The following is a 404,382-nucleotide window of genomic DNA, read 5'->3' as shown; positions in this document are numbered from 1 at the left end:
ACCACCGAGTCCACCCCGGAACCGGCGGAGACCAAGCCGCGCCGCGCGCGCAAGACGGCTGCTAAGGCCGAGGCGAGCGTCGACGCCGCCGAGGGGACCACCGAGTCCACCCCGGAACCGGCGGAGACCAAGCCGCGCCGCGCGCGCAAGACGGCTGCTAAGGCCGAGGCGAGCGTCGACGCCGCCGAGGGGGCCGAGGCGAAGCCGCGTCGTACCCGCAAGACGGCCGCAGCGGCGCCGGGCGCGGAGGACGCCGTCGAGGCGACCGAGGCCAGGCCAAGGCGTACGCGCAAGGCGACGACTGCGGCCGAGGCCGCCGTCGACACGGCGGAGGCCGCCGAGGCCAAGCCGCGCCGCCGCACCCGCAAGACCGCAGAGACCGCGGCCGAGGCAACGGCAACGGCCCCGGCTTCCGAGGTCGCGGAGACCAAGCCGCGTCGCACGCGCAAGGCCGCTGCTCCGGCGGAGGAAGCAGTCGACACGGCCGAGGGTACGGAAGCCAAGCCGCGCCGCCGCACCCGCAAGGCCGCCGAGCCGACCCCGGCCGCCGCCGAGATCCCGGCCCAGACGGCCCAGGAGCCGGAGGCGGCCGAGGCCAAGCCGCGCCGCACGCGCAAGACGGCTGCCGTGGCCCCGGACGCGGAGGCCGTCGAGGCCAAACCGCGCCGGACCCGGAAGACGGCCGCAGCGGCCGAGGTCGCGGTCGACACGGCCGAGGGTACGGAGGCCAAGCCGCGCCGCCGCACCCGCAAGGCCGCCGAGCCGACCCAGATCCCCGCGCAGGCGGATCAGGAGCCGGAGGCCGCCCAGGCCAAGCCGCGCCGCACGCGCAAGACGGCAGCGGCCGCCACGGCTGCCCCTGTCGAGGACGCGACGGAGCCGAAGCCCAGGGCGCGCCGCACCCGCAAGGCCACGGCCGCCGCGGAGCCCACGGAGGGCTGAGACGCTCCTCCACGACGGCCCGGTCCCCTCACGGGGGCCGGGCCGTCGGCGTTCACCCGAACGGCGGGCCCCCACGACCACGCACCCCACAAGGCCCTGACCACCCACCAGGGCAGCCCGGCCCCCTGCACAGGAAGCCGGGCCGTCCGGCTCTCGCCCGGGGCGTGTGGTCGGCCGCACCCGCTACCCTCGGCCCGTGAGCAGCCACTCCGCCTTCTCCCCGCCCCCGGGCGCCCGTGCCTACTCCCTGCGCACCTCACGCGGCGAGTTCGCCGTCGTCGACTCGTCGCCGGAGCCGGGTGCGCAGGTCAGGGGGGTCGTCCTGATGCTGCCCGGGTTCACCGGGAGCAAGGAGGACTTCAGGCTGCTCCACGAGCCGCTCGCGGAGCGCGGGTACCGGGTCGTCGCCGTGGACGGGCGGGGGCAGCACGAGTCGGACGGACCCCTGGACGACGAGTCGGCCTACGCCCAGCGCGAACTGGCACGGGACGTGCTCGCGCAGGCCGAGGCGCTGGGCGAACCCGTGCACCTCGTGGGGCACTCGCTCGGCGGACAGATCGCCCGTGCGGCCGTGCTGCTCGACCACTCCCCCTTCGTCTCGTTCACCCTGGTCTCGTCCGGCCCCGCGGAGATCTCCGTCTCCCAGCAACAGCGCGTGAAGCTGCTGCGGGACGCACTCGCCGTGCTGTCGATGGCGCAGGTGTGGGAGGCCATCCAGGCCATGGGACCGCCGGAGGAGGTCGGCGGGCCTGCTCGCGGCCTCGGTGACCAGGACCAGCTGCGCCGCCGCTGGCTGGGCCACAGCCCTGCCCAACTGCTGGCGACGGGGCGTCAGTTGTGCACCGAGCCGGACCGCGTGGCCGAACTCGCCGCGGTTCCGCTGCCGTTCCACGTACTGTCGGGCGCGCACGACGACACCTGGCCGGTGGCGACCCTCGACGACATGGCCCTGCGGCTGGACGCGCACCGCACGGTCATCACGGGAGCCGAGCACTCCCCCAACGCCGACCGGCCCCTGCCGACGGCCCACGCCCTGGCGGACTTCTGGGACGACCTCGAAGAGGGCCGGTTCCCCGCGACGCCCGGGACTGCCTAGTACTGCGTCCGCAGGTGCTCCCAGAAGCCGTCCCGCAGCGCCCGCCGCAGGTCCGCCTGGCCGCGCAGCGAGTACTGCAGGAGGCCCTCCGCCTCCACGAGCAGGTCCTGGTCGACCGAGCCCGGCAGGTACGGGTGCCCGGGCAGCAGCTCGACCAGGGTGTCCCGGCCGCGTGCCGCCAGCCATTTCGCCGCGATCTGCGCACCCACGAACCGCACGCCCTCGCGGGTGGGCCGTTCCGCCGCCGTCTCGTGGGCGGGCGTCGTGCGGCGGGAGACGTACGGTTTGAAGAAGTCGAGGTCGAGGGTGCGCTGGCTGTCGACCTCCCACAGCAGGGGCTCCGCCTGGTTGCGCCCCTCGGGCGCCTCGATGCCCCAGAGGTGGACCCGGGCGCCGTACCCCTGGGCCGCCTCCACCGCCGAGACGAGGTCCTCGTCGCCGCCGAGCAGGGCCGCGTCGCTGATGGCCCGGTGCCGGGCGAGGGACTCCAGGTCGGACCGGATGAGTGAGTCGACACCCTTCTGCTGGTTGTTGGCGTTGAGGTTGCCGAGCCGCACCTTGACGTCCGGCAGTTCCGCGATGGTCTGCTGTTCGGCCGTGTGGATGCGGCGCCGGGCGCCGTCGTACCAGTAGACCCGCAGCAGGCGGCTGTCCGCGAAGATCGTGCGGGCCTTGTCGATGAGCGCGTCGATCAGGCCCTCGGCGTCCACGTCGAAGGCGCGGCGGTCCTCCGTGCCGGCGACGAGACGGCCGGCGGCGGCGTACAGATACCCGGCATCGACGAAGATCGCGTGGGTCGAGGGTGTCTTCGCCACCTCGGCGAGCATGCGCTGAAGCAGCTCGTTGGTGCGGTCGATGCGGGCACTGAGGGCCGCGAGGTCGTCGTTCATCGTCTCCATTGTCCCGGCGGTCACGCAGCGAACACAACCGGTCCCGGTCGGTCCCGTAACGACACTCTTACGACTCAGTAATTAGCCGTTCGAAAAATTTCCTTAGCGTAGGGAATGTTTGAAGCATGCACCCCTGTTGACCCATATGGAACACCGAGCGCCGCAGCCTGGTGGGCCACTCACTCAAGTAGTTCTCCTCAGGAGGATGACCAGACGAAGGGAGAAGCCCTTGCGCTTCGAAATCATGCGACTCGACGACGTCGACGGCACGCCCGTGGACTCGACCGTTGTGGACGCCGCCTCCGTCAACCGCATCGTCCAGCAGGCCGCCGCCATCGGGCAGCGCCTCTGGATCCGCCCGGCCCAGACCACGGCCTCATAACGCGCGCACATCTCCCACGCTTCACAGCCCCCGCCCGGCATCGGCCGTGCGGGGGCTGTGCTGTTGCGGACCCCCCTGGTCGGAGGCGTACTGGCTGAGGGGGACGGCGCGAACCAGAACGGGACGGTGGGACATGTCGACGACGGGCCGGTCGCACAGGGAACTGCACCAGCAGGCCGCCGCCGAGGCCGCGCGGCGCTACGAGGACTCCACCGCGGAGCGCGAGCGGGTCGAGGGCCGGCTGGCGGCCGGGGTTCGTTTCCCGGACTCCCCCGACGCGCTGGCCGTCCGCGCCGACCGGATCCTCGACCGGGGCGGCCTGTCACCCTCGGCGGTGGTGGCCGACATCCACCGCGAGGCCATGGACCTGCCCGACGCCAACGAGCGGATCATCGACCTGTCCAACGAGCTCCAGGCCTGGAGCTTCCTGCCGCGCGGGGTCAGGGCCGGGGCCACGGTCGCCCGGATCACCCTGCGGCGCGACGGCCGCGAGCTGCCGCACGGCACCGGCTTCCTGGTCTCGCCGCGGCTGCTGATGACCAACCACCACGTCCTTCCCGACGAGAGCTTCGCCCGGACCTGCTTCGCGGAGTTCAACGCCCAGGTCACGGCGGACAACCTGCCCGACACCGTCGTCCGGATGGAACTCGCCCCGCAGACCTTCTTCGCCGCGGACCGGCGGCTCGACTTCGCCCTCGTGGCGCTGGCGCCCGCCGGGGACGGCCCCGCGCCGGGCGAGATCTTCGGCTGGAACCGGCTGAGCGTGCAGACCGGCAAGCTGGTGCTCGGCGAGAAGGTGAACATCATCGGCCATCCCTCGGGGCGGCTGAAGGAGATCGCGTTGCGCGACAACGCGGTGCTGGTCCGCCTCGACGACTTCGTGCACTACACGACCGACACCGAACCGGGGAACTCCGGCTCCCCCGTCTTCAACGACCAGTGGGAGGTCGTGGCGCTGCACCACAGCGGCGTGCCGAAGAAGGACGACCAGGGCCGGGTCCTGCGCAAGGACGGCCGGCCCTGGGAGCAGGGCGACGGCGACGACGCCATCGAGTGGGTCGCCAACGAGGGCGTCCGGATCAGCTCGATCCTCAAGCACCTCGCCGGGCTGGACCTCGGCCCGGCTCGCCGTGCCCTGCTGGCCGAGATGGGCCCGGACGCCGGCCTCGACCAGGCCATGACCTCGGCGCCGTCCCCCCTCGCAACGGCCCCCGGGGCAGCACCCGAGAGGACGAACGCGGTGCCGGGCGTCACGACCCCGCCGGTGCCCGGGGTTCCGGTGACGGTCCCCATGGCCGAGAGCGAGACCCGGACCCAGCGGCCCAAGGTCGGGCTCCGGGCCCGCGGTACCGCCTTCGGCGGCCACCGGCACCTGGTCTTCCTGCACGGCCGGGACCAGCAGGAGAAGTGCCCCGACGAACTCCGCCTGTCCTGGACGGCCGGCCTGAACCGCGGGCTCACCCTCGCGTCCATGCCCACGCTCGACCCGCAGGACGTGTGGTTCCCGTTCTACGGCACCAGGCTGTACGACCTCGTGAGCGGTAAGGAGAGCACGGCGGAGCCCATCGGTCTCGACCGGGTGAGCGCCGCCGCTGCCGCCGAGGTGTTCGCCGCGGAGTCCCCCACGGGCTCCTACGAGCGACTGCTCTACGAGGCGGCCGCCCGGGCAGGCATGCCCCAGAACGGTCCGGCGGCCACGGAGGGCTTCGGTGCGGGCCTGGTCGGGACGCTGCACCGGCCGCTGAGCTGGCTGGCCGCCCGGTCGGACCTGGACGAGTGGACCATCGCCACGTTCCTGCGGGACGTCGACCTGTACCTCGGCGACAGCGCCGTGCGGCAGGCGGTGCTGGACACCGTCATGGAGACGATGCCGACCAGCGGCGAGCTGGTGCTGGTCACGCACAGCCTGGGCACGGTCGTGGGCATGGACCTCCTGACCCGCATCCCCGACGGCCTCGACCCCGTCCTGCTGGTCACCGCGGGCAGCCCGCTCGGCCTGGACGGCGTCAACGAACGGCTGCTGACGCGCGGCCCCCACCAGCCGCCCCGGGTGCGGGACTGGGTGAACGTCTGGTGCCCCACCGACGCGGTGGCCATCGGCTGCCCCCTGGAGGACGAACGGTGGGGAAAGCTCAGCCAGCCGCCCGTCTCCAACGGCCGCGACCGCGCGCACAAGATCGAGGAGTACCTCGGCCACCCCGAGGCGGCCCAGGAGATCGGCGGCCTCCTGAGGCCCTGACCGGGATCCTCAGCTCTGCTGGATCACCTGCGTGACGCCGTTGATGATCTGCTGCACGGCGATCGCGGAGAGCATCATGCCGGCCAGGCGGGTCACCAGGACCACACCGCCGTCCTTGATGATCCGGATGATCACCAGCGAGTAGCGCATCACCAGCCACAGCACGACGTGGATGGCGAGGATGGCCGTCCACACGGACACCTGCGTCGCGACGCTGTGGGCCTTCTGTACGGCGAGGATGACCGACACGATCGCCCCCGGTCCGGCCAGCAGCGGCATGCCCAGGGGCACCAGGGCGACGTTCACGTCCTTGGTCTGCTTCGGCTCGTCGGTCTTGCCGGTGAGCAGGTCCAGCGCGATCAGGAGAAGCAGCAGGCCGCCCGCGATCATCAGCGCGGGCACGGACACGTGCAGATAGTTCAGGATCTGGTGCCCGAGGAGCCCGAACACGGTGATCACACCGCCGGCGACGCAGACGGCCTGGAAGGCCATCCGCTTCTGCACCTTGCCGGGCCGGCCCGCGGTGAGGGCGAGGAAGATCGGTGTGATCCCCGGGGGATCCATGATGACGAAGAGGGTCAGGAACAGGGAGCCGAAGACGGCGAGGTCGAACATGAGTGAGCCTTGCGCAGGGGGCTGCGGCCGGGCGGGCGTCACGCAGGGCGGGACGCGGGGCTCAGCGGGCAGCGCCGGGTGAGAAAAAGGAACGAACGGACCCGCACGAGAAGCGGGAATGCAGAACCGGCCTGTGGAACGGGCCTGCAGAACCGGCCTGGAGCACCGGCCTGGAGCAGAGACCCTCAGACGGTCCCGCCGGCCCCCGGCACGGGAAACGCCCCGAAGGCCCGCCGCGTGATCTCCCCGTACACCTCGGGATCCGTCGTGTACTCCCCGAGCACGCAGGTCTTACGGCTGCCGTGGTAGTCCGAGGAGCCGGTCACGAGCAGCCCGAGCTCCTTGGCCAGACCCCGCAGCCGCGCCCGGGTGTCCGCGTCGTGATCCATGTGGTCGACCTCGAGGCCGTCCAGCCCGGCCGCGGCCATCTCGGCGATGGCGGCCTCCGGCACCGTGAGCCCCCGCTTGCTCGCCCCGGGGTGCGCGAACACCGCGACCCCGCCGGCGCCCTTGATCAGCCGGATCGCCTCGAAGGGGTCGGTCTCGTGCTTCTCCACGTAGACCCGGCCGCCGTCGGCCAGCCAGTCCGGCGTGAAGGCGTCGTTCACGGTCGGCACGACACCCAGCTCGACGAGCGCGCTCGCCACGTGCGGGCGCCCCACGGACCCGTCGCCGGCGATCCGTGCCACCTGTTCCCAGGTCACCGGCACGCCGAGCTCCTGGAGCTTGGCGATCATGCCCTGGGCGCGCGGTACCCGGTCGTCCCGGACGAGCTCCCGCTCGGCGAACAGCGCCGGCTCCTCGGCGTCGAAGAGGTAGGCCAGCATGTGCATGCTGATGCCGTCGATACGGCAGGAGAGCTCGGCCCCGGTCACCAGCGTGACGCCCTCGGGCAGCGCGGCGATCGCCTCGGCATGCCCGCGGGTGGTGTCGTGATCGGTGAGCGCGACGACGTCGAGCCCGGTCGCAGCGGCTTTGCGCACGAGCTCGGCGGGCGAGTCCGTGCCGTCGGAAGCGGTGGAGTGGGTGTGCAGATCGATGCGCACGACACGAACTCCAGACACAGGCGACACGAACAGGGCTGCTCAAGGATAACCGCATTTTCAACGCCCGATGTCACACCTGAACCTGCCAAGCGCCCCCTACATCACCCCGGAGCGGCGCGTGGAACCGTGCGGCCCGAAGGGGCGCGGGACGGTGTCAAGATGCGGCTCCGCCGCGCGGGCGCGACCAGCCACAACGAGCCCGACAACCGCCGACGCACCCGGACCGGCACCTGGGCGCTACGGCTGAAGCAGACGCGGCGACAACGCCCCACACGGCACCAGCTCCACCTCGGCCCCCGCCTCCCGGAGATCCGCCAGCACCAGTTCGTCGTACATCAGCAGCCCCGACTGCTCGGGCCACACCACGGCCCACAGCCACATCCCGAGCGCCTCCCCCGCGAACACCGCCCGGTCGCCCGGTGCCCCGGCCACGTGCCACAGCGGTGTCGGGCGGCCGGCGGCCAGCACCTTGGCCTGCGGCGGCTTCTCGACGTTCATGTGCGGCCCCGGGTCGGGACCGTCCAGGCCCGCGTAGCGCGCCCCGAGCCCGACCCCGAGTTCCTCGGCCACCAGGATCAGCTCGCCCATCCCGCCGAGCGGCCCGGGCCCCGTGCAGGCCACGGCGGTCGCGCGACCGCCGGTGCGGTCGTCCCCCGCACAGGCCACTCCCGTGAACAGCCACCCCACCGGCAGCGGCCAGGGCATCCACAGCGGCACCCGGGTGCGGTGCACCACGACGTTGAGGGCGTCGACGCTCGGCGGTATCACGGGCTGCACCGGATGGACGGTGCCGTGCACATCGCACTGCCACGAGTCGGAGAAGAGGCCGGGAGCCCTGACCCGGCCACCACACTTCGGGCAACTGGGTTCGCCCCTCATAGGGCCCCACGGTCCTACCCCCGCCCCGCCGCGTCAAGGACGATCACCCATCCGGAGGGAACCCTTCACCGGCGAGATTAGATGCAGCTTGCATTAATTAGCATGGCTAACTTAGTATGTGCATATACCAACTATCTCGTCTCGGGAAAGGGAGCAAGCAATGGACCCCTTCGACGCTGGAGCGGGCGGCCTCCTGAAGCAGCCCAAGTCCGTGTGGGCGACCGCCGGTGCCTCGGTCGTCGCCTTCATGGGCATCGGGCTCGTCGACCCGATCCTGCCGTCCATCGCCCAGGGCCTCGACGCCACGGCCAGCCAGGTCTCCCTGCTCTTCACCTCGTACTTCCTCATCACCGCCGTAGCGATGCTGGTGACCGGATTCGTCTCCAGCCGGATCGGCGGGAAGAAGACGCTCCTGCTCGGTCTCGCGTTCGTCGTGGTGTTCGCCGGACTCGCGGGCACCTCCGGGTCCGTCGACGAACTGGTGGGCTTCCGGGCCGGATGGGGCCTCGGCAACGCACTGTTCGTCTCGACGGCCCTCGCGGTCATCGTCGGCGCGGCAGCCGGCGGCAGCGCGGCGGCGATCCTGCTCTACGAATCGGCCCTCGGCCTCGGCATGGCCTGCGGTCCGCTGCTGGGCGCCCTGCTCGGCGACGCCAGCTGGCGCTACCCCTTCTTCGGCACCGCGTTCCTGATGGCCGTCGGCTTCCTGTGCATCACGGTGTTCCTGAAGGAGCAGCCGAAGCCCGCCCGCAAGACCTCGCTGCTGGACCCGCTCAAGGCCCTCGGCCACGGCGGCCTCGCCTCGGCGGCCGTCTCGGCGTTCTTCTACAACTACACGTTCTTCACCGTGCTGGCCTTCACGCCGTTCGTGCTGAACATGAGCCCGTACCGGTCGGGTGCGGTGTTCTTCGCCTGGGGTGTGCTGCTCGCCGTCTTCTCGGTGATCGTCGCCCCGCGGCTCCAGAAGCGGTTCGGTTCGCTGAAGGTGCTCGGCGGTTCGCTGGTACTGCTCGCGGCCGACGTGCTGGTGCTCGGCTACGGCTCGCACACGGCCGCCGTCGTCTGCACGATCCTTTCCGGTGCCTTCATCGGCGTGAACAACACCGTCTACACCGAACTGGCCCTCGGCGTCTCGGACGCGCCCCGGCCGGTGGCGAGCGCGGGCTACAACTTCGTGCGCTGGTTCGCGGCGGCGGCAGCCCCCTACTTCGCGCCGAAGATCGAGGAGTGGACCGACATCCACATCCCGTTCGTGGTCGCGGCGGTCACCGCGATCGTGGGCGCGGCCGTGGTCGTCGTACGGCGCAGGGCCCTCACGCACGAGGCAGAAGAGCTGGAGCCGAAGCACGCGACCGAGGACGGCGTCGCCGTCTTCGCCAACTGAGGACGCGCAGCCGGAGTTTGGTGAGCTTCCTCACTCCAGCGGGACGGACTTCCGGGACGGATCCCGGAGGTCCGTCCCCTGGTTCAGCCACCGCTCCTGAAGCGCCTGCGCGCCGTGCACGCGTTTCCAGGCGGCCTCGTTCGGGGTCATCGGCAGCAGCGGCAGGAACCGCACGGGGTCGAGGGGCTCGTCGAGCTCCAGGTCCTCGACCAGACCGCCCGGTTCGGCTACCAGGACCGAGGTGAACGGGGCGCCGGGCCACAGCGGCTCACCGACGTCGAGGGAGGCGCCGGGGGCCACGACCAGTCCCTCCACCTGCGGGGACGCGGCGAGCACGGCGAGCGGCCGGAGCACCTTGCCGGTGTCGGCGAGGCCGGAGCGGACCGAGAGGACCAGCTCGGCGCGCGGGCCCTTGACCGGGTCGGCGACCACCGTCGTGGGGTCCGTCATGGGGTGCGCGGACATGCCGAGCGAGGCGTAGCGGACGATGCCGCCCTCCTGGAAGCGGAGCACCTCGATGCGGTCCGTACCGAGGAAGGTGACCGCCGCGCGCGCGTCCGGTTCGCCCAGCGCGCTGCGCAACCGGGCTTCGACCAGAGGGAGAACATCTGCCATGCGGCGAGCATAGAACTCGCCAGTAGCGGGCAAAGCAGCACCTTGACAGTTGTGTCGGCTGCTACTCTTGCCCGGTGGTTCGGGGCAGCACGCAGAAGCGTCGCGATCAAGCCCCGACGCCGAAGGAACTCCCTTACGAGGGACCGGCCGGAGGAGGTGGGGCTGCAATGGATCGAAGTCGACCGTGCAGTAGCACCACGCTCTCCCGCCGCTGATGTAGCTGCTCCGTCTCTGGCTGCCACCTCTCGCACTCGCTTCACCGCGGAAGAGCGCTTCGTTTCGTTTTTCCTGATCTGCCTCAGTAGCTGAATCAGTAACGAAGCTCGCCACCGCGACGGTGCGGTGCTCCCCGCTTTGTGGACGTGCCAAACCTCCGCAGTCACAACGTCCTCATTCCGGGTAGTTCCACCCGTCGTCGCCGGCGCCTTTCGTTGCCCGCCTGCGAAGGAGCCCGCCATGTCGATGATCCGCGACCTGCGCGCCGTGGTCCGCCCGTCCCGTGTCTCGCTGCGCAAGGACAGCGGCACCTACGACGCCACCCGCAGCCCGGCGACGGCCACCGCCGTCGTGGACTGCGCCGTCTACCGGGACGGCCGCCGCGTCGAGACCGACACCGCCCTGACCCCGCACGAGGCGGTGCGCCTGGCGCGCCGCGACGGGGGCTTCGTGTGGATCGGCCTGCATGAGCCGACCGAGGCCGAATTCTCCGGCATCGCCAGTGAGTTCGGGCTGCACCCGCTGGCCGTGGAGGACGCCGTCCAGGCCCACCAGCGGCCCAAGCTGGAGCGCTACGACGACTCCCTCTTCACGGTGTTCAAGACCATCCACTACGTCGAGCACGACCAGCTCGACGCCAACAGCGAGGTCGTCGAGTCCGGCGAGGTCATGTGCTTCACCGGACGGGACTTCTTCATCACCGTCCGGCACGGCGGACAGGGCTCCCTGCGCGCCCTCAGGCACCGCCTCCAGGACGACCCCGAGCTACTCGCCAAGGGCCCCTCGGCCGTGCTGCACGCCATCGCGGACCACGTCGTCGACGGGTACATCGCCGTGGCCGACGCGGTGCAGGACGACATCGACGAGGTGGAGACCGAGGTGTTCTCCCCGGGGCGCAAGGGTTCACCGCGCGGTTCGGACGCCGGCCGCATCTACCAACTCAAGCGCGAGGTACTGGAGTTCAAGCGGGCCGTGTCGCCGCTGCTGCGGCCCATGCAGCTGCTGAGCGAGCGGCCGATGCGGCTGGTCGACCCCGACATCCAGAAGTACTTCCGGGACGTGGCCGACCACCTGGCCCGCGTCCAGGAGCAGGTCCTCGGCTTCGACGAGCTGCTCAACTCCATCCTCCAGGCCAACCTGGCGCAGGCGTCCGTCGCGCAGAACGAGGACATGCGGAAGATCACCTCGTGGGCGGCGATCATCGCCGTGCCGACCATGGTGTGCGGCGTGTACGGCATGAACTTCGACCACATGCCGGAGCTGCACTGGCGCTACGGCTACCCGGTGATCCTCGGTTTCACGGTGGTCGTCTGCCTCGGCATCCACCGCACGCTGAAGCGGAACGGCTGGCTGTGAGCAGCCTGGTTAGGCTGGGCCCATGACAAGCGAGCTGCTCGACCAGGCCCTCGTCGAGGAGGCCACGAAGAAGTCCGGCCTCGTCTGGGTCCAGGGCCCCGACGGCCCGGCGCGTGCGCTGTGGCACGTGTGGCACGAGGGTGCCGCGTGCCTGGTGGGCGATGGGCCGGGCGAGCAGCCGCTGCCGGGTCTCGCCGACGGCGCCGAGGCGACGGTGACGGTCCGCAGCAAGGACAAGGGCGGCCGGCTGGTCACCTGGACGGCGCGGGTCGGCGAGCTCGCGCCGGGCTCCGAGGCGTGGGACGCGGCGGTCGCCGAGCTCAAGGGCAAACGGCTGAACGCGCCCGACGGCGAGGCCATGACCGACCGGTGGGCCCGCGAGTGCCGCGTGCTGCGCCTGGAACCGACGGGGGCGACGGCGCCGCTGCCCGACGGCTCGCTGTCCGAGCCTCCCCTGCCGTCCCCGGTGATCACCCGCCGGCCGGTCCCGGCGGGTCTGCACCGCCTGCTGCTGAAGAAGCGCAAACGGACCTGACGGCTCAGGACGAGGGCAGCTGCTTGCCGTAGTCCACCGTCTCGTTCCGCTCCGGCTTCCTGAGCGAGAAGTCCTCGCCCCAGCCGGAGAACGTGAGGGTGCCCGCCCCGCCGGCCCGCTCCAGGCGCAGCGGGTACGGCTTGCCCTCGAGGGAGACCTCCAGGGTGCCGCCGGAGCCCTTGTCACCGGTGACGCGGATGGTGCGGACGCCCGCCTCCTCGTCGTGGCCGTCCGTCGCGAGCGTCCCGTGCAGCGTCAGCAGACTGTCGAGGAGGAGACCCTTGTCCGTGAAACCGCTGAACTTCTTGTACGAGGGGTCGCCCTGCGGCACCTTCACGTACTTGCCGCCGAGCTTGGAGGCCGCCGCAGCGTCCCCCTCGCCGCTGTCGCCCTTGCCGTCGCCGTGAGTCCAGAACGCGGCGTCCGCCTTGACGTAGAGCTGCTCGCCGATGCGCAGCAGCTTGAAGGTCGCGCCCTCGGAGGTGACCGAACCGTCGCCGCCGTCGTCCTTCAGCCGCACGTCGAGCGCGTAGGTCCGCCCGCCGCTGACGACGTTGCCGTGCATCCGGACCGCGTCGGCGGATTCGGCGGCCGCCCGGGTCTTGCCCTGGATCTTGGCGGCGGGGAGCCTGCCGACCCCGTTGGTCCCCTCGTTCGGATCCTCCGCGCAGCCGGTGAGCACCGTTCCCGTCACGAGCAGGGCGCATGTCGCGCTCGCGAGTGCGGCACGGCGGCCGCGGCTCTGGCGAATCGGAGTCACGGGTGGGGCTGCCTCTCTGACGGGAGACCTGAACGGCGTACCGCAGGGTACCGGGGTCGTGCGGGCGGATCGGAGCCAGTCCGTCCGGACCGGCCGCCGACGCGTCACCGATCAGGACGGGCTAGCCTGAAGCCCACCCGAGCGGGCAATTCGGAAGACGCAGGCACAAAGACAGCCACACGGACAGCCACCACGAACCACCCCGCACGCAAAGGAGCCGCCGCCATGGCAGCGGGCGCCCCCCGGATCTTCGTATCGCACCTCCAAGGTGTCGCCGTCTTCGACCCAGCCGGCGACCAGGTGGGGCGAGTGCGTGACCTCGTCGTCATGCTGCGGGTGGGACAGCGACCGCCGAGGCTGCTCGGCCTCGTCGTGGAACTCGCCACCCGCCGCCGTATCTTCCTGCCGATGACCCGGGTCACCGCCATCCAGTCCGGCCAGATCATCACCACCGGCGTGCTCAACGTCCGGCGTTTCGAGCAGCGGCCCACCGAGCGGCTGGTCTTCGGGGAGCTGCTGGACCGGCGCGTGACGCTCACCGAGACCGGCGAGGAGGTCACCGTCCTGGACCTGTCGGTGCATCAGCTGCCGGCCCGCCGGGAGTGGGAGATCGACCGGGTCTTCGTCCGCAAGGGCAGGAAGGGCAGCGCCTTCCGGCGCGCCAAGGGCGAGGCGCTGACCGTCGAGTGGACCGCCGTCACCGGCTTCTCCCTGGAGGAGCAGGGGCAGGGCGCCGAGAGCCTGCTCGCCACCTTCGAGCAGCTGCGCCCGGCCGACCTGGCGAACGTCCTGCACCACCTCTCCGCCAAGCGCCGGGCCGAGGTCGCCGCCGCGCTCGACGACGACCGGCTCGCCGACGTGCTGGAGGAGCTGCCGGAGGACGACCAGATCGAGATCCTCGGCAAGCTGAAGCAGGAGCGCGCCGCCGACGTCCTGGAGGCCATGGACCCGGACGACGCGGCCGACCTGCTGGGCGAGCTGCCGACGGACGAGCAGGAGCGGCTGCTGAGCCTGATGCAGCCCGGCGACGCGGCCGACATGCGGCGCCTGATGTCGTACGAGGACCGCACGGCGGGCGGTCTGATGACCACCGAGCCGATCGTGCTGCGTCCGGACGCCACCGTCGCCGACGCCCTCGCCCGCGTCCGCAACGCCGATCTCTCCCCCGCCCTGGCCGCCCAGGTCTACGTCTGCCGACCTCCCGACGAGACGCCGACCGGCAAGTACCTGGGCACCGTGCACTTCCAGCGCCTGTTGCGGGAGCCGCCACCGTCCCTGGTCAGCTCGATCCTGGACAGCGACCTGCAGCCGCTCGACCCGGAGGCGGAGCTGCCCGCCATCGCGGGCTTCTTCGCCACGTACGACATGGTCGCGGCGCCCGTCGTCGACGAGGCCGGTTCGCTGCTGGGCGCGGTGACGGTGGACGACGTGCTCGACCACATGCTCCCGGAGGACTGGCGTGAGCAGGAGTTCCACCTGGACGAGGAGGTGGCGACCGATGGTTCCTGAGCGCGAGAGCCCCCGCGAACGCACGCCGGCGGGCGCCACGGCCGCGTCCCGGCCCCGCACCACCCGCCTCGACCAGCCGCTGCCGCCCCGGCGCCGGTTCCTGCCCGAGTACGACCCGGAGGCCTTCGGACGGCTGTCGGAGCGCATCGCGCGTTTCCTGGGCACCGGGCGGTTCATCGTCTGGATGACGGTCGTCATCATCCTGTGGGTGGTCTGGAACAGCCTCGCCCCCGGCCACCTGCGGTTCGACGAGTACCCGTTCATCTTCCTGACCCTGATGCTGTCCCTCCAGGCCTCCTACGCCGCCCCGCTGATCCTGCTCGCGCAGAACCGGCAGGACGACCGGGACCGGGTCAACCTGGAGCAGGACCGCAAGCAGAACGAGCGGTCGATCGCCGACACCGAGTACCTGACGCGCGAGATCGCCGCCCTGCGCATCGGCCTGGGCGAGGTCGCCACCCGCGACTGGATCCGCTCGGAGCTGCAGGACATGGTCAAGGAGATGGAGGAGCGGCAGAACGGCCACCGTCACGACCCCGTCGTATTCCCGGCGGAACGGTCACCCGGACGTGACGCAGACGACCGCTGAGACGCTTTCCTACGCACCGGTACGGCGCCGTACCATCGTCCTATGGCTACGGAAGACGCGGTGCGCGAGGCACTGGCGACGGTGAACGACCCCGAGATCCACAAGCCCATCACCGAACTCGGGATGGTCAAGTCGGTGGAGATCGGCGCGGACGGGGCGGTCGCGGTCACCGTGTACCTCACGGTCTCGGGCTGCCCGATGCGGGAGACGATCACGCAGCGCGTGACCGACGCGGTCTCCGCGGTCGAGGGCGTCACCCGCGTCGACGTCACGCTCGACGTGATGAGCGACGAGCAGCGCAAGGAGCTGGCCTCCGCCCTGCGCGGCGGCCAGACCGAGCGCGAGGTCCCCTTCGCCAAGCCGGGCAGCCTCACCCGCGTCTACGCGGTCGCCTCCGGCAAGGGCGGCGTCGGCAAGTCCTCGGTGACGGTCAACCTGGCCGCGGCGATGGCGGCCGACGGCCTCAAGGTCGGTGTCGTCGACGCCGACATCTACGGCCACTCCGTGCCGCGCATGCTGGGCGCCGACGGCCGTCCCACCCAGGTCGAGAACATGATCATGCCGCCGTCGGCGAACGGCGTGAAGGTCATCTCCATCGGCATGTTCACCCCGGGCAACGCCCCGGTCGTCTGGCGCGGCCCGATGCTCCACCGCGCCCTGCAGCAGTTCCTGGCGGACGTGTACTGGGGCGACCTGGACGTCCTGCTGCTGGACCTGCCGCCCGGCACCGGCGACATCGCGATCTCCGTGGCCCAGCTGGTCCCGAACGCCGAGATCCTGGTCGTGACGACCCCGCAGCAGGCGGCGGCCGAGGTCGCCGAGCGGGCGGGCTCCATCGCCGTGCAGACCCACCAGAAGATCGTCGGAGTGGTCGAGAACATGTCGGGCCTGCCCTGCCCGCACTGCGACGAGATGGTCGACGTCTTCGGCACGGGCGGCGGTCAGATGGTCGCCGACGGCCTGACCCGCACGACCGGCGCGAACGTCCCGGTCCTCGGCAGCATCCCGATCGACGTCCGCCTGCGCGAGGGCGGCGACGACGGCAAGCCGGTCGTCCTGACCGACCCGGACTCCCCTGCGGGCTCGGCCCTGCGCGCGATCGCGGGCAAGCTGGGAGGACGGCAGCGCGGCCTGTCGGGGCTGTCGCTCGGTATCACTCCGAGGAACAAGTTCTGAACTGACCTCAGGGGCGCGGGGAACTGCGCGAGCAACCACGCGCGACCCGCGGCCGCCCGCACACCAGAACCCCCGGCGACGGGGCGCCGGAACTCACGGCGCCCCGGGGACCTCACGCGTACGCGGCGATGTCCTTCACCACGGCGAACCCGAGCCCATACGCGCTCATACCCCGCCCGTACGCCCCGACGTGAACCCCCGCCGAGGTGGATCCGGCGAGCACCCACCCGAACTCGGACTCCCGGTAGTGGAACGCCGTCGGCACCCCGTCCACCGGCAGCGACAGCGTCGACCAGTCGGCCCCGTCCAGATCGTCCGCCAGCACCCACGCCGTCTCGGTCTGCTGTTCCAGCCAGTCGTCCCGCAGCGCGTGGTCCATCTGCCCGGGCCAGGTGAAGGACAGCAGTCCGACGCCCGCGAGCCACGCTGCGGAGGACACCGAGGTGGCCTCCAGGAGCCCCGTCCCGTCCGCCGTGCGCCGTGAGGGATTCGCCGCCACGGTCACGACGACCGCGAACTTCTCCTTGGCGTCCTGCTCACCCCCGGCCGCATGCTCGTTGCGGATGGTGGGTTCGTCCCCGTGCCCGATCGACCCGTGTTCCACGGCCCCGTCGGCCGTCGTACCCACCTGCATCAGCCGGCGCGGTCCCGTGAAGGCCTCGTCGAGGCCGTACCAGGGGAAGGGCGCACGCAGGTAGTCGTCGACCGTACGCCGGGCGAAGGGGGCCTGTGGTCCGCCCTCCGCGGCCGGCGTCTGCGCGACAGCCCGACTCGTCGTCTCCATGTGCCCGGACGCCTCCTCGCTCTAGTCGGACCGGTACGGCCCGCCCCCCTTCGGGCGTACTCGTACGGTCCGCACAACAACTCGGCAGCATAGCCACACCGCTGCGAGCAGCAGCGAAACCGCCCGGCGCATGGGCCGCACGGGCGCCCCGTTCAGGCCGTACACAGCCCGACCGGAGTATGAAACGCGTCACGCAGCCGGGGCGCACGCCCCTGGGCGTGTCCCTCAGGTGGCGTCCGCGTCGAAGGGCGGCCGGTCGTCCGGGCCGGGCGTCTCGGGCTTCTTCGTCATGTCGATGCGGCCACCGGACGAACCGGCGGAGCCGGCGGACGAGGTGTCGGTGTCACGGCTGTGGACGGCGTCGGTGACCTCGGCCATCTCCTTCTTCAGGTCGAAGCCGTTGCGGATCTCCTTGAGCCCCAGGTCCTCGTTGTCCAGCTGCTTGCGGATGAACGTCTTGGGGTTGAGGTCCTCGAACTCGAAGTCCTTGAACTCCGGGCCGAGTTCCTCCCGGATGTCGTTCTTGGCGCTCTCCGAGAACTCACGGATCTTCCGGATCGTGCGCGTCACGTCCTGGATGACCTTGGGGAGCTTGTCCGGACCGAAGACGAGCACGGCAAGGACGATGAGCGTCACCAGCTCGAGTGGTCCTATGTCATTGAACACCTGAAGCTCCTAGCGATGTCCTCGGTCCTCGGCCCTCGTGGTCGGTGCGGGTCTTGCCGTGGTCCGGGCCGGATCCACGGTACCCGGCGATCCTGTCCGACCGGTACCGTCCCGGGACCTCCGAGTGCGGGAGGTGTGAGCGCTTTCCCGATTGTTTGCCATGCCGGTCCGTCGTGAGGACGGATGAGACCCCCTCCCGGGGCCCGGACCTCATGTCTCAGCCATCCGACGACCCGAGGACGAGCGAGACCTCGCGCTCCTTGCCGCCGCGCTCGACGGTCAGCTCCAGCCGGTCGCCGGGGCGGTGCGCCCGGGTCTTGACGATCAGTTCCTCGCCGGAGTGCACCCGCGCGCCGTCGACCTCGGTGATGACGTCGCCCGACTTGATCCCCGCCTTGGCTCCCGGGCCGCCCGCGGTGACGGGCGATCCGCCCTCGCTGCCCTCGACGGCGACGCGGGCGCCGTCACCCGCGTAGTCCATGTCCAGGGTGATGCCGATGACCGGGTGGGTGGCCTTCCCCGTGTTGATCAGCTCTTCGGCGACACGTTTGCCCTGGTTGATGGGTATGGCGAAGCCGAGGCCTATCGAACCCGACCGGGCGCTGTCCTGCGTGGAGCCGCTGTCCGCCGAGCGGATGGCCGAGTTGATGCCGATGACCCGGGCCCGGGCGTCGAGCAGGGGCCCGCCGGAGTTGCCGGGGTTGATGGGCGCGTCGGTCTGGAGCGCGTCGACGTAGGACACGTCGCTGCCGTCGCCCTTCTCGCCACCGGCCGTGATGGGTCGCTGCGTGGCGCTGATGATGCCGGAGGTGACCGTGCCGGCCAGGTCGAAGGGGGCGCCGATGGCCACGACCGGGTCCCCGACCTGCACGTTGTCCGAGTTGCCCAGCGGCAGGGGGGTGAGTCCGCTGATGCCCTTCACCTTCACGACCGCGAGGTCGTAGCCGCTGTCCCGGCCGACGACCTCGGCCTTCGCGGTCTGCCCTCCGTTGAACGTCACGGTGATCTCGCCGCCGGATCCGGCGGGCTGCACGACGTGGTTGTTGGTGAGGATGTGCCCGCGGGTGTCGAGCACGAAGCCGGTGCCCGTGCCCTGCTCGCCGGCGCCGCTGACATGCAGGGTGACCACGCTGGGCAGGGCCCGTCCGGCGATCCCGGCCACACTGTCCGCGTCCCGCGCGGAGGTCTCCTTCCCGGCCTGCGGCAACTCGACGGTCCCGACGCCCCCGTTGCGCTCCAGATACGTCCCTACGACGCCTCCGATGCCCCCCGACACGAGCGCGAGCAGTACGGCACCGAGCACGAGGGACTTCCGGCCCCGCCTGCGCCGCTGCTCGGTACTGAGCACGGCGGCGCCGTTCTGCTGGAGGGGCCCCTGTCCCCCGGCGGCACCGGGGGCCGCCCAGGGGTCGTAACGCTGCCAGGGGTCGGGGGTGGGTGCGGGGGCCGGAGCACCGGCGTGAACGGGCGCGGCCGGCACATTCGCGGGGTCGCCCGGGTGCGGCGTCACGGCCGACGGGTGAGCGGAGGGCACGGAATCGCCGGGGGCGGGGGGTGTGCCGTGCGGGTCGGCCGGCGGCACGGCCGCGGTGCCCGGCACGGTCGGCTGCCCCGGTACCGCCACGCCCTGCGCGGGGATCGTCGCCGGGTGCTGGACGGGCGGCGCGGGCGCCCAGGGGCCGGGTTCGCCGTAGGGCGGGGTGCTGTACGGGTCGGGGTCGTGCAACGGCCGGGGAGCATCCTGCACCGGCCCGGCGGGTGACACCGGGGCGGCCGGGGGAACGTCCTGTTCGCCGGGTGCGGATGCGACAGCACCGTCACCGGTGTCCGCTGTCCTCAATGCCCATCCGTCACCGCCCTCACCGGCCTCCGCCGCTCCGGATTCCGGCCCGGCAACGCCAACGGCCGCCTCTCCGGGCACCGACGCCGTCGGCTGTCCGGCGCTCGCGGTCGCAATCGCCTCCGGGCGCCTCAGCTCGTAGTCGCCGTCCGTGTCGTGCCGGGGCGCGGGACGGGGCAGCTCGAAGTCACCGTCGGGGCCGGTCGACGCCGACGCCGACGCCGTCTCCGGCCCGTGCACACCGCTCCCGCCCTGGTCCTCAGCAGCGACCTGGTCGGTACCGTCCGGCTCCCCCGCAGGGTCCTGCGGCCGTGGACGGCTCCACCACTTCGCTTTCGTGGGCTTCCCCTCGTTCATGCTCTCCCCACAGCCGCGGCACGGCTCGTCGCGATGGCCGCAGTTCCTACTCGAACCGGCGCCCGGCCACACTCGGCCGCGGGCGACAACCCCCGGATTCAATCAGGTTCGCAGGCCGGTGCGCAGAGGCCGGTCAGTGAGCCGTGCGCGAGGAAGAGGGGGACGAGGGGGGCGAGGTCGGGTCCGCGAAGGGCACGGCGAGCAGCGGGGCCCTGATCTCGGGGACCGCGGACCATGAGGTCAGGGCGGCGGGAGTGGCCGCCTCGAGCGGACGTATCAACGGGGACATGACGGCGGCTCCGGCCACCACCGGGGCGGTCAGCGCGTGGAACGCGTGATACCGGGCGGTGGACGGCACTCCGGGCAGCAGCGGGGCCGAGACCTCCGTCGGGGCGACCGGGGCGCGGCCGAGCAGGCTCTCGCCGTGCACCTGCCCGAGCTGCGGCGCCGTCCGGCGGCGCTGGGACTCGGGCGTCGTCGCGGCACCGGTGCCCTGGGTGCGCATCGGTGTGACGTTGCTCCCCGTGCCCTGGCCACCGCGGGCCTCGGCATCGACCGGGGTGCCGGTGGTGACGCCGCCCAGCGCGATCGCCGCCAAGGACACGGCACCGGCCGCCACGAACGCGAATCGCAGCCGCGAGGACGACCGGTCGCCGTCGTGCCGGCCCACGTCGTGGATGCGGAAGCCCCGCTCCGAGGGCAGGCCCCGGTGGCCGGGCAGCGGGCCGCCGGTGTCTGAGGGAAGGCCGGGAGCCCCGCCGGGGGACGCCGGCACCACGGGCAGGTGCGACCGGGACGGGGCGTACCCGAACTCGAACCGCTCGCCGCGCTTCACGCCGAAGGCCCCGGACGAAGCGAACCGTCCGGACAGTCCTGTGGGCAGGCCCCCTCCGCCCGGCGGCGTGATCTCACCGTCCGGGCCGCCGCCCGCGGGTAGTCCCTGCAGGCGGGCCAGGAAACTCTCCGAGGGGGGCGGCGGGGCCGCCTCCGCGAAGACGTTCTTCAGCCGGCGCTGGGCGTCCACCTCCGCCTTGCACTTCGGGCAGGTGGCCACGTGCGCCAGTACGCGCTCGCGCGCGTCATGACCGAGCTCTCCGTCCACCAGGGCGGAGAGTCGGTCTCCCAGATGCTGCTCTGCGAGGTGACCCTCGGAGGCCTTCGGTCGAGATCCGCTCACGCGCTCGCGCCCCCTCCTCCCAAGGCGGGAACACGGGGCACGAAGGAGCGGCGCTCGGCGCGCGCCTCCGGGGAGCGGTGCGCGAGAGCCTTGCGCAGCTGGGAGCGTCCGCGGTGGATCCGGGAGCGGACCGTGCCGAGCTTGACGCCGAGGGTCGCCGCGATCTCCTCGTACGACAGTCCCTCGATGTCGCACAGGACGACCGCGGCACGGAACTCGGGGGCGAGGGTGTCGAGGGCCTGCTGGACGTCCGCGTCGAAGTGCGCGTCGTTGAAGATCTGCTGCGGCGTGGGCTCCTTGCTGGGCAGGCGCTCCGCCGCGTCCTCGCCGAGCGCGTCGAAGCGGATGCGCTGCTTGCGGCGGACCATGTCCAGGAAGAGGTTCGTGGTGATGCGGTGCAGCCAGCCCTCGAAGGTGCCCGGCGTGTAGGTCGACAGGGAGCGGAAGACGCGGACGAAGACCTCCTGCGTGAGGTCCTCCGCGTCGTGCTGGTTGCCGGTCAGACGGTAGGCGAGCCGGTAGACGCGGCCGCTGTGCGTGCTGACGATCTCCTCCCACGTGGGCGGAGTCCACGCCTGCCCGTCCGCGTCGGTGGCGAAGGTCGCGGTCTGGGCGAAGTCAGCGGCGTGACTGTGGTCAGCAGCGGTGTCGTTCACAGATGTCGGCCTGCCTGCCGGTCCGAGGAAGCGCCGGAGCACTCCTCCGCGATCCACAGGCGCAGCCGCACCTCCCCTGTCAGCTCTGGTGGTGTCCAGTGGAGCCCCTACCATAGCCACCTCGCCCGTTAGGACCGGATAAGTGGTTTTACGAGAATTTGATCTGGGCTGATACGCCTCGTACTGCTGCGTCGGCCCTGGCTCGGCGTCCTGATCCACTGCCCGTCCCCCCGTCCCGGCCCACGCCGCTCGCTCATCCCTTTAAACGACCGGTCCCATCTGCGGGTTCCCGTGGCCAACGGATACAGTCACGCCCAGGCATTCACGGGGACAGGAGAGGGTCATTACCGGCAACCGGCAGACGAGCTGGGCGTTCGCCGACGCCTATGTCGCCGAGGACGAAACGCTGCACTGGGCCCGGGACCGGGCCCGCGAGGCAGGGTTGCGCTCGGTGACGCCCGGCACGGGCGCCGCGCTGCGGTTGCTGGCCGCGTCGGTCGACGCGAAGGCCGTCGCGGAGATCGGGACCGGCTGCGGTGTCTCCGGGATCCACCTGCTGCACGGTATGCGGCCGGACGGTGTCCTGACGACCGTGGACCCCGAGCCGGAGCACCAGCAGTTCGCCCGTCAGGCCTTCCGCGCCTCGGGCTTCGCCAGCAACAGGGCTCGCTTCATCCCGGGCCGCGCCCTGGATGTGCTGCCCCGCCTCGCGGACGCGGGGTACGACCTGGTCTTCTGCGACGGTGATCGCCTGGAGGTCATGGACTACCTCGCCGAATCGCTGCGTCTGCTGCGCACCGGTGGGCTGGTCGTCTTCGAGGGCGCCTTCGCGAACGGCCGGACGGTGGATTCCGGTCCGCAGCCGACGGAGGTGCTGCGGCTGCGGGAGCTGCTGCGCGCGGTCCGCGAGAGCCAGGAGCTGGTGCCGTCACTGCTGCCGGTGGGCGACGGGCTGCTGTGCGCGGTGAAACGCTAGCCGGGTCGCACGTTATCCGGGCGGGAGACGGGGCAGGCGAGTGTCACCGGCGGAGAAACACGGGAAAACAGCTGCCCCGGCACCGAGGTGATGCCGGGGCAACTGAAAGGGTATGGTCGCTTCCGCGTCAGCCGACGACCTTCTTGAGGGCGTCGCCGAGCGCGTCGGCCTCGTCAGGGGTCAGCTCGACGACGAGCCGACCGCCGCCTTCGAGCGGAACGCGCATGACGATGCCCCGCCCCTCCTTGGTCACCTCGAGCGGGCCATCACCCGTTCGCGGCTTCATGGCCGCCATGCTCGTTCCCCTTCCTGAAACCCAGCTCATCGTCAAAGCCGACGGCCCCGAGAAGGGCACACGTGCGGTCCTTGTGGCAGGACACGCGACACCGGCATCGAACACATTGCTTCCAAGCCATTATCCCGCATCTCAGGACCCGATGACCAACATCAGTCGGCATCGCTTGGGCAACGCACGCGAGCAAAACCACTCAATTCGGCGATGAGGCTGCGATACTCCGCCACCGCACACACTTCAGCCGAACCAATCCGGACGAGAATTGTTTGACGCAGGTCACACGTCCGGTCCGGTTACCGGCCCGCGATCTCCGTCATGCTGTCCTGCAGACCCGGGGCGTACCGGCCGGTACGTCCCCGTTCCGCGACCCGGAGGGGATACGCCATGGCCGACACCGTGCTCTACGAGGTGAGCGACGGACTCGCGACGATCACGCTGAACCGCCCGGAGGCGATGAACGCGCTGAACGTGGAGGCCAAGGTCGCCCTGCGGGAGGCGGTCGAGTCGGCGGCGGGCGACGCTGCCGTGCGGGCGGTGCTGCTGACGGCCGCCGGGGACCGGGCGTTCTGCGTCGGGCAGGACCTCAAGGAGCACATCGGGCTGCTGCTGCAGGACCGGGAGACCGGCTCGGGTCAGACCATGAGCACGGTCCGGGAGCACTACAACCCGATCGTGCGGGCGCTGGCGGGGGCGGCGAAGCCGGTCGTCGCCGCCGTGAACGGGGTGGCGGCCGGGGCGGGCTTCGGCTTCGCCCTCGCCGCGGACTACCGGATCGTGGCGGACTCGGCGGCGTTCAACACCTCGTTCGCCGGGGTGGCGCTGACCGCCGACTCGGGGATCTCCTGGACGCTGCCGCGGGTGATCGGCCCGGGCCGCGCCGCCGATCTGCTGCTCTTCCCGCGGAGCATCGGCGCGCAGGAGGCGTACGAGCTGGGCATCGCCAACCGGCTGGTGCCGTCCGCGGAGCTGCGCACGGAGGCCGAGAAGGTGGCGCGGGCGCTGGCCGAGGGGCCGACGGTGGCGTACGCGGCGCTGAAGGAGTCGGTGGCGTACGGGCTGACGCACTCCTTGGAGGAGGCCCTGGAGAAGGAGGACGAGCTCCAGACCCGGGCCGGCTCCTCCGAGGATCACGCGATCGCGGTCCAGGCCTTCGTCAACAAGGAGAAGCCGAAGTATCTGGGCCGGTGAGCTCGGGGCTGCGAGCGGTCTGCGGCCGTCAGCGGTCTGCGGGTGCGTGGGGCTGGTCGCGCTCCGCGGCGGAGCCGCTGATCGACTCGGCCCCGCGCCCCTTACGGGGCGCTTCTGGCCACGCAGGTTTCCAGGTGATCGTCGACCAGGCCGCACGCCTGCATGAGCGCGTATGCGGTCGTCGGGCCCACGAAGCGCAGGCCGCGCTTCTTCAGGGCCTTGGACAGGGCCGTCGACTCCGGGGTGACCGGCGGGACGTCGGACAGGGTCTTGGGGACAGGGCGGCCGACCGGGTCGGGGGCGTGGGACCAGATCAGTTCGTCCAGTTCACCCGGGGACCATTCGGTCAGCGCACGCGCGTTGGCGAGGGTCGCGTCGATCTTGGCGCGGTTGCGGATGATGCCCGCGTCGGCCAGGAGGCGCTCGCGGTCCTCCTCGGTGAAGGCGGCCACCGAGGCGATCTTGAAGTCGGCGAAAGCGGCGCGGAAGCCGGGCCGGCGGCGCAGGATGGTGATCCACGACAGGCCGGACTGGAAGGCCTCCAGGCTGAGGCGCTCGAAGAGCGCGTCGTCGCCGTGGACGGGACGGCCCCACTCCTCGTCGTGGTACGCGACGTACTCCGGGGCGGACAGGGCCCAGGGACAGCGCAGTGCGCCGTCCGGGCCTGCCAGGGCGGTGCCGTCGCTCACGGCCGGTCCTCCCGCCTCGGCTTGTCCATGGAGACGTGGTTCTCCCCGGCAGCGGGCACCGGTCCGTGGGCGGCGGACGACCGGGCACCGGCCAGGGCGGACTCCAGGTCGGCGATGCGGGCGTCGCGCTCGGCGAGCTCGGCGCCCAGGCGGCTGAGGGCGTCGTCCACGTCCGCCATGCGGTAGCCGCGGGCGGCGAGCGGGAAGCGCAGGCCCTCCACGTCCGCGCGGTCCACCGGCCGGTCCGGGGGCAGCGGGTCCCGCAGCAGTTCGGGGGCGGCCTCGGGCAGGGGGCCGTTCTCGCCGCCGCCCACCACGGCGAGCGTCACCGCGGCGACCACGACGGCGAGCGCGACGACCAGGAACAGGAACATAACCATCGCGGGGCCCCCACGGTCGGATGCATCGGACGCTGTGGGCGTCCTCCGGGTCGGATGTTGTCAGGCTCCGATCGTGCCATGCGAGTCCGACAGTTAGGGTCGCAGGCGGCGGAAGACGGGACGTACCAGGAAAGGTCACAGGGGATGCTCAGGCTGGGCAAGCGGGAATTCGGACCACACGAGCCGGTGATCATGGCGATCGTGAACCGCACCCCGGACTCCTTCTACGACCAGGGCGCCACCTTCCGCGACGAGCCGGCCCTGGCTCGGGTGGAGCAGGCGGTGGCCGACGGGGCCGCGATCATCGACATCGGCGGGGTCAAGGCCGGACCGGGCGAGGAGGTCACGGCCGAGGAGGAGGTCCGGCGGACGGTCGGGTTCGTCGCGGAGGTGCGACGGCGGTTCCCGGACGTGATCATCAGCGTGGACACCTGGCGGGCCGAGGTCGGCGAGGCCGTGTGCGAGGCCGGGGCCGATCTGCTGAACGACGCGTGGGGCGGTGTCGATCCGGGGCTGGCGGAGGTCGCCGCGCGCCATCGGGTGGGGCTGGTGTGCACGCACGCCGGCGGAGCGGAGCCTCGGACACGGCCGCACCGGATCGAGTACGACGACGTCATGGCGGACATCCTGGACGTGACGGTCGGCCTGGCCGAGCGGGCGCTCGCGCTGGGGGTGCCACGGGAGTCGATCATGATCGATCCGGGGCACGACTTCGGGAAGAACACCCGGCACAGTCTGGAGGCGACGCGGCGGCTGGACGAGATGGTCGCCACGGGGTGGCCGGTGCTGGTGTCGTTGTCCAACAAGGACTTCGTCGGGGAGAGCCTGGACCGGCCCGTCAAGGAGCGGGTCGTGGGGACGCTGGCGACGACGGCGGTGTCGGCGTGGCTGGGGGCGCAGGTGTACCGGGTGCACGAGGTCGCGGAGACGCGGCAGGTGCTGGAGATGGTCTCGGCGATCGCGGGGCATCGGGGTCCTGCCGTTGCCCGGCGGGGGCTGGCCTAGCCCGGGTACCAGGGGGCTCCGCCCCCGGCCCCCCCGGAACCTGTGCCAACCCGCCGCCCGAAGCGGTCGGACGAGAAGCCCGGCTCGCCCTACCTGCCCGCCTCCTTCGACACCAGCGCCACCGCCTCGTCCACGTCGTCCGTCACGTGGAACAGCAGCAGGTCCTTCTCCCCCGCCTTGCCCTGGGCGATCACCGTTTCGCGCAGCCAGTTCACCAGGCCGCCCCAGTAGTCGGTGCCGAAGAGGACGATCGGGAACTGGGTGACCTTCTGGGTCTGGACCAGGGTGAGGGCCTCGAAGAGCTCGTCGAGGGTTCCGAGTCCGCCGGGCAGGACGACGAAGCCCTGGGCGTACTTGACGAACATCATCTTCCGGACGAAGAAGTAGCGGAAGTTCAGGCCGATGTCGACGTACGGGTTCAGACCCTGTTCGAACGGCAGCTCGATGCCGAGGCCGACGGAGATGCCCTTCGCCTCGAGGGCGCCCTTGTTGGCCGCCTCCATCGCGCCCGGGCCGCCGCCCGTGATGACCGCGAAGCCCGCCTCGACCAGGCCCCGGCCCAGTCTGACGCCGGCCTCGTACTCGGGAGAGTCCGCCGGGGTCCGGGCCGAGCCGAACACGCTGATCGCGGGAGGAAGTTCCGCGAGCGTGCCGAAGCCCTCGATGAACTCCGACTGGATGCGCAGCACGCGCCACGGGTCGGTGTGGACCCAGTCGGAGGGGCCGCCCGCGTCCAGCAGCCGCTGGTCGGTCGTGCTGGCCTGCACCTGATCCCGCCTGCGGAGGACCGGGCCCAGGCGCTTCTCCTCCGGCGGCTGCTTCTTCCCCTCGGGGTTGCCGGTCGCCATGTGCGCTCCCTCCGTCGTGCCTGTCTTTCCACCTCAGCGTAGATCTACGCGGGTTACGAACGAGGGACGTGAGCATGTCCGCGATGGAGCGCCGTAAACACGAGGGGCGTCCGGAAGGGTCAGGCGGTCAGCCAGTTCCGCAGCCGCTCCTCGCCCGCGAGGATCTTGGCGGTCTCCACGCGCTCGTCCCGCTTGTGCGCCAAGTGGGGGTTGCCCGGGCCGTAGTTGACCGCGGGAACGCCGAGCGCCGAGAAGCGGGAGACGTCCGTCCAGCCGTACTTCGGCATCGGGGTGCCGCCGACCGCCTCGATGAACGCCTTGGCCGCCGGGTGGGAGAGCCCGGGCATCGCCGCGCCGCTGTGGTCGACGACCTCGAACGAGGCGACTCCGCAGTCCGCGAAGACCTCCCGGACGTGCGCGACGGCCTCCTCGGGCGTGCGGTCGGGCGCGTAGCGGAAGTTGACGGTGACCACGCACTCGTCGGGAATCACATTGCCGGCCACTCCGCCGCTGATGCCGACGGCGTTCAGGCCCTCGCGGTACTCCAGGCCGTCGATGACCGGCCGGCGGGGCTCGTAGGAGGCCAGCCGGGCGAGGATCGGGGCGGCGGCGTGGATCGCGTTGGAGCCCATCCAGCCGCGCGCGGAGTGGGCCCGCTCGCCGGTGGTCTTGAGCAGGACCCGCAGCGTGCCCTGGCAGCCGCCCTCGACCTGGCCGTCCGACGGCTCCAGGAGCACCGCGAAGTCGCCCTCCAGCCACTCGGGGTGGGTCTCGGAGACGTGCTTGAGGCCGTTCAGCTCGGCGGCGACCTCTTCGTTGTCGTAGAAGACGAAGGTCAGGTCGCGGTTGGGGGACGGGACCGTGGCCGCGATGCGCAGCTGCACGGCGACGCCCGACTTCATGTCGCAGGTGCCGCAGCCCCACAGGACGCCGTCCTCGTCGAGCCGGGAGGGGACGTTGTCCGCGATCGGAACGGTGTCGATGTGCCCGGCCAGGATCACCCGCTCCGAGCGGCCGAGGTTCGTGCGGGCCACGACGTTGTTGCCGTACCGGTCGACCGTCAGGTGGGGCAGGGCGCGCAGCGCGGTCTCGACGGCGTCGGCGAGGGGCTTCTCGGTGCCGCTCTCGGAGCGGAAGTCGACGAGCCGGGCGGTGAGCTCCGCGGCGTCCAGCGTGAGGTCAAGCGAGGTGTCGGCCATGCCGACGACCCTAACGCGCCGGGCTTGGGCCTCACTCTCCCCACCCTGCTCATGCCACTGCGTACTCTCCAGTACCTTGTACGGCGTGTCAGAGCCGTCCTCTCCCAAGCGTCGTGGCCGCCTCTTCCGATGCGGAGCCGCCTTCGTGGCCCTGCTCGCGGTCGCCGGTTACCTCGTCGTGCAGTACGTCACCGGGGGCTCGGGCGGACCGGGCTGCAAGGTCGTCTCCGGCAAGGGCGACGGGGCGTCGTACGAGTTCACCCCCGAGCAGGCGGTGAACGCGGCGACGATCACCGCCGTGGGGACCGCGCGCGACCTGCCCGAGCGGGCCGTGACCATCGCGCTGGCGACGGCGCTGCAGGAGTCGGCCCTGCGCAACATCAAGCACGGCGACCGGGACTCCCTCGGCCTGTTCCAGCAGCGGCCCTCGCAGGGCTGGGGAACGCCGAAGGAGATCATGGACCCGACGTATGCGGCCGGTGAGTTCTACGACCATCTGGTCAAGGTGCCCGGCTACACGCGGCTGCCGCTCACCGTCGCCGCCCAGCGCGTGCAGCGCAGCGGATTCCCGCAGGCCTACGCCAAGCACGAGCCGGACGCCGCGCTGCTGGCCGCGGCCCTGACCGGGCAGTCCGCGGCCACGCTGACCTGTGACGGCCGCCCGGCGGCGACCCGGGCGTCGGGCCCGGACGGGGTGCGGGCCGCGCTCGTGCGGGACTTCGGGCGCGATGTGCTGGAGCCGGCCGGTGCCGAGGTGGGGGGTGCGTCGAGGGGCACGCCCACGCCGTCCCCGAGCGCCACGGACGGGACCGGCGGGCGGACGGTGACACTGCCGGTGACCGCGGGCACCACCGCGGCGACCGGGCGGGGCCCGGGCCTGCCCGGCTGGCAGCTGGCGCACTGGGCCGTGGCCAACGCCTCCGAGCTGCACATCGCGCGCGTCACCTACGCGGGGCGGGAGTGGGTGGCGGGGAACACCGCCAGCCAGTGGCGCACCGTCGCGGAGAAGGGCACCGCGGGTGCGGAACGCCCCGGGGACGCCGTCCGTATTGTCACGATGCGCTAGGTCGCGCAGGGGTACGGGAACTCACCCCTGGGCGTTATCCGCGCGACCCGCACCGCGGGTGTGCGCAGGTTTTCGCACTCTTACCCGGGAACTCCCGAAAACCCTTGGGCGCACAGGGCCGGAAGGGATGTGGCGGGCATTCCGGCGGAGGTCTTTTCGCCCGTTTGTCCCCAGCCGATTATGCGACGCATTACCAACTCTTTACGTTCCGGCGCCGCAACCTTCGCGGGTTTCAAGCGGTAGTCACTGCGTCCGAGCCGGGGGCGGTCGCAGCCAGTCGGTCCAGGCCCGGTGTCGGTCGGACACTTCACGAACCTCTGTTCTCTCCCGTTGAAGGAGCACCATGTCCCTCCCCCTGACCCGCCGTATCGCCCGTGCCGCGCTGATCGTCGCTGCGGGAGCGGCTGCCGGGGTCGGTGCGGCCGGCTCCGCCAGTGCGGCCCCCGAGCTGCCGGCCAACCCGAACCTCGGCGGGCTGACCGCCCTGGACGGGGCGAACGTCGGCAAGACCGTGGACAGCGCGGCGACGGACGCTTCCAAGTCCGCGGGTGACGCCGGCAGCAAGACCGTCAAGAAGGCGGTGCCGGCCGCGGGCAAGCTCGGCGGCAAGACGGTCAAGAAGGCCACGCCCGTCGCGCAGAAGGCGGCCGGTGCGGCGGCGGGATCCGCCGGGCAGCTCGTCGGTGGGGCAGCCGGGGGCGGTCTGCCGACGGACTCCCTGACCAAGGGTGGCGTGCCCACCACGGGCACCCTGCCGACGAAGGGCCTGCCGGTCGGCTGACGCCGAGCCCCGCGACCGAGGCCTGAGGGGCCCGGGGAAGCTTCCCCGGGCCCCTCAGGCATGTGCTCGCTCAGCGCCGCATCGGTTACAGACGCCGTACCGCCGCCGCCACCCTCTCGTCCGTCGCCGTCAGCGCCACGCGGACGAACTCCGCGCCGGCCGGGCCGTAGAAATCGCCGGGGGCCACGAGGATGCCCCGCTTGGCGAGGTGGTCGACCGTGTCCCAGCAGGACTCGCCCCGGGTGGCCCACAGATAGAGGCTGGCCTCGCTGTGCTCGATGCGGAAGCCGTGGGTGACCAGGGCCTCGCGCAGCAGCTCACGACGGGACGCGTAGCGCTCGCGCTGGACACGGACGTGGTCGTCGTCGCCGAGGGCCGCGATCACCGCCGCCTGGGTGGGGGCCGAGGTCATCATGCCGCCGTGCTTGCGGATCTCCAGCAGCGGGCCGAGGACCGCCGGGTCGCCGGCCAGGAAGGCCGCGCGGTAGCCCGCGAGGTTGGAGCGCTTGGAGAGCGAGTGGACGGCGACGATGCCGTCGTGGGAGCCGCCGTTGACGTCCGGGTGCAGGACCGAGACCGGGTCGGCCTCCCAGCCCAGCTCCAGGTAGCACTCGTCGGAGACGAGCAGGACGCCGTGTGAGCGGGCCCAGGCGACGATCCGGGTCAGCTCCTCCTTGGGCAGGACCCTGCCGGTGGGGTTCGACGGGGAGTTCAGCCAGAGCAGCTTCAGGCCCTCGGGGTCCAGCTCCGTCGGGTCGTCGTAGGCCTCGTACGCGGCGCGCGCCAGCCGTGCGCCGACCTCGTACGTCGGGTAGGCCAGGCGCGGGAAGGCCACCCGGTCGCCGGGGCCGAGGCCCAGCTGGGTCGGGAGCCAGGCGACGAGTTCCTTGGAGCCGACGATCGGCAGCACGTGGCGGTGGGTGACGTCCCGGGCACCGAGGCGGCGCTCCACCCAGCCGGTGATCGCGTCGCGCAGCTCGGGCGTGCCCCATACGGTCGGGTAGCCCGGCGAGTCGGCGGCGGCCACCAGCGCCTTCTGGATCAGCTCGGGCACCGGGTCGACGGGGGTGCCGACGGACAGGTCGACGATGCCGTCCGGGTGGGCGGCTGCCGTGGCCTTGTACGGGGTCAGCTTGTCCCAGGGGAAGGTGGGCAAGCGGTCTGAGACTGCGGACACGGGTTCTGGCTCACTTTCTGGTACGTACGAGCCGGTGACGGCAAACGCCTCGGCCCCGTACGGCGATCAGCGGGTGATCGGGCCGTACGGGACCGAGGCGGCACGGAGTGCGGGCCGCTCTTACTGGTTCTGCGGCGGCAGCGCGGCGACGAAGGGGTGGTCGCGCTCGATCAGCCCCAGCTTGCTGGCGCCGCCCGGCGAACCGAGCTCGTCGAAGAACTCGACGTTCGCCTTGTAGTAGTCCTTCCACTCCTCCGGAGTGTCGTCCTCGTAGAAGATCGCCTCGACCGGGCAGACCGGCTCACAGGCACCACAGTCGACGCATTCGTCCGGGTGGATGTACAAGGACCGCTGGCCCTCGTAGATGCAGTCGACCGGGCACTCCTCGATGCACGCCTTGTCCTTGACGTCGACACAAGGCTGCGCGATGACGTAGGTCACGCTGTCGTTCCTCCTCGATAGGGCGCTGGCGGGCCTCCTCAGGCTCCGCCGCCTGGCGCGCGGGAGCGCGGCGTCGTCGATGCCCGCCCCTAGTATCTCCGTTCTTGGGCATGATCCGAACAGGAGGGGTGAACTGACCTGTGGAAATCTCTGCCGCCGGGCGACTCGAGGTCCGCATCACCGCTGCTGACGTGGGCAAACGGGTCTCCGTACGGAGCTTGATCGAACATGACGCTCCGGGTGAGAAGTTCACCGACACGGTTGGTGTTCTCACATCATGGGACAACGGTGTGCTGCTCATCACACGGAAGAGCGGCGAAAGCGTCCGCATCGCGGAATCCACGCTGGTCGCGGGCAAGACGGTGCCCTCCGCTCCGGCGCGTCGCCGTGGCCCGGCCGCCTCCTACGAGGAGCTGGCCCGGGTCGCCGCGCGGGCCTGGCGGCCCGTGGAGAGCGAACGGCTCGGCGAGTGGGAGCTGCGGGCCGCGTCGGGCTTCACCCGGCGGGCCAACTCGGTGCTGCCGCTGGGCGCGCCGGGCGTGCCGCTCGACGAGGCGTTCGGCGCCGTGCGGCGGTGGTACGGCGAGCGGGGACTGCCCGCCTACGTCCAGACCGCGACCGGCGCCGAGGGCACACAGGAGCTGCTCTGCGCCGAGCTGGAGCGGCGGGGCTGGGTGCGGGAGGTGACCGCCGAGCTGTGGGTCGGGCCGCTGGCGCCGGTCGCCGACCGGGGTGATCCGGCGGTGGTCGTGCTGTCCCGGGAAGCTGATGAGGCCTGGCTGGCCCGGTACCAGCGCAAGGGCGTGAGCGAGGTGGCGTTGCGGGTGCTCCGGAGTGGGCCCTCCGTGTGGTTCGCGAGCGTGCCCGGGGCGGCCGGGGCCGGGTCTCCGGCCGCCATCGGGCGGTGTGTCGTCGACGGGCGGTGGGCCGGGTTCGCCGCCGTCGAGGTCGATCCGGCGCAGCGGCGGCAGGGGCTCGCCACGGCCGTGATGTCCGCGCTGGCCCGCCGGGCGCTCGACGAGGGCGCCTCGGCCGCGTGGCTCCAGGTGGAGGCCGAGAACGCGGGAGCGCGGGCGCTGTACGCGCCCATGGGCTTCGCCGCGCACCACGCGTACCACCACTACCGGGCGCCGGACGCCGGCGGCACCGGCCGGTAATCGATCGTCGCGAGAGGGCACGAGCCAGTCATGCGTCCCCCGTATCCCCCGTCCCCCGGGCGTTCCGCCGAGCTGCGGCGGCGGTTCGCCGAGGAGGCCCGTTCGGAACGGCCCGATCTGTCGACGCTGTGCCTGCTGGTGGGTGCGGAGGCGGACGGGGAGCTGGACGAAGCGGGTCTGGACGCCGCACAGGTCGAACTGGACCGGCTGGCCGGGCTGCTGCCGTACCGGCCCGCCGGGCCGCGGGCCTGGGCGGTCGCCCTGCGGGAGCTGCTGGGCGACCGGATGGGGTTCCACGGCACCCCCGGCGACTACCAGCGCCTGGAGTCCTCGCTGCTGCACGAGGTGCTGGTGCGGCGCAGGGGGCTGCCGATCCTGCTGTCCGTGGTGTGGATGGAGGTCGCCAGGCGCGCGGGGGCGCCGGTGTACGGGGTGGCCCTGCCGGGGCATTTCGTGGTCGGGTTCGGGCCCGAGGAGGGGCAGGTGCTCGCGGATCCGTTCGACGGCGGGCGGGTGCTGAGCGGGGCCGACGCCGAGGTGCTGGTGGCCGGGGCGACGGGGGCGGGGATCGATCCGTCGATGCTCCGGCCGGCCGATCCGCTGGATGTGGTGCTGCGGATCCTGAACAACGTGCGGGCGTGGGCCGCGGCCCGGCCCGAGCGGTCGGATGTGGCGTTGTGGGCGGTGGAGTTGTCGTTGCTGCTGCCGTCGCATCCGGCGCGGTTGCGGTACGAGCGGGCGCAGTTGCTCGTGCGGCGGGGGGAGTTTCTCGGTGGGGCCTTGGAGTTGGAGGCCTACGCGGAGGTGGTGGAGGCCGTGGACGAGGCCGCGGCGGAGCGCGTGCGGGGCGAGGCTTTGGCGGCCAGGGCGATGCTCAACTGACGCCTTCTCGCCGTAGGGGCTCGTGGGGTCTTGCGTGTGCGGGTGCGTGGGACTGCTTCGCGCGGTTCCCCGCGCCCCCTGAAGGGGCGATTCACAACCAGCCCTTTTCGCGGGCTACCCGGACCGCCTCCGCCCGGTTTCTCACCGCCAGCTTCTGAATGGCCGTGCTGAGGTAGTTGCGGACCGTGCCCTGGGAGAGGTGCAGGGTCGTGGCCAGTTCGGCGTTGGTGGAGCCGTCGGCGGCTGCCCGGAGGACCTCTCGCTCCCGGCCCGTCAGCGGGTTGGCGCCCTCCGCCAGGGCCGCTGCCGCGAGGGTGGGGTCGATGACGCGTTCGCCGGTGAGGACCTTGCGGATGGCCTCGGCGAGCTGGGCGGCCGGGGCGTCCTTCACCAGGAAGGCGTCGGCGCCGGACTCCATCGCGCTGCGCAGGTAGCCGGGGCGGCCGAAGGTGGTGAGGATGACCAGCTTCACGGCCGGAAGCTCGGCGTGCAGGCGGGCCGCGGCCTCTATGCCCGTCGCGCCGGGCATCTCGATGTCCAGCAGGGCCACGTCCACGGCGTGGTCGCGGGCCGCCCGGAGGACCTCGTCGCCGCGGGCCACCTGGGCCACGACCTCGATGTCCTCCTCCAGGCCGAGCAGGGCGGCCAGGGCCTCGCGGACCATCGACTGGTCCTCGGCGAGCAGGACCTTGATCGTGCGGCTCATGCCCGGGATCCTACGTCCGACGCTGCGGCCGTCGGCACGCGGGCGACGAGGCGGAAGCCGTGCTTGGACGGGCCCGCTTCCAGGGAGCCGCCCGCCTTGGTGAGGCGCTCGGTGAGACCCGCGAGGCCGTTTCCGTGGCCGGTGCCCTTGCCGCCCGAGCCGTCGTCCTCGACGGTGAGTTCCAGGACCGGCCCGTCGAGGGTCTGACGGCCCACCAGCTCAACCGTGCAGCGGCGGGCCCCGCTGTGCCGTACGACGTTGGTGACGGCCTCGCGCAGCGCCCAGGCGAGGGCCGACTCGCTCTCCTCGGGCACACCGGCGAGGTCGGGATCGGCGGGCAGCTCGGCGCTGACGCCGGCCGCGGTCAGGGCGACCCGGGCACCGGCGAGTTCGGCGTGCAGGCGGGGGCGGCGGTAGCCGGTGACGGCCTCGCGTACGTCGACGAGGGCCTGGCGGCTGACCTGCTCGATGTCCGCGACCTGCTGGGCCGCCTTGTCGGGCTGCCCGGGCAGCATCCGCCCGGCCAGCTCGCTCTTGAGCGTGATCAGGGAGAGCGAGTGGCCGAGCAGGTCGTGCAGGTCCCGGGCCAGCCGCAGGCGCTCCTCGTTGGCGGCGAGCTGGGCGACGGTCGCGCGGGCCTCGCGCAGGGCGATGGTCGTCCTGACGAGTTCGCGTACGCCGGTCATCGCGAAGCCGCCGAGCAGGGCCGGGATGAGCAGCCCGGCCAGGTAGGTGTGGCCGTCCGGCACGGCGAACGCCACGGCGGTCAGCAGCGCGCAGGCGCCCGGGATCGTCCAGCGGGCCATGCGCAGCGACAGGGCCGCGCCGGAGGCGATCGACACGTACACGAACAGCACCAGCCACTCGCGGCCCAGGGTGAGGGCGAGGAGTGTGGACTGGGCCGCGAGGACCCCGAGCGAGGCGAGCACCAGGCCGTTGCGTTCACCGCGGCCGGTGCGGAAGACCAGCACCATGTACCAGGTGACGAAGGCGGCCAGGCCCAGCCATCCGAGGACCCGCACACCGGTGCTGTGGCCGCCGTGCAGCAGGTCGGTGACGGGTGCGCTCAGGTAGACCAGCCAGATGCCGGTCCACATCGACTTCACCACGCGCTGCCTGCGGTTGACCGGGCGCTGCCCGATACCGACGCCGACGTCGTTCACGCCTTCAGGGTGTCCTTCCGGTACAGCCAGGCCGCGCCGCCCGCGAACAGGACGAACGACACCACGAGGACGGCGAGATCCTGGACGTGCGGGGCCCGGCTCTGCTCGATGGCCTGTCCCAGGGCAGCGTACGCGTGCGTGGGCAGCCACTTGGCGATGTCCTGGAGCCAGCCCGGGAAGGTCGTGGTGGGCATCCACAGGCCGCCGAGCATGGACAGGCCGAAGTAGGTGATCATCGTGATCGGGCGGACCGCGTCCCCGCTGGCCAGGTAGCCGAGGGCGACGCCTAGCGCGGCGAAGACGAGGCTGCCGGCCCAGATCGCGCCGGTGAGGGCGAGCCACTGCCAGGCGTCCAGACGTACGCCCTTCACCGCCGCGGCGACGGCGAAGACGATGACGATGGACGGCAGGCTGACGACGGCGGCGCTCGCGGTCTTGGCGAGGACGTAGCCGCGGCCCGGCAGGGCGGTCAGGCGCAGTTGCCGTACCCAGCCGCCCTCGCGCTCCTTGGCGATGCGCTCGCTGTTGCCCATGAGGACGGCCGTGAGGGCGCCGAAGGACGCCATGGAGACCATCATGTAGGTCGGGAGGGTCAGGCCACTGCCGGGGACCTTCGTGGTGCTGTCGGCGTTGCCCGCGATGATCAGGAACAGCACCGACGGGTAGATCACCGAGAAGAACAGGAACTTGCGGTTGCGCAGGGCGCGGGTGAGCTCCAGCTTGATCAGGCTGTTCACTTCGACTTCGCCTCCTCGGCGGTGGTGATGGCGACGAAGGCCTGTTCCAGGCCGAGCCCGGCGACCTCGAGGTTGCGGGGGTAGACGCCGAGGCCGTACAGGGCGTGGACGGTGGCGTCGGCGTCGGAGGACTGGATGCGCACGGTCCGGCCGGAGATGTCGATGCCGGTCAGGAAGGGCAGGGCGCGCAGGGCCGCCTCGTCGACGGTGTCCTGCACGTCGAAGGCGATCCGGCGGGCGCCCGCCTTGGCCTTGATCTCGGCGGCCGTGCCGTCGGCGAGGAGGCGGCCGCGGTGCAGGACGAGGACCCGGTCGGCGACGGCGTCGGCCTCTTCCAGGTAGTGGGTGGCGAAGAGGACGGTCCGGCCCTGGTCGGCCTGCTCGCGCATGGTGGCCCAGAAGGCCTGGCGGGTGGTGACGTCCATGCCGGTGGTCGGCTCGTCCAGGACGATGAGGTCGCTGTCGCCGGCGGTTGCGAGGGCGAAGCGGACACGCTGGGCCTGTCCGCCGGAGAGCTTGTTGACCTTGCGGTCGGCGATCTGCGCGATGCCCGCCCGGGACAGGACCTCGGAGGGCCGGTACGGCTCGGGGTGCAGGTCGCAGGCGAGCCGCACGAGTTCGGCGACCGTGACCTCGTCCATGAGGCCGCCGCTTTGCAGCATGGCGCCCACGCGCCCGGCGACGATGGCCTCCCGGGGACTGGTGCCGAAGAGCCGTACCGCGCCGCTGTCGGGGTTCTTGAGGCCGAGCAGCAGGTCGAGGGTGGTGGACTTGCCGGCGCCGTTGGGACCGAGCAGCGCCACGGTCTCCCCCGGCCTGAGGTCCAGGGTCAGCCCGTCCACGGCCCGGACGCTGCCGTAAGCCTTGCTCACCTGGTCGAACGCGACCACCGAAGCTGTCGTTGTCATAGGGACATCGTGGCTTCGAGGCTGCCGGCGCAGGCAGTGCCGGGTGTCCGGAGAGCCGCATGACAGGTGTCATGCCGATGAGGTGACGGCGAGAGCCCCCGCCGTCACCGGCAGGGGCTCTCGTACGGCGTACGGCGGGTGGCCGGAGGTCAGTTCGGCTTGGTGTCGATGACTCCGACGCGCTCCGCGGGCGTCTTGCCGCGCAGGGCCTTGCGCAGGGCCGTGACGACGTCCTGCGGCGTGACGTCGCGCTTGCCGCTCGCGCCCTCGATCTGCACGCCGTCGAAGGTCGTACCGTACGCCTCCTGGAGCGCCTTGAGGTTGTACGTGTCCACGAGCTTGCCGTCGACGGCCTTGAAGCTCAGGATCTTCGGCAACGACAGCGCGCCGAACGGGATGCTGTGCGCGGGGTCGGTCTGCACGATGGCCTTGGCCGACATCGCGGGCTGCGCGAAGTCCTTCAGGACCCGGTCGACCTCGGCGTTCGAGACGGTCGGCTGCCGGGTGGTGGTCGGGAGGTTCACCGTGCCGGGCGTGCCGGTCTCCACCTGGGTGCGGTACGCCTCCTCCACCACCGTCGTCGACTTGGCCAGGTCGATGCCCTTGCCGGTCTTGCCGTACACCGGGACCGCCTTGCCGCCCTTGAACTCGATCGTGCCGTCGGTCGAAGCGCCGGAGCCGCCCGCCGCCGCCTCCAGGGAGGCGTGCAGCTTCTCCTCGTCGACGGGCATGACCGGCGTGACGACACGGTGGTTTCCGAAGAGCGAGCCGATCACGGAGACCGGGTTGTAGTCGCTCTTCGCCGCCGCGTCGGCCGTGGCGTCCATGTCGAACTGCAGGCCCGCCTTGTCCGGGTCGAGGGCGACGGTCTTGCCGCCCACCGACAGCTTCAGCGGTGTGCCGACGCGGTCGTCGAAGGCCTCGTCGAGCTTCCTGACGGCGCCGTCGCGGGTGGTGCCGCCGATGTCGACGCCGAGCACGGTGGTGCCCTTGGGCACGTCCGTGCGGTTCATCAGCAGCCCGGCGCCGTAGACGCCGCCGGCGAGGACGACCACGCCGACAGCCAGCAGCACGAGCTTGCTGCGCCCCTTCTTCTTCGGCGCCTTCGAGGAGCTCGCCGGGGGTGGCGAGACCGGCTCGGGCAGCTTCGGAGCGGCGTGCGGCACCGGCCCGTCGCCGGGGGCGCCCGGGGCGAACGGCGAGGCTCCGCCGGACGGTACGACGGGAATGCCGCTGGTGACCGTGTGCCCGGAGACGTTGTCGTGCCGGGGGCCGTAGCCCGGGCCGTCCGACGGCTCGGGGGCCGGCTTCTGCGGGGTGAGGATGGCGGTGTCGTCGCTCATGCCACCGCCGGGGCCCGCGGTACCAGGAGCGGGGGTGCCGCCGGGGGCGCCGGCGAGCAGGCCGGTGCCCGCGGCGCCGCCGGGCGCTCCGGGTCCACGGCCCGTGGCGCCGGGGCCTCCGGGAGCCCCGGGGCCTCCCGGCCGGCCGGGCTTGCTGAAGGCGCCGGGAGCTCCAGGGCCGTTGGGTCCACCGGGGCGGCCGGGCTCGGTGAAGGCACCAGGGACTCCGGGCCCGCCGGGCTCGTCGAACGCCTCGGGGCCACCGGGCCGGCCCGGGTCACCGAAGCCGCCGGGGCCCGAGGCGCCGGGGCCGCCCTGGGTGATGGGTCCGCCAGGGGCGTTGAAGTCGTGGGGGCCGCCCCGGCCGCCCGGTCCGCCGGGCTCGTTGCCGAAGCCGCCGGGAGCGCCGGGAGCGCCCGGTGCGTCGAACCCGCCGGGGCCGCCCTGTCCGCCGGGTGCGTCGAGACCGCCCGGTCCGCCGGCCGGCGGCACCATCGGGCCGTCACCGGTGACCGGTCCGCCGGTCGGGCCGGCCGGGCCCCGCGCCCCGGGACCGCCGGCCGGACCGCCGAAGCCGCCCTGCCCGTGCTGCCCGCTGTGTCCGTGCTGCCCGTCGCGGCCGTTCTCGGCGAAGTACGGCAGGTCGTCGCGGCGCGGTTCGGCGCCGCCCTGGGCGGGACGCGAGCCGTTGCCCAGCGGGCCCGCCGCGAGGGCCTCGGTGACGTCGAAGGAGCCGGTGCCGCCGCCGTGCCCGGGCGCGACCGGACCGCCGGTCGCGCCGCCCGGAAGCCCGGCACCGTTCGTACCGCCGGACCGGGAGCCGCCCGGCGCGCCCATGGAGCCGACCACACCGCCGGGCCGCCCGGTGCCCGGCCGCGTCCCACCGGACGCACCGGAACCCGGCGCCGCGGCACCGGGGCCGCCCGGTGCCGGACGTGAACCGCCCGGCATCCCGGCGCCGTTGGTGGAGCCGCTGTCCGGACCGCCCTTGCCGCCGCCCGACTTGCGGGGCGCGAACCAGTCGCTGGCCGGCTTGTCGTCGCCCGGCCTGCCGGGCTCGGCGGAAGGCTCGGCCGGTGACGGGGACGGGGCGGTGCCCGGCGTCGACGGCGCCTCACCGCGGGTGTCGGTGTCGGCCGTGCCCTGCTTCTCCGCGACGGGCTTGCGCACCACCACGGGCGGAATGGGCCGCGACCCGGGAATGTTGATCCGGATCCGGGTCGTCAGCGTGGTCTCGGTCTTGGGTTCCTCCGGCCGCGTGGCGGAACGGCCCGCGTCCGCACCGGCGTCGGAGACCGCCGGAATGCCGTAAGGCGGCGTACCCGACGGGTAGGCGGCTCCGCCGCGCCCGTTGGGCCCGGAGGACGGAGTGTCAGTTTCACGACTCAAGGCAGGTTCTCCCGGTTGGCTCCGCCGCCCGACACAACCTCACGCGGGCAGCTCGGCGGCGCGCACCACCATACTGGCCACTTCTCGCCCGTATCCCATGACCGCCGTGGAAACCCGCACCGGACCCCCACGGCCACGCCTGGCGAAGTGGTACGTCACTTGGCAAGTCGGACGGGACCGCCGTCCGGTTGCCGCCCGGGGGCGAGGGTGGCGCAGATCACAGCCACGGCGATGCCTCCGAGCAGGAAGAGATAGGAGCCGCTCCCCGCGGCGAAGAGGAAGTCGCCCTCGGGACGGCTCGCGGTGAGCAGGACGACGGCGAGCATCCAGCCGGCGGCGGCCGCGACGCCCCCCGCCCGGCCGCGGACGACCCATGACGCGCCCAGGACGGCTCCGGCCTCTGCGACGAGGGCGAGCAGCAGCCCGCCCGGGAACCACCCGGGCTGCACCAGGGCCCCGGCGACGCCGACCACGGCGCCGAGCACGAAGAAGCCGAGGCAGGCGCCGACCCGTCCGGCGGTGGGCGGGCGCATCGGCTGGGCCAGCATCGACGTCCGGTCGCTCATGAGGCCTCCTCCAGACCGGCGAACAGGTCCGTCTCCCGCTCGCCGGAGCCCGCCCCGCCGCGCACCAGTTCGTAGTACTCGGTGGCGAGGATCGGCTGGGCGAGTTCGTTGGACAGCACGAAGTACGGCCCGTCCACGGTGATCTGGGTGGCGTGGGCGCGCATCGCGGCGGCCTTGGCGGCGGCGTGGGCGGTGCCGTCGATCACGGTGGTGATCCGCTCCTCGGGCACGACACCCGGGACGTCGTCGACGTCGGCGGTCTTGGTGAAGGCCGTGCCGGGCAGGTCCTGCCTCAGCCGTGCGAAGGACTCCTCCACAACCGGCCGGGGGACCCGGTTCCAGTAGACCTTGGGGATCGGCAGGCCGGCGTCGGCGGACAGCTCGACGGCGCGCATGGCGACGCGGTGGGCCTGGATGTGGTCCGGGTGGCCGTAGCCGCCGTTGTCGTCGTAGGTGACGAGCACCTGGGGGCGTACCTCGCGGATCACCTCGACGAGGTGCGCGGCGGCCTCGTCCACGTCGGCCCGCCAGAAGCAGCCGGGGTCGTCGTTGTCGGGCAGGCCCATCATCCCGGAGTCGCTGTAGCGCCCGGCTCCGCCGAGCAGGCGGAAGTCCTGGACGCCGAGCTCGGCCATGGCGGCGGTGAGCTCACTGCGGCGGTGCCGGCCCAGGGCGGCGCCCGAAAGGTGCGCGAGGCCGGGCGGGATGACCTCGCCGCGTTCACCGAGGGTGCAGGTGACCAGGGTGACGTGGGCGCCCTCGGCCGCGTACCTGGCCATGGTCGCGCCGTTGTTGATCGACTCGTCGTCCGGGTGCGCGTGCACCAGCAGCAGACGCCTGTCGGGCAGTTCCGTCATGGGACCAGCCTACGAGGCGCCGGGCCGGTGTCCGTCACGCCCCGGGGCCGTCACGCCCGGCTGTCCGGCACGCCCGGCTGTCCGGCACGCCCCTCACGACTCGGTCTCTTCCGCGCCGTCGTCCTGGTAGCGCGGCAGGCCGGCCGTGGGGATGGTCCACTCACCGATGGTGACGTCCTCGCCGTAGACGAAGTTCTTGCGTACGGAGTAGCGGGGGCCCTTGGGAGTGGCGTGGATGTCGGTGAAGACGGCCCCGCTGCCGGTACGGGGGTCGAAGATCGCGTAGATCGGAATGCCGAGCAACGGGTAGTCGCGCATCTTGCCCACCCAGTCGTTCTCCGGGTTGGACCGCGAGACGACCTCGATGGCGGCGACGACCGTACGAGGGTCGACGGAGCCCTCAACGTCGAGGTCGGCCCAGGCGATCACCATCACGTCCGGGTGCCGCATGATGCCCTCGGGCACGTCCTCCACGTCGGGTGTGCCGTTGTGGGCCAGCAGCTCGTCCGGCATGACCCTCTCCAGACGCCGGCTGACACGCGCGGCCGTCACCTCGTGCGGTCCCCCCGGCGACATCATGTCGTGCACGATCCCTTCTTTGGTGACTTCGAATTTCCCGGGAAGGGTGTCGTCCATCGACTGCACGACATCCCTCATGGACCGGTACAGATGGGAGCCGTCCCGCCGCGCGTTGCCGGGTGCGATGGTCATGCCGCTCGCTCCTCGTCGTCTGTGCCCAGGGGCAAGGATCGTCACGTTCATGCTAGGCGGACTCCCGGAGGTCGGTGCGGCAGTCCCGGCAGCGGGCCGCGGGGTCGGGTGAGCGGAAGCCGCGGTCGCAGCCGTCGCAGTTCCGCAGCGGGTACCTGGGTGACTGTGGGACGGCCGGTGCCCGGAACGGGGGTGGAGGCGGGAGCTGGACGGCCAGGCGGTGGGCCAGGAAGGCAGCCGGGCGGCGTACACCCTCAGGCGGCAGGTCGGCGCTCAGGGCGCGGCTCACGGCGGCCGGGGCGACGTCCCGCTCCAGCCAGGCGGCGACGCCCGGCGCCAGATGGGCCGTGTCGCAGGCGGAGAGGAGCAGCCGGGGATCGTGGCGGTGGAGATCCGCGAGGAGGTCGGTGGCGGCTTGCAGGAGGGCGGGGGCGGGGTGGGCGGGGCGCGGCACGTCCGGGAGTGGCTTGCGGGGTGCTCGTTCGCCGCGCGGCGCCCGCGTGGGGTGCGTCCTGTTTTCCTCACACGCCTCCCGCTGCTGCGGTGCCGCCGCGGTTCGGGCCTCCGGGTCGTCCTGGGTCGTCGGGCGGTGGCGGGCTGCCGCCGGCTGGTTGCAGGAGATCGTGCGGGTCACGATGCGGCCGGTGGGGGTCCGGGCGCGTTCGCGGCGCAGGTAGCCGTGGGCCTCCAGCTCGCGCAGGGCGGCGGCGATCCGCGTGGCTCCCTCGGGGAACCGGGCGGCGAGTGTCTTGATGTCGGCGGGGGCTCCCTTCGACAGCGACTGGAGGTGCGTGCCGAGCCCGATGGCGAGGAGTGAGAGCTCCGTGTGCTGGGCGAGGTGGTTGCCGATCACCGTGAAGCGGGTGGTGTGGCGGGTGTTGTCGTGCTGGAGCCCGCCGCCGCGGTGGGCCGTGCCGGGCCGCCGGTTCGGGTGCTTGTTGCCCGCAACGCGGGCCTGGGCGTGCGGGGGCACGCTAGGGTCCTGGGTACCCATCGGGAAGCCTCTATCTTCCTCGGTGGTCAGGCCCTCGCACGGGATTGCAGTCCCGGCGGGGGCCGTCGCATGTCTGCGGTTGTGGTGGTGTGTTGCGCTGAGCGTGGGGCCTCGTGGGCTGCGAAATCCAGCCGGTCCGGGGAGGTTCACCCGCGCGAGTGAGCGTGGCGCCGGGCGGGAGGGGTGGGGTTCGGCGGGGTTCTTTCCCCGGCAGTTCTTTGTCTTCAGCCGCCGGCGGCACCGGAGCGCGAGGGTGCGGGTTCCGGCGGCGTGAGGCCCAGTTCGGCCCAGACGGTCGGAACTCAGCTTGTCCTGGAGGAATGGACACTTCGGCGCCCTCTGGGCGGAAGGACACGGCTGCGCCAACAGCTGGAACACCTGTTGCAGCTCGGGCGGTTGCCGAGGCAGCTCCGTATCCTGGAACTCCGGTATGGCGTCATCCGGGCGCAGGCCCTCACCCCGCGTGAATCGGCCTCATTTGTCGAGCAACTGCTGGGGGAGACATGAGCCGCAAGATCTCGTCCGGGGGCGCCTCCGACCTGGCGTGGTTCAAGAGCAGCTACAGCAGCGGCAGTGAGGGCGACTCGTGCGTGGAGCTCGCCGCCGAGCCCTGCACCGTCCACGTCCGGGACTCGAAGCACGTCGAGGGTCCCCGCCTGGCCTTCACCCCCGCCGCGTGGGCCGACTTCGTGCCGTACGCGGTCGGGTCCTGAAGCGCACGGGGCACGCACCCCGGCCGGGTCCCGGGTCTCACCCGAAGCCCCGGCCTGGAAGCGCGACGCTCAGAACTTGATGCTGCCGATCATGCCCGCGATGTTCGTCGTCAGCTCGCTGATCGTGGGAGCGACGGTCGAGGAGGCGAGGTAGAAGCCGAGCAGCATGCAGACGATCGCATGCCCCGCCTTCAGTCCCGACTTCTTGATCAGCAGGAAGACGATGATCGCCAGCAGCACCACCGCCGAAATCGAGAGTGCCACGGCGGTTCACCTCCAAAGATCCACGAGGGCGCGGGGGTCGGACTATGGGGGCATCAAATCCGTACAGCAGCCAGCAGGTTCATACCCACTATGCATCATTGATCATAACTATCCCTCTGCGCGCATCGATCGGCGCACGGCCGCACAAGGGGGCGCATGGCCAATATGGTCAGGGCATGACGACCGAGCCTCACTCCTTCCCCCGACGGCACGCCCGTACCCAGCGCTTCACGCTCGGCGCGCCGCGTTCGTTCACCGTGGCGCCCGACGGTTCGCGTGTCGTGTTCCTGCGCTCCGGTTCCGGTACGGACCGGGCGAATTCGCTCTGGGTCCTCGATGTGGAGGAGGGTACGGAGCGCGTTGCCGCCGACCCCCGCGCCCTGCTGGGCGGCGCCTCCGAGGACCTCTCACCCGAGGAGCGGGCCCGGCGCGAACGCAGCCGCGAGGGCGGGGCCGGCATCGTCGGGTATGCCACCGACACGGCCGTCGAGTTGGCCTCTTTCGCCTTGTCGGGGCGGCTTTTCGCGGCCGAGCTGCGGGCCGGGACGGCACGTGAACTGTCCGTGCCGGGGCCCGTGATCGACCCGCGTCCCTCGCCCGACGGGCGGCACGTCGCGTATGTCGCGCAGGGTGCCCTGCGGGTGGTGGGCGCCGAGGGTGAGGACGACCGGGCGCTCGCCGAGCCGGAGTCGGAGAACGTCTCGTACGGACTGGCCGAATTCATCGCGGCCGAGGAGATGGGGCGTTCGCGGGGCTTCTGGTGGGCCCCGGAGTCGGACCGGCTGCTCATGGCGCGGGTGGACGACACGCCGGTGCGACGCTGGTGGATCGCCGACCCCGCCCATCCGGAACGGGAACCGCAGCGGGTGCCGTACCCGGCGGCCGGCACCGGGAACGCGGAGGTGCGGCTGTTCGTGATCGGCCTGGACGGGCTGCGGACCGAGGTCGTCTGGGACCGGGCGCGCTACCCGTACCTGGCCCATGTCCACTGGTCAGCGGCGGGCGCGCCACTGCTGCTCGTACAGGCGCGCGACCAGCACAGCCAGCTGATCCTGGCCGTGGATCCCGACTCGGGCGCGACCCGGATGGTGCACGCCGACGAAGATCGAACATGGCTTGATCTTTTCTCCGGGGTGCCGTGCTGGAGCCCGTCCGGTCAGCTGGTGCGGATCGCCGACGAGGGAGGTGCGCGCGTGCTGGCGGTCGGGGACCGGCCGCTCACCGGCGCGCAGCTGCACGTCCGGGCCCTGCTGGACGTCTCCGCGCACGACGTGCTGATCTCGGCGTCGGCGGGCGCGGAGGCGCCCGGGGAGCCGGAGACGGGCGAGGTGCACGTGTACCGGGTGAACGAGCTGGGCGTGGAACGCGTCTCGCGGGAGCCGGGTGTGCACGCGGCGGTGCGGGCCGGGGAGGTGACGGTCCTGGTCTCGGCCGCACTGAACCGGCCGGGTTCACTGGTGCGGGTCCTGCGCGACGGAAAACCGACCAGGACTGTCCCTTCGTACGCCGAAGATCCTGGTATGTCCCCCCGCGTGACGCTCACCGAGGGGGGCGCACGCCGTGTCCCGTGCGCCGTGCTTATGCCTCGGGACTACGACGGTGACACGCCGCTGCCGGTGCTCATGGACCCGTACGGAGGTCCGCACGGCCAGCGGGTGGTGGCCGCGCACAACGCCCACCTCACCTCGCAGTGGTTCGCAAACCAGGGCTTCGCGGTCGTGGTCGCGGACGGCCGCGGTACCCCGGGCCGCTCCCCCGCCTGGGAGAAGGCGATCCACCACGACTTCACGCTGTCGCTGGACGACCAGGTGGAGGCCCTGGAGGACCTCGCGAAGCGCTACCCCCTGGACCTGTCCCGGGTGGCCATCCGCGGCTGGTCCTACGGCGGTTGGCTGGCGGGCCTCGCCGTGCTGCGCCGCCCGGACGTCTTCCACGCCGGCATCGCGGGCGCGCCGGTGACGGACTGGAGCCTGTACGACACCCACTACACCGAGCGCTACCTGGGCACGCCGACGGAGCATCCGGAGGCGTACGCGAAGAGCTCCCTGATCACCGCCGAGGGGCTGTCCTCCCCGGCCGAGCCGCACCGCCCCCTGATGGTCGTGCACGGCCTCGCCGACGACAACGTGGTGGTCGCCCACGCCCTGCGCCTGTCCTCGGCACTGCTGGCCGCCGGCCGCCCCCACGAGGTGCTGCCGCTGTCCGGCGTCACCCACATCACCCCGCAGGAACAGGTCGCCGAAAACCTGCTCCTCCTCCAGGTCGACTTCCTGAAGCGCTCCCTGGGCATCACGGCCCCCTGAACACGGCGACGGGCCGGAACGCCTCCCGGCGCCCCGGCCCGTCTACGGCACCCGCACGGCCGTACGCTGACCAGCCTGACGTGTCCGTATATCGGAACCGGGTCGGCGAAGTTGCCTGCGTGTTAACGCAGTTGGCGGTGGGCTCCGCGGGCTCCGAACGCCGGTTCCCGGCACCCCCACGGGATACCGGGAACCTGGGCGAAGGGGTCAGGCCGCGTGGACCACGTCCTTCTCCTCTGCGAAGTGGCAGGCGGACTCGTGGGCCGCCGGGGTGTCCTCGCCCTGAAAGCGCTCCGGGATGGCCAGGAGCGGGATCTCCTGGGCGCACTTGTCCTGGGCCTTCCAGCAGCGGGTGCGGAAGCGGCAGCCCGAGGGCGGGTTGGCCGGGGACGGGACGTCGCCGGTGAGGATGATCCGCTCGCGGCCCTCGCGTGACTCCGGGTCGGGGACCGGGACGGCCGACAGCAGCGCCTGGGTGTAGGGGTGCGTCGGGTGGTCGTAGATCTCCGTGTCCGACCCGATCTCGGCCATCTTGCCGAGGTACATCACGCCCACGCGGTCCGAGATGTGCCGGACGATCGACAGGTCGTGCGCGATGAAGAGATACGAGAGGTTGAACTCGTTCTGCAGCTTCTCCATCAGGTTGATGACCTGGGCCTGGACGGACACGTCCAGCGCGGAGACCGGCTCGTCGCAGATGATGATCTCGGGGTTGAGCGCGAGGCCGCGGGCGATACCGATGCGCTGGCGCTGACCGCCCGAGAACTGGTGCGGGTAGCGGTTGATGTACTCGGGGTTGAGGCCGACGACGTCCAGGAGGTCCTGGACCTTGCGGCGGCGGTCGCCCTTCGGCGCCACCTCGGGGTGGATCTCGAAGGTCTCCCCGATGATGTCGCCCACCGTCATACGGGGGTTGAGCGAGGTGTACGGGTCCTGGAACACCATCTGGATGTTCCGGCGGACCGCCTTCAGCGCACGCCCGGACAGCTTGGTGATGTCCTGGCCCTTGTAGAAGATCTCGCCCGCGGTCGCCTTCTCCAGCATCATCAGCAGCTTGGCGACGGTGGACTTGCCACAGCCGGACTCGCCCACGATGCCGAGCGTCTCACCCTGGTAGAGGTCGAAGGAGACCCCGTCCACGGCCTTGACCGCACCGATCTGACGCTTGAACAGGATGCCCTGGGTCAGCGGGAAGTGCTTGACCAGGTTGCGCACCTGCAGGATCGGCTCACCGCGTTCGACCGGCGCCTCGATGGCGGCGACGGCCTCCTCGTCGGTGGCGGCCTCCACCGTCTCCACCTCGGTGACGTTGGGGGTGGCGTCCATGGACTCGTCCGTCTTGTCCAGCTCAGCCATGGATCGTCTCCTTCCAGAAGTGGCACGCGCTGCCGCGGCCGACCAGCTCGCCGCCGTCCCGCTCGGTGACCGGGAGCAGCGGCGGGACGTCCGTACGGCAGACGTCCTGCGCCATGGGGCAGCGCGGGTTGAAGGCACAGCCCGACGGGATGCGCGTCAGGTTGGGCGGCAGCCCCTTGATCGCGTACAGGTCCTGGCCCTTCTGGTCCAGGCGCGGGATCGACTCGAGCAGACCCTTGGTGTAGGGGTGCGCGGGCCGCTTGTACAGCTCGTGCACGGGCGCGGTCTCCACGATCCGGCCCGCGTACATCACGGCGATCTTGTCCGCGACGTCGGCGACGACGCCGAGGTCGTGGGTGATCAGGATCAGGCCCATGTTGTACTCGCGCTGCAGCTCCGCGAGCAGGTCCATCACCTGGGCCTGGACCGTCACGTCGAGGGCCGTGGTCGGCTCGTCGGCGATGATCAGGTCCGGCTCCAGGGCGAGCGCCATGGCGATCATGATGCGCTGGCGCATACCGCCGGAGAACTGGTGCGGGTAGTCGCCGACGCGCTCCTTCGCGGCCGGGATCTTCACGCGGTCCATCAGCTCGATGGCCTTGGCCTTGGCGTCCTTCTTGCTCAGGCCCTGGTGGACGCGGAACATCTCGCCGAGCTGGTAGCCGACGGACAGCACGGGGTTCAGCGCGGACAGCGCGTCCTGGAAGATCATGGCGATCTTCCGGCCCCGGATCTTGCGCCGGGCGTCGCCGGACATGGTGAGCATGTCCTCGCCCCGGTAGAGGATCTGACCCTGCGGGATCCGCCCGGGCGGCATGTCGAGAATGCCCATGATCGCCTGCGCGGTCACGGACTTGCCGGAGCCGGACTCACCGAGCACGGCGAGGGTCTCGCCCGAGTTCACGGTGTAGTTGACGCCGTTGACGGCCTTGGCCACACCGTCACGGGTGTGGAACTCGACGTGCAGGTCGCGCACTTCGAGCAGGGGAACGTCCCCCTCGGCCGCGCCGCGCGGCTCGGGGACGTTCCGGGTCTTGTCGATGGTGGTCACGTACGCCCTCCTCAGCGCAGCTTCGGGTCAAGGGCGTCGCGCACCGCGTCGCCGAGCATGATGAACGCGAAGACGGTGAGGCTGAGCATGCCCGCCGGGAACAGCAGCGTGTGCGGGTTGTCCCGGATCACCTTGCTGCCCTCGGAGATGTCGATGCCCCACGAGATCGTCGGGTCGCTGAGGCCGAGGCCGAGGAACGACAGCGTCGCCTCCGCCGAGATGTAACCGCCGAGGGCGATCGTGGCCACGACGATGGTCGGCGCGACGGCGTTCGGCATCACGTGGCGGAACAGGATCCGCGTGGTGCCGGCGCCCAGCGCCCGGGCCGCCGTCACGTAGTCCGCCTGCTTGGCCGTGATGACGGAGCTGCGCATGACCCGCGCGATCGAGGTCCAGCCCAGGAAGGCCAGGGCCAGGATGACCACGTACACCTTGCGCTCGGTGAAGGCGTTCAGGACGACCATCGTGCCGAGCAGGAACGGCAGGCCGAAGAAGATGTCGACGATCCGGGAGATCACCGAGTCGACCCAGCCGCCGAAGTAGCCGGCCAGCATGCCGAGCAGTCCGCCGAGCAGCGTGACGGCCGCGGTGACGCAGACGCCGACGAGGATCGAGGCCCGGGTGCCGTGGATGACGCGCGAGTAGATGGAGCGGCCCTGCTGGTCGTAGCCGAACCAGTCGGGCTGGAAGAGGTGCCCCAGCTCCGGCTTGCCCAGGTAGTGGTGGACCAGGTCGCCGTCACGCGGGTCGACGCTGGTGAACCAGCCGGGGAACGCCGCGATCACGAGCAGCAGGACCAGCAGCACCGAGGAGATCCAGAACATCGGCCGGTGGCGCAGGTCGTACCAGGCGTCGCCCCACAGGGAGCGCGGCTTCTCGCTCTTCTGCGTGCTCTCCTTGCCGGGGGCGTCGACGGCCGGCGGGGCGATGGCGTCCACGGCCGCGGCGTCGGTGGTCTGGGCCTTGGTCACGTCAGGCATACCGGATCCTCGGGTCCAGGACCGCGTACAGCAGGTCGATGAGCAGGTTGATCAGGAGGATGACGAGGACGAGGACCGTCACCACACCCGTGACCGTCGAGCCCTCGCTCGTCTGGATCGCCCTGTAGAGGAGGTTGCCGACACCCTGGATGTTGAAGATGCCCTCGGTGATGACCGCGCCTCCGATGAAGCCGCCGACGTCGGTGCCGACGAAGGTGACGACCGGGATCAGCGAGTTGCGCAGCAGGTGGACACCGATGATGCGGCGCCGGGGCAGGCCCTTGGCGAGCGCGGTGCGCATGTAGTCGGCCCGCAGGTTCTCGGCGAAGGTCGTCCGGGTCAGCCGGGCCACGTAGGCCATCGACAGCATGGCCAGGACGAAAGCCGGCAGGAACAACTGCGAGTAGCTCGTGGAGTCCTGGACGTTGGGCGGCAGCCAGCCGAGTTCGTCGGCGAAGATGAACCGGGCGATGAAGCCGAGGACGAACACCGGGATGGAGATCACCGTCAGGGTGAAGACCAGCACGCCGGTGTCGGCGGCCTTACCGGCCCGCAGACCGGCCCACGCGCCCAGGCCGACACCGATGATGATCTCGATGGTGATGGCCAGCAGGGTCAGCCGCAGGGTCACCGGGAAGGCGTCGGCCATGAGGTCGATGACCGGGCGTCCGGCGAGGTTGTTGCCGAAGTCTCCCTTGAGGAGGTTCAGCATGTAGTGGAAGTACTGCTCGAGGACGGGCTTGTCGAAGCCGTACTCGCGCTTGATCTGCGCGATCTGTGCGGGATCGGGAGCCTTGTCCCCGTAGATGGCCCGGACCGGGTCGCCCGGAAGGATGTGGACCATCAGGAAGATCAACAGAGTTGTCCCGATGAAGATCGGGATCATCTGGAGCAGTCGCCTGGCGGCGTAGCGCCCCATCTTGCGCCTCCATGCCGTGAGGGGTCGGCGAGGCCTGCGCACTCATCTACCGCAGGTGAGGGGGGTGAGGTGGAGGCCTGTGCCTACGGACCGGCGCCGCCGCTCCCCTGGTACGGGAGGGGCGGCACCGGTCTGCGGTCGTCTGGTTACTTCTGCTTGACCTGGATGGTGTCGAAGATCGGGTCACCGTCCTGGCCGTACTCGATCTTGCCCAGGATGTTCCTGGACTGACCGCTGTTGACCTTGTAGAACCAGAGCGGAATCGCCGGCATGTCCTTGGCGAGGAGCTGCTCCGCGTTCTGGTACAGCTTCACGGTCTCGTCGATCGAGCTGGCCTTGTCCGCCTCGGAGCTCAGCTTGTCGAACTCCTTGTTGGAGTAACCGCTGGTGTTGCCGGCCGCCGTGGAGCCGTACAGGTCACGCATGAAGTTCGAGTTGACCGGGTAGTCGAGCACCCAGCCACCGCGGTACATGGACTTCACGTCGTGCTTGTCACGGGCGTCGAGGTCGGCCTGGAAGGTCGGCTTCGGGTCGCCGGTGCACTCGACGCCGGTGGACTTGCGGATCGAGTTGCAGACCGCGTCGACCCAGGGCTTGTGGTCCTGGTCGGCGTTGTACTGGATCTGGATCTTGTTGCCCGGGACGCCGCCACCCTCCTGGATGAGCTTCTTGGCCTGGGCCGGGTCGAACTTGACGATGTCGCCGAGCGCGCCCTTCTTGTAGCCGAGGACGCCCGGGGCGACGTAGGAGTCGGCCGGGGTACGCGTGCCCTGGAGGACGGTCTTGGTGATCGTCTGGCGGTCGATCGCCATGGACAGACCCTGGATGACCTTGGGGTCGATGTCCTTGAACTGCTTGGTGTAGAACGCCGGGACGATCGACTGGACGGCCGAGTACGGCTCGTCGATGGCACGGTCGCCGAGGTCCGACTTGTAGTTCGTCAGCGCGGTGGTCGGGACCTGCTCGATCCAGTCCACGTTGTCCGAACGCAGGTCCGAGTACGCGGCGTCGGCGGTCGTGTAGTTCTTGAAGTCGATGCCGCCGTTCTTGGCGACGTTCGGGCCCTTGTAGCCCGCGAACTTGCGGACCTTGATGAGCTTGTTGTGCTCCCAGGACACGAACTTGTACGGGCCGTTGCCGACCGGCTTCTCGCCGAAGCCCTTCGGGTCCTTGAAGAAGGCCTCGGGCAGCGGGGCCCACACGTCGTAGCCCAGCTTGTACGCGAAGTACGAGACCGGCTGCGACAGCTTGATCGTGAAGGTGTTGTCGTCGACGACCTTCAGACCCGACATCTTGTCGCTCTTCGGGTCACCCTTCTCCGGGTGCACGTCCGCGAAGCCGACGATGTCCGAGAACCAGCTGGAGTTGGTCTGGTTGTTCTTGATGTTGGCGGACCAGTTCCAGGAGTCCACGTAGGACTTCGCGGTGACCGGGGTGCCGTCGTGGAACTTCCAGCCCGGCTTGAGCTTGACGGTCCACTCCGACGAGTCCTTGTTCGGCGTGACCGACTCGGCGTTGACGTACTCGAGCTTGCCGGTGCCGGGCTCGTAGTCGACCAGGCCGGCGAAGATCGTGCGCAGCACGCGGCTGCCCTGGCTCTCCTTGGCGTTGGCCGGCTGGAGCGGGTTCTGCGGTTCGCTCAGCTGCGCAGTGACGATGCCGTTCGGGTCGGCCTTCCCCTTGTTCATGTCGTCGCCGGCACTGTCGTCGCCGCCGCCGCAGGCGGTGGCGGCCAGGGCGACGACTATCGCCCCCGCGACCCACTTGGCGCTCTTGGCACCGCGCATGGGTTCCTCCTATGAAGTCATTGGTTCACCGCGAAGGGAGCACACGACACATCACGGCCCCCGCCCGTCGCCGGTGCCGGAATTCGTCGAGTGCCCCCGCGCTCGTGAGTCGCGCCGCTGCCGGCTACTGACCCGTACATCCGAGCTCTACGCGCCTAACTATCTGCCAAACGCCAGGACCGAACCACACTCTCGAGGTCTCGGTTCGATCACAGCTCCTGCCTACATCTTCCAAAATCCGGACAAAGGGTTTGGTGAAAGATCCCTGCGAAACGGACTTGTTACACATCTATCGGTATCGGCTGTCCGCATTCCGGACGTGAGAGTGAGATAAACCGCTTGCGGCGTACCGTGGAATCCGTACAGGGTTCCCTCGGTATCTGTCGCGCGCTCAAGTAGCTTGTGCGGCAAGGCCGTTGTGCGACCCCCGTGGCCGGAGGCGCGTGGCGCTTCCGGAGCAGGGTAGTGGGAGAAAACCGCCCCTGACGGCCGTCGCGGGCAAGTCGAGGGTTTTCCCTACCCTTGCCTGCGCGTTCCCCGCCCTTTGGACAGACAACGACACCGGGCACCCCGCCTCGCGGGGTGCCCGGTGTCGTCGTCGCGGCGGCGGACGTCAGCCGTGCTTGGCGCGGCTCGCGGCGCGGGCGCGCTCGCGGGCGTCCAGGTTCACCTTGCGGATGCGCACGGCCTCCGGGGTGACCTCGACGCACTCGTCGTCCCGGCAGAACTCCAGGGACTGCTCCAGCGACAGCTTGCGCGGCGGGACGATCGACTCGGTCACGTCGGCCGTCGACGACCGCATGTTGGTGAGCTTCTTCTCCTTGGTGATGTTGACGTCCATGTCGTCGGAGCGGGAGTTCTCGCCGACGATCATGCCCTCGTACACCTCGGTGCCCGGCTCGACGAACAGCACGCCGCGCTCCTGGAGGTTGGTCATCGCGAACGCGGTGACCGCTCCGGCGCGGTCGGCGACCAGGGAGCCGTTGTTACGGGTCTGGAGCGCGCCGAACCAGGGCTCGAAGCCCTCGTGGATGGAGTGGCCGATGCCCGTGCCGCGGGTCTGCGTCAGGAACTCGGTCCGGAAGCCGATGAGTCCGCGCGAGGGCACGACGAACTCCATGCGGACCCAGCCGGAGCCGTGGTTGGACATGTTGTCCATGCGGCCCTTGCGGACGCCCATGAGCTGTGTGACGGCGCCCATGTGCTCCTCGGGCACGTCGATCGTCATGCGCTCGACGGGCTCGTAGGTCTTGCCGTCGACCTCCTTGGTGACGACCTGCGGCTTGCCGATGGTCAGCTCGAAGCCTTCCCGGCGCATCGTCTCGACCAGGATGGCCAGCGCCAGCTCACCGCGGCCCTGCACCTCCCAGGCGTCCGGCCGGTCGGTGTCCAGCACCCGGAGGCTGACGTTACCGATCAGCTCGCGGTCGAGGCGGTCCTTGACCTGGCGGGCGGTGACCTTGCGGTCCTTGACGGCCGCCTTGTTGTCGGCGCCCTTGCCGGTGGCGCCACGGCCGACCAGCGGGGAGGTGTTGGTGCCGATGACCATGGAGATCGCGGGCTCGTCGACCGTGATCAGCGGCAGCGCGACCGGGTTCTCCGGGTCGGCCAGGGTCTCGCCGATCATGATGTCCGGGATACCGGCGACGGCACAGATGTCACCGGGGCCGGCCATCTCGGCCGGCTTGCGGGTGAGCGCCTCGGTCATCATCAGCTCGGAGATGCGGACGTTGCTGACGGACCCGTCACGCTTCATCCACGCGACCGTCTGGCCCTTGCGCAGCTCGCCCTGCTCGACGCGGAGCAGCGCGATACGGCCGAGGAAGTTGTCGGCGTCCAGGTTGGTGACGTGGGCCTGGAGCGGGGCGTCCTCGTCGTAGGTCGGAGCCGGGATGTGCTCCAGGATCGTGGAGAAGAACGGCTCCAGGCTGGTGGAGTCGGACGGGACCGTGCCGTTGTCCGGCTTGGTCAGCGAGGCGATGCCGTCGCGGCCGCAGGCGTAGACGATCGGGAACTCGATCTGCTCCTCGTCGGCGTCCAGGTCGAGGAAGAGGTCGTAGGTCTCGTTGACGACCTCGTCGATCCGGGAGTCCGGGCGGTCCGTCTTGTTGATGCACAGGATGACGGGCAGGCGCTGCTGGAGCGCCTTGCGCAGCACGAAGCGGGTCTGCGGGAGCGGGCCCTCGGAGGCGTCCACGAGCAGGACGACGCCGTCGACCATCGACAGACCGCGCTCGACCTCGCCGCCGAAGTCGGCGTGACCGGGGGTGTCGATGATGTTGATGGTGATGACGTCCCCCCCGTCCTTCGGGTGGTACTTCACCGCCGTGTTCTTGGCCAGGATCGTGATGCCCTTCTCACGCTCCAGGTCGTTCGAGTCCATCATGCGGTCGTCGACCGAGTCGAGCTGGTGCGCCGCGAAGGCACCGGCCTGCTTCAGCATGCCGTCGACGATGGTGGTCTTGCCGTGGTCGACGTGGGCGACGATGGCGACGTTGCGGATGTCGTGGCGCGTGGCCATAAAAGGCGTACTCCCGGAGTAGTAAATGCCCTGCGCGGACGTCTGCGGTGCGCGGGCCCTGCCGGGCTGAACGTGCCACGGCCTCACCCCATGGTACGGGGCTGCGGCCGCAGGGGGCAGCCGGGCTCTGTCGGTGCAGGTCAGGCCCTGTGCGAGGAGCTAATCGGAACAGACGTTGCGGGCGACGTCCCTGGCCAGGGGCGAATCGGGGCGCTCGTCACAGTCGGTCAGGCCGGAGATGTCGACCGTCCAACTGCGGGCGTGGCCGGAGACGGCGCTGCCGCCCGGGCAGGTGTAGCGGAAGTCCGCCGTCACTTCCCGCAGACCCGCGTACTGGACGAACCGTCCCGGCGCTCCGGGCTTGATGCGGTCGTCGTCGAACTCCGGGGCCGGTTGCCGGACGTCGGTGAACGACCAGCTGTCACCGCCCGCTTCCGCGAGGGTGGGCGCATCGGAGTCGATCTCGCCGATCTTCTTTCCGAGCGAGAGCAGATCCGTCCCACCGTGCCGCGCATCCGCCTGCCCCCGTCCCCCGCGTGCGGACGCCCGGCGTCCGTACCATGATCGCTGCTGGTCTCATGGTGCGGACGCCGGGCGCGGGGCGGCAAGGCGTTTGAGCGTTCCCAGAGCTACGGAGCCGCAGAGCTACGGGGCCTTCGAGCCCTTCACCGACGGCCCCGCCGCCGGCTTCGCCCCCTTCTTCAGGAAGCCCATGTCCTCGTAGACCGGCGTGCCGAGGCCGAAGGCGCCGGTGTTGACCAGGTTCTTGCGGGCCGCCAGGAGCTGGGGGCGCTGGAAGAGGGGGATCGAGCCGGCCGCCGCCCAGATCCGGGAGTCGGCCTTGCGGAGCAGGGAGCGGGACTCGCTCTCGTCGAGGGTGGCCACGGCCTCGTCGAACAACTGGTCGACCTGGTCGGTGCCGACGCGGGTGTAGTTCTGCTCGACGTTCAGCGAGCCGTCGGCGGCCGGGACGGGCTTGGCGTAGACGGGGCGGGCGTCGGTGGCGGGGTACGCCGTGGCGGGCCAGGAGTACAGGGCGAGGTCGTACTGGCCGGAGGCGATGTGGTCCTTGAAGTAGGACTCGTCGGAGACCTTGGAGATCTCGGTGGTGATGCCGACGCGCTCCAGCATGCGGGAGATGCGGTCCGCGACCGTGCGCAGCGTCTGGGAGCCCGGCCCGGAGGGCAGCACGAAGCGGAGCGTGAGGGGCTTGCCGTTCTTGGCCAGCGGCGCGGCCTCCTGGTTCGCCGGGGCGGCGGTGCCGCGGGGGGCGTACGCCCCCGGAGCGCCACCCTGGTGCGCGTACTGCTTGCCGTCCCGGGCGAGGTGCTCCGCGGGGTCCGGTCCGCGCCGCGCCTTGTCGTCCTCGCCGGTGTCGTCGGCCTTGTCGCCCTCGGGACCGGCCGCCTTCTCCTTCTTCTTCTCCTCCTTGACCGGTCCGCCGCGCACCCACCCGGCGTCCGCGAGCAGGGCCTGGGCCTCCTTGGTGTCCTGGTCGCCGAGGGCGCCGCTGTTGTCGGCGTAGGCGGCCTGGCCGGACAGGGCGAGGTGGCTGCCGACCGGGACGGCGGGCAGGCCGAGGGGCTTCAGGACGACCCGGGCGAGTTCCTTGCGGTCCAGGGCGCGGGCGACGGCCCTGCGGACGCGTTCGTCGGTGAGCGGGCCCTCGGCGCCGTTCAGGGCGAGCTGGGTGTAGGCCGGCTCCAGGGACTTGCGGACCTCGAAGCCGCTGAGGGCCTGCTGCTGCCGGGCGTACTTGGCGGCCGCCTTGCGCAGCTTCTTGCGGGCGGTGATCTCCTCGTCGGCCGCGTCCTCGTCGGAACCGTTGGCCACGGCCCAGGACTCCAGGGAGTCCGCGGCGGACCGGTCGGCGCCGGGGCCCATCAACGGGCTGGCGGAACTCTGCGGCCGGGCGGCGACGGTGATGCGGCGGGCCGCCGTGGGGTCGATCTCGGCCAGGTCGAGGTCGCCGGCGGCCAGCTCGGCGGCCCGCTTGTCGTGCGGGACGGTGCGCAGCACGATCTCGGAGAGCTTGGCCGGCTTGCCCCACCAGCGCGGGCTGCGGGCGAGGGTGATCTCCTCGTCCTTGCGGTCGACGTCCTTCACCGTGAAGGGTCCGGCGGTGACCTTGAGCTTCTTGCGGGCCCCGTCGTTGAAGGAGTCCGGGGTGCCCATGACGTCCTTGGGGTACAGCGGGGAGAACAGCGAGCGCCAGTCCGCGTAAGGGCGGCTGAAGGTGACCCGGACCTCCAGGGCGTTGTCGCCGCGCTCGATCTTCTGGATGCGGTCGTAGCCGGCGTTGCGGGCGGTCCAGTAGGCGGTGTTCTTGCCGGACAGGGCGCGCCACTGGGCGGCGAAGTCGGCGGCGCCGATCTCCCGGCCGTCGCTCCACACGGCCTGCTGGTTGAGCTTGTACAGGACGACCTGCTTGGGCTCGGTGTCGACGACCTCGGCGGACTCCAGGTAGTCGGGGTTGCGCTCGGGGCGGCCGGAGGCGTCCATGCGGAACATCGACGGCAGGACGGCCTGGGCGACGCGGGCGGTGGTGGCGTCGGCGTCCGACTGGAAGGTGTTCAGCGTGTCGGGTACGGAGTCGACGGCCCAGCGCAGGGTGCCGCCGTCGGTGATCCGGTCGCGGGGGGCGGGCTGGATGTCCTGCCCGGCGAGCGGCTTGCCGGACGGGTCGTCCGAGCTGCATCCGGCGAGCGCGGGCACCGCGAGCACTCCCGCGGTGAGGAAGGCGACCGAGCGCATGACCGCGCGCGGGCCGACGCCATGCTGGGACATCTGTGCTACCTCCGGGAAGCCGCGGGCGTTATGATCACGTTTGGCGGTATTTGCCGTTCATCTGATGTATGCGGCCACTGAAGAGGAAAGGGTTCGGCAACACAGGGCGACACGGCGGTCACGGACGGGAAGTCACCCGTGCGGCGCAACGCACCGCGCAGTGCACCCGTACGCCTCGGCCAATCGATGCACATCCCTTCACAGCACAAGGTGTGACGCGCAACACTCGCAGGCGCATGAGCGTTGCCGCCTTGGGCCATGAAGGACCCGCGGAAGTGAGGGCAAGTCATGTCCGTTCACGACGAACTGATGTCAGTCCAGCGCAGTCTCGACGAAGTCTTCCGATCGCTGGGGCGCCTGGAGAAGCAGCTCGGCACCGGCGGCCTGGAGATGCGCCGCGTCCGTGCCGACGCCAACCACCTGCGCGAGAGCGTCGCCCTGCTGCGCGACGCCGCCGCGTCACCGACCGCGCCGACCCGCCCCGAGCTGGTCACCATCTCGGACACGCCGTACGACTCCGCCCTGTGGAGCGACTCGGACGACGAGGGGCTCGGCGCCCGGGACCGGCGCGCTCCCTGATCCGGGGAGGAGTCGAGCCCGACCGGCACCTCCCCCGAACCCGACCGGAGTCGTCACGTGGCCACTGGTACGGAACCCCCTGCCACCGAACCCAGACCTGAGAGCGGCGGTGTCCGGGGCGCTGCGCGTGCCGCGATCGCCGCCCCGCACCTGCGCACGGACCGCTGGTGGCTGGCCCCGGCCGGCACCGCCGCGGGCCTGCTCGCCTTCATCGTCTACTCGACCTGGCGGGCCTTCGCGAACACCGACTACTACGCGGCGCCGTACGTCTCGCCCTTCTACTCCCCGTGTCTGGCGGAGAACTGCGAGCCGATGCGGTCCGGCCCGAACTGGGAGATCTTCGGGAGCTGGTGGGGCATCTCCCCCGCGATCATCATCCTGATCTTCCCGCTCGGCTTCCGCCTGACCTGCTACTACTACCGCAAGGCCTACTACCGGGGCTTCTGGGCGTCCCCGCCGGCCTGCGCGGTGGCCGAGCCGCACAAGAAGTACACCGGCGAGACCCGCTTCCCGCTGATCCTGCAGAACATCCACCGGTACTTCTTCTACGCCGCGCTCGTGGTCGCCGGGATCCTGACCTACGACACCGTGCTCGCCTTCCGCGACGAGACCTACGCCTGGGGCCACATGGGTCTCGGCACGCTCGTGTTCCTGGTCAACATCGTGCTGATCTGGGCGTACACGATCTCCTGCCACTCCTGCCGGCACATCGTCGGCGGCAAGCTCAAGCACTTCTCCCGGCATCCCGTGCGCTACCGGATGTGGCAGTGGGCGGGGAAGCTCAACGCCCGGCACATGCAGCTCGCCTGGGCGTCGCTGGTGAGCGTGGCGCTCGCCGACTTCTACGTCTACCTGGTCGCGTCGGGTGCCTTCGACGATCCGCGCTTCTTCTAGAGGGATGAGGCCTTCAGATGTCCGTGGTCGACCGGCAGGAGTGGGACGTCGTCGTGGTGGGCGCGGGCGGCGCGGGCCTGCGCGCCGCCATCGAGGCCCGGGAGCGGGGCGCCCGTACGGCCGTGATCTGCAAGTCGCTGTTCGGCAAGGCGCACACGGTGATGGCCGAGGGCGGCATCGCCGCGGCGATGGCCAACGTCAACAGCGGAGACAACTGGCAGGTGCACTTCCGCGACACCATGCGCGGCGGCAAGTTCCTCAACCAGTGGCGAATGGCCGAACTGCACGCCCAGGAGGCACCGCAGCGGGTGTGGGAGCTGGAGACCTGGGGCGCGCTCTTCGACCGTACGAAGGACGGCCGGATCTCCCAGCGCAACTTCGGAGGGCACGAGTACCCGCGCCTCGCGCACGTCGGTGACCGCACCGGCCTGGAGCTGATCCGCACCCTCCAGCAGAAGATCGTCTCCCTCCAGCAGGAGGACTTCCGCGAGACCGGTGACTACGAGTCCCGGCTGAAGGTCTTCCAGGAGTGCACGGTCACGCGGGTGCTCAAGGAGGGCGGCCGGGTCTGCGGGGTCTTCGCCTACGAGCGCGAGTCGGGCCGGTTCTTCGTACTGGAGGCACCGGCCGTGGTGATCGCCACCGGCGGCATCGGCAAGTCCTTCAAGGTGACGTCGAACTCCTGGGAGTACACCGGCGACGGGCACGCACTGGCCCTGCTCGCGGGCGCGCCCCTGCTGAACATGGAGTTCGTGCAGTTCCACCCGACCGGCATGGTCTGGCCGCCGTCGGTGAAGGGCATCCTCGTCACCGAGTCGGTGCGCGGCGACGGCGGGGTGCTGCGCAACTCCGACGGCAAGCGGTTCATGTTCGACTACATCCCCGACGTCTTCAAGGACAAGTACGCCGAGACGGAGGAGGAGGGCGACCGCTGGTACGACGACCCGGACCACAACCGGCGCCCGCCCGAGCTGCTCCCCCGGGACGAGGTGGCGCGCGCGATCAACGCCGAGGTGAAGGAGGGGCGCGGCTCCCCGCACGGGGGCGTGTTCCTCGACGTGTCGACGCGGATGCCCGCCGAGGTCATCCGGCGCCGGCTGCCGTCGATGTACCACCAGTTCAAGGAGCTGGCGGACGTCGACATCACGGCGGAGGCGATGGAGGTCGGGCCCACCTGCCACTACGTGATGGGCGGGGTCGCCGTCGAGTCGGACACGGCGGCGGCGCGCGGGGTGCCCGGGCTGTACGCGGCCGGTGAGGTGGCCGGCGGCATGCACGGCTCCAATCGGCTCGGCGGCAACTCCCTGTCCGACCTGCTGGTGTTCGGCCGCCGGGCGGGCTGGCACGCGGCCGAGTACGCGGCGGGGACGGCCGGGGCGCGGCCCGTCGTGGACGACGTCCAGATCGACTCGGCGGCCGCGGAGGCGCTGCGGCCCTTCTCGGCCGAGGCGGAGATCGAGGAACCGGCCGGAGGCCCACCGGAGAACCCGTACACCCTGCACCAGGAACTCCAGCAGACGATGAACGACCTGGTCGGCATCATCCGCCGCGAGCCCGAGATGGAGCAGGCCCTTCGGAAGCTGGCCGAGCTGCGGCTGCGGGCGCGCCGGGCCGGTGTCGAGGGGCACCGGCAGTTCAACCCCGGCTGGCACCTCGCCCTGGACCTCAGGAACATGCTGCTGGTCAGCGAGTGCGTGGCGCGGGCCGCGCTGGAGCGCACCGAGTCGCGCGGCGGGCACACCCGGGAGGACCATCCGGGCATGGACCGCACGTGGCGGCGGATCAACCTGCTGTGCGCGCTCACCGATCCGACGGGCGGACTGGCGGCGACGGACCCGGTCCGCGGCCAGATCGCCCTCACCCGGGAGACCACCGAACCCGTCCGTGCCGACCTGCTCGCCCTGTTCGACAAGGAGGAGCTGGTCAAGTACCTCGCCGAAGAGGAGCTGTACGAATGAGCGGCTACACGGCCCACTTCAAGGTGTGGCGCGGGGACACGGGAGGCGGCGGCCTGGAGGACTTCGAGGTCGAGGTCAACGACGGCGAGGTGGTGCTCGACATCATCCACCGCCTCCAGGCCACCCAGGCACCCGACCTCGCCGTGCGCTGGAACTGCAAGGCGGGCAAGTGCGGGTCGTGCTCGGCCGAGATCAACGGCCGTCCACGGCTGATGTGCATGACGCGCATGTCGGTGTTCGACCGGGCGGAGACGATCACGGTCACGCCCCTGCGCGCCTTCCCGGTGATCCGCGACCTGGTCACCGACGTGGGCTTCAACTACCAGAAGGCGAGGGAGGTGCCGGCCTTCGTCCCGCCGGCCGGTGTCGCCCCGGGCGAGTACCGGATGATGCAGGAGGACGTGGACCGCTCGCAGGAGTTCCGCAAGTGCATCGAGTGCTTCCTGTGCCAGGACACCTGTCACGTGGTCCGCGACCACGAGGAGAACAAGCAGGCGTTCGCCGGGCCGCGCTTCCTGATGCGGGTCGCTGAGCTCGACATGCACCCGCTGGACGCGGCGGCGGAGTCGGGCCTGGACCGCAAGACCACCGCCCAGGACGAACACGGCCTCGGCTACTGCAACATCACCAAGTGCTGCACGGAGGTCTGCCCCGAGGGCATCAAGATCACGGACAATGCGCTGATCCCCCTGAAGGAGCGGGCCGTCGACCGCAAGTACGACCCGCTGGTGTGGCTGGGTTCGAAAATCAGGAGGCGGTCCTCGGCAGGCTGATCACTGCCTCGCCCAGTCCTCCTCGTAGGCCCGCCAGTCCGCCTCGGTCGCGGCGAAGTCGATGTACAGCGCGACACCGAAGCCGACCCGGTCCGCGTCCGTGCGGGACAGGCCGAGGCGGACGCCGCGTACGGCGGCGGGGACGGTTTCGGCGTGGTTCCAGTGCCCGAAGCGGTTCTCGTGGAAGAAGGGCAGCCCCATCAGCAGGTCGGTGGACGGCGGGGTGACCTCCAGGGCGAGGGAGGTCTGCTGGGCGACGTAACCGCCGTAGGTGCTCTGCAGGGGCTGCATCGTGTCGTACGACATCACGGCGATCTGGTCGACGCGGCGGGCGACCTGGCCGAAGAACTCCTGAGACCACCACTTGGGGTGGCCGGTGATGCCGCCCCAGACGGTGTGGAAGGCCGGGAGCGGGTCGATCTGGTGGGCGGCGACGGAGAGTTGCGCGTCCCGGGAGCGGGTCTCGCGGCGCAGGGCGTCGAGGAGGGTGAGGTAGTCGCGGTCGCCGGAGTGCAGGGGCTCCAGGTCCATGTGGACGCCCTCGTAGCCGGTGTCCAGGACCTGGCGGGCGGAGCGGACGACTGCGGCACGGGTGTCCGCCTCGTCCAGGCGCATGCCGTCGGGGGTCTCGGTGGCCAGGACGTCACCGAGGAAGGCCTGGACGCGGACGCCGGGGATCTTGTCGTGGACGGCATCGATGAACCAACGGGCCTTCGGGTACACCGACTCCGGGAGTGTCCCGTCGTGCTCCAGCGGGCCCGAGTGGACGTACAGGTCCCGGATGCCGGTGTCCTTCAGCCGCCGGGCCAGGGCGTCGACGTCGGCGTCCTTCTTGCGTCCGTCGACCCAGGCGTGACCGAGCCACAGGGCGTCCCGGCCGCGGGTCCGGGTGCCGTCCGCCGGGTCGCCCGTGTCGTTGATGCGGAGGGCTGTCAGAGCGGAGAGGAGCGGAAGCAGCAGGAGCAGGGCGGCGGTGATGGCGGTGCGCCTGACCCAGCGCCTGCGCCGCTTGCCGGGCGCGGGCTCCTCCACGGCGGCGTCCTCACCGCAGGCCGCGGCGGCGTCGTCCGAGGCCGTACCCTCCGTGCGTGGCATGCCGTCTCCCCGGTGGTGCGGTAGGTGTTGCCCGAGATGACGATCAGCGGGCGTTCGGTTGCGATCAGCCGGGCGGGCGGCTCCGGGTCCCGCCTCCTGGCGTCAGTAACAGGGGCACCTGCCTCATAGGGTCGAGGGTATGACACCGGATCACGCCCCCGACTCGGAGCTGCCGATGCTCTCCGTCGCGCAGGCCTCCCGGCTGCGTGCCCTCGCGGCTCCGTACTACCGACAGGGGCACCAGTACTCCCTCGGTTCTCTGGCACACGCGTGCAGCACGGCCCCGCAGGAGCGGTGGCCCGGCCTCGTCGCCGCGCACTTCGACCGTTTGCGGCAGGCGAGCCAGGGCGACGAGAGTGTGGAGGAACTGCTCCGGGGTGTGCATGCCCGGCTGCTGCCCGCCGAGTCGATATCCCCCGAACTCGCCGGCTCCCTGCGGTACGCGCGCAGGGTGGCCGACGGGCTGGTCTTCGTCTACGCCCTCGACGGGCCGACCAGCGTGCGGATCCTCACCGACCGGGACGTGGAGCGGGCGGGGCTCCAGGCCCTCGGGGAGGCGGGGCGCGCCAATCTGATGCGCGTGCCCGTGCGGCACGAGGAGGTGGGTGCCGAGGGGCAAGCGAGGCTGCACTCCGTCTACGGGGACTCGCCCTTCGTCGCCGGCCAGGCGTTGTTCCTCGCGGAAGTGGCCGCGAAGGTCGTCGGCGAGCGGCTCCCGGTGGCCGGCGCCCTGGTCGTGGTGCCCACCCGGCACAATCTGGTGTACCACCCGATCACCGACGGTTCCGTGGTGGATGCCGTCAACAGCCTCGCCTCGTACGCCCTGGGTGCGCACGAGGACGGTCCGGGCGCGCTGTCACCGCGCGTGTACTGGTGGCACCGCGGCTCCCTGACATCGCTCACCGTCATCGATCACGACACCCTCACCTTCTCCCTGCAGCCGCCGGCCCGTCTGCTGAGCCTGATGAAGGGCCTGGTCCGTCTCGACCGCGCGGGCCGCCTCGCCCACCGGGCCGCCGAACCCGCCGGCCTCGGTGAACTCGTGCATGGCGCGGCGGAGGCGATGGACACCCTCGTGCGGGACCCGGCTACGCTCGGCGACGCCTTCCGTACCGCCGTGGAACTCGCCCTGGCCCGCTGCGCCTACGATCCGGACGTCGCCCACATCGACACATGGGACGCCTGGGCCACCGCGACCCGGCTCGGCTCGGCGCTGTTCACCGGCGCGCCGTCACAGGAGTGCCGTCTGGGCGAGGACCGCGCCTGGCGGTTGCCCGCGTTCCCCGCCGAACCGCCCGCCGACGCCCGCGCCTGGCTCGACGCGCTCTACCTCGCGATCGTGTGCCGTCAGAGCGACCGGATCGGCCGGCTGTGCCGAGTGCCGCTGGAGACCCTGCGTCAGGACGACGGCGTGGACGCGTACGTCCTGCACTGGATCGACACGCTGCAGGCCTACTTCTCGGACGGCACCGGCATGGACGACGTCGTGCAGAAGCTGATCGCCACCATCGAGACGTCCGGGCGGGACGACGTGACCCGCGCGCCGCTGGAGTTCGTGAACGGGATCGACTACCAGCCCGCCGCCCTCTTCCACCGTCTCATCGCCCGCGACCACGACACCTTCGCCAAGACGCTCGCCGAAGCCGTCGCTGAGCATCGCGAGTACTGGGGCACCTCGACGGCCCCGCGTTCCAGGGTGGCACTCGGGCCGCTCGCGATGGCGTGCCTCGCCTACGACTACGGCTTCCCCGTCGATCCCGCGCAGCGGTGTCTGCCCGCCCATCTCCTCACCCGCGAGCGGATCGAGGAGATCACCTGACGGCCGTCGGCCCCGCTCGCCGGCCGGCCGGCGCAGGTTCGTTCAGAACAGGCTCAGGAGGGCCTCCGCCGGGTCGGTGAGGCTCGTGTCGCCGCCGGGCAGGGGCAGTTCGAACCAGACCGTCTTGCCGCGGGGAGTGCGGCGGGAGCCCCACGCCGCGCTCAGGAGGCCGACCAACTGGAGGCCGCGGCCGCCCTCGTCGGTGTCGCGGGCCCGGCGGCGCCGGGGCTGGACCAGGCCGGAGTCCCACACCTCGCAGACCAGGGTGCGGTCGAGCAGGAGGCGCAGCCGGATCTCGCCCTCGCCGTAGCGCAGGGCGTTGGTGACCAGTTCGCTGACGAGGAGTTCCGTGGTGTCGACCAGGGGTTCCATGTCCCAGGCGAGCAGCTGGGCGCGGGCGTACTCGCGGGCCCGGCCCACGCTGCGCGGCTCGCGCGGCAGGGTCCAGTCACCGACGGAATCCGTGGGCAGCCCCTGTACACGTGCCATCAGCAGCGCGATGTCGTCCTCGCCGTGATGGGTGTCGAGGGTGTTGAGGACGTGGTCGCAGACGTCCTCCAGCGGCTGGGTCGGGTCGGAGAGGGCGCTGACGAAGGCCTGGAGCCCCTCGTCCAGGGGGTGGTCGCGGCTTTCGACCAGGCCGTCCGTGTAGAGGGCGAGCAGGGCGCCTTCGGGCAGTTCGACCTCGACCTCCTCGAAGGGCTCCCCGCCGACGCCGAGCGGCATGCCCGGCGGCACGTCGAGCATCAGCGCCGCCTCGCCCGGCTCGACCAGCACGGGCGGCAGATGGCCGGCGTTGGCGAAGGTGCAGCGCCGGGTGACGGAGTCGTAGACGGCGTAGACGCAGGTGGCGAGGTACACCTCCGACAGATCCGCCTCGCGGGGGCGGCGGGCCGCCCGGGTCGCCTGCTGCACACCGCCGGGAGCCCCGAGGTTGCGGGCGATCTCGTCCAGCTGGGAGAGCACCTCGGCCGGTTCGAGGTCGAGCTGGGCCAGCGTGCGGACCGCGGTGCGGAGTTCGCCCATGGCGACGGCGGCGCGCAGGCCGCGGCCCATGACGTCGCCGACGACCAGCGCGGTGCGGTGCCCGGGCAGTTCGATGACGTCGAACCAGTCGCCGCCGACCTCGCTGGGCCGGCCGGTGTTGACGTTGCCGGGCAGATAGCGGCAGGCGATGTCGAGGCCGGAGGCCTCCGGGTCGCCCGGCGGGAGCAGGGACCGTTGCAGTATCAACGCGCGTTCGTGCTCGCGGCGGTAGAGGCGGGCGTTGTCGATGCAGACCGCGGCACGGGCGGCGAGTTCGACGGCCAGGTCCCGGTCACGGTCGCCGAACGGCTCGCTGCCCTTGGTGCGGGCGAACTGCACGAGTCCCACGACGGTGTCGTGGGCGACCATCGGCACGGCGAGCGTGGACTGCACGAGCCCGCCGTCCTCGCCCGGGACGCTCTGGGGCCGGGCGGTGCGCAGGGCGTCCGCACAGGGCGAGTTGAACGGGTAGTGGTGGACGGCGCCGACCGCGACGGGCACGCCGGCGCCCGCGAAGGGCGCGTCGGAGACGGCACTGGCGAAGGCCACCCGGCGCAGCTCGGCGCTGCCGTCGGCGAGCCCGGGCGGCGTCTCGTCGCCGGCCAGCAGGCCCTGGTAGAGGTCGACGGTGGCCAGGTCGCAGAAGCCGGGGACGACGACGTCGAGGAGTTGCCGGGCCGTGGTCTCCAGGTCGAGGGAGTTGCCGATGCGGGCGCCGGCCTCGTTCAGCAGGGCGAGGTTGCGCCGGGCCGCGGCGGCCTCACGGGCGGCGGCGCGACGGGCGGTGATGTCGGTGCCGAGCCAGGCGACGCCGATGGGGCGGCCCGAACCGCTGTGCACGCGGTAGAGGTTGACGGACCAGTGACGGCGCTCGTCGGAGCCCGGGACGAAGCCCGTGACGTGCATGTCCGTGATGGAGTTGCCGGTCTCCAGCACCCGGCGCAGGGTCGCGGCCACCCGCTCGGCCTCGCCGCGCTGGAGGTAGTCGTGGACGCCCTTGCCGCGGTGGTCGTCGGGCGTGCCGCCGAAGATGGACGCGAACCGCTGGTTGGCGCGGCGGACCCGCAGGTCGGAGTCGATCAGCAGGAAACCGAACGGGGATTGACTGAAAATGGCCTGCGAGGCGGCCAGGTCGGTCTCGATGCTGCGCAGGGTGCGCACGTCGACGACGATGCAGACGGCGGCCTTCTCACCCTCCTCGGTGCGCGTCGGCATGACGTACACCTCGGCGAGGCCCTCGTGGCCGCATTCCCCCTCGGCGCCGCTCGGCATCCGGAAGGGCACCACGCCGGTCCACTCGCGGCCGTCGAGGATCTCGGCCATCTTGCGCATGCCGCGTTCACGGTGGCGCGGGTCGATGAACGCCTCGATGGGGTCCATGCCCACGGCGCGGTCGGCGCGGATGCCGAAGAGGTGCTCGGCACGCAGGCTCCACTGGTCGACCAGCCCGTCGGGGCCGATGGAGAAGGACGCGACCTTGATGTAGTCGTAGATGGATCCGGGGGGACTGCTCTGCCACATGGCGTCCCCGGACCGCACACCGTCGGCGGCGAGCGCGCCTCCCACCGCGGAGGCCAGGCCGTCGGCAGCCCCTGCCCTCGCACCCTCCGACGGGTCCTCGGACTCCGTGGCCTTCGCTGGTATCTCGCTCACGCCAACCGTCCCCTCCAGCTCACCGCGTCCGGCACCGGTCACCGGGGGCGGCTGCCCGCAGTATCCAGCACTACGGTGCCGCACAACACGGTGTTCACGATCACAGCACGGTCCCGATGGTTTTCGGTCCGGACCGTGACAACACTTCCAGTCTTCTAACCAGGGGGCACGCCTTCGAACCCCGTCCACCGGCAACCGCCACTGGCCTGAACCAGTCGCTCTACAGCGGCGAGCCGTACGTACACCGGATATTCACTCCGGCACCGCGAGTTCGAACCACACCGTCTTGCCCGTGGCGCCGGGCCGGGTGCCCCAGCGACGGGAGGAGGAGGCCACGAGGTGCAGCCCGCGGCCGCTCTCGTCCTCGAGTCGCGCGGCGCGCTCGCGGGGCGGGTCCGGCAGCGGGTCGGAGACCTCGACCAGGAGGGCGCCGTCCAGGCCCGAGCGGCGTACCAGGCGGACCCCGATGGGGCCCGTCGCGTGCCGCAGGGCGTTGGTGACCAACTCGCTGACCAGCAGTGCCGCGAGGTCCGCGAGGCTGTCCAGGCTCCAGTCGCGGAGTTGGCCGCGCACGGCCTGGCGGGCGGTGCGTACGGCGCCCGGTTCGGCGGGGAAGGTCCAGTCGGCGCAGTCGTCCTCGGTGTCGATCACGCCGATCACTTCCCAGGCAGGAGCCCCACCCATGTCCGGTTTCATGGGGTTAATGGGCACATACCCGATATCCGGGGTGGAGTATCGCGTGGGGCGGCGCACTGTGGCACGAAAGGCGTAGTGGGCGCTGGTACAGCAGTACGACGGGGATCGCACGCCCCCCGTGGGCTTCAGGCGCCGGGCTCTTCCGGCCCGGCGGAGTCGGGGGCGCCGGAGGTCGCAGTCCGTGCGACTCCGAGGTGCGCGAGGGCCTGCCGTACGGCCGGGACGTCCTGGTCGAGCCAGGGAACGTCCCAGATCTCGTCGGGGCCGAGCCAGCGCAGCTCGTCGTGGTCCTGGAGGGGCCGGGGAGCGGCCGAGCCGGGGCGCAGCCGGGCGCTCCACACGTGCAGGACGTAGGGCGCTCTGAGGGGCCACTCCCCCGGGACGCGCCCGCTCACCTCGGCGTCGACGCCGAGTTCCTCGCGCAGCTCCCGCGCGAGCGCCGCGTCGGCCGTCTCCCCGGGCTCGACCTTGCCGCCGGGCAGCTCCCAGCGCCCGGCCAGCTCCACGGGCGCGCTGCGCCGGGCGGCCAGCAGCCGCCCGTCCTCGATCAGCGCGGCCCCCACGACGATCCGCTCACTCATGCGGGGAGCCTACGGGAGCCCCACCGGTCTCCGGAGCACTCCCCCGGGGCGCCCCCGCGACGGTCGGTGGTGGGTCGGAGCCCTCCCCGGAGCGTCCTCGGAGCCCTCCCCGGAGCGCTTGCCGCGACGGTCAGTCGTGGGTCATGGCCGGCCCGTTCTGGCCGAGCCGCTCGACCCAGTACAGCTGTTTGTGGCCGCGACCGTCGAGGCTGTCCGCGATCTTCTGGGCCTCGGCCCGGGTCGCGTACCGGCCCACTCGGTAGCGGTTGCCGTTGTCGTCCTCTCGTATCACGAGCCAGGGGAGAGTGACCGTGCTGTCGTTCATCGCGCCCCTCCACTTCCCGCCCGCGGCCTGTGCCGTGCCCCGCCCGCCAAGGAAACCGCAATGCGCATATGCCCGAGCCTACGCCTAACCTTCACGGAGCGAATACGGGTTTTCACGAAGAGGTACGCAACCGGCCAGGACACAGGGGGCGCACGCCGGTGAACGCGCCGTTCGCGTGCCCCTGCGCAACCAGGCGCGGGCATACCGCATACACGGGTGCCCACCTGCGTGAACGACGGTCGGTCCGGGGCTGCGCGGCGCCCCGGCCCAGGCCGGTCCGTACGGGGATCGGGTGAGCGGGGCGCGCGAGGAGCGCGCCACGGGGCGGATGGGAGCGTGCGCTACTTGACCGGAAGGTGGTAGGCGACCCGGTACCGATCGGCCGGAATGACCACGTCGGCCGTCTCCACCGGACGTCCGGAGGCGTAGAAGGTGCGCTGGATGACCAGGACCACGTGCCCCGGGACGCCGCCCAGGACGAGCAGCTCCTCGGCGAGGCCGGGCCGGGCGCCGACCTCCTCCGTGACGTTGTCCACGACCACGTCGATGGCGCGCATGCGCTCGACGACGCCCATGCCGCCGACCGGTCCCTCCTCCGGCAGCATCACGGGCGTACGCCCCGTGACGGTGAGGGGCTCCCAGGACGTGGAGAGCATCATCGCCTCGCCGCCCTCGCGGTAGAGGTACCGCGTGCACATGACCCGCTCGCCCGGCTCGATGCCGAGCCGCTCGGCGACCGCGACACTCGCCTCGGACTGCTCGCTGCTGGATTCCCAGGTGCCGCGCCCCTCGCCGTCGGCCTGCTCCTGGCGGAACGGCGTGGCTCCGCCGGACGGGCGGTAACCGGAGCGGGAGATGCGCCGGGGCACGGGCCGCTCGCGCACATAGGTCCCCGAGCCGGAACGGCCCTCGACCAGACCCTCCGCCATGAGCACCTTGCGGGCCTCCAGCGCGACCGTGTCCGAGACTCCGTACTCCTGGCGGATTCTGGCCTGGGAGGGGAGGCGCGTGTGCGGTGGCAGCTGACCGTCGACGATCTTCTTGCGGAGATCACCCGCGACGCGCAGGTACGCCGGCTGCTCACCGAATGTCACTGGCCGCTCCCATCAGGTTGTACAGACAGCAACAGCGTGGCAACCGTAGGTTGTGCGGTGCAAGCAAAGGCCAGAGAATCACTCGATGTGATGACATGGGGCGGCGAAAGGCTTTACGCAGGCACTTTCTCCCCGCTATAGCCGCCGTCACACCTGTGCTTCGGTCTCTTTCTTCTCGTTCTTCTCACCTTCCCCGAGGGCCGGCGGGGTCGCCGCCAGGCGGAGGGCCTTGCGCGCCGTGACGGTCGCCGGCCCGTCCACGAAGCCGTACGCCTTGCCGTAGTGCGCGACGTAGGTGTCCGCGTCACCCGCGGTGCTCGCCCTCTTCCACTCCGTCCGGGCGTCCTCCAGGTCCGCGGCGAGATCGGCGACGGGTGTGCGGGCGCCGGCCGGCCAGTGGTGCCCGCGCAGGGCCTCGATCTGCTCACCGAGCACGTCGTGGACCCGGGCGGCCCAGGCCCGGTGGGCGGCGAGGTCCTCCTCCGGGGTCCTCCCGGGCTCCTCGTAGAGCGCCGTGTCGAGGGCGTTGGCCGTCGACAGGAAGGCGACCTGGTGGGTGTCGAGCGTGGTGGGGTCGCCGCGCAGGGAACCGGTGAGCCCCTCCTCGGCCTCGGTGTTGCCGAAGATGCAGGTGATCGCGCGGTCGCCGAAGCGCCAGCTCTCACGGGACGGCATCAGGTAGTACACGTCGACATCCGCCGGCATCGCCCAGGTGTCCATCGCGTACTGGTCCTGGAGGGCGTAGCACTTCTCGTCGGCGACGTCGGTGATCCGGGAGTCGCCCGGGAAGGCGCCGCCGGGCAGGGTGACGACCGCGAACACCTCGCCGTCGTGCCCGCCCCGGCACGGCACCCGGTCGACGTCGAAGGTGTCGCCCTCCAGCCCGCCGGGCGCGTCGAAGCAATCGCCCTTCTCCAGCGACAGGCTCTCGTTGCCCTGCGCGCCGTCCTTGAGCCCCTCCCAGGCCTTCGACGCGGCCCCCGTCGACAGCACCACAGCCCACAGTGCGATCCCGGCGCACGACAGCACCGTCCCCGCGACGGCCATGCCCCGCCCGCTCTGCCCGGAGCGCCGGATCTGCCGCAGCGCGATCAGCCCCAGGACGAGCCCCGCGGCGGGCAGGAAGCAGAGCACGCCGAGGACCAGTGCGGCCACGGCGAGCGCGTTGACGGAGACCGGAGTCCCGTAGGGGCGGCCGGCTGGGCCGAAGGGGCCGTGACCCGGGGCTCCCTGGGGCCGGTTCACCACGGGCGGGGCGAACGGGTCCTCGGGCTGCCGGTGCCCGGGGGGCGGGGATATCGACACGGGTACGGTGCTCCTGGCTGAGGCGGTGCGCAAGCGGCCGTCCGGAACCGACGTACGGCTGGGCGCATCGTAAGCGGCGGGATCACGGGGGCGGAATGCGGGCGACGAACGAGGCGATACGGGCGGCGAACACCCTGACGGCCCGCTGGGCGTCGCACGTCTTCGGGAGCACGGTGTTCTCGGCGGCGGGGGTGTGGCCCCTGCTGGCCCTCCTGGCGTCGGGGGCGAGGGGCGCGGCCCGCGAGGAGCTGGGCGACGCCCTGGGTGTGCCGGCGGACCGGGCGGGAGCGGCGGCGCGGGAGCTGCTCGCGGCCCTGACGGAGATCGACGGCCTGGAGTCCGCGCTGGGGGTGTGGACCGCGCGGACGGTGGAACTGCGCGAGGAGTGGGCGTCCGGGGTGCCGGCGGGGGTGCACGGGGTGCTCACGGGGGACGCGGGGGCGGACCGGCGGGCGCTGGACGCCTGGGCCGCACGGCGAACCGGAGGGGTGATCGAGCGGATGCCGGCGGTGCTGCGGCCGGACACGTCCCTGGTGCTGGCGAGCGGGCTGGTGCTGCGGACGGACTGGGAGGTGCCGTTCAAGGGCGACCTCATGCCGTGGGGCGATCACGACCGGGCCGGGCTCACCCGCACCCACCCCGGTCTTGACGACGTGGCGCTCGCGCGGACCCCGGGCGGTCCGGTGACCCTGGCGACGGTGCGCGGCACGAACGGTCTGGACGTCCTGCTCCTGCTCGGCGATGCGCGGTTGACGCCCGCTCAGGTCATCGGGGCGGGCGTCGACGTCGTCGGCGGTGCCCTCACCGCCGTCCCCGGGAGCCGGCTGCCGCACGGTCAGGCCGGCCCCGGGCTGCGGCTGGAGAGGCTGCGCACCCGGCGTCCCGAGCCACCGGCGCTGACGCTGAGCACCGCCGAGTTCACTCTGACCGCCGATCACGACCTGCTGGACCACGCGGCGTCGTTCGGTCTGGCCGCGGCCGCGGACGGCGCCCCGGGCCACTTCCCGGGCATCAGCGCCGCACCGCTCGCCCTGGCCTCCGCCCGGCAGTCGGCCACGGCGACGTTCGGCGCCGAGGGGTTCCGCGCGGCGGCCGTGACCCTGATGGAGGCGGTCTGGCTGGGCTGGGAGGACCGGCCCGAACCCCGGCACGAGACGACACGGGCCTACGCCGTCTTCGACCGTCCCTTCGGATTCCTCGCCGTCCACCGCGAGACGGGCCTCGTCCTCGCCGCGGGCTGGGTCACCGACCCGAAGCCCTTTCCGGAGGACGGGGACGCCTACGTCCTGGACGCGTCGGGAGGGTGACGGCCCGTCGGTTCGGGCGGGTGCGCCTCATCCGGTACGGCGGCCCGTCGGTTCGGGCGGGTGCGCCTCATCCGGTACGGCGGCCCGTCACCTGCCGGCAGGCCTGCGCGTACGCCCGGACCAGGGGCCGCCGCCCGTCCTCGCGTCTCCAGGCCAGGACGTAGCGGCTGGGGGTGACGCCGTGCACCGGGCGGGCCGTCACGCCGCCCAGGCTGAGCAGGGGGACGTTGCCCTCCGCCACGAGGCAGACGCCGAGGCCGGCGGTCAGGGCCTCGTACGTCTCCTCCGTGCTCGCGATCTCGGCGCCGATACGGGGCGGCCGGCCACCGCGTGCGTCGAGGGCGAGCCAGTGGTCGCGCAGCGGGCCCGTGCTCTCGGGCAGGGCGAGGAACGGCTCGTCGAGCAGGTCGGCGAAGTCGACGGCGGTGCGCCCGGCGAGCGGGTGGGTGTCCGGGAGGGCCACCATGAGCGGTTCCTCGGCGACGACGGTCCAGTCGTAGCGGTCCTGGCCGGGCAGCGGCAGCCAGACGAAGGCGAGGTCGGCCGTGCCGTCGGCGAGACCGGCCGTCGGGTCCTCCCAGTTCACCTGCCGGATCCGGACGGCGGCTTCCGGGTGGGCCGCGGTGAAGCGGGAGCGGATCGCGGGCAGCAGGCCGCCGCGGACCGGGCTGGTGCTCATGCCGACGATCAGCGTGCCGCGCCGCGCCGCTCGGACGGCGTCCACCGCGGCGGCACCCTCCTGCCACGCGCCCAGCACGCTGCGGGCGTGCGGCAGCAGCGCCGTACCGGCGTCGGTGAGGGCCACGTCGTGCCGGTCGCGCCGGAAGAGCTCGACGCCCAACTGCCGCTCCAGCGCCCGGATCTGCTTGCTCAGCGCGGGCTGGGACACATAGAGGCCCTCGGCGGCCCGGGTGAAGTGCAGCTCCTCGGCCACCGCGACGAAGTAGCGCAGGTCCCGCAGATGTACGTCCATGCCCACCAGCATCGGCCGAACGTCCCGGTCATAACCATCGGCTATCACCGAATGTCTTGGACGGGTCGTCGTCGGGGGCGAGAGGGTGAGGGACGTGACGACACGAGACGGGGAGCTGTCATGAACAAGGTGTGGCTGATCACGGGTGCGAGCAGCGGGTTCGGGCGGGCGATCGCCGAGGCGGCCCTCGCGGCGGGCGACGTGGTGGTGGGCGCGGCCAGGCGCCCCGAGGCGTTGGACGATCTGCTTGCCGCCCACCCCGACCGGGTGGAGGCGCTGCGCCTGGACGTCGCCGACACCGGCGCCGCCGAGGCCGCCGTACGGGACGTCGTGGCGCGGCACGGGCGGATCGACGTCCTGGTCAACAACGCGGGCCGGACGCATGTCGGGGCGTTCGAGGAGACCACGGAGGACGAACTGCGGGCGCTGTTCGACGTGCACGTCTTCGGCCCGGCCGCCCTCACCCGGGCCGTGCTGCCGTCCATGCGGGAGCGGCGTTCGGGTGCGATCGTGCAGATGAGCAGCATGGGCGGGCAGCTGTCCTTCGCGGGCTTCTCGGCGTACAGCGCGACGAAGTTCGCCCTGGAGGGCCTGTCGGAGGGACTCGCGGACGAGGTCGCGGAGTTCGGCGTCAAGGTGCTGATCGTCGAGCCGGGCGCCTTCCGCACCGGCCTGTTCGAGACCGGTCGGGCCGGCGTGAGCGCGGACAGCGGCCTGTACGGCAAGGTGGGTGAGACCCGTGGGGCGGTCGCGGGCGGCGACGGCACCCAGCCGGGTGATCCGGCCAAGGCCGCCGCGCTCATCCTGGCCGCACTGGACGCCGAGCACACGCCCCTGCGTCTGCCTCTCGGCGACGACGGGGTCAGCGCGGTCCTCGGCCACCTGGACCAGGTGCGGGACGAGGTCCTGGCGTGGGAGAAGCGCGCCCGGGACACCGGCTTCGACCGGTAGAAGCGCGCCCGGGACATCAGATTCGACCAGTAGGAGAGCGCCCGGGAGACCGGATCCGACCCGTACAAGAGCGCCCGGGACACCGGATTCGACCGGTAGCAGCGCGTCTCGTCAGGCGGAGTCCCGGCGCAGCAAGGCGAGTTCGGCGTTGCCCTCCCGGCCGAAGCCGCCGCAGGAGTCCGCGGAGGGCAGCGGCGTGTGGCGCCGGGTCGCGGCCGTCGTGTCCGCCCGGCCGCGCCCCGACCGCGGCGCCCGGGGTGCATCCGCCGGGGCCGCCGAATCCGAAGTGCTCCCGTCAGGGCCGGTCGTGATCCGGCGGCACGGCAGTGGTGCGGGACGCCGGGAGGCACGCGTATGACGACGGACGGGCGGCGACTGCACTGCCTGGTCACGGGGGCGACGGGATACATCGGCGGGCGTCTGGTGCCGGAACTGCTGCAGGAAGGCCATCGCGTCCGGTGTCTGGCCCGCTCCCCGGGCAAACTGCGCGACCACCCGTGGGCGGCGCACGCGGAGGCGGTCCGCGGGGACGTCACGGACCCGGAGTCGGTCGCCGCCGCGATGCGCGGTGTCGACGTCGCCTACTACCTGGTGCACGCCCTGGGATCCGGCTCCCGCTTCGAGGACACCGACCGCGCCGCGGCCCGGGTCTTCGCCGAGCAGGCCCGGGACGCGGGCGTACGGCGGATCGTCTACCTCGGGGGGCTCACGCCCCAGGGCGTCCCGGAGGCCTCGCTCTCCCCGCACCTGCGGTCCCGGGCCGAGGTCGGGCAGATCTTCCTCGACTGCCCCGTCCCCGCGACGGTGCTGCGGGCCGCCGTCGTCATCGGCTCCGGCTCTGCGTCGTTCGAGATGCTCCGCTACCTCACCGAACGCCTGCCCGTCATGGTCACCCCCAGCTGGGTGCACACCCGTACCCAGCCCATCGGGGTGCGGGACGTGCTGCGCTACCTCGTCGGGTCGGCCACCATGCCGGACGACGTCGACCGGGCCTTCGACATCGGCGGGCCGGACGTCCTCACCTACCGGGACATGATGCGGCGCTACGCCGCCGTGGCCGGGTTGCCTCGGCGGTTCATCGTGCCGGTCCCGGTCCTCACCCCACGGCTGTCCAGCCACTGGGTCGGCCTGGTCACCCCGGTGCCCGCCGCCCTGGCCCGGCCGCTGACCGAGTCGCTGCGGCACGAGGTCGTCTGCCGCGAACACGACATCGCCCAATACGTGCCGGACCTCCCGGGCCGGCCGCTGCCGTTCGACGAGGCGCTGTCCCTGGCACTGCGCAAGGTGCGCGAGGCGCAGGTCGCCACCCGCTGGTCGTCGGCCTCGGTGCCCGGAGCGCCCAGCGACCCGCTGCCCACGGACCCGGACTGGGCGGGCGGCAGCCTCTACCAGGACGAACGGCAGCGGCCGGTCGACGCGTCCCGGGCGGCGCTGTGGAAGGTCGTCGAGGGCATCGGCGGCGACAACGGCTGGTACTCCTCCCCGCTCGCCTGGGCCGTCCGGGGATGGCTGGACCGCTTCGCGGGCGGGGTCGGACTGCGCCGCGGGCGGCGGGACACCGAGCGCCTCAGGGTCGGTGACTCGCTCGACTTCTGGCGGGTCGAGGAGCTCGAACCCGGTCATCTGCTGCGGCTGCGCGCCGAGATGCGGCTGCCGGGACTCGCCTGGCTGGAGATGTACGCCGAGACCGACGACGACGGCCGCACCCGCTACCGGCAGCGCGCCCTGTTCCATCCGCGGGGCCTGCTGGGCCACGCCTACTGGTGGTCCGTCGCCCCGTTCCACTCCGCCGTGTTCGGCGGCATGGCACGCAACATCGCCCGGGCCGCGTCCGAAGGCACCGGCCGACGCCGCAGGACCTCACGCATCCGACGGGCCCTCCACCGGCGAAGTGCCCGGCGGCAACGAACGGCATCCGCACCACCGCACCAGGAGTGACACCATGACCGTCGCGGTCGTCCTGTTCACCTCGGACCTGCGTCTGCACGACCATCCGCCCCTGCACGCCGCGCTGAACTCGGCCGACGAGGTGGTGCCCCTGTTCGTCCGCGACCCCGCCGTGCACGCAGCCGGCTTCGACGTGCCCAACCGCGCCGCCTTCCTCGCCGACTGCCTGGCCGACCTCGACTCCTCGCTGCGCCGCCTCGGCGGACGGCTGGTGGTGCGCAGCGGGCCGGTCGCCCGCGAGGTCCGCGCGGTCGCCGCCGCGTGCGGTGCCACTCAGGTGCACATGGCGGCGGGGGTCACCGGCTACGCCCACCGCCGCGAGGAGCGGCTGCGCAGGGAACTCGACGCCGACCGGGTCGCGCTGCGGGTGCACGACAGCGTCATCACGGCCGTCGCGCCGGGGGCCGTGACACCGCTCGGCTCGGACCACTTCGCCGTGTTCACCCCTTACATGCGCCGCTGGTCCAAGGAGCCGCTGCGTGACCTCCTGCCCCCGCCGCGCGCGGTCCGGGTCCCCGACACGGCTCACGGCGAGGAACCGCCCCCGCGCCCGGAGGGGGCGCACCTGTCACCGGACCTCCCGCCCGGCGGGGAGTCGGCGGGGCGGGACCGGTTCGCGCGCTGGGCGGACACCGGCCTGTCCCGGTACGAGGAACGGCACGACGACCTGGCCGGTGACGCGACCTCACGCCTGTCGCCCTACCTCCACTTCGGGGCGCTCTCGCCGGTGGAGGTCGTCCGGCGGGCCCGCGAGCGGGGCGGTCCCGGGGCGGAGGCGTTCGTCCGCCAGTTGTGCTGGCGCGACTTCCACCACCAGGTCCTCGCGGCCCGGCCCGAGGTGTCCGTCCGGGACTACCGCTCCCGGGACGACCGGTGGCGCGGCGAGGAGGAGGCCGCCGAGGACATCGCCGCGTGGCGGGAGGGCCGCACCGGCTACCCGGTGGTCGACGCGGGCATGCGCCAGCTGCGCCACGAGGGCTGGATGCACAACCGGGCGCGGCTGGTGGTGGCGAGCTTCCTGACCAAGACGCTGTACGTGGACTGGCGGATCGGCGCCCGGCACTTCCTCCGGCACCTGGTGGACGGCGACCTCGTCAACAACCAGCTGAACTGGCAGTGGGTCGCCGGCACCGGCACCGACACCCGCCCCCACCGCGTCCTCAACCCCGTGCTCCAGGGCAAGCGCTACGACCCCGACGGCACCTACGTACGCCGCTGGGTGCCGGAACTGGCGGGCGTCGCCGGCGCCGCGGTGCACGAGCCCTGGCGGCTGCCGGACGACGAGCGGGCCCTGCTGCGCTATCCGGAGCCGCTCCTCGACCTCGGCGAGGGCCTGGCCCGCTTCCGGCAGGCCCGGGGGCGCGACTGAGAGCCTGGCCCGCAACCGAGAGTCCGGTACCCGACCGACAGACCCGCCCTCGGCCCAGAACCCGGTCCGGAACCGAGAGACCGGTACGCGACCGAGAGACCCGCCCTCGGCCCAGAGCCCGTTCCGGAACCGAGAGACCGGTACGCGACCGAGAGACCCGCCCTCGGCCCAGAGCCCGTTCCGGAACCGAGAGTGCGGTTCGCGGCGCAGAGCACGGCACCCGGCGCATCCGAAACACCGCTGTCCGCGGAAGCACTGACGTGCGGATGACCGGAAGCGAGAAGGGGTGGCGCATGCTTGGACCGCGGCCGACGGCGGCCGGACCGGCGGAGACGGACGACGCCCCGCTCACGGCTCCGGGTGCCACCCGTGCCATGGAGGCGGTCCTCGAGCGGGTGCTCGAGGCGCGGCTGCGGCAGGCCCGCGACACGGATGCGGTGTTCACCCACGAGATGGCCGAGCGCGTCGCCGGGTTCGTCCGGCGGGGCGGCAAGCGGCTGCGGACGGCGTTCGTGTGGTGCGGCTGGCGGGCCGCGGGCGGCTCCGGTGACGCGGACGCCGTCCTGCGTACGGGGGCCGCGCTCGAACTGCTCCAGGCCTGCGCCCTCATCCACGACGACGTGATGGACGGATCACCACTGCGCCGGGGCGCCCCCGCGGTGCACGTGGACTTCGCCCACGGGCACCGGGCCGGCCCGGCGGGGGACGGCCGGGCGAACGGGTCCGCCGAGTCGTTCGGGACGTCGGCGGCCGTGCTCGCGGGCGATCTGGCGCTGGCGTGGGCGGACGACCTGCTGACCGAGACGGCACTCACCTCGCCGTACGGCCCGCGGCTGTACGACGAGTGGCGGGCCATGCGCACCGAGATGGTCGCCGGGCAGTACCGCGACCTGCGCGCCCAGGCGAGCGGCTCGTCCGGGTCCGAGGAGGCGCTGACCATCGCCGTCCTGAAGAGCGCCCGGTACACGGTCGCGCGGCCCCTGGCGCTCGGTGCGTCCCTGGCCGGTGCGCACCCGCCGGCCCTGGGCGCGCTGCGGGCGGCGGGCCGGTGCACGGGGCTGGCCTTCCAGCTGCGCGACGATCTCCTCGGCGCGTTCGGCGACCCGGCGCTGACCGGCAAACCGGCCGACGAGGACCTGCGCGCCCGCAAGCTCACCCCTCTGCTCGCCGTCGCCGTCCGGCTCGCGGAGGCCGGCGGCGACCGGGACGCGGCCGCTGTGCTCGCCCCGGACGCGGGCGCCCTGCCGGGGCACAGCGTCGAGCGGATGCGGGCGGCACTGGAACGGACGGGCGCCCGGGCCGAGGTGGAGGCGAGGATCGCCGACCTGGCGGCCTCCGGTCTGCGGCACTTCGAGGCGAGCGGCGCCGCTCCCGCCGTACAGCGGGAGTTCGCCGCCCTGGTCGAGCGGGCTGCGGGCGTCGCCCCGCGGCCCGCGGAGGAACTCGTATGAGGACGGTGACCGGCCCCACGGACCACGTCGTCGTGGTCGGCGCCGGCCTGTCCGGACTGGCGTGCGCCTTGCACCTGCTGGGCGCCGGACGGCGGGTCACCCTCGTCGAACGGGACGCCGGCCCGGGCGGCAGGGCCGGGCGGCTGCGGCTCGGCGACTACCTGGTGGACACCGGGCCCACCGTGCTGACGATGCCGCAGCTGGCCGACGAGGCGTTCGCGGCGGTGGGCGAGCGTCTCGACCGGCACGTCGAGCTGCTGGCCCTCCACCCCGCCTACCGGGCAGGCTTCGCGGACGGGTCCTCGCTCGACGTGCACACCGACGGCGACGCCATGGAGGCGGAGGTGCGGCGCTTCGCCGGACCGGCGGAGGCCGCGGGTTACCGCAGGCTGCGGACGTGGCTGGAGCGGCTGTACCGAGCGCAGATGCGCCGTTTCATCGACACCAACTTCGACTCGCCGTTCCAGCTCGCGCACCCGGACCTGGCCCGGCTGGCGGCGCTCGGCGGCTTCGGGCGCCTCGACGGCCGGATCGGCCGCTTCCTGTCCGACGCCCGTCTGCGCCGGGTCTTCTCCTTCCAGGCCCTGTACGCCGGTGTGGCGCCGGCCCGGGCGCTCGCGGCCTACGCGGTGATCGCCTACATGGACACCGTGGCCGGTGTCTGGTTCCCCAAGGGCGGCATGCACGCGCTGCCCCGGGCGATGGCGGACGTGGCCGCCGGTGCCGGTGCGGAACTGCGCTGGTCGGCCGAGGTGAGCGCGCTGGAACGCTCCGCCGGACGGGTGCGGGCGGTGCGGCTCGCCTCGGGTGAGCGCATCCCGTGCGACGCGGTGGTGCTGACCTGCGAACTGCCCGCCGCGCACCGGCTCCTGGGCCGGGCGCCCCGGCGCCCGGTACCGCTCCGGCACTCGCCGTCCGCGGTGGTCCTGCATGCCGGGACCGACCGCACCTGGCCCCAGCTGGCCCACCACACGCTGTCCTTCGGCGCCGCGTGGGAGCGCACCTTCGAGGAACTGACCCGCTCGGGAGCGCTGATGAGCGACCCGTCGCTGCTGATCACCCGTCCGACGACGCACGACGCCTCGCTCGCGCCGCCGGGCCGCCACCTCCACTACGTCCTGGCTCCCTGCCCCAACACCGCCGTCGGCCCCTCCGCCACCGCCTGGCGCGACCTCGGCCCGCGCTACCGCGACAGCCTGGTCGCCGAGCTGGAGCGCCGCGGCCTGGACGGCTTCGCGGACAGCGTCGAGGAGGAACTGCTGGTGACCCCGCTCGACTGGACGGCCCAGGGCCACGCCGCGGGCAGCCCCTTCTCGGTCTCCCACACCTTCGCCCAGACCGGGCCCTTCCGGCCGCGCAACCTCGTCCGCGGGCTGGACAACGTGGTGCTCGCCGGCTGTGGGACCACCCCCGGCGTCGGCGTACCGACCGTGCTCATCAGCGGGAAACTCGCCGCCGCCCGCGTCACCGGGGGCGCTGCCCGAGTGTCCCGGGCGGGCCGATCCGCCTACCGCCGCCCCTCCCTCCCGACCGGAGCAGGTGCCCATGACCCGTCGTGAACTGGACGCCGCCGGGATCACCGACCCCGGCCTGCGCGGCGCCTACAGCCGGTGCCGGCAGCTCAACGCCCGCCACGGCCGGACCTACTTCCTGGCCACGCGCCTGCTGCCGCTGGAACGCCGTACGGCCGTGCACGCGCTGTACGGCTTCGCCCGCTGGGCCGACGACATCGTCGACGACCTGGACCGGCGCCTGACCCCCGACGAGCGGGACCTGCTGCTCAAGCGGCTGGAGGAGGACCTCACCCATGCGCTGCGCACCGGCGGCGGGGACGAGCCGGTGGTCCGCGCCGTGGCAGACACCGCCGATCGCTACGGCATCGAGGTGGACCTGTTCGCCGACTTCCTCGGCTCGATGCGCGCCGACCTGACCGTCACCGACTACCCGACCTACGCCGACCTGCGGACCTACATGCACGGCTCGGCCGCGGTGATCGGCCTGCAGATGCTGCCCGTGCTCGGCACGGTCGTCCCGCGCGAGGAGGCGGCACCGCACGCCGCGGCCCTCGGGGTGGCGTTCCAGCTGACCAACTTCCTGCGTGACGTGGGCGAGGACCTGGACCGCGGTCGCGTCTACCTGCCGGCGGACCTGCTGGCCGCCCACGGCGTGGACCGGCCGCTGCTGGAGTGGAGCCGGCGCAGCGGCCGCCGCGACCCGCGCATCCGGTCGGCACTGGTCGCGGCCGAGGCGCTGACCCGGGGCGTGTACCGGGAGGCGGAACCGGGCATCGCGATGCTCGACCCGCGGGTGCGCCCCTGCATCAGGACCGCGTTCACCCTGTACGGCGGCATCCTCGACGCGATCGCGCGGCACGACTACACGGTGCTGCACCGCCGTGCCGTGGTGCCCCGCCGCCGACGGGCGGCCACGGCCGCGGCCGGTGTCCTGAGGGTGACCCGCGCGCGGTGGGCGGCGCACGCGACGGCTCCGGCCGCATCGGAACGGAAGGAACAAGGCCGTGGCTGACCGAGCGGACAAGGCACGCTGGACCTCACCGCTGCGGCGGCGCCGCGGCCCCGGCTGGGCGGAGCAGACGCCGACCTGGCGCGCGGCCCGGCCCGCACTGATCGCAGACACCCTCAAACGGGCGTCGGCCCGGCCCTCCGGCAACTGGTTCGTGATGGGTGCCTCCCGGGACGTGCGACCCGGCCGCCCCTACGGCAGGACCGTCGGCGGCGTGGAAGTGGTGCTCTGGCGCTCGCCGGCGGGTGAACTCCGGGCCGGTCCCGGCGCCTGCCCGCACCTCGGTGCCCCGCTGCGGGACAGCCGGGTGGTGTGCGGCACGCTGGTGTGCCACTGGCACGGACTGGCCCTGGACGGCTCCGCGTTCGCCGGCTGGCAGCCGTACCCGGCCCACGACGACGGGGTGCTGGTGTGGGTCCGGCTGGACGCGGTGGGCGGTGAGGAGCCGTCGGAGCGGCCCGTGGTCCCGGCCCGGCCCGCACCGGGAAGCGGGGTGGACGCCGTGTTCACGGTGGTCGGGCGGTGCGAACCGCAGGACGTGGTGGCCAACCGGCTCGACCCGTGGCACGGGTCCTGGTTCCACCCGTACTCCTTCGTCGACCTGACGGTGGTGCGGGAGCCGGGGGGCGACGAGGGCGCCGGGGACGACGCCTTCGAGGTCGAGGTCTCCTTCCGGGTGGCGGGTCGTCTGGTGGTGCCCGTGCGGGCCGAGTTCACCGCGCCGGAGCCGCGGACCGTCGTCATGCGCATCACCGACGGCGAAGGCGCCACGTCCGTGGTGGAGACCCATGCCACGCCCCTGACCGCCGCGGACGCCGAGCAGCCGCGGACGGCCGTGATCGAAGCGGTCGTGGCCGCTTCGGACCGGCCCGGTTTCGCGTTGGCCCGCGCCGCCGCCCCCGTACTGCGCCCCCTGATGCGGCAGACGGCGGGACGCCTGTGGCGCGACGACCTCGCCTACGCCGAGAGGCGCTGGGAGTTGCGCAGCACGGGGCGGTTCCCCGGGTGACCGTGAGAGCGGTTGCGGGGCAAGGGGCTCTGCCCCGACCGGAATGACCCCGCCGGACGGGCCTGCGCGGAGCGGCCCGGGCCCGTCCGGCGGCCCGGGGTCATCGGGCGCCACCGGCGTCACCGGAGTCGCCGGCGTCTCGGCGTCATCGGCGTCATCGGCGTCATCGGCGTCATCGGCGTCATCGGCGTCATCGGCGTCATCGGCGTGCCGGACGGTCCGCGAGGGCACCGAGTGCCCGCAGCACCGGGGAGCGGCCCGACCGTGGCACGGTCCACAGGACCTGCCCTCGGACGCCCCACCCCGCGAGCAGCGCGTTGGACGCCAGGAAGCCCGTGGTGGCGGCGCGTTCCATCAGGGCCACGGGCAGGTCGCAGCGCAGCCCGTCGCCGGCCAGCGTCAGCCACGGGTGCGGCGTCCTCACCGTGGGGCGCCGGTGGTGGGTGCCGACCGGGAAGAGCGGGCAGTCCGAGCGCCACTCGTGCCGGGCGTCGACGACCCGCGCCCGGCGGGTCTCCGGGTACACCCGGCGCAACTGCCCGAGCAGCGCCTCCTGCACGGCCCCGGGGTCCGCGCCGGGGGTGACGGCGTAGGCGTGGAGTTCCACCACGGAACCGTGGTGCTGCGCGGCCCAGCGGGCGGCCTCGCCCTCGTAGCGTTCCAGGACGCTGATGTTGTCGAGGCCGTCGTAGCCGCTGGTGCCGAGGAAGCCGGGGCGGTCGGCGCGGACCGGCCGGTCGAGCCAGAGCCGCGACACGAGGAACGGCGGGGCGGTGCGCAGCGCGGCGATGCCGTCGCGCCAGGGAGCGTCGCCCAGGCCGGGCGAGGCGGCGACGACCCGGCGCAGTCCCCCGGTGTCGAGGGCGAGCACCACCGCGTCGTGCCGGTCGCTGCCGGTGCCGGTGCGCACCTCGGCTCCCCCGGTGCCGGTGGGGTCCACGCCGTGTACCGGTGTGCCGGTGCGGACGGTCGTGCCGAGCCGCCGGAGGTAGTCGGCGAGCGGCTCCCACAGGGCCTGCGGGAAGGGCTCGTCGGGCACGTCGAAGAGCAGCCCCTCCGAGGAGCCGAGGAAGTAGATGTGGAACATCAGCATCAGTTCGGCGGCGGATAGCTCGCGCGGGTCGGCGAAGAAACTGCGCGAGAACACCTCGAAGGCCAGGTGGTGCGCGGCCTCGGGGAAGCGGACGCGTTCCAGGAAGGCGGTCGCGCTGATCCCGTCGAAGCGGGTGTACACGTCGGGCACGCGCACGTCCGTCAGCGGCAGCGCCGCCCGGGCGTCCAGGGCGGTCAGGTCGCGCCAGCCGAAGGTGGGGCTGAGGGCGACGAAGCCGAGGGCGCTCAGGGGCGGGGTGCGCGGGACGCGGGCGAAGCTGTCGGTCAGTCCTCCGCTGTGCCGCAGGGGGTAGTCGGGCAGCGGGGTGAGGCGGGCGAGGGCGGGGTCGGTGCGGCGCAGCAGGCCGCGCAGGTTGTAGTACTGCCGGAAGAAGGCGTGGAAGCCGCGGCTCATGGTCGCCTCGGAGCCGTCGGCCAGCCGGGTGCGGTATCCGGCGAGGCGGCCGCCCAGGGAGTCCTCGCGTTCGTAGAGGGTCACCCGGGCGCCGCGTTCGGCGAGTCCGGTGGCCGCGGCGAGTCCGGCGACGCCGCCGCCCACCACGGCGACGGAGGGTGCGTCCCCGGGCGCGAACCGGTCCCGGCCGGGCGCCGGCATCAGGACCTCGGCCTTGCGGTCCCGGCCGCGGCGGGCGGCCGGACGGGCGCTCGTCGGGCGGCCCTTCGGTGCGCTTTGCGGTGCGCTCCGCGTTGCGCTCTTCGCCGTACGTCCCGGTGTGCTCCCCGGGGGACTCATCGGGTGGCCTCCCCCGCCGTGGCCGAGCCGTTGCGGGCGACGAAGGTGTGCGTGATGCCGGTCTGCCACCCGGCGACGGGCAGGGCCCGCACGCCCGTGAACCCGGCCCGCGTCAGCCGCCCGGTGAAGTCGGAAGCGCGGTCGAAGTCGAGGACGCTGTGCCACAGGTGCCGGTACAGGGCCCGGTCACCGGTGAGCGTGCCCGCCGGGATGATCACCCCCTGGCACACGGCCGTCCACAGCGCACGGTGCGCGGGCGAGCCACCGAGGCTGTACTCGTGGACGGCGAGACGCCCGCCCGGCCGCAGCAGTCCGCGCACCGCGCCGAGGACGCGGTCCGGGTCGGAGACGTTGCGGAACAGGTAGGCGGCGAAGACCGCGTCGAAAGGCCCTTCGCCGGCCGTCGCCAGCTCCTCGGCGCTCAGGTGCAGGAAGCGCACGGTGTCGGGCCAGGGCTTGGTCCGGGCCCGCCGCAGCATGCCGGCGGAGGCGTCCACCGCGGTGATCCGCGCCCGGGGTGCGGCCCGCAGCAGGGCCTGAGTGGAGGCGCCGGTGCCGCAGCCCAGGTCGAGCAGGTGCAGCCCGGCCCCGTCCTCCGGGAGCCCCAGTCGGCGGGCCGAGCGCAGCAGGTCGGCGCGGTAGCCCGGGTTGAGGCCGGTGAGGCGGTCGTAGGTGCGGGACGCGTGGTCGAAGGCGCGTGCCAGGTCGCGGTCGCGCAGCAGGGTCATCGGGGGTTCTCTCCGGTTCCTGGGGCGGGGTGGGTGCGGCGGGGCAGGAAGGGCACTTCGAGCGCGGTGCGCAGCATCGGGCCCACGGGGGTGCGCAGCCCGATGCCCCACTCCTCCCGGAGCGAGGTGGCACCGTCGAGGAAGCGCAGCAGGCGGTGCGTCGGAGTCCGGCGGAAGAGGCCGGTGAAGAACGCGGGGCCGTCGATCCGGCCGGTGTCCAGGGCCCTCAGCAGCACCGCGTCCATGGCGAGCGCCCGCCGTCCGTGCGGCGCGGGCACGACGGCGCGGCCGTCCCGCACGGCGGCGGCGACGGCCCGGCTGTGCCGCTGTACGGCGGCGAAGGTGTAGCCGGTGGCGGGCCGGGTGGCGCCCCCCGCCGTTCCGATGCGGAAGACGGCCGTACCGGTCCGACGGGGGAAGCGGGCGTCGGTCATGGGGATGACGCCCTGCTCGGCCCTCTCCACGGCAAACTCGCCCAGGCGCAGCACCTGTCGGGCGTAGTGACCGAGCGCCGCCTCGTACGCCGCCGTCGTCAGCGGGCGCCGGGAGAACTCGGTGTACTCGACGAGCGCCCGGTCCGGGGTCAGCGGCAGGACGTAGCCGAAGGCGAGGCCGTGCCGAGGCTGGGGCACCCGGAAGTCCATGAGGTCGGCGACCGCGGGGTCGAACCGGTCGGTGCGGGTGCGCACGAACCAACCACGGAAGTGCTGCAGCAACTGCGTCCGGGCCGGGGGCAGGGCGCGCAGGGGCCGCGAGTCGAACACGAGCCCGGCGCGCAGGGTCCGTGTCCGGCCGCCGGGTTCGGTGCAGCGGACCTCGGCACCTCCGGGGACGTCGCGCACCGTGTCCGCGGTCGCGCGCAGCAGTAGTCCGCCGGGGGAGCGCGCCAGCCGCGCGTGCACCAGCCGTTCGAACGCCGTGGAACGCACCATGCGGTAGCGGGCGGGGGCCGGATCGACGGTGAGCGGGCTGCCGTCGCGGTCGTGCACCCGCAGCAGGGGCCAGGTGGCGGCGACCGCTCCGCTCAAGCCGTCGTCGCCGTCGTCGCTCTGGTCCCAGTAGCACCAGGTCCGTTCCGCCGGACGTGCGGGGCCGTCCGGCGGCTCCACCACGGTCACGGTCGCGACGGCGGACTCGACCAGCCGGTAGGCGAGACTGAGGCCCGCGGCACCGCCCCCGAGGATCACCACGTCCGGCGAGCCGACAGGCCTCCGGCTCACCGGACCCACCACACCCCGCCCATCACCGCACCCCGCTCCCGGCCACCTCGTCGACTGTGTTCCGTCCCGCCACCGCTTCTGACCGGCGGACGTCTTCGGATGCAGTCGGATCCGGCCGGATGCAGTCGGCGACATCACGCGACACGGATGCGGTTCTGCCGGAGTCACCCCGACACGGATGCGGTCGGCCCGGATCACCGCGGCACGACGGACTCCAGAACGGCGACGGCCTCGGCCAGCCCCGTCGGACGCGGCAGTCCGGTGACGGTCCGGCCGGACCAACCGGGCCCTATCGTCAGGACGACCGGCTTGCGGCGGGCACCGCGCACCCCCCACTCCATCGTGGCCACGTGCTGGGCCAGCGGCCGGCTGGCGGTCGTCCGGGACTGGGCCCACAGCCCCACCGCCGCGGGACCCGTCCTGCGGACGGCCGTGACGAGGGACTCCACGGGCAGGGCGCCGCCGAACATCCGCACCGGCACACCGCGTTCGGCCAGCGCGGCCGCCAGCACCTCCAGGGGCAGCGTGTGGTTCTCCCCCGGCACACAAGCGAGCACGACGGTCGCGCCCGGACGGTCGGGTGCCGCGGGCGGGGCGCCCCGCCGCAGCGCGCCGGAGACGTGCCAGGACAGGAAGTGCTCGACCTCGACGTACCTCTCCCCCGAGCTCTCCCACTTGCGGCCGACCGCCTGGAGGGTCGGCATGATCACCTCGGTCCAGGCAGCGACCAGCCCGTGCTCGGCGATCGCGGACTGGAGCAGGTCGTCCAGAGCGGGGGCGTCGAGGCGCAGTGCGGCACGGGCGATGCCCTTGCACTCCTGACGCACATCACCGAGGCGCAGCCCGCTGCCCGCGCGGCTGCGGGTGGGGGCGGCGCTGGCGCCGGCGCGGACGGCTGATCGCGGTGTCGCCCCGGGGTCCGTGCGGCCCGGAACGGTCTCCCCCGCCGATTCCCCCGCCGACTCCCCGGCCCCTTCCCCGGCTGCCTCCGGGGGTGCGGGGGCGACCCGCCGGGCCCAAGCCGTCTCCTGCGTCGTTTCGCCGAGGACCTCGCGGGCCGCCTCGGCGGGCGGTATCCCGGTCGCGGTCAGGGCACACATCCGCTCCAGCCGGGCCACGTCCGTCGGGGTCCACCGCCGGTGACGGCCACCGGTGTGCGCGTCGGGTCCGAGGCCGTAGCGGCGGTCCCACGTGCGGACCGTTGTCGGTGCCACCCCCAGCCGCCTGGCCACCTCGCCGGTGGTCAGACCGCCACCGGGCGCCCCACCCCCGGGTGGTCCGCCTCCGGGCAGCCCGCCACCGGGCGGCCCGACCTCGCCTCCGCGGCGTTCACTGTCCCGTTCGTGTGCACCCATACCTCCGACTGTACGACGCATAAACGACGCATGTTGAGCCGCGTCGTTTGTGCACCGAACACTGGCCTGGAGCGCACGGGGCGCGGCTCACTCAGCGCGACCGGTGCGGTTCGGCAGACGGCCTTCCGTCCCCGCACGACGCACTGCAGGAGGAACCAGGCCATGATCACGAACACGCGACTCACCGCCCCCACCGCGCCCGCGGAGGAAACGCGGTACGAGGAGGAGCTGGCCCGTGGCCTCGTCGCCGCCGACGAGGAGGCGTTCGCCGCGATCTACCGGCGTTGGGGCTCGCTCGTCCACACCATGGCCACCCGACTGCTCGGTGACACCCACGAGGCGGAGGACGTGACCCAGCAGGTCTTCCTCGGCGCGTGGCACGGCCGGGCGGGCTTCCGCCCCGAACGGGGTCCGCTCGGCGCCTGGCTGGTCGGCATCACGCGCCGCAAGATCGTCGACGCGCTGGCGGCCCGGACGCGACGGCTGACGCTCATCGACTCGGCCGGCCGCGACGCGGACACCAACGGCCCCGACGACGCGGCATCGGACCGCGTCCTGGACCGGGTGCTGCTGGTCGACGCCCTGGCCCGGCTGCCGCGCCACCAGCGGGAGGTGCTGTGCATGGCCTTCTACGAGGACCTGACCCAGGCGCAGATCGCGGAGCGGACCGGGATGCCCCTGGGGACCGTCAAGAGCCACGCCCGTCGCGGCCTGCACCGGCTGCGCCTGGTGATCGAGCAGCCCGCGGCCGCCGACACGGACCTGTAGCGGTGGCGCCGTACACGCATCCGCGACGGCCCCCACACCTGAAAACAGGACCGAGACTCCGCACCGTACGGAGACTCCGTTCGAAGGGATGATTCCCATGACCTCCCACACCCGCCTCGCCATCGCCGCCTCGGCCGGAGCCTGCGCCCTTGCCCTCGGCGTTTCCGCTCCCGCCCTGGCCGAACAGCAGGACCAGGCCATGGTGTCCGTCTTCCACGGCATCCCCGGCATGACCGTGGACGTGTACGCCAACGGCGACCAGCTGATCCGCGACTTCAAGCCCGGCACGGTGACGGACCCCAAGGCGCTCGACGCCGGCACCTACGACATCCGGATCTTCGCAGCGGGCAAGGGCCCCGGCGGAACTCCGGCCCTGGAGAAGAAGATCGAGGTGTCCGAGGGCGCGAACGCCACGGTCGCCGCTCACCTCTCCGCCGACGGCACACCGGAGTTGACGGCCTTCACCAACGACGTCTCCCAGGTGGACGCCGGAAAGGCCCGTCTGACGGTCCGCCATGTCGCGGCGGCCCCGGCTGTCGACGTCCGGGCCGGCGGACAGCCCGTCTTCAGCAACCTGACCAACCCGAAGGAGGACACCGCCGAGGTCGACGCGGGCACCCTCAACACCGATGTGGTGCTCGCCGGTACGGACACCGTGGCCATCGGCCCGGCCGACCTGAGGCTCGGCGAAGGCACGAGCAACGTCGTCTACGCCTGGGGCAGCGCCGACGACAAGAACCTGGCCCTGGCGACCCAGACGTTCAGCGGCATGGCGTCGTCGCCGCGCGGCGTTCCCGCGGGCGGCAACGGTGCCGCCGTCGCACCGAACTCCTCCGACCTGAACCCGGCCTGGGCCGCCGGTGCCGGAGTGGTCGCGGTGGCGGGCGTGCTGGTGGCCCGCCGGGTCGCCCGCCGACGTGGCTGACGGTGCACGCCGACTGACGGGACCGATGCTGGCGGCTGCCGCTCTGGCAGCCGTCCTCGGTCTCCCGGCCGGGCCCTCGCAACCGGCCGCGCCAGGCCCCGACTTCGCGACCGCACCCTCCGGGTGGACGACCGGCTCGACGAGCGCACCCTCCGGGCGGACGGCCGACTCGACGACGAAGGCCGCACCGAGCACGGCCCCGGCCCCGCCGCCCCGCCGCGTCCTGCTTCCGCACGCGGATGTCGATGCCCGGGTCACTGCGGTGGGCGTGACGGACCGGGGCGACATGGCGGTCCCCGACGAGCCGTCCGTGGCCGGCTGGTACCGCCACGGCCCGGCGCCCGGCAGCGCTTCGGGTTCGGCGGTTCTCGTCGGACACGTGGACAGCGATACCGGGGCCATCGGCGAGTTCGCCGCGCTGTACGACGTACGGCGCGGGGACGGGGTGGAGGTGCGGCGTGCCGGGGCGGGACCGGTGCGGTACCGGGTCGTCTCACGCGTCACCGTCCCCAAGGACGAGTTGCCGTCTTCGGCGTTCCGCCGCACCGGCCCCCCGGTGCTGACGCTCATCACGTGCGCGCCCCCGTTCGTCCCCGAGCGGGGCGGCTACCTGTCCAACCTCGTCGTCACGGCGGAACCCGTGGAGTCCGGGAGGGAGCTGTGGCCCACGTAGAGCCCGCGCACCTGGTGGAACTGGCGCTGCGCAACGCCACCCCGACCGACGCGGACGCCGAGGCCCTGCGCCACATCGAAGAGTGCGGCCGCTGCGGTGACGAACTGCGCGTCCTGACCCGCCTGGTGACAGCGGCGCGCACCGCGCGGGCGTTGGACCTGCCGACCCCGCCCCCGGAACAGGTCTGGCGCCACATCATCCGAGAGGTCTCCCGCGAATCCGGCACACCCCGAGGGCCGGACCGCCCGGGGCACGACGAGAACGACGACTGCTGAGAGCCGCGAGCCCTCAGGGCGCGCCGGTCGAAGGTGACCCTCCGCCGCCTCCCTCCCCCGGCGAGGGCTGGGCGGCGTTGCGGCGCCCGCGCTCGTCTCCCGCATCGGCTTCGCCGAGCACATCCGTGCACATCCGTGCCACACATGACGCCCCTGTACCGGGCTCGGCGCACCGAGTTGCCCATGCGCCGCACCGCGGCCGTTCGAAAGCCCGTGTCGTGCGTCAGCGGTAGTCGTCCGGGTGGCCCTGCATCCATGTGTTGATCTTGTTCCGCGTGGCGATCAATGCGGCCTGGTGTTTCTTCAGGTTTTCGACGGATTGATCGCTGCCGACTTGCAGGTTGAGCTCCCTGATCGACTTGATCGGCTCGGCGAAGTGGCCGGGCCCCTTCTCAGATGCCTTCATGGCACCGTCGAGGCGGTGGAGTTCGTCCAAGACACGGCGCAGGAAGTAGGCGCAGTCGGCGGGCGTACAGGAATCATCCAAGGTCGCCTGCAGTCCGGCGAAGGCGTCACGGACTTTCTCAACCGGCGTTGCAGTCGGTATCAGTGGCGGTGAAGGCTCGGCGGCAGGTGTACTGACGGCCGACCGGCCGGCGACAGCCGGGGTGCCGCCCGGATCGTCGGAGTCGGAGCCGACGCTGCAGGACGCACCGAACATTGCCAGAGTCACGGCGGCAACCGCGCCCCACACTGTGGTTCTGGGCACGAACGCTCCTTTGTAGTCCCGGTCGGCCGCCCCCGTCCCCGCCGAACCGCGTCACTGGCGTCATCGTCGGCTGGGCCCCCGGCGGCCCGCAAGGGTCCAGACCAGTCGTTGCCATCCCGTGATCACCTCTGTGTGGCCACCGTGGAGTGATCTGGCATAACTTTCACGTGTCATGCACATGCAAAGAAAATGAGGGGGTAGCTCATGCGCAAGCGGCAAGCGCTTGCCGGCTTCTTCGCAGCAGCGGCACTCACCACCGGTATCGCGGTGAGCTCAGCCGGCGGGGGTGGGGCGGCACAGGGGGATCCTTCGCCGAGGCCGGTGGCGGCAAACGCAGTCGACGAGAGCAAGTGGCCGAGTCGCACTCCCGAGCGTGGGCTTGCCAAGGGGCTGTCCCTGCCGGTGGAGAAGTATCTCGTCGGCTACACGGACGTCGTGGATTGGCAGCGCGCTCAGCGCGACCTCTGGGTGAGCTGCATGGCCCGGTTCGGCTTCGAGAAGTTCGGCCCCCCGGTTCCGGGGGTCAACCCGCCCGTTGAGTTCAACGACGCCAACATGCCCAGGCGATACGGGGCTTCCGACGCGACGCAAGCGGCGAAATACGGCTACCACCTGCCGCCGGAGCAGCTGCAAGAGCCGCCGACGTGGGAGCCGGCCGCCGGGGCCGAGGAGGCCGTTTTCCTCGGGGAAGGGCCGGAGGTCTCGGGCGGCACGTACAACGGAGTGGCCGTTCCCCAGGGAGGGTGCCGCGGAGAGACGGAACGTCGGCTCGGGCACCTCGCACAGGGCGAGGACGCATCGAAAGTCAACGCGTCGAGCATGACCTTGTCCTTGAAGCAGCCCGGCGTCCAGAAGGCCATCGATGACTGGGCGGCGTGCATGAAGGACAAGGGCCACGCGTTCGACGATCCGTACAAGCCCGCTGCCAGTTTCGACCTGTCGACGCCCACGGCGTCGGCAGACGAGATCGAGGTGGCCACCGCCGACGTCGCCTGCAAGGGCGAAACCGGCCTCATCAAGGTCTGGTCCGCGGAGGAAACCGCCATTCAGAACCAGCAGATCGCGGCCAAGAAGACCTCTCTTGACGCCGAACTCGCCCGGACGAACACCGTCAAGACGACCGCGCGACGAGTGATCTCGGAAGGCAGTGCCAAGTGACCCCGACCCTACGCAATCTGATCCGGTCGCTCGCGGCCGCACTGCTCCTCGCCGCAAGCATCTTCTGCGCCCAGCCCGCGCAGGCCGCCACCTCCTACGAGTCGGACGGCTGCACGTCCAGCGGCAACCAGTACTGCTTCGTGCTCTACTACAACAGCGTCGGCTCGACCACCAACTCCGGACAGGGCTCCTGCTACATCTCCAACAGGAGCGTCCCCGACCACTACGGCTACTCCCCGAACGGGGCGACTCTGGTCCGCCTGGTATTCCACTACGGCATGCTTCCCGGTACCTGCACCACTGACAGCGGAGACGGGACCCCCCTCAAGAACAACGCCGCTTCCATCGCGAACGCCGAGTGCGGCGTCTACGACCGGGTCTACTGGGGCTCTGGTTACCAGAGCATCTCCCAGGCCATCTACGGTTCCTGCGGCGGTTACGGCGGCATGGCGGAAAACCTCGTGCCCGAGCTGAAGAACGAAAACGCATCCCACAAGAGGTACTAGCCCCACCTCCCTCTCCCGCGTCACGGCACTCACCTGTGGTGTGACGCGCGGGCGGTACCCCGTTCCGCGGACATTCCGACGGTGCACAACCGACACCGATCAAGGAAATAGCGTGAGACGCACACAACGTACGAGAAAGCGGTTTCTCACACCGGCCATTGTGGCGGTGGCGACGGCGCTGGCCATACCGCTGAGCCTGCCCGCGCAGGCATCCGAACCGAAGCCGCCGAAGAACGCAGCTCAGTGGCAGGCTCCGGACACACAGGACGCCGGCAAACCTGATGCGGTCCCCTCCCGGGACCGCGCCGACCTCCTCGGCGAAGGCTACAAGCAGTCCACCGACACCGCGTTCACCACGTCCGGTGACGGCACCGGATTCCATCTGCTGGTCGCGGACGAGAGCAACGGCTACGCCTGGAAGACCGCGGCCACTCTCTCCGAGCCCGGTTTCGACACCGACACCTGGATCGGCAACGCGTGTCTGACCGCCTCCGGCAAGCGGGCGGCGGTCGCCTACGCACCGCGTACCTTCACCAACAAGCCCGAACTGATGTCCCGGGGAGCCTTCACGGCCGTCGTGGACCTGACCACCGGCACGGTCACCAAGCTGCCCTTCCAAGGTTCGCTGGCCTACTTCAGCCCGGGCTGCGGTGACGGTGAAAAGGCCGTGTTCACCCAGCTCTCCTACGAGGGCGACGCCGCGCAGCGGACCCGGCTGATCACGGTGGACGCGACCACGGGCAAGGCCGCCGCCCCACTCACCTATCCCGGCCAGGTCACTTCCGCCGTGCCGACGCGGAACGGCGTCATCGCCGCCCACGGCAACCGGCTGGTCGCCGCCCGGGCCAAGGGCGGGCTCAGGCAGATCGCGCGCACCGAATCGGTGCCGTTCCAGCTGACGGTCGATGCCACGGGCGGCATCACCTATATCGACCGCACGAAGGACACCACCCCCGGCAGGGCGGCCACCGGCTACGCCCGGCACCTGGACGCCGGCCGGCTGCGCAAGGGCGACTCCCCGGCCGTCACGCTCGCTTCGGGTCCGCTGACCCAGTGGGATTTGACGTCCTCGGCCGACGGCACCGTCTACATCTCCGGCAAGGCCACCACCCGCGGCCCGCTACCGAAGACGGTGCGCAATCCCGGCGGTGTCGCCAAGGGCGCGCTCGTCTCCAGTCATGGCGCCGCCGCCCTCACCACCGCCTGGGCCGACGGCAAGGACAGCCGCATCCGGGCCGAGGAAGCCCTGACCGCACGCACCGCCCGGATCAGCCTTCGCCTGCTGGACACGAAGCGGGCGGTCACACTGGACGCCGTACCGGGAGAGCGCCGTATCGGCGGCAAGAGGGCGCAACGGCAGGGAGCGGCGACCTCCCCGGCGCTGCCGCAGCCGACCACGTCATCGGCGCGGGAGGGACGTTCGTCCGGCCTGTCAACACAGGCCGCGGGGACTGCCCAGCTCGCCCCGGACGACCCGACCGAGGACGCCGCCGAGCGCACCTGCGCCGTGCCCCGCAACGACGTCAAGAAGCAGGCCTTCCAGCCGACCCCGCGTCAGGTGGAGTGGGCCGTCGACCAGGCCGTCGTGGGCAAACTCGACTTCTACCGCTCCGCGGACTGGAAGAACACCGGCATGGCCGGCTACCAGCCGCAGGGGTTGTTCCCACCGCTCCTCCTCGAAGGCGACCCGAACGGGAAGCTGGACACCGAGGACGGCGACAACGACCGCTGGCACATCCCCTCGCAGATCCTCCTCGGGGTCACCGCGCAGGAGTCCAACATGTGGCAGGCGGCCCGCTCCGTCGTGCCCGGCGTGACCGGTAACAGCCTGATCGGAAACTTCTACGGCGTCGACTACTCCGCGTCCGGCGAGCAGCAGGACCCGTGGGCCATCGACTGGTCCGACGCGGACTGCGGTTACGGCATCACGCAGGCCACCGACGGCATGCGGCTGACCGGCAAGACGAAGCCCGGCGAGACCGCGATGAGCACCCTCAAGCAGGAGGCCGTCGCCCTCGACTACACCGCCAACATCGCCTACGGCGCCCAGATCCTGTCGGACAAGTGGAACCAGACCCGCAAGGCCGGCATGAAGGTCAACGACGGCCACCCCAAGTGGATCGAGAACTGGTTCTTCGCCCTGTGGGCGTACAACTCCGGCTTCTACGACAAGCCCGACTCCGCCGGGCACTCGGGTGTGGGCTGGACCAACAACCCCGCCAACCCGCTGTGGAAGGCCAACCGACTGCCGTTCCTGGAGAGCTCGAGCGGCGGTGACAGCTACTCCGACGCCGCGCACCCGCAGGACTGGCCCTACGAGGAGAAGGTCATCGGCTGGGCCGCGCGCCCCATCGCGGCTCTGTTCAGCCCCGGTGACGTCAAGGCCGGTTACATCGCGGCGTGGTGGAACAGCAACGGCGACCGCACCATGGCCAAGCCGCCGATCGACCTGTTCTGCGACTCGTCCAACAACTGCGACGACTCAAAGATCGGCGACAACGACTCCAACGACCCCGGCCAGGGCGCCTGCACCCTCGACTCGGGGACGAGCGAGACCAACCCGCACTGGCTGCACTGCTGGTGGAACAAGTCGGCGACGTGGAAGAACTGCTCGGCCTACGCCCAGTGCGGCAACCAGGTCCACCGGTTCAACACCTCGTACCCCGAGCAGCCGGACGCCAACTCCTACCCACCGCGCTGCTCCACCGGCCTGCCCGCGAGCGCGTTGATCGTCGACGACGTCAAGAAGGGTGTGGTACCCGCGGGGTCGGCTTCCCGGAGCTGTGGAGCGTCTGCGTCGAACGGCACCTTCACGCTCAACTACAGCATGTGGAACGGCACATATCCGGGGAAGATCGACACGCACCAGATCGGGGCGGGGTACGGAAATCACTTCTACTTCGCGCATACCCGGCAGCCGGAGTCCACGATGGGCACCGCCAACCGCATGAGGGCCATCGGTGTCTGGAAGCTCGGCCAGAAGGTCCCCGACGGCGGTCAGGCCAGGGTCTACGCGCACATCCCGGACCACGGGGCGCAGACCGCCCGGGCCACGTACGAGATCAAGACCGCGTTCGGCACCAGGACGAAGACGATCTCACAGGACGCCAACCAGTCCAACAAGTGGGTTGACCTGGGCTTCTTCCGCTTCAACGACACGATCCCCGAGGTGAGTCTGTCCAACTTCACCAGCGACGGCACCGGCGACAAGGACATCGCCTGGGACGCGGTCGCGTTCGTCCCCGGCGACTACGAGACGATGCCGGACGTCGTGTTCGGGCCGGCCAATCCCAACGCGCCCGACATCGACAACCTGGCCGCGCAGCCGGCCCGGCCGGCCGACCCTCCCACCTCAGGCCTCGCCGCCTCGCGTCTGACCAAGTCCGGTCAGCGGCTGGATGGTTCGGACTCCGGTCCGTCCACCTGCACCACCGGTGGTGTCACCGAACTGTGTGCGACCTACCTGCCCCTGAGCGAAGTCGACTCGTCCACGGCCGGCCCTGCCACCATGCGGCAGTCACGGACGCTCGGCGCGACAGCCGCCGGACCGGTGGACTGGTGCAAGGACGCCGCCGGGACCAGCTACCAGTACACCCGCATCGACGGTTGCCTGAAGGGAGCCATCGTCCTTGAGGCGACGCGGAACGGCGCACCCATCGGCACCGCGACGATGAAGGTCGTCCAGGAGATCAAGCTGAACCCCAAGTCCCAGCAGTTCACGACCTGGACGGAACTCTCGCTGATCGGCATGACGGGGATCACTTCCACGAGCCTCGCCACCATGACCGAGGACTGCTGGCCCACGACTGCCTGCTCCGAGTCAACCGGCTCGTGGGTCGGCAGCCTCACCTGGACGACCGGCGACGTCCACACCGCCACCCGCACCAACACCTACAGCTGGAACAAGGTAGCGGGCGGCGAGGCGAAGCTCGACCTGGACTGGACCACCACGTGGACCACTCCCAACGCGGCCATCCCGGCGAACCAGAAGTGGGCCGCCGACTCCTTCGACGTCCGGTGCGACAACAAGGTCGGCGGCAACACCGGTTGTGTCTTCTACAAGTCCACCCCGACCCTGCCCCTCAACAAACACAAGTATCCCGCAGCGGCCGCGTATTACTGGGTGCTGATGGAGATGCTCGACTCCCACCCCGGGAGCGAGGAGTACGGATCACCGCTGCACCGGCTGGCGAACGACGCGGACGCGAAGGAAAACCGCGACAAGATGTGTGAACTCGCGGTCGCCGAGTGGAAACCGAACCCGAAGGCGATCGGCGAGAGCTGCGACGAGTACCCGTTCGCCAAGTCGCGCGAGAGCGGCGGCCAGAAACTCGAGTCGGGCAAGTACTGCGCACAGATGTACGCCATGGAGAACACTGACGGAACGTTCACGCTGAAGTTGGACGAGAACTACGATTACCCGACCTGGCACGAGATCTGCGGCCGGGCGGCCATCACTGCGGCTCAGAACACCGCAGCCGGCGGAGACCTGGGACGGTTCACCTCCGACGTGCGATTGCTGGACAACGACGCGTATTACGTCCAGACGGGCCTGGAGGGCTGCGACATCGACTCGGTCTGCGATCTCGGCTGACCTGCCCTGCACCGCGCCCTCAGGGCGACGGCCTGCCGGATCCCCTCCACGGGTCCGGCAGGCCGTCGCCGTATGCAGCCGCCGTGCTTCTCAGCGCCGTGGCCGGAAGACGAGCCACTCCAGTTTGCGCCCCTCATGCACGGAGGGGACCCGGGGGAGCGAGGTGATCGGGGAGCCGTTCTCGACTGCCTCGCACAGCTCTTCCAGCATCAGTTCCTGACTCGCCCACAGCACCCGGTGGTCGGGGTCGCCGAAGGAGATCTCGCCCACCTCGCCGTAGTGGTCGCCTCGCCTGTGGTCCACGAACAGCATGTCGCCCGAGAAGCCCTGGGCGAACGGCACCCACTCGCGGTGCGCGATCCTGCCGACCACCAGGTCCTCGTCGCCCTCCTCCACCGCATCCTGGACCATCGACACGAGATGGCGCTGTCCCTCCAGGATCCTCCGGGTGTCCAGCAGGGCGTAGTTCAGCAGGAATGTCCCGGAGTCGGTGCTTCCTCGGGGCGGTACCACGCCGTCGTGCCGCGCCAGGAGTGCCTTCAGTTCCGGGTGGAGAGCGAAGCCAAGCCCTTCCTCCAACTGTGAGACGTCCGCCTCCGAAGCACCGACGCGCAGGGACGCGTATTCGCCGGGGGCATGCTCGGACAGCCAGCGTTCGAGACGCTCCCACAGCTGTGCGGTGTCGTGCGGTGCGTGAGACATACGGCATGTATATCGCGTGCGCGGATGCCGAGCATCAGCCCGCTTTCACGCTCGCGGTGTCGACGACGCCGCAGAGAAGGACGAGACCACCGTGGAGGCCGGCCAGTAGATGCCGTCAGCTGCTCGAAGGCAGTTTCCAGGGCGCATCCCAGCACCGTCCCAGCACGGGAGCAGCGACAAAGTACGAGAAAATCCGGGACGCCAAGACTATGCGCCACCGTTGCAGGCTGCACAGCACCCCCAGCGCTGTAATAGTTCTTGTACTGGACTGACCTCATGAAGTCACCCCGCCCCGGCGGCACGGAGAACATCTCCGTCTCGATGCCCTCGGAACTCCTCGGTGCTCTGCGCACACGTACCGGCAAGCGCGGCGTGTCCGCGTATGTGACCGCGGCGGTCCGGCATCAGCTGGCGATGGACGGCCTCGCCGAGATCGTGGCCGCCTACGAAGCCGAGCACGAGCCTTTGAGCGAGGCCGAAGTCCAGGCCGCGCAGCGCGAATTGTTCGGTGACGCACCGGCGCCCTACGCGTCGAACGACAGCGCCGCATGAAGGAGCCCGCGGCCAGGTCCCTGATTCTGGACTCCCAGGCGTTGTCGCTGCTGCTGCGCAACGACCGCCAGATGATCACCCGGATCGAGGCCGCTCGGCGGGTGGGCGTGCCCGTCCTCGTGTCGGCCCTGACGGTGGTGGAGGCCGTCTACGGGAAGACGGATACCGCCCGACTGCACTGGGTGCTCCCCCGCCTTCAGGTTCAGGACGTCACCCAGGAGGACAGCCTCACCGCGGTGCAGCTGCTGAGCGACGCCGGCGGTCCGCACGGCCACAAGTACGCCATCGACGCCCTCGTCGCCGCGATGCCACTCCGCTCCCCGGCACCCGTCCTCGTACTGACATCGGACCGCGACGACTGGTCGAAACTGTGCGGCGACCGCGTACAGATCAAGGACGTCTGACCGAGCGCACGGGTGCGGTGGCGCCCTGGGCGGCGGCCCAGGAAGCGAGCAGGCGCAGGCCCCTCCTCGGAGGGCGAGCCCGGTTCAGTCGTGTAGATGGTGAGGGTGAGGCCGGGTTCGGCCGCCCTCTCCAGGCCCTCGAAAGCGAGGGTGAACTCACTGACCTTCGCATGGTGGAAGCGCTTCACCCCGGTGCCGTACCGACGTCGGCTCCTCCCGTTCCGCCAAGGCCGCGCCCTCTGGATCACTGGGAGCTGCCGGGCGCTCCGTGTGAGAGCAGCGCGACAGGTGACGTGTACGTCGTGGGCGCCCCGCTTACAAGTGCGTGCGCTCCGTGTCGTCAAGCCGCAGAGCCTGGGCCAGCGCCTCCAGGACGCTGTCGGAGACACCACTGAGATTGCCGCGCTCCCAAACGCGTGTAGTACTCGACGCTGACCCCGGCGAGCGTCGCGACCTTGTTCCTGCGAAGCCCGGCCACCCGGCGTTGGCCGTACACGGGCAGACCGGCCTGCTCGGGCGTGATCTTGTCACGGCGAGACTTCAGAAACGCACTGATTTCGGCGCGGTTGTCCATGAGGCCAGAGTAGGTTCGCCGCACACGGGCTGAGAGGCCCTGTCATTACCCCTCACAGCAGTCCCCCCCCCCAGCGCCAGCCCCTTCCGGTAGCGCGGAGTCGCAGGTCAGAGGGGTTCGCCGCTGGATACCTGCCCGCCCCCAGGCGGAATGCGGACAACAGCGGCGCCTGAGGCAGCCGACCAACCAACACGCTCCAAGGAAGCCGGCGTGACGGTCTTCGGCGGTGAGCACCGCGTCCCCGGGCTGCGCCGCGAAGAGGTCGCCCAGCTCGCCGGCGTGAGCACCGCTTACTCCACCCGGATGGAACGCAGGAACCTACGCGGCGTCTCCGAGAGCGTCCTGCGCTCACTCGCCCGCACCCTACGCATGGGCGAGCATTCTCATCCCGTCCCAGTACCATCCCTGCACGGTAGGGATGAGCGGGGGTGAAGACGGGTGACGAGGGGTCAGCTATCCCATCACCATCCCAGCACGGGGAAACGCAAAGGGCCCGACGCCGAAGAGCCGGGCCCTCTCTGACCTGCATGTTTGCCAGATCAGCGAAGTGGTGCCAAGTCACCCGCTACACATTGAAGCGGAACTCCACCACATCCCCGTCCTGCATCACGTACTCCTTGCCCTCCATACGCGCCTTCCCCTTCGCGCGGGCCTCCGCCACCGACCCCGTCTCCACCAGGTCGTCGAAGGAGATGACCTCCGCCTTGATGAAGCCCTTCTGGAAGTCGGTGTGGATGACGCCGGCGGCCTCGGGGGCCGTGGCGCCCTTCTTGATCGTCCAGGCTCGGGATTCCTTGGGGCCGGCGGTCAGGTACGTCTGGAGCCCCAGGGTCCGGAAGCCGACGTGGGCGAGGGTCGCCAGGCCCGGCTCCTCCTGGCCGACGGACTGGAGGAGTTCCAGCGCCTCGTCCTCGTCGAGCTCGGCGAGGTCCGCCTCCAGCTTGGCGTTGAGGAAGATCGCCTCGGCCGGGGCGACCAGCGCCCGCTGCTCGTTCTTGAAGTCCTCGTCGGTCAGCTCGTCCTCGTCGACGTTGAAGACGTAGAGGAACGGCTTGGTGGTGAGCAGGTGCAGGTCGTGCAGGAGCTCGTTGCGCTCGGTGCCCTGGACGATGCCGTGCGCGAAGAGCGTGTCGCCCTTCTCCAGGATCTCCTTCGCCTCCTCGACGGCCTTGACCTTCGGCGCGATGTCCTTCTTGATGCGCGACTCCTTCTGGAGGCGCGGCAGGACCTTCTCGATGGTCTGCAGGTCCGCGAGGATCAGCTCGGTGTTGATCGTCTCGATGTCGTCCTTGGGCGAGACCTTGCCGTCCACGTGCACGACGTTCTCGTCCTTGAAGGCACGGATGACCTGGCAGATCGCGTCGGACTCGCGGATGTTCGCGAGGAACTTGTTGCCGAGCCCCTCGCCCTCGGACGCGCCGCGCACGATGCCGGCGATGTCGACGAAGTCGACCGTGGCCGGGAGCACCCGCTGCGAGGAGAAGATCTCGGCCAGCTTGGTGAGGCGCGGGTCGGGGACGCCGACCACGCCGACGTTCGGCTCGATGGTGGCGAACGGGTAGTTGGCCGCCAGCACGTCGTTCTTGGTCAGGGCGTTGAACAGGGTCGACTTGCCGACATTCGGCAGACCGACGATTCCGATCGTGAGCGACACGTTGCGACTTCCCGTGAGTGGAGGGCCAGGGGGCCGGGGTCCCGTGAGTGCAGGGCCAGGGGCCAGGGACCGGCCGATCCACCAGTCTACGGCGTGTCCGGAACCGTCCCGGCGACGTATCGAACGCATGGCCAAGCTCGGCCGACGGTGTGTCTGAAGGGCCATTCGGCATATTGAACGACCTAAGTTGGAGCAGTGGAGCAATACAGGACGCGTTCTCCCCGGTACGGACCGCGACGGGACCGGCCCAGGCCGCCCCGGCAACCCCTGCCGTCGCAGGCGGGACGGGGGGCGGGGGGTGAGCCCGTGCGTGCGGCACGGCCGCCCGGGCGGCAGCGCCGCCCGGCACCGGTACGGCGCCCCGCGCCCGCACCGGCGCCCGCCGCGGGAGGCCCGCCGAACCCCCGGCTGACCGGGCTGGGCAGCGGGCTGTTCTGCACGGTGGTGATGTTCCTGCTCGGCACGGTGTGCTCGGCGCTGTTCGGGGCGTCCCTGACGGCGTACGGCGTGCTGTTCCTGCCGGTGTGCGCGCTGACCGCCCTCTGGGTGCGCCGGGGGGACCTGATGACCGCGCCCGTCGTGATGCCGATCGCCTTCGCCGTGGGGCTGCTGCCGGTGGCCGACGGCGAGGGAGGGGTCGGCGGCACGCTGATGGGCCTGGTGACGGCGCTCGCCACCCAGGCCGGCTGGCTGTACGGAGGGACGCTGATCGCCGGGCTGATCGTGATCGTCCGGCGGATCCACCTGGTCCACCGACGACGGACGGCAGGAGCAGGAACCCGACCACCGGCCTGACCCCGCCCGGTCCGAAACGGCCCGCAGCGCCGGCCGAGGGCCTGACACCACCCGGCCCGAAACAGCCCTCACGCCGACCGCCGGTCTCACCCCATCCGGCCCTGCACACCCTCCGCGCCGACCGCCGGTCTCACACCCCCGGCGGCCCGAAACGACCTAGTGTCCGGCCGCGCGCATCGCCGCGCCCACGATGCCCGCGTTGTTCTGCAGCTGCGCCGGGACGATTTCCGCCTTGATGCCCTCGATGTGGGGCAGGAACTTGTGCGACTTGCGGCTGACACCCCCGCCGATGATGAACAGCTCCGGCGAGAACAGCATCTCGACGTGGGCGAGGTACTTGCGGACGCGGTGCGCCGCCCAGTGCTCCCACGTCATGTCGTGGTCCTCGCGGGCCTTGCTGGAGGCCCGCTTCTCCGCGTCGTGCCCGTCGAGCTCCAGGTGGCCCAGCTCGGTGTTCGGGACGAGCACGCCGTCCACGAAGAGCGCGCTGCCGATGCCGGTGCCGAAGGTCAGGAGGATCACGGTGCCCCGGCGGTCGCGGCCGGCGCCGAAGTGCATCTCGGCGACACCCGCCGCGTCCGCGTCGTTGACCACCGTCACCGGCAGCCCGCCCAGCCGCTCGCCGAGCAGCGCGCGGGCGTCGGTGTCGATCCAGCTGTCGTCGACGTTCGCCGCCGTGCGGATCGTGGCTCCGTCGGTGACCACGCCCGGGAAGGTCACACCGACCGGGCCCGTCCAGCCGAAGTGGTCGACGACCTGCTTGACGCCGTCGGCCACCGCATCGGGCGTGGCCGGGTGGGGGGTGAGGACCTTGTGGCGCTCCTGCGCCAGGTCGCCCTTGTCCAGGTCCACCGGCGCACCCTTGATCCCGGATCCGCCGATGTCCACTCCGAAGATCTGCATGGCCTTACGTTACGACGAACGACTGACAGTCACAGGCCGGACAGCGGTGCCGCCCGGCCTGTCCCCGATCACTCCCCGATCACTCCCCGGAATTTTCACCGGTCCCGGCGCCGCCCCGCTCGGCGGCCAGGGCGGCGGCCTCCTCGCGCAGGTCGCGGCGCAGTTCCTTGGGCAGGGAGAAGGTGATGGACTCCTCGGCGGCCTTGACGATCTCGACGTCCTCGAAGCCGCGCCGGGAGAGGAACTCCAGGACCTGCTCGACCAGGACCTCCGGGACGGAGGCGCCCGAGGTGACGCCGACCGTGCTGACGCCCTCCAGCCACGCCTCGTCGATCTCGTCGGCGAAGTCCACGAGGTAGGCCTCGCGGGCACCGGCGATCTTGGCGACCTCGACGAGCCGCTTGGAGTTGGAGGAGTTGCGCGAGCCGACGACGATGACCAGGTCCGACTCGGCGCCCATCTGCTTCACGGCCAGCTGGCGGTTCTGCGTGGCGTAGCAGATGTCGTCGCTGGGCGGGGAGATGAGCTGCGGGAACTTGTCCTTCAGGGCGTCGACGGTCTCCATGGTCTCGTCGACGGACAGCGTGGTCTGGGAGAGCCAGACGACCTTGGACGGGTCGCGGACCTCGACCTTCGCCACATCGCCCGGCCCGTCGACGAGCTGGATGTGGTCGGGGGCCTCGCCGGAGGTGCCGATGACCTCCTCGTGGCCCTCGTGGCCGATCAGGAGGATGTCGTAGTCCTCGTTCGCGAAGCGGACGGCTTCCTTGTGGACCTTGGTGACCAGCGGGCAGGTGGCGTCGATGGTGGCGAGCTTGCCGCGCTCGGCCTCCTCGTGGACGACGGGGGCCACGCCGTGCGCGGAGAACATGACGATGTTCCCCGGGGGCACTTCCTCCGTCTGCTCGACGAAGATCGCGCCCTTCTTCTCCAGGGTCTGCACGACGTACTTGTTGTGGACGATCTCGTGCCGGACGTACACCGGAGCGCCGTACTGCTCCAGGGCTTTCTCGACGGCGATCACGGCGCGGTCCACACCCGCGCAGTAGCCACGGGGGGCGGCGAGCAGGACACGGCGGCCAGGCGAAGCAGACATGCGTCCCATCGTAAGGCCGCGTTCGGACGGTCGGAGATCCCGTGGGCGCGCCGTCCCCGGGAAGACGGACACGGCGCGACGCGAGTGACGTACGGCGGGTGCGGAGGCAGGCGGTGGCGTCGCCGTGAGGAGGGCGCTGCGCGCAGGGCGGCCGGCCCGCGTCGCCGGCGGCCTCGCCCCCGTAAGGCGAGGCCGGTGTCCGCAGGGCGGCTGAACCCCGTTGTCGGCGGTGCCCACTACTCTCGCGGGCATGGCTGTGAACACGACTCCGGAAGCCCCGCTGCCCGTCGGCGAGGTGTCGCGGCTCATCGGGGGCTGGATCGACCGGCTCGGGGCGGTGTGGGTCGAGGGGCAGATCACGCAGTTGTCGCGGCGGCCGGGTGCCGGTGTGGTGTTCCTGACGCTGCGGGACCCCTCGTACGACATCTCCGTCAGCGTCACCTGCTACCGGCAGGTGTTCGACGCCGTCGCGGACGTGGTGAGCGAGGGCGCCCGGGTCGTCGTCCTCGCCAAGCCCGAGTGGTACGCCCCGCGGGGGCAGCTGTCGCTGCGGGCCGCCGAGATACGGCCCGTCGGGGTCGGTGAACTGCTCGCGCGGCTGGAGCATCTGAAGAAGGCCCTCGCGCGGGAGGGGCTGTTCGCGGCGGAGCGCAAGAAGCCGCTGCCGTTCCTGCCGCAGCTGGTCGGGCTGGTCTGCGGCCGGGCCTCGGCCGCCGAGCGGGACGTGCTGGAGAACGCCCGGCACCGCTGGCCCGCCGTGCGCTTCGAGGTGCGCAACGTCGCCGTGCAGGGCGTGCACGCGGTGCCGCAGGTCGTGCAGGCGGTGAAGGAGCTCGACGCGATCGACGACGTGGACGTGATCATCGTCGCCCGGGGCGGCGGCAGTGTGGAGGACCTGCTGCCGTTCTCCGACGAGCAGCTGATCCGCACGGTCGCCCAGTGCCGTACGCCGGTGGTGTCCGCCATCGGGCACGAGCCGGACAGCCCGCTGCTGGACCAGGTCGCCGACCTGCGCGCCTCCACGCCGACCGACGCCGCCAAGAAGGTCGTGCCGGACGTCGGCGAGGAGTACGAGCGGGTGCGGCTGCTGCGGGACCGGGCGCGGCGGTGCGTGGCGGCGCTGGTGGAGCGCGAGGAGCGCGGGCTGGCGCACGCGCTGGCGCGGCCGTCGATAGAGGACCCGCACCGGATGATCGATGTGCGGGCCGATCAGGTCGCGGACCTGCTCGACCGGGGCCGGCGGTGCCTGCGGCACCAGCTCGACCGGGCGGACTCGGAGCTGGCCCACACGCACGCGCGCGTGGTGGCCCTCTCCCCCGCCGCAACCCTGAAGCGCGGGTACGCCGTGCTGCAGAAGGCGGACGGGCACGCCGTCCGCGACCCGGGCGAGGTGCAGGCCGGCGAGGCCCTGCGCGCGCGGGTCTCCGAGGGTGAGCTCTCCGTACGAGTGGACACATAGGGTGAGTGGATGACCAGCGAGGTTGAAGAGACACCGGGCGCCGGCGAGGCGCTCGGGTACGAGCAGGCGCGCGACGAGCTGATCGAGGTCGTCCGGCGTCTGGAGGCGGGCGGTACGACGCTGGAGGAGTCCCTGGCGCTGTGGGAGCGGGGCGAGGAGCTGGCCAAGGTGTGCCGACGCTGGCTGGACGGGGCCCGGGCGCGGCTGGACGCGGCGCTGGCGGAGGAGGCCGCGGAGGGGGAGGGCCCGGAGTAGCCGGGTCCGCAGGGGCCGGGGAGTAGCCGGGTCCGGGTAAGCGGGTCCGAGGTAGGCGGGTCCGTTCAGTTCGGGGTGACACACGACACCCCCATATTAGTTGAACGTTGAACTTCACTGGCGTACGGTCGAAGACGTCAGCCGATCTTCCGGACCAGACGCGAGAAAGTGCATTCATGTCCCTCGTTCTTGACCCCGCCGCCCAGGACCTGCTGTTCCGCGAGGCCCGGTCCGCCAACACCTTCACCGACGAGCCGGTGACCGACGAGCAGGTGCAGGCGATCTACGACCTGGTCAAGTACGGTCCGACCGCCTTCAACCAGACCCCGCTGCGCATCACCCTGGTCCGCTCCCCCGAGGCCCGCGAGCGCCTGGTGGCGCACATGGCCGAGGGCAACCGGCCCAAGACGGCGAGCGCCCCGCTGGTGGCGATCCTCTCCGCGGACAACGAGTTCCACGAGGAGCTGCCGCACCTGTTCCCGGCCGCCCCGCAGATCAAGGACATCTTCTTCACCGAGCGCCCGGCCCGCGAGAACGCCGCCGCGCTGAACGCCGCCCTCCAGGCCGCGTACTTCATCGTCGGTGTCCGCGCCGCCGGCCTGGCCGCCGGCCCGATGACCGGCTTCGACTTCGAGGGTGTCCGCAAGGAGTTCCTGGACGACGACCACACCCCGCTGATGGTCGTCAACATCGGCCGCCCCGGCCCGGACGCCTGGCACCCGCGCTCCCCGCGCCTGGAGTTCGACCAGGTCGTCACGACGGTCTGAGCCGCCTCCCGCGGACGCACATGAGCAAGGCCCCCGGCGACAACGCCGGGGGCCTTCCTCGTGCGGCCTTCACTTCGTCTGAAGCGCCCCGGCCATCTTCGCGAGCTGCGCGAACGACGCGGTGCCGGTGACGACCGTCGTCGAGCCCTTCGTGCCCTCGAGGACCAGTGCGTCGTAACGGCCGCCCTCGTATCGCATCCAGGTGTCGCCGTCGATCTTCTCGGTCTTCCCGGTCTCGTGGGCACCCTGTGTCGCCTCGTCCAGGAAGACCGGGCGGCGCTGAGTGGACTGCTCGACCGCCACGTACTCCCCCTCGGGATCGTGGAAGCCGAGGTGCCAGGCGTCGTACTCGTCACCCCTGAAGCGGACGGAGGTGGCCTTCCACGCGTCGGACAGACCCTCGGGCGCGGCCACGGGATAGGAGGCGGCGCGGCGTGCCGTGAGCAGTTCGACCCGGTAGTCGACGGCCTTGACCTCGGGCGCGCTGTCGTCGTGCGGGATGAAGAGGTACACGAAGCCCGCCACCAGGATGATGATCCCCATCGAGAGGATCATGTCCCGCGCCGTCTTCTGCTTGCCGTTCGTGCCTGCCACGCCCCCTATCGTCGCAGGTCCCTGACGCGCTCATCCGTGGGGGCCCCTGCTCATTTTGCGGGCTCGGAGATAGAGTCGGGCGACAACACCCTCATCCGGCCGTCGCCGTACAGAAAGGTGCGCTCCGATGACCGAGCATCATCATTTGCCGTCCGAACTCGATGTGCCCTCCGAGGCCCCCGACCGCAACCTCGCCCTGGAGCTCGTCCGGGTCACCGAGGCGGCGGCGATGGCCGCGGGCCGTTGGGTCGGGCGGGGTGACAAGAACGGCGCCGACGGTGCCGCGGTGCGTGCCATGCGGACCCTCGTCTCCACCGTCTCGATGAACGGCGTCGTCGTCATCGGCGAGGGCGAGAAGGACGAAGCCCCGATGCTGTTCAACGGGGAGCGCGTGGGCGACGGGACCGGGCCCGAGTGCGACATCGCCGTCGACCCGATCGACGGCACCACGCTGACCGCGAAGGGCATGACGAACGCGATCGCGGTGCTGGCCGCCGCCGAGCGCGGGTCCATGTTCGACCCGTCCGCCGTCTTCTACATGGACAAGCTCGTCACCGGGCCCGAGGCGGCCGACTTCGTCGACATCAACGCCCCGGTGTCGGTGAACATCCGCCGGGTCGCCAAGGCGAAGCGGTCCGCACCGGAGGACGTGACGGTGGTGATCCTGGACCGGCCGCGGCACGAGGGCATCATCAAGGAGATCCGGGACACCGGGGCGCGCATCAGGCTGATCTCCGACGGCGACGTGGCCGGCTCCATCCTGGCGCTGCGGGAGGGCACCGGGGTCGATCTGCTGCTCGGCATCGGCGGTACGCCCGAGGGCATCATTTCGGCCTGTGCGGTGAAGTGCCTGGGCGGCACGATCCAGGGCAAGCTGTGGCCCAAGGACGACGCGGAGCGGCAGCGGGCGATCGACGCGGGGCATGATCTCGACCGGGTACTGACGACCGAGGATCTCGTCACCGGCGAGAACGTGTTCTTCGTGGCGACCGGCATCACGGACGGCGAACTGCTGCGCGGAGTGCGCTACCGGGCGGAGACCGCGACGACCGACTCGATCGTGATGCGGTCGCGGTCGGGCACGGTCCGGCGGATCTCCTCCGAGCACCGGCTGAGCAAGCTGCGGGCCTACAGCGCGATCGACTTCGACAAGGGGAAGTAGCGCGCCAAAGAGGTGGGGACTGCGGATCGCCGGCGAGTGCGGGTCCGTTGTGGTTGATCGCGCCCGCGCGGCGGAGCCGCAGATCGATACCGCCCCGCATTCCTTGACGGTGCCGAACGGAAAGGGGCGTCCCCGGTGCGGTGGGGGCGCCCCTTTCGTGCTGCTGGGCCGTCAGCCGGCCGCGGCTATCCGGTCCGCCGGGCGGGCCGCCTTCTTCAGCTCCATCTCGCGGCGGCGCCGTCGGGCCAGCACCACGCGGCGTTCCGCGGCGGTGAGGCCGCCCCAGACGCCGTAGGGCTCGGGCTGGAGCAGGGCGTGTTCACGGCACTCGACCATCACGGGACAGCGGGCGCAGACCCGCTTTGCCGCTTCCTCCCGGGACAGCCGTGCGGCGGTCGGTTCCTTGGAGGGTGCGAAGAACAGGCTCGCTTCGTCGCGCCGGCACACCGCCTCGGTGTGCCATGGGGCGTCCTGGTCCCTGTCTCGCGCCGGCACCCGCGGGGCCGGAACGGCAGCGACCTGCAGGGACGAATGCGGCGGTTGCAGCACGGTCTACTCCTGACGACGGCTTCGCGAGCGAGAGACGATGCAGCAAGGCCTACCCGCTGTACGCGCGCCTATGCACTGAGTTCCGAACGGCCGGATTCGGGGGATTCGCGGCTGTCAATGCCCCAGGTGTTTGCGCAAACCCCTGTCGACCTTGCGCTGCACCCGGTCCAGGATGTCGGCGACGACCTTGCCCCGCCTCGGCCGGGCCTCGACGCTGCCCAGGACGGCCCAGCCGTCGACGTAGACGATGGGGGCCTCCGGGTCGTCCGAGTCGAGCGTGGCCACCTCGAAGCTGCCGAGGACGCCGCCGCCCATGCCGCGCAGCGACACGTTCTCCGGGACGCGGATGTCGACGCTGCCGAAGACCGCGAAGGACCTGACGACGACCTGCTGGTGGTCGAAGAGGGCCTCGCTCAGGTCTATCTCGACGCTGCCGAAGATCGCGTACGCGTGGATACGGCGGCCCGCGCGCCGGCGGCCCTTGCGGACGGCGCTGCTGAACACCGCGACCACGTTGTCGTCCGGGTCGACCGGGATGGCACCGACGGTGGGGCGCCAGGGGGCCGGGGCGTGGGCGGGGCCGGGGCCGGGGCCCTGGCGGTGGGCCGCGGGCAGGTCCCGCACGAAGACCTCCAGCTCGCCGACGGTCTTGGCGCGCAGCACCCCCTCGACGCGCTCGGCATGCTCGTCCGCGGTGAGGCGGCCCTCGGCCAGGGCGTCGCGCAGGAGGTCGGCTATGCGGTCGCGCTCGGCGTCGGAGGCGCGGAGCTCGGAGGCGGCGGGCGCGCCCTGCTGCCGGAGATCCGGCTTCTGGAGGTCCTGCTTCTGAAGGTCCACGACAGCAGCGTACCGAAACACGATAGATCGCGATAGCCCCCCTCTCGCGGCCGAGTGTGACGAACTCAGCCCTACCTCACGGGCTCGCTGTCAGCGGCAGGTTCTACGCTGGTTGGCGCTCGCCAAAGGAGGCGGGCCGCCGTCCGCAGAGTGAGGAATGGGCTGAGATGCCTGAGTTCGCGTACACCGATCTGCTCCCCCAGGGAGAGGACACCACCCCCTACCGGCTGGTGACCTCCGAGGGTGTCTCCACGGTCGAGGGGCCGGACGGACGGACCTTCCTCCAGGTGGAGCCGGAGGCGCTGCGCAAGCTCGCCGAAGAGGCCATCCACGACATCCAGCACTACCTGCGCCCGGCCCACCTCGCGCAGCTGCGCCGCATCATCGACGACCCCGAGGCGTCGGGCAACGACAAGTTCGTGGCGCTGGACCTGCTGAAGAACGCGAACATCGCGGCGGCCGGGGTGCTGCCGATGTGCCAGGACACGGGCACGGCGATCGTCATGGGCAAGCGCGGGCAGAACGTGCTGACCCGGGGCCGCGACGAGGAGGCACTGAGCCGCGGCATCTACGACGCGTACCAGAACCTGAACCTGCGCTACTCGCAGATGGCTCCGCTCACCATGTGGGAGGAGAAGAACACCGGCTCCAACCTCCCCGCGCAGATCGAGCTGTACGCGGCCGACGGCGGCGCCTACAAGTTCCTCTTCATGGCCAAGGGCGGCGGCTCGGCCAACAAGTCGTTCCTGTACCAGGAGACGAAGGCCGTTCTGAACGAGTCCTCCATGATGAAGTTCCTGGAGGAGAAGATCCGCTCGCTGGGTACGGCGGCCTGCCCGCCGTACCACCTGGCGATCGTGGTCGGCGGCACCTCCGCCGAGTACGCGCTGAAGACCGCGAAGTACGCCTCCGCGCACTACCTGGACGAGATCCCGGCCGAGGGCTCCGAGCTCGGGCACGGGTTCCGGGACAAGGAGCTGGAGGAGAAGGTCTTCGAGCTGACGCAGAAGATCGGCATCGGCGCGCAGTTCGGCGGCAAGTACTTCTGCCACGACGTGCGCGTGGTGCGCCTGCCGCGGCACGGCGCGTCCTGCCCGGTGGCCATCGCGGTCTCCTGCTCCGCCGACCGCCAGGCCGTCGCGAAGATCACCGCCGAGGGCGTCTTCCTGGAGCAGCTGGAGACGGACCCGGCACGCTTCCTGCCGGAGACCACCGACGAGCAGCTCGACGAGAGCGGCGACGTCGTCAAGATCGACCTGAACCAGCCGATGGAGACGATCCTGGCGGAGCTCACCAAGTACCCGGTGAAGACCCGCCTGTCCCTGACCGGCCCCCTGGTCGTGGCGCGTGACATCGCCCACGCCAAGATCAAGGAGCGGCTGGACGCGGGCGAGGAGATGCCGCAGTACCTGAAGGACCACCCGGTGTACTACGCCGGTCCGGCCAAGACGCCCGAGGGTTACGCGTCGGGCTCCTTCGGCCCGACCACGGCCGGCCGCATGGACTCCTACGTGGAGCAGTTCCAGGCGGCGGGCGGCTCCAAGGTGATGCTGGCCAAGGGCAACCGCAGCAAGCAGGTCACCGACGCGTGCGACGCCCACGGCGGCTTCTACCTCGGCTCCATCGGCGGCCCGGCCGCGCGCCTGGCCCAGGACTGCATCAAGAAGGTCGAGGTCGTCGAGTACGAGGAGCTCGGCATGGAGGCCGTCTGGAAGATCGAGGTCGAGGACTTCCCCGCCTTCATCGTGGTCGACGACAAGGGCAACGACTTCTTCCAGGACCCGGCCCCGGCCCCCACGTTCACCTCCATTCCGGTACGCGGACCCGGACTCGCCTGACCGCGACGGTGATGATTCGCCTCCGCGGGGAACAGTGGTCGCGGCGCTGACGCTGTGACACGTGGAGGTGATCGTCGATGACCGACGAGCAGGACAGGACCGAGTACCGCACCGAGCACGACTCCATGGGCGAGGTGCGGGTGCCCGCGCACGCCAAGTGGCGGGCCCAGACCCAGCGGGCCGTGGAGAACTTCCCCGTCTCCGGGCAGCGCATCGAGCGCGCGCACATCGAGGCGCTGGCCCGGATCAAGGGCGCGGCGGCCAAGGTCAACGCCGAGCTGGGGGTCCTGGACAAGGACATCGCGCAGGCGATCCAGGAGGCGGCCGGGGAGGTCGCCGAGGGCAGGTGGGACGAGCACTTCCCGGTCGACGTGTTCCAGACCGGGTCCGGGACCTCGTCCAACATGAACACCAACGAGGTCATCGCCACGCTGGCGAGCGAGCGGCTGGGCAGCGGCGTCCACCCGAACGACCATGTGAACGCCTCACAGTCGTCCAACGACGTCTTCCCGTCCTCGATCCACATCGCCGCCACCGCCGCCGTGACGCGCGACCTGGTCCCCGCTCTGGAGCACCTCGCCGCTTCCCTGGAGCGCAAGGCCGAGGAGTTCGCCGACGTCGTGAAGTCGGGCCGGACCCACCTCATGGACGCCACGCCCGTGACGCTGGGCCAGGAGTTCGGCGGATACGCCGCCCAGGTGCGGTACGGCATCGAGCGTCTGGAGGCCTCCCTCCCCCGGCTCGCCGAACTGCCCCTCGGTGGTACGGCCGTCGGCACCGGCATCAACACCCCGCCCGGCTTCTCCGCCGCCGTGATCGAGGAGGTCGCCCGCACGACCGGGCTGCCCCTCACCGAGGCCCGCAACCACTTCGAGGCGCAGGGCGCCCGGGACGGCATCGTCGAGACCAGCGGCCAGCTGCGGACCATCGCGGTGGGGCTGACGAAGATCGCCAACGACCTGCGCTGGATGTCCTCCGGGCCGCGCACCGGTCTCGCCGAGATCGCCCTGCCCGACCTCCAGCCCGGCTCCTCGATCATGCCGGGAAAGGTGAACCCGGTCATTCCCGAGGCCGTGCTGATGGTGGCCGCCCAGGTCGTGGGCAACGACGCCACCGTCGCGACGGCGGGCGCCGCCGGGAACTTCGAGCTCAACGTGATGCTGCCGGTCATCGCCAAGAACGTGCTGGAGTCGATCCGGCTGCTCACCAACGCGACGCGGCTGCTCGCCGACCGCACCGTCGACGGCATCACCGCGAACCGCGAGCGGGCGCGGGAGTACGCCGAGTCCTCCCCTTCCGTCGTGACCCCGCTGAACAAGTACATCGGGTACGAGGAGGCCGCGAAGGTCGCCAAGAAGGCGCTGGCCGAGCGGAAGACGATCCGTCAGGTCGTGCTGGACGGCGGATACGTGGAGCGCGGGGACCTGACCGCGGAGCAGCTCGACGAGGCGCTGGATGTCCTGCGGATGACGCACCCGTGACGAAGGACCTCGTTCGTGTGCCCGGCGCGTGAACCGTGACACGCGCCGCAGCGTCGTATGCCTACGGCACCTAATATCTGGTCATGGCAGACGGTGGAGCGATGAGACGCGTGGAAACGGGTGGTGCGGCAGGCTTCTGGGCGCCCGGGAGCCGCATCCTGTGGCGGTACCGGGAGAACGGCGGCACGCAGGTGCACATCGCGCGCCCCGTCACCGTCGTCCGGGACGACGCGGACCTGCTCGCCGTGTGGCTGGCGCCCGGCACCGAGTGTGTGAAGCCCGTCCTCGCCGACGGCACGCCCGTCCACCTGGAGCCGCTGGAGTCGCGCTACACCAAGCCGCGGACCGTGCAGCGCGACCGGTGGTTCGGCACGGGCGTGCTGAAGCTGGCCCGGCCCGGCGAGCCCTGGTCGGTGTGGCTGTTCTGGGAGCCGGGCTGGCAGTTCAAGAACTGGTACGTGAACCTGGAGGAACCCCTGGCCCGCTGGGCGGGCGGGGTCGACTCCGTCGACCACTTCCTGGACATCTCCGTCCACCCGGACCGCAGTTGGCACTGGCGGGACGAGGACGAGTTCGCCCAGGCCCGCCGGGACGGGCTGATGGACGACCAACTGGCGGAAAAGGTACAGCAGGCGGGGCGGGACGCGGTGGAGGTGATCCGCGCGTGGGGGCCGCCGTTCTCGGAAGGCTGGCAGCACTGGCGCCCGGATCCCTCCTGGGCTGTACCGTCACTGCCGGAGGACTGGGACCGTACGCCTGCGCATGTGTCCTCATGAGACCCTTGCTGCGCCCCCGGGCAAGAAACGTAGGATCGTCCTCCGCAAGGGCGCGCGGCGGCAACTGCCGGAGCACGCGCTGGGCTTGACCGATCGTCACCGAGGGGCGGCAGGACGTGAGCGAGGGGTACGAGGGCAACACCGGCAGGGCCTGCGCCACAGGCCCCAGGGGCCGTCACAAGGCCCCTGCGGGCCGCAGACGGTCCGCCGGTGGCACAGGAACAACCTCTGACCACGCGGGAATTCCGTTCCTGGGGCACGTAATCCGGGTATCGGAGTTTCGGCGGGACCAACTGCGCGCGCGGCGCGCAGCCCCGGACGGATGGATTCGACACGCGTGACGGAGCAGCCGACCTCGTTCGAACGCCCCCAGGCGGGCGTCGACCCCGCGGATCCCCGCGGGGCTTTCGTGCATACCCCGGCACCGGCGCGTGCGCCCGGCGCCGGCGCCTTACCGGTACAGGGCCGCCCAGGCGGCGACGTCAGCGTTCCGGTCACGACGGCACACAGCACGCCGGGCACGTCGGAGCCGGGCACCTCCACGCCGTTCGGCAAGGGCAAGGACACCGTGAGCGACCCCGCCTCCGAGCACTCCCAGCCGGGTGCCGAGCAGACCGCCGAGCGCGAGACGCCTCGGCCGCGCCCCGCCCCCGAGGGCATCCCGGTCCAGCCGGCCGACGGACAGGACCGGCCGCCGGTGAACAGCGACGGGCAGGAGCGCCGCAGCGGGCAGAGCCTGCCGCCCGGTCGCCCCACGCCGATGCGGCGGGACGGCGACCGGCTCCGGTTCGTGGGGGCCGCCACCCGGCGGATCGCCCGCGGCATCGACCTCGACGAGATCGTCATGGGGCTGTGCCGGGCCACCGTGCCCACCTTCTCCGACGCGATCCTGGTCTATCTGCGCGATCCGCTGCCCGTCGGTGACGAGCGGCCCACCGGCCCGCTGGTGCTGCGGCTGCGCCGCACCGACCGGATACCGGCGGAGCGGGACACCGAGAACGGCTTCCTTCCGGCCGCGCAGCCCGAACCTAACGAGCTGGACACGGTCGGCGCCGAGCTGTGCGAGGTGCGGCCCGGCAGCGCGCTCGCCGAGGTGCTGCGGGGTGTGCGCCCGGTGTTCACCGACGCTCCCGCGGCACGCGCCGCGCTGCCGGAACTGCTCGGGGAGGAAGGCGAGTTCGCCGTGCCGGACGGGCAGCGGGCGATCCTCGCCCCGCTGCGGGGCCGGCGCCGGGTGATCGGTGCCGCCCTGTTCCTGCGCCGCCCCGAGCGCGTCGCGTTCGACCCGGACGACCTGCTGGTGGCCGCCCAGCTCGCCACGCACAGCGCCCTCGGCATCGACAAGGCCGTGCTGTACGGCCGCGAGGCCTACATCGCGGACGAGCTGCAGCGCACCATGCTGCCCGAGACGCTGCCCCGCCCGACGGGCGTGCGGCTGGCCTCCCGTTATCTGCCGGCGGCGGAGACGGCCCGGGTGGGCGGCGACTGGTACGACGCGATCCCGCTGCCCGGCAGCCGGGTCGCGCTGGTCGTCGGCGACGTCATGGGCCACTCCATGACATCGGCTGCCATCATGGGCCAGCTCCGCACCACGGCCCAGACTCTCGCCGGCCTCGACCTGCCGCCGCAGGAGGTCCTGCACCACCTCGACGAACAGGCCCAGCGCCTGGGCGTGGACCGCATGGCGACGTGCCTCTACGCCGTGTACGACCCGGTATCGCACCGCATCACCATCGCCAACGCCGGGCATCCGCCGCCCGTCCTGCTGCACCTGGGCGGCCGCGCCGAGGTGCTGCGCGTGCCCGCCGGTGCCCCGATCGGGGTGGGCGGCGTGGACTTCGAGGCGGTGGAGCTGGACGCGCCCGCCGGCGGGACGCTGCTGCTCTACACCGACGGCCTGGTCGAGTCCCGGCTGCGCGACGTGTGGACCGGCATCGAGCAGCTCCGCGAGAAGCTCGCCGCGGTCGCGCAGCTCACCGGGCCGGACCATCCGCCGCCCCTGGAAGCGCTGTGCGACGAGGTGCTCGACATGCTCGGCCCGGGCGACCGGGACGACGACATCGCGCTGCTCGCCGCCCGCTTCGACGGGATCCCGCCCAGCGACGTGGCGTACTGGTTCCTGGAGCCGGAGGACGCGGCCCCCGGCCGGGCCCGCCGGCTGGCCCGGCGCGCGTTGCAGCGCTGGGGGCTGGAGGAGCTCAGCGACTCCGTCGAGCTGCTCGTCAGCGAGGTCGTGACGAACGCCGTGCGGTACGCGTCCCGGCCGGTGACGCTGCGGCTGCTGCGGACGGACGTGCTGCGTTGCGAAGTGGGTGACGACGTGCCGCAGTTGCCGCGCCTGAGGCAGGCCCGCGCGACCGACGAGGGCGGGCGCGGGCTGTACCTGGTGAACCGGCTGGCGCGGCGCTGGGGCGCGACCCGGCTGAGCACGGGCAAGGTGGTCTGGTTCGAGCTCAACCGGGGCTGAACGCACGCACGGCAGAGGGCCGGTCCCCGCACCCGCGGGGACCGGCCCTCTGTCAGTCGTCGGACGCCGCTGACCGACGCCTGGTCACTGCCGGTGACCGACGCCTGGCCGTCGGCGCTCAGGCCTGCTGTCGGGCCAGACGTTCGGCGGCCCGCTTGCGGGACGGCTGGAGCGGGTCGGCACCCGAGCCGGCCCCCAGACCGGGGGTCCAGTCCCACTCGCGGATCTTCTCCGCGATCCGTGCCAGCCGGCTGTCACCGGGGGCGGTGTCGACGTAGAACAGCGCCTCGTCCGGCCGTTTGTCGTCTCCGCCCCAACGGATCACCCCTTCGCAGTCGGCGAGGATGTCCCGGATCACGGCCTCCTGCTGCGGGAAGAACCCTCCCCGGAGGCCGGAGGGGTAGGAGCCGGGCCGGATCTGCACCGCCGTGCCGGAGGCCTGGTTCGACTCGGCAAGGCCCTTGCGGACCTTCGAGGGGTGGCGCCAGCCGGTGACGTCGCCCCGGCGCAGTTCGTCGATCTCGTAGTGGAAGCGGCGGATCACGTGGACGAGGACGGTCTCCACGTCGCCCATGCGGAGCTGGACGCCGGTGACGGGGGTGCCGGGGACGGGTCTGGTGTAGATGTGTCCGCGGTCGTCCGCGATCCGCTCCATCTCCCATCCGTTCGTCGACGGGACACCGGTCAGGAGCCGCTTGTTGCGTTCCTGTGCCTTGCGTATCGCCTCCCGGACCTTGGCCGGGTCGGGGCCCTTGGGGGCGGCGTGGGCGGGAGCGGAGAGCAGTGCGGAGCCGAGGGCCGCGCCGGCGGCGATGAAAGCGGCACCCCGCAGCGCGCTTCTGCGGGACAGGTCGGTGGTCACGTGTCGGTGTCCTTCGTGTGATGGGCGATGGCGAGTCCGCTCAGGACGACGGAGCAGATCCCGAGTACGGCCAACGCCGGGTTGAGGTACGAGGGGATGACGGCCTCGACGACCCGCCCGTCGCCGGTGCGGCAGCCGAAGTGCAGGGGGACGAAGCTCGGGGCGTAGCCGGTGAGCTCGTCCCCGACGGACTTTCTGCACGCCTGGGCCCGGGCGTAGTCGTCGAGGAAGAACAGGTGGAGCAGGCCCCACGTGTACACGGCGATCGTGGCGTCCCAGGCGAGCAGGGCCGCGGACCGGGCGGTGAACGACTCTTTCCTCCGTCCGGCTCTGATCAGCCGCCTGGCCCCGTGGACGGTGAGGCACAGCACTGTGATGACACAGGCCAGGAGCAGTACGAGCAGCAGCGCGCCGTCATGGGCGGCGTAGGGCTCGTCTCCTGACATGTGCGGCTCCCCTGCTAGTAGTTGCGTGAGATGGAGTTGTATTTCTCCATCACGTAGTACAGCCCCATCCGCTTCTTCGCCTCCGTCATCGCCGGCTCGCCGGGGCCCTGGTACCGGCGGAGGACCTCGTAGATCTCGGTGTCGGTGTAACCGAGGTTGGGCTGGCGCAGGGCCGGGGAGTCGTCGTCGCCGCCGGGTTTCCCGTCGATGTCCCACAAGTGGATGATGGCGACGCTGGTGAGGGCGAACGTCTCACTGTCGTAGGCCTGCTTCCAGGCGTTGTACTTGTCCTGGTCCTGCGAGACATCACGGCGGGGCTGATCCGAGGAATATCCCTTGTCGATGGCGTGGTTGTAGGCACCGATCAGGGTGGCGGCCCGCTGCTTGGCGATGCCGGTGGACGTCTCACGGATGTACTTGCCGGTGGTGTTGAAGGCCGTGATGACCGCGAGCCAGGCCGCCTCGTCACTCGGGGTGATGTGCCGCATCTCCCAGTAGGCGGACGTCTGGATGAGCGCCTTGCGCATGTTGTACCTGCGGGACAGGTTCGTGATCAGCTCGTCGTGCGCGGTGACGGTCCGCTCGAAGCACTTCCAGTGCTGCCAGCTTCGGGTGCCGCCGTCGAGGGGAAAGCCGAGCGACTCCATGTACTTGCCGACGTCGGTCTGCATGGCCCCGATGACGTCGGGATGGAGCAGGGTGTCCTGCTTGACGCCCCGCGGCGGGTTGAAGGACCCCTGGCCGCTGTCCCGCCCGGAGGCGATGTTGACATCGATATTGATCGATCCGCTGCCGGATCCCACCGTCTTGGTGACGATCTGGTCGTAGGCCCAGTTCTCGGGGAGCGGGTAGCCGAAGTTCCCCGAGAAGCCGGAGGACATGTCGGACACGAAGGACGCCGAGGCGTGGCCCGCCTCGGACACCCGGGTGCATACGTTGCGGGGGCCGTAGACGCCGACGGCGTAGCGGTTGCCGTCGTCGCGGATCGCGTCTTCGATCCCCTTGAAGTGGGGGAGGACGTTGTCGGTGACCTCGTAGTCGTAGGCGTCGAAGTCGACCGCGAAGAATATCCTCGATCCCGGCTTGAAGCCGTGGTCGAGTGCCGCGTTGATGGCGGCCTGCCCGGCCGCACGGCCCAGCGGGTAGCTGAAGTCCTCCGCGCCCCGCCCGAAGGTCTGGTAGATCGGGAAGCAGCGCAGCCCCTGGTCGGCGATGGTCTGGAGCTCGCCGGACTGGATCTCCTTCTCGGGAACCTTGCCGCCGCCGGGGATCGGGTTGGTCAGGTAGCGGCCGATGACGGTGATGCCCTCCGCCTTGAGCGCCTTGGCCCGGTCGGGTGTGATGCGGGTGACGCCGTCGCAGGCCGAGCCCTTGCGGCTCTGGTCGCCGTAGGAGACGAGGAGGGAGGCCCAGGTGGAGAAGTCGCCCTTCCCCGTCACGGGGAGCTTGACGAACGACTGGAAGGAGCGGACCGCGTCGGCGTGGGCGGAGGTGAAGGTGCCGCCGAAGGAGACGGACCGCTGGTTGAGCAGCATGCCGGCGGTGAACAGCTGCACCCAGGTGCCGGAGGAGCCCACCGTCAGGGTGTGTTCCTTGATGCCGGCCTGGGTGCCGGGGCCGAAGACGCCGTTGGCGACGCCGTCGGCCATGCCGATGGTGTACTGGACCGCGTAGAGCATCGCCTGGGCGACGGTGCGGGAGTGGTGCCCGTCGCAGGGGATGACGAAGAAGTCCTTGCGGTGGATGAACTCGCCGTTCATCCACTGCTGGACGGCGCGGATCTGGCTGGAGCCGTTGTTGACGGTGACGTACGGGTCCATGTTCAGAAGGCCCTTGAAGACCTTCGGGACGATCTCGCTGCCGGGGTAGGCGAAGTCGACGCCCATGTCCGTCTTGAGCTTGATCATCGAGTCCTGGACCCGCTTGTTGTAGACGCCGTCGATCTCGCCGCCGTCGTACCCCTTGCAGTACAGGCCGGCCTGGATCACCCGGACGAGGTTCTTCGGGGCGGTCGTGGCGGCGCCGATGCGCGGGTACTTCGACTGGAGCGTGGAGAGGGTGGTGGGGCCGAAGGTGTCCGACAGGCCGGTGATCCCCAGCTCGTACTGGAGGGCCCGGGTGAGGGCGAACATGACGGTCCAGCCCGTCTCGCCGTTCTCGACGAGCCTGTCGATGCCCAGCTTGGCACCGTGGTCGTAGGTTCCGTTGATGAACTGCTGGGCTCTGCGCACCATCTCGTCGGCCATGGGCGTGGCTCTCCTTCGAAAGGTCGTGTCCGAGTACGCGGGGCGCATGAGAGCCCCTTGTCCGGCGTGGGACAGGGGAGGAGAAGGCGATGGGTCACCTCGATGGGAGGTGACGCGGTCTCAGGGACGCCGGGTGCGGGCGCGCTTGTGACAGGAACGCGCGCATGGCTGACGGCACCGCGACATCGGAAGACCTCCCCCGTTCGGACGGCGCGGGTCAGAGCGCCGTCTCGGCGATCACCATAGCCACAGCTCGAACACCCGTATCAAGCCTTTATGTGCGGAGCGGGGGGTGATGGCCGGAACGCAATTCCCGCGAACAAGCGGTTCCGGAACGACCGTTCGAGCCACCCCTTCCCTGCCACGTACGCGAAGGACCCGTGATGCGGAACGGGTGAAGGGGGCCGGACGGGCCTTCAAGCTGTCCGGAAACCGCCCCGGGAACACAACGCGCGAGGGCGCCCGGCCTGAGCCGGGCGCCCTCGCGCGTCTGCTGCTCGTCTACTCGTCGTCACCCGGCTTGATCGGGTCGAACGGGTCGCCGCCGTCGCCCGGCGGGGACGTCTGCGGGGACGGGGGCGGGCTGAGGGTGGGCTGTGTCGTCGACGGGCTCGGCGGCGGGGAGGACGACGGCTCCTTGGTCGTGGGCGGCGGGGAGGACGACGGCTCCTCGGTCGTCGGCTCCTGCGTCGGCTCCTCGGTCTGCTCCTGCGTGGGCGTCGGCGTCCAGGTCGGCTGGACGGCCGCGCCCTGCTGGGTCTCGAGGTCGAACTTGCTGACGCCGCCCATCACGCCGAAGGTGTACTGCGCCCAGATCCGCGCGGGGAAGTCACCGCCGTTGAGACGGGGCTTGCCGGCCGCCTTGTACATCGCGACCTGGGCGTGGGTCTTGGCGTCCTCGCCGAACAGGCCCACCGAGGTGACCAGCTTCGGCGTGTAGCCGGTGAACCAGGCCGACTTGTTGTTGTCGGACGTACCCGTCTTGCCCGCGACCTGCTGGCCGTCGCGCAGGGGGTTGTTGCGCACGGACGCCTGGGCGGTGCCGTCGTCGACCACGCCGGTCAGCACCGAGGTGACCGAGTCGGCGGCCTCCCGGCTGATGACCTGCTCTCCGACCGGGTCGGGCATGGTGACGTTCTGGTTGAGGTGCTCCGCCGACTTCAGGACGGCCGGGGTGACCTTCCTGCCGTGGTTGTCGAGGGTCGCGTAGACACCGGCCATCTGCAGGGGGCTGGCGCCCATGCTGCCCAGGGTCTGGGCGGGCACGGCCTCCATCTTGGAGGTGTCCATGCCGAGCTTGCCGGCGACCTTCACCACCTCGGGCATGCCGACGTCGACGCCCATCTGCGCGAAGACCGAGTTGACGGACTTGTTCATGGCCGTCTGGACGGAGATCGGGCCGTAGTCGCGGTCGTCCTCGTTCTCGGGCGCGAAGCCGACCTTGGTGCCGTTCTCCACGACCTGGCGCTTGCTCGTGCCGTCGTAGACCGTGTTCGCGTTGATCGGCTTGCCGTCCTGCGTCTTCGCCTGTTCCTCCAGGGCCGCGGCCAGGATGACCGGCTTGAAGGTGGAGGCAGGCTGGTAGTCGGCGCGGGTGGCGTTGTTCATGTAGTGCTTGAAGTAGTCCTCGCCGCCGTACATCGCGACCACGGCGCCCGTCTTCGGGTTCACGGACGCGGCACCGGCCTGGACGTCCCCGTCGACCTTGCGCTTCTCGGGGTCGAGCTTGCTGGTCAGCTGCTGCCGGACGGACTTCTCCAGCGCCGCCTGCTTCTTCTTGTCGATGTTGAGCGTGAAGGTCCAGCCGCCGGCGTTGACCATCGCCTCGGCTTCCTTGGTGTTGTCGGCGGCGCCCTCGGCGACGAGCTGCTTCTCCAGTGCCACGTTGGCCGCGTTGACCAGGTAGCCCTTCTGGCCCTCCATGCCGGGGGCGGGCTTGGGCTCCTCGGGCTCCGGGAACTTCATGCCGGCCCGCTCGGACGCGCTCAGCCAGCCCTCGTCGACCATGTTGTCCAGGACGTAGTTCCAGCGCGCCTTCACCAGCTTCTTACCCTCCTTGGAGGCGACGGCCCAGTCGTACTGGCTGGGGGCCTGGAGGAGTGCGGCGAGGTAGGCGCCCTGCGCGACCGTGAGGTCCTCGGCGTCCTTGCGGTAGTAGGCCTGAGAGGCGGCCTGGATGCCGTAGGCGTTGCGGCCGTAGTAGCTGGTGTTGATGTAACCGGCGAGGATGTAGTCCTTGGACTTCTCCCGGTCCAGCTTCAGCGAGATGACCATCTCCTTCAGCTTGCGCGAGACGGTCTGCTCCTGCGTCAGGTAGTAGTTCTTGACGTACTGCTGGGTGATCGTCGAACCGCCCTGCGCGCCCCGGCCCGACAGCGTGTTGAACAGGCCGCGGGCGGTGCCCTTGAAGTCGACGCCGGAGTCCTTGAAGAAGGTCTTGTTCTCGGCCGCGACGAAGGTCAGCCGCACGCCCTTGGGGACCCGGGACAGATCGACGTTCTCGCGGTTGACCTTGCCGTCGCGGGCCATGATCGAGCCGTCGCTGTACTTGTAGATGTTGCTCTGCCGCTTGGCGTCGGCGTTCCCCTCGGGGATCCCGATCATCATGTACAGCACGACGAAGGCGCCCATGCCCAGCAGGCACACGCCCAGGAAGGTGCCGAGGATCTTCTTCCAGGTGAAGAGCCTGCGTATGCCGCTCTTCCCGGCCGCGCCCGACGAACGGCGGCTCTTGGGTGCCGCACGGCGCCCACCGCGCTGTCTGGCGCGTCTCTCTTCCGCTCGTCCCATGAGTCCGATCCGCTCCGCTTCGTTCATGTGTGCTCACGTGTCACACAGGTTCGCCGCTCAGGTCAGCTCAGAAAGCTAACACCGGGAGATAAGAGATAGGGCAGCCGATCCGGCCCTTTGCGGACGTGACAATCAGCACCCATTCCCAACGGAACCGACGTTCGAGACATCCACAGGGTTGCCAGGACGCCAGAAAGTGATATCACTTAGATAGACGGAAGCTAAGCAGGAGCGGCTTCCCGGAAGAAACGGGGGATCACCCATGTCCACAACGGATCCGCAGGTCACGGCCGATGTGCCCGAGATGCCGGCACCTCGTGTGCGGGAGTTCGCGGCACACAGCATCGGCGGCGGGCTCGCTCTGCTGCTGGGCCTGCTCGGCCTGCTGGCCGGTGCCGGGCTGATCGCGGCCGCCACCTCGGTGCACGCGACCGGCGTGCAGGCGGCGCTGATCATCGGCGGCATCCTGGTCGCGCTCGCGGCGTTCCTCGCCATGTGCGGGCTGAACATGGTCGCGCCGGGCGAGGCGCGCGTCGTCCAGCTCTTCGGCCGGTACCGGGGCACGATCCGGCAGGACGGCCTGCGCTGGGTGAACCCCTTCACCTCGCGCACGAAGATCTCGACGCGCGTCCGCAACCACGAGACCGCCGTCCTCAAGGTCAACGACGCCTACGGCAACCCGATCGAGCTCGCCGCGGTGGTCGTCTGGCGCGTCGAGGACACCGCCCAGGCCACGTTCGAGGTCGACGACTACATCGAGTTCGTCTCCACCCAGACCGAGGCGGCCGTGCGGCACATCGCCATCGAGTACCCCTACGACGCCCACGAGGAGGACGGTCTCTCCCTGCGCGGCAACGCCGAGGAGATCACCGAGAAGCTCGCCGTGGAACTGCACGCGCGCGTGGAGGCGGCCGGAGTGCAGATCATCGAGTCCCGCTTCACACACCTCGCGTACGCCCCCGAGATCGCCTCGGCGATGCTCCAGCGACAGCAGGCGGGAGCGGTGGTCGCCGCCCGGCGGCAGATCGTGGACGGAGCCGTGGGGATGGTCGAGGCCGCGATCGCCCGCATCACCGAGCGGGACATCGTGGAGCTGGACTCCGAGCGCAAGGCGGCCATGGTGTCCAACCTCATGGTCGTGCTGTGCGGCGACCGTGCCGCGCAGCCGGTCCTCAACACCGGGTCCCTCTACCAGTGACCGTCCCCGACGAGAGCCCGGGTGCGCGGCGCCGGCCGCAGCAGCAGCGCAAGCAGGTGCTGCTGCGGCTGGACCCGGCGGTGTACGAGGCGCTGGCGCGGTGGGCCGGGGACGAGCTGCGGTCGGCCAACGCGCAGATCGAGTTCCTGCTGCGGAAGGCGCTGGCGGAGTCGGGGCGGCTGCCGCGGGACACGGGACCACTGCCCCGGCGCGGGCGACCCCCCGGGGGCTCCACCCCCGGCCCCCCGCCGGGCTGAACGACGTCACCCCCAGCCCCGTCGGGCTGAACGACCTCGCCCCAGGTGCTGTTTCGGAATCGTGACAACGGCCCCCCACCTGCCCTGCCGCACACCCGGACACGGTCTACACACACCGCGTATACATGCGGCGTATACACCACGTGTACAGTCCTGCTCATGTCCATCGGTCACACTCTCCTGGGGCTCCTGGAGTCCGGCCCGCGCCATGGTTACGACCTGAAGCGGGCCTTCGACGAGAAGTTCGGTCACGACCGGCCGCTCCACTACGGCCAGGTCTACTCGACGATGTCCCGCCTGCTGAAGAACGGGCTCGTCGAGGTCGACGGCATCGAGCCGGGCGGCGGTCCCGAGCGCAAGCGGTACGCGATCACCGAGGCCGGCATCACGGACGTCGCGCGGTGGCTCGCCACGCCTGAGAAGCCGGAGCCGTACCTCCAGTCGACCCTCTACACCAAGGTCGTCCTCGCGCTGCTCACCCACCGCGACGCCGGCGACATCCTCGACACCCAGCGCTCGGAGCACCTGCGCAGCATGCGGATCCTCACCGACCGCAAGCGCAAGGGCGACCTGGCCGACCAGCTCATCTGCGACCACGCGCTGTTCCACCTGGAGGCGGACCTGCGCTGGCTGGAGCTGACCGCGGCACGTCTGGACAAGCTCCGCGAGGCGGTGACCCGATGACGATTCCCGCCGGTTCGCTCCTCACCGCCCAGGACCTGCGCAAGGCGTACGGGCCGACGACCGCGCTCGACGGCGCTGAGTTCTCCATCCACCCGGGCGAGGTCGTCGCCGTGATGGGGCCGTCCGGGTCGGGCAAGTCGACGCTGCTGCACTGCCTCGCCGGGATCGTCATGCCCGACTCGGGCACGATCATGTACAACGGGCGCGAGGTGACCGCCATGGGCGACGCCGAGCGCAGTGCGCTACGGCGCTCGGAGTTCGGGTTCGTGTTCCAGTTCGGGCAACTCGTGCCGGAACTCACCTGCGTGGAGAACGTCGCCCTGCCGCTGCGGCTGAACGGCTCCTCCCGCAAGGAGGCCGAGCGGACCGCGCTGGCCTGGATGGAGCGTCTGGAGGTCGACGACCTGCGCAAGAAGCGGCCCGGCGAGGTGTCCGGCGGTCAGGGACAGCGGGTCGCCGTCGCCCGCTCCCTGGTGACGAACCCCCGGGTGGTGTTCGCCGACGAGCCGACCGGCGCGCTCGACTCGTTCAACGGCGAGCGCGTGATGGAGCTGCTCACGGACGCGGCCCGGTCCGCCAACACGGCCGTGGTGCTCGTCACGCACGAGGCCCGGGTGGCCGCGTACTCCGATCGGGAGATCGTCGTACGGGACGGCAGGTCCCGTGACATGGAGCGCGTCGTATGAGCGTCGGGCAGTGGAGCCGGGACCTGGCCATGGGGGTCCGGTTCGCCTTCGCCGGCGGACGCGAGGGGTGGACCCGGGCGCTGCTCACGGCCGTCGGTGTCGGACTGGGAGTGGCGCTGCTGCTGCTCACCACCGCCATCCCGAACGCGCTGGCCGAACGTGACCGGCGCGAGGAGGCCCGCAGCGACCACACCTTCAGCCAGCAGGAGATACCCAAGGCCGACGACACCCTGATCGTCCTGGACGCGGACACCACGTTCCGCGACATGGACGTGCGCGGCCGGATGCTGGAGGCGGAGGGCCCACGGGCGCCGCTTCCGCCGGGCGTCCAGGCGTTCCCGGCCGTGGGCGAGATGGTCGTCTCCCCCGCGCTGAAGGAACTGCTCGCCTCCGACGACGGCAAGCTGCTGCGGGAGCGCCTGGACTACCGCATCGCGGGCACCATCGGCGAGCAGGGGCTCGTCGGCTCCCACGAACTCGCGTACTTCGCCGGCGGCAAGGGGCTCGCGAAGATGCTGGAGGGCCCCGCGAGCGGCGCCCGGATCGACAACTTCGGCAACGACGACCTGGGGTCGTCCGACCGCTGGGACCCGGTGCTGCTGCTGCTGGTCCTGGTCGTCTTCGTGGTGTTGCTGATGCCGGTCGCCGTGTTCATCGCCGCGGCCGTACGGTTCGGCGGTGAGCGGCGTGACCGCAGGCTGGCCGCGCTGCGGCTGGTCGGCTCGGACAGCCGGATGACCCGGCGGATCGCCGCAGGCGAGGCGCTCGCCGGATCGGTCCTGGGGCTCGTCCTCGGCACCGGGTTCTTCCTGCTCGGACGCCAACTGGCCGCCTCCGTCGAGGTGTTCAGCGTCAGCGTGTTCCCCAGCTATCTGAACCCCTCACCCCTGCTGGCCGTCCTGGTCGCGCTGGCGGTGCCGGCGGCCGCGGTCCTGGTGACGATCCTCGCCCTGCGCGGCGTGGTCATCGAACCCCTCGGCGTGGTGCGCACGGCCAAGCCCTCGCGGCGCCGCCTGTGGTGGCGGCTGCTGCTGCCACTGGGCGGGCTCGCGCTGCTCTACCCGATGATCGGACAGGGCGACGACGGCGGGAACTTCAACCAGTACCTGGTCGTCGGCGGCGTGATGCTGCTTCTGATCGGGGTCACGGCGCTGCTGCCCTGGGTCGTGGAGACGGTCGTCGCCCGGCTCGGTTCGGGCGGGGTGGCCTGGCAACTGGCCGTGCGCAGGCTCCAGTTGAGCAGCGGTGTGGCGGCGCGCATGGTCAACGGCATCGCGGTCGCGGTGGCCGGGGCGATCGCGTTGCAGATGCTGTTCGCCGGAGTGGAGGGCACCTACACCAGGGCGTCGCGGTACGACGTCTCCCGGGCCCAGATGAGCGTGGACGTGCCGAAGGGCAGCGACGCCGCCCCGGTCGCCGCGCAGTACCGCGCCACCGAGGGCGTACGCAAGGTCACCGTCCTGTCGGATTTCCATCTCGGCGACCGTCGCGAGGCGGACACCCTCATCCAGATCACCGTGGCCGACTGCGCGTCACTGCGTGAAGTCGCAACCCTCCCCGACTGCCGCGACGGTGACGTGTTCGCGGCCGAGGGCTCGCAGTACGACAGCGACAGCGAGCGCCTGGCCGTGCCCGGCACGCCCCTGTGGGCCGAATCGGAGGAACCCGGCCGCACCGGCGACCGTACGGTCTCCTGGACCGTTCCGCGGGGCATCCGGCAGGCCGAGTCCCGCGAGGACCCCACCGGGTACGAGCGCGGCGGCATCCTGATCACCCCCGGCGCGCTGCCCGAGAAGCTCAAGACACTCGTCTCCACGCGGCTCTTCCTGAGTGTGGACCCCTCGGTGCCGGACGCCTACGACCACGTGCGCAACACGGCCGCGCGGCTCGACCCGATCTCCCAGCCGATGACCTGGCGCAGCATCGAGAGCAACGACCGCTACGCCGCCATCCGCACCGGTCTGTCCGTGGGAGCCGCGTGTGTGCTGGCCCTGATCGGGGCGAGCCTGCTGGTCTCGCAGCTGGAGCAGTTGCGCGAACGCCGCAAGCTGCTGTCGTCCCTGGTCGCCTTCGGCACCCGGCGCCGCACCCTGGGCCTGTCGGTGCTGTGGCAGACGGCGATCCCGATCGGTCTCGGCCTGCTGCTCGCCGCGGCGGTGGGCATGGCCCTGGGCGCGGTCCTGCTGCGGATGACGAACACGTCGGTCCGGGTGGACTGGCCGAGCGTGCTGTCGGTGACCGGCATCGGCGCGGGCGTCGTTCTCGCCGTGACACTGCTGAGCCTGCCACCGCTGCTGAAGCTGATGCGGCCGGACGGGCTGCGGACCGAGTAGGGCGGGGTCGCGCGCGCGAGCTGTCAGCACCCTGGCCGGGTCCCGTCGAGGCACGGGACCCGGCCAGGGCACGTGCCGTCAGCCGTCCCGGTCCAGGACCCGTACGGGCAGCGGCCGCAGGGCTTGCCGCAGGGCGGCGGCCAGTTCCTCGTACTCCGCGCCGCGCGCGGCCCCCGCCCGCATCGTCAGGGCGATCCGGCGGGTGGGGGCCGGGTCGGCGAAGTACCCGGTGAGGAGCTGGTTGCTGCGGGAGATCTCCACCTTCAGGGCGGTGCGCGGCAACAGCGTCACGCCGAGTCCGCCCGCGACGAGCTGCACCAGCGTGGACAGCCCGGCGGCGGTCGTGGTGACCGGCACGTCGTCGCGGCCGGCCTCCCGGCAGATGTCGAGGGCCTGGTCACGCAGGCAGTGCCCCTCATCCAGCAGCAGCAGGTTCAGCTCGCGCAGCGCCTGGCGCGGAATGCCCTCCCGGCCGCCGAGCTCGTGGTCCAGCGGCGTGACCAGCACGAAGTCCTCGTCGAACAGCGGAAGTTCGGCAACACCCGGGACACCGAGGGGCACCGCGAGCAGCAGCAGGTCGAGCCGCCCGCCGGCCAGACCGTCGAGCAGGCTGGCGGTCTGCTCCTCGTGCACCTGGAGGTCGAGGTGCGGGTACCGCTCGTGGACGAGCCGCAGCACCGTCGGCAGCAGATAGGGCGCGACCGTAGGGATCACCCCGAGCCGCAGCACTCCGGTGAAGGGCGCCCGGACCGCCTCGGCCTCCTCCATGAGCGCACCCACCTCCCCCAGAACCGCCTTCACGCGTACGGCGATCCGCTCCCCCTCGGGAGAGAGCAGCACCTTGCGCGTCGTACGCTCGAGGAGCGTCACTCCGAGTGTTTCCTCCAAGGCCGACACGGCGCCCGAGAGGGCGGGCTGGCTCATGCCGATCGCCGCGGCCGCGTCCCGGAAATGAAGGTGCTCGGCGACCGCCGCGAAGGCACGGAGCTGGGCGAGGCTGGGCTGCCTGCGCTTATTACCGACAGTCACTGATAACCACCTCCGATCAACTCGACCGAGTGTAGCTATTTCCGTAATCAATCGAGCCTGTGCCAACATCAACACAGTCCAACCCATGGGAAACCCCCGCGATCCGGGAGTTTCTTCGCTGCAAGGAGTGTGTGTGCTCACCGTCGGTGACAAGTTCCCCGAGTTCGACCTGACCGCCTGCGTCTCGCTGGAGAAGGGCAAGGAGTTCCAGCAGATCGACCACAAGACCTACGAGGGTCAGTGGAAGGTCATCTTCGCGTGGCCCAAGGACTTCACCTTCGTGTGCCCGACCGAGATCGCCGCCTTCGGCAAGCTGAACGAGGAGTTCGCCGACCGCGACGCGCAGGTCCTCGGCTTCTCCGGTGACTCCGAGTTCGTCCACCACGCCTGGCGCAAGGACCACGACGACCTGCGTGACCTGCCGTTCCCGATGATGGCCGACTCCAAGCACGAGCTGATGCGCGACCTCGGCATCGAGGGCGAGGACGGCTTCGCCAAGCGCGCCGTGTTCATCGTGGACCAGAACAACGAGATCCAGTTCTCCATGGTGACCGCGGGCTCGGTCGGCCGTAACCCGAAGGAGGTCCTCCGGGTCCTGGACGCACTCCAGACGGACGAGCTGTGCCCCTGCAACTGGTCGAAGGGCGACGAGACCCTCGACCCCGTCGCGCTGCTCTCCGGGGAGTGATCTGACATGTCGCTGGATGCCCTGAAGTCCGCGATACCGGACTACGCCAAGGACCTGAAGCTCAACCTGGGCTCGGTCATCGGCAATTCCGACCTCCCGGCCCAGCAGCTGTGGGGCACGGTGCTGTCGACGGCCATCGCCTCGCGCTCCCCGATCGTGCTGCGCGAGCTGGAGCCCGAGGCGAAGGCGAACCTGTCGCCCGAGGCCTACACGGCGGCCAAGGCCGCTGCCGCGGTGATGGCGATGAACAACGTCTTCTACCGCACCCGCCACCTGCTGTCGGACCACGAGTACGGCACCCTGCGCGCCGGTCTGCGGATGAACGTCATCGGCAACCCGGGCGTCGACAAGGTCGACTTCGAGCTGTGGTCCTTCGCCGTCTCGGCCATCAACGGCTGCGGCATGTGCCTCGACTCCCACGAGCAGGTGCTGCGCAAGGCCGGCCTCGACCGCGAGGTCGTCCAGGAAGCGTTCAAGATCGCCTCCGTGATCCAGGCGGTCGGCGTCACGCTGGACGCCGAGGCGGTTCTGGCCGAGTAATCCCCGGCCGTCCGCCTCACCCCGCAGGGCCCCGCCCACCTGACCGGTGGACGGGGCCCTGTCGGCGTTCGGGCTACTCCGACGGGGTCTGCGGGGGCGGCTCCGCGCTCACCGCCGTGGCCCCGCGCGGCCGCACCGAGTGCCGCAGCGCCGACTTCTGCGAGTACGACCGCAGATACCCGGCGACCGTGTTCGTCACCGCCACCAGCGGCACGGCGACCACCGCACCCCCGATCCCGGCCACCATCCCGCCCGCCGCGACCGACAGCACCACCGCCAGCGGATGCACCCGCACCGCCCGCCCCAGGATGAACGGCTGCAGGATGTGCCCCTCGATCTGCTGCACCGCCAGCACCACCACCAGCGTCATGACGGCCGTGAACACCCCCTGGGTGACCAGTGCGACGACCACCGCCAGCGCCCCGGACACCACCGCGCCCACCAGCGGGATGAACGCGAACAGGAAGATGAACACCGCCAGCGGCACGGCCATCGGCACATCGAGGAAGTAGATCCCGAGCCCGATGAAGATCGCGTCGATCAGCGCCACGATCACCGTGCCCCGCACGTACGCCGTCAGCGTCCGCCACGCCGCGGGACCGGCCCCGGCCACTCCCGGCCGCGCCGCCGCCGGCACCAGCTTCAGCGTCCACTCCCAGATGCGCTTGCCGTCGTAGAGCAGGAAGAGCGTCGAGAAGACCGCCAGCAGGATCCCGGTGAGCGCCTCGACGACGACCGTCACGCCCTCCAGACCCGCCGAGGTGATCTGGTCGGTGTTCGCCCCGACCGCCTCGCGCAGGTTCTTGGCGATCTCGTTGATCTGCTTGTCCGTGACGTGGAAGGGGCTGTTCAGCAGCCAGTTCCGCAACTCGTCGATGCCGTCCTGGATCTGGCCCGAGAGGTCGTCGATGTTCTCCATGACCTGCCAGGTCACGAACCAGCCGATGAGGCCGATGACGACGAAGCCGAGGACGGCCGTCAGCGCGGTCGCCGGTCCGCGCGGCACGCCGTGGCGCCGCAGCCGCGCCACCGTCGGCTGCAGCACCGCCGTGATGAGCAGCGCGATGACGAACGAGAGCACCACGAGCTGGACGGCGCTGATGACCCGCATCAGCACCCAGAGGGTGCCCGCGAGGACGAGGAGCCGCCAGCCCGCCTCGGCCGCGACCCGCACGCCCCACGGCACGGCCAGCGCGGGGTCGGGTCGGGCGGCGACGTCGGGGGCGTAGTCCGGGGGCGGCGGCACGTGGTCCCCGGCGAGCGTCCCGGCCTCGGGGTCGTCCTGCTCCCGTTCGGCCTCGGCGCGGCGTTCGTTGTACCGCTCGCTCATCTCGGTCAGCCCGGCACCGAGCCGGCCGAGCCACCCTGGCACTCGCGACATGATCCGTCCTTTTCCCCCGTCTTGGCGCACCACTCCCCCGGGGAGCCGTTCGTCCGACCGTACATGGCGCGAGCCCCGCACCGGACGACGGTGCGGGGCTCGCGAGAGAGACAGGATCGGCCGGGGCCGGTCGGCTCAGTACCAGTTGTTGGCCTGCCAGAACGACCAGGCGTCACAGGGGCTGCCGTAGCGGTCGTTCATGTAGTTGAGGCCCCACTTGATCTGGGTGGCCGGGTTGGTCCGCCAGTCGGCGCCGACGGACGACATCTTGGAACCGGGGAGCGCCTGGAACATGCCGTAGGCCCCGGAGGAGGGGTTGACGGCCTTGTAGTTCCAGTCGGACTCGTGGTCCACGATGTTGCTGAAGCACTGGAACTGACCCGAGGGCACCAGTTGCCTCGCCATCGCCTGGATCTGGGCGATGCTGTAGGAGCTCGCGACGGGGAAGTCGGAGATGTCCTTGGAGCGGCTGGCGGCGGCCTTGGCCTGCGCGCGCTCCTTGGCCGCTGCCTCGGCGGCCTTCTTGGCGGCTGCCTGCTTGGCGATGGCCGTGTCGGCGGCGGCCTTGCGGGCGGCCTCCTCGGCGTCCTTCTTCGCGCTCGCGTCCGCCTGAATGGCCTGCGCGTCGGCCTGCTGCGTCAGCGACGCGGTCTGCACCTGGGCCTGCTGGCCCGCGGGGATGTCCGCGAGCAGCGTGGCGCCGGTCGCCGTCGCTTCCGCGTCGTTGTTCTGCGCGGTGCTGCCCGAGGCAACGCCGACGACGCTTCCGACAGCGGTGACCGCCGTGGCCGAGGCCACTGCGAATCCCCGGACCGAGATCCGGCTCACACGGTTTCCTTCCAGCATCGCCCGCTTCGGTGACCCTCGCGGACGCAATCGTGCCCCTGGCACTGGCCTCCCCAACTGCGGGGTCACGGGAGGCGCGGGCCCGGTGGGCAACTCCCCCGAAGGGAGCGCCGCGTATCGCTCGGGCGGCATACGACATCGCTATGCAGTTGGTGCTGTTGCTTTTGTGGTGCCGTACCGCTGGGGGTACAGGTGTGTCGTATGCGGGGCCTGACAGGAGTGAGACTCTGCCGTAACACGACGGGGCAAGGCAATTCCGAGTCGCGTGTGAAAGCTCACATCCCGTTTGGCGCAGGTAATTCCACGGAACGGCCACACACGACGGCGCCGCCCGGCTAGGCTCTTGGCCTTTTCCGGGCGGCGCCAACTATCGCATAACCGCTACTACTTACTGCGGCCGGTCAGATCTGCCCGTCTTCGAGCATTTCGGTCACAAGCGCAGCGATCTGGGACCTCTCGGACCGCGTCAGGGTCACGTGGGCGAAGAGCGGATGCCCCTTCAGCTTCTCGACGACGGCGACGACACCGTCGTACCGGCCGACCCTGAGGTTGTCCCGCTGGGCCACGTCATGGGTGAGAACCACCCGTGAATTGGCCCCGATCCTGGACAGAACGGTAAGAAGCACGTTCCTTTCCAGCGACTGCGCCTCGTCCACGATCACGAACGCGTCGTGCAGCGAGCGGCCCCGGATGTGGGTGAGCGGCAGGACCTCCAGCATCCCGCGCGCGGTGACCTCCTCGATGACCTCACGGGAGGTCACCGCCGACAGCGTGTCGAACACGGCCTGCGCCCAGGGACTCATCTTCTCGGCCTCGGAGCCCGGCAGATAGCCCAGTTCCTGCCCGCCCACCGCGTACAGCGGACGGAAGACCATCACCTTCTGGTGCTGACGGCGCTCCAGCACCGCCTCCAGACCGGCGCACAGCGCCAGCGCCGACTTGCCGGTGCCGGCCCGGCCGCCCATCGACACGATCCCGACGTCCGGGTCGAGCAGCAGGTCGAGCGCGATCCGCTGCTCGGCACTGCGGCCCTTGATGCCGAACGCCTCACGATCCCCGCGCACGACCCGGACGTTGCCCTCGGGCGTGACCCGCCCGAGCGCCTTGCCGCGCTCCGACTGGATCATCAGGCCCGTGTGCACGGGGAGGTCGGCGGCCTCGGGCACATACACGTGGCCTTCCTCGAAGAGGATGTCCACCTGCTCCCCGGGCAGGGTCAGTTCGGACATTCCGGTCCAGCCGGAGGAGTCCGTGATGGCGAGTTCCGCGCGGTACTCCTCGGCGAGGAGCCCGACGGAGGACGCCTTGATCCTGAGCGGGAGGTCCTTCGACACGACGGTGACGTCGAATCCCTCGGCCTGCAGGTTGCGGGCGACCGCGAGGATGCGGGAGTCGTTGTCCCCCAGGCGGTAGCCGCTGGGCAGCACGCTGGGGTCCGAGTGGTTGAGCTCGACACGGACGGTCCCGCCCAGATCCCCCGTCGGGATGGGGGCGTCGAGGCGACCGTGCCGGACCCGCAACTCGTCGAGCAGGCGGAGGGCCTGCCGGGCGAAGTAGCCGAGCTCGGGATGGTGCCGCTTGGCCTCCAGTTCCGTGACCACGACGATGGGGAGCACGACCTCGTGCTCGTCGAAGCGGTTCAGGGCGTTCGGGTCGGCCAGCAGGACGCTGGTGTCGAGAACATAGGTGCGCCGGTCGGGCTTGTGGCGCTTTGTGCTGGTCACCACGGAAGGACGTACCCCCTCGGATGAGGTCGGGGAGCGACGGTATGGAGCTGGACCGGTCGTCGGCCGCCCTGCGCGGGCCGAGAACCGGCCCTCCGCCTCTTCGTCCGTGCTGTGACCGCACGATCGGGCTGGTGCAAAGGGCCTCCCGGGCGGACGGCCCCGTGCCGTCCGCTGAGATCCGACACCCGTGGTTCGGGCGTCGACCTGTCTGGGTTATGCCCTCGAACGAGCGTCGCCATGCAACGGCATATGACGGCGAGCCGGTGAACTCGGCGTTACAGGCGTCGCCGAATGGGTACCGGGAGGTGTCGTGACGTGGGACGTCCTGCGTCCGGGTGCCCGTCTGGGGGTACGTCAGCCGCCGTAGCGCCGGTGGCGGGCGGCGTAGTCGCGCATGGCCCGCAGGAAGTCCACCTTGCGGAAGGCCGGCCAGAACACGTCACAGAAGTAGTACTCCGAGTGCGCGGTCTGCCAGAGCATGAATCCGGACAGCCGCTGCTCCCCACTGGTGCGGATCACCAGGTCGGGGTCGGGCTGGTGGCTCGTGTAGAGGTGACGTCCGATCATGTCGATGTCGACGGCCTCGGCGAGCGCCTCCATCGAGGTGCCCTTCTCCTGGGCGTCGAGCAGCATCGACCGCACCGCGTCGGCGATCTCCTGGCGGCCGCCGTAGCCGATGGCGACGTTGACCACTATTCCGTCGACGTGCGCGGTGGTCTCCTCGGCCTCCTTGAGGATGGTCTGCATCCCCGAGGGCAGCAGGTCGGGCGTGCCGACGTGGTGCACGCGCCAGCGGCCGTCGGCGGCCAGGGTGCGCACGACGTCCTCGATGATGCCGAGCAGGGGGACGAGCTCTTCCTGCGGGCGGTCGAAGTTGTCCGTGGACAGGAGCCAGAGGGTGACGACCTCGACGTCGGTCTCACTGCACCAGCCGAGGAACTCCTCGATCTTCCCGGCCCCGGCCCGGTGGCCGTCGACGGTGCTGGAACCGGCGGCCTTCGCCCAGCGCCGGTTGCCGTCCATGATGACGCCGATGTGCTTGGGCACCTGAGCGTGGTCCAGGTGACCTTCCACCCGGCGTGCGTACAGCCTGACCAGCAGGCCACGCAGCTTGTCGCGCAGGTTCACGTGATTGTCAGCCCCTCCGTACGGATCGGACAGGCCGCGGTGTGCGGCCCGGTCGTGGCCGCGGGCGGTCCCTGCCCGGATGGCAGTCCCCGGAGGCGAAGCCTACCCTCGCCGCGGCCGCGGGCCGCCAACGGGGGCGGAACGAACGGTTCCGGCCGATGGTTCGAGCCGCCCTGCGGGCCAAGAAAAACGGGCCGGTCCGTGGGGGGGAGACGGACCGGCCCGAGGGGGGGTTTCCACCATAACCCTTCGTGAGTGCTGCCGCGCGCATTGGCGGGCCACAACTACTCTCCGGAGCCGCCTGACGACGCGGCGACGCATGCGGAGGGCCTCGTTCAGGGCACACCTCTGGCCGAAGTTTGCCGCATGAGCTGGGAATTCAGGCGATCCGCAGCCGGGAACGGGCGGTTTTGCCGCATCTTGTGGCCACTCGGGTGACTTGTCCCGGCATCCTCCCGACGGGTGACGCACATGTGAACACCCGCTTGACCGGGGAGCGGCCTCGGATCGCCTGTGCGCGACCCGCCCGCTGACGCTTTGCCCACGGGACGTCGATGCCGTGCGGCCCGACGGCCGGCCCCTGGCACCGCGCAGCCCCCTCCACTGCGCGGTACCGCCCGCGCAGCTTTGCTCACGCGAATTACCCTCGTCCGAATTTACGCGAGCGGCGGGGCGGAGGCGAGCTGCGGGCGGTAACGATGTGAAAACCCTCGTCGGATGATGCGCAAGTGCGGTGAGTGGGAGGGGTGAGGGGGTGAGGGGCGCGGCAGGGCCGGTTGACGGGGCGTGGCTGAGGGGGCGGCGTGAGGAGCGGGGCTGAGGCGGTGAGCTGAGGAGCGGGGCTCAGGGCGAGGGGGCGGGGTGGGGGGAGGGGTGGGGCTGGGCGATCCAGGACGGGATCTGTCCTCTTCCGTGTCTGACGTCGTTTCATGACGACGACCGTGAGGATGACGTGGGAGGCGGCGGGCGCACGCCGGGCGCCGCGGCAGTTCCTGACCCGGCCGGCCCCGACCGGGACGCCGGTCGCCGAGGTGGTGGGCGCCATGCTGGGGGCGCACGCGCAGGTGCTCTCCGCGGCCGAGCTGTCGGTGGGGATGCGGACCGACGCGGCGGGGAACGGTGGGTCCGTATGGGTGACTACCGGCTGGGCGTGCGAACCCACCTGCTCTGGCAGGCGTCAGCCGGGCTTGCGTGTGTCGAAGAGGTGGCGGGTGCTGTGGGCGACGAAGGGCCCCTCGGCCTGCATGCGCTCGTGCAGTTCCCGCAGTTGTGGCTCGTACGCCTCGACGGTGAAGCCGGGGACCATCCAGACCACTTTGCGCAGGAAGTGCACGACGGCGCCGATGTCGTGGAACTCCATGCGCAGCCGCTCCGCCCGCAGACCGACGACATCGAGCCCGGCGGCTTCGGCGTCGGCCCGCTCACGGTCGGGGTGGCGGGCACTGCGCACATCGTCCGGCTGGGGCCCGAGGAAGTGCTCGACGAGTTCGAAGACGCTGCCCGGGCCCACGTGCTGGGCGAAGTACGTCCCGCCGGGCCTGAGGACGCGGGCGGTCTCGTCCCACTGGGGACGGACGGGATGGCGGCTGACGACCAGGTCGAAGGCACCGTCGGCGAAGGGCAGGGGGGCGTCGTCGGCAACCGCGACGACGCCGACGCCGCGTGGACGAAGCAAGGCGGTGGCCCTGGCGACGTTGGGCGGCCAGCCTTCCGTGGCGAGGGTGAGGAGGGGCGGCTTGAGGGCGGCGACGCCGGCGTTGCCCTGGCCTGTGGCGTCGGCTTCGGCAATGGCGTCAGCGTCGGAAATGGGGTGGGTGTCGGCGTCGGGGGTGTTCTTGACGGTGGCGTCGTGGGCGACCCTGGCGAGGGCGAAGTCCAGCACTTCCCCTCCCCCGGTCTGCAGATCGAGCACCGCACTCGCCCGGCCCAGCCGCTCGGCCATCGACACGGCGTACCCCCAGGAGGGGCGCGCTTCAGTCGCCCGCCCCTCGAACCACGAGAAGTCCCAGCCCTGCGTCGGGACGGAGGCGCCTTCAGCGAGCAGCTCTTGGTAGGTGGCGGGGTGCGAGGGGTGCGGTTCCGGTTCCCGGGGTGCTGGCATGGGGTGATGGTGGCACCGGGTGGGCCGGGGACGCTCGGAATTTCTGTGCCGGCGGTCACCGGGCCCCTCAGGGGACGAGGGGACGCACTTCCTCGGCAGTGAACCGCACGAACCCCTCCGGGTCGGGTTCGTCCGCGGTCGGCTGGAGGACGACGCTGTCGGCGCCGGCCTCGACCAGCCGCTCGACGGCTTCGGCCACGGCCTTGGCGTCTCCTGCGACGCCGAGGTCCGGCACTGATGTGAGACCCTCGGCGACGAGTTCGGCGTGCAGGCGGGCGTCGGCGTCAGGCCCGGTGGCGGTGAGCAGGTAGACGACCAGCGGGTGTGGTCCGGCGGCATCACGGCCGGCTGCCGCGCGCCCCTCTTCGACGAGGTGCCGTGCTCGGCGGACGCCGTCGGCATTGGTGGCGGCGGTGAGGAGGGTGCCGTCGGCGGCCTCTCCGCTGAGCCGCAGCGACCGCGGCCCGGTGGCCCCGGCGAGCACCCCGCTCTGCGGGCCGGTCGGCGGCCAGTCGAGGGCGACGTCGTCGAGCTTGACGTAGCGTCCGTCGACGGTGACGCGCTCGCCGCCCAACAGGGAGCGAAGCGCGAGGAGGTGCTCCCGCAGCAGGGTGAGGGGCGACTCGACCCGGGCCCCGACCTGCCCCATCCAGTCCTGCACGCCGTGCCCCACTGCGAGGATCGCCCGCCCGGGGAACATCCGGTGCAAGGAGGCGGCCTCCATGGCGGCGACGGCAACGTTCCGCAAGGGCACGGGCAGCAGCCCCACCCCGACCCGCACCCGCTCGGTCCACGCGAGAGCGGCGGCGACAGTGGAGATCCCACCTTCTCTGAAGCAGTCTTCCCAGAGCCACAGCTCGTCGAGCCCGGCCCCCTCGGCAACGTCACAAACGGCCCGAAGCCGCTCGGGAGCCAACTGGGGGCGGAAGACTGCGCCAAGGGGGGTCATGGGGGCTTCCTACCCAGGGTCTGGCACTCCGGACACACATTTATCAGCTGCGGCGGATTGAGTAACGTCCCTCGAAGGAGCCGTGTCCGTCCACTGGCACGCCCTCGTCGGCTTGAGCCTTTCGCTGAATCGGCTGCGACGTGGTGCGAAGAGCAACTCTCGAACGCAATCTCAGACAGCGGTACAGGACATCAGTGGGGCACACCTACTCCAGCACGACGGGCGAGGTCCAGCGCTTCGGGAGAAGCACCCCATCCGTCGGTGGCAGCATTGGGTTTGGCAGGCTGGTAGAGCAGGAAAAGGCGCTTGGGGCCGGGTACCGCGATGACTCCGGCGAATCGTGGATCACCGGCGAACCAGATCTCCGCTACCTGCACGGTCTTCTCGCTTCCGTAGCCCCGCCCGAGACGGCGACGCCACCAGGAAGACCGAGCGTGACCGTGCATGATGACGTGGACAACATCGTCAGGTTGATCCGGGTTGGGAAACGCCAGCCAGACGTCGCCGAGCTTTGCTCCCGGAATCTGCCCGATTCCGCTCGCCGGTGTCTTGTGCCCTCGCCAGGGATACACCTTCAGGATGCGGCGTGTCTGCGCAGCCGCAACTAGGTACTGACGCTGAAGGAATGACCGGTAAAGGGCGTATACGGCTACCGGGAGCATGACCCACATCGACCACCGTCCCGCGAGGATCATGAGGACGAAGGCACCGACACAGATCGCGGGCCAGAGAATCTGGCCGACAACCGCGAAGGTGAACAGCTTCTTCCAGGCACTTTGCGTGGCGGAATGACCCCAGGCAGCAGCTGAACTTGTGGGGTGATGTACTGGGTCCATGTCATGCCTCGCCATGATCTTTCGGCAACGGGTTCTCGAAGGTGACCATGCGGGCGGATTCCCGGAGTAGGTTCCGGTACTGGTCCGAACGGTGAACGGCAGTCGTCGACAGCGTAAGGATGGCTAGCTTACGGGCATCCGGAAATGGCACGTAGGCGACAACCTGAAGCAGGTCCTGCCGTGTATCACCGAGTTGAGGGCTGGTTCGAACTTCCACGAGCGACGCAGGACCGCACGGCAGCTCAAGGGTCTCCACATGACCGGCGCCTGGCATTGCCGCTGCTGCACGAGCAGCCGTCACGCCACGTGGAGCCCAGGAAGTCTCCTGCCAGCCAACGGTGAACAGCGACAACAGGAGACTTCCGTCTCCCTCGTCGTCACGGTGCGCCCCCACGGAGCAATGGATGACGCCGCTGTAAGCCAGCACCTGAGCCAAACGCCGGACTGGCGCCAACAGCTCCACGCACTGTTGGGTTCCAGCGGGACCGGTCAGCATGGTGGCAAGCGCCTCGAGTGAGTGCTGTTGACGCTCAGCGACTGCCGGTACTTCTTCCATTCCAGCAACGTCTGCGGATGGAACCGGCACGAAGCCCGCAGGTAGCGCAAACCAGATGTCCGCTCCCGGCATCCGGGCGGACGGATCGATGACGAAGGTGTCCGAGCTCACGAGGCGGCAGCCACTCCCCTGAACAGGTACTGGAGTACGCCGGCTGTAGCCGCCCCGTCGATGACACCGGTCCTGACTCCATCCAACGTGCCCGTCACGGCCTTGGCCCCATCGGAGTCCAGGGTGTCGTACAAGCTGCCCGCGATCCCGTATGCGGCTGTGCCGGCTCCCAACCACGTCGCCCCGGCCTCCACCTTCGGCAGCACCTGGCCGGTGCTCGCGCCGAAAACGCGTGATCGCTCCAGCACGCTCGGCGCTTCGGAGACGGCCACTGCTTCCTCGCGGATCGAAGCACCGACAGCGGCGGCCTTCTGCCCCAAGGTCAGGACCTCATCCGCGCTGCGGGCTGCAGCGCTCAATGCCTCCGGCGCCTTCATCAAACCCTTGGTCACAGCCCCGAGCCCCGGCACGATACCCAGTGCGTCCCCGGCGACCGAAATCGCATTGCTCCAGAAGTCCACGTCGAGTTCGCCCTTGCTGATGCCGTCGCTCAGGGAGGCCCACACTTCGTCGTCCTGCAACCGCAGCGTGAGGGCGGTCCCGCTCAACAGCCCGGCGCCCAGCAGGAGGAGTGGCACTGCTAGCGGCCCGGTGGCGAACAACGCGATCACCCCCAGGATCGCCGCAATACCACTGAGGATGTCCGGCAGATTGTCGCCAAGCCAGTCCGTGAACTTGTCCCACGCACCAGGTTCGTGCGGAGCCAGTTTGGTCGTGGCGTCGCCGATTTTGCCAGCGCGGTACCGGGCCCGCTGCTCGTGCTCCTCGGCAAGCTTCTTCGCCCGGCCGATGATCTTGTCGAGGTCGGCCTGGGCCTCCTCCACTGCCGTATTCGCGTGGGTGAGTGCCTTCTGGGCGTCATCGTGACGGGCGCCCTTGGTGTCCAGATCGGGGGCCTTCTCGGCCTTGCTCGCACGGCCCTTCGCCGCGTCCAGAACTGCCTGGGCGTCCTTCGCGTCCTTTTCCAGACGTCTGGCCCGCCGCCGGAAGTCCTCGAGCTCTCCCTCCCAGCGGTCCAACTGCCTGGAGGCCTTCCGGATCGAGTGCGCGGCGTTCTTGAGGTTCAGAGGCAGCGTCCCGCCATCCAACTCCTCCCGGAAGGCGACAGCGGCATCGCCCTTCCAGTAGCTGCCGTCCATCAGCTTGGTGACCAGGTCGTGGCTTTCCTCCAGGACCTTGGCACAGTTCACCAGTTTCTTGCGCAGCGCACGGACCGTGTCCGGGCTGCCCGGAGTGGGGTTGAAGCCCAAGTGGGCGTAGTCGGGGTTCGCGACATGGCGGCCCGACTGGAGTCCTTGCGGCTTGTCGAGGTCCGTGGTGTACCGAGGGTCGGCAGCGGTGCCCGGACCGCCGGAACCAGAGGGGTAGGTCATGTGGAACGCCCCGAACCGGCCTTGCCGTTCCGAGCCTTCTTCAGCGCCTGTTCCAGCGCTTTGTCCACCTCGTTGTAGCTGTCCTTGCTCTGCCCGATGATCTTGGCAAGGTCCTCGGTCTGCTCACCGATCTGCTCGGTGCCGTACTTCCAGTCCTCTTGGAAGCTCTCGCACGCAGCGTCCAGGTCGTCTGTACCCAGTCCGGTCACTGAAGCGTCACTCAGGGCTTTGTGCAGTCCCTTCAAGGAGCTGCCCGACTTCTTCAACAACTTCATGAAGTGCCCGAGCTCATCGTCGTCGACGGCCAGCCGCTCCGCCATGCAGCCGCTTCCTCTCCACGGTCCTTGCCGCTTCCTCGAGTAAGTGACTCTAGTCGTTCCGCTTACGCGTGGACGGGGCGGCCACCCACACGGGTGGCCGCCCCGCGGTCGGAGCTGTGCATCCGCTCAGCGGTTGACGGACTGGATCTCCTGTACGACGACGTCCTGGGTGGCGCCGAACGTGCCGTCAGGGAGGTCGCCGCCCGCACCGCCGCTGCCGGTCCAGTCGATCTCCCAGGTGACCGTGGCCTGGAGCGGGTACGTGCCGCTGCCCGAGGAGCGCAGGTACTTCACTCCGCAGGGTGGCGTCTGGTCCGCCTTGCCCTTCGCGTAGGGCTCACCGATGCGGCCCTTGTTGATCTGGCAGACACCGGAGGCCGGGTAGGTCTCGGCGTCCTTGGTGCCCGGTTCGATTCTGAGCGACGTCGGTCTCGCCGTCGCCGTCGCCGTGATGCCGATCACCGGTACGGACGCGGTGACGGAGACCGGCTTGAAGTCGGCGGCGTCCAGCCAGGCCCAGGTCGGGAGGTTGACCTTGGTCTGTGCGGCGGGGGCCAGGGTCACCTTGGTGCTGGGGACCCGGATCTCGGCGTAGGCGAGTTCGGCGAGGATCTCGGGCGTGACGGCGTTCTTGATGTTCGCGGGGGGAGGGTCGCCCTGGTCCACCCAGAAGGGCTCCTCCGTGCAGGCGTCCCAGCCCGGGGGGAAGTCCTCGTCGACGAACGAGTCCCAGAAGTAACCCTTGCCGGCCTTGTCCTTGTTGAAGTCCTTGTACGGGTGCCCGTTGACGTACCGATCGCGCTGCTTGGCGTCCCATTCGTAGCCGGTCGAGCCCGCTTCCCACACCGGCTCCATGGTCTTCTGGAGCTGTTCCGGCGTGTACTTCGGGGCGTACCAACAGGGCGGCGGAGTCCAGGACGTGGAGGACGTGAGCGCGCCGGCCGATTTTCCGCCGCCGTTCTTCGAGCGGTCGAAGACGACCCCGCCCACGGTGACGGAGACGGTGCCGTCTTTGCCTGCGTTGGCCTCCTGTGTTTTACCGTCCGTGCCGCCGAATCCCTTGTCCGCATAGGCGGGGGCGGCAATGACCAGGACGAAGGCTGTGACTCCGGAGGTGAACAGCAGGCGTCTGGTACGGATCAAGGCTGGCACTTCGCGCTCCCCCGCTGCGAGATCAGTCGCTCGGTGACCCATACGCCGTTGTCGTTCTTACGCAGAGTGCCTGCGTAGACGACGTAGCTGTTCTTGGTCACCGGCGTGACATCGGTCTTCCCGGTCTTCAGGAACTTGTTGAACGCTTTGCTCTGGTCCTCGCAGTACACGAGTGCGGCCGTGCCGCCGTCCTTGATGGTCAGGCTCTCGTTGTAGTAGCGGGTCAGGCCAGTCGTGCGTGCCTTGTGGTCGACGTACTCCTGGATGTACTTCTGGCTTTCGGCCGCGGCCGCGCCTTCCGAGTAGAAGCGGTACGCCTTGTCGAGCGGAGCCTGCTTGGCGATTGCCATGTCTACGGCCCTGATGCGCTGCTCGGCATCGTTGAGGACGGCGTCCTTTTGAGCGTCGCCGGTCTTCTTCCATTCGAACTCGTAGGTTACGTCCGCAGGGAGTTCGATCTTCGGCCGTCCGCTCGCGGCCGATTCGCTCGGACTGGCCGAGGGCGACGGCTTGTCCCCCGTGTCTGCTCCCGCGATCTTGTCGTTGTGCTTGTCCTTGGAGCTGTCATCGCTTCCGCACGCGGACAGCGTCAGGGCCGCTGCGGCGGTCAGCGTGAGCGCTGCGAGGAGGGTGGGGCGGCGGGTCACGGTCGGCTCCCGGGAGGTGGCGAGGGCTTCTCTTGAGCGAACCAAAGCTATACAGCGGGGTGCGGCCGCACCAGGGTGAAGGTTGTCAACTGGCGGGGTGTATGGGGAGGAATCGGCGTTTCGTCGTCACCTTTGCGCCGTAACGGTTGGATAACGCGCCCCTGAACGGGCCAACAGCGTTGCGGCGTTGGGCGTTTCAGTTATGAATCAGCAAAGGGCACGGGTCCGTGGGCCCATGTGAGGGCGGCCCGACCCGGATACGTTCGGGGTGAAGAGCTGCCGGCAGGTGGCACGGTCGGAGGGGGACCTGGTGGGGCGGCGTTGGCAGGACGGGCGTGGGGAGCTGGTCGTGCACGGAGAGGACGGGGAGCCGCCCGTCAGGGTGCCACTGGAGATCGCCGGCTCCTATCGAGCCCGTACGAAAGGACTGTTGGGGCGCGAGTTCCTCGAGGGGGCGATGCTGTTGTCCCCCGCCAACAGCGTGCACACCTTTCGTATGCGCATGGCCATCGACGTCGCCTATCTCGATCGGCGTCTTCGCGTCATAGCCGTACGGACCATGCGGCCGGGACTGCTGGGGATGCCGCGGTTGCGGGCCCGGCATGTGGTGGAGGCCGCGGCCGGGACGATGGGCGGGTGGGGAGTGCGAGAGGGAGCCCGGCTGGAGGTCGTCGTACGGGTCGAGTGAGGTGAGTGGCCTCGATCGTCTTCTGCGGTCGGCAACGGGTGCAGAGGCCTCATGGGGTCCACTCCTGCGCGGCATTCCTCGTCGTGGCCGGCAGGCTGGGGTCGGAGGCCAGTCGCGCCAGGGCTTCCCGGCTGCCCGGGACGTCCTCCGTGCGGTGGAGGAACCAGATGGCCTCCTGGACCGCGCTGCCGCACCGGGCGCTCCGCTCGGCGAGTTCCGCGGCCCAGCGGGCCGTTGCCGACGGAACAGCCGGTTCATCGTCGCCCGCCGCTCCTCCGCCTTGCGGGAGGTCGGCGAGCCAGCGGAAAACGGCTGCGGTGACCCGGTCAGCGATCTTCGTACACCAGAACCTGGCGAAGGCCTCGGCGTCCATGCCTGGAAAGTCGAACCCCAACGACCTGCACTCGCGCCACGCCTCGTTCATTCGCTCGCGAGTGACCAGCCTCGGGTACGGCATCAGGGCCCGCACCACCTCGGCAATGGCACTGCAGTCCGCCGGAGCGTCCATGCGCAACTGCGCGTCATCCCGCACCCGCCCGACAGCCAGACACGCCTCCAGGGCGGAACGGGCCTGGGCGAGGCTCTGGGAATCCAGCGCGGTCGCGCCCCAGCCGAAGTCGTTCTGCCAGGAATACGGAAGGCTCTGCAGCCCTTCGGGCAGCAGCGGCTCCTCGTCGCGGGTGGCTTCCCGGGCACGGGCGTCGTACACCGAACGGCGCAACCCGAGAAGCCGGGAACGCACATATTGGCGGAAGTCCCGGACCTCGTCGTCGTTCACGAGGCCCATCAGGGTCTGTTCGCCGCGCGGACGCCCCAGCGAGACGAGCAAGCGCACCGCCGCCTCGACCGCCACGCCGGCCCGCACGAACGCGGCGGCAAGCGGCACGACGTCTTCAGCCTCCTCATCGTTCAGCATCCCGGCGGCGGTTGCCCGCTCGATGAAAGCGAACGCGTCGTACGCCAGGGCCTGCCGCACCGAGGCGGCCCACTCCGCCGCCACCTTGTCGACCCACTGCGGAGTCGGTGGCTCAGGCACCGTGGGGATCCCCATGTCAGCCCAGATGCCGACCACTTGAACCACCCGCTCCCGGGTGACCTCGGACGTGGTCGGCATGATGCGGGTCAACCAGGCGTCTGCCTCGTCCAGGGTGTGGTCGTCACGGTCGTCGTAGAAGTCGCGTAGGTCCTCGTCCCAGTCGTGCACATCCTGCCGTCGGTCGGGCAGGCACGCGCGCAGCACGTGCCGAGCCTGCTCACGTCTCTCCTCCGTGGGGGCAAGCGCCTCCAGAGCTTGAGACCTGCGGTATGTCAGATCGCGCCAGGGCGGTGGCAGCTCGCGCATGGCATCGGGCAGCAGGTAGGTGTCCACAATTCGCTCTCCGTCCGTGCCCCGGCGGTCCCGAGACCCTGGCGTCATGAGACGCCCAGGTAATCCATCGCTTCCTTCGGATCCCTCATCCTGGACCAGTCCATCGTCCCGGCCTGCTTCCGGGCCTGGATCTCCGCCTCCATCCGCCTGAGCTGACTCGGGGAGATGTCCGTGCCGGCGATCCGTACGGGCACCCGGTTCTTCGCCATGGTGCCGGCCGGTGTTCCTTCAGGCTTGTACTTGACGCCGTCCCGCTTTCCGCTCTTGTAGCCGCTGAAGATATTGGTCCATTTGTCAGTGGTCTCGATCTCGACGCGTGTCGCCCTTCCTGGGCTGCCTTTCCCCTCCCATGTGGCCAGATCTTCGACCTGCCTTTCGAAGTCGGCCTTGATGGTGGCATTGCCCGTGTTCTTGACCTCCACGGCGTGGACCTTGCCGTCCTTGCCTCGATAGAGCACGTCGGCGTCGTTGATCTCGGAGACGTTCACCGTTTCGCCGTTGCCGAGATCGACGTTTTCCTTGCCGAAGTCCTTGCCGACAGCGGTGTGCACGATCGTGCCGGGTGCCGCCTCGCCGTCGGCGGCTCGCTGCACAGCATTCAGTTCAGCACGTGCCTGGCTGAGTTCGTCGGTGTTCTTGGCGTTCGTGACCTTGCTGGTCAGCGACGAGCGGGCCTCCTTGGAGATGTTCTTCGTCCCGGCCAGGTGGGAGATCTCGTCCAACGCCCGGGCAGCATCCTCCTTGCCGATCTCCTTCTTGTCCGGGTCCGGGTTGTCCTTCGCCCGCTGAACGAACTCGTCGATCTTCCTCGGTGCGTGTGGGATGCCCGCGTCCTCGAGTGCCTTCCTGGCAGCCTCATGACGATCCGCCAGCTCGGCCCCGTCTGCGGCCCTGTCCGCCTCGTCGGCCTGCTTGCGGGCATCCTGGGCCCCCTCCTTGGCCTCCTCGTCACAGCCGTCCTGAGCGAGGACGACGTACGGGGAGCCGGACGGGCCGGCGGCGAGGACCGTGGTGCCTGTGCCGGAGGAGCCCGTGAGGAGGCCAGGGGTGATCCCACGGGGGGTGCCGCCGTACGGAATCCGGCGGGCCGGCGCCGCGATGGTGCAGCCCGACTCGCGGGCCCGCTTCTCGGCCGCGTCCGCCGCCTCGTCGGCCTCCTTCGCCGCCTTCCGCGCGCCCTCGGCATCGCCCGCCTCGGCCGCCTTGCGGGCCTTCTCCGCCGCGTCCGCCGCCTTGTCGAGGGATTCACCGACCTCGGCCAGCTTCTTGAACTTGGTGAACTTCGTGATGGTCTTCGGACTGAAGATTCCGATGACGCCCACCACGGTGTTGCCGATGGAGGCGCCGTAGTTGCCCTTCTCCCAGTTCTCCTTGTCGACGAACGTGTCGATCGCCAGGTCGGACACGAAGTCCTCGGGCGAATTGACCCAGCCCCATACGGAGGAGAGGTACTCCCCCTTGTCCCACTTCTCGCCCAGCTCGTCGGACTTGTCGCCCCACCAGTTCGTGGTGTAGCCCTTCAGGCCGTTCCAGGTGTCATTGACCGAGCCGACCGGGTCGCTGACGAAGTCCATCGTGCTGGCCAAGAAACTCTTGGTCGGCGCCACGAAGAAGCCCCGGACATGGTCCATGAACGTCCTGTCGTGGCGTTCCTGGTCGTGTACGTCGTCCCAGAGGGACTTGTCCTCGAACGGGCCCGGAGCGACTGGGGATGCCGCGCCTCAGGTCACGACACGTGGTGGAGGCGATGTCCGGGACGATGGCCGGGTGGGGGATGCGGACGGGGGCGCGGGGGGAGCTTCTGGTACCAGCGGAGGACGGATAAGGGGCTCCTCGTCTCCGCAGTCCTCGCAGAGACGCAGATCTGTTGCCTGTCGCATGCTGCTGCCACGGCTTCAGGTGTGGGCGTCCGCCGCCTCGGAGAGGAGGACTGATGCCTGTTCGACGGCGACACCGCGCTGTGCATGGAGAGTTGCCAGTTCCGTCGACCAAGCCGGAAAATGGCCCGCCCTCCACAGGTGCAATGCGAGCCAGGAGAAGGTCCACTCCACGATCCAGGCGCCGATCCGGGTCACCCATCGGTCGGTGAAGTCCTCGGGGCCGGAGTCCCGCAGGTCGATGCCGAGCCGTACGCACTCGTGCCAGCCCTCGGTCATACGCTCCCGGGTGACACTTCGTGCGTCCGGCATCAAGGCGGCGAGCACGATGCGTACTTCCTCCCACCCGGGCCGCGCTTCCTCACGCTCCCACCAGCGGCCTTCCGGTTCGGACGGCGGCTCCGGCCACTCCAGCGGGCGGTCAGGCAGCAGCGCCTCGAGAACGGCCCGAGCACGGGCGGTGAGTTCCTCCGTCGCCTCCGGATCGTCGGGAGTGGCGACACCGCCGTGCCTGCCGTACGGGAAGTCGCGTACGACCTGGGGAAACAGTGGTTTCTCGCCCTCGACCGAGCGTGCCGCCATCTCCTCGTACACCTGCGTCCGCAGCGTGATGAGATACGTGCGGGCCCAGCACCGGTCGTACTCGCCCACCGACTCGTCGACCACCACACGAGCCAGTGCCTGCTCGCCGTGGGGCGTGCCGAGATCCTTGAGCAGGTCGATCGCCGGCAGCGCGGCCAGACCGGCGCGCACGCACGACTCGGCCGCCGCCGCGACCGCGGCGGCAGGCGGGGCCTCTCCCCGTCGGACAGCCTCCCGCACGGAGCGCAGCAGGCCTTCGATCCGGTGGACCGCCCGTTCGCGGGCGCGCGCGGACTCGAAGCGCCGGCGCTGTCCGTCGGTGAGCGGCAGGTCGCGTTCCTTCTCGAACCGCTCGTAGAGCTCGTACTCGTCCTCCGTCCAGCCGTGCGTGGTGGGCGGGGCGGCCGCGATCGTCGCCGCGAGATCGTCGAGGATCGCGGTCGCGTTCTTGTTGTGCGTCATGCGACCCCCAGGTAGGCCATCGCGGTCGTCGGGTCCGCCATCTTGCCGGATCGGATGGCCTCGTACTTCTCGGTGTCGCTCTTGGCGTTCCAGGCGTCATTCATTTTCCGGAGCTGCCCCGGGGAGACGTCCTGTCCCGCGATGCGCGCTCCCACACCGTGCTCGGCCATCGTCAAAGCGGGCGTGCTGCTCGGACGTACCTTCGGCTCGCCTGCCGCCTTCTGCGCCTTGGTCTGCTTCTTGTACTGGAACTTGTCGAAGATCTTCTGCCAGTCCTGGGTGGTGGCGATCTCGTACCGGGCCACGCGGCCCGGCGCCGCCTTCTGCCAGTCCCCCAACCGTTCGACCTGGCCGGGCAGGGACGCCTGCGTGGTGGCGTTCGCCCGGTTCTTGACCTCCACAACATGGACCTTGCCGTCCTTGCCCCGGTACGCCACATCGGCGTCCGGGATGCCTGAGACGTCGATCTCGCCGCCCTGGCCGTCGTCGCGAACCGGCGACTCCCCCTTTCTCGCCCGCTCAGGACTGTCACCGATGTCCGAGTACACAGTGGTGCCGTCCGCCGCCTCGTCCTTGGCCACGCGCTTGGTGATGTTCGCCTCGGCGAGATTCTCGGCGAGTTGATCCTTGTTGGCCGAGTTCAGTGCCTTGGACGCGAGCTTCTGCCGGCTCATCGGGTCGATGTTCTTCTGCCGCAGCAGGTCGGTGAGGTCGTCGATCGCGTCCGCCGCCTGCTTCTTGCTGATGTCCTTCGCGTCCGGGTCGACGTGGTCCTTAGCTCTCTTGAGCAGGTTGTCCAGCATGCCCTCCTGGAGGTTCACCCGCTCGTTCCGCTTGGCGTCCTTCATGACCTCCCGCAGCAGCTCGGCCCGTGCGTCCAGGGCCTCCTGCTGGGCCTTCCGTGCGTCGTCCGCGTCGTCGCCCGTGCATTCCTTGCCGCCTCCTTCGGCGACGACGATCCGGCCGGCCTGCGGGGCTGCCAGGACGCCCGTGCCGGTGCCCGCGACGCCGCCGACACGCGCGCCACCGCCGTACGGGACGCGCCCGATCGCGATCGTGCAGCTGCCGTTCTTCTCGGCCTTCTTCTTGGCCTCGTCGGCGTGCTTCTGGGCCTCGTCCGCGGCCTTCTTCGCTCCGTCGAAGTCACCCGCCCTGGCTGCCTTGCGTGCCTTCTCCGCCGCGTCCGCCGCCTTGTCGAGGGCTTCCCCGACCTCGGCCAGTTTCTTGAACTTGGTGAACTTCGTGATGGTCTTCGGGCTGAAGATGCCGACGACGTTGACGACGGTGTTGCCGATGGAGGCGCCGTAGTTGCCCTTCTCCCAGTTCTCCTTGTCGACGAACGTGTCGATCGCCAGGTCGGACACGAAGTCCTCGGGCGAATTGACCCAGCCCCATACGGAGGAGAGGTACTCCCCCTTGTCCCACTTCTCGCCCAGCTCGTCGGACTTGTCGCCCCACCAGTTCGTGGTGTAGCCCTTCAGGCCGTTCCAGGTGTCCTTGACCGAGCCGACCGGGTCGCTGACGAAGTCCATCGTGCTGGCCAAGAAACTCTTGGTCGGCGCCACGAAGAAGCCCCGGACATGGTCCATGAACGTCCTGTCGTGGCGTTCCTGGTCATGTACGTCGTCCCAGAGGGACTTGTCCTCGAACGGGCCCGGAGCGAGCGGGATCGTGTCGTTCGGGCCCGCGCCCTCGTAAGTGATGATCTGGGCCGACGCGGGGATGCCGCTGCCGCCCGTGTCACCGACGCCCGTGGCTGCGTTCGTGCCACCGGATTCCGTGCCACCACTGGCTTCGGTTCCGCCGTCGGCATCCGTGCCTTCCTGGCCGCCCGCGTCGCCCTGGGTTTCCGAGTCGCCTTGGGTGCCCGCGTCGCCGTTCCTGCCCGTGCCGCCGTTCGTGCCCACGTCGCCGTTCGTGCCCGTGCCGCCGTCTGCGCCCGCACCACCGTCCGCGTGAGCGCCGCCGTCCGGGTCCGCGCCGTTGCCGCCGTCGGCGCCAGCGTCCGCATCGCCCTGGTGGGCGGCGTCGTCGTCCCCGGCCGCGCCCGTCTCCGTGCCGTCACCCTGCGGAGCGGGGCAAGCCGTGCCCGTCACCGAGCAGACGGCCGACTGGACGCCGTCGGCGATGCGCCCGCCGAGGCCGCCCACCGACAGCGCGACGATGATCGCCGCGACCACCGCGATGAGCCCCGCGTACTCCACCGCGGTCTGGCCCTCGTCCCGGCGCCAGCGGATCATTCGTTCCAGGCTGAACGGCCGCCGCTCCTCCCTGTCCTCGGGAGCGCTCTCGAACCACTCACGCGACCGGGCACGGCGCAACAGCACGACGACCGCCACCGGCAACGCCGCCTGCGTGATGCCCCGCAGATCGCCGTGCATCAGGGTGCCGAACGACAGCCACACGATCCACGCCTGTACGGCGATCAGTGCGCGGCTCGTCCATACCCCGCCCCGCCACAGGCGCCGGGCCAGGTAGACCCCGGCCACGCTGGGCAGCGAGTCGTACACCAGGATCCCGAAGATCTCCCCGGAGTAGTACGTCACCACCGACAGCACGGTGACCACGTAGACCGCCGTCAGCGCGAACTGCACCCACAGCAGTACCTGCGCCCAGCCCAGTTCCTTGGGCAACGGCGAACGCCGGCCCCAGGACGGGATGTTCTGCGCACCCCACGTCCCGCTCGGCGGTATGGAGTTACCGGCACCGGACATGAGTGACCTCAGCTCGTTCAGCGGCGATTCAGGACGAACACCTGGGCGAGGCTAAGGAACATCGATCACTCACACATAGGCCCCTGGCCCCAACTCCGGGCCCATTCGCACCGCAGCGGAGTGCTGTCGCGGGAACGAGTGGGGGCCCGTCCTCGCCCGTGGTGGCGAGGATGGGCCCCGGGTGGGTCATTTGTGGTGGCTCAGCTCTCCGTGCGCGGGAAGGAAACCTCGACACGGCGGTTCTTCTTGCGGCCCGCCTCGGTGGAGTTGTCCGCGATCGGGTACTGCTCGCCGTAGCCGCGCGTTTCGTAGGTGATGCCCGAGTCCGCGAGTTCACCCTCCAGGACCCCCTGTACGGCTGACGCACGTCGGCGGGACAGGGCATCGCCGTGGGCCGACGAGCCCAGGTTGTCCGTGAAGCCGAAGACACGGATCTTCTTCGCGTTCTGCGCCTTGATCTCCTCGGCGATGTCCGCGATGCGCGCCTTCGCCTGAGCGCCGAGTTTCGCACTGTCCTTGCCGAACAGCACCTCGGCCTGCAGTGCGAACTTCACGTCCGAGTTCGTGTCTTCGCGGCGTTCGTCGCCGCTCTCGTCCTCGACGACCGTCTTGATGTCGAGGACCTTGGCAGCGGCGAGGGTCGCACCCTCGACCAGCTTCAGGTCGGGGTCGTTCGCGTCGACTTTGACCGGTGCGGCGGCATTGGGCTGGGTGCCTGGCGGGTAACTTGGGCCATCGGCTGCGTGGGCGGATGCGGCGGCGAAGACGCTGGTGGCCACCATGAGGGAGGCTGCGGCGAGGACGACCGCCAGGTGTGGTGTCTTTGTTCGGGTGTCTTTCATGGTGGTCCGCCTCACCCGGAAATCTTGATGGTGGCTGCGGCGAACTGCGGCAACTGGAACGTCACCTCGGTCGTACTCTCGGGCGGCGTCGGGAACTGCATGAAGACAGGGATGGTCTCGCCGGCCTTCATGGACGGGAAGTTGGTCGTGGTGAGCGGGCGGCCGTCCGTGTCGCGCAGCACGTAGTACCGCTTTTTCCCCTTTGAGTCCACCAAGGTAGCGCCGCCCAAGGACCTGCCGTTTCTGATGATCTCGGTCTCGTTTCCGCTGAGTTGCGGCGGCACGTTGACCGTGCGACTGCCGTCGTTCTTCAAGTCACCCCCGAGCGTGAGGAATCCGCCGGAGTCCCGCTCGGCCGAGGTAAGACGCAGAAGCAGGCCGTCCGGCCCCTTCAGTTCGGCCAGCGGCTCCTCCGACTGGCCCTCTTGAGCACTCGGCTTCGATCCGCTGTCCTTGGAGGCGGACGCCGACGTGTCACCGCCCTTGTCGTCGCCGCTGCTGCAGCCGGCCACACCGAGGGCCAGGCTGACCGCAACTGCCGCTGCGACCATCCCCCTGCGGGCCGTCGTAGTGAACCGAATGCTCATGAGTTCCGCTTCCTTTGTTCGTCGTACCGCGTCAGTCGGTGTCGGCCAGATGGACGTCGAAGAGATCCTCGGCGCCGGGGAGATCCGAGAGGTGCTCCGGGTCAAGGTCCCAGTTCTTGTTGTCCCTGCAGTTGAGCTGCGGCAGGTCGGCGTTGTCCCCGTTGTCCTCGTCCGGGAGCTGGAACGTGCAGCGTGGCTTGATCACGGCCTTTGCCGTGGCCTTCGCGTACGTCGCCTCCGTACCGGGCACGATGCTGTCGCCGACGGGGTCGTTGGTCTCCACCTCTACCGTGTAGCCGAGTTCCGGATACCAGTGGGGAATGCAGTCACCCACGACGTGCGCGTCGTTGTCGTTGGCGAGTTGCTGTGCGCGCCAGCACGAGGGATCGAGCCCCTCCACTTCTCCGCGGAAGATGTCCTTCCAGAGGCCCGGCTTGAGCACGTTCTCCAGCCATTTGCCCGCGAGCTGGTCCCGTCGGTCCTGCGCGGCCGCGAGAGCGGCGGCGTCCGCCGCCGTCTGCGCGCCGTTCCGTGTAGCCGCGGCCTGGCCGACCGCAAGGTACGCGAACGCGAGAAAGAGCAGGCCCGCCACCACCGTGATGTAGATGGGGAAGGCCTGCCCTGCGTCGCCGTACTTACGGGTTATCAGCCGCCGGTAACCTCGGTGATCTTGTCGGTGATTGCCTCGAAGATGGACTGACCGATGTCCGTCCCCGTGATCGCCAGCACGATCGCCACAACCACCGCGATGATCCCCAGGTACTCGACTGCGGTCTGCCCCTTGTCGTTGCGGGCGGCGCGGGCGTGCAGGTACGAGACGGTGGTGTTGATCCAGTTGCTCATGGTGGTGTTCCCCTCCGGTACCGGCCGGCCGCCTGCCGACCGACGCGCAAGCCTCTTCGGCGCTGATAGCGGTACCGACTCTTTCCGTGCCGGTTCCGCTTTCGACGCCAGAAACGTACGCCGCACCCCCGATCCGGCCAGAGGGCCCCAGGGCCCAATCCCGGGCCCAAAGCAGGTTCTGGGACCTGCCCCCGACGCCCTGGGCCCATGAGCTCAGTCCCTTGCTTCCCCGTTCAGCCACGCCCGGCAACCTCCCTCCCAGTCCCCGAAGCGGGCACCGTACCGAGCCACTTGGCCACGGCCTCGCTACGGCTGACGCTGTGCAGCTTGGCGAAGATGCGGTTGATGTGGTTCTTGACGGTCTTTTCGCTGATGAAGCACGTGGCGGCGATCTGCTGGTTGTTCATGCCGGACGCGATGAGGTCCATGATCTCCGCCTCCCTCGTGCTCAGTTGGAACCGCGACCTGTCGGGAGCGGCCGGACGGCCACTCGTCCACTCAGACGAAGACTGTCCCACATGCGGTTGCATTTGCGAAAGCACTTCTGAGGAAGTGGGAGGGATTGAGGCGGAGTGAAGTGGTGTATTCGCTGGTAGGCCAGGGTCCTGAGGTTGACTATACGATTTTGCGGAAGTGGAAATTCCGTATGCAGTCGCACTCGATGACCGGCCCAGGCCTTCCGGGAGAGGTGGAGCCGGGGCCTGGTCCCGGCGGAGTTGGGCCAGCAGTGCGCCCGCCGCCGTGGGGGTGAAGTGGGCCCGGCCCTCCTTGATGTCCCGCACGGCATCGACCAGCTGGTCGGCCGTGAACTCGCCGTGAACCAGGTAGCCGCCCGCTCCCCGGCGCAGCGCCTCCTGGACGATCTCCGACTCCCTGCTGTAGGTCAGCATCACCACCGGAGCGATCTGTACCAGGTAGGGGAGGGCCGAGAGGCCGTCCACGCCGGGCATGCGGACGTCGAGGAGGACGACGTCCGGGCAGTGGTGGTGGGCGGCCTCGTAGGCCTGGCGGCCGTCGGCGGCCTCCGCCACGACCTCGATGTCCGCGCGGCCGGAGAGCAGGGCGGTGAGGCCGGCCCGGACGACCGGGTTGTCGTCCGCCACGACGACCCGCAGGCGGCGGGCCGGCTGGGCCTGGGGTGGGAGCGGGAGGTCGGCGAACGGGGGGTGTGGCGGCTGCGGGGCGCCGGTCGGGTGAGGCGTCTGGTCCGGCATCAGGGGCCTCCTCTCGGGTCGTGGGGTCATGCGGTCGGGGTGGTCAGGGCGGCCAGGGGGAGTTCCAGGCGGACCTCCGTGCCCTGGGCGTGGCCGCCGCGGCCTATGCGGATGCGGGCGCCGACCGAGGCGGCGCGTTCGACCATGCCGACCAGGCCGAAGTGGCCTGCTCGGCGGAGTTGTTCAAGGGTGGTGCCCGGCGGCAGGCCGCGGCCGTCGTCGTAGACGCTGATGCGGAGCAGGTCGCCGTGGACGCCCGCGCTGACGTCGACGCGGGTGGGGCGGGCGTGGCGGTGGGCGTTCTCCATGGCTTCCGAGGCGATGGTGAGGAGCTGGCGGGCCACGGCCGGGGGGACGGGGGGTACGGCGTGGGCGCCGGTGGGGCGGTAGGCCGCCGGAAGGCCGGAGCGGGTGCTGAAGTCGCGTGTGCGGGCGGCGAGTTCGACCAGGACGTCCGTGGCCTGGGACGGGTCCGATTCGCGGCGCAGATCGGCCAGGAGTTCACGGGACTCCGCGGCGGCCCGGCGGGCGGAACGGGCGACCAGTGCTGCCTGCTGTCTCACCAGGGCCGGGTCCATGCGGTCGGCGTTCGCCGAGGTGGTCAGGCCGTCGGCGGCCAGGGCCACGCCGTGCAGGGTCTTCGCGACCGAGTCGTGCATCTCGCGGGCCAGGCGGGCTCGTTCGGCACTGACCGCTTCCGTTACGGCGAGGCGGGCCTGGACGGTGGTGAGGGCCTGGGTGGCGGCGCCGAAGCGGAGCATGAGGTTGCGGAGGCTGGAGCCGACGGCGCCGGCGATGACACAGAGGCCGGGCAGGAGGGCTGACTCGGCGATGCCGGGGGCCGGGTCCTCCTGTGCCGCGTGGATGAGGAGCAGGAGGAGGGCCTGGAGGGAGGCGAAGGCCGCCGCACCGCGCCAGCCGTAGACCAGGCCTGCCAGGAGCGGGGTGCAGACGCTGACGTAGGCAAGGGTGCTGTCGGGGCCGGCGGCGATGAGGAGCAGGGCGCCGAAGAGGGTGTCCACGGCGAGGAGGGAGGGGTGGCGCAGGAGGAGGGGGCCGAAGCGTTCCCAGTCCCGGAAGAGGACGTAGGAGGTCATGAAGGTGACGACCACGGCCGCGCCGACGAGGCGGGTGGGCAGGCCGTCGTTGGCGTTGACGAGGGCCATGGGGGTCGCCAGGGCGATCATGGCCAGGCGGAAGCCGAAGACCTGGCGGCACATGGCCTGCAGGGCGTTGACCTGGATGTCGATGGCGGGACCGGCGGGATGGGGGGTGTCCTGGCCTTCGGCCGGGAGCTGGTGCCGGGCCGCACCGGCCGGGCGGCCGTCGTCGCCGGGCGCGGATGTTCCCTGCGGGAACGCGGCGGCCGATCGGCCGGGCACCGGGGGTTCCGCCTCACCGTTCGCGTTTCCCTCCGGTGCGCCGCCCGCGGGCGTCGGCATCGGAGCCGGCCCAGGGGCATCCGCCGCGACCCCTCGCGGTATCCCGGCCTTCCGCCGCCCGCCCCCCTTGATCCGCAGCGTCGGCTCACCGCCCACCGCCGCCTCCCACCCCGGTGGCAGCGCGGGCGTCACCGATGTCACCGGTACGTCCGGGGCACCCGTGCGGACGTGCGCCGGCAGCACGGTCCCCGCCGGGGGCGTCGTGATCTCCGGCGTCTGACCGGCCCGGCGGCGGCGACGGCCCAGCAGCCCCGTCCGCTCCCCTGTCATCGACATGCCGTCGCCCTCCCCTACTTCCCCGTCACCGAGCCGAAGTCCGTGCCCGAGCCGAGGATCAGGCCGGCGCCGAGCAGGAGCATGGTGGCCGGGACCATGAAGGTCGTGATCATCATCGTGGCCTTGGGGACGGCCCGGGCCGCCTTGCGGCGGGCGTTCTGAGCATCCGTACGCCGCATGTCCTTGGCGAGGGACACCAGCGTCTCGACGATCGGTGCGCCCAGTTCCTCGCCCTGCTGCAGTGCCGTCACGAACATCGCCACCTGCTCGGAGTCGTTGCGGCGGCGCAGTTCCGCGAAGGCCTGGCGGCGGCTCATGCCGAGGTCCATCTGGCGCAGGGTGATGCGCAGTTCGTCGGCCCAGGGGCCCTCGTAGCGGGAGGCCACCCGGTCCAGCGCCTGGCGGAAGCCGAGGCCCGCGCTCACCACGACCGCCAGGACGTCCAGGAAGTCCGGCAGGGTCCGTTCGATGACGTCCTTGCGGACGCGGATCGCCGACCAGATGCCGACCTCCGTCCAGAACGCGCCGAACGCCAGCAGGAGCAGGGCGACCAGCAGCTGGCCCCGCAGGAGGAAGACCAGGAAGCCGACGGTCCCCAGGAAGCCGTAGACCGCGCGGCGTGCCGCGTAGCGGTCGATCGTCAGGCCGCCGGGGTTGCCCGCGAGGTCGATCTTGCGGCGGTACTTCGCCACCTGCTTGGGGCCCATCAGGCGAAGGACGGCGGGTGCGTAGCGCATGCCCAGGCGGTCGATGAGCGAGTCGACCGCGCCGGTGCGGGTGGAGCCGACCTCCAGGGCCAGGGCGAGGTCGCCGGGCAGTTTGGCCTCCGCCCGGTACATGCGCAGGCCGGCGAAGACGCCCCAGACACCGAGGCCCATCAGCAGTGCGAGCAGCAGTCCCATGGTTGCCTCCGTGCTCTCAGACGTCGATGCGGGACAGGCGGCGGATGAGGACGAAGCCCACGGCGTAGAGCGAGAAGGCGATGATGACCGCCGCCTGGCCGAAGGCTGAGCCGGTCATGCGGTCCAGGGCGCCGTCCTTCACCCCGTTCATCAGGAACAGGGAGCCGACGCCCAGGACCGGGACGGCGTACGACGTCATGTTGACCTGGGAGAGCTGGGTGCGGACCTCGCGCCGGGTCTCCTTGCGCTCCTCCAGCGTCTCGGTGAGGTTGCGCAGCGCGCTGACCACCTGGCCACCGGCCCGGTTGGACAGGACCAGGGTGGTGACGAGGACGACCAGTTCGCGGGAGGGGAGGCGGTCGGCCAGTTCACCCAGCGCGTCGTCCATCGAGGCGCCGACCGCCAACTGGTTGGACACCTTGCCGAGCTCCTCCCCCGCCGGGGCTTCCATCTCCTCCGCCGCCATGCCGATGGCCGTGCGCAGGGCGAGGCCCGCCTGGGTGGCGTTGGCGAGGATGCGGGCCATCTCGGGGAGCTGGTTGATGAACTTCTCGATGCGCTTCTGGCGTTGCCAGTTGAGGAACTGGACGGCGACCCCGATGCCCAGCAGACCCGCCAGCGGCCCGAAGAACGGTGCCAGGGCCGCCTGGCCGGTCAGCCACAGGCCCGCGACCGTGGCGAGCATGTAGACGAAGAACTCGCCCGGGGTGATGTCCAGGCCGGTCGCCGCGAGGCGGAGCTCCAGTTTCTTGCCGAGCCTGGTGCGTCGCAGGCGGCGGTCGATCCCGCGGAAGTTGCGGCGCCGGCCGCCTGCCGGGACCTGGCCCGTGACGGACAGGCGGTCGACCAGGGCCTGCCGTTGTGCGTTGCCCATGGCGTAGGAGTGCAGGCCCACGACCACGAGGGCGCAGGTCAGCAGAGTGACGCCGGTGGTGAGCGTGATGAGCGATTGCAGTTCCATCGGTCGGTCCTACCTGGCTTCTCGGGTGGCTAGCTGGTCCGCCGACTGAGCGATGCCGAACGCCTGCGGGAGGGGCTGGCTCGCCATGTAGAGGCGGTCGGCGGTGCGGCGCGGGAGGGGGTAGTACTCGAAGGCCCCGTGGATACGGCCGTCGGAGGTCATGGGCTGTGCGTGGAAACGGGCGACCGTGACCAGGCGGTACGGGTCGCTGCCGTGGCTGTCCATCATCGCGATCTCGGTGATGCGGCGCGCGCCGTCCGCGAACCGGGTCAGCTGCACGATGACGTCGACCGCGCTGTTGATCTGGTCGTGCAGCGCCACGAAGGGGATCTCCACGTCCGACATGGACGCCAGGGTCTGCAGTCGCATCAGCGCGTCCTCGGCGTTGTTGGCGTGGACGGTGGCCAGCGAGCCGTCGTGGCCCGTCGACATCGCCTGCAGCATGTCGAGGGACTCGCCGCCGCGGACCTCACCGACGACGATCCGGTCGGGGCGCATGCGCAGGGAGTTGCGGACGAGGTCGCGGATCGTCACCTGGCCCTTGCCCTCGACGTTGGGTGGGCGTGACTCCAGGCGGATCACGTGCGGCTGCTGGAGCTGGAGTTCGGCGGAGTCCTCGATGGTGATGATGCGTTCGCCCTGCGGGATGAGTCCCGACAGGGCGTTCAGCAAGGTCGTCTTTCCGGTGCCCGTCGCACCCGAGACGATGATGTTGAACTTCGCCTGCACCAGCCCCGCCAGCAGGTACAGCATGTGCTCGTCGAGCGAGCCGAGGCCGATCAGCTCCTGGAGCGTGAAGGAGCGCGGGAAGCGGCGGATGGTGAGGGTGGCGCCCGTCAGGGACAGGGGCGGGATGATGACGTTGACGCGCTCGCCGGAGGGCAGGCGGGCGTCGACCATCGGGTTCGACTCGTCCACGCGCCGGTTGACCGTCGAGACGATGCGCTCGATGGTCTGCATGAGCTGGTCGTTGGAGGCGAAGCGCAGGGGCAGTTGCTCGACCCGGCCGCCGCGCTCCACGAAGATGGCGTCCGGTCCGTTCACCATGATCTCGGTGATGGACGCGTCCTCCAGGAGCGGTTCCAGGATGCCGAGGCCCAGTGCCTCGTCGACGACCCTGCGGATCAGCTGCGACCGCTCCACCGTCGACAGGACCGGGCCCTCGCGGCTGATGATGTGCCCGAGCACCCGCTCCAGCCGTGCCCTGCGCTCGGCGGCGGCCAGCGAACTCATCTCCGCGAGGTCGATCTCCTCCAGGAGCTTGGCCCGGTAGGAGGCGACCATGTGACCGTCCTCGCCCCGGTTGCCTTTCTCCTCGGGGGTGTTGATCCGTGCTCGCAGGCTCATGAGTCAGGTGCTCCTAGCTCTTGCTCAGTGGTCGCGCGGCATCGTCGCGGTCTTGACGGCCGGGTCGAACGTCCAGCCGGGCACGAGGGACGGGATCTGCACGGTGGCCGTGACCGTGACCTCGTCCCCGCCGGTCGGCGCCGAGCAGCTCGTCCCGTCTGCCAGCCAGCTGCTGACCGCTGCCCTGCAGTCCGCCTCGGACGGGCCGTCCAGCGACGCGCTGCGCGCCCCCGTCCTGGCCGCCGTGCCCGCCTGTTGGGCCGTGTAGGCGATCAGGCCGAGCTGCACGGCCCCCAGGGCGACGATCAGCAGAATCGGCAGGAACCCGATGTACTCGATGGCGACCTGGCCGCGGTCTCGGCCCTTGCGGATACCGGTCATCAGGGTTTCGCCTCCTCGACCGCCCCGGCGTGGCCTTCGACCGTGAACCCGAAGGACAGCGCGCCGGGGAAGAGGACCGGGACCTTCAGGGCCACGTCGGCCGTCACATAGCCCGAGCCGCCGCAGGTCACCTCGGCCCCGGAACGCCACGCGTCCGACAGCTTGTCCTTGCCCGCCTGCTCGCACACGGCCTGCCGCACGCCCGGCTCCGCAGCCGTCCCCTGCCGTACGGCCTCGTCCGCGGCGTTGCCCGCGAGCGTGTAGGTGTAGCCGACGAGGACGACCTGCCACAGGGCGATCAGCGTCACGATGATCGTCGGCATCATCCCCAGGAACTCGATCGTCACCTGCCCCTTGTCCCGCTCCCTCGAAGGCACCCTCAGCACCCTCACCCCTCCTTCCTCCGCCGGAAGCCCCCCGCCCCCCGGCCCCCCTTCTGCGCACCGTCCGGGGCCTTCACCAGTCCCAGCTCCCCCGCCAGACCCCACAGGGCCTGCTTCACGGAGCTCTTGTTCTCCAGTTCGTGGATGCGGCCCGCGTCCACGACGCTCTGCAGTTCCTTGAAGTTGGCGGGGACCACGGTGGCCGCGACCGCCGTGCCGGTGATCTTCTGGATGAGGGGCGGCTGGATCTCCGTGGCGCGCGAGTGCCGGTTGACGACGACGGTCGTCTCCTCGGCCTTGCGGATCTGCAGCCGGTCCCACATCCGCACGGCCCGTTTCGCGCCCCGTACGGCGACCACGTCCGGCGTGGTGATCAGCAGGGCCCGGTCGGCCATCTCCACGGCCGCCGCCCCGGCGCCGCCGAGCTGGGCGCCGCAGTCGATGACGACGACCTCGTAGCGGGAGCGCAGGGCGCTGACGATCTGCCGGGCGGCGCGGTCGGTGACGTCCTCGCCGCGTTCCCCTTCGGCGGGGGCGAGCAGCAGGGCGACGCCGGTGTCGTGGCGGAAGACGGCGTCGGCGAGGACGCGCGGGGAGATGTCGGTGATGGCGGCGAGGTCGACGACGGAGCGGCGGAACTGGACGTCCAGGTAGGAGGCGATGTCTCCGGTCTGGAGGTCCATGTCGACCAGGGCGGTGCTGCGGCCGGAGGCCTGGGCGGCGAGGGCCAGCTGGATCGCGGTGAGAGTGGCTCCGGCGCCGCCCTTGGCGCCGCTGACGGTGACGACGGTGCCGCCGACGCCGGTGAAGACGTCTCCGCCGGCGCCGAGGTGGCGTCGTACGCCGACGGACCACTGGGCGACGGCCTGGACGCGGCTGGCGAGTTCCTCGTAGCTCAGCGGCAGGGCGACCAGGCCGCGGGCGCCGTAGTCCATGGCGGCCTGGAAGAGGCCGGGGCTCGCGTCGGAGGTGACGAGGATGACGCCGACGGCCGGGAAGCGCAGGGCCACTTCGCGGATCAGTTCCAGCGCGGGAACGGGGCCGATCCGCTCGTGGACGATCACGACCTCCGGCAGCTCGTCGACCGACTCGGCGGCCAGCCGGGCCAGGGTGTCGATGAGCTGGGTGGAGTCGACCACGGGGGCGACGGGCTCGGCGTCCGGGAGCTGGCTGAGCAGTGTCGTGACGGACCGGGCCGCGTCCGTGTCACCGACCGCCGGGAGGATCCTCGTGGGCATGGCAGCCTCTCACTTGTCCTTCGCGAGTTCGTACGTCCGGTCCTTCTCGGGGACGGTGGTGTCGCTGCCGGGCGCGACGAGGGCGAGGCGGACGCGCTTGGCGAACGACTCGGCGTAGGTGATGCGCTGGGCGTCGAGGGCGGACAGTGCGAAGGTGATCGGGACGGCGTCGGTGGGCTGCTGGGTGCGGTTGCTCTCGTCGGGCTTGAGTGCGGTGAGTTGGCCGACGTCGAGGACCTTGGCGTTGGTGACGATGATCTTCGACTGGTCGGGGTCGCCCTCGCGGGCGCCCTCGAAGGTGGCGTAGACGTTGACCGAGGCGCCGGGTGTGATCTTGCCGGCCACGCCGGTCGCCGCGTCGATCATGATGGCGACCTCCTGCTGGCCGGGCTGGAGGGCCGGCCGGCGGACGATCATGTCGGACTGGAGCAGGGAGCCCGCGCGCAGCGTGGTGACGGCGATCTTGCCCTGTATCTCCCGCAGGTCGGTGACCGCGTTGTCGGACAGCCACCGTTCGGGCATCTTGATCTTCTCGAACTGGCCCGTGCTGAGGGTGGTGTAGGGCGGCACCTCGGACTTGAGCCGGTAGGCGGTGACCTCGGGGCCGACCTTCGACTCCACGTCGCTGATGACGGAGAGCACGCCGGCGAAGGCGCCGAGGGCGCAGACGACCGACAGGAGCAGGAGAATCACGCCGCGGCGCTGACGGGAGTTCATGAACCGTACAACCTCGTTGGGGATATCGGTCGAGCGGGATCGGAACAGTGCTGACGAGCGGTGTCAGGCCTCAGCCGACGGCCGTTCGGCTCTCGAGCTGCTGGTGGGGCGGGCTGTCGTGGACGGGTGGCGTGGCCGAGCAGAACACGCAGCGGTCCCCGATGACGTCGATGCCGCACCAGTGGCACCGGCTGCGCCGTACGGAGGTGACCAGCTGGTAGAGGACGGACAGGTCGGGCAGGTAGCTGCAGAACTCGATGAGCTTGCCGGTACCCCACCAGCCGGGTGATTCGGCCGGGAGGGGGGTCTCGCGCAGTCCCTGCACCTGCCAGGAGGGGGCGAGGGTGCCGCTGACCCAGTCGGACTGGAGCTGGCCCTTGGCGAGCAGCATCCAGGTGCCGAACTCGGGGCCGGGGAGCCGGGCCTCGGGGGTGATCCTCACGAGGTGCGGCTCGGGGTGGGCGAGGACGCCGAACTGGCTGCCGGGCACCCAGGACTTGGCGTGCGACTTCAGGCCGACGGGGACGCGGTCGAGGCGGGCGACGGAGTTCAGCAGCGCGCCGGCGTGGATGTAGTGGACGAGCAGCCGGCCGGCCGAGGCGAGCACGCCGGGGCTGATGTCGCAGGAGGCGAGCTGGCGTAACTGGCGGGCCAGGACCGCCAGTCCGAGGGGTGGCAGGTCCGGCCGGAACAGGGCGATGCGGTCGCTCTCCATGAGGGAGCGCAGGGTGTGCAGCCGTCGCTGCACCGCGGTGGGCGCGGCCTGTGAGCAGACGACGATCACATGCCCGTGGTGTTCGACCAGGGCCTGCATCTCGGCCAGCGCCTGCTCCAGGGGGCGTCGGTCGATCTCCCGCAGCACGACGGCGGGCAGGGTGCGTTCGTCCTGTGGCGGCAGCGCCATGTCGGCGCCGGTCACGGCAATGGCAGTTGGCACGCGCAGCTCCCCGTTTCCCCATGCCGGTCGGAACGCCGGGTGTCACTCCGGCGCACCGCGTCGACTTCACTGCGTGACTACTCCAGCACTGTATCCACGCCTCTGTGACCGGAGAACAGCGTTTGTGTAGCTGGAGAGCAACTGTCGTGGCACAAGAGGCGTCAAAACGGGGCAGGTTGAGCATCTTGCCGGTCGTCCCGGCGAGCCCGGGGCGGTTCCGGGCGGTGAGCCCAGCGGGCCCAGTGGTGACGATGGGCCTTCGTTTGGGTCCTGAGGCCCACGCCTGACGCAGCGTCGTGTACCTACGCTCGCCGTCCGAAAAGACACGCGGGTCGGGCGAGGAGGGGTGCCGTGTGGCGGACGGGGGCGGCATACGGACGTACGGGCGCGGACCGGTCTTCGACGACCGGGGGGCGACCGGCACCGAGTACCTCGGGATGGTCGTCGTCAGCGCGGCCATCGTCCTGGCCGTCTCGGTCACCGGTGTCGGCCAGTTGATCTACGACAAGCTCGCCGTGCAGGTGTGCCGGGTCGCCGGCGGCGGCGACTGCGGGACGGGCGGGCCGGGGCCGGACAAGCCGCTCACCGACGCGGACTTCGAACCGGCGCTGTGCCAGGTCTCCTCGGTCACCGACAAGGCGGGCTCGAAGGCGAAGATCCTCTTCTGGGAGATCGGCAAGGAGTACGGCTTCCAGGAGCAGCACCTGAAGGCGAAGACGGACGTCAACGGCGACGGCACGGTCGACGACCGCGATCAACTGGTCTATCTGACCTTCACGGACGCCGCGTCGGTCGCGGCGAAGAAGGACTTCAAGCCGGGGATGAAGGTGGGCCGGTTCGGCGCGGACAAGGTGGAGCTGGGGCTCGGCATCAAGGTCACCAATGGCGACACCTGGGTGTTCCAGAGCCCCGACGAGGCCCAGCGGTTCCGGGACGACGTGGAGAAGCTGCAGATGTACGAGATGCGGCGCACCATGCCCGGCGGGGCGGAGGCGAGCATCGGCGACAGCATCGCCTACCTCTTCGGCAAGGGTCCCCTGAAGGACGAGGAGGACACTCAGAACCGCATCAAGGAGAACCTCGGCGACAACCGGAAGATCACCTACGGCAAGGTCGGCGTGGAGGCCTCGGCGTCGGCGGGCCTGAAGATCTCGGCGGGCGACGAGAAGAAGCTGAGCGCCGCGCTCGGCGGCTCCTTCAAGTACTCCCCCGAGGTGACCTGGACGGACAACTCCTACAAGAACACCAAGTCGTACACGTACTCCTCGTCCATCGAGTACGGCTCCAAGGTGGGCTACGAGGCAGGCCCGCTCAGCGGCGAGTACACGGCGAACACGACGCAGACCGGCACCATCACGGTCACCTACGACAAGAAGACCGGCAAGCTCGTCCGCGTCGACATGACCCGCACCGTCGAGGAGGGCGGCCAGAAGGACGGCGCCAAGGCGGGCGGGGACAACGGCAGGAAGGACGGGGACAAGCGGGGCGGCAGCGCCGGGGTGAAGGGAACCGACTCGCAGACCGGCATCGAGATCGTCACCCACACCCTCGCCTTCGATCCGGGCCCGGCGGGCGACCGGGACCGGGCGGTCGCGGAGCGCTGGCTGGACAGCAACAACGAGCAGGTCGCGACGCCCTTCCAGTACATGTTCGGCGACCACGCGCCGACGTCCCGGCCGGGCGCCGACGACCCCTTCGGACAACTGGTGTTCGACCAGGGCAAGTCGAGCCGGATGACGTACACGGGCGATGTGAACGCGGCCGAGTACGGCTTCGAGTTGAATCTGGGGCTCAGTCTGGGCATGACGATCAGCACGGAGAAGAAGGCGGAGACCCTGACCGATGCCCAGTTCCTGGGCGCGCCCCACGGAGACGGACGCTCCTATCTTCCCTACAGCTACTGTGCGAACTGACGAGACGGGAGCCCCTGCCGATGAAGACCCGCCGTGCCTGCCTGACCGCCGCCCTGCTGACGACCGCCGTGGCCCTGACCGGCTGCGGGAGTTCCGGCTCCGGCGCGGGAGAGGTGCCCGAGGGCTGGGGGACGCTGAAGACCGAGGGCGTCGACGTGTCGTACCCGAAGGGTTACGAGGAGCAGAGCGCCGCCGAGCGGGGCAAGCACAACGCGGCCGCCGCGGTGCGCACGGAGGGCGGGAAGAAGGTCTCGGTCGTCACCGTGCAACTCGGCTTCACCGAGGCGAACTCGGCCGAGCAGGCCGCGATCGCCGCCGAGGCGGGGATTCAGATGGGCGCCGACGTCAAGGGCCAGAAGGACGTGGACCTGGCCGGCACGGACGAGGCCAGGCGCATCGACTTCTCCTTCAAGGCGACCGGTGAGGACGGCGGACCGGCGGCGGGCACCCCCGTCGAGGGCGTGATCCTGGCGGGCCTGGACTCGAACGACGCCACCTTCGCGATCCGCATCGACGCTGAGCGGGGTGCCCTGCCGGACGGGGACCTGGACCGGATCATCGACTCGGTCGAGGTGCACTAGCCGTGGAGGTGCCGGGCGCCGGATACGTCGTCCTCGCGCTGCTGGTGGCGTTGTTCGGCGCACTGGCGTGGAGGTACGCGCGGCGGCTGGTGACGGTGACGCGGGTGCTGCGGCGCGGTGCCCGGGCCGAGGGCAGTTGCGTCCGGGTGGAGACGGAGCCGTACCAGCGATCCGACGCCCGGCGGCACTTCTTCGCCTTCCGTACGGCCGACGGCGTGCGGGTCGAGTTCGAGGACCTGGCGGGCTGGTCGACGACGGAGGGCAGCGCGGTCACCGTCGCCTACGACCCCCGCGATCCCGCGGGCACGGCGACGGTCGCGGGCCGGGGCTGCTGGTCCCCGGTGCTCCAGGCACTGGCCCTGGCAGCCGGCTGCGGCATGGCCACGGCCGGGTTCGCGATCCTGCTCTTCTTCGAGATCACCGGGGGCAACTGATGACTCTCGTCCGCTGCTGGGCCGTCGGCATCGTCGTGCTGGTCCTCACCGAGTACGTCCAGACGACGCTGATCCACGACCCGCTGGTCGGCCCGCACGGTGTCGGTTCGTTCGGAGCAGCGCTGGCGCTGGTGCATCTGCCGAACCTGGTGTGTGTCGTGCTGGCCACCTGGGCGGCGGCGCGGGTGCATCCGGAGCCGTGGCGGGAGATGCCGGTGCGGCACCTCGCGGCGGCGTGCGCGGCCCCGGCGGCGGCTCAGGTGCTGCTGCTCTTCCTGCGACCGGGGGTGCTGGACCTCGCCGGAGCGGGATTCTGGATGTCCACGGGGGTACTGCTGGCGGGCTGCACGGTGGGACTGCTGCTCGACAGGTTGGTCTGGACCTCTTGACACTCGCTTTGGTCTGGACCATTTTCTTGTCATGTCCCCACACAGACGATCCCTGCGGCTGTGGTCGGGCGCCGTCACGGCTGCCCTGGCCCTCACCGTCACGACCATCGGCCAGGCGAACGCCGCCGACGTCGACAACGCCAGGAACGCCGGCTTCGAGTCGGGCCTGAGCGACTGGACCTGCTCGGCGGGCAGCGGCACCACGGTCCCCTCCCCCGTCCGCACCGGCACGGCCGCACTGCGGGCGACCCCCTCGGGGCAGGACAACGCCCGCTGCTCCCAGACCGTCCGGGTGAAGCCCAACTCCACCTACCAGCTCGGTGCCTGGGTCCGGGGCGGGTACGCCTACCTCGGCGTGACGGGCACCGGCACGACGGACGTGTCCACCTGGACGCCCGACTCCTCCTCCTGGAAGCAGCTGTCGACCACCTTCACCACGGGCTCCTCGACCACCTCGGTGACGGTGTACACGCACGGCTGGTACGGGCAGGCGGCCTACTACGCGGACGACGTGTCGGTGTTCGGCCCCGACGGCGGAGGGGGCACGGACCCGGGCCCCACGATCCCGTCCACGCCGGGCGGCCTGAACGTCACCGGCACCACGTCCTCCTCGGTCTCCCTGGCGTGGAACACGGTGTCGGGGGCGACGGGTTACACCGTCTACCGCGACGGCGCGAAGGTGACGGCGGTCTCCGGCGCCTCGGCGACGGTGACCGGGCTCGCGGCCTCGACGTCGTACTCCTTTCAGGTCTCGGCGACCAACGGGGCCGGTGAGTCACCGAAGTCGGCGGCCGTGACCGGCACCACGAACAGGCCGAACGGTCCGGGCCCCGCGCTGCCCAGGCACGCGGTGACCGGCTACTGGCAGAACTTCGACAACGGGGCGACCGTCCAGCGCATCTCCGACGTCCCGGCCGCCTACGACATCATCGCGGTGGCCTTCGCCGACGCGACGGGCACGCCCGGGACGGTGTCCTTCACCCTGGACTCGGCCGGGCTGAACGGCTACACGCCCGACCAGTTCAAGGCGGACGTGAAGGCGAAGCAGGCCGCGGGCAAGAAGGTGATCATCTCGGTCGGCGGCGAGCGCGGCACCGTGTCGGTCAACGACTCGGCGTCGGCGACGAACTTCGCGAACAGCGTGTACTCCGTGATGCAGACCTACGGCTTCGACGGCGTCGACATCGACCTGGAGAACGGCCTGAACGCGACGTACATGACGCAGGCACTGCGCGCCCTGTCGGCGAAGGCGGGCCCCTCGCTCGTCCTCACGATGGCACCGCAGACGATCGACATGCAGTCCACGTCCAACGGCTACTTCCGGACCGCGCTGAACGTGAAGGACATCCTCACGGTCGTCAACATGCAGTACTACAACAGCGGTTCCATGCTCGGCTGCGACGGCAAGGTCTACAGCCAGGGCTCGGTCGATTTCCTGACGGCCCTGGCCTGCATCCAGCTGGAGAACGGCCTCGCCCCGTCCCAGGTGGGTCTGGGCCTGCCGGCCTCGACACGCGGGGCGGGCAGCGGCTACGTCTCGCCGAGCGTGGTGAACAACGCCCTGGACTGTCTGACCCGGGCCACCGGCTGCGGCACCTTCAAGCCGCCGCGGACGTACCCCGACCTGCGCGGTGCGATGACCTGGTCGACCAACTGGGACGCCGCGGCGGGCAACGCCTGGTCCGGCGCGGTGGGACCGCACGTGCACGGGCTGCCGTAACCGGGAGCGGCATCACCGGTGGGGTGGGGAGGTCCCTCACCCCGCCGGCCGGTAGTGGCCCAGCACCCACGCCAGCTGCGGGAACCACTCCTGGAGCCGCGACCGGGGCTTGGCCTCCACCACGCACTCGAAGAACCGGCCGTCCAGGTGGATCACGGCGACCATCAGCGCCTTGCCGTTCGGGCTCGCCTGGTAGTGAACGCTGCGAATCTCCGGCCAGCGGAACTCGATCGACAGGCCGGACGACTCGAAGGCCACGCCCGACGCGTCGACGACGACCGCGTTGCGCTTGTCGACGGCCAGGAAGTCCGGGCCGCCCGCCGCCGGCTGCGACGGAGCCGTGGCGTACGCCTGCTGCGGAGCCTGGGCGTACGGCGGCTGCTGCGGAGCCCGGGCGTACGGCGGCGCCGCGTGCGGGGGCGGCGCCGGCGCGTACTGCGGCGGAGGCGGGCCGAAGCCGGGGCCGGGGGGTGGGTACTGCTGGCTCATCCGTCGGGTCCTCGGTCCTCGTGCTCGCCGGCAACGTCTCGGTACGTGGGTGAGCCATTCTCCCTGCCCGCCGCCCTAGAAGAACTCCCCCCACGGCTGGTCCCAGATCTGCTTCACGCACAGGATCAGGAACAGCAGGCCGGCGACGGCGAGCATGGCGTTGCTGAGCGGGCCGTTGCGCCACTCCCGGGGCGTGCGGGAGGAGTTGAGGAGCCAGATCAGGGTGCCGGCGAGGAAGGGCAGGAACGCCGCGCCGAGGACGCCGTAGATGATGATCAGGCGGAAGGGCTGACCCTCGAAGAGCAGGATCATCGGCGGGAAGGTCAGCCAGAGCAGGTAGGCGCGGAACGGCCAGGAACGCTCGCGTGTCCCCGAGGCGACCTCCTCGCCCTTCACCTGGCCCGTGCCCGACAGCCGGGCCACGAAGTCGGCGAACATCAGGCTCACGCCGTGCCAGACGCCGATCAGCGAGGTGAAGGACGTGGCGAAGAAGCCGATCAGGAAGAACTTCGCGGTGGCCGAGCCGTACTCCTCCTCCAGGATGTCGCCCAGCTGGATCAGGCCCTTGTCGCCGCTGGCGATGGCGACGTTCGCCGAGTGCAGCAGCTCCGCGCCGACGAACAGCATGGCGACGACGAAGATGCCGGTGGTGGCGTAGGCGACGCGGTTGTCCAGGCGCATGACCTTCATCCAGCCGGTGTCGGTCCAGCCCTTGGCGTTGACCCAGTAGCCGTACGCCGCGAGCGTGATCGTGCCGCCCACGCCGCCGATCAGGCCCAGGGTGTTGAGGATCGAGTCCTTCTCGTCCGGCAGCACCGGCAGGAGCCCGGCGACGGCGTCGGGGATGTTCGGCGTGACCCGGATCGCCAGGTACACCGTCACCACGAACATGACGCCCACCAGGATCGTCATGACCTTCTCGAACACCGCGTACTTGTTGAACCAGACGAAGACCAGACCGACCAGACCGCAGGCGATGCCCCACCACTTGAGGTCCATCACGTCGGGGAACAGCGCCTGCAGCGGCAGCGCGCTCGACGACATCGCCGCCGCGCCGTAGACGAAGCCCCAGACCACGACGTAGACCGCGAAGAACCAGGTGGTCCAGCGGCCCAGGCTCGCCCAGCCGTCGAACAGGGTGCGGCCCGTGGACAGGTGCCAGCGGCCCGCCGCCTCGGCCAGGGAGATCTTCACCAGGCAGCCGATGATCGCGGCCCACAGGAGGGTGTAGCCGAAGTTGCTGCCCGCGATCAGCGTGGCGACGAGGTCACCGGCGCCGACCCCGGTCGCCGCGACGACGATGCCCGGGCCGATGTACTTCCAGCTCGCCTTCCGGGGCTGTGGGTGATGGGTGGCCTCGTTCTCGGTGGTGTTTCCCGTGGTGTCCGCCATGAGGGTCAAGAAACTCCAAAGGAGGCCGCGGGACAAGAGGGCCTGACCGGATCTTCACGCGATGCCCCTAGGACACCCTGCCCGGTCAGGCCCGGCGGAGCGCTACGGCCGTCACCGACCACAGCCGTCCGCCCCGCACGTGCCGAGCTCGAACCACACGGTCTTGCCCGACCCGTCCCGGTGGCAGCCCCAGCGCTGGGCGAGCGCGTCCACCAGGAACATTCCACGGCCGCTCTCCCCCGTGGCCGCGTCCAGCACCCGCGGTACACGGCGTGCGGTGTCGGCGACCTCGCAGCGCAGGAGGCCGTGCGCGGCGAAGAGGGTGAGCCGGAAGGGGCTCCCGGCGTGCACCAGGGCGTTGGTGGCCAGTTCACCGACGAGCAGTTCGGCCACCTCCGCGACGTCACCGCGCTCGGCGAGCCCCCAGCACTCCAACTGCCTGCGGACCTCCGCGCGTGCCTCACGGACGGCGGAGGGCCGGGGCGGGTACTCGACGCTCAGATGCCCCGCTCCCAACGGTGGTTGCGGGAAAGGACCGTAGTGGGCGTCGGGGTCGGGGAGGTGGTGCCGCCCGGAGAGTTGCAGCATGAGTCCAGGGTGATCCCTTCGGGCGCTCCCGCGCACGGGGAGGACTACCCGATCCCCTACCTGCTTGTGCAGGTGAGGAGGTCACGCGTACTGGAGACGGACCGTCGCTCCGTCGGCGTCGTCGCGGATGTCCACGTAGGCGCAGACCTGACGCGCGTACCACAGTCCCGGTCCCGGTTCCGGGCCGGCGGCCGGCGGGACGAAGCCGGCGAGCGCGTCGTCGAGACGGTGGGCCGAGCGCAGTTCGCAGACACAGCCGGGGGCATCGCCCCACAGCAGGAGGTCACCGCCGAGGGGCGCGAGGGCCGCCGCGCTCTCCGCCACGGCGGCGGCGAACAGCTCGGCGTCCGCGGCGGACAGCCCGCGTCCCGCGGCCCAGTGCTGCACGGTCGCGCCGTGCGGCTCCGCAAGGCGCAGCGCACCGGCCGGTGGCAACGGCAGCGGTACGGCGTCGAGTTCGGCCGCGAGCCGCAGCGGGTCCTCGTACACCTCGGTGTCGGGGTGGGTGCGGCGGGCCGCGGCGACGACGGCGGGCCCGGCGGTGCGGGTGTCGTAGGCGCACAGGGCGGTCGTGGCCATGGGCGCGAAGAGGAGATTGGCGAGGGCCTCGTAGCGGATCCACTCGGTGGTCTCGCGGGCCGACCGGCCGGCGCGGCCGCTCCAGACGGGCTCCATGACGAGGTGGAGCCGGCCGCCGGGTCCGGCGTGCGCAGCGAGGTACGCGGCGGCCCGGGCCACGGCGTTGGCGGCGGAGCCGGTGTACCAGTCGGTGTGCGGGATGCAGGTGACGTCCTTCGCACCGGAGCCGAGGGCGTCGCGCAGGAGGTCCAGGTGGTGCGGGGCGGCGATGGCCACCGGCGGCGGTTCGCCGGAGGCGTCGAGGCCCTCGCCGAGGAAGGGCAGGGCGGCGCCCAGGAAGCCGTCGTCGGAGTCGAAGACGGCCATGCGGTGGTCGAACGGGCTGAGTTCTCCGGTGGTCACGTGATCCCCTCGGGTGGTTGGTGGGTGCGGGTGGGGGCGGGGCAGCGCTGGGCCGTCACCCAGGCGGCGATCTGGCTGCGGTTGCTGAAGCCGAGCTTGCCGAGGATGCGTTCCACATGGCCCTCGGCGGTGCGGCGGGCGATCACCAGGCGGTCGGCGATCTGCTGGTTGGCGAGCCCTTCGGCGACGAGCTGGGCGACCTCGGTCTCACGACGGGTCAGACGGACCGTGCCGTCGTCGTGCGGGAGCGCGGTGGCGGAGGCGGGTTCCGTGGGGTGCGGGCGGTCCGGCTCCTGGAGCTCGTGGCCGGCCAGTTCCGCGAGACCCAGGGTGCCGCCCCGGCGATGGGCCCGTTCGAACGCCTCGCGTCCGAGGGCCCGCCCCGCCCGCTCCTCGCTGTCCCTGCGTACGGAGTTGAGGGTGTGGGAGCCCCAGCGGCCGGTGTCGATGTCGGCCCAGACGCGGTCGGCGCCGCCCAGCAGCACGGCGGCCTGCTCGTGGTCGCCGCGTGCGGTCGCGATCGACGCGAGCAGATCGAGGGTGAGGGCGATGCCGATGACGTCGTGGACGGCGAGTTTGAGCCGCAGGGCCTGTCTGGCGTGCCTCTCGGCCCGGGGCCAGTCGCCGCGCACGGTGTGGGCGAGGGCGAGGATGCGCAGCACATAGGACCGGACCCACTGTTCGCCGTGCCGCTCGCACAGCGCGAGGGCACGCTCGCAGACCTCGACGGCCCGCTCGGCCTCGCCCAGGTAGCCCAGGGCGCAGGCGAGTTCGACCTGGTCGAGGCCGGCGAGACTGAGGTGCTGGCCGGGCACCGGGCCGCGGGCGACGGTGCTCTCGAAGTGCCGCAGCGCTCCGGGCAGGTCGTCCCCGAACAGCCGGATGACGCCGATGACGTACTCGGCGTGCGCGGCCTCGGCGTCGTCGCCGAGGGCGCGGGCGAGGGCGAGGGCGTCGGTGGCGTGGCGGCGGCCCTGGGGGAAGTCCCGGGTGGCGGCGGCCAGCAGCCCGGCGACCCACAGGCCGCGGGCCCGTTCCCGGGTCGGTCCGGGGGCGGCGGTCAGGGCCCGGTCGAGCCAGTACAGGCCCTCGCGGGAGGCGCCGCAGGCGTGCCAGTGGAACCAGAGCGTGCCGGCGAGACGCAGTCCGGCGAGGGCCTCGCCGGGGGTGGAGAGGCTGAAGTCGAGAGCGGCGCGGAGGTTGTCCCGGTCGGCGCGCAGCCGGGCGACCGTCTCCGGCTGCCCGGGTCCGAACCAGCCGCGTTCGCACTCCTCGGCCCGCCGCGCCATCCAGTCGCGCTGCCGCCGCCGGGTGGCCTCCTCCTGCCCGGGGCCCCGCCGCAACTGCTCAAGACCGTACTGCCGCAGGGTGTCGAGCAGCCGGTAGCGCACACCGCCGGGCCCGGGTTCCCGGCAGAGCACGGACTTGTCGACGAGCCCGGCGACGGCCTCCAGGACGTCGTCCGTGCGCAGGCGTAGGGGCGGGGCCGGGGTCCCGGCGGGCATCGCCGCCGGCCGGGCGTGGGCGGCGGAGTCGTCTGTGAGCGGGTCGGGCGGGGCGGGCAGGGCGGCGTGCCGGAGCGTGACGAGCCGCCGCCGACCCTCCGGGGCCGGGACGACGCCCCCGAGAGGGCGGGTGCTCTCCGGGGCGGTGCCGTCCGCGCACACCGCCTCCGCCGTCTCCAGGTCGAAGGTGCCCGGCAGGACCGACAGCCGGGCCCACACCGTCTGCTCGGGGCCGGTGCACAGGTCGTGGCTCCAGGCGACCGCCGCGCGCAGGGTCTGGTGGCGGGGCTGGGCCGCGGGGCTGCCGGTGGTGAGGAAGCGGTAGCGGTCGTCGAGGCGGTCCAGGAGCTGGTCGACGTCGAGGATCCGCATGCGGACGGCGGCGAGTTCGATGGCCAGGGGCAGACCGTCCAGGCGTTGGCACAGCCGGGCGACGGAGGCACGGTTGGCCGGGGTGAGGCGGAAGCCGGGGACGACGGCGGCGGCCCGGTCGCTGAAGAGCCGGAGGGCGGGGTAGCCCTCGGCGGCGGACAGGTCGCCGTCCGGGTCGGGCACCGGCAGCGGCCGTACCTCCAGCAGGTGCTCCTCGGTGAGACCGAGCCGGTGCCGGCTGGTCGCGAGGATCCGGACGCCCTCGGAACCGTGCAGCAGGGCCGCGGCGAGCCGGGCGCACGCGTCCGCCAGGTGCTCGCAGTTGTCGACGACGAGGAGCAGCCGCCGGTCGCGTACCTGTTCGACGAGGGCGTCCAGGGGCGGCTGGGCGGAGCGGTCGTGGAGCCCGAGCGCGTCGGCGACGGCGAGCGGGACGAGGGCGGGGTCGTGCAGTCCGGACAGGTGCACGTAGCGCACGCCGTCGGGGAAGGCGCGCTGCACCCGGGCCGCGATGCGTGCGGCGAGCCGGGTCTTGCCGACGCCGCCCGGTCCGGTCAGCGTCACCAGCCGTGCGCGGGCGAGCAGCTCACGGCCCTGGGTCAGTTCGCCACGCCGGTCGACGAAACTGGTCGTCTCGGCCGGCAGGTGGTGCTCCCGTCGTGGCGCTGATCCGCCCATGATCAGCCAGTCCTCTGAAAGGGTGTAGGTCCGGGATCCGGACACTCCGGCTCCGCGTGCGCGGCCCCTCACTCTGTCGAAGTCGCGTACATATATGCACGCCGGGGCCACACCTGCGGGTGCACTTCGGCTGTGACACCTCGACCGCGACACCACGCGCGTACACTGCACGGCCACTTTCTGTCTTGACCTGCTCATGCCATCGGCAGAACGATGTGCGCCACCCGCACACGTACGTCGCACGGAACAACCCCACCTCCCACAAGGAGATTTCATGCGACTTCGCACACGAGGTTCCGGTGCCCGCACCGGCAGACGCACCGCCGCACTCGCCGGGCTTCTCGCCCTCGCCCTCGCGGCGCCCCTGTCCGCGACGGCCGGTGACGCCACCGCCGACAGCGCCCGCAAGCCGGCCGCCTCGGCGGACGACGTCCGCCAGTACGAGATCCACCTGCGCTCGACGGCCCGGGACCGCACGGCACTTCAGCGCACGGGCGTGACCGTGGACGAGGTCCACGGACACGGCGTCGTGGTCTCCGGCCGCGCCGGCCAGATCAAGAAGCTGCGCGCCCTGGGGTACGAGGTCACCCCGCTCGGCGCCGTGCCCGACCGGTCCGCCGGCGCGGACGACGTCCGGCTGTTCGACTTCCCGTCGGCCGACTCGAAGTACCACAACTACGCGGAGATGACGAACGAGATCAACTCGATCGTCTCCGCCAACCCGTCCATCGCGAGCCAGCGCGTGATCGGCAAGTCCTACCAGGGCCGGAACATCGTCGCCGTCAAGATCAGCGACAACGTCGGCACCGACGAGTCCGAGCCGGAGGTGCTGTTCACGCACCACCAGCACGCCCGCGAGCACCTGACCGTCGAGATGGCGCTCTACCTGCTGCGCGAGCTGACCTCCGGCTACGGCACCGACTCACGCGTCACCGGCATGGTGAACAACCGCGAGATCTGGATCGTCCCGGACGTCAACCCGGACGGCGGCGAGTACGACATCGCCACCGGCTCCTACCGCTCCTGGCGCAAGAACCGTCAGCCCAACTCCGGTTCCTCGTACGTCGGCACGGACCTCAACCGCAACTGGGACTACCGCTTCGGCTGCTGCGGCGGCTCCTCGGGGTCGACGTCCTCGGAGACCTACCGGGGACCGGCCGCGGAGTCGGCGCCCGAGGTGAAGGTCGTCGCCGACTTCGTGCGCAGCCGGGTCGTCGGCGGCAAGCAGCAGATCAAGGCGGGCGTCGACTTCCACACCTACAGCGAGCTGGTGCTGTGGCCGTTCGGCTACACGTACTCCGACACGACGACCGGGATGACCGCGGACGACAACGCGGCGTTCAAGGCGGTCGGGCGGAAGATGGCCGCGAGCAACGGCTACACGGCGGAGCAGTCCAGCGACCTGTACATCACCGACGGGTCGATCGACGACTACCTCTGGGGCGCGCACAAGATCTTCGCGTACACCTTCGAGATGTACCCCCGGTCCGGTGGGGGTGGGTTCTACCCGCCCGACGAGGTGATCGAGCGGGAGACCTCCCGTAACCGCGACGCGGTGCTGCAGTTGCTCGAGAACGCCGACTGTATGTACCGGTCGATCGGTAAGGAAACCCAGTACTGCGGTTAGGCTCGCGGTTCTTCTCGCTCCTCGGCTTCGCCTTCCTCGAAGTAGGCGTCGAGGACGGTGTCCAGCTGCTCGTCCCACTCGGTGAAACGGCTCCTGGCCGGCGCCTCGATCTCGATCGGGTACCAGCGCCGGTCAGGGGTGTGGACGGTGACGGTGTACCGCTTGCCGAAGCGGGCCGTCTCCGTCTCCACCGCGCCGATCTCGTCCCAGCGGAACTCGCACTCCTGGTCGTCCAGGGACATGCGTACGCCTCTGCGGTCGACGACCAGCCGGGCGCGGCGGTCGGACGCCTCGAAGACGGGGCCGTCGGATGCGGTGTCCTCCTCCTCGGAGGGGGCCGCCTCCGCCGTGCCCTCTGCCGTCTCCTCCGGCTCGGGTACGGCTTCCTCGACCTCCTCGGCCTCCTCGGCCGCTGCGACCTCAGGCTCCTTCTCCGGCCCGTCCTCCTTCGTCCGTCCGGACGCGGGTGACGTGAGCCCGGGGATGAAAGCCGGGTCGAATCCGGCGCCTTCCAGGGGCTGGCTGCTCGAACCTATGCGCTGCTCCACAGCGCAGAAGTATGGTCGAGAAACCTGTGCGGCACACAGCCGACTCCGGCATCGTTATCAGTTGCCTACACGAACAGGCTCAGTACCGCCGCCGCGAACCCCGCCACCGACAGCACGCTCTCCAGCACCGTCCAGGTCTTGAGGGTGTCCCGCTCGCTGATGCCGAAGTACTTCGCGACCATCCAACTGCATCCATCAGCGCGCTCCGCGCGCGGGCTCCGTCGTTGACGTGCGAGGCGAAGGTGACTCCGCCCACGCATGAATGCGCAGGCTTCCTGGGTCGCTGGCTAAGTAGCGTCACAGAGGACCAGCCCGGCCCTGTTGAGGACGTTCAGCGCGCCCACGTGATCGGCGTTCGCGAGAAAGCCGCACTTGACGCATTGGAACTTCGCTTGGGTGCTGCGGTTCTCCCCGTTGGTGTGCTCGCACTGGGGGCACTCACGGGAGGTGTTGCGGGCGTCTACCGGTGTTGGGGAGGAACGCGCCGTCGTTGTCTGGGTAGGGCCGGAGAACGCGGCGAACGCCTTGTCCAGGCGGCGCAGTGTGGCCTGCTGGGAGGAGAATGACCAGCGGCCCTGATGCTCCGGGTCGAACGCTCGGATGTCTTTGAGCTGCGCGGACTGGTCCCCATAGCGGATGGCGGTCCGCGAGACATGCCGGTAGGCGTCCCGCCGCTCCTGGAGCGCGCCGTTGTACAGCGAGCAGTGGTCGGTCAGCATCTCCCGCAGGGCCTGCTCCTGCCGCGGGGTCGGTCGCAGGAGGAACTTGAAGGCGCGGATCACGAGCCGTCCTCCCTCGCCTTCCGCCGGGGGCGCTCCCATTGGACGTCGACGCTCCGCAGCACCAGCTCAACGCTCGCCGCGCAGACAGAGGCCGCGAAGCACCCCATGATTTGCCACCCCCGTTCGCCGGCGTTCTGCCGATCAGCGCCTCCAGCCGTGTAGATCCCGAGACCGTACACACCACCGGAGAACCGATGACCTTCCTGGTCACAGCCCATGGTGAACATACAGACGGCGCTCGCACGGCAGACCTAAAGCCCGTGAAGCTCACCCGTACGTGTGAAGTGGCGCCTCGGCCGTGCCGAGCCCCTCGACAAGGGGCTTCGATTCCGCAAGAAAGCACAGCCGGGCGGGCGGGGCGCACCCCGGCACGGAGTCTCGGGGGAACGCCCTGCCGTGGACGGACGCGAGAATTGGAGGGGATCAGCCGAGGACGGCCAGCGCGTCGATCTCGACGAGGAGACCCGCGGGCAGTCCGACGTAGACGGTCGTGCGGGCGGCGGGCGGCTGGGTCAGGCCCTGCTCCTCGAAGTACGCGTTGTAGATCTCGTTCATCTCGGCGAAGTGGTCGACGTCGGTGAGGTAGACGCGGATCATCATCACGTCGTCCCAGCCTGAGCCGCCCTCCTCCAGGATCGCCTTGACGTTGGCCAGGGTCTGGAGCGTCTGCTCGCGCAGGCCCGGTCCGGCGGGCGTGGGCGGCTTGCCCTCCTCGGCGGGCAGGAAGCCGACCTGGCCGGCGACCTGGAGGATGTTGCCCTTCTTCACCCCGTGGGAGAACTTCGCCGGCGGGGTGGTGTGGGTCTTCGGGGTGAGTGCGATCTTGTCCGTCATACGGTGCCCTTCGCTGGTGTCCTGCCGGAGTACTCGCCGCTGATGGCGTCCGCCGTGCGGCGCACCAGCGGCAGGAGGGTGAGGAGTTCGTCGGCGGTGACGACGACGTTCGGCGCGGAGACCGACATCGCGGCGACGACCCGGCCGTCGGCGCCTCGGACGGGCGCCGCGACGCAGTTGATGGACTCCTCGTGGCCGCCGAGGTCGGTGGCCCAGCCCTGTTCGCGCACCTTCTCCAGCTCGCGCAGGAACGCGGCCGCGTCGGGCGTCGAACGGGACGTGTAGGTGGGGTAGTCGAGCTTCTCCGCGATCGCCCGCCGCTCGTGCTCGGGCAGGTCGGCGAGGAGCAGCTTCGCGACCGCGGCGACGGTGATGGCGACGGGCTTGCCGATGCGGGAGTACATCCGCACGGGGTAGCGGCTGTCGACCTTGTCGATGTAGAGGACCTCGTGCTCCTCGTACACCGCGAGGTGCACGGTGTGCCCGCAGCTCTCGTTGAGGCGGACCAGGTGGGGATGGGCGATCTCGCGGACGTCGAGGTTCTCCATCGCCTCGTGGGCGAGCGCGAAGAGCCGCGCGCCGAGGCGGTAGCGCTGGTCGGACTGGCGGTAGACGAGTCCGTGCTCGTGGAGGGTGCGCAGCAGGCGCAGGGCCGTGGACTTGTGCACGCCGAGGCGGTCGGCGACCCGTCCCAGGTCGGCGGGGCCCTCGGCGAGCAGCGGCAGGATGCTGAGCGCGCGGTCGACGGTCTGGCTCATGGCGTGCGTACCTCCTCGGCGGCCCGCTGTGTTTCCTCGGTCCAGCCCGGGCCGAGTCGCAGTCTCCCCCATGCCGCGTCGTCCAGGGCGGCAAGCCGGTCTGCGTGCTCCCGTGCGGGCGGTGTCGCCAGGTCGCCGGGCACGGTGAGGGCGGCCGCGGCCATGAGGTGCCCGTGCCGCAGACGGTCCCGCACGGGCAGTCCGCGCAGGGTGGCGGAGAGGAACCCGGCGGCGAAGGCGTCTCCGGCACCGACGGCGGCGACGACGTCGACCCGGGGGGCGCGGGCGAGGGTGGCCGTGCCGTCCGTGTCCTCCGCGTCACCGGGGTCCCGGTCGAGGGCGACGGCGCCGCCCGGGCCCATCTTGACGACCACGAGCCCGGGCTCGGGCAGCGCGTCCCGGACGGCGGACGCGCCGTGCAGTCCCCACGCGTCGTGGGCCTCGTCGGACCCGACGAAGACGAGGTCCGCGCGGCGGGCGAGGTCCAGCAGGACCCGGGGCCCGTCCGGGTCGGGCCACAGGCCCGGCCGGTAGTTGATGTCGAAGGAGACGAGCGGCCGCCGCGGACCCGGCTCGGTCAGTTCCCACAGCAGGTCGAGGCAGCTGCCGGAGAGCGCCGCCGTGATCCCCGACAGGTGCAGCACCCGGGCGGCCCGGACGGCCGCCAGGTCCACGGTGTCGGTGGACATCGCCGAGGCGGCCGATCCGGCCCGGTAGTAGGCCACCTCGTGGGCGTCGCCGGCCCGGTCCCCCGCGGTGCGGAAGTAGACGCCGGTCGGACGCGCCGGATCGCGGCGTGCGGACGCGACGTCCACACCGTAGGACCCGATCTCCTCGACGAGGTGGTCGCCGAAACCGTCGGCGCCGACCGCGCTGACCCACCGCGCGGAGTGCCCTGCCGCGGCCAGTCCACAGGCCACGTTGGACTCCGCCCCGCCGATCCCCCGCTCGAAGGACGGCACGTCGGCGAGGCGTCCCGGCCGGGACGGCAGGAACGTGACCATGGACTCGCCGAGCGCGACGACGTCCACGACGTCGGGGGCGTCACAGGGTCCGGTGGGGGTCACGATGCTCGTAGCTCCTCTGCGAGGTCGGTGGACGGCGGTTTCATTGACCGGGGGTGGCCGAGATGTTAGACAGCGTTCAGCGCTCTACGCAATGAAGGTTGCAGAGAATGCAACACCGCAGATCAGGAGGTTTCATGACGGCCGACACCGCCCAAGCCCTCGCCCGGCTCGCCGCCGAGCGCGTCGACCACCGCTTCAAGGGCCTCCCGCCGGACGCGGACGGGCTGACCGTCGCCGAGCTGGCCGGCCAGCGCCGCAACCTCTTCACCGGCGGCTTCGCCACGCCCGTGCTCGCGCTGTCCGCCGAGCGCCTGGAGCACAACCTGCAGCTCATGGAGACGTACGCGGCCCGGCACGGCCTGGCCTTCGCGCCGCACGGCAAGACCTCCATGGCGCCGCAGCTGTTCCAGCGGCAGATCGAGCACGGGGCGTGGGGCATCACGCTGGCCGTGCCGCACCAGGTGCGGGTGGCGCGGGCGTTCGGGACCCGGCGCGTGTTCCTGGCGAACGAACTGGTCGACGCGGCGGCCCTGCGCTGGATCGCGGCCGAGCTGGACGCCGACCCCGACTTCGAGCTGGTCTGCTACGTCGACTCGGTGCGCGGCGTCGAGCTGATGGACGCCGCGCTGCGGGACGCCGGCGCCACCCGCCCGGTGGACGTCGTCGTCGAACTCGCCGCGGGCGAGGGCGCGCGGACCGGTGTCCGCACGGGGGCCGGTTGCGCGGCGGTCGCGGACGCGGTGGCGGGCACCCGGACCCTGCGGCTGGTCGGTGTCGCGGGCTACGAGGGCGAGGTGCCGAAGGCCGACACCGAGCGGGTGACGGCATGGCTGCGGCGGCTGGTCGCGCTCGCCGCCGACTTCCACAAGGAGGGCCGTTTCGCGGGCCTGGACGAGATCGTGGTCAGCGCGGGCGGCAGCGCCTGGTTCGACGCGGTCGCCGAGGTCTTCGCGGAGATCCCCGAACTGTCCCGCCCGGTGCTCAAGTTGCTGCGCTCGGGTGCGTACGTCTCGCACGACGACGGCCACTACCGCAAGCTGACCCCGTTCAACCGGGTCCCCGAGGAGGGCGCCCTGGAGCCGGCGTTCCGCCTGTGGACGCAGGTGGTCTCGCGCCCCACCGCCGAGCAGGCCTTCGTCAACGCGGGCAAGCGGGACGCGGCGTACGACCTCGATCTGCCCTTCGCCCAGGTGATCCGCCGGGACGGTGCCGAGCGCCCGGCCACCGGCGTCTCGGTGACGGCCCTGTCCGACCAGCACGCCTGGCTCGCCACCGCGCCGGAGGCGGACCTGGAGGTCGGCGACTGGGTCGGGCTCGGGCTGTCCCACCCGTGCACCTCGTTCGACAAGTGGCCGCTGATCCCCGTCGCGGAGGCGGACGGCACGGTCGTCGACTACGTCCGCACGTTCTTCTAGGAGGCGGGCAGCGATGGAAGAGCTCGTCATCCGGGACGCCGACGTCGTCGACGGCTCCGGCTCGGACTCCTACCGGGCCGATGTCGTGGTCGACGGCGGCCTGATCGTCTCCATCGTCAAGGAGGCGGCCGCGGCCGGCTGCCAGCGGCCGAAGGCCCGCCGGGAGCTGGACGCCGAGGGACTCGTCCTGTCCCCCGGCTTCGTCGACATGCACGCCCACAGCGACCTGGCGCTGCTGCGCGACCCCGCCCACAGCGCCAAGGCCGCGCAGGGCGTGACCCTGGAGGTCATCGGCCAGGACGGGCTGTCGTACGCGCCCGTCGACGACCGCACGCTCGGCGAGGTGCGCCGGGCGATCGCCGGGTGGAACGGCCCGGGTGACGACATCGACTTCGACTGGCGCACGGTCGGCGAGTACCTGGACCGGCTGGACCGCGGGATCGCCGTGAACGCGGCCTACCTGATCCCGCAGGGCACGGTCCGGGCGCTCGCCGTCGGCTGGGAGGACCGCGCGGCGACGCCGGACGAGCTGGACCGGATGCGCCGGCTGGTCGCGGAGGGCATGGAGCAGGGCGCGGTCGGCATGTCCTCGGGGCTGACCTACACACCGGGCATGTACGCGCCGGACGCCGAACTGACCGAGCTGTGCCGGGTGGTGGCCTCCTACGGCGGCTACTACTGCCCGCACCACCGCTCCTACGGCGCCGGAGCGCTCCAGGCATACGAGGAGATGGTCGCGCTGACCCGCCAGGCGGGCTGCTCCCTGCATCTCGCCCACGCCACCATGAACTTCGGCGTGAACAAGGGCCGGGCGCCCGAGCTGCTGTCCCTGCTGGACGAGGCACTCGCGGCCGGTTCCGACATCAGCCTCGACACCTACCCGTACACCCCGGGCTGTACGACGCTGGCGGCCGTGCTGCCGAGCTGGGCGAGCGAGGGCGGCCCCGAGCAGGCCCTGAGGAGGCTGGCGGACGAGGAGACGGCGGAGCGCATCCGCCACGATCTGGAGGTCACCGGCTCGGACGGCTGCCACGGCGTGCCGGTCGAGTGGGACACCATCGAGATCTCGGGCGTGAACGACCCGGCCCTGGGCGAGTTCGTCGGCCGGACGGTCCAGGAGTCGGCGGACCGGCGGGGCGAGACGCCCTGGGCGACCGCGCGCGCACTGCTGGTGGCCGACCGGCTGGCCCCGACGATCCTCCAGCACGTCGGACACGAGGAGAACGTCCGGGCGATCATGCGTCACCGGGTGCACACCGGCGGCTCGGACGGCATCCTCCAGGGCGCGAAGCCCCACCCGCGCGCCTACGGCACATTCCCGCACTACCTCGGGCACTACGTCAGGGAGTTGGGGGTGCTGTCGCTGGAGGAGTGCGTCGCGCACCTCACGTCCCGCCCGGCGGCGCGGCTGCGGCTGCCCGACCGGGGCCTGGTCCGCGAGGGCTACAAGGCCGACCTGGTGCTGTTCGACCCGGCGACGGTCGCGGCGGGCGCCACGTTCGCGCAGCCGCGCAGGCTGCCGGTGGGCATCCCCCACGTCCTGGTCGACGGCCGGTTCGTGATCGAGGACGGCCGGCGCACGGACGTGCTGGCGGGCCGGGCGGTCCGCAGGACTGCTCCCGCGTGACCGCCCGGCCGGCGCCCTGCCCTACGGCTTGGGCAGGGTGCAGCCGCTCGCGCTCAGGTCGAGCTTGTTGTCGATCCCGAAGCAGGCCGGGATCCCGTAGGTCTCCTGGGCGTAGTTGATGCCCTTGCGGACGGTCACGGTGCCGTTCGCGTCGACCTCGCACGGGTTGTTCACCGTGCAGCGCTCACCGTCCTCGTTGCCGGTGTTGTTGATGGCGACGACCTTGTTGGTGGCCTGGTCGACGACGGGCGAGCCGGACGTGCCGCCGATGGTGTTGCAGGCGGAGGTGTAGCGGACCGAGTCCTTCCAGGTCCAGTCGCCCTCCTTCAGGCGATACGCGAACCCGTCGATGGAACAGCTGTAGATGCGCTTCCAGTAGCCGGAGGGGATGCCGATGGCGGTGCCGGCGACCGGGTGGCTGTCGTTCAGCGTCAGCGCGTTGATGTTGTACGAGCTCTTGATCTGCGCGTACGTGGTGGTGAGCTGGTACAGCGCGACGTCCGTGTCGGTCATCGTGCCGTAGGCGAGCTTGGCGGCGCGCAGGGTGGCGACGCGCGAGCCGGAGGCGTTGAGCAGGGTGAAGGTGCGGCTGGAGGCCTTGTCGACGAGGACCTGGCCGGGGCCGGGGAACCCGGACTCCAGGCAGTGGCCGTTGGTCATGACGAGCGCCGGGTCGTCGGCCTCGGAGTCCGGCATGCGGACGACAGAGCCGGAGCAGTTGCTGAGCGCGACGGTGCCGGCGAAGTTCACGGCCTTGGCCTGAGGGCCGCGGAGGCCGGACAGCGTCTGCTCCACGGACGAGACCACGCCGGAGACGGCGGACGTGGCCGAGCCCGTGTCCGCGGCCTTGCCGACGCCCGTGGGGGCAGCCTCGGCAGCGGTCGCGGGGGCCGCGCCGGCCCCGGCTATCGCCAGGGCGCAGAACGCGGCGGCGAGAGGTTTTCTCATGGGGGGTCCCCTCTTGCGACGGAGGCGGCCGGAAATCCTCCGGCCGCCTGCACGATTGTCATGTGCATTGTGATCGCGCAAAGGGGGATGGCACAAGAACCTGTTCCACAACCGGAACTTGGACGTCCGGAACGACCCTACTCAACCGCCCTCACGGGCAGGTCACTTGGGGCCCTTGGTGCCACCGGGACCGTGTCCGGGTTTCCCCTCGGGCCGGCCGGGGGCCGAGGCCGTCACGGTGGGACTGGGAGCGGAGCCCGTCGGTTCCGCCACCGCCGGTCGTGCCGCGCGGGTGCGGCGTGCCCCCGGCGGCCGCCGGGCCCGTCGCGCCGTACACGTCCTGCCATCCGTGCGCCGCCGCCGGATCCGCGTAGGCGTCGTACGCCGGAGACGCGGCTCCCTGCGGCAGGTGGACGTTCGGCGGGCCCTGCGGCTCACCGCCCGTCGCTCCCTCGGCGTAATCGAATGGCTCGAACATGGCGGGGCATTCCAGGGACTGAGGAGGCTGATGGGACAGCGTGTGGCGATATCGCCCCAAATCCCCGCGTCTCACGTGGCGGAAAACACGACCCGGGAGGCGTTACCGGGCCGTAAGCTCCCAGACATGCAGGTGATCCAGTCGACCAAGCTCGCCAACGTCTGTTACGAGATCCGGGGCCCGGTGCTCGAGGAGGCGATGCGACTGGAAGCTGCCGGTCATCGGATCCTCAAGCTGAACACCGGCAATCCGGCCGCGTTCGGCTTCGAGTGCCCGCCGGAGATCCTGGAGGACATCCTCCGCAACGTGTCCACGGCACACGGCTACGGCGACGCCAAGGGCCTGCTGGCCGCGCGCCGGGCCGTCGTCATGCACAACCAGACCCTCGGCATCGAGACCGACGTCGAGCACGTCTTCATCGGCAACGGCGTCTCCGAGCTGATCGTGATGGCGATGCAGGGCCTGCTGGACGACGGCGACGAGGTCCTCGTGCCCGCGCCCGACTACCCGCTGTGGACCGCCGCCGTCTCCCTGTCCGGCGGCACCGCCGTGCACTACCGCTGCGACGAGCAGGCCGACTGGATGCCGGACCTCGCCGACATCGAGCGCAAGGTCACCGACCGCACCAAGGCGCTCGTGATCATCAACCCCAACAACCCGACGGGGGCCGTCTACGACGAGGCGATGATCAAGGGCCTGACCGACATCGCCCGCCGGCACAACCTCCTCGTCTGCTCCGACGAGATCTACGACAAGATCCTGTACGACGGCGCCACGCACACCCCGACCGCCTCGGTCGCCCCGGACCTGCTCACCCTGACCTTCAACGGCATGTCGAAGGCCTACCGGGTGGCCGGCTACCGCGTCGGCTGGATGTCGATCTCCGGGCCGCGCGCGCACGCCGACTCCTACATCGAGGGCCTGACGATCCTGGCGAACATGCGCCTGTGCGCGAACATGCCGGGGCAGCACGGAGTCGTCGCGGCGCTCAGCGGGCGCCAGACGATCAACGACCTGGTACTGCCGGGCGGACGGCTGCGCGAGCAGCGGGACACGGCGTACGAGCTGCTGACCCAGATCCCCGGCGTGAGCTGCGTGAAGCCCAAGGGCGCCCTGTATCTCTTCCCTCGCCTCGACCCCAAGGTCTTCAAGATCAAGGACGACCGCCGCATGGTCCTGGACCTGCTCCGGCGCGAGAAGATCATGGTCGTCCAGGGCACCGGCTTCAACTGGCCGGAGCCCGATCACTTCCGGGTGGTGACCCTGCCGACGGTCGGGGACCTCACCGACGCGGTGGGGCGGATCGGCCACTTCCTGGACGGCTACAGCCAGCCCTGACCACGCCGAGCCGCGACTCCGGACTGCCCGCTCACCCTATGTGCTCGGGCAGTCCTGTTTTGTGAGCGGCTCAACTTTAGACGAAATCTAAGCTAGGATGGTTTCCTGTAAGAGCTCAGGAGGCCTTCCCATGTACGAACCGATCCGCACCAAGTCGGTCCACAACACGGTGGACGGCCCCACCCCGGACTTTCCCCACCGTTCCCGCGAGGAAGAGCTGGACATCCAGCTCGCGGGCCATCTCGCCGCCCTGCTCGCCGTCACGGACGAGCTGCGCGCGACGCAGGCCTCGTCCGACCTGGACGCGGCGGCGGAGCGGCTCACCGAGCAGGTGAGCAGGCTGCGCGGAGGGCGCACCCCGGTGCGCGCGCCGATGAGCGGCCGTCGCGGGACCGGCGCCGCCGCACTGCACCGTCGGGCCCTCGCCCTGGCGGGCCGGACGCTGGTCGTCGCCGCCTCCCGCGCCGACACGGCGGTCGCGATCCTGGCCGCCGAGCGGATGGACGCCCACACGGCGGCGCTGGAGCCACGCGAACTCGCCTCCCGCTGAGCCCCCTCGGGCCCCTCTGGCGCCCGGGCCCCTTGAGCCTCCGGGCTCCCACGTACGGCCCCGGTCCGCGCGCACCCGCAGCGACGCGCGGACCGGGCGCCACTAGCCCCTCCATGAGGGCCATCGGGTACCCCGCCCGAAGCCCCTCACGCACATTGCGCACCAGCGGCCGGTGACGACGCCGGAGTTGCTCGCGGCCCGCCGTCACCGCCGCCGGCACCCCGAACACGCCCGAGCGCCCCGGTCGACGTAGGCGGTCGGCCGGAGCGCTCGGTCATTCATCGGCACGTTCGTGAGCCCGCGGGACGGGCCGCGCCGAAGCGGGCGGGAGGGGGCCGGTCGCCGCTGGTTTCCGTCGGGGCGGACGGAAGACGCGGTGACCGGCCCCGAACCCCGCACGCCGTTGTACGGGTCCCGCCGGTACGTTCCGCGGCCGGCCGTGACGATGTTGCTGGTCAGGGCACTGTCGGTTCCAGCCGGCCGCGGAGTTCGGGGTGGGGGCTCAGCCCAGGCGCTCCACCAGCGCGCGGTACTGGTCCCACAGCTCCTTCGGGGTGTGGTCGCCGAAGGTGTTGAGGTGCTCGGGGACCAGTGCGGCCTCCTCGCGCCAGACCTCCTTGTCGACCGTGAGCAGGAACTCCAGGTCGGACTCGGCCAGTTCCAGGCCGTCGGTGTCGAGGGCGTCCTTGGTCGGCAGGATGCCGATCGGCGTCTCGACGCCCTCGGCCTTGCCGTCCAGGCGCTCCACGATCCACTTCAGGACGCGGCTGTTCTCACCGAAGCCGGGCCAGACGAACTTGCCCTCGTCGTCCTTGCGGAACCAGTTGACGTAGTAGATCTTCGGCAGCTTGGACTGGTCCTTGTCCTTGGCCACGTCGATCCAGTGGGCCATGTAGTCGCCCATGTTGTAGCCGCAGAACGGCAGCATCGCGAACGGGTCGCGGCGCAGTTCGCCGACCTTGCCCTCGGCGGCGGCGGTCTTCTCGGAGGCCACGTTGGCGCCGAGGAACACGCCGTGGTTCCAGTCGAAGGACTCGGTCACCAGCGGTACGGCGGTGGCGCGGCGGCCGCCGAAGAGGATCGCCGAGATCGGCACGCCCTTGGGGTCCTCCCACTCCGGCGCGATGATCGGGCACTGCGAGGCCGGGACGGTGAAGCGGGCGTTGGGGTGGGCGGCCGGGACGCCGGACTCGGGGGTCCAGTCGTTGCCCTTCCAGTCCGTGAGGTGGGCCGGGGTCTCCTCGGTCATGCCCTCCCACCAGATGTCGTTGTCGTCGGTGAGGGCGACGTTGGTGAAGACGGAGTTGCCCCAGAGCGTCTTCATCGCGTTGGCGTTGGTGTGCTCACCGGTGCCGGGGGCGACGCCGAAGAAGCCGGCCTCGGGGTTGATGGCGTAGAGGCGGCCGTCCTCGCCGAAGCGCATCCAGGCGATGTCGTCGCCGATGGTCTCGACCGTCCAGCCGGGGATCGTCGGCTCCAGCATGGCGAGGTTGGTCTTGCCGCAGGCGCTCGGGAAGGCCGCGGCGACGTACTTGGCCTCGCCGCGCGGCGGGGTCAGCTTCAGCACGAGCATGTGCTCGGCGAGCCAGCCCTCGTCACGGGCCATGACGGAGGCGATGCGCAGGGCGTAGCACTTCTTGCCGAGCAGGGCGTTGCCGCCGTAGCCGGAGCCGTAGGACCAGATCTCGCGGTCCTCGGGGAAGTGCGAGATGTACTTGGTCTGGTTGCAGGGCCACGGGACGTCCGCCTGGCCGGGCTCCAGCGGGGCGCCCAGGGTGTGGACGGCCTTGACGAAGAAGCCGTCGGAGCCGAGCTCGTCGAGGACGGGCTGGCCCATGCGGGTCATGGTGCGCATGGAGACGGCGACGTACGCCGAGTCGGTGATCTCCACGCCGAGTGCGGACAGCGGCGAGCCGAGCGGGCCCATGCAGAAGGGCACGACGTACATGGTCCGGCCGCGCATCGAGCCGCGGAACAGACCGCCCTGGCCGCCGGCGCCCTGGAAGATCTCCCGCATCTCGGCGGGGGCCTTCCAGTGGTTGGTCGGGCCCGCGTCCGCCTCCTTCTCGGAGCAGATGAACGTCCGGTCCTCGACGCGCGCGACGTCGGTGGGGTCGGAGGCGGCGTAGTAGGAGTGGGGGCGCTTGACCGGGTCGAGTTTGCGGAAGGTGCCCTTCTCCACGAGCTCCTCGCACAGCCGCTCGTACTCGGCCTCGGATCCGTCACACCAGACCACGTTGTCCGGCTGCGTCAGTTCGGCGATCTCGTTGACCCACGAGATCAGTCCCTGATGGGTGGTGGGGACGGTGGGAGCCGCGATGTCGCGCGCCACGATTGCTCCTAAATGAGGGATTTTTGTGATGTGGAGGCCCCGTGGGGGCTGCGACCCGGATGCTTCAGGGTTGAACTTGGCGCTCATCCGGTGCCGACCGCACTCATTTGATCATCCGACGTACGCGCCCATCTGTCCAGAGGAGCGCACAGGTGAGCAACGTGAGGCTCGCCACGGTTTCCCGTGACCGCTTTACGTGTACGTTGCGTTCACCTGAGAGTCCGTTTGCGTGACCGTCTTCCGGGGCGCAGTGAGAGGATGGCCACTCTCCGCCTCGCAAGGAGCGGCACTGATACGCGACTTACGGTTGCGTAGCTACCATTCGCCCATGACTGCGTTCGTCCCCGACGCGCCCACGGACTCGGCGGCCGACGGCCACGGTCCGAAGGCGCTCTCCCTGCCGCACCCGGTGAAGCCGAAGCTGCGCGGCTGGCTGCACCTGGGCATGTTCCCCGCCGTACTGATCGCGGGCCTGGTGCTCACCGCCCTCGCCGACTCCTCCAGAGGACGCATCGCCTGCGGCATCTTCGCCCTGACGGCCTGCCTGCTGTTCGGCGTGAGCGCGCTCTACCACCGGGGCAACTGGAGCCCGCGCATGGACGGCGTCCTGCGCCGGCTGGACCACGCCAACATCTTCCTGATCATCGCGGGCACCTACACGCCGCTGACCATGCTGCTCCTGCCCGGCGCCAAGGGGCAGTGGCTGCTGTGGGGCATCTGGTGTGCGGCCGTGGCCGGCATCCTCTTCCGCGTCTTCTGGGTCGGCGCCCCGCGCTGGCTCTACACGCCCTGCTACATCGCGATGGGCTGGGCGGCCGTCTTCTACCTGCCGGACTTCATGCGGACCGGCGGCGTCGCCGTCCTGGTCCTGGTCATCGTCGGCGGCGTGCTCTACAGCGCGGGCGGCGTGGTCTACGGGATCAAGCGGCCGAACCCGTCACCGCGCTGGTTCGGCTTCCACGAGGTGTTCCACTCCTTCACCCTGGCGGCCTTCATCGCGCACTACGTGGGGATCTCACTGGTGGCGTACCAGCACGGATAGCGCCCCCTCGCCCCTTCGGGCCACGGCTCTGGCCGTGGCCCCTCGTATGCCCGGATCACTCCGATGGCGGACAACGGCCACCATGACGCCCTCGCACACAGCACGGCCCGCCGGCCGGGAAACCCTGAGGCCGTCGCGGTGTCCCCGTGGCATCCTGACCGGGTGAACGGTCCCGAGATCCACGTCGAGTTCGCCCCCGAGCTGCACGTGTTCGTGCCCCGGGCCCGGCAGTCGGGCACCGTGCGGGCCGGCACGGACGGCGTCTCCAGTCTCGGCCATGTCGTCGAGTCACTGGGCGTGCCGCTGACCGAGGTCGGCACGCTGTTCGTGGACGGCCGCGAGGTGCCCTTCGCGCACGTCCCGTCGGCCGGCGAGTCGGTGACGGTCCGGGCCGTGGCCCGTCCGCAGCAGGTCCCGGGCGCTCCCCTGCGCTTCCTCCTCGACGTGCACCTCGGCACGCTCGCGCGACGGCTGCGGCTGCTCGGTGTGGACACGGCCTACGAGTCGACCGACATCGGCGACCCGGCCCTCGCGGCGCGTTCGGCGGCCGAGCGGCGGGTGATGCTCAGCCGAGACCGAGGGCTGCTGCGGCGGCGCGAGCTGTGGGCGGGGGCGTTCGTGTACAGCACGCGGCCCGAGGAGCAGCTGCGTGATGTCCTGGAACGGTTCCGGCCCGAGTTGCTGCCCTGGACGCGGTGCACGGCCTGTAACGGGGTGCTGCGTGAGGCGAGCAAGGATGAGGTCGCCGATCAGCTGAAGCACGGGACGCATGCGACGTACGACGTGTTCGCGCGGTGCACTGCGTGCGGCCGGGCGTATTGGCGGGGAGCGCATCACGAGCAGTTGGAGACCATCGTGGAGCGGGCGATGGCTCACTTCGGTCCGAGCGCCGTCGATGGTTGAGCGCCGTGGGGGACTGCGCGACCGTCGTGGCCAGTCGCGCAGTTCCCCGTGCCCCTGACAGGGGCGTGCGCCTCTAGCGTTTGGTCAGGTCCTGCTTTCCGCAGGCGATTCCGTCCCTGTTCCTGTCCAGGCCGAGCGGGTCGTCCTTGCCGTTGATCTTCAGGCGGCCGTAGTCGTTCCTCTTGAGCCACTCGCAGCGGGCCGCCGTCGTCTTCTTCACCTCCGCCGGGAAGTCCGTCGGCACGCAGACGTTGATCGAGCCGTAGTGGCGGTCGCAGCCGGAGATCGTCGGGCTGACCTTCTGTGCGGCCCGCTTCTTGCCGGGCTTGGCCACCTTGCCCGTGGGCGCGTCCGCGAAGTCGTGGACGTGGGCCGAGGCGTCGCTCGCCGTGAGTGCCTGCGGGCCCTGGAGGTGCACCCACTTGGCCACCGACGGCACCCCGTTCGCGTCGACCGCGAAGAGCATGTACCAGCCGGGCGGGGCCAGGTTGGGGTTGCTCGTCACGTTCAGGTCGACGTTGTTGCCGTCGACCGACAGCGGCAGGTCCACGAACCGCTGGTTCGGGTCCGAGGAGTGCGTGACGGCGGCCGGGCGGATCAGCTCGGCCTTGGCGATGGGCCGGTCGACGGTGATCCGCTGGGTGTCGCCGTAGTTCCACTGGGTGTCGATGACGGAAGTGATCGCCGGACGCGGGCCCTTGAACAGGTAGGGCGGGCTGTACACCGATACGTCGTGGTTCCACGACCCGTTGCCCGGGTTGTCGCCGGTCGTCATGATCCGGCCGTCGGGCAGCAGGAACGCCGAGGAGTGGTAGCCCCGCGCCTCGGGGTCGACGGCGACCGGGTCGAAGGTCTCCGACGCGGGGTCGAAGATCGACGTCTCGTACACCGGGTCGGCGCGGTTGTGCAGCGCGCCACCCGTCTCCAGCACCTTGCCGTCGGGCATGAGCACCGCGGAGACGTACATCTTGCCCTGGCTCCCGGTCTGCGGGACCGGGCCGTTGCCGAGGTCGACCGTGCCCTGCGGGATGGGCGGCCCGGCCACGTAGGCGGGGTTCGGCTGCTTGAGGTCGATGATGTCGGTCAGGCGGTTCGCGTCCGGGTTGGAGTCGATGTTGCCGCCGCCGAGGGTGAGGACCTTCTGGTCCTGCGCCGGGGGCAGCAGCACGCTCGCCGACTGGTCGCGCTCGTCCTTGTTGCGCAGGCCCGGGACCTGGGTGGTGGTGTTGGCGCCGTAGTCGTAGATCGCCGAGCCCGTGCCCGGGATGTTGTTGCCGAAGACGTGGCTGCCCGAGTAGAAGAGGCGGCCGTCCTGCATGAGGATCATCGACGGGTACAGGCCCCAGTACGACCAGGTCTGGTTGACCTTCCACAGCGGCTGCCACTGCTGCTCGGCCTGGGAGAACAGCTCGGCGGTGACCGAGCCGGTGGAGTCCTCGCGCAGCCCGCCGAAGGAGATGACGTCGCCGTTGCCGAGGATCGTCGCCGACGGGTACCAGTGGCCGTCGTTCATGTCGTTGGTCTTGGAGTAGGTCTCGGTCGCCGGGTCGAAGACGTACGAGTCCTTGAAGCCCTCGTAGCCGTGCCCGCCGGGTACCGGGTAGGCCTTGTTGCCGCTCATCACCAGCACGCGCCCGTCCTGGAGCTGCACGTGGCCGGAGCAGAACATGTCCTTCGGGGTGGGGATGACCTTGTAGGTGCCCTTCTGCGGGTCGTACACGGCCGAGGTGAAGGTGCCGGCCTTGAACATCGACTCGTCGTTGCCGGAGCCCGCGATCAGCAGCACCTTGCCGCCCCGCAGGACGACCGAGTGCATGGAGCGGACCGGGTTCTGCGTGGGCAGCACGTCCCACTTGCCGTTCGCGCACTGTTCGGCGGTGCCGGTGCAGCGCGGCGGCAGGACCGGGTCGGGCACCTGGTCCATCGTGTAGTCGTCGGTGGTGGCGGAGCCGGTGCCGTAGACGGAGACGCCCCAGGTGATGCGGTCGGTGCCGGCCGGGACCTCGGGGGTGCGGACGGTGGCCCCGGTCCAGGTCCCGGCCAGGTCCAGCGTCTTGAGGTCGGTCCAGTACTGCCAGCCGGCCGTCGTGTCGTGCCGGAACAGGGTGATCGCCGCGTCCGGGGTCGTCGTCTTGTACCAGAGGCCGAGGTCGTACTGCTTGCCCGGCGTCACCACCGGCGCGCACGCGGCGGACTCGGTGATCAGCGCCTTGCGGTCGCCCTCGACGCGGCGGGTCAGCTCGACCTTCATCGCCTTGGAGCCGGAGTGCGCGTCGGCCGTGGTGGTGAACGTGAAGTCGTTGTCACCCCAGCCGGACTTCTCCCAGCAGTACGGCATGCCGTCGGCGCCGGCGGTCTCGAAACCCGGGTTCTTGATGAGGTTGGCCGCGGAGGCGGACTGGGGTGTGGTCAGGAGCAGGCCCGAGGTGAGGGCTGCCACGGACAGGAGTGCGGTCGTTCTGCGACGAGGTCTCACACGGCTCTCCTTGCTGTACGGCCGTCGCGCGCGGGCATCTCCCGGCTCCGGCGCGGCAGGTAGACCAGCGCTTCGGTCCCGGCGAAGCGCAGGACGAACGTCGTCACCAGCGCGAGCGCGGTGGCCGACAGCACGCCCAGGTGGAACTGGTGCACGAAGAGGGCGATCAGCGGGATGCGCAGCACCAGGTCGGCGTTGGCGAGCAGCGCGAACCGCCCGGCCCGGTCCCACCAGCGCCGGTGCCGGCGCCGCTCGCGGAACAGCAGGTGCTCGATGAGCAGGAAGTTCCAGGCGACGCCGAGCTGGTTGGCGAGGATCTCCGCCGGTACGTAGTGCAGGCCGAGGACGGTCAGCGCCCACAGGCCGACCAGGTTCGGCAGGAAGCCGGTCAGCCCGATCAGGCCGAACCCGACCATGCGGGCGACCGGGGAGGCGGTGCGCAGCCCGGCCAGGTGCCGCAGGAAACGGAATCCTTCCTGCGCGGTCGACTTGGACTCCCCGGCGAACCGGTCCTGGAAGACGAAGGGCACCTCGGTGACCGTGCGCGGGCGGCTGCGGACGGCGAGTTCGAGGAGGATCTTGTAGCCGAGCGGCTGGAGGACCTCCGCCGTGACCGCGCTGCGGCGGATCGCGAAGAAGCCGCTCATCGGGTCGCTGATGCCGTGCAGCCGGCGCGGGAACAGCGCCTTGGTCAGCCAGGTCGCCCCGCGTGAGACGAAGACGCGGTAGCTGCCCGCGAGTCCGGCCCGGCTGCCGCCCTTGATGTACCGGGAGGCCACGACCAGTCCCGCGTTCGCCCGCTCGCCGGTGGCGACCAGGTCGGGCACCAGGGACGGCGGGTGCTGGCAGTCGCCGTCCATGACGACGATCCAGTCGGACGTGGCGGCCTTCAGGCCCTCGACGACCGCACCGCCGAGCCCGCCCACCGGCTCCTCTCGGTGCAGCACGGTCACCGGGAACGGGCAGTCCTGCGCCGCCTTCTCGATGACCGCTGGCGTGTCGTCGGTGGAGTCGTCCACGAAGACGACCTCGCAGGGCAGCCGGGCCGGGACGGCCTCGGTGATCTGGTGCAGCAACTGCCGCACGTTCGCCGACTCGTTGAAGGTCGGTACGACGATGGTGACCGCGCCCGGCTCGGGGACCTCGGCGGCCTCGGTCTCGACGATCTCACCGGGGACGGTGTACTCCTGGCTCATCGCGCGCCTCCGGCGGACGTGTGGATCTGGCGGATCTCGATGCGGTCCTCGCCGGTGCCGAAGGTGGCGACCGGGTCCGAGTGCTCCATGGCGGCCTTGACGTTGGGCAGGTCGGCCGCGTCCCGTCGCACGGTCGGCGAGGCGACGACGTAGTCGAGGTCCTTCCAGCCGCGCGGCATCGTCTTCGTCACCGCCGGGTCGAGGTCGGCCTTGTAGAACCAGATGACGCCGAGGCCCGGCCGGTAGCCCTGGTGCACGAGGTCGAGCCAGAGCGCGTCGTCGACCAGCACCCGGGTGCGCTCCGGGTCCTCGACCTCCGTGGCCAGCCACTTCGACGCGGCCTGGTAGGGGGCGTTGGCGTCGGTGGTGACGGCCGTGCGGGCACCGTCGTACCAGTGCGGGACGACGTAGGCGCCGGCGGCCAGCGCGAGGACGCCGGCGAGCGCGTACCGGCCCGCACTGACGGACCGTTTCTCCGCCTCGGAGCGCCAGCGGCTCAGCACGGCGTGGGCGACGGAGGCGGTGCCTCCGGCGAGGACCAGCGCGAGGAACGGCAGGGCCTGGATGACGTACATCGCGGGCAGGTAGCCGTTCGGGCGCAGGGCCAGGGCGGCGAAGATCGCCACGGCCAGGGCCGGCCCGGCCAGGGCGCGGGCGGTGACCGACCAGCGCCAGGTGACGAGCAGCAGCAGCGCGCCCGCGAGGCCGCCGAGCGGCAGGATCCGGTCGTAGTAGAGCCACGACTGGAGCACGCCCCAGGAGCCGGAGCCCTGGTCGAGGACGAAGCCCGAACCGGGTCTGGTCATCTGGTATTTGACGCCGTCCCAGAGCGACACGTGCCCGGCGCCCGGCAGCAACTCGCCCTTGAGCAGGGCGAACAGCGGGTACGAGAAGCCGATCAGGGTACAGGCCGTGACGGCACCGGTGAGGGCGAACTTGCGGGTGTCCCGGTGGCTGTGGCGCCACATGGTGAGGAACAGGGCGGGCAGGACGACGAGCATCGTCTCCTTGGTGAGTACGGCCGTCGCGGCCGCGATGCCCGCACCGAAGTGGTGCCAGAGGTGACGGCTCGGGGAGGCGGCCAGCGCGAAGGCCAGCAGGGTCCACATCACCGCGAGGTTGTCGAGGAAGATCTCCCGCTGGAGGACGATCGACAGCGGGGAGAGCCCGAAGAACACCATGCCGAGCGCGGCGGCCCAGCGGGGCAGCGCGAGGCGCCGGCCCAGGACGTACACCAGGACCGCGCTGATGCCGCTGATCACCAGCATCGCGGCGCGCATGGTGCCCACCGTCATCGACTCGGGGCTGATCAGCGCGGGTATCCAGGTCAGCAGGGCGATCTGGATCCAGCCGAGCGGCGGATGGTCGTACCAGTAGGTGTAGTGGGCGAGTCCGTCGCCCTGCTGCACCGACCAGGCCTGGGCGAGATAGGTGCCCTCGTCGTCGCTGAGGGCCGGGTAGTCGGCGATGTTCCAGCCCTGCACGACGAGGATCGCCACGAGGAGGACACCGCACAGGATCAGGTCGGGCCGGGAGGAGCGCAGTCGGCGCGGCGGCTCCACGCGGCGGTGCGCACCGGTGCGGGGCGCGGGCCGGCGCTGCGCGGGGACCTTCGCAGTGGTCGCCGCGGGAAGGGTGGAGGTCACGCGGGAACGTCCTCTCGGGTCGCGTCCTGCCGGGTCACGGCGCCGCCGTCGAGGTGCGCGCCGACATGGGTCGTCAACTCCCAGTCGTTGCGGCCGCGTTGCTCCCGCCACACGGCCCGTACGGCCGCTCCGGCGAGCAGGACCTGGTAGAAGGGTCCGCCCAGGATCAGCTTCAGGTAGTGCGCGAAGCGGACGCGCAGCCCGTACTGCCTGCCGAAGTCGTGCAGTCCGACGATCTCGAAGACGAAGGTGACCAGGGCGGTGACGGCCGGCAGGAAGGTGATGAAGGCGATGCCGACGGGCACGTCGAGGAACAGGGCGATCGCCACGTTGAGCGGGATGATCAGGCCGGTGAAGGCCTGCATGAACGGGGTCATCAGGGTGTAGCGGGCGAGCAACCGCTGCCCGAGGGTGGGCAGTTGCTTCCAGTCCTTCTTCCGGTACACCTGGAGGAATCCCTGGTTCCAGCGGGTGCGCTGCTTCAGCAGGGACATCAGCGAACCGGGGGTCTCCTCCCGGGTCACCATGTCGGAGTCGTAGGCGACGACGACCTTCTTGCCGACGCTGGACAGGCGCACGCCCAGGTCGCAGTCCTCGGCGAGGCAGTTCGGATCCCAGCCGTCGGCTTCCCGCAGGACGTCCGTGCGGACGAAGACCGTGTTGCCGCCGAGCGGAATGAAACCTTTCTGCGCGTGCAGGTGGAGCCGCGAGCGGAACCAGAAGAAGTACTCCAGGCAGTTGCGCAGGCTGTACCAGCTGGAGTGGAAGTTGATCAGCTGCACCCCGCCCTGCACGACGTCCGCGCCGGTGGTGCGGAAGGCGTGGTCGACGTGGGCGAGGAGCTCGGGGTGGACCTGGTCCTCCGCGTCGAAGACCCCGACGACGTCGCCGCGGCAGTGCGGCAGCGCCGTGTTCATGGCCTTCGGCTTGTTCTTCTTCTCGTGCGTGTCGACGACGACCCGCACCCGTGGGTCACGCGCGGCGGCCTGCTCGGCGACCGCTGTGGTCTCCAGGTCGTCGTGCCCGACGATCACGATGATCTCGAAGTCGGTGTGGCTCGACTCCAGCAGCCGCTGGATCGTGTGGTCCAGCACCGCCTGTTCGTGCCGGGCGGGCAGTAACAGCGAGAAGGAGACGTGCTCGTCCCCGTCCGGACTGCTGAACCGGGTGGAGGCGAGCACTTCCGGCGTACGCCAGGCGTGCATCTGCCACCACAGGGTGAACGCCGCCATCCAGAACAAGGCAAGCGAAACGGCAGCGATGAAGACAGACGTCAGCAAGCAGATCCCCCCAGATCCCAGAACCCCCTGTCGTGACGGTGGGCCGGTTCGGCCGCGTCCGCCACGTCACTGTGCAGAGATTAGGGGGGAACTGTGAAGCCCGGGGGCTGTTCAGATAAAGACCATGTTTCCGTTGATACGTGACTTCAGCCACTCAAGACGGTACGCAGCCGGTCAGGCTCGGTCGTCGGGGCATCGCATGTGAAGTTACGGCAGACGTACGCGGACGGTTCACCGCCGACCAGCGGACGGTGCGCGAGCAGGGGAAACTCCTCGCTCCCCACAACCCCCACCGCGACCACCGCACCGGGTGCGGTGCCCAGCAGTGCCGTGCGGTGCAGGGTCCTCGTGCCCTCGTCGTCGAGGGCCGGACCCACGATCGCGACCTCACGCGGCCCGTCCAGCACCGCCTCCGCCGCGGCCAGCCCCCAGCCGATGAAACGCGGCACCCGCGGCCCGAGCGCCTTGACGACACCGAGCGCCTTCTCGGCGGCGGCGCGGTGAGGCGCGGAACCGGTGTGCGCGGCGTAGCTCAGCAGGGCGTTCGCCGCCGCGGTCCAGCCTGACGGGGCCGCGTTGTCGGTCGGGTCCTGCGGGCGTCGGATCAACTGCTCGGCATCGGCCGCGGTGTCGTACAGCGCGCCCGACTCGGCATCGGTGAAACGGACCAGGACGTGATCGAGGAGGAACCCGGCGAACTCCAGCCAGACGCCCTCCCCGGTGACGGACGCGAGTGCGAGGAAGCCCTCCGCCACATCCGCGTAGTCCTCCAGCACACCGGCGTTGGCACCGGCGTGGCCGTCCTTGCTGGTGCGGGTGAGCCGGGCCTGCTCGTCCAGGTGCAGCCGGACGAGGAGGTCCGCAGCGGCGACGGCGGCCTCGAGAAGGTCGGGCCGGTCGAAGTAGGCGCCGGTCTCGGCGAGCGCGGCGATCGCGAGGCCGTTCCAGGCGGCGACGACCTTGTCGTCCCGGCCGGGCGCGGGCCGCCCGGACCGCGCCGCCAGCAGTCGCTCCCGGATGGAGGCGACCTTCGCCGCATCGACGAACCCGTCCCGCACGGGCAGTTGCAGGACGGACGCGCCCTCCTCGAACGTGCCCTCCTCGGTCACCCCGAAGTACTGGGCCGCCAGCTCGGCGTCCTGCTCGCCGAGCACCTCCCGCAACTGCTCGGGCGTCCACACGTAGTACGCGCCCTCGACGTGCCGGCCCGTGCCGTCGTCGCTGTCGGCGTCCAGGGCGGAGGCGAACCCGCCCTCGGCCGTGCGCAGTTCCCGCACCATGAAGTCGGCGGTCTCCAGGGCGACGCGCCGCGCGAGCTCCGAGCCGGTGGAGCGCCAGAGATGGGCGTACACCCGGCACAGCAGGGCGTTGTCGTACAGCATCTTCTCGAAGTGCGGCACGACCCAGTCACGGTCCACGGAGTAGCGGGCGAAGCCGCCCCCGAGCTGGTCGTACATCCCGCCCCGGGCCATGCGCTCGCAGGTGTCGCTCGCCATCTGCAGCGCCCCCTCGGCGCCGGTCCGCGCATGGTGCCTCAGCAGGAACTCCAGCACCATTGACGGCGGGAACTTCGGCGCCCCGCCGAAACCGCCGCGCTGCGGGTCGTACTCCCGGGTGAGCCCGAGCAGCGCCTGCGCGAGCTCCTCCTCTCCGGGGGTCTGCGCGTCGCCGTAGGAGATCTCCCGCCCGGCCAGATCCCGGACGATCTTCCCGGCGACCTCGGTCACCTCGTCCCGCCGCTCGTCCCACGCCTGGTGCACCCCCTGGAGCACCTGCCGGAACGAGGGCATGCCCTGGCGGGGAGCGGGCGGGAAGTACGTACCGAAGTAGAACGGCTCGGCGTCCGGGGTGAGGAAGACGGTCATGGGCCAGCCGCCCTGCCCGGTCGCCGCCTGCACGGCCTCCATGTAGACGGCGTCGACGTCGGGGCGCTCTTCGCGGTCGACCTTCACGCTCACGTAGTGGGCGTTGAGGTAGTCGGCGGTTTCCTGGTCCTCGAAGGACTCGTGCGCCATGACGTGGCACCAGTGGCACGCAGAGTATCCGACCGACAGCAGAACGGGTACATCGCGCCGCTGCGCTTCCTCGAACGCCTCGGGTCCCCACGGCCACCAGTCGACCGGATTGTCAGCGTGCTGAAGCAGATAAGGCGAGGTCACACCAGCCAGCCGGTTCATGAGACCCAGCCTCTCACAACGTCTGGCGCGACCGTCGAAGCCTTCACGGGATCGCTCGGCTTGGCCGACTTGCACTTGTGGGCCATCTCGTGGCGGCCGGCTCACGCCTCCTTCGAACCGGGCTGCCCGACACCTCGGAACAATAGGCTGGCGCGGAGCAGTACGACTACCAACACGCCATCGAGTCCGGTGTCCTCCGGCAGATGCGCCAGGGCCGCCGCCCGGATCTCGGGGAACGAGGCCGTCATGTCCGTGCCGCGCCGTGAGCGCAGCAGCACCGCCGGCCCGTGAACACGGCGAGCTGGGCACAGGCTGGTGCGGTGTGCTCACGTCACCGCGGTCAGCGTCGCATAGACCACGACATTGCCCCGGTAACCAGTTTCTTCCATATATTCACCCCCACAGGTGATCACGCGTAGTTCGGGCCGGTGGGAACTGCCGTAGACCTTCTCGTCCGGAAACGCCTCCTTGTCGTAGAGCTCTACGGCGTCGACCGCGAAGACTGCTGTTCGCCGGTCTGCCCGGGCGATCTCGATGGTGTCGCCCTTGGCCAGTGCCCCGAGCCGGTAGAAAACCCCGGGACCTTCGTGCGTGTCGACATGTCCCGTCGTGACGGCTGTCCCCACCGAGCCGGGGGTCGTGCCGTCGCCGTACCACCCGGCAAAGGCCGGCATATCTGCCGATGGTGGGCGCAGTGCCCCTGTCTCGTCGAGGGTCAATTCCGTCATCGGCGCATTCACGCCGATGGTGGGGATCCGCAGCCGGACTGGCTCAGACGGGGGCAGTGCCGACACGGAGGGGTAGTGGGCCGAGGCGGTGTTGCTGGGACCGGTCCGTTGGGAGGGGGAGTAGGACTGCGCGGGCGAAGGCTGCGGAGGCTGTCCGAGCGCCGTGATCACCAGCATCAAGCCCGCCAGCATGGTGCAGGCGAGAAATTTGGTGGAGGGGGTGAACGGGGGAGAAGTATCGACGGGTTCGTCGCCGGGTGCCATCGCTCTGGCGCCTCCGCTTCGCGGCCAAATGAGTGGAGACGGGGTGCGACTCGAGCCCCCGGACCGACACGGGCCCGGGGGCTGGGCCGATAGAGGGGAGCGTCAGGTGCGGGCACCGGCCGGGCGGCGGCGCATCTTGATCACGCCTCCGGCGGCGGCTCCGGCGATCAGCACCGCCCCTAGGGCAAGCTGTGTGTCCTTGTCGTTGCCCGCCCCGAAACCAGCATTGACCGCTCCGCTGGGGCTGCCGATGCCGACGAGGTACGTGCCCGTGACTTTGACTCGGGGCGGGCATTTCAGGGTGACGGTGTAAGCACCGCGCTCGGTGCCACTCGGCACCTGGAATTCGCCGGTCAGTACGCCTTTGCGGTCGCCTGGGAAGAGGTGGAACTTTCCTCCTGCCTCAGCCTCGCCCTTCCCATAGGTCTCCGAGCCACAGGCTGTGGTGCTGACGCTGACGGTAGAGCCTGGGGCGGCGTGTCTCGTGCTGATGTGGATACCTGAATCTCCACTGGGGCCGCTCCCGGCTGCTGCGGCTGAGCTCGAGAGACCGACGACACCCAGAACCAGACCGATTCCGGCGCTTGCACACTTGATATGCATGAAGTTCCTCCGGGGAAGAAGTGGCCGACCGGAATGCGCGGCACCGTGGTTGTGTCCCGCTCATGAGAAGACCGGCAGACCGTCAGGGCTGCAACACGACATACGGACGGATGGGTTACCCGGCCACACCCAGCGACCGCACTCCTATGCTCATTTACGCAGGTGAGCGGCCCCGAGGACGAGATTGGAAAATGCACCGCACAGGTGACCGGGCCGTGCGGATCTGGGATCCCACGACCGGCAAGGCACTGACCATGATGCGGACGGACAGCAGCGTGTCGTCCTGCGTCTACAGCCCCCGTGGGCGCCTTGTAGTTGCAGGTACGACTGCGGGGCTGTGTGCCTACGTGCTGCATCCGCAGAGTCCCTGACAGGTCACGGCCAAAACAACCAGCACTGGGGCGCTGTCACGTTGTCAGCTGTCTGATGGCGCGTCGTGGCGTGGTGGAGCCCGATTCCAGGCTGTGCTCAGGCTGTGGCGGCGAGGCTGGCGGCGCCGGTGATCTACAAGCATGTCTGAACATGGCACCGTGGCGCGGCAGCACCGCGTCACCTTGCCGGCCCCCGGATGCCTCGTCTCTTGGCCGTGGACTTCTTCGCCGTCTTCTTGGCCGGCTGCTTCTTGGTCGCCTTCTTCTTCGGCAGCTCATGCACGTCGGCGTCCTCGCCGCGCGAGGCCCTGGCCTGCTGCACGGACTCGTTCAGGGCGGCCATCAGGTCGACGATCTGCCCCGGCTTCGACTCCGGCTCTGCAAGCTTCGGTGGCTCGCGGTGCTCCCGACCATCTCGGGCCGATGCTCGCGCTCCAGCCCCGCAAGCGGTTCGCCAAGGACACCGTGCTCATCGTGGACGGCACCTTGGTGCCCACCCGCGACCACACCATCGCCGAGCAGTCGAAGAACTACCGGTACTCCACCAACCATCAGGTCGTGATCGACGCCGACACCCGGCTTGTCGTCGTGTTCGGCCGACCGCTGCCCGGGAACCGCAACGACTGCAAGGCGTGGGAGGAATCCGGCGCCAAGGCCGCTGTCGGCAGGACAGTCACGATCGCGGACGGCGGCTATCCCGGCACGGGAGTCGTCATGCCCGTCGCCGACGCAGAGGCGAAGAACTGCCCGACCGGAAGGAAGCACACAACAAGTCCCACAAACAGGTCCGCGCCCGCGTCGAGCACGTCTTCGCCCGCATGAAGACCTGGAAGATCCTCCGCGACTGCCGTCTCAAAGGCGACGGAGTCCACCACGCCATGCACGGCATCGCCCGGATGCACAACCTCGCCCTCGCCGGATGAACGAGCGGGCCACACTGCGGCCAAGCACACCCGAGGTGACCGAAAGATCATTTACGGGACAGCATTTAGGCGACATGTTCGACCACCAGCTGGCCATCCGGACGCACGACAACCCCAGCATTGGACAGTGGGTCGTCTTCTGCAATCCCCTTCTTGTGCAAGTGACAGTAACTGAAGTACCTTGCTGCGCATGCAAGATGAGGCATGGTCACCGCCTGCTGTTCTACTGACGGTCGATCTCGTGATCCTGACGTTGCGCGAGAGTCGTCTGCATGTCCTCCTGGTGGAGAGGGGCGAAGATCCCTTCCGGGGCATGCTCGCGCTACCCGGAGGATTCCTCAGCCACGATGGCGAGGAAATCCTGGACGCCGCCCACCGCGAACTACGTGAGGAAACGGCCCTGACCTCCGGCTCGGTGCACCTTGAACAGCTGGCCGTGTACGGAAGCTCGGGTCGCGACCCGCGGGGCCGAGTCGTCTCCGTAGCTCACCTGGCGATCGCACCGGGGCTGCCCGACCCTGTCGCGGGGACGGATGCCACCGACGCCGCCTGGACTCCCGCAGAAGCCGTCCTGTCCGGCGAGGCTGCCCTCGCCTTCGATCACCGTCGAATCGCCGCGGACGCGATCGAACGCGCGCGCACCAAGATCGAATTCTCAGCGCTGGCGACTGCGTTCTGCGGGGAGAGCTTCACCATCGCGGAGCTTCAGCAGGTGTACGAAGCCGTCTGGGGCACCCCGCTCGACACCCGCAATTTCTATCGAAAGGTCCAAGCCGCGAAGGGATTCATCGTCCCCGCCGGCACGGACCGCAGGGCTACGGGAGGACGGCCCGCACGGCTGTACCGGGCCGGTCCGAACACCGTGCTGTTCCCACCGCTGATCCGACCCGCGCCAGCGGCGACGGATGAGAACACGAGAGGGGAAGAAGAGTAGATGCCGAAAGGCCCGGTGGTGATTCTCACCGCCCTCAATCTTGAATATCAGGCCGTGCGCCAGAGACTGGCAGATCTTCAGGTGCATCGCCATGAGCGCGGTACCCGGTTCGAAGTGGGCACCGTACGCGGCACATCGTGCCGCGTAGCGCTCGGCCTGGCAAACAAGGGGAACCATTCCGCCGCGGTGATCGCAGAGCGCGCGATCCAGGAGTTCTCGCCATTGGCCGTAGTCTTCGTCGGCGTCGCCGGCGCCCTGTGGGACGCCACCAGGCTGGGTGACGTGGTGATGGCGTCACACGTGTACGCCTACCACGGTGGGACCAGCGAGGACGACGGACTCAAAGCTCGCCCCCGAGCGTGGGAAGCACCGCACGGCATCAGTCAGGTCGCTTCGCACCTGGCCCGTCTGGGCGACTGGGCCGACCCCACACCCGGTCACCAGGATGGACCGCAGGTGCGTTTCGGAGCGATCGCCGCCGGCGAGATCGTCCAGAACTCGCGGCTCTCGGCCGAGGCGAAATGGATCCGACAGCACTACAACGACGCACTCGCCATCGAGATGGAGGCGGCCGGTGTGGCCCAGGCCGGCCATCTCAGCGGAGCGCCGGTGGCCATCATCCGGGGGATCAGCGACCGGGCGGACGGCACAAAGAGCAGCTCGGAGGACCGCCGCTGGCAGCCGCGGGCCGCGGCGAACGCGGCGGCGTTCGCCGTTCGATTAGCAGTGGAACTGATGCGCGAGCAGGAGGGGGCCGCAATGCCCCAGGATGGCAGAACCCCTTCGGCCGACCGGTTTGGCCGGAACGTCAGCAACACCGTCCACAACAGCACCGTCGGCATCATGGCCGGCTCAGTCACGGGCAGCAGTGTCCACATGAATGCGGCCCCGAAGGCATCCGGCCCGGCGGACCTGATCACGGAACTGAACGGCTTCCGCGATCAGCTGGGGTGGCACCGCGCCGAGGGCGCCCTCGACGAGGACAGCTACCGCGAGGCCCTGAACGATCTGGACTCCGCCCTCCGGTCGGCCGGGGAGCGCACCCCTGAATCGTCGAAACGGACGGTCATGACGCTCAAGAGGCTGCGTGGGCTGGTCGCGGAGTGCCCCGCGCTAGTGGCCACATTGGCTCCCATGGTCACTGCGGCTGGTGACCTGGCATGAGCCCCGACGACGGTGCCACATACAACTCGGCCGCATACAACTCCACCATTGGGATCCAGGCCGAGACCGTACACGACTCCAACGTCTACATCGTCCACCCTGACGCCTCACCACAGGAGAGGTACCGGGTCGGCGTGCAGCTCCTGGAGGACGGTGTCCCCAGCCGAGCCCGAGAAATGATCACTGATGCGATCGCCCGCGGCCACGACAGCGCGGAGGTTCGATTCCATTGGGTGCTCGCCATGCTCAGCGCACGCACCCACCACGACCTGAGCACCGAAGAGGTCCAGCGGCTGCGCTACACCTCCGGGCTCGTACGGACCTACCCCGAGGACGAGTGGAAGGAAGCCCTGCGCGTCACTTTCGACCTGTTGGCGGTACTCAGCACCACCGGCAGCGAGACCGGCCCCGTGCTGAAGCAACTGCAGGACCTGCCGCCCCATCAGCACGACGCGATCCTGCGCCACCTCGACCTCATGCTCACGGGAGGGCTGAAGGACGACCTGTGGGCGGAGACCCTCGAACGGGCCCATGCAGAACGCTTCGGCAATGACCGGGGCCGACGGGTCTGGGCTTACTTCGCGCCCACCCCGATCGCGCCGCGGGCCCTTCCGCCGCGCCCGAGCACTGCTGCCGCAGCCAAGGCGGCCCTCCCTGTCCGGGCGGCCCTGTTCGTTGTCAGCAGTGCGCTCCTTTGGGTCCTGGCACTGATCGCGGATCCGGCCCGGGCGATCATCGAGTTACCGGTGGCACTCGGCGCGGGCCTGACTGCGGCGCGCTTCGGTCTCCGGTGGTGGGACCGGAGGCCGAGGCCGGGTCTCGCGGCCGGGGCCCACGTCCCGCACCCGAACGACCCCGCCTCCGCCGAGGACGGGTTCACCAAGCGCGTTCGCCATTCATTCGATCACTACTTCAGTGTTCGCAGGCCACACGGGTTCACCTCGGACGCCTGGCTCGCCCACACGGCGCAGATCCGCAGCAGTCTCGCCGCCGAGATCGCGGACCTCTATCGGGAGAGCCGGATTGGTGTGGAGCGGGTCGAATGGCTGATCCGGTACCTCGCCGAGAACGCGCGAGAACGCTACAACAACGGCACCTTGTCCGATCAGCACCGCCAGGACCGGACTCCGGGCAGGACGAAGGCTCTGACCATTGCGGCCCTTGCGGTTCTCGGTGCGGCGGCTCTGTCCGCGTTCGGCACGGCGGCCTCCGGGGCCACCCAACCGCAAGCTCTGTGGGCGTTCCTGGCCGTGCTCGGTGCGGCCTGGTCCGGGCACGCGACCGCTTACCGATGGCTGGAGGTACGGCGTGAAGAGCACCGGCTGGACCGGGAGGCTCAGGAATACACGGAGAATTTGACCGCACGACAGATCGCCTACCAGCGCTGGCGGTCGTTCCTGGACGCCACGCGCCCCAGCGAACTGGAGATGGAGACCTGGCTCGCTTGCGATAAGTCGACGTTCGTCGATGAGGCGCTCCGGCACCACCGGCTCACCTGGCGCGACCTGATCACCCACACCATCCTGATAGCCCCGGCTCCTTCGTACAAGCGAGGCCGGGTCCGAGGCGGCCCATGGCGGTACTCGCACTACGTCTTCCGCCTGTTCCTGTTCACACAGGACGGTATCCGCGAAATCAGTGCCGAGTTCAATTTCTCCGACGCGACGCGCAAAAATGAGCAGCGGAGCAACTACCGGTTCGACGCACTGACCTCCGTGCAAGTGACGGAGAACGACATCGGCTACGACCTGGAGCTCGTCCTCACCAACGGACCGGCAAGGAAAATGCGCGTCAAGGACGCCGACGCCCATCAACTGGCGCCGACCGAGGATTCCCAGGAAATCTCCGAGATCAACCTCAGCGCGGCCGGCACCACCCACACCTTCCGCCTCCTGGAAGGGATAGCGGCGGACGGGAAGAACTGGCTCGTTCGGCACGGCCCCGACAGTCTGGCCCCCTTCCAGATCGCCGGCTGATCCTGGACACGAGCATAGGAGTGCCTGTGACCTGCACGGATGACGTCACCGAGGGCAAGATCCTGCTGGCCGAGTACGACCGGCTCAAGGAGGAACAGAAGACCCGTATAGGGTTTCGCGACAATCTGCTCTACTTCACACTCGCCGCAGCCACTGCGGTCGTGGCGATCACCGCCCAGAGCGGACAGTCCCGGCTGTTGCTCTCCGTCCCCGCGATCTGTCTGATCCTGGGCTGGACCTACCTGGTCAACGACGAGAAGATCTCGGCGATCGGCTGCTACGTCCGGGACCGGCTAGCACCGCGCCTGGGGCAACTGGCTTCCGCCGACGGCACAGTGTTCGGCTGGGAGGTCTACCACCGCACCGTTTCGGGCCGCACCGTGCGAAAGCGGCTGCAGACTGCGGTGGACCTGTTCACATACCTGGTCCTGCCCATGGTCTGCACGACCGCCTTCTGGTGCTCTCCCGTCGTTCAGCCGCTTCTCGTGCTCGCTTCTCTCGGGCAGACGCTCGCCCTGGCGGTACTGGGCTGGCAGTTCCTGCGTCGTACGGAGCGTTAGCGCCAGGCCCCGACAGGCACGCGAACGACACCTCCGGCCGCAGGGTGCGAGTCGAACTCCGCTGTGAAGTCAGCCGGCGTCCGACTCGGGCCCTGGCAGTTCGTCCCGGTGGGGTGCCACTCGATCGAATCGGCTCGTTGATCTTCAATCCGCACGGCCGTGCTCAGGCTCGAAGGCCTCGGACGAGCAGGGCCACCAGTCGACGGGGTTCTCGGCGTGCTGAGGGAGGGAGGGGGACGTCTCGTGCGCCAGTCGATCGGCATCCCGCCATCCTGTCTCACAGCCGCCGCCCCGCCGCGGCCACGCGCCCTCGCTGAGGCGGGCCACTCGTAGGTCACCGGACCGCAAACGTTGATCGTCGCCCTCTCGCGCTCGCGCCTCCCACCAAGGACACTCATACGCACAGGAGTTGTGGCCGGAGGGGGACCTTGACATGCGGGACGGTCATCGGGCCGAGGCCGAGCGGCTGCTGGGGCGGGCCGTGGAGGAGGAGGTGCGGCGCTCGGGCGGACGCACCGACGGGAAGGTGCTGCTCGCGCGGGCGCGCGGGGCGCTCGACGTGATGGCGCGGAGCGCGTCGGAGGAGTACGAGGCGTACACGCGCGCCCTGGACGAGGCGGCGGCCGGTCAGCTGACCTTCGGGCAGCGCTATGCCCAAGAGGGCGCCGGGACGCCCCTGCTGGTGGCCGGGGTCGCGGCGGTCGCGGCCGTCGTCGCGGACATGGCGCTGGGGACGGGGACCGGGACCGCTCTCGGGGCGGGTGTGACGGTGGGTGTCGTCGGGGCCGCGGCGACGGTGGTGAAGGTGGTCGGATCGCATCTGCCGGCCGCGCACCGCCGTGCCGGGGCCGTGAGCCAGCCGGGCGGGCCCGAACAGTTGCGGCTGCAGTGGCTGACGGCGCTGGAGGTGCGGGGCATCCGGCCGTTCCTGGACCAGCAGCGGGTGCTCGCGGCCTCGACCGGGCCGAAGAAGACGGGCGGCCCGCGGCTGCGGGGTGCGGACAAGAGCGCGGCGGCGCGCGGGCGCAATGTGCTGGAGCAGTCCTTCGGGCAGCTTCCGGAGCCGGCGGAGCCGTTCGCGGGGCGGCGGCAGGAGCTGGCGCAGATCCGGCAGTGGGTGCAGGCGGCCCGCGCGAGCACGGAGACGCAGCCGACCGTGGTCGTGCTGCACGGCCCGTCCGGCAGTGGCCGTACGGCGCTCGCCGTGCACGCCACGCACGACCTGAGGGACTACTTCCGCGGTGCCTGCGTCGTCGACCTGCGCGCCGAGGGGCCGGGCGGGCTCCCGCTGTCCACCCGTGACGCCCTGCTGCACCTGCTGAACCGGCTCGGCGCGCCCCGCGAGCAGTTGCTGTTCCGCGAGCGCTCCTCACCGGACCAGCAGGTGAAACGGCTGAGCGAGCTGTATCACCAGCATCTGACGGGCCTGCCGGTCACCGTCGTCCTCGACGACGCCTCCGATGCGGAGCAGATCCGCGCGCTGGTCCCGGAGCGGTCCGACAGCCTGGTGCTGGTGACCGCGCGGGGCCCGCTGGAGCTGGACGGACTTGCCGCCCGGGTGCACCGGCTGGCGGTGGAGCCGCTGGACGCCGCCGGTGCGGAGGAACTGCTGGGTGCGGCGGCGCAGGACCGCTCCGGGCCGTACGACGCGGAGGCCTCGGACCGGGTCCGGGAGCTGTGCGGCGGGCTGCCGCTGGCGCTGCGCATCGCCGGCTCGGGTCTCGGCCCGCGCTCCCCGCGGGCGCTGGCCACGGACCTCGACGCCTACGGTCCCGTCGAGCCGGTCGAACGCGCCCTGTGGCTGCGCTACACGGACCAGCCGGAGACCGTACGGCGGTTGCTGCGCCGGCTGGCCCTGGCCGGGCGGGCCTCGCTGGGTGCCGCGGCGGCCGCCGCACTGCTGGCCACCGACGAGGCGGAGGCGAAGCGCCATCTGCAGGCCCTGACCCGCGCCGGCCTGATCGACCACGTCCGGGGCGACCGCTACCGGCTGCACGACCTGGTCCGCTCCTTCGCCCAGGCCCGCCTGCTGGACGAGGAGGACCCGGCCGAGCGCACGGCGGCGCAGGAGCGCCTGATCGTGAACTACGCCGAGCTGGCCGACTCGGTGCTGAGGATGGTCGACGGCAACATGTCGACCCGCACCAACCGCTTCAGCCCGTACGGCTTCACCTCGCTGGACGAGGCGCTGCGCTGGCTGGACGACGAGTCGAGCTTCATCACGGCGGCGCTGCGGCACGCCGAGGGCGTGGACCAGGCGGCGGTGCTGAACCTGCTGGGCGCCCTGTGCGACTACTGCCTGCTGCGGGGCGACCTGTACCGGCTGGGTGAGATCAGTGAGCTGGCCCAGGCGGTGGACGAGGGGCTGCTGGTCCGCTCGGTGCAGTGGCGCACGGGTATCGCGGCGCGGCAGCTGGGCGAGCTGGACAAGGCCCGCACGACCCTCGCGTCGGTCGTGGACCTCTACCGGGAGGCCCACCATGACGCCGGCGCCGCCCGCGCGCTGTGCTCCCTGGGCATCACCCTGCACCACCAGGGCAATCTGACGGAGGCTTCGGAGAAGCTCCGCGAGGCCCTGGCGCTGCAGGCCTCCCCCGAGCTGGCGACGGACCGTGCCTGGACGATGCACGCCCTGGCGGCCGTCGAGCGGGACCGTGCCCGGGTGGGAGAGGCGCTGGAGCTGCTGACCGAGTCCCTGGTCCTGCACCGCGCGGGCGAGTCCGTGCACGGCCAGGCGTGGGCGCACTTCCAGCTCGGCCAGCTGGGGCTGCGCATGGGCGATGTCCCGCGTGCCGAGGCCGAGCTGCGGGCGGCCCTGGAGCTGTACGGGCGGACCCGTGACGCCCGCGGTGAGGCCTGGGCGCTGACCCAGCTGGCCCGGGCGCTGCTGGTCGCGGGGGACGCGTCCCCGGCGGTGGAGGAGCTGCGCGGCGCGGCCGCGCGCCACCGCGACAACGAGGACGCGCGCGGCGAGGCCTGGACGCTGTACTACCTGGGTCAGGCCCTGGAGGAGACGGGCGACCTCGACCAGGCGGTGCGCGAGCTGGAGCGGGCCCGCACGATGTTCTCGCGTATGCGGGACGTCTACGGGCTGGCCTGCGCCCGCCACCACTCGGCCCGCGTCACCCGGGACCAGCGGGCGGCGCAGACGGGCTCCCTGCGCAACTCGGGCTTCGCCCGCCAGCTCCTGGTCGACGCCCGGGCCGACTTCCAGCGCATCGGCGTCGCCCACGGCGAGGCGTGGACCTGCCTGGAGCTGGCGGTCGTGGACGCGGGCAACGCCCGCACGCAGCAGGCGCTGGCCCTGTGCGACGAGGCGGTGGACCTCTTCGCGTCCTACGGCGACCGCCGGGGCGAGGACTGGGCCCGCTTCCTGCGCTGCACGCTTCTCCCCTACGCGGCGCCGGGTGGCATGGAGGTGGGTACGGCGGTGGCGCAGGAGGAACTGGCGCAGCTGTCCCGCGCGAGCCACGACCTGCGCGACGGCAAGCTGGACGACTACCTCGACGCGTTCCGGCTGCTGCTGGAGCGCGGGGTGACGCTGGAGGCGGGCTGGCAGGCCTGGCGCCTGGGCATGGTGCCGAACCGGCATGCGCGGGAGGTGATGGGGGTGGCGGTTCCGACGGAACGGGGGTGACGTAACCGGAGCCCGCTCCGACGCCGATCAGGAGGTGTCCGTGTGACACATCCCGAAGCACCGGTACGCACCATCGACCTCGGGCCGGACGGCTGGCTCATGGAGGACACCGTCGCGGCCCCCGCCCGGTGCCGGCCGACCGTGTCGCCGACCACTTCGCCGAGGAGCTGTCCCCGCCCGACTGGGCGACGGATCTCCTGGTCTGCGTCCACGGCCGGCAGACCAGCTCCGACTCGGCCCTGGCCGCGGTCCGCCGTCTGCTGTCAGCGGTGCGGATGCTGCCGCCCACCGAGCCCTACCTGCACGCCGCTCTCGACCACCGTTTCGTCAGCGTGGACGCGAGCGACGTCTTCGTCCGAGGGAAGGGCCCGGCAGGCGCCCATTCCGATCATCTGCGGCCGGAGACGGAACATCTGCTGCTGTCTCTGGCCGCGCACTCCGGGTAAGGGCTGCTGCCGGTCCCGCCGTGGGTCAGCCGTTGACGGACGGCTTCTTCGCGGCGCCGGCGGCGCTGTCGGCGGACCCCTGCGATCCGGACGGCTCCGCCGCCGACTGTTCCGGCTGTTCGGCCTCCGGGTCCGGGACCTGGGTGAAGTCGACCCGGTTCATGTGCCGGCTCATGGACTTCATCAGGGCCCACACCGCCAGGGCCATCGCCGCGAAGACGATGAAGCCGAGGACGCCGGGAGTGACCTTGTCCTCGTCGACCTCCTTGGCGAAGGAGACGAGGTGCGTCATTGCCAGGCTTGCGCTTGCGCTCATGTCAGGCATTGTCGCGGATGCCCGCAAAGAGGTCGTCCTCGGGGAGGGATGTATCGACGAGGGCCTTCGCCAGCTCGTACTCCTCCGTCGGCCAGACCTCCTGCTGGATCTCCATGGGCACCTTGAACCAGCCGCCGTCCGGGTCGATCTGCGTGGCGTGGGCGATCAGCGCCTTGTCGCGGATCTCGAAGAACTCGGCGCACGGGATGTGCGTGGTGAGGGTGCGCTGCTTCATGCCGAACTCCTCCCAGCGCTTGAGCCAGTCCCCGTAGGGGGACTCCAGGCCGCGGTCGAGCATCGCTTGGTGCAGGGCCTCGGTGCGCGGGCGGTTGAAGCCCTGGTTGTAGTAGAGCTTCTGCGGCTGGTAGGCGGGGCCGTACTCGGCCTCCGGGTACTTGTCGGTGTCCGCGGCCGACTCGAACGCCACCATGGAGATCTTGTGGGTCATGATGTGGTCGGGGTGCGGGTAGCCGCCGTTCTCGTCGTAGGTGGTGATCACCTGGGGACGGAAGGCGCGGATCTTGCGCACCAGCTCGCCGGCCGCGTGGTCCACGTCCTCCAGGGCGAAGCAGCCCTCGGGCAGCGGCGGCAGCGGGTCGCCCTCGGGCAGGCCCGAGTCGACGAAGCCGAGCCACTCCTGCTTGACGCCCAGGATCTCCCGGGCCTCGTCCATCTCCTTCTTGCGTACCTCGTGGATGTGCTCCTCGATGTACGCGTCGCCCTGAAGCTTCGGATTGAGGATGGAGCCGCGTTCCCCGCCCGTGCAGGTCACGACCAGCACGTCCACCCCCTCGGACACGTACTTCGCCATGGTCGCGGCGCCCTTGCTCGACTCGTCGTCGGGGTGGGCGTGAACGGCCATCAGTCGCAACTGGTCAGTCAAGACTCAATCCTCAGTAAGTCGGCGCCCGGTGTGCGTCGGCGCAATCAGCGGCTTCTATAGTGACCGAATCGGGGGGCGAATAATTCCGGGGCCCGGCCCCGGAGCCCCTTCCGGGACCTTCGTCCCGGCCCTGCCAGGAGGACGATCATGAGTTCGGCGAGCACGCGACTGCCCGAGGGTCGTTACGGCCGTTCCTCGGACGAGCGCGCCGACCGCACGCTCAAGGTCGTGGGGGCCGTCCTCGCGGTGGCACTGCTGGGGCTCGTCGGCTGGTTCGGCTACCACTACGTCGCCAAGAACGAGATCAGCGCCGAGGTGATCAGCTTCGAGGCGGGCAAGGAGTCCGTGCAGGTGCATCTGGAGGTCCGCAAGGACGCCGGCACCGACGGCTACTGCACCGTGCGCTCGCAGGCCGAGAACGGGGCCGAGGTGGGCCGGGCCGACTTCCGCTTCGACGGGGACCAGACCCGCATCGACAAGGTCGTCACCCTCCGTACGACCTCCCCGGGGACGACCGCCGAGCTGCTGGGCTGCCACGCCGGCTGACGACAGCTCGGCGTCACCTGGAATACGTAGGGCCTGACCTGCATTGACGTGATTCTCGTCGCTTATGTCCTCCCCCTCGGGCCCTTGAATTGTTAGGCTCGTGGTTTCGCCCTTCCGTGAAGGAACATTCTTCTGGGTAGGGCGATGCTTTGTATTCCCAGTACCTACGAGGAGCACCTGTGACCCAGACCAGCGAGAACGTCACCTGGCTGACCCAGGAGGCGTACAACAAGCTCAAGGCTGAGCTTGAGTACCTTACTGGTCCCGCGCGGGCGGAGATCTCCGCGAAGATCGCCGCGGCGCGCGAGGAGGGCGACCTGCGTGAGAACGGCGGGTACCACGCGGCCAAGGAGGAGCAGGGCAAGCAGGAGCTCCGTGTGCGCCAGCTCACCCAGCTCCTCGAGAACGCCAAGGTCGGCGAAGCGCCCGCCGCGGACGGCGCGGTGGCGCCCGGCATGGTCGTCACGATCGCGTTCGACGGCGACGAGGACGACACGCTGACGTTCCTGCTCGCGTCCCGCGAGTACGCGAGCTCCGACATCGAGACGTACTCGCCGCAGTCCCCGCTGGGCTCCGGCGTGATCGGCCACAAGGTCGGCGAGGACGCGGAGTACGAACTGCCGAACGGCAAGAAGGCCCTGGTGAAGATCCTCAAGGCCGAGCCGTACGAGGGCTGACCGACCACCGATCCCTGACGTGCCCCCGGTGCCGCTGCGGCGCCGGGGGCATCGTCATGCGGTCGCCGAGCGGTACTTGCGGACCGCCAGGGTCCGGAAGATCACCAGGATCAGGATCGAGTAGATCAGCGAGGCCCACACCGGGTGCTGCATGGGCCAGGCGTCCGACGGGGACTGGCCCGGGCTGGCGAACAGCACCCGGCATGCCTGGACCGTGGCGCTGAAGGGGTTCCACTCCGCGACGTGGCGCAGCCACGGGGTCATGTGGCTGGTGTCCACGAAGGCGTTGGAGATGAACGTGACCGGGAAGAGCCAGATCAGGCCGCTGGACGTGGCCGCCTCGGGGGTCTTCACCGACATGCCGATCAGGGCGCCGATCCAGGTGAACGCGTAGCCGAGCAGGAGCAGCAGGCCGAAGGCCGCGAGGACCTTGGCGGCGTTGGTGCTGCCGTCCGACCCGACGCGCCAGCCGACCAGCAGGGCGACGACGGCGAGGACGACCAGGGTGAGGGCCGTCTGCACGGAGTCGGCGAGGGTACGGCCGGTGAGCACCGCGCCGCGCGCCATCGGCAGGGAGCGGAAACGGTCGATGAGGCCCTTGTGCATGTCGTCGGCGATGCCGGCGCCGGAGCTGGCGGTGGCGAAGGTGACGGTCTGCGCGAAGATGCCCGCCATCAGGAAGTTCTTGTAGCCGGCGGCGCTGGTGCTGTTGCCGATCTGCATGGAGCCGCCGAAGACGTAGGTGAACAGCACCACGAACATGATCGGCTGGATCAGCCCGTAGATGATCATCTCGGGGATCCGGGACATGCGGATCAGGTTGCGCTTGGCGATGACCATCGAGTCCCGGATCGACTGGCTGACCGGGTTCGCGGCCGGCGCGACCCGCAGGGTGTCGGTGACGGCGCTCACTGGGCGGCCTCCTTGTCGTTCTCCTGGTGCTCGGCCTCGGCCGCGTGTCCGGTGAGGGACAGGAAGACGTCGTCGAGGGTCGGCCTGCGCAGGCCGATGTCGTCGATCTCGATGCCGCGGGTGTCCAGTTCGCGGATGACCTCGGCGAGGAGCTTGGCGCCGCCGGTCACGGGCGCGGTGAGCTTGCGCATGTGCTCCTCGACGGTCGTCTCGCCCTTGCCGAAGCCGGCGAGGACCTCGGCGGCGGACCGGATGTGCTCGCGCTGGTGCACCACGACCTCGACGCGCTCGCCGCCGGTGCGGGCCTTGAGCTGGTCGGAGGTGCCCTTGGCGATGACCTTGCCCTGGTCGACCACCGCGATGTCGTGGGCCAGGTGGTCGGCCTCCTCCAGGTACTACGTGGTGAGCAGCAGCGTGGTGCCGCCGGAGACCAGCTGCTTGATGACCTCCCACAGCTGCTGGCGGTTGCGGGGGTCCAGGCCGGTCGTCGGCTCGTCCATGAACATCACGGGCGGTGAGACGACCAGGGCCGCCGCGAGGTCGAGGCGGCGCCGCATACCGCCCGAGTAGGTCTTGGTGGGGCGGTCGGCGGCGTCCGTGAGGTGGAACTGCTCCAGCAGTTCGGCCGCGCGCTCCTTCGCCGCCTTGGCCCGCATCTGGTAGAGCCGGCCGACCATCTGGAGGTTCTCCCGGCCGGTGAGGTATTCGTCGACGGCCGCGAACTGGCCGGACAGGCCGATGGAGCGGCGGACCGCGTCGGGCTGTTCGAGCACGTCGATGCCCGCGACGACCGCCCGCCCGCTGTCGGGTCGCAGCAGGGTGGTCAGGCAGCGGACGGTGGTGGTCTTGCCCGCGCCGTTCGGCCCGAGCAGGCCGAGGACCGTGCCCTCGGGCACGTCGAGGTCGACGCCGTCCAAGGCCCTTACATCACCGAAGGTCTTGACCAGACCTTCGGCGTAGATGGCGCCTGGCATATGAGTCTCCACGTCTTCGGGGATGACCGGACGGATGTCCGGCGAAGCTTCTCACCGACACACCATAACGCGATGTATCGCGTCTTACAATAAGTTCTTGCGCGTTGCTCTCCGTGAGGCGAAAGGATCTTGGACCGGCTCGGAGCCGGTCGGCCGACGGCGTGCGGTCGGCCGATGCCGGCCGGCTCTGCGCGGGGTGCTCGGTACCGGCCGTCGACCGATGGCCCGTGTCAGCCGATGACCGTGTAACCCGCCTCGCGCAGCGCCTGACCCACCTCGGTGCAGTGCGCCGGGCCCTTCGTCTCCAGGTGCAGCTCGACCTCCGCCTCCGTGAGCCCGAGCCGTGGGTCGGTTCGCACATGGCTCACATCGAGGACGTTAGCGTCGACCACTGACAACACGCCCAGAAGAGTCGCAAGGGCACCTGGCCGGTCCGTCAGCCGCAGCCGGACCGCCAGGTAGCGGCCCTGCGCGGCCATGCCGTGCCGCAGCACCCGCTCCATCAGCACCGGATCGACGTTGCCGCCGGACAGCACCGCGACGACCGGGCCCTCGAAGGCGCCCGGGTCGCTCAGCAGCGCCGCGACCGGGCTCGCCCCGGCCGGCTCCACGACCAGCTTGGCCCGCTCCAGGCACAGCAGCAGCGCGGCGGACAGCTCGTCCTCACTGACCGTGCGCACCTCGTCGACCAATTCGCCGACGATCCTGAACGGCACGTCGCCCGGCCGCCCGACCTTGATGCCGTCGGCCATCGTCGCCGGATTCTCCACCGACACCGGCCGGCCCGCCGCCAGCGAGGGCGGGTAGGCCGCCGCGCCCGCCGCCTGCACGCCCACGACCCGCACCTCCGGGCGCAGCGCCTTCACCGCCACCGCGATGCCGGCGGCCAGCCCGCCCCCGCCGATGCCGACGAGGACCGTGCGCGCCTCGGGGCACTGCTCCAGGATCTCCAGGCCGACCGTGCCCTGGCCGGCGATGATGTCGGGGTGGTCGAAGGGGTGGATGAACACCGCGCCCGTCTCGGCCGCGTACTCCTGCGCGGCGGCCAGCGTCTCGTCGACCACCTGGCCGTGCAGCCGCACCTCCGCCCCGTAGTCCCGGGTGGCGCTCACCTTGGGCAGCGGGGCGCCCTTCGGCATGAAGACCGTGGAGCGCACGCCGAGCAGGGCGGACGCGAGGGCGACGCCCTGCGCGTGGTTGCCGGCGCTCGCGGCGACGACACCGGCGGCACGCTCCTCGGGAAGCAGACCGGCGATCCGGACGTACGCGCCGCGCAGCTTGAACGAGCCCGTCCGCTGGAGGTTCTCGCACTTGAGGTGCACCGGCGCGCCGACCATCTGGGACAGGTGCCTGCTGCCCTCCATCGCGGTCACCCGCGCCACACCCGACAGCATCTTCTGCGCGCCGCGCACGTCGTCGAGGGTGACGGGCCGAAAGGAGTCAGCCGTGCTGTAGCTCATGACTCCAGCATCGCAGTTCACTGGCGGGAACGACCGTTGTGACCAACCTCCGAGACCCGCTTTGCGCAGCGCTGGTACGGCCTGCCCTCCGGCCGCGTACCCTGTCCCCCAATCTGCCAGCCCTCCACGAAGTGAGCCCCCGGCCATGCCCACAACACCTGAAATGTCGATGGACATGACGACCGTCGGTGACAGCGGTCTCCTCGACACGCTGCAGCACGAGGTGGCGCTGTTCGCCCGCCGTGCCGAACAGACCCGGCTCGGCGGGGTCGGGCAGGTGCGCAACTCCATGGACCGCGCCGCATATCTGCTGCTCAACCGCCTCGACAAGGAAGGCCCGATGGGCGTCAAGGCGCTCGCCGCGAGTATGGGGATCGACTCGTCGACGGTCACCCGGCAGGTGGCTCCGCTCGTCGACACCGGCCTCGTCAAACGCACCTCCCACCCTGAGGACGGGCGCGCGGTGGTGCTGCAGCTGTCCCCGCGCGGTCAGGCCCGGCTGGAGGAAGTGCGCTCCTCCCGGCGCCAGTTGATGGCAGAGCTGACGCACGACTGGGAGCCCGACGAGCGCGAGGCGTTCTGCGACCTCCTCACGCGCTTCAACACCGCGCTCTCCTCCCGGATGACGGCCCAGGGGGTGCCGGGGCCGGAGGCGCAGTCGGCGTCCTGAGCGCCCCGCGGCCCGGCTCCGACGGTGTCGGCACCACGGCCGGGCCCGGACGCCCCGGTATCGCGCGGCCGACCGGGCTCACACGTGAACGCCCCGGCCCGCAGGCGCCCGGCCCGCAGGCGGCCGGCCGAGCCCGCACGCGCGCGTGTGGCACCGGGCGAGGCGTGCGCGGCACCGACCGAGGCGTGCGCGGCTCTTGACCCCGGGGCCGTCCCTGGCCTGATATGAGACCGGGCCCCGTCGCGCGTGGCCGGGGCCCGCGTCCTCAGGGTCACCGTCGGGCGGGAGGTGCGGTGCTGGAGCGGCATGCGTCCCGGGCAGCCCGTCGCGCCCGGGAGTTCGAGGCGTTCGTCGCGGGCGCGGCCGGACGGCTGCTGAACGCCGCCACGCTGCTCACCGCCGAGTCCCCCGACGACAATCCCCGCGCGCGGCGCCTGCTGACGTCGTCGCTGGCGCACACGTACGCGTACTGGGACCGGCTGCACGGCGAGGATCCGTACGACCGCACCCGCCGGCAGCTGGCCACCCGCTTCGCGCGCGGCGCCTGGCACCGGCACGGCGTACTCGGCCGCGCCCGGCCGCACCCCACGAGCCCCCTGGCGCCGCTCACCCCGCAGGAACGACTGATCCTGGTGCTCCGGCTCCACGAAGGAGTCGCCGAGGAGCAGACGGCCGCCCTGCTCGGTCTGTCCCCGGAGCGCGTACGGGCGATCTGCCACCGGGCGACATCGGCCCTGCTGCACCGCTCGCGGGGCCCGGCCCCGGCGGTGACGGCCACGAAGGCGATGCCGTGAGCCCGGCCGGCCGGAGAGCGGCATGAGCGGGAACGACCGCGAGGCGACCGTACGCAGGCTCCTGGAGCAGCCGGCGCGGCCGGTGCCGCCCGAGATCCACGCGGAGGCGGTGCGCCGCGGTGGACGCATGCTGCGGCGCAGGACGCTCGCCCGCCGTCTCATGTGGCTGCTGCTGTTCGCGGCGGCCGTGGCGTTCACGGTGTGGGCGCTGACGGCCCGCCCATGGGTGGAGCCGCCGTCCGACACGACTCCACCCCTGACCGGCTGGTGACCCCGCCGGGGCCGTACCGGTACCGGTCTAGCCGAGCGCCTGCTGGAGGTCCTCCACCAGGTCCTCGGCGTTCTCGATGCCGACGGACAGCCGCACCAGGTCGGCGGGAACCTCCAGGGCCGAGCCGGCCACGGAGGCGTGCGTCATGCGGCCGGGGTGCTCGATCAGCGACTCGACGCCGCCCAGGGACTCGCCCAGCGTGAAGATCTTGGCGCGGTTGCAGACCTCGACGGCCGCCTCCTCGCCGCCCTCGACACGGAAGGAGACCATGCCGCCGAACGACTTCATCTGCTTGGCGGCGACCTCGTGACCGGGGTGCTCCGGCAGGCCCGGGTACAGCACGCTCGTCACGCGCGCGTGCCGCGTGAGCATGTCGGCGACCTTGACCGCGTTCTCGCTGTGCCGGTCCATGCGCACGGAGAGCGTCTTGGTGCCACGCAGCACCAGCCAGGAGTCGAAGGGCCCGGCGACCGCGCCCATCGCGTTCTGGTGGAAGGCCAGTTCCTCGCCCAGCCCGGCGTCACCGGTGATCAGGGCACCGCCGACGACGTCGGAGTGACCACCCATGTACTTGGTCAGCGAGTGCACGACGACGTCCGCGCCCAGCGACAGCGGCTGCTGGAGGTAGGGCGTGGCGAAGGTGTTGTCGACGACGAGGCGGGCGCCGGCGTCCCGGGCGACCTGCGCGACGGCGGCGATGTCGGTGATGCCGAGCAGCGGGTTGGAGGGCGTCTCCACCCAGACGACCTTGGTCTTCGGGGTGATGGCGGCCCGCACGGCGGCCGGATCGCTGGTGTCGGCGACCGACCACTCGACGCCCCAGCGGGCGACGACCTTCGCGAACAGGCGGAACGTGCCGCCGTACGCGTCGTTCGGGATGACCACGTGGTCGCCGGGGCTGAGCAGCGTACGCAGCAGGCAGTCCTCGGCCGCCAGCCCGGACGCGAACGCGAGCCCGCGGCGGCCGCCCTCCAGGGCGGCGAGGTTCTCCTCCAGCGCGGTCCTGGTGGGGTTGGCGCTGCGGCTGTACTCGTAACCGCCGCGCAACCCGCCGACGCCGTCCTGCTTGTAGGTCGAGACCTGGTAGATCGGCGGGACGACCGCGCCCGTCAAGGGGTCGGCGGTGTTGCCCGCGTGGATCGCGAGCGTCTCGAAATGCTGACTGATGTGCCTGTCGCTCATGAGCACCGAGGGTAGTGCGCCGACGCGACCCGCGCCGGGGGACGGGCGAGCCGGGATTTCCCCACAGGTCGCGGGGCGGGGTGGGTCAGGGGTTTTGCACAGGCCGCGGGGCGGGGTGCGCCAGAGGTTTTCCACAGGTTCCGGGAGCAGGTTGGCCAATTGTCGGCGCCGTCTGGTTCGCTTGACGCATGGAGATTCTCTGGGTCCTGATCGCGCTGGTCATGCTGGGCTTCGTGCTGCTCCCGTTCCTGCGGCGCAAGCGCGGTGGTGCGACCGGGCTGGTCTCGCCCGACCACCCGGACGCCGCGGACCCGGCGAACTACGGCTTCGTCCGGGAGGAGGAGCTCGACATCCGCATGCCGGGCCCCGACCAGGACCTGCTGGACGTCCTGGACGTGGTGCAGCGCACGCAGGACCACCGCGCCGCCCAGCAACTCCTGGCGGGCACGGAGACGGAGGGCGAGCAGCGCTGGCAGCGCGTGCAGGCCTTCGCGGGCGCGGCCTCGCTGGAGCTCTCACGGCGGCCCGGCGGAGTGAGCGAGACACCGGGCGGGCAGTGGCTGCGGGTGTGGCGGGCCGAGGCACCCAAGGACGCGGGCGGTGCGGCGGTGCACGCCGAGTTCCTGGTGCAGCAGGCGTGGCGGACGGCGACGCCGGGGACGGACGAGTTCCGGATCATCATGGAGGAGGCGAGGGCGGCGTGCGGTGAGGCGGCGCTGCTGGCCCCCGGTGACCCGATCCCGTACATCGTCGAGCTGTCGGTGGCCCGCGGCCTCGGTTACTCCCAGAAGGACTTCGAGCAGGTCTGGCTGAAGATCCTGGACCGCGCCCCGGCCCACATGGGGGCGCACCTGGCGGCGCTGCACTACTGGTGCGAGAAGTGGCACGGATCGCGCGCGGAGGCGTACGCGTTCGCCGAGGCCGCGGCGGCCCGGGCGCCCCGGGGTTCCCTCCTGGCGGCGATGCCCCTGTTCGCGGTGTTCGAGCACCTTCCCGAGGTGACCCTCGTCGCGAGCTTCTGGCAGAGCGAAGTCGTCACCAAGGCGGTCCACGGCGCTCTGCACGCGGTGCACTCGGCCCGCCCCGACGACCCGATGCTGGCCCATGTCCGGCACATGCTGGTGTTCTTCCTCGTCCGTAGCGAGCGCTGGTCGGAGGCCATGAACCAGCTGGTGCACATCGACGGCCACGTGGGCGCCCTGCCCTGGACCCTGTCGGCCGACCCGGCGGCGGAGTTCGCGGTGTACCGGGCCCTGGCGGTGGCGGGCTACGAGGCGAACGGCGGCAGCCCGGCGAGCCTGCCGCACTGACCGTTCCCAGGAACCGAGGGGGCAGTCCGGTCGTGATGGCGCACCCCCGCCCGGGGCCGTCACGCGGGCCCGGGGCCGCCGGAATTCGGGGTGTCACCGGCGCGTTGCTGTGGGCGTCGCCCCAGGCGGCCCTGCACATCTTCAGCAAGTACACCGTCCGCTGACGGGCCGCTTGTGAAGGACGGGGGCTGCTGGGTGCGGACCCGCAGCCAATAGGGTGCCCACGTGACTGCGCCCCTGAGTTCCGAGAGGTCCCGTGCCGCGCTGCGGACATCCGCGCGGGTTTCCGCCGAGTTGCTGCTGGTGCTTGCCATGTCGGCCGTGGCGTTGTGGTTGCTGGGCCGGATGTGGTCCGTGGTGTGGCCGCTCGTGGTCGGGCTGCTGCTGACCACGCTGACCTGGCCCGCGGCCCGGCTGCTGCGCCGTCGCGGGTGGCCGCCCGCGCTCGCCGCGTCCGTGGTGACCGTGCTGTTCCTGCTGGTCGCCGCCGGTGTGGTGGCGCTGATCGCGGTGCCGGTGGCGTCGCAGTCCGGGGAGCTGACCGACGGTGTCGTGGAGGGGATCCAGCGGCTGCGCGAGTGGGCGGCCGGGCCGCCGCTGAACATCGGGGACGCGCAGATCAACCAGGCCTTCGACAGCGCGGTCTCCCGTGCCCAGGAGGGCGTCGGCAGCATGGTGGGCGCCGTCGTCACAGGGGTGAGCACCGTGGTGAACGGTGTCGTCACCGCCGTCCTCGCGCTCTTCCTGATGTTCTTCTTCCTCAAGGACGGCCCGCGCTTCCTGCCGTGGCTCTCCCGTCAGCTGCCCGGCCGGCTCGCCGGCGACGTGCCGACCGTGTGCGCGCGGAGCTGGGACACCCTGGGCGCCTTCGTACGGTCCCAGGCGGCCGTCGGCCTGCTCGACGCGGTCCTGATCGGGATCGGTCTGTGGATCCTGGGCGTCCCGCTGGTGCTTCCGCTCGCGGTGCTGACGTTCGTCTCGGCGTTCGTGCCGATCATCGGCGCCCTGTTCGCCGGCTTCGTGGCGGTGCTCATCGCGCTCGTGTCCAACGGTCTGACGGACGCGGTGATCGTGCTGGCGATCATCGTGGTGGTGCAGCAGCTGGAGGGCAACGTCTTCCAGCCCATGATCCAGAGCCGTGGTCTGGGTCTGCACGCGGCCGTCGTCCTGCTGGCGGTGACGCTGGGCGGCAACCTGGCCGGCATCGTGGGCAGCCTGCTCGCCGTACCCGTGGCCGCGCTGATCGCGGTGGTGTGGAACTACGTGCGCGAGCAGCTCGTCGATCCGGCGGGCGAAGCGGCGGCCGACGAGCCGGGCACGCACGAGCCGGGCACCGACGAGCCGGATACCGGAGTGGCCGTCCCGTCGTAGCGGCCCGGCCGCGGCGGCCCGAGGACACCCGACCGCACCGAACGCACAGCACCGACAGCACCGACAGCACCGACAGCACCGACGCGCGAACGGCCCCTCCTGGGTCGCGGAGCTCCTCCTCGCTTGCGAGTCTGCAGGCGAGAGGAGAGCCGCCCCATGAGTGCTGTCGCCGCGTCACCCGTGCGTCTGGAGGCGTCCGTCGACCCCCGCCTGTCCCGGTGGATGTGGCTGGTGAAATGGCTGCTCGCCATCCCGCACTACATCGTGCTGGTGTTCCTGTGGATCGCGTTCAGCGTCGTCACCGTCATCGCCTTCTTCGCCATCCTGTTCACGGCCCGCTACCCGCGATCCCTCTTCGACTTCAACGTCGGTGTGCTGCGCTGGAACTGGCGGGTCGGCTACTACGCGCACACCGCGCTCGGCACCGACCGGTACCCGCCCTTCACCCTCGCCGACGTGCCCGACTACCCGGCGCGTTTCGACGTCGCGTATCCCGAGCGGCTGTCGCGCGGACTGGTCCTGGTGAAGTGGTGGCTGCTGGCGATCCCGCAGTACATCGTGGTCGCGATGTTCGTCGGGGGCGGCTGGGGCGGGGACGACTGGCGCGGCGGCGGGCTGCTGCCCTTCCTCTCCCTGGTCGCCGTCGTCGTCCTGCTCTTCACCGCCCGCTACCCGCGGCACCTCTTCGACTTCCTGATCGGACTCGCCCGCTGGGCGGCCCGGGTGACGGCCTACGCCACGTTGCTGACGGACCAGTACCCGCCGTTCCGGCTCGACCAGGGCGGGCAGGAGCCCTCACCGGCGCCGCCGGCGGCATCACCGCCGCCGGCGGACCCACTGTCCAAGGCCTGACCCCACCGAGGGGCGGAATGGTCTCCTCCCGCCCTACGCTCCCTCGCATGGTTCTCAGACGAGCGTTACAGCTGATCACGGTCATCGCTCTGGCCCTCGCGGGGGCGGTCCAGGGCGGCGTGAGCACGGCCCGGGCGGTGGGGGACGGAACCTCGGACGGGCGGCAGCTGCTGTTCTACAACCACGCCTACGGCGTGTTCGACCGGCAGACCGCGGACGCCATCGAGCACTCCTCCTACCTGCGGGACTTCGCCGACTTCCGGGTCCGCACCACGACCGGCTCCGGCGGGCAGACCTGGACCGGCCGCTATCTGATGGGGCGCGAGACCTACTTCGAGCTCTTCGGAGTGGGCGATGTGCCGGGCAAGGACGGCACCCTCGGCTCGGCCGGCCTGGGCGTGTCCACCGAGCGGTCGTGCGACCTGCCCACGGTGGTCGAGCGGCTGCGGAAGGCCGGGATCAGCGACCCGGTGGAGTTCCCGCAGACCCGCGACTTCGGCGACGGCGTCCCCGTGCCCTGGTTCGACGCGGTCTTCACCACCGAGCAGTACGACCTCTTCGGCGCCTGGGGCATGGAGTACCGGCCGGAGTACTTCGCCGACCCGCGCAGCAACACCGAGCCCGCCTCCCACCCCGGTGACGTGAGCCGGGAGCGCTATCTGTCCGACGCCTACCGCGACCACTTGATGCGGGACGTGACCGGCATCAGGATCGCGGTGACCGCACGCGACCTCGCAGCCACGGTGCCCCTGCTGAAGGCGGGCGGGTTCGCCGTCCGGTCGCTGCCGGACGGGGGCGTCCTGGCCAAGGGCGGCGGCACCAGTATCCGGTTCGACTCCGTGCCCCTGGACCAGGTGGGCCTCAAGCAGATCGAGATGGCGCTGAACCACCCGGTGTCGTACCGCCACGTGGAGCGGATCGGCCACTCGGCCCTCGTGGTCGGCCCGGGGTCCCGAGCGGCGTGGACCTTCGAGGAGCAGGACCGGCCCGACGCACCCGGCCAGGACTCCTAGGGCCGCTACGGACGCAGGTAGGGCCGCGCCCGGGCAGGGACCCTCCCAGGGCTGTCCGCGACGCTGCGGACCCGGCGACCGGCGGTTGGGGGGGGGAGCCCCGGGGCACCAACGCCCTTCGTAGGCCAGTAGGACCGCGGCCGGCCAGGACTCCTAGGGCCGCTACGGACGCGACCGGCCGTCGACGGCAAGGCCCCCTGCGGACGCGGGGACGACGCGGAGAGGCAGGCCTCAGCCCAGCCTCTCCGCGAGGAACTCCTCCCAGGTGCGCTTGCCCTCCTCCGCCCCCGCCGGTGCCAGGTTCTCCCCCGCCCGGTACGCCCGCCCCGCCTTCCCGGGGATGCGCACCGGCAGCATGGGGCGGCGCCTGCCGGTCAGGCGGAGGTAGGGACGGGCCAGGGCGGCGAGGTCGTGGAGGTGCGGTCCGGCCAGGTCCGGTACCAGGCCGGAGGGGGCGCCGAGGGTCAGTTCCGCGAGGCGGGCCGCGACCTCGCGGGAGTCGACCGGCTGGAGCCGAAGCCCGCCGGGGACGGGGAAGACCGGCAGCTTCGCCATCTTCTCGACCATGCTCAGCGTGAGCTCGTGGAACTGGGCCGCGCGCAGGGTGGTCCAGGGGATGCCCGACTCGGCGACAGCCCGCTCCGACTCCAGCTTCGTCCGCATCCAGGCCAGCGGGACCCGGTCGGCGCCGATGACCGAGACGTAGACCAGGTGCCGTACGCCGGCCCGGGTCGCGGCGGCCACCAGGGTGCGGGTCGCCTCGTCGTCGCCCTTGGGGCCGCCCGCCAGGTGCAGCACGGTCTCCACCCCGTCGACGGCGGCCTCGACGCCCTCGCCCTTCAGCAGGTCACCGGTGACGTGGTCGATGCCGTCCGCGGCGGGGCGGGCGTGCCGGGTGAGGATCCGCACCTCGTGGCCGGACGCGCGCAGCAGCGGGACGACGTGGGCGCCGAGGGTGCCCGTGCCGCCGGTGACCAGGATCGGTGATGTCATGACTGCTCCCCAGCTCGTTCATCGGGTGATGTCGCCTTCGCCGGTATGACGGACGGCGGCGCGGCGATGTGACGAGCCGGGGTGCGGCGGCGGGCGGGCGGGGGCGCGGGCGGTTCAGCCGCCGCTGCCGTAGGGCCTCGTGATGATCTCCAGGCGGTGGCCGTCGGGGTCGTCGAAGTAGGCGCCGCGGCCGCCGTCGTTGTGGTTGATCTCCCCGGGGCGGCTGTGGAACGGGTCCGCCCAGTAGGTCAGGCCGGCCTCCTGGATGCGGCCGAAGATCTCGTCGAACTCGTCCTCCGAGACGAGGAAGGCGTAGTGCTGCGGCGTGATGGCGCCGGGGCTGTCCATGAAGTCGAGCGTCACGCCGTTGGGGATCTCGACCGGGAGGAAGGGGCCGTAGGGCGGGCTCACCTCGAGACCCAGGAGCCCGGCGAGGAACCGGGCCGATGCGCGCTTGTCATGGGCGACGACGATGGTGTGGTTCAGCTGCACGGTCATGACGGGCCTCCCCTGACTACCCGGCGAACCCCTTCGGTGCACTCCCCCACGAGTACCCCGCGTGCGGCCCGCCGTGCACGCCGAAAGCACTGAGGCCCCGCGGGCGCCCGCCGTGCATACCGAAAGCCCTGAGGGCCCCGCACACGCCGGGGCCCTCAGGGCTGCTGCACACGGGTCCTGGGTCAGATCGTCGCCGTGTCGATCACGAACCGGTAGCGCACGTCGCTGCTCTGGACCCGCTCGTACGCCTCGTTGATCTGGTCGCCGCGGATCAGCTCGATCTCGGCGCCGAGGCCGTGCTCGGCGCAGAAGTCCAGCATCTCCTGCGTCTCGGCGATACCGCCGATCATGGAACCGGCGAGCGTCTTGCCGCCGCCGATCACCGAGAAGAGGTTGAGGGAGACGGGCTCCTCGGGGGCGCCGACGTTGGCCAGCGTGCCCTCGGTCTTCAGCAGGGACAGGTAGGCGTTGAAGTCCAGCGGGGCGGACACCGTGGACACGATCAGGTCGAACGTGCCGGCCAGTTCCTCGAAGGTCTTCGGGTCGCTGGTGGCGTAGTAGTGGTCCGCGCCCAGCCGCAGGCCGTCCTCCTGCTTGCGCAGGGACTGCGACAGCACGGTCACCTCGGCGCCGAGCGCGTGGGCGATCTTGACGCCCATGTGGCCGAGGCCGCCCAGGCCGACGATCGCGACCTTCTTGCCGGGTCCGGCGCCGAAGCGGCGCAGCGGGGAGTAGAGGGTGATGCCGGCGCAGAGCAGCGGCGCGGCGACGTCGAGGGAGAGGCCGTCGGGGATGCGGACGACGAAGTTCTCGTCGACTACGACGTTCTGCGAGTAGCCACCGTAGGTGGGCTCGCCGTCACGGCCGACGCCGTTGTACGTCGGGACGTTGCCCTGCACGCAGTACTGCTCGCGGCCGGCCTTGCAGTTCTCGCACTCGCGGCAGGAGTCGACCATGCAGCCGACGCCCACGCGGTCGCCGACGGCGAACTTCGTGACGCCCGGGCCGACCGCGGAGACGACACCGGCTATCTCGTGGCCGGGGACCATCGGGAAGATCGCCTCACCCCAGCCCTCCTGGGCCTGGTGGATGTCGGAGTGGCAGATGCCGGCGAACTTGATGTCGATCAGGACGTCGAACTCGCGGACCTCGCGGCGCTCGATGGTGGTGCGCTCCAGCGGAGCCTTGGGGGCGGGGGCGGCGTACGCAGCAACAGTGGTCATGCCGGGGGTTCTCCTAGCGGGGTTGTGCGCCCGGCCGCCTTCTGGATCTTCTGACCGGGCACGATCACCAGCCTGCCCGAATCGCGAGGGCTCACCCAGACCACGGTTTTGCGTACGCACACGGTGCGTACCACTGGCGGGGTCAGGCTCGTGTGCGTACGACGGGGAATACTGGAACGCATGGACGAACAGCCCGAACCCGCACAGACGGCCGGTGGCGGCCTGGACCGGCGCGCCGACCTGAGTGAGTTCCTGCGTACCCGGCGGGCCCGGCTGCGGCCCGAGGACGTGGGGCTGCCCGACTTCGGGCGGCGGCGGGTACCGGGGCTGCGCCGCGAGGAGCTCGCGCAGCTGGCCGGTGTGTCCGTGGCGTACTACACACGGCTGGAGCAGGGCAACGGCCGCAACGTCTCGGCGGAGGTGCTGGACGCGATCGCCCGTGCTCTGCGGCTGAGTGACGCCGAACACGCGCATCTGATGCATCTGGCGAAGCCGAAGCAGCACAAGAAGAGGCCGGTGGCCCGCAGCCAGCAGGTGCGGCCGACGCTGCGGCATCTGCTGGACTCGATCGAGGGCGTTCCGGCGTACATCGTCGGGCGCCGTTCCGACATCCTGGCCTGGAACCGGATGGCGTCGGCCCTCTTCGGCGACTGGGCGGAGGTGCCGGCCCAGGAGCGGAACTGGGCGCGGATGGTGTTCCTCAAGCCGGAGTACCGCGAGCTGTATCTGGATTGGGAGCAGAAGGCGTCCGACATGGTCGGCTACCTGCGCATGGACGCGGGCTGCCACCCGGACGACCCGCGGCTGTCGGCGCTGGTGGGCGAGCTGTCGGTGAAGAGCGAGGACTTCCGCCGCCTGTGGGCCGCCCACAACGTGAAGGAGAAGAGCTACGGCGTCAAGCGCATGCGCCACCCCCTGGTCGGCGACCTGACCCTCTCCTTCGAGACGTTCCGCCTGGTCGACGACGCGGAGCAGTCCCTGGTCACCTACCACGCGGAGCCGGACACGCCGTCGGCGGAGGCCCTGCGGCTGCTGGCGAGCTGGGGCGCCGACGCGGCCCTCTCCGGCACCAGGGCTTCGACACCGACGGAGTGACGCGGCGGGCCCGCCGGAAGCCGAAGCTCCCGACGGGCCCTCAATGCGCTCGCGCTACTGCTCGGTTGCCGCGCGGCCTACTTGCCGTAGTACGCGTTGTAGATCGAGATCGTCGACTTGTTGCCCTTCTTGTCGGCGATCTTGGCGTGGAAGGAGATGCCCTTGCCCTTCGCCGGGTTCTTGACGCTCACCTTGCCGTCCTTGACGGTGAGCTTCTTCCAGGTCTTGCCGTAGTCGTACGACACGTACACCGACAGCGACTTCAGGTTGCTGCCCTTGGCCGCGCCCTCGACGCTGACCGGAACCTTGACGGTCTTGTCGGCCGGGGCCTTGCTGTCCAGACCGGTGGCCGCGTTGAAGCGAACCGTGGAGGCGGGCAGCTTCGTGATGCCACTGGCCTTCTTCGAACGGAACGTCCAGCTGGCGTCGACCCGGGTGGAGGCGGACGCGACCTTGACGCTGCGCTTGACCGACGTGGTCAGCTTGTACTCGGCGTCGGCGGCCGGGACCTTGAACGCCTTCTCACCGAACAGCGGGTCGTCGTTGCTCCCGACCTTGGTGCCGTTGCGGTAGAGGGTCGTGTCGACCGCGGAGAACGTCGAGTAGCCCACGTCGCCCCTGCCGTCGGCGAACAGCGGCAGGGAGCCGTAGATCTGATTGCCCTCACGGATGACGCCGAAGTCGCCGGTCAGGCTCGGCCCGAAGACGGCCGTGTTGACGGTCTTGGAGTAGCTCTTGCCGGCGGCGAACGTGTGCGTGCCCATCGTGTAGGCGGCCTCGTCGATCGGGAAGCCGTCCGCGTCCACACCGCCGTACTGGCTGAACTCCAGCTGCCACTTCACGCCACCCTGCGCAGACAGGTGGAGTGTGCGGGTACCGGGCAGGGTCTGCTGGATGCCGATCGAGGAGGCGCCGCTGCTCCCCGGCATCCAGCCCACCGCGTTGATCGAGCCCTTCTTGCCGCTCGCCGAGGCGCCGAGGCCGGCCTTCACCGTGGCGAGCTCGCTCGCCTTGTAGTGCTTGGTGAAACCGGTGGCCAGCTGCTTGACCGGGCCGCCGGCGATGGTGTCGTACTCCTCCGCGCCGCCCTTGGACCAGTGGCCGTCCCACTGCTGGGTCACCGAACCGTCGGTGATCTGCGGGCCGACGTGGGCGCTGCGGAAGTTGTCGTAGGAGTCCAGCCACCAGCCGAAGCCGTAGCTGGTGTCATCGGTCTCCACCGTGTAGTCGGCCGAGGCGAACTCCGACTTGACGCCCGTGGCCGGGACGGTGATGTCCACCGGCTTGGCCTTGCGCGCGTCCAGGGTGACCGTCGTGTTCTTGGTGAGGTTCAGCTTGGGCTGGGCGAGCCAGTCCACGCCCTCGAACTTCTCCGGGTCGTCGCCCACGAAGATGCTCGTGTTCAGGATGTAGGTGCCCTTGGGGAGGCGGGCGGTGACCGTGCCGTCCGCGTCGTACGGCATGGCCTCCTTGCCCTGGCCCAGGCCGGCGATGCCGGTCAGGTCGGCGCTGTAGTTCTTCGCCGCCTTGCCGTCGCGGTCGAGGAACTTCAGCGTCACGTCGTACGACTCGACCTCACGCTGCACCGCCGCCGCCGTGCGGACGGTCTGGCCGTCGCCCGTCGCCGTCACGTACGCCGAGTACGCGCCGTCGACGGTGCCGCCCAGCTTGGTGTCGGCGGTGAACGGCACGGAGGCCTTGCCGCCGGCCGGGACCGTCACCGAGGTGGCGCCCAGCTTGAAGAAGCCGGCCGGGACGGCCTGGCCCTTCGGGTTGGTGGCCGTCGACGACAACTTCAGCGTGACGTCCTTCGTACCGAGGTTGCGGTACGTCAGCTCCTTGGTGACCGGCTTGTCGTCGGTGTGCGGCCACTGCTGCACACCGAAGCTCACCGAGCCCGGATCGGCGATCACGGACTGCGTGATGGCCTTGTCGACCTGGATCCGGCCCGAACCCTGCTGGAACGGGGTGTACTTGCCGCCCTTGGTGGAGCCGGTGAGGGCGCCCTTGAGCTCGGCGTACTTCCAGTCCGGGTGCTGCTGCTTGAGGATCGCCGCCGCGCCCGCGACATGCGGGGTCGCCATGGACGTACCGGAGATCGTCATGTAGCCGGCCGGGTTCTCGCCGACCTCCTGGGCTATCTGGTTGCCCGGGGCGGAGGCCGCGGTGATGTCCACGCCGGGCGCGGTCACGTCGGGCTTGAGGGCGCCGTCCAGGCCGGGGCCACGGCTGGAGAAGTCGGCCAGTACGTCCTTGTCGTCGACCGCTCCGACCGTCAGGGCCGCTGCGGCGCTGCCCGGGGAGCCGATGGTCTGCTCGCCGAAGTCGCCCTCGTTGCCGGCCGCGATGGCGAACAGGACGCCCTTGTCGTCGGACAGCTTGTTCACCGCCGCTTCCAGCGGGTCGATCGCGGGCGTGTCGCCGCCGCCCAGGCTCATGTTGATGACGTCGGCGCCCTCGGCGGCGGCCCACTCCATGCCGGCGAGGACCTCGGAGTCGCTGCCGAAGCCGCTGTCGTCGAGGACCTTGCCGTTGAGGATCTTCGCGCCGGGCGCGACGCCCTTGTACTTGCCGCCGGACTTCTTGCCGGTGCCGGCCGCGATGGAGGCGACGTGCGTGCCGTGGCCGACCTTGTCGGAGGTGTCGGGCGAGGTGGTGAAGTTCTTGGCGCCGATCACCTGGCCCTTGAGGTCGTCGTGGGTGGCGTCGACACCGGTGTCCAGGACGGCGATCTTGACGCCCTTGCCGTCGTAGCCGGCCGACCACGCCTTGGGCGCGCCGATCTGCGCGACGGACTTGTCGAGGCTGGCCTTGCGGACGCCGTCGAGCCAGACGTGCGCGATCCCGGCGGCGGTCTTCTCGCCGTTGGTGACCGCGTCCCAGAGCTCGGGGGTGTTCTTCTGCGGTGTCTGCACCGCGTCCGCGTTCACGGACTTCAGCGCGCGGCTCAGGGTGCCGGCCTCGCGGACGTCGGCCTTGGTGGCCGCGGCGCTGCCCTGGTAACCGACGATGACCTTCAGGCCGTGCTTCTGGGCCTTGCGGGTCGCGGACTTGTTCAGCTCGGTGACGTCGAAGAGCCGCTGGTCGAGCTTGCCGGAGGCGACCAGGCGGGCGGCGTCGGCCGGGATGACGAGGGTGTGGCCGTCGACCTTGCGGACCTGGGCGGGTACGTTCTCCCGGCCCTTGGCGTGTTCCAGGCCGATGACACGGCCCTTGGCGTCGAGGACGACGCGGTCGCCGGTGATCAGTGTGATGCGGTGCTTGGCGGTCAGGGACGCCGGCTCGGCGGCCGCTGCCGCCTGTTCGCCGCTGGCCGACGCCGGGCTGGTCATGCCCGCCGCCAGGGCCACGGCAGCCGCTGTGGCGACCGTGGCCGCGCACGCCCTTTTCACTTGTCTGCGCAAGTTTCCCCCTTGCAGAAGAACCGGGCGAATTCCCCGTTCACCCGGCCGGGGGTGGTCTCGTACGCATGCACGTACACCCCCCGGAACACGCAGTATGCCGAGGGGTGATCAGGTGCTCAATAGATGAGAGGACGGTAAGAAATCCGTCGGCCGACTGTTACAAGGCCGTCGGAAATCCGTTACTCGGCCGCGTGGTTACGCACGCGCGTTCTCCTTGACGGTGATCCGGCCCTTGCGAATCGTCGCCAGGCGCGGGGCCTTCCGCGCTATCGCCGAGTCGTGGGTGACCATCACGAACGTGAGGCCGAGCTCCGCCCACATGCGTTCGAGTACGTCCATGATCTCGTCGCGCATCGATTCGTCGAGATTGCCGGTGGGTTCGTCGGCGAGGAGCACCTTCGGCTGTTTCACCAGGGCCCGGGCGATGGCCACGCGTTGTTGCTGGCCGCCGGACATCTCTCCGGGCAGATGGGCGAGGCGCTCGCCGAGACCGACCGACTTCAGTGCCTCGGCGGCCTGTTCGCGTCGCTGTTTCGGTTTCACGCCGAGCGGTACGAGGGCGGTCTCCACGTTTTCCTGCGCGGTGAGCGTCGGGATGAGGTTGAAGGACTGGAAGACGAAGCCGATGCTTTCGCTTCTGACCCGGGTCAGTCGTGCCTCCGGCAGTGCGGCGAGATCGGTGCCGTCCAGGACGACCTGTCCGGAGGTGGGGCGGTCCAGACCGCCGAGCATCTGCAGCAGGGTGGATTTGCCGCCGCCGGTGGGGCCCTGGATGACCAGCCGGTCGCCGTCGGGGATGGTCAGGTCTATGCCGTCCAGGGCTTGGACGGTGTCTTTGGACCGGGTGTAGTGCTTGGTCACGGCTTTGAGGTCGTACATCTGTGGGCTCCTGGGGTGATTCGTCGAGTGCGGGCGCGTGGGGGTTGTTCGCGCTCACGCGGCGGAGCCGCATATCGATACAGCCCCGCGCCCCTGGGTCGGTGCTTTGCCGCCGGCCGGGGGGAAGTGCCTACTCCACTCGCCGCAGCGCGTCCGCCGGGCGTAGCCGGGAAGCCCGCCAGCCACCGAAGGCTCCCGCGATCAGCCCGCCCGTCACGGCCAGAGCCACCGCCAGGGCGATGGTCGTCAGGCTCACCGGTGCGGTCAGGGCGACGTCGAGGGTCTTCGTGGCCGCCGCACGGCCCGGGCCGCCGCCGAAGCCGCCTCGGAAGCCCTCACCCCCGCCACCCTCGCCCAACTGCGCCTGCAGGGTGGGGCTGACGGCTGTCACGGCGTACGCCCCCGCCAGTCCCAGCGCGATCCCCAGCACACCGCCCACCAGGCCGTTGACGACCGCCTCTCCGACCACCTGCCGCGTCACCCGGCTCGACTTCCAGCCCAGGGCCTTGAGCGTGCCGAACTCGCGGACCCGCCGGGAGACCGCCGAGGACGTCAGCAGGCCCGCCACGAGGAACGCGGCCACGAGCACCGCGATCGAGAGCCACTTGCCGACACTCGCGGCGAGGGAGGAGGCCGTGGAAAGGGAGCCGGAGACGGTGTCGGCCAGGTCGGCCGAGGTGGTGACCGTCGTGCCCGGGATGTTCTTCCGGATCTCCGACTTGACGCCGGCGATCCGCTGCGAGTCCGTGGCCTTGACGTAGATGGTGGTGACCTTGTCCTTGGCGCCGGCCAGTGTCTGCGCCTGCTTCAGCGGGACGTAGAGGTTCGCGGCCGCGTCACCGCTGTCGGCCGTGGCGATGCCGATCACCTTGAAGGTGCTGCCCTTGATGGTGACCGTGGAGCCGGCCTTGAGCTTCTTCTCCTTGGCGTACGCCGAGTCGGCGACGGCGACCTTGGCGTTCGTCTCGGCCGTCGTGAACGTACGGCCGCTGGTGATCTTCGAGGAGGTCAGCGGGCCGAGAGCCGGTTTGGTGACGTCGGTGCCGTAGACCGAGTAGTTGTTGACGTCGAAGTCGGCGCCGCCGCCCTCGACCCGGCCCTGCGGCGAGGGCAAGGCCCCACCCCGGCCGCTGCCCTGCCCGCCTCCGCCCTCACCCTGCTCGAACCGGCCGCGCGTGAACGCACCGCTGACCTTGACGACCTGGAGGCTCAGTCCGCCCACCGCGTCGGCGACGCCGCTCTGCGCGTCGACCTTGCCCACGGTCGAACTCGCCAGCGTCTGGAAACCGCGCACCATGACGCGGTCGCTGCTCTGCTCACCGGTCGAGCCGTCGTCTCGTGCGTCGAAGCGGAAGCGCGGCCGCTCGGAGCTGCTCGCGGCGGGTGCCGCGGCCTTGGTGACGGTCATGTCCGTGCCCAGTCCGTACAGCGACTGGAGGACCTTGTCCTGCGCCCTGCTCATACCGGCGGACACGGACGTGACGACGATGACCAGCGCGATGCCCAGCGCCAGTCCGGAGGCGACGACGAGGGCCGCCTTTCTGCGGCGGCGCAACTCGCGCCTCAGGTAGGTGAAGAACATGGCCGCAAGCTAGGGGCGGTCCGTGATGAGGGCTTGAGGCCGGCCTAAGAGGTGGATGAGAACAGCGACAAGGCCGCCGCCCACCCCTCGTCCGGGGTGGGCGGCGGCCTTTCGTCAGCCAGGCGGTGAGAACCGGCGCGTCGTCAGACCGCCGAACCGGCCTTCCAGTCGGCCCAGCTCATGTTCCAGCCGTTGAGGCCGTTGTCCGGCGCGACCGTCTTGTCGCCGGTGTTCTCGACGACCACCACGTCACCGATGATCGAGTTGTTGTAGAACCAGGCGCCCGGGGTGTTCGGGTCGTTGGCGCCCTTGGCGTCCTGCAGGCCGACGCAGCCGTGGCTGGTGTTCACGCTGCCGAAGATGGACTTCGCGCCCCAGTAGTTGCCGTGGATGAACGTGCCGGAGCTGGAGAGGCGGATGGCGTGCGGCACGTCCTTGATGTCGTACTCGCCCTTGCCGTCGTCGTCCGTGAAGCCCACGGTCGCGCCGTTCATGCGCGTCTCCTTGAACTTCTCGGACATCACCATGATGCCTTCGTAGGTCTTGTTCTCGGGCGAACCGGCGGAGATCGGGATCGTGCGGACGACCTTGCCGTCCTGCGTGATCTTCATCTTCTTGGTCTTCGCGTCGACGTACGAGACCTGGTTGCGGCCGATCTTGAAGGTGACCGTCTTCTGCTGGACGCCGAAGACGCCCTTGGCTCCCTCGACGCCGTCGAGCGCGAGCTTCAGCGTGACGGTGGAGCCTTCCTTCCAGTAGTCCTCGGGCCGGCAGTCCATGCGGTTGGCGTTGAACCAGTGGCAGGCGACCTCCTGGCCGCTGGTCGTGCTGACCTTGATGCCCTTCTGGACCGCGGCCTTGTTGGTGATCGCCTTGTCGAAGTTGATCGAGACCGGCATCCCGACGCCGACGGTGGTGCCGTCGTCCGGCGTGAAGTTGCCGATGAAGCTGTTGGCCGGGGAGACGGTGGTGAACGAGGCGTTCTCGTGGGCGACGCGGCCGTCGGAGTCCTTCGCCTCGGCAGCCAGCTTGTAGGTGGTGGAGCGCTCCAGCTGAGCGGTCGGCTTCCAGCTGGTCTTGTCGGCGGATATCTGGCCGCTCACCTCGGCGCCCTCGGACGTCGTCATCTTGACGTTCGTGAGCGTGCCCTTGCTCACGGTGACGGCGGCGGAGTTGTTGATGGAGGCGTTGTCGGAGCCGTCCTCGGGCGTGATCTTGATCTGGGCCTCGGACGTCTTCTTCGCCGCGGCCTCGTCGACCTTCGACTGGGAGCTGTCGCCTCCGTCGTTCCCCGAGGCGTTGTCGTCGCCGCCGGAACAGGCCGAGAGCATCAGAACTCCGCCGAGCAGTGCGGACGCGACCGTCAGGCCCTTGCGCCGCTTACTGACCGTCATCACACGCTTCTCCATCGTTGCCGATTTCCCCAAAACCCCGAGTGCCCCCGTCACACCGAGTGCCCCGTCACCACTGAGTGCCCCCGCCGGAACTCGTGAGTCCTCATCCGGAACCTTCAACGCTACGGGCGGCTCGTCCGGTTCCCCAGGTCGCGCAGGTGTGGGGATCACCACGTCCATGACGGACGGTGCCGGCGATACGGGTGCGGTCGGTGCGCCGTTTGAGACGCGAAGACCCCGGGCGGCGGTTGCCACCCGGGGTCACGATTCCCGGACGGTTCAGCCGTCGCTGTCCTCGCCATCATCCTCGTCCAGGTCCCATTCCGGCGACTCGGGGTCGTAGTCGACCCGCTCGCTGCTCCAGGACGCCTGCTGGAGTTCCACCCCGGGCACCTCGCTGACCAGGTCGAACGGGTCCACGAGGTAGGCGAGGGCCTCCGCGGTGTCTTCCGTCACAGCGCTCTCGGCGTGGGCCCGCTCCGCCGCGGGCATCTCCGCCTCGCCGGCGATCTTGCGCAGCGCGGACTTGGTGACCGCGTCCGCGTCGTCCACCTCGAGAACGAGATCCACCCGAAGCCGTACAAAACGTGATGTCTCTGGAGTGCTCATGGCGGGAGCGTACGTCCAGGCCCTCCCGTGACTTTCCCGTGACCCGCGACTTTCACTAACATCGCCCCACACGGCCAATTCGCCGACGTCACAAGGGGATCGATATTCCGTGTCATCCGCTCGCCGCCCGTTGCTGACCGCCACCGCCGCGGCGTCCCTGCTGGGCGCCATGTGGTTCGTCCCGTCCGCGAACGCGACGCCCGACTCCCCGGTGAGAGACGCGGTATCGACGAGCCCGTCGCCGCAGGTCACGGAGCAGGCCCGGATCGCGGCCACGGCCGCCGAGGCCCCTGTCGGCGGCGAGCGCCTCGCAGACACCGGCACCTTCGACAGCACGCCGTACGTGATCGGCGGGACCTTCTGCCTGACACTGGGCGCCGGGTTCGTCGCGTACTCGGTGCGCCGGGAACGCCTCGGTCTCTGAAGGCCGTTGAGGGGCCCCGCCGGACGGCAGGACCCCTGCCGCCCTACTGGAGTGGCCCGGTGACCTTCTCCACGGCGGCCAGCAGCCGCCCGTCGCGCACGAACGCGTCCGCCGCTGCGAGGTCGGGCGCGAGGAACCGGTCCGGCCCGGCCCCCTCGACCCCGGCCTCCCGTGCGGCGTCGATGGCCGCCCGCGTCGCGGGTGCCGGGGTCAGTCCCTCGCGCAACTCCACTGCGCGCGCGGCGGCGTAGAACTCGATGGCGATCACGCGCGTGAGGTTGTCGACGGCCGTGCGCAGCTTGCGCGCCGCCGACCAGCCCATCGACACGTGGTCCTCCTGCATGGCGGAGGACGGGATCGAGTCGGCGGACGCCGGTACGGCGAGCCGCTTCAGCTCGCTCACCAGCGCGGCCTGCGTGTACTGAGCGATCATCAGGCCCGAGTCCACACCGGCGTCGTCGGCGAGGAACGGGGGCAGGCCGTGGCTGCGGTTCTTGTCGAGCAGCCGGTCGGTGCGCCGCTCGGCGATGGAGCCGAGGTCGGCGGCGGCGATGGCCAGGAAGTCCAGGACGTAGGCGACGGGCGCCCCGTGGAAGTTGCCGTTGGACTCGACCCGGCCGTCGGGCAGCACGACGGGGTTGTCCACGGCGGACGCCAGCTCGCGGTCGGCGACCAGCCGGGCGTGGGCCATGGTGTCCCGGCCGGCGCCCGCGACCTGCGGGGCGCAGCGCACCGAGTAGGCGTCCTGCACGCGCGGGGCGTCGTCCTGGTGGTGCCCGGTCAGGCCCGAGCCCTTCAGCACGGCCAGCATGTTGGCGGCGCTGGCGGCCTGCCCCGGGTGCGGCCGGATGGCGTGCAGTTCGGGGGCGAGGACCTTGTCGGTGCCGAGCAGGGCCTCCAGCGACAGGGCGGCGGTGACGTCGGCGGACCGGTAGAGCGTGTCCAGGTCGGCCAGGGCCATCACCAGCATGCCGAGCATGCCGTCGGTGCCGTTGAGGAGGGCCAGGCCCTCCTTCTCCCGCAGTTCGACCGGCTGGATGCCGTGCGCGGCGAGGAGTTCGGCGGCCGGGCGTACGACGCCGTCGGGGCCCTCGGCGTCACCCTCGCCCATCAGCGCGAGAGCGCAGTGGGACAGCGGTGCGAGGTCGCCGGAGCAGCCGAGGGAGCCGTACTCGTGCACGACCGGGGTGATCCCGGCGTTGAGGAGGTCGGCCATGGTCTGCGCGACCTCGGGACGTACGCCGGTGTGCCCGGAGCAGACGGTCTTCAGCCGCAGGAACATCAGGGCGCGGACGACTTCGCGCTCCACGGCCGGGCCCATCCCGGCGGCGTGCGAGCGGACGATGTTGCGCTGCAGCTGTGCGCGCAACTCCGGGCTGATGTGCCGGGTCGCCAGGGCGCCGAAGCCGGTGCTCACGCCGTACACGGGGTCCGGCTTGGCCGCCAGCGCGTCCACGATCTCGCGGGCCGCGGCGAGGGCGGCCACGGCCTCCTCGGAGAGCTCGACGCGGGCGCCGCCGCGCGCCACGGCGAGCACGTCGGACGCCGTGACCCCGGCCGTCCCCACCACCACAGTGTGCATATCCATATTCAGGAGCGTACGCAGTGAATTCGGTGATGTCACCACTGGGGGCGGCGTTCACCCCTTACCGAATGCGTCACATGGCCCGGGCGGGGGTGGGGGCGCGTGCCGGATCGGGGCGCGAGCGGGGTGCGGGTGCGGGAGCGCGGCGTGCGGGGTCAGGGGGTGTGAGGGGCCAGGGGGTGCTGCATCAGCTGCATCAAGGGGTGCGGGGGCGTGCGGGGTCAGGGCGCGTGCCGGCCCCGGAAACGCCGGCGCTCACCGCCGGCCTCCTGGGACGGTTCGTCCGCGAGTCGCACGACGGGGTCGTCGGGTCCGGCCCGGCCCGCGACGACCGGCCTGGCCGCCCGCTCGGCCTTGGCCCGGTACTGGGCGGCGTCGGCGAGCCGGAACAGCCGACGGGCCGAGCGCACCGGCCCGATCGGATCCTCGGTGGAGGCGACCCCGCAGGCCACCCCGTCCCCGAGCTCCAACTCCGCGGCCCTGCGGCACAGTTCGTTGGCCGCCTTCACGACCTGGTCGGCGGACGGCCCGACTGCGAGCAGACAGAACTCGTCCCCGCCCAGCCGCGCGGCCAACGCCCCCGGCAGCATGGCCCCGCACAGCGACAGCACCGACCCGAACCGCTCCAGGAGCCGGTCACCGGCGGCGTGTCCATGGGTGTCGTTGACCCGCTTGAGCCCGTTCAGATCGCAGACGACGAGACTGACCACGGCGTCGTCCCGGCGGTGCCGCTCGATCGCCCGCTCCAGGCGTACGTCCACGGCGCGGCGGTTGGCGAGTCCGGTGAGGGAGTCGGTGAAGGCGAGCCGCCGGACCTCCTCCAGCCGCTCGGTCTGGGCGAGGCCGGCGGCCACGACGGCGGCCAGGACGGTGGCGAAGTCGGCGTCGCCCCGTCCGAAGACGGCCTCACCGGCCGGCCGGGCGACATACAGCTCGCCCCAGGCCCGTCCGTGCAGCACGATGGGCGCGACCACGCAGCAGCCGCGGCCGCGGCGCCGCAGGGCGGCGACCCGCTGGTGGCAGTACCCGGGCCGCCCGGCGGCGGGCCCCTCGGCGGTCTCCACCCACGCGTCGGGCTCCCCGCCACCGGCCCACTGCTCGTGCAGGAACTCGGTGATCTCCGCGAACTGGTGCACCGGGTAGGCCTCGTCCTCCGGGAACTCCTCTTCCCCTTCCGCCAGCTCGCCCACGTTCACCAGGACCCGCAGCCGCCCGAGCTCGCGCTCCCAGACCGACAGCGCGGCGAAACTCCCGCCCAGTGCCCGGCACGCCCCGGCGGCCGCGGCGCGCCACGCCTCACGTGACCCGTGCGCGGCCGCCATCCCCTGAGCCAACGCGACGACGGCCGCGAGCCGTCTGTCCTCACCCATCACTCCAGGCTAGGGAGTTTTCAGCCAAACCGTTCTCTCGACGGTGCGAACGGGGAGGGCCGTGTTCACAGGCGGCGGGCGGCATTCACAGGGAGGCCGTCCGGCTGCGGGCGGTCGGGCGACTGGGCGACTCCGGACCGCTCTGGACGACTCCAGGCCCCCGGGATCCTGGGCTCCCGGGCCTCCGGGCCTCCGGGCTTCCGGGCTTCCGGGCCTCCAGGTTTCCGGGCTTCCGGGCTTCCGGAACGGAGCCGGGGCCCCGGCGTGGCGTACCGGGGGGGGCCGGCCCTCAGCTCACTCGCCCGGCCACTGCGGCTTGCGTCGCTCGTTGAAGGCCGCGACCCCCTCCGCCCGGTCACCCGAGAACGCCGTCGCCCGCCACGCCGCGTCCTCGACCTCCAGCCCGGCCCGCAGGTCGAGCCCCTGCCCGAGCCGCAGGGCCCGCTTCGCCGCCCGCAGCCCCACCGGCGAGTTTCCGGCGATCCGGGCCGCCAGCGCCAGCGCCTCCTCCCGGTCCCGTCCCTCCTCGACCAGCTGATCGACCAGCCCCAACTCGCCCGCTTCGACGGCCTCCACCCGCCGCGCCGAGAAGATGAGTTCGGCAGCCCGGGCCGCGCCGACGCGCCGCGGCAGCAACTGTGTGCCCCCGCCGCCGGGGATCACCCCGACCGACACCTCCGGCAGCCCCACCACCGCGGTCCGGTCCGCCACGATCACGTCGCACGCCAGTGCCAGCTCGAACCCGCCGCCGAGCGCGAACCCGTGGACCGCAGCCACCGTCGGCACCGGCAGCTCCAGCACGCCCGTGTAGGCCCCCCGCGTCACCGGCCGCTGCCGCAGCAGGTCCGCGTCACTGAAGGAGTTCCGCTCCTTCAGATCCGCCCCGACGCAGAAGGCCCGCTCATGCGTCGAGGTCAGCACGACCGCCCGTACGTCCCGGTCCTCCCCCAGCGCCGTACAGGCCCCGGCGATGGACCGCGCCATCTCCGTCGACACCGCGTTCATGGCCTTGGGCCGGTCGAGGACGAGCTCCGCGACATGCCCCTGCTCATGCCGCCGCACCAGCACGAACTCCCCGAACCGTTCCTCACTCATGACACCCTCCGGTTAACGCGGGTTAACAAGGTCGACGCTTCGATCATCGCAGCCGCACCCGACCCGCGAAAGGGCGGACTCACCCGGCTTCCACCACCCCCCGTCCACCCGTTCGAGTGACATCACCCCAACTCCGACCCAACCGCCCATGGCAGCGCATAGCGTGCGGTCCCCCACGGCGCGCAGGGGGCGCATGTGCTGCGGGGAGGGACCGTTCCGGGGAGGGACCGCGATGACGACGAACACGCCGACGAGGCCACGAGAGGACACCGAAGCCGCCACGGCACCGCATCGACGTCAGCCCGCGCCCCACGAGCCGTCCCCGGCCGGGGACGGCCCCGCCGCAGCGCGTGTCCGGGGTCGTCACCGCAAGACCCGCCCCCGCAAGGTCCTGCTCGCCGCCGGCGGCCTCGCCCTCGCCGCGGGCGCCCTGAGCCTGCTGCGCCTGACCTCCGGCCCGGGCTCCGAGGCCGGCACCCTCGGGGCCGGACCCCGCCCGGACCCTGCCGCCACCTCCACGGACTCCACGGACGACGTCACCCGCACCGCCGCGACCCTCCCGGCCGCCCCCGACGCGAGCCCCTCCTCGCCCACAGCCCTGGGCGGCCTGACCCCGTCACCGGTGACCAGGGGCGCCCGGCCGCCCCGGTCCGCCACGGCCGGCACCCCGGGAGCGGCCACGGCCGACACCCCTGCAGCCACCACCATCCCCAGCACGCCGAACGCCCCCGCCCCCGCACCGACGGCCTCGGACCCCGGCGACGCGCCGCGCCCGGCGCCTTCTCCACCCGCACCGCCGGCCCGGACCACACCGGCCCCGGCACCCGCACCCGAGGAGCCGAAGAAGCCCCACGACCCGGACCTGTGCGTGCCGGTCATAGGCCTGTGCGTGGACTCCCCGCTCGACCACCCCTGATGTGCGAGGCGAGGCACTCCGGCATGGGGACCCGACGCTCCGGCAGGGGCAGACCGGAGCGGCTACGGTGCCCCGTCGCGCCGCGTGAGCAGCCAGGGCTCCACGACGCCCAGCCCACGCACCGGCCGCTGCCACATCGGCTGCAGCCCGAACCGGTACGCCGGAGGCTCCTCGCCCTCCTTCTCCGCCGCCGCGGCCTCCTCGGCCGCCTCCGCCTCCGAGGCCGGGGCGTCCTGCGTACGGATCAGCTCCTCGGCGAAAGCGGTGTCCACCAGCACGGCGTCCTTCGGGGCTATCGACGTGAGCCGGGAGGCCAGGTTCACGGTCGTACCGAACACATCACCCATACGGGTGGTCACCGTGCCGAACGCCATGCCGACGCGCAGCTCCGGCATCGTCTCGTCGTGCGCCATGGTCTCGATCAGCCGCAGGGCGATCTCGGCGGCCGTGCCCGCGTCGTCCGCGGCGTAGAGCACCTCGTCGCCGAGGGTCTTGATCAGCCGCCCGCCGTTCGCGGCCACCAGGTCCGCGGCCGTGGTCTCGAAGGCCTCGACCAGCTCGCCGAGCTCCTCCTCCTCCATGCGCCGGGTCAGCCGCGTGAACCCGACGAGGTCGGCGAAGCCGACGGCCAGGCGCCGGTCGACCATCTCCTCGTCGTCGGCGGCCTGCACGACCCGGCCCGCCGAGGCGGCGAGCTGGCGGCGCCAGACGTAGACCAGGAACTCCTCCAGCTCGGGCAGGAGCAGCTCGACGATCGGATACGTCACCTCGGTGCGGGTCATGCCCGGCTCGGGCGGCTCGGTCAGCCCCTCCAGGAAGGAGTCGATCTGCCACTCGGCGAGCCGCGCGGTGGTCTGGCCCGTGGACCGGGCCACCTGTACGGCCATCGCCTCGCTCAGCAGACCCGCCTCCACGAGACCGGCCAGGCGCCGCAGCGCGAGGACGTCGGCCTCGGTGAGGGCCTTGGCCTGACCGATGTCGGCGAAGCCCATGGCCCGCCAGAAGCGGGAGGCCAGTTCCATGGAGACACCGGCGCTGCGGGCCGCCTGAAAAGGGGTGTAGCGGCGCTCGGCGCCCAGGATGAGCCCTTCGAGGCGCAGGGCGAGCGGATCCTCGCCGGAGTCGGCGCCCTGCGCGTCCTCGCCGGAACCCGAGTCGTCGACGGTCACGCGTGTTGCCCTTCCGATCTGTCACGGTCATGTATCGACCGGCCTCAACTCTACGGCAGGTGTGCGCCAGCTCACTCCGTCAGGTTCAGCCGAGGGGTGGGTGCCCGGTGCTGTCAAGGGACCCGGCGCTGTCCCACCACCCCCAGGGGGCTCCGCTCCCTGGACCCCCGATCGGCCTGAACGGCCTCGTCCTCAATCGCCGGACGGGCTGGAAACACCTGGCCCGCGCCCAGCCCGGACGCCTCCGCGCTGAGCTCGGGCACCTCCGCGCCGAGCTCGGCGCGGGCCGCCGGGGCAGCTCAAGCCGGCCGCAGATGCACGATGTCCCCGGCCCCGACCGGCTCCTGCACGCCGGCCGCCGTCGCCAGCACCAACCGGCCGTCCCCGTCCACCGCGACGGCCTCCCCCACGATCGCCCGATCCCCCGGCAACTCCGCCCGCACCTCCCGCCCGAGCGTCGCGCACCCCGCCGCATATGCCTCGTGCAACCCGCATGCCCCGGCGTCGCCCCGGGCCCCGCGCCACTTGCCGTACCAGTCCTCCAACGAGCGCAGCACCCCTCGCAGCAGCGTGTCCCGATCCGTGCTCACCGCCCCGGCCAGGCCCAGCGAACCCGCCGTCGGCACCGGCAGCTCCTCGTCCTTGAGCGAGACGTTGATGCCGACCCCGATGACGACCCCGCCGTCACCGGCCCGCTCGGCCAGGATGCCGCCGGCCTTGCGCTCCGCGCCCCCCACCGTGACCAGCAGGTCGTTCGGCCACTTCAGGGCCGTGTCCACGCCCGCCGCCCGGGACAGCCCCGTCGCCACCGCCACCCCCGTGAGCAGCGGCAGCCAGCCCCACCGGGCCACCGGCACCTCGCCCGGCGTGAGCAGGACCGAGAAGAAGAGACCGGAGCGCGGCGGCGCCGTCCACCGGCGGTCCAGGCGGCCGCGGCCCGCCGACTGTTCCTCGGCGATCAGCACCGCGCCCTCGGCGGCCTCCCCCTTCTCCGCCCGGGCCACCAGATCGGAGTTCGTGGAGCCGGTGCGCTGCACCACGTCCACCTCCGACCACAGCCCTCCCGGCCGCACCAGACCCCGGCGCAGGGCGGTGACGTTGAGGGGCGGACGGTCCAGGTCGGACCAACGGCTCCCGTTCGGCTCTGATGCATCTCGCGGCGTCATGCAAGCCACCCTAGGTGTGGTAAACGCCGCACTGCCGATGCGGAGGCACCCCACTAGTCTACGGATGAGTAACCGTCCCCCCTTTTGAGCAGGCAGGGAGCCGCATCCCGATGTCCGAGCCGGAAGAGCAGCAGCAGCCCGACATTCACACGACCGCGGGCAAGCTCGCGGATCTGAAGCGACGCATCGAGGAAGCGACACACGCCGGCTCCGCTCGTGCCGTCGAAAAGCAGCACGCCAAAGGCAAGCTGACAGCCCGTGAGCGGATCGAGCTCCTGCTCGACGAGGGCTCCTTCGTCGAGCTCGACGAGTTCGCCCGGCACCGCTCCACGAACTTCGGCCTCGACAAGAACCGCCCGTACGGCGACGGGGTCGTCACCGGGTACGGCACCGTCGACGGCCGCCCGGTCGCCGTGTTCTCGCAGGACTTCACCGTCTTCGGCGGAGCCCTGGGCGAGGTCTACGGCCAGAAGATCGTCAAGGTCATGGACTTCGCCCTGAAGACCGGCTGCCCGGTCATCGGCATCAACGACTCCGGCGGGGCGAGGATCCAGGAAGGCGTCGCCTCGCTCGGCGCCTACGGCGAGATCTTCCGCCGCAACACCCACGCCTCCGGCGTCATCCCGCAGATCAGCCTGGTCGTCGGGCCGTGCGCGGGCGGCGCGGTCTACTCCCCGGCCATCACCGACTTCACGGTCATGGTCGACCAGACCTCGCACATGTTCATCACCGGCCCCGACGTCATCAAGACCGTCACCGGCGAGGACGTCGGCTTCGAGGAGCTGGGCGGCGCCCGCACCCACAACGCGACCTCCGGCGTGGCCCACCACATGGCGGGCGACGAGAAGGACGCCATCGAGTACATCAAGCAGCTGCTGTCCTACCTGCCGTCCAACAACCTCTCCGAGGCGCCGGTCTTCCCCGAGGAGGCCGACCTCGAGGTCAGTGACGAGGACCGCGAGCTGGACGTGATCGTCCCGGACAGCGCGAACCAGCCGTACGACATGCACGCGGTGATCGAGCACGTCCTTGACGACGCGGAGTTCTTCGAGACGCAGCCGCTGTACGCGCCGAACATCGTCACCGGCTTCGGCCGCGTCGAGGGCCACCCGGTCGGCATCATCGCCAACCAGCCGACGCAGCTCGCCGGGTGCCTTGACATCAAGGCCAGCGAGAAGGCCGCCCGCTTCGTGCGGACCTGCGACGCCTTCAACGTCCCGGTGATCACGTTCGTCGACGTCCCCGGCTTCCTGCCCGGCGTCGGCCAGGAGCACGACGGCATCATCCGCCGCGGCGCCAAGCTGATCTACGCCTACGCCGAGGCGACCGTCCCGCTCGTCACGATCATCACCCGCAAGGCCTTCGGCGGCGCCTACGACGTCATGGGCTCCAAGCACCTCGGTGCCGACCTCAACCTCGCCTGGCCCACCGCCCAGATCGCCGTCATGGGCGCCCAGGGCGCGGTCAACATCCTGCACCGCCGCACGATCGCCGAGGCCGAGGCGAACGGTGAGGATCTGGAGGCGGTCCGGGCGCGACTGATCCAGGAGTACGAGGACGCCCTCCTCAACCCCTACGTCGCGGCCGAGCGCGGTTACATCGACGCCGTGATCCTGCCGTCCGAGACCCGCCGGCACGTCGTACGGGGTCTGCGTCAACTGCGTACGAAGCGGGAATCCCTGCCTCCGAAGAAGCACGGCAACATCCCCCTCTAGCCCGCAGCGAGCCCAGGAGGCCCACATGACGATCAAGGTCGTACGGGGCAACCCGACCCCGGAGGAGCTGGCCGCCGCCCTGGCGGTGGTCAGGGCGCGCGCCGCGGCGGCGGAAAGCGCCCCGCCCGGCGCGCCGACGTCCCGCGATTCCTGGTCCGACCCGTCCCGCATCGCGGCCCACCGCCTGCCCCAGCCGGGGCCGTCGGCGTGGGGCCGCACCTACTGGCCGGGTTAGAGCGCCCGGCCAGGGGCGCGGGGACCGCGCACGGTCGAACAGACGCGGGGCGCCGATTTGAGTACCGCTACTCAGGCGCCCCGCCCTGCCAGGCCGCACGCTGGTGACATGCTGTGGTCCGACCCCGAGAACGAACCGCCCGAAGAAATGCGTGACATGCAGGACATGCTGCGGCGGCTGAGCGTTCTCCTGGCCCTGGCCATGGTGCTGGGGATGATCGTGATCGGCGTGAGGTGAGCCGCGCCGGGTGACGCCGATACGCTGAACGCATGACAGATCAGCCGCGCCGCCGACTCGTCCTCGCCTCCCAGTCCCCCGCCCGGCTCGGCCTGCTCCGCCAGGCCGGCCTCGCCCCCGAGGTGATCGTGAGCGGCGTCGACGAGGACGCCGTCACCGCTCCCACCCCCGCCGAGCTGGCGCTGGCCCTGGCCGAGGCGAAGGCCTCCGTCGTGGCGGCCCGGCCGGAGGTCAAGGGGGCGCTCGTGATCGGCTGCGACTCGGTGCTCGACCTGGACGGCCAGGCCCTCGGCAAGCCCGCCGACGCCGAGGAGGCCACCGCCCGCTGGAAGTCGATGCGCGGCCGGGCCGGCACCCTCCAGACCGGCCACTGCGTCTACGACACGCTCACCGGCCGGTACGTCTCCGCCACCGCCTCCACGGTCGTCCACTTCGGCGAGCCCACCGACGAGGAGATCGCCGCCTACGTCGCCTCCGGAGAACCCCTCTACGTCGCCGGGGCCTTCACGCTGGACGGCCGTTCGGCCCCGTTCATCGACGGCATCGACGGCGACCACGGCAACGTCATCGGCCTCAGCCTCCCGCTCCTGCGGCGGCTGCTGGCCGACCTGGGCCTCGGCATCACGGAGTTGTGGGCGCCGGCGGAGAAGTGACCGGGGACCCGTCGCCGCTCTTCTGGCCCCCTGGCGGGGCGTCGGCGGGCTCCACCGGACGGTCGTACGTCATCAGCAGCAGCACGATCAGGGCGAGGACCAGCACCATGAACAGGAACGCCGGCCAGCCGACGAGCCCCCAGGTGAACGCGCCCAGCACACCGTGCACGACGGCCGCGCTGATCAGCAGCACGCGCCCGAAGCCCGCCGGGGGCCGGTCCCGCAGCGCCACCAGCAGGGCGACCAGCCCGCACAGGGCGAAGTAGAGGCCGAAGACGATCCCGCCGATCTTCGACGACATCGACATCATGTGCGGGTCCAGGCCGGCCAGCGACATGTCCTGCCGGTCGACGACGACCCCCAGGAACCAGTTGAGCGCCGCGAGACCGAACGCCTCGGCGAACAGCACCACCGCCACGACCCACGCCACCGGCCTGCGTATCACCGGGCCCACCCTCTTCCCTCTGAGACACCGCGAACGCTACTAACCGGTAAACCGGGGGACAAGGGTCCGGCAGCGGGCAAAGAATCATTGGGCCATTCGTAGGGACTCCACAAAGAAACAGAGTGGCCCGCAGCACGTGATGACAGAGACCTTGACCACAGGAGACGGCTAGGGTTTCCCGCAGGAGTACTGCGTACCGCGGTGCGACAAGGGATTTCGCGGGTCGAGCGAGCCACGCATCACGCTCCGTGTGGGCAAGCTCACCACTGGGGACGGGTCGAAGTGTCGTGTCGGCTGTCCCTAAACTCGGCTTGTTTCAAGGAGGGAGCCTCAATCGTGCGCAAGGTGCTCATCGCCAACCGTGGCGAAATCGCTGTCCGCGTGGCCCGGGCCTGCCGGGATGCCGGTATCGCGAGCGTGGCCGTCTACGCCGACCCGGACCGGGACGCTCTGCATGTCCGCACCGCGGATGAGGCGTTCGCCCTGGGCGGTGACACGCCGGGCACCAGCTACCTCGACATCGAGAAGGTGCTGGGCGCCGCCCGCGAGTCGGGCGCGGACGCGATCCACCCCGGCTACGGGTTCCTCTCCGAGAACGCCGAGTTCGCTCAGGCGGTCCTGGACGCGGGCCTGCTCTGGATCGGCCCGCCGCCGCAGGCGATCCGCGACCTCGGTGACAAGGTCGCCGCCCGGCACATCGCGCAGCGCGCGGGCGCCCCGCTGGTGGCCGGTACGCCCGACCCGGTGTCCGGTGCCGACGAGGTCGTCGCGTTCGCCGAGCAGCACGGTCTGCCGATCGCCATCAAGGCCGCGTTCGGTGGTGGCGGTCGTGGTCTGAAGGTCGCCCGCACCCTCGAAGAGGTGCCGGAGCTGTACGACTCGGCGGTCCGTGAGGCCGTCGCCGCGTTCGGCCGGGGCGAGTGCTTCGTCGAGCGGTACCTGGACAAGCCGCGGCACGTGGAGACCCAGTGCCTGGCCGACCAGCACGGCAACGTGGTCGTCGTCTCCACCCGTGACTGCTCCCTGCAGCGCCGTCACCAGAAGCTGGTGGAGGAGGCTCCGGCCCCCTTCCTGTCCGACGCGCAGATGGAGGAGCTGTACTCCGCCTCCAAGGCGATCCTGAAGGAAGCCGGCTACGTCGGCGCCGGCACGGTCGAGTTCCTCGTCGGCCTCGACGGGACGATCTCCTTCCTGGAGGTCAACACCCGTCTCCAGGTGGAGCACCCGGTCACCGAGGAGGTCGCCGGCATCGACCTGGTGCGCGAGATGTTCCGCATCGCCGACGGCGAAGAGCTCGGCTACGGCGACCCGGAGCTGCGCGGCCACTCCTTCGAGTTCCGCATCAACGGCGAGGACCCGGGCCGCAACTTCCTCCCGGCCCCCGGCACGGTCACGGCGTTCGCCCCGCCGTCCGGCCCGGGTGTCCGTCTGGACGCGGGCGTGGAGTCCGGTTCGGTCATCGGCCCGGCGTGGGACTCCCTGCTGGCCAAGCTGATCGTCACCGGCCGCACGCGCAAGGAGGCGCTGCAGCGGGCCGCCCGTGCGCTGGAGGAGTTCCAGGTCGAGGGCATGGCGACGGCGATCCCGTTCCACCGCGCGGTGGTGAAGGACCCGGCGTTCGCGCCGGAGCTCACGGACTCGTCGGACCCGTTCACGGTGCACACGCGGTGGATCGAGACGGAGTTCGTCAACGAGATCAAGCCGTTCACCGCGCCGGCCGATGCGGATGCGGACGAGGAGCCGGGCCGCGAGACGGTCGTCGTCGAGGTGGGCGGCAAGCGTCTCGAGGTCTCCCTGCCGTCGTCTCTGGGTATGTCGCTGGCCCGTACGGGTCTCGCGGCCGGCGCCAAGCCGAAGCGCCGCGCGGCGAAGAAGTCGGGCCCCGTGGCGTCCGGTGACACTCTCGCCTCCCCGATGCAGGGCACCATCGTCAAGGTCGCCGTCGAGGAGGGCCAGGAGGTCAAGGAGGGCGATCTGGTCGTCGTCCTGGAGGCCATGAAGATGGAGCAGCCGCTGAACGCACACCGCTCGGGCACGATCAAGGGCCTGAGCGCGGAGATCGGCGCGTCGGTGACGTCGGGCGCGGCCATCTGCGAGATCAAGGACTGACGCACCCACCCTTGGCGCGGCCCCACCCCTCGGCGGGGTGGGGCCGCGCCTCGGCGTTTCCGGCCTCCTGCGAGGGGGTGGGTCGGGGCCGCGCTCGGGTGGAGGGACGAGCGCCTACCGTGCGGCCGGGGATCACGGCCGCGCCAGGTGGGTGGACACGCGCCTACCGTGCCGCCCTGGGTCGGGGCCGCGCCGGGGGGTGTCCGTCCTCGGAACGGCGCGATGGGCTTGCACGCCGACTGACTGTTCGTCGACGCGCCAACCGCTGCGGGCGGACACCCCCCGACACGTCCCCTGCTCGCCGGGTGCGGGCGCGTCGTGGCGTGTGCCGCAGGCGCACCGTTCGTGCGCCCGTCTCGCGCGGCTGCGGGCCGCGGGCGGGGCGAGCGGGCCGTCCTGGCCCCCTGGCTGCGGGCCATCGTGCCGCTAAGGGCGGCACGGGTGGGCGCAGCGGCACCCCGGCCCGCCCAGCCACAGCCACCGGCCCCACCCAGCTGCGGGCAATCGTGCCGCTAAGGGCGGCACGGGTGGGCGCAGCGGCACCCCGGTCCGCCCAGCCACAGCCACCGGCCCCACCCAGCTGCGGGCAATCGTGCCGCTAAGGGCGGCACGGGTGGGCGCAGCGGCACCCCGGTCCGCCGGGTTGCGGACCCAGCCGGCGTCAGCTGCAACGCCGGGTACCTGCGCAGAAACCGCGGCTCAACCCCTCGGCGTCAACGCCTGCGCAGATCCGCCACCCGCGCCCGGTCCGCCCCCGCCCCCTGCTCACCCAGCATCGATGCAGAGGCGGAAGCAGACCTCAGCTGCCCCCCACCCCCCGGCGCCTGCCGCCGAGGCCCCGGCACCGGCAGGTCCCGGCGCTGCTGACGCACCGGGACGGAATCACCCCCCGGGCCCCCCGCACCCGACCCTGCCGAACCCCCCTGCCCCCCGGCGACAGCGATCTGCACGCCCTGGTCGGCCAGCGCCTGGAGTTCCGTGGCCGCACGGTCGTCATGGGCGGGCGGCTCGTCCGTGACGAGGCGCGTGATGAGATCCGTCGGCACGGTCTGGAACATGGTGTCGGTGCCGAGCTTGGTGTGGTCGGCGAGCACCACCACCTCCGCCGCGGCCTGCACCAACGCCCGGTCGACGGACGCCGACAGCATGTTGGACGTGGACAGCCCGCGCTCGGCGGTCAACCCGGCCCCGGACAGGAACGCCCGTGACACCCGCAGCCCGTGCAGGGACTGCTCCGCCCCGCTCCCGACCAGCGCGTAGTTCGAACCGCGGAGCGTACCGCCGGTCATCACGACCTCGACCCGGTTGGCATGGGCCAGCGCCTGGGCGACGAGGAGGGAGTTGGTGACGACGGTGAGCCCGGGTACCCGGGCGAGCCGGCGGGCCAGCTCCTGGGTCGTCGTACCCGCCCCGACCACGATCGCCTCTCCCTCTTCCACGAGGTTCGCGGCGAGGTCGGCGATGGCGGTCTTCTCGGCGGTCGCGAGATGAGACTTCTGCGGAAAGCCGGACTCCCGCGTGAAACCGCCCGGCAGTACCGCACCGCCGTGCCGGCGGTCGAGGAGTCCTTCTGCCTCCAGCGCGCGCACGTCCCGCCGTACGGTCACTTCGGAGGTCTGGACGACGCGGGCGAGCTCACGGAGCGACACGGCCCCGTTCGCTCGCACCATTTCGAGGATCAATTGGCGACGTTCTGCAGCGAACACGAAACTGACAGTAACGCCAGCGACCGTCTGCTTTCAGCAGTTTGCGCTGAATAGCAGAAGATGTTCGCACTCAGCAGCGGGAAGTGGTATAGGGCCTAGTCCCGCCGCCTATGCCGTACGAATGGTCGAACACTCCCCGTGACCAGGGAGGAGTCGGTTTCGGACTCAGCCCTCGCCGATCTCCTTGCGCGTGTGCAACTGCCGTGCCACCTCGGCGATCGAGCCCGACAGGGAGGGATAGACGGTGAAGGCGTTCGCGATCTGTTCGACGGTCAGATTGTTGTCGACCGCGATCGAGATGGGGTGGATCAGTTCCGATGCACGCGGAGCCACGACGACACCGCCGACCACGATGCCCGTACCCGGCCGGCAGAAGATCTTGACGAAGCCGTCGCGGATGCCCTGCATCTTGGCCCGCGGGTTGCGCAGCAGCGGCAGCTTCACGACCCGCGCGTCGATCTTCCCGCCGTCCACGTCGGCCTGGGTGTAGCCGACGGTCGCGATCTCCGGGTCGGTGAAGACGTTCGAGGAGACGGTCTTCAGGTTCAGCGGGGCCACGGCGTCGCCCAGGAAGTGGTACATGGCGATGCGGCCCTGCATGGCGGCCACGGACGCGAGGGCGAACACGCCGGTCACGTCACCGGCCGCGTACACGCCGGGAGCGGTCGTACGCGACACCCTGTCGGTCCAGATGTGGCCGGACTCGCGCAGCCGGACACCGGCGTCCTCCAGCCCCATGCCCGCACTGTTGGGCACGGCACCGACCGCCATGAGGCAGTGCGACCCGGTGATGACCCGCCCGTCGGCGAGGGTCACCTCGACCCGGTCCCCCACCCGCTTGGCGGACTGCGCGCGGGAACGCCCCATGACGTTCATGCCGCGCCGCCGGAAGACGTCCTCCAGCACGGCCGCCGCGTCCGGGTCCTCGCCGGGCAGCACGCGGTCGCGCGACGACACGAGCGTCACCCTGGAGCCCAGCGCCTGGTAGGCACCGGCGAACTCGGCGCCGGTCACACCGGACCCGACCACGATCAGCTCCTCGGGGAGCTCGTCGAGGTCGTACACCTGGGTCCAGTTCAGGATCCGCTCGCCGTCGGGCAGGGCGTCGGGCAGCTCACGGGGGTGCCCGCCGGTGGCGATGAGCACGGCGTCAGCCGTCAGGGTCTCCTCACTCCCGTCGGCGGTGCGCACCACCACCTTCCGCGACCCGTCGAGCGCCTGCATGCCCTCCAGCCGCCCGCGCCCGCGCATGACACGCGCCCCGGCCCGCGTCACGGAGGCCGTGATGTCGTGCGACTGGGCGAGCGCGAGCCGCTTCACACGGCGGTTGACCTTGCCCAGGTCGACGCCCACCACCCGGGCGGCCTGCTCCATCGGCGGGGTGTCGTCGGCGACGATGATCCCCAGCTCCTCGTACGAGGAGTCGAAGGTGGTCATCACCTCGGCCGTGGCGATCAGGGTCTTCGACGGCACGCAGTCGGTGAGCACCGACGCCCCGCCCAGACCGTCGCAGTCGACGACGGTCACCTCCGCGCCGAGTTGGGCGGCCACCAGGGCCGCTTCGTATCCGCCGGGTCCGCCACCGATGATCACGATCCGAGTCACGTACTCCATTGTCCCGCACGCAACAAGGTGACACCGCCCGGGGGCCCGCTCGTGCGCCTGTCGTTACACGAGTGACGCCGGACCACCTGCCGTACCCTTCCCCCATGTCGCTCTACGCCGCGTACGCCGGCAACCTCGACGCGCGGCTGATGTCCCGCCGCGCCCCGCACTCGCCGCTGCGCGCCACCGGCTGGCTGAACGGATGGCGACTGACCTTCGGCGGCGAGCACATGGGCTGGGAGGGCGCCCTGCCGACGATCGTGGAGGACCCCCTCTCCCAGGTCTTCGTCTCGCTCTACGACATCGCCCCGATGGACGAGGAGTCGCTGGACCGCTGGGAGGGCGTGGGCCTCGACATCTACCGCCGTACGCGCGTACGGGTCCACACCCTCGACGGTGAGGACACCGCCTGGGCCTTCGCCCTGAACGCCTACGAGGGCGGTCTGCCCTCCGCGCGCTACCTGGGCGAGATCGCCGACGCGGCCGAGTCGGCCGGCGCCCCCCACGACTACGTGATGGAGCTCCGCAAGCGCCCCTGCTGACGACAGCCCGCCCGAGGCCACTCGTCGGAAACGACAAGACAACGATCGCCACCCCGTGAGCTCTGCCATCTACGCGCGTAGGCAAACAGCCGCTACCCTCGTCCGCGTGAACGCATCTCTTCTTCCGGACGACATCCAGGGCGACCCCCACGCGGCCGCCGACGCCGCCGCGGCCCGCCTGCGCGAACTGACGGGCGCCGAGACCCACGACGTCGCCCTCGTGATGGGCTCCGGCTGGGCTCCGGCCGTGGACGCCCTGGGCGCCCCCGAGGCCGAGTTCCAGGTCACCGAGCTCCCCGGTTTCCCGCCGCCGGCGGTGGAGGGCCACGGGGGCAAGATCCGCTCGTACCGGATCGGCAACAAGCGCGCCCTGGTCTTCCTGGGCCGTACGCACTACTACGAGGGCCGCGGGGTGGCGGCGGTCTCCCACGGCGTCCGTACCGCGGTCTCGGCCGGCTGCAAGACGGTCGTCCTGACCAACGGCTGCGGCGGCCTGCGCGAGGGCATGCGCCCCGGCCAGCCGGTCCTCATCAGCGACCACATCAACCTCACCGCCACCTCCCCCATCATCGGCGCGAACTTCGTCGACCTCACCGACCTGTACTCGCCGCGTCTGCGTGCCCTGTGCAAGGAGGTCGACGCGACGCTGGAGGAGGGCGTCTATGCCCAGTTCCCCGGCCCGCACTACGAGACCCCGGCCGAGATCCGCATGGCCCGGGTCATCGGTGCGGACCTGGTGGGCATGTCGACGGTCCTCGAGGCGATCGCCGCCCGTGAGGCGGGCGCGGAGGTCCTGGGCATCTCCCTCGTCACCAACCTCGCGGCGGGCATGACCGGCGAGCCCCTGAACCACGAGGAGGTCCTCCAGGCGGGCCGCGACTCCGCGACGCGCATGGGCTCCCTGCTCGCGCAGGTCCTGGACCGCCTGTAAGAAGGCTTCGCGGCAGGGGGGAGGCGCCGCCAGGTGGCTGCGGGCCCGCGGTGGCCGGTCGCGCAGTTCCCCGCGCCCCTTGGGGGTTGCCACACCCGGCGGCACAAGTGGCCTGCTCGGGGCGAGCGGCGACCCCCACTCGCCGCACCCGCCGTCGGACGCAAGGGGACGCGTCGGGGGTGTCCGCCCGCAGCGGTTGGCGCGTCGACGGACGGTTAGTCGGTACCCAACCCCATCGCGCCGTTCCGAGGACGGACACCCCCCGGCGCGGCCCCGACCCACCCCCGGCGCCAGGCGAGGACGCGCACCCCGAGACGCGCACCCTCCACTCATGCGCAGACCGCCGCCCGCCGCCCGCCGCCGCACACCCACACCACACCGGAGAGGCTGACCCCACACCGTGCACGAAGAACTCATCGCACAGGCCCAGGCGTGGCTCACCGAGGACCCCGACCCGGACACCCGCACCGAGCTGGCCCGCCTCATCGACGCCCAGGACTACGCGGAACTCGCCGCCCGCTTCGGCGGCACGCTCCAGTTCGGCACCGCCGGCCTCCGCGGCGAACTCGGCGCCGGCCCCCTGCGCATGAACCGCTCGGTCGTCATCCGCGCCGCCGCCGGCCTCGCCGCGTACCTCAAGAAGCAGGGCCACGACAACGGTCTCGTCGTCATCGGCTACGACGCCCGCCACAAGTCCCACGACTTCGCCCAGGACACCGCCGCCGTCATGACCGGCGCGGGCCTGCGCGCGGCCGTCCTGCCCCGCCCCCTCCCCACCCCCGTGCTCGCCTACGCGATAAGGCACCTCGGCGCGGTCGCGGGCGTGGAGGTCACCGCCAGCCACAACCCGCCCCGCGACAACGGCTACAAGGTCTACCTCGGCGACGGCTCGCAGATCGTCCCCCCGGCGGACGTCGACATCGCGGCGGAGATCGCCGCCGTCCCGTCCCTCACCACCGTCCGGCGCCCCACCGAGGGCTGGGACACCCTCGACGACAGCGTCCTCGACGCCTACCTCGCCCGCACGGACGCCGTCCTGGCCGAGGGCTCCCCCCGCACGGCCCGCACGGTGTACACGGCGATGCACGGCGTCGGCAAGGACGTCCTGCTGTCCGCCTTCGCCCGCGCCGGCTTCCCGGAGCCGGTCCTCGTCGCCGAGCAGGCCGAACCCGACCCGGAGTTCCCGACCGTCGCGTTCCCCAACCCGGAGGAACCCGGCGCGATGGACCTGGCCTTCGCGACGGCCCGTGCCGGCCAGAACGCCCCGGACCTGATCATCGCCAACGACCCGGACGCGGACCGCTGCGCCGTCGCCGTCCAGGACGGCACCGACTGGCGCATGCTGCGAGGCGACGAGGTCGGGGCCCTGCTCGCCGCCCACCTGGTCCGGCGCGGAGCGAGGGGTACCTTCGCGGAGTCGATCGTCTCGTCGTCCCTCCTCGGCCGCATCGCCGAGAAGGCGGGCCTCCCCCACGTCGAGACCCTCACCGGCTTCAAGTGGATCGCCCGCGCCGAGGGCCTGCGCTTCGGCTACGAGGAGGCCCTCGGCTACTGCGTGGACCCCGACGGCGTACGCGACAAGGACGGCATCACCGCCGCGCTGCTGATCACGGAACTGGCCTCGCAGCTCAAGGAGGAGGGCCGCAGCCTCCTCGACCTGCTGGACGACCTGGCCGTGGAGCACGGCCTGCACGCGACGGACCAGCTCTCGGTCCGCGTGGAGGACCTCTCCCTCATCGCCTCCGCGATGCGCCGTCTGCGCGAGCAGCCCCCGACGGAACTGGCCGGCCTGCAGATCACCCGTACCGACGACCTCACCAAGGGCACGGCCGAGCTGCCGCCCACGGACGGTCTGCGGTACACCCTGGACGGCGCGCGGGTGATCGTCCGCCCGAGCGGCACGGAGCCGAAGCTGAAGTGCTACCTGGAGGTGGTGATCCCGGTCGGGTCGCACAAGGACCTCCCGGAAGCCCGCGCGAAGGCGACCGCGCTACTGGAGTCGATCAAGCGCGACCTGTCGACGGCGGCCGGAATCTGAGGGCGGGACCCGCACGACCGCTCCCTCACTCCGCCGAGGACTCAGAAACCCTTCCGGGCGGCCTCCCGCCGCTGTCGCTTGCCGAGAGGCGCCTGGGAGAGGTCCTCGGCGGTGCACCTGAGGTTCTTGTAGCCGTACCCGCGCTGCTCCAGCCACGCCCGCGCCGACGCCTCGGCCCGCTCGGTGGCCTCCAGGATGTCCTCCTCGGCCTCCCCGGAGTCCAGGAAGCGGAAGGTGAAGGCGGGCCGCACGGCCACGTCGTAGGTGAGGCTCCCCTCGGGGGTGAAGGCCGCTCGCAGCACATCGTGCTCGGCGGCCCGCTCCAGCAGCTCGGCCCGCTGCTCGGCGCTCAGCCCGTCGAAGACGCCTCGCACGGTGACACGGAAGGTACGGGTACTCATGCCCCGAACCTAGGCGCCGGGGCCCCACCGCCTCCACCGCTTTTCGCGGCGGTCAGCCCCTCACCGTTCCCCGGCGGTCAGCCCATCCCCGCTCCGCGGCGGTCAGCACGCTCAGCCCATCACCACCAGGATCAGCACCAGCACAGCTCCGGCGACCGCCGGCGCCAGCACCTCGTAGGCCCACCGCACGGTCACCTCACCCTGCGCCGACTCCGCCTGGCGCCGCGCCTCGTGCAGCCCGCGCAGCTCGTCCATGATCCGGTCCGTCTCGGCCCGTACGGGCCCCTCGGAGACGGAATCCCCGCCGAGGCCGTCGCCCAGGCCCGCCCGCATCCCGAGCGCGCTTCCGCGGCCCTCGTCCCGGCCCATCGCCCGCCGCGCCTGTGCCGTCGCCCGCATCTCGCGCCGCGCGGCCTTCTTGCGCGCACGCAGCGAGACGGGCACGGCCCACAGCTGGTACTTCGTACCGGACTCGGTGAGGACCTCGTTCGAGTAGGCGGAGCGCAGCGAGGCGACCTGGCCCCAGGGCACGACGACGAGCCGGAAGGGGTTGCGGATCCGCAGCCGGTCGTCGCCGGCGTACACGGCCGGCCGCAGGGTGAAGGCGACGACCAGCGGCGCGACGAGGAGCAGCACGGCGAGCGCGAGCCACGGCGTGCGCCCCTCCCCGGAGATCACCGCGTCGATACCGAGCCACCCGGCGATGGCGAGCAGCAGCACACCACCGGCGATGGCCGGGACCGACCGGTACACCCGGTCCTTGGACTCGGGTTCCGAGGGCTGCGGCGCCGGCGGCTGGGGTTCGGGGCTCGTCATGTCTCGATTCTGCCGGACCCGTCCGCGGGGCCCTCATCCGCCCGAGGGCAAGCGTCGGATCCGCCCGGGAGAGAACCCGGATCCGCTCGGGAGAGAACCGGGGACTGTACAGCCGCTACGCGCGTAGATATGCTCGTCTGGTGACCATGCCCAGTTCTGCACTCACCGCAGCTCACCCCCTCAAGGACGTCGCCGCGTCCGACAGCGCGCTGCGCCGCTTCCTCCACGGGCTCCCCGGCGTCGACGCGGTCGGACTCGAGGGCCGCGCGGCCTCCCTCGGCACCCGTTCGATCAAGACGACCGCGAAGGCGTACGCCATCGACCTCGCCATCTCGATGGTCGACCTGACGACGCTGGAAGGCGCGGACACCCCGGGCAAGGTCCGGGCGCTCGGCGCGAAGGCGGTCAAGCCCGACCCGACGGACCGTACGACGCCCGCCACCGCGGCGGTCTGCGTCTACCCCGACATGGTGGCCGTGGCCAAGGAGGCCGTCGCCGGCTCCGGCGTGAAGGTCGCCTCGGTGGCCACGGCGTTCCCGGCCGGACGCGCCGCGCTCGCCGTCAAGCTGGCCGACGTGCGTGACGCGGTCGCCGCCGGTGCCGACGAGATCGACATGGTCATCGACCGCGGGGCGTTCCTCGCGGGTCGATACTTGAAGGTGTACGACGAGATCACCGCCGTGAAGGAGGCCTGCGGCACCTCCGCGCGCCTGAAGGTCATCTTCGAGACCGGCGAGCTCTCGACGTACGACAACATCCGCCGCGCGAGCTGGCTCGGGATGCTGGCGGGCGCGGACTTCATCAAGACCTCCACCGGAAAGGTCGCCGTCAACGCGACCCCGGCGAACACGCTGCTCATGCTGGAGGCGGTGCGGGACTTCCGTGCGCAGACCGGCATCCAGGTCGGTGTGAAGCCGGCCGGTGGCATCCGCACCTCCAAGGACGCCATCAAGTTCCTCGTGCTGGTCAACGAGACCGCGGGCGCGGACTGGCTGGACAACCACTGGTTCCGCTTCGGCGCCTCCTCGCTGCTGAACGACCTTCTGATGCAGCGGCAGAAGCTGGCCACCGGCCGCTACTCCGGTCCCGACTACGTGACGGTGGACTGAGACCCCATGACTATGGAAAACGTGTCTTCGGTATTCGCATACGCACCGGCCCCCGAGTCGCGTGCGATCGCCGACATCGCTCCCTCGTACGGCCTGTTCATCGACGGCGAGTTCGTCGAGGCGGCGGACGGCAAGGTCTTCAAGACCGTCTCCCCGTCGACCGAGGAGGTTCTCTCCGAGGTCGCCCGGGCCGGTTCCGAGGACGTCGACCGTGCGGTGAAGGCCGCGCGCCGGGCCTTCGAGAAGTGGTCGGCGCTCCCGGGCGCGGAGCGCGCGAAGTACCTCTTCCGCATCGCCCGCATCATCCAGGAGCGCTCCCGCGAGCTCGCCGTCCTCGAGACGCTCGACAACGGCAAGCCGATCAAGGAGACGCGCGACGCCGACCTGCCCCTGGTCGCCGCGCACTTCTTCTACTACGCGGGCTGGGCCGACAAGCTCGACCACGCGGGCTTCGGCGCGAACCCCAGGCCGCTGGGTGTCGCGGGCCAGGTCATCCCCTGGAACTTCCCCCTGCTGATGCTGGCGTGGAAGATCGCCCCGGCCCTCGCGACCGGCAACACGGTCGTGCTGAAGCCGGCCGAGACCACCCCCCTGTCGGCGCTGTTCTTCGCGGACATCTGCCGCCAGGCGGGCCTGCCCAAGGGCGTCGTCAACATCCTCCCGGGCTACGGCGACGCGGGCGCGGCGCTGATCGCCCACCCGGACGTGAACAAGGTCGCCTTCACCGGCTCCACGGCCGTCGGCAAGGAGATCGCCCGCACGGTCGCCGGGACCAAGAAGAAGGTCACGCTCGAACTGGGCGGCAAGGGCGCCAACATCGTCTTCGACGACGCCCCCATCGACCAGGCCGTCGAGGGCATCGTCAACGGCATCTTCTTCAACCAGGGCCAGGTCTGCTGCGCGGGCTCCCGGCTGCTGGTGCAGGAGTCGATCCAGGAGGAGCTGCTGGAGTCCCTGAAGCGCCGCCTGTCCACGCTGCGCCTCGGCGACCCGCTGGACAAGAACACGGACATCGGCGCGATCAACTCCGAGGAGCAGCTCACCCGCATCACCTCGCTCGTCGAGCAGGGCGAGGCGGAGGGCGCCGAGCGGTGGTCGCCGGCGTGCGAACTGCCGGAGAGCGGCTACTGGTTCGCCCCGACGCTGTTCACGAACGTCACCCAGGCGCACCGGATCGCCCGGGACGAGATCTTCGGCCCGGTGCTGTCGGTGCTGACCTTCCGCACTCCGGACGAGGCGGTCGCCAAGGCCAACAACACGCCGTACGGCCTGTCCGCCGGCATCTGGACGGAGAAGGGCTCGCGCATCCTGGCGGTCGCGAACAAGCTCCGCGCCGGGGTCGTCTGGTCCAACACGTTCAACAAGTTCGACCCGACGTCGCCGTTCGGCGGTTACAAGGAGTCGGGCTTCGGCCGCGAGGGCGGCCGTCACGGCCTGGAGGCGTACCTCGATGTCTGATGCACGACTGTCGGTGTTCAAGACCTACAAGCTGTACGTCGGCGGGAAGTTCCCGCGTTCCGAGAGCGGCCGGGTGTACGAGGTGACCGACGCAAAGGGCAAGTGGCTGGCGAACGCGCCCCTGTCGTCCCGCAAGGACGCCCGGGACGCGGTGGTCGCGGCCCGCAAGGCGTTCGGCGGCTGGTCCGGCGCGACGGCGTACAACCGCGGCCAGGTCCTCTACCGCGTCGCGGAGATGCTGGAGGGTCGCCGCGACCAGTTCGTGCGCGAGGTGGCCGAGGCGGAAGGGCTGTCGAAGTCCAAGTCCGCGGCGGTCGTGGACGCGACGATCGACCGCTGGGTCTGGTACGCGGGCTGGACCGACAAGATCGCCCAGGTGGTCGGCGGCGGCAACCCGGTCGCGGGCCCGTTCTTCAACCTGTCGTCGCCCGAACCGACCGGTGTGGTCGCCGTCCTGGCGCCGCAGGAGTCGTCGTTCCTGGGACTGGTGTCGGTGCTCGCCCCGGTGATCGCGACGGGCAACACGGCGGTCGTGGTGGCGAGCGAGAACTCCCCGCTCCCCGCCCTGTCCCTGGCCGAGGTGCTGGCCACCTCGGACGTCCCCGGCGGCGTGGTCAACGTCCTGTCGGGCCGTACGGCCGAGATCGCGACCCCGCTGGCGGCCCACCAGGACGTCAACGCGATCGACCTGGCGGGCGCCGACGAGGTGCTGGCGAAGGAGCTGGAGATCGCGGCGGCCGACAATCTGAAGCGGGTCGTCCGTCCACAGCCTGTGGATTACGCGGAGACTCCCGGGATCGACCGTCTGACGGCGTTCCTGGAGACCAAAACGGTCTGGCACCCCACCGGGTCACTGGGCGCGTCGGGCTCCTCGTACTAGCCCGTCCCCCTCGATACGGAAGCCCCGGCCCTCCTCCGTCCAGGAGGCCCGGGGCTTCTGCGCGCCCGCTCCGCCTCAGATGCCGAGCCGCTGCCCGATGCCGTCGAGGACGCAGTCGAGGCCGAACGCGAACTCCCAGGCCCGGTCGTCCTTGCGGGTCGCACCGAGGGCGTACTGCTCGAAGGCCGGGAAGCGGCCCGTGCTCATCAGGTAGCGCATCTGCGGGGCGAGTGCCTGGCGGGTTTCGTCGCCGCTGGTCCAGCCGTTGCGCTCCTGGTAGTCGCGCAGGGCGATCTCGGTCTGGGCCGCGCCGTGCACGAAGGAGGCGACGGCCCGGAAGGCGGCCATGACCGAGTCGGCGTCCAGGCCGAAGCCGGCGAGCGCGGCCAGCTGCCGTTCCGCCACGGCCAGCCGTGACGGTGTGAGCATGACGAGGGGCATCGGCATGACCGCCATCCACGGATGGGCGAGCATCAGCTCCCGGGTCTGCAGGGCGTAGGAGCGCAGTACCTCCCGCCAGTCCGTCGCGCCCTCCGGGACGGCCAGGTCGCGGAAGACCCGGTCGATCATGAGCGCCCAGAGGTCGTCCTTGCCGTCGACGTGCCGGTAGGCCGCCATGGGGGCGACGCCGAGCCGGGTGGCGAGGCGGCGCATGGTGACGGCGGCGCCGCCCTCCTCGTCGGCGATCTCGACCGCGGCGGCGGCGATCCGCTCCAGGGTCAGTGAGGCGCGTGGGAGGGGGGTCGGCCGCTCCATGCGCTCCCAGAGAGAACGCCCCTCCGTCCCGCTCTCCGCACCTTCCTTCGTCGCGTCTTTCGCGACCGCCATGTCCGCTCCTCCCGGTCGACCTGTCGCGTACAGCGTATCTCCAGTAGACGGCGTACACATTCATGTGTACGTTGTACGCAGCTGGATACGCCGTACACACCCAGGGGGAAACCTATGCCCGGCCGCATCGAACCGCTCCGCGTCGCCGTTCTCGTCGGCTCGACCCGCGAGGGGCGCTTCGCGCCCGTGGTGACGAACTGGCTGACCGGCCACCTCGAGCAGCGCGACGATCTGACCTACGAGGTCGTGGACCTTGCCGAGACGCCGCTGCCGACCGTGTTCCCGGCGTTCGGCCGGCAGCCGGAGCCCGTCTCACGCGAGCAACTGGCCCTCGTCTCACCGCGCCTCGCCGCGGCCGACGCCTTCGTGATCGTCACGCCCGAGTACAACCACAGCTTCCCGGCGTCCCTGAAAAACGCGATCGACTGGCACGGCGAGGAGTGGCACGGCAAGCCGGTCGGCTTCGTCTCCTACGGCGGCCTGTCCGGCGGTCTGCGCGCGGTGGAGCAACTGCGGGTCGTCATGGCCGAGGTGAACGCCACGACCATCCGCAACACCGTCAGCTTCCACGACGCGTGGAGCCGCTTCGACGAGGACGGCGCCTGCAAGGACCCCGCCGCCGACACCGCCGCGAAGGCCCTGCTCGACCAGCTCGCCTGGTGGGGACACGCCCTGCGCGCCGCCAAGTCCGCCCGTCGCTACGTCGCCTGACCACCGATCGCCAAGAGGGGGAGATCATGGACACACACGCGACGGGGACCACCCCCGACAGCGCCGCCCGGACGACGGCCCCGCCTTCCCGGCTCGTCATCCTGGGACTGCTGCTCGGCATCGTGCTCGCCACGCTCGACGGAACCGTCGTCGGCACCGCGCTGCCCACCATCGTCGGCGACCTCGGCGGCCTCGACCACCTTTCCTGGGTGCTCACCGCCTATCTGCTGACCACGGCCGTCTCCACCCCGATCTGGGGAAAGATCGGAGACCTCTACGGCCACAAGGGCAGCTACCTCACGTCCATCACCGTGTTCCTAGCCGGCTCGGTGCTGTGCGGACTCGCCCAGGACATGGGCCAGTTGATCGCCTTCCGGGCCGTTCAGGGAATCGGCGCGGGCGGCCTGTTCGTAGGGGCGCTCTCGCTCATCGGCACGCTGCTCACCCCTGCCGAGGCGGGACGCGCCCAGTCGCTGATCGGAGTGCTGCTGCCCGCCGCGATGATCGGCGGTCCCCTGGCCGGCGGCTTCCTCACGGACCACCTCGACTGGCGCTGGGTGTTCTACGTCAACGTCCCGGTCGGCGCCGTCGCCCTGATCCTCATCGGCCGCGGTGTCCGGCTGCGCCCTACCCGCGTGAAGGCGCCGATCGACCTGGCGGGGGCCGGGTTGCTCACCGGTGCGGTCCTCGCCCTGACGCTGCTGGCGAGCCGGGCCGGGACGACGTACGCCTGGACCTCACCGCAGATCATCGGGCTGGCCCTGGTCTGCGCGGTGGCGCTGGCCGCCTTCGTGCGGGTCGAGCGGCGCGCCCCGGAACCGGTGATCCCGCCCAGGCTGTTCCGGGACCGCAACTTCACGGTCGCGCAGGTCCTCAGCTTCGTCGCGGGAGCGGCCATGCTCGCGGCGGCCGGCTACCTGCCCCAGTACCTGCAGTTCGTGCGCGACATGTCGTCCACCGGGAGCGGGCTGTTGCTGCTCCCGCTGATGCTGGGCATGATCGGCGCTCAGCTCGTCATCGGCCGGCGGATCGCCGGCGGCGGACGCTATCGCGCCTATCCGATCGTGGGCGGCGCGCTGGCCACCGCGGGGGCCCTGTCGCTGCTGACGCTCGGCACGGACACGAGGGTGCCCGTCGCCTCCGGTCTGACGCTGACGCTCGGTGTGGGCATCGGCTGCCTGATGCAGCCGGCGATGCTGATCACGATGAACAGCGCCGAGCCCCGCGACATGGGCGCGGCCAGCGGCACCCAGACACTGCTGCGCACCATCGGCGGCTCCCTGGGCGTCGCCGTGCTCGGCTCCGTCTACACCGGCCGGCTCGCCGCGGCCGTGACGGACCGGCTCGGCGCCGAGGGCGGGCGGCTCACCGAGGGGCAGCTGACCCCCGGACAGGTGCGGGACCTGCCGGAACCGGTCCGGGACGCGTTCCGGACCGGCGTGGTGGACGGCCTGCACGGTGTCGCGCTCGGTACGGCCGCGCTGTGCGCCGCTGCCTTCACGGTGGCGTGGCTGGTCCGGGAGGTCCCGCTGCGAGGGCGGTGAGTTACCGCGAGGGCTGCTCGGCCAGGCGCTCCACCACCGGCATGCCCCCGACCGACGGCGCCTGGGCCACCGGCCCCGTCACCTCGCGGGACGACACCGGCTTGAAGTCGGCCACTTCGGTGCCGACGCTGTTGTCGAGCGGGTCGACTCCCGTGCCGGCGAGGGGGTTGGGCTTGAGGGCCGTGACCGTGCCGGTGGTGTGGGAGAGGGTGTCACCCGCCGCCTCGAGGCCGGCCCGGGGATCGGTCTTCCCCACAGAGGTGTGGACCATGTCCAGCGGCGAGCCGGTGCCCGCCGCGGCCTCCACCGCACCCACGCCCAGCGCCATGCCGGCGGTCGCGAGGACGGCCAGGGCACGCTGGGCGGTCGGCTTCATGGGTGAGTCGTGTCGGGCCATCACTGCCACCTTCTGACGCTTTGGGTAATCGGAACGACACGAAGGGTAGTTGAGGTGTGACGCGCGCATCAAAGCCGACCCGCGGGGTCGTACGGCCCCGGGTCGATGCCTCACACTGGTGTCCCGTGAGTTCTCCTCTGCCCATACCGACGCGAGTCGTGCTGCTCTGCGGCCCTTCCGGCTCCGGCAAGTCCCTCCTCGCGGCCCGCTCCGGCCTCCCGGTGCTGCGGCTCGACGACTTCTACAAGGAGGGCGACGACCCGACACTGCCCCTGGTGGCGGGGAGCTCCGACATCGACTGGGACCACCCGGACTCCTGGGACGCGGACACGGCCGTCGCCGCGATCACCGACCTGTGCCGCACGGGCCGTACGGAGGTTCCCGTCTACGACCTCTCGCTCAGCGCCCGCACCGGCGACGAGACGGTCGACATCGGACGGACCCCGCTGTTCATCGCGGAGGGCGTCTTCGCCGCGGAGATCGTCACGCGCTGCCGTGAACTCGGCGTCCTCGCCGACGCGCTGTGCCTGAGCCGGGGCCCGGTGAAGACCTTCCGCCGACGCTTCCTGCGGGACCTGAGGGAGGGCCGCAAGTCGGTGCCGTTCCTGCTGCGCCGCGGATGGCGCCTGATGCGGCAGGAGCGCACGATCGTCGCCCGCCAGACGGCGCTGGGCGCGTACGCGTGCGACCGCGACGAGGCGATGGGCCGGCTGGCTGCAGCGGCGGCAGGCCGGTGCGAGGGCCTCCGTACGGCGGCCTAGACAGCGGTCGACCGGGACAGCCCGGGCGGGCGACGCCCAAGAAGAGGCACAGAGAAAGCGGGACTGGACGGACCCCCCGGCCCTCCAGTCCCGCTCCCCTGTTCCCCCGTCGTCCTCCCCCGAGTCCCCACTCTCCTGCGAAGACGCCCCCCAGCGTCCGTGCAGTTCCCCCGTGGGCCCCCTTGTGGTGCTCCCCCCCGACCTTCAGGCGACGAGCTCGCCGAAGGCGTCCTCCTCGTCACGGCCGAAGCTGAGGACCTCGTCCTCACGCAGCCGGCGGAGCGACCGCCAGATGCTGGACTTCACCGTGCCGACACTGATGTCGAGGATCTCCGCGATCTCCGGGTCGGTGCGGCCCTCGTAGTAACGCAGGACCAGCATGGTGCGCTGGAGTTCGGGCAGCCGGGCCAGCGCCTGCCACAGGACCGCGCGCAGCTCGGTGCCGCGCATCGCGTCCGTGTCGCCGGGCGTCTCCGGCAGTTCCTCGGTCGGGTACTCGTTGAGCTTGCGGCGCCGCCAGGCGCTGATGTGCAGGTTGGTCATGGTGCGGCGGAGGTATCCGCCGACCGCGGCCTTGTCACTGATCCGGTCCCACGCCCGGTAGGTCGAGAACAGCGCGCTCTGCAGCAGGTCCTCGGCCTCGAAGCGGTCGCCGGTGAGGTGGTAGGCGGTTGCGTACAGGGAGGCGCGGCGCTCCTGGACGTAGGCGGTGAACTCCGCCTCCGCCGCCGGGCGTCGCTCCCCCGAGCCCTCCCCGTACGCGGCTCCCCCGTGAGCCGCCCCCGTCCCCTTGTTCTCCCCCGTGTGTGCGTCGACCACCGTCATGAACCCGGTGTGCTGACGCCCGGTACCGTGAGCGCACCCCCGCGTGCTCACAACACCGGATTTCTCGGAACCCCGGTTCACGTCGTGCAGACGCGTGACAACTGCGCTGGTGCTGATGCCGTGCAGCGTGTTCATCTCGCGCCCCCCGTCGTGGACTTCCGTTGTGCGGCCCGCCTGTTCGGGCGGGCTTCCTTGCCTGTGCCGAGAAGCTTGCCGCGGCACTTTCATGGCCGTGTCCGCCGACTGTCACAGACCTGTCACAGGGGTCGGCCACAGGCCGGCCACAGCTCCCGCACACGCGTCGGCGGTACCGGCCGCACCGAGTGGGCCCCACCGGTCGAACCCCGGCCCCTCCATGGGCCAGAATGAGCGCGTGCCTTCCCTGTTGCTGATCGAGGACGACGACGCCATCCGGACGGCCCTGGAGCTCTCACTGACGCGCCAGGGTCATCGCGTGGCGACCGCTGCCAGCGGTGAGGACGGTCTGAAGCTGCTCCGTGAGCAGCGGCCGGATCTGATCGTGCTGGACGTGATGCTGCCCGGCATCGACGGGTTCGAGGTGTGCCGGCGCATCCGGCGCACGGACCAGTTGCCGATCATCCTGCTGACCGCGCGCAGCGACGACATCGACGTGGTGGTCGGGCTGGAGTCCGGCGCCGACGACTATGTCGTCAAACCGGTGCAGGGGCGGGTGCTCGACGCCCGGATCCGGGCCGTGCTGCGGCGGGGCGAGCGGGAGTCGAACGACGCGGCGAGCTTCGGCAGCCTCGTGATCGACCGCTCGGCGATGACCGTGACGAAGAACGGCGAGGACCTCCAGCTCACGCCGACCGAGCTGCGGCTGCTGCTGGAGCTGAGCCGGCGGCCGGGCCAGGCGCTGTCCCGGCAGCAACTGCTGCGGCTGGTGTGGGAGCACGACTACCTGGGCGACTCGCGTCTCGTGGACGCCTGTGTCCAGCGGCTGCGTGCCAAGGTCGAGGACGTGCCGTCGTCCCCGACGCTGATCCGTACCGTGCGGGGTGTCGGCTACCGGCTGGACGCGCCTCAGTGACTCAGGCGCACCAAGGGGGGGCCCACGGCTGGACCGGGGCGCGCAAGGGAGTTCTGTCGCGGCTGCGTTTCACCAGCCTGCGGCTGCGGCTGGTCGTGGTCTTCGGACTGGTGGCCCTGACGGCTGCCGTGTCCGCGTCCGCCATCGCGTACTGGCTGAACCGCGAGGCCGTGCTCACCCGCACCCAGGACGCCGTGCTGCGCGACTTCGAGCAGGAGATGCAGAACCGGGCGGGCGCGCTGCCCGAGCGTCCCACGCAGGACGAGCTGCAGCACACCGCGGGCCAGATGGCGGGCAGCGACCAGCGTTTCAGCGTGCTGCTGGTCGGCCGCGACGCCGAGGGCAGGACCGTCTACGGCAGCTCCGGCGGGCTGAACGGCTTCGCGCTGCAGGACGTGCCGAAGTCGCTGCGTACGGCGGTGAACAGGACGCAGAAGGTCGACGGGGCCAACAAGCACCCGTACCACTTGTACTGGCAGCGGATAGTCGACCACGACACCCCGTACCTGGTGGCCGGTACGCGGGTGATCGGCGGCGGTCCGACCGGTTACATGCTCAAGTCGCTGGAGCCGGAGGCCAAGGACCTCAACTCGCTGGCCTGGTCGCTGGGCATCGCCACGGGGCTCGCGCTGATCGGCTCGGCGCTGCTGGCGCAGGCCGCGGCGACGACCGTGCTGAAGCCGGTGCAGCGACTCGGGACGGCCGCGCGGCGGCTCGGCGAGGGCAAGCTGGACACCCGGCTGCGGGTGTCCGGGACCGATGAACTCGCCGACTTGTCGCGCACGTTCAACAACGCGGCGGAGGCGCTGGAGAAGCGGGTCGCCGAGATGGCCGCCCGCGACGAGGCGTCCCGGCGGTTCGTGGCCGACATGAGCCATGAGCTGCGGACGCCGCTCACCGCGATCACCGCCGTGACGGAGGTGCTCGAGGAGGAGCTGGAGGCGGAGACCGGCAGCATGGACCCGATGATCGAGCCGGCCGTCCGGCTGGTGGTCAGCGAGACGCGGCGGCTGAACGACCTGGTCGAGAACCTGATGGAGGTCACCCGCTTCGACGCGGGCACCGCGCGGCTCGTCCTGGACGACGTCGACCTCGCCGACCAGATCACCGCCTGCATCGACGCAAGGGCCTGGCTGGACGCGGTCGAGCTGGACGCCGAGCGCGGCCTGCACGCACGGCTGGACCCGCGCCGCCTGGACGTCATCCTGGCCAACCTCATCGGCAACGCGCTCAAGCACGGCGGCTCCCCGGTGCGGGTGTCCGTGCGGGAGGCGGACGACTCGATCGTCATCGAGGTCCAGGACCACGGGCCCGGCATTCCGGAGGACGTCCTGCCGCACGTCTTCGACCGCTTCTACAAGGCCAGCGCCTCCCGGCCGCGCTCCGAGGGCAGTGGCCTCGGGCTGTCCATCGCGCTGGAGAACGCCCACATCCACGGCGGTGAGATCACCGCGGCCAACTCGCCCGACTCGGGCGCTGTGTTCACCCTGCGGCTGCCGCGCGGCACGTCCCCCGCGGAGGAGCAGCCCGCCGAGGACGAGCCGGGCCAGGAGAGCGGCAGCGACCGGCCGCAGGGCGAGGACCCGAAGGGGGACGCATGATGACCGAGCGTCTGGCGGCCGTGTCCCGGCTGCTCGCCGTTCCGGCGCTCGCCGTGCTGCTGGCCGGCTGCGGGATCCGGGCCACGGAGGTGCCGACGAACTTCGGGCCCGCGCCCTCGCGGGTGCAGTGCTCCCTCTCCGAGTCGGACGTCTCCACCCAGGCGACCCGGGGGCTGCCGGTGCAGGTGTTCCTGCTGTGCGGGTCGTCGCTGGTGACCGTGGACCGGACCGTGCGGGTCCCGGACGGGGCGGCCGACTCCGAGCGGCGCCTGCTCGTGGCGCAGGGCCTGCTGGACCAGCTCGCCACGTCGCCGTCGACCGCCGAGAAGGAAGCCGGCTACAGCACGGACGTCCGGGGCGGCATCACGGTCGGCCGGCCGCGTCCCGGCGACCCGGAGGACACGCTGCGGCTGAGCACGGCACCGGCCGGCCTCACGTCGTACGCGCTCGCGCAGATCGTGTGCACCTTCTCCGACTCGGCCGCGGCCGAGGGCGACGGTTCGGTGGTCCTGGGCGGCCCGGGCGCCGAGAGCCCGCGCCGCTACGAGTGCACCGACGAGGTGCGGGCCCGGCCGGGCAGCACGGAACCGCCGTCGAAGGACGCGTCCGGGGAGTGATCCGTCCGGGCTGTGGCGTATGCCTCACAGGGCCGACGGGGTCCATCCCGGAACCGAAGGCGCCGGAGGGGGCGTCTTGGGGGTCGTGCAGCGTCAAGGCTCCATCGGCGGCAGCGCCGCGTTCCGCATCCGTGTGACAGGAGGTGTCCTCCTCGTCGCACACCTGGCGTTCGTCGCCTGGTTCACGCTGCGGCCGCTGGACGTGCCCTGGGTGATGCCCGCCAATCTCCGTCCGTTCGCCGGTATCCGGGCCGATCTCGCCCTGGGCTGGCCCGAGGCGGCCCGCCGCATCGGGGAGGGGCTGGCCCTGCTCGCCCCGCTGGGTGTCCTGCTGCCGCTGGCGGGCGGCAGGCTGGTGGTCTCGCCGCTGGCGTCGCTGCTGCGCACCGTCGCGGCCGGGGCGCTGCTCTCCTGGGGCATCGAACTGCTGCAGACCGGCGTGCCCGGTCAGGTCGTCGACGTCGACTCGCTGTTTCTGAACACCGTGGGCGTGGCCCTCGCGCATCTCGCGCTGGTTCCGGCGGGCCGCTCCTGGCTGCGCCGCCGCACCACCGCCCGGCTGCTGCGTACGCCCCTCCCCGCGGAGGAGCCGGCTCAGGGTCGGACCCCGACGATTCCCAGGGTCGGGATCGCCCCGTGGAGCGACGCTTTGCCCCCTTCGTCTCCGTAGCGTGGAGTGCAGATGGGGTACTCGGACCAGAGGCCTCACGCCCCGACGCTGAAGGAGTCGCACATGTCCCGCCTCGCCCGCCCCACCCACGGCCGCATGATCGGCGGAGTGTGCGCCGCACTGGCCCGGCGCTTCGGCACCTCCGCGACCACGATGCGGGTGATCTTCCTGATCTCGTGTCTGCTGCCCGGTCCGCAGTTCCTGCTGTACATCGCGCTGTGGATCCTGCTGCCCGCGGAGGACACGACGCACGGCAAGGCCCGGACGGCCTGGTAACGCCTGTACGTGAGAACGCCGATGGGGCGCACCCGCAATCGGGTGCGCCCCATCGGCGCGTGTGTCCGCCTCGACGTGAGGGTCAGACGGCCGGCACGCCGTTCACGGGCAGACCCTTGGGCGGGAGGCCGCCGAGCAGCTTGGCGGCCGGGCCGGTCGGGCCCTGGGCGAGCACCTGCCCGGCGACCGGCTGGGCGGCGGCGACACCGGTGCCGGCCAGGGTCTGCCCCTGCCCCAGCGCCTCACCCGCGCCCGCCGGCAGCGTCTGGGAGAGCTGCTCCGCCGGGGCTGCCGCGGTGACGGTCTCCAGCGCCCGGGCGGGGTCCGGGAGGGCCGGGGCGGCGGTGGCGGCACCCGCACCGGCGGCGGCGAAGGCGGCACCGAGAGCGGCGACACCGAGGGTCTTGGCAGCAGACTGCTTCATGAAAATGCGTCCTCGTTACGGGATGACGGGTGTGAGCGGTTCAGCGACCGTAATCAGGCGGCCCCGCCCCCCGCAAACATCGAAATGCGGACGGATGGTGAACACCGCCCGCATTCGCTGTGTGCCGGATATCCCCGAGGCAGCCTTACGAGGTGCCAGAACCGCTGGTGGAGGCGGTCTGCCGGAACAGCCATTCGGATTTCAGCTCGGCATATCCGGGCTTGATCACGTCATTGATCATGGCCAGGCGTTCATCGAAAGGAATGAACGATGATTTCATCGCATTGACGGAGAACCACTGCATGTCGTCGAGGGTGTAACCGAACGCCTCGACAAGGTGCTCGAATTCCCGGCTCATGCTGGTGTGGGACATCAGGCGGTTGTCCGTGTTGACCGTGGCCCGGAAGTGCAGCCGGCGCAGCAGACCGATGGGGTGCTCGGCGTACGAGGAGGCGGCCCCCGTCTGGAGGTTGGAGCTCGGGCACAGTTCCAGCGGGATGCGCTTGTCCCGGACGTAGGAGGCGAGCCGGCCGAGTTCGACCCGGCCGTCCTCGTGGACCTGGATGTCGTCGATGATCCGCACGCCGTGACCGAGCCGGTCGGCGCCGCACCACTGCAGGGCCTGCCAGATGGAGGGCAGTCCGAAGGCTTCGCCGGCGTGGATGGTGAAGTGGTTGTTCTCGCGCTTGAGGTACTCGAAGGCGTCCAGGTGCCGGGTGGGCGGGTAGCCGGCCTCGGCACCGGCGATGTCGAAGCCGACGACACCCAGATCGCGGTAGCGGTTGGCGAGTTCGGCGATCTCCAGGGCACGGGCCGCGTGCCGCATGGCGGTGAGCAGCGCGCCCACGCGGATGCGCAGTCCGTTCTCCCGGGCGCGCCGCTCCCCTTCCCGGAAGCCCTCGTTGACGGCCTCGACGACCTCTTCGAGACCGAGGCCGCCCTCCAGGTGCTGTTCGGGGGCGTAGCGCACCTCGGCGTAGACGACGCCGTCCGCGGCCAGGTCCTCGGCGCACTCGGCGGCGACCCGGACCAGGGCGTCACGGGTCTGCATGACGCCGACGGTGTGCGAGAACGTCTCCAAGTACCGCTCGAGGGAACCGGAGTCGGCGGCCTCGCGGAACCAGACGCCGAGCTTCTCGGGATCGGTGTCGGGGAGCCGCGTGTAGCCGCTCTCGCGGGCGAGTTCGACGATCGTGCCGGGGCGCAGACCGCCGTCGAGGTGGTCGTGCAGCAGAACCTTGGGCGCCCGGCGGATCTGGTCCGGTGTCGGGGTGTTCGCAATGGTCTGGCTCGTCATTTCCGCACTGTAACGCCTACGCGCGTAGACGGCGCGTTCCCGGACGCTGGACGTTTTCGTCGATACGTAACGGTGACCCCGAGGACGGGTCGAGTACACCCGCGCTTCTGACACTGTTCTGTCATGGCACACCAAGCGACGCCGGTTCGCAGGGCCCGGCTGGGCAGGGCACTCGGTCCGGAACCGACGGCGGTGAGCGGCGCGGTGCTGCTGCTGCCCGGCGGTGACGAGGTCTCCGGCCGCAGACCGTCGCCCCTGCTGGCGGCCGCTTCCGTGCGGGCCGTCGGACGCCGCCTGGCCCGCGCGGGCCGGGACGAGGGTCTCGCCGCGCACGTCGTGCACTACCGCTGCCGCGGCTGGAACGGCGACGAGGCCAATCTCGCGCGGGACGCGACCTGGGCGGCCGACGAGGTCGTCCGGCGGTACGGGGACGTCCCGGTCTGTCTCGTCGGCCTCGGGATGGGCGGCCGGGCGGGGCTGCGGGCGGGGGGTCACGACGCCGTCAACTCCGTGCTGGCGCTTGCCCCTTGGCTGCCGGAGGAGGGCGCCACGGCGTCACCCGAACCGGTGAAGCAGCTGGCCGGGCGCCAGGTGCTGATCGTGCACGGCACGAACGACGGGCGGACGGATCCGGAGCTGTCGTTCCGGCTGGCGGCACGGGCGAAGAAGGCGAACCGGGACGTGTGCCGGTTCGAAGTGCACGCCGACGGGCACGGGTTGCGTCAGTACCGGGACGAAGTGCTGGCTCTGGCCGAGGACTTCGTGATGGGGGCGTTGTTCGGGCGGGTGGTGTCGCGGCCGGTGCGGGATGCGTTTGCCGCGCCGCCGCCGTTGGGGTTGCGGATGCCGTTGGCCTCCGGCTTCGGGCGGAGACGACAGCGCCGTAGGGGTTGAGCGTGTCTTCGGAGTGCAGGTTGTGCGTGGTTGCTCGCGCCCACGCGGCGGAGCCGCACATTGATACAGCCCCGCGCCCCTGAGGTCCGCTGCCGTTCAGGTGGGCAACAAGCTGCCCCTTCTCGAGAGCAGGAACCTTTTGAAGGCCGCCACCGGGGGTGTGTCCGGGTGGCCTTCCAGCCAGGCGACTCCGATTTCGCGGACGGCGCGTGGGGCCGTCACCGTCAGTTCGACGACTCCCGGGCGGGGAACGGCCGGTGGAGGGAGGAGGGCGACGCCCAGGCCCGCCGCCACCAGACCCCGCAGGGTTTCCGCCTCTTCGCCCTCGAAGGCGATGCGGGGCTTGAAGCCGGCCTCCTTGCAGAGGTCGTCGGTGATGCGGCGCAGGCCGTAGCCGGGTTCCAGGGTGACGAAGGTTTCGTCGGCCGCCTCGGCGAGGCGGATGCGGCGACGGCCGGCCAGGGAGTGGTCGGCCGGGACGACCAGGCGCAGCTTCTGCTCGTCCAGGCGGCGGGCCACCAGGTCGGGGGCGTCCGGCACCGGGGACGTCAGGCACAGGTCGAGCTCGCCGGCGCGCAGGCGTTCCAGCATGGCCTCGCCGTAGTTCTGGACGAGGCTGAAGCGGACGCGCGGGTGGTCGGCGCGGAAGGCGTGCAGGAGGCCCGGGACGGTCTCGGCGCCCATGGTGTGCAGGAAGCCGAAGGCGACCTTGCCGGTGGTCGGGTCGGCGTCGGCGCGCACCTCCTCGGCGGCGCGCTCCACCTCGGCCAGGGCGCGCTCCACGGAGGCGAGGAAGGTGCGGCCGGCCGGAGTGAGGGAGACCGTGCGGCCGTGCCGGGCGAACAGGTCGACGCCCAGGTCCTGCTCCAGGCGGGCCATGGAGCGCGAGAGGGTCGACTGGGGGACGTTCATCTCCTGGGCGGCGCGGGTGACGTGCTCGGTGCGGGCGACCCCCGCGAAGTACGCGAGGCGCGGAGCGAGCAGTTTCGACATCTCGGCCATGTCTTCTGTGTCACTGCTTGGTGACAGGCGAGGCTGTGAACTCGGTTGATGCACCATGGGAACGATTATGACCGTTCCATGCATTGGACGGATGAGTGCGTGCGTCCGTAGGTTCGAGGCATGTCTCCCGCCAGTACCGGGGCGTCCACCGTCGTGGGCGCCGATGCCTCTGTCCCCACTGCCGACTCCCGTGTGTCCCCGGGCGGCCCCGGCTACCGCCGGATGAGCTTCGCCCTCTTCCTCGCGGGTGTCGCGACCTTCGCGCTGCTGTACTCCACCCAGGCCCTTCTCCCGCTGATCTCCGGCGAGTTCGGGGTGGCGGCGAGCGACGCGAGCTGGACGGTGGCCGCCGCGACGGGCGGGCTGGCGCTGTTCGTGCTGCCGATGAGCGCCCTGTCGGAGCGCTTCGGACGCCGGGCGGTCATGACCGCGTCGCTGGCCGTGGCCGTCACGCTCGGGCTGCTGGTGCCCTTCGCCCCCTCACTCGGAGTGCTGATCGCGCTGCGCGCCCTGCAGGGCGCCGCCCTGGCCGGGCTGCCCGCGTCGGCGACCGCGTACCTCGCGGAGGAGGTCACCCCCAAGGCCCTGGTCACCGCCATCGGCCTGTTCGTCGCCGGCAACAGCGTCGGCGGGATGAGCGGGCGGGTCATCACCGGCTGGGTCGCGCAGGAATGGGGCTGGCGGGTCGCCGTCGGGGTCATCGGTGTGATCGCGGTGGCGTGCGCGGTGGCCTTCCGGCTGCTGCTCCCCGCCCCGCGGCACTTCAGGGCCGGTTCGCTGCGGCCGCGCGTCCTGGCCCGGACGGTCCGTGACCACCTGTCCAACCCGCTGCTGTGCCGGCTGTACGCGATCGGCGCGCTGTTCATGACGGTGTTCGGCGGCGTGTACACGGTCATCGGCTACCGGCTGACCGAGGCTCCGTTCTCCCTGCCGCAGGGCATCATCGGCTCCATCTTCCTGGTCTACCTGGTCGGCACGGTGTCGGCGTCGACCGCGGGCCGGCTGGTCGGCCGGCTGGGCCGCCGGGGCGCGCTGTACGCGGGTGGCGGCACGACCGCCGCGGGCCTGCTGCTGTCCCTGGCGGGCACCCTGCCGCTGGTCCTGCTGGGCCTGGTCCTGATCACGGCGGGCTTCTTCGCGGGACACGCGGTCGCCTCCTCGGCGGTCAGCAAGACGGCCACGCACGGCCGCGCCCAGGCCTCGGCGCTGTACCAGTCCGCCTACTACATCGGTTCCAGCGCGGGCAGCACGGTCGGCGCGATCGCCTTCCACGCCGGTGGCTGGGCCGGAACGGTCGGGGTCGGGCTCCTGGCGGTCCTGGGCGTCGTGACGATCACCGTCTTCGGGACCCGGGCGGCCCGGCTGCAGCGCCGCCACCTGGCCGCGGCTGCCTGAGCTTCGGCGCCGATCCCCCTGTTCGGGGCCGGTTGTCAGTGGGTGCGGATACCGTCCGCACCGGCTGATCACCGGACCGAGCAGGGGGATTTTTCATGGAGTTCCGGATCGACCGTACGGAGTTCGCCGACGCCGTGGGCCGGGCGGCACGGGCGCTGCCCGGGAGGACGCCGGTGCCGGTACTGGGCGGGCTCCTTTTGGAGGCGGACGCGGGACGGCTCGCCGTGACGGGGTTCGACTTCGAGGCGGCGGTCCGGGTGGAGGCCGACGCGGAGGCGGCCGTCCCGGGGCGGGTGCTCGTCTCCGGGCGGCGGCTGCTGGACGTGTGCCGGGTGCTGCCGGACGGGCCGGTGAGCTGTGCGCTGGAGGCCTCGCGGTTCACGGTGGAGGCGGACGGCACGCGCTTCGGGCTGTCGACGCTGCCGCTCGCCGAGTACCCGTCCCTGCCCGCGCCGCCCGCGGCCTACGGCACCGTGGACGCCGCCGCGTTCGCGACGGCCGTCGCCCAGGTCGCGGTCGCCGCCGGGCGTGACGACACCCTGCCCCTGCTGACGGGCGTCCAACTGCGTCTTGAGGGCGGGACGATGACGCTGGCCGCCTCGGACCGCTACCGGTACGCGGTGCGCCGGCTGGAGTGGAAGCCGGAGGCCGCCGCCGGTGACGGGGCCGCGGAGACTCTGCTGCCCTCGCGGCGGCTGCTGGACGTGGCGCGGTCGCTGGGGCGCGAAGGGGACGTGCGGATCGGGTGGGAGCCGGGCGGGGGCGGCGGGCTGGTCGGCTTCGAGGGCGGGCGGACGCGGACCGCGCTGCGGCTGCTGGACGGCAGGCTGCCTGCGTACACGTCGCTGTTCGACATGGCGGGGGCCGCGGTCGCCGAGGTGGAGCGCGAGGGGCTCGCGGAGGCGGTGCGGCGGGTCGCGGTGGTGGCGGAGGCGAACAGTCCGGTGCGGCTGGACTTCTCGGCCGACGGCTCCGTTCGGCTGCGCGCCGGCTTCGGGGACGACGTGGCGGCCCAGCGGCTGCCCGCCACGCTGAGCGGCGCCGACGAGATGCCGGTGGCGTTCAACCCGGCCTACCTGCTGGACGCGCTGACCTCCTTCGAGAGCCCGCGGATCCGGCTGGATCTGCTGGGCGCGGGGCAGCGGGCGCTGCTGCACGCCGTGCCGGACCACCCGGACGGCGGGGAGACCGGCACCGGGGCCGGGGCGCACCGGCATCTGCTCATGTCGGTCAAGGAGCTCGTGTAAAGGCCGCCGGGCCCGTCGCAGCCGGTCTGGATCACCCGCTTCCACCTGCGCTTTTGTGCGCTCGGGGGGCCGTTGTCAGTGGGCTGCGGTAGCTTCCGAAGTGCTGGGGCGCAACGGCGCGTGAACAGAACGTCCACAGGGGTGGGTGGAGATGGCGAACGGCACGGCGGCACCGACGGACCTGGACATCAGGCTGGAGGCACACCGGACGGAGCTGACGGGGTACTGCTACCGGATGCTCGGCTCCTCCTTCGAGGCCGAGGACGCGGTGCAGGACACGATGGTCCGCGCCTGGCGCAGCTACGACAAGTTCGAGGGCCGCTCCAGCCTGCGCTCCTGGCTGTACCGGATCGCGACCAACGTGTGCCTGGACATGCTGACCGCGGGAAACAAGCGGGCCCGGCCCATGGACCTGACCGAGTCCACCCCGCTCGCCCGGGCCGCCCTCTCCCCCCGCCCGGACAACACCTGGCTGGAGCCCATGCCGGACGCCCGTGTGCTGCCCACGACCCATGACCCGGCGGAGGCGGCGGTCGCCAAGGAGTCCGTGCGGCTCGCCTTCATGGCCGCCCTGCAGCAGCTCCCGGCCAAGCAGCGGGCCGTGCTGATCCTGCGCGAGGTCCTGGCCTGGAAGGCCAGTGAGGTCGCCGAGCTGCTGGGCACCTCGGTGGCGTCGGTGAACAGCGCCCTCCAGCGGGCCCGCGCCACCCTGGCCGACCGCCAGGAGCCGGGCGCCGACGCGGCGGTCTCGGACCCGCTGGACGAGGACCAGAAGAAGCTGCTGGACCGCTATGTGGCGGCCTTCGAGGGCTACGACATGGAGGCGCTGACGGCCCTGCTGCACGAGGACGCGGTCATGACGATGCCGCCGTTCGACCTGTGGCTGACCGGCACGCGCGACATCACCGGCTTCATGACCACGCTCGGCGCCCCCTGCGCGGGCTCCCGGCTGCTGCCCGTGCAGGTCAACGGCCTGCCGGGGTTCGCCCAGTACAAGCCCGACCCGGACAACGGCGGCTTCATGCCCTGGGCGGTCCAGGTGCTGGAGATCTCAGAGGGCCGGATCACCGGGTTCCACTGCTTCCTCGACACCCAGCGCTGGTTCCCGCTCTTCGATCTCCCCCTCCACCTCGAAGCGGAGACCGACCAGGTCGAGCAGGGCGCGTAGGGCCGGGTCGGGGTCGCGCAGCCGGACCCGTCCCCCGGCCCGGCGGGCGGCCAGCTGGAGCCTCGCCAGCAGATCGACGGCGGCGAGCCCCGGCGGCCCCAGGCCCGCGACATCGCACACCACGACCCGGGCACCGCTGCCGTGCAGCAGTGCCCGCACATCGTCGCTGAGCCCTCTCACCTCGTCCGGGGTGACAGGGCCGGGCAGTACGAGCACGGGCGGTGTCATGGCGTCCACGATCGGTAGACCGGGCGGGCGGCTGTAACTCATCGCGACGGTCCGTCCTGCCGGGCCGCGAACAACGGCCTGTCGGCGCCGTGAGGATCACATTGACCTGGGCAGCGCCTTCCCCGGAGGGTTGACTGCATGCCCCAACCATCTCCCCCCGCCGCGCTGCCCGATGCCCGCTTCGCCGGTGAGGGGGTGCCGTGCAGGGCGTGCTGAGCGGGTTCGCGGTCATCGCGGTCGTCATCGGCGTCGGCTATCTGATCGGCCGCCGGGGGTATCTGGGCGACGGCGGCCGCGAGGTCCTCACCAAGCTCGCCTTCCACGTGGCGTCCCCGGCGCTGCTCTTCACGACCCTGGCGCAGGCCGACCTGTCGGTGATCTTCTCCGACCGGCTGCTGGTCACGGCGATGAGCACGGCGGCGGTCGCGGGTGTCTTCGTGTCGGTGGGTGTGGCGCGGGGCTGGGGCGTGGGCCGGACGACGATCGGCGCGCTGTGCTCCAGTTACGTCAACTCCGGGAACCTGGGCATCCCGATCGCCGTGTACGTCCTGGGCGATGCTTCTCTGGTCGCGCCGGTGCTGCTGTTCCAGCTGGTCGGGGTGACGCCGGTGGCGCTGACGGTGCTGGACCTGGCGAGCGGTGGGGAGAAGCGGCCGCTGTGGCAGCGGCCGGCCACGCCGCTGCGCAATCCGATAGCCCTGGGGTCGCTGGCGGGCGTCGCGGTGTCGGCGTCGGGCCTCACGGTGCCGGGGCCCTTGATGGATCCGCTGACGTTGATCGGCAACATGTCGGTCCCGGCCGTCCTGCTTGCGTTCGGTATCTCCCTGCGCGGCAGCACGCTCCCGCTGCGCGGCGCGGAACGGGCTCCGGTGCTCCTCGCCGTGGCTCTGAAGTCAGTGGTCCAGCCCCTGGTCGCCTGGGCCCTGGCGGTGACCGTCTTCGATCTCCGAGGCGCCCTCCTGCTCGACGTGGTGGTCACGTCGGCACTGCCGGCGGCCCAGAACCTGTTCACCTACGCGAGCAGCTACCGGGTGGGCGAGGTGCTGGCGAGGGAGGCGATCCTGTTGTCGACGGTGCTGGCGGTGCCGGTGCTGGTGGGCGTGGCGGCGGTGTTGGGGTGACTCAGTTCTCGGCGAACTCGGCGGTGTCGAGGTCGAGGCAGAAGGGCTCGGGCAGCGTGATGAGTTCTCCGAACTTGCCCGCGTCGAGGACCCGGTAGACATCCCGTTGCGGTTCGCCGTAGAGCGTGATGGTGGGACCACCGGGGGCCCAGCCGTCGATGAGCAGATACAGCGGGACACCCGCCTGGGCGTAGCCTGCGGCCTTTTTGATCCGGTCGTGCGCCGCGTTCGACTTGGACGTGATCTCGACGATGAGTTCGGCGGCAGCCGCCGGGATGAAGTTGCCACCCTCGTCACGCAGCACCTGCCTGGGGGCTACTGCGAGATCAGGAATGTAGAGCCCGTCACGGGACGGGACCGCCGTACCCAGTGTCTGGTAGATGCCCCAGTGCCTGGGGATGACCTCGTACAAGGCTCGCTGAACCAGGTCAGCGATGTCGTTGTGGGCGTTGGACGGCGGTGGCGCCACGGTGACGATCCCCTCGATGATCTCCACCTTGCAGCCCTCTGGCGCGTCCGTCTCCTGCCAGATCCGGACGAGGTCGTCCCACTCGTGCCCGTTGGTCGGCGAGTGGTCGACGGTGAGTGCGCTCATGGCGGTACTCCAATCAGTGCGTCACCGATCCCAGCATGCCGAACGGGACTGGCGCGGGTCCACCAGTCCCGTTCACCCGTACGAGAGAACCGCAGCTCAGGCGATACGCTCCAGCACCACCGGCGACGCCGTGAAGGCCGTGCCCGGGGCGGCGACGTCGTAGGAGCCCTCGATCGACTGCAGGGCGTACTCGAAGCGCTCGGGCGTGTCGGTGTGGAGGGTCAGGAGGGGCTGGCCCTCCGTCACCGTGTCGCCCGGCTTGGCGTGCAGCTCGATGCCCGCGCCCGCCTGCACCGGGTCCTCCTTGCGGGCCCGGCCCGCGCCGAGGCGCCAGGCGGCGACGCCGACGTCGTAGGCGTCGAGGCGGGTGAGGACGCCGGAGGACGGGGCCTTGATGACGTGCTGCTCGCGGGCGACCGGCAGGGCCGCGTCGGGGTCGCCGCCCTGGGCCTTGATCATGCGGCGCCAGACGTCCATCGCCGAGCCGTCGGCCAGGGCCTTCGCCGGGTCGGCGTCCTTGATGCCGGCGGCGTCGAGCATCTCGCGGGCGAGCGCGATCGTCAGCTCGACGACGTCCGCGGGGCCACCGCCGGCCAGGACCTCGACGGACTCGCGGACCTCCAGCGCGTTGCCCGCGGTGAGGCCGAGCGGGGTCGACATGTCCGTGAGGAGCGCGACCGTCTTCACGCCGTGGTCCGTGCCCAGGCCGACCATCGTGGAGGCCAGTTCGCGGGCATCGTCGAGCGTCCGCATGAAGGCGCCGGTGCCGACCTTCACGTCCAGGACCAGCGAGCCCGTACCCTCGGCGATCTTCTTGGACATGATCGAGGACGCGATCAGCGGAATCGCCTCGACCGTGCCGGTGACGTCACGCAGGGCGTAGAGCTTCTTGTCGGCGGGGGCCAGTCCGTCACCGGCGGCGCAGATCACCGCGCCGGTGGTGTCGAGGACGTTCAGCATCTCCTCGTTGGACAGCAGCGCCCGCCAGCCGGGGATCGACTCCAGCTTGTCGAGCGTGCCGCCGGTGTGGCCGAGGCCGCGGCCCGAGAGCTGGGGGACGGCCGCACCGCACGCGGCGACCAGGGGGGCCAGCGGGAGGGTGATCTTGTCGCCGACGCCGCCCGTGGAGTGCTTGTCGGCGGTCGGGCGGGACAGGGACGAGAAGTCCATGCGCTCGCCGGAGGCGATCATCGCGGCCGTCCAGCGGGCGATCTCGCGGCGGTTCATGCCGTTCAGCAGGATCGCCATGGCGAGAGCGGACATCTGCTCGTCGGCGACCTCCCCGCGGGTGTACGCGTCGATGACCCAGTCGATCTGCGTGTCGCTGAGTTCACCGCGGTCCCGCTTGGTGCGGATGACGGAGATGACGTCCATGGCCATGGCTTGGCTTCCTTCCGAGGTTTCCAGAAGCCGTACGGCCCCCCTGAGCCGGTCGCGTGAGCAACTCAGAGGGGCCGCACGGTAGTTACTTGCTGAGGTGCTCCGGGCCGAAGGCCTGGGGCAGCATCTCCGAGAGCGGCAGGATCCCCGCTGGGGTCTCCAGCAGCAGGTCCGGGCCGCCGAACTCGTGGAGCAGCTGGCGGCAGCGGCCGCACGGGACGAGCGTGTCGCCGTCGCGGTCGACGCAGGTGAAGTGCGTCAGCCGGCCGCCGCCGGTGTTGTGCAGCTCGGAGACCAGGCCGCACTCGGCGCACAGTCCGAGTCCGTACGAGGCGTTCTCGACGTTGCAGCCGGAGATGATCCGGCCGTCGTCGACGAGGGCCGCCACGCCGACCGGGTAGCCGGAGTAGGGGGCGTACGCCCGGGACATGGCGTCCCGCGCCACCGCGCGCAGCTTCTCCCAGTCGACGTCCGGGCCGGTGCCGGTCACTTGCCCTGCCCCTTCCGGTACGGCAGCCCGTCCGCCTTGGGCATCCGCAGCCGCTGGGCGGACATGGCGAGGACGACGAGGGTGATGACGTACGGCGTGGCGGAGACGACTTGGTTCGGGACCTCGTCGGTGGAGGCGTACCAGGCGAACACCAGGGCGGCGACGACCGCGGTGATCATCGACGGGGCGTACTTCTTGCGGACGACCAGGAAGATCGCCCCGATGATCAGCAGCAGCGCGCCGAGCAGCAGCAGGGCGTGCACGTTGGCGGAGCCGCCGCGCAGGTTGAGGCTGTCGGTGTAGCCGAACAGGCCCGCGCCGAGGGCGAGGCCGCCCGGCATCCAGTTGCCGAAGATCATCGCCGCGAGGCCGATGAAGCCGCGTCCGCTGACCTGGCCCTCCAGGTAGAAGGGGTTGGCGACGATGGACAGGAAGGCACCGCCGAGACCGGCCAGACCGCCGGAGATGACGACGGCGATGTACTTGTACTTGTAGACGTTGACGCCGAGGGACTCGGCGGCGACCGGGTTCTCGCCGCAGGAGCGCAGCCGCAGACCGAACGCGGTGCGCCACAGGATCCACCAGGTGCCGGGGATCAGCGCGATGGCGATCAGGGTCAGCCAGGAGACGTTGGTGACCAGGCCGCCGAGCAGGCCGGCGATGTCCGAGATCAGGAACCAGCCGTGGGCGTTGAGGTCCCGCAGGGCGTCGGACAGTCCCGGCACCGTGAAGTTGCCGAGGGAGTCCACCGCCGGGGACTGCTTGGCGGAGCCGCCCGTGTGGCCCTCGAAGGCGAGGGGCGCGAGGTAACGGGTGGCGCCGAGGGCGAGGATGTTGATGGCCACACCGGAGACGATGTGGTTGACGTTGAAGGTGACGGTCACCACGGCGTGCAGCAGACCGCCGACCGCGCCGCCGAGGATGCCGACCAGGACACCGGTCCACGGGCCCCACTGGAAGCCGGCCCAGGCGCCGAACCAGGTGCCGAGGATCATCATGCCCTCGAGGCCGATGTTGACCACGCCCGCGCGCTCGGCCCACAGACCGCCCAGACCGGCGAGGCCGATCGGCACGGCGAGCTGGAGCGCGGTGGACATCTGGCTGACGTTGGTGATCCCGTCGGCACCGGTGATGATGCGGACGATCGAGGTGAGCGCCAGGCCTGCGGCGATGACGAGCAGCAGGACGGGCCACGACAGGCGGCGGCCGGTCGGCGCCGCGGGCTGCAGCGTGGGCTGGTTGACGTCGGTCGCGGTGGTCATCGGCCAGCCACCTCCTTCGTGTTCTGAGCGCCGAGGACGTGTCCGGCGGCGAGTTCGGCGCCGACGCGACGCTGCTGGCGGCGCAGGCCCCATTCGCGGACGGCCTCGTAGGAGACGACGACCGAGAGGACGATCAGGCCCTGCATGATGACCGCGATCTCCTTGTCGTAGCCGTGGAAGTCCAGCTCGGGCGAGGCCTTGTCGAGCCAGGCCCACAGCAGGGCGGCGAAGGCGATGCCGACGGGGCTGTTGCGGCCGAGCAGCGCGATGCCGATGCCCAGGAACCCGATGCCGGTGGGGAAGTTCAGGTCGTAGGTGTGGCTGTCGCCGAGCAGGATCGGCAGGCCGGCCAGGCCCGCGATGCCGCCGGAGATCAGCATGGCGGTCAGCACCATGCGCTTGGGGTCGACGCCGCTGGCCGCGGCGGCGGTCGTCGAGGCGCCGGAGGCACGCAGGTCGAAGCCGAAGCGGGTGCGGTTGAGGACGATCCAGTAGCCGATGCCGAGCAGGACGGCGAGCAGCACCAGACCGTAGATCTCCCCGGCGTCGCCCAGGCTGATCCCGGGGATCCAGCCGGACTCGGCCATCTCGCCGGTGGTGTTGTTGTTGCCGGCCTTGACGCCGAACACGTTCGGCAGCCACATGTAGGCGATCACGGAGGTGGCGATCGCGTTGAGCATGATCGTGGCGACCACCTCGCTGACGCCGCGGGTGACCTTGAGGACGCCGGCGATGCCGGACCAGAAGGCGCCGGTGAGGACGGCGGTCAGGAGCAGCAGCGGGACCTGCAGGGCGGCCGGCAGGTTCACATGGGCGCCGACGACGGCGGCCATCATGGCGCCGAGCTGGTACTGGCCGTCGACGCCGATGTTGAACAGGTTCATCCGGAAGCCGATGGCCACCGCGAGGGCCGCGATGTAGTACATCGAGGCCTGGTTGATGATCAGGACCTGGATGTCCGAGAAGCCCAGCTGCTCGAACATCAGGGCGAACGGCTCGAAGGGGCTCTTGCCCGACGCGAGCAGCACGATCGCGCTCAGGACGAAGGCCACGGCCAGCGCGATGACCGGCCCGGCCACCGCGAGGAGCAGGCGCTCCTTGTCGAACTTCTTCATCAGCGGGCCTCGTCTTCCGGAGACTCGGGGGCGTCGGCCTTCGAGATCTCGGGGGTGTCGTCGTGCGCGAGGTGCCCGGTGGCGGCACCGGTCATGGCCGAGCCGAGCTCCTCGGGGGTGATGGTGGCCGGGTCGGCGTCCGCGACCAGCTTGCCGTTGTAGATCACGCGCAGCGTGTCGGACAGGCCGATCAGCTCGTCCAGGTCGGCGGAGATCAGCAGCACGGCCAGGCCCTCGCGGCGCGCCTCGCGGATGTGGTCCCAGATGGCGGCCTGGGCGCCGACGTCGACGCCCCGGGTGGGGTGCGCGGCGATGAGGAAGCGGGGCTTGTGGCTCATCTCACGGCCGACGATCAGCTTCTGCTGGTTGCCGCCCGACAGGGAGGCCGCGGTGACGTCGATGCCGGGGGTGCGGACGTCGTACTCCGTCACGATCCGGCGGGTGTCCTCCTGGGCCGCCTTCGGGTCCAGCCAGACGCCCTTGGCGAGGGGCTTCTCGGTGACGTGGCCGAGGATGCGGTTCTCCCAGAGGGGTGCCTCCAGGAGGAGGCCGTGGCGGTGCCGGTCCTCGGGGATGTAGCCGACGCCCTGCTCGCGGCGCCTGCGGGTGGGCCAGGCGGTGATCTCCTCGTCGGCGAGCCGGATGGTGCCGCTGTCCGCGGACCGCAGGCCGATGAGGGCGTCGACCAGTTCGGTCTGGCCGTTGCCCTCGACGCCGGCGATGCCGAGGACCTCGCCCGCGTGGATGGTGAAGCTGATGTCGTCCAGGAGGGCCTTGCCACCGGGCGCCGCGAGGCGCAGCCCGTCGACGGTGATGACCGGGCGGTCGGTGACCGTGGACTCGGCCGTCTCGGGCGTGGGCAGCTCGCTGCCGACCATCATCTCGGCGAGCTGACGGGGGGTCGTCTCGGAGGGGACGGCCGTGCCGACGGTGGTGCCGCGGCGGATGACGGTGATCTCGTCGGCGACGGAGAGCACCTCGCCGAGCTTGTGGGAGATGAAGATGACCGACAGGCCCTCGGAACGCAGTTCGCGCAGGTTGGCGAAGAGCGCGTCCACCTCCTGCGGCACGAGCACGGCGGTCGGCTCGTCGAGGATGAGGGTGGTGGCGCCGCGGTAGAGGACCTTGAGGATCTCCACGCGCTGACGGGCGGCGACGCCGAGCTCCTCGACGAGGAGGTCGGGCTCGACGCCGAGGCCGTAGCGCTCGGAGAGCTCCTTGATCTTGCGGCGGGCCTTGGCGCCGATGCCGTGGAGCTTCTCGCTGCCGAGGACCACGTTCTCGAGGACCGTGAGGTTGTCGGCGAGCATGAAGTGCTGGTGGACCATGCCGATGCCGCGGACGATGGCGTCGGCCGGCGACGAGAAGGCCACCTGCTCGCCGCCCACCGCGATGGTGCCCTCGTCCGGCTTCTGCATGCCGTAGAGGATCTTCATCAGCGTGGACTTGCCGGCGCCGTTCTCGCCGACCAGGGCGTGCACGGTGCCCTTGCGGACGCTGAGGTGGATGTCGTGGTTGGCCACGACTCCGGGGAAACGCTTGGTGATCCCGGCGAGTTCGACGGCGGTCACCGATTCGTTGACCGCCGCTCCGGCCGGAGGGCTGCTGGACGCGTTGATGGCGCACTCTCCTGGGGACGGGGGCCGTCTACGCGCGTAGCGCCCCTACGGCATGCAAAGGGGCCGACGCCCCGCGGCAACGGGGCACGAGGAGCAGCTCCCCGTACCCCGTCGAGCGGACGTAACCCCGGGGGTTACCGCCTGCTTCGAGGCAGTCGCTCGTCAGCTGCTCTTGACCTTGATCTGGCCGCTGATGATCTTCTCCTTGGCCGTCTTGATGGCTGCCTGGAGCTCGGCGTCGTCCGCGAACTTCGGGTTCGAGTTCGACAGGCTCACCTCGCCGGACTCCAGATCGCCACGAACGATACCGGTCTCGGGCTTACCGTCCTCGACCGACTTCGCCAGGTTGTACACCGCCTTGGCGACGTCCTTCATCGCCGACGTCAGGATGGAGTCCTTGTACTTGGCAAGGGCTTCCTGCTGGTACTGGTCGGAGTCGACACCGATGGCCCACACCTTGTTGGTGGCGGCGGCCTCGATGACACCCTGACCGGACAGACCGGCGGCCGCGTAGACGACGTCGGCCTTCTTCTCGATCTGACCCTCGGCAGCCGTCTTGCCCTTGTCGGGGCTGGCGAAACCGCCCTCCTCGGCCGTCTGCGTCAGGTACTGCGACAGCACCTTGACCTTGGGGTCGGTGTCCTTGACGCCCTGCGCGAAGCCCGCCTGGAACTTGTGGATCAGCGGGATGTCCACGCCGCCGACGAAGCCCACGACCTTCGACTTGGAGGTCTTGGCGGCGGCGACGCCAGCCAGGTAGGAGGCCTGCTCCTCGTTGAAGACCAGGTCGGCCACGTTCTTGGAATTGATCGTGGCGTCGTCGACGATGCCGAAGGTGGTCTTCGGGAACTTCTCCGCGGCGCCCTTCACGGCGGCGGCGTACGCGTAGCCGACACCGATGACCGGGTTGTAGCCCTGCCTGGCCAGGGAGACCAGGCGCTGCTCCTTGTCGGCGTTCGTCTCGCCCTCGGTGGGCTCCTGGTCGGCCGTCTGGTACCCGAACTCCTTCTTCGCCTGCTCCAGGCCCGCGTAGGCGGCGTCGTTGAAGGACTGGTCGCCCTTGCCGCCGACGTCGTAGGCGATGGCGAGGCCCTTGTCGCCCTTCGAGTCCGACGACCCGGCAGAGGTCGAGGTGCCGCCGCAGGCGGAGAGCGCGAGGGCCAGGGAGGCGGTCGCTGCGCCTGCGACCGTGATCCGGGAAATCCGGCGCATGTGTGGGTGCTCCTGTCGTACAACCGAGGTGCACAGCGCCGGACGGTTCAGCTTCAGCGCTGGCTTCGCCGCAGATTAACGCGCGTAGACCTGCCTGAAAACCCCTTCTGTCCACCTTGTTATGCGCCCGTGGCCAAGCCATCACCCGTGCTTGGCCGGGGCGTTGCCGACCGCAAACGCGGCGTGGCGCTGGGTGATCCGGTACCGGGAGGGCCGGGATACGCGAATCGGGCGGGCACCCCCCAGGGTGCCCGCCCGATTCGGCTGGTCAGACCGGTCGGATCACTCGGTGTTGACTTTGATCTTGCCGTCGATGATCTCCTGCTTGGCCTTGTTGACCGCGTCCTGGAGACCCGCGACCTTCGCGTACTGCGGGTTGGACTCCGCGAGGCCCACGCCGTTGACCTTCAGGTCGAAGGTCTGGGTGCCGGTCAGCGGCTTGTCGTCGTGGACCGACTTGGCCAGCGCGTAGACCGAGCCGCCGACGTCCTTGAGCGCGGAGGTGAGGATGTAGTTCTTGTACGGCGCCAGGGCGGCCTGCTTGTACTGGTCGGAGTCGACGCCGATCGCCCAGACCTTCGCCTTGGCGGCGGCCTCGATGACACCCTGGCCGGACAGGCCGGCGGCCGCGTAGAGCACGTCGGCCTTCTTCTCGATCTGGCCCTCGGCGGCGGCCTTGCCCTTGTCGGGGCTGGAGAAGCCGCCCTCCTCCGCCGTCTGCGTCAGGTACTGCGACAGGACCTTCACCTTGGAGTTGGTGTCCTGCACGCCCTGCTTGTAGCCGGCCTCGAACTTGTGGATCAGCGGCACGTCGACGCCACCGACGAAGCCGACGACGTCGGTCTTCGTGGCCTTGGCTGCGGCGACACCGGCGAGGTAGGAGGCCTGCTCCTCGGCGAAGACGAGGGAGGCGACGTTCTTGCCCGGGACGACGGAGTCCACGATGCCGAAGGTGGTCTTCGGGTACTTGGCGGCCACGGCCTTCATCGCCGGGCCGTAGGCGAAGCCGACACCGATGACCGGGTTGTAGCCCTGCTTGGCCAGCGACGCCAGGCGCTGCTCCTTGTCGGCGTTCGTCTCGCCCTCGGTGGGCTCGATGTCGGCCGTCTTGTAGCCGAACTCGTCCTTGGCCTTAGTCAGGCCCGCGAAGGCGGCGTCATTGAAGGACTGGTCGCCCTTGCCGCCGACGTCGTACGCGATGGCGAGGCCCTTGTCGCTGCTGCCGCTGTCGCCGCTGTCACTGCTGGTGCCGCCGCAGGCCGTGGCGACGAGCCCGAGCGACGCGACCCCCACCGCGACACGGGTCAGTTTGGAAATCCGACGCATCTGAAGTTCCCCATTCTCCAAAGCCCCGCGATGGGTGCTCGGTTGCGGCGCACATTAACGCGCGTAGACACTCCTGGGAACGGTTCGCCGCGGGGCCGTTATCCATTCGTGCCGATGGCCGGTTACGCCCTTGTGAACCACGGGAGCGAACGGGGTCGAAAGGTGTAGTCGGGGAAACGGCGCGTGCCTACCTGGTGACGCGCACCAGGCTGCCGTGAGGCTGCGCCGCTCGCAACCGGAGGGCCCCCGGGGGGGGGAACGGGGCGGGGCGGGGGGCTCGGGGGTGTCGTCCTTGTGCGGCGCCGTTGTGGCCTTCGCGCAGTTCCCCGCGCCCCTGAACAGACTCGCCGCGCCGCAGAGCATTTGCGCGGCGCCTTGTGGCCGGGCGCGCAGTTCCCCGCGCCCCCGAAACCCGTGCGGCGCCGTGGTGGCCGGGCGCGCAGTTCCCCGCGCCCCCAAGAAAGGCGCGACCGCCCCCGCCCGGAGGAAGGCGGGGGCGGTCGGTCAGGCGGTGCTAGCGGAGGCCGTTGATCAGGGCCGCTGCTGTGAAGAGTTCCACTCCTACCGTGATGGCCGACTCGTCCACGTCGAAGTCGCCCTGGTGGAGGTCGCGGATCTGGCGTTCGCCGGGGGTACGGACGCCCAGGCGGGCCATCGCGCCGGGGACGTGCTCCAGGTACCAGGAGAAGTCCTCGCCGCCCAGGCTCTGCTCGGTGCCCTCGACGGACTCGACCCCGCGCCGGGCGATCATCGCGTCGCGCAGCAGGTCGGTGACGCCGGGCTCGTTGACGACGGGCGGCACACCGCGCACGTAGTTGATCTCCGACTTGGCGCGGTACAGGTTGGCGATCTCGTCGATGGCCGCGACCACGACGTCGGGGGCCTGCCGCCACGCCTCCAGGTCGAGGCAGCGCACGGTGCCGGAGAGCTCGGCGTGCTGCGGGATCACGTTCGGCGCGTGCCCGGACTCGACGCGGCCCCAGGTGATGGCGAGCCCGCTGCGGCTGTCGAAGCGGCGGCCGACCAGCGCGGGGACGTCGGTGACCACGCGGGCGGCGGCGGTGACCAGGTCGGTCGTGAGGTGCGGGCGGGCGGTGTGACCGCCCGGGCCGTCGAGGCCGATCTCCAGCCGGTCGCAGGCGGAGGTGATGGGACCCTCGCGGAGCCCGATCCTGCCGGCGTCCACCCGGGGGTCGCAGTGCACGGCGATGATCGCGCCGACGCCTTCCAGCGCCCCGCACTTGATGGCGTCGGCGGCGCCGCCGGGCAGCACCTCCTCGGCGGGCTGGAAGATCAGCCGGACGGGGCGGGGCAGGGCGCCCCGGCGGTGCAGCTCGGCGAGGACGAGGCCGGCGCCGAGGACCACGGTGGTGTGCACGTCGTGGCCGCAGGCGTGCGCGCGGTCGGGCACGGTCGAGCGGTACGGGCACTCCGCCTTGGTGTCCGGAATGGGCAGGCCGTCGATGTCGGCGCGCAGGGCGAGCATGCTGGGACCGCCGTCCCACTGCTCGCCCTCCACGCCGATGTCACAGACGAGTCCGGTGCCCACGGCGAGGACGCGCGGCTTGAGGCCGGCCCGCTCGAGCCGCTCCTTGATCGCGGCGGTCGTACGGAACTCCTGGTTGCCGAGCTCCGGGTGCATGTGCAGGTCGCGCCGGAACGCGATGAGCTCGGCCCGCAGAGCGTCGGGCAGTGCACCGGGAAGTACGGCTCCGCCGGGAAGATCGACCTCGGACTCCAGTGACATCAGTGGCTTCACCCTTTGAAGGGTAGGGCGCCCGGGCGGTCGACCGACCCTGGATCAACAAAACTTCAACCCGATAGGGGAAGAAAATATGATCGCCCGGCGCATAGCTATCAAGTGAGGTGGGTAAACTCGCCCGCCTTTTGGGCCGACCGGGCCATCCACCCCCAGAGTGTGACTTCGATCACATCGACGCCACGACTCCGGTATCCATCCATCCTCTCCACGGATACCACGCCCTGCGCGGCGAACACCGGCCTGTTCATCTGCCGGACGCGCGTCCCCACTAGTGTGCGCTCGTGCGCGCCCCCGATTTCGTCGAGTCCACGCAGTCCTCGTACGACGCCATCGCCGAGGCATACGCCGCCGAGCACCCCGACAGCCTGGCCGGAAGACCGCTGGAGAAGGCGCTGCTGTCGGCCTTCGTGGAGCTGGTCCGGGCGCCGGGGATGCCCGGGCGGCCGCCGGTCGCGGACATCGGCAGTGGGCCGGGGTACGTGACGGCGCGGCTGCACGAGGCCGGGCTGCCGGTGTTCGGGGTCGACGCGTCGCCCCGCATGGTGGCCCTGGCCCGCCGGACCCACCCGGAGCTGCGCTTCCACGTCGGTTCGATGACGGCCCTGGACCTGCCGGAGGCGACGCTCGGCGGCATCGTCGCGCTCTACTCGATCATCCATGTGCCGGACGATCACCTGCCGTCCGTCTTCGCCGGGTTCCGCCGCGTCCTGTTGCCGGGGGCGCCGGTGCTGCTCGGCTTCCAGTCCGGGGACGAGGACGGGCACCAGCGCCTGACCGAGCGCTTCGGGCAGGAGATCTCACTCGACTACTACTGGCGCACCCCGGACACCGTCGTCGAGCACCTCACCGGTGCGGGCCTCGACCTCCACGCCCGTGTCCTGCGCGAGCCGGAGGCCGGGGAGAAGCTGCCGCGCGCGTTTCTCCTCGCGCGCAGGCCGCCGGAGGACGGGGGGCCCGCGGCGGACGTGTAGGGCCTGCCGTCCGGGCCTGGTGGCCAGGAAGGCTCCGGCTCCGGTTCCTATCCGGCGGGCACCGCTCCCGGTGTCCCGGTCGGGCCCGGCAGGCCCGTCGTGGAGGGCGGGGCGGTGAAGCGCGCCGTGCCCGCCGGTCCCGTGGGGTCGGCCGGCTCCGTCGTGCCCGGGTGGGCCGGACCCGGAGGAGACACCGGGGCCGTCGGCGACAGCCGGTGCACGTCCCGGGCCGTGCCCGTCACCCCGGACAGGAAGCCCTGGGCGCGTGGGGAGGCGTTCTCGGTGAGCCAGGCGGGGTCGATGTCGCAGACCGCGACGCGTACCTCCGTGCCGGACAGGGCGAGGGGGAGGGTGTGGACGACCGTGGAGGGGAAGCTGAGGATCGTCCGGCCGATGGGTCCGCGGCGGGCGATCAGTTCGAGGGGGAGCTCGGGGCGGACGATCTCCAGGCCCGTCTCGACCGCGAGGCGGTGGAGCTTGTCCGTGCTCTCGCGGCGGTGGGCGAAGTAGCGGGTCGCCCCGTGCGCCCTGGCCAGGGCGTGGACGGCCTCCAGATAGCGGCCGTCGTCGACCACGCCGGTCTCCACCAGGGACGTGCCGACCAGGTCGGCGCCCCTGGTGATCCTGGGCGGGCCGAAACGGGCCCGGGTCCAGGCGAAGGTGTTCTCGCCGACCGTGACGCCCGCCGGGGTCTCCTGCATCGGCATGGAGGAGAAGATCTCGATGCGGCGACTCTCGCCGGGGGTCAGCCGGCGGCGGGCGGAAGCCGACACCGGCGCGAAGACCACGTCCCGCGGGCCGGGGCGGCCGCCCTTGCGGTGCCAGCGCACCAGCCGTTCGCCACGGGCCAGCTGCCCGACGAACTCCATCGTCGCCGTGCCGTCGTCGACGACGACCAGGTCACGGGCGCGGGTGATCGTCAGCAGCAGCTGGACGTAGCGGGAGAAGGGGTCCCCCAGCACGACCCGGCGTGCCCTGCGGAGCACGCCGGTCAGGCCGCCGATGGTCTGGAAGGGCGCGAGCGGTCCACCGCGCGCTTCCTCCCAGCGGACCTGGTGCCCCTCGTCGCGGGCCAGGTCGGACATCCGCCGCAGCTGGCCGCGCGTCATCGGGTCGACGGGCGACAGCACCACGAGGGTGAGCCCCACGCCTGGGGCGTGCGCGTGCGCCCACTCCAGCACGTTCAGCAGCTGTACCGGGCTCTCGACGAAGGCGAGAGTGTGGGGGCCGGCGTTCCCGGCGCGGGGGCTCATCGACGTACGACCGTCCCGTCGTAAGGGGGTTGTGGGGGTGGTGCGTTCAGACGCCGACCGGCTCGCCCGCCGCCGTGGCGATCTCCGCCTCGGCGACCACACCGGCGACGCGGCGCAGCTTCTTCATCGGGCCCAGCTCGGACTCGTAGACCTTCTTGACGCCGTCGCCGAGGGAGGCCTCGATGGTGCGGATGTCGCGGACGAGGCGGGTCAGGCCCTGCGGCTCCACGGAGGCGGCCTGGTCCGAGCCCCACATGGCGCGGTCGAGGGTGATGTGACGCTCGACGAAGGTGGCGCCGAGGGCGACGGCGGCGAGGGTGGTCTGCAGGCCGGTCTCGTGGCCGGAGTAGCCGATCGGGACGTTCGGGTACTCGGCCTGGAGGGTGTTGATGACCCGCAGGTTGAGCTCCTCGGCCTTCGCCGGGTACGTCGAGGTGGCGTGGCAGAGCAGGATGTTCTCGCTGCCCAGGACCTCGACGGCGTGGCGGATCTGCTTCGGCGTCGACATGCCGGTGGAGAGGATGATCGTGCGGCCGGTGGCCCGCAGGGCGCGCAGCAGCTCGTCGTCGGTGAGGGAGGCGGAGGCGACCTTGTGGGCGGGGACGTCGAACTTCTCCAGGAAGGCGACGGCCTCGGTGTCCCACGGGGAGGCGAACCAGTCGATGCCCTTCTTCTTGCAGTAGGCGTCGATCTGGCCGTACTCCTCCTCGCCGAACTCCACGCGGTGGCGGTAGTCGATGTACGTCATGCGGCCCCAGGGGGTGTCGCGCTCGATGTCCCACTGGTCGCGCGGGGTGCAGATCTCCGGGGTGCGCTTCTGGAACTTGACCGCGTCGCAGCCGGCCTCGGCGGCGGCGTCGATGAGCTTGAAGGCGTTCTCGATGTCGCCGTTGTGGTTGATGCCGATCTCGCCGGTGACGTAGACGGGGCGGCCGGGGCCGGCCTCGCGCGAACCGAACTTGCGGATGCGGGAGTTGTTGCTCATGGCGAAGAGTTCCTTACTTGGTGAGGGAATCGAGAGAGGGGCCGAGGATCCAGCTGGCGATCTCCCGGATCGCGCCGTCACCGCCGGGGACGGTGGTGACCGCGCGTGCGGCGCCGCGCACGACGTCGTGGGCGCTCGCGACCGCCACGGGCCAGCCCACGAGGGCGAAGCACGGGAGGTCATTGACGTCGTTGCCGACGTAGAGCACGCGCTCCGGCGCGATGCCCTGCTCCTCGCACCACTGCTTGAGGGCGAGGTCCTTGCGGTCGATGCCGTGCAGCACCGGGAGCTTGAGCTTCCGGGCCCGGGCGGCGACCACAGGGTTCTGTTCCGTGGACAGGATCAGCATCTTCAGGCCGCTGTTGCGCAGGGCCGCGATGCCGAGTCCGTCCCCGCGGTGCACGGAGACGAACTCCCGTCCGTCGGAGTCGACCAGCACCCGGTCGTCGGTCTGGGTGCCGTCGAAGTCGAGGACGACCGCGTCGATGTCGTCGGCGGTCGGGAGGGCGCCGGGGCGGTCCGCGTCGAAGAGCGGCGCGAGGGCCCGGGCGCGGGCGAGGTCGTGGGGGTCGTCGATCTCCAGCACGCGCGCGGGGTCCGTGCGGACCAGCTCGGTGCGGCCGAAGAAGCGGTGCTGGTGCTTGCGGAAGCCGGCCGCCTCCATGGCGTAGGCGGCGCCGGTCTCCAGCAGGTCCTGGGGGCGGTCCTGGCGGCGGGGCCGGAAGGACTTGTCGTGGTTGACGCCGTAGCCGCCGGTCACCTCACCGGCGGTGGCCTCGGTGTCGGCGTCCCTCCAGATGAAGCCGTGGAACGGCGCCACGGTCACCGCGGTGTCGGCGCCGTTCTCGGCGATCGCACCGGCCACCCCGTCGATGTCCTCGCGGACGAGGAACGGGCTGGTGCACTGCACGAGCAGGACCACGTCCACCGGCGCCCCGTGCAGGGCCTCGTGGGCGTCCATGGCGTGCAGGACGGCGGCCTCGGAGGTCGCGGTGTCGCCGGCGATGGCGGCGGGCCGCAGCACGACCTCGGCGCCGGCCTCGCGGGCGGCGGCCGCGATGGCCTGGTCGTCGGTGGAGACGACGACGTCCGTCACGAGCCGCGTGGCGCGGCACTCGCGCACCGCCCGTGCCACCAGCGGGACACCGCCGACGGGCAGGAGGTTCTTCGCGGGCACGCCCTTGGAGCCGCCGCGCGCGGGGATCACCGCGAGCACGCGGCGCACCAAGGCGCCTTTGCGGGCTTCCGGGTGGGACATGGGGTCTACTCCTTGGGCAGGGGTCTCGGGGCGGCTCACAGCTCCCCCATCCGCCGGATGACGGGCGCCACGCGCTGCACGCCGTGGCGGTAGGCGCCGCGTGCCGCCCGGCGCACGATCTGCCGGACCGGTCCGGGGTCCTTGTCGGCGGCGGGCGCGCCGGGCAGCGGGGTGCCGTCCGGGCCGAGGTGGTGGCGGGCGAGGATCCCGGGCAGGTAGCCGGGCGCGGTGACGGGGGTGTAGTACGGGGTCAGCGGGGGCAGGCCGCCGGGCCGGTCGAGCAGCCCGGCGATGCGCTTACGGGCCGCGTCGAAGGCGGAGTCGTAGGAGCCGTCGGCTGCGACGCCCTGCCGGGCGACCCACTCCTCGTCGGGCACGGGCCGGTGTCCGGCGTCGAGCTGGTCCCAGGAGGCGAGGCAGCCGGAGCCCACGAAGTGGTGGTTGCCGAGCGACTCGCGGATGCCGAGATCCGTCAGTACGACGGTCGGGATGCGGCGGTGCAACGACTCCAGGGCGGCCGTGGAACTGACCGTCACCAGCAGGTCGGTCCGGTCGAGGACCTCGCCCATGTTGCCGTACACCAGGCTGAAGTTGGCCGGCGGATCGAGGCGCTGCACCAGCTTCTGGTACGGCAACTCCTCGATGTGGGTGGTGTGTTCGCCCGGCTTGGAGCGCAGCTTCAGCAGCACCTCGCGCTCGGGGTGCCGTCGGGCGTGCTGGACCAGCCGGTTCAGCAGGTACGTACGGTCCCTGCGGCTGTCCGGGACGGAGGGCTGGGCGGCGAAGACGACCGTGTAGGGCTGGTGTTCACCTTCGTAGGGCGCGCCGCCGAGGAAGGGCAGGGCCACCTCGGTCACCGCGGAGGCGTCGGCGCCGACCCCTTCGTAGACGGCCCGGAAACGGTCCGCGTCCTGGCGGGAGTTGGCGAGGACCAGGTCCGCGCCGTGCCGCAGCAGCAGGCCGTCGGCGAGCTTCTCGTAGACGACTCCGACGTAGCCGGTGACGACGACGGGCCGCTCCGCGCGGTGCTCCCAGACGCGTGCCAGGCCGTGCAGCATCGCCTGCACACCGCCGCCGACCAGGGAGAGGACCAGGACGTCGTAGGTTCCCTCGGCCATGGCGCGCAGGAACTCGACGGCGGTGACCTCCCGCAGCGAGTCGGCGCGCACGCCCACTTCCCTCAGCTGGCGCGGGGTGGGCGTGGCCCGGCCGCGCAGCAGGAAGCCGTCGAGGAGGGGGCCGGCTTGCGCGGCTTCGCGCGCTGCGGCTTCCATGGACGGTCCCGGGGCGATGCGGTCCGCGGTCAGCGCACCCCATTTCCATCGGGTGTCGCTGTCCGCGAGGACGGCGATTCGCGGGCGCTTCGGTGTACTTGCTGGCACGTCGAAGACGCTAGGAAGCGAATCCTAGGTATGGCGGAACCGCGACTCAACGAAAAGTTAACAACAGCCCACCGAGAGCCGAACTGGCCCGCTGGAAGGCCGGAAGTACACGCGGTGCACCGTTCTGACACATTGAGTTCACCCGGTGTACCTTCTTCGGAAAGTTCAGCTGCCGGGCGGCCTCCTAACGTCTTGCGGGTGCCTAAGCTTTCCGTGATCGTGCCGTTCTACAACGTGCAGCAATATGCCCCGGACACCCTCAGAAGCCTTCGGTTGAATGCCGACCTCGATTTCGAGTTCATCCTGGTCGACGACCATTCGAAGGACGAAACTCCGGCCATTCTCGAACGAGCGGCCGAGGACCTTTCGGATGTCGCCCAGGTGCGGTACATCCGCCATGAGCGCAACGGTGGGCTCGCCACCGCGCGCAACACCGGCCTGGACGCGGCGCAGGGCGAGTACCTGACGTTCCTGGACGGTGACGACTGGCTGGCCCCCGGCTACCTCGCCGAACTGGTGTCCGCGATGGACGACTTGGGGTGCGACTTCGTGCGTACCGACCATGTGCAGGCCACCGCGCGCGCCCGTTCCGTGCACCGGGTCCCGGTCGGGCGGCGCTGGGAGGCGTTCGACCCGCGGGAGGCGATCCTGCCCGCCCACCGCTCCACCTCCGTCGACTACGCCTACGCCTGGGCCGGCGCCTATCACCGCCGCCTGGCCGACAAGGGCGTGCTCCACTTCACCGACGGGCTGCGCACGGCGGAGGACCGGCCGTGGATCTGGAAGCTGCACCGTGAGGCGGAGTCGTTCGCCGTGGTGAGCCTGCTGGGCGTGTTCTACCGGCGCGGGGTGGCCTCGTCCCTGACGCAGATCGGCGATGTGCGCCAGCTCGACTTCATCCGGGCCTTCGACCAGGTGATCGAGGAGACGGCCGCGGACCGTGACGCCGACCGGCTGCTGCCCAAGGCGGTGCGGACCTACTGCGCGATCATCGCCCACCACCTCTCCAACGAGGACAGGTTCGAACCGGCCGTGGCGAGGCAGCTGCGGTCGATGAGCGCGGCGGCCATCAAGCGCATGCCGCAGGACGCACTCGCCGACGCACTGGAGGCCATGGACATGGACCGTTCGTCCAAGCTGCGGCGGCTGCGACGCAGGGTGACCACGACGGGAGCGGCCGCCTGATGCCCGGGACCACTCAGATCTTCTGCGCCTCGACGCTGTACGGCGTCGCCACCCTGGCCGCCGCGATCGACTCCGATCTCTTCGAGGAGCCGGACCGCCGGGTGCTGCTGGTGTTCAACAACTCCGCGACGCCGGAGACCACTCCGGCCCTCGACGAGATGCCGGGGTTCGCACCGCTGCGCGAGCACTTCGACGAGGTGCTGTCCTGGAACGAGGCCATCCGCCCCTTCCACCCGGGGGCCTGGACGCCCCGCGCCGACGACGTCCCCCTCTTCGAGCGCTATCTGCGGCTGCTGTGGGGCCTCGGCGACGACCGGGTGAGCCTGGTGCTGGAATCCATCCAGGTGGCGCCCGCCCTGACGGTGGCCCAGCTGTTCACCGACGCCCCCGTCGACGTCTACGCCGACGGGCTGATGAGCTACGGCCCCACCCGCAACAAGCTCGACCCGCTGGTCGGCACGCGCGTGCGCAGGCTGCTGCACCTGGATCTGGTGCCGGGGCTGACGCCGATGCTGCTCACCGAGTTCGACGTGCCGGCGCACCTGGTGCCGACGGCCGCGTTCCTCAAGGTGCTCGGCGAGGTCACCGAGACCGTGCCCGAACTGCCCGCCGTGCCCGGTGACTCGGCGCTGCTGCTCGGCCAGTACCTGTCGGCGCTGAACATCCTCTCCCCCGAGGAGGAGGAGGACCTGCATGTGCGGATGATGCGGGGTGCCGTCGCCCGCGGTCACCGCACGGTCGTCTTCAAGCCCCACCCCACCGCACCGGCCCGCTACAGCCGCGCCCTGGAGACCGAGGCGGAGAAGCTCGGCGTCGACCTGACGGTCCTGGACACGCCCGTGCTCGCCGAGGTGCTGTTCGACCGGACCCGGCCCGCGCTGGTCGTCGGCTGTTTCTCGACCGCGCTGTTCACGGCCTCCGCCTTCTACGACCTGCCCGTCGCCCGCATCGGGACCGAACTGCTGCTGGAGCGGCTGACGCCGTACCAGAACAGCAACCGGGTTCCGACCGCCCTCGCCGACGCGCTGCTGCCCGGCCTGGAGAGCGGCGAGGATGGTGGCCTCCTGACGGGCGAGCGGCTGTCCGCCCTCGTCACGGCCCTCGGATTCACCATGCAGCCGCAGATCTACCCGGATCTGCGCCCGCAGGCCGAGCGGTTCCTCGCCCGGCACCTCGGTCCGCGCACCCGGCGCTACTTCAAGAAGCGCCGCCTCACCGCGCTCGGGCTGCCCGGCGGGATTCCGCAGCGGCTGGCGTTCCTGCCGCGCAATTCCACGGCACGCCGGGTGGTCCGGCGGGCCCGGGCCCTGCGCAAGGCGGTACGCCGCTGAGCCGGTCCTGCCCGGTGGCGCGACCGGCCCGGGCGACATCCAGATGAACCCATGGGGACCGGCAGGCGAAGCCTGTCGCCTTCGAACGTAATTCCGTCAACTCTCGTCCTAGGGTGACAGGCGCCCGCCCACAGGCGGCTCAGGCAAAGGACACACGAGCCACACAGAGGTTTCCAGCGTGACCGAGACGGTCGTCAGCACCCGCAAGCCCCGGCCCGGCGTCGCCGTGCTGGTCGACCCGCCGGGCGCCACGACCGTCCCACGGCGCAGAGGCGACTCCCCCGGGCGGCTGCGCGCCCTCGACGGACTGCGGCTGGTGGCCGCGTTGATGGTGGCGCTGTACCACTACGGCGGGCGCGGCGGTGAGGTCGCCCAGGCCTGGGGCACCTCGCCCCGGGACCAGTTCCCCACCCTGCACACGCTGTTCGCCTACGGCTGCCTCGGCGTCCAGGTCTTCTTCGTGATCAGCGGGTTCGTGATCTGCATGAGCGGCTGGGGCCGCCCCCTGCAGTCGTTCTTCGCCTCCCGTGCCTCCCGGCTGATGCCCGCCTACTGGGCGGCGATCCTGCTGGTGACCGGCGTCTTCGCACTGCCGGTGGTCGCCTACAGGGCGGTCTCGCCGAGCGACGCCCTGGTGAACCTGACGATGCTGCAGATGCCCCTGGGCGTGGACCGGGTGCTCGGGGTGTGCTGGACCCTGTGGGCGGAGGTCCGCTTCTACGCCCTGTTCGCCCTGTGCGTCGTGCTGCCGGGGGCGAACCGCCGCCGGGTGGTCATGTTCTGCGCGGGCTGGCTGCTGGCGGCCGTGATCGCCGAGAACGCGAACATGCCGCTGCTCGACATCGTCCTGATGCCCGAGTACGCGCCCTTCTTCGTCGGCGGTGTCGGCCTCTACCTCGTGCACCGGGACCGGCGGGACGTCTACGGGTGGTCGATCGTCGCCGCCGGCTGGCTGATCGGCCAGCACTACGCGGTGCAGTCGCTGTGGCACGCCCCGGACCCGGAGGCCTTCTCCTACCGCTCCTCGTTCGGGATCATCGCCGTCGTCACGTTCGGCTTCGTGGCGGTCGCCGCGATCGCGCTGGGCCTGCTGGGCCGGGTGAACTGGCGGTGGCTCACGGTCGCGGGCGCGCTGACGTACCCCTTCTATCTGGTCCACGAGCATCTCGGCTGGGTGGTGATCCAGGCCCTGCACCGCGGTCTGGGGCTGGCGTCCGGGGTGACTTTCGTACTGACGGTGGCGTCAATGCTGCTGCTGGCGTGGTTGCTGCACAAATATGTGGAGAAGCCGCTGACGCCCCGGCTGCGGGCGGCCCTGACGAAGACCCGCTGACGCTGTTCACGGGGCGTTCAGCCGGCCGTCGATCGGGGCAACGCTCAGAGAGAAGGCTCGTCCCATGACCCACGCACAAGCCATCGAAGCGCATCCCGGCGAACTCTCGGACGTCCCGGGCTGGTTCCCGGCCCTGGACCAGACGCTGTTCACCTGGTTCCTCGAACAGCAGAAGAAGTCCGGCACAAAGGGTGACCTGCTGGAGCTCGGCGTCTACCTGGGCAAGAGCGCGATCCTCCTCGGCCACCACCTGCAGGACGGCGAGCGGTTCACGGTCTGCGACCTGTTCGAGGGCGACGCCCCGGACGACGCCAACAAGGCGGAGTCGGCCAAGTCGTACGCCTCCCTCACCCAGCAGGCGTTCGAGCGGAACTACCTCTCCTTCCACGACACCCTGCCCACGGTGATCACCGGCCCCAGTTCCCTGGTGGACGAGAAGGTGGCCCCGGACTCCTGCCGCTTCATCCACATCGACGCCTCGCACCTGTACGAGCACGTGTACGGCGACATCGGCGCGGCCCACGACATCCTGCTGCCCGAGGGCATCGTGGTCCTGGACGACTTCCGGTCCGAGCACACCCCGGGTGTCGCGGTCGCCGCCTGGGAGGCCGTCCTCAACCGCGGTCTGCGCCCCATCTGCCTCAGCACGCAGAAGCTGTACGCGACCTGGGGCGACCCCGAGCCGCTCCAGGAGGAACTGCTCGCCACGCTCCGGCTGCGCACGGACGTCGGACTGAGCGTGCAGGAGGCGGCCGGGCACCGGCTGATCCGGACCCGTTCCCGGGGCATGAAGCCACCGGCCTTCCCGCCCTCGCGGCACTACGTGGAGCCCCAGCCCGCACCGGTGCGCACCCCCGAGGTCAGCGCATCGCGTGCGGCGCGGCCGGTCCGTCCCGTCCCGTCGCCGACCCGCCGGCTCGCCAAGGACCTGCTGCCGCCCGTCCTCACCCGGGCCGTTCGGCGGGCCCGCGCGAAACGGTCCTGACGTCGCAGGGTGCGGTACCCGCCGGCCCGGGTGCGCTACGAACTCGCCAGCGACAGCTTCACCGCGAACCCGAGGAACAGCGCACCCGCCGCCGAGGTCGCCCCCGCCGACAGGCGCCTGCGGCGGCGGAAGGCGGCGGCCAGCCGGGTGCCGCCGAATATCAGCGCGCTGAGGTAGAGCACGCTGGCGAACTGGGCGAGGGCGCCGAGGACGACGAAGGACAGGGCGGGGTAGGCGTACCCCGGGTCCACGAACTGCACGAAGAAGGCGACGAAGAAGAGGATCGCCTTGGGGTTGAACAGACTCACGACGAAGGCGCGGCGGAAGGGCCGCTCCTCGGCGGGCGCGGGCGCCTGGTCACCGGCGGTCCGCTCCGCACGCGTCCGCCACATGCCCCACGCGGCCCGCAGCATGCCGATGGCCAGCCAGGTCAGATATCCGGCCCCCGCGTACTTGACGACGGCGAACAGCACGGCGTTCGCCTGGAGCAGCGAGGCGACTCCGGCCGCGGACAGCGTCATCAACACCGTGTCCCCGCACCAGACTCCGGCCGAGGCGGTGTACCCGGCGCGCACACCGCGGCGGGCGGCCACGGACAGCACGTACAGCGAGTTGGGACCGGGCAGCAGAATGATCAGGGCAAGGCCCACCAGGTAGGTGGGCAGATCGACGACACCGAACATGCGGACGAGTGTCGCACGCGGGTCCGACATCCCCGCCCGGCCGCAGGTCAGAAGACGTCGGACGGGACGTACGCCCCCCACACCTCGCGCAGCGCGTTGCAGACCTCGCCGACGGTGGCCCTGGCCTTGAGCGCCTCCTTCATCGGGTAGAGGACGTTGTCCTCGCCCTCGGCGGCTTTCTTCAGCGCGCCCAGGGCCGCGTCGACGGCCGCCTGGTCGCGCTCCGCGCGCAGGGTGGCCAGGCGTTCGGCCTGCCGGGTCTCGATGGCCGGGTCGACGCGCAGCGGCTCGTAGGGCTCTTCCTCGTCGAGCCGGAAGCGGTTGACGCCGACCACGACCCGCTCGCCGGAGTCCGTCTCCTGCGCGATGCGGTAGGCGTTGCGCTCGATCTCGCCCTTCTGGAAGCCCTGTTCGATGGCGTTGACGGCGCCACCGAGCTCCTCGACCCTGTCCATCAGCTGCACGGCGGCGGCCTCGACGTCGTCGGTCATCCTCTCGATGACGTAGGACCCGGCGAAGGGGTCGACGGTGGCGGTCACGTCGGTTTCGTGGGCGAGGACCTGCTGGGTGCGCAGGGCGAGGCGGGCGGACTTGTCGCTGGGCAGGGCGATGGCCTCGTCGAAGGAGTTGGTGTGCAGCGACTGCGTCCCGCCCAGCACCGCGGCCAGCCCCTGCACGGCGACGCGGACGAGGTTGACCTCGGGCTGCTGGGCCGTCAGCTGCACCCCGGCCGTCTGGGTGTGGAAGCGCAGCATCAGCGACTTGGGGTTCCGCGCGCCGAACTCCTCACGCATCACCCGCGCCCAGATTCGTCGCGCCGCACGGAACTTCGCCACCTCCTCCAGCAACGTCGTGCGGGCCACGAAGAAGAACGACAGGCGGGGCGCGAAGTCGTCGACGTCCATGCCGGCCGCGATCGCGGTGCGCACGTACTCGATGCCGTCGGCGAGGGTGAAGGCGATCTCCTGCGCGGGCGAGGCTCCCGCCTCGGCCATGTGGTAGCCGGAGATCGAGATGGTGTTCCACTTCGGGATCTCGGCCCGGCAGTACCTGAAGGTGTCGGCGATCAGCCGCAGTGACGGTTTGGGCGGGAAGATGTAGGTGCCCCGGGCGATGTACTCCTTCAGCACGTCGTTCTGGATCGTGCCCGTCAACCGGTCCGCCGCGACCCCCTGCTCCTCGGCCACCAGCTGGTACAGAAGCAGCAGCAGGGCCGCCGGGGCGTTGATCGTCATCGACGTCGAGACCTGGTCGAGCGGGATCCCGCCGAACAGCACCCGCATGTCATCGATCGAGTCGACGGCCACCCCCACCTTGCCGACCTCGCCGTGGGCGATCGGCGCGTCGGAGTCGTGGCCCATCTGGGTGGGCAGGTCGAAGGCGACCGACAGCCCCGTGGTGCCATGGGCGATCAGCTGCCGGTAGCGGGCGTTGGACTCCGCGGCCGTGCCGAAACCGGCGTACTGGCGCATGGTCCAGGGGCGGCCCGTGTACATCGACGGATACACACCACGGGTGTACGGGTACGCCCCCGGCTCCCCCAGCTTCTCCGCCGGATCCCAGCCCTCAAGGTCCTGCGGACCGTAGAGCGGCTCGATGGGCAGTCCGGACTCCGACTCACGCGCCATGGTGGGTTGCCTCCCGCAGAGCAGTGACCTCGCTCACCACCATGCCCCCTGGTTCGCGACGGGTCACGTCCGGGGAACATCTCAGGTGACATCCGGGCGTGCCGGTGAGACGAGCGGGGGGCCGTGTGCGTAGTACGGGCATGGGGAGAGCGTTCGTGGCGGGACTCGCCGTACTGGCCGCGTTGACCGGCTGCACGGTGCAGACGCCCGACGGCGAGGGCAAGCACCGCTCGCCGGTGCACGTCGAGCTGCCCGGCAGCACCCCGTCGCAGGGCCGCACGCCCGCCGGTGGCGGCGCCACACCGCGTTCCGCGCCGCCGCCGGGCGACGACAAGCCCCGGGCCGCTCCCACCCCGGCCCGCGTGCTGTGGTCACGCGGCGACACCGGCCGCGACGTCCGGGAGCTCCAGGCGCGGCTGCGTCAGGTCGCCTGGCTCTTCGAGGGGCCGACCGGGACGTACGACGAGCCGACGCAGCGGGCGGTCAGCGGCTTCCAGGGCAAGCGCGGGCTGCCGCGCACCGGGAAGGCCGACGCCGTCACCTGGCAGCGGCTGCTGGGCATGACGCGCGAGCCGGGCCGCTGGGACCTCTACCTGATGGGCGGCCAGCAGGCCGACCCGCCGGACGCGCGCTGCCGGTCCGGCCGGGTGCTGTGCATCGACAAGACCAGCAGGACGCTGCGCTGGATGGTCGACGGGCGGACGGTGTCGACGATGGCGGTCCGCTTCGGTTCGCAGGGCACGCCGACCCGGGAGGGCGTCTTCTCCGTCTACTGGAAGTCCCGCGACCACGTCTCGACGCTCTACGACTCGCCCATGCCGTACGCGATGTTCTTCAGCGGCGGCCAGGCCGTGCACTTCTCGGCGGACTTCGCCGCCCGTGGCTACGCGGGGGCCTCGCACGGTTGCGTCAACGTCCGGGACGAGGCGGCGATCGCACAGCTGTACGCGCAGGTCCGCATCGGCGACAAGGTCGTCGTGTCCTGGTGACAGCGGGCAGGGGGGTGGGGGCGCGGGCGGGACCGGGGGAACGTGTCCCGCCCGCGCTCGGTGCACGAGCCGTAGGTACGGGGGGAACCCCGGCTCTGTGCGACGGCCGATGACCAGTCGGCTCACTCATTACTGCGCCGGGGCGGCCGAAAACGTCACACCCTCGGCCGCCCTCTTTTCACGGAGTACGAAACCGCAGGTCACAGCGGTGCGGGAGAGGTCCCGGTAGTCCGGGCCGGGCCACGGTCCGCGTCAGTCACGGTCGTCGCCCCCTTTCCCGGGCCGCTTCTCGGACCGCTTCTCGGCCTGCTTCTCGGCCTTCCGCTCGGCCTTGTCCTGCTTGTGGTCCTGCGTGCGGTCCTTGGTGCGGTCCTGCTGCCGGTTCCGGTCCTCGCCCTTGCCCTGGTGGTGTCCCTGATCCGCGCGGTCGTCGTCCCGGCGCTCCTTCGAGCGGGAGCCGGCCGAGGACAGCACGTCCTTGCAGTACTGCCACACCCGCCGGTCGCCCGCCGCGTCCCGCAGGGCTCGCCTGCGGTCGGGGGCCGGCCGCTTTCCCTCGCGCAGGTCGCGGCAGGCCGCGGTGACCTCGCTGCGGCGGCCGCCGCGTTCCTTCTGCTCGTCCGGCGCCGGGGCGGCGTCCTCGCGCTGCTCGTCGCCGCCCTGGGGAGGGGTCTTCTCGGGAGTGGAACCGCCCTGAACGGCGTCGCTCGGCGAGGGCGACACCAGCGGGCGCTCCGGATGGGTGACGGAGGCCGAGACGGAGGCGCCGGGCCGGGGCTCGTCGCCGCCGAACGGCGCCCTCAGGACTCCGGTTCCGGCCGCGAGGGCGACCCCGCCGGCCATGCCGACGGCCAGGGTGGCGGCCAGGCCGAGGCGTACGGGGCGGGCCCAGCGGGACGGCCGGCCGGCGCCGGTGCCGCCGTCACCGGGGGTTCCGATCCGGACCAGCCCTGCGTCGGCGACCCGGTGGGCGGCCTGCCCCCGGATGTCCGTACGGGCTGCGGCCGCATCGGCGCGTTCCGCGCGGACCTTGCGGAAAGCGGCCACCGCGGCGGCCTCGCCGGGGAGTTCATCGCTGGTCAGCGGGGGTACGGCGGACAGCGCGCCGAGGGTCCTGGCAAGGTGTTCGGCCTGCTCCCGGCCGGCGCCTTCGACAGCTCCGGGTGGCTCTCCGCTCAGCAAACGCTCCGCCGTTTCGCGGTCCAGCCACCTGTACTGCTCGTCGGCCATCACACATCCTTCTGCGTCCGCGCGACGCTGTGCGTCACACCTGCGGACGTCACCGCACCGCCGCGCGGTTCTCTCGGGGGCGGCAGGGCGTCGAGCACACCGGCCGATTCCGGATCGGCCTGCGCGTCGCCGCCGAGCAGTTCGGCGAGCCGCTTCAGGCCCCGGTGTGCCGCCGTGCGGACCGCTCCCGGGCGCTTCCCCAACGTCTCGGCCGCGGTCTTCGCGTCGAGCCCCACCACCACCCGCAGCACGACCGCTTCGGCCTGGTCCTGCGGCAGCCGGGATATCAGGGAGAACGCGCCGTTCGTGGCGAGCGCCTCGATGGCCTCGCCGGCGGTGTCCGACTCGGCGGCCCGGCCGGTCAGCTCGGTCTCGTCGCCGCCGATGGCGGGCCGGCGCCCGCGCATGCGTATGTGGTCCAGGGCGCGGTTGCGGGCGATCCGGGCGGCCCAGCCGCGGAAGCGGTCGGCGTCGCCGGTGAACCGCTCCAGATCGCGCGCTATCTGGAGCCACGCCTCGGACGTCACGTCCTCGGCGTCGGGGTCGCCGACCAGCGTCCGTACGTACCCGAGCAGCCGCGGATGCACGGTGCGGTACACAGTCCGGAACGCGTCCTCGTCCCCGTCCTGTGCCGCGCGCACCGCGGCGGTCAGCTCCGCGTCGTCCCCCAGCACCGCACCCCTTATGCGCCTGGACCGGTGCCGCTCTCGCGGACCGGGTTCTCGCCGTTGTGATTCCTCGATTGATGGTTGCGGTATCAGGACCGCAGGTGGTTGCGGTGGTCGTACCGCATTCGCGTTGGCGCGAATGGCACGTTACGACCTGAAACCGCTCCCCGTCCATGTCCGTCCAGGATGCAACTAAGCCGTGACGCGGTGGGGTGTGACAGAAAACGCACCCCGGGCGCTGTAGGGAGTACGGGTCGCCGCGCGGCCCGTACCGCGCGACGGCCGGGGCCTCTCCTGTGGGGGGTGGCGGCCTCGGCCGTCTCCGCGACTCGACGATGCACTGCAGGTCCGCAGCCCGGCATCAGCGGCGCAGCGCCTCCACCGGTGGGATGCGCGACGCCCTCCAGGCCGGGTACACGCCCGCCAGCAGACCGGCCGTGAGGCCGAGTACCGGGGCGACGGCCAGCGTGGCGGGGTCGATCACCGGCGTCCACTCCTTCAGGGCCGCGACGACGACCACGACGACCGTGCCGACCGAGGTGCCCACCAGTCCTCCGACGAGCCCCAGTGCCGCGGACTCGGTCAGGAACTGCAGGGTGATGTGGACGCCGCGCGCGCCCAGAGCGCGCCGCAGTCCGATTTCTCCGGTTCGTTCCAGCACTGCCACCAGCGTGGTGTTGGCGATCCCGACCGCCCCGATGACGAGGCACACCCCGGCGAGGAGGAGGAACAGCTGGCCCAGGTCGTCGCCGACCGCCGTCCGCAGGGACCGCGGGTCCGGAGGCGGGGTCACCTTGAAGTACTCGGGATGGTCCGGGCGCAGCGCGACGGCTGCCTCGTCCGCGATCTGGCCTGCGGCGCCGAGCCGGGTCGAGACCAGCATCTGCGCCCCCTCGTCCGTGGGAACACCCCAGGTCCGTTCGGCGACCGAGCGGGGAACCGTGATGGACATCAAAAGCTCCGGCTTCCGCTCGACGTCGTCCAGGATGCCGATCACGGTGAAGGCGGTGTCGCCGATGAAGACGGCGGGGCGGGTGCGCAGCGTCGTGATCCCGAGACGCGCGGCAGTGGCCGAGCCGATCACGGCGACCGCCTGGTGATGCGTGTCGTGGAAGCGGTCGAAGGCCCTCCCCTCGACGAAGCGGGCCCGTGAGGCCTGCCACAGCCCGGGGGAGGCCGCGATCACCTGGGTCCGGGCGTCGACGCCGTTGGCCGTGCCGACGGGGGCGGCTCGCACCGCTTGGTCCGGACCGAGCCGGACATTCCAGAACACCCCCGCGGCGAGCGCGCCGTTGAGCCGGGCGATGCGGGCGTCGGCGTCCTCGGGGAACGCCGGCTGACGGGCCGCCGGGGTCGCGGGGGCGACGTCCGTGATACCGACCTCGGTGGCGGTCAGGGAGTTGAACCGGTCGTCGATCTGGGAGCTGGCTGTTCCGGTGAGCCCCAGGACGGCGATGAACGCGCCGACACCGAGCACGGTGCCGAGGGCGGTGAGAATCGACCGGGCCGGCCGCTGGAGCATGCCGGCCACGGCTTCGGACAGCAGGTCGCGCACGGCCAGCCGGGACCGTTCGGGAACGTCGTGCCGGCGCTTCCTCATGCCGCCCCCGGCCGTTGGGCGGAGTCGTGGAGCACGCCGTCGCGGATCGTGACGGTGCGTTGGCCGTGCTCGGCGACCTGAGCGTCATGGGTGATCACGACGATGGTCATGCCGTCGCGGTTCAGGGCGTCCAGCAGTTCGAGCAGGGACGCGGACGTGGCGGAGTCGAGATTGCCGGTCGGCTCGTCGCACAACAGCAGCGAGGGCTCACCCACCAGGGCGCGTGCGACCGCGACGCGCTGGCGTTCGCCGCCCGACATCTGGGTGGGCAGGGCTCCGGCGCGGTGGGCGAGGCCCACGCGCTCCAGGACCGCGGCGGCCCGCGCACGGCGCTCCCGGCGGTGAACGGCCCGGTAGACCATGGCGAGTTCGACGTTCTCGAGTGCGCTGCGATGCGGAAGGAGGTGGAAGGCCTGGAAGACGAACCCGATCCGTTCGCCCCGCAGGGCGGCCAGCCGGGAGGGGCTCAGGGCCGCCGTGTCGATCCCGTTCAGCAGGTACTGGCCGTGCGTGGGCGTGTCCAGGAGCCCCGCGATGTTCAGCAGGGTGGACTTGCCCGAGCCCGACGGGCCCACCACGGTGACGAACTCGCCCTCGGCGATACGCACGTCACAGGGGCGCAGGGCGTGGACGGCCGGAGGGCCTGGGTAGGTCAGGCCGACGCCGCGGAACTCGATGACCGCGACGCCCTGAGAGGTCGTCGTGGTCACGGCCGGCCCACGGTCCCTCGCGCCTGCACACCGACGACCACCTGGGCGCCGGGCTCCAGGTGTGCGCCCTTCCGCGGCACGATCTCCACGTACCCGTCCCCCGACACACCGACGGTGACGGGGATCCGGCGTTCCTTCTTCCCCGTCCTCTCGGTGACGCTGGTCAGGCCGTCGGCACCGGTGGAGACGGCCGACGAGGGTACGGCGAGAACCTTCGTCCGCGAAGCGGCGGCCACGACCGTCAGCTGCACGTTCTCACCGTTCAGTTTCGTGGGCAGGGGCCGGGACGGTGTCACCTCGACCGTGTACTTCTGCTCGCCCGACTCCTCGTCGCCGTCCTTCGCGGTGGTGCGTTCCCTGCTGACGGACCGGACCTCTCCGGTGAACTCGCGGCCTTCGGTGTCGGAGTAGATCCGCACCTTCTGACCCGCGCGGATCATGCCCTTCTCCTGCTGGGTCACGGAAGCCTCGACGGTGAGCGCACCGGAGGACAGGGACAGCAGACCTCCGCCCCCGGCCTCGTCCCCCACCTTCGCGCGCACCTCGTCGACGTAGGCGGGGAAGGCCTTGACGAAGACCACTTCCGACATCGGAAGGACGGGGACGGTGCGGGGCGGCGGCGCGGCCTGAGGTGCTGCCGCCGAAGGCGCCGGGGCCGCCTGCGGCGGTGGGGATGCCTCGGGCTGCGGGGACGCCGCTGCGCCGGGTTCGGGAACCGCAGGCCGGCTCACGGGAGCTTCGGTGGCCGGCGCCTCGTAACCGATGGCGCGGTAGAAGGAGGTGACGGCCCGTTCGGTGCCCGATCCGAAGACCCCTGAGGCGTCGCTTCCGGTGGGGTGGCCGGAGTCCCGCAGGGCCGCCTGGAGTTGCGCGACGTCTTCGCCGCGCTTGCCGGCGGTGAGGTCACGGTAGGCGGGAACGGCGCCCTTGAGGACGAACAGCGGGCGGCCCGAGACTTCGAGGAGCACCTGCCCGGCGCCGAGCTTGCGGCCCGCAGCGGCCTCGACCTTCGTCACCACCGACCGGCCGGCGTCCTCGCCCGCGCCGGGCCCGGAGGAGACGTCGGTGTGCTGGGAGGCCGTGACCTTCCCACGGGTGATCAGGGCTTGGGAGACCACCCGGTGCTCCACCGGCGCCGTGAGGACGTCCGGTGGCGGAGGCGCCGTGTCCGCGGCGACCTGCGCCGGGGACTTGATGACGAGCGCTGCGCCCGCGCCGGCCCCCGTGCACACCAGGCACGCCAGCAGCAGACCGCCGAGGGCTTTCCGGCGCCGGGCCAGGCCGCCCGGACCACGTGGCTTCCCGGGCGGCACGATCTCGACAGCGGTCTCACCGGACGGACGCATCAGGAACCCGCTATGACGTCGGCGGCCTTCTTCACGGCTTCGTTCAGCGACTTTCTCTCGGCGTTCAGCTGCTCGGGCCGTGACTCGATCCTCTCGTTCTGGATCTTCACCTCGGCGTCGAACCAGATCCTGGCGACCTTGGTCTTGTCACGACAGGAGATGTCGGCGGTCGCGGTCTTGATTTCGAGCGGCGTGACGTCCCGCGAGCCGAACCGCGGGTCGTCGCTGGCGTCGAGCGGCCGTGCGTAGCGGAAACCGCTCGCCTTCATGCAGTCGGACCAGGCCTTGAACGCCGCGACGGTCTCGGGGCTCTGCTGGGACTCGGCGAAGGCCTCGTTGCTGACCGTCTGGGCGACGGTGGTGTTCGCGGCGCCGGCGGAGATCGCACGGTCGGCCTCGCCGAGGCAGCCGCCCTTGGGGACGGGCTTGCCCCCCACCTTCGGGGCGGTGCCCTCCAGGGCCTGCCTCATCGGGCCGTCGCCCGACGTACCGTCCACGGCGCCCTCTTCGACGGCCCGGTCGTACGCGTCCTGCTCATCGGCCGCGGGCTTGTAGCCGCGCTCCTCGGCGAGCGCCATGTCGTGAATGCCGTAGCGCCAGTCGACCAGGGTCTTGGGGCCGAGGCGCGGCAGGTCGGCGGCCGGCTGCCAGGAAAAGCCGAGGTCCTTCATGCAGTCGCCGACCAGTATCTTCCGGGCCTGCGAGATCTGCTTCTGCTCGGCCTCCGAGGGCAGGTATCCCTCGATCGGGAGCACCCATGTCGCGGGGTCGGCCGGATCGAACGCGACGGTGGGCTTCGGTGTCGCCACCGACGGCTTCGTCGTCGCGTCACCCGAGCAACCGGCGACCGATGTCAGAGTCGCTGCGACGATCAGTGAAACGGCGCTCGCCCGCCGTGTCTTCACATGCATGGGGGGGGTACCTACCGGAATGGTCGATTGCCGTGCTCTGCCGCCGGCGGTGCGGCCGGCGGCAGAGCACGAAGGGAACGCAGACAGCGTCAGAGCGTCTGCCAGGCGAACGAGGCGTTCTCGTTCTTCGTCACCGTGAGGTTGCTCTGGGAATTCGGGCTGGCCCAGTTCGCGGAGCCCTTGTAGCCGGCGTTGTAATAGGTCACGGCGTAATACGTCGAGTGCTTGTTCTTCACCGACGCGGCGTTGTTCTTGATGCCCTGGCCGTTGCCGTTTCCGCCGTGGCAGAACTTCAGCGGCTGCGTGCCGCCCTGAGGAGCCCCACCGATGCGCTCGTCGGCGAAGTCCCAGACGCTGTAGCCGACATTGCGGTAAGCGCCGCCGAAGTCCGAGTTGTAGTAGATCGCGTACTTGAAGTCGGACGCCGCCTGGGACTTTTCACAGGCCTCCGGGCTCATCTGGTTCTCGTAGCCCGTGGTGGCATGGGCGGCCGGGGTCATGAAAGCCCCCATCACGACCACCGCTGCGGCGACCACGCCGAGGTTTCTCTTCACTGGTTCTCCTTGATGATCCATCGGGTACCCGGCTCGGCAACGAGCCCGGGGGCTGCGCGCGGAGCGGCGTCAGGCCGCGTTCCGCTGGCGGCGGGCGAGGGCCTCGGCGGCCGATCGGCGGCGCTTGTCGTGGACGTCCACGAGGGTGCCCGCGCCCTGGCCGGAGGTGGCCTCCCCGACGCGGAGGCGTTCGGCGACGGCTGCCAGACGGGTGTCGTCGGGGCCGACGGCGAGGTAGAAGAGCGCCTCGTCGACGGCGCGGTCGTCACCGCCCCAGCGGACCACGCCGTCGAGTTCGGCGAGGATGTCGCGGAGGACCGCCAGTTCCAGGGGGAAGTAGCCGCCCTTGGCGCCGGGCGGGTAGTGGCCGGGCCGGACGCGGACGGCCGTGCCGGAGGCCAGGCAGCGGGCAGGTCCCCGCAGCCCCTTCGGGGCGGTCCAGCCCACGACCTCGCCGGGCTGGAGCTCGGCGATCTCGTAGTGGAAGCGGCGGACGAGGTGCACCAGGATCGTCTCGGGAGCGCCGAGCCGGACCTGGAGGTCCTTCACCGGGGTGCCCGGCACGGGCCTGGAGGAGATGGATCCGCCCTGGTCGGCGGCATTCTCCAGGTCCCAGCCGTTGGCCGAGCGGGTCCCGGTGAGGAGCCGCTCGTTACGGGCCTCGGCCCGGGCGACGCCGTCACGGACGGCCTTGGGGAAGGTGTAGTCCCGCGGTTCGGCGGCGTACGCCGGCGAGGCGAGGGCCTGGGAGTGCGGGAGCGCCACCGCGGCGGTGGCGACGGCGGCGGCCCGCAGCAGCAGGCCTCTGCGGGACAGCGGGGAGGCGGGAGTGGCGCTCACATGGTCCTCTTCTCGGGATGCTCGGATGCGGTGGTGTGGCGGCGTTCGGCGACGGCGATCAGGGCGAGCGTCACCGCGATCACGGCACAGACCGTCATCACGGGTGTGAGGAAGTCCGGGACGGCCGCCGGGTAGGAACCACCCGACGACAGGCGGCAGTCCAGGGCGGGCGGCAGGTAGGACACGCGGTAGCCGCTCACCTGCCCGTACAGCGCGGGGTTCGCGTCCTGACAGGCCTGGGCGGTGCCGCTCTCGTCGAGGAAGAGGGACACCAGGCCCCAGATGTAGGCGACCGCGGCGAGGGCTCCGGCGAGCGCCGCGCCGCCGCCCGCCACGGCCCCCCGGCCGATCGCCGGGAAGCCGTATCCGAAGAGGCCGAAGGCCGCGACGGCGGCGACGACGACGCAGATCAGCAGGGGCAGGACGGAGGGGTACGAGGTGGTCATGGCGACCACCTCACCCGCCGGCGAGCTGCCGGACAAGGTTGTTGTACTTCTCGAAGATGTAGTAGAGCCCCATCCGTTTGGCGGCGTGGGCCTCGGCCTCGGTACCCCAGCCCTGGTAGCGGCGGATGATCTCGAAGATCTCGCCCTCGGTGTAGTCCAGGCTCATGGCGCGCAGCTTGGTCTCGCCGGCCGGGGGGTTCTTGCCGCCCGGCTTGCCGTCGACGCCCCACAGGTGGATCAGGGGCACGGTCCGCATGGCGAAGGCGTTGTCCTTGTTGACCTTCTGCCACATGGTCCAGATGTCGGCGTCCTTGGTCGGGTCCAAACGGGTGCCGGTGACGAAGCCCTTGTCGATGCAGTGGTTCCAGGCCCGGATACCGACGTCGCCGCTGATCTGCGCGATGCCGGTCGAGGAGTCCTTCTTCACGCCGATGCCGTTGAGGTGGTACTCGGCGACCGCGTGGTCCACGCCCTGGTCGATCAGGTCGTAGTGCCGCATCTCCCAGTACGCGGAGGTCTGGATCATCGCCTTGCGCATCTTGTACGTACGCGACAGCGACGTGGTCTGCGCGTCGTGCGACATGATCGTCTCGAAGCACTGGGTGTGGGTGAACAGGCGGGCGTCGGCACCGGTTCCGCCGTCGTCCTCGTACCCGATGCTGCGCATGTAGCGGCTGAGGTCCGCGTGCAGCGCGTTGAGGAAGGAGCCGTCGAAGCCGACGTCGGGGCGCGGCGGCCGGGGCGCGTTGAAGGAGGCCTGGCCGGTGTCGCGGCCGGAGGCGATGTTGACGTCGATCTCGATGGCACCGGCGCCGGAGCCGACGGTGCGGGTGACGATCTGGTCGTACGCCCAGTCGGCGGGCAGCGGGTAGCCGAAGTTCCCGGAGAAGCCCGATGACATGTCGGAGACGAACGAGGCGGTGGAGTGCCCGGCCTCACCGACCCGGGTGCAGACGTTGCGCGGCCCGTACACGCCGACCTTGAACTCCGCGCCGTCGGCGGCCAGCGCGTCCACGATGCCCTTGAAGTGCGGCAGGACGTTCGACGTCACCTCGTGGTCGAGCGCGTCGAAGTCGACGGCGAAGAAGATCCGGGTGCCGGGCTTGAAGCCGTGGTCGAGGGCGGCGTTGGCGGCGGCCTGGCCCGCGGCCCGTCCGGCGGCGTAGTTGAAGCCGGCGGCGTCCCTGCCGTACGTCTGGTAGATCGGGAAGCAACGCAGGCCGTTCGCGGCGATGGTGGCCAGCTCGCCGGGCTGGATGGCCTTCTCGGGCAGGGAGGTCGCGCTGGGGTTGGTGAGGTAGCGGCCTATGTACTTCACCCCGGCGGCCTTGAGGGCCGCCGCGCGGGCGTCAGTGATCTTGGTGACGCCGTCGCAGGCCTCGCCGCTGCGGCTCTGGTCCCCGTAGGAGACCAGGAGGGAGGCCCAGGTGGGGAAGTCGCCGTTGCCGGTGACGGGGAGCTTCGCGAAGGACTGGAAGCTCTGCACGGCGGTGGAGACCGCGCTGGTGAAGTTGCCGAAGGCGACCGGCCGCTGGTTGAGGATCATCGCGCCGGTGAACAGCCGGGCCCAGTTGCCCGAGCTGCCGACCGACAGCGTGTGGGACTTGAGGCCGGACTGGGTGCCGGGGCCGAAGACACCGTTGGCGACCCCGTCCGCCATCCCGATCTCGTACTGCACGGCGAAGAGCATCGACTTGGCGACGTCGCGGGAGTGGTGGCCGTCGCAGGGTATGACGTAGTAGTCCTTGCGCAGGACGTACTGGCCGTTGAGCCACTGCTGCACCGCGCGAACGGCGCTGGAGCCGCCGCTGACGGTGACGTACGCGTCCATGTTGAACAGGCCCTTGATGACCTTCGGCCACAGTGCGCTGCCCGGGTAGACGGCGCTCAGCCCCATGTCGGCGTTGAGCTGGGTGACGGACTGCTGGACGCGGGCGCTGTAGGTGCCGTCGATGCCACTGCCGTCGTAGCCCTTGCAGTACAGGGCGGACTGGAGGATGCGGCAGAAGTCGGCGTGCGGCACGTTGTTGGCGTCGATCTTGCCGTACTTCTCCGCGATGGCCGCCAGGGTGGCAGGCCCGAAGCTGTCCGACAGGTTGGTGATGCCGAGCTCGTACTGGAGCGCGCGGGTCAGGGCGTACATCGTGGGCCAGCCGGTCTGCCCGTTCTCCTCGACGGTCATGCCGATGCGGCTGCCGTACACGCGGTTGATGAAGACCTGGGCTTGACGCACCATCTCGTCGGCCATGAGGTGCCCTCTCAGCAGGGAAGCGGGGCCGCACCTGCAAGCCGGGCGGCACTGGACGGGTGAAGCGGCACGGGGCGGGCGGGCCCCGCCGTTCGGACACCCTCGGGCGGGCACTCCGGCACTTGACCATTCCATGACCCATGGTCAGACGATCTTGGATCGATGCCTGCAATAGCACCCAGATCAGGCTCATCCGGCAGCTCTTTGTGATGAACCCGTGCCCAAGGTGAGGCCAAAAGGGCGCACAACCTTTTCGCCTCTCGTGCGTCTCAACTGCCTTTCCAGCCACGGAAGGTGTCAGTCCGTCACTTCACGGGCGGCTGCCCGACGGGCGGCCACGGCTGCACTCCGGACCGGTCAGCGACCCCCGCGCTCCCTTCGCGGTGCGGGGTGAGCGATACCGGGTGAGAGCGGTGCGGGGTGAGCCGTGTGAGGTGAGCTGTGAAGGGCCGGGCCGGGTGACGAGAGGTCCTGCGGCTTCCCGGTCGCCTCAGGGACGGCTGTCGTCGGGCCGAGCGGGCTGTCCGTCGGTCCGCGTCTCTCCGTCGCCGCTGCCGGCAGCCGAACCGTCGTCCCCGGCGGCCGAATTGCCGCCTCCGGCCCCCGAGCCGCTGACCGCTCCGTCCGAGTTGTTGTCGGCTTTGCCCGAGCCGTTGTCAGCTTTGCCCGAGCCGTTGTCGGCCTTGCCCGAGCCGTTGTCGGTCTTGCCCGAGCCGTTGTCGGCCTTGGCGCCACTGTTCGCCGAGCCCGGGCCGTTGGTGGTGCCGTTGCCGTTGGCGGTGCCGTTGCCGTTGCCGCTGTTCCCGGAGGCTCCCGTGCCCTGCTCCGGTCGGGCTGTACGGCCGGGGTGCGCGTCGGACCGGGTCGCCTGCTCGGCGCAGTACGCCGTGATGTTGTTCTCACCGCCCGCGGCGGCAACGAGACGCCGCCAGGCCGACGCCTCCATCACCTGGCCCCGTTGCCGGACTTTCTGGTAGGCGCGGCAGTGCGCCTCGGTGTCCTGAGCGGGAGTCGGCCGCTTCGAGTGCGCCGGGCCCGATCCGGTGCCGGGGCTGTGGCTGCCGCCGGGAGGCTGTCCCGCCGGGTCGCGCGGGGTGCTGCTCGGGGCCGGCCGGCGCCCCGGGGCGTCGTTCGTGTCTTCCCGCGGCGATCCCGCCACGCCGATCGCCGCCACGGCGACCCCGCCCAGCGTGAGGCTCGCGAGCAGCACGGAGAGCGTCGTCTTCAGGGACCGCCCCAGGTGACGCCGTTCGCGGGGCCGCCAGTCGTCCCGGCGGCGGGTACGCGTGCGCGGGGACCGGGCGTCGCGGGCGGCCCGGAAGGCGGCCACGGCCCGCTGCTCGGCCTCGGCGTCGACACCGTCCCGGACGAGGGAGGCGACGATCAGCGCCTCCACGCCGGAGTCGAGGAGGGCATGGCGGGAACCACGGCCGGAAAGCCCGTCGTCGCTCGGCCGTTCACCCATGTCCGTTTCCGTCCCTGCTCGATCCGATCCATCCCGCTGCCACGTGGGCGCCGGGCACCAGTACGTCCCGCCGGTGCGCCCTGTTCAGGGCGCCGGGTCCGCGCGACCCGGCCGGGCCGTCAGCGAAACCACCGGTTCCGCTACGTCGACTCACCCAGCGTCCGGGGAGCCTCATCCGTCACACTCTCCGCGCGTAGCTGCCCGGCGAGGCGTTTCAGACCCCGGTGGGCCGCCGTGCGTACGGCACCCGGCCGCTTGCCCAGGACCCGCGCGGCGGCAGGACCGTCGAGGCCGACCACGACCCGCAGCAGCACGGCCTCGGCCTGGTCCCTCGGCAACCCCCGGACCAGTTCCAGGGCGTGCGCGGTGGAGAGCGCCTCCAGCGCCTGGTCCTGCGTGTTCTGCGGTCCGGGCAGGTCCAGGAGGTCCTGTTCCAGCGCGGACGAGCGGGGCCTCACCCGCTGCCGGCGCAGGTGGTCCAGCGCCCGGTGCCGGGCGATGGTCGCCGTCCAGCCCCGGAAGCCTGCCCCGTCGCCCCGGAACCGCCCGAGGTCCCGGGCGATCTCCAGCCAGGCGTCGGACGCCACGTCCTCCGCGTCGTCCCCGACCAGGCCGCGCAGATAGCCGAGCAGCCCGGGGTGCACGAACCGGTAGGCGGCCGCGAAGGCCGCCTCGTCGCCCTGCTGGGCCCGCGCCACGGCCGCGCCCAGTTCCCCGTCGTACGCCTGCCCGCGCCGGCGCTCCGCTCCCTGACCCAAGTACCGTCCTCGTCCGTGCCGAGTGCGCGCCCTCCCAACGTGATCAGCGCCGGTCCGCGCGGAAGTGTCACAGCGCGTCAGACGCCGCGTCCGAGGACCGTTCGGGTCAACCCGCCCCGCCCGTCCCGCGGAAGTGTCACAGCGCGTCAGACGCCGCGCCTGAGGACCGTTCGGGTCAACCCGACCCGCCGTCCTCGGGAGCCCGGCCCCGCAGAGGTTTCGGCCAAGTGACGTACCGGGGACCCCTGCTCGCGACGCCACCGCACACGAAAGGCGAGCGCCGTATGACACACCGCCTCCTGCGCACCGCCGTCGCCACCGCCCTGGCCCTCGGTGCCCTCGGCCTGACCCAGCCCGCCCGGGCCACCCCCTCGGACGGTGTGCACACCGTCCGGGTGCCGGACGGCGACCCCCACGACCGGTCCCTCGCCCCCCGCACGACCGAGCCGTTCAGCCTGATCGGCATCACCTGGGACGACCCGGACGCGGTCTTCGACGGCAGCGCCCAGGTGCGCACCCGGTCCCGCAAGAGCGGCGCGTGGACCGCGTGGCGCCCCCTGGACACCGAAGGCCGGACGCCCGAGACCGGCCCCGACCGCGACCGGGCCGGTGTGCGCGGCAGCACCCAGCCGCTGTGGACCGGGCCCTCGGACGGTGTCCAGGTGCGTGTGACGGGCTCGCGCCTGCCGGAAGGCCTGCGGGTCGAACTGGTCGATCCCGAGGCCGGGTCGGACGCCGTGCACACCTCGGCTGTCGAGCCGGACGCCGTGGACACCTCGGCTGCCGGGCCGGACCCGGTGGACACCCCGGCTGCCGGGCCGGACCCGGTGGACACCTCGGCTGCCGGGCCGGACCCGGTCGGGCCCGCCGCCGGGCCGCTCTCGGCCCCGCGTCCCACCGTGACCTCCCGCTCCGCCTGGGGCGCCGACGAGTCCCTGGTGAAGGACCCGCCCACCCTGACGGGCAACACGAAGGCGATGTTCGTCCACCACACGGCGGGCACCAACGACTACACCTGCTCCCAGTCGGCGTCGATCGTGCGCGGCGTGTTCCTCTACCACGTGCAGAGCAACGGCTGGAACGACATCGGCTACCACTTCCTCGTCGACAAGTGCGGCACCGTCTTCGAGGGACGTGCGGGCGGCATCGACAAACCCGTCCTCGGCGCGCACACCTACGGGTTCAACACCTCCACCAGCAGCGTCTCGGTGCTCGGCGACTACTCCACGGCGGCCACGAACGCCGCGGTGCGCGCGTCGGTCGCGAAGGTCGCGGCGTGGAAGCTCGGCCTCTACGGCATCGACCCGACCGGGAAGGTCGTGCTGACCTCCGGTGCCGACAACGGCAAGTACAAGCTGGGCCAGAAGGTTACGTTCCACCGCATCTCCGGCCATCGCGACGGCTACCCGACCGAGTGCCCCGGACAGAACCTCTACGACGACCTGCCCGAGATCCGCACCCTGGCCTCGAACGCCGCGACGACGGCCGCACCCGCCGCCGAGCCGCCCGACGGACCTCAGGCCGCGGCCGAGGGCGCGACCGAAGGCGTCGAGGGTGCCGCGGGCGGGACCGAAGGCGTCGACGGGGCGGCGGGCGGGACCGAAGGCGTGGAGGGGCAGGTACGCGCCCGCTGACGCTAACGCCGGGGCGCGGTGCTCATCGCGTCCCGGCACAGCAGCCGCAGCGATCCATGGCCGCCGTAGCACCGGCGGGCCTCGTCGATGGGGTCCCACAGGCGCCCGTCGGGGGTGCGGATCCAGTGGTCCCCGCCGGTCGCCCACCACTCGGCGCCGGTCTGACGCGCCATCACCTCACCCGCGTACGCGCCGAAGCCGCGCAGCACCTGCTGGACCGCCGCGTCGGGCGCTCCCTCCCGCCGTATCCCCTCGATCATCCGGTCGATGCTCCACAGGCTCTGCGCCGAGTAGTCGAGGCGCAGCCGTGCTCCCTCGCGCATCGTCGCCACCGTGTCCGCCGCCCATCGCAGCGGCTTCGCAGCCGCCGATGGCCTGGTCTCCGCTTGAGTCGTCACATCCCGGAAAGCGCTGCGGCGAAGCGTTTCGTCACCCGGAATCGGCGGCTCCCCCGAAGCGGCGCAGGACCGCCCCACCTCACCCAAGGGACAGTCACAGGACCCTTCCAGGAACGAGGTTTAGGCCGGTCGGGCCGCCGGCGGCCGGCGGCGCCCTTCAGCCCCGCCGCCGGCTCCGGCGGGACACCACCGCGCGCAGGACCCGCCGCCCCTCGACCGACAACTCCAGGGCCCGGCGCAGCCCGGCCGGGCCGTGTCCGGCCAGGACCTCCAGGACGGTGATCTGCCGGCGCAGTTCGGCGGCGACGAGGGGTGACATGCCGTCCGTACGGCCCTCGCGGCGGGAGTCGACGGACGAGGCCTCGTCCTCGGCGGTGTCCAGGAGCCGGTGGATCTGGAGGGAGGCGACGGAGCAGCCGTCGGCCCACACCCGGACCGCGGCGGCGGACCGCTCGGCGGGAGCGGCCTCGAGCATCCGGTGGGCGAGCGCGGCGGCCTCGTCCCCGGCGGCGGCCGCGTCCAGCTTGCCGCGCGCCTGCTCCAGCCGCTCGCCCCACTCCTCGGCGGCGGCGCCTTCGCTGAGACTCGCCCACACCGGTCTGAGAACCTCGTCGTCGCCGCCCAGCAGGGGCACGCACCGATCCAAACAAGCCAGCCCGCTCGCGGCCAGCCCGCGTTCGTCGGCCTGCGCGATCAACTCCACCAGGCTCATCCACGCCTCCCTCCGCGGGCCTTGCCCGGGGCCCGATCAGGCCGCTACCGGCCCTCACCCCTCACGGAACCCGCACTTCCCCTTACTGCGTGCAACGGGCCCGGAGTGTCACAGGGGTACCACGCCCAGCCTGTCTAGGAAGCGGAACAGCAGGTTTTCGGCCAGGGGATCAGGGTCTGAGGTCAGTACGTCCAGCAACGCGTCGGCGTTCACCTCGCGCCCGGCCTCGGCGGCCCAGCGCACGGCGTGCTCGGCGGCGTCGCCCGGGTCCAGGAAGTAGTCCTCCAGGGTGAGGCCCTCCCGGTCCGCCCCCAGGTACCCGGCCATCGCGGTGCGCGCCAGGCAGGTCGTCCACGCCCCGCTCCGCGGAGCCGCGGCCTCCAGTACGACGCACTCGCTGTTCATGACGTACCCGAAGAGCGCCGGCGCCCCGGTCTCCCGGGCGAGGGCGTTCATGTTCCCGATGTCGCCGTCGCTGCTCGGGTACTCCCACACCTGCCATCCGCCCGGCGCCGAGGCGCGCCGCGTCGGAGCGTCCCCGGCCCACGCCAGCGCGTCCAGCTCCGGCAGCGGCCGCTGCCCCCGGCCCACGACGAAATACCCCCAGTAACCCATGTCCCGGTTCCCCCCGGCATGTTCGATTGCGGTCGCGTCAGAAGACCACCACAGCCGTACGGGAGTCCGCAGCCGTATGGGCCCCTTCGTGCCGGGTCAGCCGAGCCTGTCCGCCAGCGCCCGGAACTGCGCCCAGGACAGCTCCGGCTCGCCCGGGTCCCAGAGCTTCTGGACGGTCGCCCGCAGCGGCATCCGGATCCCGGCCGCCACCTGGTCCTGCGTCTGGGAGTCCGCGAGGTCGCACCACACCGCGAAGGACCCGCCGAGGATCTGGTCGTCGTAGCGCGCGGGGACGGCCGCGGTACCGCGCAGCACCCGGGGCGTCCACTGCTCGTAGATCCGCTGCCCCGTCGGATACACGAACGTCTGGGGCTCGCCGAGCACGTAGTACAGGAACTCGTCGTTGTAGTTGATCACCTTGCGGCCCGCCTGGAGGTACTCCAGGGGTGCCCGGGCGCCGATCTCCTTGCCGGTCCAGTAGGCGACCTGGATGTCCTTGGCGGGCTGCACGGAGGTGCCGCGGAAGAAGCCGTCGTTCCAGGCGCGCGGGGTGCGCTGGTGCCTGCGGACGGTGTCGGCCCGGTCGTTCAGCCAGCCGGTGGTGAGGTCGGCGACCGTCGCGCCGGAGCCGTACTTCTCCTGGGCGGCGGCGGCCAGCTGCGGGAACGACGCCTCCGGGTTCGACCGGGTCAGCGCCTGGTACTCGTCGCCGCCGAGGTGCCACGGCCCGCCGGGGAAGAGGTCCGCGTACTCGTTGAGCAGGTCGTCGACGATCTCGGCGCTCTCGGCCTTGGAGATGTCGATGGCGCCCTGCACCGCCGAGCCCTGCGCGGTGCGCAGCTGCAGGTCGGGGTGGGCGTCGATGACCGCGCCGAGGTGCCCGGGCGAGTCGATCTCGGGGACGATCGTGATGTGCCGGCTCTGCGCGAGGTCGATGATCTTGCGCACCTGCGCCTTGGTCAGGTGCTGCCGCGAGACGATCTCGGGGTGCGAGGCCGACTCGATCCGGAACCCCTGGTCGTCGGAGAAGTGCAGGCCCAGCTGGTTGAACTTCAGATCGCCCAGTTCCCGGATCCGGTCCTCGATCCAGCCGGCCGTGAAGTTCTTGCGCGCGATGTCCAGCATGAACCCGCGCTGCGGCTTGGCCGGTTCGTCCTTCACGACGCCCTCGGGGGCGGTGCCGCCGTCGTGCGTCTCCTGCTTGAGCGTGCGGGTGCCGTAGAAGACCCCCGTGTCGGTGGGCCCGTCGATCTGCACGCGCCCGTCGCGCACGGTCATCGTGTACGACTCCGGGTTCGCCCCCTCGTCGCGGTTCAGCGCCAGCCGCAGGTCACCGGCCTTCTTGTCGCCCTTCTCGCCCGCGTACGTCATCCCGAGCTCGCCGGCGACCAGCCGTCCCTCGTCCGCCAGCGCCGGGTCGTCCACGACCACCCGGTTGCCCTTCTCGGGCTGCCAGCCGGGGCCGCGCGCCGGCTCGTGGTCGCGTACGGCGGGGATGGTGCGGGGGGTCTCGGACAGGGGGTAGGAGCGGGTCGGGCTGGGGGTGGGGGCGGCTTCCGGCGCCCTGTCCGGGGGCGCCGCCGCTGAGGCCCCCCGCGAGGATCCGGCCTCCGAGGCCGTGGACCCGCCGTCACCGCCCGAGGCCGCCCAGAGCCCGAGACTCACCCCGGCCGCGACCACGACCAGGGCCACCGCCATGGCCACGACCAGCACCTGCCGCTGTTTGTCCTGCTTCGCCGAAGTCCGGCGCCTGTGCTGACTCACCCAGCCAACCTAAAACCCGTGGGCGCCCGGCGCGCGTCCACCACGCGTGCCGAAACTCTCCCTCCCGGGTGAAATTCATGCATCCTTCGGACACGTCACGGTCGTACTCGATAGCGTGACGTCACATCTCTCACAACTTGCCCTGCCGACACACGTGACGCCCACGAGGACCCACGCTGCCCGCGCACCATGTCCCAGATCTCCCCGGCCGACTCGGCATACCGGTGGAGCACTTCAACGCCGCCTCCGAGGAGGACCTGGAACAGGCCCTCCTCTCCTGCCTGCGCAGCCACCGCTGGGCCCGGCGCGTCGCGGACCACCGCCCCTACCCGGATCTGGACTCCCTGCTGGCAGCGGCGGACGAGGCGGCCTACGACCTCGGCTGGCCCGACCTCACCGAAGCACTGGCGTCCGAGCCGCTGCCCGCCCTCCCTCACGACACCTACGCCGCGGCCCACACCGCCCTCAGCGCGGCCCATGCCGCCTACGAGGCCCGTTTCGGACACGTGTTCGTCATCTGCCTGGACGGCCTGTCCCCGTCGGAGACCCTGGACCGGCTCCTGGAGGCCATCCGGTCACGATTGACGAACGATCCCGAGGAGGAGCGGGCGGTCGTGGCCGAAGAACTCCGCCGCCTGGCGAGCGGGCGTTTGGTCAGCGCCCTCAGGGGCGCGGGGAACTGCGCGAGCAACCGCTGACGACCCGGCACCGGCATCACCGACGGACCACCCACGGGCCCCGGCCGCACTAGCCCACCAGTACCCCTTTGCATGCCAGTTTGATCACACCCCGGGACCCCGGCGCAGCCCGGCCGCAGCGCCTCGCTACGATGCTGGGGGCCGGTGGACCGTACCCGGCCGGGCCCGACCGACACACCAAGCCGGCGCGGCCCCAATCCCCGCTCCCGGAGGAAACTTCCGTGCCGGCTGGAACGCTGTACCGCGGCCGGGAAGGAATGTGGTCCTGGGTGGCTCACCGAGTCACCGGCGTCCTCATCTTCTTCTTCCTGTTCGTCCACGTGCTGGACACCGCTCTCGTCCGCGTGTCCCCTGAGGCCTACGACAACGTCGTGGCCACGTACAAGACGCCGATCGTCGCGCTGCTGGAGTACGGCCTCGTCGCCGCCATCCTCTTCCACGCGCTCAACGGCCTGCGTGTCATCGCCGTCGACTTCTGGATCAAGGGCGCCCGGTACCAGAAGCAGATGCTCTGGACCGTCGTCGCTCTGTGGGTCGTGCTGATGCTCGGGGCGATCTACCCCGTCCTCGGCCACGCCGCTCGTGAACTGTTCGGGAGCTGACGCCAATGTCCACGACTGACAAGACCGCCGCCGGCGTCGGCCCCATCGAGGGCGGCGCCGTCTACACCGTCGACAACCCGGCGCCCTTCATCGAGGCCCCGCGCCAGCGCACCAAGAAGACCCCGAAGAGCACCCGGGGCAACTTCGAGCTGGCCGCCTGGTTGTTCATGCGCCTGTCCGGCGTCGTCCTGGTCGTCCTCGTCCTCGGCCACCTGCTGATCCAGCTCGTGCTGGACGGCGGCGTCTCCAAGATCGGTTTCGCCTTCGTGGCGGGCCGCTGGGCGTCCCCGTTCTGGCAGGTCTGGGACCTGCTGATGCTGTGGCTCGCCATGCTGCACGGCGCCAACGGCCTGCGCACGGTCATCAACGACTACGCGGAGCGCGCGAACACCCGGCTGTGGCTCAAGGGCCTGCTCTACACGGCCACGGTGTTCACCATCCTGCTGGGCACGCTGGTGATCTTCACCTTCGACCCGAACATCCGCTAGGCACGGGGCTGCGAGAATCATGAAGATCCACAAGTACGACACCGTCATCGTCGGCGCCGGTGGCGCGGGCATGCGCGCGGCCATCGAGTCCACGAAGCGCAGCCGCACCGCCGTGCTGACCAAGCTGTACCCCACCCGCTCCCACACGGGCGCCGCGCAGGGCGGCATGGCCGCCGCGCTCGCCAACGTGGAGGAGGACAACTGGGAGTGGCACACCTTCGACACGGTCAAGGGCGGTGACTACCTGGTCGACCAGGACGCCGCCGAGATCCTGGCGAAGGAGGCCATCGACTCGGTCCTCGACCTCGAGAAGATGGGCCTGCCGTTCAACCGCACGCCGAACGGCACGATCGACCAGCGCCGCTTCGGCGGTCACAGCCGCAACCACGGCGAGGCCCCGGTCCGCCGCTCCTGCTACGCGGCCGACCGCACCGGCCACATGATCCTCCAGACGCTGTACCAGAACTGCGTCAAGGAGGGCGTGGAGTTCTTCAACGAGTTCTACGTCCTGGACCAGCTGATCACCGAGGTCGACGGCGTCAAGAAGTCGGCCGGTGTCGTGGCGTACGAGCTGGCGACCGGCGAGATCCACGTCTTCCAGGCGAAGTCCGTGGTCTACGCGTCCGGCGGCTGCGGCAAGTTCTTCAAGGTGACGTCGAACGCGCACACCCTGACCGGTGACGGCCAGGCCGCGGTCTACCGCCGCGGGCTGCCGCTGGAGGACATGGAGTTCTTCCAGTTCCACCCGACCGGCATCTGGCGCATGGGCATCCTGCTGACGGAGGGCGCCCGCGGTGAGGGCGGCATCCTGCGCAACAAGGACGGCGAGCGCTTCATGGAGAAGTACGCGCCGGTCATGAAGGACCTCGCGTCCCGTGACGTCGTCTCCCGCTCCATCTACACGGAGATCCGTGAGGGCCGCGGCTGCGGTCCCGAGGGCGACCACGTCTACCTCGACCTCACGCACCTCCCGCCGGAGCAGCTGGACGCCAAGCTCCCGGACATCACGGAGTTCGCGCGCACCTACCTCGGCATCGAGCCCTACACGGACCCGATCCCGATCCAGCCCACGGCGCACTACGCGATGGGCGGCATCCCGACCAACGTCGAGGGTGAGGTCCTGGCGGACAACACCACCGTCGTCCCGGGCCTGTACGCGGCCGGCGAGGTCGCCTGCGTCTCCGTGCACGGCGCCAACCGCCTCGGCACGAACTCGCTGCTGGACATCAACGTCTTCGGCAAGCGCGCGGGCATCGCCGCCGCCGAGTACGCGCAGAAGGCGGAGTTCGTCGAGCTGCCGGAGAACCCGGCGGAGCTCGTGGTCGAGCAGGTGGAGCGGCTGCGCGACGCCACCGGCACCGAGCGGGTGGCGGAGCTGCGGCGTGAGCTGCAGGAGACCATGGACGCCAACGTCATGGTGTTCCGCACCGAGCAGACGATCAAGACGGCGGTCGAGAAGATCGCGGAGCTGCGCGAGCGCTACAAGAACGTCTCGATCCAGGACAAGGGCAAGCGGTTCAACACGGACCTGCTGGAGGCCATCGAGCTGGGCAACCTGCTCGACCTCGCCGAGGTCATGGCGGTCTCCGCGCTCGCCCGCAAGGAGTCCCGCGGCGGTCACTACCGCGAGGACTACCCGAACCGCGACGACGTCAACTTCATGCGGCACACCATGGCGTACCGCGAGGTCGGCGCCGACGGCTCCGAAACCGTCCGTCTCGACTACAAGCCGGTCGTCCAGACCCGCTACCAGCCGATGGAGCGTAAGTACTGATGGCTACCCCTGTTCTGGACAAGGAAGACGCGGCCGGCAAGCCCGAGCCCGGTTTCGCCGACTCCCCCTACATCACGGTCACCTTCCGGATCCGCCGGTTCAACCCGGAGGTCGCGGCGGAGGCGGTCTGGGAAGACTTCCAGCTGGAGATCGACCCCAAGGAGCGTGTCCTCGACGGTCTCCACAAGATCAAGTGGGACCTGGACGGCACGCTGACGTTCCGCCGCTCGTGCGCGCACGGCATCTGCGGCTCGGACGCGATGCGGATCAACGGCAAGAACCGTCTTGCCTGCAAGACGCTGATCAAGGACATCAACCCCGAGAAGCCGATCACGGTGGAGCCCATCAAGGGCCTCACGGTGCTGAAGGACCTCGTGGTCGACATGGAGCCGTTCTTCCAGGCGTACCGCGACGTCATGCCCTTCCTCATCACGAAGGACACGAACGAGCCGACGCGTGAGCGGTTCCAGACGGCCGAGGACCGCGAGCGCTTCGACGACACGACGAAGTGCATCCTGTGCGCGGCCTGCACCACGTCGTGCCCGGTCTTCTGGAACGACGGCCAGTACTTCGGGCCGGCCGCGATCGTCAACGCGCACCGCTTCATCTTCGACTCGCGCGACGAGGCCGGTGAGCAGCGCCTGGAGATCCTCAACGACCGCGACGGCGTGTGGCGCTGCCGCACGACCTTCAACTGCACGGACGCGTGCCCGCGCGGCATCGAGGTCACGAAGGCGATCGCGGAGGTGAAGCGGGCGCTGATCACGCGCCGCTTCTGAGCTCGACCGTTCGACCGAGAAGGCCCCGTCACCGCTGGTGACGGGGCCTTCTGGCATATGCCACACCTTCGGGTGAAGGCGCCCGAGACGGACGTGGGGGAGGCGTCCGACCTACGATGATGCTCTCGACACCAGTTCCCAGGAGGCACCTGATGTCCGCAGCTTCCGTCGAGCAGCCCTTCCGCGAAGAAGAGCCGGTCACCCTCACGACCATCGCCGACGAGATCATGGAGCGCCATCCGGGCTACCGCGTCGAGATCATCGGAGGCCATCTCCTCGTGACCCCGTCCCCTGATGCACCTCATGCCCGAGCCCTCACTGGCCTCATGATCCCGTTCATCGCCGCCGGCCTACACGGCGGAGAGACCGAGACCCTGCAGAACGTCGGACTCTGGCTCCCCACCGGCGCCGAGGACTACGCCATCCCCGACCTCGTGGTGGTGGACGCCGACATCGACGACCATCTCGTCGAGAACAACGCCTACGATCCGGCCTGCTTCCGTCTCGTCCTGGAAGTCACGTCGGGGAACTGGAAGGACGACCTCAAAACGAAGGTCGCCGCGTACGCCGAGGCGAAGATCCCGGTCTACATCGTCGTGGACCGCAAGCACCAGCGGCTCCACGTCCTGACCGACCCGGTGGGAAGCGGCTACGAGAACCACCGCCCGCACTCCCCCGGCGAGCTGGTCACCCTCCCCGACTCCATCGGCGCGAAGGTGACCCTGGACGTGGCCGAGATCCTCGAGGCGGGCCGACCGAGGACGAACGACTGACCGAAGGACCCGGAAGCGGCCAGATCAAGGCCTGTTCCGGCCGCCTGTCGTACGGCGCATGGGACCGGAGCGGCCGGGTGCCACCAGACTGGCGCCCATGATGCCCCTGAGGAAAGCCGCCGTCGCGCCCGGACGTCACGACCTGAGTGGATCTTCAAAGGCCAGCTCCCGACGGTATCGCCTCTGCTGCTGCGCCCGCCTGGAGCTGGTCACGGCGGAGGCTGCCCGGCGCCCCGGGGTCGACATGGATCCTGACTGATCACGCGGCGCGAGCGCTGTCGATCGTGACCGTCGCCGGCAGGCGCGTGGCTCTTCCTGGTGGGTGCATGCGCTAAGTGCGCGGCGATCTCGGCACGGGCCAGCATGCGACAGGCTCTGCCCGGGATCCGCCGCACGCGTCGTGCTGACCTTGCCGTCAGTGTTGCCATTTCTTCGGCGGGGCTCCCATTTCCTGCGAGACGCAACTCATGGAGCGAGGCCATTAAGGTTGCATCTCTTTATGGTTGTTTAGATCGCGATGTCAAATCCCAGCGCACTCGCATATCGACTCGCCCATCCCTTGGCCGATGCCAGAACGTCCATAGACCTTCCGTTCGACAAGCGAATCGGTCCTTGTTCCAGCTGCCCCCGGATTCGTGACTCCAAGTCAGTGTCACCAATATCACGCGCCAGCACCAGAGCCTGCACGAGGCGAGCTGGATAGTTGGCTACGGGAAGCCAGACATAAAGGTCGCCTCGCTGTACGTCTTCGGACGAAGAAAGCAGCTCACAAAGGTCGGTGCGGTCAGCTACGAACCGAGCCGCTCGACCCAACCCCTCCCGAAGAAACTCCTCCAGCGAGCTGTCCATAGCCTGCGGCCAGGGCGTCTCGTTACTTGAACTGCGAATCGGGACGGACATGCGCCCGTACTTCTCGAGAGCCGAGCCGAACTTGGCGTCACCCACGTTCATGTGCCAGGTCAGCATGCCCGCAGCGTCTTTGGAGATCCACCCGAGGTACGCCAGCCCTTGAGACTCCCAGCGCACCTCACCCCTTCGTGACACTTCAGCCTGGGAAGGGACAGTGCCGAGCTCCATGGCCGCGCGCAACACGGCCGGCGCGGTCAGCGGCTTAGCCATCCAACATCACCACTTCGTCCATCTGCGGGACCCGTTGGGCACCCTCACGAGGTCGAACACTATCCCATCCGGCGTGTCACGATAGGTCCAGAGCTCACCGTATTCGACACCCATTCATGTAGCGTCGCAGCTGCCGAGTTCCGGCCTTGATACCACTCTTGGTATTCGGCTTGAGCTCCACAGGGAATCCGTCCGCAGTGAAGCCATCTGGAATATTTCCTGGCGGTATTTGATGGCCACGCGAATACCCAAGAGAACTCAAGTACTCAGCCGCCGTCCGCTGATGTTGCCGTCACCGTTGCCGTCAAGAACCGCAGAAGCCTCGCCAGGATCACCTGGCGAGGCTTCTCGCTTTTCTCCCGATTTTCAGCTTCAGCCGGACTCTCGCCAGCGCGTCACAGCACGCTGGCACAGCGCGAACGCGAAGGACCCGAAATCATCCCCGAGCCTCTCCATGCTCTCGCGGTCCACAACTCCGGGGTCCCAAACGAGGACGGGATACTCGCCTTCCTGATTCACTTGAGAAGAATCAAGGACGACCAGCCCACCCATTCCGTCAAACATCGCAACGATCAGATCGGATGGTATTCCGTACTGGCTGCGAGCATCCAGGGTTTCCGTTACGGAACCCAACAGTTTCTGCCCCATGGCGGGCGTCTGATATACGCCAAGAAATTCTTCACCAGCGATATCCCAGGTTCCGAACTCTTCGACCAGACGGCGGTACGAGGGGGGGAAAGCCACACCCAGATCACTCTCGGCGGCGGCCATCGTCCCTGCATCACAGCCGTCGGCGTGGTTCGCGATGTCACCGTTCCCGCGAACCAGCTCGATCAGTCGCTCACTCGCCTCGACAGCGTTCATCATCCACCAAATCCTGCCGCTCGGTCCTTCCAGTACTGCGATTTCCAGGCGTTGAAGGCATCTCGATCGATTCCACTGGGGATCTTGGTGCCCGCCTTCCAGTGCAGCTGATTGTAGTTCCCGAAGTGCATCGAGTGTGTCACCTCGGCTATCGGCCCGTCCTGCGTCTGGAGCATGTGATGAAGGTTCAGCGGCTTGCCGTCCGGACCCATCGGGGCCAGCCCCTGCTGCATTCTCTTGAGATTACTTCGACCGTACTTGTCCGCAGGCGAAAAGTAGTCCGGATTCACGAGATCATCCCGCTGATAAATGCGCTGACCGTTGTAGTCGGTCGGCGACCAGAATTGGCAGTTTGAGTTGTGAACAAGGACCGGAGTGGCCCCCGCCAGCACATAGTACGTATGCAGGCCATCGACCGTCAGGTTGTACGTGCGTGCCCGCTTCGTGAATGGCCGGTTGCCCGTGACGATGACGGTGTCGCCGTCGTCGGTGCGCAGGGTCATGCCCGGTTGCAGATCTCCTGCGTCGATCCAGTCCCGTTCCGACGGTGACCAGAAGGGGTGCTCGTAGGTGGCTATGAGTTTCTCGACGCCGTCCTCAGTGGCAATGAACAGTTCATTGAAGAACTTGTCACCATCGGTCCGGATGAGCCTGGTCACTTTTCGGGGGCCGGTCTCACCAGTCTCAGGGTCGGTGGCCTGGACCATGTCGCCGACTGCTACATCTTCGATGTCTTTACTGGTGCCGTCCGCCATGAGGACGTCGGTACCTGCAAGGAAACACTTGGCGCAGCCGCCCAGTGCTCCTCTGGCGGCTCTGCCTCCGGGGATGAAGGCGTACGGGAGGGTTTCCCACCGCTTGCCCCGCTCGTAGGACTCGGCGTCCTCCTGGCATCTCTTGAAGTTCTGGAGGCAGTAGTTGGCCGCTATGCGCTTGGCCTCTGCGACGTCGTCACTCTTCAGCAGGAACTTGTACGCCTGGCGGCAGCCTTCCCGCCCGAAGCAGACGTTGTTCGTGCCGCTCTCCTCGACGATGGGCGTTTGCCAATACGTTCCGTCCGGGAAGCGGCCGTTGGGTCCGTGCTCGTAGAACAGATCCTGCAGCCGTTGAACATCGTTCGTGACCGGGGTGTGTGTTTCCACCCAGCCGGGTTCTTGCTTACAGCTGTAGTAGCAACCCCCCGGACCCGTGCCGCCCCTGGGCACGCCGGGCCCCCTCGGGTTCTGCGGCCCCGTGGGGCCACCGTCGCGGCGCGGCTCGCTGTGGCCCGATCCGTCATCGATCCACAACCCAGTGGGGTCGGAGTGCGAAACCGGACTGTTGTTGGCGTAGGCGTACCCGTTCATCTGCAGCGGATCCGCTATGTCGATGACCGGGTCGGCTGAGAGGAAGCGGCCCGAGGTCTGGTCGTATTCGCGGGCGCCTATGTGCGTCAGGCCCGTGGACGTGTCGTCGATACCCACGCCCAAGTAGCCGCGCTTGTTCGGCCAGGTGGAGGGTTTCGGGCCGCGGGTCTCGCCGTACGGCTTGAACGCGCGGCGCGTGACCGGCTGGCCGGCCGTGAGGTCGACCGAGGTGTTCGCCGTGCCCAGGTGGTCGGTGAGCAGCGTGCTGACCTTGTGACCTGTCGTCGAGCCGTTGGTCGTCGTGCGGACCACCGAGGGCGCGCCCGGCTGGCCGTAGGAGCGGGAGGCTCGGGTGATCGTGCCCGACGCGTTGGTCGTGACTTCGGCCTCGCCGAGGTACAGCGTCGAGCCCGACGGTGAATTCTCCAGCAGGCGGTTGCCGTCGGCGTCGTAGACGTACGTCGTCTTCTTGCCGTCGTCCGTGATGGAGTCGAGCTTGTTCTCCGGAGTCCAGTCCAGGGTCTGCGTGGTGTTGTACAGGTCTCGGGCTGTGGTGTTGCCCGTGGCGTCGTAGGTGTAGGCGCTGCCCTTGCCGGTGGGCGTGGAGCTGATCCACGTCATCGTGTGCGGCTGGGACTTGTACGACGTCGTGCCGCTGCCGGCGACCGTCTTGCCGTAGCCGTAGGAGTAGGTGACGTTCTTCGTCGCGTCGGCCGGATCGTGCTCCGTGAGCGTCGCACGGTTGCCGAGCCAGTCGAAGGTGGTCGACTGGTGGTAGGCCGTCGTGCCCGCGGCCACCGTCTCCGGGGCCGGGGCCGCAGCGGCGAGCGTCGAGGCGAGGGAGTCGTCGGGGGACGTGTTGTCCGATTCCGCGTCAGGGGCGTCGGCGACCGGGCCCGAGGAGGTCGCGTAGGTGGTGCGGTGGCCCCACGCGGTGCCGTTCGCCGACTTGCAGCCCGTACCGCCACCGGTCGGCTCGATCTTCGACGTCCAGGCGTGGGCCAGTTCGCCCAACACGTCGTACGTGAAGCACTGGGTGTCCCAGGTGCTGCCCGTCGCCTCGCTGAGCTTGCGTGCGTTGGAGGTGATGGTGCCGGTCGCGTCGTAGGAGTAGTAGCTGTCCGTGATGCGGTGCGGGCCCGCCGTCTCGCGGTCCGCCACCGTGCGTTGGAGACGGCCGGTGTGCGGGTCCACGAAGTTGGTTGTCCAGACGCGGTTCGGCTGCGCACCCGAGACCGTGCGCAGCACCTCGCCGTAGGGCGAGTACGTGGCGTCGGCGGTGTACCAGGTCAGGCCCGAGGTCGACTCCGGCATGCCGTCGCCGTTGTAGCGCGTGACGACCTTTTCCTTGGCCAGGCCACCGACGGCCGGAAGGGTCACCGACTGCGGCTTGCCCGTGGGCGTGTACGTGTAGGCGTACGCGTAGGTGCCGGCGAGGCCCGCAGTCATGGAGTTGGCCGGGACGACCGTCTCACTGCCTGCGACTCGGTATTCGGAGTCGTATCCCGTGACGCGGTTCACGTAGTCGCCGGTGGCGGTGTGCCGCTTGCTCGTCGCCGGTTGGCCGAGGCCTCCGGGCGCATCGTCGTAGGTGTACTCCTTCACGGGGGTGGCGCTCGCCGAACCCTGGCGGACGTATCTGGGCCTGCCGAGGATGTCGTACTCGGTGAAGATCTCCTGACCGCGCGCGTTGCGGACGCGGGTCGGCCGGTCCACAGCGTCGTACCAGGTGTCCGTGGTCCCCGTGTCGGGGTCGGTGGCGGACGTCACCCGGCCGCGGGCGTCGTAGGAGTAGGACCAGACGTTGCCTGCCGGGTCGGTGACTTTGTCGCGGTTGCCTCGTGCGTCGTAGCTGTACGTGGTGGTACGGCCCGCGGTCGCACTGGAGGCGTCCTGGGTGAAGTGCTTGACGGAGGTCGTCCGGCCGAGGGCGTCGAAGTAGGTGCGTGTGCGAGGGGCCGTGGAACCGGGCGGGTTCACCGTCTTGCTGACGGCGTCGTAGAACGTGAAGGTGGCGTATTTGTACCCACCCCCCTGGTACACGGAGGCACGGGCCTCACGCTCCAGGCCGTCGTAGCGGTACTGGGTCCAGGACGGGATCAGCGACGTGGACCTGGGCCTGAAGAGCGCCGTGTCCGGTTCACCCTTGGCCAGGTAGGCGCCGGTCTTCTCCGCGACCAGGCCGTGGTCGTTGTACTTGGTGTCGACGATGATCCGGCCGGGTCCGTGGGCCTCGGCCTGCTTCTGGACTTCACGCGTCAGGCCGTCGTAGAGCGTGACCTCCTGGCTGTAGGAGCCGTCGTCCTTGAGGGTTCCCACCGTCACTGCGGCGGGCTTGTTCGCGCTGGATGTGGCGATGGCCGGCTGATACGAGACGACGACGTTCGGCGACTTGCCACCGGAGGCGCGGGAAGCCGTCCAGCCCTTCACGAGACGGCCGAGCGCGTCGTACTCGCTGCGTGTCGTGCGGCCGTTGGCGTCGGTGACCGTCAGCGGCAGGCCCCGCCCGGGGTCATACGTCGTGGTGACGGTGTGGCCCTTGGCGTTGATCGTCTTTGTCGTGGTGACCGGACCACCGGTCTCCGGCGTGTATCTCGTCTCGGAGGTACCCGAGCCCGCCTTGGTGACCGTACGGACACGCCCGAGGTCGTCGTACGTGGTCTCGGTGGCGACCGAGTAGGAGGTGCCCGTGCCGTCGGTCTCGGCCACGGTGGTGGGCGAGCCCTTGGTCGGCGTTGCCCCGTGGGCCAGCTTGTCGTAGCTGTACTGCCGGGCCGACTTCAGCTGGGTCGCGGGATCGGCGGAGGCGTACCCGGCGCAGGAGGTGCCGGTGGTGCGCTGCTCCTTGGGGAGGCCGATGAGCCAGGCGGTGGTGTTGTGCACGTAGGTGGTCTTCGTGCAGGTCTGATCCGAGAGGGTCTCGGCTGAGCCGCTCGGCTTCACGACGGCTGTCTCCACCTGGACGGGCAGGCCGTAGGTGTCGTCCGGCGTGGTGAGGGTGCGTACGGCGCGCCAACTGGAGCCGACCGTCTGGATCTCGTCCGTCCGCTTCGTGCCCGTGCGGTGCGCCAGGAGGGGATCGGCGGTCGTCCCGTCCTCGTTCTCGCGGGAACGGGACGCGGTTTCCTTCGACCAGGGGTAGTTCAGCGTGCGGCTGAGGACCTCGCCGCCCGAGTCGGAATAGGTGATGGCCTCCGCGGTCGTGCCGGCGTACTGGGGAGCATCATCGGCGAGGAGGGTGTAGGTGTTCGTGGAGTCCTTGACCGCTCCACCCGTGCCGAGGAAGTACCGCGTCACCGAGCGGGACTGTGATTGCGGTACGCCCGGCTCGGAAGTGAGCTTGCTGCCCTTGGTGACCGTGACCTGCCGATGCCCCCGCCAGTCGCTGTACGTCCGCAGGGCGGGGCGTGTGAACTCGTCGTCGCTCTTGGCCCATGCCGGGCCGGAGTACGAGTACATCGTGACGGTCGGTTTGCTGTGCGAGGTGACTTTGTCGGTCTCGGTCACGGACGCGACGACGTACTTGTTGAACCAGGACTTCGCCGGGGTCTTCTCATCACCGTCGGGTGACCAGCGCACCGGGTAGCAGGTGCCGTTGTTCTCGCCCTTGTCCTCGGCGGGTTCACTCGCGCACCCGCCGGTGTACTCGACCTCGATGTCGCCGCCGTGCTCGGTGGAGACCGTTCCGATGCGGGGGCGGGTGAAGGGGGGACGCTGGTCGCTCTTGCCGCTGAGCACCAGGTTGGGCAGCTGGCGGTCCTTCAGCCGAGCGCGCAGGGGCGACGAGGCTCCGACCGTGTAGGGGGCGAAGCTGATGCCGTCCTTCGACTGGAGGGTGCCGGTGGTGTCGCCCGGGCCGTACCCGGTGCGGGTGATCGAGTTGAGCCAGAGGCCGGGTGAAGTGTCGTACCAGTCCTCCGGGAACGACTGGTGCAGCGTGTAGGTGTCCACCTTGCCGAGGCCGGTCTGTCCGGCGCGGGCGGCCTTCGTGGTCACCGTGTCCAGGCGGAGTTGTGTCCAGAACGAGGGGAACGACGGGCAGAGCTTGGAGGTGGACTTGCAGTTGAGGTTGCCCGGCGTGTCCCACCAGGGGCGGTAGGCGCCCGGGTCGTCGGTCTTGGCGAAGTTTGCCGCGTCGCACGCCGACTCGGATCTCAGGCACCGTTGCTTCGCGCCGAACGTGACGGTGGCCGACGGCGTGGTGAGGGTGTCCGGGCGCATGCCGTACTCGATCGAGGCGGGGTAGGCGTAGCGGTCGTACTGTTCCGGCGACTTGAACTTCTTGCGGACGGCGTAGTGGTTCGTCTCCTGTTTCCAGTTGACGATCATCGTGTTGCCGTTGACGTCGACGACCTTGTCGAGGCCCCAGCGCCAGGCCTGCTGCTTTCCGGAGCCGCAGCGCGAGTCGGCGAAGGCATCGGCGTGACACGGTTCTCCGGGGTGGTTGCCGAAGACCGGCACGGTGGAGACGGAGGAGGTGTCGGCGTGACCTCCCCCGACGCTGTTCTGGCCGTAGTAGTACTTGGTGCCGTCTGTCGTGGTGACGACCCAGTACTCGCCGTTGTTGTCGTCGTTGCTGCCGCCGACGCGGTGCTCGACCCGGGTGCCGTCGTCCTGCTGGGGACGGTAGATCTCCGTGTCCTTGTCCGGATCGCTGCCGGAGCCCGCGTCGCGTACCAACTCGGTGGTCCGGCCGCCGAGGGACATCACGGCGTTGTAGGAAACCCAGCACAGGTCGGACGTCTTGTCCTTCTTGGCCGTGTTGTTGGGTGTGCCCGCCTTGAGGGCCTTGCGGTCGTCCCGGCAGGAGCGATAGCGGCGCTCGATGTGGCCCGGATCGTAGGACCAGCCCTCACCGATCCAGGAGGCCTGGGGCGAGGAGACCGCGGTACGCCCGTCCACGGTCTGGGAGCTGTAGTTGAAGGAGATCGTCGGTGCCGGCCCGGCCGGCGGGCTGGGCACGGTCAGCGGGTAGGACCAGGTGAAGGCGCCGGAGGAGCCTCCCGCCTCCCACTTCCCGTCGGAGGCGAGCGGCGTGGCCTTGAAGGTGCCGCCGCCGCTGTTGCCGGAGTCGACCACTCCGACGACCGCGGTGCTTCCTGCGGCGGCCGCGGAAAGCGCCGTGGACGCGCGCCGGTAGGACGCCTGGGTCACACCGGAGGAGCCGCTGCGGGTGGAGGGGGCGGCAGCGGGCGTGACCGTCCCGTCCGCGGCCGGGTCGACAGTGGCCGTGAGGGACTTGGCCGCCGTGTCGTTGGTCGTCTCCAGTTCCTCGTACGTCTGGCACGCCTCGTCGTCCGGCGTCGTCCAGTAGCAGTCGGGGAACATGACGAAGCTCAGACGGGACGCCCAGTCCGCGCCGTAGAGGTTCTTGAAGTTGGCGTAGTCCAGCTTGACCGAGACGGGCACCGAGCCGGTGTCAGGTGCCTGGACCAGCAGGAGGCCGCCTTCCACTCCCTGGGCGACCGGCGAAGTCCGGTCCGGGATGGTGACCTGCCAGGTGCCGGTCGGCGCGGGCTGGGCGGGGGCCTGGCCCAGGCTGACGGGCAGTGACCCGACCGGGTTCAGAGCAGCCGGCTCGGCGGTTGCCGCGGCGGTACGGACCGACGCGGGCGTCGGGGCGGAACCGAAAGTGACCGTGCCCGTCTGGTTGGAGGGCGGATTGATGGTTCCTGTCGGGACAGCGAGCAGATCCTCGGGGACGTCTGCCTTCAGCGTGCTGAGGTGCCTACTGAACTCGCCGCCCGGAACCGGCTCGTCGCGTTCGAGTTCCTCGAGCGTCAGTGATTCCCGCCCGACCTCTTCCCTGACCGGATCCGGGGGAAGCGCCAGCGCCGGCGCGGGCATCAGACCCAGCAGCAGTGCGGCAGCGGTCACCGGCACGGCGGTACGCGGCAGGCGCGGCTTGCGGGCATGCGAAAGTCGATCGAACACGGCGAGGTCCCCCCGGACCACTGGAGCGGGACCGGCTACGGACCACGCGTGACGACGTATCAGACAGCAGCAGATTCTGTGATCACCCTGTGAAGGAAAGCCAGAGGTGACGCTTTGCTGTGATCATCATCACGGAATGTAACGGGTTGTTGCGCAAGGAAGGGAGCCAACCCCGGTAAGCGCTTCACAGCGGAAAAGTTCCGCCCCTTAGCGGCGTTTTGGCATACACAGGACGGTTGCCCACAAAACAACCTACAGAGAAGCACCTCTTGGGCCGCTTCGCAGCTTTTGCGAACACACGCCGAACCGACACCCTCGCCCTGCAAGGCTCCCGCTCCCTCTGTACGGATGCGCCGCCGCCGACTCTCAAATCGCACCCCCTGAATCTCCACAGGGTGACGACAGATTCCCCATGGGTCATCATCGGCTCGCCCGGCCGCGCCCAGTCGCACGCCGGATTCCAGGGGGAACTACGGGGGAAGGGAAACCCGCCCGATGACGCGCAACTGGCGCCTGAGGCCCGGCCGTCGAGGCGGTGTGGTGCTACTCGCCGCCGCGGTCGCCACCACCGGCATCGTCTACGCCGGAGTACGGCCGGACGGCGGTCCCGCTCAAGGCAGCGGCGACCACGAGTCGAGCGCAAGCACCGTCACGGAGGTCACCGCCCTCAAACAGGCGGCACGGAACGGGAAACCCGTCGAGGTCACTGCCGAGCGCACCGCCCGCTCCACCACATGGGCACGCCCGGACGGCCAGATGTCCAAGCAGCTGTACTCCGCGCCCATCCGAGCCAGGGTGGGCGGCGAATGGAAGAAGATCGACGCGGGTCTGCGCCGCACGGGGGCAGGGTGGGAGCCTAAGGCCACCAACACCCGCATGGTGTTTTCACCGGGTTCCGGCGAGCAGGACGGGCGGCGGGCATCCCGCTCCACCGTGCGCCGAGTGTCCCTGGTGAAAGAGGCCGCTGCGGACGCCACCGAGAATCCGCTGGTCACCTTGTACGTCGGAGGCAGCGGTGAGTACAAGATCGAGCTCACGTGGCCCGGCCCCGTCCCGACGCCGGTCATCGACGGCAACCGTGCGCTGTACCCGGAGATCTTCCCCGGCGGAGACCTCGTGCTCACCGCCGACGATGACGGCTTCGGCCAGCTGGTCGTACTGAAGAACCGGCAGGCCGCATCCGACCCGCACGTCAAGCGCCTGGTGTACGGCCTGCACTCCGCCCAGCTCTCCTTCCGCCTCGACCCGGTGACCGGGATCGTCAGCGCCGAGAACGCCGATGACGAAGAGGTCGCCATGTCGCCCACCCCGCTGATGTGGGACAGCAGTGGGCAACCGGCCGTCACGGACGGCGGCGTCGGGGCGACGGCGCAGCCGAGCGAACCGGAGTCCCCCGGCCCAACGGACTCCGGGGAATTCCCCGAAGACAGCCCGGCCCCCACCGCCGGAGAGGACTCCGTGGAGTCCGACGAGCAGAGCGACACCGACATCGAGGTCCTGCCGTCGGCGAGCGATGGCCCCGCCCCCGAACCGTCCGGGGCGCCACTGCCCTCCGCGCCGGCGGAGACGACGCCGACACCAACGCCGTCAGGTGCTGCGGCGACCCTGGGGCTGGCCTTGCTGGAGGGCCCCTCTCCGGACTCTCGGGGTGAGCTCGTCGAAGCGGATCTGTCCACGGGACAGTGGACGCTCACACCGGACCAGGACTTCCTCACCGACCCGGCCACCACCTATCCGGTGTTCGTCGACCCCTCGGTCAAGAAGCAGGTCCAGAACTGGACCACCGCCTACAACCGCCACCCCAACGCCACGTTCTACAACGGCAAGGGCTTCAACAAGGGCGGCACCCATGAGGCCCGAGTCGGCTTCGAGTCCGACACGTGGGGCACTTCCCGGTCGTTCTTCAACATGTACTTCGACAAGGACCTGAAGGGCACGAAGATCACCAAGGCCACGCTGCGTGTCCTGGAGACCTACTCCTGGTCTTGCAGTGCCCGCTCGATGAGCGTGCACCTCACCGGCGAAATCAACTCCCACACCAACTGGAAGAACGCACCCAAGCTCCACGACGGCAACAAACTGGCGACCAAGGGTTTCGCGCACGGCTACAAGTCCGGCTGCCGGGACGCCTTCGAAGGCTTCGACGTGAAGAAGGGTGCACAGAAGGCAGCCGACCGGGGGGACGACACCATCACCTTCGGCATGCGCGCCCGCGATGAGAATTCGCAGTACGCGTGGAAGAAGTTCCAGGCCAACGGCGAGTACCCACCCATCCTCGAGCTGGTCTACAACCGCCGGCCGTCGATCGTCTCCAACTCGCTGGACATCGGTCCGGACGGCAAGTGCACCACCACCAAGCCGTACGTCCGCATGGGCTCCGGTGCCCTGACCTTCACCGCGAAGGGCACGGACAAGGACAAGAACCTGGACTACCTCGACTTCGACCTCTGGCCGACCGGGCAGTGGGACTCCGCCGGCGATCTGCTCGGCTCGACCGGGAAGGTGTCCGTCGGAGGCGACACCGGGACGGCCCTGAGGTCGACGAAGGAGTTCTCCACCAGCAATCTCAAGAACGGAACCACGTACTCGTGGCGGGTCCGGGCGATCGACGATGCCGGTACGACGTCGTCGTACTACCCGATCAAGACACCCTGTCGGTTCGTGCTGGACACGTCCGCGCCTCGACCGCCCGTGGTCACTTCCACCGACTATCCCAACGCGGACGGCAACCAGAACGGCTTCGGCAACGACGCCGAGGACGCCAACTGGTCGGCCAAGAAGTTCGGCACTCCGGGTTCGTTCACCGTGCGCGCCCTGAACACCGATGTCGTGCGCTACGAGTACGGCTTCAACTCAGCCACGTACACCGGCAGCGTAGGCAGGACCAACGGCGCGGCAACGAGCGTGAGTGCCGCTCTGTCCGGGGCGAAGCCGCCCACCGCTGGGCCCAACGTCCTCTACGTGCGTACCGTCGACAGCGCGGGCAACCCATCGGATCCAACGAAGTACTTCTTCTACGTCTCGCCACGAGATCAGGCCGACAGTCCCGGTGACTTCACCGGAGACAAGCTGCCCGACCTCATGGTCGTCACCGAGGGCGGCAACCTGGCCATGTACCCCTCGCAGGCAGACAAGGACGACCTCACCAAGGGCACCGGTGACCTGGACTACTCGATGGCCGGCGCCTACCGCTCGAACCCCGACAAAGACCCCAACGGCGACGATCTTCCTTCGTATGTCCCGGCGCCCTCCGGGCACTTCAAGGGAGCCCTGATCACCCACAACGGTGACATCTACGGCGGTGACGGCCTCCAGGACCTCGTCGTGCGCCTGTCCGGCAAGCTCTGGGTCTACCCCGGGGACGGCTATGGCGCCGTCAATGTCGACCGGCGCCAGGAGATCCTGCTGCCCGAAGGGGCTCCCAGCCCTGCCGGCATCACTCAGATCGTCTGCGCGGGAGACGTCACAGGAGATGGCCGCCCCGACTTCTTCGCCACAGTGCGCAACGGCGCCGGCACCGACGACGAACTCTGGGCCTTCACCGGCTACCACGGCGCGACGGTGGACCAGGCGTTCCGCCTCAACTCCTCCGCATGGAAGGAGCGCGACCTGGTCGTCACCCAGGACGTTTCCGGTGACGGCGTGACCGACCTCGTCTACCGGTCGGACGTCTCCGGGAAATTGTGGCTCCGCAAGGGCATCGCCTCTTCCGGCGGCGGAGTCGATCTCGGCTCACTGGCGACAGCGGCGGATTCCTCCGGCGGTGAGGACAACGAGTACGGCGCATCCGGATGGGCGAGCAGCGCCAAGCCTCATCTGATGGGCACCCCGAGCGCCAACGGCGACACGGTCCCTGACATCTGGGCCGTCCTGGCCGACGGATCCGTGCGCTTCCACGCGGGTGGCAAGGCCGCACTGAGCGGATCGGGTACGGAGGTCATCGCCCGGGCGGACTACTGGAGGACCCGCATCGGCATCGGGTGATGCGTTGAGCAGCGGGCTGGGGCCGGTTCCCTCGAGGGAGCCGGCCCCAGCCGCGTGCTCACAGCCCACTCAGGATCAACGGGTCCGTCATCTTCGTGTGCGCGCAGCGTGCGGTCGGCCTCCTGGCCTCCGTGTCGTCAGCGGCCCGGTGGCGAACGGTCGGCCAAGGCGTGGGGCAGGGTGCGGCGGTACTCGGCCGGCGAGCACCCCAGCTGGTCCGGCACCTTGTCCCGAGAAGCCGGGACCCCGTGTTGAACATGTTCAAAAGTAGGTCTACAGTCATCTCCGACAGCGTTTTGAACGTGTTCAAGAAGGGTGGGGCTATGGACCGCACGGTCATCGCCTATGTCATCTACCTGCTGGTCAGCATCGGTCTGACCATCTGGGTGGCCCGCACGCTCAGCCGTAACGGCAGGGTCTTCCTCGCCGACGTGCTGCACGGCAACGAGAAGCTCGCCGACGCCGTCAACCACCTGCTGGTGGTCGGCTTCTACCTCGTCAACCTCGGGTTCGTCGCGCTGTACCTGAGCGGCGACGGGACCATCAGCGACGCCCGCGGGATCTTCGAGGCCCTGTCGACCAAGCTCGGCGTGGTGCTGCTCGTGCTCGGCGTGATGCACCTGGCCAACGTCTACGTACTCAACCGGATCCGGCGCCGGGGCGCCATGGAGCGGGAGCAGGTGCCGCCGGTCCCGCCGCAGGGCTGGGTCGCCCCGCAGCCGCAGGCCTGAGCGGAGACCCACGTGAACGCCACCGGCACCAGCACCAGCACCAGCACCAGCACGACCGGAATGAACGCCACCGGCACACGCGCGGCCGCCCCGGTCCGCCGGCTCACCGTCCTGTACGACGCCGAGTGCTCCCTGTGCGCGTTCCTGCGCGACTGGCTCCTGCGGCAGCCGAAGCTGGTGCCGTTGGAGCTGGTCCCGGCCGCCTCCGACGAGGCCCGGCGGCGCTTTCCCGGGCTCGACCACGGCGCCACCCTCGACGAGATCACCGTCGTCGGCGACGCCGGGCAGGTCTACCGGGGCCCGGCCGCCTGGGTGGTCACCCTGTGGGCGCTGCGCGAGCACCGCCCGCTCGCCCACCGGCTGAGCACCCCGTCCGGCGCCCTGCTCGCCAAGGGCGCGGTGCTCGCCGCCGCCAAGTGGCGCGGCGCGCAGTGGAGGGGGCAGGGCGGCGGCGCGCAGTGGCAGCGGGGGCAGCGCGGTGGGGCGCAGTGGGGCGGCCGGGTCTACCGGCGGGCGGACGGCTGGTCGTACGACCCGGACAGCGGCTGGAGTTACACCGCGCCGGGCTGCGCCGACGGCACCTGCGCCCCTCGGCAGCCGTACCGGTAGCCGCACCGGTGCTGACGTTAGGCTCTCTTTCCGTGTCCGCGAAGAACGACGGCCCCGACGACGGCGCCCTCCCCACCAAGTCCGAGCAGACCCGCGCCCTGATCCTGGAGACGGCCATGCGGCTGTTCCAGGAGCGCGGTTACGACAAGACGACGATGCGGGCCATCGCCAAGGAGGCCGGGGTCTCCGTCGGCAACGCGTACTACTACTTCGCGGGCAAGGAGCATCTGATCCAGGGCTTCTACGACCGGATCGCCGCCGAGCACCAGGTGGCGGTCCGGGAGATCCTGGACCGGGAGCGCGACCTGGAGGCCCGGCTCGCGGGGGTGCTGCGGGCCTGGCTCGACATCGCCGCGCCCTACCACGAGTTCGCGGTGCAGTTCTTCAAGAACGCCGCCGACCCGGACAGCCCGCTCAGCCCCTTCTCCCCCGAGTCCGAGCACGCGCGCGAGGAGGCCATCAGCGTCCACCGGGAGGTGCTCGCCGGGGCCACGAAGACCAAGGTGCCCGAGGAACTGCGGGACATCCTGCCCGAGTTGATGTGGCTGTCCCAGATGGGACTCGTCCTGTACTGGATCTTCGACCGCACCGAGGGGCGCGAGCGCAGCTACCGGCTGGCCGAGCGCGGTGCCCGGCTCACCGCGCGGGGTGTCGCCCTGGCCCGCTTCCGGGTGCTGCGGCCGCTCGTGCGCGAGGTGCACGAACTGTTCACGGAGTTCCTGCCGGGCATGACGAACGCCATCCCCGATCCGGCGTCACGGCGCCGGACCGACCCCCGCACCGGCCCCTGACCCGCGGGGGCGCGACCAGCGCCGACCTCAGAGTGACGTGAGGCTCCACAGGCGGAACACGCCCGTGCCGTCCGAGAGGTACTGGCCGCCGCCCACGTCCTCGGTGGTGACGACGTACTCCTTGGCCTGCCACAGCGGCAGCACCGGGACGTCCTCGGCGACGGTGTCCTGCACCGAGCGGAAGTCCCGCTCGGCCTCGGTCCGCTCGGCGAAGCGCCGGCTGTCCTTGATGAGCCGGTCGACGGTCTTGCTGCTGTAGCCGGTGTTCATGGCGCTGCCGGTGCCGACGAGCGCGGCGCCGAAGGTGTCCGGGTCGGGGAAGTCGGCGACCCAGCCGACGGCGTACGCGTCGAGCTTGCCGGTCGCCCACTGCTTCTGGAAGGCGGTCCACTCGTAGCCCTTGAGGGTGACCTGGAACAGACCGCTCGCCTCCAGCTCCTTCTTGATCTCGGCCGCCTCCTGCTCACCGGCGCCGCGTCCCTTGGCGTAGCCGTAGGTGAAGTGCACCGGCAGGCTCACGCCTGCCTTCGTGAGGAGCTGCCGGGCCTTGTCCGGGTCGGGCTTCGGATAGTCGTCGAAGAACGAGGCGGTGTGCCCGGTCAGGCCTGCCGGAATCAGGGAGTACAGCGGGTCGACGGTGCCGTCGTAGACGGTGGCGGCCAGCGCCTCGCGGTCGATCAGCCAGGCCATGGCCTGCCGGACCTTCGGGTCGTGCAGCGGCTTGCCCGAACGCGTGTTGAAGTACAGGTTGCGGGTCTCCGAGCCGTCCGCCTCGTAGACGTGCTGGGCGGGGTCGCTCGGGTTGAGTCCGGCCAGGACGCCGGGCGGCAGCTGGTCGGTCGCGACGTCGACCTGCTTGTCCTTCCAGGCCGTGTCCAGGGCCTGGGGGGTCGTGTAGTAGCGCATGTCGACGGGCCGGCCGGTGCCGCTGACGGCACCCCGGTAGTGCGGGTTGGGCGCGAGGACCGCCTCATGGTCCTTCGTGTACGAGGTGAGGGTGTACGGGCCCGTCCCGTCGACACCGGCGTCGGTGCGGAGCTTGACGGCCGGGTAGGCGGTGTGGTCGACGATCGAGCCGGCGCCGGTGGCCACCTTGAAGGGGAACGTCGCGTCGGGCGAGGTCAGGTGAAAGGTGACGGTCATGCCGTCGGCGTCCACCGAACCGAGTGTGCCGAGCAGGGACGCCGGGCCGACGGGGGCCTTGATCCGCAGGATCCGGTCGAAGGAGTACTTCACGTCCTCGGCGTTCATCGCCCGGCCGCTGGGGAAGGTGAGGCCGTCGCGCAGCTCACAGCGGTACGTGGTGAGGTCTCCGTGGACGAAGGCACAGCTCTTCGCCGCGTCCGGCACGGGGGCGGTGCCGCCCGGCGCGAAGGTCAGCAGCGACTGGAAGACGTTGCTGAACAGCGCCCAGGAGCCCGCGTCGTAGGCACCGGCGGGATCGAGCGAGGTGACGCCGTCCGTCGTACCGACCGTGATGGTCTTCCCGTCGCCCTTCGACGGCAGGAACTGCCAGGCGCCCACGCCCGCGGCGGCCAGGACGAGCAGCCCCGCGAGTATCCGTATGCGAACCGATCGCATCGGCTTTGCCCTCCCCAGGCCCCTGAAGACCTTTGTGCGTGTGCCGCACCCCTTTGCGGCGGGCTCACCCAATCACAGGATTTCGAGCAGGGGGAAGGGAGATCGGATGAGTTGGGAAAGAACTTACCGATGCGCCTTTCGGTGCGGTTTCACAGCGTTCCCACAGGGTGCGCGCACTCAGGCCTGCTTCGACGCCAGCTCGATCACGGTGATGTCCGACGGCGCGCCCACGCGGGTGGGCGGGCCCCAGGCGCCGGCGCCGCGCGAGACGTAGAGCTGGGTGTCGCCGTAGCGGTCCAGGCCCGCGAGGGTCGGGTTGGCGCCGGCGGCGATGAGATTGCCGGGCCAGAGCTGGCCGCCGTGGGTGTGGCCGGAGAGCTGGAGGTCGACGCCGTGCTCGACGGCGTCGTGGATCTGGACGGGCTGGTGGGCGAGCAGCACGCAGGCGCGTGCGGTGTCGCGGTCGCCCAGTGCCTTCGCGAAGTCGGGGCCTTGGCCCTCGTCCTCGCCCGCGATGTCGTTGACTCCGGCCAGGTCGAAGTACGGCATCTCCCGGCGGGCGTTCTCCAGGGGGTCGATGCCCAGGCGGCGGACCTCCTCGACCCACTGCTCGGCACCGGAGAAGTACTCGTGGTTGCCGGTGACGAAGTAGGAGCCGTGACGGGCCCTCAGCCGGGCGAGCGGGGCGGCCGCGGGGCCGAGGTCCTTCACGCTGCCGTCGACCAGGTCGCCGACGACCGCGATCAGGTCGGGCTGGGTTCCGTTGATCGTGTCGACGACCTTCTGCGCGAAGCCGCGTCCGAGGACCGGGCCGAGGTGCACGTCACTGACCACGGCGATCCGGTAGCCGTGCGCGGCGCGCGGCAGCTTGGCCAGGGGCACGGTGACCCGCTTGACCTGCGGCCCGCGCAGCACACCATACGTCCCGTAGCCCACGGTCCCGACAGCAGCGGCCGCGGCGGCCCCGGCGACGACCCGGGAGACGAAGAGGCGGCGGGTGGGGCCGGCCGGGGCGGCGGGGGCCGGCGCCCTTTCGGCGTCGCCGGTCGCGGGCGCCGGGGCGGCGGACGCAGGTGCTCCATCGGTATCGCCGGTCGCGGGCCGGGGCGGCGCCGCGCCACTGCCGTTCGCCTGTGGCGCGGCGGTCTCGGCCGTGGACGCGCCGACACCGGCGTCCGGCTGTGAGACGGCTGGGGATGCCCCGTCGGCAGCGGTCGGTCCGCCGCCGCCCGCCCGTGAGACCGACGCGGGCACGGGGACAGCGGTGGCGGCCGCACCGCTGCCGTTGCGCTGTTCCGTCCGTCTCGCCCGGTGTTCGAGGAAGCGGCGCAGGAGCGGGCGGACGATGTCGCCGGCCACCACTGCCAGCAGCAGGTATATCGACAGGGCCAGCCACAGGAAGCCCGGCCAGGCCAGCACCTGCTGGAGCCGGAAGGGGGCGCCGGAGCGTTCGGCGACCAGGGCCCCGATCGCGAGGGCCCAGCCGCCGGCGATGAGGACCGCGCCCGCGCGGCGGACGAGACCCGGGCCGCCGGTCGTGTCGCGGAACAGACGGCGCCACACGTACCAGTTGGCCGTCACGACGACGGCCAGGACCAGCACGGCGACGAGCACGAAAACGATGACCACGGTGTCGTCTCTCCCGATCGCCGCTATGACGTCCGGCGCAGTGCGCGCAGACCACGCAACCCGATGGCCCCGATGACCGTCCCCAATACGAAGGAAACGACGGCGAGCAGCAGGTGCACCCAGAAGTAGGCCGTGGGACGACCGTCGTCGAAGGCGAGCCCGCTGCCGTCCTTGACCAGGTTCTTGACGAAAGTGATCCAGATGACCCAGCTCCACACCCCGAAGGCGAGCAGGAACCAGGAGACGGGGCGGCTGAGCTTCATGCACCCAGTATCGCCAGGCCGTGTCCGGTTCCGTTCGCGGGGTGGGGCCGGAGACGGGACTTCCCCCCGTACGGCATGTACGTTTCCGATCGTGCCCGCTCCGAACAAGACCACCAGGCGATCCCTGCTGGTCACCTCCGCCGTCCTGTCGTCCCTCGCCCTGGCCGCACCCGCCGCCGTCGCCGCGCCGAAGCCCTCGGACAGCCCGTCGGCGAGCGCGAGCCCCTCGGCCACTCCCCCGGCCGCGATGTCGAGCGTGGGCGGCGCCCGGCTCGGCAGGCCGGACACGCAGGTGAACCTGGCGGCCGGCGTACCGGCGCTGCCGAAGGACGTGAGCGCGCGCTCCTGGATCGTCGCCGACGCCGAGTCCGGAGACGTGCTGGCCTCGCACAACGCGCACTGGCGCCTCGCCCCGGCGAGCACGCTGAAGATGCTGTTCGCGGACACGCTGCTGCCGAAGTTCCCGAGGGACGCCAAGCACAAGGTCGTGCCCTCCGACATGGCCGGCATCGGCGCGGGCTCCAGCATGGTCGGGATAAAGGAGGAGGAGACGTACACGGTCCACGACCTGTGGCTGGGCGTCTTCCTGCGCTCCGGCAACGACGCCGTGCACGTGCTGTCCGCCATGAACGGGGGCGTCGACACCACCGTCAAGGACATGAACGAGCACGCCGAGGAGCTCCAGGCCCTCGACACGCACGTCGTCAGCCCGGACGGCTACGACGCCGAGGGGCAGGTCTCCTCCGCTTACGACCTGACGCTGTTCGCCCGCTCGGGGCTGCAGAAGAAGGACTTCCGGGAGTACTGCTCGACGGTCAGCGCCAAGTTCCCGGGCCAGACGAAGAAGGGCAAGAAGGGCAAGCAGGTCCGCGAGTCCTTCGAGATCCAGAACACCAACCGGCTGCTCGCCGGCGACTCCGACGTGCCGGTCTACCAGGGCATCGCAGGCGTCAAGAACGGCAACACCACCAACGCGGGCGCCACCTTCACCGGCGTCGCCGAGCGCGGCGGCAAGGTGCTGCTGGTGACGGTGATGAACCCGGAGAAGCCCGAGCACAACGAGGTCTACAAGGAGACGGCCCGGCTGTTCGACTGGGGCTTCAAGGCGGCCGGGAAGGTGCAGCCGGTGGGCGAGCTGGTGCCGCCCAAGGGCGCCGGGCAGGCGGAGCCCGACGCGAACCCCTCGGGCGAGGCGGGCGGTTCCGGGGACGGCGGCAGCGGCACGGCCGGGACCGGCTCGAAGCCGGTGGCCAGTGCCCCGGCCGCGGACGGCTCCAGCGGCATGGGAACGGCGCTCGGCATCACGGGTGGGGTGCTGGTACTGCTCGCGGGCGGCGCGTTCCTCGTCAACCGCCGGTGGCCGCTGCCGGATCTGGTGCGCCGCCGGGACCGGTCGTGAGGTTCGGGACCTCCTCCTCCTTGCTCTGCGTCGCCGTCCAGGCGGCGCAGAACAGCACCAGTTTCGAGGTGAAGTTGATCCACAGCAGCAGCGCGACGGGCACCCCGAACGCGCCGTACATGCTCTTCGCCGCCACGCCCTGCAGATAGCCGCTGAGCAGCAGCTTCAGCAGTTCAAAACCGATCGCGCCGGTCAGCGCCGCGACGAACAGGCGGTGCCGGGTGGGCTCGACGCCGGGCAGCAGCGTCAGGACGTAGAGCAGGAGCAGGAAGTTCGCGAGCACGGCGATCAGGAACGCGGCGATGTGCAGCAGGGCCCCGCCCCAGCCGCCCTCCTCGATGCCTGCTTCCCCGGTGATCCAGCCGATCATGGCGGAGGCGACGGCGGAGGCGGCGATGGTGACGAGGAGCGCGCCGCCGAGGCCGATCAGGACGCCCGCGTCCTTGCCGTAGCGCAGGACGGGGTTCTCCTCCTCGTCGGACAGCTCCCACACCGCCCGCAGGCACTCACGCATCGAGCCGGCCCAGCTGACGCCGGTGAAGAACAGCAGGGCGCCCGCGATGAGCCCGATGGTGCCGGCGTTGTCGACCAGCCCGGCGATGTCGAGCTGGTCGGAGATGCCGGGGACCTGCTCGGCGAGCTTGTCCTGAAGCCGGTGTTCCTGCTCCGTGCTGAGCGTGGCTGCGGCGATGGTGGCGGACACCGTCAGCAGCGGGAACAGCGCGACGAAACTGGTGAAGGTCATCGCGGCGGCCAGCCGTGTCCACTTCACGCGGTCGAGCCGCTCGTACGACCGCCAGGCGTGGGTGATCATCAGCCGTTCCGCCCACGCCCCGACCACCGGGAGTCTTTTCAGCCAGTCCATGATCCGACTCTGCCCTCCGCCCGGAACACCCATGTACGGGTACCCCAGAACCGCAGGACTGTGGCCAGCGCCATACCGATGACCGCGCCGGAGACGGTGTCCGCGCGCTGCGAGGTGAGGCCGAGGCCGTAGTGGCTGACGGCCAGGCAGAGCAGTTGTACGGCGGCTCCGGCGAGGTTCACCGCGAAGAACACGGCGTACGCCCGCAGGCCCGGTGCGCGTGCGGTGCGGTAGGTGCCGAGGGCGTTGCCCGCGTAGGCGACCGTGCAGGCGGCCAGGAACGACAGGGACTTGGCGGTGATCGGGTCGAGTCCGGCGGGGCCGCGCAGGGCGGTGAACAGGGCGAGGTCGACGGCGTAGGCGAGGAGCCCGACGCCGGCGAAGCCGAGCAGTTCCCGGCGGCCCGGGAGCGGGGTGCTCCGCCAGGTGCGCGTGGTCACCAGTCGGCCACGGCCAGGCCGTACATCGCCACCCAGGCGATGCCGATGAGCGCGAGGGCCCGGTCGCCCAGGACGACGTCCTCGGGTTCGCCGGCCGTGCCGCGGTCGGCGAAGACGGCGTAGCGCAGGATCGCCAGGATGAAGGCGACCATGGACAGTTGGCGCCAGGGCAGCACGCTGGTGTGCGGGACGCCGCCCTCCTCCATGGCCCACAGGCAGTAGCCGAGGACGGCGACGCCGGCCGCGAGCTGCCAGACGAAGCGGAGGTAGCCGGTGGTGTACTCGGTGAGCAACGCGCGGGTGGCGCCCGCCTTTCCGGCCATCTGGACGGCTTCCGAGTAGCGCTTGGCGGACACCATGAACAGCGCGCCGAAACCGGTGGTGATCAGGAACCAGCGGGAGAGCGGGATGCCCAGGGCGAGTCCGCCGACCATGGCCCGCATCAGGAAGCCGGTGGTGATGACGGCCAGGTCGACGACCAGCACGTGCTTGAGGCTGATGCAGTAGGCGAGTTGCATGGCGAGGTAGGCGGTCAGCAGGGTCGCGACGGCCGGGCCGCACAGCCAGGCCGCGGCGGCGGGCGCAAGGACGCCCAGGCAGCCGCCGACGGCGTAGGCGACGGGTACCGGGACCTGCCCGGCGGCGACCGGGCGGTGCCGTTTGGTGGGGTGGGCGCGGTCGGCGTCGGCGTCGCGGGCGTCGTTGACGAGGTAGACGGCGGCGGCGCAGGCGGTGAAGAGGCAGAAGACGAGGGCGAGTCGGAGCAGCGCGTGCCCGGAGAAGAGCTCACCGGCGGCGGCCGGGGCGGCGACGACGAGGACGTTCTTGACCCACTGCTTGGGGCGCGCGGTCCTGAGGAGACCGGCCAGGAGACCGCCCTTGTGGGGTGGTGCGGGCCGCTCCTCGTGGGTGCGCTGCCGCAGGACGGCCGTCTCACTCATGGTGGGCGCCCTCCCGCATCCAGCGGGCGCCTAGCCGGGCCGTGAGGGCGCCGAGGGCCGCCCCGGCGGCGATGTCCGTGGGGAAGTGGACACCGGCCACCAGCCGTGAGACGCACACCAGACCGGCCAGTGGCGGGACCGCGTGGGCGCCCAGGGCGCCGAAGGCGACGGCTGCGGCCGCCGCGGAGGCGGCGTGCGAGCTGGGGAAGGAGTGCCGGCCGGCGGTGTGCACCAGCGGCTCGACGTGCGCGGGGCGCGGCCTGCGCACGACCCGTTTCACCCCCATGCTCACCAGGTGCGCCCCCGCGGTCAGTGCGGTGCCGCGCAGCCAGGCGCCGCGTCGCCCGCCGTCGACGGCGGCTCCGGCGAGCCCGGCCGCCAGCCACAGCGCCGCGTGCTCCCCCGCCCAGGACAGGGCACGAGCGGCGCCCGCCACGCGCGGGTCGGTGCCGCACTCCCTGAGCGCCGAAACGATCCGGTGGTCCATGTCGTGCAGGTCGTCGAGGTCGTCCATGTGGACTCACTGTTCACGCCCTTGAGGCCTGAACTCCGGCAATATTGGGCGACATCCCATTAATCACCCATTTCGGGGAGGGATGCCATGTTTGCTAACTATTCGCTCTCGATAGGGCGATACGGTCACAGACATGTCTGCCGACACCGATTCCGACCCGGACGTCATGGGCCTGGACCACACCACCGTCACGGGCTGGGGCCGCACTGCCCCCACTGCCGCATGGGTGGTCCGCCCCCGGACGTACGAGGAGGCCGCGGCGGCCGTCCGGGACTGCGGGGCGCGCGGCGGGATCCCCCGGGGCCTGGGACGGGCGTACGGGGACGCGGCGCAGAACGCGGGCGGGTCCGTGCTCGACATGACGGGCCTGGACCGGGTGCACGCGATCGACGCCGACGGCGGGACCGTGCTGTGCGACGCGGGCGTCTCCCTGCACCGGCTGATGGAGGTGCTGCTGCCGCTCGGCTGGTTCGTGCCGGTGACACCCGGCACCCGCTACGTCACCGTCGGCGGGGCGATCGGCGCCGACATCCACGGCAAGAACCACCACGTCTCCGGCTCCTTCGCGCGGCACGTGCTCGCCCTCGAACTGCTTTCCGCCGACGGCGAGATCCGCACGGTGGTGCCCGGCACGCCGCTGTTCGACGCGACGGCCGGCGGCATGGGCCTGACCGGCGTGATCCTCACCGCGACGATCCGGCTCCAGCCCGTCGAGACGTCACTGATGTCGGTCGACACCGAGCGGGCGACGGACCTGGACGACCTGATGGCCCGGCTGGCGGCCACCGACCACCGGTACCGCTACTCGGTCGCCTGGATCGACCTGCTGGCCCGGGGCGCCGCCACCGGGCGCGCGGTCCTCACGCGCGGCGACCACGCCCCGCTGGACGCGCTCCCCGCCCGCCTGCGCCGGGACCCGCTGGCCTTCCGCACCCCCCGTCTCCCGGCCACCCCGGCGATCCTCCCCGAGGGCCTGCTCAGCCGGACGACGGTGGGCCTGTTCAACGAGCTCTGGTACCGCAAGGCCCCCCGCGCCCGCACCGGCCGGATCCAGCGGATCTCCGGCTTCTTCCACCCCCTGGACGGCGTGCCCCACTGGAACCGCGTCTACGGCCGCGGCGGCTTCGTGCAGTACCAGTTCGTCGTCGGCCAGGGCCGGGAGGACGCCCTGCGCCGCATCGTGCGCCGCATCTCCGAGCGCCGCTGCCCGTCCTTCCTGGCCGTCCTCAAGCGCTTCGGGGAGGCCGACCCGGGCTGGCTGTCCTTTCCGGTGCCGGGCTGGACGCTGGCGCTGGACATCCCGGCGGGCCTGCCCGGCCTCGGCGCGTTCCTCGACGAGCTGGACGAGGAGGTCGCCGCCGCGGGTGGTCGCGTCTACCTCGCCAAGGACGCCCGGCTGCGCCCGGAACTGCTCGCGCACATGTACCCGCGCCTCGACGACTTCCGCGAGCTGCGCGCCCGGTTGGACCCGCACGGGGTGTTCGTGTCCGACCTGGCCCGCCGCCTCGGTCTCTGAGCAATCTCTAGGAGCTGCTGTCATGAAGGACGCCTTCGGCCTCCCCCAGTCCCTGCTCGTCCTCGGTGGCACGTCGGAGATCGCGCTGGCCACAGCCCGCCGCCTGATCGCCCGCCGCACCCGCACGGTCTGGCTGGCCGGCCGCCCCTCCCCCGCGCTGGAGGAGGCCGCCGGGCAGCTGCGCGGGCTCGGGGCCGACGTGCACACCGTCGCCTTCGACGCCCTCGACCCGGCTTCCCACGAGGCCGTGCTCGGCAAGGTCTTCGCCGAGGGCGATGTCGACATGGTGCTGCTCGCCTTCGGGCTGCTCGGCGACCAGGCCCGCGACGAGCGGGAGCCGGAGGCGGCGGTGCGGGTCGCGCAGACCAACTACACCGGCGCGGTCTCGGCGGGGCTGGTGTGCGCCCGTTCGCTCCAGTCCCAGGGGCACGGCTCGCTGGTCGTGATGTCCTCCGTCGCGGGCGAGCGGGCCCGCCGCGCGAACTTCATCTACGGCTCCAGCAAGGCCGGCCTCGACGCCTTCGCGCAGGGCCTGGGCGACGCGCTGCACGGCACGGGGGTGCACGTCATGGTCGTACGCCCCGGCTTCGTGCGGACGCGGATGACCGCCGGTCTGCCGGAGGCACCGCTGGCGACCACGCCCGAGGCGGTCGCGACGGCCGTGGAGCTGGGGCTGCGGCGCCGCTCGGAGACGGTGTGGGTGCCGGGGACGCTGCGCGTGGTGATGGCGGCGCTGCGGCACCTGCCACGCGGGGTGTTCCGGCGACTGCCGGTCTGACCGGCCGGGAGGCTCAGTGGGTGGGGACCGAGCCGCGCTCCACCCGCCCGGCCTGCGGGGGGACCACCGAGCCGCCGAAGGGGAAGTCGCGGAGTTTGCGCCAGACACCGTCGGCGCCCTGCTCGTAGAGGGCGAAGCCGGTGCAGGGCCACTCGGCCTCGTAGCCGGAGAGCTCCTCGAAGGCGCGGTCCATGGCCGCCTCGTCGATGCCGTGCGCGACGGTGACGTGCGGGTGGTAGGGGAACTGCAGTTCGCGTGCGGCCGGCCCGGCGGGGTCGCGGACCTGCTGCTGGAGCAGCGTGCAGGCCTCGGCGCCCGCCGCGACCCGGACGAACACCACCGGCGACACGGGCCGGAAGGTGCCGGTGCCGGACAACCGCATGGGGAACGCGCGGCCGCCCGCGGCGACCTCGGCCAGATGCGCCTCGACCACCGGCAGGGCGCTCTCGTCGACCTCTGTCGGCGGCAGCAGGGTGACATGCGTGGGGATGCCGTGAGCCGAGGCGTCGCCGAAGCCCGCGCGCAGCTGCTGGAGCTCGCTGCCGTGAGGCTCCGGGACCGCGATCGAGACACCGATCGTTACGGTCCCCACGTCGTCTCCTGTCGTGTCAGTGTGGCCGCTGATACGACCACCCGGTTATCGACTGTACGGCCACGACCGGGTTACGGGCAGGCGCAACCGGAGTGATGTACAGCGCTGTTCGGTGGTGCGGGTGTGTGCGGGGGCCGGTTCAGTGCTTGGCGGGCAGGAAGCCGACCTTGTCGTAGGCCTGGGCGAGGGTCTCCGCGGCGACCGCGCGGGCCTTCTCGGCGCCCTTGGCGAGGATCGAGTCGAGCGTCTCGGGGTCGTCCAGGTACTGCTGGGTGCGCTCCCGGAACGGCGTGACGAAGTCGACCATGACCTCGGCGAGGTCCGTCTTGAGCGCGCCGTACATCTTGCCGGTGTACTTCTCCTCCAGCTCGGCGATGCTCTCGCCGGTGAGGGTCGAGTAGATCGTCAGGAGGTTGCTGACGCCCGGCTTGTTCTCGGCGTCGTAGCGGATCACCGTGTCGGTGTCGGTGACGGCGCTCTTGACCTTCTTGGCCGTGGCCTTCGGCTCGTCGAGGAGGTTGATGAGGCCCTTCGGCGTGGACGCCGACTTGCTCATCTTGATCGACGGGTCCTGGAGGTCGTAGATCTTCGCCGTCTCCTTGAGGATGTACGGCTTCGGCAGCGTGAAGGTCTCGCCGAACCGGCCGTTGAAGCGCGTGGCGAGGTCGCGGGTGAGCTCGATGTGCTGGCGCTGGTCCTCGCCGACCGGGACCTCGTGGGCCTGGTAGAGCAGGATGTCCGCGACCTGGAGGATCGGGTACGTGAACAGGCCGACCGAGGCGCGCTCGGCGCCCTGTTTGGCGGACTTGTCCTTGAACTGGGTCATCCGGCCGGCCTCGCCGAAGCCCGTGAGGCAGTTCATGATCCAGGCGAGCTGGGCGTGCTCGGGGACGTGGCTCTGCACGAAGAGCGTGCAGCGGTCCGGGTCGAGGCCCGCAGCGAGGAGCTGGGCCGCGGCCAGGCGCGTGTTCGCGCGCAGGTCCTTCGGGTCCTGCGGGATGGTGATCGCGTGCAGGTCGACGACCATGTAGAACGCGTCGTGGGTCTCCTGCAGGGCCACCCACTGGCGGACGGCGCCGAGGTAGTTGCCGAGGTGGAACGAGCCGGCGGTGGGCTGGATCCCGGAGAGCACGCGAGGTCGGTCAGAGGCCATGCTCACCATTCTCTCAGGTCCCGGGGGCCGATCCGGAACCGGCCGGAAACAGACGGGATCCCGTTCGGCCCCGGCGGTGTAACAAGGGTGTGGGGACACGCGGAGGGCCTTGAGGGCTGCTCCGGGCCGTGTTCGGGGCAGTGGGGAAGCGGGAGGGGACCGATGCGGGGACTGGGTGGGGCGGGGAGAGGACAGGGCCCGGGCCGGGCACTGAGCCGTGGTGAGGCGGGCATGCCGCGCGGTGATGCGGCGGGAGTGCGGCGCCGTCATGCGGCGGGAGTGCTGCGCCCTCGTGGGGCCGGAGCGCTGCGTCGCCGTCTGGGGTGGTGTCTGCTGGTGCCGGCGGTGGCGGGCGCTCTGGGCGGTGGTGTGGCGGTGACGTCGGCCGTGGCCGCCCCGGTGCGGCCGCGGGACGTGCCGGACGTGGCGATGGTCGTCGAGGGCGGCACGGGGCGGACGACGGCGGTGCGCTCGGGGCAGCCGGCCTTCGCCCGGCTGTGGCAGCTGCTCGAGCCCACGTTCAGCGGAACGGAGCGGGTTCCACAGGAGTGGACGGCGGGAGACTTCCCGCAGGTGCGGCTGACGGTGGTCTGGGGGCTGTCCGGGGTCGGCGGCTGGCCCACCACCAACCGGCCGCCGGGCGGGGACGTGGCCGTCGAGCGGCAGGACCAGCTGGTGGTGGCCGAGGACGGCACACCCTGGGTGCGCTCGGATCCGGCGCCCGCCGTGGAGGACGACGACATCCGCTGGCACCGGGCGCCGCGGTCGCTCTTCGACCGGCTGGACAGGGCGCGGCTGCTGGGTGACGCGGAGGGCGGCCCCGTGGGGAACGCGGCCGTCTCCGGCCTGCCCGGGCCGATGCGGGGTGATGTCCGCTGGGCTGTGGCGGCAGGGGTGCTGGGGCTCGCGGCCGGTGCCGGCGGCACGCTGCTGATACGCCGCGCGGCGGCCCGGCGGGAAGCCGGACCGCCGCGGGAGGAGCCACGTCAGGTGCTGATCGACCTGGACGGGTGACGAGCCGCGGGCCTCGGCGCGGGCCGGGACTCGGGGACGAGCCGCAGGTCTCCAGCCCAGGCCGGGACGGGTGACGAGTCGCGGGTCTCAGCCCAGGTCGATCTCCGGGTACAACGGGAAGCCGGACACGAGGTCGGTGGCGCGCTGGGAGATCTCGTCCGCCACCTTCGCGTCGAGGACGTGGGACGCCTTGGAGGGCGCGCCCGACTTGGTCGTGCCCGGCTCGGCGGTGGTGAGGACGCGGTCGATGAGGCCGGCGACCTCGTCCATCTCGGCGGTGCCGAGGCCCCGGGTGGTCAGGGCGGGGGTGCCGATGCGGATGCCGGAGGTGTACCAGGCGCCGTTCGGGTCGGCGGGGATGGCGTTGCGGTTGGTGACGATGCCCGAGTCGAGCAGGGCGGCCTCGGCCTGGCGGCCGGTGAGGCCGTAGGAGGAGGCGACGTCGATCAGGTTCAGGTGGTTGTCCGTGCCGCCGGTCACCAGGGTCGCGCCGCGGCGCATCAGGCCTTCGGCCAGCGCGCGGGAGTTGTCGACGATGCGCTGGGCGTAGTCGCGGAAGGACTCCTGACGGGCCTCCGCGAGGGCGACGGCCTTGGCGGCCATGACGTGCGGGAGGGGGCCGCCGAGGACCATCGGGCAGCCGCGGTCGACCTGGTCCTTCAGCGAGTCGTCGCACAGGACCATGCCGCCGCGCGGACCGCGCAGCGACTTGTGGGTGGTCGTCGTCACGATCTGGGCGTGCGGGACCGGGTCGAAGTCGCCGGTGAGGACCTTGCCCGCGACCAGGCCGGCGAAGTGCGCCATGTCGACCATGAGCGTCGCACCGACCTCGTCGGCGATCTCCCGCATGATCCGGAAGTTCACCAGACGGGGGTAGGCCGAGTAGCCGGCGACGATGATCAGCGGCTTGAACTCGCGGGCGGAGGTGCGCAGGGCCTCGTAGTCGATGAGGCCCGTGGCCGGGTCCGTGCCGTAGGAGCGCTGGTCGAACATCTTGCCGGAGATGTTCGGGCGGAAGCCGTGGGTGAGGTGGCCGCCGGCGTCGAGGGACATGCCGAGCATGCGCTGGTTGCCGAAGGCCTGGCGCAGCTCGGCCCAGTCGGCCTCGGTCAGGTCGTTGATCTGGCGGACGCCGGTCTTCTCCAGGAAGGGCACCTCGACGCGAGCGCCGAGGACGGCCCAGAAGGCGACGAGGTTGGCGTCGATGCCGGAGTGCGGCTGGACGTAGGCGTGGCGGGCGCCGAAGAGCTCCTTGGCGTGCTCGGCGGCGAGGGACTCGACGGTGTCGACGTTGCGGCAGCCGGCGTAGAAGCGGCGGCCGATGGTGCCCTCGGCGTACTTGTCGCTGAACCAGTTGCCCATCGCGAGGAGGGTGGCCGGAGAGGCGTAGTTCTCGGAGGCGATCAGCTTGAGCATCTCGCGCTGGTCGGCGACCTCCTGGCCGATGGCGTCCGCCACCCGGGGTTCGACGGCGCGGATCACGTCGAGGGCGGCGCGGTAGGCGGTGGAAGCGGTGGAGAGGGGCTCGGCTGACATGTGTGGACCTCCGGACGTTGCGTTCAGCGTTCACGGTACGGCCCAGGCGCACGGCTCTGTCTGCTCGGGCCGCTCCCCGATGGTTCGTCCATCCCAGCGCGCCAGTCACGGCCCACGGTCAGCCTACCGGGTGCCCTTCGTCGCCGGGCGCGGGTGGTGGGTGGCTTGTCGCGCCCACGCGGCGGTGGCCGCACATCGATACGGCCCCGCGCCCCTTCAGGGCGTCTGTCCCCGGCCCCGGCCCCGGCCCCGGCTAAAGGATCACGTGGGGCAGGAACCTTGCGTACTCGTCCGTTATCAGGCCCGAGGACTCCCGGATGCCCAGGCCCGCCGACTCGTTCTCCACCACCCAGGCGCCCAGGACCACCCGGTTGCCGTCGAAGTCGGGCAGGGGGGCCAGCTGCTGGTAGCAGCAGGGCTCGTCGCGGAGGGTGGGGGCGGATCCGGGCTCGTGGATCGTGACGCCCGCGCCCTCGCGGCCCAGGAGGGGCTTGGCCACCCAGCCCTTGGAGGACGGCAGGTCCCGGGGGCCGTCCAGGTACGCGGGGAGGAGGTTCGGGTGGTCCGGGTACAGCTCCCAGAGGATCGCGAGCAGCGCCTTGTTGCTGAGGAGCATCTTCCAGGCCGGTTCTATCCACAGGGTGGAGCCCGTGCCGCCGCCGTTGTCGAGGGTGTCCAGGACGTGGTCCGCGAAGCGGTCGGTCGTGAGCCACTCCCACGGGTAGAGCTTGAAGATGCTGCGGATGAAGCGCAGCCGGTTGTCGACGAAGCGGCCGGAGAGGCGGTCCCAGCCGATCTCCTCCATGGCGATCCAGTCGGTGGCCAGGCCCGCCTGCTCGGCCGTCTCCTTGAGGTAGGCGACCGTCATCATGTCCTCGCCGAGTTCGTCGGCGGAGGAGTACGCGAAGTACAGCGGGCTGCCGGGCGGGAGGAGGGCGGCCTGTTTCCTCCACGCGTCGATGAGGCGTTCGTGCAGAGAGTTCCACTGGTCGGCGCCGGGGAAGCGGTCCTCCATCCAGAACCACTGCGGGGACGCGGCCTCGACCAGCGAGGTGGGGGTGTCGGCGTTGTACTCCAGGAGCTTGGCCGGTCCGGTGCCGTCGTAGCGGAGGTCGAAACGACCGTAGACCGAGGGGAGTTCGGCTCGGCGCCGCCAGGCCTCGGCGACCGTGCGGGCCACCCGGGGGTCGGTGATGCCGAGGTCGGCGAAGCGGTCCTCGGTGACGATGTGGCCGGCCGCCGCCAGGCACATGCGGTGGAGGTCCTCGACGACCTCCTCCAGGGCCTCGACCTCCTCCAGCGAGAAGGCGTAGTACGCGCTCTCGTCCCAGTAGGGGCGCAGGGAGTCGTCGGGGTAGCGGGTCAGGGGGTAGATCAGGCCCTGTTCCTCGACGGTCTGCTGCCAGCCGGGGCGGGGTTCGACGGTTCTGCGTTCCATCGCCGTGTCCGCCCGTCAGCCGCCGCCACTGCCGGAGCCCGAGCAGCCGAAGCCGCCCCGGTCGACGGCCTCGCTGCGGCTGAAGGTGCCGTGGTCGGCGTAGCCGCCGCTGACGTCGGCGTCGTAGTACCAGTCGGCGTCGGCAGTCCTGGTCTTGCCGGTCTTCTTGCGGCCCTTGCCCGAGGAGGACGTGCCGGACGAGCAGTTCTTGTCGGCGACGATCTTGTAGCCGTTGATGTAGTCGTAGCTGTCCCGGTCCACGCAGCGGCGGTCCGGGTCCGAGCCGCAGGCGGACAGGGCCGCCGCGAGGACGCCCATACCCCCCAGCACCACCGTGCTCGAGCGCAGCCGTCGCCGTGTTTCAGCCATGTGCGTGTCTCCCCGTGTCTCCCCGTCCGTGCACTGACAGACGGTCAGCCTAGAGAGGGGTGAGGACGGGCGTGCATGACCCCCCGTTCGGGACCGCTCACCTACTGTCGTTATGTGATTTTTGGAATGGTGTGCGCCCTTGGTGCGGCGGTCTGCTTCGGTACGGCGACGGTGTTGCAGGCGATCGCCGCGCGGTCGGCGGCGGCGAGCGGGCCGGGCGGGGAGGTGGCGCTGCTGTGGCGGGCGCTGCGGCAGTGGCGGTACCTGGCCGGCCTCGGGCTGGACGGGCTCGGCTTCGTGCTGCAGATCCTGGCGCTGCGGTCGGTGCCGATCTACGCCGTGGGGGCGGCGCTGGCCGCGAGTCTCGCGGTGACGGCGGTGGTCGCTGCGCGGCTGCTCGAGGTGCGGCTGAGTCGTGTCGAGTGGGCGGCGGTGGCGGTGGTGTGTGCCGGGCTCGCGCTGCTGGGGCTGGCGTCGGGGGCGGAGGGTGACGAGTCCGGGCCGGGCTGGCTGCCGTGGGCGATGCTCGGGGCGGCGGCCGGGGTGCTGCTGCTCGGGGCGTTCGGCGGGCGGCTGCCGGAGCGGGGGCGGGCGCTGACGCTCGGGCTGGGGGCGGGGCTGGGGTTCGGGGTGGTGGAGGTGTCGGTGCGGCTGATCGACGGCTTCTCGGCCGGTGAGCTGTTCCCGAACCCGGCGACGTACGCGCTGCTGCTCGGCGGCGGGGCGGCCTTCCTGTTGCTCACCACGGCCCTGCAGCGCGGGTTGGTGACCACGGCGACGGCCGGGCTGGTGCTCGGGGAGACCGTCGCACCCGCGCTGATCGGTGTGGTGTGGCTCGGGGACCGTACGCGGCCGGGGCTGGGGTGGCTGGCGATCCTCGGTTTCGCGGTGGCGGTGGCGGGGGCGCTGGCGCTGTCGCGGTTCGGGGAGGCGCCGGTGGAGGCGGAGGAGAGCGCCGTCGCGCCGCGGTAGGGACTGCTTTCCGGCGGCCGAAAGGCCGCACCTTCCGGGGTGGTTCTGCGAACGGCCGGAGAATTGTTTGTTGCATCGTGAACACGGAGTGAGCGCTTTCCGTATGGGATGGCGTGAACGGTGCCGGCAGCCGGGATTTCTGGGGGGTGGGGTACTTGTCGAAATACAGAAGCACCCGCGTCGTCGGCTCCCTCGGCACCCGCGTGCAAAAGGAAACCGCGGTTCGTGAATTAGTGCGCGATTTTCCTGCCAGTGCCCTGTTCGATCCGACGGCTCTCCCCTATCTGTGTCACCTGAACGAACAGAGGGAGGTGGGCTGGTGAAGACCCTGCTCATCGACAATGACGACGCGTACACGTACAACCTTTTCCAGCTGATCGCCGAGGTCAACGGCGAGGAGCCGGTGGTGGTCCGCAACGACGCGCCCGTCGAGGGGCTCCCCGACCTCCGGGCGTTCGACAACCTCGTGGTCTCCCCCGGGCCCGGGCACCCGGGCGAGGCGCGTGACGCCGGTATCGCGGGCAGGCTGCTCGCGACCTCTTCGGTTCCGGTGCTCGGGGTGTGTCTGGGGCATCAGGGCATCGCGCTCGGGGAGGCCGGCCGGGTGGGGCCCGCTCCACAGCCGCGGCACGGGCATCTGTCCACGGTCCGGCACGACGGACGAGACCTGTTCCACGGGCTGCCGCAGCACTTCACCGCCGTCCGCTACCACTCCCTGGCCGTGCGCGAGCCGCTGCCGGAGACGCTGGAGGCCACGGCCTGGTCGGAGGACGGCGTCCTGATGGGGCTCCGGCACCGCACACGGCCGCTGTGGGGAGTGCAGTTCCATCCGGAGTCGGTCCTCACCGAGTACGGGCACCGCATGCTCGTGAACTTCCGGAACCTCACCGCCGAGCGGGCGGGCAAGCTGCGCCCGAAGAACACGGCCGTGCCGTCGCACGTGGCAGTCCGGCGGCGGCCCGGCGTCCCGGAGTGCGACATGGGGGTGTGGCGGGCGGGGACGGGCGCCTCGGACACCGGGCGCCCGCGCAAGCCCGCGACGGCGGCCGTCTTCCAGGTCGCCGCGGTCTCCCAGACGTCTGTCGTCCCCCTCAGCGCGGCGAAACCGTCGGCCGGGACCGCTCCGGCGCACGCGGGCGTCCCAGTCGCTGGGCAAGGCGCGGTTGTCGGTGCCGGTGTGTCTGCCGCCGGGCACGCGCCCTCCGTCGGCTTTCCCCGGGCCCGGCGTCCCGGGCGGGCCGGGTATCGGCTGCACACCCGGCGGATCAGCGGTGCCGTCGATGCGGAGGCGGTCTTCGGGCGGATGTTCGCGGAGTCGCCGCGGTCCTTCTGGCTGGACAGTTCACTGGTCGAGCCGGGGCGGTCGCGGTTCTCGTTCCTCGGGGACGACCAGGGGCCGCTCGCCGAGTTCGTGCGGTACGACGTCGCCGCCGGGCGGTGCGAGATCGAGCGGGCGGGCCGGCCGGTGCGGCGGGTCAAGGCGAGTGTCTTCGACTACCTCAAGCGGCAGCTGACCACGCGTCGGGTGGACGCGACCGGGCTGCCGTTCGACTTCGCCGGAGGCTACGTCGGCTACTTCGGCTACGAGGTGAAGGCCGACTGCGGGTCGGCCAACCGGCACCGCTCCCCCACCCCGGACGCCGCCTGGCTGTTCGCCGACCGGGTCATCGCGGTGGACCACGAGGAGGGCTTCACGTACGCCGTGTGCCTGGCGGAGGACACCCCGCAGGCCGCGGGCGAGGCCGCCGACTGGCTGGACGGCGTGCTGGCCGGCCTCTCCTGCGTGGCGACGCAGCGGCCGCCGCTGCCCGGGCCGCCGGCCCCGGCCGGCCCCGGCACCGCCGAGCCGTGGCTGGTGCGCGACCGGGCGACGTACCTCGCGGACATCGAAGCATGCAAGCAGGCGTTGCGGGCGGGCACCAGCTACGGGGTCTGCCTGACGAACGCCGCCCGGCTGCCCGCGCCGCCCGACGCGCTGGAGTTCTACCGGACGCTGCGCCGCGACAACCCGGCCCCGTACGCGGCGTTCCTGAGGTTCGGGGAGCTGGAGGTGGCCGGTTCCTCGCCCGAGCGGTTCCTGCGGATCGGCCGGGACGGTACCGCCGAAGCCCGGCCCGTCATGGGCACCGTGCCCCGGGGCGAGGGACCGGAGGAGGACGCCCGGCTGCGGGACGCGCTCGCGTCGGACGCCAGGACCCGGGCCGAGCACCTGATGATCGTCGACCTGCTGCGCAACGACCTGGGGCAGGTCTGCCGGACCGGGACCGTACGGGTCTCCCGGCTGATGGCCACGGAGACGTACGCCACCGTGCACCAGCTGGTGTCGACCGTGCAGGGCAGGCTGCGGCCCGGTACGGACGCGGTGGACTGCGTGCGGGCCTGTTTCCCGGGCGGCTCGATGACCGGCGCGCCGAAGCCGCGCACGCTGGAGATCATCGACTCGCTGGAGACCGAGGCCCGCGGCGTCTATTCCGGAGCCCTCGGCTACTTCGGGTGCGGGGGCGGAGCGGACCTCGGCATCGTGGTCCGCACCGCCGTCTTCGTCGCGGGGCAGGTGCATCTGGGGGCGGGCGGCACGATCGTGCTCGGCTCCGATCCCGAGGCCGAGTACGAGGAGATGCTGCTGAAGACGGCGGCCCCGATGCGGGCCCTGCACCGGCACACCGCCGACCGGACGCACCGGCAGCCCCCGCCGGGTCAGAAGGCCGGTGCGGCCGGGGAGGCCCGGCGCTGACCGGTCCGCAGGCCCACGCTGAGCCCGGCCGGGAGTGAAGCGCCCGGGCACCGCGCCGCTCGGCGAGTTCCGCCGAGTGCGCGGCGAGCTTCGCATCGTGCCGCCGCGCTACCGGCGGCGGCCGGTGGGGCCGGTGGCCCTCGGGCACGGTGGCCGGTGGGGCCGTCGGGCCGGTGGCCGGTGGGGTCGGTGCCCGAGGGCGGCGAGCCGGTGAGCGGCGGGGAACGCGTGCGACTATCCGGGCAGTACCGCGCACAGCGCGTCCAGCGCCCCCGACCAGGCGTGATCCGGCGGTCTGCCGTATCCGACGACCAGGGCGTCGACGGGCTCGGCCCGCGCGCCGGGATGGGCGTAGCGGGCGAGTCCGTGGAGTGCGAGACCCCGCCAGCGCGCCGCTTGGACCACCGTCTGTTCGGTGCCCGGCGGCAGCCGCAGCAGGACGTGCAGACCGGCCGCGATGCCGCTGACGCGGGCTGTCGGGGCCCGGGCCGTGACGGCGGCCACCAGGGCGTCCCGGCGGCGCCGGTAGCGCAGGCGGGCCGCGCGGACGTGCCGGTCGTAGGCACCGGAGGTGACGAACTCGGCCAGGGTCAGCTGGTCCAGCACCCCGCACGTGTCGACGCCGCCCTTGGCCACCGCGACCTCCTCCGCGAGGCCCGGCGGCAGCACCATCCAGGCCAGCCGCAGCCCGGGCGCGAGGGACTTGCTCGCCGTGCCCAGGTGGACCACCCGGTCGGGGTCCAGGCCCTGGAGCGCGCCGACGGGCTGCCGGTCGTAGCGGAACTCGCCGTCGTAGTCGTCCTCCAGCACGAGCCCGCCGGTGCGCCGCGCCCAGTCCACGACGGCAGTACGGCGGTCGTGGTGCAGAGGCACGCCCACGGGGAACTGGTGGGCGGGGGTGAGGAGGACCGCGTCGGCTCCGGGCAGCCCGGCCGGGTCAGTGCCGAGCCGGTCGAACGGCAGCGCGACGGTGTCCAGGCCGGAGCCGGTCAGGATCCTGGTGTGCACGTCGAGGCCGTACGACTCGACCGCGACGGTCCGTGCTCCGCGCGCCCGCAGGACCGTGCCGAGCAGCTTCAGCCCGTGCGCGAACCCGGCGCACACCACGATCCGTTCGGGGTCGGCGCGCACGCCCCTGGCTCGCGAGAGGTACCCGGCGAGCGCGGCCCGCAGCTCGGGACGGCCCCGCGGGTCGCCGTAGTCGAGGGCGTGGTGAGGGGCGGCGGTCAGTGCGCGGCGGGCCGCCTTGAGCCACTGCGCGCGCGGGAAGGAGGTGAGATCCGGGCTGCCGGGGCGCAGATCGTAGGCCGGGCGGGCCGGAGTACGCGGATGGGGTGCGGTGCCGGTGGGTGGGACGACCCTCCGCTCGGCGACCCGGGTGCCCGAGCCCTGCCGGGCGGTGAGCCAGCCCTCGGCGACCAGGTCGGCGTAGGCGTCGGCGACGGTGTTGCGGGCGATTCCCAGGTCGGCCGCGAGGGCGCGGGAGGACGGCAGCCGGGTGCCGGGGGCCAGCCGCCCGGAGCGCACGGCCTCGCGCAGGGCGTCGGTCAGCCCCCGGCGCAGGCCCGGCCCGGTCGGCTCCACATGCAGGTCGAGCCCCAGAGTGGCCCAGGATTCCGCCATGGAAATGGACCATACTCCTGGGCTGCTTCTCCCCTAGGGTCGAGGGCATGACGACGCACACCGACGAGACGACGGCCCCCGAAAGCACGGAGTACGCCGCCGAACGGCCCGCCCGCCTGGAGTGGGCCACGCACGTGCCCGAGGTCTACAAGGCGATGGTCCGGCTCGACGTCGCGGCCCGGCGGGGTCTGGACCCCAAGTTGCTGGAGCTGGTGAAGATCCGCGCCTCGCAGATCAACGGCTGCGCGTTCTGCCTCGACATGCACAGCAAGGACGCCCTGGCCGCCGGGGAGAGCGTCGAGCGGATCATCCAGCTCGCGGCGTGGGAGGAGTCACGGCACTTCTACACCGCGAAGGAGCTCGCGGCGCTGGAGCTGACGGAGGCGGTGACGGTCCTGACGCACGGTTTCGTGCCGGACGAGGTCTACGACAACGCCGCGAGGCACTTCGAGGAGGCCGAGCTGGCGCAGGTCATCGCCGCGATCACGGTGATCAACGCGTGGAACCGGTTCGGCGTGACGTGCCGTATGGCGCCGGGGCACTACGAGCCGGGGCAGCACAAGTGACGGCCGGGGCAGGGCGCACGACGGACAGGGCCGGGGTGTTCCGCGCCCTGCACCACCACCGGGCCCCCGGCGATCCGCTCGTGCTGCCCGGGCCGTGGGACGCGGCCAGTGCGCGGGTGTTCGCCGAGGCGGGGTTCCCCGCGCTCGCCACGCCCAGTGCGGGGGTCGCCGCCTCCCTCGGGTACGAGGACGGCCGGGTCCCGGCCGACGAGATGTTCGCGGCGGTCGCCCGGATCGTCCGGTCCGTCGACGTGCCGGTGTCGGCGGATGTGGAGGGCGGTTACGGGCTGGCCCCGAAGGACCTCGTGGAGCGGCTGCTGGAGGTGGGGGCGGTCGGGTGCAATCTGGAGGACTCCGCGGACGGGGTGCTCAAGGACCCCCGCGCGCACGCCGACTGGCTGGCCGAGGTGCGGGAGGCGGCCGGTGACCGGCTGTTCGTCAACGCCCGCGTCGACACCTTCATCCGCGGGGTGGACGATCCCGGTGCGGCGATCGAGCGGGCGGCACTGTATGTCGCCGCCGGGGCCGACTGTGTGTACCCGATCGGTGCCCCGCCGGAGGTGCTGCCGCTGCTGCGGGCCGGCATCCAGGGGCCGGTCAACGCATGGGCTCCGGCCGACGGTGGCCCCTCACCCGCCGAACTCGGCGCGCGAGGGGCCACCCGGATCACCTTCGGGCCGGGCCTCCAGCGGCGGGCCGCCCTGGCCCTACGGGAGATCGCCGACCGGCTGGCGGGGTGAGCGTCAGGGCAGCCACTTCTTCCACGTGGACTTGTGGCTGTCCACCCACTTCTTCGCCGCGTCCTCCGGCGTCATCTTCTTGTCGGCGATCATCAGGGAGACCTCGTTCTGGTCCTCGGTCGTCCACTTGAACTTCTTCAGGAAGGCCGCCGCCTTGCCGCCGCTCTTCGCGAAGTCCGCGTTGAGGTACTTCTGCAGCGGGGTGTGCGGATAGGAGCACGCCACCTTCTCCGGGTCGGCGTCGCAGCCCTTCTTGTACGGCGGCAGCTTCACCTCGGTCATCGGGACCTTCTTGAAGAGCCACTGCGGGGAGTACCAGTAGGTGAGGAAGGGCTTCTTCTCCTTGGCGAACTGCTTCATCTGCGTGATCTGCGCCGCCTCGGAGCCGGCGAACACCACCTGGTAGTCCAGCTTCAGGTTCTTCACCAGCGCCTTGTCGTTGGTGACGTAGGACGGCGAACCGTCCATCAGCTGGCCCTTGTTGCCGCTCTCCGGGGTGCGGAAGAGGTCGGCGTACTTGTTGAGGTTCTTCCAGTTCGTGATGTCGGGGTGCTGCTTGGCCAGGTACGTCGGGACGAACCAGCCGATGTGGCCGGTGACGCCGAGTTCGCCGCCGGGCGCGATGGTCTTCTTGTCCTTGACGTAGCGCTGTTCCTGCTCGGGGTGGCCCCAGTCCTCCAGGAGCGCGTCGACGCGGCCCTGGCTGAGGGCGTCCCAGGCGGGGACCTCGTCGACCTGGACGGTGTCGACGCGGTAGCCCAGCTCGTGCTCCAGGAGGTACTGGGCGACGGCCACGTTGGACTGGGCGCCCACCCAGGACTGCACGGACAGGGTCACGGTCTTGGAGCCCTGCGCGTTGGCGAAGGGCGAGGCCTGCTTGGTCATGTCGGCCGCGCCGCAGCCGGTGAGCAGTGCCAGGGAGCTCGCCGCGGCGATCACGGCAGTCTTGCGGACCTTGTGGACTCGCATCTCACGCTCCCTTCTTCGCACGGCGTTCGGTGGGCTGGGTCACCCGGTCGAGCATCAGGCCGAGGCAGACGATCGCGGCACCGGCCACGAGACCGGTCGCCAGGTCGCCCTGGGCGAGGCCGAAGACGACGTCGTAGCCGAGGGCGCCACCGCCGACCAGGCCGCCGATGACGACGACGGCGAGGACCAGGACGAGGCCCTGGTTGACGGCGAGCAGCAGCGCCGGGCGGGCCAGCGGGAGCTGGACCTGGCGCAGCTGCTGCCAGCTGGTCGCGCCCAGCGAGCCGGCCGCCTCCAGCGCGGCCGGGTCGACCTGGCGCAGGCCCTGGGTGGTGATGCGGACGACGGCCGGCAGAGCGTAGACGATCGCGGCGGCGACGGCCGGGGCGCGGCCGACGCCGAACAGGGCGACGACCGGGATCAGGTACACGAACTGCGGCATCGTCTGGAACACGTCGAGGACCGGGCGCAGCGCCCGCTCCATGCGGTCGCTGCGGGCGGCGGTGATACCGACGGCGAAGCCGACGACCAGGGTGACGGCGACGGCCGCCAGGACCTGGGAGAGGGTGTCCAAGGACGGCTTCCAGACGCCGAGGACACCGATCGCGGCCATGGCGAGGACGGCGGTGAGCGCGGTCCGCCAGGTGCCGATGACCCAGGCCAGGGCGGCGACGATCAGCAGGACCGCCCACCAGGGCAGCGCCTGCAGGCCGTCGCGCATCGGGTCGAGGACCCAGGTGGTGAAGTGGCCCGCCCAGTCGGCGGTGCCGCCGACGACCGGCACGCCCGAGTACAGGTGCGCGGTCATCCAGTCGACGGCGCGGTTGACGGGCTCGGCGATGTTGACGACCCAGGCGTCGGGCCAGTCGAGGCGTCCCACGAGGCGCCCGGCGACCGCCACGACGACGACCCCGGCGAGGGCGATGAGCCAGCCGCGGCCGCTGTGGGGCTCGGGTTCGGCGCCGAGCTTCTCCCCCGCAGCGCCCGTGACGCGGTCCAGGACGACGGCCAGCAGCACGATCGGGATGCCGGCGGCGAGCGCGGCGCCGACGTCGACCGAGGCCAGGGCCTGGTAGACGCGGTCACCGAGACCGCCCGCGCCGATGACGGCCGCGATGACGGCCATGGACAGCGCCATCATGATCGTCTGGTTGAGACCGAGGAGAAGTTCCTTGCGGGCCAGCGGGATACGGGCGGTCAGCAGGCGCTGGCGCGCGGTGGAGCCGAGCGACTCGACGGCCTCCAGCACCCCATTGTCGGCGCCGCGCAGACCGAGCGAGGTCAGCCGGGCCATGGGCGGGGCGGCGTAGATGACGGTGGCCAGGACGGCCGCCGGGACGCCGATGCCGAAGACCAGCACGACCGGCAGCAGGTAGGCGAAGGCGGGCAGCACCTGCATGGTGTCCAGGACCGGGCGCAGCACGCGGTCCATCCGGTCGGACAGCCCTGCGGCGAGCCCGAGCACGGCGCCGACGGCGACCGACGCGAGGACCGCGACGACCATCAGGGCGAGGGTCTGCATGGTCGGCACCCACATGCCGAGCAGCCCGCAGGCGAGGAACGCGGCGGCCGTGCCCAGCGCCAGCTTCACGCCCGCCACGCGCCAGGCGACCAGCGCGCCCAGGGCGGTGACGCCGGCCCAGCCGACGGCCAGGAGGGTGAGGTAGACGGCCCGTACGGCGATGACGACGACGTTGCTGACGTGGCCGAAGAAGTAGAGGAACAGCGGGTGGCTGTCGCGGTTGTCGATGATCCAGTCGCTGGCCTTGGCGAGCGGCTGGGAGAAGTCGACGGTCAGGGCGCTCGGCCAGCTGCCGCTCGCCCAGCGGGCGTTGGCCATGGGCACGAGGATCGCGGCGGCGACGGCGAGCAGCAGCAGCTTGTGGACGGCCCGGTGCTTGAGGAAGGCGGGCAGGCCGACGCGCGGCGGGGACGCGGTGATGGTCGCCATCACACCGCCTCCTTGGGCTGCTGCGTCCCGGGCGGAGCGGGCTGCTCCGTCCCGGCGACGACACCGAGGAGCGTGTCGGAGTCGACCACGCCCACGCAGCGGCCCTTGTCCACGACCCGGGCCGGAGCGCCGGCGCGGGCGACCGCCTCGATCGCCTCGGACACCGTCGCGTCGGGGCGCACGGCCGGTCCGCTGCCGTCCTGGTCCGCCGAGGGGCGGCGCATGGCGGTGCGGACGGTGAGGACCTGCTCGCGCGGGACGTCCCGGACGAACTCGCGGACGTAGTCGTCGGCGGGCGCGCCCACGATCTCCTCGGGCGTACCGAGCTGGACGATCCGGCCGTCGCGCATGAGGGCGATGCGGTCGCCCAGCTTGAGGGCCTCCTGGAGGTCGTGCGTGATGAAGACCATCGTGCGGCCCTCCTCGTGGTGCAGCCGGACGACCTCCTCCTGCATGTCGCGCCGGATCAGCGGGTCGAGCGCGCTGAACGGCTCGTCGAAGAGCAGCACTTCGGGGTCGGCGGCGAGCGCGCGGGCCAGGCCGACGCGCTGCTGCTGGCCGCCGGAGAGCTGGCCGGGGCGGCGGTGCTCCATGCCCTCCAGGCCGACCTTGGCGACGACCTCGGCGGCCCGCTCGCGCCGCTCGGCCTTGCCCATGCCCTGGATCTCCAGGCCGTAGGCGACGTTGTCGAGGACGGAGCGGTGGGGCAGCAGGCCGAAGTGCTGGAAGACCATCGCGGCACGGTGGCGGCGCAGTTCCCGCAGCCGGGAGCGGTCCATGGCGCGGACGTCCTCGCCGTCGATGGCGATGGTGCCCGCGGTCGGCTCGATCAGCCGGGTCAGACAGCGCACCAGCGTGGACTTGCCGGAGCCGGACAGGCCCATGACGACGAAGACCTCGCCCTTGCGCACGTCGAAGCTGACGTCCCGGACGGCGGCCGTGCAGCCGGTGCGGGAGCGCAGTTCGGCGGGGTCGAGTGCGGTGAGCTCGGGGTCGCCGGGAACGCGCTCGGCCTTGGGGCCGAACACCTTCCACAGGTTCTCCACGGAGAAGACGGGGGCGGTGTCCATGGTCTGCTCCGTGGGGGGTTCGAGGGTGGCGGTCACTTGGAACCACCACCGATCAGCTCGGCGGCCTTCTCACCGACCATGAGGACTCCGATCATCGGGTTGACGGTGGTCATCGTGGGGAACACGGAGGCGTCGGCGATGCGGATGCCCTCCAGGCCGCGGATGCGCAGCTCCGGGTCGACGACGGCCGACCCGTCGTCGGCGGCGCCCATCTTGCAGGTGCCGGCGGGGTGGTAGACGGTGTGCGCGACCTTGCGGGCGTACTCGCCGAGCTCCTCGTCACCGGTGACGTCCGGGCCGGGGGCGACCTCGCGCTTGAGCCAGCCGGCCAGGGGCTCGGTCTTGGCGATCTCGCGGGCGATCTTGATCCCGTCGACGAGGGTCCTGCCGTCGTAGTCGTCCTCGTCGGTGAAGTAGCGGAAGTCGAGCGCGGGCTTGACCTCGGGGTCGGCACTGGTCAGGTACAGCCGGCCGCGGCTCTTCGGCTTGGGGATGTTCGGGGTCATGGAGACGCCGAACTCCGGCCGCCGGTAGCCCAGTCGCTCCGGGTTGTCCGTGAAGGGGATCTGGTAGAAGTGGAACATCAGGTCGGGGTGCGCCAGTTCGGGGTCGCGGCGCACGAACAGGCCGGCGTCGGAGTCCATCGCGGAGTTCTCCGGGATGGGGCCGTTGGTCTCCCAGACGATGACCGACTCGGGGTGGTCGAGCAGGTTCTCGCCGACGCCCGGCAGGTCGTGCGTGACGGGGATGCCGAGCTTCTCCAGGTCGGCCTTGGGGCCGATGCCGGAGTGCATCAGCAGCCGGGGCGAGTCCACGGCACCGGCGCACAGCAGCACCTCGTTGCGGGCCTTGACGAGGATCTCCTCGCCGTCCTTGGTCCGCACGTGCACGCCCTCGGCGCGGTTGCCGTCGAGCTCCAGCTTGTACGCCCAGGTCTCCAGCAGGATCGTCAGGTTGGGCCGCTCGTCCATCACCGGGTGGAGGTAGGCCACCGACGCGGAGGACCGCTTGTTGTTCTCGGGGTGGTAGGCCAGGTCGAAGAAGCCGACGCCCTCGGTGAACGGCTTCTTGTTGAAGCCCTCCACACGCGGCACGCCGAGCGCCTCCTGGGCCGCGTCGACGAAGTCACGGGCGATGGCGTTGCGGTCCTTCTCGTCGACCGCGACGATGTTGTTGAGCAGCCGGGCGAAGTACGCCTCCATCTGCACCGCGCCCCAGCCCTTGGCGCCGGCGGCCTCCCACTCGTCCCAGTCGGCGGGCAGCGGCTTGAAGGCGATCAGGGTGTTGTGCGAGGAGCAGCCGCCCAGGACGCGGGCCCGGCTGTGCCGGATATGCGAGTTTCCGCGTGGCTGTTCGGTGGTCGGGTAGTCGTAGTCGAGCTCGCCGCCGAGCAGGCCCATCCAGCGGCGCAGGGTCAGCACGTCATCGCGTCCGACGTCGCTGGGGCCGCCTTCGATGACGGCGACGGTGACGTCCGGATTCTCGGTCAGGCGGGAGGCGATCACGGAACCAGCAGTTCCGCCGCCTATCACGACATAGTCGTACTCATGACTGGTGTGGGACATGGCGTACTTGCTCCAGTGGGGATGAAGTGAACGGGCTCGGGGGACGGGGACGTTCAGCCCGGGGTGTGGGGGTCAGCCCGGGATGAGGGGTCGGCGGCCCGGCGGGGAAGAGGGGTCAGCCCGCGAACCAGCGCACCGGCTTGGGAGCGAGGTTCTGGTAGACGTGCTTGGTCTCCCGGTACTCGGCGAGTCCGGCGGGGCCCAGTTCGCGGCCCACTCCGCTCTTGCCGAAGCCACCCCACTCCGCCTGCGGCAGGTAGGGGTGGAAGTCGTTGATCCAGATGGTGCCGTGGCGCAGCCGCCCGGCCACGCGGCGGGCGCGGCCCGCGTCGGCCGTCCAGACGCCGCCCGCCAGTCCGTACTCGGTGTCGTTGGCGAGGGCGACGGCCTCGTCCTCGGTCCGGAAGGTCTCGACGGTGACGACCGGCCCGAAGACCTCCTCCCGCACGACGCGCATCTCGCGGTGGCAGTGGTCGAGGACGGTCGGCTCGTAGAAGTAGCCGTTCTCCGGACGCTGCGGGGACGGCTCGGGGCGCTTGCCGCCGGAGCGCAGCACCGCGCCCTCCTTGAGGGCGGACTCGACGTACATCTCGACCTTGGCGCGCTGCTGCTCCGAGACGAGCGGGCCGCATTCGACGCCGTCCTCGGTGCCGCGGCCGAGACGGATCTTCTCGGCGCGCCGGGCGAGTTCGGTGACGAAGCGGTCCCGGACGGACTCCTCGATGATGAGGCGGGCACCGGCCGAGCAGACCTGGCCGCTGTGGATGAAGGCGGCGTTGAGGGCCTGGTCGACGGCGGTGTCGAAGCCCTCCTCGGTGGCGCAGGCGTCGGCGAAGACGACGTTGGGGTTCTTGCCGCCGAGTTCGAGGGCGACCTTCTTGACGGTCGGGGCGGCGGCCTGGGCGACCTTGGTGCCGCTGATCAGGCCGCCGGTGAAGGAGACCAGGTCGACGTCGGGGTGCTCGGACAGGCGCGCGCCGACCGAGTGGCCGGGGCCGGTGACGATGTTGGCGACGCCCTCGGGGAGACCGGCCTCGACGAGCAGCTCGATGAGCGCGATCGTCGTCATGGGCGTGATCTCGCTCGGCTTGATGACGAAGGTGTTGCCGGCGGCGAGGGCGGGGGCGACCTTCCAGCTGGCTTGGAGCAGCGGGTAGTTCCAGGGCGTGATCATCGCGCAGACGCCTATCGGCTCGTGCACGACGACGCTGTGGATGTCGGTCGAGCCGGCGTCCACGACACGGCCGGGGGCCTCGCCCGCGACCAGGTCGGCGAAGTAGCGGAAGGCGTCGGCGACACAGTCGATGTCGACGCGGCCCTCCTCGACGGTCTTGCCCGCGTCCTGGGCCTCCAGCCGGCCGAGCTTCTCGCGGTCCCGGACCAGGAGGTCGGCGACCCGGCGCAGCAGCGCGGCCCGCTCGGTGACGGGGGTGTGCGGCCAGGGACCCTCGTCGAAGGCGCGCCGGGCGGCGGCGATCGCCAGGTCGGTGTCCTTCTCGTCGCCCTCCGCGACCACGGCGAAGGGCAGGGCGTCCGCGGGGTCGAGGATCTCGCGGGTGGCCCCGGAGGTGGCCGCCCGCCACTCTCCTCCCGCATGGATGGTTTCACGCGCCTGAAGTTCGGTACTTTCCGCCATGATCGCTCTTCGCCTTCCGTTCCTGATCAGCGCCCCTGTGTCACATTCGTGTCACTAAGAGACCGAGTTCGCCTGCCCTACTCCCACCAATGCATGCGCACCGATGGCCGAAAGTGCGCTGTGTCACGGGAGATGTGGACAAACAGGAACAAAAGGGACGGAAATCCGGCTGGCCGGTGACAGATCGCCAGGGCCGAAAGCCCCCGAAAGCCCGCAGGCCCCGCACCGGAGAGCCGGTGCGGGGCCTGCGCGGAAACGCGGAGAGGCTCCGGTCAGATGAGGCCGAGGCCGCGGACCGCCTCGCGCTCCTCCTCGAGCTCCTTGACGGAGGCGTCGATGCGGGCGCGGGAGAACTCGTTGATGTCCAGGCCCTGGACGATCTCGTAGGTGCCGCCCTTGGTGGTGACGGGGAAGGAGGAGATCAGGCCCTCCGGGACGCCGTAGGAGCCGTCCGACGGGATGCCCATGGAGGTCCAGTCGCCCTCGGCGGTGCCGTTGACCCAGGTGTGGACGTGGTCGATGGCGGCGTTGGCGGCCGACGCGGCGGAGGAAGCGCCACGGGCCTCGATGATCGCCGCACCGCGCTTGGCGACGGTCGGGATGAAGTCCTCGGCCAGCCACTTCTCGTCGTTCACGACCTCGGCGGCGTTCTTGCCGGCGACCGTGGCGTGGAAGATGTCGGGGTACTGGGTGGCGGAGTGGTTGCCCCAGATGGTCAGGCGCTTGATGTCGGCGACCGTGGAGCCCGTCTTCTTCGCGAGCTGGGTCAGCGCGCGGTTGTGGTCCAGGCGGGTCATCGCGGTGAACCGCTCGGCCGGTACGTCCGGCGCGGCGGCCTGGGCGATGAGGGCGTTGGTGTTGGCCGGGTTGCCGACGACCAGGACCTTGATGTCGTCCGCGGCGTGGTCGTTGATGGCCTTGCCCTGCGGCTTGAAGATGCCGCCGTTGGCCTCGAGCAGGTCGCCGCGCTCCATGCCCTTGGTGCGCGGGCGGGCGCCGACGAGCAGACCGACGTTGGCGCCGTCGAAGGCGACGTTCGGGTCGTCGGTGATGTCGATGCCCTGCAGGAGCGGGAACGCGCAGTCGTCCAGCTCCATGGCCGTGCCCTCGGCCGCCTTCAGCGCCGGCGTGATCTCCAGCAGGCGCAGCTTCACCGGCACGTCCGCGCCGAGCAGCTGACCGGAGGCGATGCGGAAGAGCAGGGCGTAACCGATCTGGCCGGCCGCGCCGGTGACGGTGACGTTCACGGGAGTGCGGGTCATGGCGTTCTCCGTATGACAGCTGGCGGTGGGGCGGGGTCCCTGCCCCGGACGTTTGATCGATCTCTTGACGCCAAGAGATCCATCCAGCCGTCAGGCTATCGCGCATCCGGGATCCCGGACGTCCGGGTCGGTGTGGCCCAGCCCACAACATGGTCCCGGCCCGTACGCACGTGCCCGCCCCATGCAAGAGGCGGCCGCCCGTCCGGGAGAGGAGGACGAAGGCGGCCGCCTGGGGGGATACCGACCATGCCGGACTCCCGTGGGGGTACGGTTCACGTGCCCCGGATTCCGGCGGCCATTCCCCCCTGTCGGAATTTCTCCGCCCGGCCCCGGTCGGCCGGCACGGCCCCGTCGCCCCCTCAGTCGGTGCAGCCCTTCTGTCCGGCCGCCAGCGTCGCGCAGGCCTTGGCGTCGGCGGCGCTCTTCACGGCCACCATCGGGGTGTAGGCGATGCTGTCGCCGGTCGCGGTGATGCTGCCGGTCTGCTTCGCCTTGCCCGAGCTGATCTGGACCTCGTCGCCCTGGGCGGCCTGCGTGATACGTCCCCAGGCCGCCTCGCAGGTCTTGCTGTAGCGGACCTCGACCGTGGTCGTGCCGACGGTCGCCGTCTGCGCGGTGGTCACCAGGTCACCGCTGCACCCCATGGCCTCCGCGTCCTTGCCCGTACAGTCGGCGCCGCCGCACTTCACGCCGGGCGGCAGCTTCTGGTTCCTGCTGACGGTCGGCGAGGGCGACGGGGCGCCGCCCTCGGCCTCGTCGCCGCCACCGCCGCCGGTGAGGTAGAACGCGCCGGCGATCACCACGAGCACGCCCACCACACCCGCGACGAAGGTCACCGTCCGCTTCTTGCGCGCGGCGGCGGAGGCGGAAGCCGTGCGGCGATTCCCCCCTGCGCCACCGGCCCCGCCGGCCCGGGACGGGACGGCGTCCTGCGGTTCCCCGTACGAGCCCGCCCCGGCAGCGGATGTCCGGCCGGGGCCGCCGGGCGACCCGGCGGAGGTTCCGGGACCCGCGCCGGGCCGGCCCCCCCGGCCCGCACCGGAACCGGCGGAGCGCCCGCCCGTCGGCGACGGGCCCTGGTACCCGGCCAGTCCCCACGAGTTGACCTCGGGCTGCGCACTCCGGCTGCTCTCCCGCAGATCCGAGCCGGTGGAGTCCTGGACCTCCGGCGCGGTCGGCTGGGGCGGCACGGTCGGCGCCACACCGGCCGGTCCCGCGATGCCCGGCGTGACCGTGGTGCCGCCGCTCCTGCGGGCCGGCCTGCCGCTGCCCGCGGAGGCCTCTCTGCCGTCACCCGCCGAGGCCGCCTTGCCACCGGCCGAGGCCGCCTTGCCACCGGCCGAAGGGTCGCTGAAGTCCTGCCCGCCGAACTCCCCGAGCGCCGCGCGCGCCTGGGAGATCCGGATGGCCTCCATCGTCATGTCGTGCCGCATCTCCGAGCGGCTCCAGGCGCGCTCGGCGAGCTCCCACATCGTGGTGAGGTGCACCGGGTTGGTGCCGGTGACCTCCGCCAGGGCCACGATCGCGCCCTTCGGGGCGAGCAGCCGGCCGTTCAGGTATCGCTCCCACGACGTCTTGCTGTAGCCCGTGCGGTCCGCGACCGACGCGATGCTCAGTCCACCGCGGTCCACGAGCCTGCGCAGCTGGCTGGTGAACTCCCTGATCTGTGGATCGAGCTCATCCGGCAAGGCCTTCCAACGAGGCATTGCTCCCCCTCTTCCCCCCGAAACGTGCTGATATTTCTCGCGCTGCCCGCCCCGCGCGTGGTGGCCTCGGCCGAGTCCCCGTTCTGGATACCCACAGGGATGCGCCCAGTCAGGATCTCAGTTCCCTGACGAGGGGCGCACAGGAGCATGGTGACCGCGCGCGATACACCCTGGACCGTCCCGATTGTCCATGCCAACCCAGCTGTCGCACCACTTTGTGTGGTATTGGAAGCCAGACGTACCGGAACTGTCACTTCCGTGCCACAGCGCACTGACAGCCGTTGAACAGGCCGTTCGCGGTGCAGGAAGGTGGGGCGTGGCGGCGGTCCGTCCTTCCTCGGGGGAGAGGACGGACCGCCGTCCTCGTCATTCGTTGGTGACCGTGAAGTGCAGGGTGTCCTTCAGGAACGGGATCTGCAGCCACGGCTTCGGCTGTGCCATCAGCGCCAGCATGACGATCACCAGGCCGAGCAGGCCGTAGGTGACGATGTCCGTGAAGCGGGAGCGGACGGCGAGCATGCCGACGTCCGGCAGCAGCCAGCGCAGCGCGCCACCGCCCAGCAGGGCGACGCCGATCAGCAGTGTCCCGAGCCGGAACTGGCCGAACGCGGTCACCAGCAGTCCGACACCGGCCAGCCCCAGCACGGCGAGCACGGGCCACTGCCGCGCCGGCGCGGGAGCGTCCCCGGGCGCCGCCCGGCCACCACCCTCGGGCCGTGCGGTGTCCCTGGTGAACAGCGGGAAGCGCCGGGTGACCCGCCGCGGCCGCCCTTCGGCGTCGGGCGCGCTGACGGGGTCCCGGACGGTGAGATCCTCCACCGAGACCGACTCGTGCCCGCCAGGAGCTTCTTGACGGTCCGGGGCGGTGCGCCCGTCAGGGGTCTCCTGGCGGTCGGGGGCCGTGCGCCCGCCGGGGGTCTCCTGGCGGTCCGGTGCCGTGCGCCCGCCCGGGGCCTCGTGCCCGCTTGTCGGCTCGTGCCCGCCCTGGAGCTTGTGCCCGCTCGGGGCCCGGTGCTCAGCCGGCACTGCGCTCCGCCGCCTCGACCACGTTGACGAGCAGCTGGGCGCGGGTCATCGGGCCGACTCCGCCGGGGTTCGGGGAGATCCAGCCGGCGACCTCGGCGACGTCGGGGTGGACGTCGCCCACGATCTTGCCCTCGGCGCTGCGGGAGACGCCGACGTCGAGGACGGCCGCGCCGGGCTTCACGTCCTCGGCACGGATCAGGTGGGCGGAGCCGGCCGCGGCGACGATGATGTCCGCGCGCTTGAGGTGCGCCGACAGGTCCCGCGTGCCGGTGTGGCACTGCGTCACGGTGGCGTTCTCGCTGCGGCGGGTGAGCAGCAGCGGCATCGGCCGGCCGATGGTCACACCGCGTCCGACGACCACGACCTCGGCGCCCTTGATCTCCACGCCGTAGCGGCGCAGCAGCGTCAGCACGCCGTTGGGGGTGCAGGGCAGCGGGGCGGGCTCGTTGAGGACGAGACGCCCCAGGTTCATCGGGTGCAGCCCGTCCGCGTCCTTGTCCGGGTCCATCAGTTCGAGGATGCGGTTCTCGTCGATGCCCCTGGGCAGCGGCAGTTGCACGATGTACCCGGTGCAGGCCGGGTCCTCGTTCAGCTCGCGGACGGCCGCCTCGATCTCCTCCTGGGTCGCCGTGGCGGGCAGTTCGCGCTGGATGGAGGCGATGCCCACCTGCGCGCAGTCGCGGTGCTTGCCGGCGACGTACTTCTGGCTGCCGGGGTCGTCCCCGACCAGGATCGTGCCGAGGCCGGGCGTGATGCCCTTCTCCTTCAGCGCCGCCACGCGGGCGGTCAGATCGGACTTGATCGCGGCTGCGGTGGCCTTGCCATCGAGAATCTGGGCGGTCATGTCCCCATCCTCGCGGATGACCCCGCCACGGTTCCAATCCGACCGCAATACGGGCACCGCGGGGTCCGCCCTCCCCTATCCGCCCATGATCGGTGATGTTGCACTTGCACAACACATCGGGAATGCGGCTGGACAAGCCGGTCATCGGTGCAGAACGATGACCCGACAAGTGCCGCGGGCAGCTCAACGGGGGGACGGTCGCAATACTGAAGATTTTCCTCCGTGCGGATGTCACGCGTCGTCCCCGCACTCGGACCAACGGAGGAAAGTCCCCCATGAGCTACGGCGACCCGAACAACCCCTACGGCGCTCCCCAGGGGCAGCAGCCGCAGCAGCCGGGCTACGGTTACCCGCAGGACCAGGGGCAGGCTCCCGGTTACGGCTACCCGCAGGCCCCTCCGGTCTCCCCCTACGGCGGCCCCGCCGCGCCGACCACGATGCCCGGTTCGGTGAGCGCGGCCCGCGTGATGATGTGGGTCATCGTCGGTCTGCAGGTCGTCGGCATCGCCGTCTTCGCCTTCGCCGCCGCGGCACTCAACGCCGCGAAGGACGACGAGTCCCTCAAGGACGACACCGCCTTCCAGGACCTGGTCGGCAACTCGACCGGTGTGATCTGGGGCTACGTGGTGTTCGGCCTGGCCTGGCTGGTGTTCGCGGCCGTCCTGGCGACGAAGTTCAAGAACGGCGGCAACGGCGCCCGGGTCACCATCCTGGTGTTCGCCATCATCACGGCGGTCCTCGGCATCTACCCGTTCCTCCTCGTCGGCCTGGTGCACACCGTCCTGGCCATCCTGGTCGCGGTGTTCGTCGGCAACGCCAACGGCAAGGCCTGGTTCAACCGCCCCCGCTACTGAGCGGGGCCGGCCGGCAGGGCCGGTTCACGCCAAACACTTCCAAGGGCCGTGTCTCACCCGTACGAGGGGGGCACGGCCCTGGTGCGTCGCCCTAGTCTGACGGTGGTAGCTGTTCAGGCACGGGGAGAGCACCTTGTACAGCATCATCGTGGTACCTCCGCCGACCACGGAGGGCGAGCGAAACCGCACCCCCCTTCACCTCACGCCCGGTGGACGACCCGCCCGCGGCGGATCCACGCGCGGTACCCCCGAGACCCTCGGCCGACCCGGCCGGGCCGGGGCGATCCGGTGACCGAGGCGTACGCCGTACCCGTGCCGAGGGGCTACCGGGTCGGCGTCTGGGAGGTGCGCGAGCCCATCGCGACGGGCGCCTTCGGCAGCGTGTACGCGGCCCGGCGCGTCGGTGACGGCAGCGGCCCCGGCGCCGGCACGCGGCTCCCGCCCACGGCCGCGCTGAAGTTCCTGCCCACCGGGACGGCCACGCCCCGCCGGCTGACCCACCTGCGCGAGCTCATCGAGCGGGAGGTCGAACTGTACCGGCGGCTGCGGCATCCGCGGCTGGTGCGGATGTACCAGACGCTGACGGTCGACGATCCGGCTCACCCCGACCTGGACGGCGCCACCGTCCTCGTCCTGGAGAAGGCCGAGGGCTCCCTGTCGGCCCTGCTCGCCGCCACGCCCCGGCCCGTCGCCGGCCCCGTACTGCTGGCGCAGATCGCCGAGGGCCTCGCCCAGCTGCACGACGCGGGGTGGGTGCACGGCGACCTGAAGCCGGCCAACGTGCTGCTGATGGCTGACGGTTCGGTCCGCCTCGCCGACTTCAACATGGCCGCCGAGCTGGAGGGCACCCACGCCTACACGCCGGCCTTCTCCACCCCCGACTACACCCCGCCGGAACTGTTGTGGACCGAGATCGGCGAACGGGGCCGTCGTATCCGCCCGTCCGCCGACGTCTGGGCCTTCGGTGTCCTCGCCCACCTCGTGCTCACCGGATCCTTCCCGCTGCCCGGGGCCACCCCGGCCGCCCGCCGGGACGCGGCCGTCGCATACGCCCGCGGTGTCGACGAACTGCGGCTGTCGCCCGAACTGCCCGACGCCTGGCGGGAGATCGTGCGCGCCTGCCTGACCCGGACGCACCAGCAGCGCATCGGCGGCGCGGCACTGCTGCGCCGGGTGACGTCGACCGCCGGCCCGGACGGTCGCGCCTTCCGCCTGCCCCGTCTGCGCCCCGCAGGCCGCCGCCCGCGCCGCAGGTTCGTCGCGGCCGTCCTGGCCGGGGTGTTGACGGCCCTGGCCGCCCTCGCCTACGGCATCAGCGTCTGGGCCGGTGCCGGGGGGAGCGGTGGCAGCGGCTCCGGCGCGACCGCGCACGTCTCTGCGGCCGCGTACGGCGCCTCCGAACTCCGCACCGACCGGGGCGTCCCGTCCGCCTACCGGCTGCTGATCGTCGAGACGGCGCACGACTGCGACCAGAAGGAGGTCACCCCGGTCCTGATCGCCGCCATGCTGAAGGTGGAGAGCGACTTCGACCCGGACCTCTCGGACCCCGACAACAACGAGTACGGCATCGCCCGTTGGACGCCGCGGGTCCTGCGCTGGTGGATGAACGAGGACGGCACCCCCGGCGAGACGGTCCCGCAGCCCCCCTTCCCGCCCGCCGAGTCCATCCCGGCGATGGGCCGCTACCTGTGCTGGATCGCCCCGCGCCTGCACGAGGGTCTGCCCGGTGACCGGCGGGTCCTGATCGCCGCCGCCTACCGCACGTCGTACCGGACGGTGAACGCGACGGGCGGCGTGCCCCCGGACGTACACGTCTACGCCGGCCGCGTGGCCCACTTCCTGAAGGAGTACGCACCCGAGGGCCGGAAGTGACGCCACCATCACCGCAGTTGACGTGCCGTCACCAACGAGTCGATGGCCGTCGCAGCCGCGTTGGCGCACGCCGGAGGAACCGGGGCACTTGCTGGAACCGGGCGGTACGAGGACGACGCCTGACATGGCCGGAGCGGGCCGGCGGGGTTGCGCCGGCCCGCTCCGTCACCGGTCACGGCGGGTCTCAGTGGAAGAAGTGCCGCGTCCCCGTGAAGTACATCGTGACTCCGGCCTTCTGCGCGGCCTCGACGACCAGTTCGTCACGGACGGAACCGCCGGGCTGGACCACGGCCTTCACGCCGGCAGCGGTGAGGATCTCCAGGCCGTCCGGGAAGGGGAAGAACGCGTCCGACGCGGCGTACGCGCCCGCGGCACGCTCGGCGCCGGCCCGCTCGACGGCCAGCTTCGCGGAGTCCACCCGGTTGACCTGCCCCATACCGACGCCCACCGAGGCGCCGTCCTTGGCGAGCAGGATCGCGTTGGACTTCACCGCGCGGCAGGCCTTCCAGGCGAACGCCAGCTCGGCCAGCTCGTCGGCGCTCAGCGCCTCGCCCGTCGCCAGCGTCCAGTTGGCCGGGTCGTCGCCGTCGGCCTGGAGGCGGTCGGTGACCTGCAGCAGCGCGCCGCCGTCGATCGGCTTGACCTCGACCGGGGCGGCGGGACCGTCGGCGCAGCGCAGCACGCGGATGTTCTTCTTCTTGGTGAGGGCCTCCAGGGCCCCGTCCTCGTAGCCGGGCGCGACGATGACCTCGGTGAAGATCTCCGCGACCTGCTCCGCCATCTCCTTGCTGACCGGGCGGTTGACCGCGATCACGCCGCCGAACGCCGACAGCGGGTCGCACGCGTGCGCCTTGCGGTGCGCCTCGGCGACGTCCGCGCCGACGGCGATGCCGCAGGGGTTGGCGTGCTTGATGATCGCGACGGCCGGCTCGGTGTGGTCGTACGCGGCACGGCGGGCGGCGTCCGTGTCCGTGTAGTTGTTGTACGACATCTCCTTGCCGTGCAGCTGCTCGGCCTGGGCGAGGCCGCCCGTGCCGGAGACGTAGAGGGCCGCGGGCTGGTGCGGGTTCTCGCCGTAGCGCAGGGTGTGCTCGCGCTCCCAGGTGGCGCCGAGGAAGTCGGGGAACTGCGACTCGTCGACCGGCGCGTAGGAGGAGGCGAACCAGGAGGCGACGGCCACGTCGTAGGCGGCCGTGTGCTGGAAGGCCTCGGCGGCGAGCCGCTTGCGGGTGGTGAGGTCGAAGCCGCCGCTCTGGACGGCCTCGAGCACGTCGGCGTAGCGGGCCGGGCTGGTGACGACCGCGACCGAGGGGTGGTTCTTGGCGGCGGCGCGGACCATCGAGGGGCCGCCGATGTCGATCTGCTCCACGCACTCGTCGGGCGAGGCGCCGGAGGCGACGGTCTCGCGGAACGGGTAGAGGTTGACCACGACGAGGTCGAACGGCTCGACCCCCAGCTCGGCGAGCTGCCGCTGGTGGTCCTCCAGGCGCAGGTCGGCGAGGATGCCGGCGTGGACCCTCGGGTGCAGGGTCTTGACGCGGCCGTCCAGGCACTCGGGGAAGCCGGTGAGCTCCTCGACCTTGGTGACGGGGACGCCGGCAGCGGCGATCTTCGCGGCGGTGGAACCGGTGGAGACGAGCTCGACCCCGGCCTCGTGGAGGCCGCGCGCGAGGTCCTCGAGCCCGGTCTTGTCGTAGACGCTGACGAGCGCCCGGCGAAGGGGCCGCTTGTTGCTCTCGGCGGTCACTGGATAACTACCTTTCGTCCCTCAATGCGATAGCCGTTGCGGGCGAGGCGCCCCACGACCTCGACGAGCAGCCTTCGCTCGACTTCCTTGATGCGCTCGTGCAGAGCGCCTTCGTCGTCCTCGTCCCGGATCTCCACCACGCCCTGCGCGATGATCGGCCCGGTGTCGACGCCGTCGTCGACGAAGTGGACGGTGCAGCCGGTGACCCTGGCGCCGTACGCGAGCGCGTCCCGTACGCCGTGGGCTCCCGGGAAACTGGGCAGCAGGGCGGGGTGGGTGTTGACGAACCGCCCGCCGAACCGCGCGAGGAACTCCTTGCCGACGATCTTCATGAACCCGGCGGAGACGACGAGGTCGGGCTCGTGCGCGGCGACGGCCTCGGCGAGGGCGGCGTCCCACTCCTCGCGGCTTGCGTGGTCCTTGACCTTGCACACGAAGGTGGGCAGCCCCGCACGCTCGGCACGCGCCAGCCCCTCGATGCCCTCGCGGTCCGCGCCGACGGCCACGACCTCGGCCCCGTACGCCTGTGCGCCGGCGGCGGCGATCTCGTCGAGCAGCGCCTGCAGGTTGGTGCCTGATCCGGAGACCAGCACGACGAGGCGCTTGGCGCGCGGGGCCACGGGCTTGGCGGCCACGGTGGGGGCCTTTCTCGGGGAAGCGTCTGTCCAGGTGGCCGGCGCGCGACGCCTTGCGCATGCAGACGCCTTGTGCATTCATACGAATGCTTTGCGTCCCCGGATACGGGGAAGCCTACGAACCGGCCGACCGTCAGCAACGATACCGGCACTCCGGACGGCCCCCACGGGACGGGGGCGGAGCCGGAAGGTAGCGTCTGGACGGAGCCGGTTCGGGAACGACGTCCGGACGTGGTGCGTTCAGGAGGTGACGGACCCGGGTCCGACGCCGTTCCGTCCTGTCCACTCATTCCTCCTCACCAACGGGAAGACGCTCACCTGATGCCGGACCGCAGCCTGCGACTCCTCACGTTCCCCCAGCTGTCGCCGCAGGGAGGGGAGCGCGGCGCCGTGCTGCTGCGGGAGCGCCCCAGCTCACCTCCCGACGCACCGTCGGGCGGCGACGGCGGGCAGGGGCGGGACCGCGGGCCCACGGAGGACAACCCCTTCGCCCCGCCGCCCGAGGGCACGCCGGACCGGCCCTGGCAGCCGCGACGCCCGTCGGGAGAGGACTCCCCGGGCTCCCAGGACGATGGCGGACGGGACCGCTCGCCCTGGGGCAGCCAGTGGAGCGACCAGCAGCCCGGGCGCTCCCCCGGCGGTTTCGGTGAACGCCCCCGTGGCGGGTCCGAGGGTCAGGGCGGCGGCCCCCAGGGCGGTGGCGGCTCGAACATGCGCTGGGACCCGACGGATCCCGCGCAGCGCCGGGCGCGCTACGCCCTGCTGTCGGGCATGTGGGCCTTCTTCTTCGCCCTGTTCGGCTGGCCGTACGTGGCTCTGCTGCTCGGTGCGCTCGCCCTCTACTGGGCCATCAGCTCCCTGCGCGCGGGGCCCCGCAAGGCCGACCCGGACTCCCCCGCCCCCGGGCAGCAGGGCGGCGGCCGTCCGCAGACGACGGCGGCGGTGAGCGGCCTGGTCACGGCATCCCTGGCGATCGCCCTGGTGGCCGCGTCCTTCACGGCGCAGCTGGTCTACCGCGACTACTACACGTGCACCAGCGACGCCCTCACCAACGAGGCGAAGCAGTCCTGCTCCAAGCTGCTGCCGGAGGAGCTCCGGGGCTTCCTGGAGACGGACGGCTGACGCTTCAGCGGTTCTCCGGCGGGGAGGACCGGCCGGGCGGTCGCGGAGTGTCGTACCGGCCCGGGGCCGGGTCGGGCGGCAGGAAGTCGTAGGGCTCGAAGTCCCCGTCGCGCTCCGGCAGGACGTCGTACTCGTAGGACGTGCAGGGGGCGTGGAGCGCGTCCGGGGTGGGGCTCGGGGTGTGCGGCACCGACGTACCGTCGGCCGTCGAAGTGCCACGCCGGGTGCGTCCGCCGTCCTCGAGGCTTCCGCCATCACCCGATGCATCGGCTCCCCGAGCGCCCTCGGCGGCCTCCGGCCCGCCGGCCACCCCTGCGATCCCCGCCACTCCGGTGGGCGTGAACCAGCCGCGGCCGTCGCCCATGCCGCCCTGCCACTGTCCCCGGGCACCGTCGGTCGCGTTCTTCCATGGTTCGCCGGTCTTCGGCTCCTTCGACCGGGGCGTCCGGCGCAGCCAGGCCCGGGCTCCCACCGCCGTGGGGATCGACAGCAGGCCCAGCCAGGCCAGCGTCGCGGCGGCGACCTGCCACCACTCCGGGCCGAAGCGGGACAGCACGGCGGTACCGAGCGGGCCGCCCGACAGTGCGGCCAGTCCCGCGAGCACGGCCGCGCACAGGACCGACGCCAGTGCGGCGGCACGGGCGGTGCGGCCGGCCGACCATGACGGGGCCCGCGTACCACCCGGTCGCGTCCCGCCGCGCTCCCCGGACGCCGCCCCCTTCGCCACCGTCCAGCCCACGACCACCCCGGCGACCAACGGCACCACCCCGGCCGCCCAGTGCAACGGTGTCCCCTTCCCGGCGTCCGGCACCGCCGCCAGCAACGGGAACGGCGGCAGGAACGGGGCGGGTGCCGAGGACAGCGGGCCGACCGCATGGCCCGCTCCGAGGGCGAAGCCGGGGCCCAGGGCGTAGGCGGCGCCCCACACCGCCGCGTTCGGGAAGAGGGCCACGCACAGCAGCACCACGGCGAACCGCCCCGACCACCCCTCGGTCAGCCGGAGCAGCCCCGCCTGGGTCGTCGCACCGTGCCCCACCAGCGACACCGCCACCAGCAGCGCACCGCCCCCGAGGAGCGCCGCCACCCCGGCCGCCGCGGCCCGGGCGGTGGTGCCCGGGCGCCTGTCCGAACCGAGCACCAGCGGCCCCACTCCCGACGGCAGCGCGCCCAGCAGCAGCCGCAGCGGCCGGCGGGGACGGCCGTACGCCGACCACACGCCCGCCCCCGCCGCCACGACGGCGACCAGTGGAACGCACACCCCCGTCCCCGCCCATGACGGCCGCAGCACACCGCCCGCGGCATAGAGGGCCGCGGGCGCGGCGACGGCGAGGTAACCGAGGACCACTCCCGCCCACGCGGTGCGGGGGGAGAGCAGGGGCGCATGGACGACCCTCTCGGCGTCGTCCTCGACGTCGTCGCCCTCGTCCCCGCCGCCGCTCCCGCCGTCCGTGACGTCCCGCGCCGCCCGGTGCAGCAGCCACACCGGCAGTGCGAACAGCAGCAGGGGCGGCAGGCCGAGGGGGGCCGGGGCGCCGGACAGCGTGTCGGTGCGGACCAGCTCGGCACCGTGGGCCAGCAGCCACAGCGCCGCCGCCACGTGCATGGCGCCACCGGGTCCGCTGTCCGGGTACGGCGAGCTGATCCACAGCAGCGTCACGAGCACGCCGAACGACGCGAGCCCGAGGCCCGCGGCGAGCGCGCCCCCCATGAAGCCGTCGCCCAGTCCGGGCGAACGGTCGCGCATCCAGGTGAGCAGCGGTGACGGCGAACGTCGGCGAGCGGTCATCTCGATCACGACCGCCATGCTCCCAACGACACGCGCTTTACCGACGTAACAGGCGAACCTTCGCTGTGTCGCTAAAAATACGCTTTATGTACTTTTCTGGACGGAGGCGAGCCCTGTGACGCAGAGCCCTGCCCTACCGCTCCCACCACCCAAGGAACGCCAGCGCCTGCGCGAGGCCGCCTCGCTGACGCGCGCTCAGCTGGCCTCCCGGGTGGGCGTGACCAGCGAGACGGTGCGCGGGTGGGAGACCGGGCGCTCCACGCCGCGCGGCCGCAAAGGGGAGAAGTACGCGAGGCTGCTCCACTCCCTGGGCGACGAAGCGGAGTTGACCGCTCGTCAGGAGGCCGCCGCCGGCTCGGACGACCCGGAGCCGTCACCCGGGGCTGCCTCCGCACGACGGTCCGCCCGGGCCCGGCGCAAGGCCGCGGCCACCGGCCGGAAACGGCCCGCCGCGAAGGACCGGGGCCGAGGCCCCGTCACCGTCCCCGACCGCAGCCACACCCCCGTCCCGCACGGACACCGCGTGATCCTCGCCGAGCGCCCGCGGACGAAGCCACCGCGCCGGCCGGACGAAGCCGTCACCGCGCTGACGCCCGCTCAGGCCTTCGACGCGCTGTACGCCTTCTGCGCCCCCGCGCTCGTCCGGCAGACCTATCTGCTGACCGGCCGTCGCGAACTGGCCCGGGAGTCGGTCGAGCGGGCCTTCCAGATCGCCTGGCAGCGCTGGCCCGAGGTGGCCCGCGACCGCGACCCGGCAGGGTGGGTGCGCGCGATGGCGTACGAGTGCGCGCTCTCCCCGTGGCACCGGCTCCGGCCCCGCTTCCGGCTCCCCGAACCGCCGCCGCCCGACGCGTTCGACCGGGCCCTGAGGGACGCCCTCCTGAAGCTCCCGCCGTCCTACCGCCGCACACTGGTGCTCTACGACGGGGTCGGACTCGGCCTGCCGGAGACGGCGGCGGAGACGGAGGCGAGCACGCGTGCGGCCGTGAACCGGCTGGTGCACGCGCGCGAGGCGCTGGCCGAGCGGCTGCCGGAGCTCTCGGACCCGGAAACGCTGCACTGGCGGCTGGTCGAACTGGCCTCCATCGAGCGACTGCGGGCCGCCAAACCGCCGGTCGTGCGCAGGGGCGGGGAACGCAGGGCCCGCTTCTGGACCCGGGCCGCCATCGCCTTCACGGTCGCCCTGATCGGCACCACGGCCCTCACCGTCCGCACGGCCCCCACCCACTACGAGCCGCCGGTACCACCGGGAGAGACGGTCCAGGGCGTACCACCGCCCGTCGCACCAGGCCCCCTGTCCGAGAAGGAGCGGAAACTACGCGCCAAGCTGCGCGAGGAGCAGCAGAAAGGCCCGGACAGGCTGCTTCCGCTGCCGCGGTGAGGGTGACGGCGACGGCGACACGGATGCCGTGGCGGGGGATGGAAACACGGCGATGTGCACCCGGGCATGGGCGGCCGGGCATGCGAGGCGCCGACGGGTGCACGGACAGGACGGCGCGCACAGAGCGGCGCGCACAGATAGGGCTGCGGTATGGCAGCGGGGCGCCGCAGGTACGGCAGTAGGGCACCGGTACGGCGGTGGGCCCGCTCCCCGTAGGGAGCGGGCCCACCTGTGCGCTGCGGCGTCGTTCAGCCCGTGGGGCTGTTCTCAGCTGCCGAGAATGGCGCGCGCCAGCTTGGCCGTCTCGGTCGGCGTCTTGCCGACCTTGACGCCGGCGGCCTCGAGGGCCTCCTTCTTCGCGGCGGCCGTGCCGGAGGAGCCGGAGACGATGGCGCCGGCGTGGCCCATGGTCTTGCCCTCGGGCGCGGTGAAGCCCGCGACGTAGCCGACGACCGGCTTCTTCACGTTCTCCTTGATGAAGGCCGCGGCCCGCTCCTCGGCGTCGCCGCCGATCTCACCGATCATGACGATCAGGTCGGTGTCGGGGTCGGCCTCGAACGCGGCGAGCGCGTCGATGTGCGTGGTGCCGATGACCGGGTCGCCACCGATGCCGACGGCGGACGAGAAGCCGATGTCACGCAGCTCGTACATCATCTGGTACGTCAGCGTGCCGGACTTCGAGACCAGACCGATGCGGCCCGGCTTGGTGATGTCGCCCGGGATGATGCCGGCGTTGGACTGGCCCGGGGTGATGAGACCGGGGCAGTTCGGGCCGATGATCCGGGTCTTGTTGCCCTTGGACACGGCGTACGCGTAGAACGCGGCCGAGTCGTGGACGGCGATGCCCTCGGTGATGACGACCGCGAGCGGGATCTCGGCGTCGATGGCCTCGACGACGGCGGCCTTGGCGAAGGCCGGCGGGACGAAGAGGACGGACACGTTGGCGCCCGTCTTCTCGATCGCCTCGGCGACCGTGCCGAAGACCGGGATGTCGTTGCCGTCGATGTCGACGGACGTGCCGGCCTTGCGGGGGTTCACGCCACCGACGATGTTCGTGCCGTCGGCCAGCATGAGCTTGGTGTGCTTCATGCCCGTGGCACCGGTCATGCCCTGGACGATGACCTTGCTGTCCTTGTTGAGGAAGATAGCCATGGCTGTTTAGTCCCTCGTCCCTTACTTCGCAGCCGCGAGCTCGGCGGCCTTGTCGGCCGCGCCGTCCATGGTGTCCACGCGCTGGACCAGCGGGTGGTTGGCGTCGGAGAGGATCTTGCGACCCAGCTCGGCGTTGTTGCCGTCCAGACGGACGACGAGGGGCTTGGTGACGTCCTCGCCCTTGTCCTTGAGCAGCTGCAGCGCCTGGACGATGCCGTTGGCGACCTCGTCACAGGCGGTGATGCCACCGAAGACGTTGACGAAGACGGACTTGACGTCCGGGTCGCCGAGGATGATCTCCAGGCCGTTCGCCATGACGGCGGCGGAGGCGCCACCACCGATGTCGAGGAAGTTGGCCGGCTTCACGCCGCCGTGCGCCTCACCGGCGTACGCGACGACGTCCAGGGTGCTCATGACGAGACCCGCGCCGTTGCCGATGATGCCGACCTCACCGTCGAGCTTGACGTAGTTGAGGTTCTTCTCCTTGGCGGCGGCCTCGAGCGGGTTGGCCGCGGCCTTGTCCTGGAGGGCCTCGTGCTCCGGCTGGCGGAACTCGGCGTTCTCGTCCAGGGAGACCTTGCCGTCCAGGGCGATGACCTCACCGGAGGCGACCTTGGCCAGCGGGTTGACCTCGACCAGGAGGGCGTCCTCCTTGATGAAGGTGTCCCACAGCTTGACCAGGACGTTCACGACCTTGTCGGCGACCTCGGCCGGGAACTTGGCGGCCGCGACGATCTCGCGGGCCTTCTCCTCGGTGACACCCTCGTTGGCGTCGATCGGCGTCTTGGCGACGGCCTCGGGGCGCGTGGCCGCCACCTCCTCGATCTCCATGCCGCCCTCGACGGAGGCGATGGAGAGGAAGGTGCGGTTGGCACGGTCCAGGAGGAAGGAGACGTAGTACTCCTCCACGATCTCCGGGGCCGTCTCGGCGATCATCACCTTGTGGACCGTGTGGCCCTTGATGTCCATGCCGAGGATGTTGGTGGCGTGCTCGACCGCCTCGTCGGCGGTGCCGGCGAGCTTGACGCCGCCGGCCTTGCCGCGGCCGCCGACCTTCACCTGGGCCTTGACGACGGACTTGCCACCGAGGCGCTCGGTGGCTGCGCGGGCCGCCTCAGGCGTGTCGATGACTTCACCGGCCAGCACCGGTACATCGTGCTTGGCGAAGAGGTCCCTCGCCTGGTACTCGAACAGGTCCACGCGCTTCCGTCCCTATCAGTGATCTCGCGGTTCGTTGTCTGCGTGGGCGTGCCGCGAGGGCAACGTGACGTCCGCTGTCTGTCACAAGGGAGGCGCACACGGTGTCCGAGCGCGCGGCATGTCCGTCTCGCAGGTTATCTCTGCTTGCGGGGGGCCTCTAAATCGAGGGTCACACCTGAGCGGTGATACCTGTCACATGATGCCGCGCTCTCTGGCACGGCGTGCCGGGGGTGAGGGGCCTCACCGGGCTGGGGTTGGCCCGGTGAGGCCCGCCTGACGCCCCCGAAGGAGCACGGAGGCCCTGTTCAGAGCCCGCTCCACGGGGCCGTGGGTCACGTGGTCCCCACCCCTATGGGAACCACCCGACCCATCCACGAGGTTTTCGGCCTCGGACCGCCGACGGCTTTCGGCCGTCCGGGCGTGACGCCTCGTGAAGCATGCGGGGGGGAGAGCGGAGGGGTGCTCCGGGCACCCCCTGTGGGTCGGTCGACGGCCTCTCACGGCCTCTCCCCCTGCGGCCGGGCCACGGCAGCGACGCCTCGGCGGTCTGTCCGTGCCGGCCCGGGAAGAGCCGCGCTAGGCGGGGAAGAGCGGAATGTCCCGGTGGGGGCGCCGGGCGCCCGCCCTGTCCGTACGGGCCACGGGGCCCGGAACGAGCCTGAGCGCCGCCCCGGGGCTGGGTGTGACGGCGTGCGCATCGCCATGACGGGACGAGCCGCTGTCGGCCACGGATCGGTTGCCGAGCACGCCGTCGGGTCGTCCGCCGGGCGAGTGCTCGGCCCGGACGGGTCCGGCGTGCGAGGACGCTCTCGGGTGACCGGGGTGACCGGGGTGGGCGGGGTGTGTGGGGTGCCTGAGCCCGCCGGGGCGATCGGGGTGGTGGACGTGACCGAGGCGACCGGCGTGGTCAACGTGTCCGAGGTGGCCGGTATGTCGGTCGGTGTGACCGAGGCGGCCGGTGTGATCCACGTGTCTGGCGTGGTGCGCGGCGATGGCGGGGGCCAGCGGGCTTGTGGTCGCGGCGGCGGACTCGCTGCCGTGGACCGGGGAGTACGGCACCGGCGCCGTCGTCCCGCCCGGCTTCGGGCCGGCCGTGACCGGCGCGGGGAGGGGGCGGCTGGGGGCTGTCGGAGTGCCGGGAAGCTCGGGGAGCGGGAGGGGGGCCAAAAGAGCAGGGAGAACGGGCGTCGCCGGGAGCGCGAAGTCCCCGGGAACGGTCGACCGACCTGGCAGGTCGGGCAGGTCCCGCTTGCCCGGCAGGTCCCGCTTGCCCGGCAGCGCCGGAAGGCCGGTCAGGCCCGGCGAGTCCGGCAGGCCCGGCGAGTCCAGCAGGTCCCGCTTGCCCGGCAGCGCCGGAAGGCCGGTCAGGCCCGGCGAGTCCGGCAGGTCCGGCAATGCGGGCAGCTTCGCGTGCGACAGCTGCCTGGGCGGCTCTGGCAGCTCCGGCGTTTTCGCCGGCTCCGGCCGCTGCTCGCGCGACGGCCGCTCCCAGGGACCCCGCCGCGCGGGCGCCTGTGCCTGCCGGTCTCCCGCCCCGGCCCCCGGGACGGGAACGCCACTGACGACCTGCCCCGCCCGGCCCGCCGACAGCGCCCCCGCACCGTTCTGGGCGTACGCCCGCTCCCCCCACAGCGCCCCGAGGATCAGCAAGCCGCCCACCATCAGGACCAGTTGCAGCGCACGCCGCCCGGCCGCAGCGCGCGGCAGGCGCAACGCGGCATCGGGCAGGGCTGCTGACCAGGCCAAGAGGGGAAGCTTCCTCCCGTGCGACGGAAGCGGTACTACCCGTCGGCACACGCGCCGTCAGGCAGGCGCCGATCCTCGCACGGGAGTGCGCACGTCGCGCAAGCCCTTACTGCCGATGGCCCGTCATGTCCGTTTTGCTGCGGCGTGTCGGACGACGATGCATCGACAGGTCGTCATCTGCCCCTTGATGCCTCATCTTCACGCCGCATCCTTCACGCCGCATCCCGTATCGGGAGCGGCCTTTTCTCGATCGCCGCCGCCATGACCTCCGGAAACAGATCGGGCGTGCACGCGAACGCCGGTGCCCCCAGCGCCGCGAGCGCGGCCGCGTGCTCCCGGTCGTACGCGGGTGCCCCCTCGTCCGAGAGCGCCAGCAGCGTCACGAACTGCACGCCCGACGCCTTCATCGCGGAGACCCGCTTGAGCATCTCGTTGCGGATGCCGCCTTCGTAGAGGTCGCTGATCAGCACGACCACCGTCTCCGCGGGCCGCGTGATCTGCGACTGGCAGTACGCGAGCGCCCGGTTGATGTCCGTGCCACCGCCGAGCTGCGTGCCGAAGAGCACGTCGACCGGGTCGTCCAGCTGGTCCGTGAGGTCGACGACCGCCGTGTCGAAGACGACGAGTCGCGTGGAGATCGTCCGCATCGAGGCGAGCACCGCCCCGAACACCGATGCGTACACAACGGATGCCGCCATGGATCCCGACTGGTCGATACAGAGGATGACCTCCTTCTTGGTGGACCGGGTCGCCCGCCCGAATCCGATGAGCCGCTCCGGCACGATCGTCCGGTGCTCGGGCAGGTAGTGCTTGAGGTTGGCCGCGATGGTGCGGTTCCAGTCGATGTCGTGGTGCCGGGGCCGGTTGATCCGGGCACTGCGGTCGAGGGCGCCGGTGAGGGTGGCCCGGGTACGGGTGGCGAGCCGCTTCTCCAGCTCCTCGACGACTTTGCGCACGACGGCCCGGGCCGTCTCCTTCGTCGTCTCCGGCATCGCCTTGTTGAGGGACAGCAGCGTGCCGACGAGGTGCACGTCGGCCTCCACCGCCTCCAGCATCTCCGGCTCCAGCAGCAGCGTGGCGAGACCGAGCCGGTCGATGGCGTCGCGCTGCATGACCTGCACGACGGAGGAGGGAAAGTACGTCCGGATGTCCCCGAGCCAGCGCGCCACGGACGGCGCCGACGCCCCGAGCCCCGCCGAACGGTCCCGGCCCCCCTTCGACCTGCCGTCCTTCCTGCCGTAGAGCGCGGTGAGCGCCCCGTCCATCGCGGCGTCCCGCCCCGACAGCGCGCAGCCCGTGCCGTCCGCCGTGTCGCCGCCGAGGACGAGCCGCCACCGCCGCAGCCGTTCCTGCGCCGGGTCCGTCGATCCGGACGTCATCCCCGTCCTCCCTGGTGAGGCCGTTCCCACAGCGGCATCACGGGCACTGTCGTCGTGGGCCGTCCTTCCGTCCGGAACCCGCCCGTCCCGGTGCTGCTCGCCTGCGGTGTCGCCCGCTCCTGCAGTGCCTCGGTCGTCATCCCGTCACCCCCGCCAGATGGTTGTCGGTGTTCTCTTCCACTTCGTCCAGCCCGAGCAGCAGCCGCACGACCGGCAGTACGGCGTCCGCGCGCGCCAGGTCGAGGTCGGCCGCGAAGCCCGGTGTCCCCGCGCCGGCTGCTGTCACGCCACCCCCGGATCCCCGTCCGCGTCGGACCAGTTCTCCCAGGGTCCGGCGCACTCCGGGCTCGTACGCCGAGAACGTCCGACGCAGCAGGGGCAGTACGTCGGTGAAGGCCCCGGCCGGCACTCCGGTCAGCCACGCGTCGACGAGGCCGAGCAGCCGCTCGTCGTGGATCAGGAGCATCCCGCCGCCCGAGCCCCCTCCGACGAAGCCCTCGATCCACGCGGCCGCGTCCGGCGGCGGTGTGCCCGGCGACAGGGCGAGCCCCATCAGCAGTGCCGTCTCGTCCTGGGCCAGCTCCCCGTCGTCCAGCAGGAGCCGCACGGCCCGCCCCCGGACGACCCCGGGCACGCTGTCCCGCCCGGACAGCACGCGCAGCACCGACTGCCAGCGGTTTCTCAGGCTGCCGTGTCTCGTGGCCGGGGCGTCGCCCAGCAGGCCCACGGCTCCGTGCACCGCGTCCACATGGCGCCGCATCTCCTCGGCGGCGTCCGCGTCGAGCGCGGCACAGGCCGGGGGGAGGCCGACGAAGACCCGCTCGGCCAGTCCCGTGGCGACTTCCGCCAGAGCGGCGGTGTCGGTGCCGCGGACATCGCCGTAACGCAGGGAGCGGACCAGGGCCGGGAGCGCCGCTGCGAGATGGCCGACGTCGGTGTCGAGGGCCGCCCGGTCGGCGAGGACCCGCATCAACGTCGGCAGCGCCTCGGGCAGTTCGGCCAGGAGGCAGTGCTCGGCGAGCGCGGTGACGTCGGCGAGGCCCTGCGCGGTGACGGCGTCCGCTTCGGTCTTGGCGGTCGCGGCGGACAGGACGGTCGTCCCCCACACTCCGGCCTCGGCGATCCGCACGGACAGCTCGGGTTCCCAGCGCAGCCGCCACGTCTCGCGGAAGGTGCCGGTGCTGCCGCGTGAGGCGGCCGGTTCGCCCCATGCGATGCCGAGCAGCCGCAACCGGTGCAGCAGTGTGCTGCGGGCGGCGTCGTTCTCCTTGCGCAGGTCGAGTTCCACCTCCCGCTCCAGCGCCCCCGGCTTCAGCCGCAGCCGGCGCTGCAGCCGGGTGAGGTCCCGCTGCAACGGCACCGCCGGCGCCGACGAGGGCACCTCGCCCAGCACGTCCCCCACGACCAACCGGTCCCGCACCAGCTCCAGCGGCACGTCCGAGCCCTCGCACATCACCGCCCGCACCGCGTCGGTCGTCTCGCTCAGACCGGGCAGCGGACGGCCGCGCATCGCGGCGAGCATCTCGGCCAGCCGCACCGCCTCGATGACGTGCGCTGAGGAGACGATCCGGTCCTCGGCGCGCAGTAGTCCCGCCACCTTGGTCAGCCACCGCTCCACCGGCCGGTCCGGGGCGCTGAACAGGTGCCCGTACCAGCCCGGGGAGTCGATGCCGGCCCCGTACCCGCTCGCCCGGGACAGCCGGCGGTGGGTCCACGGCACCCAGGTCATGTCCGCTTTGACCTTGGGCAGCCCCTTCAGCAGTGCCCTGTCGGCGGCGACGGTGGCCTTCTGGCGCAGCGCGGGCACGTGCCAGGCCCCGCAGACCACGGCGACACCGTCCTCGAACTCCCGCTGCGCCGCCCGCACCTGGAGCCGCATGTACGCCTCCCGCACCGGGTCGCGCTCGTGTCCTCCGCTGCCGTAGGTCTCCCGCAGCGCGCTCATGGCCTCTTCGAGCGCGGTGAACGGTGCGAGGGCGTCGCCCACCCCTGCGCCGCGGTGTTCCACGACGTCCTCCCACCACCGCTCCGGGTCGTCGTAGCCGGCGGTTTCGGCGAGCACTCCGATCGGGTCGATCCGCGGGTCGGCCGGGCCGGGGCCGGTGTCCCCGTCCGCAGTCGTCTCGGCGTCCGGAGAGCGCTCCGCGCCGGTCTCGTCCTCCTGCCTCCCCCAGGCCAGCGTGTGCGTGGCCGGCAGGTCGATGAAGCGGGCCGGGACGTCGTGTTCCAGGGCCCAGCGGAGGGCGACCCACTCCGGGGAGAACCCGGCCAGCGGCCAGAACGCCGAGCGGCCGGGCTCGTCCACGGCGTGGGCGAGCAGAGCGACCGGTGGCCGCATCTCCTCGCCGGCGGCGAGCGCGATCAACTCGTCGGCCTCGGGCGGGCCCTCGATCAGCACGATCCGCGGCCGGATCTGCTCCAGAGCCGCCCGCACCGCCCGCGCGGACCCCGGCCCGTGGTGCCGCACCCCGAGCAGCACCGGGCCCGCTCCGGCCCTTTGGCCGACGGCCCTTTCCACACCGGTCACTTCATCCCACCTCCCGTCCCGTCCCGCATGTCCCGCACTCCTGTCCCGTCCCGGACCGTCCGCGGCCGTCGTCCCGCCCACCCGCGCGGTGCGGACCCGGCGATCGAGCCCGCCCCGCCGTGCTGGGCGGCCCGGTTGCCGACCGGCCCGCTCCGTCCCGTGTCGCTCACCCGCTCACCTCGCGGCAGGCCCGGTAGAAGTCCTTCCAGCCGTCGCGCTCGCGGACCACCGTCTCCAGGTACTCCTGCCAGATGACCCGGTCCGCCGCCGGGTCGCGGACCACCGCGCCGAGGATGCCCGCGGCGACGTCGCCCGGCCGCAGCACGCCGTCGCCGAAGTGGGCGGCGAGAGCGAGGCCGTTGGTGACGACGGAGATCGCCTCGGCCGTGGACAGCGTGCCGCTGGGTGACTTCAGCTTCGTCCGGCCGTCGGCCGTGACCCCGTCGCGCAGCTCACGGAAGACCGTGACGACCCGGCGGATCTCGGCAAGTCCGTCGGGCGCGGCCGGCAGGTCGAGGGAGCGGCCGATCTGGTCGACGCGCCGCGAGACGATGTCGACCTCTGCCTCGGGGCTCTCCGGCAGCGGCAGCACCACCGTGTTGAAGCGGCGGCGCAGGGCGCTGGACAGGTCGTTGACCCCGCGGTCGCGGTCGTTGGCCGTGGCGATCAGGTTGAAGCCGCGGACCGCCTGCACCTCCTGGCCCAGCTCCGGTATCGGCAGGGTCTTCTCCGAAAGGATCGTGATGAGCGTGTCCTGCACGTCGGCCGGGATACGCGTCAGCTCCTCGACACGGGCCGTCATGCCCTCCGCCATGGCCCGCATGACGGGGCTGGGCACGAGCGCTTTCCGGCTCGGGCCGTTGGCGAGCAGCTGCGCGTAGTTCCAGCCGTAGCGGATGGCCTCCTCGGGAGTGCCGGCGGTGCCCTGCACCAGCAGCGTGGAGTCACCGCTGACGGCAGCGGCCAGGTGCTCGGACACCCAGGTCTTCGCTGTGCCCGGCACGCCGAGCAGGAGCAGGGCGCGGTCGGTGGCGAGCGTGGTGACGGCGACCTCGACGATGCGGCGCGGGCCGACGTACTTGGGACTGATCACCGTGCCGTCCGGCAGCGTCCCGCCGAGCAGGTACGTCGCGACGGCCCAGGGCGACAGCTTCCAGCGGGCCGGGCGCGGACGGTCGTCCTGGGCGGCCAGCGCGGAGAGTTCCGCGGCGAAGGCGTCCTCGGCGTGCGGTCGCAACGCCTGCGTCGATTCCGTCTCCCCCGCTTCGACGGACGTCGGCTCCACGGACACAGTCATGGCAAAGTCCCCCTCCAGCTCGGCCGGTTCGGATCTGGCACCAACGTTGCACCACACCACTGACAATGCGCTCCGACCTGCGAAAACGCCCCGGCGGAGCCGCTCGCGGGCCCGATTGTCAGTGGCGGGATCTAACGTCGTCGGCATGACTCAGCAGGGGGTGCGCTGGACCGCGGACCAGGTGCTGGCACTGGCGCCTGACGCGGCATCACGCAAAGCGGGAAGCAAACTGGGCGCGGCGGGGCCGTGGTCCGAGGCGGGGTGGGCCGACGAGGGGACGGTGTGGGGGCTGTGCAAGGGCAGCGGAAGCAAGCCGTATCAGACGATCGTCGACATCGCCGACGCCGCGGGGCCCGCGTACAAGTGCACGTGTCCGAGCCGTAAGTTCCCGTGCAAGCACGCGCTCGGGCTGCTGTTGCTCTGGGCCGCCGACGACGCGGTGGTGCCGCGGGGGCAGCCGCCGGAGTGGGCCGGACAGTGGACGACGGGGCGGCGCAGGCGCGCGGAGGAGAAGAAGGCCACGGACGGCTCCGGGGCGCCGTCCGGGTCCGCTGATCCGGAGGCGGCGCGGCGCCGGGCGGAGCGCCGTGCCGAGCGGGTCACGGCGGGCGCGGTGGAGCTGGAGCAGCGTCTGGCCGACCTGCTGCGCGGCGGTCTGGCGACCGCGGAGCAGTCGGGGTACGGCCTGTGGGAGGAGACGGCGGCCCGCATGGTCGACGCCCAGGCCCAGGGCCTGGCAGGCCGGATACGGGAGTTGGGGGCGATCCCGGCCACCGGTCCGGGCTGGCCGGTGCGCCTGCTGGAGGAGTGCGCGCTGCTGCATCTGCTCGGTCAGGGCTGGCTGCGCCGCGAGCGGCTCCCGGACGGTCTCGCCGCCACGGTCCGCTCCCGCATGGGCCTCCCCACCTCCGCCGACGGCCCGCCGCTGCGCGACCGCTGGCTGGTCCTCGCCCAGTACGACACGACGGACCCGCGCCTGACGACCCGCCGGATCTGGCTGCACGGAACGGACTCGCACCGCACCGTCCTGCTCCTCTCTTACGGTGCCGCGGGCCGCGCCCCGGAGCAGGCGCTGCCGGTGGGACTGGCTCTGGACGCCGAGGTCTCCGCCTACTCAGGCGCCGGGCAGCCGCGGGTGGCCCTGGGCGAGCAGTTCGCCCCGGCCGCGCCCTCGGCGGTACGTCCGCCGGGGACGACGACGTCCCAGGCGGTGGCGCGGTACGGCGACGCGTTGCGCGACGACCCGTGGCTGGAGTCCGTCCCGGTGACGCTGGACCGGGTCGTTCCGGCCCCGGACGGCGACTCCTGGCAGCTGGCGGACGCCGACGAGGACGCGGCGTTGCCGCTCACTCCGGCGGCGCGTTCCCGGCCGGGCCTGTGGCGGCTGGTCGCCCTGTCGGGCGGCGCACCGGTCAGGGTCTTCGGCGAATGCGGCCACCAGGGCTTCACCCCGCTGACGGCTTGGCCGGAGGGCCCGGGGGACGCGGTCGCGCTGTGCTGAGCCCGTGGCAGCGGCTCGGCCCGCGGCACTTCGGCCCGCCTCGCCTCTCTCACCAACTCACCCGTCCCACAGACTCACGCATCTTTCAGGCATCACGGGACAACCGGTAAGGGCGAGCCTTCAACTACCGGGCGCCCCACGGAAAGGAAGCTCATGACCAGGACCTCCGCTCCTGTGGACGCGCCCGGCGCGAACGCCTGGGAGGGGCTCGTCACCACCGCCCTGCTGGGCACGGACCGGCGCACGCCGCCGGGCACCGCACCCGGCCCGGCCGCGCCTACGGCCCTGCTGGACGCGGCAGCCGCGGAGACCGTACGACGACGGGCCGGTCTGCGCCCGGCTCAGGCGGCAGAGCGGCCACAACCGGCTCCGCCGGACGCCCGTCCGGCACTGCCGTCCGTGGCCGCCCGCAGACTCGCGATGCTGCTGGCCGACCGCCCGGGCCCGTCCGGCGGCGGCCGGCGGGGCACCGCGCCCGACCTGACGGAACTGCTGCCGCAGTGGCTCGCGGCGGCGAACGCACGTGGTTTTGCACCGCCTCCGCAGCTGCTTCCGGCGTTGCTGGACGCGGCCCGGGGGCGTACCGACCTGCGTCCGGCGGCACTGGAGTTCGCGGGGCCCCGGGCCTTGTGGCTGGCACGGCTGAACCCGGACTGGCGGTTCGCCCTGCGGGCGAGCCCGGGCGGCGGCACGGCCCTGCCGCGACCCGAGGACGGCGACAGGGTGCGGCAGCTCTGGCAGGAGGGCCTGTTCGCCGAACGCGTCGCCCTGCTGTCCGCCCTGCGCTCGCGTCAACCGGCTGCCGCACGCGACCTGCTCGCGACGACATGGGCGACGGAACGGGCCGAGGACCGGCTGATGTTCCTCGATTCGCTGCGCGCGGGCCTGGGGCCGGAGGACGAGCCGTTCCTCGAGCAGGCCTTGGACGACCGCAGCCGCAACGTCCGGGCGACGGCGGCGGAACTGCTGTCGGCCCTGCCGGGTTCGGCGCTCGCCGCGCGGATGGCGGTCAGGGCGGAGGCGTGTGTGGCCATCGACCACATGCAGCCGCCACGGCCCCTTCGAACCGGCCACGAGGACGAGGCAGCCGAAGGGCCCGCAGGGACCGCACCGGCCTCGGCCGCCACCGGTGCCGGCAGCGCTACCGGTACCACCGGAGCCACCGGTGCCGGCAGTGCCCCCGGTGCCACCGGAGCCTTGGGACCCACCGGAGCCATGAGTTCCACCGGAGCCCTGGGAACCGTGGGAGCCACGGAGGCCACCCCGACGATCGCCGTAGAGGCGCCGCACGAGTGCGATCCGGGCATGGAACGCGACGGCGTCGTGGCGAAGGCCCCGGCAGGGCGGGGTGAACGCTCCTGGTGGCTCGGTCAGTTGGTGGAGGCGGCACCGCTCGGGACCTGGTCGCGCCGGCTCGGCGGCCGCACGCCCCAGGAGATCGTCGCGCTGCCGGTGGCGGACGACTGGCAGGGCGAACTGCACGCGGCGTGGTGCCGGGCGGCGGTACGCCAGCGGGACGTCGAGTGGTCACGGGCGCTGCTCGGCGATCCGTCGGCGCCGGAAGCGGGCGGTCCGGGTGCCGTGTCCCTGGCCGAACGAGCCAAGCTGCTCGGCACGCTGGGCGCCGCCGAACGGGCCGAATGGGTGGCCGGCTTCATCGGCACGCACGGCCTGTCCGAGGCCTTCCAGCTGCTCGGGGTGTGCGCGGTGCCCTGGGAGCCGCCGCTCGGCCGGGCCGTGGTGGACGCCCTCAACATCGCTCGGGACGCAGGGAGTTATCCATGGAGTTTCAGCGGAGTGATGGGACTGGCCGAGCGCTGCCTGGACCCGTGCGAGGCCTCCCGGCTCGACGCGCTGCTGGCCGTACCCGACGAGCCGGAGAACGCCTCGCCGGGAGCCGGCGGCTACTGGGCGGAGGCCTTCCAGCGCCTGGTCACCACCCTGCGTCTGCGCGCGGCGATGGCGCAGGAGCTCGGCGCGGCCTGACCCCGGAGCCCGTTTGCGGCGACGGGTGCGACGCCGCACCGGCCGACGGGCCCCACGCGGCATCCGGCGGCTGGCGTCCTCCCGCGACATGTCACCGCCGGGCATGCCGACGGCCTGGACGGTCACCGGAAGCAGCCGATGCCGCACTTGTGTCGAACCGGCCATCCGGGTCGCCCCCGGCCGGGCGGGGACGACCCGGCCGGTCCGTCGGACGCCTACGCCCCCGCGGGCTGGCGGGCGTTCGTACGGACCCAGTCGACGATCGACGCGGTCGTCGCGCCGGGCGTGAAGATCTCCGCGACGCCCTTCTCCTTGAGCAGCGGGATGTCCGCCTCGGGGATGATGCCGCCGCCGAAGACCAGGATGTCCTCCGCGTCCCGGTCCCTGAGCAGGTCGATCACCGCCGCGAAGAGCGTGTTGTGCGCTCCGGAGAGGATGGACAGCCCGATCGCGTCGGCGTCCTCCTGGATCGCCGTGTCGACGATCTGCTCGGGAGTCTGGTGGAGGCCGGTGTAGATGACCTCCATACCGGCGTCGCGCAGGGCCCGCGCGATCACCTTGGCCCCGCGATCGTGGCCGTCGAGCCCCGGCTTGGCCACCACCACGCGGATCGGACCGGCTGCCACACCCATCACTGCCTCCATGAAGCGACTACATCCATCCGTACCGACAAGTACCGCACACATCGGGCAAGCCGTACACGCCGCACCGCACGGACACCCCGCCCCGAACCGTCCGGGCAAGTGAACGAACGTTATCTCCAGGATCCCGCAACCGGCAGTTTCGCGGTGGATACCGAGGGGGAAATCACACGATGGGACAAGTGCAAGGGGAGCCGCACCGCGGTCGCCGTCCCGCCGCGTCATCCACACACCGCGGCGGCAGGGCACCTCGGCGAAGGCACGCAGGGCAAGCACCGCACACACAGCACGCACGGCAGTCACGGCGCACCGGCGGGGAGCCTCGTCACCCCACAGATCGAGGACCCCCGTCGCACCACCGGCGTCACACACGCCACACGCCGCGTTCTGCCCCCGCAGCTCACGCGGCTCACGCCGCTCTCGCGGTCATGGCCGACCGTCTTCGCAGCTGCTTTCCACGAGGGCACACGGGGGGCGGAGCCGTCCTGCCGCGTGCCGACAGGAGGTCGGCCATGAAGGTCACCAGGGCTGCTCTGCCCTTTCTTCCGCTCTGCGAGCGCCTGCTGCCGGGCCGGCTGGCGGGAGTCTCCCTGGCCCTCCTGAAGGCCACCGCCCTGGAGATCGCGATCCTGGCCGGGCACCTTCTTCTCTACCCGTCCGGCATCACCCAGGAGCGGCGCGCCCCCGTCCCGGCGCTGCCCGCGGACGGCGCCGCCCAACTGCCCACCCAGGCCAAGCCGCCCGTCCTCCTGCTGCACGGCTTCATCGACAACCGCTCGGTCTTCGTCCTGCTGCGCCGCAGCCTCGCCCAACACGGCAGGCAGCAGATCGAGTCCCTCAACTACTCGCCGCTGACCTGCGACATACGCGCCGCCGCCGAACTGCTCGGCCGACGCGTCGAGGAGATCTGCGAGCGCACGGGGGCCGGGCGGATCGACATCGTCGGGCACAGCCTGGGCGGCCTGATAGCGCGTTACTACGTGCAGCGCCTCGGCGGCGACAGGCATGTGCGGACCCTTGTCACGCTCGGCACGCCGCATTCCGGAACCCGAGTGGTGCCCTTCGCGAACGCGCACCCCATCGTGCGCCAGATGCGCCCCGGCTCACCGGTGCTCGAGGAGCTCGCCGCGCCCGCCCCTGACTGCCGTACGCACTTCGTCAGCTTCTGGAGCGATCTGGACCATGTGATGGACCCGCTGGAGACGGCCTGCATCGACCATCCGGATCTGATGGCGCAGAACGTGCGCGTGACCGGCATCGGCCATCTCGCCCTGCCCGTTCACCCCGCCGTCGCCAACGGCGTACGGCAGGTTCTCGACACGGCCCTCCCGGGTGAACCGTCCGCCGAACACACCGACGATCTGACAGTCGCCTGAGACTCGTCGTACAGCGATCAGTCGACGCCGCAACACCGATCAACCTCGAACAAACTTCGAACACAGGGCCAAACCCGTGCCCGCCGTCCGCCAAAACACGGCCGAATGCCCGTTTCCTGCGCGCGCGAAACCAGCTGAAGATTGTCGTGCCCGCGTACCGCCGGGTACAGTCGCCGCACTGCTCTGGCAGCCCCTGTTGTCGAGGCGAAAGAGAAGTTGGTGAACGACCGTCACCCGTCGGGGACCATGACCCCGGCTCCGGCTTCCGACGCCGCCTCCGCGCACTACGCGTCGTACCACACCCAGGAAGCCCAGTACGGCGACTTCACCACGTACGGCGACTACACCGCCACCGGATTCGACGCCACCGGTGCCACCGCAACCGGTACCCACGGCACCGCGTTCGACGTCACCGGGCACACCACCGCGAGTTTCGCGACCGACCCCCTCTTCGGCGACATGCCGGGCAGCGGCCACGACCCGGGTACGTACGACACCGGCCACTGGCCCACGGGCACGCACGAGAACGTGCACTACGACGCGTACGCGGCCCAGCACCACGCCACCTACGACACCGGCGTCTACGACACGACCTCCTGGACGGCCGAGCAGCAGCTGATGTCGGCCATCCCGGCCCAGGCCGTGTCTCCCGACGCCACGGGGCAGTGGGAAACCGGCGCCTGGCTCCAGCCCGACCAGTCCGGCAACCCGGCCGACCACACCCAGCAGTGGGAGTGGGGCACGCAGACCTTCGACACGGGCGCCTACGACGCGACACAGTGGAACTCCGACGGCACCGCCGCGCCGGCTCCCGACGCCTACGAGCACCCTGCCGAAACCTTCGACCAGCACGAGACCGGGGCCTTCGACCAGGTCACGTACGACGAACCCGCCGAGACCGGCTACCACGCCCCCGACGCGGACGACGGCGAGCGGGCCGCCACCGGTGAACTGCCCGTCGTCACCCCGCTCCTGGACGGCCAGGAGGACGTCACCCCGGCCCCGTCGTCGCGTGCGGCCTCGCGCGCCGGTTCCCGTTCCCGCCGCCGCACGCCCCCCAAGCGCTCGGCGCTGATGACCATCGCGGTGCCCTCCGCGTGCGTAATGGGTGTCGCCGGGATCGCCGCCGCCTCCGTCGGCACCTTCACCGACGACAGTGCCGCCGAGGCGCAGACGACCGCGGCGGACGCGCCGCCGGTCAAGCCGGCCGCGGCCAACAACAAGCTGGACACGCAGCTGCGGAGCCTCTCCGCCGGCGCCGACGACTTCGCCGACCGGGCCAGCCGCACACAGGAGCGCATCGACCTCAAGGCCCAGCAGGTCGCCGAGAAGAAGCGGGCGGCGGAAGAGGCGGCCCGCAAGGAGCGACTGCGCCCCAAGTTCGCCCTGCCGGTCGCACGGCACGGACTCAGCGCCTACTACGGCCAGTCCGGCATCAACTGGATGTCCCTGCACACCGGCATCGACTTCCCCGTCTCGTACGGCACGACCGTCATGGCCGCGACCGACGGCACCGTGCGCACCCAGTGGAACAGCGCGTACGGCAACATGCTGATCCTGACCGCGAAGGACGGCACGGAGACGTGGTACTGCCACCTCTCCACGTACACGGTGCCCTCGGGTACGACCGTGAAGGCCGGCGATCCGATCGCGCGCTCCGGCAACTCCGGCAACTCCACCGGTCCGCACCTGCACTTCGAGGTGCGCCCGGGCGGCGGCTCGGCGATCGACCCGCTCCCGTGGCTGCGCAGCCACGGCATCGACCCGACGTAACGTCCCGGCAGTCCCCGCCCGTCGCCGACGCAACGTCCCAACAGCCGTCGCCCGTCGCCCGACCTCACCCCAGTAGCCCCCGGCCCGTCGCCCAGCGCACGGCGTAACCCCCCGCCGCCCCCGCCCGTCGAGCGAGCAGGGGCCCACCAATTCACCTCACCGGGCTACAGCTTCTCCACCGGTGCGTACCGCAGCAGCAGCCGCTTCGGCTTGGTGTCGCCGAAGTCGATCGTCGCCTCGGCGTTGCCGCCGGTGCCCTTGACCGCGACGACGGTCCCGAGCCCGAACTGGTCGTGTGTGACGCGGTCGCCGACCGCCAGCGACACCACCGGCTTCTCGGAGGTGCGGCGCGTGGCGAAACCGGAGGCACCCGACGCCGACGAGCGCGAGCGGGACGACGACAGCGAGGCCGCCACCGCCGAGACCGGCCCGGAGGACGCGGGCGCGGTCGCACCCGTCCGCTTCCACTCCACGTGGGTCGGCGGGATCTCCTCCAGGAAGCGGGAGGGCGGGTTGTACGAGGGCTGGCCCCAGGCGCTGCGCAGGGTGGACCGCGTCAGGTACAGCCGCTCCCGCGCGCGGGTGATGCCCACGTAGGCCAGGCGCCGCTCCTCCTCCAGCTCCTTGGTCTGGCCGAGGGCGCGCATGTGCGGGAAGACGCCGTCCTCCATGCCGGTCAGGAAGACGACCGGGAACTCCAGGCCCTTGGCGGTGTGCAGGGTCATGAGGGTGATGACGCCGTCGCCGTCCTCCTCGTCGGGGATCTGGTCGGAGTCGGCGACCAGCGCGACCTGCTCGAGGAAGTCGCTCAGGGAGGCCTGCTCGTCCTCACCGCGCTCCTGCTCGAACTCCATGGCGACGGCGGCCAGTTCCTGGAGGTTCTCGATCCGGGTCTCGTCCTGCGGGTCGGTGGAGGCCTGGAGCTCGGCGAGGTACCCGGTGCGCTCCAGGACGGCCTCCAGCACCGTGGCCGGTCCGGCGCCGGACTCGACGATGGTGCGCAGGTCCTCCATCAGCGTGTTGAACCGCTTGACGGCGTTGGTGGAGCGCGCGGCCATGCCGTACGCCTCGTCGACGCGCTTCAGGGCCTGCGGGAAGCTGATCTTCTCCCGCTGGGACAGGGCGTCGATCATCGCCTCGGCGCGGTCGCCGATGCCCCGCTTGGGGACGTTGAGGATCCGGCGCAGCGGCACCGAGTCCTCGGGGTTGGAGAGCACGCGCAGGTAGGCCAGGACGTCCCGGACCTCCTTGCGCTCGTAGAAGCGGACGCCGCCGACGACCTTGTAGGGCAGGCCGACGCGGATGAAGATCTCTTCGAAGACACGAGACTGGGCGTTGGTGCGGTAGAAGACGGCGACGTCGCCGGCCTTGGCCTCGCCCGCGTCGGTGAGGCGGTCTATCTCCTCGGCGACGAACTGCGCCTCGTCGTGCTCGGTGTCGGCGACGTAGCCGGTGATCCGGGCGCCGGTGCCCGCGTTGGTCCACAGGTTCTTGGGGCGGCGGGACTCGTTGCGCTCGATGACGGCGTTGGCGGCGCTGAGGATCGTCTGCGTGGAGCGGTAGTTCTGCTCGAGCAGGATCGTCGTGGCGTCCGGGTAGTCCTCCTCGAACTGGAGGATGTTGCGGATCGTCGCGCCGCGGAAGGCGTAGATGGACTGGTCGGCGTCGCCCACCACGCACAGTTCGGCGGGCGGGATCTCGGCCTCGGGCGGCACGTCGACGGGGTGCTCGAAGGTGCCGACCAGCTCGCGGACGAGGGCGTACTGCGCGTGGTTGGTGTCCTGGTACTCGTCGACCAGGACGTGCCGGAAGCGGCGGCGGTAGTGCTCGGCGACGTCCGGGAAGGCGCGCAGCAGGTTGACCGTCGTCATGATCAGGTCGTCGAAGTCGAG

General features: G+C 71.1%; 350 protein-coding genes, 13 pseudogenes and 1 riboswitch (1 of these 364 running past the window's edge). Of the genes and pseudogenes, 149 read left to right on the top strand and 214 right to left on the bottom strand.

Annotated elements, in window-relative coordinates; genetic code table 11:
• Both AB0B29_RS08220 and AB0B29_RS08215 read left to right on the top strand, forming a co-directional pair.
• Positions 1-942, top strand: a pseudogene (locus AB0B29_RS08220) (DEAD/DEAH box helicase); the annotation flags it as partial.
• A gap of 196 nt (positions 943-1,138) precedes the next feature.
• A complete protein-coding gene (locus AB0B29_RS08215; RefSeq protein WP_362235508.1) occupies positions 1,139-2,038 on the top strand; it encodes an alpha/beta fold hydrolase in 900 nt (299 codons plus the stop codon).
• On the opposite strand, the gene AB0B29_RS08210 is transcribed toward AB0B29_RS08215, so the two are convergent.
• Complete coding sequence (locus AB0B29_RS08210) at positions 2,035-2,928, bottom strand: NYN domain-containing protein (protein ID WP_362235505.1); 894 nt, start codon at positions 2,926-2,928, stop codon at positions 2,035-2,037. The genes AB0B29_RS08215 and AB0B29_RS08210 overlap by 4 nt on opposite strands.
• Before the next feature lie 205 nt (positions 2,929-3,133).
• On the opposite strand from AB0B29_RS08210, the gene AB0B29_RS08205 reads away from it, so the two are divergent.
• Entirely contained in the window at positions 3,134-3,310 is a 177-nt protein-coding gene (locus AB0B29_RS08205; RefSeq protein ID WP_362235708.1) for a hypothetical protein, read from the top strand.
• 133 nt (positions 3,311-3,443) lie between these two features.
• Positions 3,444-5,549 carry a trypsin-like serine peptidase gene (locus AB0B29_RS08200; RefSeq protein WP_362235502.1) on the top strand — a complete coding sequence of 702 codons (2,106 nt, stop codon included), beginning with the start codon at positions 3,444-3,446 and terminating at the stop codon, positions 5,547-5,549.
• Between the two features lie 9 nt (positions 5,550-5,558).
• Here the strand turns inward: AB0B29_RS08200 and AB0B29_RS08195 are convergent, their stop codons facing one another.
• The 3 genes from AB0B29_RS08195 to AB0B29_RS08185 form a co-directional block, all read right to left on the bottom strand.
• Complete coding sequence (locus AB0B29_RS08195) at positions 5,559-6,164, bottom strand: MarC family protein (RefSeq protein WP_362235499.1); 606 nt, start codon at positions 6,162-6,164, stop codon at positions 5,559-5,561.
• 185 nt (positions 6,165-6,349) lie between these two features.
• Positions 6,350-7,210: a PHP domain-containing protein gene (locus AB0B29_RS08190; RefSeq protein ID WP_362235497.1), complete on the bottom strand. Its 861-nt coding sequence runs from the start codon at positions 7,208-7,210 to the stop codon at positions 6,350-6,352.
• Between the two features lie 237 nt (positions 7,211-7,447).
• Positions 7,448-8,089 (bottom strand): DUF6758 family protein, encoded by a 642-nt coding sequence (locus tag AB0B29_RS08185; RefSeq protein WP_362235494.1) that lies wholly within the window; start codon positions 8,087-8,089, stop codon positions 7,448-7,450.
• A gap of 160 nt (positions 8,090-8,249) precedes the next feature.
• On the opposite strand from AB0B29_RS08185, the gene AB0B29_RS08180 reads away from it, so the two are divergent.
• A complete protein-coding gene (locus AB0B29_RS08180) occupies positions 8,250-9,473 on the top strand; it encodes an MFS transporter (protein WP_362235492.1) in 1,224 nt (407 codons plus the stop codon).
• Positions 9,474-9,503: 30 nt separating this feature from the next.
• Here AB0B29_RS08180 and AB0B29_RS08175 read toward each other — a convergent pair whose 3' ends face one another.
• On the bottom strand, positions 9,504-10,088 hold the full coding sequence (locus tag AB0B29_RS08175) for a suppressor of fused domain protein (RefSeq protein ID WP_362235489.1): 585 nt from the start codon (positions 10,086-10,088) through the stop codon (positions 9,504-9,506).
• Between the two features lie 456 nt (positions 10,089-10,544).
• On the opposite strand from AB0B29_RS08175, the gene AB0B29_RS08170 reads away from it, so the two are divergent.
• Both AB0B29_RS08170 and AB0B29_RS08165 read left to right on the top strand, forming a co-directional pair.
• Positions 10,545-11,660, top strand: coding sequence for a magnesium and cobalt transport protein CorA (locus AB0B29_RS08170; RefSeq protein ID WP_362235486.1), 1,116 nt, complete (start codon positions 10,545-10,547; stop codon positions 11,658-11,660).
• Positions 11,661-11,682: 22 nt separating this feature from the next.
• Complete coding sequence (locus AB0B29_RS08165; protein WP_362235484.1) at positions 11,683-12,195, top strand: hypothetical protein; 513 nt, start codon at positions 11,683-11,685, stop codon at positions 12,193-12,195.
• A 4-nt stretch (positions 12,196-12,199) separates the two neighbouring features.
• Here the strand turns inward: AB0B29_RS08165 and AB0B29_RS08160 are convergent, their stop codons facing one another.
• Entirely contained in the window at positions 12,200-12,955 is a 756-nt protein-coding gene (locus AB0B29_RS08160; protein ID WP_362235481.1) for a hypothetical protein, read from the bottom strand.
• 225 nt (positions 12,956-13,180) lie between these two features.
• Here AB0B29_RS08160 and AB0B29_RS08155 point away from each other — a divergent pair, with 225 nt between their 5' ends.
• From AB0B29_RS08155 to AB0B29_RS08145, 3 genes are read left to right on the top strand one after another with little or no spacing between them, the layout of a single operon-like run.
• On the top strand, positions 13,181-14,464 hold the full coding sequence (locus AB0B29_RS08155; RefSeq protein WP_362235478.1) for a magnesium transporter MgtE N-terminal domain-containing protein: 1,284 nt from the start codon (positions 13,181-13,183) through the stop codon (positions 14,462-14,464).
• A complete protein-coding gene (locus tag AB0B29_RS08150; protein ID WP_362235475.1) occupies positions 14,454-15,053 on the top strand; it encodes a DUF1003 domain-containing protein in 600 nt (199 codons plus the stop codon). The genes AB0B29_RS08155 and AB0B29_RS08150 overlap by 11 nt, the downstream gene beginning before the upstream one ends.
• Positions 15,054-15,095: 42 nt before the next feature.
• Entirely contained in the window at positions 15,096-16,229 is a 1,134-nt protein-coding gene (locus AB0B29_RS08145) for an Mrp/NBP35 family ATP-binding protein (RefSeq protein ID WP_362235472.1), read from the top strand.
• A gap of 112 nt (positions 16,230-16,341) precedes the next feature.
• On the opposite strand, the gene AB0B29_RS08140 is transcribed toward AB0B29_RS08145, so the two are convergent.
• From AB0B29_RS08140 to sigE, 5 genes are all read right to left on the bottom strand, one after another.
• Positions 16,342-17,013, bottom strand: coding sequence for a hypothetical protein (locus AB0B29_RS08140; protein WP_362235471.1), 672 nt, complete (start codon positions 17,011-17,013; stop codon positions 16,342-16,344).
• A gap of 225 nt (positions 17,014-17,238) precedes the next feature.
• Positions 17,239-17,679 carry a sec-independent translocase gene (locus tag AB0B29_RS08135; RefSeq protein ID WP_362235468.1) on the bottom strand — a complete coding sequence of 147 codons (441 nt, stop codon included), beginning with the start codon at positions 17,677-17,679 and terminating at the stop codon, positions 17,239-17,241.
• Positions 17,680-17,896: 217 nt separating this feature from the next.
• Positions 17,897-19,876: a trypsin-like peptidase domain-containing protein gene (locus AB0B29_RS08130; RefSeq protein ID WP_362235465.1), complete on the bottom strand. Its 1,980-nt coding sequence runs from the start codon at positions 19,874-19,876 to the stop codon at positions 17,897-17,899.
• Between the two features lie 133 nt (positions 19,877-20,009).
• Positions 20,010-21,053, bottom strand: coding sequence for an anti-sigma factor family protein (locus AB0B29_RS08125; RefSeq protein WP_362235462.1), 1,044 nt, complete (start codon positions 21,051-21,053; stop codon positions 20,010-20,012).
• The gene (sigE, locus tag AB0B29_RS08120) at positions 21,050-21,823 is read right to left on the bottom strand and encodes an RNA polymerase sigma factor SigE (RefSeq protein WP_362235460.1); all 774 of its coding nucleotides are present in this window, start codon (positions 21,821-21,823) and stop codon (positions 21,050-21,052) included. The genes AB0B29_RS08125 and sigE overlap by 4 nt, the downstream gene beginning before the upstream one ends.
• A 163-nt stretch (positions 21,824-21,986) precedes the next feature.
• On the opposite strand from sigE, the gene AB0B29_RS08115 reads away from it, so the two are divergent.
• Positions 21,987-22,685: an O-methyltransferase gene (locus AB0B29_RS08115; RefSeq protein WP_362235703.1), complete on the top strand. Its 699-nt coding sequence runs from the start codon at positions 21,987-21,989 to the stop codon at positions 22,683-22,685.
• A 127-nt stretch (positions 22,686-22,812) separates the two neighbouring features.
• Here AB0B29_RS08115 and AB0B29_RS08110 read toward each other — a convergent pair whose 3' ends face one another.
• Positions 22,813-22,980: a DUF3117 domain-containing protein gene (locus tag AB0B29_RS08110; RefSeq protein ID WP_003966491.1), complete on the bottom strand. Its 168-nt coding sequence runs from the start codon at positions 22,978-22,980 to the stop codon at positions 22,813-22,815.
• A 384-nt stretch (positions 22,981-23,364) separates the two neighbouring features.
• Here AB0B29_RS08110 and AB0B29_RS08105 point away from each other — a divergent pair, with 384 nt between their 5' ends.
• Complete coding sequence (locus AB0B29_RS08105) at positions 23,365-24,168, top strand: enoyl-CoA hydratase/isomerase family protein (RefSeq protein ID WP_362235458.1); 804 nt, start codon at positions 23,365-23,367, stop codon at positions 24,166-24,168.
• Between the two features lie 101 nt (positions 24,169-24,269).
• Here the strand turns inward: AB0B29_RS08105 and AB0B29_RS08100 are convergent, their stop codons facing one another.
• Together AB0B29_RS08100 and AB0B29_RS08095 are read right to left on the bottom strand one after the other, a co-directional pair.
• Positions 24,270-24,857 (bottom strand): DNA-3-methyladenine glycosylase I, encoded by a 588-nt coding sequence (locus AB0B29_RS08100; RefSeq protein ID WP_362235455.1) that lies wholly within the window; start codon positions 24,855-24,857, stop codon positions 24,270-24,272.
• Complete coding sequence (locus AB0B29_RS08095) at positions 24,854-25,237, bottom strand: DivIVA domain-containing protein (RefSeq protein ID WP_361941863.1); 384 nt, start codon at positions 25,235-25,237, stop codon at positions 24,854-24,856. Before AB0B29_RS08095 ends, AB0B29_RS08100 begins: the two co-directional genes overlap by 4 nt.
• Before the next feature lie 144 nt (positions 25,238-25,381).
• Between AB0B29_RS08095 and folP the strand changes: the two genes are divergently transcribed.
• Positions 25,382-26,242: a dihydropteroate synthase gene (gene folP / locus AB0B29_RS08090; protein WP_362235452.1), complete on the top strand. Its 861-nt coding sequence runs from the start codon at positions 25,382-25,384 to the stop codon at positions 26,240-26,242.
• An 89-nt stretch (positions 26,243-26,331) separates the two neighbouring features.
• On the opposite strand, the gene AB0B29_RS08085 is transcribed toward folP, so the two are convergent.
• Together AB0B29_RS08085 and dapE are read right to left on the bottom strand one after the other, a co-directional pair.
• The gene (locus tag AB0B29_RS08085; RefSeq protein WP_362235449.1) at positions 26,332-27,090 is read right to left on the bottom strand and encodes a TIGR00730 family Rossman fold protein; all 759 of its coding nucleotides are present in this window, start codon (positions 27,088-27,090) and stop codon (positions 26,332-26,334) included.
• Positions 27,091-27,209: 119 nt separating this feature from the next.
• Complete coding sequence (gene dapE / locus AB0B29_RS08080) at positions 27,210-28,289, bottom strand: succinyl-diaminopimelate desuccinylase (RefSeq protein WP_362235446.1); 1,080 nt, start codon at positions 28,287-28,289, stop codon at positions 27,210-27,212.
• A gap of 85 nt (positions 28,290-28,374) precedes the next feature.
• Here dapE and AB0B29_RS08075 point away from each other — a divergent pair, with 85 nt between their 5' ends.
• Positions 28,375-29,355, top strand: coding sequence for a heavy metal transporter (locus AB0B29_RS08075; protein WP_362235443.1), 981 nt, complete (start codon positions 28,375-28,377; stop codon positions 29,353-29,355).
• Positions 29,356-29,698: 343 nt separating this feature from the next.
• Positions 29,699-30,136 (top strand): ATP-binding protein, encoded by a 438-nt coding sequence (locus AB0B29_RS08070; protein ID WP_362235441.1) that lies wholly within the window; start codon positions 29,699-29,701, stop codon positions 30,134-30,136.
• A gap of 85 nt (positions 30,137-30,221) precedes the next feature.
• Here the strand turns inward: AB0B29_RS08070 and AB0B29_RS08065 are convergent, their stop codons facing one another.
• Positions 30,222-31,313, bottom strand: coding sequence for a bifunctional succinyldiaminopimelate transaminase/glutamate-prephenate aminotransferase (locus AB0B29_RS08065; protein WP_362235439.1), 1,092 nt, complete (start codon positions 31,311-31,313; stop codon positions 30,222-30,224).
• Positions 31,314-31,433: 120 nt separating this feature from the next.
• Positions 31,434-31,754, bottom strand: coding sequence for a ferredoxin (gene fdxA / locus AB0B29_RS08060; RefSeq protein WP_003973842.1), 321 nt, complete (start codon positions 31,752-31,754; stop codon positions 31,434-31,436).
• Between the two features lie 140 nt (positions 31,755-31,894).
• Between fdxA and AB0B29_RS08055 the strand changes: the two genes are divergently transcribed.
• Positions 31,895-32,911 carry a GNAT family N-acetyltransferase gene (locus AB0B29_RS08055; protein ID WP_362235436.1) on the top strand — a complete coding sequence of 339 codons (1,017 nt, stop codon included), beginning with the start codon at positions 31,895-31,897 and terminating at the stop codon, positions 32,909-32,911.
• A 30-nt stretch (positions 32,912-32,941) separates the two neighbouring features.
• The gene (locus AB0B29_RS08050; protein ID WP_362235433.1) at positions 32,942-33,793 is read left to right on the top strand and encodes a transglutaminase-like domain-containing protein; all 852 of its coding nucleotides are present in this window, start codon (positions 32,942-32,944) and stop codon (positions 33,791-33,793) included.
• 91 nt (positions 33,794-33,884) lie between these two features.
• Here the strand turns inward: AB0B29_RS08050 and AB0B29_RS08045 are convergent, their stop codons facing one another.
• The 9 genes from AB0B29_RS08045 to AB0B29_RS08005 all read right to left on the bottom strand — a co-directional run bounded on the left by AB0B29_RS08045 (position 33,885) and on the right by AB0B29_RS08005 (position 43,167).
• Positions 33,885-34,499 (bottom strand): response regulator transcription factor, encoded by a 615-nt coding sequence (locus tag AB0B29_RS08045; RefSeq protein WP_362235431.1) that lies wholly within the window; start codon positions 34,497-34,499, stop codon positions 33,885-33,887.
• Complete coding sequence (locus AB0B29_RS08040; protein WP_362235429.1) at positions 34,496-35,662, bottom strand: sensor histidine kinase; 1,167 nt, start codon at positions 35,660-35,662, stop codon at positions 34,496-34,498. The genes AB0B29_RS08045 and AB0B29_RS08040 overlap by 4 nt, the downstream gene beginning before the upstream one ends.
• Positions 35,659-36,399, bottom strand: coding sequence for an ABC transporter permease (locus AB0B29_RS08035; RefSeq protein ID WP_362235427.1), 741 nt, complete (start codon positions 36,397-36,399; stop codon positions 35,659-35,661). The genes AB0B29_RS08040 and AB0B29_RS08035 overlap by 4 nt, the downstream gene beginning before the upstream one ends.
• Entirely contained in the window at positions 36,396-37,307 is a 912-nt protein-coding gene (locus AB0B29_RS08030) for an ABC transporter ATP-binding protein (RefSeq protein ID WP_362235424.1), read from the bottom strand. Before AB0B29_RS08030 ends, AB0B29_RS08035 begins: the two co-directional genes overlap by 4 nt.
• A 149-nt stretch (positions 37,308-37,456) precedes the next feature.
• Complete coding sequence (locus AB0B29_RS08025; RefSeq protein WP_362235421.1) at positions 37,457-40,039, bottom strand: hypothetical protein; 2,583 nt, start codon at positions 40,037-40,039, stop codon at positions 37,457-37,459.
• A 155-nt stretch (positions 40,040-40,194) separates the two neighbouring features.
• On the bottom strand, positions 40,195-40,605 hold the full coding sequence (locus AB0B29_RS08020) for a DUF6113 family protein (protein ID WP_362235419.1): 411 nt from the start codon (positions 40,603-40,605) through the stop codon (positions 40,195-40,197).
• Positions 40,602-41,462, bottom strand: a complete 861-nt coding sequence (mshB, locus tag AB0B29_RS08015; RefSeq protein ID WP_362235416.1) for an N-acetyl-1-D-myo-inositol-2-amino-2-deoxy-alpha-D-glucopyranoside deacetylase — start codon at positions 41,460-41,462, stop codon at positions 40,602-40,604. Before mshB ends, AB0B29_RS08020 begins: the two co-directional genes overlap by 4 nt.
• A 93-nt stretch (positions 41,463-41,555) precedes the next feature.
• Complete coding sequence (locus tag AB0B29_RS08010) at positions 41,556-42,173, bottom strand: Uma2 family endonuclease (protein ID WP_362235414.1); 618 nt, start codon at positions 42,171-42,173, stop codon at positions 41,556-41,558.
• Positions 42,174-42,225: 52 nt separating this feature from the next.
• Positions 42,226-43,167, bottom strand: coding sequence for a helix-turn-helix domain-containing protein (locus AB0B29_RS08005; protein ID WP_362235412.1), 942 nt, complete (start codon positions 43,165-43,167; stop codon positions 42,226-42,228).
• Positions 43,168-43,476: 309 nt separating this feature from the next.
• Here AB0B29_RS08005 and AB0B29_RS08000 point away from each other — a divergent pair.
• Positions 43,477-43,674: pseudogene (locus tag AB0B29_RS08000) on the top strand (Scr1 family TA system antitoxin-like transcriptional regulator); the annotation flags it as partial.
• Positions 43,671-43,880 (top strand): DUF397 domain-containing protein, encoded by a 210-nt coding sequence (locus AB0B29_RS07995; protein WP_362235409.1) that lies wholly within the window; start codon positions 43,671-43,673, stop codon positions 43,878-43,880. The pseudogene AB0B29_RS08000 and the gene AB0B29_RS07995, both read left to right, overlap by 4 nt.
• A 69-nt stretch (positions 43,881-43,949) precedes the next feature.
• On the opposite strand, the gene AB0B29_RS07990 is transcribed toward AB0B29_RS07995, so the two are convergent.
• A complete protein-coding gene (locus tag AB0B29_RS07990; protein WP_003992731.1) occupies positions 43,950-44,144 on the bottom strand; it encodes a hypothetical protein in 195 nt (64 codons plus the stop codon).
• A 176-nt stretch (positions 44,145-44,320) separates the two neighbouring features.
• Between AB0B29_RS07990 and AB0B29_RS07985 the strand changes: the two genes are divergently transcribed.
• On the top strand, positions 44,321-46,447 hold the full coding sequence (locus AB0B29_RS07985; RefSeq protein WP_362235406.1) for a S9 family peptidase: 2,127 nt from the start codon (positions 44,321-44,323) through the stop codon (positions 46,445-46,447).
• A gap of 207 nt (positions 46,448-46,654) precedes the next feature.
• On the opposite strand, the gene AB0B29_RS07980 is transcribed toward AB0B29_RS07985, so the two are convergent.
• The 8 genes from AB0B29_RS07980 to AB0B29_RS07945 all read right to left on the bottom strand — a co-directional run bounded on the left by AB0B29_RS07980 (position 46,655) and on the right by AB0B29_RS07945 (position 57,848).
• A complete protein-coding gene (locus tag AB0B29_RS07980) occupies positions 46,655-47,803 on the bottom strand; it encodes an ABC transporter ATP-binding protein (protein ID WP_362235404.1) in 1,149 nt (382 codons plus the stop codon).
• Entirely contained in the window at positions 47,796-48,854 is a 1,059-nt protein-coding gene (locus AB0B29_RS07975) for an ABC transporter ATP-binding protein (RefSeq protein ID WP_362235401.1), read from the bottom strand. The genes AB0B29_RS07980 and AB0B29_RS07975 overlap by 8 nt, the downstream gene beginning before the upstream one ends.
• An 11-nt stretch (positions 48,855-48,865) precedes the next feature.
• Positions 48,866-49,834, bottom strand: a complete 969-nt coding sequence (locus tag AB0B29_RS07970) for an ABC transporter permease (RefSeq protein ID WP_362235399.1) — start codon at positions 49,832-49,834, stop codon at positions 48,866-48,868.
• The gene (locus AB0B29_RS07965) at positions 49,827-50,753 is read right to left on the bottom strand and encodes an ABC transporter permease (RefSeq protein ID WP_362235396.1); all 927 of its coding nucleotides are present in this window, start codon (positions 50,751-50,753) and stop codon (positions 49,827-49,829) included. Before AB0B29_RS07965 ends, AB0B29_RS07970 begins: the two co-directional genes overlap by 8 nt.
• 146 nt (positions 50,754-50,899) lie before the next feature.
• Positions 50,900-52,540, bottom strand: a complete 1,641-nt coding sequence (locus tag AB0B29_RS07960) for a peptide ABC transporter substrate-binding protein (protein ID WP_362235395.1) — start codon at positions 52,538-52,540, stop codon at positions 50,900-50,902.
• Between the two features lie 613 nt (positions 52,541-53,153).
• Positions 53,154-55,061 carry a translational GTPase TypA gene (gene typA, locus AB0B29_RS07955; protein ID WP_362040324.1) on the bottom strand — a complete coding sequence of 636 codons (1,908 nt, stop codon included), beginning with the start codon at positions 55,059-55,061 and terminating at the stop codon, positions 53,154-53,156.
• A gap of 159 nt (positions 55,062-55,220) precedes the next feature.
• The gene (locus AB0B29_RS07950; protein WP_362235391.1) at positions 55,221-55,376 is read right to left on the bottom strand and encodes a hypothetical protein; all 156 of its coding nucleotides are present in this window, start codon (positions 55,374-55,376) and stop codon (positions 55,221-55,223) included.
• Between the two features lie 330 nt (positions 55,377-55,706).
• A complete protein-coding gene (locus AB0B29_RS07945) occupies positions 55,707-57,848 on the bottom strand; it encodes an ABC transporter family substrate-binding protein (protein WP_362235388.1) in 2,142 nt (713 codons plus the stop codon).
• 288 nt (positions 57,849-58,136) lie between these two features.
• Here AB0B29_RS07945 and AB0B29_RS07940 point away from each other — a divergent pair, with 288 nt between their 5' ends.
• Genes AB0B29_RS07940 through AB0B29_RS07925 form a run of 4 tightly spaced genes read left to right on the top strand, consistent with a single transcriptional unit; the run spans position 58,137 to position 62,052 of the window.
• The gene (locus AB0B29_RS07940; protein ID WP_362235385.1) at positions 58,137-58,427 is read left to right on the top strand and encodes a hypothetical protein; all 291 of its coding nucleotides are present in this window, start codon (positions 58,137-58,139) and stop codon (positions 58,425-58,427) included.
• Between the two features lie 57 nt (positions 58,428-58,484).
• Positions 58,485-59,321, top strand: coding sequence for a hypothetical protein (locus AB0B29_RS07935; RefSeq protein WP_361946411.1), 837 nt, complete (start codon positions 58,485-58,487; stop codon positions 59,319-59,321).
• 17 nt (positions 59,322-59,338) lie between these two features.
• On the top strand, positions 59,339-61,279 hold the full coding sequence (locus tag AB0B29_RS07930; RefSeq protein WP_362235382.1) for a fumarate reductase/succinate dehydrogenase flavoprotein subunit: 1,941 nt from the start codon (positions 59,339-59,341) through the stop codon (positions 61,277-61,279).
• Positions 61,276-62,052, top strand: a complete 777-nt coding sequence (locus AB0B29_RS07925; RefSeq protein WP_362235379.1) for a succinate dehydrogenase/fumarate reductase iron-sulfur subunit — start codon at positions 61,276-61,278, stop codon at positions 62,050-62,052. Before AB0B29_RS07930 ends, AB0B29_RS07925 begins: the two co-directional genes overlap by 4 nt.
• On the opposite strand, the gene AB0B29_RS07920 is transcribed toward AB0B29_RS07925, so the two are convergent.
• A complete protein-coding gene (locus tag AB0B29_RS07920; protein ID WP_362235376.1) occupies positions 62,053-63,147 on the bottom strand; it encodes a hypothetical protein in 1,095 nt (364 codons plus the stop codon).
• 139 nt (positions 63,148-63,286) lie between these two features.
• Between AB0B29_RS07920 and AB0B29_RS07915 the strand changes: the two genes are divergently transcribed.
• Entirely contained in the window at positions 63,287-64,966 is a 1,680-nt protein-coding gene (locus AB0B29_RS07915; RefSeq protein ID WP_362235373.1) for an immunity 49 family protein, read from the top strand.
• Positions 64,967-65,008: 42 nt separating this feature from the next.
• Here the strand turns inward: AB0B29_RS07915 and AB0B29_RS07910 are convergent, their stop codons facing one another.
• The 6 genes and pseudogenes from AB0B29_RS07910 to AB0B29_RS07885 form a co-directional block, all read right to left on the bottom strand.
• The gene (locus tag AB0B29_RS07910) at positions 65,009-67,645 is read right to left on the bottom strand and encodes a SpoIIE family protein phosphatase (protein ID WP_362235371.1); all 2,637 of its coding nucleotides are present in this window, start codon (positions 67,643-67,645) and stop codon (positions 65,009-65,011) included.
• A gap of 252 nt (positions 67,646-67,897) precedes the next feature.
• Positions 67,898-68,329 carry an ATP-binding protein gene (locus AB0B29_RS07905; RefSeq protein ID WP_362235369.1) on the bottom strand — a complete coding sequence of 144 codons (432 nt, stop codon included), beginning with the start codon at positions 68,327-68,329 and terminating at the stop codon, positions 67,898-67,900.
• A gap of 137 nt (positions 68,330-68,466) precedes the next feature.
• A complete protein-coding gene (locus AB0B29_RS07900) occupies positions 68,467-68,922 on the bottom strand; it encodes a (deoxy)nucleoside triphosphate pyrophosphohydrolase (RefSeq protein WP_362235367.1) in 456 nt (151 codons plus the stop codon).
• Positions 68,923-69,052: 130 nt separating this feature from the next.
• Positions 69,053-69,280 (bottom strand): annotated as a pseudogene (locus AB0B29_RS07895) (SPOR domain-containing protein); the annotation flags it as partial.
• A gap of 308 nt (positions 69,281-69,588) precedes the next feature.
• On the bottom strand, positions 69,589-70,341 hold the full coding sequence (locus AB0B29_RS07890) for a GntR family transcriptional regulator (protein ID WP_104777579.1): 753 nt from the start codon (positions 70,339-70,341) through the stop codon (positions 69,589-69,591).
• A gap of 147 nt (positions 70,342-70,488) precedes the next feature.
• Entirely contained in the window at positions 70,489-71,646 is a 1,158-nt protein-coding gene (locus AB0B29_RS07885) for a DUF4190 domain-containing protein (protein WP_362235364.1), read from the bottom strand.
• Between the two features lie 95 nt (positions 71,647-71,741).
• Here AB0B29_RS07885 and AB0B29_RS07880 point away from each other — a divergent pair, with 95 nt between their 5' ends.
• Entirely contained in the window at positions 71,742-72,953 is a 1,212-nt protein-coding gene (locus tag AB0B29_RS07880; RefSeq protein WP_362235361.1) for a serpin family protein, read from the top strand.
• Between the two features lie 67 nt (positions 72,954-73,020).
• Here the strand turns inward: AB0B29_RS07880 and AB0B29_RS07875 are convergent, their stop codons facing one another.
• Positions 73,021-73,932, bottom strand: coding sequence for a LysR family transcriptional regulator (locus AB0B29_RS07875; RefSeq protein ID WP_362235702.1), 912 nt, complete (start codon positions 73,930-73,932; stop codon positions 73,021-73,023).
• Positions 73,933-74,046: 114 nt separating this feature from the next.
• Here AB0B29_RS07875 and AB0B29_RS07870 point away from each other — a divergent pair, with 114 nt between their 5' ends.
• The 7 genes from AB0B29_RS07870 (at position 74,047) to AB0B29_RS07840 (ending at position 83,176) form a co-directional block, all read left to right on the top strand.
• Positions 74,047-74,877 carry an oxidoreductase gene (locus AB0B29_RS07870; protein ID WP_362235358.1) on the top strand — a complete coding sequence of 277 codons (831 nt, stop codon included), beginning with the start codon at positions 74,047-74,049 and terminating at the stop codon, positions 74,875-74,877.
• A gap of 354 nt (positions 74,878-75,231) precedes the next feature.
• Positions 75,232-76,815: an SDR family oxidoreductase gene (locus tag AB0B29_RS07865; RefSeq protein ID WP_362235356.1), complete on the top strand. Its 1,584-nt coding sequence runs from the start codon at positions 75,232-75,234 to the stop codon at positions 76,813-76,815.
• A 4-nt stretch (positions 76,816-76,819) separates the two neighbouring features.
• Positions 76,820-78,193 carry a cryptochrome/photolyase family protein gene (locus AB0B29_RS07860; protein WP_362235353.1) on the top strand — a complete coding sequence of 458 codons (1,374 nt, stop codon included), beginning with the start codon at positions 76,820-76,822 and terminating at the stop codon, positions 78,191-78,193.
• Between the two features lie 293 nt (positions 78,194-78,486).
• On the top strand, positions 78,487-79,644 hold the full coding sequence (locus AB0B29_RS07855) for a polyprenyl synthetase family protein (protein ID WP_362235351.1): 1,158 nt from the start codon (positions 78,487-78,489) through the stop codon (positions 79,642-79,644).
• Positions 79,641-81,203, top strand: coding sequence for a phytoene desaturase (locus AB0B29_RS07850; protein WP_362235349.1), 1,563 nt, complete (start codon positions 79,641-79,643; stop codon positions 81,201-81,203). The genes AB0B29_RS07855 and AB0B29_RS07850 overlap by 4 nt, the downstream gene beginning before the upstream one ends.
• Complete coding sequence (locus tag AB0B29_RS07845; protein ID WP_362235346.1) at positions 81,190-82,170, top strand: phytoene/squalene synthase family protein; 981 nt, start codon at positions 81,190-81,192, stop codon at positions 82,168-82,170. The genes AB0B29_RS07850 and AB0B29_RS07845 overlap by 14 nt, the downstream gene beginning before the upstream one ends.
• Complete coding sequence (locus AB0B29_RS07840; RefSeq protein WP_362235344.1) at positions 82,163-83,176, top strand: DUF5914 domain-containing protein; 1,014 nt, start codon at positions 82,163-82,165, stop codon at positions 83,174-83,176. Before AB0B29_RS07845 ends, AB0B29_RS07840 begins: the two co-directional genes overlap by 8 nt.
• 199 nt (positions 83,177-83,375) lie before the next feature.
• Here the strand turns inward: AB0B29_RS07840 and AB0B29_RS07835 are convergent, their stop codons facing one another.
• The 4 genes from AB0B29_RS07835 to AB0B29_RS07820 all read right to left on the bottom strand — a co-directional run bounded on the left by AB0B29_RS07835 (position 83,376) and on the right by AB0B29_RS07820 (position 88,325).
• Positions 83,376-84,884, bottom strand: a complete 1,509-nt coding sequence (locus tag AB0B29_RS07835; protein WP_362235699.1) for an FAD-dependent oxidoreductase — start codon at positions 84,882-84,884, stop codon at positions 83,376-83,378.
• A 134-nt stretch (positions 84,885-85,018) separates the two neighbouring features.
• Positions 85,019-85,750: a class I SAM-dependent methyltransferase gene (locus AB0B29_RS07830; protein WP_362235341.1), complete on the bottom strand. Its 732-nt coding sequence runs from the start codon at positions 85,748-85,750 to the stop codon at positions 85,019-85,021.
• Positions 85,747-86,970, bottom strand: a complete 1,224-nt coding sequence (locus AB0B29_RS07825) for a lycopene cyclase family protein (RefSeq protein WP_362235338.1) — start codon at positions 86,968-86,970, stop codon at positions 85,747-85,749. The genes AB0B29_RS07830 and AB0B29_RS07825 overlap by 4 nt, the downstream gene beginning before the upstream one ends.
• Positions 86,971-87,164: 194 nt before the next feature.
• The gene (locus tag AB0B29_RS07820) at positions 87,165-88,325 is read right to left on the bottom strand and encodes a MerR family transcriptional regulator (RefSeq protein ID WP_362235335.1); all 1,161 of its coding nucleotides are present in this window, start codon (positions 88,323-88,325) and stop codon (positions 87,165-87,167) included.
• Between the two features lie 162 nt (positions 88,326-88,487).
• On the opposite strand from AB0B29_RS07820, the gene AB0B29_RS07815 reads away from it, so the two are divergent.
• From AB0B29_RS07815 to AB0B29_RS07800, 4 genes are all read left to right on the top strand, one after another.
• Positions 88,488-89,093 carry a sigma-70 family RNA polymerase sigma factor gene (locus tag AB0B29_RS07815; RefSeq protein ID WP_362235332.1) on the top strand — a complete coding sequence of 202 codons (606 nt, stop codon included), beginning with the start codon at positions 88,488-88,490 and terminating at the stop codon, positions 89,091-89,093.
• A 97-nt stretch (positions 89,094-89,190) separates the two neighbouring features.
• Positions 89,191-90,018 (top strand): DUF4397 domain-containing protein, encoded by an 828-nt coding sequence (locus tag AB0B29_RS07810; protein WP_362235329.1) that lies wholly within the window; start codon positions 89,191-89,193, stop codon positions 90,016-90,018.
• Positions 90,011-90,691 carry a class F sortase gene (locus AB0B29_RS07805; protein WP_362235326.1) on the top strand — a complete coding sequence of 227 codons (681 nt, stop codon included), beginning with the start codon at positions 90,011-90,013 and terminating at the stop codon, positions 90,689-90,691. The genes AB0B29_RS07810 and AB0B29_RS07805 overlap by 8 nt, the downstream gene beginning before the upstream one ends.
• On the top strand, positions 90,679-90,966 hold the full coding sequence (locus AB0B29_RS07800; RefSeq protein WP_362235323.1) for a hypothetical protein: 288 nt from the start codon (positions 90,679-90,681) through the stop codon (positions 90,964-90,966). Before AB0B29_RS07805 ends, AB0B29_RS07800 begins: the two co-directional genes overlap by 13 nt.
• Before the next feature lie 223 nt (positions 90,967-91,189).
• On the opposite strand, the gene AB0B29_RS07795 is transcribed toward AB0B29_RS07800, so the two are convergent.
• Positions 91,190-91,675, bottom strand: coding sequence for a hypothetical protein (locus AB0B29_RS07795; RefSeq protein WP_362235320.1), 486 nt, complete (start codon positions 91,673-91,675; stop codon positions 91,190-91,192).
• A gap of 204 nt (positions 91,676-91,879) precedes the next feature.
• Here AB0B29_RS07795 and AB0B29_RS07790 point away from each other — a divergent pair, with 204 nt between their 5' ends.
• The 3 genes from AB0B29_RS07790 (at position 91,880) to AB0B29_RS07780 (ending at position 97,933) form a co-directional block, all read left to right on the top strand.
• Positions 91,880-92,833, top strand: coding sequence for a hypothetical protein (locus AB0B29_RS07790; RefSeq protein WP_362235318.1), 954 nt, complete (start codon positions 91,880-91,882; stop codon positions 92,831-92,833).
• Positions 92,830-93,339 carry a hypothetical protein gene (locus AB0B29_RS07785; RefSeq protein WP_362235316.1) on the top strand — a complete coding sequence of 170 codons (510 nt, stop codon included), beginning with the start codon at positions 92,830-92,832 and terminating at the stop codon, positions 93,337-93,339. The genes AB0B29_RS07790 and AB0B29_RS07785 overlap by 4 nt, the downstream gene beginning before the upstream one ends.
• Before the next feature lie 112 nt (positions 93,340-93,451).
• Positions 93,452-97,933 carry a hypothetical protein gene (locus tag AB0B29_RS07780; RefSeq protein WP_362235313.1) on the top strand — a complete coding sequence of 1,494 codons (4,482 nt, stop codon included), beginning with the start codon at positions 93,452-93,454 and terminating at the stop codon, positions 97,931-97,933.
• A 90-nt stretch (positions 97,934-98,023) separates the two neighbouring features.
• On the opposite strand, the gene AB0B29_RS07775 is transcribed toward AB0B29_RS07780, so the two are convergent.
• Positions 98,024-98,635: an SMI1/KNR4 family protein gene (locus AB0B29_RS07775; RefSeq protein ID WP_362235310.1), complete on the bottom strand. Its 612-nt coding sequence runs from the start codon at positions 98,633-98,635 to the stop codon at positions 98,024-98,026.
• Between the two features lie 276 nt (positions 98,636-98,911).
• On the opposite strand from AB0B29_RS07775, the gene AB0B29_RS07770 reads away from it, so the two are divergent.
• On the top strand, positions 98,912-99,187 hold the full coding sequence (locus AB0B29_RS07770) for a hypothetical protein (protein WP_030222583.1): 276 nt from the start codon (positions 98,912-98,914) through the stop codon (positions 99,185-99,187).
• Positions 99,184-99,591, top strand: a complete 408-nt coding sequence (locus AB0B29_RS07765; protein ID WP_362235307.1) for a DNA-binding protein — start codon at positions 99,184-99,186, stop codon at positions 99,589-99,591. Before AB0B29_RS07770 ends, AB0B29_RS07765 begins: the two co-directional genes overlap by 4 nt.
• 122 nt (positions 99,592-99,713) lie before the next feature.
• Here AB0B29_RS07765 and AB0B29_RS37735 read toward each other — a convergent pair.
• Together AB0B29_RS37735 and AB0B29_RS07755 are read right to left on the bottom strand one after the other, a co-directional pair.
• A pseudogene (locus AB0B29_RS37735) lies at positions 99,714-99,779 on the bottom strand (hypothetical protein); the annotation flags it as partial.
• Between the two features lie 130 nt (positions 99,780-99,909).
• Positions 99,910-100,165: pseudogene (locus tag AB0B29_RS07755) on the bottom strand (helix-turn-helix domain-containing protein); the annotation flags it as partial.
• A gap of 150 nt (positions 100,166-100,315) precedes the next feature.
• On the opposite strand from AB0B29_RS07755, the gene AB0B29_RS07750 reads away from it, so the two are divergent.
• A complete protein-coding gene (locus AB0B29_RS07750) occupies positions 100,316-100,597 on the top strand; it encodes a helix-turn-helix transcriptional regulator (RefSeq protein WP_362235304.1) in 282 nt (93 codons plus the stop codon).
• 133 nt (positions 100,598-100,730) lie between these two features.
• Here the strand turns inward: AB0B29_RS07750 and ychF are convergent, their stop codons facing one another.
• On the bottom strand, positions 100,731-101,819 hold the full coding sequence (gene ychF, locus AB0B29_RS07745) for a redox-regulated ATPase YchF (RefSeq protein ID WP_362235301.1): 1,089 nt from the start codon (positions 101,817-101,819) through the stop codon (positions 100,731-100,733).
• Positions 101,820-102,014: 195 nt separating this feature from the next.
• Between ychF and AB0B29_RS07740 the strand changes: the two genes are divergently transcribed.
• Positions 102,015-102,614, top strand: a complete 600-nt coding sequence (locus AB0B29_RS07740) for a DUF6542 domain-containing protein (protein ID WP_362235298.1) — start codon at positions 102,015-102,017, stop codon at positions 102,612-102,614.
• Positions 102,615-102,770: 156 nt separating this feature from the next.
• Here AB0B29_RS07740 and ppgK read toward each other — a convergent pair whose 3' ends face one another.
• Together ppgK and AB0B29_RS07730 are read right to left on the bottom strand one after the other, a co-directional pair.
• The gene (gene ppgK / locus AB0B29_RS07735) at positions 102,771-103,517 is read right to left on the bottom strand and encodes a polyphosphate--glucose phosphotransferase (RefSeq protein WP_362235296.1); all 747 of its coding nucleotides are present in this window, start codon (positions 103,515-103,517) and stop codon (positions 102,771-102,773) included.
• Positions 103,518-103,596: 79 nt separating this feature from the next.
• Complete coding sequence (locus tag AB0B29_RS07730; protein WP_362235293.1) at positions 103,597-104,622, bottom strand: 4-hydroxy-3-methylbut-2-enyl diphosphate reductase; 1,026 nt, start codon at positions 104,620-104,622, stop codon at positions 103,597-103,599.
• A 241-nt stretch (positions 104,623-104,863) separates the two neighbouring features.
• Here AB0B29_RS07730 and xseA point away from each other — a divergent pair, with 241 nt between their 5' ends.
• The 3 genes from xseA to AB0B29_RS07715 all read left to right on the top strand — a co-directional run bounded on the left by xseA (position 104,864) and on the right by AB0B29_RS07715 (position 107,094).
• Positions 104,864-106,072, top strand: coding sequence for an exodeoxyribonuclease VII large subunit (gene xseA / locus AB0B29_RS07725; RefSeq protein WP_362235291.1), 1,209 nt, complete (start codon positions 104,864-104,866; stop codon positions 106,070-106,072).
• Between the two features lie 9 nt (positions 106,073-106,081).
• The gene (locus tag AB0B29_RS07720) at positions 106,082-106,327 is read left to right on the top strand and encodes an exodeoxyribonuclease VII small subunit (protein ID WP_362235288.1); all 246 of its coding nucleotides are present in this window, start codon (positions 106,082-106,084) and stop codon (positions 106,325-106,327) included.
• A 176-nt stretch (positions 106,328-106,503) separates the two neighbouring features.
• Positions 106,504-107,094, top strand: a complete 591-nt coding sequence (locus AB0B29_RS07715) for a malonic semialdehyde reductase (RefSeq protein ID WP_362235286.1) — start codon at positions 106,504-106,506, stop codon at positions 107,092-107,094.
• A gap of 69 nt (positions 107,095-107,163) precedes the next feature.
• On the opposite strand, the gene AB0B29_RS07710 is transcribed toward AB0B29_RS07715, so the two are convergent.
• Positions 107,164-107,688, bottom strand: a complete 525-nt coding sequence (locus AB0B29_RS07710; protein WP_362235283.1) for a DUF4245 domain-containing protein — start codon at positions 107,686-107,688, stop codon at positions 107,164-107,166.
• Positions 107,689-107,815: 127 nt separating this feature from the next.
• Between AB0B29_RS07710 and glpX the strand changes: the two genes are divergently transcribed.
• Entirely contained in the window at positions 107,816-108,850 is a 1,035-nt protein-coding gene (gene glpX / locus AB0B29_RS07705; RefSeq protein WP_362235280.1) for a class II fructose-bisphosphatase, read from the top strand.
• 171 nt (positions 108,851-109,021) lie between these two features.
• On the opposite strand, the gene AB0B29_RS07700 is transcribed toward glpX, so the two are convergent.
• On the bottom strand, positions 109,022-109,399 hold the full coding sequence (locus AB0B29_RS07700; RefSeq protein ID WP_362235277.1) for a WhiB family transcriptional regulator: 378 nt from the start codon (positions 109,397-109,399) through the stop codon (positions 109,022-109,024).
• Between the two features lie 114 nt (positions 109,400-109,513).
• The gene (locus tag AB0B29_RS07695) at positions 109,514-110,236 is read right to left on the bottom strand and encodes a DUF1707 SHOCT-like domain-containing protein (RefSeq protein WP_362235274.1); all 723 of its coding nucleotides are present in this window, start codon (positions 110,234-110,236) and stop codon (positions 109,514-109,516) included.
• A 167-nt stretch (positions 110,237-110,403) separates the two neighbouring features.
• Here AB0B29_RS07695 and AB0B29_RS07690 point away from each other — a divergent pair, with 167 nt between their 5' ends.
• The 4 genes from AB0B29_RS07690 (at position 110,404) to AB0B29_RS07675 (ending at position 116,798) form a co-directional block, all read left to right on the top strand.
• Entirely contained in the window at positions 110,404-112,074 is a 1,671-nt protein-coding gene (locus AB0B29_RS07690; RefSeq protein WP_362235272.1) for a fumarate hydratase, read from the top strand.
• A gap of 77 nt (positions 112,075-112,151) precedes the next feature.
• On the top strand, positions 112,152-113,555 hold the full coding sequence (locus tag AB0B29_RS07685; RefSeq protein ID WP_362235269.1) for a class II fumarate hydratase: 1,404 nt from the start codon (positions 112,152-112,154) through the stop codon (positions 113,553-113,555).
• Between the two features lie 83 nt (positions 113,556-113,638).
• On the top strand, positions 113,639-114,331 hold the full coding sequence (gene fomD / locus AB0B29_RS07680) for a cytidylyl-2-hydroxypropylphosphonate hydrolase (protein ID WP_362235267.1): 693 nt from the start codon (positions 113,639-113,641) through the stop codon (positions 114,329-114,331).
• Between the two features lie 322 nt (positions 114,332-114,653).
• Positions 114,654-116,798, top strand: coding sequence for a SpoIIE family protein phosphatase (locus AB0B29_RS07675; protein ID WP_362235264.1), 2,145 nt, complete (start codon positions 114,654-114,656; stop codon positions 116,796-116,798).
• Between the two features lie 118 nt (positions 116,799-116,916).
• Here the strand turns inward: AB0B29_RS07675 and AB0B29_RS07670 are convergent, their stop codons facing one another.
• The 4 genes from AB0B29_RS07670 to AB0B29_RS07655 form a co-directional block, all read right to left on the bottom strand.
• Positions 116,917-117,660, bottom strand: coding sequence for a hypothetical protein (locus tag AB0B29_RS07670; protein ID WP_362235261.1), 744 nt, complete (start codon positions 117,658-117,660; stop codon positions 116,917-116,919).
• Complete coding sequence (locus AB0B29_RS07665; RefSeq protein ID WP_362235259.1) at positions 117,657-118,106, bottom strand: hypothetical protein; 450 nt, start codon at positions 118,104-118,106, stop codon at positions 117,657-117,659. Before AB0B29_RS07665 ends, AB0B29_RS07670 begins: the two co-directional genes overlap by 4 nt.
• 14 nt (positions 118,107-118,120) lie before the next feature.
• Positions 118,121-120,352: a glycoside hydrolase domain-containing protein gene (locus tag AB0B29_RS07660; RefSeq protein ID WP_362235256.1), complete on the bottom strand. Its 2,232-nt coding sequence runs from the start codon at positions 120,350-120,352 to the stop codon at positions 118,121-118,123.
• Positions 120,353-120,853: 501 nt separating this feature from the next.
• Positions 120,854-123,142 carry a transglycosylase domain-containing protein gene (locus AB0B29_RS07655; RefSeq protein ID WP_362235253.1) on the bottom strand — a complete coding sequence of 763 codons (2,289 nt, stop codon included), beginning with the start codon at positions 123,140-123,142 and terminating at the stop codon, positions 120,854-120,856.
• A gap of 262 nt (positions 123,143-123,404) precedes the next feature.
• Here AB0B29_RS07655 and AB0B29_RS07650 point away from each other — a divergent pair, with 262 nt between their 5' ends.
• The 5 genes from AB0B29_RS07650 (at position 123,405) to AB0B29_RS07630 (ending at position 128,300) form a co-directional block, all read left to right on the top strand.
• Entirely contained in the window at positions 123,405-124,340 is a 936-nt protein-coding gene (locus AB0B29_RS07650; RefSeq protein ID WP_362235250.1) for an SPFH domain-containing protein, read from the top strand.
• Positions 124,337-124,597, top strand: coding sequence for a hypothetical protein (locus tag AB0B29_RS07645; protein ID WP_362235247.1), 261 nt, complete (start codon positions 124,337-124,339; stop codon positions 124,595-124,597). Before AB0B29_RS07650 ends, AB0B29_RS07645 begins: the two co-directional genes overlap by 4 nt.
• 159 nt (positions 124,598-124,756) lie before the next feature.
• Positions 124,757-125,281, top strand: coding sequence for a PadR family transcriptional regulator (locus tag AB0B29_RS07640; protein WP_362235244.1), 525 nt, complete (start codon positions 124,757-124,759; stop codon positions 125,279-125,281).
• Positions 125,278-125,967, top strand: coding sequence for an ABC transporter ATP-binding protein (locus tag AB0B29_RS07635; RefSeq protein WP_362235241.1), 690 nt, complete (start codon positions 125,278-125,280; stop codon positions 125,965-125,967). The genes AB0B29_RS07640 and AB0B29_RS07635 overlap by 4 nt, the downstream gene beginning before the upstream one ends.
• Entirely contained in the window at positions 125,964-128,300 is a 2,337-nt protein-coding gene (locus AB0B29_RS07630) for an ABC transporter permease (protein ID WP_362235239.1), read from the top strand. Before AB0B29_RS07635 ends, AB0B29_RS07630 begins: the two co-directional genes overlap by 4 nt.
• 78 nt (positions 128,301-128,378) lie before the next feature.
• Here AB0B29_RS07630 and AB0B29_RS07625 read toward each other — a convergent pair whose 3' ends face one another.
• The gene (locus tag AB0B29_RS07625; protein WP_362235236.1) at positions 128,379-129,329 is read right to left on the bottom strand and encodes a hydrogen peroxide-inducible genes activator; all 951 of its coding nucleotides are present in this window, start codon (positions 129,327-129,329) and stop codon (positions 128,379-128,381) included.
• Between the two features lie 133 nt (positions 129,330-129,462).
• Between AB0B29_RS07625 and AB0B29_RS07620 the strand changes: the two genes are divergently transcribed.
• Both AB0B29_RS07620 and AB0B29_RS07615 read left to right on the top strand, forming a co-directional pair.
• Positions 129,463-130,017 carry a peroxiredoxin gene (locus AB0B29_RS07620; protein WP_030842656.1) on the top strand — a complete coding sequence of 185 codons (555 nt, stop codon included), beginning with the start codon at positions 129,463-129,465 and terminating at the stop codon, positions 130,015-130,017.
• Between the two features lie 6 nt (positions 130,018-130,023).
• Positions 130,024-130,557, top strand: a complete 534-nt coding sequence (locus AB0B29_RS07615; RefSeq protein WP_031103031.1) for an alkyl hydroperoxide reductase — start codon at positions 130,024-130,026, stop codon at positions 130,555-130,557.
• Between the two features lie 73 nt (positions 130,558-130,630).
• On the opposite strand, the gene AB0B29_RS07610 is transcribed toward AB0B29_RS07615, so the two are convergent.
• The 4 genes from AB0B29_RS07610 to AB0B29_RS07595 all read right to left on the bottom strand — a co-directional run bounded on the left by AB0B29_RS07610 (position 130,631) and on the right by AB0B29_RS07595 (position 135,639).
• Positions 130,631-131,938 carry an AI-2E family transporter gene (locus AB0B29_RS07610; protein WP_362235233.1) on the bottom strand — a complete coding sequence of 436 codons (1,308 nt, stop codon included), beginning with the start codon at positions 131,936-131,938 and terminating at the stop codon, positions 130,631-130,633.
• Positions 131,939-132,073: 135 nt separating this feature from the next.
• On the bottom strand, positions 132,074-132,784 hold the full coding sequence (locus tag AB0B29_RS07605) for a transglycosylase SLT domain-containing protein (RefSeq protein ID WP_362235231.1): 711 nt from the start codon (positions 132,782-132,784) through the stop codon (positions 132,074-132,076).
• 401 nt (positions 132,785-133,185) lie between these two features.
• Positions 133,186-134,511, bottom strand: a complete 1,326-nt coding sequence (locus tag AB0B29_RS07600) for a PhoH family protein (protein WP_362235229.1) — start codon at positions 134,509-134,511, stop codon at positions 133,186-133,188.
• A 354-nt stretch (positions 134,512-134,865) separates the two neighbouring features.
• Entirely contained in the window at positions 134,866-135,639 is a 774-nt protein-coding gene (locus AB0B29_RS07595; protein ID WP_104777618.1) for an isoprenyl transferase, read from the bottom strand.
• A 929-nt stretch (positions 135,640-136,568) separates the two neighbouring features.
• On the opposite strand from AB0B29_RS07595, the pseudogene AB0B29_RS07590 reads away from it, so the two are divergent.
• Positions 136,569-136,742 (top strand): annotated as a pseudogene (locus AB0B29_RS07590) (winged helix DNA-binding domain-containing protein); the annotation flags it as partial.
• A 74-nt stretch (positions 136,743-136,816) separates the two neighbouring features.
• On the opposite strand, the gene AB0B29_RS07585 reads toward AB0B29_RS07590, so the two are convergent.
• From AB0B29_RS07585 to AB0B29_RS07550, 8 genes are all read right to left on the bottom strand, one after another.
• Positions 136,817-137,740 carry a methyltransferase domain-containing protein gene (locus AB0B29_RS07585; protein WP_362235226.1) on the bottom strand — a complete coding sequence of 308 codons (924 nt, stop codon included), beginning with the start codon at positions 137,738-137,740 and terminating at the stop codon, positions 136,817-136,819.
• A gap of 67 nt (positions 137,741-137,807) precedes the next feature.
• A complete protein-coding gene (locus tag AB0B29_RS07580) occupies positions 137,808-138,689 on the bottom strand; it encodes an LLM class flavin-dependent oxidoreductase (protein ID WP_362235223.1) in 882 nt (293 codons plus the stop codon).
• A gap of 191 nt (positions 138,690-138,880) precedes the next feature.
• Positions 138,881-139,525 (bottom strand): hypothetical protein, encoded by a 645-nt coding sequence (locus tag AB0B29_RS07575; RefSeq protein WP_362235220.1) that lies wholly within the window; start codon positions 139,523-139,525, stop codon positions 138,881-138,883.
• A gap of 1 nt (position 139,526) precedes the next feature.
• Positions 139,527-140,192, bottom strand: coding sequence for a hypothetical protein (locus AB0B29_RS07570; protein WP_362235217.1), 666 nt, complete (start codon positions 140,190-140,192; stop codon positions 139,527-139,529).
• Positions 140,189-141,565, bottom strand: coding sequence for a hypothetical protein (locus AB0B29_RS07565; RefSeq protein WP_362235214.1), 1,377 nt, complete (start codon positions 141,563-141,565; stop codon positions 140,189-140,191). Before AB0B29_RS07565 ends, AB0B29_RS07570 begins: the two co-directional genes overlap by 4 nt.
• Positions 141,562-141,885, bottom strand: a complete 324-nt coding sequence (locus tag AB0B29_RS07560) for a hypothetical protein (protein ID WP_362235212.1) — start codon at positions 141,883-141,885, stop codon at positions 141,562-141,564. Before AB0B29_RS07560 ends, AB0B29_RS07565 begins: the two co-directional genes overlap by 4 nt.
• A gap of 126 nt (positions 141,886-142,011) precedes the next feature.
• Complete coding sequence (locus tag AB0B29_RS07555) at positions 142,012-143,037, bottom strand: hypothetical protein (protein ID WP_436845800.1); 1,026 nt, start codon at positions 143,035-143,037, stop codon at positions 142,012-142,014.
• A complete protein-coding gene (locus AB0B29_RS07550; RefSeq protein WP_362235209.1) occupies positions 143,025-143,684 on the bottom strand; it encodes a hypothetical protein in 660 nt (219 codons plus the stop codon). The genes AB0B29_RS07555 and AB0B29_RS07550 overlap by 13 nt, the downstream gene beginning before the upstream one ends.
• Positions 143,685-143,970: 286 nt before the next feature.
• Here AB0B29_RS07550 and AB0B29_RS07545 point away from each other — a divergent pair, with 286 nt between their 5' ends.
• A complete protein-coding gene (locus tag AB0B29_RS07545) occupies positions 143,971-144,372 on the top strand; it encodes a DUF192 domain-containing protein (RefSeq protein ID WP_436845799.1) in 402 nt (133 codons plus the stop codon).
• Between the two features lie 49 nt (positions 144,373-144,421).
• Here AB0B29_RS07545 and AB0B29_RS07540 read toward each other — a convergent pair whose 3' ends face one another.
• From AB0B29_RS07540 to AB0B29_RS07450, 18 genes are all read right to left on the bottom strand, one after another.
• Entirely contained in the window at positions 144,422-145,741 is a 1,320-nt protein-coding gene (locus AB0B29_RS07540) for a hypothetical protein (RefSeq protein WP_362235206.1), read from the bottom strand.
• Positions 145,742-145,785: 44 nt separating this feature from the next.
• Positions 145,786-147,372 carry a hypothetical protein gene (locus AB0B29_RS07535; protein ID WP_362235203.1) on the bottom strand — a complete coding sequence of 529 codons (1,587 nt, stop codon included), beginning with the start codon at positions 147,370-147,372 and terminating at the stop codon, positions 145,786-145,788.
• Positions 147,373-147,636: 264 nt separating this feature from the next.
• Positions 147,637-148,662: a hypothetical protein gene (locus AB0B29_RS07525; protein WP_362235200.1), complete on the bottom strand. Its 1,026-nt coding sequence runs from the start codon at positions 148,660-148,662 to the stop codon at positions 147,637-147,639.
• A complete protein-coding gene (locus tag AB0B29_RS07520; RefSeq protein WP_362235197.1) occupies positions 148,659-151,376 on the bottom strand; it encodes a hypothetical protein in 2,718 nt (905 codons plus the stop codon). The genes AB0B29_RS07525 and AB0B29_RS07520 overlap by 4 nt, the downstream gene beginning before the upstream one ends.
• 200 nt (positions 151,377-151,576) lie before the next feature.
• On the bottom strand, positions 151,577-152,218 hold the full coding sequence (locus AB0B29_RS07515) for an OmpA family protein (protein WP_362235194.1): 642 nt from the start codon (positions 152,216-152,218) through the stop codon (positions 151,577-151,579).
• Positions 152,219-152,229: 11 nt separating this feature from the next.
• Positions 152,230-152,805, bottom strand: a complete 576-nt coding sequence (locus AB0B29_RS07510; protein WP_362235191.1) for a hypothetical protein — start codon at positions 152,803-152,805, stop codon at positions 152,230-152,232.
• A 31-nt stretch (positions 152,806-152,836) separates the two neighbouring features.
• Positions 152,837-153,454, bottom strand: coding sequence for a pilus assembly protein TadG-related protein (locus AB0B29_RS07505; protein WP_362235691.1), 618 nt, complete (start codon positions 153,452-153,454; stop codon positions 152,837-152,839).
• The gene (locus tag AB0B29_RS07500) at positions 153,451-153,648 is read right to left on the bottom strand and encodes a Flp family type IVb pilin (protein WP_362235188.1); all 198 of its coding nucleotides are present in this window, start codon (positions 153,646-153,648) and stop codon (positions 153,451-153,453) included. Before AB0B29_RS07500 ends, AB0B29_RS07505 begins: the two co-directional genes overlap by 4 nt.
• 233 nt (positions 153,649-153,881) lie before the next feature.
• On the bottom strand, positions 153,882-154,862 hold the full coding sequence (locus AB0B29_RS07495) for a response regulator transcription factor (RefSeq protein ID WP_362235186.1): 981 nt from the start codon (positions 154,860-154,862) through the stop codon (positions 153,882-153,884).
• Between the two features lie 26 nt (positions 154,863-154,888).
• Positions 154,889-156,580, bottom strand: a complete 1,692-nt coding sequence (locus AB0B29_RS07490; RefSeq protein WP_362235183.1) for a histidine kinase — start codon at positions 156,578-156,580, stop codon at positions 154,889-154,891.
• Positions 156,581-156,594: 14 nt separating this feature from the next.
• Entirely contained in the window at positions 156,595-157,482 is an 888-nt protein-coding gene (locus AB0B29_RS07485) for a DUF5936 domain-containing protein (protein WP_362235180.1), read from the bottom strand.
• 16 nt (positions 157,483-157,498) lie between these two features.
• Positions 157,499-158,443 carry a type II secretion system F family protein gene (locus AB0B29_RS07480; protein ID WP_362235177.1) on the bottom strand — a complete coding sequence of 315 codons (945 nt, stop codon included), beginning with the start codon at positions 158,441-158,443 and terminating at the stop codon, positions 157,499-157,501.
• Positions 158,444-158,452: 9 nt separating this feature from the next.
• Positions 158,453-159,790 carry a CpaF family protein gene (locus tag AB0B29_RS07475; protein ID WP_362235176.1) on the bottom strand — a complete coding sequence of 446 codons (1,338 nt, stop codon included), beginning with the start codon at positions 159,788-159,790 and terminating at the stop codon, positions 158,453-158,455.
• A gap of 24 nt (positions 159,791-159,814) precedes the next feature.
• The gene (locus tag AB0B29_RS07470) at positions 159,815-160,171 is read right to left on the bottom strand and encodes a TadE/TadG family type IV pilus assembly protein (protein ID WP_362235173.1); all 357 of its coding nucleotides are present in this window, start codon (positions 160,169-160,171) and stop codon (positions 159,815-159,817) included.
• The gene (locus AB0B29_RS07465) at positions 160,171-160,497 is read right to left on the bottom strand and encodes a pilus assembly protein (RefSeq protein ID WP_362235688.1); all 327 of its coding nucleotides are present in this window, start codon (positions 160,495-160,497) and stop codon (positions 160,171-160,173) included. The genes AB0B29_RS07470 and AB0B29_RS07465 overlap by 1 nt, the downstream gene beginning before the upstream one ends.
• Positions 160,498-160,559: 62 nt before the next feature.
• Positions 160,560-161,792, bottom strand: coding sequence for an AAA family ATPase (locus AB0B29_RS07460; RefSeq protein ID WP_362235170.1), 1,233 nt, complete (start codon positions 161,790-161,792; stop codon positions 160,560-160,562).
• A gap of 9 nt (positions 161,793-161,801) precedes the next feature.
• Complete coding sequence (cpaB, locus tag AB0B29_RS07455) at positions 161,802-162,509, bottom strand: Flp pilus assembly protein CpaB (protein ID WP_362235168.1); 708 nt, start codon at positions 162,507-162,509, stop codon at positions 161,802-161,804.
• Between the two features lie 70 nt (positions 162,510-162,579).
• The gene (locus AB0B29_RS07450; RefSeq protein ID WP_362235685.1) at positions 162,580-163,413 is read right to left on the bottom strand and encodes a hypothetical protein; all 834 of its coding nucleotides are present in this window, start codon (positions 163,411-163,413) and stop codon (positions 162,580-162,582) included.
• A gap of 386 nt (positions 163,414-163,799) precedes the next feature.
• Here AB0B29_RS07450 and AB0B29_RS07445 point away from each other — a divergent pair, with 386 nt between their 5' ends.
• Genes AB0B29_RS07445 through AB0B29_RS07425 form a run of 5 tightly spaced genes read left to right on the top strand, consistent with a single transcriptional unit; the run spans position 163,800 to position 168,483 of the window.
• On the top strand, positions 163,800-165,359 hold the full coding sequence (locus tag AB0B29_RS07445; protein ID WP_362235165.1) for a hypothetical protein: 1,560 nt from the start codon (positions 163,800-163,802) through the stop codon (positions 165,357-165,359).
• Positions 165,360-165,379: 20 nt separating this feature from the next.
• Positions 165,380-165,940 (top strand): hypothetical protein, encoded by a 561-nt coding sequence (locus tag AB0B29_RS07440; protein ID WP_362235163.1) that lies wholly within the window; start codon positions 165,380-165,382, stop codon positions 165,938-165,940.
• 2 nt (positions 165,941-165,942) lie between these two features.
• A complete protein-coding gene (locus tag AB0B29_RS07435; protein WP_362235161.1) occupies positions 165,943-166,374 on the top strand; it encodes a DUF3592 domain-containing protein in 432 nt (143 codons plus the stop codon).
• Entirely contained in the window at positions 166,374-166,763 is a 390-nt protein-coding gene (locus tag AB0B29_RS07430) for a hypothetical protein (RefSeq protein WP_362235158.1), read from the top strand. Before AB0B29_RS07435 ends, AB0B29_RS07430 begins: the two co-directional genes overlap by 1 nt.
• A 31-nt stretch (positions 166,764-166,794) precedes the next feature.
• Positions 166,795-168,483, top strand: coding sequence for a chitinase (locus tag AB0B29_RS07425; RefSeq protein ID WP_362235155.1), 1,689 nt, complete (start codon positions 166,795-166,797; stop codon positions 168,481-168,483).
• Positions 168,484-168,519: 36 nt separating this feature from the next.
• On the opposite strand, the gene AB0B29_RS07420 is transcribed toward AB0B29_RS07425, so the two are convergent.
• The 5 genes from AB0B29_RS07420 to AB0B29_RS07400 all read right to left on the bottom strand — a co-directional run bounded on the left by AB0B29_RS07420 (position 168,520) and on the right by AB0B29_RS07400 (position 174,488).
• On the bottom strand, positions 168,520-168,972 hold the full coding sequence (locus AB0B29_RS07420) for a hypothetical protein (protein ID WP_362235152.1): 453 nt from the start codon (positions 168,970-168,972) through the stop codon (positions 168,520-168,522).
• A 75-nt stretch (positions 168,973-169,047) separates the two neighbouring features.
• Positions 169,048-170,364, bottom strand: a complete 1,317-nt coding sequence (locus AB0B29_RS07415; protein WP_362235150.1) for an Nramp family divalent metal transporter — start codon at positions 170,362-170,364, stop codon at positions 169,048-169,050.
• Positions 170,365-170,475: 111 nt separating this feature from the next.
• Complete coding sequence (locus AB0B29_RS07410) at positions 170,476-170,952, bottom strand: ATP-binding protein (RefSeq protein ID WP_362235147.1); 477 nt, start codon at positions 170,950-170,952, stop codon at positions 170,476-170,478.
• Positions 170,953-171,033: 81 nt separating this feature from the next.
• Entirely contained in the window at positions 171,034-171,933 is a 900-nt protein-coding gene (locus AB0B29_RS07405) for an MEDS domain-containing protein (protein ID WP_362235143.1), read from the bottom strand.
• On the bottom strand, positions 171,930-174,488 hold the full coding sequence (locus AB0B29_RS07400) for an ATP-binding protein (protein WP_362235140.1): 2,559 nt from the start codon (positions 174,486-174,488) through the stop codon (positions 171,930-171,932). The genes AB0B29_RS07405 and AB0B29_RS07400 overlap by 4 nt, the downstream gene beginning before the upstream one ends.
• 274 nt (positions 174,489-174,762) lie before the next feature.
• Here AB0B29_RS07400 and AB0B29_RS07395 point away from each other — a divergent pair, with 274 nt between their 5' ends.
• Positions 174,763-176,115, top strand: a complete 1,353-nt coding sequence (locus AB0B29_RS07395; protein ID WP_362235137.1) for a M14 family metallopeptidase — start codon at positions 174,763-174,765, stop codon at positions 176,113-176,115.
• Here the strand turns inward: AB0B29_RS07395 and AB0B29_RS07390 are convergent.
• From AB0B29_RS07390 to AB0B29_RS07360, 7 genes and pseudogenes are all read right to left on the bottom strand, one after another.
• On the bottom strand, positions 176,112-176,663 hold the full coding sequence (locus tag AB0B29_RS07390) for a hypothetical protein (RefSeq protein WP_362235134.1): 552 nt from the start codon (positions 176,661-176,663) through the stop codon (positions 176,112-176,114). The genes AB0B29_RS07395 and AB0B29_RS07390 overlap by 4 nt on opposite strands.
• A gap of 65 nt (positions 176,664-176,728) precedes the next feature.
• Positions 176,729-176,860: pseudogene (locus AB0B29_RS07385) on the bottom strand (hypothetical protein); the annotation flags it as partial.
• Positions 176,861-176,950: 90 nt separating this feature from the next.
• A pseudogene (locus AB0B29_RS07380) lies at positions 176,951-177,115 on the bottom strand (zinc ribbon domain-containing protein); the annotation flags it as partial.
• A gap of 57 nt (positions 177,116-177,172) precedes the next feature.
• Positions 177,173-177,445 (bottom strand): annotated as a pseudogene (locus tag AB0B29_RS07375) (helix-turn-helix domain-containing protein); the annotation flags it as partial.
• A 423-nt stretch (positions 177,446-177,868) separates the two neighbouring features.
• Positions 177,869-178,279 carry a RidA family protein gene (locus tag AB0B29_RS07370; RefSeq protein WP_362235131.1) on the bottom strand — a complete coding sequence of 137 codons (411 nt, stop codon included), beginning with the start codon at positions 178,277-178,279 and terminating at the stop codon, positions 177,869-177,871.
• The gene (locus AB0B29_RS07365) at positions 178,276-179,037 is read right to left on the bottom strand and encodes an IclR family transcriptional regulator (protein ID WP_362235129.1); all 762 of its coding nucleotides are present in this window, start codon (positions 179,035-179,037) and stop codon (positions 178,276-178,278) included. Before AB0B29_RS07365 ends, AB0B29_RS07370 begins: the two co-directional genes overlap by 4 nt.
• Positions 179,034-180,104 (bottom strand): sugar kinase, encoded by a 1,071-nt coding sequence (locus AB0B29_RS07360; RefSeq protein WP_362235126.1) that lies wholly within the window; start codon positions 180,102-180,104, stop codon positions 179,034-179,036. The genes AB0B29_RS07365 and AB0B29_RS07360 overlap by 4 nt, the downstream gene beginning before the upstream one ends.
• Before the next feature lie 134 nt (positions 180,105-180,238).
• Between AB0B29_RS07360 and AB0B29_RS07355 the strand changes: the two genes are divergently transcribed.
• The gene (locus AB0B29_RS07355; protein ID WP_362235124.1) at positions 180,239-181,519 is read left to right on the top strand and encodes an amino acid deaminase; all 1,281 of its coding nucleotides are present in this window, start codon (positions 180,239-180,241) and stop codon (positions 181,517-181,519) included.
• Positions 181,520-181,532: 13 nt separating this feature from the next.
• Positions 181,533-183,146 carry an N-acyl-D-amino-acid deacylase family protein gene (locus AB0B29_RS07350; protein WP_362235121.1) on the top strand — a complete coding sequence of 538 codons (1,614 nt, stop codon included), beginning with the start codon at positions 181,533-181,535 and terminating at the stop codon, positions 183,144-183,146.
• Between the two features lie 21 nt (positions 183,147-183,167).
• On the opposite strand, the gene AB0B29_RS07345 is transcribed toward AB0B29_RS07350, so the two are convergent.
• Positions 183,168-184,094: a S1 family peptidase gene (locus AB0B29_RS07345; RefSeq protein WP_362235118.1), complete on the bottom strand. Its 927-nt coding sequence runs from the start codon at positions 184,092-184,094 to the stop codon at positions 183,168-183,170.
• Between the two features lie 604 nt (positions 184,095-184,698).
• Between AB0B29_RS07345 and AB0B29_RS07340 the strand changes: the two genes are divergently transcribed.
• Positions 184,699-185,910: a pyridoxal phosphate-dependent aminotransferase gene (locus tag AB0B29_RS07340; protein WP_344458447.1), complete on the top strand. Its 1,212-nt coding sequence runs from the start codon at positions 184,699-184,701 to the stop codon at positions 185,908-185,910.
• 130 nt (positions 185,911-186,040) lie between these two features.
• Positions 186,041-186,460 carry a hypothetical protein gene (locus AB0B29_RS07335; RefSeq protein WP_362235115.1) on the top strand — a complete coding sequence of 140 codons (420 nt, stop codon included), beginning with the start codon at positions 186,041-186,043 and terminating at the stop codon, positions 186,458-186,460.
• Between the two features lie 502 nt (positions 186,461-186,962).
• Here AB0B29_RS07335 and AB0B29_RS07330 read toward each other — a convergent pair.
• On the bottom strand, positions 186,963-188,792 hold the full coding sequence (locus AB0B29_RS07330) for a phosphoenolpyruvate carboxykinase (GTP) (RefSeq protein ID WP_362235112.1): 1,830 nt from the start codon (positions 188,790-188,792) through the stop codon (positions 186,963-186,965).
• A gap of 328 nt (positions 188,793-189,120) precedes the next feature.
• Here AB0B29_RS07330 and trhA point away from each other — a divergent pair, with 328 nt between their 5' ends.
• Together trhA and AB0B29_RS07320 are read left to right on the top strand one after the other, a co-directional pair.
• Positions 189,121-189,834 carry a PAQR family membrane homeostasis protein TrhA gene (gene trhA / locus AB0B29_RS07325; RefSeq protein WP_362235109.1) on the top strand — a complete coding sequence of 238 codons (714 nt, stop codon included), beginning with the start codon at positions 189,121-189,123 and terminating at the stop codon, positions 189,832-189,834.
• Positions 189,835-189,996: 162 nt separating this feature from the next.
• A complete protein-coding gene (locus AB0B29_RS07320) occupies positions 189,997-190,737 on the top strand; it encodes a Mut7-C RNAse domain-containing protein (protein WP_362235107.1) in 741 nt (246 codons plus the stop codon).
• 73 nt (positions 190,738-190,810) lie between these two features.
• Here AB0B29_RS07320 and AB0B29_RS07315 read toward each other — a convergent pair whose 3' ends face one another.
• The 8 genes from AB0B29_RS07315 to AB0B29_RS07280 form a co-directional block, all read right to left on the bottom strand.
• Positions 190,811-193,213, bottom strand: coding sequence for a galactose oxidase-like domain-containing protein (locus AB0B29_RS07315; protein ID WP_362235105.1), 2,403 nt, complete (start codon positions 193,211-193,213; stop codon positions 190,811-190,813).
• Positions 193,210-194,409, bottom strand: coding sequence for a glycosyltransferase family 2 protein (locus tag AB0B29_RS07310; RefSeq protein WP_362235103.1), 1,200 nt, complete (start codon positions 194,407-194,409; stop codon positions 193,210-193,212). The genes AB0B29_RS07315 and AB0B29_RS07310 overlap by 4 nt, the downstream gene beginning before the upstream one ends.
• Entirely contained in the window at positions 194,406-196,055 is a 1,650-nt protein-coding gene (locus tag AB0B29_RS07305) for an ArnT family glycosyltransferase (protein WP_362235101.1), read from the bottom strand. The genes AB0B29_RS07310 and AB0B29_RS07305 overlap by 4 nt, the downstream gene beginning before the upstream one ends.
• Positions 196,052-197,335, bottom strand: coding sequence for a glycosyltransferase (locus tag AB0B29_RS07300; protein WP_362235099.1), 1,284 nt, complete (start codon positions 197,333-197,335; stop codon positions 196,052-196,054). The genes AB0B29_RS07305 and AB0B29_RS07300 overlap by 4 nt, the downstream gene beginning before the upstream one ends.
• 146 nt (positions 197,336-197,481) lie before the next feature.
• Entirely contained in the window at positions 197,482-199,512 is a 2,031-nt protein-coding gene (locus AB0B29_RS07295) for a thioredoxin domain-containing protein (RefSeq protein WP_362235096.1), read from the bottom strand.
• A gap of 326 nt (positions 199,513-199,838) precedes the next feature.
• Positions 199,839-200,432, bottom strand: a complete 594-nt coding sequence (locus AB0B29_RS07290) for a class F sortase (RefSeq protein WP_362235682.1) — start codon at positions 200,430-200,432, stop codon at positions 199,839-199,841.
• Between the two features lie 174 nt (positions 200,433-200,606).
• Positions 200,607-201,107 carry a sortase gene (locus AB0B29_RS07285; RefSeq protein WP_362235093.1) on the bottom strand — a complete coding sequence of 167 codons (501 nt, stop codon included), beginning with the start codon at positions 201,105-201,107 and terminating at the stop codon, positions 200,607-200,609.
• A gap of 549 nt (positions 201,108-201,656) precedes the next feature.
• Positions 201,657-201,821 carry a hypothetical protein gene (locus AB0B29_RS07280; protein WP_362235090.1) on the bottom strand — a complete coding sequence of 55 codons (165 nt, stop codon included), beginning with the start codon at positions 201,819-201,821 and terminating at the stop codon, positions 201,657-201,659.
• A gap of 59 nt (positions 201,822-201,880) precedes the next feature.
• Here AB0B29_RS07280 and AB0B29_RS07275 point away from each other — a divergent pair.
• The 5 genes and pseudogenes from AB0B29_RS07275 to AB0B29_RS07255 form a co-directional block, all read left to right on the top strand.
• A pseudogene (locus AB0B29_RS07275) lies at positions 201,881-202,401 on the top strand (transposase); the annotation flags it as partial.
• Positions 202,402-202,591: 190 nt separating this feature from the next.
• Positions 202,592-203,335: an NUDIX hydrolase gene (locus tag AB0B29_RS07270; protein ID WP_362235088.1), complete on the top strand. Its 744-nt coding sequence runs from the start codon at positions 202,592-202,594 to the stop codon at positions 203,333-203,335.
• Complete coding sequence (locus tag AB0B29_RS07265) at positions 203,336-204,499, top strand: 5'-methylthioadenosine/S-adenosylhomocysteine nucleosidase (protein WP_362235086.1); 1,164 nt, start codon at positions 203,336-203,338, stop codon at positions 204,497-204,499. It begins immediately after the preceding gene.
• Positions 204,496-206,475, top strand: coding sequence for a hypothetical protein (locus AB0B29_RS07260; protein ID WP_362235083.1), 1,980 nt, complete (start codon positions 204,496-204,498; stop codon positions 206,473-206,475). Before AB0B29_RS07265 ends, AB0B29_RS07260 begins: the two co-directional genes overlap by 4 nt.
• Positions 206,476-206,501: 26 nt before the next feature.
• Positions 206,502-207,035: a hypothetical protein gene (locus AB0B29_RS07255; RefSeq protein WP_362235080.1), complete on the top strand. Its 534-nt coding sequence runs from the start codon at positions 206,502-206,504 to the stop codon at positions 207,033-207,035.
• Positions 207,036-207,188: 153 nt separating this feature from the next.
• Here AB0B29_RS07255 and AB0B29_RS37730 read toward each other — a convergent pair.
• A pseudogene (locus AB0B29_RS37730) lies at positions 207,189-207,287 on the bottom strand (hypothetical protein); the annotation flags it as partial.
• 181 nt (positions 207,288-207,468) lie between these two features.
• Between AB0B29_RS37730 and AB0B29_RS07250 the strand changes: the two are divergent.
• On the top strand, positions 207,469-210,672 hold the full coding sequence (locus tag AB0B29_RS07250; protein ID WP_362235078.1) for a tetratricopeptide repeat protein: 3,204 nt from the start codon (positions 207,469-207,471) through the stop codon (positions 210,670-210,672).
• Between the two features lie 128 nt (positions 210,673-210,800).
• Complete coding sequence (locus AB0B29_RS07245) at positions 210,801-211,118, top strand: hypothetical protein (RefSeq protein WP_362235075.1); 318 nt, start codon at positions 210,801-210,803, stop codon at positions 211,116-211,118.
• A gap of 25 nt (positions 211,119-211,143) precedes the next feature.
• Here the strand turns inward: AB0B29_RS07245 and AB0B29_RS07240 are convergent, their stop codons facing one another.
• Together AB0B29_RS07240 and mca are read right to left on the bottom strand one after the other, a co-directional pair.
• Complete coding sequence (locus AB0B29_RS07240; protein WP_362235073.1) at positions 211,144-211,443, bottom strand: hypothetical protein; 300 nt, start codon at positions 211,441-211,443, stop codon at positions 211,144-211,146.
• Complete coding sequence (gene mca / locus AB0B29_RS07235) at positions 211,436-212,317, bottom strand: mycothiol conjugate amidase Mca (protein WP_362235070.1); 882 nt, start codon at positions 212,315-212,317, stop codon at positions 211,436-211,438. Before mca ends, AB0B29_RS07240 begins: the two co-directional genes overlap by 8 nt.
• A gap of 147 nt (positions 212,318-212,464) precedes the next feature.
• Between mca and AB0B29_RS07230 the strand changes: the two genes are divergently transcribed.
• The gene (locus tag AB0B29_RS07230) at positions 212,465-212,863 is read left to right on the top strand and encodes a DUF4307 domain-containing protein (protein WP_362235067.1); all 399 of its coding nucleotides are present in this window, start codon (positions 212,465-212,467) and stop codon (positions 212,861-212,863) included.
• Positions 212,864-213,042: 179 nt separating this feature from the next.
• On the top strand, positions 213,043-213,540 hold the full coding sequence (greA, locus tag AB0B29_RS07225) for a transcription elongation factor GreA (protein WP_352095622.1): 498 nt from the start codon (positions 213,043-213,045) through the stop codon (positions 213,538-213,540).
• Between the two features lie 54 nt (positions 213,541-213,594).
• Here the strand turns inward: greA and AB0B29_RS07220 are convergent, their stop codons facing one another.
• The 3 genes and pseudogenes from AB0B29_RS07220 to ilvA form a co-directional block, all read right to left on the bottom strand.
• Positions 213,595-214,452, bottom strand: coding sequence for an ABC transporter permease (locus AB0B29_RS07220; RefSeq protein WP_362235064.1), 858 nt, complete (start codon positions 214,450-214,452; stop codon positions 213,595-213,597).
• Positions 214,449-215,426 (bottom strand): annotated as a pseudogene (locus AB0B29_RS07215) (ATP-binding cassette domain-containing protein). Before AB0B29_RS07215 ends, AB0B29_RS07220 begins: the two are co-directional and overlap by 4 nt.
• Before the next feature lie 230 nt (positions 215,427-215,656).
• Positions 215,657-216,886: a threonine ammonia-lyase gene (ilvA, locus tag AB0B29_RS07210; protein WP_362235061.1), complete on the bottom strand. Its 1,230-nt coding sequence runs from the start codon at positions 216,884-216,886 to the stop codon at positions 215,657-215,659.
• A 163-nt stretch (positions 216,887-217,049) separates the two neighbouring features.
• On the opposite strand from ilvA, the gene AB0B29_RS07205 reads away from it, so the two are divergent.
• From AB0B29_RS07205 to AB0B29_RS07195, 3 genes are all read left to right on the top strand, one after another.
• Entirely contained in the window at positions 217,050-217,556 is a 507-nt protein-coding gene (locus tag AB0B29_RS07205; protein ID WP_362235679.1) for a MarR family winged helix-turn-helix transcriptional regulator, read from the top strand.
• A gap of 293 nt (positions 217,557-217,849) precedes the next feature.
• On the top strand, positions 217,850-218,350 hold the full coding sequence (locus AB0B29_RS07200) for a sigma factor-like helix-turn-helix DNA-binding protein (RefSeq protein WP_362235059.1): 501 nt from the start codon (positions 217,850-217,852) through the stop codon (positions 218,348-218,350).
• Positions 218,351-218,372: 22 nt separating this feature from the next.
• Positions 218,373-218,621: a hypothetical protein gene (locus tag AB0B29_RS07195; RefSeq protein ID WP_104777673.1), complete on the top strand. Its 249-nt coding sequence runs from the start codon at positions 218,373-218,375 to the stop codon at positions 218,619-218,621.
• A 27-nt stretch (positions 218,622-218,648) separates the two neighbouring features.
• Here AB0B29_RS07195 and AB0B29_RS07190 read toward each other — a convergent pair whose 3' ends face one another.
• Complete coding sequence (locus AB0B29_RS07190; protein WP_362235057.1) at positions 218,649-219,803, bottom strand: cystathionine gamma-synthase; 1,155 nt, start codon at positions 219,801-219,803, stop codon at positions 218,649-218,651.
• 188 nt (positions 219,804-219,991) lie between these two features.
• Here AB0B29_RS07190 and AB0B29_RS07185 point away from each other — a divergent pair, with 188 nt between their 5' ends.
• From AB0B29_RS07185 to AB0B29_RS07170, 4 genes are all read left to right on the top strand, one after another.
• The gene (locus tag AB0B29_RS07185) at positions 219,992-221,113 is read left to right on the top strand and encodes a hypothetical protein (protein WP_362235054.1); all 1,122 of its coding nucleotides are present in this window, start codon (positions 219,992-219,994) and stop codon (positions 221,111-221,113) included.
• Positions 221,114-221,338: 225 nt separating this feature from the next.
• Complete coding sequence (locus AB0B29_RS07180) at positions 221,339-222,484, top strand: AI-2E family transporter (RefSeq protein ID WP_362235051.1); 1,146 nt, start codon at positions 221,339-221,341, stop codon at positions 222,482-222,484.
• 156 nt (positions 222,485-222,640) lie between these two features.
• Entirely contained in the window at positions 222,641-223,336 is a 696-nt protein-coding gene (locus tag AB0B29_RS07175) for a DUF4389 domain-containing protein (RefSeq protein WP_362235049.1), read from the top strand.
• Between the two features lie 71 nt (positions 223,337-223,407).
• Complete coding sequence (locus AB0B29_RS07170; RefSeq protein ID WP_362235676.1) at positions 223,408-224,349, top strand: DUF5829 family protein; 942 nt, start codon at positions 223,408-223,410, stop codon at positions 224,347-224,349.
• 231 nt (positions 224,350-224,580) lie between these two features.
• Here the strand turns inward: AB0B29_RS07170 and AB0B29_RS07165 are convergent, their stop codons facing one another.
• The 3 genes from AB0B29_RS07165 to AB0B29_RS07155 all read right to left on the bottom strand — a co-directional run bounded on the left by AB0B29_RS07165 (position 224,581) and on the right by AB0B29_RS07155 (position 227,063).
• Positions 224,581-225,342 carry an SDR family oxidoreductase gene (locus AB0B29_RS07165; protein WP_362235046.1) on the bottom strand — a complete coding sequence of 254 codons (762 nt, stop codon included), beginning with the start codon at positions 225,340-225,342 and terminating at the stop codon, positions 224,581-224,583.
• A gap of 114 nt (positions 225,343-225,456) precedes the next feature.
• Complete coding sequence (locus tag AB0B29_RS07160) at positions 225,457-225,840, bottom strand: VOC family protein (protein WP_362235043.1); 384 nt, start codon at positions 225,838-225,840, stop codon at positions 225,457-225,459.
• Between the two features lie 182 nt (positions 225,841-226,022).
• Complete coding sequence (locus AB0B29_RS07155) at positions 226,023-227,063, bottom strand: NAD(P)-dependent alcohol dehydrogenase (RefSeq protein ID WP_362235040.1); 1,041 nt, start codon at positions 227,061-227,063, stop codon at positions 226,023-226,025.
• Positions 227,064-227,243: 180 nt separating this feature from the next.
• Between AB0B29_RS07155 and AB0B29_RS07150 the strand changes: the two genes are divergently transcribed.
• Entirely contained in the window at positions 227,244-228,158 is a 915-nt protein-coding gene (locus AB0B29_RS07150; protein ID WP_362235038.1) for a helix-turn-helix domain-containing protein, read from the top strand.
• A gap of 77 nt (positions 228,159-228,235) precedes the next feature.
• Here AB0B29_RS07150 and AB0B29_RS07145 read toward each other — a convergent pair whose 3' ends face one another.
• The 5 genes from AB0B29_RS07145 to AB0B29_RS07125 form a co-directional block, all read right to left on the bottom strand.
• Entirely contained in the window at positions 228,236-231,490 is a 3,255-nt protein-coding gene (locus AB0B29_RS07145; protein ID WP_436845807.1) for a S8 family peptidase, read from the bottom strand.
• 267 nt (positions 231,491-231,757) lie between these two features.
• On the bottom strand, positions 231,758-232,441 hold the full coding sequence (locus AB0B29_RS07140; RefSeq protein WP_362235035.1) for an ABC transporter ATP-binding protein: 684 nt from the start codon (positions 232,439-232,441) through the stop codon (positions 231,758-231,760).
• Between the two features lie 130 nt (positions 232,442-232,571).
• Positions 232,572-234,023, bottom strand: a complete 1,452-nt coding sequence (locus tag AB0B29_RS07135) for an ABC transporter permease (RefSeq protein ID WP_362235033.1) — start codon at positions 234,021-234,023, stop codon at positions 232,572-232,574.
• 143 nt (positions 234,024-234,166) lie between these two features.
• Positions 234,167-235,432: a L,D-transpeptidase gene (locus tag AB0B29_RS07130; RefSeq protein ID WP_436845798.1), complete on the bottom strand. Its 1,266-nt coding sequence runs from the start codon at positions 235,430-235,432 to the stop codon at positions 234,167-234,169.
• Positions 235,433-235,696: 264 nt separating this feature from the next.
• Positions 235,697-236,026, bottom strand: a complete 330-nt coding sequence (locus tag AB0B29_RS07125; RefSeq protein WP_362235028.1) for a hypothetical protein — start codon at positions 236,024-236,026, stop codon at positions 235,697-235,699.
• A gap of 109 nt (positions 236,027-236,135) precedes the next feature.
• Between AB0B29_RS07125 and AB0B29_RS07120 the strand changes: the two genes are divergently transcribed.
• On the top strand, positions 236,136-236,450 hold the full coding sequence (locus AB0B29_RS07120; protein WP_362235025.1) for a hypothetical protein: 315 nt from the start codon (positions 236,136-236,138) through the stop codon (positions 236,448-236,450).
• Between the two features lie 43 nt (positions 236,451-236,493).
• On the opposite strand, the gene hutH is transcribed toward AB0B29_RS07120, so the two are convergent.
• From hutH to AB0B29_RS07105, 3 genes are all read right to left on the bottom strand, one after another.
• On the bottom strand, positions 236,494-238,032 hold the full coding sequence (hutH, locus tag AB0B29_RS07115) for a histidine ammonia-lyase (RefSeq protein ID WP_362235670.1): 1,539 nt from the start codon (positions 238,030-238,032) through the stop codon (positions 236,494-236,496).
• 224 nt (positions 238,033-238,256) lie between these two features.
• Complete coding sequence (locus AB0B29_RS07110) at positions 238,257-239,405, bottom strand: GGDEF domain-containing protein (protein WP_362235023.1); 1,149 nt, start codon at positions 239,403-239,405, stop codon at positions 238,257-238,259.
• 294 nt (positions 239,406-239,699) lie between these two features.
• Positions 239,700-240,500, bottom strand: coding sequence for an enoyl-CoA hydratase/isomerase family protein (locus tag AB0B29_RS07105; protein ID WP_104777690.1), 801 nt, complete (start codon positions 240,498-240,500; stop codon positions 239,700-239,702).
• Positions 240,501-240,732: 232 nt separating this feature from the next.
• Between AB0B29_RS07105 and AB0B29_RS07100 the strand changes: the two genes are divergently transcribed.
• Positions 240,733-241,416 carry a hypothetical protein gene (locus AB0B29_RS07100; RefSeq protein WP_362235020.1) on the top strand — a complete coding sequence of 228 codons (684 nt, stop codon included), beginning with the start codon at positions 240,733-240,735 and terminating at the stop codon, positions 241,414-241,416.
• Between the two features lie 62 nt (positions 241,417-241,478).
• On the opposite strand, the gene AB0B29_RS07095 is transcribed toward AB0B29_RS07100, so the two are convergent.
• Both AB0B29_RS07095 and AB0B29_RS07090 read right to left on the bottom strand, forming a co-directional pair.
• Positions 241,479-242,585, bottom strand: a complete 1,107-nt coding sequence (locus tag AB0B29_RS07095; RefSeq protein WP_190902276.1) for an adenylate/guanylate cyclase domain-containing protein — start codon at positions 242,583-242,585, stop codon at positions 241,479-241,481.
• 299 nt (positions 242,586-242,884) lie between these two features.
• Entirely contained in the window at positions 242,885-243,751 is an 867-nt protein-coding gene (locus AB0B29_RS07090; protein WP_362235017.1) for a biotin--[acetyl-CoA-carboxylase] ligase, read from the bottom strand.
• Between the two features lie 110 nt (positions 243,752-243,861).
• Between AB0B29_RS07090 and AB0B29_RS07085 the strand changes: the two genes are divergently transcribed.
• The 4 genes from AB0B29_RS07085 to AB0B29_RS07070 all read left to right on the top strand — a co-directional run bounded on the left by AB0B29_RS07085 (position 243,862) and on the right by AB0B29_RS07070 (position 246,591).
• Positions 243,862-245,466 carry an acyl-CoA carboxylase subunit beta gene (locus AB0B29_RS07085; RefSeq protein WP_362235014.1) on the top strand — a complete coding sequence of 535 codons (1,605 nt, stop codon included), beginning with the start codon at positions 243,862-243,864 and terminating at the stop codon, positions 245,464-245,466.
• A gap of 25 nt (positions 245,467-245,491) precedes the next feature.
• Positions 245,492-245,701 carry an acyl-CoA carboxylase epsilon subunit gene (locus tag AB0B29_RS07080; RefSeq protein WP_362235012.1) on the top strand — a complete coding sequence of 70 codons (210 nt, stop codon included), beginning with the start codon at positions 245,492-245,494 and terminating at the stop codon, positions 245,699-245,701.
• 108 nt (positions 245,702-245,809) lie between these two features.
• Complete coding sequence (gene mmpB, locus AB0B29_RS07075; RefSeq protein ID WP_107092457.1) at positions 245,810-245,938, top strand: morphogenic membrane protein MmpB; 129 nt, start codon at positions 245,810-245,812, stop codon at positions 245,936-245,938.
• A gap of 32 nt (positions 245,939-245,970) precedes the next feature.
• Positions 245,971-246,591, top strand: a complete 621-nt coding sequence (locus AB0B29_RS07070) for a nucleoside triphosphate pyrophosphatase (protein ID WP_362235009.1) — start codon at positions 245,971-245,973, stop codon at positions 246,589-246,591.
• On the opposite strand, the gene AB0B29_RS07065 is transcribed toward AB0B29_RS07070, so the two are convergent.
• Positions 246,560-247,036 (bottom strand): hypothetical protein, encoded by a 477-nt coding sequence (locus tag AB0B29_RS07065; RefSeq protein ID WP_362235006.1) that lies wholly within the window; start codon positions 247,034-247,036, stop codon positions 246,560-246,562. The two genes, AB0B29_RS07070 and AB0B29_RS07065, sit on opposite strands and share 32 nt — an antisense overlap.
• A 336-nt stretch (positions 247,037-247,372) precedes the next feature.
• Between AB0B29_RS07065 and AB0B29_RS07060 the strand changes: the two genes are divergently transcribed.
• A complete protein-coding gene (locus AB0B29_RS07060; RefSeq protein ID WP_362235003.1) occupies positions 247,373-249,145 on the top strand; it encodes an acetyl/propionyl/methylcrotonyl-CoA carboxylase subunit alpha in 1,773 nt (590 codons plus the stop codon).
• 713 nt (positions 249,146-249,858) lie between these two features.
• On the opposite strand, the gene AB0B29_RS07055 is transcribed toward AB0B29_RS07060, so the two are convergent.
• Together AB0B29_RS07055 and AB0B29_RS07050 are read right to left on the bottom strand one after the other, a co-directional pair.
• Positions 249,859-250,851 carry a DeoR/GlpR family DNA-binding transcription regulator gene (locus AB0B29_RS07055; RefSeq protein WP_362235000.1) on the bottom strand — a complete coding sequence of 331 codons (993 nt, stop codon included), beginning with the start codon at positions 250,849-250,851 and terminating at the stop codon, positions 249,859-249,861.
• Positions 250,852-251,016: 165 nt separating this feature from the next.
• Positions 251,017-252,474: pseudogene (locus AB0B29_RS07050) on the bottom strand (NAD(P)H-quinone dehydrogenase); the annotation flags it as partial.
• 86 nt (positions 252,475-252,560) lie between these two features.
• Here AB0B29_RS07050 and AB0B29_RS07045 point away from each other — a divergent pair.
• The 3 genes from AB0B29_RS07045 to AB0B29_RS07035 all read left to right on the top strand — a co-directional run bounded on the left by AB0B29_RS07045 (position 252,561) and on the right by AB0B29_RS07035 (position 255,967).
• Positions 252,561-252,998 carry a gamma-glutamylcyclotransferase gene (locus tag AB0B29_RS07045; protein WP_033311347.1) on the top strand — a complete coding sequence of 146 codons (438 nt, stop codon included), beginning with the start codon at positions 252,561-252,563 and terminating at the stop codon, positions 252,996-252,998.
• Positions 252,999-253,104: 106 nt separating this feature from the next.
• Positions 253,105-253,929 carry a purine-nucleoside phosphorylase gene (locus AB0B29_RS07040; RefSeq protein WP_362234997.1) on the top strand — a complete coding sequence of 275 codons (825 nt, stop codon included), beginning with the start codon at positions 253,105-253,107 and terminating at the stop codon, positions 253,927-253,929.
• A 400-nt stretch (positions 253,930-254,329) separates the two neighbouring features.
• Entirely contained in the window at positions 254,330-255,967 is a 1,638-nt protein-coding gene (locus AB0B29_RS07035; protein WP_362234994.1) for a phospho-sugar mutase, read from the top strand.
• Between the two features lie 41 nt (positions 255,968-256,008).
• Here AB0B29_RS07035 and AB0B29_RS07030 read toward each other — a convergent pair whose 3' ends face one another.
• Together AB0B29_RS07030 and AB0B29_RS07025 are read right to left on the bottom strand one after the other, a co-directional pair.
• Complete coding sequence (locus AB0B29_RS07030; RefSeq protein ID WP_362234991.1) at positions 256,009-256,368, bottom strand: DUF6204 family protein; 360 nt, start codon at positions 256,366-256,368, stop codon at positions 256,009-256,011.
• A gap of 111 nt (positions 256,369-256,479) precedes the next feature.
• Entirely contained in the window at positions 256,480-257,184 is a 705-nt protein-coding gene (locus AB0B29_RS07025; RefSeq protein ID WP_362234988.1) for a PH domain-containing protein, read from the bottom strand.
• A gap of 146 nt (positions 257,185-257,330) precedes the next feature.
• Between AB0B29_RS07025 and deoC the strand changes: the two genes are divergently transcribed.
• The 3 genes from deoC to AB0B29_RS07010 are packed head-to-tail and all read left to right on the top strand — an operon-like array spanning position 257,331 to position 260,631.
• Entirely contained in the window at positions 257,331-258,293 is a 963-nt protein-coding gene (gene deoC / locus AB0B29_RS07020) for a deoxyribose-phosphate aldolase (protein WP_362235668.1), read from the top strand.
• A gap of 21 nt (positions 258,294-258,314) precedes the next feature.
• Positions 258,315-259,751 (top strand): aldehyde dehydrogenase family protein, encoded by a 1,437-nt coding sequence (locus AB0B29_RS07015; protein ID WP_362234985.1) that lies wholly within the window; start codon positions 258,315-258,317, stop codon positions 259,749-259,751.
• Positions 259,744-260,631 (top strand): aldehyde dehydrogenase family protein, encoded by an 888-nt coding sequence (locus tag AB0B29_RS07010; protein ID WP_362234982.1) that lies wholly within the window; start codon positions 259,744-259,746, stop codon positions 260,629-260,631. Before AB0B29_RS07015 ends, AB0B29_RS07010 begins: the two co-directional genes overlap by 8 nt.
• A gap of 75 nt (positions 260,632-260,706) precedes the next feature.
• Here the strand turns inward: AB0B29_RS07010 and AB0B29_RS07005 are convergent, their stop codons facing one another.
• Complete coding sequence (locus AB0B29_RS07005) at positions 260,707-261,459, bottom strand: TetR/AcrR family transcriptional regulator (protein ID WP_362234979.1); 753 nt, start codon at positions 261,457-261,459, stop codon at positions 260,707-260,709.
• A 114-nt stretch (positions 261,460-261,573) separates the two neighbouring features.
• Here AB0B29_RS07005 and AB0B29_RS07000 point away from each other — a divergent pair, with 114 nt between their 5' ends.
• Together AB0B29_RS07000 and AB0B29_RS06995 are read left to right on the top strand one after the other, a co-directional pair.
• On the top strand, positions 261,574-262,170 hold the full coding sequence (locus AB0B29_RS07000) for an NADPH-dependent FMN reductase (protein ID WP_362234976.1): 597 nt from the start codon (positions 261,574-261,576) through the stop codon (positions 262,168-262,170).
• A gap of 26 nt (positions 262,171-262,196) precedes the next feature.
• Positions 262,197-263,714, top strand: a complete 1,518-nt coding sequence (locus AB0B29_RS06995) for an MDR family MFS transporter (protein WP_362234973.1) — start codon at positions 262,197-262,199, stop codon at positions 263,712-263,714.
• Between the two features lies 1 nt (position 263,715).
• Here AB0B29_RS06995 and AB0B29_RS06990 read toward each other — a convergent pair whose 3' ends face one another.
• Entirely contained in the window at positions 263,716-264,111 is a 396-nt protein-coding gene (locus tag AB0B29_RS06990) for a hypothetical protein (protein ID WP_362234970.1), read from the bottom strand.
• A gap of 56 nt (positions 264,112-264,167) precedes the next feature.
• On the opposite strand from AB0B29_RS06990, the gene AB0B29_RS06985 reads away from it, so the two are divergent.
• Positions 264,168-264,872: a uridine kinase family protein gene (locus AB0B29_RS06985; protein WP_362234967.1), complete on the top strand. Its 705-nt coding sequence runs from the start codon at positions 264,168-264,170 to the stop codon at positions 264,870-264,872.
• Positions 264,873-265,076: 204 nt separating this feature from the next.
• On the opposite strand, the gene AB0B29_RS06980 is transcribed toward AB0B29_RS06985, so the two are convergent.
• Positions 265,077-265,832 carry a SigE family RNA polymerase sigma factor gene (locus AB0B29_RS06980; protein WP_362234964.1) on the bottom strand — a complete coding sequence of 252 codons (756 nt, stop codon included), beginning with the start codon at positions 265,830-265,832 and terminating at the stop codon, positions 265,077-265,079.
• Positions 265,833-266,070: 238 nt separating this feature from the next.
• On the opposite strand from AB0B29_RS06980, the gene afsQ1 reads away from it, so the two are divergent.
• The 5 genes from afsQ1 (at position 266,071) to AB0B29_RS06955 (ending at position 269,912) form a co-directional block, all read left to right on the top strand.
• A complete protein-coding gene (gene afsQ1, locus AB0B29_RS06975) occupies positions 266,071-266,748 on the top strand; it encodes a two-component system response regulator AfsQ1 (protein WP_053675520.1) in 678 nt (225 codons plus the stop codon).
• Complete coding sequence (locus AB0B29_RS06970) at positions 266,745-268,349, top strand: HAMP domain-containing sensor histidine kinase (RefSeq protein WP_362234961.1); 1,605 nt, start codon at positions 266,745-266,747, stop codon at positions 268,347-268,349. The genes afsQ1 and AB0B29_RS06970 overlap by 4 nt, the downstream gene beginning before the upstream one ends.
• Positions 268,346-268,966 (top strand): hypothetical protein, encoded by a 621-nt coding sequence (locus tag AB0B29_RS06965; RefSeq protein WP_436845797.1) that lies wholly within the window; start codon positions 268,346-268,348, stop codon positions 268,964-268,966. Before AB0B29_RS06970 ends, AB0B29_RS06965 begins: the two co-directional genes overlap by 4 nt.
• Before the next feature lie 85 nt (positions 268,967-269,051).
• Positions 269,052-269,636 carry a VanZ family protein gene (locus AB0B29_RS06960; protein WP_362234958.1) on the top strand — a complete coding sequence of 195 codons (585 nt, stop codon included), beginning with the start codon at positions 269,052-269,054 and terminating at the stop codon, positions 269,634-269,636.
• 63 nt (positions 269,637-269,699) lie between these two features.
• Entirely contained in the window at positions 269,700-269,912 is a 213-nt protein-coding gene (locus tag AB0B29_RS06955) for a PspC domain-containing protein (protein WP_362234956.1), read from the top strand.
• A gap of 82 nt (positions 269,913-269,994) precedes the next feature.
• Here the strand turns inward: AB0B29_RS06955 and AB0B29_RS06950 are convergent, their stop codons facing one another.
• The gene (locus tag AB0B29_RS06950; protein WP_362234953.1) at positions 269,995-270,336 is read right to left on the bottom strand and encodes an ATP-binding protein; all 342 of its coding nucleotides are present in this window, start codon (positions 270,334-270,336) and stop codon (positions 269,995-269,997) included.
• Positions 270,337-270,481: 145 nt separating this feature from the next.
• Positions 270,482-271,633, bottom strand: a complete 1,152-nt coding sequence (locus AB0B29_RS06945) for an adenosine deaminase (RefSeq protein ID WP_362234950.1) — start codon at positions 271,631-271,633, stop codon at positions 270,482-270,484.
• A gap of 123 nt (positions 271,634-271,756) precedes the next feature.
• Here AB0B29_RS06945 and AB0B29_RS06940 point away from each other — a divergent pair, with 123 nt between their 5' ends.
• Complete coding sequence (locus AB0B29_RS06940) at positions 271,757-272,527, top strand: alpha/beta hydrolase (protein ID WP_362234947.1); 771 nt, start codon at positions 271,757-271,759, stop codon at positions 272,525-272,527.
• Positions 272,528-272,623: 96 nt separating this feature from the next.
• Here AB0B29_RS06940 and AB0B29_RS06935 read toward each other — a convergent pair whose 3' ends face one another.
• Complete coding sequence (locus AB0B29_RS06935) at positions 272,624-273,586, bottom strand: LysR family transcriptional regulator (protein ID WP_362234944.1); 963 nt, start codon at positions 273,584-273,586, stop codon at positions 272,624-272,626.
• A 63-nt stretch (positions 273,587-273,649) separates the two neighbouring features.
• On the opposite strand from AB0B29_RS06935, the gene AB0B29_RS06930 reads away from it, so the two are divergent.
• From AB0B29_RS06930 to AB0B29_RS06920, 3 genes are all read left to right on the top strand, one after another.
• Positions 273,650-274,924, top strand: a complete 1,275-nt coding sequence (locus AB0B29_RS06930; RefSeq protein WP_362234942.1) for an MFS transporter — start codon at positions 273,650-273,652, stop codon at positions 274,922-274,924.
• A gap of 95 nt (positions 274,925-275,019) precedes the next feature.
• Positions 275,020-276,171, top strand: a complete 1,152-nt coding sequence (gene dnaN, locus AB0B29_RS06925; RefSeq protein WP_362234939.1) for a DNA polymerase III subunit beta — start codon at positions 275,020-275,022, stop codon at positions 276,169-276,171.
• 151 nt (positions 276,172-276,322) lie between these two features.
• Positions 276,323-277,339: a sigma-70 family RNA polymerase sigma factor gene (locus AB0B29_RS06920; RefSeq protein WP_362234937.1), complete on the top strand. Its 1,017-nt coding sequence runs from the start codon at positions 276,323-276,325 to the stop codon at positions 277,337-277,339.
• Here the strand turns inward: AB0B29_RS06920 and AB0B29_RS06915 are convergent.
• Complete coding sequence (locus tag AB0B29_RS06915; protein ID WP_362234934.1) at positions 277,223-277,609, bottom strand: STAS domain-containing protein; 387 nt, start codon at positions 277,607-277,609, stop codon at positions 277,223-277,225. The genes AB0B29_RS06920 and AB0B29_RS06915 overlap by 117 nt on opposite strands.
• A gap of 158 nt (positions 277,610-277,767) precedes the next feature.
• On the opposite strand from AB0B29_RS06915, the gene AB0B29_RS06910 reads away from it, so the two are divergent.
• Complete coding sequence (locus tag AB0B29_RS06910) at positions 277,768-278,688, top strand: AEC family transporter (protein WP_362234931.1); 921 nt, start codon at positions 277,768-277,770, stop codon at positions 278,686-278,688.
• 1 nt (position 278,689) lies between these two features.
• Here AB0B29_RS06910 and AB0B29_RS06905 read toward each other — a convergent pair whose 3' ends face one another.
• From AB0B29_RS06905 to AB0B29_RS06865, 9 genes are all read right to left on the bottom strand, one after another.
• The gene (locus AB0B29_RS06905) at positions 278,690-279,283 is read right to left on the bottom strand and encodes a Uma2 family endonuclease (protein WP_362234929.1); all 594 of its coding nucleotides are present in this window, start codon (positions 279,281-279,283) and stop codon (positions 278,690-278,692) included.
• Positions 279,284-279,379: 96 nt separating this feature from the next.
• Positions 279,380-280,663, bottom strand: a complete 1,284-nt coding sequence (locus tag AB0B29_RS06900; RefSeq protein WP_362234926.1) for a thymidine phosphorylase — start codon at positions 280,661-280,663, stop codon at positions 279,380-279,382.
• An 85-nt stretch (positions 280,664-280,748) separates the two neighbouring features.
• Complete coding sequence (locus tag AB0B29_RS06895) at positions 280,749-281,153, bottom strand: cytidine deaminase (RefSeq protein ID WP_362234923.1); 405 nt, start codon at positions 281,151-281,153, stop codon at positions 280,749-280,751.
• Positions 281,150-282,415 carry an ABC transporter permease gene (locus AB0B29_RS06890; RefSeq protein ID WP_362234920.1) on the bottom strand — a complete coding sequence of 422 codons (1,266 nt, stop codon included), beginning with the start codon at positions 282,413-282,415 and terminating at the stop codon, positions 281,150-281,152. Before AB0B29_RS06890 ends, AB0B29_RS06895 begins: the two co-directional genes overlap by 4 nt.
• The gene (locus tag AB0B29_RS06885; protein ID WP_362234918.1) at positions 282,412-283,530 is read right to left on the bottom strand and encodes an ABC transporter permease; all 1,119 of its coding nucleotides are present in this window, start codon (positions 283,528-283,530) and stop codon (positions 282,412-282,414) included. The genes AB0B29_RS06890 and AB0B29_RS06885 overlap by 4 nt, the downstream gene beginning before the upstream one ends.
• Entirely contained in the window at positions 283,530-285,101 is a 1,572-nt protein-coding gene (locus tag AB0B29_RS06880) for an ABC transporter ATP-binding protein (RefSeq protein ID WP_362234915.1), read from the bottom strand. The genes AB0B29_RS06885 and AB0B29_RS06880 overlap by 1 nt, the downstream gene beginning before the upstream one ends.
• A 210-nt stretch (positions 285,102-285,311) precedes the next feature.
• Positions 285,312-286,361 carry a BMP family lipoprotein gene (locus AB0B29_RS06875; protein ID WP_362234912.1) on the bottom strand — a complete coding sequence of 350 codons (1,050 nt, stop codon included), beginning with the start codon at positions 286,359-286,361 and terminating at the stop codon, positions 285,312-285,314.
• Positions 286,362-286,643: 282 nt separating this feature from the next.
• A complete protein-coding gene (locus AB0B29_RS06870) occupies positions 286,644-287,687 on the bottom strand; it encodes a BMP family lipoprotein (protein WP_362234909.1) in 1,044 nt (347 codons plus the stop codon).
• A gap of 514 nt (positions 287,688-288,201) precedes the next feature.
• Positions 288,202-289,434 carry a M20 family metallopeptidase gene (locus AB0B29_RS06865; protein ID WP_362235662.1) on the bottom strand — a complete coding sequence of 411 codons (1,233 nt, stop codon included), beginning with the start codon at positions 289,432-289,434 and terminating at the stop codon, positions 288,202-288,204.
• Between the two features lie 296 nt (positions 289,435-289,730).
• On the opposite strand from AB0B29_RS06865, the gene AB0B29_RS06860 reads away from it, so the two are divergent.
• On the top strand, positions 289,731-290,420 hold the full coding sequence (locus AB0B29_RS06860; RefSeq protein WP_362234906.1) for a class I SAM-dependent DNA methyltransferase: 690 nt from the start codon (positions 289,731-289,733) through the stop codon (positions 290,418-290,420).
• Positions 290,421-290,467: 47 nt separating this feature from the next.
• On the opposite strand, the gene AB0B29_RS06855 is transcribed toward AB0B29_RS06860, so the two are convergent.
• The 4 genes from AB0B29_RS06855 to AB0B29_RS06840 are packed head-to-tail and all read right to left on the bottom strand — an operon-like array spanning position 290,468 to position 295,298.
• Positions 290,468-291,673, bottom strand: a complete 1,206-nt coding sequence (locus AB0B29_RS06855; RefSeq protein WP_362234903.1) for a hypothetical protein — start codon at positions 291,671-291,673, stop codon at positions 290,468-290,470.
• A gap of 46 nt (positions 291,674-291,719) precedes the next feature.
• The gene (locus tag AB0B29_RS06850; protein ID WP_362234901.1) at positions 291,720-292,658 is read right to left on the bottom strand and encodes an N-acetylneuraminate synthase family protein; all 939 of its coding nucleotides are present in this window, start codon (positions 292,656-292,658) and stop codon (positions 291,720-291,722) included.
• A gap of 13 nt (positions 292,659-292,671) precedes the next feature.
• Entirely contained in the window at positions 292,672-293,916 is a 1,245-nt protein-coding gene (locus AB0B29_RS06845; RefSeq protein ID WP_362234898.1) for an N-acylneuraminate cytidylyltransferase, read from the bottom strand.
• A gap of 35 nt (positions 293,917-293,951) precedes the next feature.
• Complete coding sequence (locus AB0B29_RS06840) at positions 293,952-295,298, bottom strand: DUF6716 putative glycosyltransferase (RefSeq protein ID WP_362234896.1); 1,347 nt, start codon at positions 295,296-295,298, stop codon at positions 293,952-293,954.
• A gap of 198 nt (positions 295,299-295,496) precedes the next feature.
• Between AB0B29_RS06840 and AB0B29_RS06835 the strand changes: the two genes are divergently transcribed.
• From AB0B29_RS06835 to AB0B29_RS06820, 4 genes are all read left to right on the top strand, one after another.
• A complete protein-coding gene (locus AB0B29_RS06835; protein WP_362234893.1) occupies positions 295,497-296,483 on the top strand; it encodes a glycosyltransferase family 2 protein in 987 nt (328 codons plus the stop codon).
• Positions 296,483-297,814: an alpha-2,8-polysialyltransferase family protein gene (locus AB0B29_RS06830; protein WP_362234890.1), complete on the top strand. Its 1,332-nt coding sequence runs from the start codon at positions 296,483-296,485 to the stop codon at positions 297,812-297,814. The genes AB0B29_RS06835 and AB0B29_RS06830 overlap by 1 nt, the downstream gene beginning before the upstream one ends.
• Before the next feature lie 178 nt (positions 297,815-297,992).
• On the top strand, positions 297,993-299,147 hold the full coding sequence (locus AB0B29_RS06825; protein ID WP_436845796.1) for an acyltransferase family protein: 1,155 nt from the start codon (positions 297,993-297,995) through the stop codon (positions 299,145-299,147).
• A 64-nt stretch (positions 299,148-299,211) separates the two neighbouring features.
• Positions 299,212-300,132: a class I SAM-dependent methyltransferase gene (locus tag AB0B29_RS06820; RefSeq protein WP_362234887.1), complete on the top strand. Its 921-nt coding sequence runs from the start codon at positions 299,212-299,214 to the stop codon at positions 300,130-300,132.
• A 35-nt stretch (positions 300,133-300,167) separates the two neighbouring features.
• On the opposite strand, the gene leuE is transcribed toward AB0B29_RS06820, so the two are convergent.
• Both leuE and AB0B29_RS06810 read right to left on the bottom strand, forming a co-directional pair.
• Positions 300,168-300,815, bottom strand: coding sequence for a leucine efflux protein LeuE (gene leuE, locus AB0B29_RS06815; protein WP_362234885.1), 648 nt, complete (start codon positions 300,813-300,815; stop codon positions 300,168-300,170).
• Between the two features lie 47 nt (positions 300,816-300,862).
• Positions 300,863-302,443: an acyl-CoA mutase large subunit family protein gene (locus tag AB0B29_RS06810; protein ID WP_362234883.1), complete on the bottom strand. Its 1,581-nt coding sequence runs from the start codon at positions 302,441-302,443 to the stop codon at positions 300,863-300,865.
• Between the two features lie 140 nt (positions 302,444-302,583).
• On the opposite strand from AB0B29_RS06810, the gene AB0B29_RS06805 reads away from it, so the two are divergent.
• Complete coding sequence (locus tag AB0B29_RS06805; RefSeq protein ID WP_362234880.1) at positions 302,584-303,432, top strand: L,D-transpeptidase family protein; 849 nt, start codon at positions 302,584-302,586, stop codon at positions 303,430-303,432.
• A gap of 252 nt (positions 303,433-303,684) precedes the next feature.
• Here AB0B29_RS06805 and AB0B29_RS06800 read toward each other — a convergent pair whose 3' ends face one another.
• The 12 genes from AB0B29_RS06800 to AB0B29_RS06745 all read right to left on the bottom strand — a co-directional run bounded on the left by AB0B29_RS06800 (position 303,685) and on the right by AB0B29_RS06745 (position 316,208).
• Positions 303,685-304,662: a hypothetical protein gene (locus AB0B29_RS06800; protein WP_362234877.1), complete on the bottom strand. Its 978-nt coding sequence runs from the start codon at positions 304,660-304,662 to the stop codon at positions 303,685-303,687.
• Positions 304,662-305,336, bottom strand: a complete 675-nt coding sequence (locus AB0B29_RS06795) for an RNA polymerase sigma factor (RefSeq protein ID WP_362234875.1) — start codon at positions 305,334-305,336, stop codon at positions 304,662-304,664. Before AB0B29_RS06795 ends, AB0B29_RS06800 begins: the two co-directional genes overlap by 1 nt.
• A 355-nt stretch (positions 305,337-305,691) precedes the next feature.
• Complete coding sequence (locus AB0B29_RS06790; protein WP_362234872.1) at positions 305,692-306,930, bottom strand: ABC transporter permease; 1,239 nt, start codon at positions 306,928-306,930, stop codon at positions 305,692-305,694.
• Entirely contained in the window at positions 306,927-307,640 is a 714-nt protein-coding gene (locus AB0B29_RS06785; protein WP_362234869.1) for an ABC transporter ATP-binding protein, read from the bottom strand. The genes AB0B29_RS06790 and AB0B29_RS06785 overlap by 4 nt, the downstream gene beginning before the upstream one ends.
• Entirely contained in the window at positions 307,637-308,986 is a 1,350-nt protein-coding gene (locus AB0B29_RS06780) for a peptidoglycan-binding protein (protein ID WP_362234867.1), read from the bottom strand. Before AB0B29_RS06780 ends, AB0B29_RS06785 begins: the two co-directional genes overlap by 4 nt.
• Complete coding sequence (locus tag AB0B29_RS06775; protein WP_362234864.1) at positions 308,986-309,795, bottom strand: hypothetical protein; 810 nt, start codon at positions 309,793-309,795, stop codon at positions 308,986-308,988. The genes AB0B29_RS06780 and AB0B29_RS06775 overlap by 1 nt, the downstream gene beginning before the upstream one ends.
• Before the next feature lie 191 nt (positions 309,796-309,986).
• Positions 309,987-310,451 (bottom strand): hypothetical protein, encoded by a 465-nt coding sequence (locus AB0B29_RS06770; RefSeq protein ID WP_362234862.1) that lies wholly within the window; start codon positions 310,449-310,451, stop codon positions 309,987-309,989.
• 69 nt (positions 310,452-310,520) lie between these two features.
• Positions 310,521-311,291: a hypothetical protein gene (locus AB0B29_RS06765; protein ID WP_362234859.1), complete on the bottom strand. Its 771-nt coding sequence runs from the start codon at positions 311,289-311,291 to the stop codon at positions 310,521-310,523.
• Entirely contained in the window at positions 311,288-311,737 is a 450-nt protein-coding gene (locus AB0B29_RS06760) for a hypothetical protein (protein ID WP_362234856.1), read from the bottom strand. Before AB0B29_RS06760 ends, AB0B29_RS06765 begins: the two co-directional genes overlap by 4 nt.
• Positions 311,738-311,747: 10 nt before the next feature.
• On the bottom strand, positions 311,748-313,985 hold the full coding sequence (locus AB0B29_RS06755; protein WP_362234854.1) for a glycoside hydrolase domain-containing protein: 2,238 nt from the start codon (positions 313,983-313,985) through the stop codon (positions 311,748-311,750).
• A 490-nt stretch (positions 313,986-314,475) separates the two neighbouring features.
• Entirely contained in the window at positions 314,476-315,450 is a 975-nt protein-coding gene (locus AB0B29_RS06750; protein WP_362234851.1) for a hypothetical protein, read from the bottom strand.
• Positions 315,451-315,590: 140 nt separating this feature from the next.
• Positions 315,591-316,208 carry an RNA polymerase sigma factor gene (locus tag AB0B29_RS06745; RefSeq protein WP_362234849.1) on the bottom strand — a complete coding sequence of 206 codons (618 nt, stop codon included), beginning with the start codon at positions 316,206-316,208 and terminating at the stop codon, positions 315,591-315,593.
• Between the two features lie 284 nt (positions 316,209-316,492).
• Between AB0B29_RS06745 and AB0B29_RS06740 the strand changes: the two genes are divergently transcribed.
• The gene (locus AB0B29_RS06740; protein WP_362234847.1) at positions 316,493-317,842 is read left to right on the top strand and encodes a peptidoglycan recognition protein family protein; all 1,350 of its coding nucleotides are present in this window, start codon (positions 316,493-316,495) and stop codon (positions 317,840-317,842) included.
• A 2-nt stretch (positions 317,843-317,844) separates the two neighbouring features.
• Here AB0B29_RS06740 and AB0B29_RS06735 read toward each other — a convergent pair whose 3' ends face one another.
• From AB0B29_RS06735 to AB0B29_RS06720, 4 genes are all read right to left on the bottom strand, one after another.
• Positions 317,845-318,240, bottom strand: coding sequence for a hypothetical protein (locus AB0B29_RS06735; protein ID WP_104777767.1), 396 nt, complete (start codon positions 318,238-318,240; stop codon positions 317,845-317,847).
• A gap of 157 nt (positions 318,241-318,397) precedes the next feature.
• Complete coding sequence (locus AB0B29_RS06730) at positions 318,398-318,952, bottom strand: hypothetical protein (RefSeq protein ID WP_362234844.1); 555 nt, start codon at positions 318,950-318,952, stop codon at positions 318,398-318,400.
• 108 nt (positions 318,953-319,060) lie between these two features.
• Positions 319,061-319,567 carry a hypothetical protein gene (locus AB0B29_RS06725; RefSeq protein WP_362234841.1) on the bottom strand — a complete coding sequence of 169 codons (507 nt, stop codon included), beginning with the start codon at positions 319,565-319,567 and terminating at the stop codon, positions 319,061-319,063.
• A 96-nt stretch (positions 319,568-319,663) separates the two neighbouring features.
• Positions 319,664-321,331, bottom strand: coding sequence for a family 20 glycosylhydrolase (locus AB0B29_RS06720; RefSeq protein ID WP_436845794.1), 1,668 nt, complete (start codon positions 321,329-321,331; stop codon positions 319,664-319,666).
• 224 nt (positions 321,332-321,555) lie between these two features.
• Between AB0B29_RS06720 and AB0B29_RS06715 the strand changes: the two genes are divergently transcribed.
• The 6 genes from AB0B29_RS06715 to AB0B29_RS06690 all read left to right on the top strand — a co-directional run bounded on the left by AB0B29_RS06715 (position 321,556) and on the right by AB0B29_RS06690 (position 326,445).
• On the top strand, positions 321,556-322,029 hold the full coding sequence (locus AB0B29_RS06715) for a 2-oxo-4-hydroxy-4-carboxy-5-ureidoimidazoline decarboxylase (protein ID WP_362234839.1): 474 nt from the start codon (positions 321,556-321,558) through the stop codon (positions 322,027-322,029).
• A gap of 221 nt (positions 322,030-322,250) precedes the next feature.
• Positions 322,251-322,631: a succinate dehydrogenase, cytochrome b556 subunit gene (sdhC, locus tag AB0B29_RS06710; RefSeq protein ID WP_010047075.1), complete on the top strand. Its 381-nt coding sequence runs from the start codon at positions 322,251-322,253 to the stop codon at positions 322,629-322,631.
• Between the two features lie 5 nt (positions 322,632-322,636).
• Positions 322,637-323,119, top strand: a complete 483-nt coding sequence (locus AB0B29_RS06705) for a succinate dehydrogenase hydrophobic membrane anchor subunit (RefSeq protein ID WP_362234836.1) — start codon at positions 322,637-322,639, stop codon at positions 323,117-323,119.
• 19 nt (positions 323,120-323,138) lie between these two features.
• Positions 323,139-324,893, top strand: coding sequence for a succinate dehydrogenase flavoprotein subunit (sdhA, locus tag AB0B29_RS06700; RefSeq protein WP_362234834.1), 1,755 nt, complete (start codon positions 323,139-323,141; stop codon positions 324,891-324,893).
• Positions 324,893-325,672, top strand: a complete 780-nt coding sequence (locus AB0B29_RS06695; protein ID WP_306929108.1) for a succinate dehydrogenase iron-sulfur subunit — start codon at positions 324,893-324,895, stop codon at positions 325,670-325,672. The genes sdhA and AB0B29_RS06695 overlap by 1 nt, the downstream gene beginning before the upstream one ends.
• A gap of 152 nt (positions 325,673-325,824) precedes the next feature.
• A complete protein-coding gene (locus AB0B29_RS06690; RefSeq protein ID WP_362234831.1) occupies positions 325,825-326,445 on the top strand; it encodes a Uma2 family endonuclease in 621 nt (206 codons plus the stop codon).
• A gap of 507 nt (positions 326,446-326,952) precedes the next feature.
• Here AB0B29_RS06690 and AB0B29_RS06685 read toward each other — a convergent pair.
• The 3 genes from AB0B29_RS06685 to AB0B29_RS06675 form a co-directional block, all read right to left on the bottom strand.
• Positions 326,953-327,564 (bottom strand): hypothetical protein, encoded by a 612-nt coding sequence (locus AB0B29_RS06685; RefSeq protein WP_362234829.1) that lies wholly within the window; start codon positions 327,562-327,564, stop codon positions 326,953-326,955.
• A gap of 372 nt (positions 327,565-327,936) precedes the next feature.
• Positions 327,937-328,431: an SMI1/KNR4 family protein gene (locus tag AB0B29_RS06680; RefSeq protein WP_362234826.1), complete on the bottom strand. Its 495-nt coding sequence runs from the start codon at positions 328,429-328,431 to the stop codon at positions 327,937-327,939.
• Positions 328,428-335,621, bottom strand: coding sequence for an HNH/ENDO VII family nuclease (locus AB0B29_RS06675; RefSeq protein WP_362235655.1), 7,194 nt, complete (start codon positions 335,619-335,621; stop codon positions 328,428-328,430). Before AB0B29_RS06675 ends, AB0B29_RS06680 begins: the two co-directional genes overlap by 4 nt.
• Before the next feature lie 582 nt (positions 335,622-336,203).
• Here AB0B29_RS06675 and AB0B29_RS06670 point away from each other — a divergent pair.
• The 4 genes from AB0B29_RS06670 (at position 336,204) to AB0B29_RS06655 (ending at position 341,823) form a co-directional block, all read left to right on the top strand.
• Positions 336,204-339,692, top strand: coding sequence for a DNRLRE domain-containing protein (locus tag AB0B29_RS06670; protein ID WP_362234823.1), 3,489 nt, complete (start codon positions 336,204-336,206; stop codon positions 339,690-339,692).
• Positions 339,693-340,015: 323 nt separating this feature from the next.
• A complete protein-coding gene (locus tag AB0B29_RS06665) occupies positions 340,016-340,423 on the top strand; it encodes a hypothetical protein (RefSeq protein WP_361868176.1) in 408 nt (135 codons plus the stop codon).
• A 60-nt stretch (positions 340,424-340,483) separates the two neighbouring features.
• Positions 340,484-341,032 (top strand): thiol-disulfide oxidoreductase DCC family protein, encoded by a 549-nt coding sequence (locus AB0B29_RS06660; RefSeq protein WP_362235652.1) that lies wholly within the window; start codon positions 340,484-340,486, stop codon positions 341,030-341,032.
• A 32-nt stretch (positions 341,033-341,064) separates the two neighbouring features.
• Positions 341,065-341,823, top strand: coding sequence for a TetR/AcrR family transcriptional regulator (locus tag AB0B29_RS06655; protein WP_362234820.1), 759 nt, complete (start codon positions 341,065-341,067; stop codon positions 341,821-341,823).
• Positions 341,824-341,850: 27 nt separating this feature from the next.
• On the opposite strand, the gene AB0B29_RS06650 is transcribed toward AB0B29_RS06655, so the two are convergent.
• The 3 genes from AB0B29_RS06650 to AB0B29_RS06640 form a co-directional block, all read right to left on the bottom strand.
• Positions 341,851-343,404, bottom strand: coding sequence for an ABC transporter substrate-binding protein (locus AB0B29_RS06650; RefSeq protein ID WP_362234818.1), 1,554 nt, complete (start codon positions 343,402-343,404; stop codon positions 341,851-341,853).
• 177 nt (positions 343,405-343,581) lie between these two features.
• Positions 343,582-345,033 carry a metallophosphoesterase gene (locus tag AB0B29_RS06645; RefSeq protein WP_362234815.1) on the bottom strand — a complete coding sequence of 484 codons (1,452 nt, stop codon included), beginning with the start codon at positions 345,031-345,033 and terminating at the stop codon, positions 343,582-343,584.
• A gap of 23 nt (positions 345,034-345,056) precedes the next feature.
• Positions 345,057-345,296: an SCO4848 family membrane protein gene (locus AB0B29_RS06640; protein ID WP_003992504.1), complete on the bottom strand. Its 240-nt coding sequence runs from the start codon at positions 345,294-345,296 to the stop codon at positions 345,057-345,059.
• A 91-nt stretch (positions 345,297-345,387) separates the two neighbouring features.
• Between AB0B29_RS06640 and AB0B29_RS06635 the strand changes: the two genes are divergently transcribed.
• A complete protein-coding gene (locus AB0B29_RS06635; RefSeq protein WP_362234813.1) occupies positions 345,388-346,695 on the top strand; it encodes a D-alanyl-D-alanine carboxypeptidase family protein in 1,308 nt (435 codons plus the stop codon).
• Here the strand turns inward: AB0B29_RS06635 and AB0B29_RS06630 are convergent.
• Genes AB0B29_RS06630 through AB0B29_RS06615 form a run of 4 tightly spaced genes read right to left on the bottom strand, consistent with a single transcriptional unit; the run spans position 346,643 to position 349,455 of the window.
• The gene (locus AB0B29_RS06630; protein WP_362234811.1) at positions 346,643-347,560 is read right to left on the bottom strand and encodes a YihY/virulence factor BrkB family protein; all 918 of its coding nucleotides are present in this window, start codon (positions 347,558-347,560) and stop codon (positions 346,643-346,645) included. The genes AB0B29_RS06635 and AB0B29_RS06630 overlap by 53 nt on opposite strands.
• Positions 347,548-348,003 carry a GtrA family protein gene (locus tag AB0B29_RS06625; RefSeq protein ID WP_436845806.1) on the bottom strand — a complete coding sequence of 152 codons (456 nt, stop codon included), beginning with the start codon at positions 348,001-348,003 and terminating at the stop codon, positions 347,548-347,550. Before AB0B29_RS06625 ends, AB0B29_RS06630 begins: the two co-directional genes overlap by 13 nt.
• Positions 347,997-348,941 carry a decaprenyl-phosphate phosphoribosyltransferase gene (locus tag AB0B29_RS06620; RefSeq protein WP_362234805.1) on the bottom strand — a complete coding sequence of 315 codons (945 nt, stop codon included), beginning with the start codon at positions 348,939-348,941 and terminating at the stop codon, positions 347,997-347,999. Before AB0B29_RS06620 ends, AB0B29_RS06625 begins: the two co-directional genes overlap by 7 nt.
• Positions 348,934-349,455 (bottom strand): phosphatase PAP2 family protein, encoded by a 522-nt coding sequence (locus AB0B29_RS06615; protein ID WP_362234802.1) that lies wholly within the window; start codon positions 349,453-349,455, stop codon positions 348,934-348,936. Before AB0B29_RS06615 ends, AB0B29_RS06620 begins: the two co-directional genes overlap by 8 nt.
• A 133-nt stretch (positions 349,456-349,588) precedes the next feature.
• Between AB0B29_RS06615 and AB0B29_RS06610 the strand changes: the two genes are divergently transcribed.
• Both AB0B29_RS06610 and AB0B29_RS06605 read left to right on the top strand, forming a co-directional pair.
• The gene (locus tag AB0B29_RS06610; protein ID WP_362234799.1) at positions 349,589-350,971 is read left to right on the top strand and encodes an FAD-binding oxidoreductase; all 1,383 of its coding nucleotides are present in this window, start codon (positions 349,589-349,591) and stop codon (positions 350,969-350,971) included.
• A 22-nt stretch (positions 350,972-350,993) separates the two neighbouring features.
• Positions 350,994-351,749: a decaprenylphospho-beta-D-erythro-pentofuranosid-2-ulose 2-reductase gene (locus tag AB0B29_RS06605; protein ID WP_104777784.1), complete on the top strand. Its 756-nt coding sequence runs from the start codon at positions 350,994-350,996 to the stop codon at positions 351,747-351,749.
• Between the two features lie 13 nt (positions 351,750-351,762).
• On the opposite strand, the gene AB0B29_RS06600 is transcribed toward AB0B29_RS06605, so the two are convergent.
• On the bottom strand, positions 351,763-352,341 hold the full coding sequence (locus AB0B29_RS06600) for a 2'-5' RNA ligase family protein (protein ID WP_362234796.1): 579 nt from the start codon (positions 352,339-352,341) through the stop codon (positions 351,763-351,765).
• A 139-nt stretch (positions 352,342-352,480) separates the two neighbouring features.
• Entirely contained in the window at positions 352,481-353,494 is a 1,014-nt protein-coding gene (trpS, locus tag AB0B29_RS06595) for a tryptophan--tRNA ligase (RefSeq protein WP_142160359.1), read from the bottom strand.
• 231 nt (positions 353,495-353,725) lie between these two features.
• On the opposite strand from trpS, the gene AB0B29_RS06590 reads away from it, so the two are divergent.
• On the top strand, positions 353,726-354,508 hold the full coding sequence (locus AB0B29_RS06590) for a hypothetical protein (protein WP_362234794.1): 783 nt from the start codon (positions 353,726-353,728) through the stop codon (positions 354,506-354,508).
• A gap of 87 nt (positions 354,509-354,595) precedes the next feature.
• Here the strand turns inward: AB0B29_RS06590 and AB0B29_RS06585 are convergent, their stop codons facing one another.
• The 3 genes from AB0B29_RS06585 to AB0B29_RS06575 form a co-directional block, all read right to left on the bottom strand.
• A complete protein-coding gene (locus tag AB0B29_RS06585; RefSeq protein ID WP_362234791.1) occupies positions 354,596-356,044 on the bottom strand; it encodes a glycine hydroxymethyltransferase in 1,449 nt (482 codons plus the stop codon).
• Between the two features lie 33 nt (positions 356,045-356,077).
• Positions 356,078-356,163, bottom strand: a riboswitch (ZMP/ZTP riboswitch).
• 134 nt (positions 356,164-356,297) lie between these two features.
• A complete protein-coding gene (locus AB0B29_RS06580) occupies positions 356,298-357,482 on the bottom strand; it encodes a glutathionylspermidine synthase family protein (RefSeq protein WP_362234788.1) in 1,185 nt (394 codons plus the stop codon).
• A 15-nt stretch (positions 357,483-357,497) separates the two neighbouring features.
• Entirely contained in the window at positions 357,498-357,851 is a 354-nt protein-coding gene (locus AB0B29_RS06575) for a hypothetical protein (RefSeq protein WP_362234786.1), read from the bottom strand.
• Positions 357,852-357,977: 126 nt separating this feature from the next.
• On the opposite strand from AB0B29_RS06575, the gene AB0B29_RS06570 reads away from it, so the two are divergent.
• Together AB0B29_RS06570 and AB0B29_RS06565 are read left to right on the top strand one after the other, a co-directional pair.
• A complete protein-coding gene (locus tag AB0B29_RS06570) occupies positions 357,978-358,823 on the top strand; it encodes a hypothetical protein (protein WP_362234783.1) in 846 nt (281 codons plus the stop codon).
• Between the two features lie 319 nt (positions 358,824-359,142).
• Complete coding sequence (locus tag AB0B29_RS06565; RefSeq protein ID WP_362234781.1) at positions 359,143-361,557, top strand: chorismate-binding protein; 2,415 nt, start codon at positions 359,143-359,145, stop codon at positions 361,555-361,557.
• 234 nt (positions 361,558-361,791) lie between these two features.
• Here AB0B29_RS06565 and AB0B29_RS06560 read toward each other — a convergent pair whose 3' ends face one another.
• Positions 361,792-363,180, bottom strand: coding sequence for a PLP-dependent aminotransferase family protein (locus tag AB0B29_RS06560; protein ID WP_362234778.1), 1,389 nt, complete (start codon positions 363,178-363,180; stop codon positions 361,792-361,794).
• A 47-nt stretch (positions 363,181-363,227) separates the two neighbouring features.
• Here AB0B29_RS06560 and AB0B29_RS06555 point away from each other — a divergent pair, with 47 nt between their 5' ends.
• Both AB0B29_RS06555 and AB0B29_RS06550 read left to right on the top strand, forming a co-directional pair.
• Complete coding sequence (locus tag AB0B29_RS06555) at positions 363,228-363,746, top strand: carboxymuconolactone decarboxylase family protein (protein ID WP_362234775.1); 519 nt, start codon at positions 363,228-363,230, stop codon at positions 363,744-363,746.
• Positions 363,743-364,486: an isocitrate lyase/PEP mutase family protein gene (locus AB0B29_RS06550; RefSeq protein WP_362234772.1), complete on the top strand. Its 744-nt coding sequence runs from the start codon at positions 363,743-363,745 to the stop codon at positions 364,484-364,486. Before AB0B29_RS06555 ends, AB0B29_RS06550 begins: the two co-directional genes overlap by 4 nt.
• 3 nt (positions 364,487-364,489) lie before the next feature.
• Here AB0B29_RS06550 and AB0B29_RS06545 read toward each other — a convergent pair whose 3' ends face one another.
• The 9 genes from AB0B29_RS06545 to AB0B29_RS06505 all read right to left on the bottom strand — a co-directional run bounded on the left by AB0B29_RS06545 (position 364,490) and on the right by AB0B29_RS06505 (position 376,515).
• Positions 364,490-365,455, bottom strand: coding sequence for an ABC transporter substrate-binding protein (locus AB0B29_RS06545; protein ID WP_362234769.1), 966 nt, complete (start codon positions 365,453-365,455; stop codon positions 364,490-364,492).
• A gap of 1 nt (position 365,456) precedes the next feature.
• A complete protein-coding gene (locus tag AB0B29_RS06540) occupies positions 365,457-367,406 on the bottom strand; it encodes an ABC transporter permease (protein ID WP_362234766.1) in 1,950 nt (649 codons plus the stop codon).
• On the bottom strand, positions 367,406-368,512 hold the full coding sequence (locus AB0B29_RS06535) for a quaternary amine ABC transporter ATP-binding protein (RefSeq protein WP_436845793.1): 1,107 nt from the start codon (positions 368,510-368,512) through the stop codon (positions 367,406-367,408). Before AB0B29_RS06535 ends, AB0B29_RS06540 begins: the two co-directional genes overlap by 1 nt.
• The gene (locus AB0B29_RS06530) at positions 368,509-370,041 is read right to left on the bottom strand and encodes a GMC family oxidoreductase (RefSeq protein WP_362234763.1); all 1,533 of its coding nucleotides are present in this window, start codon (positions 370,039-370,041) and stop codon (positions 368,509-368,511) included. The genes AB0B29_RS06535 and AB0B29_RS06530 overlap by 4 nt, the downstream gene beginning before the upstream one ends.
• 115 nt (positions 370,042-370,156) lie before the next feature.
• A complete protein-coding gene (locus AB0B29_RS06525; protein ID WP_362234760.1) occupies positions 370,157-371,677 on the bottom strand; it encodes an aldehyde dehydrogenase family protein in 1,521 nt (506 codons plus the stop codon).
• Positions 371,678-371,949: 272 nt separating this feature from the next.
• Positions 371,950-372,939: a malate dehydrogenase gene (locus tag AB0B29_RS06520; protein WP_362234758.1), complete on the bottom strand. Its 990-nt coding sequence runs from the start codon at positions 372,937-372,939 to the stop codon at positions 371,950-371,952.
• A 359-nt stretch (positions 372,940-373,298) separates the two neighbouring features.
• Entirely contained in the window at positions 373,299-374,645 is a 1,347-nt protein-coding gene (locus tag AB0B29_RS06515) for a helix-turn-helix domain-containing protein (protein ID WP_362234756.1), read from the bottom strand.
• Positions 374,646-375,011: 366 nt separating this feature from the next.
• A complete protein-coding gene (locus AB0B29_RS06510) occupies positions 375,012-375,464 on the bottom strand; it encodes a DUF3017 domain-containing protein (RefSeq protein ID WP_362235647.1) in 453 nt (150 codons plus the stop codon).
• A 196-nt stretch (positions 375,465-375,660) separates the two neighbouring features.
• Positions 375,661-376,515, bottom strand: a complete 855-nt coding sequence (locus AB0B29_RS06505; protein ID WP_362234753.1) for a bifunctional methylenetetrahydrofolate dehydrogenase/methenyltetrahydrofolate cyclohydrolase — start codon at positions 376,513-376,515, stop codon at positions 375,661-375,663.
• Positions 376,516-376,790: 275 nt separating this feature from the next.
• Here AB0B29_RS06505 and AB0B29_RS06500 point away from each other — a divergent pair, with 275 nt between their 5' ends.
• Both AB0B29_RS06500 and AB0B29_RS06490 read left to right on the top strand, forming a co-directional pair.
• On the top strand, positions 376,791-377,369 hold the full coding sequence (locus AB0B29_RS06500) for a hypothetical protein (RefSeq protein ID WP_362234750.1): 579 nt from the start codon (positions 376,791-376,793) through the stop codon (positions 377,367-377,369).
• 288 nt (positions 377,370-377,657) lie between these two features.
• Complete coding sequence (locus AB0B29_RS06490; protein ID WP_362234747.1) at positions 377,658-379,241, top strand: protein kinase domain-containing protein; 1,584 nt, start codon at positions 377,658-377,660, stop codon at positions 379,239-379,241.
• Positions 379,242-379,425: 184 nt separating this feature from the next.
• Here AB0B29_RS06490 and purH read toward each other — a convergent pair whose 3' ends face one another.
• Together purH and purN are read right to left on the bottom strand one after the other, a co-directional pair.
• Positions 379,426-380,988 carry a bifunctional phosphoribosylaminoimidazolecarboxamide formyltransferase/IMP cyclohydrolase gene (gene purH / locus AB0B29_RS06485; RefSeq protein ID WP_362234744.1) on the bottom strand — a complete coding sequence of 521 codons (1,563 nt, stop codon included), beginning with the start codon at positions 380,986-380,988 and terminating at the stop codon, positions 379,426-379,428.
• The gene (purN, locus tag AB0B29_RS06480) at positions 380,985-381,623 is read right to left on the bottom strand and encodes a phosphoribosylglycinamide formyltransferase (protein ID WP_362234742.1); all 639 of its coding nucleotides are present in this window, start codon (positions 381,621-381,623) and stop codon (positions 380,985-380,987) included. Before purN ends, purH begins: the two co-directional genes overlap by 4 nt.
• 321 nt (positions 381,624-381,944) lie before the next feature.
• Here purN and AB0B29_RS06475 point away from each other — a divergent pair, with 321 nt between their 5' ends.
• Entirely contained in the window at positions 381,945-382,745 is an 801-nt protein-coding gene (locus AB0B29_RS06475; protein ID WP_362234739.1) for a hypothetical protein, read from the top strand.
• Between the two features lie 4 nt (positions 382,746-382,749).
• On the opposite strand, the gene AB0B29_RS06470 is transcribed toward AB0B29_RS06475, so the two are convergent.
• Positions 382,750-384,549: a cell division protein PerM gene (locus AB0B29_RS06470; RefSeq protein WP_362234736.1), complete on the bottom strand. Its 1,800-nt coding sequence runs from the start codon at positions 384,547-384,549 to the stop codon at positions 382,750-382,752.
• Positions 384,550-384,646: 97 nt separating this feature from the next.
• Between AB0B29_RS06470 and AB0B29_RS06465 the strand changes: the two genes are divergently transcribed.
• Positions 384,647-385,912 (top strand): sigma factor-like helix-turn-helix DNA-binding protein, encoded by a 1,266-nt coding sequence (locus AB0B29_RS06465; protein WP_362234733.1) that lies wholly within the window; start codon positions 384,647-384,649, stop codon positions 385,910-385,912.
• Between the two features lie 267 nt (positions 385,913-386,179).
• On the opposite strand, the gene sucD is transcribed toward AB0B29_RS06465, so the two are convergent.
• The 6 genes from sucD to AB0B29_RS06435 form a co-directional block, all read right to left on the bottom strand.
• Positions 386,180-387,064: a succinate--CoA ligase subunit alpha gene (gene sucD, locus AB0B29_RS06460; RefSeq protein WP_031132986.1), complete on the bottom strand. Its 885-nt coding sequence runs from the start codon at positions 387,062-387,064 to the stop codon at positions 386,180-386,182.
• Between the two features lie 21 nt (positions 387,065-387,085).
• On the bottom strand, positions 387,086-388,264 hold the full coding sequence (sucC, locus tag AB0B29_RS06455) for an ADP-forming succinate--CoA ligase subunit beta (protein WP_362234730.1): 1,179 nt from the start codon (positions 388,262-388,264) through the stop codon (positions 387,086-387,088).
• Between the two features lie 576 nt (positions 388,265-388,840).
• A complete protein-coding gene (locus tag AB0B29_RS06450; RefSeq protein ID WP_362234728.1) occupies positions 388,841-390,010 on the bottom strand; it encodes a hypothetical protein in 1,170 nt (389 codons plus the stop codon).
• Between the two features lie 212 nt (positions 390,011-390,222).
• Entirely contained in the window at positions 390,223-391,389 is a 1,167-nt protein-coding gene (locus tag AB0B29_RS06445) for a VWA domain-containing protein (RefSeq protein ID WP_362234725.1), read from the bottom strand.
• A 136-nt stretch (positions 391,390-391,525) separates the two neighbouring features.
• Positions 391,526-393,916, bottom strand: a complete 2,391-nt coding sequence (locus AB0B29_RS06440) for a DUF5682 family protein (RefSeq protein ID WP_362234722.1) — start codon at positions 393,914-393,916, stop codon at positions 391,526-391,528.
• 166 nt (positions 393,917-394,082) lie between these two features.
• Positions 394,083-395,213 (bottom strand): ATP-binding protein, encoded by a 1,131-nt coding sequence (locus tag AB0B29_RS06435; RefSeq protein WP_362234720.1) that lies wholly within the window; start codon positions 395,211-395,213, stop codon positions 394,083-394,085.
• Positions 395,214-395,358: 145 nt separating this feature from the next.
• On the opposite strand from AB0B29_RS06435, the gene AB0B29_RS06430 reads away from it, so the two are divergent.
• Positions 395,359-396,714: an SWIM zinc finger family protein gene (locus tag AB0B29_RS06430; RefSeq protein ID WP_362234717.1), complete on the top strand. Its 1,356-nt coding sequence runs from the start codon at positions 395,359-395,361 to the stop codon at positions 396,712-396,714.
• Positions 396,715-396,867: 153 nt separating this feature from the next.
• On the top strand, positions 396,868-398,700 hold the full coding sequence (locus tag AB0B29_RS06425) for a DUF5691 domain-containing protein (protein ID WP_362234715.1): 1,833 nt from the start codon (positions 396,868-396,870) through the stop codon (positions 398,698-398,700).
• Between the two features lie 215 nt (positions 398,701-398,915).
• Here the strand turns inward: AB0B29_RS06425 and AB0B29_RS06420 are convergent, their stop codons facing one another.
• Entirely contained in the window at positions 398,916-399,332 is a 417-nt protein-coding gene (locus AB0B29_RS06420) for a cobalamin B12-binding domain-containing protein (RefSeq protein WP_362235645.1), read from the bottom strand.
• Between the two features lie 521 nt (positions 399,333-399,853).
• Here AB0B29_RS06420 and AB0B29_RS06415 point away from each other — a divergent pair.
• The gene (locus tag AB0B29_RS06415) at positions 399,854-400,717 is read left to right on the top strand and encodes an esterase/lipase family protein (protein ID WP_362234713.1); all 864 of its coding nucleotides are present in this window, start codon (positions 399,854-399,856) and stop codon (positions 400,715-400,717) included.
• A gap of 219 nt (positions 400,718-400,936) precedes the next feature.
• A complete protein-coding gene (locus tag AB0B29_RS06410) occupies positions 400,937-402,490 on the top strand; it encodes a M23 family metallopeptidase (RefSeq protein WP_362234710.1) in 1,554 nt (517 codons plus the stop codon).
• A gap of 164 nt (positions 402,491-402,654) precedes the next feature.
• Here AB0B29_RS06410 and pcrA read toward each other — a convergent pair whose 3' ends face one another.
• A protein-coding gene (pcrA, locus tag AB0B29_RS06405; RefSeq protein WP_362234708.1) for a DNA helicase PcrA crosses the window boundary here: on the bottom strand, positions 402,655-404,382 show its 3' portion. 750 nt of this gene lie beyond the right edge of the window; 1,728 of the gene's 2,478 nt are visible here — the last part of the coding sequence; its start codon lies beyond the right edge, outside the window; it ends in the stop codon at positions 402,655-402,657.

This window comes from Streptomyces tibetensis (genome assembly GCF_040647715.1).
GTDB classification, from domain to species: Bacteria; Actinomycetota; Actinomycetes; order Streptomycetales; family Streptomycetaceae; genus Streptomyces; species Streptomyces tibetensis_A.
Note: the sequence above shows the minus strand (reverse complement) of the source record. Positions and strands in the feature narration are given on the sequence as shown.

Bases quoted from the DNA above. Each gene is read 5' to 3' on its own strand.
- AB0B29_RS08210 (WP_362235505.1), bottom strand. From the start codon at position 2,928: ATGAACGACGACCTCGCGGCCCTCAGTGCCCGCATCGACCGCACCAAC.
- AB0B29_RS08205 (WP_362235708.1), top strand. From the start codon at position 3,134: ATGACCAGACGAAGGGAGAAGCCCTTGCGCTTCGAAATCATGCGACTC.
- AB0B29_RS08200 (WP_362235502.1), top strand. From the start codon at position 3,444: ATGTCGACGACGGGCCGGTCGCACAGGGAACTGCACCAGCAGGCCGCC.
- AB0B29_RS08195 (WP_362235499.1), bottom strand. From the start codon at position 6,164: ATGTTCGACCTCGCCGTCTTCGGCTCCCTGTTCCTGACCCTCTTCGTC.
- AB0B29_RS08185 (WP_362235494.1), bottom strand. From the start codon at position 8,089: ATGAGGGGCGAACCCAGTTGCCCGAAGTGTGGTGGCCGGGTCAGGGCT.
- AB0B29_RS08180 (WP_362235492.1), top strand. From the start codon at position 8,250: ATGGACCCCTTCGACGCTGGAGCGGGCGGCCTCCTGAAGCAGCCCAAG.
- AB0B29_RS08175 (WP_362235489.1), bottom strand. From the start codon at position 10,088: ATGGCAGATGTTCTCCCTCTGGTCGAAGCCCGGTTGCGCAGCGCGCTG.
- AB0B29_RS08170 (WP_362235486.1), top strand. From the start codon at position 10,545: ATGTCGATGATCCGCGACCTGCGCGCCGTGGTCCGCCCGTCCCGTGTC.
- AB0B29_RS08165 (WP_362235484.1), top strand. From the start codon at position 11,683: ATGACAAGCGAGCTGCTCGACCAGGCCCTCGTCGAGGAGGCCACGAAG.
- AB0B29_RS08155 (WP_362235478.1), top strand. From the start codon at position 13,181: ATGGCAGCGGGCGCCCCCCGGATCTTCGTATCGCACCTCCAAGGTGTC.
- AB0B29_RS08150 (WP_362235475.1), top strand. From the start codon at position 14,454: ATGGTTCCTGAGCGCGAGAGCCCCCGCGAACGCACGCCGGCGGGCGCC.
- AB0B29_RS08145 (WP_362235472.1), top strand. From the start codon at position 15,096: ATGGCTACGGAAGACGCGGTGCGCGAGGCACTGGCGACGGTGAACGAC.
- AB0B29_RS08140 (WP_362235471.1), bottom strand. From the start codon at position 17,013: ATGGAGACGACGAGTCGGGCTGTCGCGCAGACGCCGGCCGCGGAGGGC.
- AB0B29_RS08130 (WP_362235465.1), bottom strand. From the start codon at position 19,876: ATGAACGAGGGGAAGCCCACGAAAGCGAAGTGGTGGAGCCGTCCACGG.
- sigE (WP_362235460.1), bottom strand. From the start codon at position 21,823: ATGGTAGGGGCTCCACTGGACACCACCAGAGCTGACAGGGGAGGTGCG.
- AB0B29_RS08110 (WP_003966491.1), bottom strand. From the start codon at position 22,980: ATGGCGGCCATGAAGCCGCGAACGGGTGATGGCCCGCTCGAGGTGACC.
- AB0B29_RS08105 (WP_362235458.1), top strand. From the start codon at position 23,365: ATGGCCGACACCGTGCTCTACGAGGTGAGCGACGGACTCGCGACGATC.
- AB0B29_RS08095 (WP_361941863.1), bottom strand. From the start codon at position 25,237: ATGGTTATGTTCCTGTTCCTGGTCGTCGCGCTCGCCGTCGTGGTCGCC.
- folP (WP_362235452.1), top strand. From the start codon at position 25,382: ATGCTCAGGCTGGGCAAGCGGGAATTCGGACCACACGAGCCGGTGATC.
- AB0B29_RS08085 (WP_362235449.1), bottom strand. From the start codon at position 27,090: ATGGCGACCGGCAACCCCGAGGGGAAGAAGCAGCCGCCGGAGGAGAAG.
- dapE (WP_362235446.1), bottom strand. From the start codon at position 28,289: ATGGCCGACACCTCGCTTGACCTCACGCTGGACGCCGCGGAGCTCACC.
- AB0B29_RS08070 (WP_362235441.1), top strand. From the start codon at position 29,699: ATGTCCCTCCCCCTGACCCGCCGTATCGCCCGTGCCGCGCTGATCGTC.
- AB0B29_RS08050 (WP_362235433.1), top strand. From the start codon at position 32,942: ATGCGTCCCCCGTATCCCCCGTCCCCCGGGCGTTCCGCCGAGCTGCGG.
- AB0B29_RS08045 (WP_362235431.1), bottom strand. From the start codon at position 34,499: ATGAGCCGCACGATCAAGGTCCTGCTCGCCGAGGACCAGTCGATGGTC.
- AB0B29_RS08030 (WP_362235424.1), bottom strand. From the start codon at position 37,307: ATGACAACGACAGCTTCGGTGGTCGCGTTCGACCAGGTGAGCAAGGCT.
- AB0B29_RS08020 (WP_362235419.1), bottom strand. From the start codon at position 40,605: ATGAGCGACCGGACGTCGATGCTGGCCCAGCCGATGCGCCCGCCCACC.
- mshB (WP_362235416.1), bottom strand. From the start codon at position 41,462: ATGACGGAACTGCCCGACAGGCGTCTGCTGCTGGTGCACGCGCACCCG.
- AB0B29_RS08010 (WP_362235414.1), bottom strand. From the start codon at position 42,173: ATGACCATCGCACCCGGCAACGCGCGGCGGGACGGCTCCCATCTGTAC.
- AB0B29_RS08005 (WP_362235412.1), bottom strand. From the start codon at position 43,167: ATGGGTACCCAGGACCCTAGCGTGCCCCCGCACGCCCAGGCCCGCGTT.
- AB0B29_RS07995 (WP_362235409.1), top strand. From the start codon at position 43,671: ATGAGCCGCAAGATCTCGTCCGGGGGCGCCTCCGACCTGGCGTGGTTC.
- AB0B29_RS07985 (WP_362235406.1), top strand. From the start codon at position 44,321: ATGACGACCGAGCCTCACTCCTTCCCCCGACGGCACGCCCGTACCCAG.
- AB0B29_RS07980 (WP_362235404.1), bottom strand. From the start codon at position 47,803: ATGGCTGAGCTGGACAAGACGGACGAGTCCATGGACGCCACCCCCAAC.
- AB0B29_RS07970 (WP_362235399.1), bottom strand. From the start codon at position 49,834: ATGCCTGACGTGACCAAGGCCCAGACCACCGACGCCGCGGCCGTGGAC.
- AB0B29_RS07965 (WP_362235396.1), bottom strand. From the start codon at position 50,753: ATGGGGCGCTACGCCGCCAGGCGACTGCTCCAGATGATCCCGATCTTC.
- AB0B29_RS07960 (WP_362235395.1), bottom strand. From the start codon at position 52,540: ATGCGCGGTGCCAAGAGCGCCAAGTGGGTCGCGGGGGCGATAGTCGTC.
- typA (WP_362040324.1), bottom strand. From the start codon at position 55,061: ATGGCCACGCGCCACGACATCCGCAACGTCGCCATCGTCGCCCACGTC.
- AB0B29_RS07945 (WP_362235388.1), bottom strand. From the start codon at position 57,848: ATGTCCCAGCATGGCGTCGGCCCGCGCGCGGTCATGCGCTCGGTCGCC.
- AB0B29_RS07940 (WP_362235385.1), top strand. From the start codon at position 58,137: ATGTCCGTTCACGACGAACTGATGTCAGTCCAGCGCAGTCTCGACGAA.
- AB0B29_RS07930 (WP_362235382.1), top strand. From the start codon at position 59,339: ATGTCCGTGGTCGACCGGCAGGAGTGGGACGTCGTCGTGGTGGGCGCG.
- AB0B29_RS07925 (WP_362235379.1), top strand. From the start codon at position 61,276: ATGAGCGGCTACACGGCCCACTTCAAGGTGTGGCGCGGGGACACGGGA.
- AB0B29_RS07920 (WP_362235376.1), bottom strand. From the start codon at position 63,147: ATGCCACGCACGGAGGGTACGGCCTCGGACGACGCCGCCGCGGCCTGC.
- AB0B29_RS07915 (WP_362235373.1), top strand. From the start codon at position 63,287: ATGACACCGGATCACGCCCCCGACTCGGAGCTGCCGATGCTCTCCGTC.
- AB0B29_RS07905 (WP_362235369.1), bottom strand. From the start codon at position 68,329: ATGGGTGGGGCTCCTGCCTGGGAAGTGATCGGCGTGATCGACACCGAG.
- AB0B29_RS07900 (WP_362235367.1), bottom strand. From the start codon at position 68,922: ATGAGTGAGCGGATCGTCGTGGGGGCCGCGCTGATCGAGGACGGGCGG.
- AB0B29_RS07880 (WP_362235361.1), top strand. From the start codon at position 71,742: ATGCGGGCGACGAACGAGGCGATACGGGCGGCGAACACCCTGACGGCC.
- AB0B29_RS07870 (WP_362235358.1), top strand. From the start codon at position 74,047: ATGAACAAGGTGTGGCTGATCACGGGTGCGAGCAGCGGGTTCGGGCGG.
- AB0B29_RS07865 (WP_362235356.1), top strand. From the start codon at position 75,232: ATGACGACGGACGGGCGGCGACTGCACTGCCTGGTCACGGGGGCGACG.
- AB0B29_RS07860 (WP_362235353.1), top strand. From the start codon at position 76,820: ATGACCGTCGCGGTCGTCCTGTTCACCTCGGACCTGCGTCTGCACGAC.
- AB0B29_RS07855 (WP_362235351.1), top strand. From the start codon at position 78,487: ATGCTTGGACCGCGGCCGACGGCGGCCGGACCGGCGGAGACGGACGAC.
- AB0B29_RS07850 (WP_362235349.1), top strand. From the start codon at position 79,641: ATGAGGACGGTGACCGGCCCCACGGACCACGTCGTCGTGGTCGGCGCC.
- AB0B29_RS07845 (WP_362235346.1), top strand. From the start codon at position 81,190: ATGACCCGTCGTGAACTGGACGCCGCCGGGATCACCGACCCCGGCCTG.
- AB0B29_RS07835 (WP_362235699.1), bottom strand. From the start codon at position 84,884: ATGCCGGCGCCCGGCCGGGACCGGTTCGCGCCCGGGGACGCACCCTCC.
- AB0B29_RS07830 (WP_362235341.1), bottom strand. From the start codon at position 85,750: ATGACCCTGCTGCGCGACCGCGACCTGGCACGCGCCTTCGACCACGCG.
- AB0B29_RS07820 (WP_362235335.1), bottom strand. From the start codon at position 88,325: ATGGGTGCACACGAACGGGACAGTGAACGCCGCGGAGGCGAGGTCGGG.
- AB0B29_RS07815 (WP_362235332.1), top strand. From the start codon at position 88,488: ATGATCACGAACACGCGACTCACCGCCCCCACCGCGCCCGCGGAGGAA.
- AB0B29_RS07810 (WP_362235329.1), top strand. From the start codon at position 89,191: ATGACCTCCCACACCCGCCTCGCCATCGCCGCCTCGGCCGGAGCCTGC.
- AB0B29_RS07790 (WP_362235318.1), top strand. From the start codon at position 91,880: ATGCGCAAGCGGCAAGCGCTTGCCGGCTTCTTCGCAGCAGCGGCACTC.
- AB0B29_RS07775 (WP_362235310.1), bottom strand. From the start codon at position 98,635: ATGTCTCACGCACCGCACGACACCGCACAGCTGTGGGAGCGTCTCGAA.
- AB0B29_RS07770 (WP_030222583.1), top strand. From the start codon at position 98,912: ATGAAGTCACCCCGCCCCGGCGGCACGGAGAACATCTCCGTCTCGATG.
- AB0B29_RS07765 (WP_362235307.1), top strand. From the start codon at position 99,184: ATGAAGGAGCCCGCGGCCAGGTCCCTGATTCTGGACTCCCAGGCGTTG.
- AB0B29_RS07750 (WP_362235304.1), top strand. From the start codon at position 100,316: ATGCGGACAACAGCGGCGCCTGAGGCAGCCGACCAACCAACACGCTCC.
- ppgK (WP_362235296.1), bottom strand. From the start codon at position 103,517: ATGCAGATCTTCGGAGTGGACATCGGCGGATCCGGGATCAAGGGTGCG.
- AB0B29_RS07730 (WP_362235293.1), bottom strand. From the start codon at position 104,622: ATGGGACGCATGTCTGCTTCGCCTGGCCGCCGTGTCCTGCTCGCCGCC.
- xseA (WP_362235291.1), top strand. From the start codon at position 104,864: ATGGCTGTGAACACGACTCCGGAAGCCCCGCTGCCCGTCGGCGAGGTG.
- AB0B29_RS07720 (WP_362235288.1), top strand. From the start codon at position 106,082: ATGACCAGCGAGGTTGAAGAGACACCGGGCGCCGGCGAGGCGCTCGGG.
- AB0B29_RS07715 (WP_362235286.1), top strand. From the start codon at position 106,504: ATGTCCCTCGTTCTTGACCCCGCCGCCCAGGACCTGCTGTTCCGCGAG.
- glpX (WP_362235280.1), top strand. From the start codon at position 107,816: ATGACCGAGCATCATCATTTGCCGTCCGAACTCGATGTGCCCTCCGAG.
- AB0B29_RS07690 (WP_362235272.1), top strand. From the start codon at position 110,404: ATGCCTGAGTTCGCGTACACCGATCTGCTCCCCCAGGGAGAGGACACC.
- AB0B29_RS07685 (WP_362235269.1), top strand. From the start codon at position 112,152: ATGACCGACGAGCAGGACAGGACCGAGTACCGCACCGAGCACGACTCC.
- fomD (WP_362235267.1), top strand. From the start codon at position 113,639: ATGGCAGACGGTGGAGCGATGAGACGCGTGGAAACGGGTGGTGCGGCA.
- AB0B29_RS07675 (WP_362235264.1), top strand. From the start codon at position 114,654: ATGGATTCGACACGCGTGACGGAGCAGCCGACCTCGTTCGAACGCCCC.
- AB0B29_RS07665 (WP_362235259.1), bottom strand. From the start codon at position 118,106: ATGTCAGGAGACGAGCCCTACGCCGCCCATGACGGCGCGCTGCTGCTC.
- AB0B29_RS07660 (WP_362235256.1), bottom strand. From the start codon at position 120,352: ATGGCCGACGAGATGGTGCGCAGAGCCCAGCAGTTCATCAACGGAACC.
- AB0B29_RS07655 (WP_362235253.1), bottom strand. From the start codon at position 123,142: ATGGGACGAGCGGAAGAGAGACGCGCCAGACAGCGCGGTGGGCGCCGT.
- AB0B29_RS07650 (WP_362235250.1), top strand. From the start codon at position 123,405: ATGTCCACAACGGATCCGCAGGTCACGGCCGATGTGCCCGAGATGCCG.
- AB0B29_RS07640 (WP_362235244.1), top strand. From the start codon at position 124,757: ATGTCCATCGGTCACACTCTCCTGGGGCTCCTGGAGTCCGGCCCGCGC.
- AB0B29_RS07635 (WP_362235241.1), top strand. From the start codon at position 125,278: ATGACGATTCCCGCCGGTTCGCTCCTCACCGCCCAGGACCTGCGCAAG.
- AB0B29_RS07630 (WP_362235239.1), top strand. From the start codon at position 125,964: ATGAGCGTCGGGCAGTGGAGCCGGGACCTGGCCATGGGGGTCCGGTTC.
- AB0B29_RS07615 (WP_031103031.1), top strand. From the start codon at position 130,024: ATGTCGCTGGATGCCCTGAAGTCCGCGATACCGGACTACGCCAAGGAC.
- AB0B29_RS07610 (WP_362235233.1), bottom strand. From the start codon at position 131,938: ATGTCGCGAGTGCCAGGGTGGCTCGGCCGGCTCGGTGCCGGGCTGACC.
- AB0B29_RS07605 (WP_362235231.1), bottom strand. From the start codon at position 132,784: ATGCTGGAAGGAAACCGTGTGAGCCGGATCTCGGTCCGGGGATTCGCA.
- AB0B29_RS07585 (WP_362235226.1), bottom strand. From the start codon at position 137,740: ATGCCAGCACCCCGGGAACCGGAACCGCACCCCTCGCACCCCGCCACC.
- AB0B29_RS07580 (WP_362235223.1), bottom strand. From the start codon at position 138,689: ATGACCCCCCTTGGCGCAGTCTTCCGCCCCCAGTTGGCTCCCGAGCGG.
- AB0B29_RS07575 (WP_362235220.1), bottom strand. From the start codon at position 139,525: ATGGACCCAGTACATCACCCCACAAGTTCAGCTGCTGCCTGGGGTCAT.
- AB0B29_RS07565 (WP_362235214.1), bottom strand. From the start codon at position 141,565: ATGACCTACCCCTCTGGTTCCGGCGGTCCGGGCACCGCTGCCGACCCT.
- AB0B29_RS07560 (WP_362235212.1), bottom strand. From the start codon at position 141,885: ATGGCGGAGCGGCTGGCCGTCGACGACGATGAGCTCGGGCACTTCATG.
- AB0B29_RS07535 (WP_362235203.1), bottom strand. From the start codon at position 147,372: ATGGACCATGTCCGGGGCTTCTTCGTGGCGCCGACCAAGAGTTTCTTG.
- AB0B29_RS07525 (WP_362235200.1), bottom strand. From the start codon at position 148,662: ATGACGCACAACAAGAACGCGACCGCGATCCTCGACGATCTCGCGGCG.
- AB0B29_RS07520 (WP_362235197.1), bottom strand. From the start codon at position 151,376: ATGTCCGGTGCCGGTAACTCCATACCGCCGAGCGGGACGTGGGGTGCG.
- AB0B29_RS07515 (WP_362235194.1), bottom strand. From the start codon at position 152,218: ATGAAAGACACCCGAACAAAGACACCACACCTGGCGGTCGTCCTCGCC.
- AB0B29_RS07510 (WP_362235191.1), bottom strand. From the start codon at position 152,805: ATGAGCATTCGGTTCACTACGACGGCCCGCAGGGGGATGGTCGCAGCG.
- AB0B29_RS07500 (WP_362235188.1), bottom strand. From the start codon at position 153,648: ATGAGCAACTGGATCAACACCACCGTCTCGTACCTGCACGCCCGCGCC.
- AB0B29_RS07495 (WP_362235186.1), bottom strand. From the start codon at position 154,862: ATGCCGGACCAGACGCCTCACCCGACCGGCGCCCCGCAGCCGCCACAC.
- AB0B29_RS07490 (WP_362235183.1), bottom strand. From the start codon at position 156,580: ATGTCGATGACAGGGGAGCGGACGGGGCTGCTGGGCCGTCGCCGCCGC.
- AB0B29_RS07485 (WP_362235180.1), bottom strand. From the start codon at position 157,482: ATGGGACTGCTGCTCGCACTGCTGATGGGCCTCGGTGTCTGGGGCGTC.
- AB0B29_RS07480 (WP_362235177.1), bottom strand. From the start codon at position 158,443: ATGGAACTGCAATCGCTCATCACGCTCACCACCGGCGTCACTCTGCTG.
- AB0B29_RS07475 (WP_362235176.1), bottom strand. From the start codon at position 159,790: ATGAGCCTGCGAGCACGGATCAACACCCCCGAGGAGAAAGGCAACCGG.
- AB0B29_RS07470 (WP_362235173.1), bottom strand. From the start codon at position 160,171: ATGACCGGTATCCGCAAGGGCCGAGACCGCGGCCAGGTCGCCATCGAG.
- AB0B29_RS07465 (WP_362235688.1), bottom strand. From the start codon at position 160,497: ATGATGCCGACGATCATCGTGACGCTGATCGCCCTGTGGCAGGTCGTC.
- AB0B29_RS07460 (WP_362235170.1), bottom strand. From the start codon at position 161,792: ATGCCCACGAGGATCCTCCCGGCGGTCGGTGACACGGACGCGGCCCGG.
- cpaB (WP_362235168.1), bottom strand. From the start codon at position 162,509: ATGAACTCCCGTCAGCGCCGCGGCGTGATTCTCCTGCTCCTGTCGGTC.
- AB0B29_RS07450 (WP_362235685.1), bottom strand. From the start codon at position 163,413: ATGGCGCTGCCGCCACAGGACGAACGCACCCTGCCCGCCGTCGTGCTG.
- AB0B29_RS07440 (WP_362235163.1), top strand. From the start codon at position 165,380: ATGAAGACCCGCCGTGCCTGCCTGACCGCCGCCCTGCTGACGACCGCC.
- AB0B29_RS07430 (WP_362235158.1), top strand. From the start codon at position 166,374: ATGACTCTCGTCCGCTGCTGGGCCGTCGGCATCGTCGTGCTGGTCCTC.
- AB0B29_RS07425 (WP_362235155.1), top strand. From the start codon at position 166,795: ATGTCCCCACACAGACGATCCCTGCGGCTGTGGTCGGGCGCCGTCACG.
- AB0B29_RS07420 (WP_362235152.1), bottom strand. From the start codon at position 168,972: ATGAGCCAGCAGTACCCACCCCCCGGCCCCGGCTTCGGCCCGCCTCCG.
- AB0B29_RS07415 (WP_362235150.1), bottom strand. From the start codon at position 170,364: ATGGCGGACACCACGGGAAACACCACCGAGAACGAGGCCACCCATCAC.
- AB0B29_RS07410 (WP_362235147.1), bottom strand. From the start codon at position 170,952: ATGCTGCAACTCTCCGGGCGGCACCACCTCCCCGACCCCGACGCCCAC.
- AB0B29_RS07400 (WP_362235140.1), bottom strand. From the start codon at position 174,488: ATGGGCGGATCAGCGCCACGACGGGAGCACCACCTGCCGGCCGAGACG.
- AB0B29_RS07395 (WP_362235137.1), top strand. From the start codon at position 174,763: ATGCGACTTCGCACACGAGGTTCCGGTGCCCGCACCGGCAGACGCACC.
- AB0B29_RS07370 (WP_362235131.1), bottom strand. From the start codon at position 178,279: ATGACGGACAAGATCGCACTCACCCCGAAGACCCACACCACCCCGCCG.
- AB0B29_RS07365 (WP_362235129.1), bottom strand. From the start codon at position 179,037: ATGAGCCAGACCGTCGACCGCGCGCTCAGCATCCTGCCGCTGCTCGCC.
- AB0B29_RS07355 (WP_362235124.1), top strand. From the start codon at position 180,239: ATGACGGCCGACACCGCCCAAGCCCTCGCCCGGCTCGCCGCCGAGCGC.
- AB0B29_RS07350 (WP_362235121.1), top strand. From the start codon at position 181,533: ATGGAAGAGCTCGTCATCCGGGACGCCGACGTCGTCGACGGCTCCGGC.
- AB0B29_RS07345 (WP_362235118.1), bottom strand. From the start codon at position 184,094: ATGAGAAAACCTCTCGCCGCCGCGTTCTGCGCCCTGGCGATAGCCGGG.
- AB0B29_RS07340 (WP_344458447.1), top strand. From the start codon at position 184,699: ATGCAGGTGATCCAGTCGACCAAGCTCGCCAACGTCTGTTACGAGATC.
- AB0B29_RS07335 (WP_362235115.1), top strand. From the start codon at position 186,041: ATGTACGAACCGATCCGCACCAAGTCGGTCCACAACACGGTGGACGGC.
- trhA (WP_362235109.1), top strand. From the start codon at position 189,121: ATGACTGCGTTCGTCCCCGACGCGCCCACGGACTCGGCGGCCGACGGC.
- AB0B29_RS07310 (WP_362235103.1), bottom strand. From the start codon at position 194,409: ATGAGCCAGGAGTACACCGTCCCCGGTGAGATCGTCGAGACCGAGGCC.
- AB0B29_RS07295 (WP_362235096.1), bottom strand. From the start codon at position 199,512: ATGAACCGGCTGGCTGGTGTGACCTCGCCTTATCTGCTTCAGCACGCT.
- AB0B29_RS07290 (WP_362235682.1), bottom strand. From the start codon at position 200,432: ATGCTGGCGGGCTTGATGCTGGTGATCACGGCGCTCGGACAGCCTCCG.
- AB0B29_RS07285 (WP_362235093.1), bottom strand. From the start codon at position 201,107: ATGCATATCAAGTGTGCAAGCGCCGGAATCGGTCTGGTTCTGGGTGTC.
- AB0B29_RS07280 (WP_362235090.1), bottom strand. From the start codon at position 201,821: ATGGCCGCCCTGAACGAGTCCGTGCAGCAGGCCAGGGCCTCGCGCGGC.
- AB0B29_RS07270 (WP_362235088.1), top strand. From the start codon at position 202,592: ATGCAAGATGAGGCATGGTCACCGCCTGCTGTTCTACTGACGGTCGAT.
- AB0B29_RS07265 (WP_362235086.1), top strand. From the start codon at position 203,336: ATGCCGAAAGGCCCGGTGGTGATTCTCACCGCCCTCAATCTTGAATAT.
- AB0B29_RS07260 (WP_362235083.1), top strand. From the start codon at position 204,496: ATGAGCCCCGACGACGGTGCCACATACAACTCGGCCGCATACAACTCC.
- AB0B29_RS07250 (WP_362235078.1), top strand. From the start codon at position 207,469: ATGCGGGACGGTCATCGGGCCGAGGCCGAGCGGCTGCTGGGGCGGGCC.
- AB0B29_RS07240 (WP_362235073.1), bottom strand. From the start codon at position 211,443: ATGCCTGACATGAGCGCAAGCGCAAGCCTGGCAATGACGCACCTCGTC.
- AB0B29_RS07230 (WP_362235067.1), top strand. From the start codon at position 212,465: ATGAGTTCGGCGAGCACGCGACTGCCCGAGGGTCGTTACGGCCGTTCC.
- ilvA (WP_362235061.1), bottom strand. From the start codon at position 216,886: ATGAGCTACAGCACGGCTGACTCCTTTCGGCCCGTCACCCTCGACGAC.
- AB0B29_RS07205 (WP_362235679.1), top strand. From the start codon at position 217,050: ATGTCGATGGACATGACGACCGTCGGTGACAGCGGTCTCCTCGACACG.
- AB0B29_RS07195 (WP_104777673.1), top strand. From the start codon at position 218,373: ATGAGCGGGAACGACCGCGAGGCGACCGTACGCAGGCTCCTGGAGCAG.
- AB0B29_RS07190 (WP_362235057.1), bottom strand. From the start codon at position 219,803: ATGAGCGACAGGCACATCAGTCAGCATTTCGAGACGCTCGCGATCCAC.
- AB0B29_RS07185 (WP_362235054.1), top strand. From the start codon at position 219,992: ATGGAGATTCTCTGGGTCCTGATCGCGCTGGTCATGCTGGGCTTCGTG.
- AB0B29_RS07175 (WP_362235049.1), top strand. From the start codon at position 222,641: ATGAGTGCTGTCGCCGCGTCACCCGTGCGTCTGGAGGCGTCCGTCGAC.
- AB0B29_RS07165 (WP_362235046.1), bottom strand. From the start codon at position 225,342: ATGACATCACCGATCCTGGTCACCGGCGGCACGGGCACCCTCGGCGCC.
- AB0B29_RS07160 (WP_362235043.1), bottom strand. From the start codon at position 225,840: ATGACCGTGCAGCTGAACCACACCATCGTCGTCGCCCATGACAAGCGC.
- AB0B29_RS07155 (WP_362235040.1), bottom strand. From the start codon at position 227,063: ATGACCACTGTTGCTGCGTACGCCGCCCCCGCCCCCAAGGCTCCGCTG.
- AB0B29_RS07150 (WP_362235038.1), top strand. From the start codon at position 227,244: ATGGACGAACAGCCCGAACCCGCACAGACGGCCGGTGGCGGCCTGGAC.
- AB0B29_RS07145 (WP_436845807.1), bottom strand. From the start codon at position 231,490: ATGACCAGCCCGGCGTCGGCCAGCGGCGAACAGGCGGCAGCGGCCGCC.
- AB0B29_RS07140 (WP_362235035.1), bottom strand. From the start codon at position 232,441: ATGTACGACCTCAAAGCCGTGACCAAGCACTACACCCGGTCCAAAGAC.
- AB0B29_RS07135 (WP_362235033.1), bottom strand. From the start codon at position 234,023: ATGTTCTTCACCTACCTGAGGCGCGAGTTGCGCCGCCGCAGAAAGGCG.
- AB0B29_RS07130 (WP_436845798.1), bottom strand. From the start codon at position 235,432: ATGGAGAAGCGTGTGATGACGGTCAGTAAGCGGCGCAAGGGCCTGACG.
- AB0B29_RS07125 (WP_362235028.1), bottom strand. From the start codon at position 236,026: ATGAGCACTCCAGAGACATCACGTTTTGTACGGCTTCGGGTGGATCTC.
- hutH (WP_362235670.1), bottom strand. From the start codon at position 238,032: ATGCACACTGTGGTGGTGGGGACGGCCGGGGTCACGGCGTCCGACGTG.
- AB0B29_RS07110 (WP_362235023.1), bottom strand. From the start codon at position 239,405: ATGGGTGAGGACAGACGGCTCGCGGCCGTCGTCGCGTTGGCTCAGGGG.
- AB0B29_RS07105 (WP_104777690.1), bottom strand. From the start codon at position 240,500: ATGAGTGAGGAACGGTTCGGGGAGTTCGTGCTGGTGCGGCGGCATGAG.
- AB0B29_RS07100 (WP_362235020.1), top strand. From the start codon at position 240,733: ATGACGACGAACACGCCGACGAGGCCACGAGAGGACACCGAAGCCGCC.
- AB0B29_RS07090 (WP_362235017.1), bottom strand. From the start codon at position 243,751: ATGACGCCGCGAGATGCATCAGAGCCGAACGGGAGCCGTTGGTCCGAC.
- AB0B29_RS07085 (WP_362235014.1), top strand. From the start codon at position 243,862: ATGTCCGAGCCGGAAGAGCAGCAGCAGCCCGACATTCACACGACCGCG.
- AB0B29_RS07080 (WP_362235012.1), top strand. From the start codon at position 245,492: ATGACGATCAAGGTCGTACGGGGCAACCCGACCCCGGAGGAGCTGGCC.
- mmpB (WP_107092457.1), top strand. From the start codon at position 245,810: ATGCTGTGGTCCGACCCCGAGAACGAACCGCCCGAAGAAATGCGTGAC.
- AB0B29_RS07070 (WP_362235009.1), top strand. From the start codon at position 245,971: ATGACAGATCAGCCGCGCCGCCGACTCGTCCTCGCCTCCCAGTCCCCC.
- AB0B29_RS07045 (WP_033311347.1), top strand. From the start codon at position 252,561: ATGTCGCTCTACGCCGCGTACGCCGGCAACCTCGACGCGCGGCTGATG.
- AB0B29_RS07030 (WP_362234991.1), bottom strand. From the start codon at position 256,368: ATGAGTACCCGTACCTTCCGTGTCACCGTGCGAGGCGTCTTCGACGGG.
- AB0B29_RS07025 (WP_362234988.1), bottom strand. From the start codon at position 257,184: ATGACGAGCCCCGAACCCCAGCCGCCGGCGCCGCAGCCCTCGGAACCC.
- deoC (WP_362235668.1), top strand. From the start codon at position 257,331: ATGCCCAGTTCTGCACTCACCGCAGCTCACCCCCTCAAGGACGTCGCC.
- AB0B29_RS07010 (WP_362234982.1), top strand. From the start codon at position 259,744: ATGTCTGATGCACGACTGTCGGTGTTCAAGACCTACAAGCTGTACGTC.
- AB0B29_RS07005 (WP_362234979.1), bottom strand. From the start codon at position 261,459: ATGGCGGTCGCGAAAGACGCGACGAAGGAAGGTGCGGAGAGCGGGACG.
- AB0B29_RS07000 (WP_362234976.1), top strand. From the start codon at position 261,574: ATGCCCGGCCGCATCGAACCGCTCCGCGTCGCCGTTCTCGTCGGCTCG.
- AB0B29_RS06995 (WP_362234973.1), top strand. From the start codon at position 262,197: ATGGACACACACGCGACGGGGACCACCCCCGACAGCGCCGCCCGGACG.
- AB0B29_RS06990 (WP_362234970.1), bottom strand. From the start codon at position 264,111: ATGGCCCGACACGACTCACCCATGAAGCCGACCGCCCAGCGTGCCCTG.
- AB0B29_RS06980 (WP_362234964.1), bottom strand. From the start codon at position 265,832: ATGAACACGCTGCACGGCATCAGCACCAGCGCAGTTGTCACGCGTCTG.
- AB0B29_RS06965 (WP_436845797.1), top strand. From the start codon at position 268,346: ATGATGACCGAGCGTCTGGCGGCCGTGTCCCGGCTGCTCGCCGTTCCG.
- AB0B29_RS06955 (WP_362234956.1), top strand. From the start codon at position 269,700: ATGTCCCGCCTCGCCCGCCCCACCCACGGCCGCATGATCGGCGGAGTG.
- AB0B29_RS06950 (WP_362234953.1), bottom strand. From the start codon at position 270,336: ATGAAGCAGTCTGCTGCCAAGACCCTCGGTGTCGCCGCTCTCGGTGCC.
- AB0B29_RS06945 (WP_362234950.1), bottom strand. From the start codon at position 271,633: ATGACGAGCCAGACCATTGCGAACACCCCGACACCGGACCAGATCCGC.
- AB0B29_RS06940 (WP_362234947.1), top strand. From the start codon at position 271,757: ATGGCACACCAAGCGACGCCGGTTCGCAGGGCCCGGCTGGGCAGGGCA.
- AB0B29_RS06935 (WP_362234944.1), bottom strand. From the start codon at position 273,586: ATGGTGCATCAACCGAGTTCACAGCCTCGCCTGTCACCAAGCAGTGAC.
- AB0B29_RS06930 (WP_362234942.1), top strand. From the start codon at position 273,650: ATGTCTCCCGCCAGTACCGGGGCGTCCACCGTCGTGGGCGCCGATGCC.
- dnaN (WP_362234939.1), top strand. From the start codon at position 275,020: ATGGAGTTCCGGATCGACCGTACGGAGTTCGCCGACGCCGTGGGCCGG.
- AB0B29_RS06920 (WP_362234937.1), top strand. From the start codon at position 276,323: ATGGCGAACGGCACGGCGGCACCGACGGACCTGGACATCAGGCTGGAG.
- AB0B29_RS06915 (WP_362234934.1), bottom strand. From the start codon at position 277,609: ATGAGTTACAGCCGCCCGCCCGGTCTACCGATCGTGGACGCCATGACA.
- AB0B29_RS06905 (WP_362234929.1), bottom strand. From the start codon at position 279,283: ATGAGCGCACTCACCGTCGACCACTCGCCGACCAACGGGCACGAGTGG.
- AB0B29_RS06900 (WP_362234926.1), bottom strand. From the start codon at position 280,663: ATGGCCATGGACGTCATCTCCGTCATCCGCACCAAGCGGGACCGCGGT.
- AB0B29_RS06890 (WP_362234920.1), bottom strand. From the start codon at position 282,415: ATGACCACCGCGACCGACGTCAACCAGCCCACGCTGCAGCCCGCGGCG.
- AB0B29_RS06885 (WP_362234918.1), bottom strand. From the start codon at position 283,530: ATGAAGAAGTTCGACAAGGAGCGCCTGCTCCTCGCGGTGGCCGGGCCG.
- AB0B29_RS06875 (WP_362234912.1), bottom strand. From the start codon at position 286,361: ATGCGCCGGATTTCCCGGATCACGGTCGCAGGCGCAGCGACCGCCTCC.
- AB0B29_RS06870 (WP_362234909.1), bottom strand. From the start codon at position 287,687: ATGCGTCGGATTTCCAAACTGACCCGTGTCGCGGTGGGGGTCGCGTCG.
- AB0B29_RS06865 (WP_362235662.1), bottom strand. From the start codon at position 289,434: ATGTCACTGGAGTCCGAGGTCGATCTTCCCGGCGGAGCCGTACTTCCC.
- AB0B29_RS06855 (WP_362234903.1), bottom strand. From the start codon at position 291,673: ATGAGCCCCCGCGCCGGGAACGCCGGCCCCCACACTCTCGCCTTCGTC.
- AB0B29_RS06850 (WP_362234901.1), bottom strand. From the start codon at position 292,658: ATGAGCAACAACTCCCGCATCCGCAAGTTCGGTTCGCGCGAGGCCGGC.
- AB0B29_RS06845 (WP_362234898.1), bottom strand. From the start codon at position 293,916: ATGTCCCACCCGGAAGCCCGCAAAGGCGCCTTGGTGCGCCGCGTGCTC.
- AB0B29_RS06830 (WP_362234890.1), top strand. From the start codon at position 296,483: ATGCCCGGGACCACTCAGATCTTCTGCGCCTCGACGCTGTACGGCGTC.
- AB0B29_RS06820 (WP_362234887.1), top strand. From the start codon at position 299,212: ATGACCCACGCACAAGCCATCGAAGCGCATCCCGGCGAACTCTCGGAC.
- leuE (WP_362234885.1), bottom strand. From the start codon at position 300,815: ATGTTCGGTGTCGTCGATCTGCCCACCTACCTGGTGGGCCTTGCCCTG.
- AB0B29_RS06810 (WP_362234883.1), bottom strand. From the start codon at position 302,443: ATGGCGCGTGAGTCGGAGTCCGGACTGCCCATCGAGCCGCTCTACGGT.
- AB0B29_RS06805 (WP_362234880.1), top strand. From the start codon at position 302,584: ATGGGGAGAGCGTTCGTGGCGGGACTCGCCGTACTGGCCGCGTTGACC.
- AB0B29_RS06800 (WP_362234877.1), bottom strand. From the start codon at position 304,662: ATGGCCGACGAGCAGTACAGGTGGCTGGACCGCGAAACGGCGGAGCGT.
- AB0B29_RS06790 (WP_362234872.1), bottom strand. From the start codon at position 306,930: ATGAGGAAGCGCCGGCACGACGTTCCCGAACGGTCCCGGCTGGCCGTG.
- AB0B29_RS06780 (WP_362234867.1), bottom strand. From the start codon at position 308,986: ATGCGTCCGTCCGGTGAGACCGCTGTCGAGATCGTGCCGCCCGGGAAG.
- AB0B29_RS06760 (WP_362234856.1), bottom strand. From the start codon at position 311,737: ATGACCACCTCGTACCCCTCCGTCCTGCCCCTGCTGATCTGCGTCGTC.
- AB0B29_RS06755 (WP_362234854.1), bottom strand. From the start codon at position 313,985: ATGGCCGACGAGATGGTGCGTCAAGCCCAGGTCTTCATCAACCGCGTG.
- AB0B29_RS06750 (WP_362234851.1), bottom strand. From the start codon at position 315,450: ATGGGTGAACGGCCGAGCGACGACGGGCTTTCCGGCCGTGGTTCCCGC.
- AB0B29_RS06740 (WP_362234847.1), top strand. From the start codon at position 316,493: ATGACACACCGCCTCCTGCGCACCGCCGTCGCCACCGCCCTGGCCCTC.
- AB0B29_RS06730 (WP_362234844.1), bottom strand. From the start codon at position 318,952: ATGAGCCTGGTGGAGTTGATCGCGCAGGCCGACGAACGCGGGCTGGCC.
- AB0B29_RS06725 (WP_362234841.1), bottom strand. From the start codon at position 319,567: ATGGGTTACTGGGGGTATTTCGTCGTGGGCCGGGGGCAGCGGCCGCTG.
- AB0B29_RS06705 (WP_362234836.1), top strand. From the start codon at position 322,637: ATGTCCACGACTGACAAGACCGCCGCCGGCGTCGGCCCCATCGAGGGC.
- sdhA (WP_362234834.1), top strand. From the start codon at position 323,139: ATGAAGATCCACAAGTACGACACCGTCATCGTCGGCGCCGGTGGCGCG.
- AB0B29_RS06695 (WP_306929108.1), top strand. From the start codon at position 324,893: ATGGCTACCCCTGTTCTGGACAAGGAAGACGCGGCCGGCAAGCCCGAG.
- AB0B29_RS06690 (WP_362234831.1), top strand. From the start codon at position 325,825: ATGTCCGCAGCTTCCGTCGAGCAGCCCTTCCGCGAAGAAGAGCCGGTC.
- AB0B29_RS06685 (WP_362234829.1), bottom strand. From the start codon at position 327,564: ATGGCTAAGCCGCTGACCGCGCCGGCCGTGTTGCGCGCGGCCATGGAG.
- AB0B29_RS06680 (WP_362234826.1), bottom strand. From the start codon at position 328,431: ATGATGAACGCTGTCGAGGCGAGTGAGCGACTGATCGAGCTGGTTCGC.
- AB0B29_RS06675 (WP_362235655.1), bottom strand. From the start codon at position 335,621: ATGCCCGCGCCGGCGCTGGCGCTTCCCCCGGATCCGGTCAGGGAAGAG.
- AB0B29_RS06670 (WP_362234823.1), top strand. From the start codon at position 336,204: ATGACGCGCAACTGGCGCCTGAGGCCCGGCCGTCGAGGCGGTGTGGTG.
- AB0B29_RS06665 (WP_361868176.1), top strand. From the start codon at position 340,016: ATGGACCGCACGGTCATCGCCTATGTCATCTACCTGCTGGTCAGCATC.
- AB0B29_RS06660 (WP_362235652.1), top strand. From the start codon at position 340,484: ATGAACGCCACCGGCACACGCGCGGCCGCCCCGGTCCGCCGGCTCACC.
- AB0B29_RS06650 (WP_362234818.1), bottom strand. From the start codon at position 343,404: ATGCGATCGGTTCGCATACGGATACTCGCGGGGCTGCTCGTCCTGGCC.
- AB0B29_RS06640 (WP_003992504.1), bottom strand. From the start codon at position 345,296: ATGAAGCTCAGCCGCCCCGTCTCCTGGTTCCTGCTCGCCTTCGGGGTG.
- AB0B29_RS06630 (WP_362234811.1), bottom strand. From the start codon at position 347,560: ATGGACTGGCTGAAAAGACTCCCGGTGGTCGGGGCGTGGGCGGAACGG.
- AB0B29_RS06620 (WP_362234805.1), bottom strand. From the start codon at position 348,941: ATGAGTGAGACGGCCGTCCTGCGGCAGCGCACCCACGAGGAGCGGCCC.
- AB0B29_RS06615 (WP_362234802.1), bottom strand. From the start codon at position 349,455: ATGGACGACCTCGACGACCTGCACGACATGGACCACCGGATCGTTTCG.
- AB0B29_RS06610 (WP_362234799.1), top strand. From the start codon at position 349,589: ATGTCTGCCGACACCGATTCCGACCCGGACGTCATGGGCCTGGACCAC.
- AB0B29_RS06605 (WP_104777784.1), top strand. From the start codon at position 350,994: ATGAAGGACGCCTTCGGCCTCCCCCAGTCCCTGCTCGTCCTCGGTGGC.
- trpS (WP_142160359.1), bottom strand. From the start codon at position 353,494: ATGGCCTCTGACCGACCTCGCGTGCTCTCCGGGATCCAGCCCACCGCC.
- AB0B29_RS06590 (WP_362234794.1), top strand. From the start codon at position 353,726: ATGCCGCGCGGTGATGCGGCGGGAGTGCGGCGCCGTCATGCGGCGGGA.
- AB0B29_RS06585 (WP_362234791.1), bottom strand. From the start codon at position 356,044: ATGTCAGCCGAGCCCCTCTCCACCGCTTCCACCGCCTACCGCGCCGCC.
- AB0B29_RS06580 (WP_362234788.1), bottom strand. From the start codon at position 357,482: ATGGAACGCAGAACCGTCGAACCCCGCCCCGGCTGGCAGCAGACCGTC.
- AB0B29_RS06575 (WP_362234786.1), bottom strand. From the start codon at position 357,851: ATGGCTGAAACACGGCGACGGCTGCGCTCGAGCACGGTGGTGCTGGGG.
- AB0B29_RS06570 (WP_362234783.1), top strand. From the start codon at position 357,978: ATGGTGTGCGCCCTTGGTGCGGCGGTCTGCTTCGGTACGGCGACGGTG.
- AB0B29_RS06560 (WP_362234778.1), bottom strand. From the start codon at position 363,180: ATGGCGGAATCCTGGGCCACTCTGGGGCTCGACCTGCATGTGGAGCCG.
- AB0B29_RS06555 (WP_362234775.1), top strand. From the start codon at position 363,228: ATGACGACGCACACCGACGAGACGACGGCCCCCGAAAGCACGGAGTAC.
- AB0B29_RS06545 (WP_362234769.1), bottom strand. From the start codon at position 365,455: ATGCGAGTCCACAAGGTCCGCAAGACTGCCGTGATCGCCGCGGCGAGC.
- AB0B29_RS06540 (WP_362234766.1), bottom strand. From the start codon at position 367,406: ATGGCGACCATCACCGCGTCCCCGCCGCGCGTCGGCCTGCCCGCCTTC.
- AB0B29_RS06530 (WP_362234763.1), bottom strand. From the start codon at position 370,041: ATGTCCCACACCAGTCATGAGTACGACTATGTCGTGATAGGCGGCGGA.
- AB0B29_RS06525 (WP_362234760.1), bottom strand. From the start codon at position 371,677: ATGGCGGAAAGTACCGAACTTCAGGCGCGTGAAACCATCCATGCGGGA.
- AB0B29_RS06520 (WP_362234758.1), bottom strand. From the start codon at position 372,939: ATGACCCGCACTCCCGTGAACGTCACCGTCACCGGCGCGGCCGGCCAG.
- AB0B29_RS06515 (WP_362234756.1), bottom strand. From the start codon at position 374,645: ATGCCTCGTTGGAAGGCCTTGCCGGATGAGCTCGATCCACAGATCAGG.
- AB0B29_RS06505 (WP_362234753.1), bottom strand. From the start codon at position 376,515: ATGACCGCCCAGATTCTCGATGGCAAGGCCACCGCAGCCGCGATCAAG.
- AB0B29_RS06500 (WP_362234750.1), top strand. From the start codon at position 376,791: ATGAGCTACGGCGACCCGAACAACCCCTACGGCGCTCCCCAGGGGCAG.
- AB0B29_RS06475 (WP_362234739.1), top strand. From the start codon at position 381,945: ATGCCGGACCGCAGCCTGCGACTCCTCACGTTCCCCCAGCTGTCGCCG.
- AB0B29_RS06470 (WP_362234736.1), bottom strand. From the start codon at position 384,549: ATGGCGGTCGTGATCGAGATGACCGCTCGCCGACGTTCGCCGTCACCG.
- sucD (WP_031132986.1), bottom strand. From the start codon at position 387,064: ATGGCTATCTTCCTCAACAAGGACAGCAAGGTCATCGTCCAGGGCATG.
- AB0B29_RS06445 (WP_362234725.1), bottom strand. From the start codon at position 391,389: ATGACGTCCGGATCGACGGACCCGGCGCAGGAACGGCTGCGGCGGTGG.
- AB0B29_RS06435 (WP_362234720.1), bottom strand. From the start codon at position 395,213: ATGACTGTGTCCGTGGAGCCGACGTCCGTCGAAGCGGGGGAGACGGAA.
- AB0B29_RS06430 (WP_362234717.1), top strand. From the start codon at position 395,359: ATGACTCAGCAGGGGGTGCGCTGGACCGCGGACCAGGTGCTGGCACTG.
- AB0B29_RS06425 (WP_362234715.1), top strand. From the start codon at position 396,868: ATGACCAGGACCTCCGCTCCTGTGGACGCGCCCGGCGCGAACGCCTGG.
- AB0B29_RS06420 (WP_362235645.1), bottom strand. From the start codon at position 399,332: ATGGGTGTGGCAGCCGGTCCGATCCGCGTGGTGGTGGCCAAGCCGGGG.
- AB0B29_RS06415 (WP_362234713.1), top strand. From the start codon at position 399,854: ATGAAGGTCACCAGGGCTGCTCTGCCCTTTCTTCCGCTCTGCGAGCGC.